Source organism: Sphingopyxis sp. 113P3, assembly GCF_001278035.1.
In the GTDB taxonomy this organism is placed as follows: Bacteria; Pseudomonadota; Alphaproteobacteria; order Sphingomonadales; family Sphingomonadaceae; genus Sphingopyxis.
Genome location: NZ_CP009452.1, coordinates 1,341,969 through 1,788,159 on the forward strand (window position 1 = coordinate 1,341,969; position 446,191 = coordinate 1,788,159).

424 protein-coding genes, 12 tRNA genes, 2 other RNA genes and 4 pseudogenes (2 of these 442 only partly in view) are annotated in these 446,191 nt (G+C 63.8%); 231 read left to right on the forward strand and 211 right to left on the reverse strand.

Translation table 11 applies throughout. The annotated features are described in order from the left end of the window. The 4 genes in view from LH20_RS06440 to LH20_RS06455 are tightly spaced (at most 36 nt apart) and all read left to right on the forward strand, a layout consistent with a single transcriptional unit that may run on beyond the window. Positions 1 to 115: the end of a TolC family protein gene (locus tag LH20_RS06440; RefSeq protein ID WP_053553501.1), read on the forward strand. 1,265 nt of this gene lie to the left of the window's left edge; the window shows 115 of its 1,380 coding nt (coding positions 1,266-1,380); the start codon falls outside the window, past its left edge; it ends in the stop codon at positions 113 to 115. Positions 116 to 151: 36 nt separating this feature from the next. Further along, positions 152 to 2,290 carry an ABC transporter transmembrane domain-containing protein gene (locus tag LH20_RS06445; protein WP_235527140.1) on the forward strand — a complete coding sequence of 713 codons (2,139 nt, stop codon included), beginning with the start codon at positions 152 to 154 and terminating at the stop codon, positions 2,288 to 2,290. After that, a complete protein-coding gene (locus LH20_RS06450) occupies positions 2,287 to 3,369 on the forward strand; it encodes a cell wall hydrolase (protein ID WP_053553503.1) in 1,083 nt (360 codons plus the stop codon). Before LH20_RS06445 ends, LH20_RS06450 begins: the two co-directional genes overlap by 4 nt. Beyond that, the gene (locus LH20_RS06455) at positions 3,366 to 4,631 is read left to right on the forward strand and encodes an HlyD family type I secretion periplasmic adaptor subunit (protein WP_053553504.1); all 1,266 of its coding nucleotides are present in this window, start codon (positions 3,366 to 3,368) and stop codon (positions 4,629 to 4,631) included. Before LH20_RS06450 ends, LH20_RS06455 begins: the two co-directional genes overlap by 4 nt. Here the strand turns inward: LH20_RS06455 and LH20_RS06460 are convergent. Further along, positions 4,628 to 5,545: a transglutaminase-like cysteine peptidase gene (locus LH20_RS06460; protein WP_053553505.1), complete on the reverse strand. Its 918-nt coding sequence runs from the start codon at positions 5,543 to 5,545 to the stop codon at positions 4,628 to 4,630. The two genes, LH20_RS06455 and LH20_RS06460, sit on opposite strands and share 4 nt — an antisense overlap. A gap of 147 nt (positions 5,546 to 5,692) precedes the next feature. After that, positions 5,693 to 6,424 (reverse strand): M23 family metallopeptidase, encoded by a 732-nt coding sequence (locus LH20_RS06465; RefSeq protein WP_053553506.1) that lies wholly within the window; start codon positions 6,422 to 6,424, stop codon positions 5,693 to 5,695. A gap of 584 nt (positions 6,425 to 7,008) precedes the next feature. On the opposite strand from LH20_RS06465, the gene LH20_RS06470 reads away from it, so the two are divergent. Next, on the forward strand, positions 7,009 to 7,560 hold the full coding sequence (locus LH20_RS06470; protein WP_158501112.1) for a helix-turn-helix domain-containing protein: 552 nt from the start codon (positions 7,009 to 7,011) through the stop codon (positions 7,558 to 7,560). Between the two features lie 150 nt (positions 7,561 to 7,710). Continuing rightward, on the forward strand, positions 7,711 to 9,738 hold the full coding sequence (locus LH20_RS06475) for a transglycosylase domain-containing protein (protein WP_053553508.1): 2,028 nt from the start codon (positions 7,711 to 7,713) through the stop codon (positions 9,736 to 9,738). A gap of 9 nt (positions 9,739 to 9,747) precedes the next feature. On the opposite strand, the gene LH20_RS06480 is transcribed toward LH20_RS06475, so the two are convergent. The 4 genes from LH20_RS06480 to LH20_RS06495 form a co-directional block, all read right to left on the reverse strand. Further along, positions 9,748 to 11,343, reverse strand: coding sequence for an acyl-CoA dehydrogenase family protein (locus tag LH20_RS06480; RefSeq protein ID WP_053553509.1), 1,596 nt, complete (start codon positions 11,341 to 11,343; stop codon positions 9,748 to 9,750). An 82-nt stretch (positions 11,344 to 11,425) separates the two neighbouring features. After that, on the reverse strand, positions 11,426 to 12,640 hold the full coding sequence (locus LH20_RS06485) for an acetyl-CoA C-acetyltransferase (RefSeq protein WP_053553510.1): 1,215 nt from the start codon (positions 12,638 to 12,640) through the stop codon (positions 11,426 to 11,428). 4 nt (positions 12,641 to 12,644) lie between these two features. Then, positions 12,645 to 13,853 (reverse strand): CoA transferase, encoded by a 1,209-nt coding sequence (locus tag LH20_RS06490; RefSeq protein WP_053553511.1) that lies wholly within the window; start codon positions 13,851 to 13,853, stop codon positions 12,645 to 12,647. Then, positions 13,853 to 15,022: an acyl-CoA dehydrogenase family protein gene (locus tag LH20_RS06495; RefSeq protein WP_053553512.1), complete on the reverse strand. Its 1,170-nt coding sequence runs from the start codon at positions 15,020 to 15,022 to the stop codon at positions 13,853 to 13,855. The genes LH20_RS06490 and LH20_RS06495 overlap by 1 nt, the downstream gene beginning before the upstream one ends. Before the next feature lie 114 nt (positions 15,023 to 15,136). On the opposite strand from LH20_RS06495, the gene LH20_RS06500 reads away from it, so the two are divergent. The 3 genes from LH20_RS06500 to sciP all read left to right on the forward strand — a co-directional run bounded on the left by LH20_RS06500 (position 15,137) and on the right by sciP (position 17,611). After that, positions 15,137 to 15,877 carry a helix-turn-helix domain-containing protein gene (locus LH20_RS06500; RefSeq protein WP_053553513.1) on the forward strand — a complete coding sequence of 247 codons (741 nt, stop codon included), beginning with the start codon at positions 15,137 to 15,139 and terminating at the stop codon, positions 15,875 to 15,877. Positions 15,878 to 15,955: 78 nt separating this feature from the next. After that, the gene (locus tag LH20_RS06505) at positions 15,956 to 17,179 is read left to right on the forward strand and encodes an NAD(P)/FAD-dependent oxidoreductase (protein WP_053553514.1); all 1,224 of its coding nucleotides are present in this window, start codon (positions 15,956 to 15,958) and stop codon (positions 17,177 to 17,179) included. A gap of 144 nt (positions 17,180 to 17,323) precedes the next feature. After that, positions 17,324 to 17,611: a CtrA inhibitor SciP gene (gene sciP / locus LH20_RS06510; RefSeq protein WP_053553515.1), complete on the forward strand. Its 288-nt coding sequence runs from the start codon at positions 17,324 to 17,326 to the stop codon at positions 17,609 to 17,611. A 14-nt stretch (positions 17,612 to 17,625) separates the two neighbouring features. Here sciP and LH20_RS06515 read toward each other — a convergent pair whose 3' ends face one another. The 10 genes from LH20_RS06515 to tnpA form a co-directional block, all read right to left on the reverse strand. Beyond that, positions 17,626 to 19,377 carry a sensor domain-containing diguanylate cyclase gene (locus LH20_RS06515; RefSeq protein ID WP_235527142.1) on the reverse strand — a complete coding sequence of 584 codons (1,752 nt, stop codon included), beginning with the start codon at positions 19,375 to 19,377 and terminating at the stop codon, positions 17,626 to 17,628. 449 nt (positions 19,378 to 19,826) lie between these two features. After that, complete coding sequence (locus LH20_RS06520; RefSeq protein ID WP_053553517.1) at positions 19,827 to 22,007, reverse strand: TonB-dependent receptor; 2,181 nt, start codon at positions 22,005 to 22,007, stop codon at positions 19,827 to 19,829. 14 nt (positions 22,008 to 22,021) lie between these two features. Continuing rightward, positions 22,022 to 22,756: an aspartate/glutamate racemase family protein gene (locus LH20_RS06525; RefSeq protein WP_053553518.1), complete on the reverse strand. Its 735-nt coding sequence runs from the start codon at positions 22,754 to 22,756 to the stop codon at positions 22,022 to 22,024. Further along, positions 22,756 to 23,859: a DUF917 domain-containing protein gene (locus tag LH20_RS06530; protein ID WP_053556134.1), complete on the reverse strand. Its 1,104-nt coding sequence runs from the start codon at positions 23,857 to 23,859 to the stop codon at positions 22,756 to 22,758. Before LH20_RS06530 ends, LH20_RS06525 begins: the two co-directional genes overlap by 1 nt. Before the next feature lie 5 nt (positions 23,860 to 23,864). Further along, the gene (locus tag LH20_RS06535) at positions 23,865 to 25,418 is read right to left on the reverse strand and encodes a hydantoinase/oxoprolinase N-terminal domain-containing protein (protein ID WP_053553519.1); all 1,554 of its coding nucleotides are present in this window, start codon (positions 25,416 to 25,418) and stop codon (positions 23,865 to 23,867) included. Positions 25,419 to 25,539: 121 nt separating this feature from the next. Further along, positions 25,540 to 28,026, reverse strand: a complete 2,487-nt coding sequence (locus LH20_RS06540; protein ID WP_235527143.1) for a LuxR C-terminal-related transcriptional regulator — start codon at positions 28,024 to 28,026, stop codon at positions 25,540 to 25,542. 390 nt (positions 28,027 to 28,416) lie between these two features. Next, on the reverse strand, positions 28,417 to 28,710 hold the full coding sequence (locus LH20_RS06545) for a hypothetical protein (RefSeq protein WP_053553521.1): 294 nt from the start codon (positions 28,708 to 28,710) through the stop codon (positions 28,417 to 28,419). Continuing rightward, a complete protein-coding gene (gene tnpC, locus LH20_RS06550) occupies positions 28,710 to 30,338 on the reverse strand; it encodes an IS66 family transposase (protein ID WP_053553522.1) in 1,629 nt (542 codons plus the stop codon). The genes LH20_RS06545 and tnpC overlap by 1 nt, the downstream gene beginning before the upstream one ends. 63 nt (positions 30,339 to 30,401) lie before the next feature. Then, positions 30,402 to 30,749 carry an IS66 family insertion sequence element accessory protein TnpB gene (gene tnpB / locus LH20_RS06555; RefSeq protein WP_053553103.1) on the reverse strand — a complete coding sequence of 116 codons (348 nt, stop codon included), beginning with the start codon at positions 30,747 to 30,749 and terminating at the stop codon, positions 30,402 to 30,404. Next, entirely contained in the window at positions 30,746 to 31,162 is a 417-nt protein-coding gene (gene tnpA, locus LH20_RS06560) for an IS66-like element accessory protein TnpA (RefSeq protein ID WP_053553102.1), read from the reverse strand. Before tnpA ends, tnpB begins: the two co-directional genes overlap by 4 nt. A 173-nt stretch (positions 31,163 to 31,335) precedes the next feature. Here tnpA and LH20_RS06565 point away from each other — a divergent pair, with 173 nt between their 5' ends. Then, positions 31,336 to 31,833 (forward strand): transposase, encoded by a 498-nt coding sequence (locus tag LH20_RS06565; protein WP_053553523.1) that lies wholly within the window; start codon positions 31,336 to 31,338, stop codon positions 31,831 to 31,833. 152 nt (positions 31,834 to 31,985) lie between these two features. Here the strand turns inward: LH20_RS06565 and LH20_RS06570 are convergent, their stop codons facing one another. From LH20_RS06570 to LH20_RS06600, 7 genes are all read right to left on the reverse strand, one after another. Beyond that, on the reverse strand, positions 31,986 to 32,861 hold the full coding sequence (locus tag LH20_RS06570) for a DUF2971 domain-containing protein (RefSeq protein ID WP_053553524.1): 876 nt from the start codon (positions 32,859 to 32,861) through the stop codon (positions 31,986 to 31,988). 40 nt (positions 32,862 to 32,901) lie between these two features. Then, the gene (locus LH20_RS06575) at positions 32,902 to 33,180 is read right to left on the reverse strand and encodes a hypothetical protein (RefSeq protein ID WP_053553525.1); all 279 of its coding nucleotides are present in this window, start codon (positions 33,178 to 33,180) and stop codon (positions 32,902 to 32,904) included. Between the two features lie 25 nt (positions 33,181 to 33,205). Then, on the reverse strand, positions 33,206 to 33,916 hold the full coding sequence (locus LH20_RS06580; protein ID WP_053553526.1) for a hypothetical protein: 711 nt from the start codon (positions 33,914 to 33,916) through the stop codon (positions 33,206 to 33,208). Beyond that, a complete protein-coding gene (locus LH20_RS06585; RefSeq protein ID WP_053553527.1) occupies positions 33,913 to 34,677 on the reverse strand; it encodes a hypothetical protein in 765 nt (254 codons plus the stop codon). Before LH20_RS06585 ends, LH20_RS06580 begins: the two co-directional genes overlap by 4 nt. Further along, positions 34,661 to 36,442, reverse strand: coding sequence for a hypothetical protein (locus tag LH20_RS06590; RefSeq protein ID WP_053553528.1), 1,782 nt, complete (start codon positions 36,440 to 36,442; stop codon positions 34,661 to 34,663). The genes LH20_RS06585 and LH20_RS06590 overlap by 17 nt, the downstream gene beginning before the upstream one ends. A 111-nt stretch (positions 36,443 to 36,553) precedes the next feature. Continuing rightward, positions 36,554 to 36,775 carry a hypothetical protein gene (locus LH20_RS06595; RefSeq protein ID WP_053553529.1) on the reverse strand — a complete coding sequence of 74 codons (222 nt, stop codon included), beginning with the start codon at positions 36,773 to 36,775 and terminating at the stop codon, positions 36,554 to 36,556. Between the two features lie 123 nt (positions 36,776 to 36,898). After that, positions 36,899 to 38,416, reverse strand: coding sequence for a DNA cytosine methyltransferase (locus tag LH20_RS06600; RefSeq protein WP_053553530.1), 1,518 nt, complete (start codon positions 38,414 to 38,416; stop codon positions 36,899 to 36,901). A 108-nt stretch (positions 38,417 to 38,524) separates the two neighbouring features. Between LH20_RS06600 and LH20_RS06605 the strand changes: the two genes are divergently transcribed. Together LH20_RS06605 and LH20_RS06610 are read left to right on the forward strand one after the other, a co-directional pair. Then, positions 38,525 to 38,956, forward strand: coding sequence for a very short patch repair endonuclease (locus tag LH20_RS06605; protein WP_235527194.1), 432 nt, complete (start codon positions 38,525 to 38,527; stop codon positions 38,954 to 38,956). A 683-nt stretch (positions 38,957 to 39,639) separates the two neighbouring features. Then, positions 39,640 to 40,890, forward strand: a complete 1,251-nt coding sequence (locus LH20_RS06610; RefSeq protein ID WP_053553532.1) for a tyrosine-type recombinase/integrase — start codon at positions 39,640 to 39,642, stop codon at positions 40,888 to 40,890. Between the two features lie 1,023 nt (positions 40,891 to 41,913). Here the strand turns inward: LH20_RS06610 and LH20_RS22840 are convergent. Beyond that, positions 41,914 to 42,683 (reverse strand): IS5 family transposase gene (locus tag LH20_RS22840; RefSeq protein ID WP_144423492.1). Its coding sequence is split into 2 segments (ribosomal slippage): positions 41,914 to 42,368 and positions 42,368 to 42,683, totalling 771 coding nucleotides; the frame shifts between segments, so codons are not numbered across the junction. 52 nt (positions 42,684 to 42,735) lie between these two features. Continuing rightward, positions 42,736 to 42,861, reverse strand: a complete 126-nt coding sequence (locus LH20_RS24175) for a hypothetical protein (RefSeq protein WP_268796099.1) — start codon at positions 42,859 to 42,861, stop codon at positions 42,736 to 42,738. 193 nt (positions 42,862 to 43,054) lie between these two features. Here LH20_RS24175 and LH20_RS06625 point away from each other — a divergent pair, with 193 nt between their 5' ends. From LH20_RS06625 to LH20_RS06635, 3 genes are all read left to right on the forward strand, one after another. Then, positions 43,055 to 43,735: a hypothetical protein gene (locus LH20_RS06625; protein WP_053553533.1), complete on the forward strand. Its 681-nt coding sequence runs from the start codon at positions 43,055 to 43,057 to the stop codon at positions 43,733 to 43,735. Positions 43,736 to 43,774: 39 nt separating this feature from the next. Continuing rightward, positions 43,775 to 43,990 carry a helix-turn-helix domain-containing protein gene (locus LH20_RS06630; protein ID WP_200905441.1) on the forward strand — a complete coding sequence of 72 codons (216 nt, stop codon included), beginning with the start codon at positions 43,775 to 43,777 and terminating at the stop codon, positions 43,988 to 43,990. 85 nt (positions 43,991 to 44,075) lie between these two features. Further along, positions 44,076 to 45,281, forward strand: coding sequence for an ISL3 family transposase (locus LH20_RS06635; RefSeq protein ID WP_083455333.1), 1,206 nt, complete (start codon positions 44,076 to 44,078; stop codon positions 45,279 to 45,281). A gap of 60 nt (positions 45,282 to 45,341) precedes the next feature. Here LH20_RS06635 and LH20_RS06640 read toward each other — a convergent pair. Further along, positions 45,342 to 45,432: transfer RNA gene (locus LH20_RS06640), tRNA-Ser, on the reverse strand. Between the two features lie 77 nt (positions 45,433 to 45,509). Here LH20_RS06640 and LH20_RS06645 point away from each other — a divergent pair. Both LH20_RS06645 and LH20_RS06650 read left to right on the forward strand, forming a co-directional pair. After that, on the forward strand, positions 45,510 to 46,568 hold the full coding sequence (locus LH20_RS06645) for a peptidylprolyl isomerase (protein WP_053553535.1): 1,059 nt from the start codon (positions 45,510 to 45,512) through the stop codon (positions 46,566 to 46,568). A 3-nt stretch (positions 46,569 to 46,571) separates the two neighbouring features. Further along, complete coding sequence (locus LH20_RS06650) at positions 46,572 to 46,886, forward strand: DUF1905 domain-containing protein (protein ID WP_053553536.1); 315 nt, start codon at positions 46,572 to 46,574, stop codon at positions 46,884 to 46,886. Here LH20_RS06650 and LH20_RS24180 read toward each other — a convergent pair. Beyond that, positions 46,876 to 47,004 (reverse strand): hypothetical protein, encoded by a 129-nt coding sequence (locus LH20_RS24180; RefSeq protein ID WP_268796100.1) that lies wholly within the window; start codon positions 47,002 to 47,004, stop codon positions 46,876 to 46,878. The two genes, LH20_RS06650 and LH20_RS24180, sit on opposite strands and share 11 nt — an antisense overlap. Positions 47,005 to 47,121: 117 nt before the next feature. On the opposite strand from LH20_RS24180, the gene LH20_RS06655 reads away from it, so the two are divergent. From LH20_RS06655 to LH20_RS23270, 3 genes are all read left to right on the forward strand, one after another. Then, positions 47,122 to 47,196: transfer RNA gene (locus LH20_RS06655), tRNA-Thr, on the forward strand. Positions 47,197 to 47,610: 414 nt separating this feature from the next. Continuing rightward, positions 47,611 to 48,453 (forward strand): hypothetical protein, encoded by an 843-nt coding sequence (locus tag LH20_RS06660; RefSeq protein WP_053553537.1) that lies wholly within the window; start codon positions 47,611 to 47,613, stop codon positions 48,451 to 48,453. 153 nt (positions 48,454 to 48,606) lie between these two features. Beyond that, on the forward strand, positions 48,607 to 49,026 hold the full coding sequence (locus LH20_RS23270) for a hypothetical protein (RefSeq protein WP_144423541.1): 420 nt from the start codon (positions 48,607 to 48,609) through the stop codon (positions 49,024 to 49,026). Positions 49,027 to 49,028: 2 nt separating this feature from the next. Here the strand turns inward: LH20_RS23270 and LH20_RS06670 are convergent, their stop codons facing one another. After that, entirely contained in the window at positions 49,029 to 49,907 is an 879-nt protein-coding gene (locus LH20_RS06670; protein WP_053553539.1) for a LysR substrate-binding domain-containing protein, read from the reverse strand. Positions 49,908 to 50,074: 167 nt separating this feature from the next. Between LH20_RS06670 and LH20_RS06675 the strand changes: the two genes are divergently transcribed. Further along, positions 50,075 to 52,399, forward strand: a complete 2,325-nt coding sequence (locus LH20_RS06675; protein ID WP_053553540.1) for a CDC48 family AAA ATPase — start codon at positions 50,075 to 50,077, stop codon at positions 52,397 to 52,399. On the opposite strand, the gene LH20_RS06680 is transcribed toward LH20_RS06675, so the two are convergent. Then, positions 52,396 to 53,700 (reverse strand): MFS transporter, encoded by a 1,305-nt coding sequence (locus LH20_RS06680; protein ID WP_053553541.1) that lies wholly within the window; start codon positions 53,698 to 53,700, stop codon positions 52,396 to 52,398. The genes LH20_RS06675 and LH20_RS06680 overlap by 4 nt on opposite strands. A gap of 140 nt (positions 53,701 to 53,840) precedes the next feature. Here LH20_RS06680 and LH20_RS06685 point away from each other — a divergent pair, with 140 nt between their 5' ends. Then, positions 53,841 to 54,479, forward strand: coding sequence for a class I SAM-dependent methyltransferase (locus LH20_RS06685; RefSeq protein ID WP_144423542.1), 639 nt, complete (start codon positions 53,841 to 53,843; stop codon positions 54,477 to 54,479). Between the two features lie 7 nt (positions 54,480 to 54,486). Here the strand turns inward: LH20_RS06685 and LH20_RS06690 are convergent, their stop codons facing one another. Beyond that, a complete protein-coding gene (locus LH20_RS06690) occupies positions 54,487 to 55,680 on the reverse strand; it encodes a phospholipase D-like domain-containing protein (protein ID WP_053556137.1) in 1,194 nt (397 codons plus the stop codon). Between the two features lie 136 nt (positions 55,681 to 55,816). On the opposite strand from LH20_RS06690, the gene rpoZ reads away from it, so the two are divergent. Then, a complete protein-coding gene (gene rpoZ, locus LH20_RS06695; protein ID WP_053553542.1) occupies positions 55,817 to 56,161 on the forward strand; it encodes a DNA-directed RNA polymerase subunit omega in 345 nt (114 codons plus the stop codon). Between the two features lie 61 nt (positions 56,162 to 56,222). Here rpoZ and LH20_RS06700 read toward each other — a convergent pair whose 3' ends face one another. Together LH20_RS06700 and LH20_RS06705 are read right to left on the reverse strand one after the other, a co-directional pair. Beyond that, positions 56,223 to 56,846 (reverse strand): glutathione S-transferase family protein, encoded by a 624-nt coding sequence (locus LH20_RS06700; protein WP_053553543.1) that lies wholly within the window; start codon positions 56,844 to 56,846, stop codon positions 56,223 to 56,225. After that, positions 56,843 to 57,775 carry a DMT family transporter gene (locus LH20_RS06705; RefSeq protein WP_053556138.1) on the reverse strand — a complete coding sequence of 311 codons (933 nt, stop codon included), beginning with the start codon at positions 57,773 to 57,775 and terminating at the stop codon, positions 56,843 to 56,845. Before LH20_RS06705 ends, LH20_RS06700 begins: the two co-directional genes overlap by 4 nt. A gap of 130 nt (positions 57,776 to 57,905) precedes the next feature. On the opposite strand from LH20_RS06705, the gene LH20_RS06710 reads away from it, so the two are divergent. The 3 genes from LH20_RS06710 (at position 57,906) to LH20_RS06725 (ending at position 59,503) form a co-directional block, all read left to right on the forward strand. Beyond that, a tRNA-Trp gene (locus LH20_RS06710) sits at positions 57,906 to 57,981 on the forward strand. A 289-nt stretch (positions 57,982 to 58,270) separates the two neighbouring features. After that, the gene (locus tag LH20_RS06715) at positions 58,271 to 58,573 is read left to right on the forward strand and encodes a FitA-like ribbon-helix-helix domain-containing protein (protein ID WP_200905442.1); all 303 of its coding nucleotides are present in this window, start codon (positions 58,271 to 58,273) and stop codon (positions 58,571 to 58,573) included. Between the two features lie 555 nt (positions 58,574 to 59,128). Then, positions 59,129 to 59,503, forward strand: coding sequence for a glycine zipper 2TM domain-containing protein (locus tag LH20_RS06725; protein ID WP_053553546.1), 375 nt, complete (start codon positions 59,129 to 59,131; stop codon positions 59,501 to 59,503). A 27-nt stretch (positions 59,504 to 59,530) separates the two neighbouring features. On the opposite strand, the gene LH20_RS06730 is transcribed toward LH20_RS06725, so the two are convergent. Continuing rightward, positions 59,531 to 60,769 (reverse strand): MFS transporter, encoded by a 1,239-nt coding sequence (locus tag LH20_RS06730; protein WP_144423543.1) that lies wholly within the window; start codon positions 60,767 to 60,769, stop codon positions 59,531 to 59,533. A gap of 58 nt (positions 60,770 to 60,827) precedes the next feature. Next, complete coding sequence (locus LH20_RS06735; RefSeq protein ID WP_053553548.1) at positions 60,828 to 61,424, reverse strand: TetR/AcrR family transcriptional regulator; 597 nt, start codon at positions 61,422 to 61,424, stop codon at positions 60,828 to 60,830. A 147-nt stretch (positions 61,425 to 61,571) separates the two neighbouring features. Between LH20_RS06735 and LH20_RS06740 the strand changes: the two genes are divergently transcribed. The 3 genes from LH20_RS06740 to LH20_RS06750 are packed head-to-tail and all read left to right on the forward strand — an operon-like array spanning position 61,572 to position 67,374. Continuing rightward, positions 61,572 to 62,759 (forward strand): efflux RND transporter periplasmic adaptor subunit, encoded by a 1,188-nt coding sequence (locus LH20_RS06740; protein ID WP_053553549.1) that lies wholly within the window; start codon positions 61,572 to 61,574, stop codon positions 62,757 to 62,759. Further along, positions 62,756 to 65,956 (forward strand): efflux RND transporter permease subunit, encoded by a 3,201-nt coding sequence (locus LH20_RS06745; RefSeq protein ID WP_053553550.1) that lies wholly within the window; start codon positions 62,756 to 62,758, stop codon positions 65,954 to 65,956. The genes LH20_RS06740 and LH20_RS06745 overlap by 4 nt, the downstream gene beginning before the upstream one ends. Beyond that, entirely contained in the window at positions 65,956 to 67,374 is a 1,419-nt protein-coding gene (locus tag LH20_RS06750) for an efflux transporter outer membrane subunit (protein ID WP_053553551.1), read from the forward strand. The genes LH20_RS06745 and LH20_RS06750 overlap by 1 nt, the downstream gene beginning before the upstream one ends. 70 nt (positions 67,375 to 67,444) lie before the next feature. On the opposite strand, the gene LH20_RS06755 is transcribed toward LH20_RS06750, so the two are convergent. After that, a complete protein-coding gene (locus LH20_RS06755; protein WP_083455334.1) occupies positions 67,445 to 68,557 on the reverse strand; it encodes a GGDEF domain-containing protein in 1,113 nt (370 codons plus the stop codon). Between the two features lie 152 nt (positions 68,558 to 68,709). Here LH20_RS06755 and LH20_RS06760 point away from each other — a divergent pair, with 152 nt between their 5' ends. Next, positions 68,710 to 70,014, forward strand: coding sequence for an IS701 family transposase (locus LH20_RS06760; protein WP_053552719.1), 1,305 nt, complete (start codon positions 68,710 to 68,712; stop codon positions 70,012 to 70,014). Between the two features lie 42 nt (positions 70,015 to 70,056). Here the strand turns inward: LH20_RS06760 and LH20_RS22845 are convergent. The 3 genes from LH20_RS22845 to bglX form a co-directional block, all read right to left on the reverse strand. Further along, positions 70,057 to 70,826 (reverse strand): IS5 family transposase gene (locus tag LH20_RS22845; protein ID WP_144423544.1). Its coding sequence is split into 2 segments (ribosomal slippage): positions 70,057 to 70,511 and positions 70,511 to 70,826, totalling 771 coding nucleotides; the frame shifts between segments, so codons are not numbered across the junction. 72 nt (positions 70,827 to 70,898) lie between these two features. After that, the gene (locus tag LH20_RS06775) at positions 70,899 to 72,473 is read right to left on the reverse strand and encodes a sulfatase family protein (RefSeq protein ID WP_053553554.1); all 1,575 of its coding nucleotides are present in this window, start codon (positions 72,471 to 72,473) and stop codon (positions 70,899 to 70,901) included. Positions 72,474 to 72,483: 10 nt separating this feature from the next. Next, positions 72,484 to 74,802, reverse strand: a complete 2,319-nt coding sequence (gene bglX, locus LH20_RS06780) for a beta-glucosidase BglX (protein WP_053553555.1) — start codon at positions 74,800 to 74,802, stop codon at positions 72,484 to 72,486. Positions 74,803 to 75,041: 239 nt separating this feature from the next. Between bglX and LH20_RS06785 the strand changes: the two genes are divergently transcribed. Both LH20_RS06785 and LH20_RS06790 read left to right on the forward strand, forming a co-directional pair. Next, a complete protein-coding gene (locus LH20_RS06785; RefSeq protein ID WP_053553556.1) occupies positions 75,042 to 78,083 on the forward strand; it encodes a TonB-dependent receptor in 3,042 nt (1,013 codons plus the stop codon). A gap of 72 nt (positions 78,084 to 78,155) precedes the next feature. Beyond that, the gene (locus LH20_RS06790; protein ID WP_053553557.1) at positions 78,156 to 79,670 is read left to right on the forward strand and encodes a glucoamylase family protein; all 1,515 of its coding nucleotides are present in this window, start codon (positions 78,156 to 78,158) and stop codon (positions 79,668 to 79,670) included. 3 nt (positions 79,671 to 79,673) lie between these two features. Here LH20_RS06790 and LH20_RS06795 read toward each other — a convergent pair whose 3' ends face one another. Genes LH20_RS06795 through LH20_RS06830 form a run of 8 tightly spaced genes read right to left on the reverse strand, consistent with a single transcriptional unit; the run spans position 79,674 to position 87,884 of the window. Continuing rightward, positions 79,674 to 80,540, reverse strand: a complete 867-nt coding sequence (locus LH20_RS06795) for an endonuclease/exonuclease/phosphatase family protein (protein ID WP_053553558.1) — start codon at positions 80,538 to 80,540, stop codon at positions 79,674 to 79,676. Continuing rightward, positions 80,537 to 81,883 carry a GH1 family beta-glucosidase gene (locus LH20_RS06800; RefSeq protein ID WP_053553559.1) on the reverse strand — a complete coding sequence of 449 codons (1,347 nt, stop codon included), beginning with the start codon at positions 81,881 to 81,883 and terminating at the stop codon, positions 80,537 to 80,539. The genes LH20_RS06795 and LH20_RS06800 overlap by 4 nt, the downstream gene beginning before the upstream one ends. Further along, positions 81,880 to 82,746, reverse strand: coding sequence for an alpha/beta hydrolase-fold protein (locus tag LH20_RS06805; RefSeq protein ID WP_200905443.1), 867 nt, complete (start codon positions 82,744 to 82,746; stop codon positions 81,880 to 81,882). Before LH20_RS06805 ends, LH20_RS06800 begins: the two co-directional genes overlap by 4 nt. A gap of 20 nt (positions 82,747 to 82,766) precedes the next feature. Continuing rightward, positions 82,767 to 83,582 carry a carbohydrate ABC transporter permease gene (locus LH20_RS06810; protein ID WP_053553560.1) on the reverse strand — a complete coding sequence of 272 codons (816 nt, stop codon included), beginning with the start codon at positions 83,580 to 83,582 and terminating at the stop codon, positions 82,767 to 82,769. Further along, positions 83,579 to 84,475, reverse strand: coding sequence for a carbohydrate ABC transporter permease (locus LH20_RS06815; protein ID WP_053553561.1), 897 nt, complete (start codon positions 84,473 to 84,475; stop codon positions 83,579 to 83,581). Before LH20_RS06815 ends, LH20_RS06810 begins: the two co-directional genes overlap by 4 nt. Then, positions 84,472 to 85,740 (reverse strand): extracellular solute-binding protein, encoded by a 1,269-nt coding sequence (locus LH20_RS06820; RefSeq protein ID WP_053553562.1) that lies wholly within the window; start codon positions 85,738 to 85,740, stop codon positions 84,472 to 84,474. Before LH20_RS06820 ends, LH20_RS06815 begins: the two co-directional genes overlap by 4 nt. A 22-nt stretch (positions 85,741 to 85,762) precedes the next feature. After that, the gene (locus LH20_RS06825; protein WP_053556141.1) at positions 85,763 to 86,785 is read right to left on the reverse strand and encodes a LacI family DNA-binding transcriptional regulator; all 1,023 of its coding nucleotides are present in this window, start codon (positions 86,783 to 86,785) and stop codon (positions 85,763 to 85,765) included. 13 nt (positions 86,786 to 86,798) lie between these two features. After that, positions 86,799 to 87,884 carry an ABC transporter ATP-binding protein gene (locus LH20_RS06830; RefSeq protein WP_053553563.1) on the reverse strand — a complete coding sequence of 362 codons (1,086 nt, stop codon included), beginning with the start codon at positions 87,882 to 87,884 and terminating at the stop codon, positions 86,799 to 86,801. A 327-nt stretch (positions 87,885 to 88,211) separates the two neighbouring features. On the opposite strand from LH20_RS06830, the gene guaB reads away from it, so the two are divergent. The 3 genes from guaB to LH20_RS06845 are packed head-to-tail and all read left to right on the forward strand — an operon-like array spanning position 88,212 to position 91,444. Continuing rightward, positions 88,212 to 89,669: an IMP dehydrogenase gene (gene guaB / locus LH20_RS06835; protein ID WP_053553564.1), complete on the forward strand. Its 1,458-nt coding sequence runs from the start codon at positions 88,212 to 88,214 to the stop codon at positions 89,667 to 89,669. A 27-nt stretch (positions 89,670 to 89,696) separates the two neighbouring features. After that, entirely contained in the window at positions 89,697 to 90,887 is a 1,191-nt protein-coding gene (locus tag LH20_RS06840; protein WP_053553565.1) for an RsmB/NOP family class I SAM-dependent RNA methyltransferase, read from the forward strand. Between the two features lie 32 nt (positions 90,888 to 90,919). Beyond that, positions 90,920 to 91,444, forward strand: coding sequence for a tetratricopeptide repeat protein (locus LH20_RS06845; protein ID WP_053556142.1), 525 nt, complete (start codon positions 90,920 to 90,922; stop codon positions 91,442 to 91,444). A 39-nt stretch (positions 91,445 to 91,483) separates the two neighbouring features. Here LH20_RS06845 and mtgA read toward each other — a convergent pair whose 3' ends face one another. The 6 genes and pseudogenes from mtgA to LH20_RS06870 form a co-directional block, all read right to left on the reverse strand. Continuing rightward, the gene (gene mtgA / locus LH20_RS06850) at positions 91,484 to 92,194 is read right to left on the reverse strand and encodes a monofunctional biosynthetic peptidoglycan transglycosylase (protein WP_053553566.1); all 711 of its coding nucleotides are present in this window, start codon (positions 92,192 to 92,194) and stop codon (positions 91,484 to 91,486) included. 22 nt (positions 92,195 to 92,216) lie between these two features. Next, the gene (locus LH20_RS06855) at positions 92,217 to 93,131 is read right to left on the reverse strand and encodes a hypothetical protein (protein ID WP_053553567.1); all 915 of its coding nucleotides are present in this window, start codon (positions 93,129 to 93,131) and stop codon (positions 92,217 to 92,219) included. Positions 93,132 to 93,226: 95 nt separating this feature from the next. Next, positions 93,227 to 93,379, reverse strand: a pseudogene (locus LH20_RS24395) (RNA polymerase factor sigma-32); the annotation flags it as partial. Positions 93,380 to 93,466: 87 nt separating this feature from the next. Continuing rightward, positions 93,467 to 94,576 carry a M23 family metallopeptidase gene (locus LH20_RS24245; protein WP_053553568.1) on the reverse strand — a complete coding sequence of 370 codons (1,110 nt, stop codon included), beginning with the start codon at positions 94,574 to 94,576 and terminating at the stop codon, positions 93,467 to 93,469. A gap of 43 nt (positions 94,577 to 94,619) precedes the next feature. Then, a complete protein-coding gene (gene rpoH / locus LH20_RS06865) occupies positions 94,620 to 95,522 on the reverse strand; it encodes an RNA polymerase sigma factor RpoH (protein ID WP_053553569.1) in 903 nt (300 codons plus the stop codon). Between the two features lie 77 nt (positions 95,523 to 95,599). Further along, complete coding sequence (locus tag LH20_RS06870; RefSeq protein ID WP_053553570.1) at positions 95,600 to 96,556, reverse strand: RluA family pseudouridine synthase; 957 nt, start codon at positions 96,554 to 96,556, stop codon at positions 95,600 to 95,602. Positions 96,557 to 96,751: 195 nt separating this feature from the next. Here LH20_RS06870 and LH20_RS06875 point away from each other — a divergent pair, with 195 nt between their 5' ends. From LH20_RS06875 to LH20_RS23730, 9 genes are all read left to right on the forward strand, one after another. Next, the gene (locus tag LH20_RS06875; RefSeq protein ID WP_144423545.1) at positions 96,752 to 97,462 is read left to right on the forward strand and encodes a histidine phosphotransferase family protein; all 711 of its coding nucleotides are present in this window, start codon (positions 96,752 to 96,754) and stop codon (positions 97,460 to 97,462) included. Next, the gene (locus tag LH20_RS06880; RefSeq protein WP_053553571.1) at positions 97,447 to 99,831 is read left to right on the forward strand and encodes a chemotaxis protein CheA; all 2,385 of its coding nucleotides are present in this window, start codon (positions 97,447 to 97,449) and stop codon (positions 99,829 to 99,831) included. Before LH20_RS06875 ends, LH20_RS06880 begins: the two co-directional genes overlap by 16 nt. Next, entirely contained in the window at positions 99,828 to 100,265 is a 438-nt protein-coding gene (locus LH20_RS06885; protein ID WP_053553572.1) for a chemotaxis protein CheW, read from the forward strand. The genes LH20_RS06880 and LH20_RS06885 overlap by 4 nt, the downstream gene beginning before the upstream one ends. Positions 100,266 to 100,341: 76 nt before the next feature. Beyond that, on the forward strand, positions 100,342 to 100,716 hold the full coding sequence (locus LH20_RS06890) for a response regulator (protein WP_053553573.1): 375 nt from the start codon (positions 100,342 to 100,344) through the stop codon (positions 100,714 to 100,716). Positions 100,717 to 100,724: 8 nt separating this feature from the next. Beyond that, positions 100,725 to 101,837, forward strand: a complete 1,113-nt coding sequence (gene cheB, locus LH20_RS06895; protein ID WP_053553574.1) for a chemotaxis-specific protein-glutamate methyltransferase CheB — start codon at positions 100,725 to 100,727, stop codon at positions 101,835 to 101,837. After that, positions 101,834 to 102,685 (forward strand): CheR family methyltransferase, encoded by an 852-nt coding sequence (locus LH20_RS06900; RefSeq protein WP_053553575.1) that lies wholly within the window; start codon positions 101,834 to 101,836, stop codon positions 102,683 to 102,685. The genes cheB and LH20_RS06900 overlap by 4 nt, the downstream gene beginning before the upstream one ends. Before the next feature lie 76 nt (positions 102,686 to 102,761). Next, positions 102,762 to 103,451, forward strand: a complete 690-nt coding sequence (locus LH20_RS06905; RefSeq protein ID WP_053556143.1) for an N-acetylmuramoyl-L-alanine amidase — start codon at positions 102,762 to 102,764, stop codon at positions 103,449 to 103,451. A 50-nt stretch (positions 103,452 to 103,501) separates the two neighbouring features. After that, positions 103,502 to 103,896, forward strand: an RNA gene (gene rnpB / locus LH20_RS21435) — RNase P RNA component class A. Positions 103,897 to 103,968: 72 nt separating this feature from the next. Further along, a complete protein-coding gene (locus LH20_RS23730; protein WP_200905445.1) occupies positions 103,969 to 104,124 on the forward strand; it encodes a hypothetical protein in 156 nt (51 codons plus the stop codon). Positions 104,125 to 104,134: 10 nt separating this feature from the next. Here LH20_RS23730 and LH20_RS06910 read toward each other — a convergent pair whose 3' ends face one another. From LH20_RS06910 to LH20_RS06920, 3 genes are all read right to left on the reverse strand, one after another. Continuing rightward, positions 104,135 to 104,782: a hypothetical protein gene (locus LH20_RS06910; protein WP_053553576.1), complete on the reverse strand. Its 648-nt coding sequence runs from the start codon at positions 104,780 to 104,782 to the stop codon at positions 104,135 to 104,137. Positions 104,783 to 104,864: 82 nt separating this feature from the next. Beyond that, a complete protein-coding gene (gene greB / locus LH20_RS06915; protein ID WP_053553577.1) occupies positions 104,865 to 105,347 on the reverse strand; it encodes a transcription elongation factor GreB in 483 nt (160 codons plus the stop codon). 6 nt (positions 105,348 to 105,353) lie between these two features. Continuing rightward, complete coding sequence (locus tag LH20_RS06920) at positions 105,354 to 107,378, reverse strand: transglycosylase SLT domain-containing protein (RefSeq protein ID WP_235527144.1); 2,025 nt, start codon at positions 107,376 to 107,378, stop codon at positions 105,354 to 105,356. Between the two features lie 110 nt (positions 107,379 to 107,488). Between LH20_RS06920 and dapA the strand changes: the two genes are divergently transcribed. The 11 genes from dapA to alaS all read left to right on the forward strand — a co-directional run bounded on the left by dapA (position 107,489) and on the right by alaS (position 120,804). After that, on the forward strand, positions 107,489 to 108,364 hold the full coding sequence (dapA, locus tag LH20_RS06925; protein WP_053553578.1) for a 4-hydroxy-tetrahydrodipicolinate synthase: 876 nt from the start codon (positions 107,489 to 107,491) through the stop codon (positions 108,362 to 108,364). An 8-nt stretch (positions 108,365 to 108,372) separates the two neighbouring features. Continuing rightward, entirely contained in the window at positions 108,373 to 108,858 is a 486-nt protein-coding gene (gene smpB / locus LH20_RS06930; protein WP_053553579.1) for an SsrA-binding protein SmpB, read from the forward strand. Next, positions 108,855 to 109,484 carry a DUF2062 domain-containing protein gene (locus LH20_RS06935; protein ID WP_083455335.1) on the forward strand — a complete coding sequence of 210 codons (630 nt, stop codon included), beginning with the start codon at positions 108,855 to 108,857 and terminating at the stop codon, positions 109,482 to 109,484. Before smpB ends, LH20_RS06935 begins: the two co-directional genes overlap by 4 nt. 96 nt (positions 109,485 to 109,580) lie before the next feature. After that, positions 109,581 to 111,644, forward strand: a complete 2,064-nt coding sequence (locus LH20_RS06940; RefSeq protein ID WP_053553580.1) for a M13 family metallopeptidase — start codon at positions 109,581 to 109,583, stop codon at positions 111,642 to 111,644. 102 nt (positions 111,645 to 111,746) lie between these two features. After that, entirely contained in the window at positions 111,747 to 114,113 is a 2,367-nt protein-coding gene (locus LH20_RS06945; RefSeq protein ID WP_053556146.1) for a hybrid sensor histidine kinase/response regulator, read from the forward strand. Beyond that, the gene (locus LH20_RS06950; RefSeq protein ID WP_053553581.1) at positions 114,103 to 114,456 is read left to right on the forward strand and encodes a response regulator; all 354 of its coding nucleotides are present in this window, start codon (positions 114,103 to 114,105) and stop codon (positions 114,454 to 114,456) included. The genes LH20_RS06945 and LH20_RS06950 overlap by 11 nt, the downstream gene beginning before the upstream one ends. A gap of 105 nt (positions 114,457 to 114,561) precedes the next feature. Continuing rightward, the gene (gene recA / locus LH20_RS06955) at positions 114,562 to 115,638 is read left to right on the forward strand and encodes a recombinase RecA (RefSeq protein WP_053553582.1); all 1,077 of its coding nucleotides are present in this window, start codon (positions 114,562 to 114,564) and stop codon (positions 115,636 to 115,638) included. 427 nt (positions 115,639 to 116,065) lie between these two features. Continuing rightward, positions 116,066 to 116,692 (forward strand): glutathione S-transferase family protein, encoded by a 627-nt coding sequence (locus LH20_RS06960; protein ID WP_053553583.1) that lies wholly within the window; start codon positions 116,066 to 116,068, stop codon positions 116,690 to 116,692. Beyond that, positions 116,682 to 117,281, forward strand: a complete 600-nt coding sequence (locus tag LH20_RS06965) for a hypothetical protein (RefSeq protein WP_053553584.1) — start codon at positions 116,682 to 116,684, stop codon at positions 117,279 to 117,281. Before LH20_RS06960 ends, LH20_RS06965 begins: the two co-directional genes overlap by 11 nt. Positions 117,282 to 117,365: 84 nt before the next feature. Next, a complete protein-coding gene (locus LH20_RS06970) occupies positions 117,366 to 118,103 on the forward strand; it encodes a hypothetical protein (protein ID WP_053553585.1) in 738 nt (245 codons plus the stop codon). Positions 118,104 to 118,155: 52 nt separating this feature from the next. After that, positions 118,156 to 120,804, forward strand: coding sequence for an alanine--tRNA ligase (gene alaS / locus LH20_RS06975; protein ID WP_053553586.1), 2,649 nt, complete (start codon positions 118,156 to 118,158; stop codon positions 120,802 to 120,804). Positions 120,805 to 120,921: 117 nt separating this feature from the next. On the opposite strand, the gene bla is transcribed toward alaS, so the two are convergent. After that, positions 120,922 to 121,872: a class A beta-lactamase gene (gene bla / locus LH20_RS06980; protein ID WP_053553587.1), complete on the reverse strand. Its 951-nt coding sequence runs from the start codon at positions 121,870 to 121,872 to the stop codon at positions 120,922 to 120,924. Between the two features lie 110 nt (positions 121,873 to 121,982). On the opposite strand from bla, the gene LH20_RS06985 reads away from it, so the two are divergent. Beyond that, positions 121,983 to 122,846, forward strand: a complete 864-nt coding sequence (locus LH20_RS06985; protein ID WP_053553588.1) for a LysR family transcriptional regulator — start codon at positions 121,983 to 121,985, stop codon at positions 122,844 to 122,846. Between the two features lie 63 nt (positions 122,847 to 122,909). On the opposite strand, the gene LH20_RS06990 is transcribed toward LH20_RS06985, so the two are convergent. Then, positions 122,910 to 123,323: a holin family protein gene (locus LH20_RS06990; RefSeq protein ID WP_053553589.1), complete on the reverse strand. Its 414-nt coding sequence runs from the start codon at positions 123,321 to 123,323 to the stop codon at positions 122,910 to 122,912. Positions 123,324 to 123,376: 53 nt separating this feature from the next. Further along, positions 123,377 to 123,907: a glycoside hydrolase family 108 protein gene (locus tag LH20_RS06995; RefSeq protein WP_235527196.1), complete on the reverse strand. Its 531-nt coding sequence runs from the start codon at positions 123,905 to 123,907 to the stop codon at positions 123,377 to 123,379. Positions 123,908 to 124,017: 110 nt separating this feature from the next. Between LH20_RS06995 and LH20_RS07000 the strand changes: the two genes are divergently transcribed. Continuing rightward, positions 124,018 to 124,995, forward strand: a complete 978-nt coding sequence (locus tag LH20_RS07000) for an NADPH:quinone oxidoreductase family protein (protein WP_053553590.1) — start codon at positions 124,018 to 124,020, stop codon at positions 124,993 to 124,995. 138 nt (positions 124,996 to 125,133) lie between these two features. Then, the gene (locus LH20_RS07005; protein WP_053553591.1) at positions 125,134 to 126,573 is read left to right on the forward strand and encodes a sugar MFS transporter; all 1,440 of its coding nucleotides are present in this window, start codon (positions 125,134 to 125,136) and stop codon (positions 126,571 to 126,573) included. On the opposite strand, the gene ybaK is transcribed toward LH20_RS07005, so the two are convergent. Next, positions 126,570 to 127,043 carry a Cys-tRNA(Pro) deacylase gene (gene ybaK / locus LH20_RS07010; RefSeq protein WP_053553592.1) on the reverse strand — a complete coding sequence of 158 codons (474 nt, stop codon included), beginning with the start codon at positions 127,041 to 127,043 and terminating at the stop codon, positions 126,570 to 126,572. The genes LH20_RS07005 and ybaK overlap by 4 nt on opposite strands. Positions 127,044 to 127,087: 44 nt before the next feature. Then, positions 127,088 to 127,164 (reverse strand) — tRNA-Pro (locus LH20_RS07015). Positions 127,165 to 127,444: 280 nt separating this feature from the next. Here LH20_RS07015 and yajC point away from each other — a divergent pair. Genes yajC through secF form a run of 3 tightly spaced genes read left to right on the forward strand, consistent with a single transcriptional unit; the run spans position 127,445 to position 130,429 of the window. Further along, positions 127,445 to 127,774: a preprotein translocase subunit YajC gene (gene yajC / locus LH20_RS07020; protein ID WP_053553593.1), complete on the forward strand. Its 330-nt coding sequence runs from the start codon at positions 127,445 to 127,447 to the stop codon at positions 127,772 to 127,774. A gap of 51 nt (positions 127,775 to 127,825) precedes the next feature. Continuing rightward, on the forward strand, positions 127,826 to 129,439 hold the full coding sequence (secD, locus tag LH20_RS07025; protein WP_053553594.1) for a protein translocase subunit SecD: 1,614 nt from the start codon (positions 127,826 to 127,828) through the stop codon (positions 129,437 to 129,439). Between the two features lie 15 nt (positions 129,440 to 129,454). Then, positions 129,455 to 130,429 carry a protein translocase subunit SecF gene (gene secF / locus LH20_RS07030; protein WP_053553595.1) on the forward strand — a complete coding sequence of 325 codons (975 nt, stop codon included), beginning with the start codon at positions 129,455 to 129,457 and terminating at the stop codon, positions 130,427 to 130,429. On the opposite strand, the gene LH20_RS07035 is transcribed toward secF, so the two are convergent. Continuing rightward, a complete protein-coding gene (locus LH20_RS07035) occupies positions 130,426 to 131,604 on the reverse strand; it encodes a glycosyltransferase (protein ID WP_053553596.1) in 1,179 nt (392 codons plus the stop codon). The genes secF and LH20_RS07035 overlap by 4 nt on opposite strands. A 106-nt stretch (positions 131,605 to 131,710) precedes the next feature. After that, positions 131,711 to 132,271, reverse strand: a complete 561-nt coding sequence (locus LH20_RS07040; RefSeq protein ID WP_053553597.1) for a helix-turn-helix domain-containing protein — start codon at positions 132,269 to 132,271, stop codon at positions 131,711 to 131,713. 261 nt (positions 132,272 to 132,532) lie between these two features. Between LH20_RS07040 and LH20_RS07045 the strand changes: the two genes are divergently transcribed. Together LH20_RS07045 and leuC are read left to right on the forward strand one after the other, a co-directional pair. Beyond that, complete coding sequence (locus tag LH20_RS07045) at positions 132,533 to 133,891, forward strand: OprO/OprP family phosphate-selective porin (RefSeq protein ID WP_053553598.1); 1,359 nt, start codon at positions 132,533 to 132,535, stop codon at positions 133,889 to 133,891. 180 nt (positions 133,892 to 134,071) lie between these two features. Beyond that, positions 134,072 to 135,484, forward strand: coding sequence for a 3-isopropylmalate dehydratase large subunit (gene leuC, locus LH20_RS07050; protein ID WP_053556148.1), 1,413 nt, complete (start codon positions 134,072 to 134,074; stop codon positions 135,482 to 135,484). A 46-nt stretch (positions 135,485 to 135,530) separates the two neighbouring features. Here leuC and leuD read toward each other — a convergent pair whose 3' ends face one another. Further along, the gene (gene leuD / locus LH20_RS07055) at positions 135,531 to 136,115 is read right to left on the reverse strand and encodes a 3-isopropylmalate dehydratase small subunit (protein WP_053553599.1); all 585 of its coding nucleotides are present in this window, start codon (positions 136,113 to 136,115) and stop codon (positions 135,531 to 135,533) included. A 183-nt stretch (positions 136,116 to 136,298) separates the two neighbouring features. Here leuD and LH20_RS07060 point away from each other — a divergent pair, with 183 nt between their 5' ends. Both LH20_RS07060 and LH20_RS07065 read left to right on the forward strand, forming a co-directional pair. Beyond that, on the forward strand, positions 136,299 to 136,805 hold the full coding sequence (locus tag LH20_RS07060) for a MarR family winged helix-turn-helix transcriptional regulator (protein ID WP_053556149.1): 507 nt from the start codon (positions 136,299 to 136,301) through the stop codon (positions 136,803 to 136,805). Positions 136,806 to 136,876: 71 nt separating this feature from the next. Beyond that, complete coding sequence (locus tag LH20_RS07065) at positions 136,877 to 137,452, forward strand: NADPH-dependent FMN reductase (protein WP_053553600.1); 576 nt, start codon at positions 136,877 to 136,879, stop codon at positions 137,450 to 137,452. Here LH20_RS07065 and LH20_RS07070 read toward each other — a convergent pair. Further along, positions 137,449 to 137,904, reverse strand: a complete 456-nt coding sequence (locus LH20_RS07070; protein ID WP_053553601.1) for a MarR family winged helix-turn-helix transcriptional regulator — start codon at positions 137,902 to 137,904, stop codon at positions 137,449 to 137,451. The two genes, LH20_RS07065 and LH20_RS07070, sit on opposite strands and share 4 nt — an antisense overlap. Before the next feature lie 147 nt (positions 137,905 to 138,051). On the opposite strand from LH20_RS07070, the gene LH20_RS07075 reads away from it, so the two are divergent. The 6 genes from LH20_RS07075 to LH20_RS07100 are packed head-to-tail and all read left to right on the forward strand — an operon-like array spanning position 138,052 to position 144,730. Beyond that, positions 138,052 to 139,686 (forward strand): long-chain-fatty-acid--CoA ligase, encoded by a 1,635-nt coding sequence (locus LH20_RS07075; protein ID WP_053553602.1) that lies wholly within the window; start codon positions 138,052 to 138,054, stop codon positions 139,684 to 139,686. A 30-nt stretch (positions 139,687 to 139,716) separates the two neighbouring features. Continuing rightward, positions 139,717 to 140,847 (forward strand): alpha/beta hydrolase, encoded by a 1,131-nt coding sequence (locus LH20_RS07080; protein ID WP_053556150.1) that lies wholly within the window; start codon positions 139,717 to 139,719, stop codon positions 140,845 to 140,847. Between the two features lies 1 nt (position 140,848). After that, entirely contained in the window at positions 140,849 to 141,826 is a 978-nt protein-coding gene (locus LH20_RS07085) for a phosphotransferase family protein (protein ID WP_235527145.1), read from the forward strand. Continuing rightward, complete coding sequence (gene eno / locus LH20_RS07090) at positions 141,823 to 143,121, forward strand: phosphopyruvate hydratase (protein WP_053553604.1); 1,299 nt, start codon at positions 141,823 to 141,825, stop codon at positions 143,119 to 143,121. The genes LH20_RS07085 and eno (LH20_RS07090) overlap by 4 nt, the downstream gene beginning before the upstream one ends. After that, the gene (locus tag LH20_RS07095; protein ID WP_053553605.1) at positions 143,118 to 144,038 is read left to right on the forward strand and encodes an NAD(P)-dependent oxidoreductase; all 921 of its coding nucleotides are present in this window, start codon (positions 143,118 to 143,120) and stop codon (positions 144,036 to 144,038) included. The genes eno (LH20_RS07090) and LH20_RS07095 overlap by 4 nt, the downstream gene beginning before the upstream one ends. Then, positions 144,038 to 144,730, forward strand: a complete 693-nt coding sequence (locus LH20_RS07100; RefSeq protein WP_158501114.1) for an alpha/beta fold hydrolase — start codon at positions 144,038 to 144,040, stop codon at positions 144,728 to 144,730. The genes LH20_RS07095 and LH20_RS07100 overlap by 1 nt, the downstream gene beginning before the upstream one ends. 34 nt (positions 144,731 to 144,764) lie before the next feature. Here LH20_RS07100 and LH20_RS07105 read toward each other — a convergent pair whose 3' ends face one another. Next, positions 144,765 to 145,532 carry an SDR family NAD(P)-dependent oxidoreductase gene (locus tag LH20_RS07105; protein ID WP_053553607.1) on the reverse strand — a complete coding sequence of 256 codons (768 nt, stop codon included), beginning with the start codon at positions 145,530 to 145,532 and terminating at the stop codon, positions 144,765 to 144,767. Positions 145,533 to 145,639: 107 nt separating this feature from the next. On the opposite strand from LH20_RS07105, the gene LH20_RS07110 reads away from it, so the two are divergent. From LH20_RS07110 to LH20_RS07140, 7 genes are read left to right on the forward strand one after another with little or no spacing between them, the layout of a single operon-like run. Further along, positions 145,640 to 146,935 (forward strand): spinster family MFS transporter, encoded by a 1,296-nt coding sequence (locus LH20_RS07110; RefSeq protein WP_053553608.1) that lies wholly within the window; start codon positions 145,640 to 145,642, stop codon positions 146,933 to 146,935. Further along, positions 146,932 to 147,819, forward strand: coding sequence for an SDR family NAD(P)-dependent oxidoreductase (locus LH20_RS07115; RefSeq protein ID WP_053553609.1), 888 nt, complete (start codon positions 146,932 to 146,934; stop codon positions 147,817 to 147,819). Before LH20_RS07110 ends, LH20_RS07115 begins: the two co-directional genes overlap by 4 nt. 12 nt (positions 147,820 to 147,831) lie before the next feature. After that, entirely contained in the window at positions 147,832 to 148,227 is a 396-nt protein-coding gene (locus LH20_RS07120) for a nuclear transport factor 2 family protein (protein WP_053553610.1), read from the forward strand. A gap of 10 nt (positions 148,228 to 148,237) precedes the next feature. Continuing rightward, positions 148,238 to 148,885, forward strand: a complete 648-nt coding sequence (locus LH20_RS07125) for a carboxymuconolactone decarboxylase family protein (protein WP_053553611.1) — start codon at positions 148,238 to 148,240, stop codon at positions 148,883 to 148,885. Further along, complete coding sequence (locus LH20_RS07130) at positions 148,882 to 149,796, forward strand: SMP-30/gluconolactonase/LRE family protein (RefSeq protein ID WP_053553612.1); 915 nt, start codon at positions 148,882 to 148,884, stop codon at positions 149,794 to 149,796. The genes LH20_RS07125 and LH20_RS07130 overlap by 4 nt, the downstream gene beginning before the upstream one ends. Before the next feature lie 60 nt (positions 149,797 to 149,856). Then, positions 149,857 to 150,474: a glutathione S-transferase family protein gene (locus tag LH20_RS07135; RefSeq protein ID WP_053553613.1), complete on the forward strand. Its 618-nt coding sequence runs from the start codon at positions 149,857 to 149,859 to the stop codon at positions 150,472 to 150,474. Positions 150,475 to 150,491: 17 nt separating this feature from the next. Beyond that, on the forward strand, positions 150,492 to 151,085 hold the full coding sequence (locus tag LH20_RS07140; RefSeq protein WP_235527146.1) for a VOC family protein: 594 nt from the start codon (positions 150,492 to 150,494) through the stop codon (positions 151,083 to 151,085). Between the two features lie 204 nt (positions 151,086 to 151,289). On the opposite strand, the gene LH20_RS07145 is transcribed toward LH20_RS07140, so the two are convergent. Further along, positions 151,290 to 152,855, reverse strand: coding sequence for a long-chain-fatty-acid--CoA ligase (locus tag LH20_RS07145; protein ID WP_053553615.1), 1,566 nt, complete (start codon positions 152,853 to 152,855; stop codon positions 151,290 to 151,292). Positions 152,856 to 152,940: 85 nt separating this feature from the next. Between LH20_RS07145 and LH20_RS07150 the strand changes: the two genes are divergently transcribed. Further along, positions 152,941 to 153,993, forward strand: a complete 1,053-nt coding sequence (locus tag LH20_RS07150) for a cobalamin-independent methionine synthase II family protein (protein ID WP_053553616.1) — start codon at positions 152,941 to 152,943, stop codon at positions 153,991 to 153,993. A gap of 56 nt (positions 153,994 to 154,049) precedes the next feature. On the opposite strand, the gene LH20_RS07155 is transcribed toward LH20_RS07150, so the two are convergent. Genes LH20_RS07155 through LH20_RS07165 form a run of 3 tightly spaced genes read right to left on the reverse strand, consistent with a single transcriptional unit; the run spans position 154,050 to position 157,482 of the window. Then, positions 154,050 to 154,760: a glutathione S-transferase N-terminal domain-containing protein gene (locus tag LH20_RS07155; protein WP_053553617.1), complete on the reverse strand. Its 711-nt coding sequence runs from the start codon at positions 154,758 to 154,760 to the stop codon at positions 154,050 to 154,052. Then, on the reverse strand, positions 154,757 to 155,254 hold the full coding sequence (locus tag LH20_RS07160) for a nuclear transport factor 2 family protein (protein ID WP_053553618.1): 498 nt from the start codon (positions 155,252 to 155,254) through the stop codon (positions 154,757 to 154,759). Before LH20_RS07160 ends, LH20_RS07155 begins: the two co-directional genes overlap by 4 nt. Continuing rightward, complete coding sequence (locus LH20_RS07165) at positions 155,254 to 157,482, reverse strand: TonB-dependent receptor (RefSeq protein ID WP_053553619.1); 2,229 nt, start codon at positions 157,480 to 157,482, stop codon at positions 155,254 to 155,256. The genes LH20_RS07160 and LH20_RS07165 overlap by 1 nt, the downstream gene beginning before the upstream one ends. A gap of 128 nt (positions 157,483 to 157,610) precedes the next feature. Here LH20_RS07165 and LH20_RS07170 point away from each other — a divergent pair, with 128 nt between their 5' ends. Together LH20_RS07170 and LH20_RS07175 are read left to right on the forward strand one after the other, a co-directional pair. Next, entirely contained in the window at positions 157,611 to 158,114 is a 504-nt protein-coding gene (locus LH20_RS07170; protein ID WP_053553620.1) for a DUF3237 domain-containing protein, read from the forward strand. Further along, positions 158,114 to 158,839: a glutathione binding-like protein gene (locus LH20_RS07175; protein ID WP_053553621.1), complete on the forward strand. Its 726-nt coding sequence runs from the start codon at positions 158,114 to 158,116 to the stop codon at positions 158,837 to 158,839. The genes LH20_RS07170 and LH20_RS07175 overlap by 1 nt, the downstream gene beginning before the upstream one ends. Positions 158,840 to 158,867: 28 nt before the next feature. Here LH20_RS07175 and LH20_RS07180 read toward each other — a convergent pair whose 3' ends face one another. Beyond that, positions 158,868 to 159,572 carry a glutathione S-transferase family protein gene (locus LH20_RS07180; protein ID WP_053553622.1) on the reverse strand — a complete coding sequence of 235 codons (705 nt, stop codon included), beginning with the start codon at positions 159,570 to 159,572 and terminating at the stop codon, positions 158,868 to 158,870. A gap of 4 nt (positions 159,573 to 159,576) precedes the next feature. Further along, complete coding sequence (locus LH20_RS07185) at positions 159,577 to 160,734, reverse strand: CaiB/BaiF CoA transferase family protein (protein ID WP_053553623.1); 1,158 nt, start codon at positions 160,732 to 160,734, stop codon at positions 159,577 to 159,579. Between the two features lie 140 nt (positions 160,735 to 160,874). Between LH20_RS07185 and LH20_RS07190 the strand changes: the two genes are divergently transcribed. Then, a complete protein-coding gene (locus tag LH20_RS07190; RefSeq protein WP_053553624.1) occupies positions 160,875 to 161,780 on the forward strand; it encodes a hydroxymethylglutaryl-CoA lyase in 906 nt (301 codons plus the stop codon). A gap of 36 nt (positions 161,781 to 161,816) precedes the next feature. Here the strand turns inward: LH20_RS07190 and LH20_RS07195 are convergent, their stop codons facing one another. Beyond that, positions 161,817 to 162,872: a Glu/Leu/Phe/Val dehydrogenase family protein gene (locus LH20_RS07195; protein WP_053556151.1), complete on the reverse strand. Its 1,056-nt coding sequence runs from the start codon at positions 162,870 to 162,872 to the stop codon at positions 161,817 to 161,819. A 127-nt stretch (positions 162,873 to 162,999) separates the two neighbouring features. Between LH20_RS07195 and LH20_RS07200 the strand changes: the two genes are divergently transcribed. From LH20_RS07200 to LH20_RS07210, 3 genes are all read left to right on the forward strand, one after another. Next, positions 163,000 to 163,464 carry an Lrp/AsnC family transcriptional regulator gene (locus LH20_RS07200; protein WP_053553625.1) on the forward strand — a complete coding sequence of 155 codons (465 nt, stop codon included), beginning with the start codon at positions 163,000 to 163,002 and terminating at the stop codon, positions 163,462 to 163,464. 63 nt (positions 163,465 to 163,527) lie between these two features. After that, entirely contained in the window at positions 163,528 to 164,115 is a 588-nt protein-coding gene (locus LH20_RS24185) for a TetR/AcrR family transcriptional regulator (protein WP_200905446.1), read from the forward strand. A 10-nt stretch (positions 164,116 to 164,125) separates the two neighbouring features. Further along, complete coding sequence (locus tag LH20_RS07210; RefSeq protein WP_053553627.1) at positions 164,126 to 164,713, forward strand: uracil-DNA glycosylase family protein; 588 nt, start codon at positions 164,126 to 164,128, stop codon at positions 164,711 to 164,713. 3 nt (positions 164,714 to 164,716) lie between these two features. Here LH20_RS07210 and LH20_RS07215 read toward each other — a convergent pair whose 3' ends face one another. From LH20_RS07215 to LH20_RS07230, 4 genes are all read right to left on the reverse strand, one after another. Next, the gene (locus tag LH20_RS07215) at positions 164,717 to 165,337 is read right to left on the reverse strand and encodes a glutathione S-transferase family protein (protein ID WP_053553628.1); all 621 of its coding nucleotides are present in this window, start codon (positions 165,335 to 165,337) and stop codon (positions 164,717 to 164,719) included. Continuing rightward, positions 165,334 to 165,798, reverse strand: coding sequence for a hypothetical protein (locus LH20_RS07220; protein ID WP_053553629.1), 465 nt, complete (start codon positions 165,796 to 165,798; stop codon positions 165,334 to 165,336). Before LH20_RS07220 ends, LH20_RS07215 begins: the two co-directional genes overlap by 4 nt. 14 nt (positions 165,799 to 165,812) lie before the next feature. Beyond that, entirely contained in the window at positions 165,813 to 166,583 is a 771-nt protein-coding gene (locus tag LH20_RS07225; protein ID WP_158501115.1) for an NIPSNAP family protein, read from the reverse strand. A 202-nt stretch (positions 166,584 to 166,785) separates the two neighbouring features. Next, a complete protein-coding gene (locus tag LH20_RS07230) occupies positions 166,786 to 168,114 on the reverse strand; it encodes an MFS transporter (protein ID WP_053553631.1) in 1,329 nt (442 codons plus the stop codon). 163 nt (positions 168,115 to 168,277) lie between these two features. Between LH20_RS07230 and cyoA the strand changes: the two genes are divergently transcribed. From cyoA to LH20_RS07265, 7 genes are read left to right on the forward strand one after another with little or no spacing between them, the layout of a single operon-like run. Beyond that, positions 168,278 to 169,453, forward strand: a complete 1,176-nt coding sequence (gene cyoA / locus LH20_RS07235; RefSeq protein WP_053553632.1) for a ubiquinol oxidase subunit II — start codon at positions 168,278 to 168,280, stop codon at positions 169,451 to 169,453. Positions 169,454 to 169,470: 17 nt separating this feature from the next. Beyond that, entirely contained in the window at positions 169,471 to 171,480 is a 2,010-nt protein-coding gene (gene cyoB, locus LH20_RS07240; protein WP_053556152.1) for a cytochrome o ubiquinol oxidase subunit I, read from the forward strand. Between the two features lies 1 nt (position 171,481). Continuing rightward, positions 171,482 to 172,111 (forward strand): cytochrome o ubiquinol oxidase subunit III, encoded by a 630-nt coding sequence (gene cyoC, locus LH20_RS07245; RefSeq protein ID WP_053553633.1) that lies wholly within the window; start codon positions 171,482 to 171,484, stop codon positions 172,109 to 172,111. Next, positions 172,108 to 172,485, forward strand: a complete 378-nt coding sequence (cyoD, locus tag LH20_RS07250) for a cytochrome o ubiquinol oxidase subunit IV (protein WP_053553634.1) — start codon at positions 172,108 to 172,110, stop codon at positions 172,483 to 172,485. Before cyoC ends, cyoD begins: the two co-directional genes overlap by 4 nt. Before the next feature lie 14 nt (positions 172,486 to 172,499). Then, a complete protein-coding gene (locus tag LH20_RS07255) occupies positions 172,500 to 173,195 on the forward strand; it encodes an SURF1 family protein (RefSeq protein WP_053556153.1) in 696 nt (231 codons plus the stop codon). Then, complete coding sequence (locus LH20_RS07260) at positions 173,195 to 174,499, forward strand: ATP-binding protein (RefSeq protein ID WP_053553635.1); 1,305 nt, start codon at positions 173,195 to 173,197, stop codon at positions 174,497 to 174,499. Before LH20_RS07255 ends, LH20_RS07260 begins: the two co-directional genes overlap by 1 nt. Beyond that, positions 174,496 to 175,029 carry a response regulator transcription factor gene (locus LH20_RS07265; protein WP_053553636.1) on the forward strand — a complete coding sequence of 178 codons (534 nt, stop codon included), beginning with the start codon at positions 174,496 to 174,498 and terminating at the stop codon, positions 175,027 to 175,029. The genes LH20_RS07260 and LH20_RS07265 overlap by 4 nt, the downstream gene beginning before the upstream one ends. A gap of 4 nt (positions 175,030 to 175,033) precedes the next feature. Here the strand turns inward: LH20_RS07265 and putA are convergent, their stop codons facing one another. Continuing rightward, positions 175,034 to 178,633 carry a trifunctional transcriptional regulator/proline dehydrogenase/L-glutamate gamma-semialdehyde dehydrogenase gene (gene putA / locus LH20_RS07270; RefSeq protein ID WP_053553637.1) on the reverse strand — a complete coding sequence of 1,200 codons (3,600 nt, stop codon included), beginning with the start codon at positions 178,631 to 178,633 and terminating at the stop codon, positions 175,034 to 175,036. A 104-nt stretch (positions 178,634 to 178,737) separates the two neighbouring features. Here putA and LH20_RS07275 point away from each other — a divergent pair, with 104 nt between their 5' ends. Next, complete coding sequence (locus LH20_RS07275; protein ID WP_053556154.1) at positions 178,738 to 179,202, forward strand: Lrp/AsnC family transcriptional regulator; 465 nt, start codon at positions 178,738 to 178,740, stop codon at positions 179,200 to 179,202. Between the two features lie 3 nt (positions 179,203 to 179,205). Here the strand turns inward: LH20_RS07275 and LH20_RS07280 are convergent, their stop codons facing one another. Next, positions 179,206 to 180,666 carry a helicase HerA domain-containing protein gene (locus LH20_RS07280; protein ID WP_053553638.1) on the reverse strand — a complete coding sequence of 487 codons (1,461 nt, stop codon included), beginning with the start codon at positions 180,664 to 180,666 and terminating at the stop codon, positions 179,206 to 179,208. Positions 180,667 to 180,759: 93 nt separating this feature from the next. Here LH20_RS07280 and LH20_RS07285 point away from each other — a divergent pair, with 93 nt between their 5' ends. Next, the gene (locus tag LH20_RS07285; RefSeq protein WP_053553639.1) at positions 180,760 to 181,020 is read left to right on the forward strand and encodes a hypothetical protein; all 261 of its coding nucleotides are present in this window, start codon (positions 180,760 to 180,762) and stop codon (positions 181,018 to 181,020) included. Here the strand turns inward: LH20_RS07285 and cobA (LH20_RS07290) are convergent. The 8 genes from cobA (LH20_RS07290) to LH20_RS07325 all read right to left on the reverse strand — a co-directional run bounded on the left by cobA (LH20_RS07290) (position 180,986) and on the right by LH20_RS07325 (position 191,695). Beyond that, the gene (gene cobA, locus LH20_RS07290; protein WP_053553640.1) at positions 180,986 to 181,810 is read right to left on the reverse strand and encodes a uroporphyrinogen-III C-methyltransferase; all 825 of its coding nucleotides are present in this window, start codon (positions 181,808 to 181,810) and stop codon (positions 180,986 to 180,988) included. The genes LH20_RS07285 and cobA (LH20_RS07290) overlap by 35 nt on opposite strands. After that, the gene (locus tag LH20_RS07295; RefSeq protein WP_053553641.1) at positions 181,800 to 184,397 is read right to left on the reverse strand and encodes a nitrate reductase; all 2,598 of its coding nucleotides are present in this window, start codon (positions 184,395 to 184,397) and stop codon (positions 181,800 to 181,802) included. Before LH20_RS07295 ends, cobA (LH20_RS07290) begins: the two co-directional genes overlap by 11 nt. Next, on the reverse strand, positions 184,397 to 184,738 hold the full coding sequence (gene nirD / locus LH20_RS07300; protein ID WP_053553642.1) for a nitrite reductase small subunit NirD: 342 nt from the start codon (positions 184,736 to 184,738) through the stop codon (positions 184,397 to 184,399). The genes LH20_RS07295 and nirD overlap by 1 nt, the downstream gene beginning before the upstream one ends. Continuing rightward, positions 184,735 to 187,227 (reverse strand): nitrite reductase large subunit NirB, encoded by a 2,493-nt coding sequence (gene nirB / locus LH20_RS07305; RefSeq protein ID WP_053553643.1) that lies wholly within the window; start codon positions 187,225 to 187,227, stop codon positions 184,735 to 184,737. The genes nirD and nirB overlap by 4 nt, the downstream gene beginning before the upstream one ends. Continuing rightward, positions 187,227 to 188,390 carry an alginate export family protein gene (locus LH20_RS07310; protein WP_235527147.1) on the reverse strand — a complete coding sequence of 388 codons (1,164 nt, stop codon included), beginning with the start codon at positions 188,388 to 188,390 and terminating at the stop codon, positions 187,227 to 187,229. The genes nirB and LH20_RS07310 overlap by 1 nt, the downstream gene beginning before the upstream one ends. A 34-nt stretch (positions 188,391 to 188,424) precedes the next feature. Further along, the gene (locus tag LH20_RS07315; RefSeq protein WP_053553645.1) at positions 188,425 to 189,636 is read right to left on the reverse strand and encodes a nitrate/nitrite transporter; all 1,212 of its coding nucleotides are present in this window, start codon (positions 189,634 to 189,636) and stop codon (positions 188,425 to 188,427) included. A gap of 269 nt (positions 189,637 to 189,905) precedes the next feature. After that, positions 189,906 to 191,117, reverse strand: coding sequence for an ABC transporter substrate-binding protein (locus tag LH20_RS07320; protein WP_053553646.1), 1,212 nt, complete (start codon positions 191,115 to 191,117; stop codon positions 189,906 to 189,908). Continuing rightward, on the reverse strand, positions 191,114 to 191,695 hold the full coding sequence (locus LH20_RS07325) for an ANTAR domain-containing response regulator (RefSeq protein WP_053553647.1): 582 nt from the start codon (positions 191,693 to 191,695) through the stop codon (positions 191,114 to 191,116). Before LH20_RS07325 ends, LH20_RS07320 begins: the two co-directional genes overlap by 4 nt. 234 nt (positions 191,696 to 191,929) lie before the next feature. Here LH20_RS07325 and fdhD point away from each other — a divergent pair, with 234 nt between their 5' ends. Beyond that, the gene (gene fdhD, locus LH20_RS07330) at positions 191,930 to 192,673 is read left to right on the forward strand and encodes a formate dehydrogenase accessory sulfurtransferase FdhD (RefSeq protein WP_083455570.1); all 744 of its coding nucleotides are present in this window, start codon (positions 191,930 to 191,932) and stop codon (positions 192,671 to 192,673) included. Between the two features lie 13 nt (positions 192,674 to 192,686). On the opposite strand, the gene LH20_RS07335 is transcribed toward fdhD, so the two are convergent. From LH20_RS07335 to rpiB, 6 genes are all read right to left on the reverse strand, one after another. Continuing rightward, the gene (locus LH20_RS07335; protein WP_053553648.1) at positions 192,687 to 194,957 is read right to left on the reverse strand and encodes an FdhF/YdeP family oxidoreductase; all 2,271 of its coding nucleotides are present in this window, start codon (positions 194,955 to 194,957) and stop codon (positions 192,687 to 192,689) included. An 87-nt stretch (positions 194,958 to 195,044) separates the two neighbouring features. Beyond that, positions 195,045 to 195,788, reverse strand: coding sequence for an RNA methyltransferase (locus LH20_RS07340; protein WP_053553649.1), 744 nt, complete (start codon positions 195,786 to 195,788; stop codon positions 195,045 to 195,047). Next, positions 195,785 to 196,255: a transcriptional regulator NrdR gene (gene nrdR, locus LH20_RS07345; protein WP_053553650.1), complete on the reverse strand. Its 471-nt coding sequence runs from the start codon at positions 196,253 to 196,255 to the stop codon at positions 195,785 to 195,787. Before nrdR ends, LH20_RS07340 begins: the two co-directional genes overlap by 4 nt. Positions 196,256 to 196,258: 3 nt before the next feature. Further along, positions 196,259 to 196,477 (reverse strand): hypothetical protein, encoded by a 219-nt coding sequence (locus tag LH20_RS07350; protein ID WP_053553651.1) that lies wholly within the window; start codon positions 196,475 to 196,477, stop codon positions 196,259 to 196,261. Between the two features lie 4 nt (positions 196,478 to 196,481). Further along, positions 196,482 to 197,789, reverse strand: a complete 1,308-nt coding sequence (gene glyA, locus LH20_RS07355) for a serine hydroxymethyltransferase (protein WP_053553652.1) — start codon at positions 197,787 to 197,789, stop codon at positions 196,482 to 196,484. Continuing rightward, positions 197,786 to 198,238 carry a ribose 5-phosphate isomerase B gene (rpiB, locus tag LH20_RS07360; RefSeq protein WP_053553653.1) on the reverse strand — a complete coding sequence of 151 codons (453 nt, stop codon included), beginning with the start codon at positions 198,236 to 198,238 and terminating at the stop codon, positions 197,786 to 197,788. The genes glyA and rpiB overlap by 4 nt, the downstream gene beginning before the upstream one ends. Before the next feature lie 110 nt (positions 198,239 to 198,348). On the opposite strand from rpiB, the gene LH20_RS23735 reads away from it, so the two are divergent. Then, complete coding sequence (locus LH20_RS23735; RefSeq protein ID WP_200905447.1) at positions 198,349 to 198,513, forward strand: hypothetical protein; 165 nt, start codon at positions 198,349 to 198,351, stop codon at positions 198,511 to 198,513. Between the two features lie 39 nt (positions 198,514 to 198,552). Here the strand turns inward: LH20_RS23735 and LH20_RS07365 are convergent, their stop codons facing one another. Continuing rightward, positions 198,553 to 199,209, reverse strand: coding sequence for an alpha/beta hydrolase (locus tag LH20_RS07365; RefSeq protein WP_053553654.1), 657 nt, complete (start codon positions 199,207 to 199,209; stop codon positions 198,553 to 198,555). Positions 199,210 to 199,457: 248 nt separating this feature from the next. Between LH20_RS07365 and LH20_RS07370 the strand changes: the two genes are divergently transcribed. The 11 genes from LH20_RS07370 to LH20_RS07415 all read left to right on the forward strand — a co-directional run bounded on the left by LH20_RS07370 (position 199,458) and on the right by LH20_RS07415 (position 209,219). Then, positions 199,458 to 200,543, forward strand: coding sequence for a cysteine desulfurase family protein (locus LH20_RS07370; protein ID WP_053553655.1), 1,086 nt, complete (start codon positions 199,458 to 199,460; stop codon positions 200,541 to 200,543). Beyond that, a complete protein-coding gene (locus LH20_RS07375; protein WP_053553656.1) occupies positions 200,543 to 200,878 on the forward strand; it encodes a 2Fe-2S iron-sulfur cluster-binding protein in 336 nt (111 codons plus the stop codon). Before LH20_RS07370 ends, LH20_RS07375 begins: the two co-directional genes overlap by 1 nt. Before the next feature lie 326 nt (positions 200,879 to 201,204). Then, positions 201,205 to 201,302: signal recognition particle sRNA small type (gene ffs / locus LH20_RS22850), an RNA gene on the forward strand. A gap of 43 nt (positions 201,303 to 201,345) precedes the next feature. Continuing rightward, positions 201,346 to 203,052: a DNA polymerase III subunit gamma/tau gene (locus LH20_RS07380; RefSeq protein WP_083455341.1), complete on the forward strand. Its 1,707-nt coding sequence runs from the start codon at positions 201,346 to 201,348 to the stop codon at positions 203,050 to 203,052. Next, positions 203,049 to 203,384 carry a YbaB/EbfC family nucleoid-associated protein gene (locus LH20_RS07385; RefSeq protein WP_053553657.1) on the forward strand — a complete coding sequence of 112 codons (336 nt, stop codon included), beginning with the start codon at positions 203,049 to 203,051 and terminating at the stop codon, positions 203,382 to 203,384. The genes LH20_RS07380 and LH20_RS07385 overlap by 4 nt, the downstream gene beginning before the upstream one ends. A 174-nt stretch (positions 203,385 to 203,558) precedes the next feature. Beyond that, positions 203,559 to 205,955 (forward strand): endopeptidase La, encoded by a 2,397-nt coding sequence (gene lon / locus LH20_RS07390; protein ID WP_053553658.1) that lies wholly within the window; start codon positions 203,559 to 203,561, stop codon positions 205,953 to 205,955. A gap of 170 nt (positions 205,956 to 206,125) precedes the next feature. After that, entirely contained in the window at positions 206,126 to 206,398 is a 273-nt protein-coding gene (locus tag LH20_RS07395; RefSeq protein WP_053553659.1) for an HU family DNA-binding protein, read from the forward strand. A 160-nt stretch (positions 206,399 to 206,558) separates the two neighbouring features. Further along, positions 206,559 to 206,633 (forward strand) — tRNA-Val (locus tag LH20_RS07400). 74 nt (positions 206,634 to 206,707) lie between these two features. Next, the gene (locus tag LH20_RS07405) at positions 206,708 to 207,022 is read left to right on the forward strand and encodes a hypothetical protein (protein ID WP_053553660.1); all 315 of its coding nucleotides are present in this window, start codon (positions 206,708 to 206,710) and stop codon (positions 207,020 to 207,022) included. A gap of 110 nt (positions 207,023 to 207,132) precedes the next feature. Then, positions 207,133 to 207,798, forward strand: a complete 666-nt coding sequence (locus tag LH20_RS07410; RefSeq protein ID WP_053553661.1) for a response regulator transcription factor — start codon at positions 207,133 to 207,135, stop codon at positions 207,796 to 207,798. 116 nt (positions 207,799 to 207,914) lie between these two features. Continuing rightward, positions 207,915 to 209,219, forward strand: coding sequence for a sensor histidine kinase (locus LH20_RS07415; protein ID WP_053556157.1), 1,305 nt, complete (start codon positions 207,915 to 207,917; stop codon positions 209,217 to 209,219). 91 nt (positions 209,220 to 209,310) lie between these two features. Here LH20_RS07415 and LH20_RS07420 read toward each other — a convergent pair whose 3' ends face one another. Beyond that, entirely contained in the window at positions 209,311 to 210,144 is an 834-nt protein-coding gene (locus LH20_RS07420) for a hypothetical protein (protein WP_200905448.1), read from the reverse strand. Between the two features lie 312 nt (positions 210,145 to 210,456). On the opposite strand from LH20_RS07420, the gene LH20_RS07425 reads away from it, so the two are divergent. The 5 genes from LH20_RS07425 to LH20_RS07440 all read left to right on the forward strand — a co-directional run bounded on the left by LH20_RS07425 (position 210,457) and on the right by LH20_RS07440 (position 221,918). After that, entirely contained in the window at positions 210,457 to 211,482 is a 1,026-nt protein-coding gene (locus LH20_RS07425) for an integrase core domain-containing protein (protein ID WP_053553662.1), read from the forward strand. Positions 211,483 to 211,703: 221 nt separating this feature from the next. Then, on the forward strand, positions 211,704 to 215,882 hold the full coding sequence (rpoB, locus tag LH20_RS07430; RefSeq protein WP_053553663.1) for a DNA-directed RNA polymerase subunit beta: 4,179 nt from the start codon (positions 211,704 to 211,706) through the stop codon (positions 215,880 to 215,882). 54 nt (positions 215,883 to 215,936) lie between these two features. Continuing rightward, positions 215,937 to 220,220, forward strand: coding sequence for a DNA-directed RNA polymerase subunit beta' (gene rpoC / locus LH20_RS07435; protein WP_053553664.1), 4,284 nt, complete (start codon positions 215,937 to 215,939; stop codon positions 220,218 to 220,220). 66 nt (positions 220,221 to 220,286) lie between these two features. After that, positions 220,287 to 220,568, forward strand: a complete 282-nt coding sequence (locus LH20_RS23480) for a hypothetical protein (RefSeq protein ID WP_158501117.1) — start codon at positions 220,287 to 220,289, stop codon at positions 220,566 to 220,568. 105 nt (positions 220,569 to 220,673) lie between these two features. Then, the gene (locus LH20_RS07440) at positions 220,674 to 221,918 is read left to right on the forward strand and encodes a hypothetical protein (RefSeq protein ID WP_235527148.1); all 1,245 of its coding nucleotides are present in this window, start codon (positions 220,674 to 220,676) and stop codon (positions 221,916 to 221,918) included. Between the two features lie 208 nt (positions 221,919 to 222,126). Here LH20_RS07440 and LH20_RS07445 read toward each other — a convergent pair whose 3' ends face one another. After that, positions 222,127 to 222,816, reverse strand: coding sequence for a glutathione S-transferase N-terminal domain-containing protein (locus LH20_RS07445; protein WP_053553665.1), 690 nt, complete (start codon positions 222,814 to 222,816; stop codon positions 222,127 to 222,129). Continuing rightward, on the reverse strand, positions 222,813 to 223,100 hold the full coding sequence (locus LH20_RS07450) for a chorismate mutase (protein WP_053553666.1): 288 nt from the start codon (positions 223,098 to 223,100) through the stop codon (positions 222,813 to 222,815). Before LH20_RS07450 ends, LH20_RS07445 begins: the two co-directional genes overlap by 4 nt. Positions 223,101 to 223,209: 109 nt before the next feature. Between LH20_RS07450 and LH20_RS07455 the strand changes: the two genes are divergently transcribed. From LH20_RS07455 to LH20_RS07465, 3 genes are all read left to right on the forward strand, one after another. Further along, positions 223,210 to 224,223 (forward strand): polyprenyl synthetase family protein, encoded by a 1,014-nt coding sequence (locus tag LH20_RS07455; RefSeq protein ID WP_053553667.1) that lies wholly within the window; start codon positions 223,210 to 223,212, stop codon positions 224,221 to 224,223. A 7-nt stretch (positions 224,224 to 224,230) separates the two neighbouring features. Then, positions 224,231 to 226,705, forward strand: coding sequence for an ATP-dependent helicase HrpB (gene hrpB / locus LH20_RS07460; protein ID WP_053553668.1), 2,475 nt, complete (start codon positions 224,231 to 224,233; stop codon positions 226,703 to 226,705). 65 nt (positions 226,706 to 226,770) lie between these two features. Then, positions 226,771 to 227,049, forward strand: coding sequence for an ETC complex I subunit (locus tag LH20_RS07465; RefSeq protein WP_053553669.1), 279 nt, complete (start codon positions 226,771 to 226,773; stop codon positions 227,047 to 227,049). Positions 227,050 to 227,053: 4 nt separating this feature from the next. Here LH20_RS07465 and LH20_RS07470 read toward each other — a convergent pair whose 3' ends face one another. The 5 genes from LH20_RS07470 to LH20_RS07490 form a co-directional block, all read right to left on the reverse strand. Continuing rightward, positions 227,054 to 227,272: a DUF4170 domain-containing protein gene (locus LH20_RS07470; RefSeq protein ID WP_053553670.1), complete on the reverse strand. Its 219-nt coding sequence runs from the start codon at positions 227,270 to 227,272 to the stop codon at positions 227,054 to 227,056. Between the two features lie 76 nt (positions 227,273 to 227,348). Next, the gene (locus LH20_RS07475) at positions 227,349 to 227,705 is read right to left on the reverse strand and encodes a hypothetical protein (protein WP_053553671.1); all 357 of its coding nucleotides are present in this window, start codon (positions 227,703 to 227,705) and stop codon (positions 227,349 to 227,351) included. Further along, positions 227,689 to 228,084, reverse strand: coding sequence for a hypothetical protein (locus LH20_RS07480; RefSeq protein WP_053553672.1), 396 nt, complete (start codon positions 228,082 to 228,084; stop codon positions 227,689 to 227,691). Before LH20_RS07480 ends, LH20_RS07475 begins: the two co-directional genes overlap by 17 nt. Continuing rightward, entirely contained in the window at positions 228,084 to 228,530 is a 447-nt protein-coding gene (locus LH20_RS07485; RefSeq protein WP_053553673.1) for a phage holin family protein, read from the reverse strand. The genes LH20_RS07480 and LH20_RS07485 overlap by 1 nt, the downstream gene beginning before the upstream one ends. A gap of 4 nt (positions 228,531 to 228,534) precedes the next feature. After that, entirely contained in the window at positions 228,535 to 229,083 is a 549-nt protein-coding gene (locus LH20_RS07490; RefSeq protein ID WP_053556159.1) for a hypothetical protein, read from the reverse strand. Between the two features lie 206 nt (positions 229,084 to 229,289). Between LH20_RS07490 and eno (LH20_RS07495) the strand changes: the two genes are divergently transcribed. The 8 genes from eno (LH20_RS07495) to LH20_RS07530 all read left to right on the forward strand — a co-directional run bounded on the left by eno (LH20_RS07495) (position 229,290) and on the right by LH20_RS07530 (position 236,434). Further along, positions 229,290 to 230,564: a phosphopyruvate hydratase gene (gene eno, locus LH20_RS07495; protein ID WP_053553674.1), complete on the forward strand. Its 1,275-nt coding sequence runs from the start codon at positions 229,290 to 229,292 to the stop codon at positions 230,562 to 230,564. Between the two features lie 82 nt (positions 230,565 to 230,646). After that, positions 230,647 to 231,372, forward strand: a complete 726-nt coding sequence (locus LH20_RS07500; protein WP_053553675.1) for a hypothetical protein — start codon at positions 230,647 to 230,649, stop codon at positions 231,370 to 231,372. 52 nt (positions 231,373 to 231,424) lie between these two features. Next, complete coding sequence (locus LH20_RS07505; protein ID WP_053553676.1) at positions 231,425 to 231,751, forward strand: FtsB family cell division protein; 327 nt, start codon at positions 231,425 to 231,427, stop codon at positions 231,749 to 231,751. Positions 231,752 to 232,076: 325 nt separating this feature from the next. Then, on the forward strand, positions 232,077 to 233,147 hold the full coding sequence (pdhA, locus tag LH20_RS07510) for a pyruvate dehydrogenase (acetyl-transferring) E1 component subunit alpha (RefSeq protein WP_053553677.1): 1,071 nt from the start codon (positions 232,077 to 232,079) through the stop codon (positions 233,145 to 233,147). A 1-nt stretch (position 233,148) separates the two neighbouring features. Then, positions 233,149 to 234,531, forward strand: a complete 1,383-nt coding sequence (locus LH20_RS07515; protein ID WP_053553678.1) for a pyruvate dehydrogenase complex E1 component subunit beta — start codon at positions 233,149 to 233,151, stop codon at positions 234,529 to 234,531. A 118-nt stretch (positions 234,532 to 234,649) separates the two neighbouring features. Continuing rightward, positions 234,650 to 235,291, forward strand: coding sequence for a hypothetical protein (locus tag LH20_RS07520; protein WP_053553679.1), 642 nt, complete (start codon positions 234,650 to 234,652; stop codon positions 235,289 to 235,291). A gap of 82 nt (positions 235,292 to 235,373) precedes the next feature. Continuing rightward, on the forward strand, positions 235,374 to 236,087 hold the full coding sequence (gene cysE / locus LH20_RS07525; protein ID WP_053553680.1) for a serine O-acetyltransferase: 714 nt from the start codon (positions 235,374 to 235,376) through the stop codon (positions 236,085 to 236,087). Continuing rightward, positions 236,087 to 236,434: a DUF2794 domain-containing protein gene (locus LH20_RS07530; RefSeq protein ID WP_053553681.1), complete on the forward strand. Its 348-nt coding sequence runs from the start codon at positions 236,087 to 236,089 to the stop codon at positions 236,432 to 236,434. Before cysE ends, LH20_RS07530 begins: the two co-directional genes overlap by 1 nt. On the opposite strand, the gene LH20_RS07535 is transcribed toward LH20_RS07530, so the two are convergent. The 3 genes from LH20_RS07535 to LH20_RS07545 all read right to left on the reverse strand — a co-directional run bounded on the left by LH20_RS07535 (position 236,412) and on the right by LH20_RS07545 (position 240,477). Beyond that, a complete protein-coding gene (locus LH20_RS07535) occupies positions 236,412 to 237,476 on the reverse strand; it encodes a hypothetical protein (RefSeq protein ID WP_053553682.1) in 1,065 nt (354 codons plus the stop codon). The two genes, LH20_RS07530 and LH20_RS07535, sit on opposite strands and share 23 nt — an antisense overlap. Positions 237,477 to 237,670: 194 nt before the next feature. Next, positions 237,671 to 238,573, reverse strand: a complete 903-nt coding sequence (locus LH20_RS07540; RefSeq protein WP_053553683.1) for an SDR family oxidoreductase — start codon at positions 238,571 to 238,573, stop codon at positions 237,671 to 237,673. Between the two features lie 125 nt (positions 238,574 to 238,698). After that, a complete protein-coding gene (locus LH20_RS07545) occupies positions 238,699 to 240,477 on the reverse strand; it encodes an ABC-F family ATP-binding cassette domain-containing protein (protein ID WP_053556160.1) in 1,779 nt (592 codons plus the stop codon). A gap of 133 nt (positions 240,478 to 240,610) precedes the next feature. Here LH20_RS07545 and LH20_RS07550 point away from each other — a divergent pair, with 133 nt between their 5' ends. Next, on the forward strand, positions 240,611 to 241,354 hold the full coding sequence (locus LH20_RS07550; protein WP_053553684.1) for an SIMPL domain-containing protein: 744 nt from the start codon (positions 240,611 to 240,613) through the stop codon (positions 241,352 to 241,354). A 58-nt stretch (positions 241,355 to 241,412) separates the two neighbouring features. On the opposite strand, the gene LH20_RS07555 is transcribed toward LH20_RS07550, so the two are convergent. Then, a complete protein-coding gene (locus LH20_RS07555; RefSeq protein WP_235527149.1) occupies positions 241,413 to 242,072 on the reverse strand; it encodes a prolyl hydroxylase family protein in 660 nt (219 codons plus the stop codon). A gap of 128 nt (positions 242,073 to 242,200) precedes the next feature. On the opposite strand from LH20_RS07555, the gene LH20_RS07560 reads away from it, so the two are divergent. From LH20_RS07560 to LH20_RS07570, 3 genes are all read left to right on the forward strand, one after another. Then, positions 242,201 to 242,277: transfer RNA gene (locus tag LH20_RS07560), tRNA-His, on the forward strand. A gap of 98 nt (positions 242,278 to 242,375) precedes the next feature. Then, entirely contained in the window at positions 242,376 to 243,425 is a 1,050-nt protein-coding gene (locus LH20_RS07565; protein ID WP_053553686.1) for a Glu/Leu/Phe/Val family dehydrogenase, read from the forward strand. 129 nt (positions 243,426 to 243,554) lie between these two features. Then, a complete protein-coding gene (locus tag LH20_RS07570) occupies positions 243,555 to 243,908 on the forward strand; it encodes a YbaN family protein (RefSeq protein WP_053553687.1) in 354 nt (117 codons plus the stop codon). Between the two features lie 34 nt (positions 243,909 to 243,942). On the opposite strand, the gene LH20_RS07575 is transcribed toward LH20_RS07570, so the two are convergent. Beyond that, positions 243,943 to 246,498 carry a TonB-dependent receptor plug domain-containing protein gene (locus tag LH20_RS07575; RefSeq protein ID WP_053553688.1) on the reverse strand — a complete coding sequence of 852 codons (2,556 nt, stop codon included), beginning with the start codon at positions 246,496 to 246,498 and terminating at the stop codon, positions 243,943 to 243,945. 315 nt (positions 246,499 to 246,813) lie between these two features. On the opposite strand from LH20_RS07575, the gene ccmC reads away from it, so the two are divergent. From ccmC to LH20_RS07610, 8 genes are read left to right on the forward strand one after another with little or no spacing between them, the layout of a single operon-like run. Then, positions 246,814 to 247,545 (forward strand): heme ABC transporter permease CcmC, encoded by a 732-nt coding sequence (gene ccmC / locus LH20_RS07580; protein WP_053553689.1) that lies wholly within the window; start codon positions 246,814 to 246,816, stop codon positions 247,543 to 247,545. A gap of 4 nt (positions 247,546 to 247,549) precedes the next feature. Further along, entirely contained in the window at positions 247,550 to 247,708 is a 159-nt protein-coding gene (locus LH20_RS23280; protein WP_144423547.1) for a heme exporter protein CcmD, read from the forward strand. Beyond that, positions 247,705 to 248,142 carry a cytochrome c maturation protein CcmE gene (gene ccmE, locus LH20_RS07585; RefSeq protein ID WP_053553690.1) on the forward strand — a complete coding sequence of 146 codons (438 nt, stop codon included), beginning with the start codon at positions 247,705 to 247,707 and terminating at the stop codon, positions 248,140 to 248,142. The genes LH20_RS23280 and ccmE overlap by 4 nt, the downstream gene beginning before the upstream one ends. Before the next feature lie 34 nt (positions 248,143 to 248,176). Beyond that, entirely contained in the window at positions 248,177 to 250,147 is a 1,971-nt protein-coding gene (locus LH20_RS07590) for a heme lyase CcmF/NrfE family subunit (protein ID WP_053553691.1), read from the forward strand. Next, positions 250,144 to 250,674 (forward strand): DsbE family thiol:disulfide interchange protein, encoded by a 531-nt coding sequence (locus LH20_RS07595; RefSeq protein WP_053553692.1) that lies wholly within the window; start codon positions 250,144 to 250,146, stop codon positions 250,672 to 250,674. The genes LH20_RS07590 and LH20_RS07595 overlap by 4 nt, the downstream gene beginning before the upstream one ends. After that, positions 250,671 to 251,096, forward strand: a complete 426-nt coding sequence (locus LH20_RS07600) for a cytochrome c-type biogenesis protein (protein WP_053553693.1) — start codon at positions 250,671 to 250,673, stop codon at positions 251,094 to 251,096. The genes LH20_RS07595 and LH20_RS07600 overlap by 4 nt, the downstream gene beginning before the upstream one ends. Further along, the gene (locus LH20_RS07605; RefSeq protein WP_053553694.1) at positions 251,093 to 251,743 is read left to right on the forward strand and encodes a tetratricopeptide repeat protein; all 651 of its coding nucleotides are present in this window, start codon (positions 251,093 to 251,095) and stop codon (positions 251,741 to 251,743) included. Before LH20_RS07600 ends, LH20_RS07605 begins: the two co-directional genes overlap by 4 nt. A gap of 45 nt (positions 251,744 to 251,788) precedes the next feature. Beyond that, a complete protein-coding gene (locus LH20_RS07610) occupies positions 251,789 to 253,747 on the forward strand; it encodes a potassium transporter Kup (protein ID WP_053553695.1) in 1,959 nt (652 codons plus the stop codon). A 15-nt stretch (positions 253,748 to 253,762) separates the two neighbouring features. On the opposite strand, the gene LH20_RS07615 is transcribed toward LH20_RS07610, so the two are convergent. The 3 genes from LH20_RS07615 to LH20_RS07625 all read right to left on the reverse strand — a co-directional run bounded on the left by LH20_RS07615 (position 253,763) and on the right by LH20_RS07625 (position 256,829). Next, the gene (locus LH20_RS07615) at positions 253,763 to 254,734 is read right to left on the reverse strand and encodes an NAD(P)H-dependent flavin oxidoreductase (protein ID WP_053553696.1); all 972 of its coding nucleotides are present in this window, start codon (positions 254,732 to 254,734) and stop codon (positions 253,763 to 253,765) included. Positions 254,735 to 254,812: 78 nt separating this feature from the next. Continuing rightward, entirely contained in the window at positions 254,813 to 255,232 is a 420-nt protein-coding gene (locus LH20_RS07620) for a VOC family protein (protein ID WP_053553697.1), read from the reverse strand. 16 nt (positions 255,233 to 255,248) lie between these two features. Further along, the gene (locus LH20_RS07625) at positions 255,249 to 256,829 is read right to left on the reverse strand and encodes a bifunctional GNAT family N-acetyltransferase/carbon-nitrogen hydrolase family protein (RefSeq protein WP_053556161.1); all 1,581 of its coding nucleotides are present in this window, start codon (positions 256,827 to 256,829) and stop codon (positions 255,249 to 255,251) included. 156 nt (positions 256,830 to 256,985) lie between these two features. On the opposite strand from LH20_RS07625, the pseudogene LH20_RS07630 reads away from it, so the two are divergent. The 3 genes and pseudogenes from LH20_RS07630 to LH20_RS07640 all read left to right on the forward strand — a co-directional run. After that, positions 256,986 to 257,345: pseudogene (locus LH20_RS07630) on the forward strand (YciI family protein); the annotation flags it as partial. A 111-nt stretch (positions 257,346 to 257,456) separates the two neighbouring features. After that, the gene (locus LH20_RS07635; RefSeq protein ID WP_053553699.1) at positions 257,457 to 258,728 is read left to right on the forward strand and encodes an RNA polymerase sigma factor; all 1,272 of its coding nucleotides are present in this window, start codon (positions 257,457 to 257,459) and stop codon (positions 258,726 to 258,728) included. A 102-nt stretch (positions 258,729 to 258,830) separates the two neighbouring features. After that, the gene (locus LH20_RS07640; protein ID WP_053553700.1) at positions 258,831 to 259,376 is read left to right on the forward strand and encodes a hypothetical protein; all 546 of its coding nucleotides are present in this window, start codon (positions 258,831 to 258,833) and stop codon (positions 259,374 to 259,376) included. A gap of 19 nt (positions 259,377 to 259,395) precedes the next feature. Here the strand turns inward: LH20_RS07640 and LH20_RS07645 are convergent, their stop codons facing one another. The 16 genes from LH20_RS07645 to miaA form a co-directional block, all read right to left on the reverse strand. Further along, positions 259,396 to 259,926 carry a GNAT family N-acetyltransferase gene (locus tag LH20_RS07645; protein ID WP_053553701.1) on the reverse strand — a complete coding sequence of 177 codons (531 nt, stop codon included), beginning with the start codon at positions 259,924 to 259,926 and terminating at the stop codon, positions 259,396 to 259,398. Between the two features lie 42 nt (positions 259,927 to 259,968). Beyond that, entirely contained in the window at positions 259,969 to 260,163 is a 195-nt protein-coding gene (locus tag LH20_RS07650) for a hypothetical protein (RefSeq protein WP_053553702.1), read from the reverse strand. Positions 260,164 to 260,191: 28 nt separating this feature from the next. Further along, a complete protein-coding gene (locus LH20_RS23485) occupies positions 260,192 to 260,335 on the reverse strand; it encodes a hypothetical protein (RefSeq protein WP_158501118.1) in 144 nt (47 codons plus the stop codon). Positions 260,336 to 260,378: 43 nt separating this feature from the next. Then, positions 260,379 to 260,633, reverse strand: coding sequence for a translation initiation factor IF-1 (gene infA, locus LH20_RS07655; RefSeq protein ID WP_053553703.1), 255 nt, complete (start codon positions 260,631 to 260,633; stop codon positions 260,379 to 260,381). A 3-nt stretch (positions 260,634 to 260,636) separates the two neighbouring features. Beyond that, on the reverse strand, positions 260,637 to 260,843 hold the full coding sequence (locus LH20_RS07660) for a cold-shock protein (RefSeq protein WP_053553704.1): 207 nt from the start codon (positions 260,841 to 260,843) through the stop codon (positions 260,637 to 260,639). Between the two features lie 169 nt (positions 260,844 to 261,012). After that, on the reverse strand, positions 261,013 to 262,038 hold the full coding sequence (locus tag LH20_RS07665; protein ID WP_053553662.1) for an integrase core domain-containing protein: 1,026 nt from the start codon (positions 262,036 to 262,038) through the stop codon (positions 261,013 to 261,015). A 324-nt stretch (positions 262,039 to 262,362) separates the two neighbouring features. Beyond that, entirely contained in the window at positions 262,363 to 264,027 is a 1,665-nt protein-coding gene (gene leuA, locus LH20_RS07670) for a 2-isopropylmalate synthase (protein ID WP_053553705.1), read from the reverse strand. Positions 264,028 to 264,289: 262 nt separating this feature from the next. Next, entirely contained in the window at positions 264,290 to 264,931 is a 642-nt protein-coding gene (locus tag LH20_RS07675; protein WP_053553706.1) for a YceI family protein, read from the reverse strand. A 59-nt stretch (positions 264,932 to 264,990) separates the two neighbouring features. Beyond that, positions 264,991 to 265,428 carry a hypothetical protein gene (locus LH20_RS07680; RefSeq protein ID WP_235527150.1) on the reverse strand — a complete coding sequence of 146 codons (438 nt, stop codon included), beginning with the start codon at positions 265,426 to 265,428 and terminating at the stop codon, positions 264,991 to 264,993. A 78-nt stretch (positions 265,429 to 265,506) separates the two neighbouring features. After that, positions 265,507 to 266,763, reverse strand: a complete 1,257-nt coding sequence (locus LH20_RS07685) for an adenosylmethionine--8-amino-7-oxononanoate transaminase (RefSeq protein ID WP_053553707.1) — start codon at positions 266,761 to 266,763, stop codon at positions 265,507 to 265,509. A gap of 49 nt (positions 266,764 to 266,812) precedes the next feature. Then, entirely contained in the window at positions 266,813 to 267,424 is a 612-nt protein-coding gene (bioD, locus tag LH20_RS07690) for a dethiobiotin synthase (RefSeq protein WP_053553708.1), read from the reverse strand. Beyond that, positions 267,421 to 268,563, reverse strand: a complete 1,143-nt coding sequence (locus tag LH20_RS07695; protein ID WP_200905449.1) for an 8-amino-7-oxononanoate synthase — start codon at positions 268,561 to 268,563, stop codon at positions 267,421 to 267,423. Before LH20_RS07695 ends, bioD begins: the two co-directional genes overlap by 4 nt. A 187-nt stretch (positions 268,564 to 268,750) precedes the next feature. Further along, the gene (gene ilvC, locus LH20_RS07700; RefSeq protein WP_053553710.1) at positions 268,751 to 269,770 is read right to left on the reverse strand and encodes a ketol-acid reductoisomerase; all 1,020 of its coding nucleotides are present in this window, start codon (positions 269,768 to 269,770) and stop codon (positions 268,751 to 268,753) included. 95 nt (positions 269,771 to 269,865) lie between these two features. Next, positions 269,866 to 270,381, reverse strand: coding sequence for an acetolactate synthase small subunit (gene ilvN, locus LH20_RS07705; protein ID WP_053553711.1), 516 nt, complete (start codon positions 270,379 to 270,381; stop codon positions 269,866 to 269,868). Positions 270,382 to 270,386: 5 nt separating this feature from the next. Continuing rightward, the gene (gene ilvB, locus LH20_RS07710) at positions 270,387 to 272,141 is read right to left on the reverse strand and encodes a biosynthetic-type acetolactate synthase large subunit (RefSeq protein WP_053553712.1); all 1,755 of its coding nucleotides are present in this window, start codon (positions 272,139 to 272,141) and stop codon (positions 270,387 to 270,389) included. A gap of 86 nt (positions 272,142 to 272,227) precedes the next feature. Next, positions 272,228 to 273,187 carry a tRNA (adenosine(37)-N6)-dimethylallyltransferase MiaA gene (gene miaA, locus LH20_RS07715; protein ID WP_053553713.1) on the reverse strand — a complete coding sequence of 320 codons (960 nt, stop codon included), beginning with the start codon at positions 273,185 to 273,187 and terminating at the stop codon, positions 272,228 to 272,230. Between miaA and serB the strand changes: the two genes are divergently transcribed. After that, a complete protein-coding gene (gene serB, locus LH20_RS07720) occupies positions 273,186 to 274,070 on the forward strand; it encodes a phosphoserine phosphatase SerB (RefSeq protein WP_053553714.1) in 885 nt (294 codons plus the stop codon). The genes miaA and serB overlap by 2 nt on opposite strands. Before the next feature lie 21 nt (positions 274,071 to 274,091). On the opposite strand, the gene LH20_RS07725 is transcribed toward serB, so the two are convergent. Then, positions 274,092 to 275,351 carry an SPOR domain-containing protein gene (locus tag LH20_RS07725; protein ID WP_083455571.1) on the reverse strand — a complete coding sequence of 420 codons (1,260 nt, stop codon included), beginning with the start codon at positions 275,349 to 275,351 and terminating at the stop codon, positions 274,092 to 274,094. Positions 275,352 to 275,609: 258 nt separating this feature from the next. Here LH20_RS07725 and LH20_RS07730 point away from each other — a divergent pair, with 258 nt between their 5' ends. From LH20_RS07730 to LH20_RS07740, 3 genes are read left to right on the forward strand one after another with little or no spacing between them, the layout of a single operon-like run. Further along, positions 275,610 to 276,332, forward strand: coding sequence for a ParA family protein (locus LH20_RS07730; protein ID WP_053553716.1), 723 nt, complete (start codon positions 275,610 to 275,612; stop codon positions 276,330 to 276,332). A gap of 12 nt (positions 276,333 to 276,344) precedes the next feature. After that, positions 276,345 to 276,986: a hypothetical protein gene (locus LH20_RS07735; protein WP_053553717.1), complete on the forward strand. Its 642-nt coding sequence runs from the start codon at positions 276,345 to 276,347 to the stop codon at positions 276,984 to 276,986. Between the two features lie 25 nt (positions 276,987 to 277,011). Further along, a complete protein-coding gene (locus LH20_RS07740; protein ID WP_053553718.1) occupies positions 277,012 to 278,388 on the forward strand; it encodes an SPOR domain-containing protein in 1,377 nt (458 codons plus the stop codon). A 58-nt stretch (positions 278,389 to 278,446) separates the two neighbouring features. On the opposite strand, the gene LH20_RS07745 is transcribed toward LH20_RS07740, so the two are convergent. From LH20_RS07745 to LH20_RS07765, 5 genes are all read right to left on the reverse strand, one after another. Further along, positions 278,447 to 279,670 (reverse strand): dihydroorotase, encoded by a 1,224-nt coding sequence (locus LH20_RS07745; RefSeq protein ID WP_053553719.1) that lies wholly within the window; start codon positions 279,668 to 279,670, stop codon positions 278,447 to 278,449. Continuing rightward, positions 279,661 to 280,656 (reverse strand): aspartate carbamoyltransferase catalytic subunit, encoded by a 996-nt coding sequence (locus LH20_RS07750; RefSeq protein WP_053553720.1) that lies wholly within the window; start codon positions 280,654 to 280,656, stop codon positions 279,661 to 279,663. The genes LH20_RS07745 and LH20_RS07750 overlap by 10 nt, the downstream gene beginning before the upstream one ends. Before the next feature lie 13 nt (positions 280,657 to 280,669). Then, positions 280,670 to 280,987 (reverse strand): DUF1294 domain-containing protein, encoded by a 318-nt coding sequence (locus LH20_RS07755; RefSeq protein ID WP_053553721.1) that lies wholly within the window; start codon positions 280,985 to 280,987, stop codon positions 280,670 to 280,672. 63 nt (positions 280,988 to 281,050) lie between these two features. Continuing rightward, on the reverse strand, positions 281,051 to 281,509 hold the full coding sequence (gene ruvX, locus LH20_RS07760) for a Holliday junction resolvase RuvX (protein ID WP_053553722.1): 459 nt from the start codon (positions 281,507 to 281,509) through the stop codon (positions 281,051 to 281,053). Between the two features lie 112 nt (positions 281,510 to 281,621). After that, positions 281,622 to 282,929 (reverse strand): DUF3089 domain-containing protein, encoded by a 1,308-nt coding sequence (locus tag LH20_RS07765; RefSeq protein WP_053553723.1) that lies wholly within the window; start codon positions 282,927 to 282,929, stop codon positions 281,622 to 281,624. Between the two features lie 78 nt (positions 282,930 to 283,007). Between LH20_RS07765 and LH20_RS07770 the strand changes: the two genes are divergently transcribed. From LH20_RS07770 to gatB, 4 genes are all read left to right on the forward strand, one after another. Continuing rightward, the gene (locus tag LH20_RS07770) at positions 283,008 to 284,783 is read left to right on the forward strand and encodes a DUF4153 domain-containing protein (protein ID WP_235527151.1); all 1,776 of its coding nucleotides are present in this window, start codon (positions 283,008 to 283,010) and stop codon (positions 284,781 to 284,783) included. Between the two features lie 78 nt (positions 284,784 to 284,861). Beyond that, positions 284,862 to 285,164: an Asp-tRNA(Asn)/Glu-tRNA(Gln) amidotransferase subunit GatC gene (gatC, locus tag LH20_RS07775; RefSeq protein ID WP_053553725.1), complete on the forward strand. Its 303-nt coding sequence runs from the start codon at positions 284,862 to 284,864 to the stop codon at positions 285,162 to 285,164. After that, the gene (gatA, locus tag LH20_RS07780) at positions 285,164 to 286,645 is read left to right on the forward strand and encodes an Asp-tRNA(Asn)/Glu-tRNA(Gln) amidotransferase subunit GatA (protein WP_053553726.1); all 1,482 of its coding nucleotides are present in this window, start codon (positions 285,164 to 285,166) and stop codon (positions 286,643 to 286,645) included. The genes gatC and gatA overlap by 1 nt, the downstream gene beginning before the upstream one ends. 99 nt (positions 286,646 to 286,744) lie before the next feature. Further along, the gene (gene gatB, locus LH20_RS07785) at positions 286,745 to 288,211 is read left to right on the forward strand and encodes an Asp-tRNA(Asn)/Glu-tRNA(Gln) amidotransferase subunit GatB (RefSeq protein ID WP_053553727.1); all 1,467 of its coding nucleotides are present in this window, start codon (positions 286,745 to 286,747) and stop codon (positions 288,209 to 288,211) included. Between the two features lie 187 nt (positions 288,212 to 288,398). On the opposite strand, the gene LH20_RS07790 is transcribed toward gatB, so the two are convergent. Next, positions 288,399 to 288,596, reverse strand: coding sequence for a hypothetical protein (locus tag LH20_RS07790; RefSeq protein ID WP_053553728.1), 198 nt, complete (start codon positions 288,594 to 288,596; stop codon positions 288,399 to 288,401). Positions 288,597 to 288,765: 169 nt separating this feature from the next. Here LH20_RS07790 and LH20_RS07795 point away from each other — a divergent pair. Then, positions 288,766 to 288,850 (forward strand) — tRNA-Leu (locus LH20_RS07795). Positions 288,851 to 288,910: 60 nt separating this feature from the next. Then, positions 288,911 to 290,485, forward strand: coding sequence for a trigger factor (gene tig, locus LH20_RS07800; protein ID WP_053556163.1), 1,575 nt, complete (start codon positions 288,911 to 288,913; stop codon positions 290,483 to 290,485). A gap of 130 nt (positions 290,486 to 290,615) precedes the next feature. Here the strand turns inward: tig and LH20_RS07805 are convergent, their stop codons facing one another. Genes LH20_RS07805 through LH20_RS07815 form a run of 3 tightly spaced genes read right to left on the reverse strand, consistent with a single transcriptional unit; the run spans position 290,616 to position 292,254 of the window. After that, positions 290,616 to 291,203, reverse strand: a complete 588-nt coding sequence (locus tag LH20_RS07805; RefSeq protein WP_053553729.1) for a GNAT family N-acetyltransferase — start codon at positions 291,201 to 291,203, stop codon at positions 290,616 to 290,618. Continuing rightward, a complete protein-coding gene (locus LH20_RS07810; protein WP_053553730.1) occupies positions 291,200 to 291,601 on the reverse strand; it encodes a ketosteroid isomerase-related protein in 402 nt (133 codons plus the stop codon). The genes LH20_RS07805 and LH20_RS07810 overlap by 4 nt, the downstream gene beginning before the upstream one ends. Positions 291,602 to 291,636: 35 nt before the next feature. Beyond that, positions 291,637 to 292,254 (reverse strand): DNA-3-methyladenine glycosylase family protein, encoded by a 618-nt coding sequence (locus tag LH20_RS07815; RefSeq protein ID WP_053553731.1) that lies wholly within the window; start codon positions 292,252 to 292,254, stop codon positions 291,637 to 291,639. 102 nt (positions 292,255 to 292,356) lie between these two features. On the opposite strand from LH20_RS07815, the gene LH20_RS07820 reads away from it, so the two are divergent. Then, the gene (locus LH20_RS07820; protein ID WP_053556164.1) at positions 292,357 to 292,674 is read left to right on the forward strand and encodes a 2Fe-2S iron-sulfur cluster-binding protein; all 318 of its coding nucleotides are present in this window, start codon (positions 292,357 to 292,359) and stop codon (positions 292,672 to 292,674) included. An 81-nt stretch (positions 292,675 to 292,755) separates the two neighbouring features. Here the strand turns inward: LH20_RS07820 and rlmB are convergent, their stop codons facing one another. After that, complete coding sequence (gene rlmB / locus LH20_RS07825; RefSeq protein ID WP_053556165.1) at positions 292,756 to 293,523, reverse strand: 23S rRNA (guanosine(2251)-2'-O)-methyltransferase RlmB; 768 nt, start codon at positions 293,521 to 293,523, stop codon at positions 292,756 to 292,758. A gap of 79 nt (positions 293,524 to 293,602) precedes the next feature. Between rlmB and LH20_RS07830 the strand changes: the two genes are divergently transcribed. Then, positions 293,603 to 293,688, forward strand: a tRNA-Tyr gene (locus LH20_RS07830). Positions 293,689 to 293,787: 99 nt separating this feature from the next. Here the strand turns inward: LH20_RS07830 and LH20_RS07835 are convergent. After that, positions 293,788 to 294,993: an ISL3 family transposase gene (locus LH20_RS07835; RefSeq protein ID WP_083455344.1), complete on the reverse strand. Its 1,206-nt coding sequence runs from the start codon at positions 294,991 to 294,993 to the stop codon at positions 293,788 to 293,790. A gap of 236 nt (positions 294,994 to 295,229) precedes the next feature. Here LH20_RS07835 and LH20_RS07840 point away from each other — a divergent pair, with 236 nt between their 5' ends. Continuing rightward, positions 295,230 to 295,937: a tyrosine-type recombinase/integrase gene (locus LH20_RS07840; protein WP_053553732.1), complete on the forward strand. Its 708-nt coding sequence runs from the start codon at positions 295,230 to 295,232 to the stop codon at positions 295,935 to 295,937. Here LH20_RS07840 and LH20_RS07845 read toward each other — a convergent pair. The 3 genes and pseudogenes from LH20_RS07845 to LH20_RS07855 all read right to left on the reverse strand — a co-directional run. Next, positions 295,919 to 296,839 (reverse strand): annotated as a pseudogene (locus LH20_RS07845) (NAD(P)/FAD-dependent oxidoreductase); the annotation flags it as partial. The gene LH20_RS07840 and the pseudogene LH20_RS07845 overlap by 19 nt on opposite strands. Before the next feature lie 44 nt (positions 296,840 to 296,883). Next, positions 296,884 to 297,930: an aldo/keto reductase gene (locus LH20_RS07850; RefSeq protein WP_053553733.1), complete on the reverse strand. Its 1,047-nt coding sequence runs from the start codon at positions 297,928 to 297,930 to the stop codon at positions 296,884 to 296,886. Next, positions 297,930 to 298,637 (reverse strand): ester cyclase, encoded by a 708-nt coding sequence (locus tag LH20_RS07855; protein ID WP_053553734.1) that lies wholly within the window; start codon positions 298,635 to 298,637, stop codon positions 297,930 to 297,932. Before LH20_RS07855 ends, LH20_RS07850 begins: the two co-directional genes overlap by 1 nt. 258 nt (positions 298,638 to 298,895) lie before the next feature. Here LH20_RS07855 and LH20_RS07860 point away from each other — a divergent pair, with 258 nt between their 5' ends. Next, complete coding sequence (locus LH20_RS07860; RefSeq protein WP_053553735.1) at positions 298,896 to 300,146, forward strand: cytochrome P450; 1,251 nt, start codon at positions 298,896 to 298,898, stop codon at positions 300,144 to 300,146. A gap of 39 nt (positions 300,147 to 300,185) precedes the next feature. Further along, positions 300,186 to 301,376, forward strand: coding sequence for an alpha-hydroxy acid oxidase (locus LH20_RS07865; RefSeq protein ID WP_053553736.1), 1,191 nt, complete (start codon positions 300,186 to 300,188; stop codon positions 301,374 to 301,376). Positions 301,377 to 301,399: 23 nt separating this feature from the next. On the opposite strand, the gene LH20_RS07870 is transcribed toward LH20_RS07865, so the two are convergent. Next, positions 301,400 to 302,446 (reverse strand): AraC family transcriptional regulator, encoded by a 1,047-nt coding sequence (locus LH20_RS07870; RefSeq protein WP_053553737.1) that lies wholly within the window; start codon positions 302,444 to 302,446, stop codon positions 301,400 to 301,402. Positions 302,447 to 302,672: 226 nt separating this feature from the next. Between LH20_RS07870 and LH20_RS07875 the strand changes: the two genes are divergently transcribed. The 11 genes from LH20_RS07875 to LH20_RS07925 all read left to right on the forward strand — a co-directional run bounded on the left by LH20_RS07875 (position 302,673) and on the right by LH20_RS07925 (position 315,940). Then, positions 302,673 to 304,952 carry a TonB-dependent receptor gene (locus tag LH20_RS07875; RefSeq protein WP_053553738.1) on the forward strand — a complete coding sequence of 760 codons (2,280 nt, stop codon included), beginning with the start codon at positions 302,673 to 302,675 and terminating at the stop codon, positions 304,950 to 304,952. 113 nt (positions 304,953 to 305,065) lie between these two features. After that, positions 305,066 to 305,482, forward strand: a complete 417-nt coding sequence (locus LH20_RS07880) for an ester cyclase (protein WP_053553739.1) — start codon at positions 305,066 to 305,068, stop codon at positions 305,480 to 305,482. Positions 305,483 to 305,490: 8 nt separating this feature from the next. Continuing rightward, positions 305,491 to 305,802, forward strand: a complete 312-nt coding sequence (locus tag LH20_RS07885) for a Rieske (2Fe-2S) protein (RefSeq protein WP_053553740.1) — start codon at positions 305,491 to 305,493, stop codon at positions 305,800 to 305,802. A gap of 2 nt (positions 305,803 to 305,804) precedes the next feature. After that, positions 305,805 to 307,208 carry an FAD-binding oxidoreductase gene (locus LH20_RS07890; RefSeq protein WP_053553741.1) on the forward strand — a complete coding sequence of 468 codons (1,404 nt, stop codon included), beginning with the start codon at positions 305,805 to 305,807 and terminating at the stop codon, positions 307,206 to 307,208. Then, positions 307,205 to 307,906: a glutathione S-transferase family protein gene (locus LH20_RS07895; RefSeq protein WP_053553742.1), complete on the forward strand. Its 702-nt coding sequence runs from the start codon at positions 307,205 to 307,207 to the stop codon at positions 307,904 to 307,906. The genes LH20_RS07890 and LH20_RS07895 overlap by 4 nt, the downstream gene beginning before the upstream one ends. Beyond that, positions 307,899 to 311,393, forward strand: coding sequence for an indolepyruvate ferredoxin oxidoreductase family protein (locus LH20_RS07900; protein WP_053553743.1), 3,495 nt, complete (start codon positions 307,899 to 307,901; stop codon positions 311,391 to 311,393). Before LH20_RS07895 ends, LH20_RS07900 begins: the two co-directional genes overlap by 8 nt. A 16-nt stretch (positions 311,394 to 311,409) precedes the next feature. Next, positions 311,410 to 312,825 carry an aldehyde dehydrogenase family protein gene (locus LH20_RS07905; RefSeq protein WP_037553494.1) on the forward strand — a complete coding sequence of 472 codons (1,416 nt, stop codon included), beginning with the start codon at positions 311,410 to 311,412 and terminating at the stop codon, positions 312,823 to 312,825. Further along, a complete protein-coding gene (locus LH20_RS07910) occupies positions 312,822 to 313,598 on the forward strand; it encodes an SDR family oxidoreductase (protein WP_053553744.1) in 777 nt (258 codons plus the stop codon). Before LH20_RS07905 ends, LH20_RS07910 begins: the two co-directional genes overlap by 4 nt. After that, positions 313,586 to 314,317 (forward strand): EthD domain-containing protein, encoded by a 732-nt coding sequence (locus LH20_RS07915; protein WP_053553745.1) that lies wholly within the window; start codon positions 313,586 to 313,588, stop codon positions 314,315 to 314,317. The genes LH20_RS07910 and LH20_RS07915 overlap by 13 nt, the downstream gene beginning before the upstream one ends. Continuing rightward, on the forward strand, positions 314,314 to 315,555 hold the full coding sequence (locus LH20_RS07920) for an MFS transporter (protein WP_037553497.1): 1,242 nt from the start codon (positions 314,314 to 314,316) through the stop codon (positions 315,553 to 315,555). The genes LH20_RS07915 and LH20_RS07920 overlap by 4 nt, the downstream gene beginning before the upstream one ends. Positions 315,556 to 315,610: 55 nt before the next feature. Continuing rightward, positions 315,611 to 315,940: a DMT family transporter gene (locus LH20_RS07925; RefSeq protein WP_037553557.1), complete on the forward strand. Its 330-nt coding sequence runs from the start codon at positions 315,611 to 315,613 to the stop codon at positions 315,938 to 315,940. A 10-nt stretch (positions 315,941 to 315,950) separates the two neighbouring features. Here the strand turns inward: LH20_RS07925 and LH20_RS07930 are convergent, their stop codons facing one another. From LH20_RS07930 to LH20_RS07950, 5 genes and pseudogenes are all read right to left on the reverse strand, one after another. Then, positions 315,951 to 316,913, reverse strand: a complete 963-nt coding sequence (locus tag LH20_RS07930; RefSeq protein WP_158501119.1) for an NAD(P)-dependent oxidoreductase — start codon at positions 316,911 to 316,913, stop codon at positions 315,951 to 315,953. Positions 316,914 to 317,540: 627 nt separating this feature from the next. Further along, positions 317,541 to 318,281 carry an IS21-like element helper ATPase IstB gene (gene istB / locus LH20_RS07935; RefSeq protein ID WP_053552564.1) on the reverse strand — a complete coding sequence of 247 codons (741 nt, stop codon included), beginning with the start codon at positions 318,279 to 318,281 and terminating at the stop codon, positions 317,541 to 317,543. 10 nt (positions 318,282 to 318,291) lie between these two features. Next, positions 318,292 to 319,815, reverse strand: coding sequence for an IS21 family transposase (istA, locus tag LH20_RS07940; RefSeq protein WP_083455346.1), 1,524 nt, complete (start codon positions 319,813 to 319,815; stop codon positions 318,292 to 318,294). Between the two features lie 381 nt (positions 319,816 to 320,196). Then, positions 320,197 to 320,457, reverse strand: a pseudogene (locus LH20_RS07945) (transposase); the annotation flags it as partial. 64 nt (positions 320,458 to 320,521) lie between these two features. Beyond that, positions 320,522 to 321,891, reverse strand: a protein-coding gene (locus tag LH20_RS07950; RefSeq protein ID WP_144423548.1) for an IS3 family transposase whose coding sequence is annotated in 2 segments (ribosomal slippage) — positions 320,522 to 321,541 and positions 321,544 to 321,891 — 1,368 coding nt in all. Because the reading frame shifts where the segments join, the coding sequence is not laid out codon by codon here. Between the two features lie 331 nt (positions 321,892 to 322,222). Here LH20_RS07950 and LH20_RS07965 point away from each other — a divergent pair. Both LH20_RS07965 and LH20_RS07970 read left to right on the forward strand, forming a co-directional pair. Then, on the forward strand, positions 322,223 to 322,879 hold the full coding sequence (locus tag LH20_RS07965; protein ID WP_053553749.1) for a DUF6766 family protein: 657 nt from the start codon (positions 322,223 to 322,225) through the stop codon (positions 322,877 to 322,879). After that, positions 322,876 to 323,826: a cation diffusion facilitator family transporter gene (locus tag LH20_RS07970; RefSeq protein WP_053553750.1), complete on the forward strand. Its 951-nt coding sequence runs from the start codon at positions 322,876 to 322,878 to the stop codon at positions 323,824 to 323,826. The genes LH20_RS07965 and LH20_RS07970 overlap by 4 nt, the downstream gene beginning before the upstream one ends. On the opposite strand, the gene LH20_RS07975 is transcribed toward LH20_RS07970, so the two are convergent. From LH20_RS07975 to LH20_RS07985, 3 genes are read right to left on the reverse strand one after another with little or no spacing between them, the layout of a single operon-like run. Then, positions 323,823 to 324,620 carry an FkbM family methyltransferase gene (locus tag LH20_RS07975; RefSeq protein WP_053553751.1) on the reverse strand — a complete coding sequence of 266 codons (798 nt, stop codon included), beginning with the start codon at positions 324,618 to 324,620 and terminating at the stop codon, positions 323,823 to 323,825. The two genes, LH20_RS07970 and LH20_RS07975, sit on opposite strands and share 4 nt — an antisense overlap. Beyond that, on the reverse strand, positions 324,617 to 325,771 hold the full coding sequence (locus LH20_RS07980; protein ID WP_053553752.1) for a hypothetical protein: 1,155 nt from the start codon (positions 325,769 to 325,771) through the stop codon (positions 324,617 to 324,619). Before LH20_RS07980 ends, LH20_RS07975 begins: the two co-directional genes overlap by 4 nt. Positions 325,772 to 325,776: 5 nt before the next feature. After that, on the reverse strand, positions 325,777 to 326,508 hold the full coding sequence (locus LH20_RS07985) for an HAD family hydrolase (RefSeq protein WP_053556167.1): 732 nt from the start codon (positions 326,506 to 326,508) through the stop codon (positions 325,777 to 325,779). A gap of 126 nt (positions 326,509 to 326,634) precedes the next feature. Here LH20_RS07985 and LH20_RS07990 point away from each other — a divergent pair, with 126 nt between their 5' ends. Both LH20_RS07990 and LH20_RS07995 read left to right on the forward strand, forming a co-directional pair. Then, positions 326,635 to 327,312, forward strand: a complete 678-nt coding sequence (locus tag LH20_RS07990; protein ID WP_053553753.1) for a response regulator transcription factor — start codon at positions 326,635 to 326,637, stop codon at positions 327,310 to 327,312. Continuing rightward, positions 327,309 to 328,679 carry a sensor histidine kinase gene (locus LH20_RS07995; RefSeq protein WP_053553754.1) on the forward strand — a complete coding sequence of 457 codons (1,371 nt, stop codon included), beginning with the start codon at positions 327,309 to 327,311 and terminating at the stop codon, positions 328,677 to 328,679. The genes LH20_RS07990 and LH20_RS07995 overlap by 4 nt, the downstream gene beginning before the upstream one ends. A 75-nt stretch (positions 328,680 to 328,754) precedes the next feature. Here LH20_RS07995 and LH20_RS08000 read toward each other — a convergent pair whose 3' ends face one another. The 3 genes from LH20_RS08000 to LH20_RS08010 all read right to left on the reverse strand — a co-directional run bounded on the left by LH20_RS08000 (position 328,755) and on the right by LH20_RS08010 (position 330,826). Next, positions 328,755 to 329,177, reverse strand: coding sequence for a DUF4112 domain-containing protein (locus LH20_RS08000; RefSeq protein ID WP_053553755.1), 423 nt, complete (start codon positions 329,175 to 329,177; stop codon positions 328,755 to 328,757). Positions 329,178 to 329,219: 42 nt separating this feature from the next. Beyond that, positions 329,220 to 330,710 (reverse strand): ABC transporter substrate-binding protein, encoded by a 1,491-nt coding sequence (locus LH20_RS08005; protein WP_053553756.1) that lies wholly within the window; start codon positions 330,708 to 330,710, stop codon positions 329,220 to 329,222. A 29-nt stretch (positions 330,711 to 330,739) separates the two neighbouring features. Further along, positions 330,740 to 330,826, reverse strand: a tRNA-Leu gene (locus tag LH20_RS08010). Between the two features lie 91 nt (positions 330,827 to 330,917). Here LH20_RS08010 and LH20_RS08015 point away from each other — a divergent pair. Both LH20_RS08015 and LH20_RS08020 read left to right on the forward strand, forming a co-directional pair. Continuing rightward, positions 330,918 to 331,859: an ABC transporter ATP-binding protein gene (locus tag LH20_RS08015; protein ID WP_053553757.1), complete on the forward strand. Its 942-nt coding sequence runs from the start codon at positions 330,918 to 330,920 to the stop codon at positions 331,857 to 331,859. Continuing rightward, the gene (locus LH20_RS08020) at positions 331,856 to 332,623 is read left to right on the forward strand and encodes an ABC transporter permease (protein ID WP_053553758.1); all 768 of its coding nucleotides are present in this window, start codon (positions 331,856 to 331,858) and stop codon (positions 332,621 to 332,623) included. The genes LH20_RS08015 and LH20_RS08020 overlap by 4 nt, the downstream gene beginning before the upstream one ends. Before the next feature lie 114 nt (positions 332,624 to 332,737). On the opposite strand, the gene LH20_RS08025 is transcribed toward LH20_RS08020, so the two are convergent. From LH20_RS08025 to LH20_RS08035, 3 genes are all read right to left on the reverse strand, one after another. Further along, entirely contained in the window at positions 332,738 to 333,016 is a 279-nt protein-coding gene (locus LH20_RS08025) for an integration host factor subunit beta (protein WP_053553759.1), read from the reverse strand. A gap of 199 nt (positions 333,017 to 333,215) precedes the next feature. Then, entirely contained in the window at positions 333,216 to 334,925 is a 1,710-nt protein-coding gene (gene rpsA / locus LH20_RS08030) for a 30S ribosomal protein S1 (protein ID WP_053553760.1), read from the reverse strand. A gap of 285 nt (positions 334,926 to 335,210) precedes the next feature. Then, positions 335,211 to 336,338 carry an ISAs1 family transposase gene (locus tag LH20_RS08035; protein WP_053553761.1) on the reverse strand — a complete coding sequence of 376 codons (1,128 nt, stop codon included), beginning with the start codon at positions 336,336 to 336,338 and terminating at the stop codon, positions 335,211 to 335,213. Positions 336,339 to 336,483: 145 nt separating this feature from the next. On the opposite strand from LH20_RS08035, the gene LH20_RS08040 reads away from it, so the two are divergent. After that, positions 336,484 to 337,770, forward strand: a complete 1,287-nt coding sequence (locus LH20_RS08040; RefSeq protein WP_053553762.1) for an adenylate/guanylate cyclase domain-containing protein — start codon at positions 336,484 to 336,486, stop codon at positions 337,768 to 337,770. Here the strand turns inward: LH20_RS08040 and LH20_RS08045 are convergent. Then, complete coding sequence (locus LH20_RS08045) at positions 337,754 to 338,383, reverse strand: (d)CMP kinase (protein WP_053553763.1); 630 nt, start codon at positions 338,381 to 338,383, stop codon at positions 337,754 to 337,756. The genes LH20_RS08040 and LH20_RS08045 overlap by 17 nt on opposite strands. After that, the gene (gene aroA / locus LH20_RS08050; protein ID WP_053553764.1) at positions 338,380 to 339,708 is read right to left on the reverse strand and encodes a 3-phosphoshikimate 1-carboxyvinyltransferase; all 1,329 of its coding nucleotides are present in this window, start codon (positions 339,706 to 339,708) and stop codon (positions 338,380 to 338,382) included. Before aroA ends, LH20_RS08045 begins: the two co-directional genes overlap by 4 nt. A gap of 125 nt (positions 339,709 to 339,833) precedes the next feature. Between aroA and LH20_RS08055 the strand changes: the two genes are divergently transcribed. The 5 genes from LH20_RS08055 to LH20_RS08075 all read left to right on the forward strand — a co-directional run bounded on the left by LH20_RS08055 (position 339,834) and on the right by LH20_RS08075 (position 343,116). Next, positions 339,834 to 340,157 (forward strand): TIGR02300 family protein, encoded by a 324-nt coding sequence (locus LH20_RS08055; protein WP_053553765.1) that lies wholly within the window; start codon positions 339,834 to 339,836, stop codon positions 340,155 to 340,157. 121 nt (positions 340,158 to 340,278) lie between these two features. Further along, a tRNA-Ala gene (locus tag LH20_RS08060) sits at positions 340,279 to 340,354 on the forward strand. 161 nt (positions 340,355 to 340,515) lie between these two features. Further along, on the forward strand, positions 340,516 to 341,049 hold the full coding sequence (locus tag LH20_RS08065; RefSeq protein ID WP_083455349.1) for an SDR family NAD(P)-dependent oxidoreductase: 534 nt from the start codon (positions 340,516 to 340,518) through the stop codon (positions 341,047 to 341,049). Beyond that, complete coding sequence (locus LH20_RS08070; protein WP_053553766.1) at positions 341,046 to 342,716, forward strand: nuclear transport factor 2 family protein; 1,671 nt, start codon at positions 341,046 to 341,048, stop codon at positions 342,714 to 342,716. The genes LH20_RS08065 and LH20_RS08070 overlap by 4 nt, the downstream gene beginning before the upstream one ends. A gap of 163 nt (positions 342,717 to 342,879) precedes the next feature. After that, complete coding sequence (locus LH20_RS08075; protein WP_053553767.1) at positions 342,880 to 343,116, forward strand: hypothetical protein; 237 nt, start codon at positions 342,880 to 342,882, stop codon at positions 343,114 to 343,116. Between the two features lie 42 nt (positions 343,117 to 343,158). On the opposite strand, the gene LH20_RS08080 is transcribed toward LH20_RS08075, so the two are convergent. After that, positions 343,159 to 343,605: an RrF2 family transcriptional regulator gene (locus LH20_RS08080; RefSeq protein ID WP_053553768.1), complete on the reverse strand. Its 447-nt coding sequence runs from the start codon at positions 343,603 to 343,605 to the stop codon at positions 343,159 to 343,161. Positions 343,606 to 343,737: 132 nt separating this feature from the next. Between LH20_RS08080 and LH20_RS08085 the strand changes: the two genes are divergently transcribed. The 3 genes from LH20_RS08085 to LH20_RS08095 all read left to right on the forward strand — a co-directional run bounded on the left by LH20_RS08085 (position 343,738) and on the right by LH20_RS08095 (position 345,684). Continuing rightward, on the forward strand, positions 343,738 to 344,301 hold the full coding sequence (locus LH20_RS08085) for a hypothetical protein (RefSeq protein WP_053553769.1): 564 nt from the start codon (positions 343,738 to 343,740) through the stop codon (positions 344,299 to 344,301). Next, the gene (locus LH20_RS08090) at positions 344,298 to 345,011 is read left to right on the forward strand and encodes a hypothetical protein (RefSeq protein ID WP_053553770.1); all 714 of its coding nucleotides are present in this window, start codon (positions 344,298 to 344,300) and stop codon (positions 345,009 to 345,011) included. The genes LH20_RS08085 and LH20_RS08090 overlap by 4 nt, the downstream gene beginning before the upstream one ends. 70 nt (positions 345,012 to 345,081) lie before the next feature. After that, the gene (locus LH20_RS08095) at positions 345,082 to 345,684 is read left to right on the forward strand and encodes an HD domain-containing protein (RefSeq protein WP_053553771.1); all 603 of its coding nucleotides are present in this window, start codon (positions 345,082 to 345,084) and stop codon (positions 345,682 to 345,684) included. Between the two features lie 102 nt (positions 345,685 to 345,786). Here LH20_RS08095 and LH20_RS08100 read toward each other — a convergent pair whose 3' ends face one another. Together LH20_RS08100 and LH20_RS08105 are read right to left on the reverse strand one after the other, a co-directional pair. Then, a complete protein-coding gene (locus LH20_RS08100; RefSeq protein WP_053553772.1) occupies positions 345,787 to 346,590 on the reverse strand; it encodes an enoyl-CoA hydratase-related protein in 804 nt (267 codons plus the stop codon). Positions 346,591 to 346,799: 209 nt separating this feature from the next. Next, positions 346,800 to 347,441, reverse strand: a complete 642-nt coding sequence (locus tag LH20_RS08105) for a hypothetical protein (protein ID WP_053553773.1) — start codon at positions 347,439 to 347,441, stop codon at positions 346,800 to 346,802. Positions 347,442 to 347,518: 77 nt separating this feature from the next. On the opposite strand from LH20_RS08105, the gene LH20_RS08110 reads away from it, so the two are divergent. Continuing rightward, positions 347,519 to 349,111 (forward strand): peptide chain release factor 3, encoded by a 1,593-nt coding sequence (locus LH20_RS08110; protein WP_053553774.1) that lies wholly within the window; start codon positions 347,519 to 347,521, stop codon positions 349,109 to 349,111. 31 nt (positions 349,112 to 349,142) lie between these two features. Here the strand turns inward: LH20_RS08110 and dinB are convergent, their stop codons facing one another. Next, the gene (dinB, locus tag LH20_RS08115) at positions 349,143 to 350,264 is read right to left on the reverse strand and encodes a DNA polymerase IV (RefSeq protein WP_053553775.1); all 1,122 of its coding nucleotides are present in this window, start codon (positions 350,262 to 350,264) and stop codon (positions 349,143 to 349,145) included. Between the two features lie 99 nt (positions 350,265 to 350,363). Between dinB and LH20_RS08120 the strand changes: the two genes are divergently transcribed. Further along, positions 350,364 to 350,437 (forward strand) — tRNA-Gly (locus tag LH20_RS08120). Between the two features lie 28 nt (positions 350,438 to 350,465). Further along, on the forward strand, positions 350,466 to 350,597 hold the full coding sequence (locus LH20_RS24190; protein ID WP_268796103.1) for a hypothetical protein: 132 nt from the start codon (positions 350,466 to 350,468) through the stop codon (positions 350,595 to 350,597). A 7-nt stretch (positions 350,598 to 350,604) separates the two neighbouring features. Here the strand turns inward: LH20_RS24190 and LH20_RS08125 are convergent, their stop codons facing one another. Further along, complete coding sequence (locus tag LH20_RS08125; protein WP_083455278.1) at positions 350,605 to 351,810, reverse strand: ISL3 family transposase; 1,206 nt, start codon at positions 351,808 to 351,810, stop codon at positions 350,605 to 350,607. Positions 351,811 to 351,824: 14 nt separating this feature from the next. Beyond that, complete coding sequence (locus LH20_RS08130) at positions 351,825 to 352,739, reverse strand: transposase (RefSeq protein WP_083455351.1); 915 nt, start codon at positions 352,737 to 352,739, stop codon at positions 351,825 to 351,827. 263 nt (positions 352,740 to 353,002) lie between these two features. Between LH20_RS08130 and LH20_RS08135 the strand changes: the two genes are divergently transcribed. Both LH20_RS08135 and LH20_RS24400 read left to right on the forward strand, forming a co-directional pair. After that, entirely contained in the window at positions 353,003 to 353,554 is a 552-nt protein-coding gene (locus tag LH20_RS08135; RefSeq protein WP_053553776.1) for a CinA family protein, read from the forward strand. A 3-nt stretch (positions 353,555 to 353,557) separates the two neighbouring features. Beyond that, positions 353,558 to 353,731 carry a DUF3175 domain-containing protein gene (locus LH20_RS24400; protein WP_083455352.1) on the forward strand — a complete coding sequence of 58 codons (174 nt, stop codon included), beginning with the start codon at positions 353,558 to 353,560 and terminating at the stop codon, positions 353,729 to 353,731. A gap of 29 nt (positions 353,732 to 353,760) precedes the next feature. Here the strand turns inward: LH20_RS24400 and LH20_RS08140 are convergent, their stop codons facing one another. Next, positions 353,761 to 354,291 carry a hemerythrin domain-containing protein gene (locus LH20_RS08140; RefSeq protein ID WP_235527152.1) on the reverse strand — a complete coding sequence of 177 codons (531 nt, stop codon included), beginning with the start codon at positions 354,289 to 354,291 and terminating at the stop codon, positions 353,761 to 353,763. 182 nt (positions 354,292 to 354,473) lie between these two features. Between LH20_RS08140 and LH20_RS08145 the strand changes: the two genes are divergently transcribed. Together LH20_RS08145 and LH20_RS08150 are read left to right on the forward strand one after the other, a co-directional pair. After that, positions 354,474 to 356,801 (forward strand): glycosyltransferase family 4 protein, encoded by a 2,328-nt coding sequence (locus tag LH20_RS08145; protein ID WP_083455353.1) that lies wholly within the window; start codon positions 354,474 to 354,476, stop codon positions 356,799 to 356,801. Further along, on the forward strand, positions 356,782 to 358,089 hold the full coding sequence (locus LH20_RS08150) for a glycoside hydrolase family 130 protein (protein ID WP_053553777.1): 1,308 nt from the start codon (positions 356,782 to 356,784) through the stop codon (positions 358,087 to 358,089). The genes LH20_RS08145 and LH20_RS08150 overlap by 20 nt, the downstream gene beginning before the upstream one ends. 4 nt (positions 358,090 to 358,093) lie before the next feature. Here the strand turns inward: LH20_RS08150 and LH20_RS08155 are convergent, their stop codons facing one another. Next, positions 358,094 to 358,873 carry a Crp/Fnr family transcriptional regulator gene (locus tag LH20_RS08155; RefSeq protein WP_053553778.1) on the reverse strand — a complete coding sequence of 260 codons (780 nt, stop codon included), beginning with the start codon at positions 358,871 to 358,873 and terminating at the stop codon, positions 358,094 to 358,096. 113 nt (positions 358,874 to 358,986) lie between these two features. Here LH20_RS08155 and LH20_RS23290 point away from each other — a divergent pair, with 113 nt between their 5' ends. Continuing rightward, positions 358,987 to 359,352 carry a hypothetical protein gene (locus tag LH20_RS23290; protein ID WP_144423549.1) on the forward strand — a complete coding sequence of 122 codons (366 nt, stop codon included), beginning with the start codon at positions 358,987 to 358,989 and terminating at the stop codon, positions 359,350 to 359,352. 62 nt (positions 359,353 to 359,414) lie between these two features. On the opposite strand, the gene LH20_RS08165 is transcribed toward LH20_RS23290, so the two are convergent. After that, on the reverse strand, positions 359,415 to 360,173 hold the full coding sequence (locus LH20_RS08165; RefSeq protein WP_053553780.1) for an SDR family oxidoreductase: 759 nt from the start codon (positions 360,171 to 360,173) through the stop codon (positions 359,415 to 359,417). Positions 360,174 to 360,461: 288 nt separating this feature from the next. Here LH20_RS08165 and LH20_RS08170 point away from each other — a divergent pair, with 288 nt between their 5' ends. Then, positions 360,462 to 361,049, forward strand: a complete 588-nt coding sequence (locus LH20_RS08170; protein WP_053553781.1) for a DUF4142 domain-containing protein — start codon at positions 360,462 to 360,464, stop codon at positions 361,047 to 361,049. Positions 361,050 to 361,222: 173 nt separating this feature from the next. Then, positions 361,223 to 362,035, forward strand: a complete 813-nt coding sequence (locus tag LH20_RS08175) for a Crp/Fnr family transcriptional regulator (RefSeq protein WP_053553782.1) — start codon at positions 361,223 to 361,225, stop codon at positions 362,033 to 362,035. A 57-nt stretch (positions 362,036 to 362,092) separates the two neighbouring features. Here LH20_RS08175 and LH20_RS08180 read toward each other — a convergent pair whose 3' ends face one another. After that, positions 362,093 to 362,602, reverse strand: coding sequence for an Lrp/AsnC family transcriptional regulator (locus LH20_RS08180; protein WP_235527153.1), 510 nt, complete (start codon positions 362,600 to 362,602; stop codon positions 362,093 to 362,095). A gap of 161 nt (positions 362,603 to 362,763) precedes the next feature. Between LH20_RS08180 and phhA the strand changes: the two genes are divergently transcribed. The 10 genes from phhA (at position 362,764) to LH20_RS08230 (ending at position 372,448) form a co-directional block, all read left to right on the forward strand. Further along, positions 362,764 to 363,651: a phenylalanine 4-monooxygenase gene (gene phhA / locus LH20_RS08185; RefSeq protein WP_053553783.1), complete on the forward strand. Its 888-nt coding sequence runs from the start codon at positions 362,764 to 362,766 to the stop codon at positions 363,649 to 363,651. Next, on the forward strand, positions 363,648 to 364,553 hold the full coding sequence (locus tag LH20_RS08190) for a tryptophan 2,3-dioxygenase (protein ID WP_053553784.1): 906 nt from the start codon (positions 363,648 to 363,650) through the stop codon (positions 364,551 to 364,553). Before phhA ends, LH20_RS08190 begins: the two co-directional genes overlap by 4 nt. After that, entirely contained in the window at positions 364,550 to 365,179 is a 630-nt protein-coding gene (kynB, locus tag LH20_RS08195) for an arylformamidase (protein WP_053553785.1), read from the forward strand. Before LH20_RS08190 ends, kynB begins: the two co-directional genes overlap by 4 nt. Beyond that, positions 365,176 to 366,414, forward strand: a complete 1,239-nt coding sequence (kynU, locus tag LH20_RS08200) for a kynureninase (RefSeq protein WP_053553786.1) — start codon at positions 365,176 to 365,178, stop codon at positions 366,412 to 366,414. Before kynB ends, kynU begins: the two co-directional genes overlap by 4 nt. Beyond that, the gene (locus LH20_RS08205; protein ID WP_053553787.1) at positions 366,411 to 367,427 is read left to right on the forward strand and encodes a carbon-nitrogen hydrolase family protein; all 1,017 of its coding nucleotides are present in this window, start codon (positions 366,411 to 366,413) and stop codon (positions 367,425 to 367,427) included. The genes kynU and LH20_RS08205 overlap by 4 nt, the downstream gene beginning before the upstream one ends. Beyond that, positions 367,424 to 368,560, forward strand: a complete 1,137-nt coding sequence (locus LH20_RS08210) for a cupin domain-containing protein (RefSeq protein WP_053553788.1) — start codon at positions 367,424 to 367,426, stop codon at positions 368,558 to 368,560. The genes LH20_RS08205 and LH20_RS08210 overlap by 4 nt, the downstream gene beginning before the upstream one ends. Then, positions 368,548 to 369,456: a fumarylacetoacetate hydrolase family protein gene (locus LH20_RS08215; protein ID WP_053553789.1), complete on the forward strand. Its 909-nt coding sequence runs from the start codon at positions 368,548 to 368,550 to the stop codon at positions 369,454 to 369,456. Before LH20_RS08210 ends, LH20_RS08215 begins: the two co-directional genes overlap by 13 nt. Before the next feature lie 174 nt (positions 369,457 to 369,630). Then, positions 369,631 to 370,242, forward strand: coding sequence for an EF-hand domain-containing protein (locus LH20_RS08220; RefSeq protein ID WP_053556170.1), 612 nt, complete (start codon positions 369,631 to 369,633; stop codon positions 370,240 to 370,242). 137 nt (positions 370,243 to 370,379) lie between these two features. Next, the gene (locus tag LH20_RS08225; protein WP_053556171.1) at positions 370,380 to 371,114 is read left to right on the forward strand and encodes a response regulator; all 735 of its coding nucleotides are present in this window, start codon (positions 370,380 to 370,382) and stop codon (positions 371,112 to 371,114) included. Next, a complete protein-coding gene (locus tag LH20_RS08230) occupies positions 371,111 to 372,448 on the forward strand; it encodes an ATP-binding protein (protein ID WP_053553790.1) in 1,338 nt (445 codons plus the stop codon). Before LH20_RS08225 ends, LH20_RS08230 begins: the two co-directional genes overlap by 4 nt. Positions 372,449 to 372,482: 34 nt before the next feature. On the opposite strand, the gene LH20_RS08235 is transcribed toward LH20_RS08230, so the two are convergent. The 7 genes from LH20_RS08235 to LH20_RS08265 form a co-directional block, all read right to left on the reverse strand. Next, complete coding sequence (locus LH20_RS08235; protein WP_053553791.1) at positions 372,483 to 373,289, reverse strand: acyl-CoA thioesterase; 807 nt, start codon at positions 373,287 to 373,289, stop codon at positions 372,483 to 372,485. Between the two features lie 122 nt (positions 373,290 to 373,411). Then, positions 373,412 to 374,584: a saccharopine dehydrogenase family protein gene (locus LH20_RS08240; RefSeq protein ID WP_053553792.1), complete on the reverse strand. Its 1,173-nt coding sequence runs from the start codon at positions 374,582 to 374,584 to the stop codon at positions 373,412 to 373,414. Positions 374,585 to 374,655: 71 nt separating this feature from the next. Next, on the reverse strand, positions 374,656 to 375,171 hold the full coding sequence (locus LH20_RS08245) for a DoxX family protein (protein ID WP_053553793.1): 516 nt from the start codon (positions 375,169 to 375,171) through the stop codon (positions 374,656 to 374,658). A 116-nt stretch (positions 375,172 to 375,287) separates the two neighbouring features. Further along, positions 375,288 to 375,842 carry a dCTP deaminase gene (dcd, locus tag LH20_RS08250; RefSeq protein WP_053553794.1) on the reverse strand — a complete coding sequence of 185 codons (555 nt, stop codon included), beginning with the start codon at positions 375,840 to 375,842 and terminating at the stop codon, positions 375,288 to 375,290. Between the two features lie 38 nt (positions 375,843 to 375,880). Beyond that, on the reverse strand, positions 375,881 to 376,339 hold the full coding sequence (locus LH20_RS08255) for a cytidine deaminase (protein ID WP_053553795.1): 459 nt from the start codon (positions 376,337 to 376,339) through the stop codon (positions 375,881 to 375,883). Beyond that, the gene (locus tag LH20_RS08260; RefSeq protein ID WP_235527154.1) at positions 376,332 to 377,048 is read right to left on the reverse strand and encodes a glycoside hydrolase family 25 protein; all 717 of its coding nucleotides are present in this window, start codon (positions 377,046 to 377,048) and stop codon (positions 376,332 to 376,334) included. Before LH20_RS08260 ends, LH20_RS08255 begins: the two co-directional genes overlap by 8 nt. A 51-nt stretch (positions 377,049 to 377,099) precedes the next feature. Next, a complete protein-coding gene (locus LH20_RS08265; RefSeq protein ID WP_053553797.1) occupies positions 377,100 to 377,597 on the reverse strand; it encodes a UPF0262 family protein in 498 nt (165 codons plus the stop codon). A gap of 127 nt (positions 377,598 to 377,724) precedes the next feature. Here LH20_RS08265 and LH20_RS08270 point away from each other — a divergent pair, with 127 nt between their 5' ends. Further along, positions 377,725 to 379,236, forward strand: coding sequence for a replicative DNA helicase (locus tag LH20_RS08270; RefSeq protein ID WP_053553798.1), 1,512 nt, complete (start codon positions 377,725 to 377,727; stop codon positions 379,234 to 379,236). A gap of 42 nt (positions 379,237 to 379,278) precedes the next feature. Here LH20_RS08270 and LH20_RS08275 read toward each other — a convergent pair whose 3' ends face one another. The 6 genes from LH20_RS08275 to astD form a co-directional block, all read right to left on the reverse strand. Then, positions 379,279 to 380,157 (reverse strand): phosphoadenylyl-sulfate reductase, encoded by an 879-nt coding sequence (locus tag LH20_RS08275; protein WP_083455355.1) that lies wholly within the window; start codon positions 380,155 to 380,157, stop codon positions 379,279 to 379,281. Then, positions 380,150 to 380,575 (reverse strand): DUF934 domain-containing protein, encoded by a 426-nt coding sequence (locus LH20_RS08280; RefSeq protein ID WP_053553799.1) that lies wholly within the window; start codon positions 380,573 to 380,575, stop codon positions 380,150 to 380,152. The genes LH20_RS08275 and LH20_RS08280 overlap by 8 nt, the downstream gene beginning before the upstream one ends. Continuing rightward, the gene (locus LH20_RS08285; RefSeq protein ID WP_053553800.1) at positions 380,568 to 382,202 is read right to left on the reverse strand and encodes a nitrite/sulfite reductase; all 1,635 of its coding nucleotides are present in this window, start codon (positions 382,200 to 382,202) and stop codon (positions 380,568 to 380,570) included. The genes LH20_RS08280 and LH20_RS08285 overlap by 8 nt, the downstream gene beginning before the upstream one ends. A 1-nt stretch (position 382,203) precedes the next feature. Next, complete coding sequence (locus tag LH20_RS08290; RefSeq protein ID WP_053553801.1) at positions 382,204 to 382,500, reverse strand: DUF2849 domain-containing protein; 297 nt, start codon at positions 382,498 to 382,500, stop codon at positions 382,204 to 382,206. Continuing rightward, positions 382,488 to 383,285, reverse strand: a complete 798-nt coding sequence (cobA, locus tag LH20_RS08295) for a uroporphyrinogen-III C-methyltransferase (RefSeq protein ID WP_053553802.1) — start codon at positions 383,283 to 383,285, stop codon at positions 382,488 to 382,490. The genes LH20_RS08290 and cobA (LH20_RS08295) overlap by 13 nt, the downstream gene beginning before the upstream one ends. A 164-nt stretch (positions 383,286 to 383,449) precedes the next feature. Further along, positions 383,450 to 384,901, reverse strand: coding sequence for a succinylglutamate-semialdehyde dehydrogenase (gene astD, locus LH20_RS08300; RefSeq protein WP_053553803.1), 1,452 nt, complete (start codon positions 384,899 to 384,901; stop codon positions 383,450 to 383,452). Positions 384,902 to 385,084: 183 nt separating this feature from the next. Here astD and LH20_RS08305 point away from each other — a divergent pair, with 183 nt between their 5' ends. From LH20_RS08305 to LH20_RS08315, 3 genes are all read left to right on the forward strand, one after another. Beyond that, on the forward strand, positions 385,085 to 385,930 hold the full coding sequence (locus tag LH20_RS08305) for an alpha/beta fold hydrolase (RefSeq protein ID WP_053556173.1): 846 nt from the start codon (positions 385,085 to 385,087) through the stop codon (positions 385,928 to 385,930). Continuing rightward, the gene (locus LH20_RS08310) at positions 385,927 to 387,087 is read left to right on the forward strand and encodes a glycosyltransferase family 4 protein (RefSeq protein WP_053553804.1); all 1,161 of its coding nucleotides are present in this window, start codon (positions 385,927 to 385,929) and stop codon (positions 387,085 to 387,087) included. Before LH20_RS08305 ends, LH20_RS08310 begins: the two co-directional genes overlap by 4 nt. 83 nt (positions 387,088 to 387,170) lie before the next feature. Then, on the forward strand, positions 387,171 to 388,574 hold the full coding sequence (locus LH20_RS08315; RefSeq protein WP_053553805.1) for an NAD(P)H-dependent flavin oxidoreductase: 1,404 nt from the start codon (positions 387,171 to 387,173) through the stop codon (positions 388,572 to 388,574). Positions 388,575 to 388,614: 40 nt separating this feature from the next. On the opposite strand, the gene LH20_RS08320 is transcribed toward LH20_RS08315, so the two are convergent. After that, complete coding sequence (locus tag LH20_RS08320; protein ID WP_053556174.1) at positions 388,615 to 389,613, reverse strand: 2-hydroxyacid dehydrogenase; 999 nt, start codon at positions 389,611 to 389,613, stop codon at positions 388,615 to 388,617. A gap of 126 nt (positions 389,614 to 389,739) precedes the next feature. Here LH20_RS08320 and LH20_RS08325 point away from each other — a divergent pair, with 126 nt between their 5' ends. After that, positions 389,740 to 390,201, forward strand: a complete 462-nt coding sequence (locus LH20_RS08325) for an SH3 domain-containing protein (protein ID WP_053553806.1) — start codon at positions 389,740 to 389,742, stop codon at positions 390,199 to 390,201. Positions 390,202 to 390,268: 67 nt separating this feature from the next. Here LH20_RS08325 and LH20_RS08330 read toward each other — a convergent pair whose 3' ends face one another. The 3 genes from LH20_RS08330 to LH20_RS08340 all read right to left on the reverse strand — a co-directional run bounded on the left by LH20_RS08330 (position 390,269) and on the right by LH20_RS08340 (position 392,896). Further along, positions 390,269 to 390,736: an RcnB family protein gene (locus LH20_RS08330; protein ID WP_083455356.1), complete on the reverse strand. Its 468-nt coding sequence runs from the start codon at positions 390,734 to 390,736 to the stop codon at positions 390,269 to 390,271. Between the two features lie 163 nt (positions 390,737 to 390,899). Beyond that, entirely contained in the window at positions 390,900 to 391,712 is an 813-nt protein-coding gene (locus LH20_RS08335) for a hypothetical protein (RefSeq protein ID WP_053553807.1), read from the reverse strand. After that, positions 391,709 to 392,896: a thiolase family protein gene (locus tag LH20_RS08340; protein ID WP_053553808.1), complete on the reverse strand. Its 1,188-nt coding sequence runs from the start codon at positions 392,894 to 392,896 to the stop codon at positions 391,709 to 391,711. Before LH20_RS08340 ends, LH20_RS08335 begins: the two co-directional genes overlap by 4 nt. A 327-nt stretch (positions 392,897 to 393,223) precedes the next feature. Between LH20_RS08340 and LH20_RS08345 the strand changes: the two genes are divergently transcribed. The 3 genes from LH20_RS08345 (at position 393,224) to LH20_RS08355 (ending at position 395,689) form a co-directional block, all read left to right on the forward strand. After that, positions 393,224 to 393,862, forward strand: a complete 639-nt coding sequence (locus tag LH20_RS08345) for a peroxiredoxin (RefSeq protein ID WP_053553809.1) — start codon at positions 393,224 to 393,226, stop codon at positions 393,860 to 393,862. A 253-nt stretch (positions 393,863 to 394,115) separates the two neighbouring features. Then, positions 394,116 to 395,558 carry a coniferyl aldehyde dehydrogenase gene (locus LH20_RS08350; RefSeq protein WP_053553810.1) on the forward strand — a complete coding sequence of 481 codons (1,443 nt, stop codon included), beginning with the start codon at positions 394,116 to 394,118 and terminating at the stop codon, positions 395,556 to 395,558. Positions 395,559 to 395,604: 46 nt separating this feature from the next. Continuing rightward, positions 395,605 to 395,689: transfer RNA gene (locus LH20_RS08355), tRNA-Leu, on the forward strand. Between the two features lie 27 nt (positions 395,690 to 395,716). Here LH20_RS08355 and LH20_RS08360 read toward each other — a convergent pair. The 5 genes from LH20_RS08360 to LH20_RS08380 form a co-directional block, all read right to left on the reverse strand. Further along, entirely contained in the window at positions 395,717 to 396,055 is a 339-nt protein-coding gene (locus tag LH20_RS08360) for a hypothetical protein (RefSeq protein WP_053553811.1), read from the reverse strand. 99 nt (positions 396,056 to 396,154) lie between these two features. Further along, positions 396,155 to 396,820 carry an FABP family protein gene (locus LH20_RS08365; RefSeq protein WP_053553812.1) on the reverse strand — a complete coding sequence of 222 codons (666 nt, stop codon included), beginning with the start codon at positions 396,818 to 396,820 and terminating at the stop codon, positions 396,155 to 396,157. Between the two features lie 17 nt (positions 396,821 to 396,837). Then, positions 396,838 to 397,689 (reverse strand): N-carbamoylputrescine amidase, encoded by an 852-nt coding sequence (gene aguB, locus LH20_RS08370; protein WP_053553813.1) that lies wholly within the window; start codon positions 397,687 to 397,689, stop codon positions 396,838 to 396,840. 7 nt (positions 397,690 to 397,696) lie between these two features. Continuing rightward, entirely contained in the window at positions 397,697 to 398,680 is a 984-nt protein-coding gene (locus tag LH20_RS08375) for an agmatine deiminase family protein (RefSeq protein ID WP_053553814.1), read from the reverse strand. A gap of 121 nt (positions 398,681 to 398,801) precedes the next feature. Further along, complete coding sequence (locus LH20_RS08380; protein WP_053553815.1) at positions 398,802 to 400,493, reverse strand: M28 family metallopeptidase; 1,692 nt, start codon at positions 400,491 to 400,493, stop codon at positions 398,802 to 398,804. 211 nt (positions 400,494 to 400,704) lie between these two features. Here LH20_RS08380 and LH20_RS08385 point away from each other — a divergent pair, with 211 nt between their 5' ends. Then, positions 400,705 to 402,681: an alpha/beta hydrolase family protein gene (locus tag LH20_RS08385; protein ID WP_053553816.1), complete on the forward strand. Its 1,977-nt coding sequence runs from the start codon at positions 400,705 to 400,707 to the stop codon at positions 402,679 to 402,681. Between the two features lie 78 nt (positions 402,682 to 402,759). On the opposite strand, the gene rpsD is transcribed toward LH20_RS08385, so the two are convergent. Next, positions 402,760 to 403,371 carry a 30S ribosomal protein S4 gene (gene rpsD / locus LH20_RS08390; protein WP_053553817.1) on the reverse strand — a complete coding sequence of 204 codons (612 nt, stop codon included), beginning with the start codon at positions 403,369 to 403,371 and terminating at the stop codon, positions 402,760 to 402,762. A gap of 203 nt (positions 403,372 to 403,574) precedes the next feature. On the opposite strand from rpsD, the gene LH20_RS08395 reads away from it, so the two are divergent. Beyond that, positions 403,575 to 403,883, forward strand: a complete 309-nt coding sequence (locus LH20_RS08395) for a chorismate mutase (RefSeq protein ID WP_053553818.1) — start codon at positions 403,575 to 403,577, stop codon at positions 403,881 to 403,883. Positions 403,884 to 403,957: 74 nt separating this feature from the next. Here LH20_RS08395 and LH20_RS08400 read toward each other — a convergent pair whose 3' ends face one another. From LH20_RS08400 to LH20_RS08415, 5 genes are all read right to left on the reverse strand, one after another. Next, positions 403,958 to 405,208, reverse strand: a complete 1,251-nt coding sequence (locus LH20_RS08400; protein ID WP_053553819.1) for an acetyl-CoA C-acetyltransferase — start codon at positions 405,206 to 405,208, stop codon at positions 403,958 to 403,960. 60 nt (positions 405,209 to 405,268) lie between these two features. Then, positions 405,269 to 406,474, reverse strand: coding sequence for an acyl-CoA dehydrogenase family protein (locus LH20_RS08405; RefSeq protein ID WP_053553820.1), 1,206 nt, complete (start codon positions 406,472 to 406,474; stop codon positions 405,269 to 405,271). Further along, entirely contained in the window at positions 406,471 to 406,887 is a 417-nt protein-coding gene (locus tag LH20_RS23955) for an acyl-CoA dehydrogenase family protein (RefSeq protein WP_235527155.1), read from the reverse strand. Before LH20_RS23955 ends, LH20_RS08405 begins: the two co-directional genes overlap by 4 nt. Before the next feature lie 3 nt (positions 406,888 to 406,890). Then, positions 406,891 to 407,565 carry an acyl-CoA dehydrogenase family protein gene (locus LH20_RS23960; RefSeq protein WP_235527156.1) on the reverse strand — a complete coding sequence of 225 codons (675 nt, stop codon included), beginning with the start codon at positions 407,563 to 407,565 and terminating at the stop codon, positions 406,891 to 406,893. An 85-nt stretch (positions 407,566 to 407,650) separates the two neighbouring features. Further along, positions 407,651 to 408,451: an enoyl-CoA hydratase/isomerase family protein gene (locus LH20_RS08415; protein ID WP_053553821.1), complete on the reverse strand. Its 801-nt coding sequence runs from the start codon at positions 408,449 to 408,451 to the stop codon at positions 407,651 to 407,653. 91 nt (positions 408,452 to 408,542) lie between these two features. On the opposite strand from LH20_RS08415, the gene LH20_RS08420 reads away from it, so the two are divergent. Further along, a complete protein-coding gene (locus tag LH20_RS08420; RefSeq protein ID WP_053553822.1) occupies positions 408,543 to 409,634 on the forward strand; it encodes an acyl-CoA dehydrogenase family protein in 1,092 nt (363 codons plus the stop codon). A 1-nt stretch (position 409,635) separates the two neighbouring features. Then, the gene (locus LH20_RS08425) at positions 409,636 to 410,859 is read left to right on the forward strand and encodes an acyl-CoA dehydrogenase family protein (protein ID WP_053553823.1); all 1,224 of its coding nucleotides are present in this window, start codon (positions 409,636 to 409,638) and stop codon (positions 410,857 to 410,859) included. Between the two features lie 112 nt (positions 410,860 to 410,971). Here LH20_RS08425 and LH20_RS08430 read toward each other — a convergent pair whose 3' ends face one another. Beyond that, the gene (locus tag LH20_RS08430) at positions 410,972 to 412,462 is read right to left on the reverse strand and encodes a class I adenylate-forming enzyme family protein (protein WP_053553824.1); all 1,491 of its coding nucleotides are present in this window, start codon (positions 412,460 to 412,462) and stop codon (positions 410,972 to 410,974) included. A 76-nt stretch (positions 412,463 to 412,538) separates the two neighbouring features. Here LH20_RS08430 and LH20_RS08435 point away from each other — a divergent pair, with 76 nt between their 5' ends. Genes LH20_RS08435 through LH20_RS08445 form a run of 3 tightly spaced genes read left to right on the forward strand, consistent with a single transcriptional unit; the run spans position 412,539 to position 415,467 of the window. After that, positions 412,539 to 413,825 carry an FAS1-like dehydratase domain-containing protein gene (locus LH20_RS08435; RefSeq protein ID WP_053553825.1) on the forward strand — a complete coding sequence of 429 codons (1,287 nt, stop codon included), beginning with the start codon at positions 412,539 to 412,541 and terminating at the stop codon, positions 413,823 to 413,825. Positions 413,826 to 413,882: 57 nt separating this feature from the next. Further along, positions 413,883 to 414,677, forward strand: a complete 795-nt coding sequence (locus tag LH20_RS08440; RefSeq protein WP_053553826.1) for an enoyl-CoA hydratase-related protein — start codon at positions 413,883 to 413,885, stop codon at positions 414,675 to 414,677. Continuing rightward, positions 414,670 to 415,467: an enoyl-CoA hydratase/isomerase family protein gene (locus LH20_RS08445; RefSeq protein WP_053553827.1), complete on the forward strand. Its 798-nt coding sequence runs from the start codon at positions 414,670 to 414,672 to the stop codon at positions 415,465 to 415,467. The genes LH20_RS08440 and LH20_RS08445 overlap by 8 nt, the downstream gene beginning before the upstream one ends. A gap of 1 nt (position 415,468) precedes the next feature. Here the strand turns inward: LH20_RS08445 and LH20_RS08450 are convergent, their stop codons facing one another. Next, positions 415,469 to 416,257 carry a thioesterase family protein gene (locus LH20_RS08450; RefSeq protein ID WP_053553828.1) on the reverse strand — a complete coding sequence of 263 codons (789 nt, stop codon included), beginning with the start codon at positions 416,255 to 416,257 and terminating at the stop codon, positions 415,469 to 415,471. A gap of 85 nt (positions 416,258 to 416,342) precedes the next feature. Here LH20_RS08450 and LH20_RS22865 point away from each other — a divergent pair. After that, a protein-coding gene (locus tag LH20_RS22865) for an IS5 family transposase (protein ID WP_144423492.1) occupies positions 416,343 to 417,112 on the forward strand; the annotation gives its coding sequence in 2 pieces (ribosomal slippage) (positions 416,343 to 416,658 and positions 416,658 to 417,112; 771 coding nt in all). Positions 417,113 to 417,154: 42 nt separating this feature from the next. Here LH20_RS22865 and LH20_RS08465 read toward each other — a convergent pair. Both LH20_RS08465 and LH20_RS22870 read right to left on the reverse strand, forming a co-directional pair. Further along, entirely contained in the window at positions 417,155 to 418,459 is a 1,305-nt protein-coding gene (locus tag LH20_RS08465) for an IS701 family transposase (protein WP_053552719.1), read from the reverse strand. 87 nt (positions 418,460 to 418,546) lie between these two features. Next, a protein-coding gene (locus LH20_RS22870; RefSeq protein ID WP_144423492.1) for an IS5 family transposase occupies positions 418,547 to 419,316 on the reverse strand; the annotation gives its coding sequence in 2 pieces (ribosomal slippage) (positions 418,547 to 419,001 and positions 419,001 to 419,316; 771 coding nt in all). A gap of 259 nt (positions 419,317 to 419,575) precedes the next feature. Here LH20_RS22870 and LH20_RS08480 point away from each other — a divergent pair. Beyond that, the gene (locus tag LH20_RS08480) at positions 419,576 to 421,684 is read left to right on the forward strand and encodes a sodium-translocating pyrophosphatase (RefSeq protein ID WP_053553829.1); all 2,109 of its coding nucleotides are present in this window, start codon (positions 419,576 to 419,578) and stop codon (positions 421,682 to 421,684) included. A gap of 111 nt (positions 421,685 to 421,795) precedes the next feature. On the opposite strand, the gene LH20_RS08485 is transcribed toward LH20_RS08480, so the two are convergent. Next, the gene (locus LH20_RS08485; RefSeq protein ID WP_053553830.1) at positions 421,796 to 422,614 is read right to left on the reverse strand and encodes an SDR family NAD(P)-dependent oxidoreductase; all 819 of its coding nucleotides are present in this window, start codon (positions 422,612 to 422,614) and stop codon (positions 421,796 to 421,798) included. A gap of 313 nt (positions 422,615 to 422,927) precedes the next feature. Between LH20_RS08485 and LH20_RS08490 the strand changes: the two genes are divergently transcribed. Continuing rightward, the gene (locus tag LH20_RS08490; RefSeq protein WP_053553831.1) at positions 422,928 to 423,455 is read left to right on the forward strand and encodes a CarD family transcriptional regulator; all 528 of its coding nucleotides are present in this window, start codon (positions 422,928 to 422,930) and stop codon (positions 423,453 to 423,455) included. A 297-nt stretch (positions 423,456 to 423,752) separates the two neighbouring features. Here LH20_RS08490 and LH20_RS08495 read toward each other — a convergent pair whose 3' ends face one another. Then, positions 423,753 to 423,932 (reverse strand): hypothetical protein, encoded by a 180-nt coding sequence (locus LH20_RS08495; RefSeq protein ID WP_053553832.1) that lies wholly within the window; start codon positions 423,930 to 423,932, stop codon positions 423,753 to 423,755. A 177-nt stretch (positions 423,933 to 424,109) separates the two neighbouring features. Here LH20_RS08495 and LH20_RS08500 point away from each other — a divergent pair, with 177 nt between their 5' ends. Then, the gene (locus LH20_RS08500) at positions 424,110 to 424,487 is read left to right on the forward strand and encodes a helix-turn-helix domain-containing protein (RefSeq protein WP_053553833.1); all 378 of its coding nucleotides are present in this window, start codon (positions 424,110 to 424,112) and stop codon (positions 424,485 to 424,487) included. After that, positions 424,487 to 425,719 (forward strand): type II toxin-antitoxin system HipA family toxin, encoded by a 1,233-nt coding sequence (locus LH20_RS08505; protein WP_053553834.1) that lies wholly within the window; start codon positions 424,487 to 424,489, stop codon positions 425,717 to 425,719. Before LH20_RS08500 ends, LH20_RS08505 begins: the two co-directional genes overlap by 1 nt. A 219-nt stretch (positions 425,720 to 425,938) precedes the next feature. Here the strand turns inward: LH20_RS08505 and truA are convergent, their stop codons facing one another. Continuing rightward, the gene (truA, locus tag LH20_RS08510; RefSeq protein ID WP_053553835.1) at positions 425,939 to 426,679 is read right to left on the reverse strand and encodes a tRNA pseudouridine(38-40) synthase TruA; all 741 of its coding nucleotides are present in this window, start codon (positions 426,677 to 426,679) and stop codon (positions 425,939 to 425,941) included. Beyond that, on the reverse strand, positions 426,676 to 427,596 hold the full coding sequence (gene fmt / locus LH20_RS08515) for a methionyl-tRNA formyltransferase (protein WP_053553836.1): 921 nt from the start codon (positions 427,594 to 427,596) through the stop codon (positions 426,676 to 426,678). Before fmt ends, truA begins: the two co-directional genes overlap by 4 nt. Before the next feature lie 35 nt (positions 427,597 to 427,631). On the opposite strand from fmt, the gene recR reads away from it, so the two are divergent. Together recR and def are read left to right on the forward strand one after the other, a co-directional pair. Further along, entirely contained in the window at positions 427,632 to 428,228 is a 597-nt protein-coding gene (recR, locus tag LH20_RS08520) for a recombination mediator RecR (RefSeq protein ID WP_053553837.1), read from the forward strand. 178 nt (positions 428,229 to 428,406) lie between these two features. Then, complete coding sequence (gene def / locus LH20_RS08525) at positions 428,407 to 428,940, forward strand: peptide deformylase (RefSeq protein WP_053553838.1); 534 nt, start codon at positions 428,407 to 428,409, stop codon at positions 428,938 to 428,940. A gap of 86 nt (positions 428,941 to 429,026) precedes the next feature. On the opposite strand, the gene grpE is transcribed toward def, so the two are convergent. From grpE to LH20_RS08550, 5 genes are all read right to left on the reverse strand, one after another. Further along, a complete protein-coding gene (grpE, locus tag LH20_RS08530) occupies positions 429,027 to 429,599 on the reverse strand; it encodes a nucleotide exchange factor GrpE (RefSeq protein ID WP_053553839.1) in 573 nt (190 codons plus the stop codon). A 4-nt stretch (positions 429,600 to 429,603) separates the two neighbouring features. Further along, complete coding sequence (gene hrcA / locus LH20_RS08535; RefSeq protein WP_053556176.1) at positions 429,604 to 430,647, reverse strand: heat-inducible transcriptional repressor HrcA; 1,044 nt, start codon at positions 430,645 to 430,647, stop codon at positions 429,604 to 429,606. Positions 430,648 to 430,709: 62 nt separating this feature from the next. Continuing rightward, on the reverse strand, positions 430,710 to 431,960 hold the full coding sequence (locus LH20_RS08540; RefSeq protein WP_053553840.1) for an N-succinylarginine dihydrolase: 1,251 nt from the start codon (positions 431,958 to 431,960) through the stop codon (positions 430,710 to 430,712). Next, positions 431,961 to 432,962, reverse strand: a complete 1,002-nt coding sequence (locus LH20_RS08545) for an arginine N-succinyltransferase (RefSeq protein WP_053553841.1) — start codon at positions 432,960 to 432,962, stop codon at positions 431,961 to 431,963. It lies immediately after the preceding gene. Then, the gene (locus tag LH20_RS08550) at positions 432,959 to 434,167 is read right to left on the reverse strand and encodes a hydrolase (RefSeq protein WP_053553842.1); all 1,209 of its coding nucleotides are present in this window, start codon (positions 434,165 to 434,167) and stop codon (positions 432,959 to 432,961) included. The genes LH20_RS08545 and LH20_RS08550 overlap by 4 nt, the downstream gene beginning before the upstream one ends. Positions 434,168 to 434,299: 132 nt before the next feature. On the opposite strand from LH20_RS08550, the gene LH20_RS08555 reads away from it, so the two are divergent. Then, positions 434,300 to 434,947, forward strand: coding sequence for a cation transporter (locus LH20_RS08555; RefSeq protein ID WP_053556177.1), 648 nt, complete (start codon positions 434,300 to 434,302; stop codon positions 434,945 to 434,947). A 10-nt stretch (positions 434,948 to 434,957) separates the two neighbouring features. Here the strand turns inward: LH20_RS08555 and LH20_RS08560 are convergent, their stop codons facing one another. Then, positions 434,958 to 435,371 carry a MarR family winged helix-turn-helix transcriptional regulator gene (locus LH20_RS08560; protein WP_053553843.1) on the reverse strand — a complete coding sequence of 138 codons (414 nt, stop codon included), beginning with the start codon at positions 435,369 to 435,371 and terminating at the stop codon, positions 434,958 to 434,960. 137 nt (positions 435,372 to 435,508) lie between these two features. Between LH20_RS08560 and LH20_RS08565 the strand changes: the two genes are divergently transcribed. From LH20_RS08565 to LH20_RS08580, 4 genes are all read left to right on the forward strand, one after another. Beyond that, positions 435,509 to 437,218, forward strand: coding sequence for a chloride channel protein (locus tag LH20_RS08565; RefSeq protein ID WP_083455573.1), 1,710 nt, complete (start codon positions 435,509 to 435,511; stop codon positions 437,216 to 437,218). 227 nt (positions 437,219 to 437,445) lie between these two features. Next, the gene (locus LH20_RS08570; protein ID WP_053553844.1) at positions 437,446 to 438,657 is read left to right on the forward strand and encodes a GGDEF domain-containing protein; all 1,212 of its coding nucleotides are present in this window, start codon (positions 437,446 to 437,448) and stop codon (positions 438,655 to 438,657) included. Between the two features lie 105 nt (positions 438,658 to 438,762). Then, complete coding sequence (locus LH20_RS08575) at positions 438,763 to 440,856, forward strand: malate synthase G (protein ID WP_053553845.1); 2,094 nt, start codon at positions 438,763 to 438,765, stop codon at positions 440,854 to 440,856. A gap of 157 nt (positions 440,857 to 441,013) precedes the next feature. Beyond that, on the forward strand, positions 441,014 to 441,334 hold the full coding sequence (locus tag LH20_RS08580; protein WP_053553846.1) for a DMT family transporter: 321 nt from the start codon (positions 441,014 to 441,016) through the stop codon (positions 441,332 to 441,334). Between the two features lie 20 nt (positions 441,335 to 441,354). On the opposite strand, the gene LH20_RS08585 is transcribed toward LH20_RS08580, so the two are convergent. After that, positions 441,355 to 441,975 carry a PilZ domain-containing protein gene (locus LH20_RS08585; RefSeq protein ID WP_053553847.1) on the reverse strand — a complete coding sequence of 207 codons (621 nt, stop codon included), beginning with the start codon at positions 441,973 to 441,975 and terminating at the stop codon, positions 441,355 to 441,357. Between the two features lie 509 nt (positions 441,976 to 442,484). On the opposite strand from LH20_RS08585, the gene secE reads away from it, so the two are divergent. From secE to rplA, 5 genes are all read left to right on the forward strand, one after another. Beyond that, on the forward strand, positions 442,485 to 442,682 hold the full coding sequence (gene secE, locus LH20_RS08590; RefSeq protein ID WP_053553848.1) for a preprotein translocase subunit SecE: 198 nt from the start codon (positions 442,485 to 442,487) through the stop codon (positions 442,680 to 442,682). A 28-nt stretch (positions 442,683 to 442,710) separates the two neighbouring features. Next, positions 442,711 to 443,247 (forward strand): transcription termination/antitermination protein NusG, encoded by a 537-nt coding sequence (gene nusG / locus LH20_RS08595; RefSeq protein ID WP_011541737.1) that lies wholly within the window; start codon positions 442,711 to 442,713, stop codon positions 443,245 to 443,247. A gap of 89 nt (positions 443,248 to 443,336) precedes the next feature. Beyond that, the gene (locus LH20_RS08600) at positions 443,337 to 444,260 is read left to right on the forward strand and encodes an acyl-CoA thioesterase (protein WP_235527157.1); all 924 of its coding nucleotides are present in this window, start codon (positions 443,337 to 443,339) and stop codon (positions 444,258 to 444,260) included. A 166-nt stretch (positions 444,261 to 444,426) separates the two neighbouring features. Continuing rightward, a complete protein-coding gene (gene rplK, locus LH20_RS08605) occupies positions 444,427 to 444,858 on the forward strand; it encodes a 50S ribosomal protein L11 (RefSeq protein ID WP_053553850.1) in 432 nt (143 codons plus the stop codon). 4 nt (positions 444,859 to 444,862) lie between these two features. Next, positions 444,863 to 445,558, forward strand: a complete 696-nt coding sequence (rplA, locus tag LH20_RS08610) for a 50S ribosomal protein L1 (RefSeq protein ID WP_053553851.1) — start codon at positions 444,863 to 444,865, stop codon at positions 445,556 to 445,558. Between the two features lie 119 nt (positions 445,559 to 445,677). Here the strand turns inward: rplA and LH20_RS08615 are convergent, their stop codons facing one another. After that, on the reverse strand, positions 445,678 to 446,191 hold the 3' portion of the coding sequence (locus LH20_RS08615; protein WP_053553852.1) for a heme exporter protein CcmB. 134 nt of this gene lie beyond the right edge of the window; 514 of the gene's 648 nt are visible here — the last part of the coding sequence; its start codon lies off the right edge, out of view — the gene reads right to left on this strand; it ends in the stop codon at positions 445,678 to 445,680.

The following is a 446,191-nucleotide window of genomic DNA, read 5'->3' on the forward strand; positions in this document are numbered from 1 at the left end:
CTTCCTTGATGCGCTCAACGTTGCGCCGGGTACCGGGGCAGGGGAGACGGAGCGGGAGCAGTTCCAATATGGGCCGCCTGTCCCTGCCGAACTGCAGCGGCGCGTCTATCCATAAGGTGGTGATCGCTCCGGCGAATTAAGGCAAATTTCTGTGTCCAAAATCGAGGAATCAATCGAAGGGCGTCTGATCGATTCCCTCGTCGAATGTGTTGCGGAACTTTCGCGGCACTTCGCCGGGGGCCAGTCGCTCGCCGGACTCGACCAGTTGCCGCGTGACAGTCGGGGACTGCTCCCCGCCCACCAGGCAGGCGCCGCGCTTGATATCGCGGGCCTAAACTATGAACCGCGCCGGCCAAGGAAACTCCCGCGCGGGGCGGTGCATTATCCCGCGCTCGCCCAGATGGCGTCGGGCGAGTTTGTGATTCTTCTCGAAATTCGCGAGAGCGACCTGCTCGTCTGGCGGGCGGAGCGCGGGCGCGAAGAGTGGGAGCCTTTTGCCGAGGTTGCCAAGACATTTGGCGGCATGTTCCTGTCGGTCTACGGCGATCCCGACAAGATGCGCGAGGCAGAAGCCCCCTGGCATGCAAAGGGGCGCGGCCACTGGTTCTGGAGCGAGCTGCGCAAGGAACGCAGCGCCCTCTCGCCCGTCCTCCTCGCATCGCTTCTGATCAACATCCTTGCGATCGCGATGCCGCTGTTCACGATGAACGTCTACGACCGCGTCATCCCCAATCGCGCAGGTTCGACCCTCTGGGTGCTCGCCATCGGCGTGATCATTGCCTTCGCGCTCGAATTTGCGCTTCGCAGAGCGCGCACGGCGGTCATCGACGATGTGTCGCGCGACCTCGATATCCGGCTTTCGCAAAAGATATTCGGGCGGCTGCTTGCAACGCCGCTCGAGGAACGCCGGGGCCATACAGGCGCGCTCGCCGCGCGGGTGTCGGAATATGCGATTGTCCGCGAATTCTATGCGGCAACGACCGTGGTCCTGATCATGGATCTTGCCTTCCTCGCGGTCTTCGTTGCCGTGATGGCCATTCTCGCAGGCTGGCTCGCGCTCGTGCCGCTGGCAATCATTGCGGCGATGATCGGGGCCGGGATCGTGCTCCAGCGCAGGGTGGTGACCGCCGCGCGCGATGCGCAGGCCGATGCCGGGCTGCAGCAGACACTCCTCGTCGAAGCGCTCGCAGGAGCCGAGACGCTGAAGAGCATGGCCAGCGAGGGCGGCATGCTCGGCCGCTGGCACCGCCTTGCTGAAATCGGGAGCCACTCGCAGCAGAAATTGCGCGACATTTCCTCGCTTGCCATCGGGCTCGCGCAGGTATTCCAGCAGGTCTCGACCATCGCCTTGATCATCGGCGGCTATTATCTCTTTGCCGCGGGCGAAATCACGATGGGCGCGATCATTGCCATCGTCATGCTGTCATCGCGTTCGCTCGCCCCCGCCGCGCAATTTGCCTTCCTGCTGACCCGCGGCAGGCAGGCGCAGGAGACGTTGGAGAGCATCGAGCGCCTCTTTGAAGGCGGCGACGAACGCAAGCAGGGCAGCAGCCTCGTTCTGACCGAAATCAAGGCGCCCGCGATAAAGCTCGAGAATGTGAGCTTCCGCTATCCCGGAAGCGAGAGTTCGGCTCTCGCGGGCATCGACGTTCAGTTCGAACCTGGCGAACGGGTGGCGATCGTGGGCCGTGTCGCGTCCGGAAAGAGCAGCCTCGGGCGCGTCATCTGCGGCCTTTATGCGCCCACCGAGGGCGCCGTGATGATTGGCGGGATCGACAGCCGGCAATATCGTCCGCAAGTCGTGCGCGAGGCGCTTCGCTTCGTCGGACAGGATGCCGCCCTGTTCACCGGGAGCGTGAAGGAGAATCTGTCGCTCGGGCGGCCTGTTGCCGACGAACGACTGGTCGAGGCGATGAGAGCGACGGGAGCCGACCTCTTCCTCTCGCGCGATGCTGGCGGGTTTGACCGGGCGGTCGGAGAAGGCGGCCGCGGCCTCTCGGGAGGACAAAGGGCGTTTCTTGCCCTCACGCGCGCGCTCGTGACGCCAAGCGAACTCCTGTTTCTCGACGAGCCGACGGGCGCGATGGACAGCCAGACGGAAAAGCAGTTCGTCGAGCGCCTCGCCGATGCGCTGACCCCGCGCCAGACTCTCATCGTTGCAACCCACAGGCCCGCGCTCTTTTCGCTCTGCCAGCGCTTGATCGTGCTCGACAGGGGGCGGGTCGTTGCAGACGGACCGATTGCAGAGGTCATTGCGGCCGCGGGCGCTGCAGAAAGCATTACGCCATGACTTACGCGAGTTCACTTCCCGGGCCGGCCAAGAGGCCGCTCGCCGTGACCGCCAGCGGATCGCGCTGGCTCTTGATCGCCTTTCTTGCGCTGCTGCTTGCCGGGGCGGCGGCAGGGTGGCTGCAATTTTCTCCGCCTGCCGATGACCCGGTCGAGACGCCAGTCCCTGAAACGCTCCGCCTCCAGATCCCGACCATGTCGACGGGCGAGCATCAGAATCTGGTCGTCTCCGGCGAAACGGCGCAGGCGCGCAATGCCGCAATTCCCGCGACGAACGAGGCGCTCGTCGCCCTCGCCGGGTTCAAGGATATTCCCGCAGGCTCAGCGCAGCACGCAACCGCGCTCAAATGCCTGACCCAGGCAATCTATTACGAGGCCGCCAATGAGCCCGAACTCGGCAAGCGTGCGGTGGCACAGGTCGTGCTCAACCGTCTTCGGCATCCCGCCTATCCAAACTCGGTGTGCGGCGTCGTGTATGAAGGCGCCAGCGCCCCGGTTTGCCAGTTCAGCTTCACCTGCGACGGGGCGCTGCTGCGCACGCCGATGGCGCGGCAATGGCGCGAATCCGAACGCGTCGCAAGGGAAGCTCTGGCCGGCGCGTCCGTGCCCGAGGTGGGGTCCGCGACCCATTATCACGCCGATTATGTCCTGCCGCGCTGGGCCTTTACGCTCGGCAAGATCGAGAAGATCGGAACGCATATATTCTATCGCTTTCCAGGGCGCGCAGGGAGCGCTGCAGCGTTCAGCAACCGCTGGAACGGGAGCGAGCGGATCCCCGCCCTCGATTTTGAAAGATTGCGGCAGGCGATGCTCGGCGAAATGGAAGGCGCTGCCTCTAATCAAGCCTATGTTCCTGGATTGACCGTGGTTCCCGACGTCAAGGATCGCCATGCGGCCACCGATGTCGGGGGACGGCTCGATACGACGACGAGCTGGCGTCTCACGCTTCCCGATCCCGTTCAATTGAGCAGCAGCTATCGTACGGCGGTGTCGGTTCAGGCAAGCCCCGCTGCGGAGACGGCGATTGCCGCAGCCGAGGACGAAACAAGCGGTCCGGCGGCCCGGGAGCATAAGCCGTGACCTGGATCGAGCGGTTCAAAAGCTGGGATTCGAGCCGGCGCCTCATCGCCGTTGCTGCTGCCGGCATGGCCCTTTTCGTTATATGGGCGGCCCTGGCGCCGGTTGACGAAGTGACGCGCGGCACCGGGCGCGTCATTCCCTCGAGCAAGGCGCAGCTGGTTCAGTCCGCAGAACCCGCCACGATTGCAGAAATACTCGTCCGCGGCGGGCAGTCGGTGAAGCGCGGGCAATTGCTTGTCCGGCTCGATGATGCCCAATCTTCCTCCGCCCTTGGGCAATTGCAGACCGAAAATGAGCGCCTCGCGGTGCGGGCGCAGCGGCTTGCCCAGGAGGCCCGCGGCGGCGCGCTCGGGTGCGAAGAGGGGTCGCTTTGCGCCGAAGAGCGAAGCCTCCAGCAAGCGCGCGTAGCCACCGCAAGAGCGCGGGAAGGGGCCCTGGGGGCAGCGGTTGAACAGCGGCGCCGCGAGCTCCAGGAGGCGCAGGCAACCGCCACCGCGCTCGAAGACAGCGTGAGGCTCGCGCGCGAGCAGGTGCGGATGCTCGAACCGCTCGCCAAGCAGAATATCGTTCCGCAGACCGATCTCCTGGCGGCGCAGCGCGAACTCGTCGATGTCCAGGGGCGGCTCGCCGCCGCGCGCCAGTCGGTCGGCCGCGCCTCGGCGGCCATCACCCAGGCGCAGCAGGATCTGAGCTCGGCAAGGTCGGAGTTTCGCCAGCAGGCGCTGAGCGAACGCAGCGAAGTCACGACGCGCATGGCGGTGAATGAAGAGACGATCCGCGGCGCACAGGCACGCCAGAAACGCAATGAACTGCGCGCGCCCGCCGATGGCGTGGTCAACAATGTACAGGTGACGACCGTCGGCGGCTTCGTGAATGCCGGCGAGACGATCATGCAGGTCATCCCGATCGGCGACAAGCTCCTCGTGGAAGCGCGGATCGCGCCGAGCGACATCGCCTTCATCAAGGTCGGTGACCGCGCCAACGTCAAGGTGACGGCGTATGACTTTTCGATTTTCGGCGGATTAAGCGGCACGGTGCAGCAAGTGTCGGCCGACAGCATCTTCGATGAAGTTGAACGCCAGACCTATTATACGGTACTGATCGAAACCGACCGATCCTACATCATGCGCTCCGGCAAGCGCCTCCCGATCGTCCCGGGCATGATCTGCGACGTCGAGATATTGACCGGTCGCAAGAGCATATTGAGCTATCTTCTGAAGCCCGTATCCAAGGCGTTCAACGAGGCGCTCACCGAACGCTAGCGCGAGGCGATCTGGTAGCCGTGCAGCCAGGCCTTGTTCTGGCCAAAGCTGATGATCGCGCGGTAGTCGTGGCTCGAAGACGCATCGAGGATCGCGTCGGTCGCATTGTCGAGCATGAGATAGCGTCCCCCGTCGCGCACGATGAGGACGGCATGGTCGGCATTGCGGACAAGATCGCGCGCGATGGTAAGGACCATATCCTCGCGAGCGACGCCCATTGCGGCCAGCAATTGCATCTTGGTGAGCGCGATATCTTCGCAGTCGCCGCGCCCGAGAGCGAGCGTTTTTCGCGCGCCGGCCCAATAGTCGGCCTGGCCGAAAAGGTCGCGATCATCGGTGAAGGCAATCTTGCGGTTAACCCAGGCATTGACGACGCCCAGCGTTTCCTGGCGACTGCCGGACGTCTTTTGCTCAAGGGCGCGAACATAGTTTGCGGGCACGCGCTCGTTGCGAACGCGCTTCCAGGCGGCGTCAAACGAGGTGCGCCCGAGGGCGAGGCGCTTGCTCGCGAGAAAATCCTGGGGTGAATAGGAAGGCTGCGGGCGCGCCGCGGCGCGCACCGCGCTCGCCGAAGTCATGCTGCAGCCTGACCCGAGGCGGCCGCCGCCAGCGGCGGGTTCCAGCGGCTTAAGCTCGGCGGGGTGGGCGGCTGGAGGCATCGCTGCTGCCGGTGCGGGCGCGCTTGGGGCCGCTTGCACTGCGCGGATGCGATCGAGCGCACTGGGCTGCCCGCCCAACAGGGCGACGCTTTTGCTCGCAGGCAAAGCGGGAAGGATCGGCTGCGCCGCTGCGATGGCAACGCCGTACGGGCGATCATTGCAGAGCTTTGTGTGGGACATGGCGATCGCGGCGACTGCCGGCGCCAGGGCGCCTTGCGCGGCCGCGCCTTGCGGGGCAAGCAAGGCCGCTGCCAAGGCTCCTGCCGCAAGCGCAGGACGGGGCCGAAGTCGAAGGGCGATCCACCGTTTCATGCTCCCCTGGATAAGGGCGAGCTATCAAGGCTTCGTCGCGAGATGTAGTTAATCGGCCTTTAAGCAAATCAGGCCTTGAAAATGCGCCGATCAGCGGCCGAGCGGGTTCGTGGCCCTCCCGCCGACCCGGACTTCATAGTGAACATGAGGGCCCGTCGATCGCCCGGTTGAGCCGACGAGCCCGATGATATCCCCCTGGTTGACCGTCTTTCCGGCTTCGACATTGATCGCGGACATATGCGCGTAGCGCGTCTCGACACCGTTTCCGTGATCGAGCGTAACCATATAGCCATAATTGCCAGCCCAGCCGGCACTTGTCACCGACCCCGCCTGCGTCGCCCTGATCGGCGAGCCCGCGGGCGCGGCGAGATCGACGCCCGAATGGAACCGGGTCGCTCCATGCATGGGATCACCGCGCCAGCCAAAGGAACTGGTGAGGCGCCCGCCCGCCGGGAGCAGCGACGGTATGGGACCGCCCGGCACCGCGCTGCGCGGCGGGCTCGACGAGAAGGAGACGACCAGGCCGGTGTCGGCGACATTCGAGCGAACGGCAAAGCGCGGTGCGCCGGCCGCCACCCCCTGGGGCCCGATCGTGATCACCGCCCGCGCCGGGGCGGCCTCCCCACCGGCGTCAGCCTGCCTGTTTGCAAGGGCAGTGGGGCTGCTCGTGACAGCATTGCTCTGGATGAGGCTTGCGCCTCCGCTGGCCGAGACTCCGCCAGAGGGATGCGCGAGGGAGGGGCCGGACTCTTCGGCAGCCGACGGGGCGGCCGCAATGGCCGCCGCGAACGCCAGCATCGATTTTGCCGTGAAAGCCTTCATCGCCCCCCACCCCATTTGGTCGGGGAGTATAACCTCCAAAGCGTGGTATGGCACGGAAAAAGTAACCCATATGCAATCCTTTTGCGCGCGCGCAGATCCGCCGCGCCCATCGCCGCCACGCCGCCGCCAGCGTGCCGGACGGGGCCGCACACCTCGTTGCTTGTCTGCGGCGGATCCGGATTGACGGGCGCCCGGTCAAGCGCCCGATCGCGGATTCCATTCGCGGGGGAGGGGGCTTCGTCTCCACAGGCCGCGCCGCTTGCCGCGCGGATTATAACTTTCTCTTACATTTCGTTAACCATGACAAGGGGGCGGTAACTTGAGAAATATATCCTAATATCAATACTTTGGTCAGGTTACTGGATGCGATCCAACTTTGTGTTGATTTGTCCCGGGTTGCACAATAGGTTTCATTAAGGGTTGCATCGCAAGGCGGTGGCCGAGCTCCTCATGCATGGGGGGTGGCACGTGCGACCCGCTCAGTCGAAAGTGCGGGGAGGTGGCCGGTGGGCGCTTTGCCATTTATCGAAATCACGCCGGCCCGGGACGCCGGAGGGCATGATCGCTGCATTTATTTGCGCGGTGTGAACGGTTCGAGGGCCGGCACGGAACTTCTCTCCGATCACATCTGGGGACTTTATTTCGGTGTCCCCAGGAATCATGGGCTGCGAGTCGGCGACCAGTTGCAAATGGACCTTGATCCCGTTGGTCCTATCGATGCCGAGGTGATCTCGGTCGCGCCCGATATGGTGGGGTGCCGCTTTTCCGATCCGGTCAAGCCTTCGGACCTCTTTCCTGAGGAAGCGCCTCCCGCGGCAGCCAAAGCCGATGTGGCGGCGGAAGATCTCGGCACGCGCCTTACGCAATACCGCCGCGCGAAAGGGATGACCCTTGCGCAGCTTGCTGAGCGCCTCGGCGTCAGCGTCCCGGCGATCTGCGCGTGGGAAAAGAACAAGTCCCGGCCAAAATACAAGCGGCTCGAAATGGTGGCCGCGGCTCTTGGCGTGAGCGTATCGGATCTCCTCGGCCTCTCCGAGCAGATGTCACTGCCCGATCTCATCCTCAATTCGCGGCATCAGATCGCGAGCGCCGCCGGCGTTTCGCCCGACAAGATCGATATCTCCATCCGCCTGTGAGCCTCGTCCCGAAAGCGCCGGTCATGCCGTAGAGGAACGAGCGCGCGCCGAAAGCCAGATGAAGGCGCCGCCGGTCATTCCCCTCGGCGAGGCAGGGGGCTTGCCGGCGTGATTGCTTATGCTGTGTTGCAAGTGTAATACGGCAGCGATATGAAGCTCTTTCACCGTTCCGGCGATCCGCCCCTGCCGCTGGATCTCACCGCTGCGCCCCCAGGCGAGGCGCTGGAAAGCACGCCCGAGGCGCGCCGGCGCCCCCGATGGCTTCACTGGACGGTGCGCGGCCTCACCGCTTTTGTGTTCCTCTTCATCCTCCTTGTCGGCTGGCTTGCACTCACGGCGCCTCTTTCCAAATCGCTCGAGCCGATCGCACCGCCCGAGATAACCCTGCTCGCCTCCGATGGCACGCCGATCGCGCGAATGGGGGCGATCGTCGAGGCGCCCGTCAGGGTGCGCGAATTGCCCGAACATGTGACGGGCGCCTTTCTCGCGATCGAGGATCGGCGCTTCTACACGCATTGGGGGATCGACCCCCGCAGCATCGTGCGCGCAGCGTGGAGCAACTTGACGACCGGGCGCACGCAAGGCGGCAGCACGATCACCCAGCAGCTCGCCAAATTCACCTTCCTCTCGCCAAAGCAGACCCTCGGGCGCAAGGCACGCGAGGCGCTCATTGCCTTCTGGCTCGAGGCCTGGCTTACCAAGGACGAGATTCTCGAGCGCTATCTCTCGAACGCCTATTTCGGCGACAACTGCTATGGCCTGCGCGCCGCGTCGCTCCACTATTTCCACCGCCAGCCCGAGAAGCTGACTCCGGCCCAGGCCGCGATGCTCGCAGGCCTCGTGAAAGCGCCCTCCAGGCTCGCTCCGACGCGCAATTTCAGCCTTGCTGAGGAGCGAATGCGCCTCGTCCTCACCGCCATGGCCGAGGAAGGCTATCTCGGCGAACGCGAGGCGAAGCGCCTTCGCGCCCCGAGCGTCGATGTGAGGACGCGCAATGACCTGCCGACGGGGACCTATTTTGCCGATTGGGCGCTCCCCGAGGCGCGCAAGCTCAGCGATGTCGGCTATTCGCGCCGGACGATCCGGACGACGCTCGACGCGCGGCTCCAGGCGGCGGCGCGCCGCGCGGTGAGCCGGGCACCGCTTGGGAGTGCGCAGGTCGCACTCGTCGCGATGCGCCCCAATGGCGAGGTGGTCGCGATGGTGGGCGGGCGCAACTATGCCGCATCGCCTTTCAACCGCGTCACGCAGGCCCGGCGGCAGCCGGGGTCAACCTTCAAGCTCTTCGTCTATCTTGCGGCATTACGCGACGGGTGGCGGCCCGACGACGAAATCGAAAACGGACCGATCGAGACGGGATCCTACCGGACCAAGAACGCCGGCGGCGCCTATTCGGAGACGATCACGCTCGAGCGCGCCTTTGCCACGTCGAGCAATGTCGCCGCAGTGCGATTGTTCCAGAAGGTCGGGAGCGAGAAGGTGATCAAGGTGGCGCGAAGTCTTGGCGTAACCGCACCGCTTCCCGAAGGCGACCCGAGCCTCGCGCTCGGCACGTCGAGCATGACCTTGCTGGAGCTCACCGCGGCCTATGCCGCGGTGGCCGCCAAGAGCTACCCCGTGGTCCCGCGCGCCTTCAAGGCAGAGGAGCGGGGCTGGTTTTCCCACCTGCTTTTCGGGCCCAGCCGCTTCGGCTCGCGCGAACACAAGGATATGGAGCAGCTCCTCAGGGCCGCGATCAACCAGGGGACGGGGCGCGCTGCGATGCTCGCTGTTCCCAATTTCGGGAAGACCGGGACGACGCAGGACAATCGCGACGCGCTGTTTGTTGGCTACGCAAACGGCCTCGTTGTCGGCGTTTGGATCGGCAATGATGACAATTCACCGCTGGCTGGCGTCTCGGGCGGCGGCGTTCCTGCACGCATCTGGCGGGATTTCATGGTGAATGCGAAGGGCGAGCGGGCCAAGCCCCGACCCCTGCAAAATCCCCGCGGGCCAGTCGAGCCGCAGGACCTGCCTGAAATTCCCGACATTCCCGCGCTTCCCATCGGCGAGAAGACGAGCGTCGGCGTCGAGGGCGGCGATGCGGTGATTTCAACCGAGATCGGCGGCAGCCGCATCGATCTTCGCCTGCCCGTCGGGGGAGATCGCCCGGCAGACGAGGCGCCGCCGCCGCGCTGATCCTCGCGGTCAGTTCCGCCCGCTCATCAGCCCGCGCGCGATCACCTGCGCCTGAATCTCCGCAGCGCCCTCGAAGATATTGAGGATGCGTGCGTCGCACAGGATGCGGCTGATCTCATATTCGAGCGCATAGCCATTGCCGCCGTGGATCTGGAGCGCGGCGTCGGCATTTGACCAGGCTGCGCGCGCGCCCAGCAGCTTTGCCATGCCCGCCTCGATGTCGCAGCGCTTGCCCGAATCCTTCGCGCGCGCGGCGGCGTAGCTGAGCTCGCGTGCCATGACGAAATCGACGAGACTCATCGCGATCTTGTCCGAAACGCGCGGGAAATGGATGATCGCCTGGCCGAACTGCTTGCGGGTCTTCGCATAGTCGAGCCCGAGTTCGAGCGCGCGGCGCGCCACACCGACAGCGCGCGCCGCGGTCTGGATGCGCGCGCCTTCGAAGGTGCGCATCAGCTGCTTGAAGCCTTGCCCTTCCTCGCCGCCGAGGAGCGCGTCGGCGGGGGCGCTCATCCCGTCGAATTGCAGCGCATATTCGCGCATGCCGCGATAGCCGAGGACCTCGATCTCGCTGCCCGTCATGCCGGGGGTTGGGAAGGGCTCGTCCTCGCTCCCGCGGGGCTTGGGTACAAGCAGCATCGAAAGCCCTGCATAGCCCTTCACATCGCTCCGCGTGCGGGCGAGGAGGGTCATGAGGTCCGAGCGCGCAGCATGGGTGATCCAGTTCTTCGCCCCGTCAATGACCCAGCGGCCGTCTTCGAGCCGCGCGCGCGTCTGGAGCGAACCCAGATCCGAGCCGGTGTCGGGCTCGGTGAAGACCGCGGTGGGCAATATCTCGCCGCTTGCGATTTTCGGGAGCCATTCGGCCTTCTGGGCCTCGGTGCCCCCGTGGACGATGAGTTCGCCCGCGATTTCGGAGCGCGTGCCGAGCGAGCCGGTCCCGATCCAGCCGCGCGACAATTCTTCGGTGACGATGCACATGACGAGCTTGCCAAGGCCGAGCCCGCCATATTCCTCGGGAATGCAGACCCCGAATGTGCCAAGTTCCGCCATCGCCTCGACGGTCGCATCGGGAATGAGCGCGTTTCGAAGGTGCCAGCCATGCGCGTTCGGGATGATCGCGGCATCGGTAAAGCGGCGATACTGGTCGCGGATCGCATCGAGATCGGCATCATGCAGCGTCTCGCTTGGCCAGTGGCCCTCGGCGAGCGCGACTGCAACCTCGGCGCGAAGCGCGACGTGGTCCGCTTCGAGAAGGGGCGCGCACGCGTCTGCGAGCGCGCGCGCCGCGTTCCCGAGACCAAGGTCGGCGGGGCGGAAAATCTCATTCTGTCCCATCGGCAGGCCGCCGGTGAGCTGGCCGAGGCTTTCGGCGAATGCGAGCGCTGCGATCCTGGCGTCGAGCGGGTTCGCGCCTCCTCCCTTCTCGAGCCACGCAAGCGTTGCTTCGAGCGCCGCGACACTTGTTGCGACCCAGGCGAAACCATGTGCGGCGCGCTGTTCGGCGTCGATCGGACGCGCCGCGAGCCGCTGCGCGAGCGCAGCCTCGGCGGCCGCTTGAAAGGACCGCGCAGCGGTGAGCGCATTAGCGAGATCCCATTGCATTCTTGAGCTGGTCCTTCTCCGCCAAAAGCCAAGGGGCGGCTCCCGATGCCGGCCTCCAATCGTGTCTGAGCGCAGCTTCCTCTTACACCGCCCGCTCGAAAATCGCGGCAATGCCCTGGCCGCCGCCGATGCACATGGTTTCGAGGCCGAAGCGGCCGTCCCGGCGTACAAGTTCGCGCGTCAGATTGGCGAGGATACGCCCGCCGGTAGCGCCAATCGGGTGGCCAAGCGAAATGCCCGAGCCGTTGACGTTGAGAATGTCGTGGCGGCTGTCATTTTCCGACCAGCCCCAGCCCTTGAGCACGGCAAGAACCTGCGGGGCAAAGGCCTCGTTGAGTTCGACAAGGTCGATATCGTCCCAGCCAAGGCCGCTGCGCGCGAACAATCGCTCGACCGCAGGGACCGGGCCGATGCCCATCCGGCTCGGATCGCAGCCGGCTGCGGCCGAGCTGTGGTACCAGGCAATCGGCTCGAGTCCGAGCTCGTCGAGCTTGTCCTCGGCGACGACAAGGCAGGCCGCCGCGGCATCATTCTGCTGGCTTGCGTTGCCAGCGGTGACGACGCCGCCCTCGAGCGCCTTGAGCTTGCCCAGCGTCTCCATCGAGGCGTCGGCGCGGTAACCCTCGTCATGCGCGAAAACAATCGGGTCGCCCTTCTTTTGCGGCACCGTCACGGGCACCAGCTCATCGTCGAAGAGCCCGTTCGCCCATGCGGCCGCGGCGCGCTGGTGGCTGCGAACCGCGTAGGCGTCGCACGCCTCGCGGCTGATGTCATAGTCCTTCGCGAGATTCTCGGCCGTCTCGATCATTCCGGTGATGACGCCGAAGCGTTCCACCGGCTGCGACATCACCCGCCCGCGCGTCAGCCGGTCGTGGAGCGTGAGATTGCCCGCGCGCACACCCTTGCGGATGCTGGTCGTGTAATGTTCGACATTCGACATCGATTCCACGCCGCCTGCGACGACAATATCGGACATGCCCGTTTGAACCATCATCGCGGCGTTGACGATCGCCTGGAGGCCCGAACCGCAGCGGCGGTCGAGCTGGTAGCCAGGGACCTCGAGCGGCAGGCCCGCCGCGAGCCACGACCAGTGTCCGATGCAGGGGGCCTCGCCATTGCCATAACCTTGCGAGAAGACGACGTCATCGACGCGCGCGGGATCGATCTTCGTGCGCTCGACGAGCGCCTTCAGGATCCCTGCGCCAAGCTCGCCGGCGGTAAGCGAGGAAAGCGATCCGCCGAATTTGCCGACGGCAGTACGGATCGGGGCAACGATGGCGGCGCGGCGAAGGGTCATGAGGTCAGTCTCCGGTAGGGGCGACGCCGACAATGCCGGCGTCGACGAGGCGGGCAATCTCGCCCGAGGAAAGCGAAAGGCGCGAGGCGAGGATTTCCTCGCTGTGCTGGCCGTTCAATGGCGCAGGCTGCGGGGCCAGGCGCTCAGCGTCTGGCAAGGTCGCAAAGGCCCCGGCGGCAGGATAGGCAAAGCCGCTCGGGTTTTCGGCGCGTCCGAATATCGGATTATCGGCCACAAGCACCGGATCGTTCACCGCGTCGAGCATGGTGCGATAGGGCGAGTGGACGATGCCCCCTGCATCGAAGGCCGCGACAAGCTCGGCATGGTCGCGCTCGGCGATCGCCTTTTCAAACAAGGGATAGAGCGCATCGCGGTGAATGAAACGCAGGCCGTCGTCCTTGGCGAAGGAGACGCCGCGCTCGCTCTCGAGGGCTGCGATGGCCTCGCCAAGGCCGAGCGCAGCAACCAGATTGGCCCATTGACGCGGCGTGACGACGACGATCATGGTCCGCTGCCCGTCACGCGTCACAAAGTCGCGGCCGAAGAGGCCATAGACGGCGTTGCCGAGGCGGGGGCGGTTCTCGCCCGAATAGAGAACTTCGGCAATCCCGCCGAGATTGGCAACGGTCCCGATCGCGACGTCGGAGAGGGGGACGCGGACCTCGCCGCCTTCGCCGCTGACGCTGCGCCGCTGGATCGCTGCCAGAAGCGCGAAGGCAGCGTATGCGCCGGTAAGAAGATCCCATGCCGGGAGGACATGATTGACAGGCTCGGGGCCGGCGCCGGTGAGCATGGGGTAACCCACCATATTGTTGACCGTATAATCGAGCGCGGGCGATCCGTCCGCCCAGCCCATCACGCGCACGGTAATAAGGTCGCCGCGCCCCGCCGCCAGCGTTTCGTGCGAGAGGAATCCGCCGACGGGGAAATTGGTGATGAACTGACCCGTCGCCCGAACGAGCTCTTGGAGCAGCTCGCGCCCCTCGGGCCGGCCAAGGTCAAGCGCGAGCGATTTCTTGGCGCGATTGAGATTTTCCCAATAAAGCGAGGCGTTTTCCGTCGTCACCGGCCAGCGCCTGTAATCGGGGCCGCCTCCTATCTGGTCGACGCGGATGACCTCGGCGCCAAACTGCGCGCAGTAAAGGCCGGCTGTGGGCGAGGCGACGAAGGAGGACGCCTCGATTACCGACAGGCCGGACAGCAGATCGTACATCAGTTCGCCGCCGCAAACTCGCGCAGCATATGCTTTGCAATCTGGAGCTGGAGGATCTGCGTCGTGCCTTCGTAAATGCGGTAGATTCGCGCATCGCGGAAGAAGCGTTCCGCGTCATATTCGGCAAGATAGCCGGCACCGCCATAAACCTGGACGCAGGCATCGACGACGCGGCCGCACATCTCGCTTGCGAACACCTTGAACGCTGCGGCTTTCCGCAGGACATTCTCGCCCGCATCGGCGCGGCGGGTCACATCCTCCATCATGCATTCGGCCGCATAGATGTCGATCTCGCTTTGCGCGAGCATCTGCTGGATGAGCTGGAAGTTCGCGATGGGCTCGCCGAACGCCTTGCGCTCGGTTGCATAGCGGATCGCGCTGTCGAGCGCCCGGCGGGCATAAGCGGTCGCCGCCGCGCCCACCGACATGCGCCCATTGTCGAGGCTCATCATCGCATAGGCGAACCCCTTGCCGAGTTCGCCGCCAAGCAGCGCCTCGCCGCCGACGCGGACATCCTCGAGGATCACGTCGGCAATGTGGCTCCCCGACTGGCCCATCTTCTTGTCCGACTTGCCGACGCTCACGCCCGGCACGTCAAAGGGCACGATGAAAGCGGAGACATGCGCGTTCTTGGGCAGATTCTCCTTGCTCGTGCGGGCCATGATCAGGCCGACCTTCGCAAAAGGCGCGTTGGTGATGTAGCGCTTCGTGCCGCTTAGCACCCAGCCGTTGTCGGTCTGGACCGCGCTCGTCTGCAGTCCTGCCGAGTCCGATCCCGAGCCGGGTTCGGTCAGTCCGAAACAGGCGATTTCTCCCGATGCAATGCGCGGCAGCCATTCAGCCTTCTGCGCCTCGGTTCCGCCATTCTTGAGCGCCGAGGTAAACATGCCGATATTGATCGAGATGATCGAGCGGAAGGCCGGCATCGCGTAGGAAAGCGTGTGGATGGTGCGGATATATTGGCTGACATTCATGCCCGCCCCGCCATATTCTTCGGGGATGGTGAGACCGAAGAGGCCCATGTCGCGCATTTCGGAGAGGATGTCGGAAGGAATCTCGTCGGTCTCGACGATCGCCTTTTCCGCCGGGAGGAGCCGCTCGCGCACATAACGCGAAAGCTGCTCGAGGAACTGGTCGAAAACCTCCTGGTCCATCCCGGGGTTTTGCATCGTAACGATCCCTTCTAGCGCCGTGCGATTCGATGCTTCGAGCGCTAACCCTTCGCTCGTGGATTTTCAATATTGAGAATTGATTTTCACAAATATGAAAACTAGATCGTGGCCATGACCGGTCCGGTTCGCTCCGTTTCGCAGGCCTTCGCCATTCTTCGGCTGCTTGCCGATACCAGCCCCCTGTCGCTCTCCGACATCGGCCGGGTTCTTGAGCTCAGCCCCTCAAGCTGCCTCAATCTGTTGAAGACGCTCGCCGCCGAGGGTGCGGTCGAACGCGATGCGCGCAGCAAGCAATATCGGCTCGCGCTTGCCTGGGCGGGGTCTGAGGTTCTGCGCGACGGGACGGCGCTGCGGCTGGCCGAGCGCGCGCAGCCCATGATGACGCGCTTTGCGCAGGCAACCGACGCGGCGGTCGGGCTCTGGAAAATTGTCTCGCGCGACCGCATGCAGCTTGCCGCGCACGCCGAAAGCGAAGCGGGGATGCGCCTGAGGCTCGCCGATGCGCAGCGCCAGCCGCTCGGCGGCGGCGCCGCGGGCCGGGCTATCGCTGCGGCACAGGGCGTGGACGAGGCCGAACTTGCACGCCGCTATGCCCCCGTGCGCTGGCAAGCAGAGCTGCCCTTCGAAACCTACGCCGCGCAGGTACGCGAGGCGGCACGCAAAGGCTTCGCCGTCGACCGCGATTACGCACACCGCGGCGTCTGTACCGTTGCGGTCGGTCTCGTCAGCATTGCGCCGGGCTTTTGCCTCTCGGCGTCGATCGTCGCAGGATCGCGGGGCGAGGCCGAGGTTGAAGCTCTCGGCCTCAAGCTGATTGCGCTGCGCGATGACCTGAACCTCGGGGCGCAATAGCCAATGCTTCTTGTTTCGCGGTCCCTGTCATGTCATGGACGCGCGCGATTAGCGGGGAAACCGTAGCGAGAGGAAGCGATGCAGTTCGACGTGGTGATTGTTGGCGGGGGGCACGGCGGGGCGCAGGTAGCCGTGATGCTTCGGACGCAGAAGTTTGAAGGCAGCATTGCGATCATCGGTGACGAAGCCGAGCTTCCCTACGAGCGCCCACCGCTTTCGAAGGAATATTTCGCGGGCGAGAAGGAATTCGAGCGCATCCAGCTCCGCCCCGCCAAATATTGGGACGAGCGCGAGGTAAGAATGCTGCTCGGCAAGCGCGTCGCCAGCGTCGATCCTGCCGCGCACACGGTCACGACGGACAGCGGCGAGACGATCGGTTACGGCAAGCTTGTCTGGGCGACCGGGGGAAGGCCGCGGATGCTGCCGATCCCCGGGGGCGATCTTCCCGGCGTGCAGGGCGTGCGTACCCGCGCCGACGCCGATGCGATGAAAACGGCGTCCGAGACCGCAAGGCAGATCGTCGTGATCGGCGGCGGCTATATCGGGCTCGAGGCGGCGGCGGTGCTCACCAAGGCGAGCAAGAAGGTTGTCCTCCTCGAGGCGCTCGACCGGGTGCTCGCGCGCGTTGCGGGCGAGGATCTCTCGCGCTTCTATGAAAAGGAGCACCGCGCGCACGGCGTCGACCTTCGCCTCGGGGTCTCGGTCGCCGCGATCGAGGGCGACAGCCATGTGACGGGCGTGCGCCTCGCCGACGGCGAGGTCATCGCGGCCGACCTCGTCATCGTCGGCATCGGGATCGTGCCGGCGGTCGAGCCGCTCATCGCGGCGGGCGCCGAGGGCGGCAATGGCGTTCGCGTCGATAGCCATTGCAAGACGAGCCTTCCCGATATCTATGCGATCGGCGACTGCGCGGCGCATGAGAATGCTTTTGCCGAGGGCGCCTGCATCCGCCTTGAATCGGTTCAGAACGCCAATGACCAGGCCAATGTCGTCGCAAAGGGCATCGTCGGCGACGAGGCGCCCTACAATGCGATCCCCTGGTTCTGGTCGAACCAGTATGACCTGAAGCTCCAGACGGCAGGCCTTTCGACGGGGCACGACCAGGCGGTCCTCAGGGGTGACCCGGCGGCGCGCAGCTTTTCGATTGTCTATCTCAAGGCAGGCAAGGTCATCGCGATCGACTGCGTCAATGCGACGAAGGACTATGTGCAGGGCCGCATGATCGTCACCGCAGGCCTTCGCGCAACCCCTGAGCAGCTCGCCGATGCCGGGACACCTCTTAAGGATTTGCTCAGCAACTAGGCCGATTGCGGGTTCTACCGTGCGCATGGTGCGGCAAGCTGATCCCACTTTCTAACCCTTTCTTTACGGCGATCCGATAAACCTCTCTCGCGGGGAAAGAGGGGGGCACACCGCGGCCATGGGCCGCAACGTCGGAGTGCCACTGTGCTTGAAAATCAGAAGATACGCCCGGTATCGGTGATTGGGCCGATGGGCGATAAGCTGACGCTGAAGGATCTGCCGAAGCGCGATACGCGGCGCTGGGTGAGCCGCCGCAAGGCCGAGGTCGTCGCCGCGGTCGAGGGCGGGCTGATCACGGTAGACGAAGCGTGCGAGCGTTATAATCTGAGCCTTGAAGAATTCGCCTCGTGGCAACGCGCCTATGACCGCCTCGGTGTTCCGGCGCTGCGCGCGACGCGCGTTCAATTCTATCGCGACCGGTTCGGTATCTGAACTGAGGGGGCTGCTCAGCGCAGCGCGGCCTCGCGGTTCGCACTATCGGCCGATGGGACGTCGGCTCCGGCAAGGCGCTGCAGCGATACCTGGTTACGCCCCGCGTGCTTGGCCTCGTAAAGCGCATCGTCGGCAATTTTGTAGAGCCGCTGAAAATCGCACGCCGGGCGCACCTCGGCGACCCCGATGCTCGCCGTGACCGCGCGATCGCCGATTGTCTCGCTATGATCGCAGGCCGCAATCTCGCGGCGGATGCTTTCGGCGAAGCGATCAAGAACGATGCCGTCCATGCCGATCGTCAGCAGTCCGAACTCTTCACCGCCAAGGCGCGCGACCGTGCAGATCGGGCCTTCCCACCGCGCGATGCGGCGCGCGATCCGGCACAAGACAGCGTCGCCGGCGTGGTGGCCATACACATCGTTGATCGACTTGAACCGGTCGATGTCGACGAGCAGCAACGCCGCTGGAAGATCATCCTCGCGTGCCCGCTTGAGCAGGGGGCTCACGCTTTCGATGAAGCCGCGGCGGTTGGGAAGCCCGGTCAGCGGATCGCGCCTCGCGAGCTCGCGCGCCTGCGCCTCGGCGAGCCGCGCACGATCCCGCTCGATGCGTAGCTTTGAAAGACGGCGGGTCGCTGCCGCGGAAAGCCAGAGCGCCTGCCAGGTCGCAGCGATCAGAATGAGAAGTTTCGAGCCGCCGCCCCAGAGGCCGTCTTCGACATCGACGAGGTTGATGAAGGCGAGCACGGCCATCGGCAGGCCCCAGGCCGCGGCAAAGTCGCGAGCCTCGCCTGAGCCGCGCCGCCAGGCAGCCACGAGGCAGATCGTCACGGCGGCAAGGTCGGCGAGGATGACCAGACCCAGGAGATCCGCCCAGCGGCCGATATCGCCGCTGCGCATCATGGCGAGCGGAATGCCGGCAAGTCCGACGCCGAGACCAAGGGCAAGCGTGACGTGCCGCCATCTTTTGGGAACGCCGCTTCGGTCGAGCGCAGTCACCGCGCTGGCGGTGGCAAGTGCAATGGCAAGACAGGAAAGGAAGGTGCAAATCTGCGCCGAAAGCGTGCCCGCCATGAAGGGCAGAAAGGCGAGATGGATTTGCGACCACAAGGTGCCCCAGAGGAGCATCGTCCCCGCCCACGCCGCTTGCCAGGCGAGATACTGGCGGCGGACTGCGACCGCCAGCGAAAGGCTGTAGATGCCGCTCACGAGAAGGAGGGTAAGCGCGGCGCCAACCGCCGCTGCCATGCCGGCCGCCTGCATGCTGCTTTCGCCCGCCGGCAAGAGATGCGCGCGGATGAGTTGATGGCTGGCGAGGCGGTCGAAGCGCATCGTCACCGATGTGAGCGGCGCGGAGCGTTCCGGGGGCTCGAACAGGATCTGCCCGCCCGCTCGCCAGTGCATGCCATAATCGCCCTGACGGACCTGCTGCCAGCGAACGGCGCCGTCTGCATAGGCAAAGGCGACCGCGAGCCTGTCGAAGCGCGAATGATGCACCATGAGGGCTGCTCTGCCGCGCGGGGCGGGGAGGGTGTTCATATCGGCGTGCAGCCAAAGGCTGGCCTGCTGATATCGTTCGGGCGACCCAGTGCAGGAGAAGCGAAGTTCGGGAAGCTTCGTATCGCTTAAGTCGAGCCCGCTCACCGCGTGGCACACCGCCTCGTTAAGGCGAAGCGCGGTCGCTTCCGCCGGTGCCGTTCCGACGACTGGCGCGACGACTCCCAGCGCAAGCAGCAGCCGTACGCAAAGGCGAATCAGGAGGCGCATCATGGACGTCATCGCGAAAAATTATGGCGCCTATGTCTTTGGGAATGCTTACCGGGCAAGCGAGTAATACTATCTCGATTTTGGGCGCCTTTGCCGAGCGAGGCCATGTCCTGCCACGGCATTTTCCAGCCCGGCGCGCAGCGCGGTCCCGTTGAGATGGGTCCGCGCGCGGGCGCCGGGATGGCATTGTCTGCGATCGTCCCGAGCGTATGGGCGCCGCGGGGTCGCTGCCTTTGCCGCCACCCGCCGCGACCAAGCATGCGGACGGGCGGACTTTTCGCCGGCCGCCATTTCGAGCGAAAATGCGCTGGATGATTTGCAACGCCCGAAGCGGATCGCGCCCGCCCGGTGACGTTGCTCGCCCTGCGCTTCCTCGTGCTGACCGCTGCGTCCGGGCGAGCTTGCGGGCGCCCGCCGGGATGAGTTCCGGTGGGCGCCTCGCCGATCGATTAATATCGGTAGGAGATATTGACGCCGACGGTACGCGGGTGTCCATACTGGCGGGTCCAGCCGACGCTCGTGTTCAAGGCCTGGGTGCGATAGAGCCGATCGAAGATATTCTTGCACCATAGCGACACTCGCCAGTGGTCATTCACCGATACGCCGACTTCGGCGTTGCCGACGAAATAGCCCCCCTCGACCGCCTCCAGTGGGCTGCGAACGATGTCGAAGCGGACCCGGCTTTGATATTTGCCGGACAATATGATGTCCGCATCGACCCGGTCCGAAACGGCCCATTCATATTTTGCCAGGCCGTTGAGGGTCAGTCGCGGTGAATTGGGGAGCACGCTGCCCTTCGCCACGCCAGCCACCACCGATTTGGTTACTTCCGTATCGATGAAACCGACGCCGGCACGGATATCGAGCCCGTCTGCCGGGCGCCACCAGGCGTCGGCTTCTGCACCCTTGACGCGCGCGTCGCCGACATTGGCGATGCCGAACAAGACTCCGATCGGAGAATCGAAGAGCGGGCCATAGATTTGCGCGTCGCGATATTCATAGTCGAACACGGCCGCGTTCACCTGGAGATTGGGTGCCACGCGTGTCTTGATCCCCACTTCATAGGCGGTCAGCTTTTCGTCACCGAAGGGTTGCAGAACGCTGGGATCAAAGGTCAACTGCCCCTGGAACCCGCCCGATTTGAAGCCCCTGCTGACGCTGGCATATATCAGGGTGCGCTCCCCGGCCTTGTAGTTCAGGCCGATTTTGCCGGAGACGTTGGAGGTCGAATATTTGTTGGCAACGGGCGCGAACAGGTCGTTGCAACTACCTGCCGCGCAAAGGAAAGTGGTGGCCTGGTCAAAGGTCTTGCGCTCTTCGGTATAACGCAGGCCGCCGACCAACGTCAGCCTTGGTGCGAGCGTCCATTCAGCGTGCGCGAAAACCGCGTAAGCGTCGGTGCGTTGGCGATAATTGTTTCCGATGGTGTCAAGTCCGGCCAAGCCAAGGAGCGGGAGCAGATCGAGCGCATAAAATTCATCATGCGCCCGCACCTTGTCCCGCGAATAAAAGGCCCCGCCGATCAGCGTGAGGTCGTCGGCGTCATAAGCCAGCCTTATCTCCTGCGAATATTGGTCGATCCGGTTGGCGTAGGTGCCATCGAGGAAAACCAGCGACGTTCCGTCAGTGTCTTCGGCGTGCAGACGGGTGAAATGTTCATAGGCGCTGATCGAGGTGAGCGACAACCGCGGGGCCAGCGTCCAGTTGACCGTCAATGAGGCCCCCGTCGATTCCAGCTCCATTCGGGGATCGGTGCCGGCCCCCGCCACGCGGGGCTGGCCGGCATAGGCATCCTCTTCAGTGGTCAGCACATTATCCGCCTTGTACAAGGCGGTGTCAGACCGATCATAGCCCTTGTGGAGATTGAGGAGCATGGTGATCGCGTCACTCGGCTCCCACTGCAATTGCAGGCGGCCGTTGGTGCGATCGATCCTCCCGATCCGGTTTCCAGTAACATAATTGGTCTGCGGTCCGGACCCCTGCTGGACGGTCTGGAGCGCGAACCGCGCGTTCAGGGTCGGAGTGAGCGCGCCTCCGACCGCGCCGTCGAGGTGCCAGCTTTCGTAGCTGCCGAACCCGCCTTCCAGTCGGACATCGGTGGCCGATGACGGCTTGCGGCTGATGATATTGACTGCGCCGGCGGTCGTGTTGCGACCATATAGATCGCCCTGCGGTCCCTTCAAAATCTCGATGCGATCGACGTCGTAGAGCCCGAACGTCAGCATCGCGGGGGAGACGAGATAGACATTGTCGACATAGATGCCGGCCGCCGGATTATTGTTCACGGCATAGTCGTTGAGGCCGATGCCGCGAATGCTGACATTGGTGATGCTGTTGGCCATGACGTTCTTGATTTGCACATTCGGCGTCACGGCAGCGAGATCAACGATCGATTGGGTTCCGGCAGCTTCAAGATCGTCACCGCTCAGCACGCTGATCGTGACGCCGACATCATCAGCGCGCTGTTCGCGGCGTTGGGCGGTGACGACGATGTCGCCGAGAGCAGTGTCCGGCGCCTTCGCTTCCGGCGCCTCTGGTCCGGCCTGCTGCGCGGAAGCCGCGGTGGCGGCGAGCGAACTGGTGATTGCCAACGCGAGCCACCCGGCTCCGCGAAAATGATCCCTCAACATGAACTGTCTCCCCCCTAGAAGTCGATATTTGGATAGCCTTTGAGTGTCTTGGGCTGCGGCTTGGCATAAGTCCGCTTGCTGTGCCGCAAGCCGGCTCGAACGATCGCCTGCGCTGTGCAGACCGTTGCCGGGATCGGATCGACGACCGGCAGGTCGTGTCCCCTTGCCGTGAGCGCGGAACCGATGGCCTCGGCGCAGCCCAGGAATCCCGTGCAACCCAGCACGATGGCATGAGCGCCGTCGCTTTCGACCGCGGCCAGCGACGCCCGGGCCAGTTCCTCGGTCAACCGCGCCGGGTCCGATTCCAGCTCGAGCACCGGAATATCGATAACCCGGACCGACGCGAGCTTGCCGGCCATGCCGTAAAGCGTCGCGAGGTTTTCGATCATCGGCACCACCGAATCGAGGACGGTGACAATGCTGAAGCGATGGCCCAGCATGGCCGCGAGGTGCATGGCGGTTTCCGAAGGACCAAGGACCGGGATCGACACGACTTCGCGCACGGCCTTGAGCCCGGGGTCACCCATGCAATCGATGATGACGGCGTCGGCGCCCGACCGCTCCGCGGCGATCGCTTCGGCGACGATCCCTGGCACCGCCATCGCCTCGTCGAATTCGCACTCGATCGAAGCCGGACCCGCCGAGATCAGGGACTGGGTGATGGAAAGGCCGTTTCCGTTCAGATCGGCAACGTCGTCGAGCGTGCGAATTCCTTCGGTGACGATCGGCGTGACGAGATGGATACGCATCAGATCATGTCCTTGCTAAGGCTGGCGATGGGGCGATAGGATTCGGTGAGACCGAAACAGGCCGGCCCAACCACCTCGAGCGCACGCGGCGTAGTGAGGAGCGGCGGCGCGCTGCAGCCGACGACCGCAACGCGCTGCCCATAGGCGAGCCGTTCGGTGGGAATGGCATGGGCCGTTTCGGCATCGACGATCGTCACCAGGTCCGGCACGATGCAGCGTAACCGGCCATCGACCGTGACAATCAGATTTTCGTTCTGGAACTTCAGCTCCGCTTGTTCCGCGCCGGTCATGGCCGAAACCGTGCAACTTCCGAAAACCCAACCCTTGGAGGTATCGCGTTCAAGCGCGGTAATCTTCCCTCGAAAGATCACCTCGGCATCCTTGTAATAGTCATGGCTGCGCAGGGCCGCGACCAGACGATCGATCGGCGAGCGAGCATCGTCGCTGCGCGAGACCGCCTCGCCGATCCCGATCGCACCCGACAGCGTCTTGGGAATGGCAGCGCGGCGCGCCTCCGCCCCGGTCATCGGATAGCAGGACATGCAGACGCTGGCGCCCATCGCGGCCGCAACCGGACGGGCCAGTTCCTCCGCCTTCAGGCCCGTCGTCGTCTGATAGAGGACGCTGTTGCCATGTTCGTCGGCGACCGTCAGCGGCGCGCAGGCGACACCCTCGATATTGAAACTCGTCATCTGCAAGGCCGGGAAAGCCCGCCCCATGCCGTCGCCGTCGACGATGGGCAGCCCGCGCATCGCGGCATAGGCCACCGGCATCATCGAATTGCACCCGCCGATTTCCGCCGAAATGATCGCGGTCGCCTGGCGACCAAGAAATCGTTCGAGCGTTTCAACGGCGCGATGCTGATCCTCGATCGAAAAGAGCTTCTCGATCATCACCGTCGGCGCGCCCATGGCAGCGGCGATGAAGACATTGGCGTCGTCGGACAGTTCATCGAGGGATATCACCCGAACCGGGCCGAATTTGGCGATCGCCTCGCGGCAAAGCAGCGAACCGAGATAAGGGTCGCCGCCGCCGCCGGTACCGAGGAACGAAGAGCCGATGGCGAGATGTTCGATATTCTCGAGCGTGATTTCGGTCGCCATCATCGTCACTCCGCCAAAGCCAGGTCACCGATGGCGCGGCAGACAATGCGCGTCGCTCCTCCGGGTAGATATTGCAGGGGAACCGCCTCGACATTGACGATTCTGATACTGTCGGGCGCGGCACCGGCGCTGATCGCCTGTGCGCGGGCCTGCGCCTCTGCATCGGCAATCGCGGCGGAGCGCGCCTCGCCGTCGGGGATGTTATAAATCCGGTCGACTTCGCCGCTGACCTGGCCAATGGCGGCACCGATGGCGTTGGCAACCCCCGCATGATCGGGTCGCAGCATTTCGGACACGCCGCGGGGCGTATCGGATACGAGGACGGCGCCGCCGCCGACCAGGATCATCGGAATGTCCCGCGGCGAGGTTTTCATGCGGTCGATGGCGTCGTCGACCAGCGCGGCGATCGCGCGCGCTGCCCCGGCGACTACATCTTCCGGCATGCCCGTCACGAGCGCGGGATCGCCGAATGCGGCCTGTCCTCGGGCGACTGCGATGTCACTGGCCGTCAGCGTGCCCCCGCCAAAGATCAAACCTTCGCTGTGCAGACGAAAGCCGACCGAATCGGGGCCTACCGAAACGCCCTGCGCGCCCGAGCGGACACGGCTGCCGCCACCTAGGCCGATCGACAGGATATCGGGCATTCGGAAATTGGTTCGGACCCCGCCCACATCGACGTGAACGGTCGACTGCCGCGGAAAGCCATCGATCAGAACGCCTAGATCGGAAGTGGTGCCCCCGATGTCGACCACGATGGCCTCACTTGCGCCCGTCAGCCACGCGGCGCCGCGAAGGCTGTTGGTGGGACCGGCTGCAAAGGTCAGCACCGGGTAACGCTGCATATGGGGGGCGCTCATCAGCGTGCCGTCATTCTGGCTGACGTAGAAGGGCGCCGAAATGCCGAGATCCTGCAACGCGCGTTCAAAGGCTGTCGTGATCGTCAACGCCAGCGGCCGCAGACTGGCATTCATGATCGCAGCATTCTCGCGCTCAAGCAATCCAACGCGCCCCAGTTCCGAGGAGAGTGAAACCTCGATTTCGGGCGCGTGCTGGGAAACCAGCGCTGCGATGCGCTCCTCATGAGCGGGATTGAGCTGGCTGAAGATGCACGAAACCGCGATTTGCCTGATACCTGCGGCACGGGCTTCGCCGATGGCATCGACAATCGCCGCTTCGTCCAATGGAGAAATCTCTCTGCCGTCGAACTCATAACCGCCGGCCACCATTTTCGAGCCGCCGCAAAGCATCGGTTTCAGATCGTCGGGCCACGAACTGAACGGCGGTATCCCGCGCCCGGCAGGGAAGCCCGCGCGAATGGCGAAGACGGGGACAAGCTCGCGGCGCTGGATGAAGGCGTTGGTAAAATGGGTGGTGCCGATCATCACTGCATCGATCGCGTCCGGTCCGACGCCGCAGGTATCGATCAAGGCGCCAATGGCGTCGGAAATGCCCGAGCTGACATCGGCGCGGGTCGGCCGCTTTACGGCGCCCAGAACGGTCTTCCCTGCCAGCAGCACGGCATCCGTATTTGTCCCGCCGACATCCACACCTATGCGCATCCACACCCTCCGCTCGATTTCGGCAAAAGCTTTCCGCGCGGAGAATGAATGGCTCAAGAGCGTCGTTGAGTAGGTTTTATATCCTACCTAGTAGTCGCAGCGAACGAGGATCTGGGTGAACCTACCGAAATGTGGAGGTATCGGCGTCCAGGTCGAGCTTCCGTGCGGCGGCGACGGCCGACGCGCGATCATGAACGCCCATCTTCTTGAAGATATTCTTGAGGTGAAAGCGCACGCCATGTTCCGACAAGCCGAGCTGGCGGGCCAGTTGCTTGTCCGACCCGCCGGCCTCCAATGTTCGCAAAACCTCAATTTCGCGCCGGGACAGCTTTCCGCTGGCGATGCTGTCTCGTTCTTGCAGGCGATTGACCAACCTGGCGACAAAGCCTCGCTCAGCCTCGCTCAGGGTATCATCGTCTATCAAGGCGCGGATCATCGGCGCGAACCTGCGGCCCGCGATCTCTCTAAAAATCTGTCGCATGCCGCTCGCGGTGCCGATGACGACAGCAGCGCGCAGCGCGGTATTGGCGCGGCTGGTTTCGCCCTCCGCACTGGCTAAGGCAAACATAACGAGAAGATAGCGGAGCCGGGAGCGTTGCAATCCCCGAGCCTCGGCCTCCGATATCGCTTCATCGAGCAAGGCCCAGGCTTCGGCGATGTTCTGATCGAAATAGCAGGCATAGGCGCGCGCAATCGTGAAGACTTCAAGCTCCTGCCAGCTCGCCGTCGCCCCGGCCCGGGGAATGGTCCAATGGGCGGGCGTCGCCACGTCGGCTCCATGCAGCCGGGCCTCACCAGCAGCGCACAGTCCCAGCGCGACGATCAGATCGCCGACGCGGGGCAAGCCCTGCGCCCGCAATTTGCGCGCCTCGTCCTCTACCGCCACGATTGCAGGCCCGATGCCGTGGTCGGCGATATTGACGCGGATCATCACTTCATAGGCTGCAAAATATATGTCGAACCAGGCTTCAGCCTCGGGCATGCGGTTCGCCGATTTGCGTAACGAGTTGCGGGCGCTCGACAGTTGCCCCGATTCGAATTCGATCGACGCATTCAGTGCCGCGATCACCGTTTCGACGCCGACATCATGCGCGAACTCCTGCTGCCACCGTCGCCGCGCATCGGTCACGCAGGTCCTCGCCTGCTTCAACCTTCCCTGGGCGAGGTTAATCGACGCTTCGTGCATCTGCAGAAACATCAGATTGTAACGCGACCCCGCCTTTTCGGCGTGCGCGCGCGCGTCGATCAAATTGGCTATCGCCGTGTCGAACCGCGCGCGCTGACAGTTCAATATGGCCGAAAGCGTCGCAAGGAAGGTGCGCATCGCCGCATCGTCGGCCTGTTCGCCGATAATCCGCTTCAAAAGCTCGAGGTCACCCGTCCGTTCCAGCGAACAGCCATAGACCAGCAAGGTCACGCGCACGAGTTCGACGTCGACACTCAAGGGATGCGTGGCGCCCATATCCCGAGCCAGCGTTTCGAATAGGTCTTGGGCAACATGGATGCGGCCGGATTTCAGATGAACGATGCACTCGATCATCTTCAGTACCGCCGACTCCGCGATGTCGTCGGCGCTCGAATTGTCGAGCAGGCACTTCAGAACCGAAAAGCCGTGGACAATCCATATCCGCAGCGCGCCGTGCTCGCGGGCATAAGTGCGGATACGAGCGGAATCGCCCGCCATTCTGGCCAGAACGGCCGCCTCGCCGAGCCGCCCCTTCGCAGAACAGCGGTCCGCCATGACAACCAGACCATCGGCCCGGCTGCGGCCATCGGACACTGCCACCGCATCGCGTAGCCAGATTCGCATTGCCCGCTGCAATTGGAATTGCCCGCCGTGCCGATCGACGAGGCCCCTCAATCGGAAAGCGATCTCCGCGATGATCTGGCCGTCGCTCCGCTGGCCGGCAATGCCCGAGAGGATGTCGGTATCGACCGTTTCGAGCATGCTCGCATGGACGAGAGCCGTCAGCTCCTCGGGAGCGAGCAGCGGCAAAATGTCTTGGGCTATAAAATCACCGAGGCGGCTTTCCCTCACAATATCCAGGTCGCTGAGCCCTTCGCAATGGCCCCTTGTCGACGCCGACCATGCGCACAGCAAATCCAGCGCGATCGGCCAGTTCCCGGCGAGGTCACGGATGCGGCCGCGGCTTTTTGCCGGGATCATCGCCTGCGTGACTTCGGCAATTTCCTGCGGTCGCAGGCGCAAGGCGTTGGCGTCGAGAACGTCGATGGCTTGCCGCGCGTCCATTCGCGACAGCGGAAAATCACCGACCTGGCTCATCGAGACGATCACCCTTTGGCCGGAGTTGGAGGAACTTGTCCGTTCGAGCGCCAGGCCGAGCCATCGACCATCGGCAGCGTCGACATCGTCGATCACGATAACCTGCCTCGCGTCGGTCAATACCGCATCTGCGGCGGCCCGCGGGTTGGCTTCATGTTCCAACAGGCCGAATAGTCTGATGGGATACCCGCTGTTGGCTGCGATTTTCTGTGCGGCGGCCTGCGCCAGCCGCGACTTGTGAAATCCAGGTGGTGCGAAAAGCACGACGGTGCCTCGCCCGGCCACAATCCGATCAACCAGCCGGTCGTGATTTCCCTCCGCCATTCGAACCCCGATCATCACCAGTTCGATTATGTCGATTGAACTGCTACTACCAAGTAGGACGATGGGGCAAGCGGATGCCCAACAATCAGTCAGGGCAGTGAGCGGACTAAGCGACTCTACCGGTCGCGTATCGATCGAGCATGGCGTTTTGACCGCGTCCGGCAGCGGTGCTTTGCTGCGCGAGGCTCCCTGATCGGCCCACTTCCTCGAGCCGCTTCTGGGCTCGCCGCATCCCTGCGGCGCTTCCCCGGCGGGCAGCTATGCTCTGGATCATACGCGCTTTGAGCGCCCCGAAGGCCGGCCTGTTACCGCGCGCAATTCAGGCTTCTAAAATGGATGGAATTGGGTGGAGATTTGATCGTCGATTGCAAGACCGTAACCGTCCGATAGCTACCGCGGCTGACGCTTGAGGCGTGCGGCGAGTTTGGGATCGACGACGACGTTATCGAGGAACTGGTGCCATGATTTGGTCGTGCGGCGTGCGTCGCGGATCATGTCGGCCAGTTCTTCGACACCATGATCGGTGAGCGCGGCGATCGCGTCGTCCGGGCCGGTGTAGACGCTGATGATGTTGCCGTAGCTCAGGTTGTCATCGTTCGAGACGATAGCTTCCAGCAGCTCTGCGTCTTCCTCGAGCATGGTGGCGACATAGTCGAGGGTGCGGACGTAGGTGATTGTGCCCATCAGGCGGCGATCGCCTGGCGAGTGACGAGCGGCGACCAGTTCCAGGGGAGAAGCTCGTCGATCCTGTTGATCTTGTGGTCGTGGATGCGATCGAGCAGATCGGTGATGTAGGCTTGGGAATCGAGGCCATTCATCTTGGCGCTTTCGATGAGTGTCATGGCGCGCGCCAGCGTCTCGGCGCCGGCCCCGGAGCCGGCGAAAAGCCAATTTTTCTTGCCCAGACAGATCGGCCTGACGGCGCGTTCGGCGGCATTGTTGTCGATGGCGACGCGGCCATCGTCGAGAAAAAGGCTGAACGCGTGCCAGCGGGCGAGAGCATAGCGAAAGGCCTTGGCCAGATCCCCCTTGGCGGGAATCCGGGTGAGCTGCGTCTGGGCCCAGGCATGTAAAGCCTCGAGCCTGGGCTTGCTCAGCTCCTGTCGCACGGCACGCCGAACATCGGCGGGCTTGCCCGCGATGTCGCGCTCAACGTCGTAGAGCTGTCCGATCCGCTCGAGCGCTTCGTGAGCGATCGGAGATTTTTGTGACTTCCAGATGTCGTGGAAATCCCGTCGCCAATGGGCAAAGCAGGCGGCCTCGCGAAAGCGGGGCTCTCCATCCGTGCCGAGTTCGTAAAGCTTCGAATAGCCCTTGTAGGCGTCAGCCTGGAGAATGCCGCGCGCATGGCGAAGATGGTTCTGGACATGCTCGGCTTTCCAGTTGGGGGCATAGCGATAGACGACCCCGGGCGGCGCGGTGCCCGCCCAGGGGCGCTGATCCCTCACATATGCCCACATCCGGCCTTGCATCACCCCTTTGCCGATGCCCTTGGCGCGGCGTTCCGGCGCCAGTACGCGGATCGGTGTGTCGTCGGCGTGCAGAATGTCGCTGCCAAGGACCGTGGCCTCGATCGCGTCAATCACGGGCTGCAAGACCCGCATCGATCGGCCGCACCAGTCGGCAAGTGTGCTGCGCGGGATATCGGCGCCCATACGGTTGAGGATCTCGTTTTGCCGGTATAGCGGCAAATGATCGTCGAACTTGGAGACGAGCACGTAGGCAAGCAGACTTGCCCCGGCGATGCTGCCGGGGATCGGCCGGCTCGGGGCCGGTGCCTGAACCATCTTCTCACAGCAGCGGCAGGACTTCTTCGGGCGGGCGACCTCGATGACCTTGAGCTTTGCCGTGATCATCTCGAGGATCTCGCTCACGTCCTCGCCGACCAGGCGCAGCTCACCGCCGCAATCGGGGCAGGTGTTGCCGAAATCAAGCTCGCGGCGCTCGCGCGGCGTGTCTGCCGAGACGCGGGGTCGCCGCGATGGGCGCGGCGTGGGGTCCGTGTCGGAGGGAGCGGTCGCGAGATCAGGGTCGGGATCGTCCTGATCGCTTGCTACGGGGGCCTGCTGTGCGACGGAGACGAGCACGTCTTCGAGCGCGAGCTCAAGTTGTGCGATCTCGCGCTCGATCTTCTCGGAGGACTTGCCGAAGGCTTGCTTCTTCAGCCTGGCGATCTGCAAGCGGAGGGCCTGGACGACCAGGTCATGGGCGCGCAGCGTGGTCGTCAGCTTCGCGTTCTCGGCCTGCAACGCAGCGATCATCGCCTTGAGGAGGGCGGGATCTTCGGGAAGATCGGGGGCCGCGTTCAGCATGGCCTTTGCTACGGAGAAATGGCCTGAAAGTCCAGAAAAACCGCCACTTTCCAAAAAGAAAAGTCACCCTGCGCGTGCTGGCGGCGCGCCCCAGTCGGGGCGCCTCCAATCGATCCCTTCCCACAGCATCGCGAGCTGGGCCGAGGTCAGCCGGGCCGTTCCGTCGGCTGCCGACGGCCAGGGAAAACGGCCGCGCTCGAGAATCTTGTAATAAAGGCAAAACCCCTGGCCGTCCCAGTAAAGCAGCTTCAGCCTGTCGCCGCGCCGGCCCCGAAAGGCGAATACGGCACCGCTCGCGGCTTGCTGGCGCAGCACCGTCTGGGCCAGCAGGGCGAGGCCCGAAATCCCTTTGCGCATATCAGTGACGCCGCAGGCGAGGTACACCCTCACACCAGTTCCTGGCCCGATCATGCAGCTTCCACCGATCGGATGAGCCGGATCAGGACCGTGCTCTCAATGCCACTGTCGAAACGAAGACACCGCCCCTGTGTCAGCCCCAGCTCGACAATCGAGGGCGACGCCGCCGAGGCTTCGCGTGCGGGCGGAGAGGCGGGCCCCGCGTTCAGCATCGGCGCATCGATGTCGACCTGCAAGAATGCGCTTCCAACCGGCGCCGGTAGCCGCCCGCTCTTCCTGAACTGATGGCGCCAGGTATAAATCTGGCTCCGCGACACATCGTAGCGCCGGGCAACGCGCGCGAGCGTCTCGCCGCGCGCCTCCACCGCCGCCAGAATCTCCAGCTTCTCCGCTTCACTCCATCGCCGCCGCCGTTCCCGGCCCAGAATCTCCACCGTCCGTCCCTCGCTCTCGAACAGGACGTCCATAACGACGTCCTTATGGACGTCACTTACCCACTCACATCAATCCTCGGCAGGCGGCCTCATTCGGTCGGTTACCCTGGGAACGCGCACAGCGCCACCCCGCGAACGCCTTCGAAACCTATCTCCGCTCGCGCTGGGACGAGGGTTGTCGCAATGCCACCCAGCTTTATCGCGAGGTGTGCGGCCTCGGCTACCGTGGCGAAGCGCGCAGCTTCCGTCGCTGGATCAAGACCCGCCTGCGCGACGGCCTGTCGCCGCCTGCCGCGCAATCTATTCCGCGCCCACGCTGGAAACCGCCATCCTCGCGCCAGGCGGTCAGGCTCCTCACCACCTCCAGCGAGAAACTCTGCCAAGGCGATGCGCGGTTCGTCGATGCCGTCCGCGCCGCCTCGCCCATCATCGCGGAAGCGGCCGACCTGGCGCGGAGGTTCCACGATATGCTGGTCGGACGTGAAGCCACCGAGCTCGACACATGGCTCGCCCAGGCACTTGGCAGCGCTATCGCCTCATTCGCTCGCGGCCTCCGGCGCGACATTGATGCGGTGCGCGCTGCATTGACCTCGCCCTGGAGCACCGGACCGGTAGAAGGCAAGATCAACAAGCTCAAGCTCATCAAGCGATCCATGTATGGTCGGGCCGGCCTCGACCTGCTCCGGGCCCGAATCATCGCATGACCCCTGCACCGAAATTGCGGGAGATCCCACTTCCGGGGAAATATTAGTCGGCGTTGACAGATGCCAACAATGACCGCGATTGAGGGGTGCAACTCACTGCGCAGCAAGGTCGATTCCGGCGATATCCACGAGATGGGGACTGCGTCACCGACTCAGCTGATCTCAAGACCGTAGCTGGTCGGCAACCGCCTCGCTTCTCGTACCGGCACGCCGTGGAACCTGTCGGCGATCAATGTGGTGAGTTCATTTCTGAAGGCCTTGTCCATCTTCTCGCCGATTATGATCTGCTTTACCGATTCAATCGGATAAGTTCGACTGACCGGCTGTTTTCCCCCTTCCTGGGCACGAATCAGGAGTCTGATCTCTCGCTCATAAGCCCATTCTGCAGGTTTCGCCGCGAATGCCCGGCGCCATATCGACTTCATGAATGCGAGCGCTTCATCCGCACACCGCCGGAAGTCTTCCAATTGGCATGGCCATGCTTCCTTCTTGTCAAAATACTTCATTTCCGTCTTTGTTTCGTCGATCGCCATCAGGTGATAGTCATACTGATCTTCGGCGACGACATAGACAAAACTATCCACGAGCGGAGGTTTATCAAGATATTCGACATCGGTAAGGTAATCCTTGGGATCGTCCCCGAGGATCAAATTTTCATCAAAGGCAATGCAGAAACCGCGCATGCCATCGGCATAATGAGACCACATGAGAAGATTGTCCGGTGCCGCGCTGAAACATGCGATCCGGGTGTGGTCGAAAAGCAATTTGAAGTCAGGCTGCGCCTCGTCGAGTGACTCGAAATATTCCTGCCAATCGTCCGGAGGATCAAGGACATCTGCGTCCACAAACCCCCAAGTAGCGCATGCGGCCTTGAATCGATCCACTTCGTTCAAGGTCGGGATCCCTTGCAGTAAGCAGGACCAGAATTCGAATGGGTCGTTGAAATCCTCGAAATGGCGACAAAACAGAACGTCGTTCTGGAGGTTCTCCAGACTGTAATGGTTCGGGGGAAAATATTTGTAGATCATGCCACGGTGATCGAGAATGTCGGAGCCAACCCGCCGAGCATCACTGCTGATTGTTACCTGGACCATCACCGGCCTTGTTGTCGCGGATACGCCAGCATTTCGTCTCCGCGTTCTGTTCGACCACCCCTTCAGCTTCCATCAATGCAAGAACGGTCCGGGAAATATGGCCTTCGTGGCCGACGTGCCCTGAATATATGCCGAGCGATCTGCCGATCTGGGCGTTTTTCAAACCAGATGCCGGCGCTTCGTTCAGCAGCAGGTAGATCGCCTCCCGCAGCTTCGCCATCGCATCCTGCGCCAGTACGTAAGGATATGCCATTTTTCTGCGTTCGCCTTTCGGGTGCCTATTGTGCCTTGGGTTTGAAGCGATCGAATTCCCTGGGAAGCAGGTTCACAATGTGCGCTGCATCCAGATCGAAAAGATTCCAGGTGACATCCAGCTGCTGTCGCACCTTGGCCAGCCGTCGAGGCGTACCGGCTGTTTTGCCGCCCGCTCCTCGCTTCAGCCCGTTCTTGCCATCATCGAAATAGAGCTGACGGGCCGCTCTCTGGAATTCCATGCTGAACATGTCCTGCTGACTTGTCAGCTGCTCGCGTATTTCAGGCAGAACCGAGGGGTGGGCACACAGCAGGTGATCAGCGGCATCGCCGAGGCTTCCCAACAGGACCACCGGCATCCGGACCAGATGGCGCTGAGCCTTCTGCCAGTCTCCAGGGCTACTCGGATACCAGCGATGGATTTCCTTCGGCTTCCTGTCGCCCTCAGAATTTTTCGGGAACACAACGTCACGCAGTATGAATGTCAGCCATGCCCAGATGCCGGCCCTGGGCAGTACATGCGTCCACTCGGAACCCAGTGACTGAAGCACGCGAGCAGCCAACTCTTTCGAAGTCGCGGCAGGGGCATCGCTGATCGATTTTGTACCCGAGACGGGCAGTGCAAATTGCGGATCAACAGGATTGATGGCGCTCTCCGGCAGTTCTCCCTCAAAGATACGCTTGAAGGCGCTCAGCCCCGTCGGCGTGAATTCGTAGACGGCCGGATATTCTGTCATTCGGCATCTCCCCCCTGAGTTGCCTGAAGCAGCTGGTCTGCCAGGTTGTGACGAGAGCAGAACGAATCCAGAAGGCGTTCGATGTAGTTCTGCCTCTCGTTCTTCTCTTCGGGATCGGTCGGCGGATTGTCGCCGGGCATGATGGAATCGGCCCATCTCAGCCAGTCTTCGACCCACGGCAGATCTTCGGAATGTTCTCCCCGCAGGATCTCGTCAAAGACCTGCTTCACGACGCTGGGAAGTACTGCGCCGACAAAAACGGGATTGCTGCGGGCCCACATCGCGGCATTTGCTATACGCTTGTCCACCTTGACCAGGGGATAGTCTGATTCCCTGATCTCGAGCTTCCATGACTGGGGAGCCGTATCATCCGCGAGGAACAGCAGGATGCCTTTGCTGCTTTCTTGGTCCTTGTGGTCGTTCTTCTTCAAGGTCCAGCTGTCAGTGCTGGCGAGGAGCAGTCCCATGGCCTTCGTGCCCGGATCAGCGATTCGGAGCTGACAACTCGGCGCAACAAAGCCCTGAGACCGCAACTCCCGGCTGCTGCTCATCTTGCCAATCGTGCCGAGATCAACAATTTCGACCCGCTTGTTCTCGACGAGGCGCAAGGAAACCCGCGCATTTTGTGGAAATTGCTTGAATGCGTCGGGACTAACTAACGTCATGGTCACCAGCGGCTTGCCGCCGAGCTCGGTCAGCGAGACTCTCACCACCGATTTGCTGAGCTGGCGTCTCCCGGTGAGCCTAATCCGTCGGCGCATTGCTCTCGGTCCTTATGCGAATGTCGAGTTCACGGCGAGTGTCGAAGCCTTTGACTTCGACCATGCTGCCGGACACCCAGTCCTGAATTCGCAGACGATTGTCCGTGAAACTGGGCGTGCAGTTTTCCGAAAGGATTTCCAGATCTTCGAACCGGAAATCATACTCGCTCCATGGTGGCTTGCCTGACCCATCCGCATAGGCAACCGTGACATCCGCCAAGGCCGGAAACTTTGTGTAGTTGTCATTGGAATTGAGGCGAAAGCCATCTTCAAGTGTGTCTACCGTTACCGCACTTGCATTGGCCGGCGGCGGGTCGAAAGCAGTGGGAGGATCCGGGTTCGGATCCTTCTCGCTGGGCTTCGGCATTTTCTTCTTCGGACTGGACGGGTCCGGCACGGAAAAATAACCATCCCACACTGAAGCGTCCGGTTCTGCACTTAATTCGGTCAAGAACTCGCGAAGGTCGTCCGGAAGCGATTTTACCAGCCGCTTCACGTTTATTCCGTCAAAGCCGGCGTCGGCGAGCTTCGTTCGAACTTCCTTGGATTCAAGAAGGTCGAGATGCGCCTTGCCTTCACAGAAGTTGAGATATTGAGCCAACGGCTCCTGATCGATCAGCATGACAAGATCAATGTCGGCGGGCCGCCGGCTGCGAACATCCGGCAGACTCATCCCTTCCCGGAAGAGACGATCCAACGGCATCTTGCCATAGGGTGTCGGTGCAGCAACAATCGTCAAGCCAACTTCCGTGGTCTGGCCAGATTTGGTCATCGGGAAAGTCAGCCTAAAGACGATCGTCTCGCCGTCGGCGAGCTTCAATCGGTAGCGTTCTGCATCGGGCTGGTCCCGGTAATCGGACAGTTTTGCCTTGGCGTCCGGCAACTGGATGGCCGACTTTGAACCGGCAAGACCAGCCTCGATCATTGCCAGATAGCGGCTGGTCCCGCCCTTGATCGGCTTCGACTTGATGTGTTGCGACACACAGGGCGCAACCTTTTTGATTGAATCCTTGTCGAGGCGATCCACACCCACCTCGACGACCAAGGTACCGTTGAGAATTGCCGGAGCGAAATGATCTATCGCAGCGGCAAGAATGCCGTCCTCATCCAGTTCGGCGTGAGGGAACGGGATGACGAGGGAAAGCCCTGTCAGATTGGCATCCTGAGGGTAAGGCGAGAGACGGAATGCATCGACGAGCGATGCGTGGAAATTCGCTCCATCGTGCAGCCTGTAAATCGAGTTTTCTTCGCTTTCAGCAAGATATGCGTGGGTGGATTTGAATTCCGATCCATATTGATCGGCCTTAAGTACGGACATGCCACATGCGGCGAGGGCCATGTCGTCGAAGCGCCGGGTCAGCCCAATGACGGTGTGCATCTGTGAGGCGATCAGAAAGGTCACCCGGCCGATACCCCTGCCTCCCCGTCCAGTGCCGGTCTTGTTCGATAGACCGAAGTTGAGCCAGTACCCCCAGAAATCGCCCTTTCGATCCTTCAGATCGCCAAGCAAACCCTTGGTGTTCGAATCTTCGACCGCGATCCACGTGATCCGTTCACTGGCCCAGCCTGCTGGCACAGGCAGGTTGGCCCGTTGACGGTGTTCCATTGCCTGCCTGAGGAAGGCCCCGCGTTTTCCAAGGCGATCTTCATGGAAGGAGAAGCGGATGACGACCGGCTTTGTCATGTCCAGCCGGGCGTCAAGACTGTTCTGTATAGCCTCTCGGACGAATGTTTCCGAATAGGGATAGTCGACGCGGTCGAACATCTCGCTGTCGAGCCCTTGATTTATGGGCGTGCCTCCGACCGAAGGCCATATCCAGGACCAGCCACTCATGCTTGAACCCCCCACGCTCAGATATGAAGATGCCGCTCACGCCTAAAGCCGGAACTCACCGCCACTTCCATCGCTCTCCTTCGAAAAGCGCGCCTTGGCGCCTTCAAGCCCCTTCTGCAGGGCACCGAAGATCTTCCGGATATCAGCTTCGCTGAATTCATAGGCGGACCTGTTCGACAGGTTGCCGATCAGCTGAATGTCTTTCAGCGCCTTGTTGACCCTTGCCTCCGCAAGTTCCACGAACTTCTGACGCTTGTCGCGCATGACATCCCCACATTCACAAATATGCGTGGAATGTGTCACGAAAGGCGCTTCGCGTCAATATTCGGATTACATTTTAAAAATATTGTAAGAATGTGCAGACGGTACCGATCGAGGTGGTCGCGCCTACGCAAGCAAGTTTCTGATAATGTTCGCAATCTTACGAGCAAGGAGTGGTGGAACAGCGTTTCCGACTTGGACAAACTGCTGGGTCCGGTTTCCCTCGAAAAAGTAGTTATCGGGAAACGTCTGCAAACGTGCCGCCTCCCTGACGGTCAGACTGCGACACTGAGTCGGGTCGGGGTGAATGAAGTAGTTCCCATCCTTGGATATGTGGCTGGTGATGGTGCTGGAGGGCGCGTTCCAGCGCTGCACCCGGAAGCGATCCGAGAACTTGCCGGAGTCCCAATTGCCATGTGCAGGAGCCAGTCGAGCGGGGTATTCATCCGCCTTGGGCGAACGTTGAAAGTGATCGGCAAACACCGCGGCAAAGGCATATCGCGCGAGGTCGCTTTCCATGTGCCCACGGGTCTCGTGATTGGGGAGTTCTCGCAGGTCCGGATCGCTCAGCCAGACCCCGAGCCGGTTGTCCGGTACCGAAGTCGTCTGCCTGCTGCACCGCGGCGGAAGCTCCTCGATTTCTTGGAGATCGCGCGCGTGACCGGCCAAGGTGTCGGCAACGCGGTCCAGGCAAGTGTCCTCATTGCGGCAGGCAGAGGCGGCCGCTCGATAGGCCGCGATGACGGCCTTGCGCCAACTTTCCGGGTTGTCTTCCGTGCGGCTGAGGCCACTGCGGAGCTTCGGCATGCCCGATAGAACCGACGAAACGGTCGCCTGAGTGGCTACGGGTTCCAGCGTATGTCCGGAGAGCCTCCCGCTGTCGTCACTCGATATTTGGTCGGAGCGAATGCCCAGAAGAATCACGCGGTGGCGGCTCTGGGGTATGCCATAGTCTTCGCAGCGAATGATATGACCGCCGTGGCGCCCCTTGCCACCTGCAACCAGAGGGATGAGCGTATAGCTGTCGGGATAGCCGCCTGCTGAACACAGGTCGGACAATACCAGATCGAATATGCCTTTGCCTTCGACCTTGGAAGACAGCATCCCCTTGACATTCTCCATCACGAAGGCGACCGGCCTCAGCTTCCCGATGATCCGGATATATTCACGATAGAGGAAGTGGCGATGGTCCTCGGCGGGGTCGTATCCCTTGATGCCGCGATTACGGGCGCGACCGACAAGCGAATAGGCCTGACAGGGCGGCCCCCCGATCAGGATTGCGTCGTTTCCAGCCGTTTCGCGAATTTCGTCAAGCACGGGATCCAGTGCGGCTGTCGCCGCTTCCGTGCCCAGTTCCAGCATCATGGTTTCTCGAACCGCTGCGGCCCATTCGGCTGGATGTCGCGCGATTAGGTCGTCTTTCGAAATCCGGCCAGCAATATAGTCATAATAGGTCTGCGGGATTTTGTTGAACTGCCGAACAAAACTGCGGAGGCGCAATGTAGCGAATGCAGAGACCTCTTTTTCGACAGAAAGCACAATGTCAAAAATTCGGTGCCCCGTTTCATCTCGCAGCGAAGAAAAGCCCTCCGCCAGACCTCCCGGCCCCGCAAACAGGTCAACAGTCTTGAAACTTCTAGTCATTCGCCCGACAATTCCTTTCATGGTTCAACCACATACCAGGACCGGCGGAACTAGCCAGGGGAATTCGTGATGTCAGACATTGTCGACCAGGCGACGCGGTCCAGAATGATGGCGAGGATCCGAGGGCGAGACACGAAGCCCGAACTCGCGATGCGAAAGGCGCTGCATGCAAGAGGCCTGAGATACCGGCTCCACTACAAGGGATTGCCGGGCAGGCCCGATCTGGTTTTTCCGAAATTTCAGGCAGTCGTATTCGTCCATGGATGTTTCTGGCATCGCCACGAAGGCTGCCGCTTCACAACCACGCCCGCCACTCGGCCGGAATTCTGGGCGCAGAAATTCGAACAGAATGTACTCAGGGACCATCGGGCGATCGCAAATCTCGAACAGTCCGGATGGCGAACCGCGATCGTGTGGGAGTGCGCTATCAAGGAATATGGCGGCGAACAGATCAGTGACAGGATCAGCCAATGGTTGGCCGAGGACCACGGGTCATTGGTTGTTCCTGACTCACACCCCGAGCCAAAGGCGCGGCCATAGACGGAAAAATTCGAACACTTTCGGAGCAATCGAACAAGCGGACGCTGCTTCGCTTCGAATGACGACCGTTATCGTCGTTAATTCGGCCGTTTACGGTAAGGAGCCAGTCAATCGAATGCGACCGTAAGTCCAAATAGCGCGGATAATCAGCATGAATGGCGGCTAGACCATTTTCGAAGTGACCCAGTCCCATTCGATCCCGATCGGCTGGGACCAACAGCGGCAAAAGCTCGGCTTTTTGCCCCACCGCTAATTACCGCATTCGTGGTGCGTTCCCGCTCTCCCGGCACCTCCAATACCGCACCACGCAATGGCGCCGCTGAGAAAAGGCGCCAAAAATCGTGGAAAGCGCTTTGTATCCCCGGTTCCCTCTATGACGAGAGTGACCCGAAAATTTGGCATTCCCGGGCAGAAGCGCCGGATTATCACGCAATTTCAATGAGTTAAATGTAGATGGCGGAGCGGGAGTCCGCCTAACTACCTGCCGAATGCGTCCAGATTCATCCTCATAAACTACATAAAACCTACGCTTTTCGGTCAATGTAGCACACCGACCGTCCGCATGTGTTCCGTTGCGTTCCCATAAAACCGCGCTATTATCGGGGAACGGTTATGGGAACGGCCGCTATTTCCGCCAATGTGGCAGGGCGCTGGCAGGTTCGATTCCCTCACAGGGAGCCGAAATGCCAAGGAAGCTGCACAACGCGCTAACCCCTCTTGCGGTGAAGAATGCCAAGCCGGGACGCCATGCCGATGGTGGCGGGCTTCATTTGCTGGTGAAGCCGACCGGCGCGCGCTCATGGGTCTATCGCTTCATGCTCAATGGCAAGACGCGGGACGTTGGATTAGGCGCGGCTGGGCAAGGCGGCATGTCACTTGCCGATGCGCGCGACGAAGCGGCGGCGCTGCGTCTCAAGGTCAAGGCGGGCATTGATCCGCTGGAGGAACGGGACAGGGAAGCCGCTCAGGCGCTTGCGGCGGCTCAGGCTGCAAAGGTGGCCGGAACCACGTTCAAGGACGTGGCAACCGCCTATATCGCCGCGAATGAGGAAAGCTGGCGCAACCCCAAGCATCGCCAGCAATGGCGCAATACGCTCGACACCTATGTCTATCCGGTGATCGGGGATTTGCCGGTTGCCGAGATTGAAACCGCGCATGTGCTCAAGATCATCGAACCGATCTGGCGCACCAAAGCTGAGACGGCGGCGCGGATTCGCGGGCGGATTGAAACCGTGCTCGATAGCGCAAAGGCACGCGGTTATCGGCATGGCGAGAACCCGGCGCGCTGGCGCGGCCACCTTGCGCAAATTCTGCCCGCTCGCACCCGGCTATCGCGCGGCCATCATAAGGCCATTGCCTATGAGCAAATCCCGGCATTCGTCCGCGCGCTGCACAAGCGGGAGGCCGTGGCGGCGCTGGCGCTGGAATTTACGATCCTCACCGCTGCCCGCTCTGGCGAAGTGATCGGCGCGACTTGGGCAGAGGTTGATTTGCAAAAGGCCATCTGGACGATCCCAGCCGACCGCATGAAGGCCGCGAAAGAGCATCGCGTGCCTCTTTCCCCGCGCGCTGTTTCCATCCTCGAAAGCCTCCAGCCGCTTGGCAGCGAATATCTGTTCCCCGGTGCAAAGGGCGGCAAGCTTTCCGGCATGGCAATGGGAATGCTCATGCGCCGCATGAAGGTTGACGCGACCGTGCACGGCTTCCGTTCGGGCTTCCGCGATTGGGCAGCCGAATGCACCGGCTATGCCCATGAGGTTGCCGAAATGGCGCTGGCCCACACCATCGAGAACAAGGTTGAGCGGGCCTATCGGCGCGGCGATCTGTTCGAAAAGCGGCGGCGCCTCATGGACGATTGGGCCACATATTGCGCCACGATCCCGGCGGCTGGTGCCAACGTGACGCCCATTCGCAAGGCTGAGGGCTTAGCGTAAGCCATGGGAATTAGATGTTGGGTAAATCGAAAACCACGTCGCGGCCAAACGCAACTCCGCAAGCCTCGCAAGCAGCTTTCACTATTCGATGCTTTTCCCGATTCGCGATATTCGTGCCGACAAACCAGCCAGGAATTAACTCGACAACTGTGTGAGTTAAGTCAGGACGATCCGGATAGACCTCTGCGGGTGAACGGGCGATATGGTTTCGCGTTCTGCCTTTGGCTGCCGTGGCGATTTGCTCCGTTCGGTCTGGAAACGCCCTCACTAACCGCCTCAGTAATTCGAGGAACATCGCCGTTGCGTCGCGGCCTGTTACTGCCTCGCCGCGAAAGGACCCGGAGAGCTTTCGGGACGCCTCACCCCTAGGTCGCGGCGGTTCCCGAGGCGGCTGTGGAAGCGTGGATGTAGCTGGTTGCTGTAATGGAGGCTTCGCAGAGAGAGATTGCCTTTCGGGTGGCGCGCTGGCCGTTGCCTGCCTTTGCAATATGAAATTCTCGGCGGCCTCTAGGGGTGGCCGAATGCCGCAGAGAGCCTCAGTTCTTTCGACAAGCAACTCGATAAGCAGCGGGTCCGGTTCAGTCACAATCTCCGACCATGCGCGCGCCAACGTGTCAGACGCCATGCGCTCATTCGCCCGGCTGGCGTAGTCCTGTTGCGCATCGGATTGGGCCGCGCCACTGCGCTGACGCTCATACGAAAGATAACGTGAGAAGATGCGCTCGCATTCGCCTGGGGACCGTTCCAACAAGTCCAGCTTGTAGAGTCGCCGATCTTCATAGCTTCCTTGCGCCGATGGAAGATAAAAACTCCAAGTCCGTCCATCAGTGAGGACCGCGAATGGCACTCCTTCATGGAAGGCATATTCAAATAGCTGCCGGTCGGCGGCCTCGACTTTCCCAATAGCTTTGGCCTCAATGAAAACACTCGGACGGGCAGGATAGGCGCACAGTGCATAATCAACGCGCCGCCCTTGCGAACTAAACTCTGGCAAGACCGTAAGAGGATCGGTCGTGTCCCAACCTAGGCCGTGGACTCATAAGCGTTGATCCAGAGGCGTGCTGAGAAGAGCTTGATGGCGGCGAGGAAGTTGTCGGCTCGCTTGTCGTATCGGGTGGCCAAGCCTCTGGCGTGTTTGAGTTTTCCGAAGAAGCGTTCGATCAGGTTGCGATATCGGTAGAGGAAGGTGCTGAACACAAAGCCCTGCCTGCGATTGCGCTTGGCGGGAATGTTGGCGAAGCCGCCTTGTGCTGTGATCCGCGCGCGGATGGCGTCGCTGTCATAGGCCTTGTCGGCGAGGAAGGTGCTGCCTTCCGGCACGGCGCCGAGCAGCGGATCAGCTTGTTTGCAATCGCTCGCCTGTCCTTCGGACAAGTGCAGCTGGATCGGCAGGCCTCGTCCATCAACCAGTGCGTGGATCTTGGTCGTCAAACCGCCGCGGGAACGTCCCATGCAGCGATTTGGGTCCCCCTTTTTAAGGTCGCACCGTGCTGGTGGACCCGGATGGAGGAACTGTCGATCATCACCAACTCGCCGTCGAAGGCATGGGAAACTGCCGTCAGCAGCCGATCCCACACACCGGCTTTGCGCCAGCGCACGAAGCGATTGTAGCAGGTGGTGTGTGGACCATAGCGTTCCGGAATATCCGCCCAGGGGCTGCCTGTGCGGAACCGCCACAATATCCCGTTGATCACCCGGCGATCATCCACACGTGGCACGCCCCGCGGCTTGTTCGGAAGCAGCGGCTCGATCACAGACCATTCGAAATCTGTCAGCTCAAAACGGCGACGCATCTCCAAGACTCCTTTCCCGAGCCTTGAATCAATCACTGCCGCCTCGCGCAACTCAGTTTATGAGTTTACCGCCTAGTCTTGCAAGAACCGGTTCGATGATCCCGATGCGGATAGCCGCTTCATTGATGTAGGAGCCACTTTCGAGCCGACTGGCAATCTTTTGAAGAAGGTCAATCATTCCTCGCCCCCAAAACCATAAAGGACGGTAGGGGTTTAGGTCAGACTAGGCAACGGGCTGTATAGGACGCATCCGGGTCAGGTTGAATATTCTTGTTTCGTTCTTATCCTCGCTCGGGGATAGGCCGGCCAGCCGACAAGCGCGCATCCCACGCGCTTCCCCGCCTCGATTTGGGAGCCGCTAGGGAGGCGGAATGAATAAGGTAACGAGCGAAGGATGGCCGGAGCCGACCGAATGGGCGAAACGTCTCCATGATCGGCTGGAACAGCTTGGAGCCGACTACATGGCAACGCCATGGGCTGTTGCCGACGATCCCGACGAATTTAGCGGCTTGAACTTCAAACAGGCACGGGCTGCCGAGATCGTTCTAGCGGTAGCAAAGTCGCTAGACGAACTGCCGCTATTCAAAAAATCGAAGGGCAGAGCGGCATTGCACGATGTGGCAGGGGCATTGCGCGATGTTGTCATGGGCGGAACGCCTCGACTGTTTACGCCTGTTCGGCCCGGAACGCGCGGCGGCGACGGCATCGACCGAAATTATCTCAAGGTCTTTGTCGTTTGGGCTGTCCGCTTCATGGTTGAAGCCCATGGCTGGACTGAGGCGAAGGCGCGCAAACTGGTCACTGAAAAGTTTGCCGAGGCGGGCGCGACCGGGAGGAAGGGCAATCGACTTAGCCAGTCAACGGTGCAGGACTGGTGCGAGAAGGCTAATCCCCTGTCGTCAAACCGGGAAGATGCTCGCATACATCGGGAAGTGGAGCGGCACATGGAAGAATTGAGGGCTGATCCGCAATGGCCCGGCAATCTTGATGATTCGATTGCTTGGATCGAGCGGATGGCGTCCGATCCGTTGCTTGCATCGAAATACGGTTAACCCCCATTTTACCGGGCATTAGTCCGCGCATTTTCGGCCTTGTTCAACCGCGAACGAGGTCTTTCAATGCAAACCGAAAAGCACGATCCCCCGAAAATCGCCTATTCCATCAAGGAAGCCTGCAAGGCGTCCAGCTTGGGGCGCACCACCATTTATTCGCACATTGCGGCGGGGCGCTTGCTCGCACGTCGCATCGGCGGGCGCACCGTCATTCCGGCAGAAAGCCTGCAAGGGCTTATCGCGGGGGAGGCATGAGCCATGCCCCAGAAAAGCGGGCTCTTCCTCGTGAACGGGGGATGAGGGAAATTGGGTTAGACTTGTCATAGGAAGGACAAGTCTGATGAAGAAGAAGGCTGATCAGGGAATCGACGGCATATTAGGGCTGTCGGATGTTGAGATTGTCCGTGTCGAGCGGCGACGCGACATTCGTGTGTGGGCGCGGCCAACGAAGCGGCCTGTTTGCCTTTATTGCGGCCACGGGGGGCTGCGGATCAAGGCGACTTATGAGCGCGAGCTCAAGCACACGCGTCAAGGCAACCAGATCCTGATCGTGCACCTTGCGGTGCCCAAATATCATTGTGCCGGTTGCGGCCGCTATTTCCGTCATCGCTTTTCGGGCATCCGTCCGCGCTATCGCGCGACGGAGACGTACCGTCTTGAGGTCTTCGACGGTCACCACGGAGGCATCAGCCAAAGCCAGTTGACGAGCACCCATGCGATCGGCAGTGCAACCATCGAGCGCTGGTATCATCATTTCATCGAACAGCGCGTCTCGGAGCTGTCCGGTCGGCCCTGCCCGCAGGTCCTGGGGATCGACGAGCATTTTTTCTCGCGCAAGAGAGGCTATGCGACGACATTTGTCGATCTGAAGAATCACAAGGTCCACGATGTCGTCCCGGGACGCTCGGAAGACAGTTTACGAAGCTATTTGCGAAGGTTGCCAGGGCGCGACAAGGTCAAGGTCATCGTGATGGACCTGTCGGAAACCTATCGCGCAATCGCCCGCAAATATTTTCCGAACGCGAAGATCGTCGCCGATCGCTTCCATGTCATTCGGCTGCTCAACCAGCATTTCCTCGAAGGATGGAAGCGCTTCGATCCCGAGGGCCGAAAGAATCGCGGGCTGCTCAGTTTGATGCGGCGCCATCGATGGAAGCTAAGCGAAGAACAGCGCAAAAGGCTGGCCGTCTACCTGAAAGCCAATCCGGTGCTCGAAGCCCTCTACACTGCCAAGCAGGACATGGCCCTCCTGCTGACGCAAAAATCCCTCAATGCCAAAAAGGCCAGCCAGCTTATCCCCGACCTGCTCAGGCTGATCGATCAGTTCGCCGCCAGCCCCCTCAAGTCCCTCGCCGATACCCTGACCAGCTGGCTCGAGCCCGTCGCCCGCATGTGGCGCTTTTCCAGGAACAATGGAATCACCGAGGGCTTTCACACAAAGATGGAGATGATCTCGCGCCGCGCGTTCGGCTTCCGCAACTTTCACAACTACCGCTTGCGCGTGCTCGCTCTTTGCGGTTGGAATGGCGTCATCAATCGGGTCTGATCCACCCTCATCCCCCGTTCACGGGGAAGAGCCAAAAATATCAATTAAATCAATAGCCGGTGGCGGAGCGGGAGGGATTCGAACCCTCGATACGGTTTTGCCGTATACTCACTTTCCAGGCGAGCGCCTTCGACCACTCGGCCACCGCTCCGCATGCACTGGATGAAGGCGGGCCCTAGTCGGTTGCTAGGGCTTTCGCAAGCCGATTGGGCATGGCAGACAGAGCCGATGAAACAATTGCTCGCTGCCGCCGCCACAGCCTTCGCCCTTTATTCTGCTGCACACGCGCAGGTCGCCAGACCTCCGCTCTCGCCGGGGCAGATCGTCGATGCGGCCAAGGCTGAGGAATGGACCGCGATCGCAGCTTCCGACCTGCTGGTCATGGACCTTGCGAGAGATGCGGCGGGCAGCGTACGGCGCGTCGTCATCCAGCTGATGCCGGCGCCGTTCAGCCAGGGCTGGATCGGCAATATCCGAAAGCTCGCCGCCGCGCGTTGGTGGGACGGAACCAGCGTCTACCGGGTCCAGGACAATTATGTGGCCCAATGGGGCGATGCCGATGGCGACGAGCCGGCGAAAGCCAAGCCGCTGCCGGAAGGGCTGGCGGCGGTGCCGGAGAGCGAATATGCGACCACGGCCGAGTTGATTGCCGAGGCCGTATCGACCGATGGTTCCGCCGATATAATCGCAATGGAAGCCGAGCTTGCAGGCGAGCGGGACCGGTTGGGAGAGATTGCGATTGGGGCGACGCGCACAACAGTCGCGCCGCAGGGCTGGCATGAGCGCGACCCCTACGCACCGTGGGTCGAGATCCACGAGGGATGGCCGCTTGCCGGGGGACCAGAAGATGAGGCTGGCTCGCCCATGTGGCCCGTCCACTGCTATGCAATGGTTGGAGTGGCGCGCGATATGTCGCCCAACACGGGGAGCGGCGCCGAGCTCTACGCCGTCATCGGCCATGCCCCGCGGCACCTTGACCGGAACATCGCGCTCGTGGGCCGCGTGATCAGTGGGATCGAGCATCTGTCAAGCTTGCCGCGCGGGTCCGGGCCGCTCGGGGTCTACAATGACCCCGCGCAGCGGGTCCGGATCATCTCGGTCCGCCTCGCAAGCGATCTGGCAGAGGCCGATCGGCCGCATTTCGAATATCTTTCGAGCGAGAGCGAGAGTTTTGCCCGCTATGCAGCGGCGCGTGCCGATCGGCGTGACCCCTTTTTCATAAGTCCCGCGGGCGGGGTGGATATCTGCAATCTTCCGGTGCCGATCCGGCCCGTGGCGGCGAAATAGGTCTTGGAAGGTATCACAGTCACGGTTCCGCTTTGGCGCTGGCAGCCGGCAACTGCGCCGGGCGCATGGTATTTCGTCGCTATCGAGGGTGACGCGGCCGACAGGGTGCGCCTCGCGGCCATATCGGGGCAATGGCTCGACGGACTGCGCGGGTTCGGTTCGGCCCGCGTCGAAGCGCGGATCGGTGACAGCAGCTGGACAACCTCGGTTTTTCCGCATCGCGAAAGCGGCGGCTGGCTCCTGCCGGTCAAGGCCGCGATCCGCAAGGCCGAAGGGTTGGGCGAAGGCGACGCAGTGACGGTGACCGTCAGTCTTTAGTCTCGTCCATGGCCTTCTCTTCGCGGGCGCGCGCCTTGCGTTTCCTGAGGTTGGCGCGCAGTGCCTCGGCGAGGCGTCGCTCGCGTTCGAGGTCGGCGGGAGAAGGCGGCTTGCTCATTGCCCGCGCCATGCCTGTGAAATCGCGACCTCGTCAAGTCTCGCACCTTGACAGCGGCGGGGCGCCCCGCCATAGGCCGCGCCTGCCCGGCGGCGATGCGTCGCAAGGGCCCCGGCTGCTGCTGTAGCTCAGTGGTAGAGCGCACCCTTGGTAAGGGTGAGGTCGAGAGTTCAATCCTCTCCAGCAGCACCATTATTTCATTAAATTGTTATAGTTGGATATCCTCTCGGGGGCTCCAAGACTGCTGGTTGCTCCCGAGACATTTTCGGCGAAAGCGAAAGAGATTGTCGCTACCGGGCGCCCGTGTCCCCTTCGCTCGGGTCGTGCTGGGCGCGGGCGCACCGAGAAGGGGCAGCGGCGGGAGACAAATTGTCACGGCCGTGCCGATGGGGATCGGGGCATCGAAAAGCCGGATAACCGCTGCGGAAGCTCTTCTGGCCCAGATCATTGCTCCCCGCCTCATTGGCAGCGCCGGCGGAGAGCTTGAGGACGGCGATCTCGGCCGGGCCTTCGGCTCAGACCATGTCGAAGCTCACTTTCTTCGATCTTGCCTCCCGGTGGTCTCCAGTCCAAGTGGCTCGAAATGTGAGTTGTGGGGGCGAGTGAGTGGGATTTCAGCCTTTCGGATACCGATTTGAAATAAAGTCGAACCTGCCCCCGAAGGCGGCCAAGGCGGCCATCCGGTCGAAGAAAGCCGGGATCTTTGACCCCAAGGATGGCGCACGCGGCTGGATCGCAGGGCCGTTCATATGCCTTTGGTTCAGCGCCTTCGACCGTTACGGCCCCATGTTGTTCGGACTTATCTCGGCCGACAGCTTTGGCACGCGGGTACATGGCAGAGCAGGTTCAGACCTTAACGGCGTTTTGATGTTCACGCTCATCACGGCTGGGGTCGTGGTCATGATGATAACCGATGGCGCGATATCAGCCACTCAGCCGTTGGCCTTTGTTTTGGTGTTCCTCATCGGCGCGCCATTGATTTATTGGTTCGCCCACAAGGACCGGAAGGACGCTGATCCCCTCGTCCACTTCCTGCGCAAGGCACTCGCCCAACCGGATGCCCGTTCCAGATCGACAGCGGCTACCAGAAAGCTTCGCAAAGGTCTGCGCCTGGTGTTGAACGGCGACTACCTTGAGGGACCGGTGACAGACGAGGGCACAGAAGCCGCGCTCATGCGCGTGGGCAACCGCGGCTTCCTGATTATCGAGTCGGCTCCTCAAAACTACCTGCAGACCGCTTTACACGATGGAGGATACGTCCTGGAGGTCCGCAAAGGCGGCCCCAGCCAGCATTACAAAGCAGAAAGATATGGCAGGGCGGCAGGCAGTGCGGCGCTTGCGGACGATGCCTTCACCTTCGAGGAAATATGCGAGACGATGTCCGCATATATCGCTGGCGCTGATATGCCCCGCTTCGTGAAATGGAGGCCCCTCGAGACACAGGCCTAGCCGTACCCCGCAGAAATGCTTGTGTCTCAGGGGCGCCCTCGTACCCGTCGGTCGGTTATCCATGGTAAGTGCGAGGCCGAGGGCCGGAATATCTCCAGCACAGCATTTTTTTTGCGTTTAGCGATCTTCCATTCGAGGGCGTCCGTCCCCGCCATGCAATCGCTGCGCCGCGGCAAGCGTGCGCAATACCTCGGACCGCATGTCGAGTTCGCGACGTTCAGAATCGGAAAGCCCGTCGGCGCCATAGCGATCGGCGAGCCTTTCGATCATGGCGGCATCGCGTCGCAGCGCACGCGCTTCTCGCTTCGTGAGTTCGCCCCGCGCGCGGCCCGCCTTGATGCGGTGGCGCGCTTCGCCAATCTCGTGATCGATTGGGGGGAGGGTGGGCAGTGTCCCCTGGTCGGTAATGCCCGGCATCGGCTGAGGAAGAGGACCGGGCCCCGCGACAAACTGTGCCGCCGCCGCCGCCGGCAAAGCCAGAAAAAGGGCAGAAACAAGGATCAGGCGCATCAGGTGCCTCCGCAGCCGACAGGTCGAAAGAATGCTTCACCTTGCGGGCTGAACGCGCCGTGAACCTATATTTTCGCGCCGAGTAGCCAGTCATGGAAGAGCTTGACGGCCGGCTGGCGTAGCGCGCGGGGGCGGCAGACGAACCAGTAGCTGTAGGGACTGTCGACATCGAAATCGAAGAGCCGGGTGAGGCGGGGATCCTGCGCATAGTCGAAATGATGGCCGTGCATGAAGGCAACGCCTATCCCTTGCGCTGCAGCTTCGAGCATCAGCGGTCCCGAATCGAAGAAATCGATCCCGGCAGGTTCGAGATAGGGCATGCCGATCGCCTGCTTCCATTCGGCGAATGTCTCCGGCATTTCGCGGTGGAGAAGGATAGTGAGCCGCTGGAGCTGCTCCGGCACCGTGATCGCCCGCTCGCCGTCGGTAAGGGACCGCGCCGCGATCGGGAAAATCTTGTCCTGGTCGAGCCGCGCTGCATAGAGCGCGGGATCGATCGCGCGCGCGAGCGCGATTGCGGCATCGAGACCCTCGCCGAGCCGAGATTCGCCGTGCGAGAGCGTGTCGATGTCGATATGGAGTTCAGGATATTTCTGGCGCAGTTCGGGCAGGCGAGGGAAAAGCCGCTGCTGCGCGAAAAGCGGCAAAACATTGAGGTGGAGGCGCAGCGAGGCGTCGGGGCTGCCAACGCGCGCGATGACGCCGCGCAGATCATCGAGGATCGGCGCCAATTGCCCCTGCAGCGTGCGGCCCGCCTCGGTGAGCCGCAGACCCTGGTGATGGCGGTCGAAAAGCGGGCGCCCGACCGCATGTTCGAGCGTCTGAATCCGGCGCGAGAGGGCGGGCATCGAAAGACCGAGCTGGCTCGCGGCCGCCTTCACCGTGCCATGACGGGCGACCTCCAGAAAGGCTTCCATGCTGCTCAAGGGGGGAAGGCGTGCCATCATGTCTCTCGCGGGGGGTGATGGCATGAGAGCAGCGCGCGCGCCAGAGGCATTTGGTGCAGTGCGGTATAAAAGCCTTGGAGAGGCCCATCGTGCAGCCGGGGGCTCGAAATAAGGGAACGCCTATCCTATCTTCGGCATTCTGACTATTTTGCGGGAGACACATCTTGGCCGACGCACCGGTTAAAGAAAAGCAAGTCAAGCTCCAGGTGGCAAACGCCCGCGCCGAAGAAAGCGGGGGCGGCATCGCGCGCATCCCGCGCGCGGCGATGGCCGAGCTCGGGGTGACCGAGGGCGATGTGATCCAACTCAGCGGGAAGCGGGTGACGGCATCGCGGGTCATGGCGCCTTATCCGGAAGATGAGGGGCTCGAGGTCGTCCGCCTCGATGGCCTCCAGCGCGCGAATGCGGGCGCGGGCGCGGGTGACATGGTGATCCTGAGCCGCGCCGAGACGCGCCCTGCAACCCGCGTGGTGTTCGCGCCCGCCCAGGAGAACCTGCGCCTTCAGGGCTCGGCGATCGCGCTCAAGCGCAGCTTTTTCGGCCGACCGCTCGTCGCGGGCGATACGGTCGCGACCGCGGGTCAGCAGCGGGTGTCGGCGGGCGATATGCCCCCGCAGCTTCGCCAGATGCTGAACGCACCCGCCTATGCGCTCGCCGAAGTTCGCCTCAGCGTGGTGTCGGCAAGCCCCAAGGGCGTCGTTTACATCGACGAGAATACCGAGGTTGAACTGCTTCCCGAATATCAGGAGCCGCAGGATACCCGCCGCACCGATGTCACTTATGACGATCTCGGCGGGCTCGGCGAGACGATCGACCAGCTTCGCGAGATGGTCGAATTGCCGCTGCGCTATCCTGAACTCTTCCGCCGCCTCGGCGTCGATCCGCCGCGCGGGGTGCTGCTGCACGGACCGCCGGGCACGGGCAAGACCCGCCTAGCGCGCGCGGTTGCGAACGAGAGCGAGGCGCAGTTCTTCCTGATCAACGGGCCCGAGATCATGGGGTCGGCTTACGGTGAGTCCGAAAAGCGCCTGCGCGACGTGTTCGAGCAGGCTGCAAAGGCGGCGCCGTCGATCCTTTTTATCGACGAGATCGATTCGATCGCGCCGAAACGCGGGCAGGTGCAGGGCGAGGCTGAAAAGCGGCTTGTCGCGCAGCTCCTGACCTTGATGGACGGGCTTGAGCCGCGGACCAATCTTGTCGTCATCGCGGCCACCAACCGCCCCGATGCCATCGACGAGGCTTTGCGCCGCCCGGGCCGTTTTGACCGCGAAATCGTGATCGGCGTGCCCGACGAGAGCGGTCGCCGCGAGATCCTCGGAATTCACACTCGCGGCATGCCGCTCGCCGAGGATGTCGACCTTGCCGAGCTCTCGCGCACGACGTTCGGCTTTGTCGGCGCCGACATGGCCGCGCTCACCCGCGAGGCCGCGATCGAGGCGGTGCGGCGGATCATGCCCAGGCTCAACCTTTCGGAGGGGACCATTCCGCCCGAGGTGCTCGACGAGCTTCGGGTCACGCGCGAGGATTTCAACAATGCACTGAAACGCGTGCAGCCCTCCGCAATGCGCGAGGTAATGGTGCAGGCACCCAAGACGCGGTGGAGCGACATTGGCGGCCTTGACGCTGCACGCGACAAGATGATCGAGGGCATCGAGCTGCCTTTGAAGCATCCCGATGCCTTCCGCCGGCTCGGGATCCGTCCCGCCAAGGGCTTTCTCCTCTATGGTCCCCCCGGCACAGGCAAGACGCTGCTCGCGAAAGCGGCGGCGCGCGAGTCCGATGCCAATTTCATTGCGATCAAGTCGTCGGATCTTCTCTCCAAATGGTATGGCGAAAGCGAGCAGCAGATCGCCCGGCTTTTCGCGCGCGCACGCGCCGTTGCGCCGACAATCATCTTCATCGACGAACTCGATAGCCTGGTGCCCGCGCGCGGCAGCGGCACCGCGGGCGAACCGCAGGTCACCGAGCGCGTCGTCAACACGATCCTTGCCGAGATGGACGGGATCGAGGAGATGCAGTCGGTTGTCGTGATCGGCGCGACCAACCGGCCGAACCTCATCGACCCGGCGCTGCTTCGCCCAGGGCGACTCGACGAGCTCATCTATGTGACCGTCCCCGATGCCGGAGGGCGCAGGCGCATCCTTGAAATCCACACGATCAAGATGCCGCTGGCGAGCGATGTCGATCTGGACGCGCTCGCCGCGCGCACCGAGCGCTTTACAGGCGCGGATCTTGAAGATCTCGTTCGCCGGGCGGGTCTTGCAGCGCTCAAACGCTCGATGACGAGCGAGAGCGTGACGATGGAGGATTTCGAGACCGCGCTCAAGGATACGCGCGCCTCGGTGACCGAGGCGATGGAGCGCGACTATGAAAAGATCCAGGGCGAGATCAAGCAGCAGGCGATGAGCGTGAACCCGATCGGCTTTTTCGCGCCGGGTATGCTGAAGCCCGTGCGCGAGCAAAAGCACGCCGACGAGGCGCGCGACTAGGTGGAAAGGGGCGGGTTTTGCCGGAGCGCGGACCAGCCCCACACCACCAGCCAGGCGCAGAACCCGGCCATCACGCCGTAAGCGACCATCGCGTGCCAGTTGTAGAGAAGGACGCCGATCGCGGGCGAGACGATATAGGCCGATCCGTTGATCGAAGCTGTCATGCCCGCGACCGCGCCCTGATGGCGTCCGGTGACGGCGAGCGAGGCGCCCGCGGTAAACCCGGGGCGGAAGAGGCCAAAGCCGAGCGATGCGGCGGCAAAGCCGATGACGATCGCATGGAGGTCCTGGGCAAGGCCGGTCATCACGGTGCCCGCCGCGCCGAGCGCTGCGCCCACGAGAACCGTCCAGCGCGGCGTCATCTTGAGGAGGGGTATGAGACCCCACTGCGCGAGCAGCGTCGCAAAGGCGCCCGCCATGAGCACGATCCCGGTGATCGCGGCCGCCTCGTCGGGATTGGTCCTGAGGTTGAGGCGGTCGAGAATGAGAAAGCCGATGACGCCGAGCATCATCGCCTGCGACTGGCCGCCCAAGAGCCCGGCGAGCATCCAGGGGCGCACCCGGCGGTCGCTCCATTGGAGCGATGGCCGCAGCGCGTCGCCGGATTCCTCCTCATCTTCGTCGCGCCGCGCGTCAGTCGCGAGCCCCGAGGCAGGATAGGGCGCGATCGACCCGCGCGCTGCGAAGCGCGGCATGTCGTTGGGGAGGCGCCAGCGCAGCGTGATGAGGACGACAAGACCGATCAGCGCGAAGACGAGAAGCGGGCCTGAGAGCCCGACGATGGGCAGGATGAAGAAGGGCGCGATCGCGGGGCCGATCACTGTTCCGAGTCCGAAGGAAGACGAGACAAGCGACAAGGCCTGCGTCCGCTCCTCAGGATCGGTCCGCGCGGCGACATAGGCCTGGACGGCGGGCGGGGAGGCGGATCCGAACCCGCCATAAAGGCTGCGGAAGAGCGCGAAGATGATGAAGGTTGCCCCGCTTGCGATCAGGCCCGAAAGGCCTGCCCACAGCGTCAGACCGCACAGCGCCATCGACGAGATGAAACCGAGCATTCCGAGCGCCATCAGCGCCTTTCGCCCGCGCTTGTCCGACTGGCGCGCCCAATGCGGGGCGGTGAGGACCCAGAGCAGCGCCGACCAGCTGAAGGCGAGGCTGACCCAGACGTCGGGAATGTGAAGCTTGGCGCCGATCGCGGGGAGGATCGACTGCATCGCGGTGTTGCCCGCGGCCGCAACGAGCATGATCGCAAAGAGGACGGCCATCCGGTCATTGGGGATCGAACGCGATATTGCCGTCATGCCGTCCCTTCCGCTTACCGCAAGTCCGCCTCTCCCTACACGCGATGCCCTCGCTGTCCAACGCTCAGCCCATATCTTTCCTTGCGCTGTCTCGTCGTTTTTGCCACCGACAGGAAAACCGAAGCAACGCGAAAGCCACCATGACCCATCCGCGGGCGCATGCCCAAGAATCGAAGATCGCGCTCCCCCGCCGGGTGCGCGAGCGGCTCAAACGCTTTTTCGGACCGTGGGGCATGTTCATCCGCGGGTTCATCAAGCATCCGGTCATGGTGGGTTCGATTGTTCCCTCCTCGCCGACCTTGATCCGGCACATGCTGCGCCCGGTCGACTGGAAGAACACCAAGCTCTTCGTGGAATATGGTCCGGGCGTCGGTACCTTCTGCCGGCCCGTTCTTGAACGCATGGCGGGCGATGCGACGCTGATCGCGATCGACACCAATGAGGATTTCATCGACTATCTGCGCAAGGATATCCGCGACAGCCGCTTCATCGCTGTCCACGGGTCCGCCGCTGACGTCGAGGAGATCATCGCAGCCCACGGGTTTCAGGAGGCCGATTATGTCCTCTCGGGGCTTCCTTTTTCGACGCTTCCCGCCGGCGTCGGCCCCGCAATCGCCGCGGCAACGCACCGCGTTCTGCGCCCGGGCGGCGCCTTCCTCGTCTATCAGTTCCGCGCGCGTGCGCGCGAATTTCTTGCGGTGCATTTCGAGCGCATCGACAATGCGTTCGAATGGGTGAACGTCCCGCCCTGCTTCCTCTTCTGGGCCTGGAAGGACTGAAGGGACCTCAAACCGATTCAAGATCGGGCTCGGCAAGCCCGAAATTCAAACGGCGCGACACCGTATAGTCGGCGAGGCATACGACGAACCAGGCGAGCGTCCAGCGCAGCCGTTTCGGCCAGCTCGCTCGCGCCTTGTGCGATTGACGGGTGATCACTTCGCAATCCGGCTCGAGGGCGGCGATGAAATCCCGCATGGTAGCCGCAAACTCGGCGTCGTCGATGCGCAGCATGATCTCGACATTGACGAAGAGGCTTCGCGCGTCGAAATTCGCCGACCCGATATAGGTGACATTGTCGATCACGATCAGCTTCATGTGAAGCTTGCACGGCCTATATTCCCAGATCTCGGCGCGCTTGCGAAGCAGATAGCCGTAGAGGAGCCGCGATGCCCCGACGGTCGCGGCATTGTCCGACCGGCCCGCCATGATGAGGCGGGCGCGGCCCTGGCGCGCGACGCGGCCCAATCGCCGGAGCATTCCCTGGCCTGGCGAGAAATAGGCCATCGCCATATCAAGCCGCTGCGCCCGGTCGAGATCCTGCCGCACGGCGCGTGCCCAGGGCGAAAGGCGCTCGGTGGGCCCGCCCACGAGCCATTCGACAGGGCCGCCTTTCACCGGCCATTCGCGGATGATCCGGCGCAGCATCAAGAGCTTGCCATCGTTCGCGGCCGTATAGGCATGGATCGCCTCGAACCATGCGGCGGCCTTTGCGAGCGAGGGACCCTCGACAAGAAGGCCAAGGTCGAACCAGCAATCGCGCCCCGGCGGACTGAGATAATGCTCGGCGATGTTGAAGCCCCCGGTGACCGCAATCTGCCCGTCGAAGAGGAGGAGCTTTTGATGATTGCGAATGAGGTAGCTCGAGCGCCAGCGGCGCGAAAAGAAGGTCACCGAGCCGCCCTCGGCGCGCAGCGGCGCGAAGAGGCTGTCGGGCGTATCGGACGAGCCGAAGCGGTCGATGACCGCGCGCACCCTAACGCCGCGTCGCGCGGCAGCAACGAGCCTTGCGACGATGTCGCGTCCGATCGGATCGTCGTCGAAAATATACATGATGATGTCGATGCTGAGCACCGCGCCGTCGATCAGCGCGCACAGCTTCTCGAGCCGGTCGGAGCCGTCGAAGAGTAGCTCGAGCCGATGCCCCGCCACATTGGCCGTCAGTCTTTGGGGCGGCGGTGCAGAAGCGGTAGCCTCGGTCATGTCCTGCACATAGGCCGCGCGCTGGCACGCGGGCAAGCGAGCCGTTCGATTGACATTTGCGGGGGCTGCTGCTAGCGCGCAGCGCTTGCCGCCAGACCCCCCGGGGTGCTGGCCTCTCCTCGATCAAGGAATTACCATGGCCCGCGTTACCGTCGAAGATTGCGTCGACAAAGTGCCCAACCGTTTCGATCTGGTCTTGCTCTCGGCGCACCGAGCCCGCGAGATTTCGGGGGGCTCGGAGCTGACCGTCGATCGCGACCGCGACAAGAACCCCGTCGTTGCGCTGCGCGAGATCGCCGAGCAGACCGTGCGCCCCAAGGAGCTTCAGGAATCGCTCGTCGGCACGCTGCAGAAGGTTGTCATCGATGACGACGACACGCCCGATGAAATCAGCTCGATCAGCCGCTCGGCCGAAGCGCTGCGCCTCACCGCGGCCGCTCCGCCGCGCAGCCCTGCCGGCGGCGGCGCCGACTTCGAATAAGGTTTTCGCAAGAAGACGAGACTGAGGAGCCGCGGGAAACCGCGGCTCCTTGTTTTTCAGCCTAACTCGCCTGCTGCCTCGTGCGCGCCCGCGCGAAGCCGTCCCGGGCCATACAGCGCGCCAGCCACGCTTGCGATGCTTCGCCGAGCAGGTCGCCCGCATCGAGGGTGGTGGCCAGAAACGCAGCATAGCCGACCGTGATATCGGCGATGGTGAAGCGATCGGCCGTGAGCCACTCGCGCCCGTCGGATAGCGCCGACTCGATACTCTTGGCGCGGCCGCCGAAGAAAGCCTTGTAATCCTCGGCCGCTTGCGCGAGCCGCCGCGCCTCGGGCTCGACGCGCGTGTAGCGGATCACGATCGCAAGCGGGAAGGTCAGGGTCGCATCGCTGCGATGCAGCCAGTTGCGGTACGCCCAGTAATCGGCCTCGTCGCGGCGCACCTCAAGCGGCGTTCCTTCCGCGATTCGCTCGCAGATCGCGGCCGATTCGGTCATGAGCCGCCCCTCCTCGACCCAGCCCGGCACCGTCATCAGCGGGTTCACCGGGCGATAGTCGGGGGCAAAGGCGCGCGGCGGGAAGGGGAGAAGGCGAAGATCGATCTCCAACCCCGCCTCTTCCGCGGCCCAAAGGCAGCGCAGCGACCGCGCGTCGGGACAATGATAGAGGATCGGTTTCGGTTTCATGCCGCAATATCCTTCTGCCGCTCGATATGGAGCCGGTGCTCGCGCCAGGCAATGAAGAGACCGCTGAGGACGATCAAGGGCGCGCCGACCCAGGTCGTGTCGGCCGGGAGGGTGCCGAAGAAGTACCAGCCGAAGGCTATGGCCCAGAGCAGGCTCGAATAGTCCATCGGCGTTACCACTGCGACCGGGGCGAGCCGCAGCGCGCCCGTCAGCGACATCTGCACCACCGCGCCGAAAAGGCCGAGACCGACGAGGATGGCCCATTCGGACGCGCTGTGGGACGTCATCACGAAGGGCAGCGCGAGGGTGAGGGGAATGAGCGAAATCAGGCTGAACCAGAAGACGATCGACATCGGGCTTTCGGTGCGGCTGAGATCGCGGACCTGGATGGTGATGAGCGCGGTCATGATGGCGCCCCCAAGCGCGATGAGCGTTCCAAGGCCATGATCGCCGCTGAACCCGCTCGCGACGACCGTCGTGGGGTTGAGGACGACGAGGACGCCGAGGAAGCCGATGATGACGGCGCTCCAGCGCTGCCAGCCGGTCGGTTCGCCCAGGAACAGCGCGGCGAAGATCACCGCGAAGATGGGGACCGAGAGATTGATCGTCGTCGCCTCTGCCATCGGCAGGTAGATCATGCCGCCGAAATTGAGCGCCATGCCCGTCAGCCCCATGATGGCGCGGCGTGCATGCGTGCCGGGGCGGCGGGTATGAAAATTGGAAAGCCCCCCGTGCCGCATCGCCCAGATGATGAGCAGCGGAAGCACCACAACCTGCCTCCAGAAGAGGCTCTCGGCGACGTGAACGCCCGCTTCGGCCGCCATCTTCACCAGCACGAACATGGCAGACAGGCTCGCCATCGCGAGCAGGCGAAGCGCAATACCGCCCAGATAATGTTGCGGGACCTCGGGATGCGGGGCGGCTTTCATGTGCCGCAAGCGCATATCAATCTCGAAATGCTTTGCAAGCTATGTATCTCGCCCGGCCGCGCTTTGCGAAACAGTTATGCAATCCCCTTGCGCATCCGCCCCCGATGCGGCTAAGGGCGGCGTCCGGCCTAGGGGTATAGCTCAGCTGGTAGAGCATCGGTCTCCAAAACCGAGGGTCGCGGGTTCGAATCCTGCTGCCCCTGCCAGGCCGGGGTGGTCCAGCCCGGACACATAGGTCGTCTAATTGCGGACACTTTTCGCGGTCTCTTTTTCCAGCTTCGAAGCCTGGGTTCCGCCTTGCCGGTTGCAGGGTCGTCTTCGCGCCGACATGAGTCGCCGAATGATGGAGCTTCGCGGGGTGAGCCTTCCAATGCTACAGGCCCACTCCGTTGAGCGCGTTTGCATACTCTCGAAGCCCTTTAGGCGCAGAAGGTTCTGATCTGGAACCCGCCGATCTGACGCCGAACAGGACCCCGCCTCCGGGCGGAGTCCGTTTTGCAATCATTGATTAGTCTGCAATCAATGTCTGATGTCGGTGCAGGAGAATTGATCATGGGCACCATGACGATACGAAACATCGACGAAAGCCTTAGGCGCCGCCTGCGCACGCAAGCGGCCGCGCACGGCCGATCCATGGAAGAGGAAGCCCGCGATATCCTCCCTTCCGCGCTCTCGACCGAAGAGCTGCAGGCCGACAATCTCGCCGATGCCATCCTCCGCCGCTTTCAACCCATGGGTGGTGTGGAGATCGACCTCGCGCCCCGCGAGGCCATGCGCTCTGCGGTCGACTTTTCGTGATCATTCTCGATCCGAATGTCCTCTCGGAAGCGCCGCCATTGCGGCGCCGCGCGCCCATCCAATCTTTAAGCCGTGTTTAGCGGGGCTGGTCCAGGCGCTGATGCGTGCGGATATAAAGAGGTCCGAGTGACCATGATCGCCACAAACCGTCGCGCTCGCTGCTACGAAGCTGCGAGCGGCGCCATTTGATCACCAGACCCAATTGCGATTTGTCCCCCCGGCGGAACCGAAAAACAATGTAAATCCCGCCCCGTTCGAATGCTACGCGCATGATCGCCCCTGCTTGCGCCCCATGGTTTCTCGTTGCCGGGATCGGTTGCATTTTTCCAGCAAAATCGTTGCCAGATAAGAATATTTGCCATTGCCAAATATACTGGCGGCGGGCGTCGCGTGCAGGCAAGTCGGCATGGCGGGCGGGGAATATGGGCGCCTTTCAGCATTCTAAAGCGCACCTGTTCGTCGCGGGAACCGAACGCTCCAACGATGCATTCATGGTCGGGTCAGGGGATTTGGCCTTTGCTCATGGCCGCTCGCTACTAACAGGAGAAGGGACCCATGAAAAAATTCCTTGCCGCTCTCTTGTTCGCGGGGATCGCGCTTCCCGCTCCGGCCGCTTACGCCGATCCGCCCCCTTGGGCGCCGGCTCATGGCAAACGCGCCAAGGACCGCGCTCTCTACGACCGCTACGGCCGCTACTATGAACCGCGCCGGCTGTCCTATAACGATCGAATCTGGCGCGGCCGCGACGGCCGCTATCACTGCCGCCGCGATAATGGCACGACGGGGCTGATCATCGGAGCGGCCGTCGGCGCGCTCGTGGGCCGCGAACTCGACGGCGGCCGCGATCGTACGGTCGGCACGATCATTGGCGCGGCGGGCGGGGGCCTCCTCGGCCGAGCGATCGATCGCGGTGAGCTCAAATGCCGCTAGGCGGCGGGTGCGGCTCTTCTCTTTCGCTCAGGGCAGCACGCGCCCTTCGTCGCGCCGCGGCATTGGCGCGGCAAAGCGCAGCGCAGTAGAGGAGAGGATCAGCCAGCCGGCCGCCGCCGCGAGCGCTGCGGGCAGGCTCGACAAATCGGCAACCACGCCGAACAGCCAGGCGCCAAGGGCCATCCCGCCAAAGGTCACGGCCTGATAAATCGAAAGGCAGCGGCCGAGAATCGCCTCGGGCGAGCGCAGCTGCATTGCGACATTGAGCGTCGTCATCGTTGCGACCCAGCACATGCCCGCAATGAACGCCGCGGCAAGCACCGGCGTCATGGTGCTTGATAGCCCGAGCGCGAATGTGGCCATAGCGAACAGGAGCGCAGCGCCGCCGACCAGGGTCTCGCTGCCCCAGCGATGGCGCGCCTTGCCGACCCAGAGCGCGGCCACGATCGAGCCCGCACCAAATCCCGTGAGACACAGACCATAGACAAGTTCGTCGCCCGCGAGCTGATCGCGAACGACCGACGGCAGCAGCGCCTGGAAGCCTGCCGCGCCGAGCCCGAAGGCAAAGCCGCGCACGAGCACCCGGCGCACCGGGTCGGACTGCGCGCAGAAGCGAAGCCCGGTGGCGATCGCAGAGAGCATCGGAGAGCGCTTGGGGGGCGTGATCTCGGGGTGCCAGCGCAAGAGAACGATGATCAGCGCGACATAGCTCAGCGCATTCAGCCCGAAGCCGATGGCAGGACCCGTCAGCGATATGAGCAGCCCGCCAAGCGCCGGCCCGACGCTGCGGGCAAGGTTGAAGGCGATGGTATTGAGCGCGATGGCCTGCGGCAGATGCTCGTGCCCCACCTGCAGGCGCACCGAGGCCTGCCACGCGGGCGCGTTGAGCGCCGTGCCGCAGCCGACGGCAAGCGTGAAACAGAGGAGCAGTATCGGATTGATCACACCGATCCAGGTCGCAAGCGCGAGCAGCGCGGAGACGATCAGCATCCCGCTTTGCGCTGCGAGCATCACCCGGCGGCGGTCGAAATTGTCCGCGATGGCGCCTGCGAAGATGCCAAGCAGCATGATCGGGATCGTCGCGCTCGCCTGCACCAGGGCGATATAAAGGTGCGAAGGCGTCAGCTCCGTCATCAACCAGGCGGCCCCCACCGCCTGGATCGTCGACCCCATGTTCGACGCAAGGTTCGCGATCCAGATCGCGCGAAATGCGGGAAAGCGGAAAGGGGCGAGGGCAGAAGGAGCGGAAGGCTTGTCGATACTCACTGAATTGCGACTAGACGCGCTGCCGCGCTCCGGCAAGCCTGCGGTTTCGCAGTCAAGATCAGCAGGTCAGCGCGGCCTCGAACAGGCAGCGGAAGCGATATTCGCACTCCGCGCGCTGGTGCGACGACCCATCGAGCGCGTCGATTTTCATGATGGTTCGCAGCACGCCGATCCCCATGAGGACTGCGAGCAGCATGTTGGCGCGCAGCTCGGCATGCTCATCACCCAGGATCTCGGCGAGGGGACCAAGAATGTCCTGATGGACAAGGTCGCGAATGATCTCGCCCGCCTTGGGCGAGGACGCCGAGCGGAGCATGACGATGAACATCTCCATGCGGTACTGGCGGTCCTCGTCGGCGTCCTCGACGACAAGCTGCGCGAGATAGGCTGGGACTTCGGCAGCAGTCAGCGGCTGACGAAACAGCCCTTCTTCCTTGCCGTGAAGCAGGACGTCGCGAAACAGTCCTTCCTTGCCGCCGAAATAGCGGCTGATCAGCGCGACATCGACGCCGGCATCGCCGGCGATATCGCGCAGGCCGACGCTGGCATAGCTTTCGCGCAGGAAGCGGTCGCGCGCCGCGGACAAAATGGCCGCGCGGGTTGCAATCGCATCGCGTTTCTTGATCCCCTGAGGGACGGTCGTGGTCCTCGACATAAGGCTTCTACTATCTAAGCTGAGAATTAAATCAACACCTGTTGACTTGATGGAAATCGCAAATTAGGGCACTCCTCCGGCATCGCGCTGCGCCTCCCCCTCCCTGCCGCGCGATGCCGAACCGCCCTGACAGAAAAGAAAAATGCTATGCTCAAGCGCACTCTCCTGGCGCCACTGATCCTTTTTTCGGTGCTTGTTTCCGCCTGTTCAGGCGGGGACACGTCGCAGGGCGGTCCCCCCGCGCTGCCCGTTACCGCTGCCAATCCGCTCGTGAAGGAGGTAACCGAATGGGATGATTATGTCGGCCGCTTCGAGGCGATCCAGAGCGTGGAGGTGCGTCCGCGCGCCTCGGGCTATCTGACACGATCGCATTTTTCGGACGGACAATATGTGCGGGCAGGTCAGCTGCTGTTCACGATCGATGCGCGTCCGGCGCAGGCTGCACTCGATCAGGCGCGCGCGCAGCTCGCGCGCGCGCAGGCAACGCTTGCCAATGCGCGCACCGAGCTTGCGCGCTCCGAAACGCTCGCGGCGTCACAGGCGGCGAGCCGCGAAGAGGTCGAGCAGCGCCGCGCTGCGGTGCGTACGGGCGAGGCCGATGTGGCAGCAAGCCGCGCCGCGATCCGCGCCGCCGAGCTCAATGTCGGTTTCACGCGCGTGACCGCGCCCATCTCGGGCCGTGTATCGCAGCGGCTCGTCGATCCCGGCAATGCCGTCACAGCCGATCAGACGGTTCTGACGACCATCGTATCGACCAATCCCTTGCACTTCAGCTTCCAGGGGTCCGAGGCGAGCCTGCTCGCCTATGAGCGGCAGGGCGACACGCTCGAAGGCTCGCCGGTGCGCATTCGCCTGCAGGGCGAGGAGGCGTATAGCCGCACGGGCAAGATCGATTTCGTCGACAATGCGCTGAGCACCGGTTCGGGCACGATCACCGTGCGCGCGCTTGTCCCCAATCCCGACGGCAAGCTGCGCCCGGGGCTTTTCGGGCAGCTTCAGCTTGCCGCCTCGGCGCCGCGCGCGGCGATCCTCGTTCCCGACACCGCGATCGTCACCGACGCTGCACGCCGCGTCGTCTATGTTATCGGTCCCAAGGATGTCGTGCAGGCACGCCCGGTCACGCTCGGACCCGTCATCGATGGCCTGCGCGTCGTGCGCACCGGTCTCACCGCGAAGGACCGCGTCATTGTGAACGGCATCCAGCGCGCGATGCCGGGCAAGCCCGCCAAGGTAGAGGCGGGCCGCATCCTCCCGGATGGTAAGGTGGTCACGAGCAAGGCCGCGCCGCCAGCGGGTACATCCAAGGCAGCGCCCGCGAAGGACGCGGCCAAGTGAAGTTCAGCCGCTTCTTTGTCGACCGTCCGATCTTCGCGGCGGTCATTGCGATCTTCATCACGCTGATCGGGGCTTTCTCGTACCCGCAGCTTCCGCTCGCGCAATATCCCGAGATCGCCCCGCCGACGATCGGCATCACCGCCGCTTATCCGGGCGCATCGCCCGACACGATCGCCGAGACGGTCGCATCGACGCTCGAGCAGGAGATCAACGGCGTCGAGAACATGCTCTACATCCAGTCGTCATCGACGCAGGGTGCAGCTCAGATCACCGTGACCTTCGAGCCGGGCACCGATCTCGATGCCGCGCAGGTTCTGGTTCAGAACCGCGTCGCGCTTGCCGAACCGCGGCTTCCCGAGCAGGTGCGCCAGATCGGCGTCCAGGTGAACAAGCAGGAAACCGGCTTCCTGATGATCGTCGCGCTGACGTCGACCGACCCCGCGATCGATACCGATTATGTCGGTAATTTCGCGAACTCGACATTGCGCGACCGATTGCTTCGCCTCGAAGGCGTTGGCGGCGTGCAGATATTCGGCGGCGGCTATTATTCGATGCGCGTGTGGATCGACCCCGACAAGGCCGCCGCGCGCAACTTGACCGCAACCGAGATTGTCGCCGCGCTCCAGAGCCAGAATGTTCAGGTTGCCGGCGGGTCGGTTGGCGCGCCGCCCTATGGAAAGGGCAATCCGGCGTTCGAATTGCCGGTCGAGGTGCCCGGCCGCCTCGTGACGCCCGAACAATTTGCGAATGTCGTTATCAAGACCGACACGCAAAACGGGGCGATCACGCGGTTGAAGGATGTGGCCCGCGTTGAGCTTGGGAGCCAGGATTATGGCGTGCGCGGCGTGTTCAACGGGCAGGAGGGGGTCGGCATGGCCGTCATCCAGCAGCCCGGTGCCAACGCGCTCGATGCCGCGAATCTCGTCTTGCAAGAGGTCGAGGCTGCCTCGAAGGATTTTCCGCCGGGCCTTGAATATCAAATCCCCTTCAACCCGACCGAATATGTCCAGGCGTCGGTAAGTGCGGTTCAGGAAACGTTGGTCGAGGCGCTTGTCCTCGTCGTCCTCGTCGTGCTCGTCTTCCTCCAGACCTGGCGCGCCGCGATCATCCCGATCGTCGCGATCCCGGTCGCGCTCGTCGGCACCTTCGCGGTGCAGCTCGCACTCGGCTTTTCGATCAATTCCCTCTCGCTCTTCGCGCTCGTCCTTGCGGTCGGGATCGTTGTCGACGACGCGATCGTCGTCGTCGAGGCCGTCGAAAAGCATGTGCGCGCGGGTCTCAGTCCGCGCGAGGCGGCGCACCGGACGATGGACGAGGTATCGGGCGCCCTCATTGCCATCGGCCTCGTGCTCGTCGCGGTGTTCGTACCGACCGCGTTCGTGCCGGGCATTCCGGGTATCTTCTACCAGCAGTTCGCGGTCACGATTGCCGCCGCGACGGTATTTTCGCTGCTTACCTCGCTCACCCTGTCGCCCGCGATGGCGGCGCTGCTCTTGAAGCCGCACGAGGAGGGGCGCGAGGAAGAGCCTGCAAATCCGGTTCTCCGCGTCGCACGCCGCGCGGCCGACAAGTTCAACCATGCCTTTGATACGCTTTCCGAACGCTATGGTCAGACGACGGCAAATCTGGTGCGCAAAGCCGGGCTCATGCTCGCCATCTATGCGGTGCTGCTCGCGCTCACCGGGTGGCGTCTGACCGCAACCCCGACGGGCTTCATTCCCGATCAGGACCAGGGCGTGCTGATCGGCGTCGTCCAGCTGCCGCCCGGTGCATCGCTCGACCGCACGAGCGAGGTTCTCGCGCGCGCACAGCAGACCGTCCTGGGTCTCAATGGGGTCGACGGCATCGCGACCTTTGCAGGGCTCGACGGCTCGAGCTTCTCGATGGCCTCGAACGCCGGCACGATGTTCATCCGCCTCAAGGACTGGGAGGAGCGCGGCAAGCAGCTGAGCGCCGCTGCGCTGTCCGGCCAGCTGTCGGGCGCGCTCGCGGGCGCACTCCCCGAGGCCAATGCCTTCGTCATCGCACCGCCCGCGGTGCAAGGGCTGGGCAACGGCAACGGCTTCACCATGATGATCCAGGCGACCGGCGGCGGGAGCTATCGCGAGCTTGAGCAGGCGACCGGCGCGATGATGGGCGCCGCATCGCAAAATGACCAGGTGCAGCAGGTCTTCTCGCTGTTCAACACCGGAAGCCCGCGCATCTTTGCCGACGTCGACCGCGACAAGGCGCAGATCCTTGGGGTTGATCCAAGCCAGGTCTACGCGGCGCTCGGCACCTATCTTGCCTCGACCTATGTTAACGACTTCAACTTTCTCGGCCGTACCTTCCGCGTGACAGCGCAGGCGGAGCCGACCTCGCGCGCGCGGATCGAGGATGTGGGACGGCTTCAGGTCCGGTCCACCTCGGGCGAGATGGTGCCCTTGTCGTCGGTCGCAACCTTCCGCGACGACAGCGGGCCGACGCGCGTGGTGCGCTATAATCTTTTCCCCGCGGTCGAGCTCCAGGGGCAGGCGGCGCCCGGCGTCTCCTCGGGGGCGGCGCTGGGCGTGATGGAAGATATTGCCGCGAACACGCTCCCTGCCGGGTTCGCCTATGAGTGGACAGGGCTTGCCTATCAGGAGAAGGCGGCGGGAAGCAGCGCGGTGCTGATCTTCCTCCTCGCGGTGGTCTTCGTCTTTCTCGTGCTGGCAGCGCAATATGAATCGCTGCCGCTGCCGCTCGCGGTGATCCTCATTGTGCCGATGTGCATCCTCGCGGCGATGATCGGGGTCAATCTGCGCGGGATGGACAATAATATCCTGACCCAGGTCGGTCTCGTTGTCCTCATCGCGCTGGCGGCGAAGAATGCGATCCTCATCGTCGAATTCGCCAAGCAGGGCGAGGAAGAGGAGGGGATGAGCAAAATGGAGGCCGCGGTCCATGCCGCGCGCTCGCGTCTGCGCCCGATCCTGATGACCAGCTTCGCCTTCATCTTCGGGGTGATCCCGCTCGCGATCGCGACCGGGCCGGGACAGGAGATGCGCCAGGCGCTCGGCACCGCGGTTACCTTCGGGATGCTCGGGGTGACCTTCTTCGGACTGATCTTCACTCCGGTCTTCTATGTCGTTTGCCGCGAGATCGGCGAGCGGACGAAGGCGTGGGTAAAGCGCCGGAGCCACAAAGCAGGCGGCGACAAGCCGCTGGAGGCTCAGTGATGATGCGTTCCTTCCTTCTTGCCGCCACCGCCGCGCTCGCGCTGTCGGGCTGCACCGCCGGACCTGCCTATGTTTCCCCGGTGCCCGCTGCACCCTCGCAATCGCCTTTTGTCGAGGGCGAAAAATCGCCCGTCTTCACTGGCGATCAGCCGCCGGGCGAATGGTGGAGCCTGTTTCGCGACCCGGCGCTCGACGCGCTCGTCCAACAGGCGCTCGCAGCGAACACGGACTTGCGCGTCGCCGCCGCCAACCTGGCGCAGGCGCGCGCGGTGCTAAAGGAAGCGAAGGCCGGTCGCCTGCCGACGACGAGCGTCAGCGCGAGCGGCGCCTACGCGCGTCAGGGTGGAAGCACGACCGGGATCGGGCCGGTCGAAGGCGAAACCTATGATGTGGGGCTCGATGTCGGCTATCAGGTCGACCTCTTCGGCCGCGTCGAAAGCGCAATCCGCGCAAGCCGCGCTGACGCGGAAGTCGTGCAGGCAGCCTTCGATTTGACGCGCATCACCGTCGCCGCCGAAACCACGCGCGCATACGCCGACGTCTGCGCGTTCAACCGCCAGCTCGCAGTAGCCAGGGACACGCTGCGCATACAGGAGCAGACCTTCGATCTGACGCGCCGCCTCTTCGAGGGTGGGCGCGCGACCCGGCTCGAGACCGGACAGGCGGGGGCGCTGCTTGAGCAGACGCGCGCGACGCTGCCGACGCTCGAGGCGCAGCGCTCGGCAGCGCTCTACCGGCTCGCGGTGCTGACGGGGAGACCGCCGGCCGAAGCGCCCAAGACCGTGCTGCAATGCCAGGCACCGCCCGCGCTCGACCGGCCGATACCCGTCGGCGACGGCGCCTCGCTGCTCGCGCGGCGTCCCGACATCCGCCGCGCGGAGCGGGAACTCGCGGCCGCAGCAGCGCGGGTCAATGTCGCGACCGCGGATCTTTACCCGAGCATCAGTCTTGGAGGTTCGATCGGCTCAACCGCAGCGTCGATTTCCGGGCTCGGCTCCTCTGACGGCTTTCGCTTCTCGCTCGGTCCGCTCATATCGTGGAATTTTCCGAATATGGTCGCCGCGCGCGCGCGCCTCAAACAGGCCGAAGCCGGCGCCGATGCGGCGCTCGCGACCTTCGACGGGACCTGGCTCTCCGCCCTGCAGGAAACCGAAAGCGCGCTTGCAGCCTATGCGGGCGAACTCGATCGGCTTTCGGCGCTTCGCCGTGCGTCCGAGGAAGCTGGCGAGGCCGCGCGGATCGCGCGGCTGCGCTATCAGGCGGGGCGCGAGAATTTCCAGGTCGTGCTCGACGCTGAGCGTTCGCTGGCGCAGATCCAGGCGACAATTGCCCAGTCCGAGCAGCAACGCTCGACCTATCTTGTGGCCCTGTTCCTTGCGCTCGGCGGCGGGTGGCAAGAGGCGGCAACCGGCGCTTGATCCAAGCAGGGGTGGAGCATCCCCCCATAGCTCCACCCCCGGCCTCGCTGCGCTGCGCGAGGCTACCTCGTCACGCGATCTCGACGCGATTTCGGCCCGCTTCCTTGGCGCGATAGAGCGCATCGTCGGCCGCCTTCAGCGCCGCGCGCGGGTCGGGGTATCCGAACACATCCGCGACGCCGCCCGAGAAGGTGACAACGCCGAAAGGCGTGTCGGTCTTGCGGTTGACGAGGCGGCGATCAGCGAGCCGTTCGCGCGCGCCGTCGAGACGCGCGGCCGCCTCGGCAGGGGGCAGGCCGCGGAACAGCATGACGAATTCCTCGCCGCCATGCCGTGCGACGTGACAATTGTCGTCCGAGATCTGCGCGAGCGTGTCGGCAATGACCTTGAGCACCCGGTCGCCCGCTTCATGGCCGTGCGCGTCGTTGATCGCCTTGAAATTGTCGATGTCGCAAAAGGCGACGCTCAGCGCCACGGGGGTCTCGCGCGCTTCGCTATAATGGCGTTCGAGCAGCGCCTCGAAAGCGCGGCGGTTGGGAAGGCCCGTGAGATAGTCGACTTCGGCGTCGCGCTGCGCGCGAGCGAGGCTGCGGCGCAGCGATTTTGCCTCGTCCTCGCTGCGGCGCATTTCGTCCTCAGCCTTGCGCGTGCGTTCGAGCATGGCTTTGGCAAGGTCGGCAAGGCTCGACACGATCTTGCCGGTCTTTTGCAGCCGCTCGAGGTCGGTGAGATGCTCTTCAAGCTCGCTGCCATAGTCGCGCGTCATCTGATGCGCGGCCCTCGACCGCGTCTGGAACGCGTCGAGATTGGTTTCGAGCCGTGCCATCAGCCGGTCAAGATCCGCGCGGGTCTCGTGCTGCGTTTCTTCGCTGGTGACCTCGTTGATCCACTGCTGAGTCACGCCTTCGCGCGATTGGCTGCGCCTTGCAATCTGGCGCGCAAGCTGCGGATTGCGCCCCGAAAAGGCGCTATGGGCAATGAGCAGATTGGCGGGCGAGACCTCAAGGTCATGCTCGATCAGGAAGCCTCCTATGGCCGCGACGAGGGCGCGGCGCGCCTGCAGCACTCCATCAGGGTCAGGTGCATCGCTCGATGCGGGCGCGTCGCTTCGGGGACGGCGCAGCCCTAGCCAGCCGAGGAGCCGCCCGACCGGCTCCTGCGATATCGTGCTTCCAGTGGTCATGCGACGATTAACGGGCGCATGCCAGCCACTTTAAGCGCGCCTGGGCCTTAGGGCGCAGACCCTAGCACTACTTTGGCAGAAATGTGATTTTTGGGATTCCCAAAAGGAGATTTCCCTGATTCATGGGGAGCCAGCTTTTATGGAGGCTGGCGATGTCAGAGGATTGGCGCAATGATCTTGAGGTTTGGCTGACGCCATTTTTGTCGGCGTTGCGGCACAAGGCGCGGAAGCGTGTGTGCCCGGCCTATATCGCGGGATTGATCGGCCCCGGTGACCGCAAGAGCGTGCAGCCGATGGCGGCTCGTGATGGTGAGTTTGGCTACGACCAACTGCATCATTTCGTCGCGGACGGGGTGTGGGATAGTGCGCCGCTCGAGGCTGTTCTTCTGAAGGAAGCCGATCGTCTGGTTGGAGACGAAGCGGGATATCTGGTCATTGACGATACTGCCTTGCCGAAGAAGGGCCGTCATTCGGTCGGCGTGGCTGCGCAATACGCCTCCTCCCTTGGCAAGACCTCGAACTGCCAATCCCTCGTTTCGGTGACGCTAGCGTCCGGGGAGGTTCCGGTGATGGTGGGCCTGCGGCTCTTTTTGCCTGAAAGCTGGACGGACGACGCCCCCCGCATGGAGCGCGCCCGTGTCCCCCAGGAGCGACAAGTCGCTCGCACAAAGCCGGAGATCGCTATCGAGGAGATCGATCGGGTCATTGCCTCGGGCACTCGGTTCGGCTGCGTTCTAGCCGACGCCGGCTACGGGGCGAGCGGCCCCTTCCGCCAGGCTCTGAGCGAGCGTGGTTTGCGGTGGGCGGTGGGCATGTCACGGCGTCAGAATGTCTATCCGGCAGACACCGGGCTGATCTTTCCCGAGGCAGCAACAGGCAGGCGCCGCAAATATCACGTCCCCGACCGCACCGCCGTTTCTGCCGAAAAGATGCTGGGAGAAGAAAAATGGAAGAAAATCAGCTGGCGACGCGGGACCAAAGGCAAGCTGACCTGTAAATTTGCGGCATGCCGCGTCCGGGTGGCCGATGGCCACAGGCACCGCATGAGTGACGGGCGGGTCCAGGCCATGCCCAGCGAGGAGGAAGTCTGGCTGGTGGGGGAACGGCGCGAAAGCGGAGAGCAAAAATACTATCTCTCGAACTTGCCAGCCGACACGCCGATCAAGGCGCTCGCCGGTGCCATCAAGGCGCGGTGGATCTGCGAGCAGGCGCATCAGCAGCTGAAGGAGGAACTCGGTCTCGACCACTTTGAGGGCCGATCATGGACCGGACTACACCGACACGCGCTGATGACGATGATCGCCTATGCCTTTCTTCAGTCCCGCCGTCTAAGCGCAGCGGGGCGGAAAAAAAAGAAACTCGGGACCGCCGCCGCAACCGACCATGCCTGCCGTCAGGCAGGCGATAATCAACCTCTTCGCAAGACCGCCACCGACGATCTGCCCTCACTGCAATAAACTGGTTACAGCGACCGATCCGAATAATCTGCCAAAGTAGTGCTAGGCCGTAGACTCATAAGCGTTGATCCAGAGGCGTGCTGAGAAGAGCTTGATGGCAGCGAGGAAGTTGTCGGCACGCTTGTCGTATCGTGTGGCCAAGCCTCTGGCGTGTTTGAGTTTTCCGAAGAAGCGTTCGATCAGGTTGCGATAGCGGTAGAGGAATGGGCTGAAGGCGAAGCCCTGTCTGCGGTTTCGCTTGGCGGGGATGTTGGCGAAGCCTCCTTGTGCCGTGATTTGCGCGCGAATGGCGTCGCTGTCATAGGCCTTGTCGGCGAGGAAGGTGCTGCCTTCCGGCACGGCGCCGAGCAGCGGATCGGCCTCTCTGCAATCGCTCGCCTGCCCTTCGGACAAGTGCAGCTGGATCGGCAGACCCCGTCCATCGACCAGAGCGTGGATCTTGCTCGTCAAGCCGCCGCGGGAACGTCCCATGCAGCGATTTGGGTCCCCCTTTTTAGGGTCGCACCATGCTGATGGACCCGGATGGAGGAACTGTCGATCATCACCAGTTCGCCGTCGAAAGCCTGCGAGACCGCCGCCAAAAGCCGATCCCACACACCCGCTTTGCGCCAGCGGACGAAGCGGTTGTAGCAGGTGGTGTGCGGACCATAGCGCTCGGGAATGTCAGCCCAGGGGCTGCCGGTGCGAAACCGCCACAATATCCCGTTGATCACCCGGCGATCATCCACCCGCGGTACGCCGCGTGGCTTGTTGGGAAGCAGCGGCTCGATCACCGACCACTCGAAATCGGTCAGCTCAAAACGACGACGCATCTGCAAGGCTCCTTTCCCGAGCCTTGAATCAATCAACCTCGCTTTACGCAACACCGTTTATGAGTTTACCGCCTAGTTCAAGGGCGCGTCCACGGCAGGTCCATCCTTGTCGCCATATTGGCGGCGCAGCGCAGCAAGTTCTTTCTTCATCATCGCGATCCGGCGCTGCATCGCAGGGTCATCGATGCGATTTTGCACCTCGTGCGGATCGCTTCCAAGGTCGTAAAATTCCCAGGCGTTGATATCTTCGCTGTAGAAACGGACGAGCTTGTAGCGATCGCTGCGCATTCCATAGTGCGCGCGGACCGAATGGAAGCCGGGGTATTCATAATAATGGTAATAGACGGACGTGCGCCAGTCCGCGGGCGTCTTCCCTTCAAATAGCGGCAGGAGCGAGCGGCCCTGGACCGTGTCCGGCGGAGTAACGCCCGCGAGCGCCAGGAAGGTCGGCGCATAGTCGATATTCTGAATAGGAGCCGAGACCCGGATCCCGGCGCGAATGTGGCCGGGATACTGGACGAGGAAAGGCGTGCGCAGCGATTCCTCATAGATGAAGCGCTTGTCGAACCAGCCGTGCTCGCCGAGATAGAAGCCCTGGTCGGAGGTGTAGACGACGAGCGTATTTTTCGAAAGCCCGCTCGTCTCGAGATAATCGAGCACGCGCCCGACGCCTTCGTCCACCGCGGCAACAGTTGCGAGATACTGCTGCATGTAGCGCTGATATTTCCATAGCGCGAGGTCGCGGCCGGTGAGCTTGGCGGCATTCATCCGGTCGTTATCGGCTTGCATCGCTGCGTCCCACTGCGCCTGCTGATCGTGCGTCATGCGGTCGAAAGACCCCGGCCAGCGATTATAGCGAAGCCGCGCGGAGCCTTTCGCGATCGTCATCTTGAGGTCATGCCCCTCGTACATGTCGCGGTAGATGTTCATTTCCTGCGCCGCTGCCGCGCGCCGCCCGGCATAATCGTCGAAAAAGCTGTCGGGCACCGGAAAGGTCACACCCTGATATTTGGTCAGATGGCGCAGCGCCGGCATGAAATTGCGGTGGGCCGCCTTGTGGTGGATGAGGATCGCAAAGGGCTTGGACTTGTCGCGGCCATTCTTCAGCCAGTCGAGACTGTAATCGGTGATGAGGTCGGTGGCATAGCCCTCGACGATGCTGCGCCCCCTGGGCGTGATGATGTCGGGATTATAATATTCGCCCTGGTCGTCGAGCACCTTCCAGTCATCAAAGCCGATGCCGGCGGGCGAGGCATTGATGTGCCATTTGCCGAACATCGCGGTCGCATAGCCCGCCTGCGACAGCGCGCGGGGCCATACCCACACCCGATTATCGAAGCTCGTTCCATTTTGCGTGAAGCCGTGCGCATTGCTCTGCCGCCCGGTCAGCAGCGTCGCGCGGCTCGGTCCGCAAAGTGAATTGCCAACGAAGCTGTTGGTGAAGATCGCACCATTTTTGGCGATCCGGTCGATGTTGGGGGTCGGCGCGAGCTTCGAGACAGCCGATCCATAGGCCGAGATCGCCTGATAGGCGTGATCATCGGACATGATGTAGACGATATTGGGGCGCGGGTCAGGCTTCGCCTGCGCGGCGCCTGTGAAGACCAGGGAAAGGGCAAGGGCAGCAATCGGGAGGGGACGGCGCATCGCGTCTTTCCTATTCGGTGAGCGTGAAGTCGGCCTTTGAACCTTCGGCCGATGAAGTCCCGATCCACAAGGAGAAGTCTCCGGGCTCGGCGCCCCAGCTCAGGTCGGCGCGCGTGAAGGCGAGGTCGGCGTCAGTGAGGGTGAAACGGACCGTCTTGCTTTCGCCCTTCTTGAGGGGGATCTTGCGGAAACCCTTGAGCTCCTTCACCGGCCGCGTCACCGACCCGACGTGATCGCGCACGTAGAGCTGAACCACCTCCTCGCCATCGCGCGCGCCGCTGTTGGTCACGGTGACGCTCGCGGTCAGCGGTTCGCCGGGCCGGATGCTCGTCTTGCTGAGCGTCACCGGTGAATAGGTAAAGCGGGTGTAGCTCAGCCCATAACCAAAGGGATAAAGCGGCGTGTTCGGCGTATTGAGGTAGCGCGACACATATTTGGGATCGGGCTTGGCGGGGTCGATTGGGCGCCCCGTATTCTTCATGTCGTAAAAGAGCGGAACCTGACCGACGTTCCGCGGGAAGGTCGCGGGCAATTTTCCCGACGGATTATAGTCGCCGTAAAGGACATCGGCGATCGCGTGACCGCCCATTGTGCCGGGATACCAGGCCTCGAGAATCGCATCGACGTTGGACGCGGCCCATTCAATGCTGTTGGGGCGCCCGCTCATCAGCACGAGGATGATCGGTTTGCCGGTCTTCTTGAGCTCTGCAAGGAGCGCCTGCTGGTTTCCTGGAAGGTCAAGCGAAGTGCGGCTCGCCGCCTCGCCGGTCATGTCCCAGCGCTCGCCCATCGCAGCGATGATGATGTCCGATCTGTTCGCCGCCGCGATCGCTTCGGCAAAGCCGTCGGTCTTTCCTTCATCCTCGAACGCGTAGCTTGCCCCCTTTGCGTAGATGATGCTTTGACCTTTGGGCGCGCGCGCGCGCATCCCCTCAAGCAGCGTGACGGGCCGCGTCTCGCGGTCGCCTGCGGCCGACCAGCTGCCGATCATGTCGACCTTGCTGTCGGCAAGCGGGCCGATCACCGCGATCGATTTCATCGAGGCGGCGAGGGGAAGTGCGTCGTTCGCGTTCTTGAGCAGCACCATCGATCTGCGCGCGACATCGCGCGCCGCCTCCAGAAAATCGGGGCGATAGACGGCCGCCTTCTCGCGCGCTTCGTCCGAATAGCGATAGGGGTCCTCGAACAGGCCGAGGCGGTACTTCATTTCGAGGATGGCCTTCACCGCAGCATCGACGCGGGCGAGCTCGACCTTGCCCTGTGCCACCGAGGTCGCGAGATGTTCCATGAACACCGCCCCCTGCAAGTCCATGTCGACCCCGGCGTTGATCGCTTGCTCGCCTGCCTGCTGAAGATTTTCCGAATAGCCGTGGGCGACCATCTCGTTGATCGACGTGTAATCGGTTACCACGAAGCCCTTGAACCCCCATTTGCCGCGCAGCACGTCGCTCAGCAGATAGCGATTGCCCGAGGCCGGGATGCCGTCGACTTCGTTGAATGACGTCATGAAGGTCGCGGCGCCTGCGTCGGCGGCGGCCTTGAAGGGCGGCAGATAGACGTCGCGCAGCGTACGCTCGGAGATATCGACAGTGCCATAATCGCGTCCCGCCTGCGCCGCACCATAGGCCGCAAAATGCTTCGCGGTGGCGAGCACCGTGTCGACAGCCTTGAGATCATTGCCCTGGAAGCCCCGCACCCGCGCCTCGGCGATACGGCTGCCAAGATAGACATCCTCGCCCGCACCTTCCGAGATCCGCCCCCAGCGCGGATCGCGCGCGATGTCCACCATCGGGGCGAAGGTCCAGTGAATGCCTTCAGCGGAGGCTTCGGTCGCAGAAATACGCGCTGATTTTTCAATGGCTTCAAGATCCCAACTTGCTGCCTCGCCGAGCGAGATGGGAAAGATGGTGCGGTGGCCGTGGATCACGTCATAGCCAAAGAGCAGGGGAATCTTGAGGCGCGTTTCTTCAACCGCGATGCGTTGCAGATCGCGCGTATATTTGGCGGTGAAGGCGTTGAAGATCGATCCGATGCGGCCCTTGCGGATATCCTCCTGATAGCCCTGGCGCATGGTGGGGCCCGTTGAATCCCAGTCGCTGGTCAGGAGCGACAATTGGCCAATCTTCTCCTCCAGCGTCATTTTGGCGACGAGCTCATCGACGAACTTGTCCATCGCGGGATCGGGTTTCATCCACGCAGCCGAGTCGATCCTGGCATCGACGCTTGTGGCCTCGGCCTGCCTGCCGAGCAGCGGCGCACTCGTCAGCGATCCCGCGAGCATGAGCGTCGCAAGCGTCAGGTGCGTGAGGTTGCGCGGCTTCGGCGACATGATTCGTCCTTCCCCAAAATAGTGCGATTTCAACAAGGATCTCGGCTGAAACCGGATTTTCCGGGCGGCCTATGAAGCCGCCCCTGCGCATCGCATCCCCCCTATACAGTGATCGTGAAACCGGTTACAAACTAAAAAACAAGACACGGGATCCCCCGCGATTCGCCGCCGCGCCCTGCCAAGAGGGGCGGACAAGAGAAGCGAAGGCGGGGGCTGGGCCATGAAAAAGGGAGGATGCTGTGAGGTCTCAGCGCAAGAAAGAGTTCCTTAAACCCCACTCGCGTGCCCGGACGCTTGCGGCCGCCCTCGCTTGGAGCAGCGCGGTCGGCGCGCTCGCTGTCGGTGTCGCAGCGCCCGCGCATGCGCAGGTGTCGAACGCATCGCTGCGCGGCACCGTGAGAGCCGAGGGCGGCGTATCGCAGGTCACCGCGATCAATGTGAACACCGGCTTTCGGCGCACCGTGACGGTTGCAGCGAACGGAAGCTATAATTTTGCCTCGCTACCGACCGGGACCTACCGGCTCGAGCTCACGACGCCGAACGGGGTTCGCAGCACCGACGAGTTTACGCTCAACGTCGCGCAGAACGCTGTCCTCGACTTCGATTTTTCCGAACCCGACATCGCGAGCGAAGGCGGCGATGCCATCATCGTGACCGGCTCGCGTCTGCGCACGATGGAGGGCGGCGAGGTCGGCCTCAATATCACCCAGCGTCAGATCGAGACGCTCCCGCAGAACAACCGCAACTTCCTCGCCTTCGCCGACCTTGCGCCGGGGGTGCAGTTCGTCACGGGCGGCAACGGGAATTCGCGCTTGCAGGGCGGCGCACAGGACAGCCGGACCGTCAATATCTTCATCGATGGGATCGGGCAGAAGGATTATGTCCTCAAGAACGGCATCACCGGCCAGGATTCGACGCAGGGCAACCCGTTTCCTCAGCTCGCCATCGGCGAGTACCGTGTCATCTCCTCGAACTACAAGGCCGAGTTCGACCAGGTGAGCTCGGTAGCAATTACCGCCGTGACGCGGTCGGGTACCAATGAATTCCACGGCGAGGCGTTCATCGACTATACCGACCAGAGCATGCGCGCTGCGACGCCGCTTGAAAAATTCGGGAGCAATCCGGGCAAGGTCAAGACGAAGGATTTTCAGTTCGGCGGTGCGCTCGGCGGTCCCATCATCAAGGACATGATGCATTTCTTCGTGACCTACGAAGGCAAGCGGCAGGAAATTCCCCGCGAGATCACGCCAGGGCTCAGCCTGCCGATCTCCTTCTTCCCATCGGAATATCAGGGGAATTTCGGTGCGACCAACTCGACCTTCAACGAGGATCTCTTCTTCGGAAAGATCGACTTCTCGCCGAGCAGCAGCGATCTGTTCGAGGTTTCGGGCAAGTATCGCAAGGAAAGCGGTGAGTTCCTGAGCAACGGGATCAACGCGCGCAGCACGATCAGTTCCCAGAATGTCAAGGAACTGCGGTTTACCGGGCGATGGGAACATACCGCCGACAACTGGATCAATGATTTCAAAGTCACCTATGAAGACGTCAAATGGGCGCCGACCCCGGTCGAGTTCAGCGACGGGACTCTCTTTGCCTATGCCGGGCCCTCGCCCGACAACCCGCAGCCCGGCGTGATCGTTCGCGGCGACCTTCTGCGAATTGGCGGCGGCGCCAACTATCAGGACAAGGGGCAGAAAGGCTGGGGCGTCCAGAACGACTTCACCTATACCGGGCTTGAGGGTCACACCATCAAGGCGGGAATCAAGAGCAAGTGGGTCGAGCTCAATTCGTTGCAGCTCAACAATTTCAACCCCGTCTACACCTATAATGTCGCTTTCAATCCGAACGGCGGAAGCTTCAACGACACCATTCCTTATCGGCTCCAGTTCGGCGCCGCGACGGGCAATGGCGAACCGATCGTCCAGTCGAAGAACTGGCAATTCGGCATCTACCTGCAGGACGACTGGGAAGTCACCGACCGGTTGACCCTGAACCTCGGCGTTCGCTGGGATTATGAGCGCACGCCGGCCTTCCTCAATTTCGTCCACCCCGATGATGCCGTGAACGCCGTATCTCCGGCGAATTACCCCAATCTCATCAACGCCGATTACGACATCAACGACTATATTTCGACCGGGCGCGAGCGAAAGGCCTTCAAGGGCGCATGGCAGCCGCGGATCGGCTTTAGCTACGAACTCGACGAGGACGCGCGCTTCGTGCTCTTCGGCGGTTACGGCCGCTCCTACGATCGCAATCAGTTCGATTTCCTGCAGCAGGAAATCAGCGTCGGGTCGTTCACGACGCGCACGTTCAACTTCATCACAGGCGACCCCAACAACAGCTGTGATCCGGGGCCGACGTGCGTTGCATGGGATCCGGTCTACCTCACCCCCGAAGGCCGCGCGCAGCTTCTCGCTCAGGCCGGAGCGGGCGGCGGGCGCGAATTGCGCTTCATCGATAACAAGCTCAAGGTCCCCTATTCGGACCAGTTCAGCCTCGGCGTGCGCGGGCGGCTGGCGCCGCTGTTCGAGGTCGAGGTCGGATACAGCCATATCGAGAGCAAGAACGGCTTCGCCTATCTGCTTGGAAACCGCCGGCCCGATGGGAGCTTTTTCCCGCCGGCACCGGCTGCGCCCGATTCCCCCTTCGGTTTTGCTCCGCCGGGATTCGGTTCGATCATCATTGGCACCAACGGCCTCGAAACGAGCGCGGATTCAGGCTATCTCAAGCTCAACAAAAATTATTCGCCCGCCTCGCCGTGGAGCCTGGGCGTCACCTACACCTATACCGAGGCCGAGGAAAATCGGCAGTTCGGGGAGGTGTTCAGTCTCGATTTCCCGTCGCTCGAAGACTATCCCGTCGTCCGCTCCAGCGGGGTGCGCAAGCACCGTATCGTGGCCTCGGGGTCGGTCGACCTTCCGATCGGGGTGACATTGTCGGGCAAGTTCCAGATGATGTCGCCGCCCTATTTGAAGGCCTTCGTCAACACCGGCGGGGCCAATCCGTCGCGCGACGTGATTTCGAACCAGGCCGACAGCAATGGCGATCGCTGGGGTTTCCGCCAGATGGATATCGCGGTCACAAAATATATTCCCTTCAAGTTCCTGAGTGACGAGGCACGGCTGCGGCTGCGCGTCGACATCATCAACCTGTTCAACGACCGTAACTATGTCGATTACAACAATAACCCGGCGTCGCCCGAGTATCTGAGCATTTCGGGCATCGGGATCGGCGGCAATCCGCCCCGCACGGTAAAGGTCTCGGCCGGTTTTCAGTTCTAACCGGTCAGAACAGCGGGCGTCCGGTCACACCCCTCCCGTGACCGGGCGCCCCATCGTAATTTGGAGTAGAGAATGTCCATTCGGCTCGGGTCGCTCGCCTTGCCCCTTGCGGCACTTGTCGCCGCCTGCTCGCCGCTCGGCGATCCACCGGCCCCGTCTGCACCGATAACATCCTCCGAGACCCTTGCTCCGCTCAGCGAGGCGCAATTTGCCGAGGATCTGACTGAGCGTACCTTCCGCTATTTCTGGGACACGACCGATCGCAAGCGATGCCTTGCGCCCGATCGCTGGCCGAGCAATCCTTTCTCGTCGATTGCGGCAACGGGCTTTGCGCTCACCGCCTTCGGGATCGGCGCCGAGCGCGGCTATGTCTCGCGCGGTGAGGCTGCGGCGCGTGCGCGCGAATGCCTCAGCTTCTACTGGAGCGCGCCGCAGGGCCCCGAGGCTCGCGGGACCGCCGGCTACAAGGGCTTTTTCTATCATTTCCTGAACAATGCGGACGGAACCCGCCGCGGCAACACCGAGCTGTCGACCGTCGACACGTCGCTCCTGCTGGGGGGCGTGCTTTTCGCCCAGAGCTATTTCGATCGCGACACGCCGGTCGAGGCCGAGATCCGTGACCTCGCCGAGAAAATCTATCGCCGCGTAGACTGGACCTTTGTCCAGCGCGAGAACAGCCGCATCCCGTCGGCGAACGGGGGAGGACCCAAGGCGATCGCGATGGGCTGGTATCCCGAGCGCGGCGAGGACGGTGATTTCGGGACGCACGACTGGGTTGGCTATAATGAGGGTATGCTCGTTTACATTCTCGCCCTTGGCTCGCCGACCTACCCGGTGGGCAAGGAGGCCTGGGACGAGGGGTGGGCTACAAATCTCGAAAAGGACTGGGGCCGCTTCTACGGCTATGAGCATCTTCAGTTCGAACCGCTCTTTGGACATCAGTATAGCCACGTCTGGGTCGACTTTCGCGGGATCCAGGACAGCTTCATGCGCAGCAAGCATCTCGATTATTTCGAGAACAGCCGCCGCGCGACGCTCGCTCAGCGGGCCTATGGGGCCGACAATCCCAACAAATGGATCGGCTATGGCCAGGATATCTGGGGTTGGACCGCGTCCGATGGCCCCGGCTATTCGAAGGACAAATATAGCGTGAACGGCGTGCCGCGCAGCTTCAACGGCTACATGGCGCGCGGCGTGAGCAGCGTCCGCATCGTCGATGATGGCACCCTCGTTCCGACCGCCGCCGGCGGCTCGGTGGCCTTTGCACCCGAGATCGCCATTCCGGCGCTCATGGCGATGCGCGAGACCTATGGCGCGCGGCTTTATACGCGCTACGGCTTCAAGGATGCCTTCAATCCAAGCTTCACCTTTGCCGACGCGTCCTCGCGCTCCGGCGAGGTCGACCCGCAGCACGGCTGGATTGCGAACGACTATCTCGGCATCGACCAGGGACCGATCCTTGCGATGATGGAGAATTATCGCAGCGGGCTCGTGTGGAAGGTCATGCGCAAGAACCCCCACATCGCCCGCGGGCTCCGGCGCATCGGCTTTACCGGCGGCTGGCTTGAAGACCCAACTGGCGAATAGCGATCAGCAGCCGATGCAAAGGTCCGCGATCACCGGATAATGGTCGGAGGGCAGCTTGCCGCCCGTCTGCTGCGTCAGCGTCGCATGACGCAGCACCGCGACCCCGTCGCTGACGAAGATATGATCGATCGGGCTTGGCTCGACCTGTTCGATATTGAAGGCGGTGTACGTGCCTTGGGGACCGAAGTGCGGGGTGCGGCTGATATCCTGCGTGTCATAAAGCGCGATCAGGCCGGGCGTATCGGCCAGGATCGCCTGATAGGGCGGGGTGCCGATCGGCACATTGAAGTCCCCCGTCAGCACGACCGCATCGCCCGGCGCGCGGTGCTCCCCGATCCAGCGGCGGATGAGCTTTGCGCTTTCAAGGCGCGCAACCTCGCCGACATGATCAAAATGGGTGTTCACCATGAGCATTGTTCGGCGCGCGCTTTTGTCCCTGAGCCGCGCCCAGGTCGCGACGCGCGGATAAGCGGCGTCCCATCCCTTGCCGGGCCTGTCGGGGGTCGGCGACAGCCAGAAAGTTCCCGAGGCGAGAAGATCGAAGCGGTCGGTGCGATATCCGAGCATCGAATATTCGCCCGCCTGCTTGCCGTCGTCGCGCGCGACCCCGACGAATTGATAGGCAGGAAGGTCAGCCTCGATCTGATCTTTCTGATGCTGGAGCACTTCCTGCATGCCGACCAGGTCCGGGGCATGATAGGCAATGAGGCTCGTCAGAGCCTTTCGCCGATGCGGCCATGCATTGTCGCCGTCAGAGGCAAGGTCGAGACGGATATTATAGGTCATCGCGCTGAAGCGGCTCGCTTTCTCCTTCGCCGCCGCGGGGAAGGCGAGCAGCACCGCGCACAGAATGACGAGCCAGCGGGTCATGCCAGATTCCTTGCGTTGCTGCGGATGATTTCGCTGTAGAAACGCGCACTGCGCTTGGGGGTTCGCACCTGCGTTTCATAATCGACATGGACGATGCCGAAACGCTTGGAGAAACCGAGCGACCATTCGAGGTTGTCGAACAGCGACCAGACCATATAGCCGCGTACATCGACGCCCTGCCGGATCGCGTCACCGATCGCGGCGATGTGGGTGCGCAGATAATCGCAGCGCAGCGGGTCGTCGATGCCGTCCGGCCCGGCTTGCGGGGGATCGTAGAAGGCGGCGCCATTCTCGGTGATGTAGACGGGGATGTTGCCGAAAGTGTCGCGGAACCAGATGAGCATGTCGGTAAGGGCGGGAGGATAGACTTCCCAGTCGGTGGTCGTGTGGGTCGCTTTCTGGCGGACCGGGGAGGCGCGAAGCGGCCACTGCGCCGCGTCGGCCTCGACGACATTGCGCGTGTAATAATTTATGCCGATGAAATCCAGGGGCTGGCAGATGTCGTCAAGATCAGCGTCCGGCCACTCGGGCCAGGCTTCGCCGAAAATGTCTGCCAGTTCGGCGGGGTAGCGTCCGAGCAGCGCAGGCTCGAGATACTGGCGGTTCATATAGGCGTGGGCGCGGGCAGTCGCGGCGATATCTTCGGGGCTGTCACTTGCCGGATATTTGGGCTCGATGTTGACGACGAGGCCGATGTCGTGGGCGCCCTCGGACCGGTAGGCGCACACCGCGGCACCGTGCGCCCGCATCAGATTGTGGCTTGCAATCGGCGCCTCGAACAGATTGCGGTGCCCAGGGGCGAGCGCGCCGTGGAGATAGCCGCCGTCGGTGATCACCCAGGGCTCGTTGAGCGTCACCCATTTCTTCACCCGCCCGTCGAGACGGCGATATACGACCGAGGCATATTCGGCGAACCAGTCGGCGCTGTCGCGATTGAGCCAGCCGCCCCGGTTGTCGAGCGCGGCGGGGAGGTCCCAATGGTGGAGGGTGAGGAGCGGCTCGATATCGTTTTTCAGAAGCGCGTCGACCAGCCGCTCGTAAAAGCCGAGCCCCGCCTCGTTGACGCGGCCCGTGCCTTCAGGGAGAACGCGGCCCCAGTTGACGCTGAAGCGATAGGCCTTGAGCCCCAGCTCCTTCATCAGCGCAACGTCGCTCTCCATGCGGTTATAATGGTCGCAGGCGATGTCGCCCGTATCGCCCTTTGAGGCCATCAATCGCGGATCATGACTGAAGCGCTGCCAGATGCTCGCGCCCGCGCCATCGGCAAGCGGCGAACCCTCGATCTGATAGGCAGCGGTCGCCGCGCCCCACAGGAAGTCGTCGGGGAAGCTCGACCGGGTCATTTCCTGTCCTTGCCTCTTGATTTTCCGGCCGCCTCGGGCGGGGTGGGGAGGCGGTGCGAGAGCAGCCAGAGGTAGAGCGCGGGATCGTCATAGGCAGGGTCCCAGCTGTTGTGGCCGAGGTCAGGATAGATGGTGAGGCGCGAGAGCTTGCCGCCACAGGCGCGGATCGCCCGCGCCATGGCAAAGCTGCCTTCGGGCACCACGACATCGTCGCGGTCGCCGTGAAACGCCCAGATCGGTGTGTCCTTGAGGGCGCAGGCGGTGGCAGGATCGCCCCGCCCCGCGACGGGGGCCACCGCGGCGAAACGGTGCGGCTCGGCCGCCGCCCAGCGCCAGCTTGCATGGCCGCCGCGACTGAGGCCCGTAAGATAGACGCGCGCCGGGTCGATGCGCAGGGTCTTCGTCACATGATCGACCAGCCGGTCGAGCCTCGCGACGTCCCAGTCCTGGTCGCGGCCAAGAAGCGGCGAAACGGTGACGAAGGGGAAATCAGGCGTCCGCTCGGCGATCTTCGGCGGGCCGTGCACCTTCACCTTTTCAAGATCCTCGCCCCGCTCGCCCGATCCGTGAAGAAAGATGAGGAGCGGCCAGCGCGCACCAGGATCGGCGCTGTACCCGCGGGGGAGAAAGAGCTGATAGGGATAATTGCCCGCCTCGATTGCAGGCTGCGGGCTTTGTCCATCGGCGGCTTGCGCCAGGGCTGGCGCGGCAAATCCCAGGGCGATGGCACCGAGGATGACAAGAATTTTCTCCAGACCCCGGCGCCCCAAACATGTCGGGTGCGGGACCGTGTCTTGCAGCAGGGCGAGCGACATGCGGTGGGCCCATGAGCTCGGTGCGGGACGCGTCTTGACGGGTTTCAATGATCGGCTCCTTGTTTCTGTCATCCCTTCACGCTCCCGGCGAGCAGGCCGGCGAGGTAGAAGCGCTGCAGCGAGAGGAAAAGGATGAGGACGGGCAGGGTAGTGACGACGGCGCCTGCCATCATCAGCTCATTATCCTGCACATGCTGGCGGCTCATCGCCGCGAGCGCGACGGGAAGCGTGTAAAGATGCTGGTCGGCCAGAATGATCAGCGGCCACATGAAATCATTCCAGCTCGACAGGAAAACGAACAAGGCGAGCGTGACGATGACCGGGGACAGGATCGGGAGGACGATACGGCGCAGGATCTGACCCTCGCCCGCACCGTCGATGCGCGCTGCCTCAAGCATCTCGTCGGGAATGGAGAGGCAATATTGGCGGACAAGAAAGATGCCGAAGATGCCCGCGAGCCATGGCACCAGCGCGCCGGCATAGCTGTTGACGAGCCCCATCGCCTTGAGTTCGAGAAAGAGGGGCAGCATCCCGATCTGCCCCGGCACGACAAGCGCGGCGACAAGCAGGCGAAAAATCGCGTCGCGTCCGCGAAAGCGCAGCTTGGCAAAAGCATAGCCGGCAGGAACGGTGAAGATGAGCGCGAGGAGAGTGGCGAGCGCCGAGACGAGGAGACTGTTGGCGAGAAAGCGCCCGATACCGAAGCTGGTGAACAACAAGCGATAATTGTCGAGCCCGGGATTTGCGGGGAGAAGCGGGGGCGGAAAGGCCGATGCCTCGCCCGGCGCCATGAAGCTGACCGAGAGCATCCAGAAGAGCGGCGCCGCGGTGACGAAGGCGACGAGCGCCGCGAGCAGGGTGATGGTCGCCCGGCGCAGCCTCATAGCGCGCCTCCGCGCTTTGCGACGCCAAGCTGCACCAGCGTAACTGCAAGGATGCAGAGGAAAAGAAGGAAGGCGACCGCGGCCCCCGACCCGAGGTTCCACCATTTGAACCCTTCCTCATACATGAAATAGAGGATGGTGACGGTCGAGCCGGCGGGGCCGCCCTGTGTCATCACATAGGGTTCGGCAAATAGCTGGAACATCGCCGCGACGGTGAGCAGAGAGACGAGCAGCAAGGTGGGTGCGATCGCGGGCAGGGTGACGTGGCGCAGGCGCGTACAGCGGCCTGCGCCATCGATCCTCGCCGCCTCGTCGAGTTCGCTTGGCACCGTCTGAAGCGCGGCGAGAAAGATGATCATGTTATAGCCAAAGGTCTTCCAGCCGACGAACAGCAGGATCGCAGGGAGCGAGGCGGTCGGGCTGCCGAGCCAATCGATTGGCGCGATATCGATGCGCGAGAGAAGATAGTTGACGAGCCCGTAGCGGGTGTGGAGCAGATAGCGCCACACAACCGACGTCGCGACGAGCGTCGTGACATAGGGGGCAAAGAGCGCAACGCGCCACAGGGGCCGCCAGCTGAGCCAGCGCGAATTGACCAGCATCGCCGCGAAGAGCGAGAGCAGGACCACGAACGGCGTGCCGATGACGACGAACAGCAGGCTGTTCGTCATCGCCTTCCAGAACAGCGGGTTATCGAGGAGCCGCTGATAATTCTGCAGCCCGACAAAGCGCAGATTGCCAATGTCGGCGAGCGCATAAATGTCAAAGTCGGTAAAGCTCAAGACCAGCGAGGCGGCCGCGGGCAGGAGGAAGAAAAGGAGGATCGCCGCGAGCGCGGGGCCCGTCATCAGCCAGCCTGCACGGGCTTCCTCCACGCGCCGCCATGCCGTCATAGCGCGCCCCCCTTTTCGAGCATCCAGCGGCGCTTCTCGAGCAATCGATCAGCGCGCCGGTCCATCTCGCGCGCGGCCTCGTCGACGCCATGGTCCCCGCGGACCATGCGTTCGGCGACGAGTTGCATCTCGGTGACGACGCGCTCCCATTCGGGAACCTTGGGCAAGGCGCTCGCACGGTCGAGCTGGGCTGCAAAGGGCGCGACGAGCCGATCGGCCGCAAGGCCGGCCTCTGCCCACACCGACCGGCGCGCGGGAAGGTCGCCGGTGAGCGCGTTGAAACGAAGCTGCGCACCGGGCGTCAAGAGACGGGCCACCAGATCCCAGGCGGCCGGGTGGTCCTGATGATCGGCAAAGACGACGAGGCTCGACCCTCCGGGGGCCGCCGATCCGACGCCCGCCGGGCCCGGGTTGGGCGCAGTGCCCCATTTCTCCTGCATCGCGGGACCCAGCCGCGTTTTCAGATCGCCTATCGTCCAGGGCCCTGAAAGAAAAAGGCTGAAATAGCCTCGCGCGAACTCGTTCCAGATGTTCGAGATTTGCGCCGAGGAGACAAGTGGCGCGAGCCCCTCGTCGAAGAGCGACTTGTAGAAGGCAAGCGCGGCCTTGAACTCGGGATCCGAAAAGGCGCCCCTCCCGCCGTGATCACGAAGGAGCCGCGCCCCCGCCGACAGGGCAAAGGTCGTCAATGGCTCATATTCGTTGAGCGGAAGCAGCGCGGCATAATCGGCGCCGCGCGCGGCCGCCTTCACCTTGTGCAGCGCGCGCTTCCACTCGGACCAGTTGCCGGGCGGAGCCGCATAGCCGGCGCGTGCAAAGAGGTCGCGGCGGTAATATTGGAGGCGGGTGTCGACATACCAGGGAATGCCCCAGACATGCCCCGCGATGCGGTTCGTCTCGACCACCGCTGCAAATTGGTCACCGAGCAGGCCGTAGGCCGCTTTTGGCACCGGCGCGATCGCGCCGATCGCGGCCATCTCGGCGATCCAGCTGTTGCCGACCTGCCCAAGGGCGGGCAGCGAGCCGCCGGCAAAGCCGGTGAGAAGCTTCTCGTGCGCGGCGGTCCAGGGCAGGGGCTGGACAGTAATGCGCGGCGCTCCTGCGGGGCGGCGCATGTCCTTCAGCAATTCAGGCAGACTTGCCGCTTCATTGCCCATCGCCCAGACGGTGAGCCCGGCGTCGCTGCGTGGGGCGCACGCGCCGAGCGCGGGGGAGAGGGGCAGCGCTGCGAGCGCGCCCGTCAACTGGCGCCGCGTCAGCTCCATTGGGATCGCTGCGCCGCGGGGTTCATGGGCCGACCCCAGCAGCTTCAGTTACCCTTGGGATTGTCGTTCCGCGCGCGATCAGGGTGGGGGTGAGAATGGTTGCGCTTGCAGCGCCGAGCGTTTCGCCGCGCAGCAGCCGCAGGAGCTTCATCATCGCGGTCGAGCCGAGCCGGTCGATCTTGACCTGCATCGTCGAGAGGTCCGGGGTGACATGGCGTGCGAGCGGGATGTCGTCGAAGCCCGCGACCATGAGATCGCGCGGTACCAAAAGGCCGGCCTCGGCGAGTCCCATGATGCACCCGACCGCCATCAGGTCGTTCGCGGCGAATACGGCCTCGACGGGAAGCTGGCCCTCGACGATCAGCCTCGCCGCCTGCGCGCCGGCTTCCTCCGAAAAGTCGCCGGGCAGAATGGCCGGACTCCGCTGCCCCGCAATCCGGGCCATGGCGTCGACAAAGCCGCGCTGACGGTCGCGTGCATCCCGGTTGTGCTTCGGCCCCGCGATATGGACGATATGGCGCGCGCCGCTGGCCAGAAGTGCCTCCGTCATTGTCCAGGCGCCGCGGTAGTTATCGACCGCCACATAGGGAAGGTCGAGCGCCGCTGCATCATAGTTGAGAAGCACCGTGGGCAGCGCGGGGTCGAGATTTTCGGCGAGCGTTTCGGGCTTGAGTTCGGGGGGCATGACAAGCAGCCCGTCGACGCGTCCGCGCATCGACGCGACCGCGGTGGCGGTCTCGTGCGCGCTGCCGTGCATGTTGCCAAGCAGCAGGTGCATTCCCGCCTCGTGCGCGACGAGGTCGATGCCGCGAATGATCTCCGAGAAGAACTCCCCGAAGAGGTCGGGGAGAATGACCCCGACGGTGTCGGTCTTGCGGCGGGTCAGGCTGCGGGCACCGCTGTGCGGCACGAAATTGAGCTTCTTGACCGCCGCCATCACGGCGGCGCGCGTCGGCGCGGTGACGTTGCCGAGCCCGTTGATTGCGCGCGACGCCGTCGCGACCGATACGCCCGCCTCTCGGGCGACGTCTCTTAGCGTTGCCATCGGCACCTCCCCCTCATTGCGCGGCCCCCCTTGCCAGCGCGCGGCCGCCCGCATCGAACAGATGCAGCCGGTCGGCGGGCAGCGCGAGCGACACGGTGTCGCCCTCGCGCAGCTCCCCATCGTCGCGGCGCTGCCACGCGATCGCCTCGCTGCCGTCGCCGCCCGCGAGATGCACCGTCGCAAGTCCCCCGAGCCGCTCGATGAAACGGATAGCGAAGGGAAAGCCGCCTGGCGCCTCGGCGATGGCAATATCCTCGGGACGGATGCCGATAGAGAGCGGCATGCCGGGCTCGAGCGCCTCGGCGAGCGGGGGCAGGGCGATCGCCTGCCCGTCCGCGAGCATGGCCTCGCCATTTGCGGTTGCGCGCGCGGGGAGGATGTTCATGCGCGGCGTGCCGATAAACTGCGCGACGAAGAGCGTCGCCGGCCGCTCGTAGAGATCACGCGGGGCGCCGATCTGCTCAACCTCTCCGCCGCGCAGGACGATGATGCGGTCGGCGAGCGTCATTGCCTCGACCTGGTCATGGGTGACGTATAGCGTCGTCGTCCCGAGCCTCTGGTGCAGGCGCGCGAATTCGTAGCGCATCCGGACGCGAAGATCCGCGTCGAGGTTGGAGAGCGGCTCGTCGAAGAGAAATATCTGTGGCTGGCGAACGATCGCGCGGCCGATCGCGACGCGCTGACGCTCCCCGCCCGACAAGGCGGCAGGTTTGCGCGCGAGCAGGCTTTCGATGTTGAGGATCTCGGCGGCGCGGTGCACCGCCTCGGCAATCTCGGCTTTGGCGGTCCGGGCGATGCGGAGACCAAAGGCCATATTTTCAAAGACCGTGAGGTGGGGATAGAGCGCGTAGGACTGGAACACCATCGCGATGCCCCGTTCCGACGGTTTGCGGCTCGTGACATCTTGCGCGCCGATGAGGATGCGGCCCTCATCCAGCGTCTCGAGGCCCGCGATGGCACGCAGCAAGGTTGACTTGCCGCAGCCCGAGGGACCCACGATCACTGCGAACTCGCCTTCGGCGACGTCGATCGATACGCCTTTTAAGACTTCGGTATTGCCAAAGCTCTTGCGCGCGCGCTCGATCGACAGGCCGGCCATGGCTTTAGCGCCCGCGGGTCATGGCTGCAGCGGCAGGGGAAGGCGCGGTGTGACCGCCATCAGCTGGCTCGTTCGCTCCATCCTGCTGTCCTCCTCCCGCTCCCATGCTATAAAGCGCTGGTCTAACGGGCGCACCCGGGCAATGCAACCGGTTACATTGGCGCCTTCCCGGGCTTTGAGGCGCCGCCAGCGCCTGCTTCCAAATATTCGTCCATCGCCTACTGGCGCGTTCGCCCTCGACTGGTTACATGGGCCGCCACCGAACGAATCGCGCGCGCCGCTACCGTGATGCGGGGCAGGCGCCGCCCGCACCAGAAAGTGGCACCCATGGAAATCATCACCGGTCTGACCTTCGACGACGTGTTGCTGGTCCCCGGTCCGTCCGATATTCTGCCGTCCGACGCCAATCTGTCGACCCGGATCACCGGAGACATCCGGCTCAACATCCCCATTCTCTCCTCGGCGATGGACACGGTGACCGAGGCCGACATGGCGATCTTGATGGCGCAGATCGGGGGGCTCGGCGTGCTCCACCGCAACCTTACGATCGAGGAGCAGGCAGCGGCAGTGCGCCAGGTCAAGCGCTTCGAAAGCGGGATGATCGTGAACCCCATCACCATCGCCCCCGACGCGCCGCTCTCCGACGCGACCGCGCTCATGGCGCAGCACAATATCTCGGGAATTCCGGTGGTCGAGACGGGCGGGAAGCTCGTCGGCATCCTCACGCACCGCGATGTACGCTTCGCGGAAAATCCGAAGCAGCCGGTGCGCGAACTCATGACGTCCGATAATCTTGCGACCGTGCGTCCCGGCGTCGACCAGGACGAGGCGCGCAAGCTGCTCCACCAGCGGCGCATCGAGAAATTGCTCGTTGTCGACGACGCCTATCGCTGCATCGGTCTCATTACCGTCAAGGACATGGAAAAGGCGGTCAATTTCCCCGATGCCACCAAGGACGAGAGCGGCCGCCTCAGGGCTGCCGCGGCGACGAGCACCGGCGACAGCGGTGTCGAGCGCGCCGAGGCCCTTCTCGACGCCGAATGCGACCTCATCGTCGTCGATACAGCGCACGGTCACAGCAAGATGGTCGGCGCGACGGTCGAGCGGATCAAGAAGCTTTCAAGCCGGGTGCAGGTGCTCGCGGGCAATGTCGCGACCGGTGATGCAACCAAGGCGCTGATCGACGCGGGCGCCGACGGGGTCAAGGTCGGCATCGGCCCAGGCTCGATCTGCACCACCCGCGTTGTCGCGGGTGTCGGCGTGCCGCAGCTTACCGCGATTCTCGACAGCGTCGAGGCAGCCTCGAAGCAGAATATCCCGGTGGTTGCCGACGGCGGGCTGCGAACCTCGGGTGACCTTGCGAAGGCGCTCGCCGCGGGCGCCTCGTGCGTGATGGTGGGCTCGCTGCTCGCGGGCACGAGCGAAGCGCCGGGGGAGACTTTCCTCTATCAGGGTCGCACATATAAGAGCTATCGCGGTATGGGCAGCGTCGGCGCGATGGCGCGCGGTTCGGCCGACCGCTATTTCCAGCAGGACATCAAGGACCAGATGAAGCTCGTCCCCGAAGGGATCGAGGGGCAGGTCCCCTTCAAGGGGCCCGCAAAGGACGTCATCCACCAGCTCGTCGGCGGCGTGAAGGCGGCGATGGGCTATACCGGGAGCCGTACGCTTCAGGATTTTCGTGAGCGCGCAAAGTTCGTGCGCATCACCAACGCGGGGCTGCGCGAGAGCCATGTCCACGACGTCGCGATCACGCGCGAGGCGCCGAACTATCCGGTGGGGTAGCGGGCACTTGCACCGGAAGCACGTCCGATGACCCCCGCGGCGCGCGTCCAGGCGGCGATCGAGATTCTCGATGCCATTGCGGTCGCGGCCCGCGAGGGCGGCGCTCCTGCCGACGCGCTCCTTGCCGAGGCGATGCGGCAGCGCCGCTACGCGGGATCGAAAGACCGCCGCGCGATCCGCGGCCATGTCTATGATGCGATCCGTGCGGTGCGTGTCGCTCCGCCCTCGGGGCGAGCGGCGATGGTGGCGCTCGCCGACATCCGGCCCGATCTTGCCGCGCTCTTCGATGGTTCGCCCTATGGTCCGGCCCCGATAACGTCCGGCGAGCCACGTGCCGAAACGGGTCTTGTGGCGCCGGCGCTCGCCGAACTTTTCGATCCGCTCATAGGCGGCGAGGAAGGCGATGCGATGCTCACCCGCGCGCCGCTCGACCTGCGCGCAAACCGGATCAGGGCGAAGCGCGAGGATCTCGCCATCCTCTTTCCCGAGGGTGCGCCCATCGCATACGCACCCGACGGCTGGCGGCTGCCACCCGAAACCGCCGCGGCGCAGCACCCGGCGCACGCCGAAGGGCGGTTCGAGGTGCAGGATGCGGCGAGCCAATATGCATCGGCCGCGCTCGATGCCGCCTCCGGCATGGCGATCGTCGATCTTTGTGCGGGCGGCGGCGGAAAGACGCTCGCCATCGCCTCGGCGACGGATAATGGCGCCGACATTCTCGCCTGCGACACCAACCGCGCGCGGCTCCAGCAGCTACCGCCGCGGGCCGAGCGCGCGGGCGCGACCCGCATTGCGACGCGGCTGCTCGATCCTGGAAAGGAAAGGGCGATGCTTGCCGACTGGCAGGGAAGAGCCGACCGCGTCTTTGTCGACGCTCCCTGCTCGGGCAGCGGCACCTGGCGGCGCAGCCCCGAGCTGCGCTGGCGGCTGACGCCATCGCGTCTCGAGCGGCATCTTGCCGATCAGGCGAAGCTCATCGAGATTGGAGCCGGGCTGGTGGCGCCGGGCGGAAAACTTCTTTATGCCGTCTGCTCGATCATCGCACGCGAGGGGCGGGCACAGATGGATGATTTTCTGAACCGGCATCCGGGCTGGAGGGCCGATGCCGAGCCGCTTCCGGCCGGCGTCGGACGGCGTGCCGGCGCGGGTTTCCTTCTGACGCCGGGGCATGACGGATGCGATGGCTTTTTTCTCGCACGACTGACGGCGCCATGTTAGGCTCTCTCGACATGACGAAATGGGAGAATGCGATGCGTGTCAGTTTGCTGGCTCTCGGTGCCGGTCTTGTTCTCGCCAGTCTGCCTGCCGCCTCCGACGCGCAGCGCGCCGACAACGACATTCTTCCGCGTTCGATCGCGCTTCAAAAGCAGGGCGAGGAAGCCCAGAGCATGGGCGACCTGAACGGCGCGATCGATTATTATGAATCAGCCCTCGCCGCCGATCCGCGCAATCGCTCGGCGATCATCGCGCTCGCGCAGGTTGCGCGGGCGCAGGGATTGCCGGGCAAGGCGATTGGCCTCTATCGCGAGGCACTCCTCCTCGAACCCAATGATGTCACAGCGCTCGCGGGGCAGGGAGAAGCGCTTGCCGAAAAGGGTGCTATCGAGCTCGCTCGGGAGAAGCTGGCGGCGGCGCAGCGCGTCTGTTCCGACAAATGTCCGCAGGTCGCCGCGCTCGAGAAGGCGATTGCCGCCAGCGCATCGAAGCGCGTTGTTGCGGCCGAGGCGATTGCGCCCAAGCCGGTGGTAACGACGGTCACGCGCGAACAGAATTGATAGCGGCAGCGCTCCGGCCGTCGACGTCCGCGGGGCAGCTCAATCGTAAACGCACCGGTCGAGGCCGTCACGGCGAACGACGCCGATCCGAGCGCGGATCGTGTTTCCATAGCGGCGGGTGAAGCCCGAAGGACTGACAGCCTCCCGCTTCTTGGGCAGCGGTAGGATCGCCGCGATGCGCGCAGCCTCCGCCGGGGAAAGTTTTGCCGCGCCGTGCCGGAAATAGCGCTGCGCGCCCGCTTCGACGCCATAGGTGCCAATTCCGGTCTCGGCGACGTTGAGATAGACCTCCATGATCCGCCGCTTTCCCCAGATTTTTTCAATGAGGAAGGTGAACCAGATTTCGGGGACCTTGCGGACATAGCGCGTCCAGCCGCTGCCCTGCCAAAGGAAGACATTCTTCGCCGTCTGCTGGCTGATCGTCGATCCGCCGCGCAGCCTCTTGCCCTTGGCGTTGCGTTCGATTGCCTGCTCGATCGCCTCCCGGTCGAACCCGTCGTGGCTGCAGAATTTGCCGTCCTCGGCCGCGATCACTGCGCGCACCATATTGCGATCGATATGCGAAAGGCCCGTCCAGTCCTTGGTGATGCCATTGCGGTCGGCGAGCATGGTGAAGGTCACCGGCGGCGGTACAACGACATAGATGAGGACCCAGATCACCGAAATCGCGATGAACCAGAGCAGCCATTTGACGGGCCTGAGATACCAAGGCAGCTTCCGGCGTGATCGGGAAGAGGATTTCGGTGGCAAGTGTCGGTCCGGACGGCTGTTATCAGAAGAGCGGCATCTCTACCTTTACCGTCTCGCCGCTGTCCAGCCGCGCCGTGCCGGTTATCTGCATGTCCTTGGCGGGGGGCAGTTCGACGAACATCAGCTTGCGGCCTTCCGGCACATTGTCGATGTAAAGCTGCATTGTGATGCCGCGGCGCGATACGGTCCCATCCGACCCGAAACCGTCGCCGAGAAGGTAAAGCGCGCCGCTATCGACGTCGACGCGCGACACCTTGAACGAAAAAGACAGCAGGCGGCGCGAAAGAATGTCGGACGCATCGCGCTCCGAGGGCACCAGCGTCAGATGGTCGCCCCGGCGTTCAGCGAGGCGCATCAGTATGGCTCCCTGCTGCAGGGCGCCGTTGCCAGATTGCAGCATTGCTTCGAGCATTCCGCGTCGCAGCGCCCTGTCCTGGACGGCGTCGTAAAGCTCACGCGCGCTCGCAAGGCGCTCATTGTCCCCGCCGCTCCCGATTGCGTTCTGGAACTGGAGGAGCATCCGCTGATTTTCGGGCAGGGGAAGTATCCTCGTCTGGATCGACGCCGCGATGGGGAGGAATGTGGCCGTGATCCCGCGGTCCTCCACTTGCTCCTTTTCAGGCGACAGATACTGAAGCGCGAGGATCGCGGTCATGATTGATGCAAAAATGCCCGAATGAAACATGGCTCGCCGCGCAAAACGGATCCGGCGCAGCAGAAAGCAGATGGCGAGCGCGGCAATCCCGGCGATGGCAAGCCACAAGGAATATTTGCCGATGGGGGTCGCCATATCCCCTGCAAGCCCGAGGATAAGCGAAAAGCCGGACCATGCCGCGAGCTTGTCGCCGCGGGCGGTCTTATCGATCGCAGGTGGCTTCGTGCTGTCGCTCGATACGTCGCCAACCGCTTGCGCGGCCGCATTTTCATTCGTGGCCATGACGATTCCCCCCAACTTCAAGCCCCACCGACGACAAGGCTAAAGAATTGCGACCCGCTGTCGATTCAGCGGTCGCTGGAGGGTCGCGCAAGAGCTCAGGCCCCGACCAGCCGCGGTTCGCTCGCGAGCTTGAGCATCGCCTTCTGCAGCTTCTCGAACGCGTGCACTTCGATCTGGCGGGCGGGTTTGCGGCTGACGTCACAGACGTGGCTCAAATCCTCGAGCCTCTTTGTAACGTCGGTGTGGCGGCCTCAGGTCAGGAGGTGGCGGCAGACTTTGGCCGCCGGGTTCATCGCCGGGTTTCCAGCGCGGCCCGGGGCCGGGGGACAAACGGATCATTCGGGGAAGCGGACGACGCTGTTCGCGGGCGGAAACATCGGGCCCGGCGCAGCGGCTGGCAGCGGCTGCCACGCGGTCCCGAGGTTTTCGATTGAGGAATAGTCACCGATCCGCGTCGCGCCCTCAATCAGAAATGGGAGGCCCTCAGCTGCCAGCGGCGAAGGCGCCGAGGCGACATGAAAGTGAAGGTGGGGTGCGGTGCCCTGACCGGTGAGGCCGAGGAGGGCAATCACCTGCCCGCGTTTCACCCGGTCGCCGGGCTTCACACGCAGGCCGGGCTGCAGATGCTCGTAAAAGGCGTAGCGGCCGTCGCCAAGGTCGAGCGCGATGTAGTTTCCAGCCGCATCGCCGATCGCAACTTTGGGCAGATCGGCGCGCCATCGCGGCTCGGTGACATCGTCGCGTGTCGCGGCGACCACCGCATCGGCAACCGCGAGCACCTCGGCGCCATAGCTCAGCGAATCGGCCAGCGCCCTGCCGTCCGAGCGGTCGAGCTGGCCCTTCGCGTCGACCATCATCCAGTCGATGGCGAAACGGCCGGGGATCGTCGCGCGTCCCGCGACGGCATAGGGAACTCGGCGATGGCCACGTTCAAGCTCGGGCGCGTAGACCGCGACCCACGGTCCTCCGCGCAAGGGCGGGCCGAGAACGGGAAGCGGGCGTGGGTCGATCGTCACGGTGCCGGCCTCGATGACGCGGCGCCCATTGTCCTCGCGGACGGCAAGACTATGGGCAATCCTGGCGGGACGAAATCCGTCCCTCAGCGCGATGTCGAGATAGGCAATCGCCCGCGCGCCCGGCGCGATCGTCGCTCCGTCTCCCGATGGGACATGCCCTAGAGCCGCCTCGAGCGCGGCGCCCGAAAGGACAAGGAGTTCCGCGCCGCTCGCAGCGTCGCGCACCACGATATGGTCGAGGGTAAGCGGGACGGCCGCGAAATTGGTCAGGTGCATCTCGTAGACGAGATGGAGCTCGTCCCCGATGCGAACCGGCGCTGGGGAAAGCCGGATGTCGGCGTCGAATGCCTGTATATCCGCCGATCGCGATGCGAGGGGCGGGGCGGAAACGGGAGCCGCCAGCGCCGCCAGAAGGGGAAGGAGCCACATGGCACCACCTTATGGCAAAGCGCGCCGGCGGCAAATCCTCGCGTCAGGCCCCGACCAGCCGCCGTTCGCCGGCGAGCTTGAGCATGGCCTTCTGCAGCTTCTCGAACGCGCGCACTTCGATCTGGCGGACGCGCTCGCGGCTGACGTCATAGACCTGGCTCAAATCCTCGAGCGTCTTCGGATCGTCGGTGAGGCGGCGTTCGGTGAGGATGTGGCGCTCGCGCTCGTTGAGCGTCTCGAGCGCCTCGGTAAGAAGCTCGTGGCGCACGTCGCGCTCTTCGGCCTCCGCGACGCGCTCGTCCTGGAGCGGTCCTTCGTCGCCGAGCAAATCCTGCCACTGGCTGTCGCCATCCTCGCCCATCGGCACGTTGAGCGACGTGTCGCCGCCCATCGCCATGCGGCGGTTCATGCTGATCACCTCGTCCTCGGTGACGCCGAGGTCCTTCGCGATCTTCGCGACATTTTCGGGCGACAGATCGCCATCCTCGAAGGCCTCGAGATTGTTCTTCATCCGGCGAAGGTTGAAGAACAGCTTCTTCTGCGCAGCGGTGGTGCCCATTTTGACAAGGCTCCACGAGCGCAGGATGAATTCCTGTATCGAGGCGCGGATCCACCACATCGCATAGGTGGCGAGGCGGAAGCCGCGTTCGGGGTCGAACTTCTTCACGCCCTGCATCAGCCCGATATTGCCCTCGCTGATCAATTCGCTGACCGGCAGGCCGTAGCCGCGATAGCCCATTGCGATCTTCGCAACGAGCCGCAGGTGCGAGGTCACGAGCTGCGCTGCAGCTTCATTGTCCCCATGCTCCTGAAAGCGTTTCGCGAGCATATATTCCTGCTCGGGGGTCAAGAGGGGAAATTTGCGAATTTCGGCCAGGTAGCGGTTCAGGCTCGCCTCACCGCCGAGTGCGGGCACTACTGCCGGAACATTGCTCTTGTTAGCCATAGCGTCTTCCCTAAATTTCAGAAGGAGAGTGATGCCGCGGTTCTTTCCTGCGGTCGAGATAGATTTTTATTCGAAACTTAAACGCGCAGTTCATCGATCAGTTCCCGCATATCCTGAGGGAGTTCGCTGTCGAGCGCGATCTTGTTACCAGTTACCGGATGAATAAAACCCAAATGGGCCGCGTGCAATGCCTGGCGCATGAAACCCCGTGCCTTGAGCACGTCGGACAGCGGCTTGCGCGATCGCCCATAGACCGGATCGCCGACGAGCGGATGGCCGATATGCGCCATGTGGACGCGCACCTGGTGTGTTCGCCCGGTCTCGAGCCGGCATTCGATAAGCGTTGCCCCGGTGAGCACCTCGATCGTGCGGTAATGAGTGATCGCATGCTTGCCGCGTCCTTCCGGCACCACCGCCATTTTCTTGCGGTTGGTCGCCGATCGGCCGAGCGCTGCGTCGACCGTACCATTGGCCGGCATCGGCCGCCCGGTTGCAAGCGCGAGATAGCGGCGCTCGATGCTGTGCGCGGCGAACTGCCTCGCCAGCCCTTCATGCGCCTTGTCGTGTTTCGCAGCGACGATCAATCCGCTCGTATCCTTGTCGATCCGGTGCACGATCCCCGGCCGGGCGACGCCGCCAATCCCTGAAAGCTGCCCCGCGCAATGGTGGAGCAGCGCGTTGACCAGCGTGCCGTCGGCGTTGCCCGCAGCCGGGTGCACGACCATCCCTGCCGGCTTGTCGATGACGAGGAGATGTTCGTCTTCATAGGCGATGATCAAGCCAAGGTCCTGCGCGACATTGTGCGCAGGCGCCGGAGCGGGAAGGCGGAGCGTGAGCGTTGCGGGCGCTGCAGCCTTTGCCGCCGGGTCCCAGAGCACCGCGCCGCTCGCATCGGCGACCCGGCCACCCCTGATCAGCGATTTCAGCCGTTCGCGCGAGAGGTTCGGAACCGCCTCGGCGAGCGCCCGGTCGAGCCGCAGCCCGGCGGCGCTGTCACCCAGCGCTACGGTCAAGATATCCTCGTCCCCCTGCATTGAGAGGGATGTGGGTGCGGGCTGCCGGATTTCAAGAATCGGCGGTGCGCTGATCTCTTCGTCTCGGGCGCCCGGTGACGGTCCTTGCTCGATGCAAACCGATGCGGGGGTTCGCCCTTGCTCTCGTGCCCGCGCTTGCCCTAGGGACCGGCAGGCCGGAAAAATCCGGATCTGCGCTGGGGAGCCATTTCATCCATGACCGACGATCGCGTCGATTTCGCGTCCATGCTGGCCTCGCGGCTTTGCCATGACCTGCTGAGCCCGGTGGGGGCCTTCGCCAACGGGCTCGAACTGCTCGCCGACGAAAAGGACCCCGACATGCGCGCGCGCTGCTTCGAGCTTCTCGAACAGAGCGCGCGGACATCGGCGGCCAAGCTGAAATTCTTCCGACTTGCCTTCGGTTCGGCAGGCGGTTTTGGCGAGGCGGTGCCGCCCGCTGAAGCGAGGTCGGCGATCGAGGGGATCATGGCCGATCGGCCGATCACCCTCAATTGGATGATCAGCGACGAGCCGCTGCCCAAGCCTGCGGTCAAGATCATCCTCAACCTCGCGTTGATTCTCGTCGACGCGCTGGTGCGCGGCGGCCGGCTCGACATAGGCTGCGAGAAGCAGGCAGACGGCATCGAGATCGCACTCCATGCCGAGGCCGAACGCATCCTCGTCGACAAGGATGTCGAGCGCATCCTCGCGGAAGGCGAGAGCGCCGGCGCGATGACCTCGCGCACGGCGCCTGCGGTGCTGGTGCAGGCCGTCGCGGCGCAGAATGGCGGCACGGTTATGCTCGCGCGCGAGACGCCGACATCGCTCCTTGTCGGCGCCGTACTGCGCGGACGCGGGTTAACCATTGTTCGGCATGGTCGCGCCTCGATTTTGGGCGCACCGGAACCGCAATGGACGATCTGCTGAACGACTTTCTGGCTGAAACCGCCGAAATTCTCGCCGAGGCGGGCGGTGCGCTCGTTGCGTGGGAGGCCGATCCCGGAGACCGTGAGCGGCTCGATGCCATTTTTCGCCTCGTCCACACGATCAAGGGCAGCTCGGGATTCCTGTCGTTGCCGCGCGTCACTGCGCTTGCGCATGCGGCCGAGGACGCGCTCGATCAGGTGCGGCGCGGCAATCGGCCTGCTGACGCGGCGCTCGTCACCGGGGTTCTCGGGGTCATCGATCGCCTGACCCAATTGTGCGGCGCGCTTGGCACCGGCGACGGCGAACCCGCGGGCGATGACGGCGAAGTGATCGAGGCGCTCGCGTTTGCCGCCGATGAGACTGCATCGCCCGAACCGGTCGAAATCCAGCTGCGCCGCGAAGACGATCTGGCTGCCGAACTGCAGGCGTGGCGCTCGATCAGAGTTCCGCTGCCGCTGCTCGACAGCGTGATGACAGGGGTCACCGACATCGTGCTCGCGCGCAATGAATTTGCCCGCATGCTGCGTGAATCGGGGGCTGACCCCCGCCTGATCGCCTCGTTCGACCGCCTCTCCGATTCGATCGCCGGGATGCGCCAGTCAGTCAGCCAGATGCGCATGCAACGGATCGACAAATTGTTCGCGCCGCTCCCGCGCATCGTCCGCGATCTCGCGCAGGAGCTCGGGAAAAAGGTGAAGTTCGTCGCAAGCGGCGGCGAGGTCGAGCTCGACCGCGAGATGATGGAGAATATCCGCGATCCGCTGATTCACATCGTCCGCAACGCGGTCGATCACGGCATCGAACCGCTCGACCAGCGCGTCGCGGCCGGGAAGGGCGTGATCGCAACGCTTTCGGTCTCCGCGCGTCAGTCGGGCAACCAGATCGAGATCGAGGTGCGCGACGATGGGCGCGGCCTCTCGCCCGATGCGCTTGTCGCCAAGGCCATCGCGGCGCGAATTGTCACCGCCACCGAGGCCCGTGCGCTCAGCGTGAAGGACAAGCTCGAACTGATCTTCCGCCCAGGCTTTTCGACCGCGGCCAAGATAACCTCGATCTCGGGGCGCGGCGTCGGCATGGACATCGTCAAGGCGAACCTCGAGAAAATCGGCGGGGTCGTCGAGCTGCGCAACGACGAAGGGCGCGGGCTCGCGATCGTCCTGCGGGTCCCGATGACGCTTACCATCATCTCGGGGCTGATGGTGCGCGCAGCAGGTCAATATTTCGCCATTCCGCGAGGCGCTGTCCGCGAAATCCTGCTCGAAAGCAGCGACAGCGCGCGCATCGATCGCGTCGGCGGGGGCGAACTCGCGACGGTACGCGGCGAGCAATTCCCGCTGCTGAGGCTCGAAGAGATATTGGGTCTCAAGCCAGGGGCGGACGAAGATGCCGAGGATCGCGCGATCGTGATCGTGCGGCCGGGACAGGGACAAAGCTATGCATTGAGCGTCGCGGCGATCCACGATCATGAGGAACTTGTGATCAAGCCCGCCGCGCCGCTGATCATGGCGACCGGGCTTTATGCGGGCACGACCTTGCCCGACAATGGCCGGCCAGTCCTGCTGCTCGACGTGCAAGGACTGCTCGCGGCTGCGGGGATCGACGCTTCCGAGGCCGGGCGCAGCCATGACGAAGCGGAGGAAGTGGAGGCCGAAGCGGTCGCGGCGCGCAAGGCTGCGCAGCTTCTTCTGTTCCGCGACACGGGGGGGCGCGTCCGCGGCGTTCGCCTCTCGGTCATCGAGCGCGTCGAGGAGGTTCCCGCGCTGGCGCTCTTTGAAAGCGCAGGAACGGTGCACGCGCAGATCGGCGACGAGATCTTCCCCGTTCATGCCGGGCGGCTCCCCGAAGGCGCCGGTATGCTGAAGCTGCTTCGTCTTCACGATGGGCAGCGGGTGCTCTGTTATCCGATCGAGGCCGTGATCGACATTGTGCGGCTTCCCGATATCGTCCAGCCCGCGGCGGTCCCGGGGCTGATCGCGGGCGTCACCCTCGTCGGGGGCGAACCGGTTGAACTCCTCGATCCCTTCTGGCTGATGGAGCAATATGCGCTCGGCGAGGCCGCCGCGGGCCCGAGCCAGCCGCTGTGCCAGCTAGCCGGCGATGCGGACGGCTGGGGTGAAAATTTCCTGGCGCCGATCCTGCGCGGCGCGGGCTACCGGGTCGCCTCGGCGGACGATGCCCTCGCTGGGGGAGCGCCTGACGTGCTCTTGTCGCTTTCGGACGAGGAGGGTCCAGTCGCCGACGGTGTGCCGGTGATCCGCCTGCGGGCAGCGGTTGCGGCCGCCGGGCCCGACGATGAATCGGTTTATCGTTACGATCGTCAGGCGCTTCTTGAAGCGCTGCGCGTCCGGATCGGGGGAGGCCGTTCATGATGGAAAAACTCTATCTCATCGCGCGAATCGCGGACACCCGTGTCGCGCTGCGCAGCCGCGCGATCCATTCGGTGGTGACGGTCGGAACCCCGGTTGAAGTGCCCGCGGCCCCGCCGCATGTCGCGGGGCTCTTTGCCCTGCGCAGCCGCGTTTTCACATTGATCGACCCGCATGTCGTTGTCGGGCTTGCACCGGTGACGGCGGTCGAGGGGCAGCGGGTGATCGTCGTCGATGTCGCCGACCATGGCTATGCACTGCTCGCCGACGCGATCGAGGATGTCTGCTTCATCGATGCGCCCGAGACGCGCGTCACGGGAAAGCTGCTTCCCGGCTGGGCGCGCGTGGCCGATGCGATGATCGAACATGAGGGCGCGTCGCTGCTCGTTGTCGATCCCGCCCATTTCGTCACGCTGCCCGTTGCGAGCGCGGCATGACATTCTTTTTATTAACGGGCTGGACACCCCTTCGCGTTAGCAAGGTGCGCTACCCCGGGGGCGGAGGAATATGAGAATGTCGAAATCCTGTCTGGTCGTCGATGACAGCAAAGTGATTCGCAAGGTCGCGCGTCATATCCTTGAAAGCATGGCGTTCGCCGTCGAGGAGGCGGCCGACGGGCAGGAGGCGCTGACTTTCTGCCGTGCGAACCGTCCCGATGTGATCCTGCTCGACTGGAACATGCCGGTGATGAGCGGGATGGAATTTCTGGGGGCGTTCAACGATCTCGATTTCGGGCATGACGAGCGGCCGCGCGTCGTTTTCTGCACGACCGAGAATAGCATCGATCATATTCGCGCGGCGATCGAGGCCGGCGCGGACGAATATGTGATGAAGCCGTTCGATCGCGAGACGCTCGAAGGAAAATTGCAGCTGGTCGGCGTCGCCTGAGGACCAAAGTGAGCCAGCCACAGCTCGACCTTTCCAGCCGCGAGGCGGCACCCTTGCCCTCGGCGCGCACCGTGCGTGTGATGCTCGTCGATGACAGCCTGGTCGTGCGCAGCATTCTGGAACGGATCGTCGATCAGCGGCCGCAGCTCAAGATTTGCGCCTCGGTTGCATCGGCGCAGGACGCCCTTGCCTATCTTGCGAGGGAACCCGTCGATGTTATCGTGCTCGACGTCGAAATGCCGGGGATGAACGGCCTTGACGCGCTGCCGCACCTCCTTGAGCGCGCGCAGGGCGCGCGGATTCTCATTCTGTCCTCCAATTGCGACGAGGGGGGCCCCGCCGCGATCGACGCACTCGCGCTCGGCGCGAGCGACACGCTCGCCAAACCGGGGCGAGGGAGCTTTTCAGGTCGCTTTGCCGACGTGCTGACCGAGCGGATCGTCACGCTCGGGCAGCAGCCTCCCGCAGGGCCCGTCATCCCGCGGCCGCAGCAAATGCCGGCGCCGCCGGTGCCTGTGATGGCGCTCGACACCGATCAGCCGCTTGAATGCATCGCCGTCGCCGCCTCGACCGGGGGGATTCCGGCCTTTGCAAATTTCATCGCGCACCTTGATCGCCGCATCACGGCGCCAATCCTTCTGACCCAGCATCTGCCCGATGCTTTCATGGAATTTTACGCGCGCCAGATCGCGACGATGACCCAGCGCCGGGTGCGCGTCGCGGCAGCGGGCATGATTGTCGAGCGCGGGCATGTCTATCTCGCTCCGGGCAACGCGCATCTTGTCGTGGTCGCGAACGGCCGCCGCCGCGAAATCGCGCTCGATCGTCACCCGAGCGAAAATGGGTGCTGCCCCTCGGCCGATCCGATGTTCGCCTCGGTCGCCGAGGTATACGGGAAGCGCGGCGTTGGCATCGTCCTGAGCGGCATGGGACGCGACGGCGCGAATGGCGCCGCACGGCTCAAGGCTGCAGGCGGAACAATCTTCGCGCAGGCGCCCGAAAGCTGCGTGATCTGGGGTATGCCAGGCGCGGTGAGCAAGACGGGAATCGCTGCAGCTACGCTCAACCCCGATGCGATCGCGCTGATGCTTGGCAGTTTCCTTCCAGGACACAAGCCATGATGGGGAGCGCGAGCGAGTCGGCCTACCGCGTGCTGATGGGCGTTCTTGAATCGCGCACCGGGCAAACCTTGTCACCAAACCGGATCTGGCGGATCGAAATGTCATTGAAGCCGGTGATGCAGCGTCACGGGATCGCCGACCTTGATGCGCTCGTCGCCGCGCTCGTCACCTCGACAAGCCGTCACCTGCTCGACGACACGGTCGATGCAATGCTCAATAACGAGACATTTTTCTATCGCGAACATAGCGTGTTCGACGATATTGCTACCAAGGCGCTCGAACATGTTCGCGAGGTCAATTCGCTGACGCGCCGGCTTACCATCTGGCATTGCGGGGTCTCGACGGGACAGGAAGCCTATTCGATGGCGATGCTGCTCGCGGAGCAGGCCGAGCGCTGGGCGGGGTGGCAGATCCAGATCGTCGGGACCGATGTCAGCTACCATGCGATTTCGCGCGCGCGCGTCGGGATCTATTCCCAGTTCGAAATCCAGCGTGGCCTTCCCGTGCAGCGCATGGTGCGCTGGTTCGATCAGACCGAGGCGGGTTGGCTCGCAAAGGCGGATCTTCGGCGCCGCATTGATTTTTCCGTGCAGAACATGCTCGTCGACCGGCCGCCGCTCGCGCATCATGCCGATCTGATTTTCTGCCGCAACCTGCTCCTTTATTTTGCAGCGCCCATGCGTCTCAAGGCCTTTGCCCGGCTGCGCGCGGTCGCGGCGCCGCAGAGCTTCCTCGTCCTGGGAGCGGGGGAAACGGTTCTGGGACAAACCGACCAGTTTGTCGCCAGTCCGCGCCTGCGCGGCCTTTACGAGCCCGCCGACCAGCAGGTGCGCCGCGTCGCCGCCTGACGAAGCGCGAACCTTGCAATTTGACCCCCACTGGCGCAAGCGGCAACAGGGTGGCAGCAAGCGGGCAGCGATGGGCATGAACGATTTTATCGAACGCTGGTCTCCGAATTTCGACGAGCGCTCGCTGCCAATCTCGATGATCGTCCTTCATTATACCGGCATGAAAACCGGAGCCGAAGCCATTGATCGGCTTGCTGATCCTCAATCGAAGGTGTCGGCGCATTATGTCGTCAGCGAGGACGGGCAGATCACGCTCATGGTCCCCGAGGCAAAGCGCGCGTGGCACGCTGGCAGGTCGCACTGGCGCGGGATCAGCGACGTGAACTCGGCAAGTATCGGCATCGAGATCGTCAATCCGGGCCACGAATGGGGCTATGTGCCCTTTCCTGAAGAGCAGGTCGCCTCGGTCGTCCGGCTGGTCCATCTGATCAAGGATCGCCATGCGATTACTCGCGGCAATGTCGTGGGGCACTCGGACATCGCCCCGGCGCGCAAACAGGATCCGGGCGAGCTTTTTCCCTGGGAGGAGCTTGCCCGGCGCCGGCTGGCGCTCCCGCGTCCGACCAAGAAGCTCACCGATCCCTTGTGGACCGACGCCGGCTTTCTCCTCGCGCTCGAGCGCTTCGGCTATGACGTGACCGACGGTTTTGCCGCGACAGTTGCCTTCCAGCGGCGCTTCCGTCCCGAACTGATCGACGGGACGATCGACGGCGAATGCCGCGCGATTTTGCTCGCTCTCCTGCTTCCCCAGCCCGAAGGGGATTGAGGGTCAGCACACCCTCGCAAATTTTCGCGCTCATGCTATATTGCCCTGCGCCAGAGGGTCGGGCGATCGCCGCTTCGCGCAAGCGAGGGGGAGGAAAGTCCGGGCTCCACGGAAACCACGGTGCCGGATAACGTCCGGCGGACCCGCCTTCGGGCGGGTTCAGGGAAAGTGCCACAGAGAAGAGACCGCCCAAGGCTTCGGCCCGGCGAAAGGTGAAAGGGTGCGGTAAGAGCGCACCGCGCGGACGGTAACGGACGCGGCACGGCAAACCCCACCGGGAGCAAGGTCGAATAGGGATGGCAAGGGGTTTAGTCCCAGGGCTGGTTCCGGCCCCGCCGTCCGGGTTGACTGCTTGAGCGTTCGGGTAACCGTTCGCCTAGAGGAATGATCGCCCATCCCCTCAAGAAGGGGTGGACAGAACCCGGCTTACAGACCCTCTGGCGCATCTCTCCCCGCCGCTGCAGGCGGAACCGCTTGGCGACGCGGCGCGTTTCGATTGCAAGAAAGGGAGACAAATATGCGAGTCGTCGAAGACCATGTCGAAGTCACCGACGAAGAGGCCTCGAGCGGGGTCAAAGGCCACAATGTCCGCTATGTCCTTGCGATATCGCTGACGGCGGTGGTGATCGTGCTTTCGGCGATCTGGATCATTCCCGCTTTGCTGCGGACATGATCTGCTGACATTAGCCGGTTGACGGTACCATCGCTGCGAGCTCGGATTCAGCGTCGGGCGTCGATTCCATGTCGACGACGGCGATCGGCCGCCGTACGCGTTTGGTCCCGGCTTCCCGATAGGCCGTTTCATCGCCGCTTCGCGTGAGCTCCAGCCTCGCGGTGACTAGGTCGCCGGTGAGTAGGTTCCAGCTCATTTTCGCGCCGTCATGCGCGAACGTGCGGCTGTAAAGCCGCGCATCGAGGCCAATCAGGCGCATCCGCGTCGCAGCAGCGTCGCCGCGAAAGCGATATGTGGCGGCGAGCGCCGTCGTTCCGCCGGTGAGGTCCCTTATCACGAGCACGTCCTTGCTCACCGAGAGATCGGCCGGACCAAGGCGTTCGGATGGCAAGGCAAAGCTCCCCGCGGGAACATGATGCAGGTCCGCCCCTTTGCGAAGCGCGAAGTGGACGTGGACGGTGCGGCCATCGGGACCCGCCGCAATCCAGGCGGTATCGATCTCGCCATCACCGTTGAAATCCCCATTTATCCGCGCCTCAACCTCTTCGCCCACTTTCAGTTTCGCGGCAATCTCGGCATCGCTGGAGCGCGAGGCGGATCCCGCCGCTGCGCTGCACACCAGCATGGCGGCGGCCGGAAAAGCCAGCAGAAAACGCATTGTCCCCCTCCCTCGCGGCCCATGGCAAGCGTCCTTCTTATAGCGCCGCATCGCCCCCGGCTGTGACGATGATCACAGGAGGTCAGGGATAGGCGATCGAGAGGATTTCCCATTCCTTGGGACCGGCGGGCAATTGGACGGTACGCAGCTCGCCCACCGCTGCGCCGCGCAGGGCGCGCGCAAGGGGGCTGTTCCAGCCGATCCGGCCGGCCCCCGCGTCGGCCTCGTCATCGCCGACCAGCGTCACGGTCCTCCGCATGTCGTCTTCGTCGGCCAGTTCAACGCGTGCGCCGAACCAGATGCGGCTCCTGTCAGGCTGCGCTGCCGGGTCGACGACCCGCGCCGCTTTCATTCGCCGCGCAAGGAAGGCGAGCCGCCGGTCGATCTCGCGCAAGCGCTTGCGCCCATAGATATAATCGCCGTTTTCGCTGCGATCGCCGTTGCCCGCCGCCCAGCTGATGACTTCGACCAGCTTCGGGCGTTCCTCGCCGAGCAGCGCATCATATTCGGCGCGCAGCGCGGCATATCCCGCAGGCGAGATGATATTTGTCCTTTCCCCCGCCACCAACGCTTAGCCCGGCGTCGACTTGCCAAGGTAGAAGCTGAGCGGTGCTTTGGGCTGCGTGCCGCCGCCCTCGCGCAGCGTGTCATAGACCACGGCATTTTCAAGCACGCGCTGCACATAGTTGCGCGTCTCGAAAATCGGGATCGCCTCGATCCAGTCGACGATGCTGATCGCGCCGCTGCGCGGATCGCCGTTGGCGCGCAGCCATTTGTTCACATTGCCCGGCCCCGCATTATAGGCCGCGACGGCGAGCGGATAGCTGCCGCCGAAATAGCGGAGCATCTGCTGGAAGTAGGTCGAGCCCAGGGTCATGTTGTAATTGGTGTCGGTGGTCAGCGACCCCGCGTCATAGCTAAGGCCGAGCTTGCCCGCCACTTCGCGCGCCGTGCCGGGCATCAGCTGCATCATGCCGCGCGCACCGGCATGACTGATCGCTGCCCGATCGAACTGGCTTTCCTGCCGGGTGATCGCATGGATGAACGTCCAGTTGCTTTCGTGCCCTGCGGGAACCCGTACGGTCGGAAAGCCCGAAACCTCGACCGCGTCGAGGCTGTTCGCCTGCGCGCTGCGGCCGATCATCACGCCAAGGTCGGGCCGCCCGATCTGCGACGCGAGCTGGCCTGCGAGGACATGATCGGCCGGCGAGGTCGCTTTTTGCGCAAGGGCGCGAAGGAAGAGCGACTGTTCGCGCCAGGCTCCGATCTCGCCGAGCGCGCGGGCTGCGCGAACAAGGCGGTCATCCTCGAACGCGGCCTTTTCGGCCGGCGAGACCTGGATGCTCGGAGTGGGCGCCGGACGCGGCTGCGGGCGGCCGAGGCGTTCGAGCGCGAGCTGGCCATAAAATTGATCATAATGCTGCGCCGCGTCTGCAAAATAGGCATTGGCGGTCTCGGTGTCGCCTGCCGCAAGCGCTGCGCGCCCGGCCCAGTAATAGCCCTTCGTGCGCGTCTGCGCGGAACGGGCCGCATCGCCATAGGCGCGGTAGAGGCGCACCGCCTCGGCGGGGCGATTGAGATGCTTGAATGCGAGCTCGCCTGCAAGCCAGGCGAGCGACGTGTAGTCGTCGCGCACGCCGAGCGGCTGTTCGCGGATCACCGCGCCCGCGGGCAGAGCGTCGTCGATCTGCTTCGCGATGCGGTAGGCGGTCGCCTTGTCGCCCCCCGCGCTCGCGAGGCGAGCATTGGTCAGCAAGGTCTCCAGCCATTCTTCCGCGTCGAGCGGTGCGCTCGCAAGCGCGCGCGGACCGGCCAGAAGAGCCCGCGCTTCCCCGTCGCGGCCCGAGCGGCGAAGCCATGTGGCCTTGGCGGTGATATAGCCGGGGTCGGTGCGAAGGATCGACGGGTTCGCCGCCTCGACCGCCGAGGCCTGCAACGCCGCGTCGACCGCGCCGCTGCGCATTGCGAGGCGCGCGGAATAGACCGCCCGCCTGTTCGGCGAGGTATAGGCAAGCTGGCGCGCTGCAGCGCCGGTGTCGTTCGACCAGAGCAATCGCTCCATCCGTGCGTCATGATCGGCTGTCGTCAGCGCGCCCGGGAAAAAGGTCAGCACGCGGTTGACCTCGTCCTGTGTGAGCGAGCCGCCACTCCAGGCGCGGCGTACGGCAGCATTGGCCTCCTCGCGGCGCCCCGAAGCGTTGAGCGCGAGCGCCATGCGCAGCTCCCCGCTCGGCGTCTTGGGCGGAAAGGCCTGGAAATAGGCAAGGGTTCGCGCCGGGTCGAAGCTGTCGATCGCGATCGCCTTTTCGGCGCGTACGCGCATCTTGTCAGCGTCGGGCCAGCCGCGGTTCGCCATCAGGAAGCGCGACAACCGGTCAAAGGAGGCATTGCTGTCCTGGGTCAGGCGGCGCCATTCGAGCACCGCATCGCCGACCGAATTGGTGGTGGTTGGCGGGCTCGCAGACACCGACGCGAGCCCCATCTGCGCGCGATACCAGTTCATCTGCTCCGGCGTCAGTTCGCCTGCGCAGGCGACACCGGGGATGAAGAGGGCGGCCGTGATGGCGAGGCGGGAAATCGAGGACAGATAGGACATGCCCGGCATGATAGTGGCAAACTCCTTGCAGCGCGCTGAATAGGCGTTCATTAGGCGGCGCGCCGATCGTTTTGTAACGGGTGCGGCCTGATTTTGTAAAGGAGCGGTGCATGTTTTCGGGGTCGATTCCCGCCTTGGTAACGCCATTTCGAGATGGGGCGTTCGATGCGCCTGCGTTCAAACGGCTGATCGACTGGCAGATCGATGCGGGAACGAGCGCACTGGTGCCTTGCGGCACGACGGGCGAGAGCCCGACACTGGGCTTTGACGAGCATTACCGGGTGATCGATTGCTGCATCGAAGCGGCGGCGGGGCGCGTCCCGGTGATCGCCGGCTGCGGATCGAACGATACCGCGACCGCGATCCGCCACATGCGCCACGCACAGGCCGCGGGCGCCGACGCGGCGCTCGTCGTTGCGCCTTATTACAACCGGCCGACGCAGGAGGGGCTTCTCGCGCATTTCAAGGCGCTCGCCGAAGCAACTGACCTTCCGATCGTGGTCTATAATGTTCCCGGGCGCACGGTGACCGACATCAGCGCCGAGACGATGTGCACGCTTAGCGAGATCCCCAACATCGTCGCAGTCAAGGATGCGAGCGGCGAGCTTGCCCGCGTGACCATCCACCGCGCCAAGGCAAGAGAGGGGTTCTGCCAGCTCAGCGGCAACGACGATCTCTGGCTGCCGCACGCGGTGATGGGCGGGGCCGGCTGCATCTCGGTCACCGCCAATGTCGCGCCGCGGCTCTGCGCCGACTTCGCCGCAGCGTGCGGCGCGGGCGACTGGGCGCGCGCGCTGACACTCCACGACAGGCTGTTTACGCTGCACAAGGCGATGTTCTCCGACGCCTCGCCGGCGCCCGTCAAATATGCGCTGTCGCGCGTGCACGATTGGTTCGATCCTGAAGTGCGCCTCCCCATCATCCCCGCGTCACCCGCCGCGCGCGCCGAGGTCGACGCCGCGCTCGCAGCGGCCGGAGTTCTCTAGGTTTTCCGATGGCCCGTCCGCAGTCCGCCGCCGAATTCGACAAGAAGAAGGTCGTTGCCGAGAACCGGCGCGCGCGCTTCGACTATTCCATCGAGCAGGTGTTCGAGGCGGGAATCGCGCTGCAAGGCACCGAGGTCAAGTCGCTGCGCTTTGGTGAGGGTACGATCGCGGAAAGCTATGCCGAGGTGACGGGCGGGGAGGTGTGGCTGATCAACGCCAACATTCCCGAGTTCAGCCACGGCAACCGCTTCAACCATGAGCCGCGGCGGCCGCGCAAGCTTCTTCTCAACGGGCGGGAGATCAACAAGCTGCATGCAGGCGTGATGCGGCAGGGCATGACGCTCGTGCCCTTGTCGGTCTATTTCAACAGTCGCGGCCGCGCCAAGGTCGAACTCGCGCTCGCCAAGGGCAAGAAGGCGCACGACAAGCGCGAATCGATCAAGGAACGCGACTGGAAGCGCGACAAGCAAAGATTGATGAAGGAGCGCGGATGAGCGGCAACGCACCTCGCGACCCCAAGGTCCGCGACAAGGCGGCGGTGATGAACTGGATCCGCCGCAATTCTCCGACGCGCGAGGAATTGCTGGCGAGCCGCTTCGTGAGGCCGTTCGCGCATCGCGTGGCGCACAGCCATTTGTGGCGGTTCACGCGCACGTCGGTGCCGCGCGGAACCGCACTCGGCCTTTTTGTAGGCATCTTTTTTCTGATCCCCGGCGTGCAGATATTGGGCGTCGCGCTGCTCGCCTTGCCCTTTCGAGCCAATATCCCGATCGGCGCTGCGATGACCTTCTTGTCGAACCCGGTGACGACACCGTTCATCATCGCCGCATCGGTGTGGCTTGGCGATCGCATGTTCGGGCTCCACGCCAATGTCGCGACCTTCTCGGTTATGATCGAGGAGGGGGCGACGGCTGCGCAATGGCTGCGCTGGCTCTTGTCGGACGCCGCGCCCGCGCTGATAGCAGGCCTCTTCGTGATTTCGGCCGTGTCGGCCGCTGTCGGCTACGTGCTCGCGACGCTGATCTGGGACAATTGGATCCGGCTTCGCTGGCGGCGCAAGCTGGCGCTGGCACGCGACAAACGACTTGAGGCGTCGACGAGCGACACGCGGGCCGGTTGAACCGCCCCTCGGCCGGGCTATAGCTATCGCATCATCAGCCCGCACCGCGCGTCCGCGCGGTGCGATCCTGCTTAGTTAATGAAACTGGGGAAAATCATGACTCGTCCGCAATTTTCTTCGCGCTTGCTCGCGACGGCGGCGCTCGGCGCCCTTTTCCTGGGTGCGCCGGCGGCGCTGCTCGCGGCCAAGGAAAAAACTACCAGCGCCGAGGCCAAAGCGTCCGCCAGGCCCGAAATCGGCACCTACGGCTTTGACGCCTCGGGCATGGACACGACGGTTCTGCCGGGCGACGATTTTTATGCCTATGCCAACGGCACCTGGGCCAAGAACACCGCAATTCCCGCCGACAAGTCGAATTACGGCATGTTCACTGCGCTTGCCGATCTCTCGCAAAAGCGTACGCAGGACATCCTCGAGGCGGCAAAGAGCAATCCGGACAGCATGATCGGACGTGCCTACGCCTCCTATCTGGACGCCGCGACAGTCGAGGCGAAGGGGCTTGCGCCGATCGAACCGTGGCTTGCCAAGGTGCGCAGCGTCGACAAGGCAGGGCTCGCAAAGCTGCTCGCCGAGGCTGATCGCAATGGCGTCCAGCACTTTTTCGGCGGCTATGTCGGCCAGGACGACAAGAATCCCGACGTCTATATCTATTCGCTCTATCAGGGCGGTATCGGCATGCCCGACCGCGATTTTTATCTCAAGGATGGCGAGCGCAACACCAAGCTGCAGGCCGCCTATCTTCAGCATCTGCAGAATGTTCTGACACTGGCGGGCGAGGCGAATGCCGCCGCACGCGCGCAGGCGATCTACGACTTCGAAAAGCAGATCGCCGCTGTCCACTGGGACAAGAATGACAGCAGCGATGCGGTCAAAATCTACAACAAGATGACGATCGCCGAACTCGCCAAGGCCGCCCCCGGCTTCGACTGGGCGACCTTCATTCGCGGCGTAGGGGTCGAAGAGGATTCGCTCCTCATCGCGCAGCCGAGCGCGTTCACGGGCGAGGCGAAGCTGATTGCCGATGCGCCGATCGACGTCATCCGCGACCTGCTGCTTGTCCGCAGCCTCGACAGCTTCTCGGATGTACTGCCCGACGCCGTCGCGAAGGAGGCCTTCGCTTTTTACGGTACCGCGCTCTCGGGCACGCCCGAAATGCAGGAGCGCTGGAAGCGCGCGGTCGATTTCACGACGAACAATATGGGCGAGGCGGTCGGACAGGATTATGTCGCGAAATACTTCACGCCCGAAACCAAGGCCGAAATGGACAAGCTGGTCAAGAATGTCATCGCAGCGCTCGGCGACCGCATTGACAATCTGACCTGGATGCAGCCCCAAACCAAGGTCCGCGCCCGCGCGAAGCTTGCGAATTTCACCACCAAGATCGGCTATCCTGACAAGTGGAAGGACTATAGCAAGCTGGAGATCCGGGCCGACGACCTGTTCGGCAATGCGCTGCGAGCAAACCAGTTCGCGCACGATGACAATATCAGCCGTCTCGGCGGCCCGATCCGACGCTGGGAATGGGCGATGACCCCGATGACGGTCAATGCCTATGCCAATTTCAGCATGAACGAGATCGTTTTCCCGGCCGCGATCCTGCAGCCGCCCTTCTTTGATCCTCATGCCGATCCGGCGATCAATTACGGCGGCATCGGCGCGGTAATCGGCCACGAGATCAGCCACCATTTTGACGATCAGGGCGCGAAATATGACGAGACCGGCAAGCTCGCCGACTGGTGGACGCCGGAGGACGTCGCAGCCTTCGAGGCCGCCGGCAAGGCGTTGGTCGCGCAATATGACGCCTATGAGGTTCTGCCTGGCGAGCATCTCGACGGCACCTTCACCCTGGGCGAAAATATTGGCGATCTTGCGGGACTTACGATTGCCTATGATGCCTACAAGAAATCGCTTGGCGGCAAGGAAGCGCCGGTGATCGACGGGATGACCGGTGACCAGCGCTTCTTCCTTGGATGGGCGCAGGTATGGCGGCGCAATTATCGCGAACAGAATCTGTCGCAGCGCATCACCACCGATCCGCATTCGCCTTCGATCCAGCGGACTTGGGTCTCGCGCAACCTTGATCCCTGGTATAAGGCCTATGGCGTCAAGGAGGGCCAGAAGCTTTATCTGGCGCCCGAGGATCGTGTCCGCATCTGGTAATGCGCCAATAGGGGAAGCCAAGAATTGACCGCGAAGAGCCTGCCTTCCGCTGATGCCGATATCGGCAGGGGGGCGGCTCTCGCCGCGGCATCGCCTCGGCGCTTGTCGCGCACCGACGCAGGGTTGCTCGCCGGCCTTGCGCTATTGTCGGTCGCGCTTCTCTTCTGGGCAACGCGCGATACGGTGCTCGCGGCGGGGTTCGTCGCAGGGATCGCTCTTGCGGGTGGCGGCATGATCCTCGCGCGCCGGCTTTTCCCGGCGGCCGCAGCGGGCGAGGCGCCGCCTCCTGACTGGACGATGCTGCGCCAGGCGGTCGCGCACGACGATGTCGCGATTGCCGTGACCGATCGCGCGGGCCGGATGGTCTGCGCCAACGACCTGTTCGCCACCTGGATGGGTGGCTTTGTCACTCCGCCAGGGCTGCCGCTTGAAGGCCGCGGCGCGGACCTGCTCAAAAATGCAGGGCGCGCGGCCTGGCGCGACGGCGAGGGCCGCGCCGACGAGATTGCCGTTGGCGGGTTGCAGCTGCGCGCGCAGGTCACGCGGACCGGCCAGGCCGAAGATTACCTGGTCTGGCGCTTTTCGGCGCACGAGCGGCTCGACCTCGCGTCGGAAATTGCCCGCCATCTCGACGGTCCGGCAGGACGCACGCTCGGCCAGGCGGGCGTGATGGCGGCGCTCGTGAGCGCCGAGGGGCGGCTGCGCGCGGCAAACGAGGCCTTCTTGCTTCGCGCTCTCGGCGAGGTCGACCGTGCACATTATGCTGGACGCGACGCTGCGGCGATGCTGCGTCTGGACGACGCCGGCGCGCTCTATTTTGCCCGCGAGGGCGACCGTCCGACGCCGGTGCGGATGATCCAGATTCCGCTGGCGTCCGCCGAGGCGGGCGGGCCAATGCTGCTCGCGCTTATCGACGAAGAGATCGGTCCCGCCGACCGCGGCACCGCGCAGACCTACGTCGAGACGCTGCTGTCGCTGCTGCCCTTCGGGCTCGCCATGGTCGATCGCGACGGGCGCTTCTTGTACATGAATCGCGCCTTTGTCCGCGCCGCGGGGATCGGCGATGGCAGGATGCCCCGCTATCCCGGCGATCTGGTGGTAGCAGAAGACAAGGGGCCGCTTGCCGACATGATCCGCCGGCACAGCAGCGGGCAGCAGGTCGGCGGCGACCTGTCGATCCGGCTTGCAGGACAGGGCGATGAGCCTGTGTCGATGCGCGTGGTCGGAGTGCGCGGGCTGGGCGAGGCGGCGGTAATGCTGAGCCTGAAGGACTCAAGCGAGGAATCACGCCTCAAACGCCAGGTCGCGCAGCAGTCCAAGATGCAGGCGGTGGGTCAACTCGCAGGCGGCGTCGCGCACGACTTCAACAATATCCTTACTGCCGTCCTTGGTGCCTGCGATCTGATGCTGATGCGGCACACGCCCGGCGACAGCGACTATGACGATATCCAGCAGATCCGCAGCAACGCAAACCGCGCGGCGAGCCTCACTCGGCAATTGCTTGCCTTCTCGCGCCAGCAGACGCTTCGCCCCCAGATCTTGCAGCTTCCCGATGTCATCTCGGAAGTCTCGCACCTGCTCAAACGGCTGATCGGCGAGACGGTGCAGCTGTCGGTTCATCACGGCCGCGGCCTCGGCGCGGTGCGTGCCGATCCTGGCCAGCTTGAGCAGGTGATCATCAACCTCGCGGTCAATGCGCGCGACGCCATGCCTGGCGGCGGCACGCTGACGATCGAGACCTATCCGGTTGCCGCAGCAGAGGTCCGGCAAATGGGCAGCGAGATCATGCCGCCCGCCGACTACAGTGCGCTGAAGGTCAGCGATACCGGCACCGGCATTCCGGCCGATGTGCTGCCCAAGATCTTCGAGCCCTTTTTCACCACCAAGGATGTGGGGAAGGGCACAGGCCTTGGACTTTCCACTGTCTACGGCATCATCAAGCAATCGGCGGGCTTCATCTTTGCCGACAGCAAGCCGGGGCAGGGGACGAGCTTCACCATCTATCTTCCCGTGCATCAAAGCGAAAGCGGCGCTGCCGCCCCGGTGACGCCGGCGGTCAAGCCGCGCAAGAGCCAATGGGGCACCGGGACCATCCTGCTTGTCGAAGACGAGGACATGGTGCGCGCGGTCGCGGAACGCGCGCTGGCCCGCGCGGGTTATACCGTCGTCACCGCGGCGCAGGGCGAAGAGGGACTGGAAAGATTTGCAGCGATGGACAGGATCGACCTCGTGATCAGCGATGTGGTGATGCCGGTAATGGACGGCCCCGCGATGGTGCGCACGATGCGCGCAAAGCGGCCCGATCTTCCGGTACTCTTCATGTCGGGCTATGCCGAGGAACAGCTGCGCCAGTCGATCGATATCGACCGCGTGAATTTCCTGCCCAAGCCCTTCTCGGTCGCTCAGCTTGCCGAGGCGACCTCGGCCGCGCTGGACGAGGCCGCGCACCGGGCATCGCATGACGGATAACCGCCTCATTCTGCTGGTCGAGGATGACGTGCTGATCGGCATGATGCTGGTCGACATGTTCGAGGCGCTCGGCTTTCCCGAGCCGGCGCAGGCAGCCGCGGTCCCGGACGCGCTCGACCTTATCGAGACGCGGCCGGTTGCAGCGGCACTCATCGACATCAACCTGGGCGAGACCAAGGGTTGGCCTGTCGCGGACGCCCTTGCTGAACGCGGCATTCCCTTTGCCTTCACCTCGGGCGGCGGCGATATCATTCCGCCCGCGCATGCACACCGCAAGCTCGTCTCAAAGCCGTTTCGACTCAGCGAGATCGAGGCGGTGCTGAACGATTTTTTTGAGGAATAGACTGCTCCTTGCATGTTCCCGTCTTGTTCTTTGAGAACAAATGACGTACATGGGTCAGGCGTTGCGATGCTACTGCCTTCGCTTTAGAGCAGGAAAGGTGCGGTTATGGCCGGACAATTGTCACTCGTCGAATCGGGGAAATCAGTGAACGGAACGGATAGGCAGAAGGCGCTCGACGCCGCATTGGCGCAGATCGACCGCGCTTTCGGCAAAGGCTCGGTGATGAAGCTGGGCTCAAAGGAGGCGATGCAGGTCGAGGCGATCTCCACCGGATCGCTCGGGCTCGACATCGCGCTGGGGGTCGGCGGCTTGCCGCGCGGCCGGGTCATCGAAATTTACGGTCCCGAAAGCTCGGGCAAGACCACGCTGGCGCTGCACTGCATCGCTGAAGCCCAGAAGACGGGCGGCACCGCGGCCTTTGTCGATGCCGAACATGCGCTCGACCCCGTCTATGCGAAGAAGCTGGGCGTCGACATCGATGAACTGATCGTCTCGCAGCCCGACACCGGCGAGCAGGCGCTCGAGATCGTCGACACGCTCGTGCGCTCGAACGCGATCGACGTGCTCGTCGTCGACTCGGTCGCCGCGCTGGTGCCGCGCGCCGAGATCGAGGGCGAGATGGGCGACAGCCATGTCGGGCTGCAGGCGCGTCTCATGTCGCAGAGTCTGCGCAAGCTCACCGGTTCGATCAGCCGCTCGCGCTGCATGGTGATTTTCATCAACCAGCTGCGCATGAAGATCGGGGTGATGTATGGCAATCCCGAGACGACGACGGGCGGCAATGCGCTCAAATTCTATGCCTCGGTTCGCCTCGACATTCGCCGTACCGGCCAGATCAAGGACCGCGACGAGATCGTCGGCAACACGACGCGCGTGAAGGTGGTCAAGAACAAGGTCGCGCCGCCGTTCAAGCAGGTCGAATTCGATATCATGTACGGGCAGGGCATTTCGAAGATCGGCGAGATCCTCGACCTCGGCGTCAAGGCCGGGCTGGTCGAGAAATCGGGCGCCTGGTTCAGCTATGATTCGATCCGGATCGGGCAGGGCCGGGAAAATGCGAAGAATTTCCTCACCGAGAATCCCGAACTGATGGAGCGGCTCGAAACCGCAATCCGCGGCCGTACCGATGCGGTGGCCGAGGAAATGATGGCGGGGCCCGACGACGAGGGCGACGATATCTAAGGGCATCGGGGTCGCGCGGCGACCCTGATGCCTTGCCATCCGGCCGGTCGCGCCCCTCTTTGACCGGCCGGCCGACGGCGGCGGGCCATTTCCCTTGAACCTGCCTCCCCCTCTCGCAGGTCGGCCCGCCCGCCGTTGATCGCTCCAACATCGCTATGTTAACGGCTATGACATCGGTGCGCAGCATGCGCGTTGCCGGCATCGGCCGATCAGCGCTCATTTTGTGATCTTCCAATAGTCCGCGTACCTGACTGGATCCGGACGCGATGCGCTTTTCTCGCCTGCAAAGCCGATGACAAAAGGGCGCGGGCACACCGCTGACGGCGCATGCCGAAAAAAAGCTTGGCTCTCCCTTCCACGAATTATCTTCCCTTTCCTGCGGGGGCACTCCAATCTTGGCCAACCTGGCGGCTGGAAGGAAAGCGCGATGAGCCTGATCGTTCACCATCTCAACAACAGTCGGTCGCAACGCATCTTGTGGCTCCTCGAGGAAATCGGCGCGCCTTATGAGATACGCTTCTACGACCGCGATCCTGAAACCAATCTCGCGCCGGCAGAGCTGCTCGCCGTGCATCCGCTTGGCAAGTCACCGGTGATCGAGGACGACGGGCGGGTGATCATCGAATCGGGGGCGATTGTCGAATATCTTTGCGGGCGCCACGGGGGCGGCGCGCTGGTCCCCGAGCGCGGCACCGAAGACCATGTTCGTCACCTTGAATGGATGCATTTTGCCGAAGGATCGGCGATGACGCCGATCCTCCTGCGCGTCTACACAGCGCGGCTCGGCGCAGCCGCAGCGCCGCTCGAGGCCAGGATCACACAGCAGCTCGAATCGCATTTCGAATATATGGAAAGCCGGCTCGGCCCGAGCGGCCATTTCCTCGGCGACGCGCTGTCGGCAGCGGACATCATGCTGAGCTTTCCCGCCGAGATCGCGGTCATGCAGGGGCTCGCGCCGCGCTATCCGAAGCTCGCCGGGTTCGTGAACATGTGTCACGACCGCCCCGCCTGGCGGCGCGCGCGCGACAAGGGCGGGGCCTACTATGGCTACTGAGCCGCGGCTTTTCGTTCGCAGGCTCGCGATCGCGGCGGGTCTGCTCGCCCTTGCGGGGTCCGCGCTTGCCGCGCCGCCGGTGGTCGGACCCGAGGTCGAGCGCGAGGTCGTCGCACCAAAAGGCGCAACCTTCCAGCCTTCCGGCACGGACGAGGAGGGCGCAATCGATCGGTTCGCCGCCTATGTGTTGGCGCTTGCGGGCCGCGATTATGACGCGGCCTACGCCATGCTGCGGCTGTCGCTGCAGGCCGCGAGCCCCAGGCTGGAATGGGAGATGAACCTGCGCAAGCGCGGCGCGCTTTGGGCAGACGGGACGCTTCGCTTCGTCCGGCTTAGCTGGTATCTCGACCCCCCGGGCGAGCCGCGCGGCATCTATGCCGCGTTCGATTTCCGCGGCGACCGCGCCGACGGGACGATGGATTGCGGCTATGTCGTTGTACACCGCGCCGAGCCCGCCGCGCCCTTTACCGTCGTGCGCACCGACGTCTCGGAGATACCACCCGACATGATCGAGGACGGCGTGCCCAAGGCGGACATTCTTCGCCAATTGCCCTGCTATCTGGGCAAGGGGATCGCGACGGCCTTTTAGAAGCGCTGCGATAAATCCTGCTTGCGCGGCGCGGTTGACCTTTGCACTATCGCGGCGAAGCGCGGGCCTGTCATCCGGGGGATTATGGGACTTGTCGCATTGGCATTGCTGTTCGCAGCGGCGGGCGAGCCCGGCATCGCGATCAAGGCCGTGCCGGAGCAGGGCTATACGGCCGAAATCGGCACTTTCGATTCCGCGAGCATCGGCGGCGTGATGGAGCGGATCAAGGACGTCGCGGCCGAGCGCTGCGGGGCGCAGGGGGTCCGCTTCGGGCGCCATCAATTCGACACCCGGGTCGACACCGCTCGCAACGTGATTCTGATCGAGAATCTGAAGCAGAATTTCATCTGCTTCGACCGCTCGACTGATCCCTACAAGCCGGTAGCTGCTGACTGGAAAGCGAGCGACGAGGATACCGCGGGCGCGCGTGCATTTGTCACGCGCTTTCTCGATCTGCTTGAGCGGGGAGATGCGGCGGGCATCGCGATGATGGACCCGCTTGTCGAGCTGACGCAGGCGGACTGGGACGGTCTGCGCAGGGCCGCCATGCAGCATCGCACAGGGAGCGGGGGAGCGCTGAGCCCGCAATTCAGGCTGTGGGTGAACAATCCGCCGGAAACGGCCTATCCGGGAGCTTATGCCTATTTCTCGGTGATCGATGATCATCCGGGTATCGAGGGAACCTGCGGGGGCATTTTGGTGCACCGCGTGCGCGCCAACGAATATCGGATCTCGCAATATGACGTCCAATTTATCTCGAGCGCGCTTGTCGAGCAGCAAGGACTGACGGCGGACGAGCTTGATGGCCTTTGCCAGCGATGAGGGGCTGCGCGTTGTGCTTGAGAAACCCGCCGTCCCGCACTAGATCGCGCGCATGACATCGACCAACGACATTCGCCGCTCTTTCCTCGACTATTTCGGGGGGGCGGGCCATCATATCGAGCCGTCGGCACCGCTGGTGCCGCACAATGATCCGACGTTGATGTTCGTCAACGCGGGCATGGTGCCGTTCAAGAATGTCTTCACGGGACTTGAGAAGCGGCCCTACAGCACCGCGACCTCATCGCAGAAATGCGTGCGCGCGGGGGGAAAGCACAATGATCTCGACAATGTGGGATTTACTGCGCGGCATCACACCTTCTTCGAGATGCTGGGGAATTTCTCCTTCGGCGACTATTTCAAGGAACAGGCGATCCATCATGCCTGGACGCTGATCACCAAGACGTGGGGCCTGCCCGCGGAAAAGCTGACGGCGACCGTCTATCACACCGATGACGAGGCGTTCGACCTCTGGCGCAAGATTTCGGGACTGCCTGAAAGCCGGATCATCCGAATCCCGACAAGCGATAATTTCTGGTCGATGGGCGACACCGGCCCGTGCGGGCCGTGCAGCGAGATTTTCTACGATCATGGCGACCATATCTGGGGCGGTCCGCCGGGATCGCCCGAAGAAGATGGTGACCGCTTCGTCGAGATCTGGAACCTCGTGTTCATGCAATATGAGCAGCTGCCCGGGGGCGAGCGCGTCGATCTCCCGCGGCCGAGCATCGACACGGGCATGGGGCTCGAACGGATCGCCGCGGTGCTCCAGGGCGTCCACGACAATTATGACACCGATACATTCAAGGCGCTGATCGCGGCCTCGGTCGAGCTGACCGGCGTCGCCGCCGATGAGGCGCACAAGGCGAGCCACCGTGTCATCGCCGACCATTTGCGGGCGTCGAGTTTCCTCGTCGCCGACGGCGTTCTGCCCTCGAACGAGGGGCGCGGCTATGTTCTGCGCCGGATCATGCGCCGTGCGATGCGCCACGCACACCTTCTCGGCGCCAAGGACCCGCTGATGTACCGGCTCTTGCCCGCGCTGACCGCCGAGATGGGCGCCGCCTATCCCGAGCTGATCCGCGCGCAGCCGCTGATCGCCGAGACGCTCGAGCGCGAGGAAACCAAGTTCCGCCAGACGCTCGACAAGGGGCTGCGCCTGCTTGACGAAGCAACGGTGGGGATGGGCGAGGGCGCGACGCTCCCGGGCGATGTCGCCTTCAAGCTCTATGACACCTACGGCTTTCCCTATGATCTTACCGAGGACGCGCTGCGCACGCAGGGGATTGCAGTCGATCGGGAAGGCTTCGACGCGGCAATGGCGCAGCAGAAGGCCGCGGCACGCGCAGCATGGAAGGGTAGTGGCGAAAAGGCATCGGACGAAATCTGGTTCGATCTTGCCGAAGCGAATGGCAGCACTGAGTTCACGGGCTACGCCGCAACCGCAGGCGAGGGCACGGTGATCGCACTCGTCAAGGACGGCAAGCCCGTCGAGGCAGCGGTGGCGGGCGATGAGGTCGTCGTGCTCACCAACCAGACGCCCTTTTACGGCGAAAGCGGCGGCCAGATGGGCGATGCGGGGACGATCGCGACGCTCGAGGGTGCAAGGGCCCTTGTCCGCGACACCGGCAAGCCGCTCGGCCGCCTGCACACGCACCAGGCGAAGCTTGAGGCAGGGACGCTGAAGGTCGGCGATACGGTCCAGCTCACCGTCGATGCCGAGCGGCGCGATCGCATTCGCGCCAACCATAGCGCGACGCACCTGCTGCACGCAGCGCTCCGCAACCGCCTCGGTGGACATGTGACGCAGAAGGGCAGCCTGGTAGCGGAGGATCGCTTCCGCTTCGACTTTTCGCATCCCAAGGCGCTGAGTGCCGAAGAGATCGCGCAGATCGAGGCCGACGTGAACGCGCAGATCCGCGCCAATGAACCGGTGACGACGCGGCTCATGACACCCGACGATGCGATCGCGGCGGGCGCGATGGCGCTCTTCGGCGAAAAATATGGCGACGAAGTGCGCGTGCTGAGCATGGGCAAGGCCGATGACAAAAGCTATTCGGTCGAGCTGTGCGGCGGCACCCATGTTCGCGCCCTCGGTGATATCGCGCTGTTCAAGATCGTCAGCGAATCCGCGGTCTCTTCGGGGGTGCGGCGTATTGAGGCGCTGACCGGCGAAGCCGCGCGCACGTGGCTTACCAGCCGCGACGAGGCGCTGAAGGCGGCCGCGGCCGCGCTCAAGACCTCGCCCGACGATGTGCCAGCGCGGGTGACGGCGCTTGCCGAACAACTCAAGAAGGCCGAGCGTGAACTCGCCGAGGCGAAGAAGGCGCTCGCGATGGGCGGCGGCGCCGGCACCGCGGGCGGCCCGGCGGTCGAAAGGGTGGGCGACACTGCCTTTCTCGCGCAGGTCGTCGACGGGCTCGATCCCAAGGAGCTGCGCGGCACGGTTGACGGGCTGAAGAAGCAGGTCGGAAGCGGCGTAGCGATGCTCGTGGCGGTAAACGATGGGCGTGCGTCGGTCGCGGTCGGGGTGACCGACGATGCGACCGGAAGCCACAATGCCGTTGAGCTCGTGCGCGCTGCGGTGGCGGCGCTCGGCGGGCAGGGCGGCGGCGGAAGGCCTGACATGGCGCAGGGCGGCGGTCCCGATGGCAGCGCGGCCGATGCTGCGGTGGCGGCGGTGAAGGCAGCGCTTGCGGCCTGACCCTCGCCCGGCGTGCCCCGTGCCGAACTGCCGGGGCATCCGTTCTGGCGGGCGTGAAATGTGCCGGATTGCCAAGCGCCTCACAGGCCCCGCAGTCCCTTGGCTGCGGACGAGCGCCTACGCGCCGCTGGCCCATTCGGCCGCGAGCTTCCCGACAGCGGCGAGAACAGCTTCGTCCTCGCCCCGCACCGCCTCGATCGCCACCGGGCCCTCATAATAGGCCGCGATGAGGAGGGGTGCGCCTCTCGGCGGGTAGGCGATGGCGATGTCATTATATTTGTTCATCATGCCCGGCGCCATTGCGGTGCCGGTCTTGTGGGCCAGCACCCAGGACGCGGGGAGGCCGGCGCGTAGCCGCCTGGGGCCGGTTGTTGTCGCCGCCCCCCAGTCGATCAGCCGCTTGCGCGAGGCATCGCTGAGGGCATCGCCAAGAAGCAAGGTGCGCAGCAGCGCGGCCATCGCCGCGGGGGTTGTGGTGTCGCGCACCTCGCCCTCGCCGACACGGTTGAGCATCGGCTCGCGGCGATCGAGGCGTGTTACCGCATCGCCCCAGGCGCGAAATTGACGCGTCACCCCCTCGGGTCCGCCGACGAGGGGCAGCAGCAAATTGGCGGCAGCATTGTCGCTGACGGTGATCGCCGCCTCGAGGAGTTCGGCAACGCTCATGCTGCCCCTGGCGAGATTTTCGCGGGTTCGGGGCGAGTTGGAGAGAAGGTCTGATTTGTCGAAGCGAATGCGTTGGTCGAGCGACAGTCCTCCCGCATCGACGGCGTCAAGGACCACGGCTGCAAGCGGCCATTTGACGGTCGAGCAAAGCGCGAAGCGCTCGTCAGAGCGGTGCCCCGCCGACCGCCCGTTCGCTGAATCGAGAAAAAGGACGCCGAGCCGTCCCCCCGCCTCCCGTTCGAGCGCTGCGAGCCGCCCCGCAATCGGATCCGGCGTCGCTTCCGGCTTTGCGGGGGCTTCGCTCGTCTGCGGCGTGCAGCCTGCAAGCATGGTCCAGCCCGCAAGGCCCGCAGCAGGGGCGAGCGACAGCAGACGGCGGCGTGACAGCAAGGCGATCGTCATATCGAGATTCCTCATGATCGGGGGTGGGGGCGGAAATATTTGACAGCTTCTGCCTTGCGTCCAAGCGACGATAGGTCAGAAGGGACATTAGATTTTCTAAGGCAGACGGCATGGCGATTACCGAGATTTCGCTCAACCTGCTCCGCGCGTTCGATGCGGCGTCGCGTCAGGGAAGCTTTACCGAGGCGGCGAAGGAATTGTTCGTCACCCAGGCGGCGGTGAGCCATCAGATAAAGGCGCTCGAAGCCTGGCTGGGCAAGAGCCTCTTCCATCGCACATCGCGCGGGCTGCTGCTGACCGACGAGGGGCAATGGCTCGCACCCATCGTCGCTGATGCGCTGGCGCGGATCGAGGAGGGGGTCGACCTTGTGCGCGGCGGCGGGCCGCGGGAGGTGCTGACCGTCGGGGTCGTCGGCACCTTTGCAGCGGGTCATCTGGTCCGCCGCCTTCCCGATTTCCGCCGCCGCTTTCCCCATATCGAGCTGCGCCTGCTCACCAACAACAACAAGCCCGATCCCTCGACCGACAGTCTCGACCTCTCGATTCGCTTCGGCGACGGTGCCTGGCGCAGCGTCGAGGCGGTGCGCGTGATGGACGCGCCAATGACACCGCTCTGCATCCCGGCGATTGCGGACACGCTTCACCAGCCTTGCGATCTTGCTCGCTGGCCACTGCTGCGCTCCTACCGCGCGCAGGACTGGCCGGCGTGGTTTGCTGCCGCGGGGGCAGCTGCGGTCGCTGCGCGCGGGCCCCAGTTCGATACGTCGATCATCATGATCCAGGCGGCGCTTCTGGGCGAGGGCGTTGCGCTCGCACCTGCCACGATGTTCGAGACTGAGCTCGCCGACGGGCGGCTGGTCCAACCTTTCGCATGCGAGGTCGACGTCGGGGCCTATTGGTTGACGCGCCCGCTGGCGCGCCCCGAGCGCTCTGCCGAGCGGACGTTTGCCGAGTGGCTGATAGCGGGCGCTTGAGGGGTTCCGCGAAATCGCCTGCGCCGCGCTTCCAGTGCGGCCGCGCCTCGCCTCAACAGGCACTCAAGCTTCGAGCCCCTTCGCCTTTCCCCACGCACGCGCCGCGGTGTAGCCGAGATAGCCTGTGCCGAAGAGCGCGTAGAGCGGTTCGGGAAGGCCGGCGAGATAGGTGTTCAATCCTTCGGCGATGACCCTGGCCGTGCCAGGGCTGACCGCGGTGATCAGCCCCATCGGGATGGCCCAGAGCAGGAGGATATACATGACGTAAAGGAAGCTCGGCCGCGCACGGCTTGTCCAGGGATCGGCGCTGCTGGCCTCGAGACGGAGCGCGGACATGCGCGTGCGGATCGCTTCCATTTCGAGGCTGCCCTCCAAATTCAGAAGCTCAAGCTTGGCGCGCTCGCGCGCCTCGGGGTCGGGGATGATCCTGTCGATAATCCTGGCGAGGGGGCCGATCAGGCCTTCGATGTTGCTCATAGCGATGTCCTTGCTCTTGAAAAAATAGTCCTCGGGCCGGGCTCAATGCGCCGTCAGCCACTCGCGAGCCGCCTCGCGAGCCACCCGTAGAGAAAGGCCTCCTGGCTCGGGCGGCGCTCGGCGAGCGCGATGTAGCGTTCGCCTTTCAGGGCCTCGATCGCGCGTAGCAGCACAATCTCGCCCGCGGAGCCGCGTCTCCCCAACAAGCCGTCGAGTGCGAAGAGGCTGCGCGGTCCGATCATGCGGTCGACTGCGATATCGGGATAATCGCGTGCGCCGCGATTGAGCGCATTGAGCGAGCGCTGGAGGAAGCCTGCGGCAACCGAGGCGCCCATGTGAACGGCGATATCGAAGAGCTCGGCCGCGACCATGGGCGCGCGCAGCGCGACCCGGTCGAGGCCGGGGGCTTGCCAATAGACGTTGCGATAGATGGTCGCTGCGGTCTCGCGCGCCAGGTCTCGCATCTCTCCTGCATAGCCCTCCGCCCGGGCGACGGCCTCGGTGATGCCCCAGCAGGTTGCCCCGCCGCGGTCGGCGGGGTGGTTTACATATCGTCCTTCGCGGTCGATGAGAGCGTCGATCATCGCATCGACGTCGACGCGAGGTGGTTTGAAACGGGACACGGAGTCGCTCCTTTGGTTCGCTGTGTTCATATAAAGAACCATATTGGTACAATGTAGGAAAGGGGTTTTTGATGCGGGCATTGGAGGTGCGCGAATTGGCGCCCGATCATCGCGGCTGCCGGCTTGTCGAACGCCCAGCGCCCGAGCCCGGACCTGGCGAGGTGCGCGTGCGGGTTCGCGCAGCGGCGGTCAATTTTCCCGATCTGTTGATGACGCGAGGAGCCTATCAGCTCAAACCCGAGCTGCCGTTCGTGCCGGGACTCGAATTTGCCGGCGAGGTCGATGCGCTCGGCGCAGATGTTCAAGGCTGGGCGAGGGGCGATGCGGTGGTCGGCGCAAATCGGCTGGGCGCGATGGCTGAATATTGCATCGTTCCCGCAAGCGCGCTCCGCCCCAAGCCAGCAGCGCTCAGTATGGAAGACGCAGCGGCCTATGGCGTGGCCTATCTTACGGCTTATGTCGCGCTCGTGCGCTGCGGGCGCGTCGCGGCGGGCGACTGGGTGCTCGTGCACGGCGCTGCGGGCGGCGTCGGGCTGGCGGCAGTCGATCTGGCGAAGGTGCTCGGCGCGCGCGTGATCGCGGCCGCGAGCACTCCCTCGAAGCGCGAGGCGATTGCCGATCTCTATACGCCCGACGCCGTGATCGCGGCCGAGCCGGGCTTTCGCGGGTCGGTAAAGGCGATCACGGGCGGGAAGGGGGCCGACCTCATCTTCGACCCGGTGGGCGGGGACGTCTTCGACGAATCGACGCGTTGCATCGCCTTTGACGGGCGGCTGCTTGTCGTCGGCTTCGCCTCGGGCCGGATCCCGGAGATTTCGGTGAACATGCCGCTGATCAAAGGCTTTTCGGTCGTCGGCGTACGCGCGGGTGAATATGGGCGCCGCTTTCCCGAGCGCGGGGGCGAGAATCTGGCGGCGATCGACACGCTCGCCGCCGAAGGACGCATCCGCCCGCATGTTCATGCCGTTCTCGACCTTGCTGACTGGCGAGACGCCTTTGCGATGATCGAGCGGCGCGAGGTGGTGGGGAAACTGATTCTGCGGCCATAGTCCCGGCGCGCCTGCACCGGCCCTCCTGCATAGCTATGCGCAAAATTTTGCGGATAGTCAGCGGCGTAAGGCACGGCTAGTCTTTCGCGCCATAAGGAGCGCAGACGCGCCCGCCGCGATACTTCCCGGGAGACGATCATGGCCCTAGCGCCCGATACCGCCAGCAGCACCGACCCGCGCCCCGGCTCGGACAGCAGCGCCCATGTCGACGCACCCGAGCTGCGCCTCTTCGTGATGGGCCTTTTCTTCATCTTCGGCGGCATCACGTCGCTCAACGACGTGATCATCCCGAAGCTCAAGGAATTGTTCACACTCAACTATACGCAGGCAATGCTCGTGCAGTTCTGCTTCTTCACCGCCTATCTGGTGATCGGCATCCCAGGGGCAAAGCTCGTCAAGAAGATCGGCTATATGCGCGGCGCTGTCGCGGGCCTTCTCACAATGCTCGTCGGCTGCCTGCTCTTCATCCCAGCATCGCAAAACGCGATTTACGAACTCTTCCTGCTCGCCCTGTTCGTGCTGGCGAGCGGAGTCGTGATCGTGCAGGTTGTCTCCAACCCGCTGATTTCGCTTCTCGGCAAGCCCGAAACCGCGCACAGCCGCCTCACTTTTGCGCAGGCCTTCAATTCGCTCGGGACGACGCTGTTTCCGCTGGTGGGAGCGGGGCTCATCCTTGGCAGCATCGTCAACCTCAAAGCCGAAGATCTTTCGGGCCCCGCGCTCGCCGCCTATCGCACCGCCGAGAGCCAGGCGATCGTCAACGGTTATCTCGGCATTGCCGTTGCGCTCGCGATCGTCGCCGCCGCGGTGTGGATGTTCCGCAACCGGCTGCCGCACGATGCCGAGAGCATGTCGGGCGGCGAGCTTGTCCGCCTGCCGCGCTATCTTGCTGGCCTTGCGCTGATAGTCGGCGGCGCGCTTGCCGCGACCAGCATCAACTCGGTCATCGGCTTGCTGCTTATCCTGCTCGCGCCGGTCGTATGGCTGTACGGCAATGATCTCCTCAAGCGCCGCCGCTTCGGCTTCGGCGCGCTGTGCATCTTCCTCTATGTCGGCGCCGAAGTCGCGATCGGGTCGCTGATCATCAATTATCTGGCCGAGGACCGCGTGCTCGGCCAGCCCGAAGCGGTCATCGGCTGGATGGTGTTCTTCTATTGGGGCGGCGCCATGCTCGGCCGTTTCGCCGGCTCTCTCCTGATGTATCTTGGTATCAGTCCCGGCAAGCTCCTCGCCTTCAACGCGGTAGGCGCGATCCTTCTCATCCTGATTTCGGCGAACAGCAGCGGGGAGCTCGCGGCCTATTCGCTGCTCGCGATCGGTCTGATGAACTCGATCATGTTCCCGACGATCTTCAGCCTTGCGAGCGAGAGACTTGGAAATCGCGCCGCGGACGGGTCGGGGATCATCAATGTGGCAATATTTGGCGGCGCGGTCGTGCCTGTGGCGACCGGCGCGCTTGCCGACGCCGCAGGCGGCAATCTCGCGCTCGCCTTGACGCTGCCAGCGCTCTGCTACGCGGTCATCGCGGCCTACGGCATCTATGCACGGAGACCCGCGGTCGATGCACCCGCCGCCTAGGCGGCGATTGGCGCGATCACGGCCCTGAGCAACCCTGCCGCATCGCCTGGGGCAAGCCGCAGCTGCAGCCCGCGCTGCCCGCCATTGATATAGACGTGCGCGAGCGCGAGCGCGGCCTCGTCGATGACGGCAGGCACCTGGCGCATCTGTCCAAAGGGGCTGACGCCGCCCACCTTGTAGCCCGAGACGCGCTCGGCTTCCGCGACCGGCATCATCGCGGCCGACTTGCCGCCGAGCGCCGCGGCAAGCTTTTTCATCGATACCTCGCGGTCGGATGCAAGAATCGCGCAGGCGGGTTTTCCGTCCACGCGCAGCATCAGTGTTTTCAGGACGCGCTCGGGCGCCTCGCCCAGAGCCTCGGCCGCCTGCAGGCCGACGCGCTCTGCCGCGGGATCATAATCATAGCTGTGGATGGTAAAGGCGATTCCCGCCTGTTCGAGCGCCCTTGTCGCCCGCGTGGCCCGCGACATGCGCCGTCTCCCAATTGAATGGCAATGGAGAAAGCGGAAGAAATTGGTCGGGACGAGAGGATTCGAACCTCCGACCCCCACACCCCCAGTGTGATGCGCTACCAGGCTGCGCTACGTCCCGACCGGCCCTATTGGGCAGGCGAGGCCCCTAGCGCGGCTGGGCGGGGGATGCAAGGCTCTGTTGCGCGAAGCGTGCATGGTGGAGGCGGCGGCGAAGGAGAAGGTTCGGGGACGCCTTGACCTGAGGGGCCGGGACCCCATTTTCGCGAAGCCTGTCGGGGGGAGGCCATGCAGCCATTGGTTGCGCCGTGCTTTCCTGCATGATAGGCGCCGCGCCATATTTTCTGCGCGCCCTTTCCTAGCTGGAATGGCCCGCGCTTCCAACGGAAAGTCTTTCATTCATGTCGACGAACTTGCTTCTGACCCAGGCGGCCGGATCGGGGGGCGGGGCGGCCGGTTTCATCATGCTGGTCCCCTATCTGCTGATCTTCGTTGTTTTCTGGTTCTTCCTCATCCGCCCGCAGCAGGTGCGCATGAAGGAGCATCGCGCCAAGGTTGCGGCGGTGAAACCGCGCGATCAGGTGGTCACGGGCGGCGGAATTGTCGGCAAGGTTACGCGCGTCGACGATGATTTTGTCGATGTAGAGATCGCGCAAGGCGTGAAGATCAAGGTCGTGAAGTCAACGCTTTCGGACGTTCTTCAGCCCGGCGCCAAGCCCGCCAACGATTGACGCGGCGCGGCCCCGTCCTGGGGCCCGCCCTCTTCGAACCGGAACCACCCTATGCTCGATTTTCCTCGCTGGAAGACCATCGGCATCAGCCTCATCCTCTTGGCTGGCATCCTCTTTTCCATTCCGAGCTTCCTGCCCGAGAAGGCGTTCAACAGCCTGCCGGGCTTTGCGCAGACGAAGGTCAATCTCGGGCTCGACCTTGCGGGCGGCAGCCACCTGCTTCTCGAGGCGGATCTTGCCGACCTTCAAAAAACGCAGCTTGCCAACATGGAAAAGACCGTGCGTACCGCCATGCGCGGCGAGCATGGCGCTGATGACGATATCGCGATCGGCGAACTGCGCCGCTCCGGCAACCAGATCAGCTTTCTCGTTCGCGACCAGGCGCAGATCGACGAGGCGCGCGAGCGATTGTTTCGCGAAACGCAAGGGGCCGGGCTGACGGGCCAGCGCGACTGGAACATCAACATCGTCGACGTGACGCGGATCGTGCTCACCCCCACCCGGGCGGGGCAAGCGCAGGCTGTCAGCCGTGCGATGGACACGGCGCGCGACATCATCGACCGCCGCGTCAATGCGCTCGGCACGCGCGAGCCGACGATCATTCGCGAAGGCGACGACCGCATCGTCGTCCAGGTTCCGGGGCTTCAGGACCCGCAGGCGCTCAAGGATCTGATCGGCAAGACCGCGCGGCTTGAATTCCGCATGGTCGACGCCAACGCCGACCCCGCTGAAGCGGCCGCGGGGCGCGTGCCGGTGGGAAGCGAGATCGTCCCCTATGCCGAAGGCGAAGGGACCGGCGCAGCCTTCGAGGTGCTGAGCCGGCAGGTGATGATCAGCGGCGAACAGCTGATCGATGCCCGGCAAAGCTACGATCCGCAGTCCAATCTTCCGGTCGTAACGATCCGGTTCGATTCGGGCGGGTCGAGCACCTTTGCCCGCGTGACGCAGCAGAATGTCGGCAAGCGCTTCGCGATGGTCCTTGACGGCAAGGTGTTGTCGGCTCCCTCGATCAACGAACCGATTCTGGGCGGCAGCGCACAGATTTCGGGCAATTTCACGGTCGCGAGCGCCAACGCGCTCGCCATTTCGCTCAGATCGGGCGCGCTGCCGGTGAAGATGGAAGTGGTCGAAGAGCGCACGGTCAGCCCCGAGCTCGGCGCCGATTCGATCGAAAAGGGCATCATCGCGGGCATCATCGCGACCGTCGCGGTGCTGACGATGATGATCCTGGTCTACGGCCGCTTCGGGGTTTATGCGAACATCGCGCTCGTCTTTAACATCTTCCTGATCATTGCGATCATGGGGGCATTCAATGCGACGCTGACGCTCCCCGGTATCGCTGGCTTCGTGCTGACGATTGGTGCGGCGGTCGACGCCAACGTGCTGATCAACGAACGCATCCGCGAGGAGCTCAAACGCGGGCGACGTCCGTTTCAGGCTGTCGAACTCGGCTATTCGGAAGCGAGCCGCGCGATTTTCGACGCCAACGTCACCAACGTCATCGCAGCGGCGCTGATGTTCTGGTTCGGCTCGGGTCCGATCAAGGGCTTCGCCGTGGTGCTGACCATCGGCATCATCACCAGCGTTTTCACCGCGGTTACCGTCACGCGCATGTTCGCAGCCCACTGGCTGCGTTCCCGGCGCCCCGCGGCGATCACGCTTTAAGGAAGGGAGCGAAGGATGCGCTTGCTCAAACTCGTCCCCGACGACACGAATATCGATTTTCTGAGGTGGCGGAGGGTCGCCTCGGCCGCGAGCTTCCTGCTCGTTGTCATCTCGATCGCGCTGGTCGCGGTGCGCGGACTGAACTTCGGTATCGATTTTGTCGGCGGCCAATCGGTCCGCGTCGAATTTCCCGCCGAAATGCCGCCGATGGAAGACATTCGCGAAGCGGTCAGCAAGGTCGGTCTCGGCGAGGCGACGATCCAGCAGTTCGGCTCCGAAAAGGCGGTGTCGATCCGCACCCTGCTTCCTGAAGGCGAGAATGTCACCGCCGACAGCGCGGGCCAGCAGTTGGTCGCGGGCATCCAGAAGGCCTTCCCGACCGCAAGAACCGGCGCGGTCGAGACCGTGTCGGGTAAGGTGTCGGGTGAGCTGCTGCGCACCGGTGCGCTGAGCCTCGGGCTCGCGATGCTGGCCATCTCGATCTACATCTGGGTTCGCTTCGAATGGCAGTTCGGTGTCGGCGCGATGGGGCGCCTGTTCCACGAGGTCGCGCTGACCTTCGGCTTTTTTGCCGTGACGCAGATCCAGTTCGACCTCAACAGCGTTGCGGCGCTGCTGACGATCGTCGGCTATTCGCTGAACGACACGATCGTGGTCTATGACCGGGTGCGCGAGAATCTGAAGAAATATCGCAAGATGGAGATCGTGCCCCTGCTCAACCTCAGCATCAACGAGACGCTCGCGCGCACCGTGATGACGAGCGTTTCGATGCTGCTCGCGCTCGGGGTCCTCGTGATCTTCGGTCCTGACGTGATTTTCGGCTTTTCGGCCGCGATGCTCCTTGGCGTATTCGTTGGCACCTATTCGTCGATCCTGATGTCGACGCCGGTCCTTGTCTGGCTGAAGGTCGGTCCGCACAGCTTCGTCCCGCGCACCGCCGAGGGCGGCGCAGAGCGCGTGACGCGCTCGGATGACGGCGCGGTGGTCTAGGCGCCCGTTCGACCGGCGCAGCGGCGCAGATGCTCGGCCAGTTCGCGCCCGTTTCGTTCCCAGTTGAAGCGCCCGGCAAGGGTTGCGGCAACTGCGGAGGGCAGCGGCGGGTCGGCGAGGATCGCCGCGACCGCGTCGGCAATCGCGGTGGGGGTGCGCTCGACGATGCGGCCGGCCTTGGGCGAGGTCACAAGCTCGGCGGCCCCGCCCGCTTCGCTGATCACGATCGGCGTCCCGCAAGCAAGCGCCTCGACCCAGGCGTTGGCAAGGCCTTCGCTCGCTGAGGGCATGACCACGGCGTCGGCCGCGCGATAGAGCTGGGGCAGATCGGCTTGGGCGACGGGACCCATCAGATGCACGCGGTCTGCAACGCCCAGCCGCCGCGCGAGTGCGCGGTAGCGGCCTTCCTCCTCACCCGACCCGGCGAGCCAGTAATGAACGCCCGGCAACTCTGCGAGCGCCTCGATGACCAGTGCCTGGCCCTTGCGCGGAATAAGCGCGCCGACGGTTGCGATTGCCGGAGCCTCGCCCATGCCGAGCGCGGCACGCGCCGCGGCGCGATCGCCTGGCGAAAAGACCGACGTATCGACACCTGTATAGTGGAGCGCGACCTTGGCAGGGTCGATGCCGATCGCCTGCATGTCGCGCCGCATCGCATCCGAAACGGCGAGAAGTCCTGCGGCGCGCCCGGCTGCGGCAAGGAGCTGCGGCCGGCTCGCCCGGTCATGGCCGAAATGGCTGATGTCGGCGCCGCGCGCCTTGATCGAAAAGGGCAGGCCAAGCGCCGCCGCGACGCGCATGGCGGCGGGGCCGTCGGGGTAGAAGAATTGCGCATCGACGACATCGAACGTCTGACCGCGCACTGCCGCGAGCACTGCACGCGCGATCCGCGCCGGGTTGAGACGCACGCCGTAGCGCGGGATCAGCGCGAAGCGTGGGCGATGGACGGTAAGGCCTCCCCATTCCTCCTTGAGCGGAAGCGTGCGCAGCGCCCGGTAACGGCGGTGCAACGAGGCAGGGAAGGGCGGCAGTCCGACCGGCGCGGCAATGGTGAGCTCGGCGCCCGACTGGGCGGCAAGCGCGCGAAGGCTCTTTTCGACGAACAATCCGAAATTGGGGCGCGCCGCGTCGGGAAAGAGCGTCGCGATCGAGAGAATGCGAAGTGGGGCCGTCATTCCCAATCCCTTTTCCAGCCGTATCGGGTCTCTCGAAGCACTGCTTTTCCTTCTCGGCGCGATAAAGGGGCGGCCCTCTGGCAGGCGCAGGGCGGCCGAAAGTCAATCAGAGGTTACGTATGAGCCGCACCGCCACCGCTGCCCAGGGGGGGCTTCTGACCACCTGCTGCCGCTGACCGGTTCCAGGGGGAAGCAGGTGGAGCTTTTCGCCATCGACGTTGAGCAGCCGTGCGAAAACGTAGCGGCCAGCGGGACGGGGAACCAGAAGGTCGCGATTGAGAGCGGTCGACCAGTCGCCGTCGATACGGCGGCACCAGATTTCATCGCCCGCGCGATAGTCGCCGACCGATGAGGTAACGCGCAGTGCGATCATATCCTCGGTCGGACGCGCGGTGAGCGCCTGTTCGGGGCGCGCCGGGGCGTGTGCGCCGTCGGCGCCGAGCAAGGCCGTGATGCTGAGCTGGGTATCCTGCGGGAGTTGGACTAGCTCGGCCGTGTCGACGGAGAGCGCTTTCGCGATGCGGTTCATCCAGTCAAGCGACAAGGTCCGGGTGCCCGTTTCGAGGCGACCGATCGTCTGGGCCGTGGTTGGCGGGTCGCAGCGAAGCGCCACTTCCTCCAGCGTGAGCCCCTTGGCCCGGCGCACCGCGCGAATACTGTTGATCATCGCACTTCTTTCATAACCAATATGGTTCTTTGTGTCCTACATTATGATCCAATGTCAAGCCTCGGCCATCGAGAGGAGTCGCATGATGGCTCGCTGGCGTCCGGGTCGTATCATTCAGGCGTCTTGATCCGCGCCGGCGCGCGGGCACCGACGAAATCGCGCAAAGAGATGGATGTCACGGAAATGTCACCCAATTGACGTGCATCTGTCACCAATCGGACATAACAGCCGGCGGCGACCTTTCGCTATGGAGCAAAACGCATGCGCAAACGCCTGACCGCCACCCTGCTTGCGACAACGATGTTTGCCATGCCCGCCGCGGCGCGCGCGCAGGCGATGAACGCCGAGGAGGCGGCCGCGCTACGCGGCGAGCTTGCATCGCTGCGCGCCAAGGTCGACGCGCTGGAGGCCCGGCTTGGCTCCGCGCCCTTGGTGCCGGCGCCCGCGCCTGCGTCGTCGTCCGATCCCGCACCGCAGGAGGCGGGAAAGCCTGGCGCCTCGATTGCGTGGAAAGGGGCCCCCCAGATCAAGACCGCTGACGGGTGGAGCTTCAAGCCGCGCGGACGGATGCAGCTTGACGCAGCGAACATCGACGCACCGGACGGGACCGGAATCAGGGGCGGACTCGCGACCGAGTTTCGCCGCGTCTATCTTGGCGTCGACGGCGAGATCCCAGGCGGCTTTTCCTACCGCGTCGAAGCGGATTTTGCGAACGAGGAGGTCGAGCTCACCGACGTCTATTTCACCTACGGCACAGGGGCGCTGTCGGTAACGGTCGGGCAGATCAAACCCTTCTGGTCGCTCGACGAGATGACGAGCGATTTGTTCACCAGTGCGATGGAACGCGCGGCCTTTACGCAGGCCTTCGGCTTTGGACGGCGGGTTGGCCTGTCGGCGCAATACAAGGGGGATGCGCTGTTGCTCGAGGGCGGGGTGTTCGGGGCGAACGCGCGCGAACTCTTCGACGACGATAACCGCAGCGTCAGCGTCGATGCGCGCGCGGTGTGGATGCCGAAGGCGAAAAATGTCCAGTGGCACATCGGCGCATCGTTCCACTTGCGCGACCTCGGTGATCCAGCGGCAACGCTGCGCTACCGCGCGCGGCCCTTTGCTCATTCCACCGATGTGCGCCTCGTGGATACCGGGGCTCTCGATGCGAAGGGCGAGCGGGGCATGGGCTTGGAGGCCGCGGTGATTGCAGGGCCGTTCCATGCTGCGGGCGAGGCCTATTGGCAGACCGTGCGCCGGCGCGCGGGCGCCAATCCGACATGGTTCGGCGGCTATGCCGAGGTCGGCATGGTGCTGACCCCAGGCGACCGGCGCGGGTACAAGGAAGGCGCTTTTGACCGGCTCAAGCCGTCACGGCCGATCACAAAAGGCGGTATCGGCGCGATCGAGATGAACGCTAGATACGATCATCTCGATCTCAATGACCAGGATGTGGTGGGCGGCCGTCAGCAGACGGCGCTGCTCTCGCTCGTCTGGGCGCCCATCGACTTTGTCCGCCTGACTGCCAATTATGGCAAGCTGTGGATCAGCGATAGTCCTGTCGCGGCGGTGACGGGCGAGCGGGATTATTCGGCGGACACCTTCGGGCTGCGGACGCAGATCGATTTTTGACGCGCGTTCCTGGGGCATCGAAACTTCGTGACATTTTCGCGCAGCCCGCCGCGGCGACGATCGACACGGCTTGCATCGCGCCATCCTCTCTGCATATAATTAGAATACTAAGTAATTAGGCAGAGGGTGATTCGAGGTCATGCCGGGGCAAGGGAAACGTCCGCGATGGCGGCAACCGCGATGACGCGCGGGCGCACACTTTACGACAAGATCTGGGATGCACATGCCGTCGCCGAGGACGATGGCGAGACGCTGCTCTACATCGACCTTCATTTGCTCCACGAAGTCACCTCGCCGCAGGCCTTTGCCGCGCTCGCCGCCGCGGGGCGGCAGGTGCGCCAACCGCAGCGGGCGCTCGCGCTTTCGGACCATAATGTCCCCACCGAGGGGCAAGCTGCAGGTCCTGCGGGCGTTGCCGACGACGAGGCGCGCGCGCAGCTCGAGGCGCTTTCAGCCAACGCGGACCATTTCGGAATCGAGCGCTTCGCCATGGGGGACCCGCGCGGCGGCATTGTCCATGTCGTGGGCCCCGAGCAGGGGCGCTCGCAGCCCGGCATGACGATCGTGTGCGGCGACAGCCACACCTCGACCCACGGCGCCTTCGGCGCGCTCGCTTTCGGAATCGGCACAAGCGAGGTCGAGCATGTGCTCGCGACCCAGACGATCCGCCAGCGGCGCTCGCGCAACATGCGGATCACCGTGAGCGGCGCGCTTGCGCCGCATGTCTTCGCCAAGGATCTTGCCCTCCACATCCTGGGTCTCATCGGCGTCGATGGCGCGGGCGGGCATGTCATCGAATATGCGGGGACGGCGATCGGCGCGCTGTCGATGGAAGCGCGGATGACGCTGTGCAATCTCAGCATAGAAATGGGAGCACGCGCGGGGCTTGTTGCTCCCGACGAGACGACCTTTGCCTATCTGAAGGGGCGCCCCGCAGCGCCCCGAGGGGCGGCCTGGGATGCAGCACTCGCGCGCTGGAGGGCCCTGTCGAGCGACAGGGACGCCTGCTTCGAGCGCGAAGTGCAGATCGATGCCGCAGGCGTGCGGCCGATGGTGAGCTGGGGCACCAATCCCTCGCAGGTGGTGCCGGTTGGCGGCCTGGTTCCCGACCCTTCGGCGATGGCCAATGCCGAGCGTCGCGCCGCCGCCGAGCGCGCGCTTGCCTATATGGATCTTGCGCCGGGAACGCCGATCGCAAACATCCGGATCGACCGCGTGTTCATCGGTAGCTGCACCAACAGCCGCATCGAGGATTTGCGTGTCGCGGCAGACATTGTTCGCGGCCGCCGCGTCGCGCCGCATGTCCGCGCGATGGTCGTTCCGGGGTCGGGGCTGGTAAAGCGGCAGGCGGAAGACGAGGGGATCGCCGACATATTGCAAGCCGCAGGCTTTGACTGGCGGGAGCCCGGCTGCTCGCTCTGCGTCGGGATGAACCCTGACCGTCTGAACCCCGGTGAGCGCTGCGCTGCGACCTCGAACCGTAATTTTGAAAACCGGCAGGGCCGCGGCGGACGCACCCATCTCATGAGCCCTGCGCTTGCCGCGGCGAGTGCGATCGCGGGGTCGATCGTCTCGCCCGAAGATCTGGGTTAGCGGCCGCCTCCTTCCTTCCTGGGGAGGGGGCTGGGCGCGAACGCCGCTAGGGCGCGCTCTCGTAGCGCGCGATGGCATCGACGTGGCGCAACGTCCGGTCGATATCGTCCAGCCCCTCGAGCAGTACGCGGCGATCGCCCGGATCGACCGTGAACCCGATCGTCTCGCCCGACGCGAGCGTGATCGTCTGCGCCTCAAGATCGACCTCGATCGGCGCATATTGGGAACGGGTGATCGCGCGGCGCAGCCGCTCGCACACGGTGTCGGCAAGGCGGATCAGCAGCAAGCCATTCTTGCGGGCGTTGCTGGCAAAGATATCGCCAAAGCTCGGTGCGATCACACAGCGGATCCCGAAGTCGGCAAGCGCCCAGGCTGCATGTTCGCGCGACGAGCCGCAGGCGAAATTGCGGTCGGCAACGAGGATGCCCGCGTTGCGGCACGAGGGGTGATTGAGAATGAAATCTGCGCGCTCCGAGCCATCGGCCGAATAGCGCAATTCCTGGAAGAGATGCCTGCCGAGGCCATCCCGGGTGAGGGACTTCATGAAGCGCGCGGGAATGATCATGTCGGTGTCGACATTGGCGAGCGGAAAGGGGGCAGCCACCGCTCTTAGCCGCACAAATTTTTCCAAGGCTTGCTCCTATCGCTTAGTATTCTAAGTATATCGGCAATTCAGGCTTTGTCCAATGGTATCGCGGGCTTGTCGCACCGTTTTGGCGACGAAGCGCCTTGTCGCGCGACCCTTCGGCCTCTAAGGTTCATGCCGAGGCGGGCCACGTACCCGCTAGCAAAAATGGCCGAAGGGGAATGGAAATTGGCCAAGAAAGCCCAAAGCTATCGGCACCCCGCCGAATTTTACACCAACCCGGAAAACAGTATCGGCTATCTGGCGCGAGTGGTGTTCCGCTCCTTCTCGCGGCTTCTTGAACGCCGCACGCTTGCTTATGACGTATCGGCGGGTCAGTGGCGCTTCCTGCGCCAGCTGTGGCGCGAGGATGGCATCACCCAGCGCGAGCTCAGCGAGCGGGTCGGAATGCGCGAACCCACCACGGTCGTTGCGCTGAAGGGCCTTGAGAAGGCAGGCTTCATCACGCGAAGGAAGACCGAGGACGATCGGCGCAAGACCTTCATTTTTCTGACCCCGCACGCAAAGAAGCTCGAGCTCACTCTTGCACCCATGAACGCCGAGATTCATGAGATTGCAACGCGCGGGATGACCGACGAAGAGGTCGAAACGCTGCAGTCGTTGATGCGCCGCGTGATCGAAAATCTGGCCGATGAAACGCAAAAATTGGCCGTGCTTTCGGATGTGAAGGCCTGAGCATCGCGAGGAGTTGCGTTCCCGACCCCGAATAAGTTAGTATTCTAACGAATATGGGGTCAGGAGGAACAATGACAAAGATTGCGGTAATCGTCGGCAGCACGCGCGAGGGGTCGTATAATCAGGCGCTGGCGAGGCTCGCGGCCGCGCGGCTCGAGGCACATGGTGCAAGGGTGACGGCGCTCGATCTCGCGGCGCTCGACCTGCCCATATATTCGGAGGCGCTCGAGAAAGAAGCGTTTCCGCCAGGCGCGCTCGCGCTCAAGCAGCATCTCCTCGAGCAGGACGGGGTGCTGTTCGTCTCGCCCGAATATAATGGATCCGTGCCCGCGCTGCTCAAGAACGCCATCGACTGGGCGTCGCGCCCGACAGGCGATGAGAGTCTGGTCGCGTTGACCGCCTTTCGCGGTAAGGCGGCTGCGATCATGTCGGCCTCGGTCAGCCCTTTTGGCGGCCTGCGCGGGCTCGCGCATCTCAGACAGATCCTGAACACGATCCAGATGGTCGTGATCCCCGAGCAGGTGCTGGTTCCGCTCGCCCATACAGGCTTTGACGACGAGGGCGAGCTCAAGGAGCCGCTTCCCGCTTCGCTGGTCGACATGACCGCTGCCCGGCTGGTCAGGGTCGCGGCCGCCCTCGCGGCCTAGCTGCCGGGTGAAGGGGCGGCAGGCTTTCGCTCGATATTGTCGCCCCAGTCCGCCTCGAGGGCGGCCATCAACGCATCGAAGCGGTCCTGCCCGAGCCGTGCAGCAATTTGCGCTGACAGCGCGTCCATCGAACGCTGCGCGTCCTCGCGCATCCGGGCGCCAAGGTCGGTCAGCGATACGATCATGTTGCGCCGATCGCTGGGATCGACGTCGAGCCTGACGATGCCGAGCTTGACCATCTGGTTGATCGTGCTGTGGATTGCCTGCCGCGAAACGCCCAGGTTGCGTGCGATGTCGGACGGGCGCACGATGCCGCTGACGATGTTCGTCATCACCATCGACTGCGGCCGGTTTACATCGGGCCAGCCGTGGTCATGGAGCCGCGCCTGCAGTCCCTCGTCGAGCCAGCAGAAGCGTTGGAAGAGGGCGATGATTAGCTGATTGGTGCGCATGAAAAGCCGCGATAATCTCCATTTGCCGGCGAAGCGCCAACGGCGCCACGCTAGAAGAAGGCCCGCCGCGAGGCAAGCGGAGCGGCATTGCAATGACAAAATGCTTAGTATACTATCTATTGGTGCGACAGGGGAAAGAGGAGCCGCATGGACGGATTGATGCAGAATGTGCCGCTGACGGTCGACCGGATCCTCGACCATGCGGCCGGCTGGCACGGCGCGCGCGAGATCGTGTCGCGCGACGCTGAGGGGCTTGTGACCCGCTCGACCTATGCCGCCATCCGCGCCGATGCGAAGCGCGTGTCGAACGCGCTCGCCGCCGAGGGTATAAAGATCGGCGACCGGGTGGCAACGATGGGATGGAACGGTGCGCGGCACCTGGCGGCCTGGTATGGCGCGGCGGGGATGGGCGCGGTGCTCCATACGCTGAACCCGCGGCTATTCCTGGAGCAGATCGCCTATATCGCAAACCACGCTGGCGACCGGCTGCTGCTTGCCGATCCCGTCACTGCGGAGCTCGTCGAGCAATTGCTGCCGCAAGTCCCCTCGATCGAGAAGGTGATCTTTTTTTGCGATCGCGCATCGCTCCCCCGGACGCGCTTTCCCGCCATTGCCTTTGACGATTGGATCGCGGGGCTGCCGGCCGAATATGCCTGGGGCGGTTTCGACGAAAATGCCGCTTGCGGCCTCTGCTATACCAGCGGCACGACGGGCAATCCAAAGGGCGTTCTCTATTCGCACCGCTCGAACTATATCCATGCCTTGATGACGTTGCAGCGCGACGCACTTGCGCTCTCGGCCCGCGATACCGTGCTGCTTGTCGTGCCCATGTATCATGCCAACGCCTGGGGCGTGGTCTATTCAGCCCCGGCGGTCGGCGCGAAGCTCGTGCTCCCGGGGCAGCGGATGGACGGCGAATCCATCTATGACCTCATCGAAAAGGAAGGGGTGACCTATTCGGCTGCGGTGCCGACCGTCTGGCAGATGCTGCTCCAGTATATGCAGGAAAATGGCAAGCGCTTCACGACCCTTGAACGTGTCACGATCGGTGGGTCGGCATGTCCTGAATCGATCATTCGAACGTTCCGCGACGATTATGGCGTCGATGTCATCCAGGGGTGGGGCATGACCGAAACCTCGCCGCTCGGCACGGTCTCGGTCCCCAATGCGTCGGTCGCGGCGAAATCCGAACCCGAGCAGATGGCGTACAAGCTGAAGCAGGGCCGCCTCCTCTGCGGCCTCGAAATGAAACTCGTTGACGATGCGGGCAATCGTCTGCCGCACGACGGCAAGACCCCTGGACGGCTGATGGTCAAGGGACCGACGATCGCACGCGCCTATTTTGGCGGCGAGGGCGGGGATGTGCTCGATGCCGAGGGCTTCTTCGACACCGGCGACGTGAGCACGATTGACGCTGAAGGCTATATGCAGATCACGGACCGCGCGAAGGATGTCGTCAAATCGGGCGGCGAGTGGATCAGCTCGATCGAAATCGAGAATATCGCGATGGGCCATCCCGCGGTTGCCAATGCCGCCGTCGTGGGCGTCGCTCATCCGAAGTGGGACGAGCGTCCGATCCTTCTTTGCGAACTGAAACCCGGGGCGGCGGCAACGGCCGACGATCTCAAGGCCTTTCTCGACGGCAAGATCGCGCGCTGGTGGATGCCCGACGACGTGCTTTTCGTCGAGAGTATTCCGCTTGGCCCCACCGGCAAGATCGACAAGAAAGCGATCCGCGCAGGGCTCGAAGGCTATGAGCTTCCGTTTGACGCGGCCCGCTGAAATTCAAGCAGACAATCAGGAGTGACAATGATGGTGGACCCCAATGGGATCGAGGGACTGGACGCGCAATTTATCGGCCGCGTGTCGCCGACCGCGCCCCGCATCCAGGCGGGCGGGCATCCCTGCCAGGGAATTTACTGGACCGAGACTGGCAAGCGCCCGAAGGTCGCGATCATCGCCACCCATTATAATGTCGATTTTTCCGAACATTACATCGCTCCCTATTTCGCACGCCAGGGCTTTGGTTTCCTCGGCTGGAACACGCGCTACCGCGGATTTGAGGACCAGTTTCTCCTCGAGCATGCGATCCTCGACATTGGGGTGGGCATGAAATGGCTGAAGGAGGAGGCAGGCGTCGAACAGATCGTCATCCTCGGCAATTCGGGTGGCGGCTCGCTGATGGGCGCCTACCAGGCCGAGGCGATTGCGCCGACCCTGACCGATCGCTTGCCCGCTGTGGGACAGGATGCGCTGGCCGAGCTCATCAAGGGCGATCTGTACATAAGTTTCAATGCGCATCAGGGGCGTCCCGAAGTTCTCACCGACTGGATGGACGCCTCGGTGATCGACGAAAATGATCCGGTCGCGACCGACCCGCAGCTCGACCCCTTCAACCCCGACAATGGTCCGCCCTACTCGGCCGAGTTCATTGCGAAATATCGCGCCGCGCAGCGTGCCCGCAACCAGCGGATCACCGACTGGGCGAAGGCCGAGCTCAAGCGGCTGAATGACGCCGGGATTCCCGATCGCATCTTCCCGATGTTCCGCTGCTGGGGCGACATCCGCTGCGTAGATCCCGCCATCGACCCATCGGACCGCAAGCCCAACTGGTGCTATCGCGGGGACCCCGCAGTTGCGAACCGCACGCCGAGCATCGGCCGCTCAAACACGATCAAGACATGGCTCAACATGTGGAGTCTCGAAACATCGCCCTGCCAGGGCCAGCCGCACCTTGCAAAGCACGACACACCTGCGCTCGTGGTCCAGGGAACCGCCGATACCGGCGTTTTCCCCAGCGACGCGCGCAAGATCTTCGACTTCCTGGGCACGAGCGACAAGCAGCTGGAATTGATCCCCGGCGCCCATTATTTCGAGGATTCGATCGAAGAACGCCAGAATGCAGCCGATCTCGTCGGCGCTTGGATCCGGCAGAAGCTCTGACGTGACGACGAGCGCCGACATCGCCGAGCAATTGCGCGCCGCAGGGCTCGCGGACGAGGGTGACATCGTCCTCGCGCCGCTGACCGGCGGCGTCTCGTGCGATGTCTGGAGGGTCGACACGCCCTCGGGCCCGATCGTCGTGAAACGCCCGCTTGCACAGCTTCGCGTCGCTGCCGAATGGCACGCACCCGTCGAGCGCGGGACGAGCGAAGTTCGCTGGCTCAGGCGCGCCCGCAAGGTCAACCCCGCGATCGCGCCCGAGGTGCTTGCTGAACTGCCCGGGCACGCCTTTGCCATGCGCTACCTTCCCGGCTGTCCGGTGTGGAAGGACGAATTGATGGCGGGGCGGATCGACCGCGACTTTGCGGCGCAGGTCGGTGAGGGCATCGCTGCGGTTCACGCCGCAACGGCGGCGAGCGCGTGCGACCGCGCCGCCTTTCCCAACGACGAGATGTTCGCTGCCCTGCGCATCGATCCCTTCCTGCTCCATGTCGCCAAGCAGGATGAAGAACTTTCGCCTGCGCTCGGCGCGCTCGCCGACGATCTTGCCTCGCGCAAGATTGCGCTCGTCCACGGCGACGTCAGCCCCAAGAATATCCTCGTGAGCGCCAAGGGCCCCGTGTTCCTCGACGCTGAATGCGCGGTCTATGGGGATCCGGCCTTCGACCTTGCCTTCTGCACGGCGCATTTGCTCCTGAAAGCGGTCTGGGCGGACGATGCGCGGCTCAACGAGGCGGCGGCGGCCCTCGTTGCAGCCTATCGCGCCCGGATCGACTGGGAAGATGCCGGGGATCTGCTGCTCCGGACGGGCAAGCTCACCGCGGCCCTCCTTTTGGCCCGGGTCGAGGGCAAATCGCCCGCACCCTATCTCACCGACCCTGAACACAGGCGCATCGTGCGCGACCAGGCGCGCGCCCTGGTCCTCGCACCCGAAGCCGTCGATGCGCTTGTCTCTCAATGGAAAAGGACCTTTGCATGACCTCGCGTATCGCCTCCGTCACCGGCCGCCAGCTTTGGGATTCGCGCGGCCGGCCCACCGTCGAGGCCGAGGTGCTCCTTCAGTCGGGCGCCGTGGGCCGCGCTATTGCGCCCGCGGGCGCCTCGCGCGGTGCGCACGAGGCGATCGATCTTCGCGATGGCGGCACGGCCTTTGGCGGCTTTGGCGTCAACCGCGCGGTTGCCGGCATCGGATCGGAGATCGCGCATGCCCTTGCCGGCATGGACGCGGACGACCAGGCCGCGATCGATGCCACTTTATGCGCGCTCGACAATACGACGAACAAGGCGCGGCTCGGCGCCAATGCCATCGTCGCGGTCTCGATGGCCGTGCTCCATGCCGCCGCCGCCCATGCGCGCGAACCGCTGTGGCGCTATCTTGCAAAGGGCAGGAAAGTGCGCATCCCGCTGCCCGAGATCCAGATTTTCGGGGGCGGCGCGCACGCTGGGCGCCGCACCGACGTTCAGGATTTCATGGTCATGTGCCCAAAAGCCGGAAGCTTCCGCCGCGCACTCGAGATCACCGGCGACGTCTATCGCGCGGCCGGGCGTCTGATGGAAACAAAGGGGCCGCTTTCGGGCGTCGCCGATGAGGGGGGCTGGTGGCCCAATTTCGCCTCGAATGAGGATGCGCTCGACACGTTGACAAAAGCGATCGAGGCGAGCGGGCACCGCCCGGGCGAGGAGGTGTTCATCTCGCTCGACATCGCAGCGAACGAGCTTGGCGATGCGGGCGGATATGAACTCGCGCTCGATGAGGGACGCCTCTCGGGCGAGGCGATGGCCGCGCGGATTGTCGAATGGGCGCAGCGCTATCCGATCCTGTCGATCGAAGACCCCGCAGGCCAGGACGACTGGACGACGATGGCCGCCGTCACTGCCGAGATCGGCGATCGGGTCCAGATCATCGGCGATGATGTGCTCGTCACCAATGCATCTCGCGTCGAACGCGCGGCCGAGGCCGGGGTGTGCAACGCGGCGCTGATCAAGGTCAATCAGGTGGGGACCGTAACCGAAGCCAAGGTGGCGCTCGATGCCGCGGCCGCGCGCGGTTGGGGCACGATCGTCTCGGCGCGCTCGGGCGAAAGCGAGGATGTCACCATAGCGCATCTCGCAACCGGCTGGGATGCCGGACAGTTGAAGGTCGGCAGCTTCACCCGCTCCGAGCGCATGGCGAAGTGGAACGAGGTGCTGCGCATCGAGGAGGCGATGGGCCCCGAAGCCGAATTTGCCGGCTTCTCGGCCTTCGCAGGGGCTATCGGCCGGGTGGTCGCATGATCGTTCTGCACGCCCGTCCAAGCCCGGGCTTTCGCGAGGCGGTGGATGCGATTTTCGGGGCTGGGGTCGTCGTCCATGTCGACGAGGCGGCGCCGCTCGACGCGGTGGCCCCCGACATTCGTGCGCTGCTTCACGTCCTCACCCCCGTGACGCCCGAATTCATCGCCTCGGCGCCGAAGTTGAAGCTGATCCAGAAGCTTGGCGTCGGCGTCAACACGATCGCGCTCGATGCTGCGCGCGAACACGGAGTCGCGGTTTGCAACATGCCTGGCACGAACAGCCAGGCGGTCGCCGAGATGGCGCTCTCGCTGATGATGGCCGTCTTGCGCCGAACATGCTTCTTTGACGCGCGAACGCGGGCGGGCGAAGGGTGGAGCGCTGACCCTTCCGAACTTGATCAGGTCGGTGAGATCGGCGGGCGCACTGTCGGGCTCGTCGGCTTTGGCCATTCGGCGCAACTCTTGGCACCGGCGCTAACGGCGCTGGGGGCAAAGATCGTCTATACGGCGCGCTCCCCGCGCGACGTCGCTTATGAATTTTGGCCGCTCGACCGGCTGCTTGGCGAGAGCGATATCGTATCGCTGCACATCCCCCTCACTGACGAGACGCGCAGCAGCATTGACCCCTTCGCGATGAAAAGGGGCGCGGTGCTCGTCAATACGGCGCGCGGCGAACTTGTCGATGAAGCAAAACTCGTCGAGGCGCTGTCTTCGGGTCACTTGCGCGGCGCCGGGCTCGATGTGTTTGCCGAGGAGCCCCTGCCGCGCTGCAACCCGCTCTTCGGCCTCGCCAACGCAGTGCTCGCCCCGCATATTGCCTGGCTCACTCCCGAAACGCTCGCGCGCAGCCTGCGGGTTGCGCACGAAAATTGCCGCCGCCTCGCCGCGGGCGATCCACTTCTCCATCAGGTGGTATGATGTCGCTTCCCATTGTTCTCATGACCGGCCAGCTTCTGACCGATGCCGTGTGGCAGCCCCTCACCGATGCCTGGCAGGGCCGCGAGGTGATTATCGCCGATAATCAGAGCGACGACAGCATTGCAGGATTTGCGCAGCGGCTGCTCGGCAATGCGCCGGAAAAATTTATTCTCATCGCGCACGCGATGGGCGGCTTTGTCGCCTTTGAAGTGATGCGCCGCGCGCCCGAACGCGTCGCAAAGCTCGCGCTCATCTCGACGCTCGCCTCGGCAGATGGCCCGGCGCAGACCGCAAGGCGTCAGGGCTATATCGACCTTGTCGAACGCGGCGCTTTTGCGCAGGTTGTCGAGGAACGCATCCCGATCCTGTTTCCCGAAGAGAAGCGCGAGGACGAGCGGCTGCTCGGAATCGCGCGGCAAATGGCGGCCGATACGGGCGCCGAGACCTTCCTTGCCCAGCAGCGCGCCATCATGGGGCGGATCGACAGCCGCCCGCGCCTCGGCGAGATCAAGGTGCCGACCCTGCTCATCTGGGGCGAGAAGGACGGCATCACGAGCCGTGCGCACCATGAGGAGGTCAGGGATGCCATCGCCGGGGCGCGGCTCGAGGTTGTGCCCGGGGCGGGGCACCTGCCGACGATCGAGGCGCCCGAGATCGTGGAGCCGCTGCTGAAAGCCTTCATCGATCGATAGACAAGGCCGCCCAGCCGGGGAAAGGCAAGGGGGGCTAGAGGGTGTCCGCATGCCCCCATTGATAGTCGATTTTCCCGTTGAGCCGCCGCACCGCGACCCAGTCGCCTCCTGCAAGGCTGTCGTCCTCGATCAACGCGATCACGCCCTCGGCAATGTCTTGAGGCGCGCAGGCTTCATTGCTCGCGAGCACGGCCTTCATCCACTCCGACTTGCCCCCTGCGCCGGTGGTATCAAGGATCGGCGTGGCGACGAGCCCCGGCAGCATGCCCGCCACGCGGACACCGCATTCCTCCTTCAAGGGCGCGCAGCAGCGCGTGAACATCATCACCGCCGCCTTGGTGGTCGCGTACAGCGTGTCATGAAAGCCCGTGCCGAGCGCGACGGTCGAGACGGTGTTGACGATAACGCCGCCGCCGCGCCTTCGCATCGCCTGCACCGCGACCTGTGTCGCGGCAATCAAGGCCGTCAGATTGACATCGATGATCGAGCGGATGCGCGCTGCGTCGACGTCCGGGAATTGCGGAAGGCCCGAGACGACGCCGGCGTTGTTGTGCAATATGTCGACCTCGCCGTGCGCGGCGAACCAGGCTTCGGTCGCACGAATGTCGGCGAGGTCGAGCACGTTGACGGTGGCGCGAGAACCCGCTGCCTCGACCAGCCGCGCGGTATCAGCGAGCGCGGATTCCTTGATGTCGACGAGCGCAATCTCGATCGCGCCCCGCGCTGCCAGCATGACCGCGGTTGCGCGCCCGATGCCGCTCGCCGCGCCCGTCACGATCGCCTTCTTGCCTGCGATTTCCATGGGCTTCCTCTCTCTGGTTCGTCGATTGACCGTAAAGCACATTGACAGATAAACTTAAATACCTAAGCATTTTTGGCGAAGCAGAATCGCAAAAAATGGGGAGAAACATGACGCAGGCTGGGCTGGTCGAAGCAGGCACCGTGCCATCGGGCGGCTCGCTCGCGGTGCGGCGCAATCTCGCGCTTGCGATGCTGTTCCTCGTGGGCACGATCAATTTCGTCGATCGTCAGCTGCTTTCGGTGCTTGTCGAGCCGATCCGGAGCGAAATGCAGTTCAGCGATACCCAGTTCGGGCTGCTTACCGGGCTGGCCTTCGCGCTCTTCTACGCCGCGATGGGGGTGCCGGTCGCGATGATCGCCGACCGCTGGAACCGGGTAAAGCTGATCGGTATGGCATGCGTCGTCTGGAGTGGTTTCACTGCGGCGTGCGGCATGGTGTCGAACTTCTGGCAACTGGCCCTGATGCGCTTCGGTGTCGGCGCGGGTGAGGCCGGGGGAACCGCACCGTCGCTATCGGTGATCGCCGACCTCTACCCCCCGGCGCAGCGCCCGCTTGCGATCGGTCTCTTCACGCTCAATGGCCCCTTTGGCGTATTCGTCGGTGCTGCCTTTGGTGCCTGGGCGGCCGCCAATATCGGCTGGCGCGGTGCTTTCATGGTTATCGGCGGGGTCGGGATCGTCGTCGCGCCCCTCCTGATATGGCTGGTGCGCGAACCCGCCCGCGGCGCGATGGACGCCCAGAAGACCGCCGATGAAGCGCTTCCATTCGCGCAGAGCCTCGCGATGTTCTGGCGCCGCGCGTCGCTGCGCATGGTCCTGATCGGCAGCGGGCTTGCCGCCTTTGTAAGCTATGGCATGCTGAACTGGATCCCCGCTTTCCTGATGCGCACGCAGGGCATGCCGCTCGAGGCGATGGCGACCTGGTTCGCCCCTGCCGCGGGGATCACCTTTGGGGTCGGTATTCTGGGGGGCGGCTGGCTCGTCAGCCACGCCGCGAAGCGATCGCCGCGCGCCTATGGCGCGATCCCGGCGCTCGCCACCGCGGTGCTGATCCCGACCTTTGCCGCCGCGCTTCTTGTCGAAAGCTGGCAGATATCGCTGGCGCTGATGCTTGTTCCGATGGCGGCGTGCACAGCCTATGTCGCTCCCGCGCTCGCCCTCGTCCAGAACCTGACGCCGCCGCGCAGCCGCGCGACCGCCGCTGCTGTGCTGATGTTGATGTTCAACATCGTCGGCCTTGGCCTTGGTCCGCTTTTCATCGGCGTCGTCAGCGACGCGCTCAAGCCCGCCCATGGCGATGAAAGCCTCCGTTGGGCGCTGATGACGATTGTCCCTTTCGCGCTCGCAGCGGGCCTCGCGCAATTCGCGATGACCCGCCATCTCGACAGGGATTTCGCCGAATGACCAGGGTGAGCGGAAAGACCGCATTCATCACCGGCGGCGCGAGCGGGATTGGCCTTGCCACTGCACGCGTGCTGGGCGAGAGGGGGGCGCGCGTCATTCTGGCCGACATCGACGGCGCCGGCGCGCGAAGAGCGGCACAGAGTCTTCGCGCCGAAGGGCGCGACGCGCTCGGCCTCGAGCTTGATGTAACCGACGAGGCAAGCTGGGCGAAGGCGGGCGATGCAGCGCGCGATTTCGGGGCGGTGCGAATCCTGTTCAGCAATGCCGGGGTCGGCGGCGGATCGGGACCTTTTGAGCGTTATGACACCGAGGTGTGGCGCTGGAACTACGCGGTGAACGCGCACGCGCATCTTTATGCCTGCCGTACCTTCCTCGGCGAGATGAAGGCGAGCGGCGAGCCCGGCCATCTGGTCATTACCTCGTCGATGGTCGCGATCGTGCCGCCTCCGATCTCGGTTGCATATATCAGCTCCAAATATGCAGCGCTGGGCATTGCAATGGCGCTTCGCAACGAACTGGCCGAAACCTCGGTCGATATTTCGGTGCTGATGCCGGGAATGTCCGCGACGCGGATCGTCGAGACGACGCGCGATCTTCGGCCAGCCCCTCAGGAGGTCGGTACGGCCGCGGCGACCAGCCAGGCGATGCAGGGCGTTCTTGCGGGCGGCATGTCGCCGGACCGGATCGCAGAGCGCGTCGTCGATGCGATCGAGAAGGGCGAATACTGGATTTTCACCCATCCCGAATGGAAGGCGATGGCCGAACTGGTGACGCAGGATATGCTCGCTGCCTTCGGCCCCTCGGCCGACCCGGGGTACGAGGGTGACGATATCGATGGACTGATCCGGGCCAATGGCGGCCGAATGTTCGGCGCAAAATCTTAAGAGGAGAGGATCATGGCGGAACTCGACGATATCCAGACTATGGCGAAGCGCTTCTTCGATGCGATCGAGGCAGGCGATATCGAAACGATGCGCAACAGCTTCACCCCCGATGCCGAAATCTGGCACAACACCGATGAGAAGATTGTCACCCCCGCGCAGACCGCCGAGACGCTGACCGGCATGGTCGCGCGGATCAAGGACCGTGAATATGCCGAAAGGCGGCTCACCGTCTTTCCCGGCGGCTTCGTTCAGCAGCACGTCCTCAAAGGGCGGCGCATTCATGACGATGGCGAGGTGCGCCTCCCCTGCGCAATCGTGTGCAAGGTCGTAAATGGCAAGATCACCCGTCTCGACGAATATTTCGATTCAGCGCACGTCGCCGAGTTCCGCAAATTTGCAAACGCCTGAGGAGATTTCGATGCCCGTACTTCGCCAAGTCCCCCGCTCGGAGGTCACTGACGAAACCGTTCTTGCCTACTACAATCGCCTTTTCGGCGATCGCGATCCCGTGGCGGAGCCCGGCACCGCGACGGGCACGCCCGGCGACTGGTGGACCGTCTTTGCGCTTTCGCCCGATATTTTCGAGCATGCCGTCAAGGGCTTTGCCGTCTATCGCAACCCCGCGCGCACGATCGACCCCGTGCTTCGCGAGCTCGGCCAGACGCGCGCTGGATGGGTGAAAGGCAGCCAGTTCGTCTTTTCGCAGCATTGCAAATCGCTCCGCGGTCTCGGCGTCAGCGAGGAAAAGATCGCGGCCATTGCCTACTGGACGGTCGCAGACTGCTATAATGAACAAGAGCGCGCGGTCCTAGCCTATGCCGACTGTTTGAGCCAGGCTGGCGGGCGCGTTCCGCTCGAAGTGTTCGACAAGCTCAAGACCTTCTGGAATGACGAGCAAATCTTCGAATTTACCTACATTACCTGCCTTTACGACATGCATGCGGTGATCACCCGGGCGCTGCGCATGGAATATGACGCGCGCGAGGATCCGATCGTGGAGATCGCAGCGCCCGAGGGCTTCAGTGCCGCTGACTTCCTCAGCGCACCGCGGTCGCAATCCGAATGAGCGGCTTTGGCGAGCCCGAGGTTGTTGCGAGCGGCCTTCGCTTTCCCGAAGGCCCCGTGCCGATGGCTGACGGATCCGTTCTGCTCGTCGAGATCGCGCGCGGCACGCTGACCCGCGTGGCGGCTGATGGCAGCCTCACGGTTGTCGCCGATCTCGGCGGCGGACCGAACGGGCTCGCTCTCGGCCCCGACGGGGCTGCCTATGTTTGCAACAATGGCGGGTTCCAATGGGTCGAGGCCGGGCCGCTGCTGTTCCCGGGCCATGCGGCGCATGACGCAGCGTGCGGCTCGATCCAGCGGGTCGATCTCGTGACCGGGGCCGTCACGACCCTCTATGATCATTTCGAGGGCGAGGCGCTCAAGGGGCCGAACGATATCGTCTTCGATGGCGAAGGCGGCTTCTGGTTCACCGATCACGGGCAGGTCCGCGCGCGCGGCCGCGATCATGGCGCGATCTATTATGCCCGGGCTGATGGCTCGCATATCAGCCGACAGCGCGCCGAGGTGATGGGTCCAAATGGGATCGGCCTCTCGCCCGACGGGCGGACGCTCTATGTCAGCGAGACGATGACAGCGCGGGTGTGGGCGATGGACGTCGTCGCGCCCGGCGAACTCGCGCCGCCGGGCGCCTGGTCGCCCGGCCGCTATGTCGGCACGCCGCCCGCTTTCCGTTTGCTCGACAGTCTCGCGGTCGAGGAGAGCGGCCGGATTTGCGTCGGCACGATGGTCGAAGGCGGGATCACCATTTTCGATCCCGAAGGGGGCGCGTCCGATTTTCTGCCGCTTCCGGACATCGGGATCACGAACATCGCCTTCGGCGGTGCCGATCGCCGCGACGCTTATATCACCGCCTCGACGACGGGCACGCTCTATCGTGTGCGTTGGCCCCGGCCGGGACTGGCATTGCGATAACCGTCAATTTAATTGACAGTTATCGCTCAAACTGATAAGACATGAATGGAGAGGACGGCCATGAGATTTTTTACCAGTGTTGGCCCTAACCCCCGCGTCGTGGCGATTTTCATGGCGGAGAAGGGGATCAGCCTCCCCGAGGTCGTGGTGGATCTGCGGGGCGGCGAAAATCGGCGCGCACCCTATAATGTCGAGGTCAATCCGGCCGGGCAGACTCCCGCGCTGGAGCTCGACGATGGCTCCATCCTTACCGAGATCACGGCGATCTGCGAATATCTGGAAGAGCGCTTCCCCGATCCTGTACTTATCGGATCAACCCCGGAGGAGCGTGCCGCGACGCGGATGTGGACGCGCCGCGTCGACCTCAAGATCTGTGAGCCGCTCACCAATGGCTTCCGCTTTTCCGAAGGGCTGCCGCTCTTCGAAGGGCGGATGCGCTGCCTTCCGGAGGCCGCGGCAGGGCTGAAGGCCGTCGCGCAGGACGGGCTCAAATGGCTCGATCCGCTGATCGCTGGGCGCGAATTCATCGCAGGTGACCGGGTGAGTCTCGCGGACATCCTGCTTTTCGCCTTTCTCGACTTCGGGGCGGGCGTGGGGCAGCCGATCGACCCGGCCAACGGCAATGTTATTCGCTGGTTCGAGGCCATGAAGGCCCGCCCCAGCGTCAATCCCAGCTAAGATCAAGGAGATGGATGATGGCACAGACGAACACCGAATTTGAATTTTGCGGCGTCAACCATTTGGCGCTCGTTTGCAAGGACATGGCGAGGACGGTCGAATTTTATCGCGACATCCTCGGGATGCCGCTGACCAAGACGATCGACCTGCCCGGCGGTCGCGGCCAGCATTTCTTCTTCGACATCGGCAACGGCGATTCGCTGGCCTTCTTCTGGTTCCCCGACGCGCCCGAGGCGGCGCCGGGCGTGTCGGCACCTGCCGCGCTGCCCACGCAGGGCAGCTTTGTGTCGGCGCACGGTTCGATGAACCATATCGCGATCAACGTCCGGGCCGAGAAGTTCGATGAATATTATCAGCGACTGATCGAGAAGGGTGTCGAAGTGACCCCGATCCTCAACCACGACAATTCGCCGACCCAATCGTCGGCTGAGATGCATGACGGTGTTTTCGTGCGCTCGGTCTATTTCTTCGACCCCGACGGCGTGTGCCTCGAATTCGCTGCGTGGACCAAGGTGCTCGACGAAAGCGACGTCGCGCACGACCCCGTACGCGCCGACGGCACCAAGGCCGAAGGAATGATCACGGGCCGCACGCCGGTTCCCGCGGAATAGTTTTCCACTGAGAAGACGCCTCGGCCCGGCGCTTTGCGCCGGGCCTTTTTTGCGCCGTTCCGTCGCTTTCGCGGCCCTTTGCCGGACGGAGCGCGGGAGCGGGCGGCATCCTTGCCTTTCGTCGCTGGGCGATGGCCCGGCGAAGGGCGCCTTGATGCTCCAAGCGGACTATCTCCTGAGAGCTTGCGCCTCCGCGCGGCGCGTCTACCCGACGGCGCGATCGCGCCCTTCCCAATAGGGAGCGCGCAGCTCCCGGCGCAGTACCTTGCCTGAAGGATTGCGCGGCAGAGCATCAAGGAAGTCGACGCTCTTGGGTGCCTTGTAGGCCGCGATCCTCTCACGCGCCCAGGCGATCACTGCGCCGGGGTCGGGCTCGGCGCCGTTAACCGGGACAATGAGCGCCTTTACCGCTTCGCCCCATTTGTCGTCCGGGACGCCGATCACCGCGACGTCGGCGACGCCCGGACAGCCCATGATCGCGCTTTCGACTTCGGCCGGATAGACATTCTCGCCGCCCGACACGATCATGTCCTTGATCCGGTCGTGGACGAAATAGAAACCATCGGCATCGCGATATCCAACGTCGCCCGTGTGCAGCCATCCATCGATCACCGTCTCGCGGGTCGCCTCGGGCCGGTTCCAATATTCCTTCATGACGATGTCGCCCCGGATGGCGATTTCCCCGATCTCGTCATCGCCGAGCGGGCGGCCCTCGCCATCAAGGATCGCCATCTCGGTCTGCGGCCAGGGCTTGCCGCACGAGGTCAGCTTGCCCGGCAGATCATGCGCGGTGGGCGACAGATAGGAGCCGCCGCCTGCGCTTTCGGTCATGCCATAAAATTGTACGAAGTCGCAGCTGAAGGTCGCCCGTGCGCGGCGGAGCACATCCTCCGCAATGGGAGAAGCGCCATAGGCGATCGAGCGGAGGTGCGAATAATCGCCATCGGCTGCTTCGGGCTGCTGCAGCATCATCTGGATCATCGCGGGCGCGAGAAAAGCATGCGCCACCCGTTCCTCGGTGAGCATCCGGATGGCGTCGGGCGCGGCGAAGTCCTTGACCAGAACCAGCCGTCCTCCCTGCGCGAGGCCGGAGAAGCTCACGTTGGTTCCCGCGACGTGGAACAGCGGCATGACGATCATCACCGTGTCGTCCTCGTCGTAGGCGAAGCCGTCGACTTCACTCGCCATCTCGAGGAAACGCCGGTAATTCCTGTTGGCGAGCACGACCCCCTTCGGCCGTCCGGTCGTCCCGCTGGTGTAGAGCTGGAGCACATCGTCGGCGAGCTGCGGCTCGTCGGCGGGTGGCTGCGCGGGCGCATCGCCCAGCCAGGCGTCGAGGCTCTCGAAGGCCGGGTGCGCCCCGTAAAGGGCTATGAGGCGTGGCGGGCTATCAAGCTGCGCAATCGCGGCGAGTGCGGTCTCGAAAAAATCCTCCCCAACGAACAACAGCTTCGGCGCTGCATCGCCCAGGATGAAGGCGATCTCGCCCGCTGCAAGCCTGCAGTTGATTGGCGCAAGGCAGGCGCGCGACCGCGCGGTTCCGAAGAAGAGAGGATACCAGGCGTCGTGGTTCTTCGAGAGAACCGACACGCGGTCGCCTGGAACAATCGTCGACGCGATCAGCGCGTTGGCGACGCGGTTCGACTTCGCGTCGAGTTCGGCGAAGCTTGTTTCGCGCGTCCCGAATTTGACCGCGACCGCGTCGCCGCGCTTTTGGGCTTGCGCTGCGGGGATGTCGGCCAGCGTCCTGATGGCATCCAGATCGATCATCGAGTTCTCCCACCGTCTGTTTCGCTTGAATTAGATAGAATACTAAGTAAAACCTGACCAGCCCGAAAATTCGAGAGGATCAGCCGTGTTCGACCACCCTATCTTGCCCACGACGATCGTGGGAAGCTATCCCCAACCTGACTGGCTGATCGACCGGGAAAGGCTGAAGGCGAGCCTTCCCCCGCGTGTGCGCGCCGAGACGCTCTGGCGCATAGCCGAGCCATGGCTCGCCGACGCGCAGGAGGCTGCGACGCTGATGGCGATCCGCGACCAGGAAGAGATTGGCATCGACATAGTCGGTGACGGCGAGATGCGGCGCGAAAGCTACTCGAACCGGCTCGCAACGGCCCTTTCCGGGATCGATCCCGACAAGCACGGCACGGCAATCGACCGGACGGGCAATGCCAATCCCGTTCCGCTCGTCTCGGGCCCGATCCGCCGCGTCGCGCCCATTGAAGCGCAGGACGCGGCCTTCCTCCGTCGTCATTCGGCCAAGCCCGTCAAGCTCACGCTTCCCGGCCCCTTCACGATGACGCAGCAGGCCGAAAACGGCTATTATCCGGACGCTCGCGCCCTCGCGATGGATTATGCAGAGGCGGTCAACGCCGAGATTCGCGACCTATTTGCCGCAGGGGTCGACGTCGTCCAGCTCGATGAGCCCTATCTGCAGGCCCGCGCCGACGCTGCCGGTGCCTATGCGATCGAGGCAATCAACCGCGCACTCGACGGTGTCGAGGGAACGACAGCGCTCCACATCTGCTTTGGTTACGCGATGGTCCATCACGGCGCAGGCGCGACAGGGCCAAAGCCCAAGGCCTATGATTTTCTCGCCGAGCTCGAGGCCTCGGCAATCGACGTCATCTCGATCGAGGCGGCCCAGCCCGGGCTCGATCCCGCGATCCTTGCCGAACTGCCGACGAAGACGATCATGTACGGCGTGCTGGATTTGTCGGTTCCCGACGTCGAGACGCCCGAAGTGGTCGCGGGCCGCATCCGCGAGGCGCTGCGATATGTCGATGCCGAGCGCCTGTGGATCGCGCCCGATTGCGGGATGAAATATCACAGCCGCGAGCATTCGCAGGCCAAGCTGAGGGCGATGGTCGAGGGCGCGGCGCTGGTGCGGGCGGAGCTGAGCTGAACGGAGGGCAGGGGGCCTTCCCCCTTGCCCCGCGAGGGCGCTGATATCCCGCCGGCTTAACGCGTTGGCGCCTCAAGCATGTTCTTGCCGAACAGGTTCGACCATTGCTCCTCGGTGAGGACCGGACGCGCGCTTGAGAGGTTGGCCGCATTCTTGACGTCGGTGCCCGCGATCACCGCGGGCCGCTCCGCTATGCGTGCGAACCAGTCGGCGACAGCAGGATAGTCCTCGAGCGCAAGCCCGATGGCTCGCGTCGCGCGCGCCCACGGCCAGCACGCGATGTCGGCAACCGAATATTCCTCGGCGAGATACTCGGCCTCACGCAGCCGTCCGTCGAGGACGTGAAGCAGGCGTACCGTCTCATTGCGATAGCGTTCGACAGGATAGGTCTGTCCTTCGGGCGCATAGCGAATGAAATGGTGCGCCTGACCCTGCATCGGGCCGAAGCTTGCCATCTGCCACATCAGCCATTGCTGCGCCTGGCTGCGCCGGCGCGGATCCCTTGGAAGCAGCTGCCCGCTCTTTTCGGCAAGATAAAGGAGGATCGCGCCGCTTTCGAACACGGGAAGCGGCGCGTCGCCGCCGATCGGTTCGTGATCGACGATCGCGGGCAACCGCCCGTTCGGATTGATACGGCGATATTCAGGCGTCAGATGATCGCCCGCCAGCATGTCCATCTTGAGGAGCCGGTGCGCAAGTCCGGTCTCTTCGAGCATGATCGAGACCTTGTGCCCGTTGGGGGTAGGGGTGAAATAGACGTCGATCATGAGGCGCTTCTCTCGGCGAAAATGGCCCGCGCGGCGGCGAAGGCCGCATCGAATGCGTCCTTTCCTGCAGGATAGCCGGCCACGCTGAGGGTGACGCCGGCGATTTTCCAGCCCTGCTCGCGCACAAGGCGGTGTGTGTATCGGCCGATGATGTCGCCCATGAGCTCCCCGCTGCGGGTCGTGACGAAATGCGCCGCATCGACGATGCTGGTGACGAGCGCTGCGTCGCCGTCGATGACGGCGAGCATGTTGTGGAGCCTGTGCGCGGTCGCATCGAAACCCTCAAGCGCCCGGCAGCGGTTTGTCCATTCGTCGGCGGTCACCGTCGCGACGAGCGAGCCGATCGCGCCATAGTCGATCGCGATCGTGTCGGTGAAAAGAGCGCGCAATCCCGCCCAGTCGCGCGCGTCGAGCGCGCCCGCGTAAGCGGTCACGGCCGCGACCGCCGCTTCCCTGTCGAGGAGAGCGTCGATCGCGGCCGATCCCTCAGGCATCAGAATTTGAACCCGGCCTCGACCGAAATATTGCGGCTGGGTTCCACATATTGGATCGCGCGCGACACAGCGGTGATCGGCGCGGGCAGGCGGAAGACGCTGCCGGTGGTGAGCTTGTTGGTGAGGTTCTTGCCCACCACCGCCAAATGCCAGCCGGCATTCCGGTCCGCCAGCTGGACGCGCAGATCGAGCTTCACATAGCCCTTCTGAACGCCGTAGATCGGGCTCTGGTCGTCGGAGTCGAAATATTTCGAACGGCCCGCCGCGACCCCGGTAATGTCGAGCTTGAGGTCGCTCGGCAGGTCAAACCCTGCGTGTGCAGTCACGCTGCCGGTCCATTTCGACGTGTAGGCCGGGCTGTAGCCAGCGAGGTTGTTGGTCGTCGGCGTGCAGGTGAGCGGCTGCGAGGCGAGGCAGGCCGCGCCCGGATAATCGTCGTATTTGATGTCCTGGTACGCGCCCGACGCGACTATGTCGAAATTGGGGAAGGGGAAGATGCTGAGCGATCCCTCGATACCCTTCGACGTCGCACTGGCCGCGTTCCCGGTGAGGTAGCTCGACGATTCGGGCTGATAGACCGAGACCTGCAGATCCTTGAACTCGGTGTGATAGGCCGAAACGTTCGCCACGATCGCACCGCCCGCGAGCGTCGACTTGATGCCGGCCTCATAGTTGGTCGAGCGTTCAGGCTCGAACGAGAAGGTCGCGTCGGTCGTACCGAGCGTGTTGGAGACGAAGCCGCCCGACTTGGAGCCGCGGCCATAGGTTGCATAGACCATGACGCGCGGCGCAACGTCATATTGCAGCGTGATCGAGGGATCGACATTGCCTTCGCTGAGCGAACCCTTGGCGCTCGAGATCGGGCGAAGAGCGAAAGGACCATAGATGAGGCGCGCCGCGAAGTCGGCGTCCTTCTTCGTATGGCTGTAGCGCAGGCTGCCGATCACGCGGAATGCGTCGCTGACGTTGAGCGTGCCCTGGCCAAAGACCGACCAGCTTTCAGCCTTCTGGTTGAAGCGGCTGTCGATGCGGCCGAAATAGGGACTTCCGAACAGATCGAGGATGTTGAAGCCCTGGAGCTGGTCGAGCCGGTAGGTCGAACGGTCATAATAGGCGCCGGCGATGAACTCGAAGGTGCGCCCTGTCGGCGAGAGGATGCGCAGTTCCTGCGAGAACTGGTCGAAGCGTTCGGGGAAGCTGTTGTAGACCGAATTGTTGGTGGCCGCGCCGCCACCGCCCGGAATCATCTGGTCGAAGCCGTTGACGATGTCGGCGTTGAACCAGGAATAGCCGGTGACCGAGGTCAGCGTATAGTCGCCGAGCGCGATGTTGCCGGTGCCCGAGAGCATGACCGATTCAGTCTTGGTGCCTTCATCGCCAAGCGCTGAGCGTTCCAGATACCGCGTTGTGCGCGGAGTCTGCGGGCCGGTGAGCGAACTGGCAACGGTGATGCCGCCGATGACGTCGCGGTTCGCATATTCTGCCTTCACCGTATAGTCGAAGTCGCTCGAGGGTTCCCACTTCAGCGTCAGGCGAGCGAGCTGCTGGCGCACTTCGGGGTCATCATGATTGGTCGCAAGATTGCGGATGTAGCCGTCCTGGTTGACGATCTTGTAGGCAAGGCGCGCGCTCAGCGTGTCGCTGATCGGGCCCGAGATATAGCCCGAGACGTCGAACCCCTCATGGTCGAAGTTATAAAGCGCGGTGAACGCGCCTTCCGGCGTACTCGTCGGACCGGCCGAGACGACGCTGACCGCGCCTGCCGCGGTATTCTTGCCGAACAATGCGCCCTGCGGGCCGCGCAGCACCTCGACGCGCGCAAGGTCGAAGAATGGGGCCTGCGCCTGGCGCGAGCGACCCGCGTAAACACCGTCAACATAGAGCGATACCGACTGGTCGAACGCGAAGTTGGCCGGCGGTGAGCCAAAGCCCCGGATATAGATGACGTCATTGCCTGCGGTCGACTGGACGAAGACGTTCGGCGTGTAGTTCATGACCGCCTTGATGTCGTTCGAGTTGAACTCGGCAAGCTTCTGGCCGCTGACCACTTCCATCGAGATGGGAACGTCCTGCAGGCTCTGTTCGCGCTTTTGCGCGGTCACGATGATTTCGTTGCTGCTCCCCGCGCTCTCGCCTTCGTCGGCAGCCTGCGCATACGCCGGCGTGGCACAGGCCGTCATCGCAGCGATTGCCGCGCCCGACAGCAGGAGATGATTCAGACCCTTCATTAGACCCTCCCATAAAGATCCCGGTGACGGTGGCGGTGAAAGCCGGTGATCCATCCGTCAATCTGGTTGACCCTTAGTATACTAATGGTTTTATACTTGTCCATAGTTTTGGAGAAGAAGGATTGAGCATGACCGAGCAAAATTCGCCCCCCGCTCCCCCAGGGCTCGAAAGCCGCCATCTGTGCACCGTCGAGTTCGATGTAGGTGGCGGGCTCATTGCGATCGGGGCGTCGCCTTTCGGTGAGCAGCGCGTGGGCTATCTCACGGGCGGGCGCGTCCTTGGACCGCGCATTCGGGGGGAGGTTCTGCCGGGCGGCGGCAACTGGCCGCGCTCGGGGCGAATCGGCGACGCATCGGTCGGCACCTTCGATGCCCGCGCGGTGTGGAAAACCGAGGAGGAAGATCTCATCTATCTCACCTATACGGGGCGCAGCCTGATTCCTGACGATGTTCGTGCGCTATTCGCAGACCCCGCGAGGCCGCCGGTTGACCCCTCGCGCTACTATCTTCGCGTTGCGGCGGTCTTTGAAACCGCAAGCGAGCGATATCGCTGGCTCAACGGGACGCTCGCGGTCGGGGTGGGTGAGGTCACCGACTTTGGCGTCCGACATGTCTTTTACGAGATCGGCTGATGATTGACCTTCACTATTCCGCGACGCCCAACGGGCAGAAGATCGCGATCATGCTGGAAGAGATTGGCGAGCCCTACCGCGTGATTCCCTATGACATTTTCGAGGGCGACCAGCTCAGCGCCGAATTCGGACGCATCAATCCGAACCACAAGCTGCCCGCGATCGTTGACCATGCACCGGCCGAGGGCGACGAGGCGATCACCGTGTTCGAGTCGGGTGCGATCCTCCAGTATCTGGGTGAAAAGGCCGGGCGCTTCCTGCCTCGGTCGGGTACAGAGCGCGCGGCGACGCTTTCGTGGTTGACCTGGCAGGTCGCGGGGCTCGGCCCGATGGGCGGCCAGGCGAGCCATTTCCTTCGCTATGCGCCTCAAGGCCAGGATTATGCGATCGAGCGCTATACCAGGGAAGTGAACCGCCTCCTCACCGTGCTCGAGCGGCGGCTCGAAAAGGCCCCTTATGTTGCCGGCACGGAATACACGATCGCCGACATGGCGATCTGGCCGGGCCGCGCTTCGGCCTTTGTGATGGGAATGGGGCTCGATGACTGGCCAGCCATGCACGACTGGTTCGAGCGTATCCGCCGGCGGCCTGCGGTCGAGCGCGCGATGAGCAGGGACGATCTGAAGGCACCGGCGAAATATGTCGGGCGGCATCAGACGCTGAACGAGCGCGAATGGTCAAACATGTTCGGTGACGCGAACCATGCCGCAGTGAAGGGAGATTGAGGAACAGGGCACTCGCCAGAGCGGCCGGCTAGCGCTTCACATGCTGCCGGTCGCCCCAGAGGATCGCCCGGTGCTCGTCGGTAAAGCCGGTGAGCCCGCCCTCGATCGTTTCCGCGCGTGCGACGCCGACCTTCATTCCCTGCGTAACCGCGGGCCGCTCGAGCATCGCTGCGCCCCAGCGATCGACATTGGGGAAGCGGCCCGCCTTTTCGATGAATTGGCGGCGCAGAAAGGGGAGGGTTGCCATGTCGGCGATCGAATAGTCCTCGCCAGCGAGCCACTCAGCCTCGCCGAGCCTCTTGTCGAGGACCATCATCAGCCGGTCGACCTCGCGCGAATAGCGCTCGATCGCATAGTCGTGCCGGTCCTTGGCATAATGGGCAAAATGCGCTTCCTGACCGAACATCGGGCCGATACCCGAGACCTGGAACATGAGCCACTGCCAGCAGACCGCGCGCTTCACCGGGTCGGCGGGGAGGAAGCGCCCGGTCTTTTCAGCAAGATAAAGGAGGATCGCGCCCGTTTCCCAGAGCACGAAGCCCGGGCCGTCGGGACCCTCGTCGTCGATGATCACCGGCGTCTTGTTGTTGGGGTTGAGCGCGAGGAATTCGGGGGTCAGCTGGTCGCCTGCCAATATATCCACCGGCTCAAGGCGCCACTCAAGCTCCATTTCGAGCAGCGCGATCGCGATCTTGCGCGCATTGGGTGTCGGGCCGCCGAAAAGGGTGATCATGGCCCTAAACCTCGCGGCCGAGCCAGCGCTTCAGTACCTCGGCGCTATCCTGCCCAACACGGAGCGGAGCGGGGCGGCGGATACTGCCGGGCGTACCGGAAAGTTTGGGGAAAATGCCTTGCATCCGGATCTCTCCGAGTTCCTCGTCGGGAACGGTGACGAGCGCCTCGCGCGCCTCGAAATGCGGGTCGGCGAGCATGTCCTCCGCGTCATAGATGCGGCCCGCCGGAACGCCCGCCTCGACCATCTTGGCCTCAAGCTCGTCGATGGTCATCGTTTGGGTCCATTCAGCGATCAGCGCGTCAAGTTCCTCCTGGCGCGCACCACGCGCGCGGTGCGTTGCAAAGCGCTCGTCGCTCGCAAGCTCGGGGCGCCCCATCGCGGCGGCGAGACGCGCGAACACGCCATCCTGGTTGGCGCCGATCAGATATTCGCCGTCGCGACACGGATAGACATTCGAGGGCGCGATCCCGGGGAGAGTCGACCCTGTGCGCCGCCGCTTTGTCCCACTCGCCGAATAGTCGGCGATGGTCGATTCCATGATCTGCAGCACCGCTTCATAAAGCGCGGAGTCGACGATCTGACCCTCGCCCGTCTTGCTGCGATGATGGAGCGCGGCAAGTGCGCCCATGCAGCCATAGGTCGCCGCGAGCGTATCGCCGATCGACACGCCCATGCGAGCGGGCGGCAGGTCGGGGTAGCCGACGATGCCGCGCCAGCCGCCCATGGCCTCACCGATGCCGCCAAAGCCGGCGCGCGGCGAATAGGGGCCGGTCTGGCCGTAGCCCGACACGCGTACGACGATCAGCCCGGGGTTGGTCTTGCGCAGCTCGGCCGGGTCGAGGTTCCATTTTTCGAGTGTTCCGGGGCGGAAATTCTCGATGAGGATATCGGCCTTTGCTATGAGGTCGCGCGCAAGCTGCTGGCCGTCCTCGGATCGCAGATCGACCGCGACCGAATATTTGTTGCGGGCAATGACGCGCCACCAGCTCGGCTTGTCGCCTTGGCCCCAGTGGCGCATCTGGTCGCCGGTTCCAGGCTGTTCGAGCTTGACGATTTCGGCGCCCATGTCCCCGAGCAGCTGCCCGCAGAAGGGGCCGGCGATGAGCTGGCCCATCTCGACTACCCGGATACCGTCCAGCGCTCCCTTATATGTCGTCATTGCGTTCCTTTCGGTGCCCGAAGCGGCATAAGAAGCCCCGCAGCGGCGATGGCATCAACTCTTATGGCCAAGGTATACTTAGAATGCTATGTAATTTTCAACCTGCAATTTGAGTCGGACAGGAACGGAAAAAGGCGGACATGACGGAAAATCGGGTGGTGGAAATGGTCGAAGTTGGCCCGCGCGACGGGTTGCAGAACGAATCGACGCTCGTGTCGACCGCCGACAAGGCGGCGCTTGTCCGCCGCGCGATTGACTATGGCGCACGCCGCATCGAGGTGACGAGCTTCGTCAATCCCAGGAAGGTGCCCCAGCTTGCCGATGCTGACGATCTTGCAGCTCTGCTGCCCGACCGGGCCGATGTCACCTATATCGGCCTCGTGCTCAACCGGCGCGGCGCCGAGCGCGCAATCGCAACTGGCCGGATCGATGAGCTGGGCGCGGTCTGTGTGACAAGCGACAGTTTCGGCATCCGCAATCAAGGCCAATCATCCGACGAATCATTGGCGGCGGCGATCGAGATTGTCGGCCTCGCAAAGGCAGCGGGGCGGGGCGGGCAGATTACCATCGCCACCGCCTTCGGTTGCCCTTTCGAAGGCGAGGTCGCACTCGCCCGCGTTCTCGAGATGGCAAAGCGCGCCGCGGATGCAGCGCCGCGCGAGGTCGCCCTTGCAGATACGATCGGCGTCGGAGTGCCGGCCCAGGTCGCCGAGATGGTGGGCCGCGTCGCCGAGGCCATTGCCCCGCTGCCGGTGCGCGTCCACTTTCACAATACGCGCGGCACCGGCCTTGCGAATGTCTGGGCGGCGGTGGGCGAAGGGGCGTCGACCGTCGACGCCGCGCTCGGAGGACTTGGCGGCTGTCCCTTCGCGCCGGGCGCCGCAGGCAATGTCGCGACGGAAGATGTCGCCTATATGCTCGAACGCAGCGGCCTCGCGACCGGTCTTGCCCTGCCTGCAGCGGTCGACGCCGCCCACTGGCTGACGGGCGTCATGGATCGCGCGCTACCCGCCATGGTGAGCCGGGCGCCCGCTTTTCCAGGCTGAATTCTCGCGCCCTATCGCGCTACTGCGGCACACCCTTCAGGCTGCAGCAGCGTGCTGCGCGCCCGCGATCACAGCCTCGGCCATCTCGTCCGCGACGGCGGCCGGCGAACGCTTCTCCTCCCTCGCCCGATGCAAAATCTGGGTCACGCGCGGCGCGATTCCGGCGATTCGGGCGGCGACGCTCGCTTCGTCTTCGCCGAGATATTCGGCCGACACATTGATGATGCCGCCCGCGTTGACGACATAATCGGGGGCGTAGGTGATCCCGCGGCGAAGCAGCAGCGCTGCGACCTCGGGCGTCGCAAGCTGATTGTTTGCGGCGCCGCAGACAAGGCGCGCCTTCATCGACCGGACCGTATCGGGATCAAGCGCGCCGCCAAGCGCGCAGGGCGCGAAGATGTCGGCGTCGACGCAGGCAATTTCGTCGACGGCGACGATGCGCGCATCATGAACATGGGCCAGCCGGTCGCGGCGCGCCGGGTTCGGGTCGGCGATCACCAGCTTGGCGCCCGCCGCGGCAAGGCGGCCGCAGAGTTGGGCGCCGACGTTACCCGTTCCCTGGACCGCGACAGTCAGGCCGTCGAGATCGCTATCGAGCGCGAAGCGCGCCGCCGCTTTCATCGATTCAAATACGCCCAGCGCGGTCCATGGCGAGGGATCGCCACCCGCCTGGCCGTCCTTGGCATCAAGGCCCGCGACGTGACGCGAGACGCGTGCAACCTCCTGCATATCCTTAACGCTAGTGCCGACATCCTCGGCGGTGACGTAGAGGCCGCCGAGCTTTTCGACCGCCTCACCGAACGCGCGGAACAGCGCGGCCCGGTCGAAATCACCTTCGGGCCGGCGCAGCACCGCCTTGGCGCCCCCAAAGGGGAGGCCTGCAAGTGCATTCTTGTAGCTCATGCCCTCGGCCAGTCGCAGCGCATCGGCAAGCGCGGCGTCCATGTCGGCGTAGCTCCACAGGCGGCAGCCGCCCGCACCCGGACCGAGCGCGGTGGAGTGAATGGCGATGATTCCATCGAGCCCGCTTGCGGCATCGAAGAGCCGCACACATTCAACGGGCGGTGTCAGGCGGGCAGGGCGGGAAACCATCGTCATTGCTCCTTTTGATCGGGACTCGATCATCGCACCGCGGACGGGGATAATCTTTCGCGCATTGGCACGGATTTCCATTCATTTGGGGTTATTATTACCCTTGTTTTCATGTTATTCGGATAGAATGACCCAACTTGACCCGTTCGAGAAAAAGATCCTCCGCGAATTGCAGCGCGATGCGAATCAGACGACGGCCGAGATCGCCGAGCGGGTCGGGCTCTCTTCCTCGCCCTGCTGGCGGCGCATCGATCGGCTGGAGCGCGAGGGCTTTATCCGCAAGCGCGTCGCGGTGGTCGACCGGCGCAAGGTCGGTCTCAATGCGCATGTTTTTGCGCAGGTGAAGCTCAACGCGCACGGCCGCGCCAATCTCGACGAATTCAGCGAGGCGATCCGCGCCTTTCCCGAAGTGCTCGATGCCTATGTCCTCATGGGATCGATGGATTTCATGCTGCGCGTCGTCGCAAAGGACATCGATGCCTATGAGCGCTTCTTCTTCGACCAGCTGAGCAAGCTGCCGGGGGTCCAGGAAATCAACTCGACCGTTGCTCTTTCGGAAATCAAGTCGACTACCGAATTGCCGATCGGCTGATCTGTTCGCCCGGCCGAAAATCGCCTAGTGTCGGATGCAATGGAACGAAAAAGACGCGGCAGGTTGAGAACCAATGACCCGGAGGGAACGCGAGCGCGTATCCTCGATGCTGCCGCCGATCTGTTCCAGGCGCGCGGCTACCATGACACGTCGGTGCAGGACGTAAAGCGCGTTGCCGGGGTGTCGAGCGGAGCCTTCCATCACCATTTCGAGTCGAAAAAGGCGCTTGGCCTTGCGGTGGTCAAGGACCGCGTCTCCGATGCGCTGCGTGAGGCGTGGCTCGAGCCGCTGCTGGCGGCGCCGACGGTCGCGCAGGGGGTGGCGGAGGCGATCGGCGCGACGAGCGGCGATTTGCGCGCCCAGGGATTTGTGCGGGGCTGCCCGGTAAACAATCTGGCGGTCGAGCTTGCGTTTTCGGATTCGGATTTCCGCGAGGCTCTGCAAGCCATCTTTGCGGATTGGCAGCGGACGATCGCCGAGCGTCTGGCGGCAGAGCCTGAACCGCCGGCCTTTGCGGGGGTCAGCGCGCACGACCTCGCAGGCTTCATCGTTGCGGCCTATTCGGGAGCGATGACGATGTCGAAGGCAGAGCAGTCGCCCGAACGGCTCGACGCAACGGTGGCGATCCTGATGCGACTGCTGAAGGCTTAGGTCGAGCGCGATGGCCGACGTTCTTGCGCAGATTCTCGGCGATATACGCGCGTGCCAGCGCTGCGCCGCGGAGCTTCCCCATGGTCCGCGCCCGGTCGTGCAGGCGGGTTCGGCGGCGCGTCTTTGCATCGTCGGGCAAGCGCCGGGGCGCAAGGTGCACGAAACGGGCATCCCCTGGGACGACCCGTCGGGCCAGCGTCTGCGCAACTGGCTGGGCCTTGCCCCCGCTGCCTTCTATGATCCAGCCCGCGTCGCAATCATTCCGATGGGGTTCTGCTACCCGGGCAAGGCCGGTTCGGGCGACAATCCGCCGCGGCCCGAATGCGCGCCGCTGTGGCACCGCAGGCTCACGAAGCTTCTGCCCGGCATCGGTCTGACGGTGCTGGTCGGCCACTATGCACAGGCCTGGTATCTCGGCCGCCGCCGCAAGGCGACACTCGCCAGGACCGTGGAAGCGTGGCGCGATTATCTCCCTTCGGGCTTTCTTCCTCTGCCGCACCCTTCGCCGCGCAATCAGCCATGGCTGGCAAAAAATCCGTGGTTCGAGGCTGATCTCGTTCCTCATGTTCAGGCAGCAGTCCGCTCGCTCGGCGTCTAGGCGTCAACCCGCGCTCTTCCCCATGACCACCTGGGGCGCGCGCCAGCCGGGCAGTCCCTCGATGCGCGCAAGCCAGGCGCTTATTGCACGATAGCGGCCGAGTTCGAGGTCGGGCAGGTCGCGGTAAAGAAGATAGGCGCTGCACGCGATATCGGCGGCGGTGACCGCCTCGCCGAGCAAAAAGGGGGAGGCCGAGACCGCCGCGTCAAGCGTCGCAAGATCGGTGCGCATCCGCTCTTGAAGCCATTCCATCACCGGCTCCCGGGGTGTTTCGCCGAACAATGTGTGGAAGCGGTAGTTGGGAAGCGAGAATCCGATACGGTTGGCCTCCCAGAACAGCCAACTGGTGATGCCCTCTGGATCAGCTGCCCAGCCTAGTGCGTGGTGGGTGCGGCAGAGATGAAGGAGAATCGCGTTCGATTGGACGATGGGAACGCCGCCCGCAACGAGCACGGGAACCTCGCCGAAGCGGCTATATTGCTGCCATTCGGGATCGCGCGCCTCGCGCGGTAGCGCGATATCGACCGGGCGATACGCATGCTCCAATCCGAGCATGAGCAGCGCCAGCCGCGCCTTGTAGGAATGGCCCGAATGGAGGTTTCCAAACAAGGTGTAGGCGGTCATGCGCGGGCGAAGTCCATGACCCAGTTGGTTTCCCAGCTGGTACCGCCGTCAGCCGAGAAGGCCTGCTCCCAGCGCGCCGAATTCGCGCAGATCCGCGACCAGATGAAGCGCATGACGATCGGCTGCCCCTCCAATTCGTCCACGCCGAAGAACGTGCCGATCCCCTTTTCAAAGCGGCCCTCGAGCGGGGCTGCGAGACCCGGGAAGCGCTGATCCATCCACCAGATCGTCCAGAGACCGGTCGCTGGATCCGCGCGGCGCACGGTCGCGGCGGCATAGGCGCCGCCCGGGTCGTCGAGCCAATGATCGTCGACATTGCCGGCGCCGCCGAGCACTTCCCAGCCGCGGCAGGTGCCGCCGAATTCATACCAGCGCCTGCATCCGGCAAGCCGCCGGACGAGCTTGCGGTGCCGCACCTGCCATTCGCCGGTCTGGAAGGCGAAATCATGCCGCCCCTTCATCCTGCCCCCTTCCGTCAGCGCAGCGCCGAGCGCGGTGTGGGATCGAGCCTGAGAATTTGCGGCATACGCTCCTCGGCATCGTGCAGCGGGGCTGCAATCGTCTTTCGCCATCGCGGCGACTGCCGGGCGGAGGTGAGCGCGGCTTCAATGGCGGCATGGCTGTCGCCACGCACGAACCAGACGAGCAGCTTTTGCTCGCTGCGGATCGGCAGGCGAGGAAAATTATTGGGCTCGGCGACCGGGACATAGGCGCCAACCACATCAACGCCCGCCGCCGCCAATGCGGGTTTCATCTGGTCGGCGAAGAAGGCCGCGAACCCCTTGTCGGGCGTCTTCCAGAGATATTCGATGACCGCCCACACCGCGCCGCCCGGCGGTTTTTCCGTATCGCGCGGCGCCGCAGGCGCGAACGCGAGGGTGGGTGCCGCGGGACGCAGGAACAGGACATTATCGGAGTCGACGAGCATTGCGTTCGCGGTCTCTCGGTAGGCCTGCCAGACCGGGCCGAAGTAAAAGGCGTTCAGCCCCGCCTCGCGCGTCTTCATGTCGGCAAAGGCGCGAATCCAGGCGAAGCGATCGGAATCCGCGTGGTCGCGAAACTGCCCGACAAGACGCATGCCGAGCGCTTCCTGACTATCGATGAACTTGTCCTCGAAGAGGGTCACAAAGGCGTCGCTGCGTCCTTGGGCCAGCTTGTACTGCCGCAGCTCGATGATGCCGGCACTGCCGTCATTTGCCGTCGCAGGCGCCGCGTTCGTCGCCATGAGCGCTGCGATCATTGTCATACTCAGTGGGAATTTGATCATAAGCAGACCCTCCAATGCCAATACAGACGGGTCGACCCGTTTTGTCAAGATGCGGGTGAGGATCGCGTGCGGGACGGAAGCGGGGCCAAGGGGAAGGGAAGGTTCAAGGGAGGGGTGCGGGCGCGCGCATCCTCATGGCAGCGCTTCGCACCGCGGCAGGCCCAGTCCGACGGGGGCGGGCTCAGTCGATCGTGCGGGCAAGCTCGCGGTTGAGCCACAGCGCGACGAGCGTGCCGATCGCGCCCGAAAGAAGATAGGCGCCCGCGGCGAGCAGGCCGAAGGCGCTTGAGAGCCACAGCGCCACCATCGGCGCGAAGCCGGCGCCAAATAGCCAGGCAAGATCGGAGGTAAAGGCCGACCCCGTGTAACGGTGCCGCGGATGGAAGCTCGACGACAGCGCGCCCGACGATTGTCCGAAGGCGAGGCCGAGAATGATGAAGCCGAGGATCATGAACGCCGCCTCGCCGGTCTCGCCCGCGCCGAGAAGCTGGGGAGCAAAGCCGCTGAAGGCCGCGATCGCAGCGGCGGTTGCGCCGAGCAGGGTACGCCGGCCAATGCGATCGGCGATCATCCCTGAGGCAATGATGGCGAAAATCCCGAAAACCGCCGCGATCGCCTCGATCATCAGGAAGCGCACTGGAGTTTCCTCGGTGAAGAGGAAGACCCATGAGAGCGGGAAGACGGTGACCATGTGAAAGAGCGCGAAGCTCGCGAGCGGCGCGAAGGCGCCCGCCACGATCACTTTCCACTCGGACCGCACCGTTTCGAAAAGCGGGGCGGGCTCAAGATCCCGGTTCGCAAAGCCCCGCTCATATTCGGGGGTCACGACGATCCTAAGCCGCGCAAACAGCGCAACGACGTTGATCGCAAAGGCGACGAAAAAGGGGTAGCGCCAGCCCCAGTCGAGGAAATCCTGCGCTGGGAGCGCTGCGATCAGGAACATGAAAAGAAGGCTCGCGACGATGAGACCAAGCGGAGCGCCAAGCTGCGGGATCATTGCATACCAGCCGCGCTTGCCCTCAGGAGCGTTGATGGCGAGCAGCGAGGCAAGCCCGTCCCACGACCCGCCAAGCGCAACGCCCTGGCCCATGCGGAACAGGGCGAGAAGGAGCGCCGAGCCGAGGCCGATCGTCGCATACCCCGGCAAAAAGGCGATCGCTGCGGTCGAGCCTCCGAGCAGGAAGAGCGCGACGGTCAACTTGGCGCCGCGGCCATAAATGCGGTCGATCGCGGTAAAGATGACCGTTCCGACCGGCCGCGCCGCGAAGGCGAGGGCGAAGATGGCGAACGACCAGAGTGTTCCGTCAAGCGGATCAAGGTGGGGAAAAACCAGCTTGGGGAACACCAGCACCGACGCGATGGCATAGACGAAAAAATCGAAGAATTCCGACGTCCGGCCGATGATGACGCCGATGGCAATTTCCGCCGGCGCAAGGACGTGACCATCGTCGTGCAGCGCGCGCGCGTCGCGTTCGGCCTGTGTCGTATTGGGCGCGGTATCGACAGACATTGATCTTCGGGTCCTGCTGCTGGCACCCTAGCATATGGGCGCGCGAGTCGGAAACAGGGGCACGGCCCCTCGATGGAATGCCCCCTGCGCCAATGCGCCCCGCGCGGGGATTGGACAAAATGTCCTATGTGCACTCAGGCAAGCGAGGGCTAGGCGCGCGGTTATGCCCCAGAAATTGTCCCGTTCGATCGCCCGCTTTCGGCCGCTCGCGCTGCTCGGCCTGCTGCCGCTGCTTGCCGGATGCAAGCTGGTCGTGCTCGATCCTGCGGGCGATGTGGCGCGCCAGCAGGGCAATCTGATCCTGATTTCGACCGGGTTGATGCTGTTGATCATCGTGCCGGTGATGATCCTGACGGTCGTATTCGCGTGGCGTTACCGCGCTGCGAACAAGGCGGCGACCTACAAGCCCGACTGGGATCATTCGACCCAACTTGAACTGGTGATCTGGGCAGCGCCGCTTCTTATCATCATCTGCCTCGGAGCGCTCACTTGGGTCGCCACGCATCTGCTCGACCCTTATCGACCGCTCGCGCGCACCGCGCCCGGGCAGACCGTGAGCGCGGCGGTTGAGCCGGTCGAAGTGCAGGTCGTCGCCCTCGACTGGAAGTGGCTGTTCATCTACCCAGAGCAGGGGATTGCGAGCGTCAACGAACTGGCGCTTCCCGCCCATCGCCCGGTGCGGTTTCGCATCTCCTCATCTTCGGTGATGAACAGCTTCTACATCCCGGCGCTTGCGGGACAGATCTATGCGATGCCGGGGATGGAGACCAAGCTTCACGGCGTTTTCAACAAGACGGGGCAATTTTCCGGATTCTCGGCCAATTATTCAGGCGCCGGATTTTCGGACATGCGCTTTGCGGTGAAGAGCCTTGCCGATACCGATTTTTCAGCCTGGGTCGCGGCAACAAAGGCGGGCGGCGGGACGCTCGACCGGACCGCCTATCTCAGGCTTGAAAAGCCGAGCGAGAAAGTCCCTGCGCAGCGCTTCGCCGCCGTCGAGCCCCAGCTTTTTGACGCGATCGTCAACATGTGCGTCGAACCGGGCAAGATGTGCATGCACGATATGATGTCGATCGACGCCGCGGGCGGGGCGGGCGTGCCAGGGATCGGCAATGTCCGCAGCCTCACCTACGACAAATTCGCCGCGCGCGGGACCGAAGGCGGCTATTGGGGTCGCCGCTACGTGGGAGCGCTATGCAGCGCGCCGCCGATCGCGAGCGTCGGTCGGCCCGGTGCAACCCCTGTCGATCAGGCCCCGCTCACGGGCGCGGGTCTGTCGCGCCCCGCCCCAACTATCGCTGCTCTTGGCGCACGGCCCGCGCCGTCGCCACAATCCTGATCGCGACGAGAGACATGATGACGCCCCATTCCGCTCCGGAAACAAGCCCCCTGCTTGGCAAGCTGTCGCTCGGCGCCCTGCCACTGCACGAACCGATCCTCGTCGTCACCTTCATCATTGTCGCGATCGGCGGGCTCGCGCTCGTCGGTGCGATCACCAAGTATCGCCTCTGGGGCTATTTGTGGAAAGAATGGTTCACCACTGTCGACCACAAGCGCATCGGGATCATGTACATGATCCTCGGACTCATCATGTTCCTGCGCGGCTTTTCGGACGCGATCATGATGCGGCTCCAGCAGGCGATGGCCTTCGGGGGATCCGAAGGCTATCTGCCCGCGCACCATTACGACCAGGTGTTCACCGCGCACGGCGTGATCATGATCTTCTTCGTCGCGATGCCGTTCATCACCGGGCTGATGAATTACATTGTCCCGCTCCAGATCGGCGCGCGCGACGTCAGCTTTCCCTTCCTCAACAATTTCAGCTTCTGGATGACCGCGGCAGGCGCCGTGCTCTGCATGATTTCGCTGTTCGTCGGCGAATTTGCCCAAACCGGCTGGCTCGCCTATCCGCCGCTGTCCGGCATTGCGTACAGTCCCAACGTTGGCGTCGACTACTATATATGGTCGCTGCAGATCGCGGGCGTTGGCACGACCTTGTCCGGCATCAACCTGATCGTGACCATACTCAAGCTTCGCGCACCGGGCATGCGGCTGATGAAGATGCCCGTCTTCACCTGGACGAGCCTGTGTGCCAACATTCTGATCGTCGCGACCTTCCCTGTTCTCACGGCAACGCTCGCTTTGCTGACGCTCGATCGCTATGCCGGGACAAACTTCTTCACCAATGACTTCGGCGGTTCGCCGATGATGTATGTGAACCTCATCTGGATCTGGGGTCACCCTGAAGTCTACATCCTCATTCTGCCGCTGTTCGGCGTCTTCTCCGAAGTGACCTCGACCTTTTCGGGCAAACGGCTCTTCGGCTACACGTCGATGGTTTATGCGACGGTCTGCATCACGATCCTGAGCTATATCGTGTGGCTGCACCATTTCTTCACCATGGGCTCGGGTGCCAGCGTCAACAGCTTTTTCGGGATCACGACGATGGTGATCTCCATTCCGACGGGCGCAAAGCTCTTCAACTGGCTGTTTACCATGTACCGCGGCCGCATTCGCTTCGAGCTGCCGATGATGTGGACGGTCGCCTTCATGCTGACCTTCGTTGTCGGCGGTATGACAGGGGTGCTGCTTGCCGTGCCCCCCGCCGACTTCGTGCTCCACAATTCGCTCTTTCTCGTCGCGCATTTCCACAATGTCATCATCGGCGGCGTCCTGTTCGGCCTCTTTGCCGCGATCAACTACTGGTGGCCCAAGGCGTTCGGCTTCAGGCTCGACATCTTCTGGGGCAAGATCAGCTTCTGGTGCTGGGTGGTAGGCTTCTGGCTTGCCTTCATGCCGCTCTATATCCTTGGCCTGATGGGGGTTACCCGCCGGATGCGCGTGTTCGACGACCCGAGCCTGCAGATCTGGTTCCTCGTGGCCGGCGTCGGCGCGGCGGTGATCGCGGTTGGCATTGCAGCGATGCTGATCCAGTTTGCCGTCAGCATTTGGCGCCGCGACCAGCTTCGCGACGAAACAGGCGACCCATGGGATGGCCGGACGCTCGAGTGGGCGACAAGTTCCCCGCCTCCCGACTACAACTTCGCCTTCACGCCAGTGATCCACGATCTCGACGCCTGGCATGACATGAAGCGCCGTGGGCACGAGAGGCCCGTTAGAGGTTTCCGCGATATCCATATGCCGAGCAACACCGGAGCGGGCATCATCCTCGCCGGGATCAGTCTGGTGATGGGATTCGCGCTCGTCTGGCACATCTGGTGGCTCGTGGGGACGAGCTTCGCCGGGCTGGTTGGCGCTGCGATCATCCACACCTTCAACTACAAGCGCGATTTCGACATACCGGCGGCAACGGTCGCGGCGGTCGAGGAGGCGCGCACCCGCCAGCTCGCGGCGGCCGGACCGTGACATGAATACCAAGACCCTCGCCGCCGCGGACGAAGAGCTGCGCTTCTACGACCTTGACGAGCATGCCCATCCCGAGGGGCACAGCACGATGCTGGGCTTCTGGATCTATCTGATGAGCGACTGCCTCATCTTTGCGATCCTCTTCGCATGCTATGCGGTGCTGGGCGGCAATTATGCCGCGGGGCCCGCGCCAAAGGACCTGTTCGATCTGCCGCTGGTCGCGCTCAACACCGCGATGCTGCTCTTCTCGTCGATCACCTACGGCTTTGCGGTGCTTCAGATGCAGCAAGGCAAGGTACACGGGACGCAGGCCTGGCTCGCGGTGACCGCGCTCTTTGGCGCGGCCTTCCTCGCGATCGAGTTCTACGAGTTCCAGCACCTCATTCACATCGGCGCCACGCCGCAGCGCAGCGCGTTCCTGTCGGCCTTCTTCACGCTGGTCGGGACGCACGGGCTCCACGTCACTTTCGGCATCGTGTGGCTGCTGACGCTGATGGTCCAGCTTGGCAGGCACGGACTCATCGCCGCCAACAAGCGGCGCGTCATGTGTCTTTCGATGTTCTGGCACTTTCTCGACGTCGTGTGGATCGGCGTCTTCACGATCGTCTATCTGATGGGAATGCTGCAATGAACCTTGAACCCAGCCACGGCGATGCAGCCCATCCCCGCGAGATCGAGATGCCGCACGCCTCGATGCGCGACTATCTGATCGGCTTTGCGCTGTCGGTCCTCTTGACGGCCATTCCCTTCTGGCTGGTCATGACGATGCCGCTCTCGCCGGGTACGACGGCTGCGATCATCATGGCATTTGCCGTGGTGCAGATCGTGGTCCACATGATCTTCTTCCTGCACATGACGCCAAGAGCAGAAGGCGGCTGGTCGCTGACCTCGCTGGTCTTCACGATCATCGTGCTTGGCATCGCGCTCGCGGGATCGCTCTGGGTCATGCACCACCTCAACACCAACATGATGCCGATGCCGCATGACATGAATCAGCTGCCGTGAAACGCCGGCTGCTGATGGCGCTGACGCTGCTTCTTGCGGCGGGCTTCATCGCGCTCGGTATCTGGCAGGTCGAGCGGCGCGCGTGGAAGCACGAGCTGATTGCCGCAGTCGACGCCCGCATTCAGCGCGCACCGGTGGCAGCGCCGGGACCCGCCGAATGGCCGCGTCTTTCCGCCGACCGCGACGCTTACCGCCGCATCGTCGCAACGGGTCGCTTTCGCCATGACCGCGAAACGCTGGTACAGGCGGTCACCGAGCGCGGCGCGGGCTATTGGCTGCTCACCCCGCTCGAGACGCCGGACTTTACCCTCATTGTCAATCGCGGCTTCGTGCCGAGGGGCAGGCGCGATGCATCCGCGCGCGCTGCGGGCAATCCGGCGGGAAGCGTGACCGTGACGGGTCTTCTGCGCATGAGCGAGCCCGGCGGCGCCTTTCTGCGCGCCAATGATGCGGCCGCGGATCGGTGGTATTCGCGCGACGTTGCCGGAATCGCCAAGGCACGCGGGCTGGGCCGCGTGGCGCCCTATTTCCTCGACGCCGACGCGGCGCCCAATGCGGGAGGCTACCCAGTAGGCGGGCTCACCGTGGTGCGCTTCCGCGACCCGCACCTCGTCTACGCGCTGACCTGGTTCGCGCTCGCCGGGATCAGCCTCTTTTTTTCCTGGTTGTTGTGGCGTCCGGTACGGCTTCGGTCCAATAGGGACCTGTGATGGCCGACACTTCGCTGACGACCGCGCTGCCGGAAGCCGACGCCGGCCGGCGCAACATGACGTTGCTGATCCAGCTGCGCTGGCTCGCGGTGGGAGGGCAGCTCGCGACGATCGGCGTCGTGATCGGGTGGATGGGCATCACCCTGCCGCTCGCCCCGCTCTTGGCAGCCGTGGCGGCGCTGATCATCGTCAATCTCGCCAGCCTGGCATTGCTCGGCCGTGGCCGCGCGGTGACCAATATCGAGCTGACCGCGGCATTGCTCGTCGACGTTGCCGTCCTCGCCTGGCAGCTTCATCATAGCGGCGGTCTTTCCAACCCGTTCGCGTCGCTCTTCCTCCTCCAGGTCGTTATCGGCGCAATCCTGCTCTCGCCGCGTTCGTCATGGACGATCGTTGCAGCGACGCTCGCGGCGCTTGCGGCCCTCAGTATCGATCCCACGCCGCTGCTCCTCCCTGCACGCTATGCGGCAGACCCGCTCGGCCTTTATCTGCAAGGCAGCCTCGTCTGCTTCGTGCTGATCGCTGTGCTCCTCGTCGCCTTCGTCACCCGGATCAGCCGCAACCTGCGCGATCGCGATGCGGCGCTCGCTGCGGCGCGGCAGCGCGCCGCGGAAGAGGATCATATCGTGCGCATGGGCCTGCTCGCCTCCGGCGCGGCCCATGAGCTTGGGACACCGCTCTCAACCTTGTCGGTACTGATCGGCGACTGGCGGCGCGCGCCGAAACTCGCGACCGACGAGGAGCTGCAAGAGGATCTCGCCGAGATGGACGCGGCGGTACAGCGCTGCAAGACGATCGTCAGCGGCATCCTGATGTCGGCGGGCGAGGCTCGCGGGGTTGCGCCGCGGCTCACCACGATGCGTGCCTTCCTCACGGACATCGTCGAGGATTCGCGCGCCGGACGGCTGCCCGGAACGGTGGAATTCAACGACCTGTTCGGCGCAGACGTCGCGATCGTCTCCGACCCCGCGTTGCGACAGGTCATTGGCAATGTGCTCGACAATGCGGCCGAGGTCTCCCCCGACTGGATCGGCGTCACCGCCTCGCGCGACGGCGATATGGCCGTGATCGAAATCGCCGACCGCGGACCTGGCTTCAGCGAGGAAATGCTGGAACATTTCGGCCAGCCTTATCGTTCGACAAAGGGGCGGCCGGGCGGCGGGCTTGGATTGTTCCTGCTCGTCAATGTTCTGCGCAAGCTGGGCGGAGGCGCGAGTGTTGCCAACCGTGACGAAGGAGGCGCCCGGGTACGCATCCTGCTGCCGATCTCGGCGATCGCCCGGCCAGAAGGAGAGGCGTCATGACGGACCAGCGGCGCTTGCTGATTGTCGAAGATGACGAGGCCTTCGCGCGGACGCTCAAACGTTCGTTCGAGCGCCGGGGCTATGAGGTTCGCACTGCAGCGAACCCTGACGCAATGAAGGCGGTGCTGGCGGGTTATCAGCCGGGCTATGCCGTGGTCGACTTGAAGCTCGGCGGTGCGTCGGGTCTCGCTTGCGTTCAAGCCTTGCGCGCTTCGGATGCCGCGATGCGCATCGTCGTCCTGACGGGATTTGCGAGCATCGCAACCGCCGTCGAGGCCATCAAGCTTGGTGCGTCCTATTATCTCGCCAAGCCTTCGAATACCGACGATATCGAGGCGGCGTTCGAACGGGCCGAGGGCAATGTTGACGCCCCGCTCGGCGCACGGCCTTCGTCGATCAAGACTGTCGAGTGGGAACATATCCACCAGACGCTCGTCGAAACGGGGTTCAACATATCGGAAACGGCGAGGCGGCTCGGCATGCATCGCCGCACCCTTGCACGCAAGCTCGAGAAACGGCAGCTTCGCTAGCGGCTCAACCGATCATCATCAGGCTGGCGTTGCCGCCGGCAGCGGTCGTGTTGATCGAGGTAGAGACCTCCTCGAGCAGCCAGTCGGGATGATAGGCAAGACCCGGTCCTTCGTTGGCGGCGTGGAGCGAAACGATGGGGCCGGGAAGGGCAGCGAGCGCTGCTGCCGCCGCGGCGATGTGCGCCGCGTCGCCCTCGACCAGTGCGGCGCCGAATGGTCCCTCGCCGCCTGGTGAAAAAACAGCAGCGACACGCGGAGGAAGGCCGGCGGGCAAGTCCATGCCCTCTACGATGCCATGATTGCCCGTCGCGAGCACCGCCGCCATCTGTTCGAAGAGGCCGGTGCGCGTGACCGGGCGCATGAGGATGCGGCCGCGCGGGTGGAGTGCATAAATATTGCGTTCGCCGACCGGTCCGGGCAGCAGCAGTTCTGCGCCGAGCGCCGAGGCGCTCTCGTAGCGCCTGGCGACCGCCGCGGACTCGGCTTCGCCCTGCGCGCTCAGCCAATCGGCGAATTCGCCGAGCGGTGTGCCAAGATGTCCTGCGCGCGCTGCGAACACAGGCGGTACGCTCACGAGGCGGCCGAGATAGAACGGGCCGCCCGCCTTGGGTCCGGTGCCCGAGAGACCGCAGCCACCGAATGGCTGGGTGCCGACGATGGCGCCGATGGTGTTCCGGTTGACGTAGCAATTACCGGCCCTCACCCGCGAGAGCACGTCGGCGATCGTCTTGTCGAGCCGTGTGTGGAGGCCGAATGTCAATCCATATCCCGTCGCATTGATGGCGTCGATCACCGCGGCCAGCCGTTCGCGGCGATAGCGCAGGACGTGGAGAACGGGGCCGAAAACCTCTCGTTTGAGATCGGCTATCGACCCGATTTCGATGATCGTGGGCGGCACGAAGGTGCCGTGCGCAGCTTCGGCGGGGAGGGGCAATTGCTCGATCCGGTGGCCGAGGGAGCGCATCGCATCGATATGCGCTTCGATGTTCGCCTTCGCTTCGGCGGTGATGACGGGGCCGATGTCGACCGCGAGCCGATCGGGGCGGCCGAGCGCGAGCTCGGCGAGAGCGCCCTTCAGCATCGCGAGGGTGCGCTCGGCGACATCCTCCTGCAGGCAAAGGACGCGAAGCGCCGAGCAACGCTGCCCGGCGCTATCGAAGGCGGAGGCGATCACGTCGCCAACGACCTGCTCGGCGAGCGCCGAGCTGTCGACGATCATTGCATTCTGCCCGCCCGTCTCGGCAATCAAGGGGATAGGCTTGCCCTCGGGCGACAGGCGCTTTGCCAATTCCGCCTGGATCAGCCGCGCGACCTCGGTCGAACCGGTGAACATCACGCCTGCCGTCTGCGGCGCGGCGACCAGCGCTGCACCGATTGCGCCGTCGCCGGGAACCAGTTGCAGCGCGTCGGCTGGCACTCCCGCTTCGTGGAGAAGACGTACAGCCTCGGCGGCGATAAGCGGTGTTTCTTCTGCCGGCTTGGCAAGCACCGGGTTGCCCGCGACCAACGCCGCACAGACCTGGCCAGTGAAGATGGCGAGCGGGAAGTTCCATGGACTGATGCAGGTGATCGGCCCGAGCGGCGCTTGGCCGGGTCCGAAAGTCGCACGCGCCTGGGCGGCATAATAGCGCAGAAAATCGATCGCCTCGCGCACTTCCGAGATCGCATTGGGCAGCGACTTGCCTGCCTCGCGCACGATCAGTCCCAAAAGGATGGGCATGCGCGCCTGCATCGCATCGGCCGCGCGCTCGAGCATGGCGGCGCGCTCGGAAACAGGGACATTGCCCCAATGAGCCGCCGCCGCGCGCGCGGCGGCCGCCCGCGCGGCGGCGCTCGAGACTTCGACAACGGTCCCGACGCGGTCGCGGTGGTCGGCGGGATTGAGCACGGCACGCCCCGTGCCTTCGCCGCCTGCGGGCGCCGCGCGCCATTCGATTGCGGTACTTTCCGCAAGTGCTTGCGTGAGCTCGGCGAGCCGATGCTCGTTGCTAAGATCGATCCCGGCCGAATTGCAGCGGTCGGGGTAGAGGTCTGCGGGGTGCGCGATCTGGTCGTGCGGCGCACCGGGGCAGGGCATTGCACCAGCAACGATGGCCGGGTCGGCGATGAGATCGTCGACGGGCACCGCCGGATCGGCAATGCGGTTGACGAACGATGAGTTGGCGCCGTTCTCGAGCAAACGGCGCACGAGATAGGCGAGCAGCGTCTCGTGAGTCCCAACGGGCGCATAGATACGGCAGGGCCGGTCGAGTTTCTTTGGCCCGACGACCTGCTCGTAAAGCGGTTCGCCCATGCCGTGAAGGCACTGAAACTCATATTGACCGATCGCGAAATCATCGCCGGCGAGGCGGTAAATGGTGGCGAGCGTCTGGGCATTATGCGTCGCGAACTGCGGGAAGACGGCGTCGGTCGCACCGAGCAGCTTTCTTGCGCAGGCAATATAGGCGACGTCGGTGTGAACCTTGCGCGTGTAAACCGGGAAGCCTTCGAGGCCATCGACTTGCGCGCGCTTGATCTCGGCGTCCCAGTAGGCGCCCTTGACGAGCCGCACCATGATCCGGCGCCCTGCCCGGCGAGCAAGATCAACAATCCAGTCGATCACGAAGGGACAGCGCTTGCCATAAGCCTGGACGACGAAGCCAAGACCGTCCCAGCCTGAAAGATCGGGGTCGAGCGCAAGGCTTTCGAGAAGATCGAGCGAGAGCTCGAGCCGGTCGGCCTCTTCGGCGTCGATGTTGAAGCCGATGTCAAAGCGCTTCGCCTGAAGGGCGAGGGCCTTCACCCGCGGCAGAAGTTCGCCCGTGACGCGGTCCGCCTGAGCGCGCGAATAGCGCGGATGGAGCGCCGACAGCTTGATCGAGATGCCGGGGCCAGCATAGATGCCGCGTCCCGCCGACGCCTTCCCGATCGCGCCGATGGCGCGCTGATAATCGTCATAATAGCGGTTTGCATCGGCCATCGTCGTCGCGGCCTCGCCCAGCATGTCATAGCTGTAGGCAAATCCCTTGGCTTCCATGGCGCGCGCGCGCTTCAGGGCCTCGGCGATGGTTTCGCCGGTGACAAACTGTTCGCCCATCAACCGCATGGCAAGGTCGACGCCGCGGCGGATCACGGGTTCGCCGGCGCGGGCGACAAGCCGCGCGAGCGCAGCGCCGAGACCGCGGTCGTCGACGCTGCCGACGAGCCTGCCCGTCACAACGAGGCCCCAGGTTGCGGCGTTGACGAACAGCGAGCGGCCATCACCAAGATGCGAGCTCCAGTCGCCATCGGCAATCTTGTCGCGGATCAGCGCATCACGCGTTGCATCGTCGGGGATGCGCAGCAGCGCTTCGGCGAGGCACATCAGGGCGACGCCTTCCTCGCTCGATAGCGAATATTCCTGCACCAGCGCCTCGACCCCGCTCCCCTTTCGGTTGGTGCGAAGCGGCGTGACGAGCCGGCGCGCGGTTTCGCGGATGTCGGCGCGGAGCGGTTCGGGGAGCGTTGCGGCCTCGAGCAGCGGCGCAAGCGCGTCGGCCTCATCCCGGCGATAGGCTGCCGTGATCGCATCGCGCAGCGGCGTCGCGGGGCGGATCGGGGGTGCGAAGTCGGCAAAGATCGGCATGGAGTGATTTTACTATGATTGCGAGCGCCGCAATGCCTTTTGATGTGGCATATGGAAGTCAGATTCGCTTATATTCTGGACTCTACTGGTCAAAAGGACGGATTATGGCCGAAAAGGCAGGAGAATTGGATGAGTTCGATCGCAAAATGCTGGCAATTCTGCGCGATGAGGGGCGGATCACGGTCACCGATCTCGCCGAACGGGTGGGATTATCGAAAACGCCGTGCCAGGTCCGGCTTCGGCGGTTGATCGCAAGCGGCGTGATCCGGGGCTTCCGGGCGGCCATTGATCCGGTGAAGATCGGCATGGATCATGTTGCCTTCGCCGAGGTCAAGCTCAGCGACACGCGCGAGGCGGCGCTCAAGGAATTCAACGCAGCTGTGCGCCGCATTCCCGAGGTCGAGGAGTGCCACATGATCGCGAGCAGCTTTGACTATCTGCTGAAGGTGCGCACGGCCAATATCAACCGCTACCGGGTCGTGCTCGGCGAACGCATATCGAGCCTGCCGTACGTCGCGAGCACCTCTACCTTCGTTGCGATGGAGACGGTGAAGGACAGCTGGAGCTGAGCCTTATTCGGCCTCGGTGCTGAGCCCGAGCTCGGGGATGCCAATCGAGCGGCGGCCGCCAAAGTCGGAGCGGACCACGACGGCACCCTGCCGCTCCATATATTCGACCAGTCGGCGGACCCGGCCGGGTGAGCGAGTGCCATAGGCGCGGCCGAGCGCGTCGTCGTCGGGGCAGGGGAGCCCCTCGGCTGCGGCGCGTGCAATCAGTACGAAGGGGGCAAGCATGTCGTCTGGAAGCCGGGCAGCTGCGCCCAATATTTCCTGCCAGCGGGGCTCGGCAGGGTCGAAGATGCCGCCCTTGGCGAGCGCGAAGCGGCGGCGGAAGGCCGCGAGGTCGAGCGGCACGCGCGCGAGCCGTTGCATCCGGCAGCGCACCGAGAAATCCTGATAGAGAAAGCTCTCGGGATGAAAAGCGCAATCAGGGTCGGCGAGCATTTCGCGCAGGGCCGCCGCGACAGCGTCCTCGACATCGGCGGCGTCCACCTCGGGGGCTTCGGGGGCGGGCGTCGCAGCGCGGACGGGTCTGTCGTCGCCCTCGCTGATCCGGCGGAGGAGTTCGCCGGCGGCTACGGGGGGAGGCGCCGGAGGAGGCGATGGGGGCGGGGCGGTTTCCATCGCGGCAAACAGCATCGAGCGCATGTCGTTGGGTTCCGCCTCGGGAAGCGGCAAAAGTCCGTGCGTTCCGCCGCGCGAATGCGTTTGCGTTGTGCCGATGCGTACCGACACGGGACGACGCGAGATGGCAGGACCGAGGCCGAGGAAGCTGCCGCGTTCAAGGTCGCGGATCTGCTCCGCCTGCCGCCGCTCCATGCCGAGCAGATCGGCGGCGCGCGCCATGTCGATGTCGAGAAAGGTACGGCCCATCAGGAAATTGCTCGCCTCGGCCGCGACATTCTTGGCAAGCTTGGCAAGGCGCTGGGTTGCGATGGCACCGGCGAGGCCGCGCTTGCGCCCACGGCACATCAGGTTGGTCATCGCGGCGAGGCTCGCGCGCCTTACCGCGTCGGATACATCGCCCGAGGCGCTCGGCGCGAACATCTGGGCTTCGTCGACCACGACCAGCGCGGGGAACCAGTGCTCGCGCGGTGCGTCGAACAGCGCGTTCAAGAAAGCCGCAGCGCAGCTCATCTGCGCCTCTATGTCGAGCGCGTCGAGACTGAGAATGATCGAGGCACGATGCTCGCGAATGCGCGCACCCATTGTCGCGATCTCGCGCTCGTTATAATCGCCCGCGTTGATCACGACGTGATTGTAAGCATCTGAAAGCGTGACGAAATCGCCTTCGGGATCGATTACGACCTGCTGGACAAGCCCTGCGCTTTCCTCGAGCAGCCGTCGTAGCAGGTGCGACTTGCCCGACCCCGAATTGCCCTGGACAAGCAGACGGGTTGCAAGCAGTTCCTGCACATTGACGTGCACCGGCCGTCCGGCGCCATCGGTTCCGATTTCGATGCTGCTGTTCACGCCGCCGCCCTACCGACGCGCCCGCGCCTTGACAACCGGAGGGTGGCAGCCTTCGGTCCGGATCACCCCGGACTGGCAAGGAAGACGAAGGCGATGGATTTTGACGACCAGCTCAGGCGCTATTTTGGGACGGCGGATCTCGCCGCTATCCATCCGGAAGCCCTCGCTGCAGGGACCGAGCGAATGCGTGTCGATCTCGGACTGGAGACAAATAGCGGCCGCCGCTTTGCGCTCTGGTCGCTGCTCTACATGCTCGGCGCCGCGCCGGATCTCGACATCGCGTTCAAGGAGGCGAGTGAACGCGATGCGGCGCGCGACTTCATGGACATGATCGACCGGAGCGGGGAGGGGTAGAAGCTTCGCGCGCAGGACCGGGCGCGGCGGCGGCGCAGGCCCTGCTGGCTTGCCTGGCGCCGCGCACCGCTTCACCGACCAGGATCAACGTGGGGGCGCCGGGGGCAAGCGAACGGACGGCAAGACCAAGGAGGTCGAGCCGGGTCACGACCTGCTGTTCGTCGGCGCGGCTGACGTTGCATGCGGCGATCACGGGCGTTGAGCCAGGCAAGCCTGCTGCAATAAGCTGCCGGGTGATTTCGGGCGCGGCGTCGCGTCCCATGTAGAAAGCGAGCGTCGAGCTGTCGGCTGCGAGCGCATTCCAATCTGGGCCCAGTGCCGCGCCGTGGCGGCTGTGCGCGGTGACAAAGCGCACGCCAGGCGCAACGCCGCGCAGCGACAGCGATACCCCCGCCGACGCGGCGGCGGCACTCGCAGCGGTGACGCCAGGACAAATACGGACATTGTGCCCCGCTGCGCTGAGTGCGCCGATCTCTTCGGCCGAGCGTCCGAAGAGCGACGGATCGCCGCCTTTCAGTCGCACAACGCGCCGTCCCGCGCCTGCGGCCGCAACGAGCAACGCGTCGATCGTCTGCTGGTCCTTCGAGTGGCGCCCTGATCTCTTGCCGACGCTCACCCGCTCGGCTTGCGGCGGGATCAAGGCAAGCACTTCGGGGCTGACGAGCGCGTCGTAGAAGACGATGTCGGCCGCAGCGATCAGCCGGACCGCCTTCATCGTCAGCAGTTCAGGGTCGCCGGGGCCCGCCCCGACGAGCCACACCATCCCGGGGGCGAAATCATCATGCGGCATGGCTCTTCTCCTCGGCAATGATGCGCGCGAGCGCGGGGCGGCACGAACCGCAATTGGTGCCGGCGCGCAGTGCGGTCCCGATCGCGGCGACGTCGGTGAGGCCTTGATCGCGGATCGCGGCGACGATTGTCGTCATCCCGACATCGAAGCAGACGCAGACGAGCGGACCCCGGTCGGCTTGCGCACCCGGCGCGCGTCCGGCGAGCAGCGTGGGCGCGACCGCGGGAGCGGCAAGCTGCGCGATCAGCCAGTCGCGTGGCGGGAGTTCGCCGCTTCGCGTCACGAACAAGGCGCCGGCAAGGCGCCCGTTCGCGACGATCGCGATGCGCCGCGTCCCGCGCGCAGGGTCCTGCGCCTCGATCCGTTCGCCGCGCGGTAGAAGTGCCTCGATACGCTGGAGATCCTCGTCGCCTGCGAGCTCCCAGAGGACCCCTGCGGGAACCGCTACGCGGGTCGCCCAGAGACACGCCGGTCGATCAGCGAGCTCCTCGGCAAGGAGCAGAAAGCCGCGCCATAGCGGCGTGACGGGAGCGATGGACGCAGGCGTGCGCTTGAATCCCGGTTGGCCCGAGACAGGATCGACGAGCGGGCGGGGCAGCAGCCCGGTTCTTCCGCCGCTCGCAGTGCGATCGGTCCAGTGGATCGGCACGAACATCTCGCCCATGCGCTGGCCTTCGGAATAGGCGACGCGGTAGACGCTTTCCCCCTGCGGGGTGTCGACCCTCGCCAGCCCCCCGTTGCTGAGCCCGAGCCGAGCGCCATCGCATGGGTGCACCTCGACCAGTGGCTCTTCGCGATGTCGCGCCAATTTGGGGGCGAGCCCCGTGCGCGTCATGCTGTGCCATTGGTCGCGGTAACGCCCCGTATTGAGCGTGAGCGGCCATTTGACGAGGGGATCCGGAAGCGGCTTCTGCGTGACCCAAATCAGTCGTGCGCGGCCGTCCTCGGTCGAAAAACGCCCGTCTGCATAGGGGCGGTCGCCGCCCCAGCGAAAAGGAAGCATCGCGTCATAGGCGGCGTTTCCGCCCTGCGCGGCACCGGGCAGCGCAAAGCGGCGCGCGCCTTCATTCTCGTAGGTTGAAAGGCGGCAATGCTCGCGCCAGATGTCGGCAGGCCGGTCATAGGCGAAAGCGGTTTTCCAACCCATGCGGCGCGCGACTTCCTTGACGATCCACCAGTCGGGCCGTGCCTCGCCGGGGAGAGGAAAGAGCGCGCGCTGACGGCTGATCGTGCGGTCCGAATTGGTGACGGTTCCGTCCTTCTCACCCCACGCAGCAGCCGGAAGGCGCACGTGTGCAAAGGCGGTGGTGTCCGTCTTCTCGATCACATCGCTGACCACGACGAAGGGGCAGGCTTCGAGCGCTTCGCGCACGCGGTTGGCATCGGGCATCGAGACGGCGGGGTTGGTCGCCATGACCCAGAGCGCCTTGATCCGGCCTTCGCCAACCGCGCGGAACATGTCGACGGCCTTAAGGCCGGGCTTTTCGGCCATGGTCGGCGCCGCCCAGAAGCGCTGGACGCTGGCGCGGCTCTCTGCTGTGAAATCCCGGTGCGCAGCGAGTGTCGAGGCGAGCCCTCCGACCTCGCGACCGCCCATCGCGTTGGGCTGGCCGGTGATCGAGAAGGGGGCGGCACCCGGTTTGCCGATCCGGCCTGTCGCGAGGTGGAGGTTGGTGATCGCATTGACCTGGTCGGTTCCCGCGGTCGATTGGTTGATCCCCTGGCTGAAAAGCGTGACGGTGCGCGGCGTCGCGGCGAAGAGCTCATAGAAATGCCTGAGATCCGCGGCGGCGACGTCGCAGATGCGCGCTGCCGACCACAGGTCATTTCCCTCTCCAAGCCGATCCCAAAACTCCTCCGGTACCGCAACATGCGCGCCGAGATAGGCCTCGTCGACGATGCCCGTCTCGCGGCAATATTGGAGAAGTCCGTTCATCAAGGCGACGTCGCTGCCGGGCCGGATCGCGAGGTGGAGGTCGGCTTCTTCGGCGGTTTCGGTGCGGCGCGGGTCGATCACGACAAGCTTCGCGCCCGCCTCGCAGCGCGCACGGATGCGCTGGTAGACGATCGGGTGACACCAGGCGGTGTTCGATCCCACCAGAATGAACAGGTCGGCCGCGTCGAGATCGTCGTAGGTCGCCGGGACGACATCCTCCCCGAAGGCGCGCATGTGACCCGCGACCGCGCTCGACATGCACAGGCGCGAGTTGGTGTCGATGTTTGCGCTGCCGATGAAGCCCTTCATCAGCTTGTTCGCGACATAATAATCCTCGGTCAGAAGCTGACCCGAGACGTAGAAAGCAACGCTGCCCGGCCCGTGGCGGGCAATGGTTTCCTTGAAACGTCTGGCAACAAGATCGAGCGCCTTGTCCCAGCTCGCACGGCGACCTGCGATCGTCGGATAAAGGAGGCGGCCTTCAAGCCCGACCGTCTCCCCCAGATGCGTGCCCTTCGAGCAGAGGCGACCGCGGTTCGCAGGATGGTCGGGGTCACCGACGATCTCGACGCTGCGCGCGCCCGTCACCCTCGCACGGATGCCGCAGCCGACACCGCAATAGGCGCAGGTGGTGCGGATCGCCTCTGCCATCAAGCAGCCGCCATCAGCGTGCTCGCGCGGCAAAGGAGGACGCGGCCGCCATCGATCTTGACGGGCACGGTCGGTGTGCACCCCCTGTCGTCGCCCAGCGCCTCGCCCGTCGCGAGGCTGATCCGCCAGTTGTGGAGCGGACAGGCGACCGCCCCCCCGTGTACGATGCCCTGGCTGAGGCGCCCGTGCTTGTGCGGGCAGCGGTCGCGAAGCGCGAATATCTTGCCCTCCGCCGTGCGGAAAAGCGCGATATCATCGCCGCCTTCGACCTGTACGGTGCGGCTGCCGCGCACGGGGATCTGGTCTACCCAGCCGATATCGAGCCATTCTGCGGTGCTCATGCCAACTCCTCCTGCGGTGTGAAGCGCGCCATTGGCGCATGATGTTCGGCCTCGGCGCCCTCAGCACGCTGCGCCCAGGGGTCTCCCTGCGAGAAGCTCTGCGAGACGAGGAAGCGGGCGCGCAGCGCTTCACGGCCAGCGTCGTCTTCGACGATGCGCGCCTTGACATAATCGAGACCCACACGTTCGATCCACGGCGCGGTGCGCTCAAGATAGCGGGCTTCCTCGCGGTAGAGCTGGATGAAGGCGGCGCAATAATCCATCGCTTCCTGTTCACTCGCAACCTTGCACAGCAGGTCGGTCGCGCGGACATGGATGCCGCCGTTTCCGCCGACATGGAGCTCGTAGCCGCTGTCGACGCAGACAATTCCAAAATCCTTGATCGTCGCCTCGGCGCAGTTGCGCGGACAGCCCGAGACCGCGATCTTGAACTTGTGCGGCATCCAGCTGCCCCAGCTCATCCGCTCGATCTTGACGCCGAGCCCCGTGGAATCCTGCGTTCCAAAGCGGCACCATTCGGATCCCACGCAGGTCTTAACCGTCCGCAGCGCCTTGCCATAGGCGTGACCTGAGACCATTCCGGCAGCATTGAGATCCGCCCAGACCGCCGGCAGATCCTCTTTCTTGATCCCGAATATGTCGAGCCGCTGGCCGCCGGTCACCTTGACCATCGGGGCATTGAATTTCTCGACCACGTCTGCGATCGCGCGCAGCTCGGCGGGGCTCGTGATCCCGCCCCACATGCGCGGGACGACCGAGTAGGTGCCGTCCTTCTGGATATTGGCATGGAGCCGTTCGTTGACGAAGCGGCTCTGCTGGTCGTCCTGATATTCGCCAGGGAGCGCGCAAAGCAGATAGTAATTGAGTGCAGGGCGGCAGGAGGAGCAGCCGTCGGGCGTCGCCCAGTGCAACTTCTGCATGACCTCGGGGATCGAGCGCATGCCTTGCGCGATGATCTCGCGGCGGACATCGTCGTGGCCGAAGCTTGTGCATTTGCACAAAGTCTTCGGTCCCGATCGCACCTCATCGCCCAAGGTCAAGGCGAGCAGAGTTTCGACAAGACCGGTGCATGACCCGCAGCTTGCCGATGCCTTGCAACTGCTCCGCACCGCGTCGAGGCTGTGTGCTCCCTTGGCAATGGACGAGACTACCTGCCCCTTTGTCACGCCGTTGCAGCCGCAGATTTCCGCGTCATCGGAAAGCGCTGCAACGGCGGCCTTAGGGTCCGCCCGCCCACCTCCGGAGGCGAAGGCCTGGCCGAAGATCAATATGTCGCGAAGCGCCGAGACATCTTCCTGGGTCTTGAGAAGATCGAAATACCAGTTCCCGTCGGCGGTGTCTCCGTAGAGAACGGCGCCCACGACGCGATCGTCCCGAAGCACCACGCGCTTGTAGACCCCGCGGCTGGCATCGCGCAGGACGATGTCCTCGCACTCGTCGCCGCCTGAGAAATCGCCCGCCGAGAAGACGTCGATCCCCGAGACTTTCAGCTTGGTCGACGTCACCGAGCCGCGATAGCCCGTGGGCTTGTCGACCAGGCCATCGGCAAGGCTCCGGCACATGTCCCAGAGCGGCGCAACGAGGCCGTAGACCTGTCCGTCATGTTCAACGCATTCGCCCACCGCCAGAACCGCCGGATCGCTGGTCACCATATGGTCGTCGACCTGAATGCCGCGCCCCACGGCAAGGCCCGCGTCACGGGCGAGCTGGGTCGAAGGGCGGATGCCGACTGCCATCACGACGAGATCGGCCGGGATAAGCGTTCCGTCCTTGAGCTTCACGCCTTCGACCTTCATCTCCCCGACGATCTCGGCGGTGTCGGCGCCGGTCAGTATCGTCTGGCCGCGCGCCTCCAGCGCCTGCTTGAGGAGCCACCCTGCCGCCTCGTCGAGCTGCCGCTCCATCAGCGTCGGCATCAGGTGAAGGACGGTGACCTTCATGCCCCGCAAGGAAAGCCCGTGCGCCGCTTCAAGTCCAAGCAGCCCGCCCCCGATGACCACCGCCGCGCCGCCGCCCTTCTTCTTGCCGGCGTCGGCGGCTGCAAGCATTGCGTTGACATCGTCCATGTCGCGGAAGGCGATGACGCCGGGAAGATCCTTGCCTGGCACCGGAATGATGAAGGGGTCAGAGCCGGTCGCGATCAGCAGCCGGTCGTACCGCTCGACCAGCCCGCTGCGCGTCGTCACCGTCCTTGCCGCGCGGTCAATCGCGACCACCGGATCGCCTGCAACCAGCGCGATTGCGTTCGACGCATACCAGTCGGCGTCGTTGATGATGATATCGCCGAACTCCTTCTCCCCAGCGAGGACCGGGGAGAGCATGATACGGTTGTAATTGACCCGCGGCTCGGCGCCGAAAATCGTGATACGAAAGCGGGAAGGGTCGCGGGCGAGCAGCTCCTCGACCGCACGGCATCCCGCCATGCCGTTGCCGATCACCACAAGATGCTCGCGCGTGTCGCTCTCCGCCGTAATTGGGCGATGTTCCATCAGATTATCCAGTCCAGTTGGAGCCAAAATTTGTTCGTATCGGCGGCAAAGCCGTCGGCGCGGTAGCGGGCGAAGCGAAGAGACGCGGTGGATCTGCCGAGCGTCGCGCCCGCGAGCAGGTCTATCTCCTCGCCATAGGAACGGCTCGCCCGATCGCTGCGATAGTCGTGATAAACCGCCTGGAGCGTGACGGCCTTGAGCGGGCCGATCGCTTTCCAGCTCCAGCCCGCACTCGCGTAGAGGTCGCGCACGCCATCGGGCGGCGTGACCAGGAATTTGTCCGCCCACCCCTGGAATTTGAACCCGGTTGCAAGCGGGGTCTGGAAACTGGTGAGCGGGGCCCCGTCGCTCGCGCCCATCACTTCATATCCGGCGCCAACCCGCGGGCCGCCGAGATCGACCCCGACGTCGACCAGATAATAATCGGCCGCGTATCGATTGGGATTTCGGTGCCAGTCCGACTGGCGCGCATAGGAAAATTGATAGGCGATTTTTGCCGCGCCGAGCTTTTGCCTTCCCTCGAGCCGCGCGCCATAGCTCTGGCTCGATAGTTGGAAATCCTGCACCGCGGGCTCGTCCTGATCCACAAGATTGGCGAAAGCGGTGAGCTTTCCGAGCGGTGTCGCGACGCCAAGCGTGCCAAACAGATTGTCGCCCGACACCGCCTGCGGCCGCGCACCAGTGCCGTCGATGCCCCAGATCGTGCGGACGCTCCACGCATAGGCGATGTGTGCCGTTACACCTTGCGCAGGTGCGATTTCGGCGCGCACTGCGTCGAAGCTCTGGCTGTTTTGGCGAAAGCTGACCGAACCGACGAAACGCTCATCATCGAAGGCCAGCCGCTGGCGTCCGGCCGTGATCACGACGCCGGGCGCAGCATAGCGAAGCTGCGCGCGGCTAAGGGCGATGTTTTCGGGGTCTGCAATCAGCGGGGTTGCGGGCGACCCCCCAAGGCCGCTGAAATAATCATCGATGATCGCGAGATTGCCCTGGCCCTCGATCAGGGCCGACCAGCGATCGGCTTTCGCCGCGACCCCGGCCCGGACGCGCAGCGTCAGCGCGTCGGCTCCCGCGAAACCCTGCTGATCGACGCTTTCATAGCGCAAACGGGCCTCGCCGAGCGGGGAAAGCACGATGTCCTGTGCGCAGAGCGTGGTCGGCATCAGCGCGGGAAGAAGAAAGAAGGCGCGCACCATGTCAGATCCGCACGCCCTCGGGTGCACTCCAGGTGGTCCGCCACTGCTTCTTGACGAACATCAGCGCGGCGAGGGCGGCCACAGCGAGCCCGGCAAAGATATAAAATCCAGGGGCAAAGCTGCCTGTCCACTGTTTGGCGAAACCGAGAGAGGAGGCGAGGTAGAAGCCGCCGACGCCTCCTGCCATACCGACAAGCCCGGTCATCACGCCGATTTCATCGGAAAAGCGCTGGGGAACCAGCTGGAAGACCGATCCGTTGCCGGTGCCAAGCGCGAGCATCGCAATAACGAACAGAGCGAGCGCGGCGGGCAGGCTTGCAGCCTGGGGCACGCCTGCGAGCGCGAGCGCCGCTACCACATAGACAATCATGAGCGCACGCACGCCGCCGATCCGGTCGGCCAACGCGCCGCCCAATGGCCGTACGAGCGACCCTGCAAAGACGCAGCCCGCGGTGCAATAGCCCGCAATCACAGGAGTGAGGTGAAACTGGTCGGTAAAATAGATGGTCAAGGAGGCGGCGAGCCCGACGAAACCCCCGAACGTTACCGAATAAAAGGCCATCAGCCACCAGGCGTCGGCGGACTTGAGCGGCTCGAAATAATCGATCAGCTTCTTGGGCGCGGGGCTATGGGGGGCGTCCTTCGCCATGAAGAGATAGGCGACGAAAACGACCGTGAGCGGGATGCAGGCAAGGCCGAGAACGGCATTCCATCCGAACAGCTTTGCAAGACCGGGTGCAAAAAGAGCAGCGAGCACCGTCCCTGAGTTGCCCATGCCGGCAAGCCCCATCGCCTTGCCCTGGTGTTCGGGTGGGTACCAGCGGCTTGCCAGCGGCAGCGCGATCGCAAAGCTCGCCCCCGCAAAGCCGAGGACAACGCCGAGCGCGAGCGTTCCTGCAAAGCTCGATACTCCCATCATCCACGCGGTCAGGAGCCCGGCGATGACGATCGCCTGGCTGATCGCGCCCGAGAGCTTGGGGCCGATGCGATCGACGAGCAGGCCATTGCTGACGCGCAAAATCGCACCCGCGAGCGTCGGGACGGCGACCATCAATCCCTTTTGGGCTGGCGTGAGCCCCAGATCCTCGGAGATTGCAGGCGCGAGCGGCCCGAGGATGACCCACACCATGAAGGCGAGGTCGAAATAGAGAAAGGCTGCGACCAATGTCGGCCAATGTCCGCTCGACCAGAAGCTTGATTGTTCCTTCGTCATCGTCCGTCCCCTTTTGCGACGGGCAATAAAAAAGCCGCCAGGACGGCGGCCACATGCGGCGCATCCTGACGGCTTCATTGCCTCTTGGAGTGCGGGAAAAAGGCTCCCCGCCTGCCGCGCGGGCCAGCCCCCTCGTTGGAGCGGCGCCGCTGTGATCTCGGCCCGGCAGCCTTGCCGGGTGACGTCAAATTGCCTGATTCGTCTCGTGTGCGCAAGCGGTTATTTTGCAGTGCAACATTTTCGCCATACGCGGTCTTGGAAGACTTCCCTCACGGAAGGCTTGCAAGATATCCTGCAATATCCTCCGGGTCGAAGGCGCGGCGATCGAAGAAGCGATCGGCGCCGAGGAGCAGGCGGCCTTGCGTCGAGCCGGCGCCGATCGGGGCATCGAGACCGCCTTCGAGCTTCGAACTGGCTCCCGGCAGGGGCGCGCCTGAACCCGCGAGCGCTGCCCGGTAGATGTCGGGACGAAAAACCTCTGCCGCGGTCGCCGCGTCGGCAGGCGAGAAGCCGATTTTGTCCCAGCGCACCATTTGCGAATAGAGCCACGCCGCCTGGCTGCGCCAGGGAAAATTGGCAGCCTCGCGATATTGGAACATGAAATCGGGGTACGCGACCGGCGCGCCGCCGGGAACGACGCGGATACGGTCGGTGATGGCCCGTTCGATCGCGTCCTGCGGGGCGTCGAGATAGGCGGGGCGCGCGAGGATGGCGGCGCTCTCGGCGGCGCTCGCAGGCTCCACGAAATGCGCGGCCGCCGCATGGAGCGCGCGCAGCAACGCCTCGACCGCATCGCGGCGCGCTTCGATGACATCGCTGCGAACGGCGAGCACTTTTTCGACCCCGCGGCGCCAGATCTGCGCGGTCGCGAGCGCGATATGCCCGACGCCGCGATCAACCGCGATGGCGTTCCACGGCTCCCCGACGCAGATGCCGTCGACCTCGCCGGCAGCCAGCGCATCGGCGGCAAAGGGGGGACTGGTCACCGTGATTTCGACGTCGCTGTCGGGCTGGATGCCGACCCCGGCAAGCCAGTAGCGAAGCATATAATTATGGCTGGAATAACGATGGACGACACCAAAACGCAAAGGGCGGCCCGCCGCCTTGCGTGCCGCTGCCGCCTCGCGCAGCGCCGCGCCGAGCGCTGCGGGATCGCCCAGACCATCGCCGAGCCCCACCTCGGCAGCAAGCGCGGTCGAGAAGGTCACGGCATTGCCGTTCAGTCCAAGTACGAAGGGGACCGCAAGCGGCACCGCGGGCCGGTCGCGACCGAGCGCGGTCGCGATCGCCAGCGGAGCGATCAGGTGCGCAGCGTCAGTGTGCCCGTAGAGCAATCGGTCGCGCACCGTCGCCCAGGTCATGTCACGAATGAATTCAATTTCGACGCCTTCGCGCGCGGCAAAGCCCAGTTCATGCGCGAGAATCGGCAGCGCGGCGTCGACCAGCGGCAAAAAGCCGATGCGAAAGCGTTCGGCGCTCACTCCATATCTCCCAAAAGCGCGTCGCTCGTCACGATCGCCTCGGCGATTTCGGCGATCCGGCGGTTGGTTCGCATCGCCTGTCCGCGCAGCAGTGCATAGGCGGCAGGTTCGTCGATTCCCCGCCGTTTCATCAAGATCGCCTTGGCCCGGTCGATGGTCCCGCGTTCGGCGAGGGCATTTTTCGCTTCGTCGAGCTCCCGCTGGAGCCGTGAAAAGGCCTGGAAGCGCCGCACCGCGAGATCGACCACCGGTTTGATCCGCTGTTTCGAGAGCCCATCGACGACATAGGCCGAGACGCCCGCGTCGATCGCGGCGCCCGTCGCTTCGGCATCGCTCTGGTCGACAAACATTGCGATCGGGCGCGCGAGCGCGCGCGACATGGCGAAGAAATCCTCGAGCAGGTCTCGGCTCGGGTTTTCCAGGTTGATCAGGACCACTTCGGGGCGCGCGGCCTCGACCTGCGCGACGATCGGCCCCTTGGGGTCGATGAGAATGAGATCATCGAGGCCCGCCTCGCGCAGACCGTCCGAAATGATCGCAGCGCGCGTTGTGCTGGTGTCGATGATCGCGATCCGCATGTCCCGCGCCATACGTTGCGCCGGCTGGCTTCGCCAGTCCCTTGAAGTGGAACCCAAAGAAGGGGCGATTTGCGGTCGATCTTGGGATAGACCAGTCCCCGCGGGCGATCGGTCCGCGCTTGATGCGAGGTGCAGGTGGAAGAGGGCAAGCCCCGAACGTCTGAGCGCGACTCGATTGCGCTGCCCGTGCAGCGCGTCGGCCTCGGTGAACCCGGTGACGCGGCGCTTACCCGGATGGTGCCGATCGAGGCGCCGGTGTCGATCGAGGTTTCGGGGATCGGATATGCCGTCATGATGGCGACTCCGACCGACCTTGAGGATTTTGGGCTCGGCTTTGCCATGAGCGAGGGGCTCGTCGATGGCCCCGATCAGGTGCGCGGCATCGACGTGCACGCCATCGATGGCGGCTGGGCGCTGCGCATCTGGCTGCCGCCCGAGCGCAGCGCGCGAGCGCTCGAACGGGCACGAAAGCGCGTGAGCGAGAGCAGCTGCGGCCTGTGCGGCATGGAGAATATCGAGGAGGTGCTGCGCCCTCTTCCCCAGGTCACGGGGCAAATCGCGGTCGGTCGCGAGGCGCTCGCCGCGGCACTGGCAGCGCTTGGCGAGCATCAGCCGCTCGCGCGCGAGACGGGGGCGGTGCACGCGGCCGCCTTCTGCTCGCCCGCCGGCGAGATTCGGATCGCGCGCGAGGACGTCGGGCGGCACAACGCGCTCGACAAGCTGATCGGGGCGCTCGCCCGCGCGGCTGTCGACCCCGCGAGCGGCTTTATCCTGCTCTCCGCGCGCTGCAGCTATGAACTTGTCGAAAAGACGGTCCTCGCCGGCTGCCCGATGCTTGTCACCATCTCGGCGCCCACGAGTCTCGCGGCCGAGCGTGCGGCTGCTGCCGGGCTGACGCTGGTGACGCTCGCCCGGCCTGATTCCGCCCTGTTGGTGAGCGGGACGCTCGCCGCAGACCAATGCGCAGGGTCTCGCTGATATCGGGGCTGTGCTAGGTCGCAGCGATGACCCGGACCGGGATCGACTTGGCGGCCGGCGTGCCGCTCACCGGGTCGCAGTGATCGAGCGGGAGGAGCGGATTGAGTTCAGGATAATAGCCCGCAACCGCGCCGCGCGACATCGGATAGTCGATGATCGTCAACCCCTCGACCCGCCGAACGATCGCATCGTCGCTGATTGTCTCGAGCGTAACGCGCGCGCCCGCTTCAAGCCCGCGCGCTTCGCGATCGGCGGCATTCATGAATAGGATCATCCGGTCGCCCTTCACGCCCCGGTAGCGGTCATTGTAGCTGTAGATGGTGGTGTTGAACTGATCGTGCGAGCGGACCGTTGCCAGCCGCAACATCGCCGGGTCGGCAACCTTGGCGTCGACCTCCAAACCCGGCAGGACCAGGAAATTCGCCTTTCCATTGGGGGTCGCCCACACCCGGCGTCGCGGCGGGATATCGAGGTGGAAGCCACGCGGCGCCTCAATCCGCTGCCTAAAGCCCTCGTAGATCGCCGGATAGACCTCCGCGATCTTGTCGCGAATACGGCCGTAATCGTCGATGAAGCCCCGCCAGTCGACCTTGCTTGCAGGCAGCGTTGCCATCGCCATCCGGCAGACGATTTCGACCTCGGGGAGGAGATGCACGCTCGCGGGTTCGAGCACACCGCGCGACGCGGTGATATTCGACATCGAATCCTCAATTGTCACAAACTGCTCACCCGCCGCGGTTTCGATGCGTTCGGACCGTGCGATAACGGGAAGAATCAGCGCCTCCCTGCCGTGGACGAGATGGCCGCGGTTGAGCTTGGTCGCGATGCCCACGGTCAGGTCGAGCTTGCGCATCGCCTCATAGGCGCGCTCGGTATCGGGCACTGCACGGACGAAATTGCCGCCGAGCCCGATAAAGACCCTGGCGGTTCCCGCGAGCATCGCCTCGACCGACTCGATCGTATGGTGGCCATGTGTACGTGGCGGCTCGAAGCCGAAGACCTCGCGCACTCGGTCGAGATAGGCCGCGCTCGGTTTCTCGTCGATGCCGACCGTGCGATCGCCCTGGACGTTAGAGTGTCCTCTGATCGGGGAGATGCCGGCACCAGGGCGCCCGAAATTGCCCTTGAGCAGGAGGATATTTGCAACCTGCTGCACCAGCCGCGATCCAAGTTGATGCTGGGTCAGCCCCATTCCGTAACAGATGATAGTCGCGCCCGAGCGTATGTAGATTTCGGCGCAGCGGCGGATCTGCTCTTCAGAAACCCCTGACACAGCGACAATATCGGCCCACTCCTGCGCCTCGATATCCTGCTTCAGCTCCGCCAGGCCTTCGGTGTGATCGCGCAGGAAATCATGGTCGAATACGGTCTCGCCCGCCGCCTCGCGCTCGAACATGACCTTCATCATGCCCTTGAGGAGCGCGAGGTCGCCGCCGATGCGGACGTGAACGAACTCGCTGGCAATCTTCGTCGACCCGAAGGTCGCCATTTGCACTGCGTCCTGCGGTTCGGTGAAGCGGATCAGCGCCCGTTCGGGCATCGGGTTTACCGCGACGATGGGAACGCCGCGCTTGCGCGCCTCGACAAGCAGGCTCATCATCCGGGGCGCGTTGGTGCCGGGGTTCTGCCCCATGACGAAGATCGCCTCGGCGTGTTCGAAATCCTCGAGTATCACCGTGCCCTTGCCGACGCCGATCGCGGGCGGCAGCCCCCGGCTTGTCGGTTCGTGACACATGTTCGAGCAATCGGGGAAATTGTTGGTGCCATATTCCCGCACGAAGATTGAATAAAGGAAGGCTGCCTCGTTCGGCGTGCGGCCCGAGGTGTAGAATTCGGCCTGGTTCGGGTCTGAGAGCCCTCGCAGATGGCGGCCGATCGTCGCGAAGGCTTCATCCCAGCTCACCGGCACATAATGGTCGGTCGTGGCGTCGTAGCGCATCGGTTCGGTCAGGCGGCCCTGCATTTCGAGCCAATAATCGGACCGAGCCATCAGCTCGCTGACTGTGTGCTGTGCGAAGAAATCGCGCGTCACGCGAAACTTCGTCGCCTCGTGCGCGAGCGCCTTGGCGCCATTTTCGCAGAATTCGAGCTTTTTGGTGCAATCGGCGTCGGGGAAGGCGCAGCTTGGACATTTGAAGCCGCCCGGCTGATTCATCGCCATGAGCGCGCGCGAGCCTTTGGTGACCACGCTCTGTTCGAGGAGCACCTTCGCGGTTGCAGCGGCGGCACCCCAGCCGCCCGCGGGCCTCGTGTAGCTTCGGTATTTCAGCTTGCCGTCGGCCATTGTCCGCGCTCCTTTCGAGGCCGTCTCGCGCGGTCTCTGCCGCTGCGTCTATCGCCAATGAGGGAGGCGCTCAAGCGATCGCGCGGCCTAGTCCTTCTGAGGCGTCCGCGGCGAACTGCGCGCGTGGCCGAGCGCGGTGATGATCCCGTGCATCATCCGGATGTCATTATGCGACCAGCCCGTCTTGGTGAGCGTCGTACGCAGCGTGCGCAGCGTCGCAGTCGTCCGCTCAGGCGGGAAGAAATAGCCAGCGGCGTCGAGGTCGCGGACGAGATGGTCGATGAGATCCTCAAGCTCGCCGTGCGGGGCCGGGGGATCGAGCGGCACCTCGGGCGGGCTCGCGAGGGCCTCGCCTTTCGACCATTCATAAGCGAGCAGAATGACCGCCTGCGCGAGATTGAGCGAACCAAATTCCGGATTGATCGGCACGGTGACGATTTCGTGCGCGAGCGCGACGTCGTCGCTTTCCAGGCCCGACCGTTCCGGTCCGAAAACAAAGGCCGACCGGCTGGCGCGTGCATGAACCTGCCGCGCTGCAGCCTCAGGGGTCAGAACCGGCTTGGTGACGCCGCGCTTGCGCACCGTGGTCGCATAGATGTGGCCGCAATCGGCGACCGCCTCGGCGAGGCTTTCGAACAGCTGGGCGTCGGCGAGGACGCGGTCGGCTCCCGAGGCGGCCGGGCCCGCGTCGGGATTGGGCCATCCATCGCGCGGCGCGACGAGTCGCAATTCGGTCAGCCCGAAATTGAGCATCGCGCGCGCCGCCTTGCCGATATTTTCACCGAGCTGCGGGCGGACGAGGACGATAACCGGGGTAGGAGCCTTGCTCACGAGCCGTTCTTGTGCGCCGCTTCGTTGATCGTCGCGGCGAACTCTTCAAAATCCTTGGCCTCGGTGAAGTCGCGGTAGACGCTGGCGAAGCGGATATAGGCGACGTTGTCGAAGCCTTTGAGCGCCTCCATCACCATCGCGCCGATCTGCGCCGCCTGCACCTCATTCTCGCCCGAGGTTTCGAGCTGGCGCTGAATGCCCGAGACGAGCCGTTCGATACGTGCCCCATCGATCGGCCGCTTGCGGCATGCGATCTGGACGCTGCGCATCAGCTTTTCGCGGTCGAAGGGTTCGCGCGTGCCCCCAGCCTTGAGGACCGCAACTTCTCGCAGCTGAATACGCTCGAAAGTCGTGAAGCGCGCGCCGCAATCCTCGCATTGGCGGCGGCGGCGGATCGCGGCGCCGTCCTCGGTCGGACGGCTGTCCTTCACCTGACTGTCTTCATGGCCGCAATAGGGACAGCGCATCGGTTAGCGCTTCACCCTGCCAAGGAGGGTGATGGCGGCCCCGGCGAATAGCCCGACGGGCCAGCTGACCGCCGGGAGCAAGCCGCCGGCGATTGCCCCGATGACCGCGCCGGCGAGCACGGGGCGCGTCGAGGGATGGTCGGCTCCCTGCTTGCCCATTGCTTTCACCTCTGCGAGCGTGCGCTCGACGAGCGTGGGTTCCTCGGGATGCTGCCGCGCCACCGGTTCAGTCCTGATAGATGGGGAAGCGCTCGCAGAGCGCGCGAACGCGTCCCCTGACATTGGCCTCGACATCGGCGTCGCCATGCTCGCCCTTGTCGCGCAATGCTTCGAGCACGTCGGCGACCATGTCGCCGATTTCCTCAAACTCCGCAATGCCGAAACCGCGCGTCGTACCGGCAGGCGAGCCGACGCGAATGCCGCTGGTCTTGATCGGTGGCAACGGGTCGAAAGGAATGCCGTTCTTGTTGCAGGTGATCGCGCTGCGCTCGAGCGCCTCATCGGCGTCGCGGCCCGTGACGCCAAGCGGGCGCAGATCGATGAGCGCGAGGTGGGTGTCGGTTCCGCCGGCGACGAGATCGGCGCCGCGTGCCTTCAGCCGGTTCGCAAGCGCCTGTGCATTGGCGATCGTCGCCTTTGCATAGCTCTTGAACTCAGGGCGCAGCGCTTCGCCGAACGCCACCGCCTTTGCCGCGATGACGTGCATCAGAGGACCGCCCTGGAGACCCGGGAAAACCGCCGAGTTGATGCGCTTGGCGATCGCCTCGTCGTTGGTCAGGATCATGCCGCCGCGCGGACCGCGGAGGGTCTTGTGGGTGGTCGTGGTGACGACATGAGCATGCTGCATCGGCGAGGGGTGCGCGCCGCCCGCAACGAGCCCTGCGAAATGCGCCATGTCGACCATCAAAAGCGCGCCGACATCGTCGGCAATGGCGCGGAAGCGCGCGAAGTCGAGCGTCCTGGGATAGGCCGAACCGCCCGCGATGATGAGGGCAGGGCGATGCTCCTTCGCGAGCCGCTCCACCTGCTCGAAATCGACGAGATGATCATCAGCCCGCACGCCATATTGGACTGCGTTGAACCATTTGCCCGACATGGCGGGCGCCGCGCCGTGGGTCAGGTGTCCGCCGGCATCGAGGCTCATCCCGAGGATCGTCGCGCCGGGCTTCGTCAGCGCGAGCAGCACGGCGCCATTTGCCTGCGCGCCCGAGTGCGGCTGGACGTTCGCGAAGTTGCAGTCGAACAGCTGCTTGGCGCGGTCGATCGCCAGCGTCTCGACTTCGTCCGAAGGCGCGCAGCCCTGGTAGTAACGACGGCCCGGATAGCCCTCGGCATATTTGTTGGTGAACACCGACCCCTGCGCCTCGAGTACCGCCTTTGAGACGATGTTCTCGCTCGCGATGAGCTCGATCTGAAATTGTTCGCGGTCGAGCTCATGCTTCATCGCTGCGGCGATGGCGGGGTCAACGCTAGCGACGCCATCGGTGAAATAGCCGGCCGATTTGATGGGCTTGTCGAGCGTTTCGGTGGTCATCGGCTGTTCTCCAGGACGGGCGGGTGGGAAAGTTTGTCGACGCGGCGCGTATGGCGGTCGCCCGCGAATTCGGTCGTGAGGAAAGTGGTGATGCACGCCTTCGCCATATCGATGCCGGTCAGCCGCGCGCCGAGCGCGACGACATTCGCATCATTATGCTCGCGCGCGAGCTTGGCCGACAGCGGCTCGGACACCAGGGCGCATCGACATGTCGGATTACGGTTGACCGAGATCGAGATGCCGATCCCCGAGCCGCACAGTGCAATGCCGCGTTCGGCGCTCCCGTTCGCGATCGCGTCGGCGAGACGGTAGCCATAGTCGGGGTAGTCGACGCTCTCAGGGCCGTTGGTCCCGAGATCGGCGACCTCGTGCCCCTCACCGCGCAGCCAATCGGCGAGCAGCCCCTTGAGCTCATAAGCGGCATGGTCGGAAGCAATGGCTATGCGCATGGCGCGTTTCCTGCAGCGAAAGGGAATCGATGAGCGCGCTTTAGTGGAAGGATGAAAGATTGGCCATAAGCCAGGTGGCAAATTTCTGACGCGGCAGCTAAGGCGGCGCCATGTCCGATACCGTCATGTCCTTGCTGATGCTCACCGGGGTCGTCCTGACCGGCGGGGCAGCCTATGTCTTTCGGATGGGCGACAAGCGCCGCGCGCTGCTCATGTTCGTCGCAGCGCTCGTGATGTTCGCCAATGTCGCCATCTGGCTGGTGCCGACGCACTAGGGGCTGCCCGCCCCCTTTGCAAGGGGGGCGAACTTGGCCTCAGCGGATCGGCGAGTCAGGTGCGAGCCGCATATCCAGATAGTTATCGAGCGACTTCATCAGCTGTTCAAGTTCGTGCTCGAAGAAATGATTGGCACGCGGGATCTCATCATGGTGGATGGTGATGCCCTTTTGCGTGCGGAGCTTGTCGACCAGCTTCTGCACCGCGGCGGGGGGCACGATCTCGTCTGCGCCGCCTGCAACAATGATGCCCGACGAGGGACAGGGCGCGAGGAAGCTGAAGTCGTACATGTTCGCTGGCGGTGCGACCGACAGAAAACCTCGAATCTCCGGACGGCGCATCAAGAGCTGCATGCCGATCCATGCGCCGAAGCTGAAGCCCGCGACCCAGGTCGTCTGCGCCTCGGGGTGGATCGACTGCACCCAGTCGAGCGCCGACGCGGCGTCGCTGAGTTCGCCGATTCCGTTATCAAAGGTGCCCTGGCTACGCCCGACACCGCGAAAATTGAAACGCAGCACCGCAAATCCGCGCGCCACGAAGCTCTTGTACATCGCCTGCGTAATGCGGTCGTTCATCGTGCCGCCGCCCTGCGGGTGCGGGTGCAGGATCAGCGCGACCGGTGCGCGCGGGCGCGGCGGGGGAGAAAATCGGCCTTCGATGCGGCCTTCGGGACCGGGAAAAATGACGTCGGGCATGGGCGCACCTTCTAAGTTTCTTGGGGCTTGCCAAAGACCCGGGTGACGGGTTGGCGGAGCGGGAGCGGCGCCTATATAGAAAAAGGGTGGCAAGTTGCAACTTTTGCGAATCGCTCGCAATAAGCGGTTATTTTTTGCGTCCCCGCCGCGCCCGACCGTATCCCTGCCGCCCGCTTGTCACCGCCGCTCGGGCGCGGATGACATGCGTCACTCGACATGGACCCGAATAGGGGGCAGAGGCTCGCACGATGATCTACCTAGACTATCAGGCCACCACGCCGCTTGCGCCCGAAGCGCGCGAGGCGATGCTGCGCTGGTTGGGAAACGAAGGGGACAGCTTCGCGAACCCCTCGAGCACGCACAAGGCGGGGCGCGCCGCCGCAGCGGCGGTCGAGGTTGCCCGCGATCAGGTTGCGGCGCTGCTGCCGGCAGGGGGACGCGTTTTCTTTACCTCGGGCGCGACCGAGGCTCTCAACTGGGCGCTGTTTCGCGGCGCGGAAGCGAAGCCGGGCGGGGTTGCAGGGCTCAGTATCGAACATGCCGCCTCGCTCCAATGTCTCGAGCGGCTCGATGCCGCAATCCTGCCCGTGGACGGTGAGGGCATCGCATTGCCACCCGACGAGAGCTTGATCCCCGAAAACGGCATCGTCGCGGTCATGCTGGTCAACAACGAGGTCGGTACGGTGCAGCCGGTGGCCGATTTCGCCGCCGCGGCGCATGCGAAGAACAGCCTGCTGCTTTGCGACGCGGTGCAGGGCTACGGCCGCATCGCGATCCCCGATGCGGCTGACCTTATCGCGCTGTCCGCGCACAAGATCCACGGACCCAAGGGCATTGGCGCGCTTTGGGTCCGCGACGGCGTTGATCTTGAACCCTTGATGTTCGGCGGCGCGCAGGAGCTGGGAATGCGCTCGGGCACGGTCTCACCGGCGCTGTGTGCAGGCTTTGGGGCTGCGGCGGCGCTGGCGGCCGAGCGGTTCGATGCCGATGCGGAGCATGCCGAGCGGCTGTGGTCGCTTGCCATGGACATGCTGCCCGAGTGGACAATCAACGGCGCGGCGAACTCGCGCTATCACGGCAATCTCAACGTGCGGCGCGAAGGCGTAAATGGTCTGCGCCTGATGTCCGACGCACGCGATATAGCCTTTTCGCTTGGCAGCGCCTGTGGCAGCGGGTCGGGCAAGGTCAGCCATGTACTGCGCGCGATGGGCGTGAGCGAAGCCGACGCGCGCGCCTCGATTCGGCTCGGCTGGGGACGCTATACGAGCGAGGACGAGCTTCGCGGCGGGCTCGACGCGATCAAGGCGGCTGCGCGGCTGCAGGGGGTCAATTGATGCGGGTCACTTTCATCCACGCCGATGGCAAGCGGCGAACCGAGGCCGAAGCGGCCCCCGGCGACATTTTGCTCGACGTGGCGCAGGCGCATATGATGCCGCTTGAAGGAACATGCGAGGGGCAGATGGCCTGCTCGACCTGCCACGTCATCGTGGCGAAGGAAGATTTCGGGCGCCTGCCGCCCGCAAGCGAGGAAGAAGAGGATATGCTCGACCTCGCGGCAGGGGTGCGGCGCACCAGCCGCCTATCGTGCCAGATCGTTCTGACCGAGGACCTCGACGGGCTGACGGTGCACATCCCGGCCGAAAGCCGCAATATGCAGGGGCCGCGCTGACATGATGAGGTCGCGCGCGCCGGCTGGAAGCAATTGCGCTGCCTTATCGGAGGCCGGCAAAGGTCAACCTTGCCATTCGCGCACCTCGTAAATGGATGACCGGGATGATTGTCACACGGCCCGAGACGCGGAAGCGTGTTGCCTGACAGAAGGGTTGGTGTGCCTCCTCTTGGCGCTCCTTTGCAGGATCAAACCCGCTCGGGAGCGGCGCGGCAAGGCCTTTGAACTGTGCGGGCGCGCCCCGCCGATCCAGCCGGCTCTCGGCACGCTGGCGCGAGCGGCGAGCGTGCCAGCTTGCAATTCCTGCCTGGCCTCGCCATATGCGCCGCGGGAGTCGGGCGGACGCAGTCTTCGCCAACCCGGTCAGGTCCGGAAGGAAGCAGCCGCAACGAATTCGCTGCGGGTCGTTCCGGCTCCCACCCATTTCCCCCTTCGACAAGATGGCGCGCCGCCCCTAAGACGGGGCCATGGACGATTCCGCCGACGACGACACGCCGATGCTGGGCATGGACCTGCCGGAGACGCCTGCGCCCGCGGCGTCGAGCGGCCCCTACCGGGTCCTCGCCCGCAAATATCGCCCGCAGACCTTCGCCGAGTTGATCGGACAGGAAGCGATGGTGAAGACGCTGGGCAATGCGATCGCGCGCGACCGGCTGGCTCATGCCTTCTTGATGACCGGGGTGCGCGGAGTCGGCAAGACCTCGACCGCGCGGCTCATCGCCAAGGCATTGAACTGCATTGGTCCCGACGGTCAGGGCGGGCCGACAATCGACCCTTGCGGGGTATGCGAGCCGTGCCGTGCGATCACCGAGGGGCGCCATATAGACGTGATCGAGATGGACGCCGCGTCCAACACGGGCGTCGATGATGTGCGCGAGATCATCGAGGCTGTGCGCTATGCCGCCGTCTCGGCGCGCTACAAGATCTACATCATCGACGAAGTGCATATGTTGTCGCGTAACGCCTTCAATGCGCTTTTGAAAACGCTCGAAGAGCCGCCGCCGCACGTCAAGTTCCTCTTCGCGACGACCGAGGTCAACAAAGTGCCCGTGACGGTGCTTTCGCGGTGCCAGCGCTTCGATCTTCGCCGCATCACTCCCGACATGCTTTTTGCGCATTTCAGCACAATCCTGCAAAAGGAAGGCGTCGAGGCCGAGGCCCCCGCAATCTGGCTTATCGCGAGCGCCGCCGAGGGATCGGTGCGCGATGGTCTTTCAATTCTCGACCAGGCTATCGCCCATGCCGACCTCGATGGCGGCGGCACGATCACCGCCGATCAGGTGCGTGCGATGCTCGGTCTGTCCGATCGCTCGTCGATCGCCCAGTTGATGGCGGCGATATTGGAAGGCGAAGCCGGCGGGGCGATCGACCTCGCGCGCGCTCAATATGCCTTGGGGATCGAGCCTGTCGCGATGGTGCGCGGCCTGATGGACCTTGTCCACGCGATCACGCTCGCCAAAGTCTCACGCCACAACGATCCCGCGCTCGCTGCCGCGGACCGCGAGCGGATCGGGGATTGGGCAGAAAAGCTCGGCTTTGCGCCGCTCAACCGGCTTTGGCAGCTCCTGCTCAAGGGGCATGAGGAGGTGCTGCGCGCCAACAATCCGCTCGAGCATCTCGAAATGCTGCTGCTGCGCGTGATCTATGCCGCGTCGATGCCGGATCCGGGCGAACTTGCAAAGCTGCTCGAATCGGGCGGTCTCTCGGCACTGGCCCAAACGACGCCCGCGCCGCCGGCGGGACAGGAGCGGGCAGAAGCACCTGCCGCCGCCGAGGCGCCGCATGCCGAGGCGCCTCCCTCCGCATTGACGATAGCGCAAATTCATCAGCTTCTGGAAAGCAAGGGAAATCATCGTCTTGCGGGGCTTGTCTATGACCATCTCAAGTTGATCGAACTCGAGCCTGGCCGGCTGATTTTCGCGCCCGCGCCAGCGCTCGGCGAGGCCTTTGCCCGCGATCTTGGCGACGCCCTGTTTGCGGCGACAGGAACGCGCTGGCAGGTGGGCCCGGGCGAAGGCGCGGCACGGCCGAGTCTCGGAGATGTCGAGCAGGCGAAGATCGCGGATAATGAAGCGCGCATCCGCGAACTGCCCGTGGTGAAGGCCGCCCTGGCGGCTTTTCCCGACGCAAGGCTTGAACCGCCCGAAGACAATCGCCATAGGTCGAGCCCATGAAGTCGATCGAAGAAATGATGAAGGCGGCGCAGGAAGCCGCCGCTACGGTGCAGGCGCAGATGCAGGAGGCGCAGGCGAAGCTCGATAGCGTCGAAGTCGAAGGCGTCTCGGGCGGGGGTCTTGTACGGATCCTCGCGAGCGCCAAAGGCCGCATCAAGTCGATCCGTATCGACGATAGCCTGATGGTCCCTTCCGAAAAGCAGATGCTGGAGGACCTGCTCGCCGCTGCGTTCAATGACGCGCGCGAAAAGGCCGACCAGGCAAGCAACGAGGAAATGGGCAAGATGACCAGTGGCTTGCCGCTCCCGCCCGGGTTCAAGCTGCCGTTCTGAAGTCGTGAGCGTTGGTAGCGCCAATCCGACCGGCAGGCTGGCTGCTCGGGCGAGGGGTGAGCGAACCCCTGTTCAGCCTGGCGTCATTGAACCTGAAGCAAGTTACGCCATATTAGGGCGGATAATCTTACAAACGGACGGCATGCCGGTTCGCGCCGCCGCCCAGGAGCCACAATGACGCAATCTTTCCCCCTGTTGCCACTGCGTGACATCGTCGTTTTTCCGCACATGATCGTGCCGCTGTTCGTGGGCCGCGACCGCTCGGTCGCAGCGCTCGAAGTGGCGATGGAAGCCGACAAGGAAATCTTCCTCGTTGCTCAGCTTGATCCCGGCGAAGACGACCCGCAGCGCGACGATTTGTACGACGTCGGGGTGATCGCGACCGTCCTGCAGCTCTTGAAGCTGCCCGACGGCACTGTGCGCGTGCTTGTCGAAGGCAAGGAGCGCGCGAAACTCGCCTCGCTTTCTGCCGAAGACAAAGCGGTAATGGCGCACGTGACGCCGATTGCCGACACCCCCGACGACAGCGTCGACACCGCCGCCCTGATGCGTTCGGTCGTCGAGCAGTTCGAAAATTATGCCAAGCTCAACAAGAAGATGCCCGCCGAAACCGCGGTGCAGCTTTCGCAGATTGACGATGCTTCCCGTCTTGCGGACTCGGTCGCGGGCAACCTCAACATCAAGGTCGCCGACAAGCAGGCACTGCTCGTTGAAGATGCGCCCGCCAAGCGGCTTGAGATGGTCTTCGCTTTCATGGAGGGCGAGCTTGGCGTTCTGCAAGTCGAGAAGAAGATTCGCGGCCGCGTGAAGCGGCAGATGGAGAAGAGCCAGCGCGAATATTATCTGAACGAGCAGCTGAAGGCGATCCAGCGCGAGCTTGGAAACGACAATGGCGACGGCGGGGATGATCTTGCCGAGCTGCAGGCGAAGATCGACAAGCTCAAATTGTCGAAGGAAGCGCGCGCCAAGGCCGAAACCGAGCTCAAGAAACTGCGCTCGATGGCGCCGATGTCCGCCGAGGCGACCGTCGTGCGCAACTATCTCGACACGCTCCTCGGGCTTCCCTGGGGCAAGAAGTCCAAGCTCAAGAAGGACATCGCGACCGCACAGGCGGTTCTCGACGACGACCATTATGCGCTCGAGAAGGTCAAGGACCGGATTGTCGAATATCTCGCGGTTCAGGCGCGTACCAACAAGCTGAAGGGGCCGATCCTCTGCCTCGTCGGCCCGCCGGGCGTCGGCAAGACTTCGCTTGGCCGTTCGATCGCGAAAGCGACGGGCCGCGAGTTCGTGCGCCAGTCGCTTGGAGGCGTGCGCGACGAGGCCGAGATCCGCGGGCACCGCCGCACCTATATCGGCTCCTTGCCGGGCAAGATCGTGACCAACCTCAAAAAGGCCGGCACGATGAACCCGCTGTTCCTGCTCGACGAGATCGACAAGCTTGGCCAGGATTTCCGCGGCGACCCCGCCTCGGCGCTGCTCGAAGTGCTCGATCCGGAGCAGAATGCGAAGTTCCAGGACCATTATCTCGAGATTGACGTCGACCTTTCCGACGTGATGTTCGTGACGACGGCCAACTCGCTCAACCTGCCGCAGCCCTTGCTCGACCGCATGGAGATCATCCGCCTTGAAGGCTATACCGAGGATGAAAAGGTCGAGATTGCAAAGCGCCACCTGATCGCAAAGCAGATCGAGGCGCACGGGCTGAAGCCGGGCGAGTTCGAGCTCACCGAAGAGGGGCTGCGCGATCTCATACGCTATTATACCCGCGAGGCGGGCGTGCGGACGCTCGAGCGCGAGATTGCGCGCCTTGCGCGCAAGGCGCTGCGCAAGATTCTCGAAGGCAAGGCGCAGAGCGTGACGATAACGCCCGAGAATCTTTCCGAATTCTCGGGCGTGCGCAAGTTCCGCCACGGCGTCGGGGACCGTGAGGATCAGGTCGGTGCGGTCACCGGGCTTGCCTGGACTGAAGTCGGCGGCGAGCTCCTGACGATCGAGGCGGTCACCGCCGCCGGCAAGGGCCAGGTACGCACGACCGGGAAGCTTGGCGAGGTCATGACCGAATCGGTGCAGGCGGCGCTCTCCTTCGTGAAGGCGCGCGCCCCGGCTTACGGCATCAAGCCGAGCCTTTTTGCGCGCAAGGATATCCACATCCACCTGCCCGAAGGCGCGGTTCCCAAGGACGGTCCCTCGGCCGGGGTCGGCATGGTGACGGCCATGGTTTCGACGCTGACCGGTATCGCCGTGCGCAAGGATGTGGCGATGACGGGCGAAGTCACGCTGCGCGGACGCGTGCTCGCGATCGGCGGCCTCAAGGAGAAGCTGCTGGCGGCGCTTCGCGGCGGGATCACAACGGTCCTCATTCCCGAGGAAAATGAAAAGGATCTGGTCGAGATCCCGGCGAATATCACGAGCCAGCTCAAGATCATCCCGGTGTCCCACGTCGACCAGGTGCTTGCCGAGGCGCTGGTATCACCAGTGGAACCCATCGAGTGGACGGAAGCCGACGAGCTGGCGGCATCTCCGCCGCACGGTTCGGGGGCCGACCCCGAAACGGCGATTCGACACTGACCGGGACGGCCCGGCGATCGCTGCCGGGCCGTCTTTTCACCGCAAAAACGTCATTTTATGACGTTTCCCGCCATTTTTTGCTTTGACAAGCCGGGGTCAAACAGCGTTAGTGGCGCGCCATGGCCCGGCCATGAATCACTTATCCAACCACACACAGGGGTTCCTTAGGCATGAACAAACAAGACCTGATCGCCACCGTCGCTGACTCGAGCGGCCTCACCAAGGGTGACGCGAGCAAGGCGGTTGAAGCCGTTTTCGACGCGGTCACTGCGACCCTGAAGAAGGGCGGCGAAGTCCGTCTGGTCGGTTTCGGGACGTTCTCGGTCAGCAAGCGCAAGGCGTCGACCGGCCGCAACCCGCGCACCGGCGAAACGATGACCATCGCGGCGTCGAACCAGCCGAAGTTCAAGGCCGGCAAGGCTCTCAAGGACGCCTGCAACTAAGTTGCCGGTGCCTTCTGGCGAATGACATTCGGGCCGCGGCGTCAAGCCGCGGCCCGACTTGCATCCGATTGAGGCTAGCATGCAAATCGCCGTTGCAATCATCGCCGCAACGGTTATGGACGTCCCGCTTTCGGATGTCCGCCTTGATCGGAGCCGGGACGGGCGCGTAGCTCAGTGGTAGAGCACACCCTTCACACGGGTGGGGTCGCAAGTTCAATCCTTGCCGCGCCCACCATGATCCCGAAGGCCGTACGGCCGCCGAACGGATCATTCATCGCCTATTCAATGCGCTTGCCTTAGGACGGGGCCATGATCCGCGCTTTGACCATCCCGCTTGCGTTCGCGCTGCTCCTCGCCACCGGGGCGCCTGCCGCTGCGCGCGGCGATCGTGACCGCGATCAGGCGCATCTGCGCGAGGCGGCAGCGCAAGGGCAGGTCATCCCGCTTGGACGGCTGATCGCCGAAGTCCGCTCGCGCCCGCCCTACAATGACATGACCTATCTGGGCGGACCGCAGTTTGACGCGCGGCGCATGATCTATGCGCTGAAATTCATGGACGGTAGTCAGGTGGTCGTTGTCTATGTCGATGCGCGCACCGGCCGGATCGTGGGGCGGAAGCCCTGACGATCCGTTGCCCACGAATCGCGCAACGACATTTTGCGATGATCGTTCCGACTTGATAGAGACGAACAGACGGACCGGCGCGTCGCCGGCCGCGGTTGAAAGGCGCCTGAATGCGGATTTTGATTGTCGAGGACGAGCCCACGCTGGGGCCGCAGCTCAAGGCCACGCTCGAAGGCAACGGCTATGCGGTCGATCTCGCTACCGATGGCGAGGACGGCCATTTCCTGGGATCGACCGAGGACTATGACGCGGCGATTCTCGACCTTGGTCTGCCCGAGATCGACGGGCTGACCGTGCTCGACCGCTGGCGCAAGGAAAAGCGCAATTTCCCCGTGCTGGTCCTGACCGCACGCGACAGCTGGTCGGACAAGGTGGCGGGGCTTGACGCGGGCGCCGACGATTATCTCGCCAAACCGTTTCAGACCGAAGAACTCATTGCTCGGCTGCGTGCGCTCATCCGCCGTGCCTCGGGGAATGCGTCGAGCGAACTGACCGCCGGCAAGGTGCGCCTCGACACGCGCTCGGGCCGCGTCACGCTCGACGGACAGCCGGTCAAACTCACCGCGCAGGAATATAAGCTCCTCTCCTATCTCCTGCATCACAAGGGCAAGGTGGTGTCGCGTACCGAGCTGATCGAGCATATTTATGATCAGGATTTCGATCGCGATTCGAACACGATCGAAGTGTTCGTGACCCGCATCCGCAAGAAGCTGGGCGCGGACATCATCACGACAATTCGCGGTCTCGGCTACCAGCTCGACGACCCGCAGAACTGACGCGGCGCGCGCGCATGGCCGAAGCCCGCGTCGCCCCGGTGGTCGAGACGGACCCGGATGCGGCGGGTAAACCGCAGGCGCTGAGGAGCCGGATCACCGGCTCGCTCGCGCGCCGGATGATTGCGATCGCGGCGCTCTGGATCTCGGTGCTTCTTCTCGGCGGCGGCTTTGCCCTCGACCGGGTGCTCACCGGGGCGATCACCCGCAATTTTGATTCGGGGCTCGAATATGTCCTGATTGCGATGATACGTTCGTCGGAAATCGGTCCCGACGGAGAGGTTCGCCTGATCCAGCCGCTCGGCGACCAGCGCTTTCTTGAACCCTATAGCGGCCTTTACTGGCAAATCAGTGGTGGAGGGCAGGAGCCCTACCCCTCGCGCTCGCTGTGGGAGCGCCGGCTCGCGACATCCGACGCGCACGACGACCAAGAGCTTCACACCTATGACAGCCATCAATTTCCCGGCGAGGAATTGCGCGTGCTCGAGCGCGACGTCGTGCTTCCGGGCAGCAAGACCAGGTGGCGGTTTCAGATTGCGCAGTCGCGCGAGACACTGGACCTCCAGATCCGCGCCGTGCGCGCAACGCTCATCCCGAGCCTGGGGCTGCTCGGACTGGGATTGATCGCGCTTGCAGCGCTCCAGACTTTTTACGGTCTCTGGCCGCTACGCCACATCCGGCGTGCGATTGCCGCGATGCGGGGCGGAGAGAACCGCCGCGTGATCGCGCCGCTGCCGCTTGAGGTGCAGCCGATGGTCGAGGAGCTCAATGCGCTGCTTGCGCACAATGAGAAGCAGGCGGAGGAAGCGCGGCTTCACGCGGGCAACCTCGCGCACGCGCTGAAGACGCCGCTCACCGTGCTCGTCAACAGCGCAACGAGCTCGGACAGCGAACTGGCCGAGACGGTCCGCCGGGAAGCGGCCACGATGCAGCGCCAGGTTGAGCATCACCTTGCGCGCGCCCGCGCGGTCGGGCGCCGCGGCGCTGCGCAGGCGCGGGCTAATGTATGGGAAAGCGTCGAGGGCGTGTCGCGTGCGGTCGGAGCGCTTTACCCCGAGGTGCGGCTCGACGCTGCAGGCGACAAGAGGCTGGTCGCAAGGGTCGAGCGGCAGGATCTCGACGAACTCGTTGGCAATCTTCTCGAAAACGCCGCCAAATATGGGGGCGGCAGCATCTTCGTGACGATCCAGCGCGAAGACGGCATGGCCGAAATACTCGTTGAGGACGACGGCCCTGGCATCTCTCCCGTCGATCGGGTGCGCATCTTCGATCGCGGAGTGCGGCTCGATACGGGCAAGCCAGGCACCGGCCTCGGTCTTGCGATCGTCCGCGACGTCGCCGAAATTTACGGTGGCAGCATCGGACTGGAGGAAAGCGAGGACCTCGGCGGACTGCTGGTGCGCCTGCGGCTTCCAGCGGGATAGGGAGGCGGCGGCTTCGCGCTTTCGCTGCGACTGGCATGAAAAAGGGCGCGACGCATTTGCCTCGCGCCCCTTTTGTCAAAGCCCAATGAGCTTAATTGGCCTGACGGCTTTCTGGCTCACCTTCCTCGGCCGGAGCCGCATCGGCGGTTTGCGGAGCTTCAGCGCCCGTCACCTGGGCAACGGCGGCTGCGAACTGTTCGGCGGTGTAGGCAGCGCTAAGGCCGCTGGGCCCCATGTTGAAGGCGCTCCTGGGCAGCGCGACGTCACCGCTCTCCGTCGTGACGACAACATTCTGGGCATCGAACGACTTCACCGTGCCGAGCACTGCCGTACCTTCAAGGCCGCGCACCTCGGCGCCAGGCGTGAGCGCGGCGGCGACCGCGGCGTCGTCCGCCGCTGAAGCCTGGCTCGCCTGCTGCATCGCGGCGGCAAACTGTTCGGCAGTGAAACTGCTCTGCAGTCCGCTCTGGCCGACGAAGAAGGCACTCTTGGGCACTTTGACGTCCCCTGACGGGGTCGTCACCACGACGCCCGATGCGTCGGCAAGCTTGACCGTGCCCAAAACGGCTGATCCGTTAGCGCTGCGCACTTCGGCACCGGGCTTGAGTGCGGCTTCGAGCGCCTGCGCGTTCGCGGCCGCTGCCTGGTCGATCGCAGCGCTGAGCTGCGCGACGGTAATGGTGATCGCCGGGCCCTTCTCACCCTTGGCAAACGCGTTCTTGGGGAGGGTCACCGGCTTCTCGTTCAGCGTCACGACGACATTGTCGCCCGCATCGCTCGCGATCGGACCGATGGCTGCGCCTTCGCTATCATATACGATGGTACCGGGGGTAAGATCAGGTCCGCTCGCGGCCGCCGCAGGCGCGTCCTGCGCCATGGCCGGCGCACCGGCGGCAAGCGCGGTACTGAGGAAAAGGGTCGTCACTAAAGCGATCTTTCGCATCGCGTTGTCTCTCCTTGAGAATTTGATGTTGGAGTCAGGGTCTCAACGCATGGGAGCAGCCGATGACCACGCAATTGCTGCCGAACCGTGTCCTGAGCGGGACGAGTCGTTCCAAATTGGCGCAAATCCTGCTTCCTTGCCTGCGCAAGCGGAAGGGTGGACGCGTGCTTCCTTCCCGCCGCGATGCCACTCCTCGCGTGACCGGGTCCAGACACATTTGAGACGCGAGGCTTGAGAAAGACTCGGGGGTCTTCGAAGCTGAGGTTGCAACACACCAGCTGAAGGAGACCCCCGATGCAAGTATTTCACCTGCCAGGCCGCGTTAGCAGAACCGCCCAGTTGATGTCTCGCCTGATCGGCGCGAAAGCCCCCGATAGCGAAGCGGCGATCAGGCGAGACATTGTTCATCGCTGGCGGCAGGCCATCCGCGAAGGGCTCTGCGCCGCTGCCGCGGCGAGGGCCGTGGGTGTCCCGCGCGCAACCCTCTACCGCTGGGAGAAGCGGCCGGAGCCGCTGAGCCGAAGGCCACTGCGGGTGCGCCAGCCGCGCTGGTCGCCAGCACTCGCCGAAGCGGTCGAGGAACTGCGGCTCGACAACCCCATGTGGGGCAAGCGCAAGATCGCCGTGCTGCTCGCCCGCGAAGGCTTCATGACCTCCGTCTCGACGGTCGGGCGCATCCTTCGAAGACTCGTCGCCAGAGGAGCAGTCGTCCCCGTGCCCCTGCTGCGCAGAAAACCCGGAGGACGCCGCTTCCGCTACAACAACAAGGAACGACACGCCCGTCGCCTGCCCAAAGGCCTCAGGCCATCGCTCCCAGGCCAGCTGGTCCAGATCGACACGCTCTTCATCAACATCCGACCCGGCAAGGCGATCAAGCACTTCACAGCCTATGATCCCGTCGCAAAGTGGACCCTCGGCAAGGTCGCCGCCAGCGCCACCGCCACCAATGCCACCGCCCTCCTCGACAAGCTCATAGCCGAAGCACCCTTCCCGATCACCGGTATCCAGGTCGACGGCGGCTCCGAGTTCAGGGCTGAGTTCGAGACCGCCTGCCAAATCCGCGGCCTCCCGCTCTTCGTCCTCCCTCCCAAAAGCCCCCAACTCAACGGCGCCGTCGAACGAAACCAGGGATGCTGGCGATACGAGTTCTACGAATCCTACGACCTGCCCCATCGCATCGACCAACTACAGCCATTCGTCGATGCCTTCGCACACCGCTTCAACCACGTCAGGCCACACGAGGCTCTCGACATGAAAACCCCCGCCGAGTACCTCCAGTCCATCAGCTGCGGAAATCTCCAGCAGTCTCATATGTACTGAACCCGGACATCGCGTTGACAGCGCTGCCCCCCAACCCTATATGGCGATCACACCCTTCCGTCCGGGACGGGCCCGATCTTGCGCAGCGGGTTCCACGAATAGGGCGTCGGGGATTTCGAGATGCGTTGAGAAGCTGCGGTAAGCCGGCAACGGTTGGTCGCGGCCTTTTTGCGTCTCTATGGCGCTCGCGATTTGATTTTTTTGAGGCGAGACAATCACATATGGCGACCAAGGCGACATCGGTGGGCACGGCCCTCGAAGCAACCGCTAGCAAGCGTATCCGCAAGCTGTTTGGCAATATCCACGAAGCGGTGGAAATGCCCAACCTCATCGAGGTGCAGCGCGAATCCTATGAGCAGTTCCTGCGCTCCGACCCCTCGGTCGGCTACGTGTCGGGTCTCGAGAAGACGCTCCGCAGCGTATTCCCGATCCGTGACTTCGCCGGCACCGCCGAGCTCGACTTCGTCCACTATGAACTCGAAGACCCGAAATATGACGTCGAGGAGTGCCGCCAGCGCGGTATCACCTATGCGGCGCCGATGAAGGTGACGCTGCGCCTGATCGTCTTTGAAGTCGACAGCGAAACCGACACCCGCTCGGTGCTCGATATCAAGGAGCAGGACGTCTACATGGGCGACATGCCGCTCATGACCGAGAACGGCACCTTCTTCGTCAACGGAACCGAGCGCGTTATCGTGTCGCAGATGCACCGTTCGCCGGGTGTGCTCTTCGACCATGACCGCGGCAAGACCCACTCTTCGGGCAAGTTCCTGTTCGCCGCGCGCGTCATCCCTTATCGCGGTTCGTGGCTCGACTTCGAATTCGACGCCAAGGACATCGTCAATGTCCGCATCGACCGCAAGCGCAAGCTGCCGGTTACGAGCCTCCTCTATGCGCTCGGCATGTCGGGCGAGGAAATCCTCAATCACTTCTACGACCGCCTCGTCTTCGAGCGCGCCGAGAATGGCTGGAAGGTTCCCTTCGTCGTCGAAAACTGGCGTGGCTCGAAGCCCGCATTCGACGTGGTCGATGCCAAGACCGGCGAAGTCGTCTTCGCGGCAGGGCACAAGATCAGTCCGCGCCTTGCCAACAAGGCCGCGAAGGACGGGCTCGACACGCTCCTCATCCCGACCGAGGAAATCTTCGGCCGCTATTCGGCCTATGACCTCATCAACGAAGCAACCGGCGAGATCTACATCGAGGCGGGCGACGAGGTGACCGCCGAAAATCTCGAGAAGCTCGACGCTGCGGGCATCGACAAGCTCGTGCTGCTCGACATCGACCACAACAACACCGGTCCCTGGATCCGCAACACGCTGAAGGCCGACAAGGCCGAGGACCGCGATCAGGCGCTGAGCGATATCTATCGCGTGATGCGCCCCGGCGAGCCGCCGACGCGCGAAACCGCCGAAGCGCTGTTCGCGGGTCTCTTCTTCGATCCCGAGCGTTACGACCTTTCAGCCGTTGGCCGCGTCAAGCTCAACATGCGCCTTGGTCTCGATGCCGAGGACACGGTCACCACGCTTCGCGCCGAGGATATCCTCGCCGTGGTCAAGGAGCTGGTGAACCTCAAGGACGGCAAGGGCGAGATCGACGACATCGACAATCTCGGCAACCGCCGCGTTCGTTCGGTCGGCGAGCTGCTTGAAAACCAGTATCGCGTCGGCCTGCTGCGCATGGAGCGCGCGGTGAAGGAGCGCATGAGCTCGGTCGACGTGTCGACCGTCATGCCGAACGACCTCATCAACGCCAAGCCTGCGGTTGCCGCGGTGCGCGAGTTCTTCGGTTCGTCGCAGCTCTCGCAGTTCATGGACCAGACGAATCCGCTCTCGGAAGTCACCCACAAGCGCCGCGTCTCGGCGCTCGGGCCGGGCGGTCTGACCCGCGAGCGCGCTGGCTTCGAAGTCCGCGACGTTCACCCGACGCACTATGGCCGTATCTGTCCGATCGAGACGCCGGAAGGCCCGAACATCGGTCTGATCAACAGCCTTGCCACCTTCGCGCGCGTCAACAAATATGGCTTCATCGAAACGCCGTACCGCAAGGTCATTGACGGCAAGGTGACCAACGAGGTTGTCTATCTGTCGGCGATGGAGGAGCAGAAGCACACCGTCGCGCAGGCGAACGCCGACCTCAACCCGGACGGCAGCTTCATCGACGAGCTGATCTCGGCGCGTGAAGCCGGCGAGTTCCTGATGGCGCCGCGCGACCAGATCACGTTGATGGACGTGTCGCCAAAGCAGCTTGTTTCGGTTGCGGCCTCGCTGATCCCGTTCCTCGAGAACGACGACGCCAACCGCGCGCTCATGGGATCGAACATGCAGCGTCAGGCAGTCCCGCTGCTTCGCGCCGAGGCTCCGGTCGTCGGTACGGGCATGGAAGGCACCGTCGCGCGCGATTCGGGCGCGGCGATCGCGGCGCGCCGCGGCGGCGTGATCGACCAGGTCGACGCGACCCGTATCGTGATCCGCGCCACCGACATGGTCGAGCCGGGCAGGTCGGGCGTCGACATCTATCGCCTGCAGAAGTTCCAGCGCTCGAACCAGAACACCTGTATCAACCAGCGTCCGCTGGTAAAGGTGGGCGACATCGTGCGCGCCGGCGACATCATCGCCGACGGCCCGTCGACCGAGCTTGGCGAACTGGCGCTCGGCAAGAATGTGCTCGTCGCGTTCATGCCGTGGAACGGTTACAACTATGAGGACTCGATCCTCATCTCCGAGCGTATCGTGAAGGATGACGTCTTCACCTCGATCCACATCGAGGAATTCGAGGTCACCGCGCGCGACACGCGCCTTGGTCCTGAGGACATCACCCGCGACATTCCGAACGTCGGCGAGGAGGCGCTGCGCAACCTCGACGAGGCGGGCATCGTCTATATCGGCGCCGAAGTCGGTCCCGGCGACATTCTCGCCGGCAAGATCACCCCCAAGGGTGAATCGCCGATGACGCCCGAAGAAAAGCTGCTCCGCGCGATCTTCGGTGAAAAGGCAAGCGATGTGCGCGACACCTCGCTCCGCCTGCCCCCGGGCGTCTCGGGCACCGTCGTCGAGGTTCGCGTCTTCAACCGTCACGGTATCGACAAGGACGAGCGCGCCATCGCGATCGAACGCGAAGAGATCGAGCGTCTGAAGCAGGACGCCGACGACGAGCGCGCGATCCTCAACCGCGCGACCTTCTCGAGCCTCAAGGACCTTCTGATCGGTCAGACGACCAGCGCGGTCCCGAAGGGTCTGAAGAAGGGCGACGTGGTCACCGAGGAGATGCTGACGGGTCTCGACCGCGCCGACTGGTGGAAGCTCGCCGTTGTCGACGACAAGGCGCAGACCGCGCTCGAGGCGATCAAGGCGCAGTACGACGACGCGATCAAGCGGATCAACGCGAAGTATGAAGACCGCGTCGAGAAGCTGCAGCGGGGCGACGAGCTCGCGCCGGGCGTGCTCAAGATGGTCAAGGTCTTCGTCGCGGTGAAGCGCAAGCTGCAGCCGGGCGACAAGATGGCCGGCCGTCACGGCAACAAGGGCGTCATCAGCCGCATCCTGCCGAACGAGGACATGCCGTTCCTCGAAGACGGGACGCCGGTCGACATCGTGCTCAATCCGCTGGGTGTGCCCTCGCGCATGAACGTCGGGCAGATCCTCGAGACCCACCTTGGCTGGGCCTCGCGCGGACTTGGACGGCAGGTCACGCAGGCGCTGGAGGATTGGCGCGATGCCAACCCCGACGCGACCGGCGGCCAGATGCCCGAAGCTGTGCGCGAGACGCTCGAACGCGTCTATGGCTCGGAATATGTGGATGACATCCGCTCGCGGGATGCGGACAACATCGTCGAGCTGGCGTCGAACCTGAAGGTCGGCGTGCCCTTCGCGACGCCGGTGTTCGACGGCGCCAAGGAAGCCGATGTGTCGAACATGCTGACGCTGGCGGGTCTCGACTCCTCGGGCCAGTCGGACCTTTATGACGGGCGCACCGGCGACAAGTTCGACCGCAAGGTGACCGTGGGCTACATCTACATGCTGAAGCTCCACCACCTTGTTGACGACAAGATTCACGCGCGCTCGATCGGGCCGTACAGCCTCGTCACCCAGCAGCCGCTGGGCGGTAAGGCGCAGTTCGGTGGCCAGCGCTTCGGGGAAATGGAGGTCTGGGCGCTCCAGGCCTATGGCGCGGCCTATACGCTGCAGGAAATGCTGACGGTGAAGTCCGACGACGTGATCGGCCGCACCAAGGTCTACGAAGCCATCGTCAAGGGCGATGACACGTTCGAGGCCGGCATTCCCGAAAGTTTCAACGTGCTCGTCAAGGAAATGCGCTCGCTGGGGCTCAACGTCGAGCTTTCGTCCTATTCGGACGAAGATCCTGACGAAGGTCCTGAAGCCCTTCCCGAAGCCGCCGAATAAGATTTTTCCTCACCCCTCTCGCCTCTGCGCGGGAGGGGAAGATGGAGCAGATATATGAACCAGCTTACCAACTTCATGAACCCGGTCGCGAAGCCCGAAACCTTCGACATGATCAAGATCGGCATCGCGAGCCCCGAGCGTATCCGCTCCTGGTCGTTCGGCGAGATCAAGAAGCCCGAGACGATCAACTACCGCACGTTCAAGCCCGAGCGTGACGGCCTCTTCTGCGCGCGCATCTTTGGCCCGATCAAGGATTATGAGTGCCTGTGCGGCAAGTATAAGCGCATGAAATACAAGGGCATCGTCTGCGAGAAGTGCGGTGTCGAAGTCACGGTGACCAAGGTTCGCCGCGAGCGCATGGGTCATATCGAGCTCGCTGCGCCGGTTGCGCACATCTGGTTCTTGAAGTCGCTGCCCTCGCGTATCGGCCTGCTGCTCGACATGCAGCTCAAGCAGCTCGAGCGCGTCCTCTATTTCGAGGCCTATATCGTTCTTGAGCCTGGCCTGACCCCGCTCGAGAAGTTCCAGCTCCTGACCGAAGATGAACTGCTCGATGCGCAGGACGAATATGGCGAAGATGCCTTCTCGGCCGGTATCGGCGCCGAGGCGATCCGCGTGCTTCTCGAGAATCTCGATCTCGAACAGGAACGCGTCGACCTCATGGAAGAGCTCGCCACGACCAAGTCGGAGCTCAAGCCCAAGAAGATCATCAAGCGCCTGAAGGTTGTCGAGAGCTTCATCGAATCGGGCAATCGCCCCGAGTGGATGATCCTCGAAGTCGTGCCGGTGATTCCGCCTGAGCTGCGCCCGCTGGTGCCGCTTGATGGCGGCCGCTTCGCGACGTCCGACCTCAACGACCTCTATCGCCGCGTCATCAACCGGAACAATCGCTTGAAGCGGCTAATGGAACTGCGCGCGCCGGACATCATCGTCCGCAACGAGAAGCGCATGCTGCAGGAAGCGGTCGATGCGCTGTTCGACAATGGCCGCCGCGGCCGCACCATCACGGGCGCCAACAAGCGTCCGCTGAAGAGCCTCTCGGACATGCTGAAGGGCAAGCAGGGTCGCTTCCGTCAGAACCTGCTCGGCAAGCGCGTCGACTATTCGGGCCGGTCGGTGATCGTGACCGGTCCCGAACTCAAGCTGCACCAGTGCGGCCTGCCCAAGAAAATGGCGCTCGAACTGTTCAAGCCGTTCATCTACGCGCGCCTTGACGCCAAGGGTCTCTCGATGACCCTCAAGCAGGCGAAAAAGTGGGTCGAAAAGGAACGCAAGGAAGTCTGGGATATCCTCGACGAAGTGATCCGCGAGCACCCGGTCCTCTTGAACCGCGCCCCGACGCTCCACCGCCTCGGCATCCAGGCGTTCGAGCCGGTGCTGATCGAGGGTAAGGCGATCCAGCTTCACCCGCTGGTCTGCGCCGCGTTCAACGCTGACTTCGACGGCGACCAGATGGCGGTCCACGTGCCGCTGAGCCTCGAGGCCCAGCTTGAAGCCCGCGTGCTGATGATGTCGACCAACAACATCCTCAGCCCCGCGAACGGAAAGCCGATCATCGTGCCCTCGCAGGACATGGTGCTCGGTCTTTACTATCTCTCGCTCGAGCGCGAAGGCGAGCCGGGCGAGGGGATGCTGCTTGCCGACATGGCCGAGGTGCACCAGGCGCTCTACACGGGGGCGGTTACGCTGCACTCGAAGATCATCAGCCGCGTCCCGCAGACCGACGAGGATGGCAATGAGTATCTGAAGCGGTTCGAGACCACTCCGGGCCGCATGCTGATCGGTGAATGCCTGCCGAAGTCGCACACCGTACCCTTCGACGTCGTCAACCGCCTTCTCACCAAGAAGGAAATCGGCGACGTGATCGACCAGGTCTATCGTCACACCGGCCAGAAAGAGACCGTTCTGTTTGCCGACGCCATCATGGCGCTGGGCTTCCGCCACGCGTTCAAGGCGGGCATCTCCTTCGGCAAGGATGACATGATCATCCCGGCGTCGAAGGAAAAGCTGGTCGACGAAACCCGCGCGCTCGTGAAGGACTTCGAGCAGCAGTATCAGGATGGTCTGATCACGCAGCAGGAAAAGTACAACAAGGCGATCGACGCCTGGTCGCAGTGCGGCGACAAGGTCGCGAATGCGATGATGGAGGAAATCCGCGCGACGCCGAAGCTCGACGACGGCCGTCTCGCCCCGATCAACTCCATCTACATGATGGCGCACTCGGGTGCGCGTGGTTCGCAGGCCCAGATGAAGCAGCTTGCCGGCATGCGCGGCCTGATGGCCAAGCCGTCGGGCGAAATCATCGAGACGCCGATCATCTCGAACTTCAAGGAGGGCCTGACCGTTCTTGAGTATTTCAACTCGACCCACGGTGCGCGCAAGGGTCTGGCTGACACGGCGCTCAAGACGGCGAACTCGGGTTATCTTACCCGCCGTCTCGTGGACGTGTCGCAGGACTGTGTCGTGATCGAGGATGACTGCGGCACCGAACGCGGCATGGAAATGCGCGCGATCGTTCAGGGCGGTTCGACGATCGCCTCGCTCGGCGAGCGTATCCTCGGCCGCACCACGCTCGAGGACGTCGCCGACAAGGATGGCAATGTCATCGCTCCGGTGGGCACACTGCTCGACGAAGCGATGGTCGCGAAGATCGAGGAAGCCGAAGTTCAGGCCGTCAAGATCCGCAGCCCGCTCGTCTGCGAAGCGACGATGGGGGTCTGCGCCAAATGCTACGGCCGCGACCTTGCACGCGGCACGCCGGTGAACATCGGCGAGGCCGTGGGCGTCATCGCCGCCCAGTCGATCGGTGAGCCCGGCACGCAGCTGACGATGCGGACCTTCCACATCGGCGGCGCGGCGCAGGTCAACGAGCAGTCGAACCTCGAGGCCATCTCGGACGGCACGATCGAATATCGCGACATGGCGACGATTGTCGACCAGCGCGGTCGCCGCTTGGCGCTGTCGCGTTCGGGCGAAATCGCGGTCATCGACAGCGAGGGCCGCGAGCGTGCGACCCACAAGCTGCCCTATGGTGCGCAGATCATGCACAAGGACGGCGAAAAGGTGAAGAAGGGCGACCGGATCGCCGAATGGGATCCGTTCACCATGCCGCTGATCACGGAAAAGAACGGTGTCGTGAAGTATCAGGACCTGATCGATTCCAAGACGCTGATCGAACAGGTCGACGAAGCGACCGGCATCGCGCAGCGCGTCGTGATCGAATATCGTGCGGCTGGCCGCGGCAAGAAGGAAGACCTTCAGCCGCGCCTGACCCTGCTCGACGACGCCTCGGGCGAGGCTGCGCGCTATCTGCTCGCGGTCGGCACGATGCTGTCGGTCGAAGACGGCCAGGAAGTGAAGGCCGGCGACGTTCTTGCCCGTGTCACCCGCGAGGCATCGAAGACGCGCGACATCACCGGCGGTCTGCCGCGTGTGGCCGAGCTCTTTGAAGCGCGCATTCCGAAGGACAACAGCGTCATCGCGAAGATCAGCGGCCGCATTGAATTCGTCAAGGATTACAAGGCGAAGCGCAAGATAGCGATCGTGCCTGAGGAAGGTGATCCGATCGAGTATCTGATTCCCAAGTCAAAGGTCCTGGAAGTGCAGGAAGGCGACTATGTGAAGCGCGGCGACGCGCTGATCTCTGGCTCGCCGAACCCGCACGACATTCTCGATGTCATGGGCGTCGAGGCGCTCGCTGAATATCTCGTCGCGGAAATCCAGGAAGTCTATCGACTCCAGGGCGTGAAGATCAATGACAAGCACATCGAGGTGATCGTTCGCCAGATGCTGCAGAAGGTCGAGATCACCGACGGCGGCGACACCACGCTGCTGCCGGGCGAACAGCTCGATTATCTGGAGATGATGGAGTATAACGCGAAGCTGCCGAAGAATGCCAAGCCCGCCGAAGGGCGCCCGGTTCTCCTCGGCATCACCAAGGCGAGCCTGCAGACGCGCAGCTTCGTCTCGGCCGCGTCCTTCCAGGAAACGACACGCGTCCTCACCGAAGCGTCGGTGCAGGGCAAGGTCGACTCGCTGATGGGCCTCAAGGAAAATGTCATCGTCGGCCGTCTCATCCCGGCGGGCACCGGCGCTGCCATGAACCGCGTCCGCGTCACCGCCTCGTCGAAGGATGCCGCGCTTCGCGCCGCCATGCGCGCCGCGAACCAGGAGCATCTGATCGCGCCGCAGACCGCGGCCGAGGAGCATGAGGCTGAACTCCAGCAGGGACCTGAAGCTGCGATGGGCGACGACCCGCTCGGCGCGGTGCAGGGCGAGGACTTTACGACCGACGACGTGATGGTCGAAGAGCGCCCGGAGGGTGAGAGCGAGGAATAAGCGTCTCGCATCCACGCTCGCGTAAGAAACAAGCCCCGCCGGTCCCTGACCTGGCGGGGCTTTTTCATGTCTGAAATTGGTCTGGCTGCATCCCCGGCATTCACGCATATCGATTTTCAGGGAAATCTGGTCGTCTTCACCGGGCGGCGGGCACCCGGTTTTTCGCCCCCGTTCGCAGAGCTGGAAACCAGCAAGATGGCCATTGCCCCCCGGCGCGCACGTGGGATCGGCTTGCCGGACTTGAAACCCAGGATCGCGAGGGGCGGGCCAAATATTTTCCCGGCAAGTGAGGCCAATATTTGGTGCGACTTGATGTTTACTGCTGCGTCTGGTTGTATGTCCTGGTAACGACATGGAGGGGCATGGACGGTGATCGCCAAAATACTTCGAGACGCCAGACCTGGTCTTGGACGCACGATACCGGGGGTCGCCCTCCTGGGGCTTGTTGGTGCCATGTCCACCTCGGCATGGGCCGTTCCGCTGACCAGCTTCAAGGACCAGGGCGTCGACCATCTCTTCGGCAGCTACGCCCCGCGCGGGGACTGCGCGAAGCAGCCCAGTGTTACCATCGACGAAAAGGGCATGACATTCCGCGCCATCGGGCAGGAGCGAAGGCCGCCTCGCGTCGATTATGCGGTGAGCTTCTGGGGACAGCATTATGAGGGCATCATGGCGGTCTTCTACCCATTTCCGCTGAGCGACAGCGACTTGGGGCGCGTCCTGATGTATGTGAACGACGACGAGCGGCGCGGCGTCATCCGCTTCGAGGCTGACCTGCCGCGCGGGAAGGCGGCAGAGCCCTTCCACGCCGCCTTTACCAATGGCGGTCTCTTCACCCTCTGCGAGGGCAGCGCCCCTGCCAAGGCTTCCCTGCCGGCGCAACCGGCTTCCGCGGCCTCGGTGCAGGGCGTAGCAGCGGAGTGGACCAATCTTGCTGGCCTCGTCGGAAAATTTCCCGGAAGCTACGCCGCGGACAATATCGATATCTTCGATCGGGGAGCGATTGCTGCGGCACTGAAAGCGCTGATGGGTCCCAAGATGCCGATCCTCCAAGCCAATCTTTCGGTCGCGGCGCCGCTCGGGCGCGCCGGCAATATCTATTATCTGACCGGCAATGCCCAGCACCAGGGCGGGGTGGAGCAGGCCTATGTGCTTGTCGATCCCTCCCGCCGGGCGGTCGAAGTGGGACTTTGGGAAAGGGGTAAACTGACGGTCTATTCGCCTGGCAGGGCAGGACGGCTGCCTCTCCCGCCTGCGGTCAGGACCTTGCTCGACAATAGTCCGCCGGAAACCGCCGTACCCTTGCCTGGCACACCGTGGGAAGTGGTGCCGGTCGCGGGACGCGCGCCGCTCGCCTATGTGAGCGCTGCCGCCTCGCCGACGATCGAATCGCTCGGGCTTTATTGCGAGGGCGGGAAGCCGTTCATGGCCTTGCTGCTCAACAAGCCGCTTTCCGGAAGCGCAATGACCTTGTCGTGGAATTTTTCGGGCAGGCTCGTCCATGTTCCGGTACGGCGAGCCAATTCTGAGGGCCGGCAATGGATCGGCGGCATCACGGGGTCGCAGCTCATCCCGCTGCTCATGCAGCAGCGCGGGACAGTGATGCTGCGTATCGACGGACGGCACGAAGGCGAAGCTTCGCTCGCCGGCGCGCCTGCCGTGCTGCGCAGCAGCCTGCGTGGATGCGCTGCACTCTGAGCGGACGCGCTTCTCTTCCCCTGATCCATGACATCGGCGCTTGCTCCGCGAAGACGAAGGCGAGGGGAATAATCGCCCCTTGCAGATGGCGTGATGAGAGGAGCCCCGGCGGAGCGCTCCGGCGGGGCTTCGTTGGATCTGGCGGCAGCTTCGCAGGCCAGAGACCCTGAACGGGCCGCGCCCCGTGCCGGCGGAGGCTGGTCGTGCCTTAAGCCGCAGTCACTTCGAGGCCGCGCTGTACAGCTGGCCGCGCCAGGCCCGCGCCGAGCCACCGCTGGACGTGAACGAAACGGTCGAACCCGACAATGTCGCCCGCTTCATAAAAGCCGATCAGATTGCGCACCCAGCCGAGCAGCGAGATGTCGGCAATGCTGTAATCATCGCCCATAACCCAGGAGCGCTCAGCGAGCCGCGCGTCGAGGACCCCGAGCAGGCGCGCGGATTCGGCCGCGTAGCGGTCACGCGGGCGCTTGTCTTCATAATCCTTGCCGGCAAATTTGTGGAAAAAGCCAAGCTGCCCGAACATCGGTCCGACGCCGCCCATCTGCCACATCAGCCACTGGATCGTTTCGTAACGCGCGTTCGGATCGGAGGCGAGGAACTGCCCTGTCTTGTCGGCAAGATAAATAAGGATCGCGCCCGATTCGAACAGCGCCAGCGGTGTGCCGTTCGGCCCGGTGGGGTCGTAGATCGCGGGAATCTTGCCATTGGGATTGAGCGCGAGGAAAGCGGGATCGTGGCTTTCGTTTGCCATGATATCGATCCGGTGCGGCTCGTAGGCAATGCCCGTTTCCTCGAGCATGATGCCGACCTTCACCCCGTTGGGGGTTGGCGCCGAGAAGAGCTGGAGGCGATCGGGATGCTGCGCTGGCCAGCGCTCGAATATGGGATGCGTCATGCCTCTTTCTCCCGCTTCGCTTTTTCGTGATGGCGGATCACCTCATCGATGATGAAGCGCAGGAATTTCTCGCTGAATTCGGGGTCAAGATCCGCATCGCGCGCGAGCCGGCGCAGGCGTTCGATCTGCCGCGCCTCGCGGTCGGGGTCGGCGGGGGGAAGGTCCATCGTCGCCTTGAGCTCGCCAACCGCCTTCGTCACCTTGAAGCGTTCGGCGAGCATATAGACGAGCGCGGCATCGATATTGTCGATACTCTGGCGAAAACGGCTCAACTGGTCGTCCATCGGGCGGGCGGCTCCTCTCGTTCGCGGCACGCTTGGCACTGCAACGGGGGCGCTGGCAAGCCGAAAGTCGTTGCAAATTGCCCCCCGCGCGGCCAAGGGAGCGCTCGCCATGACTGCGGAAATCCATCAGCTCCACGGGGATCGCCCGCCCTCGCTCGACCCGATGATGGCGCTCGTCGCCGCCGACATGAATGAGGTGAACGCGGTCATTCTCGACCGCATGCAGTCGGAAGTCCCGCTGATCCCCGAGCTCGCTGGGCATCTTATCGCCGGCGGCGGGAAGCGGATGCGCCCCATGCTGACGCTCGCCTGCGGGCAATTGCTCGACTATCCGGGACACCGGCACTGCAAGCTCGCCGCCGCGGTCGAATTCATCCACACCGCGACCCTGCTCCACGACGATGTCGTCGACAAGTCGGACCTGCGCCGGGGGCGGCAGACCGCAAACATGATCTGGGGTAACAGCGCCTCGGTTCTCGTCGGCGACTTCCTCTTCAGCCGCGCTTTTGAGGTGATGGTCGAAGACGGATCGCTGAAGGTGCTCAAGATACTCTCGCGTGCGTCGGCGGTGATTGCCGAGGGCGAGGTCAACCAGCTCTCCGCGCAGCGCCGGATCGAGACGAGCGAAGATCAGTATCTTGCGATCATCAACGCCAAGACCGCCGAGCTCTTCGCCGCGGCGTGCAAGATTGCCGCAGTGGTCGCCGAGCGCGACGAGGCGACCGAGGCTTCGCTCGACGCCTATGGCCGCAACCTCGGCATCGCCTTCCAGCTCGTCGACGATGCGATCGACTATGTGTCCGACGCCGAAACGATGGGGAAGGGCGTCGGCGATGACTTTCGCGACGGGAAGGTGACGCTGCCCGTCATCCTTGCCTATGCCCGGGGGAGCGCGGAGGAACGCGAATTCTGGAAGCAGGCAATCATCGGCCATCGCGCCTCTGACGCTGACCTTCTGGAGGCGAAGGCGCTGCTCCTGAAGCATGATGCCATCGCGGACACCCTCGCGCGGGCGCGTCACTATGGCCAGCGCGCGGTCGACGCGATCGGCGGCTTCCGCGCGAGCCAGGCGAAGGCGGCGTTGACCGAAGCTGTCGCCTTCGCGGTCGCCCGCGCCTATTGAGGAAGCGATGGCCGCCGCGCGCCAGCCGCTTCCTATCGACGCCGTCCTGCCCGATATCCTCGCGGCGTTGACGCTCAAGCCCAGTCTCGTCGTCGTTGCGCCCCCGGGGGCGGGCAAGACCACGCGCATTGCCCCGGCGCTCCTCGACCAGCCATGGTGCAACGGCGCGGTGTGGCTCCTCTCGCCCCGGCGTCTTGCGGCTCGCGCCGCGGCCGAACGCATCGCGGAGGAAAGGGGCGAGCCCGTGGGGGGGCTCATTGGCTATGCGACGCGGCTCGATAGCAGGCAGTCGGGTGCAACGCGCCTTCTCGTCATGACGCCTGGGCTCTTCCGCACCCGCATTCTGGCGGACCCTGAGCTTGCCGGGGTGAGCGCAGTGCTGTTCGACGAGGTGCACGAGCGTAGCCTCGATGGAGATTTTGCGCTGGCGCTCGCCATCGACGCCCAGCAGGGCTTGCGTGATGATCTTCGCCTCGTTGCCATGTCGGCAACGCTCGATGGCGCCCGCTTTGGCGCGCTTCTCGGTGATGCGCCTCTCGTCAAGAGCGAGGGCCAGAGCTGGCCGCTCGGCCTTCGGCACCTCGGCCGCCGTGCCGAGGACCGGCTCGAGGCGAGCGTCCTCGCAGCCGTCCGCCAGGCGCTCGCCGACGAAGCCGAGGGCGACATACTCGCTTTCCTGCCCGGCGCTGCCGATATCGAGCGCACGGCGGCGGCGGTCGACGAAGCGCGCCTCCCCCTTGTCGTCCACCGACTCCACGGACAGATCGATCCCGCGCTGCAGCGCAAGGCGCTCGTCCGCGACCCTGATGGCCAGCGCAAGCTGATCCTCGCGACGAGCATCGCCGAGACCAGCCTCACCATCGACGGGGTACGGATCGTCATCGACGCCGGCCTCTCACGCCGTCCCCGCTTTGACAAGGCGGCGGGGATTGCGCGGCTCGTTACCGAGCGGGCGAGCCAGGCTTCGGCCACGCAGCGGGCGGGCCGCGCGGCGCGGCAGGGGCCGGGGGTCGCTTACCGCTTGTGGGAAGCCCCGGCGACCGCGGGCATGCCGCCCTTCGACCCGCCCGAGATCCATGAGAATGACCTGATGCCGCTCGTCCTCGACTGCGCGAGCTGGGGGATTGTTGATCCCCGCCAGCTCGGATGGCTGGACCCGCCGTCGCCTGCCGCCATCACCGAGGCGAAGGCGCGGCTGATCGCAATCGGCGCGCTCGGCGAGGATGGCCGGATCACCGCCCACGGCAAGACGCTCGCCGCAGTGCCGCTACCCGTGCCGCTCGCGCACATGCTGCTCGACGCCGCCGCGGCAGGGGAGGCCGAGCTTGCGGCCCGGCTCTGCGTGCTGCTCACCGAGCCGGGTCTGGGCGGGCGCGCGGTTGATGTCGAGGCGCGCCTGCAGCGCTGGCGCGGTGCGAAGGGTGAGCGCAGCGAGGGCGCGGGGCGGCTCGCACGGCGGCTCGCGGCCCTTGCTGGACGGCTCGCGGCGAGGAGGGATCAGCAGCCCTCACGTTCGATTGGCGGCTGGATCGCGACCGCCTGGCCTGACCGGGTTGCGCGCGCGCGTTCAGGACAAAGGGGCGAATATCTGAGCGTTGGCGGGCGCGCCTATCGGCTCGACCCCGCCGAACCGCTCGCGAACAGCGAATGGCTCGCTATCGCTGACGCGCAGGGGCATGCAGCAGGGGTGCGCATTCTCGCAGCGGCGCCGATCGACGCCAGTGAGATCGAGGCGCTGTTCGCTGACCGAATCGTCGCCCACGCGGCGAGCCGCTACGACGCAGCAAGCGACCGCGTCGACCATCGCCGCGAACGGCGGCTCGGTGCGATCACCCTTGCAAGCGGCAAGGCGGGGCCCAGCGAAGGGGCGGAAGATGATGTGGCGGTGCGCCTCGCGGCCGTACGCGACAAGGGACTGGGAGTGATCGGCTGGGGGCGGGCGTCGCAGGCGCTTCGCCAGCGTGCATCGTTTGCGGGGCTCGACATCCTCTCCTCAGTTGCGCTTGCCGACAGCCTCGACCTCTGGCTCGCCCCGCTCCTCGCTGAAAGCCGAGGACTGCGCGACATTCCCGATCGCAGGCTGGTCGACGCGCTGATGGGCCTCCTCGACTGGCCGGCACGCCAATTGCTCGAAAAGCGCGCGCCCGCCGAATATATGACGCCAGCGGGGAGCCGTCACCCGATCGATTATGGCGCCGAGGGCGGGCCGACGGTGAGCGTGCGGGTGCAGGAATTGTTCGGGCTCGCGCGGCATCCGAGCGTCGGCGAGCCGCCGGTGCCGCTCATCCTCGCGCTAACCTCGCCAGCCCACCGCCCGATCCAGACCACGCGCGATATTGAGGGTTTCTGGGGCGGAAGCTGGCACGATGTGGCGCGTGAGATGCGCGGTCGTTATCCGAAACATAGCTGGCCCGATGACCCGGCGCGCGCGCGGCCAACCCTGCTCACCAAGGCCGCGCAGGCACGGCGTGATGCGCAATAGCCTCTTTCCGCGCCGGATTGGAACGGCTAAGGCGGCGGCATCGAAAGCACTTACGAGGACGAGCGATGAAAGCGCGGATTTTCCAGAAACCCAAGAATGCGATGCAGTCGGGCCGCGCCGGAACGCAGCGCTGGATTCTGGAATTCGCACCCGCCGAACCGCGCAAGGCTGACCCGCTGATGGGCTGGGCAGGCAGCGGCGACACGCGCCGGCAGATCCGCCTCGGTTTTGCGACCCGCGAGGCGGCGCTCGCCTATGCCGAGCGCAACGGGATTGAAGCCGAAGTCGTGCCGACCCCGACCCGAACCCTCAAGATCCAGGCTTACGCCGACAATTTCCGCTAAGCGTTCAGACGTCGGCGTCGGGTTGCAAGAGCTTGTGGAGATGCACGACGACATATTTCATTTCCGCGTCGTCCACGGTGCGCTGCGCGGCAGCGCGCCAGGCCTTTTCGGCTGACTTGTAATCGGGAAACAACCCGACGACGTCGAGCGCGGTGAGGTCGACGAAATCGAGGCCTTGCGGATCGCTGACGCGTCCGCCGAAAACGAGGTGCAATTTGCTCATGATGCTGTCCTTGGCGCAGTGCGCGGGGGAGGAATGGGGCGCCCCCTAACAGCGCTGCGCCCTTGCGGCAAGCAGATCAATCGTCCTTGCTGTTTGACTTGGGCAATAGCGAGCCGAGCAAGGCGCCGACCGCGGCGGCCCCGGCGACGAGTGCGATCGGCTGCTTTTCGGCAACATCCTTGAGCCTGCTGCTTGCACGCTTCGCCTGTGCCTTCCCCCTTTCATAGGCCTGGCCGGCCGCTTCGCGGGCAGCGTCGGCCTGCTCGCGGCCCTTTGCGGCAAGCTCGCCCGTCGCCTCGCGGGCGCGGTCATAGCCGTCCTGCAACCGTGCGCGCGCCGCCTCGGCGGCTGCCTTCGCGCTGTCAGCGGTCTTCTCCGCGAACTCGCTTGCTTTTGCGCGCGTGTCGCGAGCGGTTTCACTGAGGGGCTTCATCATCTTCCTCCACGAGGCTTTCGGCTTCATCGGCCGCTTGGTTTTCTGAGGGCGAGGGCTGCAAATGGGCGAACGCCCCCTCGGCGAGGTCGCGCACCTTCCGGCCGAGGCGCGGAACATGCTCCTTGAGCGGCTCACGAAACAGCCAGGCGATCCCGGCCATCGCGGCGAGGGCGATCGGCAGACGATTTTCGCGGAACTGCTCGCGCACCATATGCGCTGCATCGTCGACCTTCTCACCGACACGATATTTCCCGCGGTCGAGAAGCGATCCGGGCTTCAGGGCGTCGCCGGCAACTTGCAGCTTACGCCGCAGTTCGGCGCGCTGGATCATCGAGCGGCGTGCGGCGTTGATGAGACGAGCGCGCGAGGGCCGCATCATTCCTCTCCCCGTGCAAGCAGATCATCGCGAAACGCCGCCTTGACGTCGTCGAAGCGAGTTCGCGCGCGCCAAGCCGCAAGGCCCGCGACAAGCAGCAGCAGCGCCACCACGATGAGCGTCGCGAGAAGCGGGCCGACATTCTGCGCCAGAACCAGGATGGCACCAAATGCGAGCGCCAGCATCGCAACCAGCAGCGCGCAGAGCGCGATGAAACCCCACGCCGACGACCAGACCGTCCCGTGATAGGCGAGCGCGCCGCGCGCCTTGAAGAGCGCGACTTCCGCTTCTGCTGCCGCGCGCAGATCATCGACCACATCGCCGACGATCTTGTCGAGCGGCACCGGCGGCGGTGTCACGGGACGCCCGTCGGGTGCATAGCCGTGGCTCACACCATCGAAGCCGCGCTCGGACGGCGGCGGGGTGTCGGGTGCTGGGGACGACAAGGGATCAGCCGTTGTTCGATCCGCCCTTCAGCATGCGGGCGAGCACGAATCCGAGCACTGCCGCGGCCCCAACGGCGACCGCCGGGCTTTTCTTGACAAAGTCACGCGTGGACGCGGCGAGTTCGTCGAGATCCTTCTGGTCGAGCGTAGAGGCAAGACCTGCCACGGTCGAGGCAGCCGAACGGGCATAATCGCCATATTGCTTGCCGAACTTGCTGTCGACAGTGCCAGCGCTGTCCTCGAGCATCTTGGCAAGGCTGCCAACGGCCTCGGCGGCCTTGTCCTTGCCCCGGCTCGCAGCATCGCGCGCTTTTGCCGAAGCCTGGCCCGCCAGCGTCGATGCTTCGCCTTTCAAAGAGGCGGCCTTCTTCGACGCTTCGGATTTGATCGTTTCGCGCGTCGCGGCGAGCTGGTCGCGGATCGGGCGCTCTTTTGCAGTCTTGACGGTAGCGGGCTTGACGGCGGGAGCCGCCTTGGTCGCGCCCGCCTTCGCAGGCGCCTTGGGACGGGGTGCAGCGGCTTTCTTCGTGGCGGGAGTTGCGGCCTTTGCCATCATCATGTCCTCTTCTCGTTCCGGGCGTCACGCCTGCCGGTCGTGCGCATCCCTTTTTGGTCCTGTTCGAATATATAGCAAGGCGCGTCCAATGGTTCCATAGCACCGCAAAATTCCTATGCGTCTTGCGCTCTCATGCAGCCACCGATAACAGGCACGCGCCCATTCACCCGGCCCGTTCGCGGCCCCCAGCAGGACCTTTTTTCATGACCGCCATCATCGACATTCACGGCCGCGAAATCCTCGACAGCCGCGGCAATCCCACTGTCGAAGTCGATGTGCTTCTCGAGGACGGCAGCTTCGGTCGCGCAGCGGTTCCCTCGGGCGCTTCGACCGGCGCGCATGAGGCGGTCGAGCTGCGCGATGGCGACAAGGCGCGCTATCTCGGCAAGGGGGTGACCAAAGCGGTCGATGCCGTGAACACCGAAATCGCCGATGCGCTGATCGGCCTCGATGCCGAGGACCAGCGCGAGATCGATACGGCGATGATCGACCTCGACGGCACGCCGAACAAGGGCCGTCTTGGCGCCAACGCCATCCTCGGCGTGAGCCTTGCCGCCGCAAAGGCCGCGGCCGACGCGCGCGGGCTACCGCTCTATCGCTATGTCGGGGGCGTCTCGGCGCGCACGCTTCCCGTGCCGATGATGAACATCATCAACGGCGGCGAACATGCCGACAATCCGATCGACGTTCAGGAATTCATGATCATGCCGGTCGGCGCCGGCAGCATCGCCGAAGCGGTGCGGTGGGGAAGCGAGATATTTCACACGCTCAAGAAGGGCCTGTCGGCAAAGGGGCTCGCGACCGCAGTCGGCGACGAAGGCGGTTTTGCGCCGAACCTCGCCTCGACCCGCGACGCCCTCGACTTCATTGCCGCATCGATCGATCAGGCGGGGTTCAAGCTCGGCAGCGATGTGGTCCTGGCCCTCGACTGCGCCGCGACCGAATTCTTCCGTGACGGCAAATATGAGATCAGCGGGGAAAAGCTTTCGCTGTCCCCTGAGCAAATGGCCGAATATCTCGCCGCGCTCGTCAAGGACTATCCGATCAAGTCGATCGAGGACGGGATGAGCGAGGATGATTTTGCGGGCTGGAAGGCGTTGACGGACCTCATAGGCGACAAGTGCCAGCTCGTCGGCGATGATCTTTTCGTCACCAACCCGGCGCGGCTCGAGGAAGGCATCAAGACCGGCCTTGCCAACTCGCTGCTCGTCAAGGTCAACCAGATCGGGACGTTGAGCGAAACCCTTGATGCCGTCGATATGGCCCACCGCGCGCGTTACACGGCAGTGATGTCGCACCGTTCGGGCGAAACCGAGGATTCCACGATCGCCGACCTCGCGGTGGCGACCAACTGCGGCCAGATCAAGACCGGCAGCCTCGCGCGTTCCGACCGGCTCGCGAAATACAACCAGCTGATCCGGATCGAGGAAGAGCTGGGCGACATGGCGCGCTATCCGGGTCTGGCGATTTTCGGTTGATCGCCGAGCCTTTGCGCGGGGGTTGCCAGCGCCCCCGCATTCGCTAGGACTGAGCCCTCGCATAGCGAACGGGGGGTTTCCGATGAAGGAGCGGGTACCTGCGGCCGCGCGGTCGCGGCTGTTCCTGGGCCTCGCCTGGGTCGGGGCAGCGGCAGCGTTGGTGGGCTTTGCCAAGACCTTCATTCACCCGCTGCTCACCGGCACCTTTCGCGGGCATCCAGCCATATATGGGCACGCTGCACTGCTCTTTGGCTGGGTCGCCTTCTTTCTGGTCCAGACGTTGCTGGTTAATCGCGGCAAGCTGGTCTGGCACCGGCGGTTGGGCGGGATCGGGGCGGCGCTTGGCATAGGGGCCGTGGTGTCGACGATTGCCGTCGCGACGCTCGCGGCTCGCCGAACGGCAGCAGCGGGCGATCTTGACGGCGCGCAAGGCGAATTGCTCGTCGTGCAGCTGGAGATGAGTGCATTTGCAACCCTCGTCGCGGCGGCGATCCATTTTCGCCGGCGCCCTGACATTCACAAGCGGCTCATGCTGCTTGCGTTCATCGGTTCGCTCGGCCCCGCCTGGTTTCGCTTCCGTCACTATTTCCCGGAGGTCGGCAACCCGCTTTTCCTCTATTCGGTCCTGCTCGCCGACTCCCTGATCCTCATCGCGATGCTCGCCGACCTGCTGCGATACGGGCGCCCGCATCGCGTCTATGTGCAGGCCGGCGGTGCGATGGTGGCATTGCACCTTGTGGAGGTCTTCGCCTTCGCTTCGTCGCCCTTTCGGGCCGTAGCCGCGACGATTGCAGGTCCGATGCTCTGAATCTGGCCGCATCCCGCTTGACGCCGCGAATCAACTCTGATTCAAGGCGCTGATGACGCAGCGCCACAAATTCCGCAAATCGGTAGATCGGGCCATTGGTCCGACGATCGCGGTGATCGCGGTGGCGGCGATGATCGGCTATATCATCTTCGGCCCAACCGGTCTTTACGCCTGGGGCGACTATAGTCAGTCGGTCGAGAAAAAGCGCGTGGTGCTGAGCGAACTGACGAAGAAGCAGAACGAGCTTCAGAACCGCGTCAACCTGCTCGACCGACGGCGGGTCGATCCCGATCTCGCCGACGAATATGTGCGAGAAAAGCTTGGCGTGATGCACCCCGACGAGATCGCAATCCCGATGGACGGGGCCAAGAGGCCCTGAAGGCACGCCGCTCCCCGTAGCGCGGGGTTTCCTTTTCAACGCGGGTGAATTCGAACCCGCAGACGGGCCCCGCGTTACCACGCTCCTCATAGCGCCTCGCCGCGACCGGATCGCGGCGGCCCCCCGTGTCGGTCGGGGGTGCGGCTGCGATTGCACGAAATGCAATCGTGCGGAGGGAACAAATGGCCCGATTGCAGCGCTTTGGATTGCAGAAATTGCATACGTAGAGCGCCCGCCTCTCGCCGTCCCGGCGAAAGTTGCCAAACAGGGCAGGGCGCCCCTATAGGGGGCCTTGCCGTAACGGCTAAACGCAAAGGAAATCGCCTTGGCCAAAGCACCCGCGCGCAATGCCACCGCGCCAAAAAAATCCGCCTCCACGCCCGCTCCCACGCCGAACCGCGAGAAGCCCCGCGACCCTGCGCCCTATGAGGCGACGCCTGAGGAACTCGAAAAATTCTATCGCGAGATGCTGCTGATCCGCCGCTTTGAGGAGAAGGCCGGTCAGCTTTATGGTCTCGGCCTGATCGGCGGCTTCTGTCATCTTTATATTGGCCAGGAAGCCGTTGCAGTGGGCCTGCAGTCGGCGCTCGACGGCGACAAGGACAGCGTGATCACCGGCTACCGCGATCACGGCCATATGCTCGCCTATGGCATCGACCCCAAGGTCATCATGGCCGAGCTCACCGGACGCCAGGCCGGCATTTCGAAGGGCAAGGGCGGCTCGATGCACATGTTCAGCGTCGAGCATAAATTCTATGGCGGGCATGGCATTGTCGGCGCGCAGGTGTCGCTCGGCACGGGCCTTGCCTTTGCCCACAAATATCGCGGGGACGGCGGCGTCGCCATGGCCTATTTCGGCGACGGCGCGGCGAACCAGGGCCAGGTGTACGAGAGCTTCAACATGGCCGAGCTCTGGAAACTGCCGATCATTTTCGTGATCGAGAACAATCAATATGCGATGGGCACCTCGGTCAATCGCTCGTCGGCCGAAGACCAGCTCTATCGCCGCGGCGAGAGCTTCCGCATCCCCGGCATGCAGGTCGACGGCATGGACGTGCTCGCGGTGCGCGGCGCGGCGGAAGCCGCGCTCGAATGGGTGCGCGCGGGCAAGGGGCCGATCCTCCTCGAGCTCAAGACCTATCGCTATCGCGGCCACTCGATGTCCGACCCTGCCAAATATCGCAGCCGGGAGGAAGTTCAGGCGGTGCGCGACAAGAGTGACGCTATCGAGCATCTGAAAAAGCTGATGCAGGACGCTGGAATCAGCGAAGACAAATTCAAGGAGATCGACAAGGAGATCCGCCAGATCGTGAGCGACGCGGCCGACTTTGCCGAAAGTGCGCCTGAGCCCGACCTTTCCGAACTCTATACCGACGTGCTGGTGGAGCAATATTGAGATGGCGATCGAATTGAAGATGCCGGCGCTTTCGCCGACGATGGAAGAAGGCACGCTCGCCAAGTGGCTCGTCAAGGAAGGCGACACGGTAAAGTCAGGCGACATTCTCGCCGAGATCGAGACCGACAAGGCGACGATGGAATTCGAAGCCATTGACGAGGGGACAATCGCCTCGATCCTGGTTCCCGAGGGCACCGACAACGTCAAGGTCGGAACCGTGATCGCGACGATCGCGGGCGAGGGCGAGGATGCTGCAGCGCCTGCCGCAGCGCCGGCTCCCGCTCCGGCTGCAGACGCTGAGACGGCCGAGCCCGATCCGACGCCCGCACCTGTTCCTGTCGCCGAGAAGCCTGTGGCAAAGGAACGGGCGTCCGATCCAGACATTCCGCAAGGCACGGCCATGCAGCGGCTGACCGTGCGCGAAGCGCTGCGCGATGCCATGGCCGAGGAAATGCGCAAGGATGAGCGCATCTTCGTGATGGGCGAAGAAGTCGCCGAATATCAGGGTGCCTACAAGGTTACCCAAGGCCTGCTCGACGAGTTCGGCGACAAGCGGGTCGTCGACACGCCGATCACCGAATATGGCTTTGCCGGCCTCGGCACCGGTGCCGCGATGGGCGGTCTTCGGCCGATCATCGAGTTCATGACCTTCAACTTCGCGATGCAGGCGATCGATCACATCATCAACTCGGCGGCGAAGACCAACTATATGTCGGGCGGCCAGATGCGCTGTCCGATCGTGTTTCGCGGTCCCAATGGCGCTGCGAGCCGCGTCGCGGCGCAGCACAGTCAGAATTATGCGCCCTGGTATGCAAGCGTTCCGGGCCTCATCGTGATCTCGCCCTATGATGCGGCCGATGCAAAGGGGCTGCTGAAGGCCGCGATCCGCAGCGAAGATCCTGTCGTCTTCCTCGAGAACGAGCTTCTTTACGGCCGCAGTTTCGATGTCCCCGAGGTTGAGGATTTCGTGCTGCCGATCGGCAAGGCCCGAATTATGCGCGAAGGCAGCGACGTCACAATCGTCAGCTACTCGATCGGCGTCGGGCTCGCGCTCGAAGCCGCCGACGCATTGGCTGCCGAGGGGATCGAGGCCGAGGTCATCGACCTTCGGACCCTGCGTCCGCTCGACACCGAGACGGTTCTGGCGAGCCTCAAGAAGACGAACCGCCTCGTCATCGTCGAGGAAGGCTGGCCTGTCTGCTCGATCGCGAGCGAGCTCGCGATGGTCGCGATGGAGCAGGGTTTCGACGACCTCGATGCCCCGGTAACGCGCGTTTGCAACGAGGATGTGCCGCTGCCTTACGCTGCAAATCTTGAAAAGGCGGCGCTGGTCGACACCCCGCGTGTGATCGCGGCGGTGAAGGCCGTTTGCAACCGGGGCTGATTTTCAGCGCCGCACCCAAAGTCCGCTCGCACCGAGCTTGCCGACGGGAAAAAACTCTTTCGGCAAGCTTGGGGAGAGCTGTTCTTATTGCGTGCGTTCGGTTCTAACGCAGGGCGGCATGACAGCTGAAGCGGCACCCCTTCCGAGCCTCTATCCGGACCTTCGCGACCCGCGCGTGATGGTCGCGGCACCGCGCGCGCGGCGCGCGGCGCTCGCAGGGCTGTGGGCGCTCGCCGAGCGGCTGACCAGGCTGCTTCGGGATGCGCGCGAGCCGATGATCGGGCAGATCAAGCTTGCCTGGTGGCGTGACATGATGGCGCTGCTGGCCAGCGATCCCGCCGCGCTGCCAAAGGGCGAGCCGCTGCTCGCCGAGTTGCAGGCGAACTGGGCCGGAGAGGGCGGGCTCGCCGCGCTTGTCGATGCGGCGGAAGCGGCGCTCCTTGCCGATAGCGATCCGGCGCGCCGGGATGCCGCGCGAGCCTTTGGGGCGGTGCTGTTCAGCCTTTCTGGCGGCGCGGAGGCGGCGGGATGCCGATGGGGCCTCGTCTGGAGCGCCGCGCTCCAGGAGGAGGAAAGTGCGGCGCGGGACCTGCTTGCTGCTGCCCGCGCCGAGCCCGCCCAGCCGCGTGCGGCCTTTTCAGGAACGCGCGCCTTGCTGATGCTCGATCGCTGGGCAGGGGCGATCGCGGCGCGCGCAGGTGAGCGCCATTGGCGCCGCGAAGGATTGCTGCTGCTGCGCATAGGCCTCATGGGCCGCTGATCGAATAATATGCGCCAGGGGTGGAAATAGGGTACGCCAGCCTCTATCTTGCGGCAAACCACAGGGTCTCAGGGGACATTCTATGTTCAACGGGCTGGTCGCCTATCTCGATTCGATCAAGGCGCGCGACCCTGCGCCGCGGTCGCGCTGGGAAATCCTCCTCTACCCGGGGCTGCTCGCGGTCGGCATGCACCGCGTGGCGCACTGGCTGTTCGAGGCGGACCTGTTTTTTCTCGCGCGCTTCGTCAATCACCTTGCGCGCTGGCTCACCGGGATCGACATTCACCCGGGGGCGAAGATCGGCCGCCACCTCTTCATCGATCACGGTTTCGGCGTCGTCATCGGCGAAACCGCAGAGATCGGTGACAATGTCTCCATCTACCAGGACGTGACGCTGGGCGGCACAGACCCTGCCAATGGCATTGGGGGCAAGCGTCATCCGACGCTCGCCGACGACGTGATCGTAGGCTCTGGCGCGCAGATTCTGGGGCCGGTCACCGTCCACGCGCGCGCGCGCATCGGCGCCAATGCGGTGGTGACCAAAGACGTGCCCGAAGGCGCGGTGATGGTCGGCATTCCCGCGCGCTCCACGCTCGTTGACGCGGCTGAATATGCCCGCGAGTTCGTGCCCTATGGCACGCCGTGCAGCGAAACCTTCGACCCTGCGACGCAGAAGATCGAGATCCTTCAGTGCCAGCTTGAGCAATTGCAAAAGCAGCTCGCAGCGCTGATCGCCGAGCGCGATGCCGAGGGCAATGACACGTCGCGGCGCAAGGGGAGCCGGACGCGCGCCTGATGGGGACGGTGACACCTCTGCCGCCTTCACTCCGCGCGGCGCCGCTCCAGACGGGCTTCGACCGGCACGAGTTGACCCGTATCCTCGATCTTTACGGACGCATGGTCGCGGCCGGAAAGTGGCGCGACTACGCGATGGATTTTCAGCGCGATGTCGCGATCTTTTCCGCCTTTCGGCGGACCGCCGAGCGCCCCGAGTATCGCATCGAAAAGCGCCCCGCCTTGCGAAGCCGCCAGGGCATGTGGTCCCTGGTCTCCGAGGGCGGGGCGATCCTGAAGCGCGGGGACGAGCTATCGAATGTGCTCGCCCCCGTCGAACGCAAGCTTATGAAGCTGGTTGGGGGCTGACCGTCGCCGGCAGCTGGCTCGCAAGATTGGCGGGCAGCGTCCCGACCACCGCTGCACGCGCATTCTGCCAGAAAGCCGAAAGCAGCAGCAGCGCCGAGCCGATCACGAAGGCGGTCAGTGCAACGTTGAGTTCAACCGCGCCGAAGGTCTGGAAGAGCTGGGTCAGCGCGAAGAGCACATAGGCGAGCGCGGAGACGAGCAGCGCCCGTCGATCGATCGCGAGCGCGATCAGCCCGAACAGCACATAGATGGCCACGACCATCACCGCCGCGCCGCTCGAGATATTGTCGCCCTGCGTTACGCCGAGAAGGTGGAAGATCGGATGCGCAATCATCGGCGCCGCAAGAAGATGGAGCCAGAAGGCAACGTCGCTACGGCGTGTCTGGCGCGTCCGGTCGCTGCGATCCCACCACATTGCAAGCGCGAAAACGCCGAGCCCGGCGACGAGCACCAGTGTCATTACAAGCGTCTGCGAATGCTGCGGGACACCGGTGAGCGACAGTATCAGAGCAACCGCCGTCGCCGCGAGCGCCGCGGTTCCTGCCGCGACCGTGATCGGCACCATGAAGCGCCTCCAGTGCAGCCAGGTCGCGCCCGCTGTGACGAGCGCGATGCTGCCGGCAAGCAGCGCGCCGAGCGTCTCGCCCGGACTCCTGCCGAACAGGGCTTCGCCATGTGCAACGAGGAAGCCGACCATCGTCGCGGCGACGCCGCCGGCAAAGGCGAGCATCAGCACGATGCTCGGAAGCGCCATGCGACGCTTACGCGTGAAATACTCCGCAAGAAACCATGAAGACGCCGCAACAAATGCGCCCGCGAGGGCATTGTGGATCGATTCTCCGATCCACGCGACGGCGACGAGGAGGATCACCGCGGCGATGCTGACGAAGATGTCGTTGAATCCGGTGATGAGGCGAAAATGCTCCTCATCGGCACCGGGAGCGGCGCGAACCGACGCGACGTGCGACCGGAAAGCCGCGGCGGCCTCCGGCGTCAACACTTTTGCATCGACCGCAGCTTGCAGGTCGCTTTCACTGTACATCGGGGTCGTCCTTCTAGACCGATCCCCTTGCCCCGCGCAGTTTATGCCACAGCTGTATTGGTGATGCAATACGATAAGTCAGGCAGGCATGCGCCTGTTTCGGCGCCATCCGCGCCGATGATGACCGCAGCGCGGTAGGTCCCCCAGGCAGGAACGCCGACAGGGCGTTCCTGCCTGGCAGGGGGGTGTCAGCTTCAGCCAAGCGCCTGCAGCGCCTTCATCACGATCATCGACTGTTCGCTTCCCGATTGCGGGACGATTTCGCCGGTGCGGTCGGTGATCTTGTCCCACGCGGCAGCAATGCCTTCGGGGGTGCGCTCGTCCTCGGGGAGCGCGACGCCAGGCGTCGCGGTGACATAGGCGGCGTGATAGGCCCCCGCGCCCGCGCCGACGATCATGTTGGTGGGGGCGTCCTCGCTGACGAGGAAGAGCGCCGCGGGCACCACATTTTCCGGTGTGAACTTTTCGAACAGTTCGGGCGGGAAGATGTCCTCGGTCATGCGCGTTCCTGCAACCGGTGCGATGGTGTTGCAGCGGATATTATATTTTGCGCCTTCAAGGTGAAGCGTCTTGGTAAGCCCTGCGAGGCCGAGCTTTGCCGCTCCATAATTTGCCTGGCCAAAATTGCCGTAGAGCCCCGTCGACGAGGCGGTCATCAGGATGCGGCCATAGGCCTGTTCGCGCATCAGGTCCCAGCATGCCTTGGTGACGTTGGCGCTGCCGATGAGGTGGACCTTCACGACGAGGTCGAAATCCTCCATCGTCATCTTCGCGAAGCTCTTGTCGCGCAGGATCCCCGCATTGTTGACCAGAATGTGAACGCCGCCCCATTCTTCCTTCGCCTTTGCCACCATTTCGGCCATCTGCTCATATTCCGTCACGCTGCCGCCGTTCGACATGGCGGTGCCGCCCGCCGCGCGGATTTCCTCGACCACCTCGAGCGCTGCGTCCGAATGCCCCGTACCATCGCGTGCGCCGCCAAGATCGTTGACGACCACCTTCGCCCCGCGCCGCGCGAGTTCGAGCGCATATGCGCGGCCGAGCCCACCGCCGGCGCCGGTCACTATGGCCACGCGTCCGTCAAAATTGATCGTCATGATGAACTCCCAAAAGCCGGGGTCCCAGATGGGTTGCCCAAGAAAACCGGTCCGTCCCTTAATCGTTCGCAGCGCGCTGGCAAGGGCGAAAGGGCGGAAAAGAGCACGGCCTGAGGAAGCCAGGTTTAGCCCAATGCCTCCACCTCTTCGGCGAGCGCGAGCCAGCGGTCTTCGGCTGCAGCCTTTTCGCCGCGCAGCGCCTCCAGCTTCTCGGTCAGCGCCGTGAAGCGGGCGGGATCGCGGCTGAAGAGGCTGCCGTCGGAAAGCTCGGTCTCGATCCCCGTCATTTCCGCCTCGATCGCCTCGATCCGCGCGGGGAGAAGGTCGTAGTCACGCTGATCCTTGTAGCTCAGCTTCTTGCGCGCCTGAGGCGGGGAGGGCGGGGCCGGAGCGGCCTGCGCTTTCGCCTTGGCCGCGACGGGTTTCACCCGCTTTGCTTCCCAATCTGCATATCCGCCGGCGACGACATCGACCTTGCCCGAGCCGTCGAGACCCAAGGTCACCGTGACCGTTCGGTCGAGGAAGTCGCGGTCGTGACTGACCAGCAGCACCGTTCCGTCATAATCGGCGATGACCTCCTGCAAGAGGTCGAGCGTCTCAAGGTCAAGGTCGTTGGTCGGCTCATCGAGGACGAGAAGGTTCGATTCCCGGGCAAATTCGCGTGCGAGAAGAAGCCTCGAACGCTCGCCCCCCGACAATGCGCCAACGTTCGCATCGGCGATGGCGGGGTCGAAGAGAAAATCCTTCAGATATCCTTGGACATGCTTCTTGACCCCGCGGACCTCGACCCAGTCGCCCCCATCGGCAAGGATGTCCCGCACCTTCTTCTCCGGCGAGAGAAGACTTCGCTGCTGGTCGATGACGATGCCGTCGAGCGTCGGAGCGAGGGTGACGCTCCCTTCGTCCGGAGCGATTTCGCCGGTCAGCAGCTTCAGCAGGGTTGATTTGCCCGCACCGTTGGCACCGACGATACCGATCCGGTCGCCGCGCTGGATGCGAAAGGTAAAATCCTTGATGATCACCCGCTCGCCAAAGCATTTGGTGATGTGCTCGGCCACGATCACCGATTTCGACCGGACATCGTCGTTGGCCAGCCCGAGCTTCGCGACTCCGGGACCGCCAATCATCGCGGCGCGCGCGGCGCGCATCTCCATCAGTTTCTCGAGCCTGCCCTGATTGCGGCGGCGCCGCGCGGTCACGCCACGTTCGAGCCAGTGGGCCTCGAGTCGGAGCTTGGCATCAAGCTTTTCGGCGGCGCGGGCTTCCTCGGCAAAGACAGCCTCGGTCCATGCATCGAAGCCGCCGAAGCCGATCTCCTTTCGCCGGATGTTCCCGCGGTCGAGCCACAGGGTCTGGCGGGTCAGGCGGGTCAAGAAGGTGCGGTCGTGGCTGATGACGACGAAAGCGCCCGCAAAGCGCGACAGCCACCCTTCGAGCCAGTCGATCGCGGCGAGGTCGAGATGGTTCGTCGGTTCGTCGAGCAGCAATACGTCGGGATTTTGCGCGAGCGCGCGGGCGATCGCGGCGCGGCGGCGCTCCCCGCCCGAAGCGCTGGCGGCCTCGCGCGTCATGTCGATGCCGAGCTGGTCGGCGATCGCGGCAACCTCATGCTCGGCGGGGGCGAGCTCGCCGCCTGTCGCATAATCCATCAGCGTGACAAAGCCCGTGAAGTCGGGCTCCTGTTCAAGAAGAACCACATGCGTGCCCGGGACGATCGTGCGCTTGCCCTTGTCGGCGTCGATGTGGCCGGCGAGCAGCTTGAGCAAGGTCGTCTTGCCCGCACCATTGCGGCCGATCAGCGCAAGCCGGTCGCGCGCGCCGATGTAGATATCGAGGTCCTGGAACAGCCATCCGCTGCCCTGGACCAGGCCGAGGCCTTCATAAGAGAGAATGGGGGCTGCCATGATGAACGGCTCGCTACCGATGCGTTCAGCCTGATGCAAGCCGCCTCCGCGCAAGGGCGGAACGGGTCTGCTCCGTCAGCGTTACGGGGTGGAGACCAACAGGGACCGGACGTCCGGCGTACAGGAGATTGAAATGACGAAGTCCATGTTCACCGCTATGGCCGGCGGGCTCGCGCTATTGGCCGCCGCGCCCGCGCTTGCGCAGCCAGGAGGAACGACGGTGACGACAGCGACGCAGCAGGGCCCAATATTGAGCTTTACGGTCAGCGAGGAGGTCCGTGCCCGCCCCGACCAGGCGACCATCGGCGCCGGGGTCACAACGACTGCGCCGACCGCGGTGGCAGCGATGCAGGCCAACGCTGCGGCAATGGACAAGCTGATCGCGGCCGCCAAGGCAAAGGGCATCAAGGCCGAAAATATCCAGACGAGCGGCATCAACCTGTCGCCGCAATATGATTATAACAATCGCGGCGACGGCCAGCCGCCGCGCTTCCTTGGTTATCAGGTTTCGAACAGCGTTCGCGCAACCACGAACAGGATCGACGACATCGGACCGCTGCTTGACGCGCTGGTCGCAGCAGGCGGCACCAATGTCGATGGGCCCTGGTTCGCGATGAAGGACCCTGACGCGATGCTGGTCGGCGCGCGCGGGGCAGCGATCAAGGCTGCGGAGGCAAAGGCGCAGGATTATGCCAAGCTCACCGGCTTCAGCGGCGCCCAGCTTGTCTCGATCAGCGAAGGGAGTTTCGGCGGCCCGCAGCCCCCGATGCCGGTGGCGCGGCTTCAGGCCATGGAAGCTGCAAAATCGACTCCGGTCGAGCCGGGACAGGTCGGCAATACGCTGACGCTGAGTTTCCAGTACCGGTTGGTGCCGTAAGGGGATCGGGCCCCGGCGCAAGCCGGGCCCATGTGTGTGGAGCCCCGGCTCGCGCACATCAGTCCGAAAGTTCTTCTTCGGCCCAAGGCCAGGGGCGCTCGCGAAACCATTTCGTGATGATGTATTTGCGCCCCTTGCGCACCTTCATCCCATGGTGGAGCGTATCGGAGTTGGGCTCGCCGCCAGCGCCGATATTGTTCCAGGCGAGGAGCTTTCCCGTTTCAGGCCGGTGGATCTTGCCGGTCGCGAGGAACCGCGTCGCACCGCCGGCCGCGGGCTCATTGAGGTAAACCATCAGCGTCCAGCTGCGCTGGCCCGGGACGGTACAATAGGTCTCCCAATCCGCACCATGGGGGTCGAAGAAGTCTGTATGCGCCTTGAACTCCTGTCCGACATCATAGCGCTGTCCCTGGAGCGGCTCGCCAAACTCAAGCGGGATCCCGGTAAGCGCGTGCAGCTTTGCGTTGACGGAGCGAACGAGCGGATCGCGGTGATCAAGGTCGCAGGTTGTGCTTGTACGGAACGCTTCGTCGCCATTGGGATCGGCGATTGTCGACGGCCGCACGTCGCGGTCGATCCTCTCGACCAATGCCGCGCAGCTTGCCGGGTCGAGAAAGCCGGGCAGGATGAACTGTTCAAGCTTTTCCGTCGGCGCGCGCCGGATCCTTGGAACGCCAGCAAGCCGCGCGGCGGTCTGGTCGGCACACGACGTAGCCATGTCGACGGATCGGTTTTCGGCCATGATGCGCTTCTAGGCGTTGCCCTCGGTGCGAACAATGCTTGACGAAAAGGGGCGTGCCGCCTATCGCCCGCGCGCTGTCGGCGGCATGTCCGTCCGGCCTTGTGGCGATCGTAGCTCAGTTGGTTAGAGCACCGGTTTGTGGTACCGGGGGTCGTGGGTTCAAGTCCCATCGGTCGCCCCATTTTCCCACGTCATGCGCGATTCAACCTTTGGCGTGACTCTGCGCCGACGTTGCTTTATTACATCTTTGCGTAATTTTTTAACGTGAAGGGTCAAGCCATGTCCGCTGTCTGGGATTTCGCCGATTTCGACGATCACGAACATGTCCACATGTTCCGCGACCGGGCGAGCGGGCTCACGGCGGTGATCGCCGTGCATTCGACGCATCTGGGGCCCGGCGCCGGCGGGGTGCGCTACTGGCATTATCCGCAGCGGGCCGCAGCGATCACGGACGCCCTGCGGCTGTCGCGCGGGATGAGCTACAAAAATGCGATGGCGGGGCTGCCGATGGGCGGCGGCAAGGGCGTGATTCTCGCAGACGAAGGCGCAGCGAAGAGCCCCGAACTCCTCGCTGCCTTCGGGCGGGCGGTCGAATCGCTCGGCGGGGCTTATGTGACGGCCGAAGATGTCGGGATCACGGATGCTGACATGGTCGAAATTGCAAGACACACCAAACATGTCTCGGGACTACCCGTGGCGAGCGGCGAAGCGGGGGGCGACCCCGGACCATTGACTGCGTTTGGCGTCTATCTCGGGATCAAGGCGGCCATCCGCGAAGGCCTCGGGACCGACAGTGCGAAGGATGTGCGGATCGCCATCCAGGGCGTCGGCAGCGTCGGTGCGGGGGTCGCGCGGAGGCTTGCGGCGGAAGGCGCGCAGCTGACCCTGGCCGACGTCAACCTCACGCGGGCGAAGGCGCTGGCCGACGAACTCGGTGCCGAGCTCGCCGATTCGGCGGCGATCATGGAAATTGAGGCTGACGTGCTGAGCCCGAACGCCCTCGGTGCGATCCTGAACGAGAAAAGCATCGAACGGCTCAAGGTGTCGATCGTTGCGGGCGCTGCGAACAACCAGCTTGCGACGGCTGCTGACGGCCAGCGTATCCACGATCGCGGGATCGTCTATGCCCCTGATTATGTGATCAACGCCGGCGGCATCATCAACGTGGCACTGGAGTATCTGGGACAGGGGAGCCGCGAAGAGGTTGAAAGCCGGATCCGCCAGATACCCGGCCGCCTTGCCGAGATTTGGGCCGAGAGCAAGGCGAGCGGCACGCCGGCGGCCGTGGTGGCCGACCGCATGGCCCAGAAGCTGATCGGGCGAGGGTAGGGCGCCTCGACCGGCCGAAGCCGTGATCTGCGCAGGGGCCTCCTGCCACGGGCGGCGATGCTTCCTCCCGCCGGGCGGCTACAATTGGCGGCTGGCGTCCACTCTGATTTGCGCTAAGCCCATGGCCGCATGAAGCGGCACTTCTATCTCGTCAGCGGCTGGGCGTCGCTCGCACTGGGCGCGCTAGGCGCTTTCCTGCCGTTGCTGCCGACTGTGCCATTCGTGATCCTGGCCGCTTTCTGTTTCGCGCGCTCCTCGCCCCGGCTCGAGGCGTGGCTGGTGACGCATCCGCAGTTCGGACACCATATCCTTGCCTGGCGCGAGAAAGGTTCGATCAGCCGCAAGGGGAAGATCGCCGCGACGACGGCCTTCGCGATCAGCATCCTTCTCGCCGCAATTTTCTCGCCCTGGCCGTGGGTCATGCTACCGGTCATCGCCGCCGCGGTCACCGGAAGCTGGATATGGACGCGGCCGGAAGCATAGCTCCCGGCCGCATCGATACTATTATGGCGCCCCGTCAGAAATCGACGGACAAACGTCCGTAGACGAAGCGGCCGCTGAAGCCGAAGGGCGAGAAGGACGAATAGGGCAGGAAGGCATTGTTGAGCCCGTAGTCGAAGCCGCCCACGACCCCGTAGGGCAAACGGTCGGGATATTCGTCGAGCAGGTTGTTCGCGCCGACGGCGAGCTGGACCGCTTCGACAGGACGGAAGCGCGCTTCGAGATCGACGACCCATTTGGGCGACAGGGTAATGTCACCCGGTGCATCGCCCTTCGCAATGGCGATGTCACCGCTCGGCCCCGGGATGAACACCGAACCATAGCGGTTGCCCCGCAGGGTCAGGCCGGCGGGACCCGATTCCCAATCGAGCCCGATGTTGAGCTTGTTCGACGGTTGCCCCTCGGTGAGACGAAGGCTTTCGGGCCGCGCGAACAGGCGCGCAGCGGTAAAGCCGCTGAAGGTTCGCCGGTCGGTGATCTTCGTGTCGTTGAGGTTGTATCCCGCGGTCAGCGTCACCTTGCCGATCCCCATGTCGGGCAATCGGTAACTTGCAACCACGTCGAGCCCCTGGGTGCGCGTGTCGATCCCGTTGATGAAGAACCGCGCCGACGAGCCCGGGACCCCCGCATCTTCCAGTATCTGCTGGACGTCTGCGCCCTGCAGGTTTTCGGTGAGGGTGATGCGATCCTTGATCTTGATCCGGTAATAATCGACCGTGAGATTGAGCCCCGGGACCATGGTAAATACAAGGCCCCCGCCCAGATTCACCGACTTTTCGGGCTTGAGCGGCTGGGCGCCAAGCGCCACCGCGATCGGCGAGCCGACAGGAAAGGTGCCAACTTCCACGAGGCCAACGCCGGTCAGATTGACCGTCGAGGTGGTGGAGAAGAATTGCTGCGCCATGCCGGGAGCGCGAAATCCCGTCGATGCTGACCCGCGCAGCGCGAGCCCGTCGACGGGCTCGAAGCGCGCTGCGACCTTGCCGTTCACCGTGTCTCCGAAGTCGGAGAAATGCTCGTAGCGGCCCGCAACCTGAATATTGAACATGTCGCTGAGGTCCGCGTCGAGCTCGACATAGCCTGCAAAACTGTCGCGCGAGGCATCGACCTCGGAGCTCGGCAGGAAGCCCCCGAACACCTGCGATCCGACCCCGGCGCCGTTCGTGTAGAAATAAGGGCCAACAGCATAGCTTGCAGGCTCGCCTGCGACGATCTTGTAATTCTCGTTCCGCCATTCGCCGCCGAGCGCCAGCGAGGTATTGCCAAGCCCGATGTCGAGATCACGCTGGGCGTCGAAATTCACCGCGGTCTGGCCATAGCGCATGCCGCCCGCGTCGAACTTGCGGGGACTGTGGTCGCCACCGAGCGAGACGTTGACGCTGTTCTCCACGCCATAGTCGAGCCGGTTTGATCCATAGTTGATCGAAAGGTCGAGGTTCCAGCCGCCCGCTTCGCCTCGAATGCCGCCGGCGACCGCGATGTCATGGATGGTGCTCGTAATGAAGGGTAGATAGCCGTCCTCGTAGATCGGTGCACCGCCATTGTCCCAGTCGGCATTGCGGGCATCGAGAGCGCGGCGGAAGAAGCCCGCGGCATTCGCATCGCGCACACCATAGCTGCCGAAACTGTAGAGCTCCCACCCGCCGGCATCCATGCCGGCGTTGTAAAAGAAGTTCATATCTTTTGATTCGCCGTCACCAAAGCGATGCCAGAAGCGGTCGATCGTCGTCTCGCGCGGGTCGCCTGCCGCGGCATAGTTGCGGCGAAGATCGGCGCCGGAGCGATTGGTGGGCGAGCGGTCCTTATACTCGGCCGTGAAGTTCAGGTAACCATCGTCGCCGACCGGCAGGCCGATGTTGGTGGCCATCGTCAGCGTGCCCCCATCGCGCCGCGTGCGGTCGGAATCGGTGAGGGTGATGACCGGATTGTCGGAAGCGCCGGTGGTCGGCGCGACGCTCGCGACGTTTTTCACGTCCTCCATCGTCGTGATATATTTGCCGTAGGTGATCTGTGCCCGGCCGCCGACGCTCTTCTTGAGCTGGATATTGATGACCCCCGCGATCGCGTCGGACCCATATTGCGACGAGGCGCCGTCGCGCAGCACCTCGATCCGCTCGATCGCGATGGGCGGGATCGTGTTCATGTCGACACCCGACGAGCCCCGACCTACCGAGCCGTTCAGATTGAGAAGCGACGAGAGGTGGCGGCGCTTGCCGTTGACGAGAACGAGCACCTGGTCGGGCGCGAGGCCGCGCAGCGTCGCGGGACGCAGGGAATCGGTACCATCGGTGAGCGAAGGCTGCGGAAAGTTGAACGAGGGAACGAGCTGGTTGAGGAGCCGGTTGGTTTCGGTGGTGCCGCTATTGGCGAGCGAATCCGCCGAAATTACATCGATCGGCACGCTGCTGTCGGCAATCGTGCGGTCGGTACGGCGCGTGCCCGTCACGATGATCAGCGAGTCTGCATCTTCCTCGGATGCGCCAGCGTCCTGCGCGGCGGCGGGAGCCGCCCAGCAGGTGGTAGCCAGCGCCGTCGTAAGGGCGAGGAGGGTGAGGGGATGAGAAGTTCGCATGTGAAGCTCCCTGTTATTGCGCGAAATGCGGTGGACCAAAACTCCGCCCCCGCGCCTGCCATCGCCACCCTTTTTCGACGAGCGATGGGTCAATTATTATATTTTGCGGTTCACTGTGATAATTGAGCAACAGATCATGGGCCAATATTGGCATTACGTTACAGGTAATTGCGGTGTGCCTGCTATGGGCCCTTGTCGCGCTGCAGCTTTTAGGAAACGCTGCGCTGCAGCTGCTCTCGAGCATCGGAGAAGGACAATCTGTCCACGCCATAATGCTGGACCACCGGGACATCGTCGCTTAAGGCTTCGCGCGCGATGCACGCCTATGCGAACCCTGCCCGTTTCCTGGCCATTGCCCGCCCGCTGACCCCTTGGCTGCTTGGCCTGGGTATGGCGCTGCTGTTCGCTGGTGCGTGGGCCGGACTTGTCCTGGTCCCCGGCGATTACAAGCAGGGGGAAACGGCGCGCATTCTTTATGTCCATGTCCCTTCGGCCTGGCTCGGCATGGGCGGCTGGTCAGGGCTTGCGGTTGCGGGGCTTGTCCAGCTTGTCTGGCGCCACCCGCTCGCGGGGATTGCGGCGCGCGCGATTGCGGTGCCGGGGATGCTTTTCACCGCGCTATGTCTCGCCACGGGTTCGATCTGGGGCAAGCCGACCTGGGGCACCTGGTGGGAGTGGGACGGCCGGATGACCTCGATGCTCGTTCTCCTCTTCCTCTATGCCGGCTTCGTCGCGTTGACGATGGGCGATGAAGGCGGACGGCAGGGGGGGACTTTGCCGCGCGGCGCCGCGGTCTACGCGCTCGTCGGCGCGGTCAATATCCCGATCATTAATCGCAGTGTCGTGTGGTGGAACAGCCTGCACCAAGGGCCGAGCATCACGATGCGCGGATCCTCGATCGACGGCGCTCTCTTGTGGCCACTTGGCTTGACCTTGCTCGGCTTTTCGCTGTTGTTCGGCGCGATAGTCCTGATGCGCATGCGGCGGATCATTGCCGATAATCGCGTTACGGCGCGGCTGCGGCGGATGGCCGACGAGGAGGATTAGAGCGATGACGGGGGTGATCAGCGGGGGCGACCAATGGGCCTATGTCGCGGCCGCCTATGGGCTTGCCGCGCTGCTGACGGGCGCGGTGCTCTGGCATAGCTGGCGCGCAATGACCAAGGCCGAGAGACGAAGCGACGCGCTGCGAAAGGACCGTGGCAGATGAAGCCCAAGCACCAGCGGCTTGTCCTCGCGCTCCTTGCGCTCGCCGGCATCGCAGGTGCCGGAATTCTCGGCGCGAGCGCGCTGCGCGACGAGGCAGCCTATTTTCGTACTCCGACCGAGGTGAGGGCTGGAAAAGCCGAGACGGGTGAGGCGATGCGGCTCGGCGGCATGGTCGCAGCGGGGAGCATCGCGCGCCAGGCTGACGGGGTCACGATCCGCTTCGTTGCAACCGATGGCAAGGCGTCGGTTCCCGTAGAGTTCACGGGTATAGTCCCTGACCTGTTCGCCGAGAATTCGGGCATGGTCGCCGACGGTCGCATGCGCGCCGACGGTGTTTTCGTGGCCGACCGGATTCTCGCCAAGCATGACGAGCGCTACATGCCGCCGCAGATGGGCGAGATGCCGAAGAACATGAAGCGGGTGCCGGGGGAATGAGGCGCTCCTCCTTCCCATATTTGCGAGCCGAACGATGATCGCCGAACTTGGCCTTGCGCTCTTGTGGATGGCCGCAGCGCTTGCCTGCCTCTCGCTCGTCGCGGGGGCGCTGTTCCTGCGCGGCGGACCAAAGGATCTCGCATCGCTCGTGCGGCCCGCGAGCGTCGCGCAAGGCGCGCTGACGGCCGCGGCCTTTGGCCTGCTTATCGCCCTGTTCGTCCGCTCCGACATGTCGGTCGAGCTCGTCGCGCGCAACAGCCACAGCCTTAAACCCATGCTGTTCAAGGTCGCAGGCGCCTGGGGAAATCACGAAGGCTCGATGCTCCTGTGGCTGACGATCCTTGGCCTGTCGGGAGCCCTTGTTGCGCTGTTTGAAAGGCGGCTGCGCGAGGATACGCTCGTTGCAACCCTTGCAGCGCAGGCAGCGCTCAGCCTCGGCTTCTTTGCCTTCCTCCTTTTCTCCTCCAATCCCTTCAATCGCCTGCCGATTGCACCGCCCGACGGGCAGGGACTCAACCCCTTGCTTCAGGACCCGGGCCTCGCCTTCCATCCGCCGACGCTCTACGTCGGTTATGTCGGCCTGTCGGTCGCCTTCAGCTTCGCGGTGGGCGCAATGGTCACTCGCGAGATCGGACCCGCCTTCGCGCGCGCCATGCGGCCCTGGGTTCTTGGAAGCTGGATATTCCTGACGCTCGGTATCACGGCGGGCAGCTACTGGGCCTATTATGAGCTTGGCTGGGGCGGCTGGTGGTTCTGGGACCCGGTCGAGAATGTGTCGCTCGTGCCGTGGCTCGCGGGCGCGGCGCTCCTTCACTCGGTCGCTGTGACAGCAACGCGCAACGCGCTCCGGGCATGGACGGTGATGCTCGCGGTGATCGGCTTTTCGATGTCAATGGTGGGCACGTTCATCGTGCGTTCGGGGCTGTTGACCAGCGTGCACAGCTTCGCGGTCGATCCCGAGCGCGGCACCTTCCTGCTTGTCCTGATGGCAATTTATATCGGCGGGGCGCTCGCGCTTTTTGCGCTGCGCGCCGGGACCGTCGCGGAGGGCAAGAAATTCTCGCTGTTGAGCCGCGAAGGCTCGCTCGTGATCAACAATCTCTTGCTGACAACGATCCTCGCGCTCGTTCTTTTAGGAACGCTCTATCCGATCGTCGCTGAAGCGATGGGCGAGAAAATCTCTGTGGGCCCGCCCTATTACAACAAGGTTGCAGGTCCGCTCGCCCTCATCCTCTGCCTCGTCATGGTCGCAGGGCCGCTGCTCGCGTGGCGCCGCGACGATGGAAAACGCCTCTGGTCGCGCTTGCCGCTTGCGGTGCTGGCGGGCGCGTTGGTGCTCTTCGGCCTTGTCCTTTTCGGCGGGTCGGTGCGCGTCCTGCCGCTCCTGGGAATGACCGTGGCAGCGGTCGTCGCGGTGGCGAGCTTCGCGCCGCTTTGGGGTCGCAATCTCCGCCGGACGCCGCTCCCGACCTGGGGCATGGTGATCGCGCATTTCGGCGTCGCGGTTGCGCTCGCGGGAATGGCCGCGGAAAGCGCCTTCATCAAGGAGCGGCTCGTTGCGGCGGCGCCAGGCGAGACGGTCAAGGTCGGTGACTTTGCCGTGACCTTCGTGGGGGTTCGGCCGATTGCCGGCCCGAACTACACCGCGATCGAGGGGCGGCTTGTGGCGACCACGGGATCGGGCGCGAGCTTTACCTTGCGCCCCGAGGCCCGCACTTTTCCAGGCCTGATGGGCGCCCCGCCGACCGAAACCAACGAGGCGGCGCTGCTGACACGGCCCGGCGGACAGCTTTACGTCGTGCTCGGGCAGCCGGTAAGCTCGCCTGACGGCACCGCAGATCGCTACCAGCTCCGCCTGTGGTGGAAGCCGCTGGTGTGGTGGATATGGCTCGGCGGCGCGCTCATCGCGCTCGGCGCGGCGCTGTCGATGCTCGGCCGCGCCCAATTGCTCGCGATCTGGCGCACGCATAGGTCGAGGAAAGCACAGGAGCGCTTCGCGCCATGAGGAATCGCTGGATCCTGTTCGTGCCGCTCGCGATCATGGCGCTGTTGTTCGGCGCCTTTGTCTACCGGCTGGTGACCCCGGCTGAGACCCTCATACAGTCGCAGTGGATCAACAAGCCGATGCCGCTCTTCGACCTTCCCCCTGCGACTGCGGGTGTCGAGGGGCTCAAGAGCAGTCAGCTTGCCGACGGGCGGCCGCGGCTGGTCAATGTGTTCGCGAGCTGGTGCATTCCGTGCCGGGCGGAGGCGGCGCAGCTTGAAGCGCTCAAGCGGGCAGGGGTTCCCATCGACGGCATCGCGATCCGTGACCGACCCGAGGATGTCGCGGCCTTTCTCAATGAATTCGGAAATCCCTTCGACCGCATCGGGTCGGACCAGCAGAGCAGCGTCCAGATCGCCCTCGGATCGTCGGGAGTGCCAGAAACCTTCCTCATCGACGGGAAGGGCATTATTCGCGAGCAGATCCAGGGGGTCATTCTCGCTGACGACGTCCCGCGGATCATGGCAAAGCTGGAGGCGATGAAATGAAGGTGCGGCTCTTCATCGCGGCGATGATGACGCTGACCTCGCTTCCGCTCGGAGCGCAGGACCGCTTGCCGCCGGCGCCCTACGCCTACCAGCAGCTCAATGATCCCGCGAAGGAAGCCAAGGCGAAAGCGTTGATGGAAACGCTGCGCTGCCTCGTCTGCCAGGGACAGTCGATCGCCGATAGCGATGCGCCGCTTGCTGGCGACATGCGGCACGAAGTGCGCACGAAGATCGCCGCGGGCGAAAGCCCCGACGCGATCCGCAAATGGCTTGTCGCCCGCTATGGCAACTGGGTGAGCTACGATCCGCCCTTCGACGGGGCGACGGCGCTGCTCTGGCTCGGACCTCTCCTGTTTCTCGGGGTCGGCGGGTGGCTGGCCTTCGGACGCTTCCGCCGCGAGGGCGGGGAAGAAGAGCCATGATCTGGCTTTGGATCGCGCTTGCTGCGCTTCTCGCCGCTGGCGGCATGATGTGGCTCGGGCGTTTGCCGGCCGCGGCACGGCCGCTCGCCGGGGCCGCGCTGATGCTCGGCCTTGCAGGTTATGCGCTGCAGGGCAGCCCGGCGCTGCCCGGAAAGCCCGTGGCAAAGGTCGAGGAGCCCGATGGCTTTGGCGAGGCGATCGCCGACCGGCGGCAGGGGATGAGCGAGCGCTTCGGTCCGGCGGCGCAGTGGCTTGCGATGTCCGACGGCTTTGCGCGTACCGGCAAGACCGCGCTCGCGGCGCAGACTCTGGAAAAGGGTCTTGAGCGTTACCCGGACAATGTCGACCTCTGGGTAGGACTCGGAAACGCGCTTGTCGCGCACGGCGGCGGCGCGATCTCGCCCGCCGCGGCGCTCGCTTTCGATGAGGCGGCGAAACGCGAGCCTGGGCATCCGGCGCCGCCATTTTTTGCCGGGCTTGCGATGGCGCAAAGCGGTGACCTTAAGGGTGCAAACGCGGTATGGAGCGACCTGCTTGCCCGTAGTCCCGCCGAAGCGCCGTGGCGCGCCGACCTTGAAATGCGCCTCGCGCAGCTTCGCGAGGCGATGGGACCCGAGCTCCCGTCCGAGGCGCCGCGAGGCCCGTGATCCGCCCCTGTTCTATTTGCGCAGGCTCGTCTAAAGCGCGGCGCCATGACTGCTGAGTCGCAACAGGTGGCGGCAGGCGCGGACAGCGCCGCGGCCGCCGCCGACACGGGCCAGACGGGCCCTGCCCATCACGGCGATGGCAAGCTCAAGCTTGCGGTCGGCGCGATCGGCGTGGTGTTCGGCGATATCGGGACGAGCCCGCTCTACGCCTTTCGCGAAACCTTTGCCGGGCACCATTCGATCGATGCCGACCGGGTGCACATTTATGGGGTGCTCAGCCTCGTTTTCTGGTCGATGATGCTCGTCGTCACCTTCAAATATGTGCTGACGATCATGAAGGCGGACAATAAGGGCGAGGGCGGGAGCCTCGCTCTGCTCGCTCTCATTAGCCGGCAATCGGAAGGAAAGCGCTGGACCTGGCCCATCGTCCTGCTCGGGGTATTTGCAACCGCGCTCTTCTACGGCGACAGCATGATCACCCCGGCAATGTCGGTGCTGTCGGCAACCGAAGGACTGAATTACGTCAACAGCGGGTTCCAGCCCTATATCGTGCCGATCGCGCTGGCCATCCTGATCGGCATCTTTGCGATTCAATCGCACGGGACGGCCAAGGTGGGCGCTTTGTTCGGCCCGATCATGCTGTGCTACTTCTTGATGCTCGCGGTGCTCGGCCTCATTCATATCATCGAGCATCCCACGATCATCCTGGCCACGATCAACCCGGTCAACGCGCTGCGCTTCTTCTACCTCGACGGCTTTACGGCCTTCATTGCGCTCGGAGCCGTGGTGCTCGCGGTGACGGGGGCCGAGGCACTCTATACCGATATGGGGCATTTCGGGCGCGCGCCGATCGGACTGTCGTGGCTCTATTTCGTGCTGCCCGCGCTCATGTTCAACTACATGGGGCAGGGCGCGATGGTGCTTGAGGCCGACATGGGCGCTCGGCTCGGCATCATTCAGGATCCCTTTTTCCTGATGATGCCCGATAGCTGGCGGATTCCGGTCGTGCTGCTTGCAATGCTCGCGACGATCATCGCAAGCCAGGCAGTGATTTCGGGGGCCTTCTCGCTCACTCAGCAGGCGATCCAGTTGGGTTTCATGCCGCGGCTGCGCGTCGAGCATACGAGCGCGTCGGCGCAGGGCCAGGTCTACATCCCGCTCGTCAACTGGGGACTGATGGTGATGGTGATCCTGCTCGTCCTCTTCTTTGGATCATCGAGCAATCTTGCGGCCGCTTACGGCATCGCGGTGACCGGGGCGATGTTTATCGACACATGCCTGATGAGCGTGGTGCTCTTTGCCCTCTGGAAATGGCCGGCGTGGAAGGCGGTCCCGCTGCTCGCGCTCTTCTTCGTGGTCGATATCGCCTATTTTGGTGCGAACCTGATCAAGGTCCCCGACGGGGGCTGGGTGCCGCTTGCGATCGGCCTGACCATCTTCACCATGCTCACGACCTGGTCGCGCGGGCGCAAGCTGATGCAGCAGCAGATGGCCGCGGGTGCGATGCCGATCCCGGTCTTCGTCAAGTCGGCTGCGAACAGCGCGACACGTGTCCCCGGGACCGCGGTGTTCATGACATCGAGCGCGGACGGCGTGCCGCACGCGCTGCTTCATAATCTGAAGCACAACAAGGTACTGCACCAGCGCATCATCCTTTTGACGATCAAGATCGCGGACGTTCCCTTTGTGCGCGAAGCCGACCATTGCGCGCTCGATGACCTTGGACAGGGCTTTCACCGGCTGATCCTGAAATATGGCTTCATGCAGCCGGTCGACGTGCCCGCGGCGCTAAGCCGCGTCGGCGGATGTGGCGGTGCGTTCAAGATGCTCGAGACGAGCTTCTTTCTGTCGCGCCAGACCCTGATTGCGTCGAAATCCCCCGGAATGCCGATCTGGCGCGAAAAGCTGTTCGCGTGGATGCTGCGAAACTCGCAAAGCGCGATGGAATATTTCCGTCTGCCAACCAATCGAGTCGTCGAGCTGGGCAGCCAGGTCGCGATCTGAAGGCCTGACAGGCTCCTATCCGATATATTTGTTCTGAAGCTCGCGGTAGGCGTCGCGGTATTGCGCTGCGAGGTCGGCAATGAATTCGGCCGCGGGTCGGACTCCCGAGATCGAGCCGATTCCCTGGCCCGATCCCCAGATATCCTTCCACGCCTTGGCCTTGGTGTTGCCACCCGATCCGAAATTCATCGTCTTCAGATCGCCCTCGGGAAGATTGTCGGGGTCCATGCCGGCGGCAAGGATCGACTGGCGAAGATAGTTGCCGTGGACCCCGGTGAAGAGATTCGAATAGACGATGTCGCCCGCGCGCCCGGCGACAATACCCTCCTTATATCCCTCGTCGGCGTTGGCCTCCGCGGTCGCGATGAAAGCGCTGCCGATATAGGCGAGATCGGCGCCGCACGCCTGCGCCGCCAGGATCGAGCGGCCGTGCGCAATTGCGCCCGAGAGCGCCACGGGGCCGTCGAACCAGCTGCGAATTTCCTGCACCAGTGCAAAGGGCGACTGGGTGCCGGCGTGTCCGCCCGCGCCGGCGGCGACGGGGATCAGCCCATCGGCGCCCTTTTCGACCGCTTTGCGCGCAAAGCGGTCGTCTATGACGTCGTGGAGCGTGATGCCGCCCCAATTGTGCACGGCCTGGTTGAGTTCCTCGCGGGCACCAAGCGAGGTGATCGTGATCGGCACCTTCCATTTCTCGCAGGTTGCAATGTCGGCCTCGAGCCGGTCATTCGAACGGTGGACGATCTGGTTGACCGCGAAGGGCGCCGAGAGGCGGTCGGGATTGTCCCGGTCCCACGCGGCGAGTTCCTCGGTGATGCGGTGGAGCCATTCGTCGAGGAGCGATTGCGGGCGGGCATTGAGCGCGGGGAAGCTGCCGACGATGCCGGCCTTGCACTGGGCGATGACAAGGTCGGGCCCCGAGACAATGAAGAGCGGCGAGCCGATGACAGGAAGACGCAGGCGATCGAAGATCGGGGGAAGGGCCATGAATCACTCCGGTTGCAATTTTGGGATGACCTTAACGTAAACGGAAGGTGTGGCAAGAGGCGGGGATACGGGCGACGTTCAGGCGCCCGCCGGCCCCTTAAGTTCGATGATATTGCCTTCCGGATCGCGAATGTAGATCGATGGGCCTTCCCCCTCGGCGCCGTAACGCGGCCCCGCCTGCTCGACCGCGACGCCATGGTCCGCAAGATGCGCGCGGATCGCAGCTTCGTCGAAGCCCTCTACTGCGAGTGCAAAATGGTCGAGATTACGGCCCTCGGCCCCCGGCGCTTCCCCGCCCATTGCGCCGAGCTTGCCGGTCACGGTGACAAGGTCAATGAGGGCGCGCCCCGCGCGAAGTTGGTAGAGGCCGATCCCCGCCTGCTCGCGTTCCTCGATGCAGCCGAGGACGTCCTTGTAGAAGCGGCGCATTCGGTCGAGATCGACCACGCGAAGGACGATATGATCGAGCCCGCGCAGCGCGAAGGGCGGGTTCGTCATGGCAGGATCCAGCCTCTCACCTTGAGCCGATCCCCGGGGCGGCGGGGTCCTTCCAGTCGACGCGGTAGAGATCGAAGCGCCGATCGCGCAGATTTTGCACCGCGCCGCTCTGGCGGCTGGTGAGGAGATCAGCGAGGCTCAAGTCGGCAATCGCGATGGTCTCGGTGTTCGCCGCGGTGTCGGCGGCGACGCCATCACGTGCAAAGGCAAAATCCGAAGGAGTGAGAATCGCGCTTTCGGCATAGTGAATGTCCATATTCTCAACGTTCGGCAAATTGCCGACGACGCCCGAGGTAATGACATAGCATTGGTTCTCGACGGCGCGCGCGTGGCAGCAATAGCGCACTCGCAGATAGCCGCGGCGTTCGTCGGTACAGAAAGGCACGAACAGCATCATCGCGCCCTGGTTGACGAGGTGACGCGCAAGCTCGGGAAACTCGCTATCGTAGCATATCATCACGCCGATCGGCCCGCAGTCGGTGTTGATCGCATCCGCGCCGTAGCCGCCCTTGATGTTCCACCAGCGGCGCTCGGAGGGAGTCGGATGCAGCTTCTCCTGGCGGTGCACCGACCCGTCGCGCAGGAAGACATAGGCGATGTTGCGGATATCGCCGCCCTCAACGCGCGTCGGATGAGAGCCGCCAATGATGTTGATATTATAGCCGACCGCGAGCTTCTCCATGAAGGCCAGGTAGCGTTCGGTATAGTCGGCGATCTTCAGGATCGCCTTTTCGGGCGGGAGCTTGTTCTTGTCGATCGACAGCAGCTCGAGCGTGTAGAGCTCAGGAAAGACAACGAAATCGGCCGCATAATCGGCCGCAACGTCAACAAAATATTCAACCTGCTCCTCAAACTGTTCGATGCGGTCGATCCCGCGCATCTGGAACTGGACGGTCGCAACGCGCACCGATGCGGGGAGGCGGTCGGGCGCCGAACCGCGATGGCGCGCATTCGCCTTCTCGCGCGGCGGGGCGAGGGGGTTTTCCCAGACCATCAGCACGGCATGACCGCCGCTTTCACGGTCGCTCGGCAGATAGTCGTGAAGGATGCCCTTGACCTGATAGCCCTGATTGACCTGGAAATTGATCACCGGGTCGCGAAGCTGCTTGTCGAGGACCGCGGCGAGATAGGCTTCAGGTTCGGGAAATTGACGGCGGCGGCGTGCATAACCCGGCATGCGGCCACCAAAAGCGATGCCCTGAAGCTCGAGTGCCTGGCACAGTTCCTGCCTCTTGCGGTAGAAGCGCTGGCCGATACGAAGCCGTCGATATTCAGGATCGACGCATACCTCCATGCCATAGAGGATCTCGCCATCGGGATCGTGCGGGGTCGCAAAGCCGCCCCCGCTGATTGCGGTCCAGCGATGATCGGCGAGCGCCGCCTCCTCGGGCACGATCAGCGTCGCGCAGAAGCCGACAATTTGGCCTTCATATTCGGCGAGGAACTGGCCTTCGGGAAAATTGTTGATCTGGCCGCGGATCTGCGCCGCCGAATAGGCCTCTGCGCGGCCGTAGACCTTCGCCGACAGGCGCGCGATTGCGGCGGCATCGCGGGTTTCGGAGTTTCTGATGACGAGCTTTGGCCGGGTGGAGTCCATCCGCTTGATATAGGGCGCACAGCGGTGCTGTCCAATCAGCGTTCCCGCCAAATCGAGGGCGCGAAAAAAATGCTCGCTCGCCTGTCGATTTCGCGATCGCTCCTTCGTCGTCTAGAAAGGAGGCCCTGCCGGCCCCTGCGATCAAGGAGATGGCCGATGCGTGTGATGGTTTTTGTAAAGGCGACCGAGGACAGCGAACAGGGCATGACGCCTTCGCCCGAACTTGAGCAGATGTTTGTCGACATGGGCAAGTTCAACGAAGAGCTTGTGAACGCCGGGATCCTGGTCGCAGGCGACGGTCTCAAGCCCTCGTCCTTCGGCAAGCGCGTTGCGTTCGACGGGCCGAGCCGTGCCGTGATCGATGGCCCCTTTGCCGAGACGCGCGAACTCGTCGCGGGCTATTGGCTCTGGGAAGTCAAGGACATGGACGAAGCCGTCGAATGGGTGAAGCGCTGCCCCAATCCGATGCTCGGCCCGAGCGAAATCGAAATCCGCCCGCTTTATGAGATGGAGGATTTTGCCGATCTCATTCCGCCCGAAGCCGCTGCGATCCATGACGGGGTTGGCGAAAAGCTCGCGAAGCGCTGATGCCTTGTCCTGCCCGCCATGCGCCTCTAACGCAGGCGCATGGCGGCTGACCCTACCCACAGGGCGATCGAGGCGGTCTTCCGCATCGAGCGGGCACGGCTGATCGCTGGGCTCGCGCGAATGACGCGCGATGTCGGCCGCGCGGAGGAGCTGGCGCAGGAGGCTTTGCTCGCTGCTCTCACGGACTGGCCGAAATCGGGTGTTCCAGACCGGCCGGGCGCGTGGTTGATGGCGGCGGGCAAGCGTCGTGCGATCGACGGATTGCGCCGCGCGGCGATGCAGGAGCGCAAACACGCCGAGATTGCCCGCGAACGGGATGATGAGCGCTGCATGAGCATTGAGATGATCGAGGCGGGGATCGACGATGATCTGGGCGACGAGCTGCTCGGCCTGATTTTCGCCGCATGCCACCCGGTGATCACACCCGAGGCGCGCGCCGCGCTGACGCTGCGCCTCGTGGGCGGGCTGTCGGTCGAGGAGATCGCCCGCGCCTTTCTGTCGAACGAGGCGGCGATCGCGGCGCGGATTACCCGCGCCAAGAAAGCGATCGCCAAGGCAGGGGTGGCGTTCGAGGTCCCGCGTGGGCAGGCACTCGCACCGCGCCTCGCCTCGGTGCTCGAGGTGATCTACCTCATCTTCAACGAAGGCTATGCAGCGACGAGCGGGCCCGATCTAATGCGCCCGCCGCTCTGCGCCGAGGCACAGCGCCTCGGGCGTATTCTCGCAGGGTTGATGCCTGCCGAGCCCGAGGTGCTGGGGCTGCTCGCGCTCATGGAAATTCAGGCATCGCGTCTTCCTGCGCGCGTCGGACCGGGCGGCGCGCTGGTGCCACTGCCAAAGCAGGATCGCTCGCGCTGGGATCAACTCTTGATCCGGCGAGGGCTGACAGCGCTTGCCCGTGCCGAAGCTCTGGGAGGCGGCGATGGTCCCTATGCACTGCAGGCGGCGCTTGGTGCGTGCCACGCCCGCGCGCGGCGCGCCGAGGATACCGACTGGCGCCGCATCGCCGGGCTCTACGATCGGTTGCGAGCGGTAATGCCCTCACCGGTGGTCGAGCTCAACCGCGCAGTGGCGCACAGCATGGCGTTCGGCCCCGAGGCGGGGCTCGCGCTCGTCGATGCGATCGCCGATGAGGCGATGCTGCGCAGCTACGCCCCGCTTCCCGCAGCGCGCGGCGATTTCCTGCTCCGCGCCGGGCGAAATGCCGAGGCCAAGGCTGCGTTCGAGGCGGCCGCGGCGCTTGCAGGCAATGCGCGCGAGCGCGATTTCCTGCTCGCTCGCGCGGCGTCGTGCGTGGGGAACCGGGGCTGATCCCTTCGGTCCATCCTGTCCGCAACACAGCCCGTCCGTGAGGCCGTGGCGGGCGGGCGGCACGCGGTTCATCAGCGGCCGGGTTCCAATTGGAGTCGCCCCATGACCAGAGCCTTGGGCCTTGCCCTTTCCCTTAGCGCCGCGATTCTCGCTGCCAGTCCCGCGCAGGCCGTCCAAAAGAGCGGCGCGGTTGCGGCGACCGAGCTCACCCCCGGCACCAAGGTCTATGACGTGGACGGAAAGGAGGTTGGCACCGTCGCCAAGGTGTCGGGCGACAAGGTCGCGGTAGCCATCGAGGGAAATGGACTGGTCGTCCCGCGCGCCGCCTTCGTTCGGACCGACAAAGGGCCGGCGCTCAAAGCGACCAAAGCCAAGATCCTTGCGGTGCTCCATGAGGCCGAACGCGACGCTGCCGCAGTCGATGCGGCGCTCAAGGTCGGGGCCGAGGTCCGCAGCGCGGATGGCGCCGCGGTGCTCGGCAAGATCAAGGCGATCACGCCGCAGGGCGCAGTGATGACGACCGGCGAAGGCGATATCACGATGCCGCGCGCCGCCTTCTTTCTCGCAAAATCGGGGCTCGCGGTGAAGGTGACCGCGGCGCAGTTCGCCGAAGGGGTCAAGAAGGCGCGCCAGTCTTCGGGTGGCTGACCCGCCCCTTTCCTTGGGGTCAGCTGAGAGCCTTTCCCATGCGGATCAACGGCACGGCGACACCGTTCGCCTCCGCGGTGACATGCTCGATCGGCGTGTAGCCGCAGGCGCGGTAAAGGGGTTCGCCGGCAAGCGTGGCCATGAGTTCGGCGTGCGCGAAACCCGCAGCGAGCGCAGCCTCTTCGCAGAGCGCCATCACGCGCCGTCCCACCCCGCGGCGGACATGGTGAGGATGGGTGTACATGGCGCGGATACGCGCGGCATCCCTCGCCGGGTCGAGGAACGCAGGATTGCGCAGCCCGGTGCTGTGGTCACCGCCGTAGAGTGTCGTGCGGCGCGACCAGCCGCCGCATCCTGCGATTTCGCCCTCGCGCTCGACGATGAAATAGGTGCCGTCGTCGATCAGCTGGGTGTCGAGACCCATGATGGTATGGCTCGCGGCGATCTGGGCTTCGCTCAGATACCCTTTTTGGAGTTCGCCGATCGCGAGCGCCATTACGGCGCGAAGAGCGTCGAGATCGGCAGGAGCGGCGAGGCGATGCGTCAGCATGACGCTCCTCTATATCCCTTGGCCGGGGCCGCTGAAGAGCTCTTAGTTCTTCGCCGCCGCAATCAGCTGCTCTTTTTCCGCACGCAGCTTTTCGGCGTAGAGCAGCTTGTCGGCCATTCCTTGCCACGCCGCGGCGGCGCGCAGGTTGCGCTCGCGCACCTGGACGAGCGAAGAGGCCGCGGCCTCTTCGCTGCATTTTTCCGCCTGGGCGAGATAGAATTCAATGGTGGCCGACACGGGGACAGGCTCCTTTAGCTATGCAAGGTCAATCGACCATGTCGGCGATCAGGCGCCGAAGCTCGCGGCGCGACAAGGTGGGCGGGCGGCGGCGCAGGGTATCCGGCATCGCCTTTCCGGCCATCGGAAGTGCACGAAGAGCGGGGTAAATGGTGGTATTCTGAAATGTCATCATTTGTATCTTAATTTTACCAGTATTTTCAATTTATTGGGTGTCAGCGCCGCTGGCGCTGTCCGCTGACCGGCGCACTGCCGCGCTCGCGATAGACGAGGCGGCCCTTGCTAAGGTCATAGGGTGTCATCTCGACGCGAACCGCGTCGCCGACGACCGACCGGATGCGAAATCGTCGCATCCGGCCGGCGGTATAGGCGATGATGCGGTGACCATTTTCGAGCACGACGCCAAAACGGGCGTCGGGCAGAATTTCGTCGATCACACCATCGAAGGTGAGGGCTTCCTCTTTGGCCAATAATCAGGCCTGTTCGAGGTTGATCGCCGACACCTTGCCGTTGCGGCCAGTTTCGAGCTCGTAGGAGATGCGCTGATCCTTGTTCAGCCCTTGCATCCCTGCGGCCTGTACGGCGGTGATATGGACGAAGCTGTCGCCCGAGCCATCTTCATTTTCAATGAAGCCATAGCCCTTGTCGGTATTGAAGAATTTGACGGTGCCGATCGGCATGGGTGTTTCCTTTCACGAAACAAGATACCCGCCGGCAAAAGCACCGGCGGAGCTGGTAGCGTGAGAAGGCAAGAATCCACCCGAAAGGGGTATCAAATTTCCGTCGCAGGCGACGATAGCCTCCGCCATATGGAAGCTTTCGTGCGGAAAGTCAAGGAAGTGTCCGGGTTCAGTACATATGAGACTGCTGGAGATTTCCGCAGCTGATGGACTGGAGGTACTCGGCGGGGGTTTTCATGTCGAGAGCCTCGTGTGGCCTGACGTGGTTGAAGCGGTGTGCGAAGGCATCGACGAATGGCTGTAGTTGGTCGATGCGATGGGGCAGGTCGTAGGATTCGTAGAACTCGTATCGCCAGCATCCCTGGTTTCGTTCGACGGCGCCGTTGAGTTGGGGGCTTTTGGGAGGGAGGACGAAGAGCGGGAGGCCGCGGATTTGGCAGGCGGTCTCGAACTCAGCCCTGAACTCGGAGCCGCCGTCGACCTGGATACCGGTGATCGGGAAGGGTGCTTCGGCTATGAGCTTGTCGAGGAGGGCGGTGGCATTGGTGGCGGTGGCGCTGGCGGCGACCTTGCCGAGGGTCCACTTTGCGACGGGATCATAGGCTGTGAAGTGCTTGATCGCCTTGCCGGGTCGGATGTTGATGAAGAGCGTGTCGATCTGGACCAGCTGGCCTGGGAGCGATGGCCTGAGGCCTTTGGGCAGGCGACGGGCGTGTCGTTCCTTGTTGTTGTAGCGGAAGCGGCGTCCTCCGGGTTTTCTGCGCAGCAGGGGCACGGGGACGACTGCTCCTCTGGCGACGAGTCTTCGAAGGATGCGCCCGACCGTCGAGACGGAGGTCATGAAGCCTTCGCGGGCGAGCAGCACGGCGATCTTGCGCTTGCCCCACATGGGGTTGTCGAGCCGCAGTTCCTCGACCGCTTCGGCGAGTGCTGGCGACCAGCGCGGCTGGCGCACCCGCAGTGGCCTTCGGCTCAGCGGCTCCGGCCGCTTCTCCCAGCGGTAGAGGGTTGCGCGCGGGACACCCACGGCCCTCGCCGCGGCAGCGGCGCAGAGCCCTTCGCGGATGGCCTGCCGCCAGCGATGAACAATGTCTCGCCTGATCGCCGCTTCGCTATCGGGGGCTTTCGCGCCGATCAGGCGAGACATCAACTGGGCGGTTCTGCTAACGCGGCCTGGCAGGTGAAATACTTGCATCGGGGGTCTCCTTCAGCTGGTGTGTTGCAACCTCAGCTTCGAAGACCCCCGAGTCTTTCTCAAGCCTCGCGTCTCAAATGTGTCTGGACCCGGTCAGGAAGAAGGCCCTTATGAGCGAGGATGAGCCGGTTTTGGAGGTGTTCACCGCCGGGGCGGGGCGGGGGCTCTGCACCGCATCGCGCCGCTTCCGGAGGGAGAAATCGAGGCAGCAATCGCTTTCGGCGCCCCGCCTGGGCGCGCTCACCCCGTTCGCTGGAATATTGCGACGCCCGCGCGCGGCTGCGCCGCCACCTCCTGGAGGTGGCAGCGCAGTTGCAAAAGGGTCTATGCTCCGTTGGCGGCGCTCAGGATGGCGCGCACGCTGGCGGTCGCGACATCGGTATCGAGCCCGCAGCCAAAGAGGCTCTTTCCGTCGGCCGTGCGGCACTCGACATAGGCGGCTGCCTGCACGTTGCTGCCTTGGCCGATTGCGTGCTCGGAGTAATCGACGATGTCCATCACCGGGCCGCCCGACTCCGCGAGCGCGGCAACGACACTCGACATGAGGCCGTTACCGCGGCCGCTGACGCTGCGTTCGGTGCCGTCGATGGTAAGCTTGCCGGCGAAGATGCGGTCGGTGCCGCTATGCGTTTCGGCCCAGTCGACGAGCTGGAAACGTTTGCCTTCGCTCGCAAGATAGTGGCCCTCGAATGCGTGCCAGATATCTTCGGCGCCGAGTTCGCGGCTCGTCGCGTCGGCGACGGCCTGGACAACATGGCTGAAGCTCGCCTGCATACGCTTGGGCAGCTTCAGCCCCTTGTCCTGCTCGAGAACCCAGGCGACGCCGCCCTTGCCCGACTGGCTGTTGACGCGAATGACCGCTTCATAACTGCGCCCGAGGTCGGCGGGGTCGATCGGGAGATAGGGAACCTCCCACCGCTCGTCGTTCTGGCGTTCGCGCGCGGCAAAGCCCTTCTTGATGGCGTCCTGATGGCTGCCCGAAAATGCCGTGTAGACGAGCTCGCCTCCATAGGGGTGGCGGGGATGGACGGGCAGTTGATTGCAATATTCAACCGTCGCGATGACTTCGTCGATGTCGGAAAAGTCGAGCTCAGGGTCGACGCCCTGCGTGTACATGTTGAGCGCGATGGTCACGAGACAGGTATTGCCCGTGCGCTCGCCATTGCCGAACAGGCAGCCTTCGACGCGGTCGCCACCGGCAAGCAGGCCCAGCTCTGCCGCTGCAACGCCGGTGCCGCGGTCGTTGTGCGTGTGGAGCGATATGATCGCGCTCTCGCGGTTCGGTAGATTCTTGCAGAAATATTCGATCTGGTCGGCGTAGATGTTGGGGGTCGCCGCCTCGACTGTCGCTGGGAGGTTGAGAATGATCGGCTTCGCGGGCGTGGGCTGGAGAACATCCATCACCGCCGCGCAGCATTCGATGCTGAAATCGAGTTCGGCGGTGGAGAAGGTTTCGGGGCTATATTCGAACCGCCAGTCGGTACCGGGCAGACGCGCAGCATTGTCGCGCAGCTGTTTCGCGCCGTCGATCGCGATCTGCTTGATCTCGGGCATTTCCATGCCGAAAACGATGCGGCGCCACGCAGGGCTTACAGCGTTGTAGAGATGGACGATTGCGGTTTTCGCGCCTTCGAGACTGTCGAAGCTCGTGCGGATGAGGTCTGCACGGGCCTGCGTCAGCACCTGCGGCGTCACGTCGTCGGGGATACGGCCCGAGCGGACCAGATTCTGAATATAGTCAAAATCGGTGGCACCGGAGGCAGGAAAGCCGACCTCGATTTCCTTCAGCCCGCATTTCACGAGCAGGTCGAAGAAGCGCGTCTTCTTCTCGGCATCCATGGGGTCGATGAGCGCCTGGTTGCCATCGCGCAGGTCGGTCGAGAGCCAGATCGGCGCCTTGGTAATCGTGCGCGAGGGCCACTGGCGGTTCTCCAGCGGAACCTGCGGGAAGGGGCGGTATTTGGTCGATGGGTCGCGGAGCATGGTCATGAGTCGGTTGTCTTCTGCGTTTCGAGTGGGATGCGGTGTCGATCAGGCCCTTGGGCGTTCGGCCCGCCGCTAGTCGCGCAGGCCAGAGGTCACGCCCAAGGGCGTGTAAGTCGCAGAAGAAGAAGACCGCGCATTTGCATGGCCGTCCTAGTGATGCAAAATATCGCGATTGGCAAGGGGAAAGGTGGGAAAATTGCGCCGGCGCTTCAGAGCGCTCTGGATCTCCGCGTCGCAAAGATCCAGGGCCCGAATGGAACGGCGGTTATTTCTTCTCGAACGCAGCGGTGATCTCGAGTTTCACCTCATCGCCGACGAGCGGAACGCCAAAGCCGAGACCGAAATCGCTGCGCTTTATCACAGCGTCAGCTTCAAAACCGATCGTTTCGACATTGCCCATCGGCGAAGGACCCGCGCCGGTGAAGTCAACGTCGAGCGTCACGGGTTTCGTCACACCATTGAGGGTGAGATTGCCGGTGACCTTTGCCTCGTCGCCTTCCTCGTCAACCACCACCGAGGTCGAAACAAAACGCGCCGGTTGGGGGTTGGCGCCGAAGAAGTCTGGCTTTGCACCGCTCTCGGCCGGCGCGCGCAGGAGGTGATCCTTGAGTCCCGCACTCGCGACGGTGACACTGGCAATGGGGATGCTAATGTCGAGCTTCGCTTCGGCGGGGGCCTTGGGATCAATCGTCAGCGTGCCGGTCACATCGCCGAAGATGCCGAAATAATCATTGAAGCCCAGATGATTGACGCGCCAACCGACGAGCGTGTGATGCGGATCGGCCTGATAGGTTCCGCCGGTGACGCGCGCGGCGTCCTTCGCGCCGGGGGCAGTGGTGGGCATCTGTGCGAGCAGCGGGACGGCAAGCAGCAAGGGCAGAGCAAGAAGGGGGGCGGCAATACGCATGGCGAAAGGCTCCTCATTTTTTCAAGGGCGCAAAGGCTATGCGAAGGGGTGGCGGGACGTCAATCGTCCGCGGCGTCGGCGGCGCGCTTCCTTGCGCGGCGCTCGGCCTGCCATTCGCGCAGCGCCGCCGCCGAGCAGCCTGAAAAGCCGTAACTGCCAACGGGCGAGCAACTGTCAGGACGGGTCGCGCGCGCGATATTCTCATATCCCTCGACCGCCGAGGTCCAGCTGCCGCCGCCGACCGGCGCGTCATCCTTCAGTTCCTCGCGCAATTCCCTGGGCACGCGGTAGCGATCCGATTCGGGCCGCTGCGCGCAAACAACAATCTCGTCACCTTCGGCCTCGGGACAGGGTTCATCGCCATAGGTGTAGAGGATCGAGGTCTTCTGCGGCGGCTGTCCCGTTTGCGCGAGACTTTCATCTTCCTGGGCGAGCGCCGGCGACGCGAGCGCTGCGGCGGCGATGAACGAGAAGAGAAGATGGGCATGGGCCGTCAAGTCGCATTCCTTCGCACCCCCCGGGCGTCCGGTCTATGCGCCGCAGATGAACCTCAGCCGAACCGCGTCTGCCCGCCATCAGATTTCGAGCGATGCGGCAATCGCCGCCCAGATCTCTGCGAGATCGTCGGGCGTGATGCCATAAGGCGGCATCACGTAAATGGTGTTGCCGAGCGGACGGAGCAAGATCCCGCGGTCACGGTAGAACGCGATGAGGCGGGGAGCGAGGCTTGAGAGATAGCCCGCGTCCGTCCGGACGACGTCGAGGGCAGCGATGGTGCCGAGGCGGCGAGGGCATGCGACGCGCGGATCGTGCGCCAGCATCGAAAGATGCGCGCCTTGCGCCTGGGCGAGCGCGTCGATCCGCTCCGCAACCGGCTCGTCGCGCCATATCTCGAGATTGGCGTTGGCCGCCGCGCATGCGATCGGGTTCGCGGTGTAGCTTGATGAATGATAGAAGCTTCGCGCACGGTCAGTCGACTTGTGCGAAGCAAAGATCGGCTCGATGCACAAGGTCACCGCGAGCGGGATCGCGCCGCCCGTGAGCCCTTTCGAGAGACAGAGAATGTCCGGGATAACCCCCGCCTGCTCGCAGGCAAAGCGGGTGCCCGTGCGGCCCCAGCCCGTCATCACCTCGTCGGCGATGAAGAGCACGTCATGCGCTGCACATATGCTGCGCATTTCGGCGAGGACCCAGGCGGGATAGATCAGCATGCCGCCGGCGCCGAGGATCAAGGGCTCCACGATGAAGGCCGCGGGCTTTTGCGCGCAGGCAGCCTCGAGCGCATCGAGGGTCGCCTGCTCCATCCCCTCGCGCGGGAAGGGGATGGTGCCCACGTCGAAAAGCAGTGGCTCATAGGGCTTGTTGAACACCCCGCGCTCGCCGACCGACATCGCGCCGATCGTGTCGCCGTGGTAGCTGTGTTCGAGGACGAGAATGCGATGGCGCGGATCACCGCGGTTGGCGAAATGGCCGAGCGCCATCTTGAGTGCGACCTCGACACTGGTGGAGCCTGAGTCCGAAAAGAACACGCGGGTGAGCGGGCCGGGCGTGATGCGGATGAGCTCGGCGGCAAGCGTTTCGGCGGGTTCGTGCGTCCAGCCGGCGAAAATGAGTTGATCGAGCTTTTCGGTCTGGGCGCGGATTGCGGCCATGATGCGCGGATGCGCGTGACCATGCGTCGTGACCCACCAGGAAGATATTGCGTCGATCCAGCTGTTGCCGTGCGCATCGTAGAGACGCGCGCCTTGGGCGCGGGCGATCAGCGGGATCGGTTCGCCAAGGCCGTGCTGGGTAAAGGGATGCCAGACGGGGGAGGGGGGCGCATGGGTCATCCTTTGGCCCTACACCGGAGCGCCGCGAGCGCAAATGGTCCAAGGCCCGTCAGGGGTAATCCGCAAGGACAAAATGCTCGCGGAATGCGGCGTCCAGCGTCTCCCGCGTCAGGAGATCGAGCCGCGGGAGGCGTCCGAGGCGTTTGGCCCCCGAAAATGCGGCGATGACCGTTTCGCTGTCTTCATGAGGCTCGCCGATGAAGGCGACACCGTGGAGCGGGACACCGCGCGATTTCAGCGCCTCGATCGTGAGCAGGGAGTGATTGATCGTGCCGAGCGCAGTGCGCGCGCAGACAATGACCGGAATCTGCCAGCGCGCGAAAAGGTCGGCATAAAGGATATTGCGCGTCACCGGGACCAGTGCGCCCCCTGCGCCCTCCACCAGGAGGTCGCCTGCGGGCGGAGCGAGCCCCTCTGGGTCGATGGCAATGCCATCGCGCTCGGCCGCAAGGTGCGGCGAGGCAGGGGCGCGAAGGCGATAGGCTTCGGGATGCACGCGTACCCCCGCGAGGCGGGCGACCGTCTCGCTGTCGGTTTCCTCATCAAGTCCCGCCTGGATCGGCTTCCAGTAGGGCAGGCCGAGCGCGCCCGCGAGCGCCGCGCTGAATATGGTCTTGCCGATGCCGGTATCGGTACCGGTGACAAGGTAGCGGCGAGTCATGCCGCAGTCATCGCGGCCGCGAGCGCATCGACCATCGCGTCGATCTCGGGCTCGTCGACGTTGAGGGTGATCGCGATGCGAAGCCGTGCGGTGCCGTGGGGGACGGTGGGCGGGCGGATGCCGCGAACATCAAAGCCCGCGTCCTGAAGCGCGGCCGCGATCTGCATTGTGCGGCCATTGTCGCCGATGAGGATGGGAATGATCTGGCTGCCGCTCGCCGCGATGCCGAGCGGTGCAAGGCGCGTCTCGGCACGGCGGACGAGCGCATGGAGCCGTGCTGCGCGCTCGGGCTCGTTCGCGACGATCTCAAGTGCGTGGCGCACGAGCCACGCGACAAGCGGTGAGGGCGCGGTGGAGAAGATGAACGGGCGGCCGCGGTTGACTACAAAGTCGCGGACGATCGCGGGGCCGCAGAGCAGCGCCCCTTCGCACCCCAAAGCCTTTCCGCAGGTATGCAGAGTGATGATATTTTCACGGTCCGCGAGCTCGTGCGCGAGCCCCTGCCCGGCGGGGCCGTAAACGCCGGTGGCGTGCGCCTCGTCGATGACAAGGACCGCATCGTGGCGTTCGGCGACCGCGGCGAGGTCGCCGAGCGGTGCCCGGTCACCATCCATTGAATAGAGGCTTTCCACGGCGATCCAGGGTGTGCCGGTGCCACCCCCGCGGCGCCAGCGCCCAATGATGTCGTCGAAAGCCTGAGCATCATTGTGACGTGCGTCGACGCGCCCGGCGCGACCAAGTTTCATGCCATCGTGCGCGCTGGCGTGGATCAGTTCGTCGTGGACAACGAGGTCGCCGCGCTGGGGCAGTGTTGCAAAGAGCGCGGCATTTGCGGCAAAGCCGGTCGAGAAGAAGAGCGCGGCCTCGCTGCCATAATGGCGCGCGGCGTGGGCTTCGAGCGCCTCATGCTCTGCATGATTGCCGCGCAGGAGGCGGGAACCCCCGGAGCCTGCGGGAATGCCGCGCTCGAGGCCCGCGGCGATCGCTTCGCTCAAGGCGTAGGAGCCGGCAAGCGCAAGATAGTCGTTCGAAGCGAAATCGACGCCCTTGCGCGGGTTCAAGCTGCGGCGACGGTCTTCGGCCGCGAGCGCTGCCAGGTTCGCGCGGTGGGCGCGGAAGGGGAAGTTGCTGCTCGACACTCGCACGCTCCCTTGAAGAAAGCAGGCTCCACGAACTGTTCGGCCCGGGCTTGCCGAAGGCCGTTCAAGGAATGAACGGTGCCTCGGCAGGTCCGGCACGAACGGCAAAAAGGCTGGTTTGGCCGCTGAGCGTCAGAACGCAAATGCGCCCGATCCAACCCCTCCCCGGATAAGGGGACTTAAAGCGTCAGTTGACCGCCTTGTCCACCAGCTTGTTCTTCGCGATCCACGGCATCATCGCCCGCAGCTCAGCGCCCGTCTTTTCGATCGGGTGAGCAGCGGCTGCCTTTCGGCTCGCCTTGAGTTCGGGCTGGCCGGCCTGGTTGTCGAGGACGAAATCCTTGACGAAGCGGCCCGAGGTGATGTCCGCGAGAACGCGCTTCATCTCGGCTTTCGTTTCGTCGGTGATGATGCGCGGGCCGGTCTTGATGTCGCCATATTCGGCGGTGTTCGAGATCGAATATCGCATGTTTGCAATACCGCCTTCATAGAGAAGATCGACGATCAGCTTGGTTTCGTGGAGGCACTCGAAATAGGCCATCTCGGGCGCATAGCCCGCCTCGACCAGCGTCTCGAACCCTGCCTGGATGAGGTGCGTGATACCGCCGCACAGGACCGCCTGTTCGCCGAAAAGGTCGGTTTCGCACTCTTCCTTGAAGGTCGTCTCGATAATGCCGCTGCGCCCGCCGCCCACGGCAGATGCGTAGGAGAGGGCGATGGCCTTGGCATTTCCCGTCGTATCCTGATCCACCGCGATCAGGCAGGGGACGCCGCCGCCCTTTTGATATTCACTGCGCACTGTGTGGCCGGGGCCCTTGGGCGCGACCATGAAGACGTCGATGTCGGCGCGCGGTTCAATGAGGCCGAAGTGGACGTTGAGGCCGTGCGCGAAGGCGAGCGCGGCACCTGCCTTCATATTGTCCGCAAGGTCGTCGGCGTGGATCTTTGCCTGATGCTCGTCGGGAGCGGCGATCATGATGACGTCGGCCCAGGCAGCCGCTTCCTTGTTCGACATCACCTGGAAGCCCGCACCCTCGGCCTTCTTCGCGGTCGCCGAACCTGGACGGAGCGCGATCGCAACCTCCTTCACCCCGCTATCGCGAAGATTCTGGGCATGGGCGTGGCCCTGACTGCCGTAACCGAGGATGGCGACCTTCTTGCCCTTGATCAGATCCTGGTCGGCGTCGCGATCATAATAAACCTGCATCTCATTCTTCCCTATTGGCGTCGCCCCAAAGCCCGGGGCCGATAGCGTGGTTGAAATTGCGAGCGATCCCGGCCTCGCCGGGTTGTCGATAACGTCTAGAGCGCCTCCGCGCCGCGAGCGATTGCGACGACGCCGGTGCGTCCGACCTCGACCAGCCCGCATTCGCGCATCAGCGCAATGAAGCGGTCGACCTTTTCGCTGTTGCCCGTGATCTCGAAGATGAAGCTGTTGATCGTCGTGTCGACGACCTTCGCGCGGAACACGTCGGCAAGCCGCAGTGCCTCGATTCGCTTGTCGCCCGTGCCCGCGACCTTCACGAGCGCGATCTCGCGCTCGACATGCGCGCCCTGATCGGTGAGGTCGGTGACCTTGTGGACGGGGACAAGACGGTCGAGCTGCGCGATGATCTGGTCGATGATCGGCGGCGGGCCGGAGGTGACGATCGTAATGCGCGACAACGCATGGTCGGCGGTGATGTCCGCCACCGTCAGGCTTTCGATATTATAGCCGCGCGCCGTGAACAGGCCGGTGATCTTGGCGAGCACGCCCGCCTCGTTGTCGACGGTAACGGCGAGCACGTGGCGCTCGCCCGTTTCGGTTGTGATTTTCATATGGGTTACACCAGCGCCTTGGCTTCGTCGTCCATCGTGCCGGTCACATCGCTCGGCTGGAGGATCATGTCGGTGTGCGCTGCGCCCGACGGGATCATCGGGAAGCAGTTGGCGAGCTTGGCCACGCGGCAATCGACTATCACCGGACCCGGCGTGTCGAGCATGGTCTGTATTCCCTCTTCGAGCTCCCCGAGCGTGTCGATGCGCAGGCCCGTCCAGCCATAGGCCTCAGCGAGCTTCACGAAATCAGGCAGGCTGTCCGAATAGCTGTTCGAATAGCGGCTTTCATAGGTCAGCTCCTGCCACTGGCGGACCATTCCCATCCATTCATTGTTGAGGATGAAGATCTTGACTGGCAGGCGGTACTGGCTGACCGTTCCCATTTCCTGGATGTTCATCTGGAGCGAGGCTTCGCCCGCGATACAGATGACAAGGCGGTCAGGTTTGGCGATCTGCGCGCCTACCGCGGCGGGGAAGCCGTAGCCCATCGTGCCGAGCCCGCCGCTGGTCAGCCAGCGGTTGGGCGCCGAAAAGCCGAAATGCTGCGCCGCCCACATCTGGTGCTGGCCAACCTCGGTGGTGATGATGGGATCGCGCCCCCGCGTTGCCTCGAAGAGCGCTTTAACCGCGCGCTGCGGCATGATTTCGGCGGCCCCGTCCTTCTTTTCGGGGAAGTCCAGACAGCGCGTCGCACGCCAGCCGTCGATGCGGCGCCACCATTCGCCAAGATCGCGCGCCCTGTGCCCGCGCTCCTGCCATGCCGCAATCAGCGCGTCGAGCGCGCGCCCGGCATCGCTGAGCACGGCGACATCGACGGGGACGATCTTGTTGATCGAGCTGCGATCGATGTCGATGTGGATCTTCTTCGCATGCGGCGCAAAGGCGTCGAGGCGGCCCGTCACGCGGTCATCGAAGCGCGCTCCGACCGCAATGATGAGGTCGGCGCGGTTCATCGCCATATTCGATTCATAGGTTCCGTGCATGCCAAGCATGCCGAGCCACTTGGGATCGTCCGACGGGAAGGCGCCGAGACCCATCAGCGTCGAGGTTATCGGCGCGCCGGTCAGCCCGACGAGCTGGCGCAGCGCCGCACTCGCATCGGGGCCTGCGTTGATCACGCCGCCGCCGGTGTAGAAGATCGGTCGCTCGGCCGCCGCGATGAGCTCGATCGCGTCGGCAATAGCGGCCGCGTCGGGCTCGACCTGCGGGCGATAGCTTTGATGCTCGATGCGTGCCGGCACCGAATAGGTGCCGACTGCAACCTGCACATTCTTCGGAATGTCGATAACCACCGGCCCCGGGCGGCCGTGGGTAGCGATGTAAAAGGCCTCGTGCAGGATCGGACCCAGGCGGTCGGGGTCCATCACGAGATAATTATGCTTGGTACAGTGACGCGTGATGCCGACCGTGTCGCATTCCTGGAACGCGTCGGTGCCGATCAGAGTCGTCGGCACCTGGCCGGTGAGGACGATCATCGGAATGGAATCGAGCAGCGCATCGGTGATGCCGGTGACGGCATTGGTCGCGCCCGGTCCCGAGGTCACGAGCACGACGCCGGGCCTGCCCGTGGCGCGGGCGTAACCTTCGGCGGCATGGGTCGCCGCCTGCTCGTGGCGGACGAGGATATGCTTGATCCTGGGGTGATTGAAGAGCGCGTCGTAGATGGGAAGGACCGCGCCGCCCGGATAGCCGAACACTGTGTCGACCCCAAGGTCGACCAGCGCCTGAACCACCATGTCGGCACCGCTCATTTCCGTCACGATCTTGCTCCTTTCCTCATCATTCGCCCGCGCGCCAGGGATGCGCTTGTGCGCTGCAACAGTCGGCGGGCAATAGGTGCATGATTCTATCCTGTCAATAATCTATCACGTAATTTTATTGCAATTTCGATTATAGAATCGATCGATAATGATTCGTCATGGCGTGGCCAATCCTGGGGTGGTTGGTGGCGGAACCAGGTATATTGCCGCTTTGCATATTGGCGCGTTGCTGCCTGCGCGCGCTCCAGGGCCTCCTCGCGGGTGGCTTGGCCTTGCAGCCACTGTGCGACCTGCTGCACCCCGATTGCGCGCATGACGGGAAGTTCAGGGCCGAGTCCGCGCGCGATGAGCGCCGCGACTTCCTCGGCCGCACCGGCCTCGAACATTGCCTCGAGCCGAGCGTCGCAGCGCGCGCGCAGCCATTCGCGGGGCGGCAGGAGAACTAGCGGGAAGAGCGCGACCTCGGATGCGATCCCGCCCTCGCGCGCCTGCTGCCAGTGGGCCAGCGTGCGACCGGTGGCGCGAACCACCTCCAGCGCGCGCGAGACGCGCGCCGTATCGGCGGGGGGCAAGCGCTCGGCGGCCGAGGGGTCGAGACGGGCGAGCGCAGCGTGCGCCTCGGCGGGAGGCAGGGCGCGGACCTCGGCGCGGATGGCGGGGTCGATGTCGGGCACGGGAGCGATGCCGTAGAGGAGAGTGCGCAGATAAAGGCCGGTCCCCCCGACGAGAATCGGTACATCCTCGTCCTCCCATGCGCGGGCAAGCGCGCGGCGCGCGTCGGCGGCCCAGCGCGCCGCATTATAGGTATCGCAGCCGTCAACATGGCCGAACAGACGGTGGGGCACACCCGCCATCTCCGCCGGCGTGGGACGCGCCGAGAGAATCGCCAGATCGCGATAAACCTGGCTTGCGTCGGCATTCACCACTTGCGCGCGACCTACCGCCTGCGCCAAAGCGACAGCCAGCGCGCTCTTGCCGCTCGCGGTCGGCCCGGCGATAAGCGCGAGCGGGGGCTTGAGCCCTCTGGAGGTAGAAGGAGACACCATGTTCGTTGCGACGCTGATAGCAGCCGGAAAGCTGACGGGCGAGGTGGTGCGCGAGGCGATCGACCGCCTCGACGCAACGGGGCACGAAGTCGGGGCGCCGCACTGGCTCGACGAGGGCGATGCTGCCGATATCGTCTTTCACGGCAGCCTGGTGAGCGCGCGCAGCGAACTTGCAAAAATGGACCATGGTGCGCTCGACGTCGTGGTCCAGCCGCTCGGCGATCGCACCAAGAAGCTGCTGATCGCCGACATGGATTCAACGATGATCACCTGCGAGTGCATCGACGAACTCGCCGACTATGCCGGGATCAAGGCCGAGGTTGCGGCGATCACCGAGAAAGCGATGCGCGGCGAGGTCGACTTTCGCGGTGCCCTCGAGGAAAGGGTCGCGCTCCTCGGAGGGCTCGCCGAAGGCCTGCTCGCCGAATGTCGAATGGAGCGGGTGCGCCTGACCCGCGGTGCGCGCACACTCGTCCAGACGATGAAAGCCTATGGCGCGCATAGCGTGCTCGTCACCGGGGGCTTCACGGCCTTTGCAAACCCGGTTGGCGAGGCAATCGGCTTTGACCGGGTGGTCGCGAATCAGCTGCTGCTCGAAGGGGGCAAGCTCACCGGCAAGGTTGCTGAACCGATCGTCGACAAGGACGCAAAGCTTGAAACGCTGAAGAGTGAGGCGGCAAGGCACGCTCTGCCCCTCGCCGACACACTCGCGATCGGGGATGGTGCAAATGACATTCCGATGATCACCGCCGCAGGGCTTGGCATTGCCTATCATCCGCACCAGGCGGCCGCGGATGCAGCGGACGCGGTGATCCGGCACCATGATCTGACCGCACTGCTCTGGGCGCAGGGCTATTCGCGGCGCCAATGGGTGCTAGGTTAGGCCGGCAGGGCAGGCCCTTCCCTATTTATCGACTACCAGACACGCCTGACCATCCTTCCTCACCGTCGCGCAGAAGGCGTCGGCCTCGGCCTTGTCGGCAAAACCTCCCGCCTGAAGTCGGGTGAGCTTGCCGCTTTTGACCAGATAGGGCTGACGCGAGGCGAGGGCGGGATATGTCTTTTCAAGGCTCGCCCAGAGTTTGCGGGCATTGCTCTCGATGCCGAAAGCGCCGAGTTGCGCGCGCCACAGGCTGGTTGTCGCAGGGCGAGGCGCGGGCGCGGCAGCAGCGCCAGGTTTCGTCGCGGCCGGCGCGGGAACGTCTGTCATGGCGGCACCGGGTGCCGACGCCGGCGGCAGCGGATCGCCCTCGGGGGGCGGGGCATAGGTTGTACCCGGGGCCGACGGCGCGGCGGCTTTCACCGAGGCCGATACCGGCGGCGGGGCTTCCACCGCTGCAATGCTCACCGCGGTGTCGGCAGCGGCCGTCGCCTCCGCCGCAGCGGCAGCAGCCGCCTCGGCCGCGGGCGAGAGCACGGGTTTGAGCGCCGGTGCGGGCGCGGGCGCGGGCGCGGGCGCCGCGATCACGGGAGGGGGGGTGTAGCTGGTGCCAGGAACCGAGGCGGGCAGATTCGCGGTCTTGACCGGTGAGGGGGCCGGTTTGGGCGGCGGAGGTGCGGCGGCGTTCACCGCAGCGAGACGCGCGCGGGCTTCTGCCTTCTCCATCTCGGGCAGCATTGAAAGGCCCTTTTGCCGCTGCTCAAGCGGGATCAGGCGATCAAGTTGGGCAAGGCGCGCCGAGGCAATCTGGAGCCCCGCGTCGCTTGCGCGCTTGGTCAGCGCATAGGCGAGCGGCCAGTTTTCGGCCGCAAGGTCGCCGTTGAAATGCGCAGTGCCCAGAACATATTGTGCGCGCGGCTCGCCGCGTGCTGCCGACTGGGCGATAAAGGGCATGGCCTCCTCGCGGCGACCGGCGGTGAAGAGAACAAGCCCAAGATTGTCCTCGGCCTGTAGATGCCCCTGTTTTGCAGCGCGGCGATACCAGGCCTCGGCCTGATCCAGATCGGACGGAACACCGCGGCCGAGCTTGTAAGCCTGCCCAAGGTTGAACTGGGCATCGGGATCGCCGGCAACAGCGAGCGGGCGCCACTGGACGACGGCGCTCTGATAATCCCCCTTTTGCCAGGCCTCGACCCCATCCTTGACAGAGGCGGCAGCCGGCGCGCCGAGCGATGCGGCCAGGATCGGCAGCGCGAGCGAAGCGATGGTGCGAAATGAGCGCATCGAATTCTCCATGACCCCGCCGCCTGGAGGGGGCGAGCAGTTCCCGAGGGAAAGCCCCTAACCCCAAAATGGCTAACACGCCGTTAGCAAGAAACAGGGCGACCCCGCTCGTGACCCGATCTGGCACAACATCATCTCAAGCCTTTGGTTACCATAGCCCTCCATCGTCCGTTCACCCTCTTTTTATCATCGTTAACCCAATTTTAGCGCCCCGCATGTCATTCCTTCGCCCGATTTTGGACATTCAGGGGGACAGTCGTGCGCGTTTTGGCATTGGCTTCACAAAAGGGCGGGTCGGGGAAAACGACCTTGTCGGGGCACCTTGCGGTGCAGGCCCAGCTGGCGGGCGCCGGGCCCGTCGTTCTGATCGACATCGACCCGCAAGGCTCGCTCGCTGACTGGTGGAACGAGCGCGAAACCGACCTTCCGGCCTTTGCTCAGACCACCGTAGCGCGGCTCGCGTCTGACCTGGAAATCCTGCGCCAGCAGGGCTTCAAGCTCGCGGTCATCGACACGCCGCCCGCCATCACCATGGCGATTCAGAGCGTCATCAGTGTCGCCGAACTGATCGTCGTGCCGACGCGTCCTAGCCCGCACGACCTGCGCGCCGTGGGCGCCACGGTCGACCTTTGCGAGCGCGCGGGCAAGCCGCTGGTGTTCGTTGTCAACGCGGCGACCCCCAAGGCCAAGATCACGAGCGAGGCCGCGGTCGCGCTCTCGCAGCATGGAACCGTTGCCCCGGTGACGCTGCACCACCGTACCGATTATGCCGCGTCGATGATCGACGGCCGTACGGTGATGGAGGTCGATCCCAATGGCCGCTCGGCCGAAGAGATCCGTCAGCTTTGGACCTATATGAATGACCGGCTGGAGAAGAATTTCCGCCGCACCATTTTCGCATCGCCGCTCCCCACGCAGGGCAACTACGGCGCGGTTCGCCCGATGGGCGGGGGCTTCGGCCGCCGCATCGCTGGCCAGTAAGGGGAGGACATGATGGGCGAACCCAAACCTCTCGCATCGCTGAGTGCCGGTCTGCTTGCCCGCAAGGGCGGTGCGCGGCCGGCCATGCGCCGCCAGCCGCTCGGCAGCGGCCCGGGGCCGCTTGTCGGGGCCGGCTATGACGATCTTGGCTGGAATGACATGGGCTATGATGTCGATCCCGACCAGAGCGCTGAACCGGCCCATATGGTCGACCTGAAGCCGCTACTCACCGGATCGGTGCTCGCGCACAATGTCGAGGCCGAACAAGCCGTCGAAGAAAGCGCTGAGCCCGCAATCGCCCAAACGCCGCTTGCGGCCGAGCTCGGCGAGCCTTTCGCTCCCGAGGTGCCCGAGGTCGTGCGCCAACAGGAATCGCTGATTGACCGCGTCGCCGCTGTCGCGCGCAAGGTCGAGCAGCAGCCTTCGGCCAAGGCGAAAGCACCCCGCGCGCCGCGGGCCCGCGAAAAGGCTGCTTTCACGCTGCGCCTCGATGCCGAGCGTCACCTGCGCCTGCGTCTTGCGAGCGCCGTCACAAACCGCTCCGCGCAGGTCATCCTCACGGACTTGCTCGACCAGTATCTCTCGTCGCTGCCTGAAATCGACGCGATGGCGAGCCGCCTGCCAGCGGCGCGCCCTGCGCGCCGGACGGCCTAGCACCGGACAAAATGGGGGGACCTTCATGAACCGCAAAATGCTGATGAAAATCGCCGCGTCGGGCTTCGCCTTGGGAATTACGGCGACCGGATGCAGCGGTACAGGACCGCTCGCGGTTGCCTCGTCGAAGGTCGCCGACAAGGCCGATGCCGCCGCGAAGTCTGCTGACCGCGCGCGCGCCGCGCTCGAGAAGGGCAGGGCAGGAAAGGCCGTGAGCTTTGCAGAAGCGGCGGTCGCAGCAAGCCCACGCGATGCGGGATATCGCGCACTGCTCGGCCAGGCCTATCTCAGCGATGGGCGCTTTGCGTCGGCCGCAGCGGCGCTCGGCGAGGCCATGGAATTGGGCGCGCGCGACGCCAATACCGTGATCGCACTGACGCTCGCGCATATCGCCCGCGGCAACAACCCTGGTGCGTTGGCGCTGCTCAAGAACAATAGCGATGTCGTTCCCGCTTCCGATGCGGGCCTTGCGCTTGCGCTGGCGGGGGACAGCGAGTCGGCAATCTATGTGCTGACGGCCGCGGCTCGGGCGCCAGACGCCGGCGCGCGTACCCGCCAGAACCTTGCCCTCGCGCTTGCCCTCTCGGGTCGCTGGGCGCAGGCGCGCATCCTCGCCTCGCAGGACCTGTCGCCCGCCAAGATCGAAGGGCGAATGACGGAGTGGGCGAAACTCGCCGAAGCGCGTGACCAGGCGATCCGCGTCGCGAGCCTGATCGGCGCCAAGGCGAAGGCCGACGCCGGCATGCCCGTGCAGCTTGCGCTCGCCAATTTTGGAGACACGCAAATGGCGAAGGCTTCGGCAGATGCGTTGCTGCTCGCCAGCGCCGATCCCGCGCCGGTCGATAACTATGCACCGCCGCCGCCCGTGGCTATCGACGCGGGCGGTGCAGACGCACCGATCCGTACGGTCGAACTTCCGATGCCCGAGCGGGTGGCCGGCGTCGCCATGCCGGTCACAGAGCTTCCTTCGCCGAGCGCCGCAGCGCCGGTGATCACCGCCGATGCAGCGCCTTATCGCCACGCGCCGCGCGTGGCCGCGCCCTCCGCAGCCGACGAGGTCCCCGTCCGGCTGACGGCACAGGCGTTTGATGCCAAGAATCCATCGGGCTGGGCCGTCCAGCTTGGCGCCTATGACAGCCTGGGCATCGCCAAGGAAAAATGGGGGCTGCTCAAGACGCGCAACGGCCAGCTCGCGGCCTTCCCGGCGTCGAGCCATGCCGCGACGGTCAAGGGCCGCACCTATTATCGCCTCACCGTGAATGGCCTTAAGAGCCGCGCCGACGCGAGCAAGCTCTGCGGCGAGCTCAAGGCGCGCGGCCAGAGCTGCTTTATCCGTCGGATGGGCGGCGAGACGATCCAGTGGGCGGCGAAAGCGACCCCTGTTCGTATGGCATCGCGCTAGGCCTCACCTGACGGCGGGAACGCTCCCGCCTCGTCATGCCAAAATGCCTCGAGGGCGGTCAGCGGATGCGCTGGCCGCCCTTCCACATTGCCGTCGCGCGGCCCTGCACCGGCATGCCGTCGAACGGCGTGTTGCCTGCCCAGGCTGCCATTTTCTTCGCGTTGACCTGCCACGGGGTGTCGGGATCGACGAGGATGAGGTCGGCCTCCTTGCCGACCGCGAGCTGGCCCGCATCGACCCCAAGAAGGCAGGCCGGGGTAGCAGCTAGCAGCTCAAAGAGGCGACCGGGCGCGATATGCCCGTCGCGCACGAGGCCAAGTCCGAGCGCGAGCAATGTTTCAGCGCCCGCCATGCCGGGCTGGGCTTCGGCAAAGGGAAGGCGCTTGTCTTCGGGACCACGCGGGTCATGGCCCGAGGATAGAATGTCGATCGTCCCGTCTGCGATCGCGATGAGGCAGGCGCGGCGATCCTCCTCTGACCGGAGCGGGGGCGAAAGGCGCGCGAAGGTGCGAAAATCCCCGATCGCCGTATCCGAAAGCAAAAGATGCGCAGGCGTGATGCCGCAAAGAACCGGGAGTCCTTTCGCTTTTGCCGCGCGGATGAGGTCGAGCCCGCGCGCGGTTGTGACCTGGCGGAAATGAACGGGCGCGCCGGTTTCCTCGACGAGCGCGAGATCGCGCGCGATCGCCATCGCCTCGGCAATTGCGGGGGCAGAAGCAAGGCCAAGCCGCGTTGCCATCTCGCCGTCGGTCGCGACCGCGCCCGCCGTCAGCCCCTCGTCCTCGGCATGGATGATGGTCACAAGGCCCAGCGAGGCTGCGTAAGACAGCACGCGGCGCATCACGCCGCTGTCGGCTATGCGCGCACGCCCCGTGGCAATGGCGCGCGCGCCCGCCTCTTTCATCAGCCCGATCTCAGCGAGCTCCTTGCCCGCGAGCCCCTTCGTCGCGGCGGCGAGCGGATGCACCCAAAGGTCGGGCTTGCCGCCCTTTGCGGCGCGCTCGACGAGACCGGCCCCGTCGAGCGGGCCGCTGTCGGGCATCAGCGCAGCGCGTGTGATCCCGCCGAAATGAAAGGCTGGCTTGTCGGTTGCAAAGACGCCAAGGTCGATGATGCCGGGCGCGAGCCACTGCCCCCCCGCGTCGACTGTCTCGCTGCCGTCCGGAACGTCGGCAGGATCGAGCGCGGCGATGCGGCCGCCGATGACGAGCAGGCTTCCCGGGCGCGGCGCGCCGCCTTCCACGAGCAGCGCCCCGGTGATGTGGAGCGGCCTCAGTTCCATCCCGGCACTCCTCGCTTGCGGCGCGTCAGAATGTCGAGACACGCCATGCGCACCGCCACGCCCATCTCGACCTGCTCGGTGATCGCCGAGCGCGCGGGATCGTCAGCGATACTGCTGTCGATCTCCACTCCGCGGTTCATCGGGCCAGGGTGCATCACGATTGCATCGGGTTTCGCCCTTTCGAGCCTTTGGGGCGTCAGGCCGTAGAGCGCATGATATTCGCGCGCCGAGGGAAGATAGGCCCCGTCCATTCGCTCGTTCTGCAGGCGCAGCATCATCACGACATCGGCGCCTTTGAGCCCCTCATCCATGTCGGTGAAAGTCGCGACGTGCATCCGGTCCATCGCAGGGGGGATGAGGGTCGAGGGCGCGACGACGCGTACCTCGTTGCCAAGCAGGGTCAGGGCGAGGATGTTCGAGCGTGCGACGCGGCTGTGGAGAACGTCGCCGCAGATCGCGATCGTCAGTCCCTCGACCTTGCCCTTGCGGCGGCGAATGGTGAGCGCGTCAAGCAGCGCCTGCGTCGGATGCTCGTGGCGGCCATCGCCCGCATTGAGCACCGGACAGTCGACCTTGTCGGCGATCAGTTGCACCGCGCCCGAGGCCGAATGGCGAATGACGATCGCATCGGCGCGCATCGCGTTCAGCGTCATCGCGGTGTCGATCAATGTTTCGCCCTTCTTAACGCTCGATTGCGCGGCGTGCATGTTGACGACGTCGGCGCCGAGCCGCTTGCCCGCGATCTCGAACGAAAGAAGTGTGCGCGTCGAATTTTCGAAAAAGGCGTTGATGATCGTCAGCCCGGCGAGCGCGTCGTCATGCTTGGCAGCGCCCGAACGGTTGAGATCGACCCACTGTTCGGCAGCATCGAGAATGTAGGAAATTTCCCACGGGGTGAGCTGCGCGATGCCGGTCAGATGGCGATGGCGAAAGGCATCGCCGCCGGGCGGATAGTCGCTGGCGGGTCGGATGGTTGCGTTTGTCATTAAAGCCGAGCCTCTAGGCGTCGGCGGCAATTTTCGCAAGCGCCGAGACGATGAACGGCCCCGGCAGTCCGAGCGCCCAGGGAAGGAGCAGGATGATGTTGACCCCGAGCGAGATCAGCATGCAGTTCGCAAAGGGCTGCTTGCGCGTCTTGCGGCGCATCAGGCGCGCGGCGAGTATGGAGCCCAAGGCGCCGCCAAGAAAGGCCCAGAGGAGCAGGGTGGACTCGCGCGTCCGGCGCATGCCGGCCTTGGCATATGCCTTGTCGAGGACCATCAGGAGAAATGCGATCAGATTTGCCGCAGCGAGCCACATGAAAATATAATCGGTCATCAAAGAGTGACTTGGCGGAAATGTGTGAAGCGCAGCATCGAAAGTTGCTCCCCCCGATGGGGCTTAGCGCACCATCGCGTCGATCGCTCCTTGGAGAATGAACGCCGCTGCGGCGCTGTCGATACGCTCGGCGCGCTTTGCGCGGCTGACGTCGGCGGCGATCATCGCGCGCTCGACCGCGGCGGTCGACCAGCGCTCGTCCCAGAGCAGCACCGGCAGCGCGAGGGGAGCAAGGTTGCGCGCGAAGGCGCGCACCGACTGGGTGCGCGGACTGTCGCTGCCGTCCATGTTGAGCGGCAGCCCCACGACGAACCCGACAACCGATTGCGCCGCAACCAGCGCTTTCAGCGCATCGAGATCGGCTGCGAATTTCTTGCGGATGATCGTCTTGTCGGGCGTCGCAAAGCTCCACCCTGCATCGCAGAGCGCGGTCCCGATCGTCCTGGTGCCGACGTCGAGCCCAGCAAGGCGGCCGCCGCCCGGCAGCGCGCGGGCAAAATCGGAAGGGGCGGTCGTGATCATCCCTGCGCTCCTTAGCCTTGGGTGCCGAGCGAAGTCGAGACGGGCCCGCATGCTCAAGGCCCTAGTTTGCCGACACCTGCCCGGACCTGGCCCAACGCGCGCCCGGCCTGCGTTACGATCCGCCTTTTGCCCCTGGCGTGGCAACCGGCACGGCATCTTCTCCTGCGGGCTTCGCGAGAGGCGCCGCGGGTGGCGGGACGGGCGAGGGCTTGCCCTCGAAGCTCGCGAGCCGGCGCAGCACGTCGGCGCGGACGTTCGCCCAGAAGAGGGTGATGTCGAAGACGTGATAATTGTTGCCGGGAAGCACATAGCTTGGCGCATAGTCCTTCGCGATTTCGGCGTCGCCAATCATCAGGAAGCCGCGCGTGTCATCGCAGCGGGCGCCAATGACGCCGGGGACGAGCTGGCCCTTCTTGAACCCATCCTCGGGTTTCAGCGTGCCGATATTCGCCGCCGGGGCTGCTTCGGTATCGGGAATGCCAGTGATCGGGTTCGTGCACAGCATCCGCGTGTCGCGTCGCGGGCGGCCGTCATAGCCGATTGTGCCGTCATAGGCGTCGGTGACCATCGAAGTGTCGGCGGGTTCCGCGAAGGTCGCCCAGCCGAGAATGCAGTTCGCCTGTTCGGCCGTCTCGCAGGCGGGAAGGCCAAGCGCGGCGAGGTCTGTGTCGCGGCTGATCGGCCAACCGACAATATAGGCCGCGGCGACTCGCTTGGCGAGCGGGGTGCCCGCGATGCGGTTCTTGATCAGCGTTTCGATATGGAGCGCGCCCTGGCTGTGGCCCGCGAGGATGATCGGCCGGTTTTTGGGCTGCGCGGCAAGGAAGGCGTCGAAGGCCTGCTCGACGTCGCGATAGGCGGCATCAATCGCCTTGCCCGCCGTGACGCGGTCGGTCGCGAGAAATGCTCCGAGTGTCGCCTGGCGATAGCGCGGCGCCCACACTTCGCCGCCGTCGGCGAAGGCGCTCGCCATGCCGCGCATGAAAAGGTCGGCGCGGTAATTGGCATCGCGGTCGTCGAGCGGCGCGTTCCAGCTTGACTTGCTGTAGTAGCTCGTCGGGTGGACGAAGAAGACCGCAGCGCTGCCCTTTTGCGCCGCAGTCGCCGCTCCCGGCTCAGCGGCTCGGGCGGGCGGGATCAACTGATCGCGCGACTGTGCCTCGGCGCTATCGGGCGGCGGCGTTGCATCACCGGCGAGTTCCGGGCGCCAGGACGAGGGGTCGTTTTCAAGCCCGGGGCGCGCGAGCCACATCGCCGGGTCCTCATAGGCGTTGGGCGCAATCGCTGCCTGCGGTTCGAACTCGGTCGAGGGGACGAACGCGACGCGGCCGAACCACCCGGGGGCGAGCTGATAGGCGATGCCGACACCAAGGACGAGGAGAATGATCGCAGCGATGAGATAAAGAAATTTGCGGGCCAAGCGGGGCTCCATGGGAGAGAAGGTGCGCTCGCGCTATCTGGCTTGCGCATGCGCCCGAAACAAGCCCAGATGTGGGGGATGAACGAAGCCTCCGCAACCCCGCCCGCCCCCGAGTCGCCCCGGTCTGTCTCGGCTCGTCTCGACGATAACGACGCGCCTTGGCCGCTGCGGCCCTGGATCATGGCGGCGATCTGTGCGGTCGCAGGTCTGATTTTCCACCTGCTGATCGACCGGACTTACGATGCGCCGCGCGCGCCCGGGCGCGACGCGCTGGCGGCATTTGTCGCGATCGCGGCGGTGGTTTTCGTGCTCGGGGCCGAGCTTCGTCGCTGGCGCTGGGCCGCTCTGTTCGCGCTGGGGTGGGGCGGGATGATGGGTCTGATCACCTGGTATTCGGCCGGGTACAACCTCAACGGATCGCCGGTAGAATGGCCCTTCTGGTCCGGAATTCTGGCCGTTCTCGTCGCCACCCCGCTGTTCCAGACACAGCGCGACGTCGCGCCGGGCGCGCGCTTCTGGAGGCTTTGGCAATTGCCCTATGCGCGGATGCACAGCCATGCTTGGACCGACGCGGTGATCGGCGCGGCGAGCCTCGCCTTCGTCGGAGTCACCTTCCTGCTCGTTCTGCTGATCGGCGAGATGTTTCACTTGATCGGGATCGACCTCATCCGCGACCTCCTGCGCGGCGAATGGTTTGGCTGGATGCTTGCAGGGGCCGCCTTCGGCGGAGCTGTCGGGCTCCTGCGCGAACGCGACAAGCTGGTTTCGACGCTTCAGCGACTGGTGATGATCGTCCTCGCTGTGCTTGCGCCAGTGCTGGCCGCAGCGCTCATCCTGTTCCTTCTCTCACTTCTCGGTACGGGCCTCCAGAAATTGTGGGACGCGGGCTTCTCGACGGCGGGGCTGATGCTCGGCATCTCGGCCTTCGCAGTGCTTCTTGCCAACGCCGTCATAGGCAATGGCGACGAGGATCGATCGGGCAACCGGGTGCTGCATGGCGCAGCGGCAGTGCTCGCGGTGGCCGTATTGCCGCTCGCGATCATCGCCGCGATCTCGATGCAGGTTCGAATTGCGCAATATGGCTGGACGCCCGAGCGTATCTGGGGGGTGATCGCCGTCGGGATCGCGCTCGCCTATGGTATCGCGGGACTGGTCGCAATCGCGCGGGGGCGCCGGGATTTCGACGATGTGCTCCGGCCGTTGCAGCAGAAGCTCGCGATCGGGCTCATGCTGCTCGCGGTCGCGCTGGCGCTGCCGATCCTCGATTTCGGGGCGATTTCCACCCGGGACCAGCTTGCCCGGCTCGAAAGCGGGGCGGTAAAGGCCGAAGAGTTGGACTGGGCGGCGCTCGCCTTCGATTTCGGGCCGAGCGGGCGGCGTGCACTTCAGAAGTTGGCCGTCTCGCCGCAAGCCGAGCGAGCCAACCTTGCCAAATGGGCCTTGGCCGCAAAGAACCGCTGGGACCTCAGAGGCCCCGGCGAGGTTGACGCTGAGGATGCCGCCTTCGCAGTGCGGCCGATCGAAGAGCGGGTCCGGGTGCTTCCCGCGGGCGCCGTGCTTCCCCCTGAATTCTACACCGCGATTGGGAAGGAGAGCGCATGCCGGACCTCGGCTTGCGCCGTCTATGTTCTTGGCGAAAGCGGTGTCGTGCTGATCGCGCGCGGATCCGATCCTCGCTTCTTCGTCGCCGGCCCCAAGCCGGGTGAATGGAGGGAGACCTATGACATGACGCACGGTGCCGAGCAGCCTCAGAAGACCGACCCCGATCTCGAAACCGCAACAATCGAGCTTCGCCCTGTGGCCCGGCGGCAGCTCTTTGTCGACGGCAAGCCCGTCGGTGATCCCTTCGAGTGACGCGCTTTTCTGGTCCGACCTTGAAGCGTCGCAAGCGCAGTGCTAGCGGCGCAGCTTCTCCCGCAAAGGCAGGAATCAATGGCAATCGATCAGGATACGGTAAGGAAGATCGCGTCGCTGGCGCGCATCGCGATCAGCGATGCGGAAGCCGCCGCGATGGAAGGCGAACTCAGCGGCATCTTGGGCTGGGTCGAGCAACTCGGCGAGGTCGATGTAACGGGGGTCGAACCGATGACCGCGGTGATCCCGAACAAGCTCCGGCTGCGCGACGATGTCGTCGATGCAGACCCGCTGACCGGCGGCAACCGCCGCGATGATATACTCGCCAATGCGCCGGCGCCGCAGCACGGCTTCTTCGGCGTTCCCAAGGTAATCGAATAATGAGTGATCTTACGAACCTGACCGTCGCGCAGATCCGCGACGGACACCGCGCGGGCGAATTCAGCGCCGTCGAGGTCGCCGAGGCCTTCAACGCCAATGTCGCGGATGCGAAGGCCTTGAACGCCTTCATCGTCGAAACACCCGACCATGCGATCGCCGCGGCAAAAAAGGCCGACGCGGACCGCGCCGCGGGAACGCTGAAGCCGCTCTCGGGGGTGCCGATCGGAATGAAGGATCTGTTCGCGACGAATGGCGTCCAGACCACCGCGGCGAGCCACATGCTCGAGGGCTTCGTCCCGCGCTACGAGTCCACCGTGTCGCAGAAATTGTGGGATGCGGGCTGCGGTATGCTGGGCAAGCTCAACCTCGATCAGTTCGCGATGGGCTCGTCGAACGAGACGAGCTATTTCGGCAATGTCATCAGCCCGTGGCGGCGCAAGGACGGCGGTAACGCCGCGCTCGCCCCAGGGGGATCGTCGGGCGGCAGCTCGGCCGCGATCGCGGCGCGGCTCTGCCCCGCCGCCACCGGCACCGACACCGGCGGCTCGATCCGCCAGCCTGCGGCCTTCACCGGAATTTCGGGGATCAAGCCGACCTATGGCCGCTGCTCACGCTGGGGCATCGTGGCTTTTGCAAGCTCGCTCGACCAGGCAGGGCCGATGGCGCGCGATGTTCGAGACTGCGCCATCCTGCTCGAGAATATGGCGGGTTTCGACCCCAAGGACGCGACCAGCCTCGACCAGCCGGTGCCCAATTGGGAAGCAGCTTTGTCGAGTGATCTCAAGGGCAAGAAGGTCGGAATTCCGAAGGAATATCGCCTCGACGGCATCGATGCTGATATTGCCGCGATGTGGGACGCAGGGATTGCCATGCTGAAGGATGCGGGCGCCGAGGTTGTCGATATCAGCCTGCCGCATACCAAATATGCGCTCCCGGCCTATTATATCATCGCGCCGGCTGAAGCCTCGTCGAACCTCGCGCGCTATGACGGGGTGCGTTATGGCCTGCGCGAATTGCCGCAGGGCGCGGGCCTTCAGGACATGTATGCCGCGACGCGCGCCGAAGGCTTCGGGCCGGAGGTCAAGCGCCGTATCATGATCGGGACCTATGTGCTCTCGGCGGGCTTTTATGACGCCTATTATACGCAGGCACAGAAGGTGCGCACGCTGATCGCGCGCGATTTCGACAATGCGTTTGGAAGCTGCGACGTGATTCTTGCTCCCACCGCGCCGTCCGCGGCGTTCGGGCTGGGCGAGAAAACCGCCGATCCGTTATCGATGTACCTCAACGACGTGTTCGCCGTGCCGGCAAGCCTTGCGGGGCTGCCCGCGATGTCGGTTCCCGCAGCGCTCAATCGCGAAGGTTTGCCGCTTGGTCTGCAAATCATAGGCAAGGCGTTCGACGAGCAGGGCGTGCTCAACGCCGGCCTGGCGATCGAGGAGCGCGCGGGCTTCACGGCGCGGGCTGAGAAGTGGTGGTGATTTAGCGGCGTGCTCCCGCGAAAGCGGGCGCCCCGAGCGGCCGCGCGCCGCCCCGCACTGGGTCTCCCGCCTTTGCGGGGACACATGAAGGAACGAAAGATGTCTGAATACCGCATCAAGGGCGAAACCGGCGAGTGGGAGGTCGTGATTGGCCTCGAGGTCCATGCGCAGGTAACCTCCAACGCCAAGCTGTTCTCGGGCGCCGCGACAGCGTTCGGGGCGGAGCCGAACACGCAGGTGTCGCTCGTCGACGCCGCGATGCCGGGGATGCTGCCGGTGCCGAACCGCGAGTGCATCCGCCAGGCGGTGCGCACCGGGATGGCGATCGAAGCTGTGATCAACAAATGGTCGCGTTTCGACCGCAAGAATTATTTCTATGCCGATCTCCCGCAGGGCTATCAGATTTCACAGCTTTATCACCCGCTTGTTGGCGAGGGTTCGCTGACCATCGAGGCGGATGAGAAAGCGGGCATCCCGCAGGCAAAGCGGATCGGGATCGAGCGTATCCATGTCGAACAGGATGCTGGCAAGCTGATGCACGATCAGCACCCCTCGATGAGCTATGTTGACCTCAACCGCTCGGGCGTCGCGCTGATGGAGATTGTCTCGCGGCCCGACATGCGTTCGCCTGCAGAAGCGGGAGCTTATGTCCGCAAGCTGCGCTCGATCCTGCGCTATGTGGGTTCGTGCGACGGCAATATGGAAGAAGGCTCGATGCGCGCCGACGTCAATGTCAGCGTGCGGCGCCCGGGTGATGAATTCGGTACGCGCACCGAGACGAAGAATGTCAATTCGGTGCGCTTCGTGATGGCGGTGATCGAGAGCGAGGCGAAGCGGCAGATCGAACTCATCGAGAGTGGCGGCACGGTGGTGCAGGAAACCCGGCTTTACGACCCCGACCGCAACGAGACCCGGTCGATGCGCTCGAAGGAAGACGCGCATGATTACCGCTATTTCCCTGATCCCGACCTGTTGCCGCTCGAACTCGACGATGCCTTCCTCGAGGAATGCCGCGCGAGTCTGCCCGAACTGCCTGACGCAAAGCGCGCGCGCTACATAGCTGCCGGGATTTCGGCCTATAACGCCGATGTGCTGACGGCCGAGGTTGAGGCGGCGCGCTGGTTCGATGCGCTGCTCGAGGCAGGCGCGAAGCCGGTTGCGGCGGCGAACTGGGTGACGAGCGAATTGTTTGGCGCGTTGAATCGGCTCGGCACCGACATATCGAAATCCCCCGTGAGCCCGGCGCAGGCGGCCGAACTCCTCGGTCTCGTCGCCGACGGCACGATCTCGGGCACGATCGCCAAGCAGGTGTTCGAAAAGATGCTCGAGACGGGTGACGGCGCCGCGGATATCGTTGAGCGCGAAGGTCTCAAGCAGACGAGCGACACGGGCGCGATCGAGGCCGAAATCGCCAAAGTCCTCGCCGCCAATGCCGACAAGGTCGAACAATATAAGGCCGGTAAGGAAGCGCTATTCGGTTTCTTCGTCGGCCAGACGATGAAGGCGATGCAAGGCAAGGCAAACCCGCAGGTGGTAAATGAGCTGCTGAAGAAAGCGCTTGCGTGAGGGGTGGTCGAGACGAGGCAGGACCGGGGGGCGGAGTCCAGGGCCCGTGCATGGCGTAAATTAGGTCAACCTCGTCGGAAGGCACGTCTTTCGAGCGAAGCTTCGAACCGGCGGGCCTCCGGCTCGCCGCACGCTTCTTCCGACGGGTGCGGACTGATCTTGATCAACCTTGTTTCGGCGGGCGAATTCACACCTGCCCGGGCGGCACCTCGCTAGGGCCGCGGCCGGGAGCATCGAAATCGTCGCCTCCCGGATTGGCGGGGATCTCGGCAGGCTGGCCTGCGGGGTCTTCGAGGGGCGTCGGCTGCACCGGCCTTTCGGGCGGCGACTGAGGTTCGATTGTGTCGGGTTTGGGTTTGGGGAGCGGATCAGGCGTACTGGACATGGCAAATCTCCTTGCCTGATCAACGTACCGGCGCGATCGCCGTTCCGGCTTCCCCGAATATCGGGCGTTCGCCCTTGCCCTCGGCTCCCCGTCTGCTATAGCGCCGCCCGGCCCGCACGGGCGTGCGCGGCAGCGCATGGCTTCGTGCACCCGGCTGACAGCTTTTCACGCGGGCGTGGCGGAATTGGTAGACGCGCTGGTTTTAGGTACCAGTATCGCAAGATGTGGGGGTTCGAGTCCCTTCGCCCGCACCAGTTCCGCTGACGCAAGGCCGGGAAACATACGAGTTTTTGAGCAAGGACAAGATCAAGGCAATGAAGACCGTCGAAACGCTGAACGAAGGCCTGAAGCGCGAATATCGCCTGACCATCACCGCGAAGGATATCGATGCGCGCGTCGATGACGAAGTGAAGAGCATTGCCCCCACGGTGCGCATGCCCGGCTTCCGTCCCGGCAAGGTGCCGCCGAACCTCATCCGCAAGATGCATGGCGAAGCGCTGTCGGCCGACGCGCTCAACAAGGCGATCGATCAGGGCGTCCGCGACCTGATGGCGAACGAGAAGCTGCGCCCGGCCTTGCAGCCTGCGGTCAGCCTCGCCGATGGCTATGAGCGCGGCAAGGACGCCGAAATCACGGTTGCGCTCGAAGTGCTGCCCGAGATTGAAACGCCGTCGATTGACGGACTGAAGCTTGAGCGGCTCACCGTTCCCGCTGATGAAAAGGCGGTAATGGCGAAGATCGAGGAATTCGCGGCGCAGATGAAGCGCTTCGAAGATGCGCCGAAGACGAAGAAGGCCGCGAGCGGCGACCAGGTCATCATTGACTTCGCAGGCAGCGTCGACGGCGTCGCGTTCGATGGCGGTACCGGCGAGGACATGGCGGTCGAGATTGGTTCGGGTCAGCTTATTCCCGGTTTCGAGGATCAGCTCGTCGGCGCGAAGACCGGCGACGAGAAGACCGTCAAGGTCAGCTTCCCCGAGGATTATCCTGTCGACACGCTGAAGGGGAAGGCGGCCGAGTTCGCGGTTACCGTGAAACAGGTCAAGGTTCCCGCCGAGAGCAAGATCGACGACGAGTTTGCAAAGTCGCTCGGGCTTGAAAGCCTCGACAAGCTCAAGGAGCTGATGCAGGACCAGGTCGAACAGGAGCTCAACGGCCTGACCCGGACCTATATGAAGCGCAAGCTGCTCGATCAGCTCGCGGCGAACCACGACTTCGAGGTTCCCCCAACGATGGTCGAAGCCGAGTTCAACCAGATCTGGCAGCAGCTCGAGCATGAAGCGAGCCACGAGGAGGACCCCGAGGCGGCAAAGGCCGAGCTCGAAAAGGATCGCGACGAATATCGCGCGATTGCGGTCCGCCGCGTCCGTCTTGGTCTGCTTCTCTCGGAAATCGGTCAGGCGAACGGCGTGCAGGTTTCGAACCAGGAAATGCAGCGGCTGATCATGCAGGCGGCCCAGCAGTATCGCCCCGAGGATCGCCAGCGCTTCGTCGAATATGTCCAGCAGGACGCGCTCGCTGCCGCGCAGCTCCGCGCCCCGCTCTATGAAGACAAGGTCGTCGACTTCCTCTTCGAAAAGGCCGAGATCACCGACCGCGAAGTGACGCGCGAGGAGATTGAAGCAGCGATCGAGGCAGATGACGATCACGTGCACGGCCCGGGTTGCGGTCACGACCATGACCACGACCACAAGCCCGCGAAGAAGGCTGCTGCGAAGAAGCCGGCGGCCAAGAAGGAAGCGGTGAAGGAAGAGGTCAAGGCCGAGAAAGCCCCCGCCAAGAAGGCGCCGGCGAAAAAAGCCGCTGCGCCCAAGGTCGAGAAGGGGGCCGCGGACGAAAAGCCTGCCGCCAAGAAAGCGCCGGCGAAGAAGGCTGCAGCCAAGAAGTAAGCGCTGCGTGGGTGAAAGTTCGAACGGCCGGGTGGAGCGATTCACCCGGCCGTTTTCTTGGCCGGTCGGAGATGCCGCCAGGCCCGCGACAAGCCACTGATCGCTCGCCCGATCCCGGCAAGCCGCGGGCCTATAGGCTCCGCGTCCAATACTGCAGCTCGTGCGGCTCTTCCTCCAAGCCGCCCACCGTTTTCCATTCGAACCGGGCGGTCACACCATTGAGCGGTGCGTAGCCGCGTTTGCGCCAGAAACTGTCGAGCGGTCGGTAAGCAGCGGGGCGGGCAGGGTGATCTTGCGCGCGGATGACGCTGCAGAAGGCAGCGGTTGCGGCGCCGAGCGCGCGCGCCTGCGCCTCACGGTGGTCGAAAAAGGCGTGGCCGATCCCGCGTCCGCGACAGCTTTCGAGCAGCACCGATTCGCCGAAATAGAAGGTCCGATCTATGTCAAAGCCAGCCAACGCGAGCGGCTTTCGCCAGGCCGCGTCCTGGGCTGCGAGCGGCGCCGCGGTCGCGGCGCCGACGATTTCAGTTCCGTCGCGGGCAACAACCACGATGGCGCCTTCGGCCGCCGCAAAGGCCGAGAGATAATCGGCCTCATATTCCGCATCGCCGTCGTAGAGATAGGGAAAGTCGCGGAACACCGCGATGCGCAGCCTGGCGAGATCCGGGATAAATTCGGCTAACCGGGCGCCGGTGACCGGCAATACGGTGAGTGTCATGCCCCGACCTGCCGCAGCCAGTCCGCAAGATTGTAATAGGTGGTGATGCGTTCGATCAGCCCGGCATCATTGATTGCCAGGAAGGCTCCGGCGGGTAGGCGATAGGTCTGACCAGTCGCCTCGGGCAGGCCTTCGTCGGTCGCGAGATAGGTGCCGTTCACGACAAACTCTGCGGCGGCGCGGTTGCCCTCGGCAAGGATTACCATGTCGGTGAGCTCTTCGCGGTAGCAGCGCGTCATGTGCGCGTTGAATTCTGCGAACAGCGCCTTGCCGCGGCGCGGTGCGCCCTGGTTGACATCGTGGCGGAGATCATCTGCGACAAGTGCGAGCATCGCGTCCGTATCGCCCGCGTTGAAGGCGGTGTAATAGGCGGCGACGATCTCGCGGGTGGCGGTCATGCGAATCTCCCGAAAAGCTGTTCGCGGACCCCTTATCAGATCACAGCCATATTGTAGCAGTGCCAGCTGAAGATTGCCGCCGCGCCCCGGTGCGGCCGCCAGGGTTCAGCGAGCATGCGCACTGCCTTTTCTCTCGGACGCTCGCCGAGCTGCAATATGCGGCCCACCGCTTCCTGGACCGCAAGATCGCCCGCGGGCCAGATGTCGGGGCGTCCTTCGGCAAACAAAAGGTAGATTTCGGCCGACCAGCGCCCGATTCCCTTGACCTTGGTGAGGAGCGCAATCGCCTCCTCATCGTCAGCGGGGAGCGCGGCGAAATCGAGTTCCCCGTCAAGGATGAGCTGCGCGAGGCTCTTGGCATAGCTTTGCTTCTGCGCCGATAAGCCACAGGCACGCAGCGCATCGAACTCTGCCGCGGCCATGACCTCGGCCGGGCAGCCCGCGCCGAACGCCGCCTCGAGCTTGTTCCAGATCGAATTGGCGGCAGCCACGCTAACCTGCTGTCCAACGATCGTGCGAAGCAGGGTCGTATACCCCGGCTCGCGAATGCGCGGTTCAGGATAACCGGCATGGCCGAGCGCGCGCGCAAAATGCGGTTCGATCCTTGTCAGCGCGTCGATTCCGGCGTTCAGCTTATCCTGGGTCAATCCCATCCGATATTCCCTTTTTGTTCCTTCAGTCGCTCTTAGCAACGCTTGATTTGCCGTGCAACGCGGGACATAGCCCCATGCGAATCGAACGATATGGGGACGAGCATGGCCAAGCTGATTGTGGTGACGCGCGACGGGACCGAACATGAGATCGAAGGCGACGCCAGCCTGACCGTGATGGAAAATATCCGTGATGCGGGCTTTGACGAGCTGCTCGCGCTGTGCGGTGGTTGCTGTTCGTGCGCAACCTGCCACGTTCATGTCGAGGCCGGCAACAAGGACGCGCTGCCTGCGATGAGCGAGGATGAGAATGACCTGCTCGATTCGACCAGCGATCGCGATGAGAATTCGCGTCTGTCGTGCCAGATCCCGTTCAGTGACGCACTGGACGGCCTCAAGGTGCGGATCGCCGAGGAGGACTGACCTTCCCCTTCATCCCGGCGAAAAGCAGGTTTTCCAGCCTCGCAAAGAATAATTCGCTCCCAGCATTTGCTGGGAGTATGCCTATGCTCCTGCGGTCGCCACCGCGTAGAGCGCGATTGCCGCAGCGTTCGAGATGTTGAGGCTTTCCATCCGCGGCGAGATCGGCAGCCGCGCGAGAACGTCACAATGTTCCATGACATTGTGGCGCATCCCGTCGCCTTCCGAACCAAGAACGAGCGCGACCTTGCTGCCGTCGAGGGTCTCGCCGAGCGTGGTCTCGGTGTTGCCGGTAAGCCCGATACGCCAATATTGCGCCTCGGCGATTTCCTCGAGCGCACGCGAGAGGTTGACGACCCGCACCCACGGCACGGTTTCAAGCGCGCCTGACGCTGCGCGCGCAATGACGCCGCTTTCAGGCGGGCTATGCCTGTCCTGCGTGACGATCGCGGCCGCGTCGAACGCCGCGGCCGATCGTAGCACCGCGCCGATATTATGCGGGTCGGTGACTTGATCGAGAACGACGATTGGGCGCCGGCTTCCAGCGTCGCTTTCCTCCTGCAATATGTCGCCAAGATAGGGGCTGTCGAGCGGGTCGACTTCGACGACCAGGCCTTGGTGCGGGGCATCGCGTGCAACAAGCCGTGCAAGGTCCGTGACGTCGGCATAGCTGACGGGGAGCGCAGAGGGCAGGTCGAGCTGACCGATTGCCTCGCGCGTACCCCAGATGCGCTTGACGCGCCGTTCAGGATTGCCGAGTGCGGCGAGGACGGCGTGGCGGCCCCAGAAACGGATGCCTTGGCCCTTGGGTGATGGGCCGCCGGGACGGCGGTGGCGGGAAAATTGTCTCATATGGCGCGCCTTTCCCATGACTGCCATTGACAGGCAAGCGCCGTTTCGCCATTGGACCGCTTCCCCGCAGGGGCCCCATGGACAGGTGGCCGAGTGGTTAAAGGCAGCAGACTGTAAATCTGCCCGGGTTTCCGTACGCTGGTTCGAATCCAGCCCTGTCCACCATCCTCCCGTGGTCCGTACCGGACACATCGGTTACAGTTTATTCCGGAGACATAGGTAACAGTTTTGGGCTCTTCCCCGTGAACGGGGGATGAGGGTGGATCAGACCCGATTGATGACGCCATTCCAACCGCAAAGAGCGAGCACGCGCAAGCGGTAGTTGTGAAAGTTGCGGAAGCCGAACGCGCGGCGCGAGATCATCTCCATCTTTGTGTGAAAGCCCTCGGTGATTCCATTGTTCCTGGAAAAGCGCCACATGCGGGCGACGGGCTCGAGCCAGCTGGTCAGGGTATCGGCGAGGGACTTGAGGGGGCTGGCGGCGAACTGATCGATCAGCCTGAGCAGGTCGGGGATAAGCTGGCTGGCCTTTTTGGCATTGAGGGATTTTTGCGTCAGCAGGAGGGCCATGTCCTGCTTGGCAGTGTAGAGGGCTTCGAGCACCGGATTGGCTTTCAGGTAGACGGCCAGCCTTTTGCGCTGTTCTTCGCTTAGCTTCCATCGATGGCGCCGCATCGAACTGAGCAGCCCGCGATTCTTTCGGCCCTCGGGATCGAAGCGCTTCCATCCTTCGAGGAAATGCTGGTTGAGCAGCCGAATGACATGGAAGCGATCGGCGACGATCTTCGCGTTCGGAAAATATTTGCGGGCGATTGCGCGATAGGTTTCCGACAGGTCCATCACGATGACCTTGACCTTGTCGCGCCCTGGCAACCTTCGCAAATAGCTTCGTAAACTGTCTTCCGAGCGTCCCGGGACGACATCGTGGACCTTGTGATTCTTCAGATCGACAAATGTCGTCGCATAGCCTCTCTTGCGCGAGAAAAAATGCTCGTCGATCCCCAGGACCTGCGGGCAGGGCCGACCGGACAGCTCCGAGACGCGCTGTTCGATGAAATGATGATACCAGCGCTCGATGGTTGCACTGCCGATCGCATGGGTGCTCGTCAACTGGCTTTGGCTGATGCCTCCGTGGTGACCGTCGAAGACCTCAAGACGGTACGTCTCCGTCGCGCGATAGCGCGGACGGATGCCCGAAAAGCGATGACGGAAATAGCGGCCGCAACCGGCACAATGATATTTGGGCACCGCAAGGTGCACGATCAGGATCTGGTTGCCTTGACGCGTGTGCTTGAGATCGCGCTCATAAGTCGCCTTGATCCGCAGCCCCCCGTGGCCGCAATAAAGGCAAACAGGCCGCTTCGTTGGCCGCGCCCACACACGAATGTCGCGTCGCCGCTCGACACGGACAATCTCAACATCCGACAGCCCTAATATGCCGTCGATTCCCTGATCAGCCTTCTTCTTCATCAGACTTGTCCTTCCTATGACAAGTCTAACCCAATTTCCCTCATCCCCCGTTCACGAGGAAGAGCCAAAACCTCTAGAGGCCGTAGAAAACCTAGGGTATTATCCCTGGTCGGTCCTCTGCATCTCACGCCGTATCACTGCAGCGCAGAGAAAAGTGGGGGGAGATGTGGGGGTAGATTTTACCCCCCTTCAGAATCGGCCCTCCAAGTGTGGGGGCAGAAATTGGGGTTAACGCTATGAAAAAGCTTACAGCTTTGGCAATAAAGGCCGCGTGGGCGAATCCCGGGACCTATCAGGATGGGGATGGACTATTTCTGAAGGTGGACAAACGCGGCGGCGCTTCCTGGCTTCTGCGTCTTCAACATGACGGCAAGCGCCGGGATATTGGGTTGGGCAGCGCCAAATTGCTCCTGCTCGTGGAGGCACGGCAAAAAGCCAGCGAGCTGCACAAGGCGATCAAGATCGACCGTCGCGATATTCTGGTCGAAAGGAAGAATGAAGCTGCCGCCAAGGTGACGTTCCGCGAGGCAGCGCACCAATATCATAAGGAAAATGCGGCAGGCTGGAAGAGCGCCATCGATGCACGGCAGTGGCTCGCCAGTCTCGAAAGTCACGCCTTTGCGAAATTGGGCAATGTTCCGACCGGGGGAATCTCTGCGGCGGATATCATCGATGTATTGTTGCCGATCTGGCAGGAGATCCCGGCGACGGCACGTCAGGTGCGCAACCGAATTTGCGTCGTCCTGGATTATGCTCACGCGAAGGGCTGGCGCTCCAGCGAGGCTCCGTCGGGCAATGGCAGCCTGAAGGCGGGGAGGGGACTGCCCCGGCAGGTAAAGTCACGGGAAACTCGCAAGGCGATGCCTTACATCGCGCTCCCGACTTTCATCGCGACTTTGCGTCGAAAGCCGGCCTTCGAGCGGTTGGCGCTCGAATTGCTCTGATCATTCGCATTCTGTACCGATTCCAGCCGGATCACCGCGCCCTCGGCAAAGTCGTTCACATGCGCCGCGCAATCGCCGATCGCATAGATGTCGGGCAGGCTCGCCTTGCAGAAGCGGTCAACTAGGACGCCGTTGCCGCCCTCGGCGCCCGCTGCGATGAGCGGCTCGACCGCCGGGACGCTGCCGATGCCGACGATGACAGGGTCGGCGGGGATCACCTCGCCGCCCGCCAGCCGTACGCCCGTGACGCGCGTGTCGCCCTCGATCGCCTCGACGCAAACGCCAAGCCTGAGGTCGACACCATGATCGCGATGTTCCTGCTCATAAAAACGCGACAACTCGACGCCTGCAACGCGCGCCAGCACGCGGTCGAGCGCCTCGAGCAGCACAACCTTCTTGCCCGCCTTGGTCAGTGCCGCCGCGGCCTCAAGCCCGACATAGCCGCCGCCGATGACGACGATCTGGCTTGCGGTTTCCGACGCCGCCTTCATCGCATCGGCATCAGCTTTCGTCCGCACGCCTTGCACCCCGGGGAGGTCGCCGCCCGCGATCGGCAGCATCCGCGGGCTCCCGCCCGTCGCCCAGACCAGCTTGCCATAGCCGATTGTCTCGCCGGCGTCGGTCGTGACGCTGTGCGCGGCGGAATCGCCCCACACGACGCGCTTGCCCAGCAGCATCGTCACCGCGCGTTCGTCCCAATATTTGGCGGGCCGCAGCTGGATGCGTTCGAATTCCTTCTCGCCCGCGAAATATTCCTTCGACAAAGGCGGGCGTTCATGGGGCAGTTCGGGTTCGTCCCCGATGATTGCGATGCTGCCCTCGAACTTCTGCGTACGCAACATCACCGCAACCTGCGCCCCGCCATGTCCGCCGCCGACAATCACCACGTCGCTCTGGTTCATTTACTCGCCCAGATTTAAACGCATTGCCGGATATGCGACGCAGGTCAGCGGCGACCGGGAAAACGAGGGATGTCGATCTGGTCGAACATACCTCCATAGCCGAGCGCCATCGGCATATCCCACTCGAGCATACTATAGGGGTGTCCGGCGTCGAAGGCGCTCGCGGCGTCCAGTTCCGCCAGCACATCCTGATCCAGCACGAGGTCGATCGCCCGAAGATTGTCGGTGAGCTGGTCGGGGCGCGTTGCCCCGACGATGGGGATGACGCCGCGCGACATGATCCATGCAAGCGCAACTTGACCGGACGTCGCGCCCAAGCGATCTGCGACGGCGTCGAGTGCTTCGGCAATCTTGCGGTTTCGCTCGTCGAGTGGTTGAAGCTGCATACTGTCCATGCGGTTGTTGCCGCCGGACTCCGCCGAACGTGTATATTTTCCGGTCAGGATGCCACCCGCGAGCGGCGACCAAGCGGTCACGCCGATGTCATGAGCCGCTGCGAGCGGCAGATGCTCACGCTCGATCGAACGCTGGACGAGGCTGTATTCCAGCTGCATGGCGGCTATCGGAACCAGCCCGCGCAGATCGTGAAAGGCCTGTGCCCGCGAGACTACCCACGCCGGGACGTCGGAAAGCCCGACGTGGAGGATCTTCCCCGCGCTGACTGCATCGTCGAGCGCTCTGTGCACCTCTTCAACCGGTGTGGTGAAATCCCACCAGTGAACGAAATAAAGGTCGATATAATCGACGCCGAGCCGCTTGAGGCTGGCATCGAGCGACCGCGTCAGGCTTTTGCGATGCATACCGGCGGCATTGGGATCGCCCGTACCCGGTACTGCGTTGGCATATTTGGATGCGACGACGTAGCGATCGCGGTCGGCCTTGATCAACCGGCCTACGATCCCTTCGCTCTCGCCGCCCGTGTACATGTTGGCGGTGTCGATGAAGTTACCGCCTGCTTCGGTAAAAGCGTCGAATACTGGCCGGCATTCTTCTTCGGGCCGCGACCATTCGACCGCGGTCCCAAATGTCATGGTACCGAGCGCGATCTGCGATACGCGCAGGCCGCTTTTACCAAGCAGGCGGTATCGCATCAGACGGGCTCGCCGAGGCCGGGGTTGTCCCGCCAAGCTTCGTCGGGGAACGGAATGACGCCGAGTTGCATCGCGAACTCCCGGAAATTCCAATGCGTGCGGCAGCGGACGATCTTGCCGTCGCGGTAAAATTGCGTGGTGGTGCCGCGCGTGTAGGTCGTCTTGCCCGCGGCTGGGATGCCAAAGAAATCCTCGTTATGCGTGGCTTTCCAGATCCACTGCATATAGCCCCACTCGTCATATTCAAAGTCGGCGCCAAGGAAGATATTGTCGGAGTAGCGACGATAGACGTCCTCGGGGAAATCGCCAGGCGTCGGGCCCGTCCGCGTCTGGGCGTGCTGACGAGGACAGCGACCGCCGTCATAGCTCAGTACCTCGAATTTGTGGACGCCGAACGGCGAATCGGGCCCCGAATTGTTGAACACAACGAACGCCTTGTAGAGGTCCTCCTTCGTCGTGATCGTTTGCATGAACTCAATGTCTTCCCAAACGAAATCGTCGGCGTAATAGCCAAGAACTTCCTCGGCCCCCTTGTCGAAGAATGCCGTCACCCAGTCTTGCGCGCTGTTGAAATCCTTTGGCCGCGAGTTGTGCGAGGGCGTTTCGGTGCCCGTCGACATCGACGGCGCGCGCAGGCCGCGCAGCACGCGCTGCTGGCCAGGCGTCAGATGGTCTTCGGTGACATGGGCGGCATACAGAAAATGCATGTCTCTATCCTCTCTTCAATGCACGACTATGGCGGGTTCTTCCCGTACTTCGTTTCCGCAAACTATCTCTCTTCATGGCCTTTGCCACGGCAGAAGGGGTCACGGCGAGGCCGAACGTGCCAGCGCCTTCAAATCTTTGGCACCATCTGCTTTTTCGTGGCACGGCTGGCCCTTCGGGGCGGCAAAGGCTGGCCATAGTCTTTCATTCAACCAGATAGGGATGGCGCGAATGCACCATACCGACATGCGGAGAGAAAAATGAGCGAAGTCCTTCTCGACCCCAGCGCGGCCACCGATACCGCAGAGCGCGTCTATGATCCGCTCGACCCGGTCGTAAAACACGAACCCTATCCCTATTATGCGAAGCTGCGTCGCGACGACCCGGTGCCGTGGCTGCCGTCGCTCCAGGCGTACGGCGTCGCTCGCTACGACGACGTCGATACGTTGCTGAAGAACGGCAAGCTTTACAGCAGTTCGATGTTCTGGCCGGCGTTGCTTGGCGAGTTCGATCCGGTTCCGGAAGTGCCGCCGATGATCTCGATGGACCCACCGGGGCACGTCCAGCTGCGTAAGCTAGCGAACAAGGCCTTTGTACCTTCGAAGATCAAGGTCCTAGTCGACCGAACCTACGAAGTCGCGAACGAGCTGATCGATGGCATCATTGCGAAGCATGGTGTCGAAGGCGAATTTGACTTCGCGACCGATTTCTGCGCGCTTTATCCCGTGACGGTGATCGCTCAGGTTCTGGGTGTCCCGACAGCGCGTCGTGCCGAGTTTAAGATCTGGGTCGACAATATTCTCGCGGCCGCAAACCGCGCTGCCTATGGGCCGGAACGGCTTGCCGAGATCCAGGATAGCTCGGACAAGGTTCGTGCATTCTTCGAAGAGCTTTATGACGAGCGTGCGGCCAATCCACAGGATGACCTCATCTCGCAGTTCATCGTCGCCGAGATCGACGGCCAGAGAATGTCGCGGATCGAAGTGATTCAGATGTCGATCCTCCTCCTGATCGGTGGCGTCGAAACGACGACCAACCTGCTGGGCACGACACTCATCGAACTGAAGCGGCACCCCGAAGTGTACACCCGGGTTCGCGCCAATCCTGAGCTCATTCCGGCGCTGATTGAGGAAGTGCTGCGGTACAATCCACCGGTTCAGATCATTTTCCGACACACGATGGAGGACACCGAACTAGGCGGTGTGAAGATCCCCAAGGGATCGACCGTAATGCCGCTACTCGCATCGGCCAATCGCGACGAGACCAAATTCTCGAACCCCGAGGTGTTCGACATCGATCGGAAGATCACCGTTCCTCTCATGTCGTTCGGACAGGGGCCGCACTTCTGCCTCGGCAACTATCTGTCACGAATGGAGGCGCGCTCCGCGCTGGAGACGGTTTTCCAGCGCCTCGAGCTGTTGGAGCCGGTGTCCGACGAGGTCGAATGGCTCGACTCATACTTCGCGCGTGGTCCCCACCATCTGAAGGTTCGCTTTCGCGCTCGCGGCTGAATCGCAGACGCGCTGACTCGAACGGGGGAGTAGCCGATTATGCCCAGGCTGACGCAGTGCTATGGCACTGCCGATTATGAGGTCGCGGCCCGGCGGCGGCTTCCGCGTCCGCTTTTCGATTATATCTGCGGGGCTGCAGATGATGAAAAGACGGCCGCGGCGAATGTCGAATCCTTCGATCGATATGATCTGGTTCCGCGGTACTTGGCAGATGTGACGAAGGTCAGTGCCGCGACCCGCGTGCTGGGCTGCGATCTCGCCTGGCCGCTGATCCTTGCGCCGACCGGCATGAGCCGCATGTTCCATCCCGATGGCGAACTGGGCGTAGCGCAGGCCGCGGCCGATGCAGGCTGCGGCTATGCGCTCTCGACTATGGCTACCACCTCGATCGAGGACATCGGCGCCGCCACGACCGGCCCCAAAATCTATCAGCTCTATCTTCTCGCCGACGACGCGCTGAATTTTGCGAGCATCGACCGGTGCAAGGCTGCGGGCTTCGACGCACTGTGCATCACCGTCGACACGATCGTGGCGGGAAATCGGGAAAGGGACCTCCGTTCTGGGCTGACCGTTCCACCGCGGCTCTCCCCGTCGTCACTGGCAGCGTTTGTGAAGCATCCGGGCTGGTGCCTCGGTTATTTGGGCGGTGGCAAATTCTCTTTGCCGAACGTGACTGCGGGGGGGGAGGGCGATCTTTCGACGTTGGCGTCCTTCTTCGCATCGAAAATGGAACCCCATATCAGCTGGGAGCGGATTGAAAAAATTGCGGCCTATTGGGATGGCCCCTTCGCGATCAAGGGGCTTCAGTCTTCGGCGGACGCTTGTCGTGCCGCCGATTCCGGCGCGACTGCGGTCATCATTTCCAACCATGGTGGGCGCCAGCTCGACGGAGGGGCAGCGACGATCGATCTGATCGCTGACATCGTCGATGCAGTCGGCGACCGGGTTGAGGTCATCCTCGACGGTGGCATTCGCCGGGGCAGCCATATTCTGAAGGCTATCGCCATGGGCGCGCGCGCCTGTATGACCGGGCGGCCTTATCTTTACGCGCTGTCGGCGTTCGGAGCCGAGGGTGTCCAGCGTTGGCTCGGCACGATGCAACAGGAAACTGTGCGCACCATGGCCCTGCTGGGGTGTCGGTCACTTCCGGATATCGGTCGCGATCATGTACGGCTGGCGAGTGCAGCGCCTGCCTTTCTGAGCGGCGACGCGGAACGGCGCGCCGACTGACTCGAAGTGTCGGTGGACGCAGGTTAGATATCGAGCGTGCGGGCGACCTCCACCACTTCGTCCGCTTTCATTTGGGCGATGACACTGGGGCGGCGGCCCGTCCAGCGCTTGAATGCACGGGAAAAAGTGCCTTCGTCGGAAAAACCCAGCATATATGCGATGTCCCGAATGACCAGATCGCTGCGTTGCAGATATTGAAACGCCAATTGAAGCCGCACTCGATCAAGTACGTCCGAGAAGGTCGTTCCTTCATCTTTGAGGCGGCGCAGCAGCGTGCGTTCGGTCATGTGCAGGCTTTTGGCGATGTCGCTTTTTCGCACCATTCCGTCCTGCATCCGGGAAAGAAGGGCGTCGCGCACCCGGACGGCAAAGCGCCCGGCCATTCTGGTCTCGAGATAACGGTTCGCCACGCCATCGAGCAGGGCGGCCAGCTCCTCGTCGGCAACCAGGATCGGACGATCGAGGTCGGCGCGTGCGAAAACAATGGAATCCTCGGGTTGGCTGTAATGCACCGGACAGCCAAAGAAATGCTCCAGACCAGCGCTCTGTCGTGGCTTCGGGTGCGCGAGGCTCACCGAGATCGGGGTTATTTCGGTACCTGCAATCCAACGAAGATATGCCAACACTGAAGCGAGCACAGTTTCGACTGTTTGATAAATGGGAGGCTCGCCGCCGGTGTCAAAAACAATGGCGAGGATGACCTTCTCGCCCGACTCGGTGAGCGTTGCGGTCGCCGAATCGGAAATAAGGCGACAGTAAAAGGCAAAGCGGTTGAGCGCGCGCGACAGCGTGGCCGAACAACTCATGGCATAGCCCACCACATGGAAGGTCGAGGGACGTACTTCCGCCGCGACCCGGAGAGCGAAGTCGGAATCGCTCAGCGCCACCGCCTCGCGCCACAGCTTGCTGATCTGTTCCTGCGAGTAGCGACCGTAGCCGCCCTCCAGCCGCGATGGATCCATGCCGATATCGCTCAGCACCTTGTCGGGGTCGATTCCGCTCGCGCGCATCGCCCTGACAATGGCCAGAACCCAGCCGGTCAGCCCCGACTTTGAAACTGCTTCTGTCACGCGACCCTCGCAATATTCTTCTCGCGCCAGGCGTTTAGGGCATTCGGCCGCCTAAGTCACGTTGAGGCCCCGCGCTCGCCTTTATGCCGAACGTGTCGCTTTGTCCCGAACGGCCTTTCCTTGGCACGACGCGCTCTGTCGTTTTTGGCTGCGATCTTCGATGTACCCTCCGACGAAGGTGGAGCGGACCCGCACGGCCGCTATTGCCAAGAATGGGAGAGAATTGATGCGCTACAAGGGCTTTCTATTTCGCGCGTCGGCGGCGTGGGTCGTCGGCATGTCGCTCACGGTTGTGCCGGCAGCGGCTCAGACCGAATCTGGCGCGGTCACCGAAGACAGCGGCCCGGCGGACATCGTCGTGACAGCCACCAAGCGTAACGAAAATCTCAGTCAGGTTCCTATCGCGATTTCGGTCACGACCGATGCGGACATCGCAGCAAAGGGTATCGTCCGTCCGCAGGATTATCTGGTCTCGACGCCGAACGTGACATTCATCGACGAGGCCACTGGCGACAGCTTCACCAATATCCGCGGCCAGACGTCGGTTCGTAACTCCGACCCGAATGTCGCCGTCGTGATCGATGGTGTTCAGTTGTCGAGCCTCAAGCAGTTCAACCAGGATCTGTTCAACATCCAGCAAATCGAAGTGCTGAAGGGTCCGCAAAGCGCAATTTACGGCCGCAATGCGGCGGCAGGTGCCATCGTTGTCACGACGAAAAAGCCGCGCGACGAACTCGGCGGCTCATTTCTTGCCGGCTATGGCAGCTGGAATACGGCACGCGCCCAAGCTGAAGTCAGCGGACCACTCACCGATACGCTCGGCTTTGGTCTCGCGGCGTCGTTCCGCGACACGGACGGTCCGTTCACCAATATCACCACCGGTGAAAAGCCGTACAGGCTCCGTACGGTGCTGGGGCAGGGGCGTCTTTATTGGGAGCCGGCTGACGGTTTGACTGTCGACTTCAAGGTGAGCGGGCATGACACCAAGGGTGGCTCGACCGCGCTTCAGTCGCAGTTCGTTGGGCTGCCGATCGGCGGCATTCCGGTGAACGAGCTCGACGCCGATCGGACCGATCTTCCCTTCGTGACCAACGTCCAGGGGCAGCTCGACGAATGGCTCGTCGCGGGATCGCTAAAGGTGGATTACGACATGGGCTGGGCAACGCTCACCTCGGTGACCGCGGTTGACAAGCTCTACCAGTTCTTCGGTGGAGACTCTCCGCCCTACCTTGCGGATTCTGGTGCCCCGGGGTCGACTGTCCAGGGCTATAAATATCGCGACCGCAATTTCTCGCAGGAGCTTCGCCTGACCTCCGACAGTGCGCAGCGGCTGCGTTGGCAGGTTGGTCTCTATTATCTGAACTTCAAGCGGGGTCAGATCAGCGAACTCAACCAGGATCTCGTCGGCATCGTTCCGGTATCCGACGGCATCGATCTTCCTGGCGATCCCGTCATCGGCGCAACCGTCAGCTATGCGCGGCAGGCCTACAAGACCGAAAGTTTTGCACCCTTCGCGAGCATCCAGTTCGACGTGACCGATCAGCTTCACCTGAATTTGGCGGGCCGTTACGACATCGAGAAGCGCAGCGTGGTCGAACTCGCACCCGACGCGATCAACCCGGTCACCGGTGCCAATTATAACCTTTGTATCCAGGCGCGCGGTGCGGGCACCACGCTCGCCGACTGCAAGGCCTCAGAGACCTTCAAGGAGTTCGAGCCCAAGGCGAGCATCTCCTACGATCTCGGCCGTACCGGTAGCATTTACGCGAGCTACGGCAAGGGCTTCAAGAGCGGCGGTTTCAACCCGCTGGGCAGCCGCGCAGCACTGCTTGCGGTAGCGCCTCCGGGATCGCAGGTGTTCGTGCAGGATCAGTTCGCAGCTGAAAAGTCGACCTCGTGGGAAGTCGGTACAAAGCTGCGCCTGTTCGACCGGTCGCTGAGCCTCAACCTCGCGGCCTTCACCACGGACGTGTCGGGCGCTCAGCAGTTTGAATTCTTCCCGACCGCAGGGCTTCAGACGACGACGTCGATCGACAAGGTTCGCTTGCGCGGCTTCGAGGTCGACTTCAACTGGCGCATCCCCGGTGGGCCGCAGATTTTCGGTGCCTATGGCTACACCGACGGCAAGGTGCGCGCATTCGCCGCTAACCCGGCCTTTGTCGGAAATCGTGCGCCCAACGCCGCGAAATATAACCTGAATGCCGGCATTACGCATGACTTTGAGCTCGGTGACGACCTGCTGCTGACGCCGCGCGTCGAATATACGCGGATCGGCTCGATCTGGTGGGATGCCAACAACACGCCGGGATCGCGGCGCAGCCCCGTCAACCTCGTCGATGCGCGCCTGACGCTGGCCAAGGAAGATCGTTGGAGCCTGTCCTTCTTCGGGAAGAACATCTTCAATGAAAAATACAATCGATCGGTTCTACCGCTGCTGGGCGTGTTCCAGCTGACGTCGCGTGCGGAAACCCGTCACCTCGGTGTTGAAGGGCGGTTCAACTTCTAACCTCTCCCCTTGCCGTCCCCGGCATTTTTGGCGGGGACGGTAATTTTTGGTTAGGTGCGACGATGCGGTGACATCGACGTTCCGCATGCTGAATTGAGCCACGGAGATACGTAATGAACAAGCAATGGGCGCAATATTGGATCGGGCTTTTTGCCAACGGGACAGACGAGTTGATGACGCTCTATGCGCCCGAGTTCGAATTTGAGGACGTGAATTTCGACTTGCGGATCAATAATGACCTTCCGGCGCTGCGGTCGTTCTTTGAGGGCTTTATTATCGAGGACCCGTCGCAGAGTTATAACAAGTTCGATGTATTCGACTATGTCGGTGACAACCGTCTCGGCTCCTTCCAGTGGACCTGGGAGACCAAGCATGCCGGCGATTTCCTGGGTGTCGATGCGAAAGGCAAGGTCACCAAAACCCGCGGCGTCACCGTCATGGGGTGGGACGAAGACGGCAAAATCATTCTGGAGCGCAGCATCTGGGACGCGATCCCTGTTCTGCAGCAGCTTGGCGCCATCCCCGGATAATCGCAGCCATGACCGACAAGAAAGAATATCGCATCGGATCGCTGGCCGCCGTCGAGGCGGGGGAAGCAATCTTGGTCGAGGCAGGCGGACAGGATGTTGCCCTGTTCATGTGTCGGGGCAAGGTAGTTGCCACCAACGGCCAGTGCCCGCACGCCGAGGGGCCTCTTCACGAAGGAGAGGTCGATGGAGCAATTTTGACCTGCCCGTGGCACGGTTGGACCTTCGATCTGGAAACCGGCGAATGCCAGGAAGATGATTCCATCATCCTCGAGCGCTATCCTGTCCGCATCGACGGCGACGATGTGTTCGTGAGCCTGTGACAATGCAGCACGCCCTCCCTGCCGTGCCGGCTGCTCTCATCGAACAGTTGCGTGCCGTCGTCGGCGAGACGGGCGTGCTGACTGGCGAAGAGGTCGCAGCCCGCTATCCGGGCTATTTCATGGACCGGATAGCCGCCGACGCGATTGTGCGCCCACGCACGACCGAAGAGGTCTCCGCCGTGCTGCAGCTTTGCAATGCCGCTGGACAACCCGTGGTCGTGCAAGGCGGTATGTCGGGCTGGGTGCGCGCGACTCAGACAAAGGCCGGTGAAATCGCCTTGTCGCTAGAGCGCATGGCCGACATCGAGGAAATCGATACAGTCAACCGCACCGCAACGGTGCAAGCGGGTGTCATTCTCGACACGCTGGAAACCGCGCTTGCTGAGCATGGCCTGACATTTCCTCTCGATCTGGGTGGGCGGGGATCGTGCCAGCTAGGCGGCAATGCGTCGACCAACGCCGGAGGTATGCGGGTCATTCGCTATGGTATGATGCGCGAACAGGTGCTGGGGATCGAGACAGTGTTGGCGGATGGCCGCGTCATCTCATCGCTGAACCAGATGATTAAGAACAACGCCGGCTATGATCTGAAGCAGCTATTCATCGGTTCGGAAGGCACGCTAGGCGTTATCACCCGGCTGGTCCTGCGTCTTCGCGAACGTCCGACCAGCTCCAATACGGCGATCGTCTGCGCATCGGACTTCAGCCAGATAGTCGACCTGTTGCGGTTCGTCGATCAGGGGCTCGGCGGACTTCTCAGTGCGTTCGAGTTGATCGACAATAATTTCTACAACGTGAACACAGGCGCGGGAAAGCATGCAGGTCCGCTTGCTTCCGATAAGCCATATTATGCAATCATCGAAATGCTGGGTTCGCAGCAGGACCGCGACAGCGAACTTTTCGAAACCGTGCTCGGCGAAGCGGGAGAGCGGGGCTACTTTGACGATGCCGTGCTCGCTCGCTCAGAGACGCAGCGCGAGCAGATATGGAACATTCGCGAGGACCTGGAGCATGTCGTCCGCGAATTCCAGCCCTTCTATGCCTTCGATGTATCGCTGCCGGTGGGCAGGATGCAGGACTATATTGCGGCGGTGACCGAAAAGCTGAAGGGGCGATGGCCCGACAGCAAAATCGCTTTCCTTGGCCATATGGGTGACGGCAATTTGCATATCGCGATAGGCGCAGGCGGGGAAGACGACCGGCACGGCGTCGAAGCGTGCGTCTATGAGCCGCTGCGACCCATTGGCGGATCAATCTCTGCCGAGCATGGAATCGGGCTGGAGAAGAAGCCATGGCTCGACGTGTCGCGCTCGGCGGATGAGCGCAAGCTGATGAAGGATATCAAGCAGCTTCTTGATCCTGGCAATATCCTCAACCCCGGCAAAATCCTGGACCTGCATCCGTGACCGTGCTTCGCCTGCTTGGTTATCCCGTGAGCAATTACGTCAACATCGTTCGTGCTGCGTTGATTGAGAAGGGATTGGAGCACGAATTCATCGTTACGCGTTCGTCGCAGGAACCAGCGTTCCTGCAATTAAGCCCGCTCGGCAAGATCCCGGTCCTGGAGACGAGCGAAGGGACTTTGACTGAAACTGTCGCCATTCTCGACTATCTCGATGATGCCTTCCCTGACGTTCCGCTGCGGCCCGAAACGCCCTTCGCACGGGCACGGGCGCGCCAGATCATCAATATCGTCCAGGTCTATGTCGAAGCTCAAGTGCGGCAGCTGTTTCCCGGCGTGTTCATGGGCGGCGAAAACCTGGCGACGACCGAGGTGGCGGTCCGTTCGATGCTCGACCGCGCGACAACGGCACTGGCGCGGCTGCTCGAACCCGGACCATTTCTGTTCGGTGACCGGCCGATGCAGGCGGATCTGTTCACTTTCTACAATATGGACATCGCCGATCGCGTCACCCGGTTCACCTACGCCCGATCGATCGTCGAGGAGATCGGGGGACTGGAGCAATGGTGCGCCGCCATGCGGGCGCGCCCAAGTACCAGAACTGTAACGGCCGAATTCGAAACCAGTTTCGAAGCCTATCTCGCCGCCCATTGCGCCACTTATCGGCCGGACGAATACAAAAGGTCTCTATCCCATGCGTGACGTCAAGCTGACCGACAAATACACGATCGATGAAGGCACCGTTCTGATGACCGGTACGCAGGCGTTGGTGCGCTTGCCGATGCTGCAAAAGGAACGCGACACGCGGGCCGGGCTCGACACGGGCGGGTTTATCTCGGGGTACCGCGGCTCGCCGCTCGGAAGCTATGATCAGGAATTGTGGCGCGCCAAGTCGCTGCTCGAGACTATGGACATCATGTTCCAGCCTGGCGTGAACGAGGATCTGGCCGCGACAGCAGTGTGGGGAACCCAGATGCTGGCCGGTATTCCCAATCCCACGAAGGATGGGGTTTTTGCCATTTGGTACGGAAAGGGACCAGGCGTCGATCGGTCGGGCGATCCGTTCAAACATGGCAATATGGCGGGTTCGCACCCCAATGGTGGTGTGTTGATCGTCGCTGGCGACGATCATTCGGGTAAGTCATCGACCGTCGCGCATCAGAGCGAAGTGGCGCTGATGCACGCTGGCATGCCGATCCTCGCGCCGTCCAATGTGCAGGACGTGCTGGAATTTGGCCTGCTGGGCTGGGCGATGTCCCGCTACACCGGGCTCTATACTGGCTTCAAAATGTGTAACGAGGTGCTGGAGCAGACGATGACCGTCGAGCTTCCGCGTCTCGACAACGAACCGGTGCTGCCCGATCGCGGGACCGCACCCTTCAATGGGTTCCACAATTTCCCGACGCATCTCGACCGCGTTCAGTCGGAGATCGTGGCGAAGCGATATCGTTGGCCGCTGGTCGAAAAGTTCGTCCGCGCGAACGGTATCGATCGGCTGTTGATCGACACCGGCATGCGCAAGCTCGGCATCGTCGCGTCGGGCAAGGCGGTCCAGGATGCGCGTCAGGCACTGAAACTGCTCGGCCTCGACGATCAGGCTGCGGCCGCCTTCGGCATTTCGCTCTATCAACTTGGCTGCGTATACCCGGTCGAACGCGAGGGACTGGCGGAGTTCGCTGCGGATCAGTCCGAATTGCTGTTCATCGAAGAAAAGGACGGGCTGACCGAGGCGCAGGCAAAGGCGATCCTCTATGGCCGCCCTGGCGTTCCGACGATCGTCGGCAAGACCGACGAAACCGGCGCGTTCATGATCCCCAGCGACGAGCAGCTCGATCCGCTCCAACTTGCCCTGGTGATTGCAGAGCGGCTGCGCCGGCTCGGCATGGAGAACCAGGCCATCGCTGATCGCGTCGTCGCGCTGCGCAGCGCGATGACAAAGGTTGCGAGCCAGAAGGCGGGAGATGCGGTGCGCGCGCCCTATTTCTGTTCGGGTTGCCCGCACAACACCGGCACCCGTTTTCCTGAGGGAAGTCTCGCCGCGGGCGGCATTGGTTGCCATGCCATGGCGATGTATTCGGGCCCCGAAATGCTGCCCAACACCCACATGGGGGGGGAGGGCGCGCACTGGTATAGCCTCGCCCATTTCACCGAGACGCCGCATATCTTCCAGAATATCGGCGACGGCACCTATTATCATTCCGGGCTGCTGGCGATCCGCGGAGCGGTCGCGGCCAAGGTCAACATCACTTACAAGATCCTGTTCAACGATGCGGTGGCGATGACGGGCGGACAGCCTGTCGATGGGCCGCTGACGCCGGGCGACATCACGCGCCAGGTGCTGGCAGAGGGCGTTGCGCGCTGCATCGTCGTCACCGACCGGCCCGAGCTATATGACGCAAATAGTAGGCTCGGCGCGGGCGTCACCGTCCATCACCGCGACGAACTCGACGCATTGCAGCGCGAACTTCGCGAAGTTAAGGGCGTCACAGTCATCGTCTATGAACAGACATGTGCAGCGGAGAAGCGGCGCCGCCGCAAGCGTGGCAAATTCCCCGATCCGGCGAAGCGCATGTTCATCAATAGCGCGGTCTGTGAAGGCTGCGGCGACTGCTCGGTCCAGTCGAACTGCGTCAGCGTCTGGCCCAAGGAAACCGAATTGGGCCGCAAGCGGCAGATCGACCAGTCGAACTGCAACAAGGATTACAGCTGCGTCAAAGGCTTCTGTCCCAGCTTCATCACCGTACTGGATGCCGAACCGCGCAAAGCGAAAGCCTCGGCGCTGGCGGGTGAGGTGCAAACCGACCTTCCTGAACCGGCACTCGCGGCGATGACGGATGGTGCATTCAACATCATGATATCCGGGATCGGCGGCACCGGGGTCGTTACCGTTGGTGCGCTTCTCGGCATGGCCGCGCACCTTGAAGGTCGCGCCTGTTCGGTCTTCGACATGACCGGGCTGAGCCAGAAGAATGGCGCAGTCTACAGCCATGTCCGCATTGCGGCCGCTGCCGACGATCTCGCGGCGCAAAAGCTCGGGACCGGCGAAGCCGATCTTGCGCTAGCTTTCGATGCGGTGGCGGCCTTGTCGAAAGAGCCCGTCGTCACCCTCTCTGCCGAACGCACGACGACCGTCGTCAATGCCCGGATCACGCCGACCCCAGCATTTCAGCGTAACCCCGATCTCGTCCTCGACCAGAGCCTGATTGTCGGCCGTTTGCAGAAGCTGTCATCGACGTTGCATGGCGTCGATGCGACCGGGCTGGGGCTGGCGTTGTTCGGCGACACGATAGCCGCCAATCTGTTCATGCTCGGCTATGCATCGCAGCTTGGCCTGCTGCCCGTCTCGCCCGCCGCAATCGCGCGCGCGGTCGAAATCAACGGCGTCGGGGTACCCTTCAATCTATCGGCATTCGCATTGGGCCGCCTGCTTGTCGTCGATCCGGACAAGGTGAATGCGGCCGCCGCGGCGACCAAGACGACGCCCGAGTTCAAGCCGCTAACCGATTTGGCGGATATCGTCGCACACCGGACCGCGTTGCTGACGGCCTATCAGGACGCCGCTTACGCTGCACGCTATCGGGCGCTCGTCGATGTGGTCGCCGCCGCCGAGGAGCGCGTTTTGCCGGGCAGCACCACGCTCGCCGTCATGGTCGCGCGCAACTTCGCCAAGCTCATGGCCTATAAGGATGAATATGAGGTGGCGCGTCTTCATTCCGACCCGGAATTCCAGCGCGAGCTCGCTGCGACATTCGAGGACGGGGCCAAGCTGCGCTATAACCTCGCGCCGCCGCTCTTCTCGAAACGCGACCCCGAGACTGGCCATTTGCTCAAGCGTGAATTCGGTCCTTGGGTCGGCAAGCTGTTTCCGCTACTCGCCAAGGGCAAACGGCTGCGCGGGACGAAGTTCGATCCATTCGGCCACACCGCCGAACGCAAGATGGAACGCGCACTGATCGATGAATATGAGGCGCGTCTGCGCGACATGGCGTCGGCTCTGACCGCCGCAAACCACAAATTCGCAGTCGAGGCGGCAAGTCTACCGGGCCAGATCCGTGGTTATGGCCATGTGAAGGAGGCATCGGTCGAACGCGTGCGGGCGCTGGAGGCGAGCGTTCTCGAACGTTTCCACAATGCCGGCAACACGACGGCGACGAACGCTGATGACAAGCGGGTCGCGTTGACGGCCTGATATTGAGGAGATTGAAATGGCTCGGATGCTGATTGGTGGAGAGCTTGTCGAAGGGCGCCGGACGATCGACGTGTTCGATCCCTGCACGGGCACTGCCTTCACCCAGGTCCCGGACGCGGACGCGGACGATGTCGCACGTGCCGTTGCGGCAGCGAAGGCGGCTTTCCTGGCATGGCGCGACCTGTCCGCCGCGTCCCGCGGGGACATTCTGCGCGCGATGGCGGCAAAGATTACCGAGAATGCTGACGAGCTGTGCTCATTGCTGATCCGCGAAACCGGTCGTCCGATGGCGCTCGCGCAGTTCGAAATCCTGCATCTCGCGACCGGCTATCTCAACTATTATGCCGGACTGGAGGTCCAGCCCGAACTGATCGTCGAGGATGAGACGCGGCGCGTTGAACTGCATCGCAAGCCGTTGGGCGTTGTCGGTGCCATCGTCCCTTGGAACGCACCGGTTTTCATCGCGTGCAATAAGATTGCGCCTGCGCTGGCCGCCGGCAACACGATCGTCGTAAAGACCGCGCCGACCACGCCCTTGACGACTCTCCGCCTTGGCGAACTCTGGGCAGAGGTCGTCCCGGCCGGGGTGGTCAACATCCTGTCGGGTGGCAATGAGGCGGGCGCGGCGATCGTCGCGCATGATGATGTGGCGAAGATCACCTTCACCGGATCGACCGAGACCGGCCGCAAGATCATGGCGGCGTCGGCGCCGACGCTGAAGCGCGTGACGCTCGAACTGGGGGGCAATGACGCGGCCATCGTGCTGCCCGATGCTGATGTCGCTTCCATCGCGCCGGCGATCTTTGCCTTTGCCTTCTTCAACTCCGGGCAGGTGTGCGCCGTCATCAAGCGACTCTACGTCCACGACAGCCTGTACGACGCCATGTGCGACGCGATCGCGGCTCTCGCCAAGGGAGCGACGGTTGCACCGGGGAGCGACGCCGCGGCCGAGTTTGGTCCGGTGCAGAACAAGGCGCAGTATGAGAAGGTTCTTCACTATCTCGAACAGGCTCGCGCAGCGGGTCGGATCGTCGCGGGCGGCGAGGCCGCGAACGGCGCTGGCTATTTTGTGCCGCTGACCGTCGTGCGCGACGTCACCGACGGGACGGCGATTGTCGACGAGGAACCCTTCGGCCCGATCCTGCCGATCATCCGCTACAGCGACGTCGACGACGTCGTAGCGCGTGCGAACGCATCACCCTTTGCGCTTGGCGGCTCGGTTTGGGGCAGCGACATCGCGGCGGCGACGCAGGTCGCCTCGCGGCTTGAAAGCGGAAGCGTCTGGGTGAACCAGCATTGCGCGCTCGATCCGCAAATTCCTTTCCCGGCGAACAAGCAGTCGGGCTTTGGCGTCGAGGGCGGGGTGGAAGGGCTTTACCCCTATCTTGCGCTCCAGACGATCAATGTAGCCAAGCCGGCGACCGCGGCATGACGAGCCTCTTCGATCTCGCGGGCAAGACGGCTGTCGTTACCGGCGGCGCCAAGGGCGTCGGCGCGATGATCAGCCGGTCGCTGGTCGCTGCGGGCGCGCGCGTGCTCATCATCGCCCGACCAAGTGCCGAAAACCGCGCCTTTGCCGAGGCGCTAAACGGTGAGGGGAGGTGCCAGCTGCTCGAGCACGATCTCGCGACCAGCGAAGGCGTGGCAGCAGCGGTGGCGGCCGTAGGCGGCGCGGCGTCCGAGGTCGATATCCTCGTCAACAATGCCGGCACCTTTACGGCGGCGGCCATCGACGAGATCACGCCTGAGCAATGGGACCGAGAACTGGCCGTCAATCTGCGGACGCCCTTCTTTCTCGTCCAGGGCCTTCTTCCGAAGCTGATGGCGGCTGCGCGCGAGGATGATCCGGCGCGCGTGATCAATATCGGATCGATCGCGGCGCTTTGGGCGAAGAGCAGCAGTGCCTATGCCTACAGCGCCGCGAAAGGTGGACTTCACCAGCTTACTCGAGCGCTGGCATCGGACCTGACCCGCAAGGGCATCAACGTAAATGCAATCGCACCGGGCTTCTTCCCGAGCGACATGACTGACGGATTCTTTACCGCCGTGCCGGGACTTAAGGAGCAGATGATCGAGGGAATCCCGGCAGGGCGCCTCGGACGCGAGGCCGATATAGGAGGAACGGTGGTGTATCTTGCGTCGGGCGCTGGATCCTATGTCTCAGGCGCGATAATCCCTGTCGAGGGAGCCCTATGGTCGGCATAAGCACCGTCGCGCTGATCGAGCGGCGCGTCGATATCAGCCGCTCGCTCTTCACACGCTACTGGCGCGATGTGCATGGGGTCATGGCGGCACGAATTCCCGGGTTTGCCAGCTATACGCAATATCATGTGACCCCGATCGATGCTTCCGCCGAACCGTTCGAAGGCATCGCGATCGTAACCTATCGGACGGAGGATGACCGGGCCGGTCTCATCCATAGCGAGGTAACCCAGCACATCCATCTCGACGAGCAGAATGTATTTCGCCGCGCGCTTCTCTATAATCTGGAGGAGGGGGCATCGCGACATTTATGCGGCAGCGCAGAGGCCGAAGGGCAGGTGATGTTTGTCGTGGTCGAGGCTGGCCATGACAGCGATGCCGCGCTCGCGGCGCTGAACGACACGGCTATCTACCTCGCGGCTTATGATCTTAGGGGGGGCGATCCATCGCGGTGGAATCTAACCGATGCAGGGGAACGCATCTTCATTGCGCTACTGCACGGTATTTGGCCCGACCGCGACAGCGCGATTGCGGCCTCCCGATCGTGCGATGGGGTCGCCTATCTGCTCGATGAGCGACATGTGATGGTCAAGGACGGCAGGGCGACACCCGTCGGCCTGCGCGGGCTCGATGCCGTGAAGACGATCGAGGAGGCTGGGGCTGATAACCAGCTTACCGATGCAGTGGTGCGGGCTGTGTACGGAACATCGGCAGCGCCATGACCCTGCCGGGCGAATTCGGCGGGAAGAGCTTCCTGCTCGCCAGCGCGGCGCTCGGTCTGTCGACCGGCATGACAGCGACGCTGTTCTACAGTCTGGGTAGCTTCATTCCCTCTCTCGAAGCAGAGTTCGGCTGGAGCCGTGGCGATATCTCGCTCGCGGTCGCGTTGATGACGCTGGCCGTATTCCTATCGGGGTGGGCTGCCGGGCGTCTGTGCGACCGGTACGGCGCCGCCAATGTCGGGGCGGCGAGCCTGGTCGCCTATGCGCTCGGGGTCATCCTTCTCGTCACCACAGCGCGGAGCATCGAACTCTTCTGGGCATTTTACGCTGCCATCGCGCTCCTAGGCGTAGGATCGACGCCGATTGTCCTTGTTCGGCCGATTGCGGCAGTGTTCGAGAGGCAACGGGGACTGGCGCTGGGGATCGCGCTGACCGGCGCGGGGCTGGCCGGCTTTTGGGTTCCACAGCTCGTCGCGGCAGTCATCGAGGTTGCCGGCTGGCGGGCTGCCTATCTCGCGCTGGCCGCGATCGCTATCGCTGCCGCGCCCATTGTCTGGTTCGGATTCCGGAGCGTGCCGCAGGGCAGGAGGGCCGGCCCGTCCGAGGCCGCGGTCAGCGGCATGACGGCTGCAGAAGCGCGGCGGACCGGCCGCTTCTGGCTGCTCACGGTGATTTCCTTTGCGATGGCGGCCGGCCTTGGCGGGGTGGTCGTTCATCTCGTGCCGCTGTTTCAAGATCTTGGCGCAGATCCGCTCTCCGCGGCGCGTACCGCGTCTCTCGTCGGACTGTCCAGCGTCGTCGGGCGGCTCGGGATCGGCCTGCTGCTTGACCGCTTCCCTGCCGCCATCGTCTCGCTGGCAATTCTGGCTCTTGCTGCCTTCGGTATCACGCTCCTGCTTCTCGATGGACTCGTGATGGGGACGCTCGCGGCCATTCTGCTCGGCATGGCGGCGGGCGCCGAAATCGATCTCCTCGCATATCTAACCGCGCTTCATTTTGGGCAGCGCCAATATGGCGCGATCTACGGCTGGCAATATAGCGTCTTTGCGCTCGGCTATGGGCTCAGTCCATTTGCGCTCGGCAAGATGCGCGACGCGGCCGGCGACTATGATGCCGCGCTCACGGTTAGCGCGCTACTTGTCGGGATTGCCGCGCTGCTCATGCTGGGCTTGCGACAACAGCGACCGTTCGAAGACGATTGTCTCGGGCCTATGCCCGTGCCATCACCCCCGGCATGACGCTGAAAAAAATCGACCAGCTGGGCGTTGGTAAGAGCGCGCTGTGGTGACCGCGATAGGCGGTTCGGGCTGGTTGGCACTTGCGATATTGTGCGAGGTTCTCGCGACGTCGTTCCTCAAGAAGGCTGACGGATTCACGCGTCCGCTACCGTCGGCGGTCGTCATCCTGGGTTATGTCCTCGCCTTCTATTGCCTCTCGATGGCGCTGCGCAGTATTCCGGTCGGCGTCGCCTATGCCATATGGTGCGGCGCCGGCATCGTTCTGGTGACGGCTATCGCCTGGATCGTCTACGGGCAGAAGCTCGATGCTTGGGCGCTGACGGCTATCGGGCTTATCCTCGTCGGCACGCTGATGCTCAATATGCGGGCGTCGGCGGGCGGCTGACCCCCGCCCCTCATCTCCCTGGCACGAGGGCTGTTGGCATGGGTGTGCCTGCGATCGCCGCCTGAATATTGGCAACCGCCATCGCGAATAGCGCGCCGAGGTTCTCCTGTGTGTGCGATATCTCGTGATTGGTCAGAATTGCGCCGGGAAGATCGCGGAGGGGGCTTGCGGCGGGCAAGGGCTCGGTGACGAAAACGTCCAGAGCGATCGGTCCGAGATGAGCGACCACCTCGGGGTCGGCCAGAGCCGTTTCATCGACGATCGCGCCGCGGGAAAGATTGATGAGAATCGCGCCCGGTTTCATCGCCAGCAATCTTGAGCGTGACAGAAGATTGTCGGTGTCCGGCGTCAGCGGCAGCAGCGGCAGGACAACATCGCTTTCGGCGAGCAGCGTGTCGAGATCGCACTGTTCGAAGGCCGAAGAAGGGGCAACCTTCGAGCGATTGTTGAGCAAGATGCGGGTGTTCCAGCCGCTCAGCCGTTCGATCAAGGCTCTGGCGATATTGCCATGGCCGATGATCCCGACGGTTTTGCCCTTCAGCATGCGTGCGCGCGGTGGCCCGGTTCGGGTTTCGCCGCGGCGCAGCCGCTCTTCGGCATCGCGAACCGCGTAAAGCGACGTCAACATGAAGAGCATGGCTGCTTCAGCGACGGACTCGAAATTCTCGGCGACGCGACCATTGGCGAAGGCGATCCCGCGATGATGCGCCGCGTCGACGTCGATGCCTTCATAGCCGAGCGACGGCGTGATAATTGCCCTGAGTCCGGGCGCTGCATCCATTTCGGCTCCGCCACAGGGAACCCCGAACGAAACGAGGATTTGCGTTTCGCTCCAGCCTGGCGCCTCGGCCGGCGTGTCCAGCCCGATCTGCAGGTCGACATGAATTTTGTCTGATTTTATCGTGGAAACAAGCTTCTCGAGAAACGCCCGTCCGTTGGGCGCGCCCGCAACGAGTAACTTCGTGGTATTCATCGACATCTCGTTCGCTAGCAGGTTCAAACCGACTTGCATCAGGGCGACGCCTATGCCGATTGGCAAGGGGAGAGAGCGATTATGGCACGTTGGGACATGGTCTGGCTCGCATGGAAGTTCGACGGGTCCTGAAATCGCCCTCAGAAATCAATCTTCGGCTACTGGGTCTGCTCGCTGCGGGATCGTGTGCGGTTCTGGTCTCCCTTATCTTCCTTCACCGTAGTTCCCCGCCGCCAAGCGCACGGAGTGAATTCCGCCGGAGAGTGCCTTGCTAGAACTCCGGGAGATGGCGTCGCTGCTCGGCCGGTCGACGAAGCATGCGGAAAGCATCAATGAACGCCGGACAGTGCGGCCCACCTGACGAGCGAACGAGGTTCCGGGTCTATCTCTTTGTCGGGAGTGGGGCGGTTCGGGTCCGTAAGCTTGTCATTGATCGACTCGGACGAGACGCATCTTTGAAAGCCCCCGAATACCGCTTAGATGGATGTCGAATAGGGCTTTTTGAATGCGGATTCCGACGATCGCGCGCATGTATTCCGATCTGATGCCGCGCAGCGTTCCGATTTGATCGCGCGCAGTTGGAGCACCTGATCGTCGGGTAAAGATGTCATGTTGCTAGTGGCCGGGTCAAGCTGCTGCGACGGCGAGTTGCCTGCGCATGGATTCTCCGGTGAGTTCGAGGCGGTGAGCGTTGTGAACGAGGCGGTCCAGGATGGCGTCGGCGTAGGTTGGATCGCCGATCAGGTCGAACCAGCTGGCCACCGGGAGCTGACTGGTCACGAGCGTTGACCGGCGGCCGTATCGGTCTTCGAGGATCTCGAGCAGATGGTGGCGGGCATTGCCGTCGAGCGGTTGCAGGCCCCAGTCGTCGAGGATGAGCAGGTCGACGCGGGCGAGGCTCTTCATGCGGCTGGCGATCCGGCCATCGCCTTTGGCGAGCGACAGGTCGTCGATCAGGCGGGGCAGCCGGGTGTAGAGCACGGAGCGATTGTCGCGGCACGCCTTGTGGCCCATGGCGCAGGCGAGCCAGCTTTTGCCGACGCCTGCAGGCCCGATGATGGCGCAGTTCTCGTGGGCGGTGATCCAGTCGCCCCTGAGCAGCCTCTCGAACAGCCGGCGATCGAGCCCGCGCTGCGCACGGTAATCGACGTCTTCGGGAACAGCATGATGGCGCAGCTTCGCGTGGCGCAGGCGAAGGGCGAGACGCCGATCGTTGCGGTATGTTGCTTCATGATCGAGTAGCAGCCCGAGCCATTCGGCATGGCTGAGGCTCGTCGCATCGCCATTATGTTCGAGCTCGCAAAACGCGTGCGCCATGCCGGAAAGGCCGAGTTGGTTCAGCTGATCAAGTGTCGGATGTTTGAGCATTGTCGTCCTCTCAGTGGTAATAGCCAGAGCCCCGGATGTTGGTGTGCAGGATCGGCGCGCGCTCCGGGGACTGGCGCACGGGAACCTGGTCGAGCCCCTTTTCGAGGATCGATTTGACCGAAGGATAATTGCGCGCCTGGATCTCCAGCGCGCGCAGCGCGGCCGCCTCGAGGCGCTCAGGCCCGAAGCGCCGGGCAAGGCCAATACTCCCGACGCACGAGCGATAGCCCTGCTCGGGGTGCGGGCGATCCTCGATGATTTTCTCGATCAGAAGCGACAGCATCGGCCCGATCCGCGCCGCCTCCTCGCGGATTTTCGCCGGCGTCAACTCGCCGTATCGCCGGTGGCTCGAGGGCATGTGGTCGGCAACCGTCGTATGCCGCCCGTTGCCCGAAGCGCGCATATGGACGGCGATGCGCTCGCCACCGAGGAAGATCTCGACCGTGCGCGCGGTGACGCGGACGTCGACCTCGCGCCGCGCGAAGCGATACGGCACCGAGTAATGATGGCGCTCGATGGCAATGTGATAATCGAGCCCGACCCGGCAGCGCTTCCATTGCGCACAGACCCATGGCTCGGCCGGGAGCGGCTTCAGGTTCGGCGCATCGATTTCCTCGAACAGCTCCCGGCGTGTCTTGCCGAACTGGCGCAGTACCCGCTTGTCGTTGAGCTCAGCCAGGCATTCGGCGATCGCCGCATTCACCTCGGCCAGACTGTAGAAAATCCGGTTGCGCAGCCGGCCCAGAAGCCAGCGTTCGACGATCCTGACGCAGGCCTCCACTTTCGCCTTATCCCGCGGTTTTCTCGGCCGCGCCGGGAGCACCGCCGTGCCGTAATGGCGTGCCATATCGGTATAGCCACGGTTGACCATCGGATCGAAGTGACAGGCCTTGATCACCGCGACTTTCGCATTGTCGGGGACCAGCAGTTGCGGCACGCCGCCGAAGAAAGCGAAGGCGGCATTGTGCGCCTCGATCCAGTCGGCAAACTGCTCGCTCCATGAGGCGCAGGCAAAGGACAGGCTCGAACCGCCGAGCACCGCGACGAACAAATGGGCCGCACGCTCCTCGCCGGTTCGGCGGTTCACCACCACCAGCACCTTGTCTCCTGCATAATCGACGAACATCTTTTCGCCGCCCGCATGGGCTTGCCGCATCACAAGCGGCAACCGGCCCTCCCAGCGCCGGAACAGATCGCACCACCGGCTGTACCGGTAACCGTCCGGGTTCGCCGCGATATACTCCTCCCACAGAATCTGCAGCGTCACGTGCTTGCGCTTCAGCTCGCGCGCCACCACAGACCAGTCCGGCTCCGGCTGCTTGCGCCGACCAGGCTTCACACCGCAGACGCCATAGAGCCGCGCCTCAAGATCCGCGTCGGTCATCGCTTCCGGAACCGGCCATGCCAGCCCCGAGCGCGCGAACCGCTTCAACGTATCGCGAACCGTCGTCGGACTAACCCCGACCCGCTCACTGACTACCCGCGTCGACAGCCCTGCCAGGCTCAGACGCAAAATCTCGCGCACATGGCGCATCGCAATCCTCCTCGTCGGCATCCATTCCTCCAGTCGCTAAACAACCGGAAAAATGGTCCTACGATCAGGATTCTCCATCTCGAAAACTGCGCGCGATCACATCGGAACGCTGCGCGGATAATTCTCGGAACGCCGCGCGCCATCATCTCGGAACGCTGCGCGCGATCACATCGGAATCCGCACTTTTTGAATATCGAACGACAGTTATGGCTGCAAAAATGTGGGGAAAAATGTGGGGGAAAGGCACTCTCGACCGAGAATTAAATATATAAAAATCAATAGTTAATCGATCAGTTCGAATCAAGCCCTGCCACCACCCTCCAATCCGAGGGCATCCGCTGAAATCCCGGCTCTTCCCCGTGAACGGGGGATGAGGGTGGATCAGACCCGATTGATGACGCCATTCCAACCGCAAAGAGCGAGCACGCGCAAGCGGTAGTTGTGAAAGTTGCGGAAGCCGAACGCGCGGCGCGAGATCATCTCCATCTTTGTGTGAAAGCCCTCGGTGATTCCATTGTTCCTGGAAAAGCGCCACATGCGGGCGACGGGCTCGAGCCAGCTGGTCAGGGTATCGGCGAGGGACTTGAGGGGGCTGGCGGCGAACTGATCGATCAGCCTGAGCAGGTCGGGGATGTTCGTCGTCAGAACATTCGGCACAACTCGCGGCGTAGATTAGCGGAGTGCGGGCCTCGTCTGGGGGTTGATGTTAGGCGGCGAGCTTGCGGTGCTGCAAGCGCCGATATTCGATGGTCTGTCGCTTGATCCTTTCTCGTCGTTCGATGATGGCCGGGGCCCTGCCGAAGTAGGCGTCGGCGGGCGTCACGTTATTTAGGCTCTCGTGATAGCGCTGGTGATTGTAATGTTCGACGAAGGCCTCGATCTGGGCTTCGAGGTCGCCGGGCAGGAAGTAGTTCTCCAGCAGGATGCGGTTTTTCAGGGTCTGGTGCCAGCGCTCGATCTTGCCCTGGGTTTGCGGGTGCATGGGAGCGCCGCGGACATGGCTCATTTTGTTGGCCTCGATATATTCGGCCAGTTCGCCGGCGATGTAGCTGGGGCCGTTATCGCTGAGCAGCCGGGGCTTGTGCAGCACCGTGGCGCTGTCACAGCCGGAAGCCGCCAAGGCGAGGTCCAGCGTTTCGGTTACATCCTCGGCACGCATGTTGGTGCACAACTTCCAGGCAATGATATAGCGCGAGAAGTCGTCGAGCACGGTCGAGAGGTACATCCAGCCCCACCCGATGATCTTGAAGTAGGTGAAGTCGGTCTGCCACATCTCGTTCGGGCGGGTAGTCTTGGTGTGGAACTGATCGGCGGCCTTTATCACGACATAGGCCGGACTGGTGATCAGATCGTGCGCCTTGAGCAGGCGGTAAACCGTGGATTCCGATACGAAGTAGCGCTTCTCGTCGGTGAAGCGCACCGCCAGTTCGCGGGGGCTGAGATTGGTCGCGTCGGCTTCCAGCGCCATTTCGATGATCTGGTTCTGGATGTCGTCACCGATGCGGTTCCACACGCGGCTCGGCGCCGATGGCCGATCCTGTAACGCTTCCGGCCCGGCCCCAAGATAACGGTCATACCAACGGTAGAACGTCCGGCGGGCGATGCCGAGCTTGTCCAGCGTGCGTTTGGCGGGCAGGTGCGACTGCTCGACGATCCGGATGATCTCGAGCTTTTCGGATGCGGGATACCTCATTCGTCGTCGCCCCCATCCGCGATCATGCTTTTTTTCAGCAGACGGTTTTCGAGTGTCAGGTCGGCCACGCATTCCTTCAGGGCACGCGCTTCGCGGCGCAGATCCTGCACCTCGCCGGTGGTCGCGGCACGGGCAGTGTCGCCCGCCAGGCGGCGCTTGCCCGCTTCCATGAACTCCTTCGACCAGGTGTAGTACAGGCTTTGCGCGATGCCTTCCTTGCGGCACAGCTCGGCAATGCTGTCCTCGCCGCGAAGGCCTTCAAGCACGATGCGGATCTTGTCCTCGGCAGAGAAGTGCCGCCGGGTCTGCCGCCGGATATCCTTCACCACCTGCTCCGCAGGGGCCTTCGACGGCGATTTTGAATAGGAGGATTTGGGCTTCATCTTCGTTCCTTCGTCACTACGACGAAGCCCAAATCCTCCTTAAATCACAACCTCAAATCTGTGCCATTGGTGCTGACGGCGGACAGAACGGATCGCGCGGGCGCTCGCGGGCCACGCGCTCAGCCGGAATGCTGAAGGCGATCTCGCGTCCGCGGGTCCGAGCGTCGATGCGCTGTGGCCCGAATATAGCGACGCCGCGCTTGCCGTGCTCAAGACGCTGCGCGAACCGAGCGGGCGGATGCTGGCGGTCGGGGATGCCGAGGTCTGGGACCGCATGATCCACGCGGCAATCGAGGATGAAACCATCTCCGAAGCCTGAAGGAGCGTTCGCATGCGCCTGATTCGCGACAATAGCCTGACGATCGTCTTGATGCTGCTGTTCGCGGGCAGCATCACCGGTCAGTGGATATCGGGTTGGCATGTCGCGACGCAAGACGCCATCCGCCATGGGCAGGCGGCGCTTACGCTTGCCGCCTACACCACCAGCCCTGCCTTTCTTTCCAGCGTATTCGAGAATTGGGAGAGCGAGTTTCTCCAAATGGCGGCCTATGTCGTCCTCACCGCGATCCTCATCCAGCGCGGCTCATCGGAATCGAAGGATCCTGACGCGCCGCCGCGCGATCGCGATCTCGCCTCGCAGGGGCATGAACCCGGCGCGCCTCGCGTCCTTCGCGCGGGGCGCCTTGCGCGCGCGCTCTACGCGCGCTCGCTCGGTATCGTCCTTGCGATGCTCTTCCTGGTGTCTTTCGTACTGCATTGGACACAGAGCGCGCAGGCAGCCGCCGAGGAGGCCATCGAGCATGGCGAGGCGGCCCCGAGCGTGATTGCCTATCTCGCGAGCCCGCAGCTCTGGTTTGAATCCTTCCAGAATTGGCAGAGCGAATTTCTGTCGACGGCTGTGCTCGTCGTCCTTTCGATTTTCCTCCGCCAGCGCGAGTCGCCCGAATCCAAGCCGGTCGCGGCGCCCCATGCCCAGACCGGCGAATGACGCGGTTGATACCGCACATCAAGGCGAACATCGTCCTTTATGGCGCGCTGTTTGCGAACCTTGGCATTGCCGCCGCAAAGTTCGTCGCAGCGGCGATCAGCGGATCCTCCTCGATGATCTCCGAAGGGGTGCACTCGCTCGTCGATAGCGGCAACCAGATCCTGCTTCTCTATGGGCAGGGCAAGGCGGCGCAGCCTCCCGATGCAAGTCACCCCTTCGGTTACGGCCGCGAGCTTTATTTCTGGGCGTTCGTCGTCGCGATCCTGATCTTCGCGATCGGTGCGGGTGTTTCGCTCTACGAGGGATGGACCCACATTGCGCACCCCGAGCCGCTGCGTGATCCGGTGATCAACTATATCGTTCTCGGCATTGCCTTCCTCCTTGAAGGCACGTCGTGGACGATCGCGGTGCGCGCATTCAGCGCGGCGCGGGGCGGCGCAGGCTGGTGGCAGGCGGTGCGGCGTTCAAAGGACCCCGCGGGCTTCATCGTCCTGTTCGAGGACAGCGCTGCGCTCGCCGGACTGCTTGTTGCCGCGATCGGCGTCTATCTCAGCCACGCGACGGGGGATGCGCGGATCGACGGAGCGGCGTCGATCATCATTGGCATCATTCTCGCCGTGGTCGCAGCACTGCTCGCGCGCGAGGCCAAGGGGCTCCTGATCGGCGAAAGCGCCGACCCCGAGCTGATCGCGACCATAAGGACGATTGTCGGGCGCTGTCCGGGCATCGTTACCGTCAATCACGTGCGCACTGTCCACAGCGCACCCGAGGCGATCTTCGTCGCGATCAGTGCTGATTTCGATGACGCGATCAGCATGGGAGCGGGCGAAACGCTGATCGAGGACATAGAAACCCAGCTGCGCGAGGCGGTGCCGCAGATCAGTTCGGTCTATGTCCGCCCCGAAAAGGCGGCCGATGCGGCGATCCAGCCGGGCTGGAGCTATTAGCGTCGCGCCAGCACATCATAGTGCCGGCCGAAACCGAAGCGATCGAAGCGAGCAAAGCCTGCGGCGCGAAGACGCGCCTCGATAGCCGCAGCGTCGGTCCAGCGCGTATCGACCTCGTAAAAGATTGCCGCCATACGGTTGCGGTGCCGCGAAGCTGCGAGCGCTTCAACGACAGTCTCTTCGTGGCCCTCGACGTCGATCTTGAAGATCAGCGGCTCGTCACCCTCGAGGAGAGTATCGACCCCGGTAATGCCGAGAATGCGGATTTCCTCGCCGGCGGCGGGGACAGACGAGGCATCGCGCAGGCTTGCGGTTCCGCTGTGCCTGCTGTCGGTCGCGATCAAGGCCATGCCCGAGTGGAGCGAGACCGCGGCGTGGACGGGCCTGATCCGCCCGGTAAACCCGTTGAGCGCGATATTTTCGGTAAGGAGGGCGTAAGTTGCTGCGACGGGTTCAAAGGCGATTGCGGCGGCGCAGGCGGGGTTTCGTGCTGCAAGAAGGCTGTAAAGCCCCTGATTGGCGCCGATATCGACAAAGACAAAGCGCCCGCTCTGCGCTGCGAGAAAATCCGAAAGATCGCGGCCATAGGTCGCGGCCTGGCAGTATTGAAACGTACGGTCACCCCAATTCGCCCGCATCTTCACGCCGTAGCGTGACGTGACCACGCCCGCGCTGCGCGCGCGGGGAAAGACTGCGCGCACGCGCACCCACGCCTTGTGCAGCGTCTTGCGCACGCCATAGTCAAAAAAGGCGGCAAGCGGCGATGGTTGCTCAAGCGTCGGGACCATGATCATGCGCGCGCGATGAAGGAAAGGATCGCCTCGGCGGCACGCTCCGAGGACGGACGCTCGGCAAGGTCAAAACTGTAGCGGAACATCTGCTCCTGCCTCTCGCGCATTGCGGGCGTCAATCGCGGAACGTCGGCGAGCGCGGCCTCCAGCTCGTCGATCGTCGCGGCGACCGTTCCGGCCCGCCAGTGCGCAAAGTCGGGGTCGCCCCGCCAATGCAGACGGCGCGGGTTGAGGAAGAAACAGGGGCGCGGTCGCCGGATGAACTCGTAGACCTGGCTGCTTGCGTCGCCGAGATAGATGTCGGCAGCATCGGTATAGGTCATATCGAGACACGCAGCGCTACCCGTGTCGATCAGTATATGATCATGCTCATAATGGTCGGGACGCGGGCCGTAATTCCAGCCCAGCGCAAAAGGAGAAAGCGACGCCGTCACGCGCTTTTTGAACAGCATGACATGCGGTGCGAAGATGAGATTATAGCGGCTTTGCGCAGCGAACCAGTCGAGGACCTGTGGTCCCATCGCATACCAGGATGAAAGGGCGGGCGAGGGATGCGGGTTGTAAAGGACCGTCGGCCGGTCCTTGGGAAAGAGCCGCGGGCCACCGGTGCGCGGGGGCAGATCGAATTTGGGATAGCCTACGATCGCGTGGCCATCCTCCTTGAGCAGTTCCGCCTGCGCCAGCCGATCGCGGATTTTCTCGCCTGACAGAAGAACAAGATCGAACTGTCCGCTCGCCTTGTCGAAGCCGATCGCCCGGTCGCCGGCGCCGTGGCGCGTGTGAACGAGCTTGAGCGATTTCAGCCCGAAAACTGTTTTCAGGAGCAGCGAGGTCTTCTCGGGGACCACCAGCGCGTCGAGCGCACGGAAGCGGTCGAGATTTCGGTGGAGGGTCGATATGATATCGGCGGGGACAGCGCGGCCCGTTGCCCGGTGTGCTGCGCGCGCGAGCGCAGAAGGGGGACGGAGGCGGACGATTTCGGGAATGGGACCGCCGCTCACAGCGGCGAGGCGGCGCACCTCACCCTCACAGCCTTGGGATACGAATATGCTGACGCGCGCGTTGCTGCCGCGGCGGAGGATCGCGAGCGCGACGGGGAGGGCGTGCGCGACCTGATGTCCGCCGCTGTGATTGAAGAGAAAGCCGATGTGCATGGCTGTCAACGCGACGCAGCGCGCCAATCGAGGATCGGCCAATGCCGTTCGGCCGCGACCGCGCGAAGTGCGCGCGACGGGTTCACCGCGATCGGCTCATCGGCGAACTCGAAGAACGGAAGGTCTGAGATATGGTCTGAGAAGAAACGGATATGTGCGGTTTCCCGGGCGATACCCGAATGGCTGAGAAAGGTCTCGATGCGTCCCTTCTTGTCCGAGCCGTAACAGTTCGCGCCCTCTATGGCGGGGGTCAGGCAGCCGCCCCGCCAGGTCGAAGCGGTGGCGATCACGTCGGCAACGCCGAGACGGCGAGCGAGGGCTGCGGTGTAAAGATCCGGCGCGGCGCTGGCGATGACGACGCGGCGCCCTGCTGCGCGTTCGCGCTCGATCCGCTCGATGCCCTCGCGATAGAGACCGCGAGCGATCAGGTGGCGCGCAAAGCGGTCGGCAAGCCGAGCCGCGTCACGCTGGGGCAATGCACCGCCGAGTGCGACCCAATGCATTGTCTGCTTCATCGTCCGGCGGGGAACAAGCTTGAGCGCATAGAGAAGCGCGACGGGTAACAAGAGCGGTACAAGAAGAAGACGCCACGGCGCGCGGTGGCGCGCCGCGAAGAGCAGGAACCGGCTATAGGTTGGCAGGACAGTAAGCGTGCGATCGAGGTCGAAGACCGATAGGGCGGTGAGACGTGGGACGGGCCCGGCGGCGCCCTCGACCTTTCGCTGCGGCTGTGCCATTGCATCCTCCTTCGGGGCCTCGATCATGGCAGCGCGAGATGACGCGGCGATGACGCCTTCATTTGTTTTTCGTCATCATCGCCGAATGGATGGCCGCGGGCCTGATCTGCAGTTATCGAGGGGGGCATGCACATCCTGGTGATCGAGGACGATGCGCGCGTCGCGGAGCATATCGGCAAGGGGCTGAAGTCGGCCGGGCACCTTGTCGATGTCGAGAGCGACGGACGTGCAGGACTGCTTCGTGCCGCAGCCGAGACCTATGATCTCATCGTGGTCGACCGGATGCTCCCCAACGTCGACGGGCTGACGATAGTCCAGACGATCCGCGCGACGGGCGATACGACGCCCGTGCTGTTCCTCAGCGCCCTCGCCGAAGTCGACGAGCGCGTCGCGGGGCTTCGTGCGGGCGGCGACGATTATCTCACCAAGCCCTTCGCCATGTCCGAGCTCCTCGCGCGCATCGACGTCCTCAATCGCCGCGGACCCGCGATCGTCGCCGAGACGAAGCTCAGTGTCGGCGACCTTGAAGTCGACCTGTTGGGGCAGGCGGTGCGGCGCGGCGGCCGGCCCATTGACCTTACTGCGCGCGAATTTCGCATCCTTGCCTATCTTGCGCGCAACGAAGGGCGCGTGGTGACGCGCTCGATGCTCCTCGAGCATGTGTGGGACTATCATTTCGACCCCCAGACCAACATCATCGACCAGCATGTCAGCCGTCTGCGGCAGAAGGTCGATCGCGGCTTCGACACCCCGCTCATTCATACAGTGCGCGGCACCGGTTATGTGATGCGGGCGGACGGATGAGGTCGCGCGGACGGGGGCGGCTGTGGCGCAGCCTGACGCTTCGGCTTGGCGTCATCTATGTGGCGCTGTTCCTGACGTCGACCGCGCTGATGTTCGGTGCCGCATACTGGATGGCCGTATATCGGCCGTTGCAGAACGAAGCACAGGCCGTGCGCCGCGAAATGGGGGATCTGGCCGCCATCGACCGGGCAGGCGGTCGCGACGCGCTGATCCGCGCGCTCATAACCCGCGAGGCGAGCGGGGCAAAAAAGCCCTTTCATGCGCTGATCGCGCCTGATGGCAAACCTGTTCTCGCCAATCTGCCGAGTTGGCCCGACGAGGCTCTTGACGGCTGGACGCTTCTTGAAGCCGATATTTATCGGGGTGGCCAGGAACATGATTATGAAGCGCTGGTCGTCGAAAACCGGCTCGACGATGGGGCGCGGCTTATCGTCGGCCGTGACGTCGAGAGCATCGATGACCGCGACGAACTCTTTACCATCGGGTCGGCGTGGCTGATCCTCGTTGCAGCGTGCCTGGCAATCGGTGGCAGTGTCGCGATGAGCGCCGCGGTCGGTCAGCGGATCGATGCGGTGACGCGCACGGCGCGCCGGGTGATGGCGGGCAGCCTGACCGAGCGGATCCCGCTGCGCGGTACCGGCGACGACTTCGACGAGCTTGCTGCAACGCTCAACATGATGCTCGGCCGGATCGAGGAGTCGGTCGAGTCGGTCCGGCGCGTGTCCGACAATGTGGCCCACGAACTGCGCACACCGCTTGCGCGTCTGCACGCGGACCTTGACGAACTCAGCGCCGCGCGGACTGCGGCGGAGCGCGACCGCCTGACGGAACAGGCGCTCGCGGAGGCGGAACGGCTGCAGTCGATCTTCGACGCGCTGCTGCGCATTGCACGGATCGAAAGCGGCCGGCATCTCGCCGGGATGAAACCGGTCGACATGACGCTGCTTCTCGCCGACGCGATCGAGTTCCACATGCCCGAGGCCGAGGCGCGGGGCCAGCGCGTCGAGAGCGATGTTACGGCAGGTCTTGTGATTGAGGGGGACCCAAACCTGATATTTCAGGCTGTCTCGAACCTTCTCGACAATGCGATCAAATATGGCGGCGAGGGCGGCCTCATCCGCGTCGCGGCGCACCGGGAGGGGGAGGAGGTTTCGATCTCCATTGCCGATCGCGGGCCGGGGATCGCGCCCGAATATCGCGAGCGCGTGCTAGAACGTTTCTTTCGTGTGCCGGCAACCGCGGCGACGCCGGGCACTGGTCTTGGTCTTGCGCTCGTCAACGCCATTGTCGGGCTCCACAACGGGCAGATGGAGATCGGCGATGCGGCGCCCGGGGCTTTGGTGACACTGCGCTTTGGAGCCGCCTGATCCGGCGCGCGCCGAAGATATTGTTCGCGCCTCGAGCTCCGGCCCACATCGGCCGGGCGGGGAGAAGGGCCGGGACTACTGGTCGATAACCATCGTGCCGGGGTGATGCTTGTCGAGGTGACGCTTTATGATCTTCAAATTCCGGCTGTTCGACCGGAAGACCAAGTCGAAGGCATCGCCCACGAGCGGTATGGCGCCGAGCGCCGTATCGACGCCAAGGTTTCCCACCATGCGCCAGATCTTCCACCTGGGCATGCCAAGATTGCGCGCTTCCCAGATCAGATAGGCGCCCATCAGCGCGGTGATCACGTCGCCGACAACGGGTACAAGCCCGACTATCGCGTCCAGCCCGACCGGCCGGTTGATGCCTGGAATCGTGAAACTGCGTTCGAGCAGGAATTCGAGCGTTTCGACCCGCTTGCGCAGCGCTGCGGGGTCACGTTTGTCCTGGATCAGCGCTTCGAAGATCGCATCGGTGTCGGGAGTGGAGGGGGCCATGGGCGTTCTTTTTGCAGACGCGCACAAATGCGTGCGCGAGGCTTAGTTGGGAGCGGCGATCAAGTGATTCAATGGGTGACGGGCGCGGCCGTTCGCGCGCAGTCCCGTAAGCCGCGGCGAGGCCACCGACCAGCGTAGGGGGGTCGCGAGAGGGATGAAGGGGGTATAGCGTGCCAGCACGGCCTCGGCCTCGCCGACCAGGCGCGCGCGCTCGGCAGGGTCGCTCGCCGCCACTGCCTCGTCGATCTTGCGCTGCGCTTCGGCGTTGCACAGCGTGTCTCTCCGGCACGACAAGCGGCGAAGACCCCAGACGGCATCGTCGTTCGGCATGACCATGTCGATGAGCTTGAGGTCGGCCTCGCGGTCCATGTCGACGCGCTGGCTCGGAATGCCAATGCGGGCGAAATCGGCTGCGACATAGGCATAAAGAATGCGCCCGCCGGGCGACTCGGGGATTGCGATCCGTAGCGGTTCAATCGGGCGGCCCGCGGCCTTCCACGCGTCGACCACGCGCTTGGCCTGCGCGAGGCGCGATGCATCATCATAATCGGCCCAGGCCGGAATGAGCGGCGCCGGGCCCCCGTCGCGGGAATAGAGCGCGGGGCGGATCGTCACTTGCGGCTGCCATTCGGCAAGCCCGAAGGCGTCTATGAGCCGGTCGCGCCGGATTGCGCGCGACAGCGCCTCGCGATTGGCGTCGGTGGCGAGAAAGCCCTCGGCGCGCACGAACAGGAGTCCGAAAAGGCCCGGAACGGGATCGACGACGAGGCGCGAACGCCCGATGTTCGAGGCGACGAAATAGGGTAGCGACGAAAAGCGGCCGCCGAGCACGCCATCGGCATAGCCGTTCTTGAAGCGCGCGAGCGCCCGCGGTGCGGTGACGCCCACGAGCTCGATCGAGGCGGCCGGGTCTGTCGCTGCGGCCTCCGCCTCTTCGGGATCCTCAGCAAGTGGGTCTGCAACTGGGGTGAGCAAGATCGCGCGGCCCTGCGTTTTCGGTCGCATAGGGCCCCAGCCCATGCCGCGATGAACGATCGCCATCGAGGGGAGGGCAAGCAGTTCGAGAATGTCAGGCTGGGGCACCGACAGGCGGATTTCGATCACGCTGTCGGTCATCGCCTTGATCGTCTCGATCTCGGGAAAGTCGTCGCGCAGAACATGCTTGCTGCGCGCTCCCAGATAGCCGCGCAGGATCGATGCGACATCCTCGGCAGTCACCTTGTCGCCGTTCGACCATTTTGCTTCGCGGATGCGGAAGATGTAGCTCAGTCCGTCAGCGGTGACCGTCCAGCGCTCGGCGAGGCCGACGTCGATCTGGCCTTCGCCGTCGTAGCTCACGAGCCCCTGCGATGTCGCCTCGAGGAGGGCTGCATTGGGGGGCGACAACTCGCCGTTCGCCGGCGTCGCGGCGGGGTTCAGGGGGCCGATTGCGGCGATGCGGACAGGCCCGCGCTCGCTGAAGAGGTCGCAGCTGCTGAGACTGAGGAGGATCAGCGCGGCCGCGATACGTCGCGCCCCTGTGCCGGCCTTCATTCGTCTACAACTCCTGCGCCCATCGCTGCTGGTGCGGACGGCGGGACTCGAACCCGCACACCCAAATGGATAGCAGATTTTAAGTCTGCTGCGTCTACCGGTTCCGCCACGTCCGCGCACCCTTGCCCGTCAAGCGGATGGGCGGGGGGAGGTCAAGCGCTGTTTGCGGGGTTTCGCATGCCATGGGGGTCGGGTAGAGCAGGGGCTATGCAAGCTGTACTCTCCATCTCCGGCCTCGGAAAAACCTACAAGAGCGGTCACAAGGCGCTGAGCGACGTCAATCTCGATATCGCAAAGGGTGAGATCTTCGCGCTCCTCGGACCCAACGGTGCGGGCAAGACAACGCTGATCAGCATCGTGTGCGGTATCGTCATGCCGAGCGAGGGGGTGGTGAAGGTTGCCGGGCACGACCATCTTCGCGACTATCGCGCCGCGCGCTCGTTGATCGGGCTGGTGCCGCAGGAGCTCCACACCGATGCCTTCGAGACCGTGCTCACGACGGTCAGCTTCTCGCGCGGTTTGTTTGGCAAGGCTCGCGACCCTGTTTTCATCGAGCGGCTGCTTCGCGACCTCTCGCTTTGGGACAAGCGCGACGCGAAGATCATGGAATTGTCGGGCGGGATGAAGCGCCGCGTGATGATCGCAAAAGCGCTTAGCCATGAGCCTGAAATCCTCTTCCTCGATGAACCGACCGCAGGGGTCGACGTCGAGCTGCGCCGCGATATGTGGACAATGGTACGCGGGCTTCGCGAGCGCGGCGTCACGATTATCCTGACGACCCATTATATCGAAGAAGCCGAGGAGATGGCCGACCGCGTCGGGGTGATCAGCAAAGGCAGGCTGATTCTGGTCGAGGAGAAGCAGGCGCTGATCAAGAAGCTGGGGCGCAAGACGCTGACCCTCAACCTCGCCGAACCACTGGCGGCCATTCCCGCAGAGCTTGGCGATTGGCGGCTCGAGCTTGCGGGTGAGGGGCACGAGCTCGTCTATGAATTCGACAGCCAGGCCGAGGCGACGGGGGTCCCGTCGCTCCTGCGCCGGATGAGCGATCTTGGTATCGGCTTTAAGGATCTCAACACGAAGCAGAGCTCGCTTGAAGATATTTTCGTCGGGCTGGTGCACGACAGCCAAGCGGAGCAGCCGGCATGATTTCGAATTATCGGGGAATCCGCGCCATCTATCAGTTCGAGATGGCGCGCTTTGGCCGCACTTTCTGGACCAGCCTGATCTTGCCGGTCATCACCACTGCTCTCTATTTCGTTGTCTTCGGCTCAGCGATCGGCAGCCGGATGAGCGAGGTAAGTACGGTTCCCTATGGCGCGTTCATCGTTCCGGGCCTGATGATGCTGACGATGTTCACCGAGAGCATCAACAACGCCTCCTTCGGCATTTACATGCCCAAATGGACGGGCACGATCTACGAGATGCTATCGGCGCCGATGTCACCGCTTGAACTGCTGATTGCCTATGTCGGCGCAGCCGCGAGCAAGTCGGTGATCATCGGCTCGATCATCTTTGCGACCGCGCATCTGTTCGTCGACGTGGAAGTCGCTCATCCCCTGTTGATGGCGGCGTTCATGATCCTGATGGCGGTGACCTTCTGCCTCTTCGGTTTCATCATCGGTATCTGGGCGCAGAGCTTCGAGCAGCTCCAGGTGATCCCGATGCTCGTCGTCTATCCGCTGACATTCCTCGGCGGCGCATTCTACTCGCTCGAAATGCTGCCGAAAGCGTGGCAGGCCGTCACGCTTTTCAATCCCGTCGTCTATCTGATCAGCGGGTTCCGCTGGACCTTCTTCGGACAGGGTGATGTCGCAATCGAGGTGAGCATGGGCGCGGTGGCGCTGTTCCTTGTCATTTGCCTCGGCGTGATCTTCTGGATGTTCCGAACCGGGTACCGGCTCAAGAATTGACAGAGGCGGGCGCAGCCCACCCGCCGGCATTCGGCGCAACACGACGCCGTCCCGCCCGAAGGCTGGAGGCCGCTTCTTCGCGGGGCACAAGGAAGGATGAGAAAAGCCGGCCGCTTAGTCGTTAAGCCGCTCGCGCATTTCCTTGCCGGGCTTGAAATAGGGCACATTCTTGGCCTTGACCGCGACGGGCGCGCCTGTGCGGGGATTGCGGCCAGTGCGCGAGTCGCGGCTTCGCGTTGAAAAAGCCCCGAAACCACGCAGTTCCACCCGGCCGCCGGCGGCCAGCTGGTCGACGATGGAATCAAAGAAAACATCGACAATCTTTTCCACCTCTTCGAGGCGCAAATCGCTGTTTTCGTTCGCGATCTTTTGAACCAGTTCAGACCGGATCATGTGCTTCCCCTACTATCACGCCTGTCCCGCCATGGCGGGGATGTCCGGTCGGTGCCGGTTCGGATGCGTGAGACCCCTCCCAACGCACGCAGAACCTACCATGAAACGGGGCGCGTTCAAAATATATCCGGCAAGGAAAAAGGCCCGCCGAGGGACACTCGACGGGCCTAGTCATTCGTTTGTCGAAAGGGGGGAAGGCTTAGCCCTTCTTGCCCGCCTTCAGCGCCTCGCCAAGGATGTCGCCGAGCGACGCACCCGAATCCGAGGAACCATATTGCGCAACGGCCTGCTTCTCTTCCGCGATCTGCATCGCCTTGACCGAGAAGTTCGGCTTTTTCGAACGATCGAAGCCAGCAACCATCGCGTCGAACTTCTGGCCGACCTGATAGCGATCGGGGCGCTGTTCGTCGCGGTCGCGGCCGAGGTCGGCGCGCTTGATGAAGCCAGTCGCGCCATCGTCGCCTGCCTGCACTTCGAGACCATTGTCACGGACTTCAAGGACCGTGACGGTGACGATGTCGTTCTTCTTCAGTGAGCCCGCTGCGGCACCGGCGCCGATCGCGGGAGCACCCTTCTCAAGCTGCTTGATGCCGAGGCTGATGCGTTCCTTCTCGACGTCGACGTCGAGCACGACAACCTGGACCTGCTCGCCCTTGCGGTGGAGGTGCAGCGCTTCTTCGCCCGAAATGCCCCAGGCGATGTCCGACATGTGGACCATGCCGTCGACGTCGCCGGGCAGACCGACGAACAGGCCGAACTCGGTCGCATTCTTGACTTCGCCCTCGACCACGCTGCCAACCGGGTGCGCTTCTGCAAAGGCGCCCCAGGGGTTCGACTGCGCCTGCTTGAGGCCAAGCGAAATACGGCGCTTCTCGCTGTCGACCTCGAGGACGATGACCTCGACTTCCTGGCTGGTCGAAACGATCTTGCCGGGATGAACGTTCTTCTTGACCCACGACATTTCGCTGACGTGGACGAGGCCCTCGATGCCGGGCTCGAGCTCGACGAACGCGCCGTAATCGGTGATGTTCGTGACCGTTCCCTTGAGTTTCGCGCCGACCGGATATTTGGCGGCAACGCCTTCCCAGGGATCGCTCTCGAGCTGCTTCATGCCGAGGCTGATGCGCTGCGTATCGCGATTGATGCGGATGATCTGGACGCGGACGGTGTCACCGATGTTGATGACTTCGCTCGGGTGGTTGACGCGCTTGTAGCTCATGTCGGTGACATGGAGCAGGCCATCGATGCCGCCGAGGTCGACGAACGCACCATAATCGGTGATGTTCTTGACCGCGCCTTCGATGATCTGGCCTTCTTCCAGGTTCTGGATCAGGCCCGAACGCTGTTCGGCGCGCGTTTCCTCAAGGATGGCGCGGCGCGACACGACGATGTTGCCGCGGCGACGATCCATCTTGAGGATCTGGAAGGGCTGCGGCAGGTCCATGAGCGGGCCGACGTCGCGCACCGGGCGGATATCGACCTGCGAACCTGGAAGGAACGCGACGGCGCCGCCGAGGTCGACGGTGAAGCCGCCTTTGACGCGGCCGAAGATAACGCCTTCGACACGGGCTTCCTTGTTGAATTCTTCTTCGAGGCGGTCCCAGGCGGCTTCGCGGCGGGCGCGATCGCGCGACAGCATGGTTTCGCCATTGGCGTTTTCGACGCGGTCGACATAGACTTCGACTTCGTCACCGATCTTGAGATCGGCCTTCTGGCCCGGCATGGCGAATTCGCGAAGCGGCACGCGGCCTTCGCTCTTCAGGCCAATGTCGATCACTGCCAGGTCGTTTTCGATGCCGGTCACGGTGCCTTTGACAACGCGGCCTTCAAAGCCGCCGTCGGCGCCGCCCAGCGATTCATCGAGCATCGCGGCAAAATCGTCGCGCGTCGGAAAAGCCGTAGAGGCCATATGGGTTCGTCCTTATTTCATTGTTCCGGCCAAGCGGTTGGTTCCGCTGGTCTTTTGGCCGATCCGTCCCGTCCGCCGGATGCAAGGCGGGACATCCGCGGGAACGGCGTCGCGGCGCGGCGCAGGCAAAGCAAAAAGGGCGCGACAGGTGCGTCCCGTCACGCCCGACGCTCGTTTTCGAGCGGCGGCCAAGCTGCGCCACAACCGACAAAATCGCCCGTTGGACGCGGCGCATATATGAGCGAACGGGCCGCGAAGCAAGGCGAAAGGGCGGGTAAACCAGGGCTATCGCATTTGACCGAGGATGGTTTTGGCGAAGGCGTTGGACCATCCGGAGCGTTTCCGTTTTCTCCTGATGGAGATATCGGGTCTGGCGGTTCGCAGGACATTGAGGGCGAGCTTGCGCAAGGTTGCGAGATTTTCGGGGGCATGGTCCTTTCGGCTGCGGGCGCGATCTTCATCGAATGTCATGTCGAGCACCCAGTGGAGACCATTTTCGATCGACCAGTGGGATCTGGCGGCGGCAAGATATTCTTCCGGGCTCAGCGTCCGGGATGAGAGATGATAATGGCGGGTCGTTGTGGTCTTTCCATTGCGGGTGACCGTGGCCTCGATCATGCCGAGACAGGCAAGAGCGGGCATGTCCACCGGTTCGGTGCAGGCGCGCTTGGGACCGTGCAGCCAGCCAAGGTCATGGCTGACAAAAGCCCGCCGCTCTTCGAGACGTCCATGATCGGCATCGCTTGTCTCAGTCGTGGCGAGACCGGCAAGGATATCCGGTGCAGCGAAGTAGCTGGCCACCGCCTCATGCAGGGCCGGTCTGTTCGCCTTGAGACGTAAGAGATAATCGCCGCCACGATCGAGGATCAGCTGCGCAGTCTCGGTCTGGCAGTGCAGGGCATCGGCGGTGACAAGCTGGCCTGTGAGGTTCAGGCATTCGAGGAGCGCTCTTGCGGCAAGGATTTCGCTGTCGCCTTCCCCCGGACGGAAGCTTTCCTGGCCGATGACGGTGCGTGTCGACGAGGCAAAGGCCGTCACCACCGCCAGCGGCGATCGGCCGGCTGCCGTGTCGAACGAGCGCCGCAGTGTCTTGCCGTCGATGGCGACAACACCGGCACCCGCTTCGCCAAGAGCGGTCAGAAACTGCTCGAAGCAGCGTGCAAAGGCTGCCGGATCCAGCAGCCGGAAAATCCGGGAGAAGGTGTCATGGCTGGGAACCCCATTCTCAAGGCGCAGAAACTCCCGGAACAGATCCTCGCGATCCACCGCGAAATCCGCAAAATCCGAACAACTCTCCGCCCCGCAAATCGACGCCGTCAGCGCCATCGTCAGCACTTCCAGCAGATCGTGACGGCGCGCGTTGCCCGTTCGCGGATCGCGAAGATCATCAAACGCCGCGGCAAACCAGGACATGGATATCCTCCTTACTATGAAGGACACCCAAAGAATCCATATCAACTCATCGCGCTACTATATTTTTCAAATGCGATTCCCCTGGCGGGTAAACGCCATCGTAAGACCTTTGGGGCGATAAATTCGTTTCATCGAGGGGGCTCTTATGCAAAGGAAATCAGGCGGCCGATTCGTCGATCGGGCGGTCGAGGCACGGTTTCAGATCGCCGCGCGCACGTTGCGGCTGCCCTTCGTGCGTATCTATGGCGTCCTCTTCATGCTCGTCGCGCTCGCCTACACGATCGCGAACCCGATGCTCCTCAATCCGCATGATACCGCGGCGCTGGCACTGCTCCTGGGCTGCACCCTGCTTCTTGCCGGAGCCTATGTCGGCTCGACCTTCTGGCCCTCCTATATCGAGCAGCCAGCCATCGATTTTGCGGCGCTCCTCGGGATCATGTTCCTTGTCGGACACATCAATCTCGTTCTCTTCGACGAGCTCATCGACATGCACGAGGACATGCATGCCGTTGGCGTCATCAACCGCCTTTCGGTGAGCGCCTTCGCGGCTGTTGCCCTTGCGGGTCGGCCGCGGCTCTTCCTCCTGTGGCTCGCGCTCGATTTCACGGTGTTCCTCGCCACGGTCCTGCCAGTGCAAAGCCATAGCGCCGGGCTGTGGTACGCGCTTCTCAGCTATGGAAGCGGCGCGATGATCATGATCGCGATCAACCTCGCGATTGACCGGTCGAGCCGGGGCGCCTTTGCGCTTTCCGAATCGCTGGAGGCCGAGCGCAGGAAGAATGAGGAGCTTGTCTACAATATGCTGCCGCCCGCAGCCGTCGACCGGATCCGCGACGGGCGAATGGTTGCCGATGCCTATGCCGAAGCGAGCGTGATCTTCATCGATATGGTGGGTTTCACCAGCCTCGCAAAGCGCGTCTCGCCCGGGCATCTCGTCGAGGTGCTCAACGCCTTCTTCAACCATGCCGATGCTTGCGCGGCCGAGCACGGGGTCGAAAAGGTCAAGACGATCGGTGACGCTTATCTCGCCATCGCAGGCGGCAATGTAACGAGCGGGAACAGCGCCGACGCCGCCATCGCCTTCGCGCGCGATGTGCTGGCGGGGGTTTGCGACCTCAAGAGGGTCGCCGGCACCGACGTGGGTCTGCGCGTTGGCATCCACAGCGGCCCGGTCGTCGGCGGAGTGATCGGGGCGACGCGCATGGCCTATGACTATTGGGGCGAGACCGTGAACATGGCAGCGCGGCTCGAAGGGACGGCGCCTGTCAATGGCATCGCGATCTCCGAAAGCACCTGGCTGCGCGCGCGGGATCGCGCCGACTTCGGCCCGCCGCAAACCGAGATGCTGAAAGGGGTGGGCGAAACCTGCGTCTATCACGCAAAGGCGGCGCCCGAGCGCGCTCGCCTGCCCGAGTTCAACTGGGTCGCCTGACCTTTTCGCTCACGAAAGCGATTGCCGCGGCGATCGCTTCGCCTACCCCCATGTTGCTGTTGTCGAGGAGCAAGGCATCCTCGGCGCGAAGGAGCGGCGCGTCGGCGCGGCCCGTATCGCGCGCGTCGCGTGCGTGGACGTCGGCGAGCACGGCCTCGTAACTGACCTCGACCCCGCGCCCCAGCATCTCGGCGTGGCGGCGGCGCGCGCGCTCTTCGGGCGTTGCCGTAACGAACAGCTTCGCGTCGGCCTGCGGCGCGATAACCGTGCCGATGTCACGTCCGTCGAGCACCGCGCCGCCCGCCTGGTTTGCAAAGTCGACCTGTCGCTGGAGGAGCGCACGCCGCACCTCGGGGTGTACTGACACGCGGCTGGCGAGGCTGCCGGTGCTCTCGTAACGCAGCGCGGGATCATCGAGCAGGCTGGCGGGAAAATCACAGGCCGCCAGCGCGTCGGCGGCATTGTCGGGGTCGCCATGGTTGAGCTGCGTCTGATAGCCGACTGCGCGGTAGAGGAGGCCAGTGTCAAGCACCGGCAGCCCGAAATGGGCCGCCAGCGCCCGTGCGATGGTGCCCTTGCCCGAAGCGGTGGGGCCGTCGACAGCGATGATCACGGCTGCAGTCCCTCGAGAAGCCCTTCGAAATTGGGAAAACTCGTCGCAACCGGTGCCATGTCGTCGATCTCGATCGGCGCCTTGCTGACGAGGCCTGCAACCGCGAAGCTCATGCAGATGCGGTGGTCGAGGTGACCTGCGATCACGGCGCCGCCGGGCAGGGGCTCGCCGCCGCTGCCGTCGATGACGAGGCCGTCCGCACTTTCCTCGACGCGGGCGCCTATCGCCTCGAGCCCCGCGGCCATGACCGCGAGCCGGTCGCTTTCCTTGACGCGCAGTTCGTCAAGGCCCGTCGTGACCGTGCGTCCTTGCGCGAGCGCGGCGGCAACGAAAAAGATCGGAAACTCATCGATCATGCTCGGTGCGGCCGCAGGGTCGACTTCGATCCCTTTGAGCGCGCTGTGGCGCACGCGGAGGTCCGCAACGGGCTCGCCCCCGACCTCGCGCCTGTCGAGCAGGGTGATGTCGCCTCCCATCTGCCGGAGAATCTCGACGAGCCCGGCGCGCGTCGGATTGAGGCCCACATTGAGGATCGTCACGTCCGATCCGGGCACGAGGAGGGCTGCGACGATGAAGAAGGCGGCCGACGAGGGGTCGCCGGGCACGACAATCGCCTGCGGCTTGAGCTCGGCCTCACCGCGGATGCGGATATGTCGCGCGCCGTCGGCGTCCGTCTCAACGTTGAGCTCGGCGCCAAAACCCTGGAGCATGCGCTCGCTATGATCACGCGTCGGGACCGGCTCGATGACCTCGGTGATACCGGGCGTATTGAGGGCGGCGAGCAGAACGGCGCTTTTCACCTGCGCCGATGCCATCGGCAGGCGATATTCAAGCGGGATGGCGGGCGCGAGACCGCGGACCATCAGCGGCAGGCGGCCTCCGGGCGAGGCGGTTATGTCGGCGCCCATTTGCGAAAGCGGCTCGATGACGCGTCCCATGGGGCGCCCCGAGAGACTCGCGTCACCCGTAAAGGTCACGGTGATCGGATGGCTCGCGACAAGGCCCATGAGGAGACGGGTCGAGGTGCCGCTGTTCCCCATGTCGAGCGCGCCCGCTGGCTGAAGCAGGCTGCCCACACCCACGCCGTCGATCTCCCAGTCGCCTTCGCCTGTCTGCTCGATCCGCGCCCCCATGGCGCGCATCGCAGCCGCTGTGGCAAGGACGTCATGACCTTCGAGCAGTCCGGTGACGCGGCTCGTTCCCACGGCGAGCGCCGACAACATCAAGGCGCGATGCGAGATGCTCTTGTCGCCGGGAATGGCTATGCGGCCGGTGAGCGGCGGGGACGCGCAAAAGCGGCGCGGGCTGGAGACGGGATCGGTCATTGCGCGGCGCTTTTGACAGCGGCCCGACAATCTGGCAAGGCGCACGCCGATTTGATGGATCGGCCACGACGTGGCGATTTTCTTCCAAAATTATCTGACTGTTTTCAGTTGTTTAAGAGGCTTGTATGATAAAAGCTGAATGGGGCACGAAACGCAGCTGCCCGAAATGCGCCACCCGATTCTATGATCTGACCAACGACGATCCCGTTACCTGCATCAATTGCGGCTACGCCTGGATCCCGGAATCGGTGCTCAAATCGAAGCAGCCGATGCCGTTCGAAGAGGCTGAGAAGCCCGGCAAGGTGAGCAAGGAAACCGAGTCTGACGACGATCTGGATCTGGACGTCGATGTCGACGAAGATAGCGATTCGCCCGATAACGACGTCGATCTTGGCGGCGACGACGATCTTGGCGTTGCGACCGGCGACGACGAGGACGACGAAAGCTGACCGAAAAGGCGGGGGGCCAAAAAAGCATCGCCTGATGCATTTGGCCCCTTGCATATAGGACGCGCGCTGGTAAAGGCGGCGTCCCGATCGCACGACCCAGAGCGATCCTGCAAAATGGCATGGGGCCTTAGCTCAGCTGGGAGAGCGCTACAATGGCATTGTAGAGGTCACCGGTTCGATCCCGGTAGGCTCCACCATTTTACGACTTTCCCATCACGTCGAAATGGCCTTCCGGGGGGAAGTCCATGAAGAGTGCGCCCCACGAGAAGCCGGAAAGCCGGCGGCTCCCATTTTTGCTGATGTTCGCCCTTGAATGAGCCAGATACTCTCCGCCTCAAAATGAACTGAGGAGGATGCGATGGATCTCGGGCTGGCCGGCAAGAAAGTGATCATGAACGGGGGCGCGCACGGATTGGGACTTGCCGCGCTCAAGATTTTCGCCGCCGAGGGTGCCGACGTCGCCTTCTTCTCGCGCGATGCGGAGAAAGTCGCGGCCGCCGTCGCGGCGATCGACGCGGCGGGGCCCGGCAAGGTGTTCGGTGAGCAGTTCGACATGACGGACAATCCCGACGGTTATCGCGCCTGGCTCGAAAAGGCGCGCGAGACGCTCGGAGGCTGCGATATATTCGTTCATACTGCGAGCTCGTCGGGGCAGGGCGCAACCGGAGACTGGCAGCGCGGGCTCGATATGGACATCATGGGCGCGGTGCACGGGGTCGAGACCCTGACCGAAGCGCTCGCTGCGTCGGGGTCGGGTTCGATCGTCTTCCTATCGTCAACAGCGGCGGTTATCTCGAGCGCTACCGCGCCGAGACGAAGGGGAAGCCTGTCGATCCGGCGCGATTTGTCGGCACGCCGAGCGGGCTGTCGCACCGCGACATCCACTCGGTGATCAACGACCGTTCGCTCGGCGAGCGCTTCTTTGAAATCCACAGCGACATGCTCGATCCCGAGAAGTCGGTCTACATCGACCCGTTTTTCGGCGACCTCCACGGCCAGCGCGCAATCCGCGCGTGGCTGGTTCCCATCATGGCGGGGCAGGGGAGCGAGGCGAGCTTTGATCCTGTCTTTCCTGCTGCCTTTCTCGAGGATGGCGAGGGCGGTACCTCGATCGATGAATGGATGCTCACGCAGCCCGTCAACGGCGAGTGGGTCAAGATCGTTCGCGGTGTCAGCGTACGCCGCTATCGCAACGGATGGGTGCGCGACGCGGTCGATTTCTTCGACACGACGCCGATCCGCATGGGCATGGCATTCCGTGAGAAGCAAGGGGACGCGCTCGTCCCCCTGCCGGACTGGCCGCGCGTTCCGACCAAACCCTGGGTGCGCAGCGATCCGCCGCCGGCGCTGTCACCGGCCGCCGAGGACTGGCGTCGGGGCCGCGCCGAACGCGGCGCGGGCACGCCCACCGGCCTTACGAACCGGGATCTTCACGTTCGCATCTTCGAGCGCCCGAATCCCACCGATTTCGACGGCGAGTTTAGCGCGCTGCTGCACCCGACGGCATCGGTCTATATCGATCCGATCTTTGGCGAGCTTCATGGCCAGAAGGCCATTGCAGACTGGCTCGCCGACGTCATGCCGAAGGCCGGGAACGTTGCCTTCGAGCTCACCGAGCAGCCGGTGTTCGACGGCGACATGTCGTATAGCGAGTGGCGCCAGGTGGCCATCCTGCCAAGCGGCGAGCGCGTCGTGATGACGCGCGGGTGCAGCATCCGCCGCTACAAGGACGGCTGGGTCATTTATGCCGCGGACTATTTCGACACCGCCCCGCTCATGGATCCCGAAATACAGGCCGCGAGCACGGCCGCGGGCGCGACGCTGACGATCGACGATGTGCGTCGCTACCGCCCCGACATCCCGGCCCCCGAAGCAGCCGACGGGGAGAATGTGGACATTTTGGGTCTTGCCTCGACGCTTCCGCGCCCCGCGGAAGTGCGCGGTAACGCGAGTGAGAAGAACAGCGGCGTTCGCGAGCGGTTGATCGACGTCGCGACCGCGGAGATCGAGCGAACCGGCAAGGCAACCATCAGCATCCGCGAGGTGTCGCGCCTCGCCGGCATTTCCCACAACGCCCCCTACTTCCACTTTGCGGACAAAAAGGCGCTGCTGATGGCGGTCGCGGCCCGGGGCTTTCGCAAATTGCAGGGGGAGATGGTTGCCGCCGCCGCGACGGCCCAGAGCGCAGCCGAACGCCACCGGCTGCTCGGCGTTGGCTATGTCCGCTTTGCAACTGCCAATCCCGGGCTGTTCAGGCTCATCGGAAATCGGGAGATCACCGGCGCCATACCGACCCGCGAGCTCAGCAATGCGCGGGTCGCGGCCGCCCAGCTTTTCGGATCGGCGGTCCTCGACCTGACCGCACGGCGGCAGGATGCGGCGGTCGACCCGAAGCTCGCCGCCATCGCTGGTTGGTCGATGATGCAGGGCCTCGCGACATTGTTGATCGAGGGGCAATTGACCCCCGGCCTGTTGGGCGCAGCCGACGAGGTGACCGCCGCCGAGAGGGTCGCGGGGCTGTTCACAGACCTCCTGGCCGGCGAAGCCCGGGACACGTAGCTTCATCCATCTGGCTCCGCTGCGAGGGGGCGCAGCGTCTTTGACCCTCGCTCTTCGCCACGTGCCGTGCTTATTTGCCGGTGAACCGAGGCGAGGGCCCGGACCTTGTCCGATGGCTGTTCGTTACATCGGCTGACGGAAGGACCAACAGACGGAGAAATATATGACCCTGTTCAAGAAAGCCGCGCTCGCGTTCGTCGCCACATCAATGGTGGCCGCGCCCGTCACCGCCTCCGCGGCTCAAGCCTATAGCGGCGTCTCCGCAGTTTCGGCGAGCAGCGGCCAGAGTGAGCTCGAAGGCAATTCGAGTTGGCTGATCGGCCTTCTCGGCCTTTTGGCCGGCATTACCGCAATCATCATCATCGCTGACGATGATGATGATGCGCCTGTCAGCCCCTGACCCCAGCTAGGGCCATCTTTGAGTGATTCAGGAGGCGCCGCGCTATTGCGCGGCGTCTTCCGTTTCGAACAATGGTTCCATTCGAATCGGATCCGCCAGCGTGATCCGGTCGAGGATCGCTGCCGTATCGTCACGCACCTTCAGCATCAGGCTGCGCATCCGGCATTCCTTTTCGGGCAGACAATTCTTGCAATGCTCATGCGCATTGCGGCTCGCGCACGGCACAAGCGCAAGCGATCCGCGCGTCAGCCGCACCAGGTCGCCATAGCTGATATCGATCGGGGGCAGCGCAAGCTGGTAGCCGCCGTCGCGGCCCCGCTGCGAGATCAAAAGTCCCTCGCGTGCCATTTCCGACAGGATCACGGTCAGGAACTTGGGGGGGATATTCTGGGCCTCCGCAATGTCGGCCAGTTGCACCTGACCCTTGCCCCAATGGTCGGCGAGGTGCTGGAAGGCGCGGATGGTGTAACGGGTCTTCTGCGAGAGCATGGCCGTTGTCTGAGCCAGTTTGGCGATAATTTCAACCGGCTGGCATGACAATCTTTGCGCCATTGATCGAAATCACAGCGGCGACTAGTTTCCGCGCTATAAGCGAGGCCTCAACAGGTCCAGGAGCGGCGCATGAGTCGATATCATTTCATTCCCGCCTGGGTGGCGATCGCAGCGCTGGCGGTCACACCTGCGCAGGCGCAATTTGGCGGCATTCTGCGCAAGGTTGCGACGCCAACGCCCAGTCCCGACAGCGGCGAGGACAATGGCGGCTGCCCCAAGGGCAAGAAGGGCAGCCGGGCCGGGCGGAATATCCTCGGCGGCGTCCTCAACGAAGCGATCGGGAGCGCGGCGAGCAAGGCCGGCGTCTACAGCTATGTTCCGATAGCCGAAGTCAGCGACACGCTCACCAACGCCATCGCCTGCAAGCTCGATCCCGCCGAGCAGGTCCAGGCGGCCAAGGCGACCGAAGAAGCGGTGCGCGGCGAGGAAGTCGGATCGACGGCTAGCTGGACGAGCGAAACGCGCGAGAATGTGAGCGGATCATCGACGATCATCGCGCGCAACGACGAGGCGGGCGGCCGCCAGTGCATCAACGTCACGGATTTCATCATCGTCGATGGCGAGGAAACGCGCGCAACCAAGCGCATGTGCCGCGAACCTGGCCAGCCGCGCTACACGCTGGCGCAGGCATGAAGCAGACAGCACGCATGGCATTGGGCCTGGCGGCGTTCGCGACGCTCGGCGCGACCCCGGGGAAGGATCCGGCCAATCCGACCTGTCCGCTGCATCCCAACTGGTCCACCAATCCGACGATGCTGCTCACCCCTGTTGAGCGCGGGGGCGTCAAGATCCTGCTCGCCGAAGGGCGCGTTGATCCTGGTTTGCCCGAGCGGCTGAAAGCCGCTCTCGCGGCCAACCCCGACGTGACCGAGATATGGCTGAGCTCCCCGGGCGGCGACGCCCGCGCGGGCAATGCAGCAGGCCGGGTCATCCGCTCGAACCTGGGTATCACGACCCGCATTCCATCAGGCTGGGCCTGTTTTAGCGCCTGCAATTTCGTCTTCATGGGCGGAATCCCGCGCTACGTTGATCCGGGCGGGTTGTTCATTGTCCATATGTTCACGCGCACCGGCGATCGCAGCACGATCGACATGAGTGTCGCAATGGGCACCGATGCAACCACCGAGCTCATCGGCGACGTTGAGCAGGATGCAGCGCTGCTCGCGAGCGAAGACAATGATTTCCTCATCAAGATGGGGGTATCGCGCAAGCTGCTGACCGATGTGATGTATCAGCAAAAGGCGGTAAAAGGCCGGGGTCCCGACCAGTCGACCCGGCGCTGCCTGACGCACGAAGAGGCATTGAAATACGGCGTCGACAGCAGCGACACGACCGGCGGCTGATGGCGCAGCGCAAGGTTGCAAAGTGCAACGCTTGGCGTAGACTGCCCGACCAGAATTGGGAGAGCCGCCAATGAACGACATGCCGCATCCGCGCGCGACCTTTCGCGCAATGACCGAGGGTACGCAGGAAGACTGGGACATCATCGCGGCCGAGCAGAAGGAATTTGCACCCCGAAACGGCGCGCGCATCCTCGAGCACCTGAAGCTACTTGCCGGCGACTACGGCGGCTTTCCCGTTGACCGGCTCACTCACTGCCTTCAAACCGCGACGCGCGCTCACCGCGACGGCCGCGACGAGGAATATGTCGTGATGGCGCTGCTACACGACATCGGCGATACGCTCGGCGCCTTCAATCACCCGGACATCGCCGCGGCGATCCTCAAGCCTTTCCTGTCGGAAGAGAACCACTGGATCGTCCAGCATCACGGCATCTTCCAGGGCCATTATTTCTTCCACTATATCGGCCTCGACCGCGACATGCGCGACCGGTTCCGCGACCATCCCTACGCGGCCGCCTGCGCCGAATTCTGCGAGAAATATGACCAGCCGGCCTTCGACCCCGATTATGACACGCTGCCGCTTGAATATTTCGAGCCGATGGTGATGCGCCTATGTTCCTATCCCAAGAACAGCATCTACAAGAAGGTGATGATCGCGGAAGCTGCCGAGTAGCGGGGCCGGACGAGATCTGGCCCCGCTAAAGCCGGCGTCGCCCGCACGCGGCCGACGCCGAATAGCGCCCGGAATTCGCGCCGGGGCCGGTTCGCTGAGCGCCTACTTCCCCTGGAAGGCGGTCTTGCGCTTCTCCTGGAAGGCAAGGATGCCTTCGGCTGCGTCGGCGCTGTTGCCCGCGACATATTGCCCCATCGCCTCGGCATCGAGGGTCGCGGCGTAGCTTTGCGAGAGGCCGTCGCGCAAAATGCGGCGCATCGTGCCAAGCGAAACGGTTGGCCCGTTCGCGAGGCGGGCCGCGAGCGCCTTCGCCTCGTCCAGCAATTCGGCGTCCTCGACGCATTTGTAGATGAGGCCCCATTCCGCCGCCTGCTCGGCGCCGATTTTCTCGCCGAGCATCATCATCTGCGTGGCGCGCGGCAGGCCGACGAGACGGGGCAGGAGCCACGACGAGCCTCCATCCGGGACGAGGCCGATATTGACGAAGGCCTGAAGAAAATAGGCGCTCTTGCCCGCGATCGTGAAATCGCCCGACAGGCCAAAGCTGCATCCGACGCCTGCGGCAGGACCATTGACCGCGACGACAACTGGAATGTCGAGATTCGAGAGGGCAAGGAGCATGGGGTTATAGTGATTGCGCAACGCCTTGCGGCTGTTGGCCCCGCCGCCGACGGCCGACGAGTTCCGGTCCCCTGCCAGATCCGCCCCCGAACAGAAACCGCGGCCTTCGCCCGTGATCAGGAGCGCGCGTGCGCCGAGTATCGGCAGATAATCTAGCGCGGCGCGAATATCGTCAGCCATCGCGGGCGGCATGGAGTTCAGACGCTCGGGACGGTTGAGCGTGATCATCGCGACATTGTCGGCGACTTCGAACTTGATCGTTTCAAAGCTGGGAACATCGGTCATGGGGAAGTATCCTCTCGCGGGTGCTTTACCTTTACGTTCACGTAAAGATGTGACGCATTTGCGAAGCGAGCGCAAGGGGGAAGGGCAGCTCCATCCCCCCGGATCGCTCGCGGCAAAGCGACTCTCCAGCCCGCGCATCTCAGTGAAATCCAGTTCAAAATACTCTGTCATGAGGAGAAAGGATTGCCGAGGCCGGGCCCGAGGGACTGCTACTCGAGCTCGCGCAGTGGCGCAAATCGCATGTCGCCCTCGGCGCGGTGCAGGATCACGCCGTCCTGGGTTTTTTCCACGCAGGCCCCGTTGAAATCCACGATACCCATGTCGTTGGGAATGATCGCGATGCGCAGGCGGCCACCGTCGCTTTCCGTGAGGTCGAACCGCCTCAGAGCAAGACCGTACATCGGCTCGCCTACCTCGACCCACCGGGGAATTCGCTTGTCCTCCTCGGGCATCGACCAGCCATAATATTGGGTATAGCCCTTGGCGGGGGCACCGCTGTCGAATCCGATGACGAAATCGATACCCGGCACGCCATCGTCATCGGGGCCCGTAACGAGCAAGGTCGGAACCTTGCCTTCCACCTCGATGAGCGGGCCTTTCTCGAACGCGGGAGGAACGGGTTTGGGTTCGGTGAACAGGCAGACCTGATCGCCTCTGGGTTCCCATCGCCCCTCGGCGCGTTCGTCGAGTGCTCCGACGGCAAGGCCATATTGAAAGCGGCCGTCCGCTCCAATGAGCAATCCGCCGGCGGCGTCCGGCCCTTCGGAAAGCCGGTACTCACCGATGAGCGGCGCTTCTTGTGCCGCGGCGGGCGCCGAGACGAGAAGAGAGGCAAGGAGGAGCGTTCGCATGGAGCCAGCATGCGCCCACCTGCAAGGGAGCGCCAGCCCCTTTCCACCTGCTGCCCCACCTGCTAGGCGCCCGCGCCATGTCCAAGCATCCCGACCGCCGAACCTTCGCCATCATCTCGCACCCTGACGCGGGCAAGACGACGCTCACCGAAAAGCTCCTCGTCGCGGGCGGCGCGATCCACATGGCGGGCGAGGTGAAAGCGCGCGGCGCGGCGCGGCGGGCTCGGTCGGACTGGATGAAGATCGAGCAGCAGCGCGGAATTTCGGTCACCTCGTCGGTGATGACCTTCGAGCATGAAGGCCTGGTCTTCAACCTGCTCGATACGCCGGGACACGAGGATTTCAGCGAGGATACCTACCGTACGCTGACCGCCGTCGACAGTGCGGTCATGGTCATCGACGCTGCGAAAGGCATCGAGCCTCAGACATTGAAACTGTTCGAGGTCTGCCGACTGCGCTCGGTCCCAATCATCACCTTCGTCAACAAGGTTGATCGCGAAGGACTGCCACCGTTCGAACTTCTCGACGAGGTTGCTGACCGCCTGGCGCTCGATGTTTGCCCCATGAACTGGCCCGCAGGCATGGGAGGTCAGTTCGAGGGTCTTTACGATCTTGTCGATCCCGCGATCATGAAGGCAGGCGGCGACGCCTCGCGCATGTATGAAGGCGAGCGGATCGGCGTCTCAGGGCTTGAAGACCCCGCGCTTGCGGCCAAGCTCAGCGCGGAGGCGCTTGCGCACCTTAAGGAAGAAACCGAACTCGCCTCGGCCTGTTATGCGCCATTCGATGTCGACGCCTACCGGAACGGCGACCTCACGCCGGTCTATTTCGGGTCGGCGCTCAAGGAATTTGGCGTCGTCGACCTTCTTACCGCGCTCGCGAAACATGCACCCGGGCCCCAGTCGCAGCCTGCAGAGCCCGCGCCTGTGCGTCCCGATGATGACACGGTCACCGGTTTCGTTTTCAAGGTGCAGGCGAACATGAACCCCGCGCACCGCGACCGCATTGCCTTCATGCGGCTGTGTTCGGGCAGGTTCGAGCGCGGAATGCGCCTCATGCAGGGGGGGACCGGCAAGGCGATAGCCATCAGCCGGCCGATGCTGTTCCTGGCCCAGGACCGCGAGATGGCTGAGGAAGCATTTCCCGGCGACATTATCGGCATTCCAAACCACGGCACGCTGCGCGTCGGGGACACGCTATCCGAGCGCACCGACATAACCATCACCGGCCTTCCCAATTTCGCCCCTGAGATCCTTCGCCGCGTCGCGCTGGTTGATCCGACCAAGACGAAGCAGCTTCGCAAAGCGCTGGACGACATGGCGGAGGAGGGGATCATCCAGGTCTTCTACCCCGAAATAGGGTCGAACATGATCGTCGGCGTCGTCGGCCAGCTGCAGCTCGACGTGCTGATCAGCCGTCTTGAGGCCGAATATAAGGTCGAAGCGCGGCTCGAGGCATCGCCTTGGGACACCGCACGCTGGATCGCGAGTGACGATCCGGTAGCGCTCAAGGCGTTCCAGGCCGATCACCGCGGCGCGAGCGCAGCCGATCGGGACGGCGCGCCCGTGTTCATGGCGAAGGATGCGTGGGAGGTCGGCTATGTCACCCAGCGACACCCCGCGATCCGCTTCACGGCGACCAAGGAGCGTCGGTTTTCCGCCGCGGGCTGAGTGTCACCCGGGTGCCTGCAGAGATGGCAAGCTAGATTAAGCTCAGCAGATCCGGGAGGCCTGCGGCCTCCTTCTCATCCTCTTCATCCTCAAATTTGCTCAGCGTCACCCCGAGCAGCCTGATGCCCTGTTCCGCTGGCAGGAGCGGGGCGAGAATCGTTTCGCCGACCGCAAGCAAGCTTGCGCCGTCACCGATCGGGTAGGGCACCGACTTTGCCCGTGTGATCGTCCGGAAGTCGGCGTAGCGAAGCTTGAGCGTCACCGTGCGGCCGCGTGCGTGCTTCCTGGCAGCGCGGTCCCACACTACGGTGCAGACGTGCGCAAGCGCCTCGCGGATCTCGGTTTCGCTCGCAAGATCGTTGAAGAAGGTTCGCTCGCCGCCCAGCGACTTCAACGGCCGGTTCGACCGTACCCGCCGATGGTCGATCCCGCGCGCGAGATTGTGGAGCCATTCAGCGCTATTCCCGAAATGCGCCGTGAGCCACGCCATGTCCTTTGCGGCAAGGTCGGCCCCCGAGAATATACCAAGCCCTTCCATCTTCGCCGCAGTTACGGGACCAATGCCGTGAAATCGCCGGATCGAGAGCGTCTGGACGAAGGCGGCGCCCTTGCCGGGCGGGATGACGGTGAGACCGTCGGGCTTTTTCTGATCGGACGCGAGCTTGGCGATGAACTTGTTGTAGGAAACGCCGGCCGATGCCGTGAGGCCGGTCTCTGCGCGAATGCGCCGACGGATCATCCGTGCCGTTGCCGTCGCGCTCCCGAGCCCCGCCTTGTCGCGGGTGACGTCGAGATAGGCCTCGTCGAGCGAAAGCGGTTCAACGTCGTCGGCGTAGTCACGAAAGATCGCGCGGATCTGGTGCGATATCTCGCGGTAGACCTCGAAGCGGGGCGGAACGAAGATCAGGTCGGGGCATTGGCGCCTTGCGGTCACGCTCGGCATTGCCGAGCGGACGCCGAACTTGCGCGCCTCATAAGACGCCGCCGCGACCACGCCGCGCCGTGAGGATCCCCCGACCGCGACAGGCTTGCCGCGCAGCGCCCTGTTATCGCGCTGCTCGACCGAGGCGTAGAATGCATCCATGTCGACATGGATGATCTTGCGGACCGGGAGGTCCGCCCCTTCATCGCCGCTGGCCTCGGTCTCGCTCACCAGCGCCGCCTATCATGTTGCCACGATGTTCTCAATCTTGTCGCAGTGTATACTTGACGCTCGCGCCGCAAACTGGCAATCGCCGCCAGCCTTGGAGATGCGGGTATAGCATAGTGGTAATGCTCTAGCCTTCCAAGCTAGCTAGGCGGGTTCGATTCCCGCTACCCGCTCCAGACCCGTACCCCGCGCAGATAGTCCCTCATGGTCGCCGCTGCCCTAAAGTCGCTCAAGCAGGCGCTCCACACTGCGATGACCGTCTCCGCGTTTCTTGCCAGCGATGTCGGCTTCGAGCGCATCACGTATCTTTGGCTCTTCCCCGTGAACGGGGGATGAGGGTGGATCAGACCCGATTGATGACGCCATTCCAACCGCAAAGAGCGAGCACGCGCAAGCGGTAGTTGTGAAAGTTGCGGAAGCCGAACGCGCGGCGCGAGATCATCTCCATCTTTGTGTGAAAGCCCTCGGTGATTCCATTGTTCCTGGAAAAGCGCCACATGCGGGCGACGGGCTCGAGCCAGCTGGTCAGGGTATCGGCGAGGGACTTGAGGGGGCTGGCGGCGAACTGATCGATCAGCCTGAGCAGGTCGGGGATAAGCTGGCTGGCCTTTTTGGCATTGAGGGATTTTTGCGTCAGCAGGAGGGCCATGTCCTGCTTGGCAGTGTAGAGGGCTTCGAGCACCGGATTGGCTTTCAGGTAGACGGCCAGCCTTTTGCGCTGTTCTTCGCTTAGCTTCCATCGATGGCGCCGCATCGAACTGAGCAGCCCGCGATTCTTTCGGCCCTCGGGATCGAAGCGCTTCCATCCTTCGAGGAAATGCTGGTTGAGCAGCCGAATGACATGGAAGCGATCGGCGACGATCTTCGCGTTCGGAAAATATTTGCGGGCGATTGCGCGATAGGTTTCCGACAGGTCCATCACGATGACCTTGACCTTGTCGCGCCCTGGCAACCTTCGCAAATAGCTTCGTAAACTGTCTTCCGAGCGTCCCGGGACGACATCGTGGACCTTGTGATTCTTCAGATCGACAAATGTCGTCGCATAGCCTCTCTTGCGCGAGAAAAAATGCTCGTCGATCCCCAGGACCTGCGGGCAGGGCCGACCGGACAGCTCCGAGACGCGCTGTTCGATGAAATGATGATACCAGCGCTCGATGGTTGCACTGCCGATCGCATGGGTGCTCGTCAACTGGCTTTGGCTGATGCCTCCGTGGTGACCGTCGAAGACCTCAAGACGGTACGTCTCCGTCGCGCGATAGCGCGGACGGATGCCCGAAAAGCGATGACGGAAATAGCGGCCGCAACCGGCACAATGATATTTGGGCACCGCAAGGTGCACGATCAGGATCTGGTTGCCTTGACGCGTGTGCTTGAGCTCGCGCTCATAAGTCGCCTTGATCCGCAGCCCCCCGTGGCCGCAATAAAGGCAAACAGGCCGCTTCGTTGGCCGCGCCCACACACGAATGTCGCGTCGCCGCTCGACACGGACAATCTCAACATCCGACAGCCCTAATATGCCGTCGATTCCCTGATCAGCCTTCTTCTTCATCAGACTTGTCCTTCCTATGACAAGTCTAACCCAATTTCCCTCATCCCCCGTTCACGAGGAAGAGCCTTGGCTTTCAGGTAGACGGCCAGCCTTTTGCGCTGTTCTTCGCTTAGCTTCCATCGATGGCGCCGCATCAAACTGAGCAGCCCGCGATTCTTTCGGCCCTCGGGATCGAAGCGCTTCCATCCTTCGAGGAAATGCTGGTTGAGCAGCCGAATGACATGGAAGCGATCGGCGACGATCTTCGCGTTCGGAAAATATTTGCGGGCGATTGCGCGATAGGTTTCCGACAGGTCCATCACGATGACCTTGACCTTGTCGCGCCCTGGCAACCTTCGCAAATAGCTTCGTAAACTGTCTTCCGAGCGTCCCGGGACGACATCGTAGACCTTGTGATTCTTCAGATCGACAAATGTCGTCGCATAGCCTCTCTTGCGCGAGAAAAAATGCTCGTCGATCCCCAGGACCTGCGGGCAGGGCCGACCGGACAGCTCCGAGACGCGCTGTTCGATGAAATGATGATACCAGCGCTCGATGGTTGCACTGCCGATCGCATGGGTGCTCGTCAACTGGCTTTGGCTGATGCCTCCGTGGTGACCGTCGAAGACCTCAAGACGGTACGTCTCCGTCGCGCGATAGCGCGGACGGATGCCCGAAAAGCGATGACGGAAATAGCGGCCGCAACCGGCACAATGATATTTGGGCACCGCAAGGTGCACGATCAGGATCTGGTTGCCTTGACGCGTGTGCTTGAGCTCGCGCTCATAAGTCGCCTTGATCCGCAGCCCCCCGTGGCCGCAATAAAGGCAAACAGGCCGCTTCGTTGGCCGCGCCCACACACGAATGTCGCGTCGCCGCTCGACACGGACAATCTCAACATCCGACAGCCCTAATATGCCGTCGATTCCCTGATCAGCCTTCTTCTTCATCAGACTTGTCCTTCCTATGACAAGTCTAACCCAATTTCCCTCATCCCCCGTTCACGAGGAAGAGCCGAAGGTAGCAGGTTCCCCCATCAGCTGGGCGCTTTTCGAGGCGATGCGGGTGAATATGTGGTTCATGCTGTCCTCCATCGATTCGCCGGCGGGGCAGGAAACCCGGCAAACCTCCGATCCGCTAACGCTGATGCCGCAACTTCGCTCCCGCAAGGCGACCGATCGCAACCTTCGTCGCCGCGTTCCGTTTCGTCGCAATGAACCAAATCAGGCACGATGGCGAAGGGCAGGGCAGGGGCCCTGCCACACCCGCCGAAGATATTGATTCTCGCGCCGCCGAACTTGCGCGTCTTCTGGCGGAGGGCGAACTCTCCTTCGCGACTGCGGAGAGCTGCACGGGCGGCCAGCTCGCAGCCGTCCTCGCGGGCGACGCAGTGCTCGGTCCCCATCTTGAACGCGGGTTCGTCGTTTATTCCGCTGATGCCAAATGCGAATTGCTCGGCGTTGATCGTGATGATGTGGAGCGATGCGAGGCAGTCAACTCGGATGTTGCAGCGGCGATGGCGAAAGGGGCACTTGAGAATAGCCGTGCCGATGTCGCGGTTGCCATCACCGGCTTTTGCGGCCCGCGCCAAGACGACGAAGAGGTTGGGCTTGTCCATTTGGCCTGTGCGGATCGCGCAGGACGGCTCGCCCAGCGCGAATGTCATTTTGGAGAGCTCGGACGGCGGCGGGTGCTCGATAGTGCGGTCGCCGCGGCGCTAGCGATGATGATCGATGCGGCCAATGACACCGCGAGGAACCGATAGGGCGTGCTCAAAAGGAAGGAACCCGTACAAATCGCCCGTAGCTTTGGGTTAAGCGCAGGGACGGGCGCAAGGCGGGGGCTCCAGGCGGCAATGCAGATGCCGAACTTTGCCATATGCCGCGCCGGGCACGCTCTTGCCGCGGACGATGAACGGCTCGAGCGTGCGAAGGGCGAATGATCCTTGAAAGCGAACGGAAGCTGATATCGCTACATCGTCACGGTTTGGGCCGGGGGCAGTCCGCCCTCTTTGGCCATCGCCATCAGCTCTTCCTTGCGCGCGAGGATCTGCTCGCCGAGCGCTTCCAGATCGGCGCCGGATGCGCGCGCCTGCTGGAACATGTTGTCGTGGCGCTTCTCCTCCTCGCGGACGTGGTGCGTGATCTCTTCCTTGAGGACGGTGACGCGCGCGTCGAAGAATTCATCATCCGGCGTACTGGCTTCGATCGCATTGATCAGAGTTTTCGCCCCGTCATGCTCGACAAAGGCCTCGTGGAAGAGATCGTCATCGATCTTGCCGCGCAGGGCAGGATAGAAAATATCTTCCTCGACTTGGGCATGAATCTTAAGTTCGGTGCAGATTTCACGGGCAAGGTTGGCCTTTCGGCTCGCGCTTGATGCGCTTTCGAAGTCTTCGCACAACCCCTCCACCTTGCGATGATCAGCGGCGAGGATGTGCGTGGCATCGGTATCGATCGTCGTCGGCATGAGATGGCGCTCCTTTTCGGATGAACGGTTCATCGACGCCGACCGGCGTCATACGGTTCCGTTACAGCTCTGCCGTCGCAGGGGATTTTTCGCTTTTCGCAACATGGGTTAGAAAAGGAGGGATTCGGGTGTTCGGCGGGCGGTCTCGGCGCAACTCCGGGACCTTCTGCCGCGTATTCGAAGGCTGAGTTGGTACTGGAACTGGAAGGCCCGTTATGAAGTATGACGTCGAAGACAGGTTTTTCCCGCACTATGCCGACGCAGAAGTCGGCCCAACGCTTTCTTCCTTGTCGTCCTCGCCCCCCGTCACGCGCCGGATTGCCCTTGTCGGTTGCTTCCGCCCCCGGCGCTGCGGAATTGCGACCTATACCGCTGACATCTTCGATCATCTGACGCGCGAGCATCCGGACATCGGGATCGATATCTATGCACTGCGCGCCAACCGGGCGGATCCGAGCGATGCCGATGTCACCTGCCTAATCGAGGCCGAGGATCCCGCCTCCTACCGCGCCGCGGCGAAGGCGATCAATCGAAGCGGCGTCGATGCCGTCTGGATTCAGCATGAGTTCGGGATATTCGGTGGACCAGCAGGCGCGATGCTCCTCGATCTTGTCGAGCGAATCGCCGCGCCGCTCATCGTCACCCTTCATACCGTGCTCGCCGCCCCGAGCGCCGAGCAGCGACGAATCATGGATGTGCTTATCGCGCGTGCCTCGCGCCTGATGGTGATGAGCGATTATGGACGCCAGGTCCTGATCGAGACTTATGGCGCGTCCCCGGACGCCGTCACGCTCATCGAACATGGGACCCCGGTCCGACCCTTTGCCGAGCGGTCACCGCTTCGTGCCGAGCTTGGCATCGGTGACCGGCCCATCCTCTCGACCTTCGGGTTGCTCGGGCCGGGGAAGGGGCTTGAAACTGCGATCCGCGCCTTGCCCGCGATTGTCGCACGTCATCCCGATATCTTGTATCGCATCGTCGGCGCGACCCACCCCAATCTGATCGCGGCTGAGGGCGAGGCGTACCGCGAAAGCCTTCAGGCGCTTGCCGAGGATCTGGGGGTTGGCGCCAATATCGGGTGGGACAATCGCTTTCTGGAGACCGAAGATCTTCTCGACCAGATCGAGCTATGCGACATCTATCTTGCCCCCTACCCCAATCTCGCTCAGGTGACCTCAGGCACGCTCTCCTATGCGGTGGCACTTGGCCGCGCCGTTATATCGACTCCCTTCGTTCACGCTCGCGAATTGCTCTCGAACGATGTGGGTCTCCTGGTGCCGCAAGGCGACAGCACGGCTATCGCCGATGCGGTTCTCGGGCTCCTTGAATCTGCCGACAAACGCCGCGCGATGCAACGCCGTGCCTATGAGCGCGGAAGACGCACCGCTTGGCCCCAGATCGTCGGCCAGTGCGCTGCGCTTCTTGACATGGCGATCACGGCGCCACCTCATATCTCCTCGACCCGGCGCACGGCCCCTTCGCTCTCCGGGGTTGCGGCCATGTGCGACGACGTCGGTATCCTGCAGCACGGGCGCGGTGTGGTGCCCGATCGAGACCACGGCTATTGCATTGACGACGTTGCCCGGGCGCTCATTCTCGTGAACAGTCTTGGCGGCCAGATCGCGCCTGAATGGGAAAGCCGGGCCGTACGCTTTGCCGCCTTCATCCAGCACGCATGGAACCCGGATGAGGGCGCTTTCAGAAATTTCATGTCCTATGATCGCCGCTGGCTCGAGGATCGCGGCTCCGACGACAGCAATGGACGCGCTATTTGGGCGCTCGGCCATTGTGCCGCGCACGCGCGTTCGAACGAGCTTGCTGGATGGGCGCGCGAGTGGTTCGACCGCTCGGCCCGCGCTGTCGCCGAGGTGCGCAGCCCGCGCACGGTTGCCTTCGCAATGCTCGGCGCGGCCGAAGTCCTTGGCCGTTTCCCGTCGGATGTGGCGGCAAGTGAAATATTGGGATGCGGCGCTGCATATCTTGAAAAGCTTCGCAGTCATGCCGCGCGAGACGACTGGGAATGGTTCGAGCCGACACTGGCCTATGACAATGCGCGCATGTGCGAGGCGCTGCTCCGCGCTGGTACCATTCTCAAGGTTGCTGCGTGGCAGGAGGCCGGCCTCGAAACGCTGGGCTGGCTGTGCGAGCAGCAGACGGCGTCTACGGGCTGCTTTCGCCCGGTGGGCTCGGAGGGCTTTGGCCGGTCCCACGACCTGCTGCCCTTTGATCAGCAACCGCTCGAGGCCTGGGCAACGATTGCTGCGTGCGGCGCTGCCTTTCTTGCAAGCCACGACGAGCGCTGGCGCCGCTATGCCGAGGCGGCGTGGTCCTGGTTTTTCGGAGCCAATGACCGCGGCGAAGCGCTGGCGAGCACGGAGACCGGTCGCTGTCATGACGGGTTGACGCCTCGGGGCATCAATCGGAATGTGGGCGCTGAATCCACACTGGCGTTTCACCTTGCCTACCAGGCGATGGACGCCCTAATCTGGTCGCGGGGGGCCAGGAAGGACGTCGAATTCGTTCATGCTGATTTGCAGACCTGATCATTCGCCGCTGCGCATTCTTCGGGAAAAGCTGAACGCGGACCCCGCGCGCGTCGTCTTGCGTCCGTTCCACCTCGCCTGGCAGGCGAGCGTGTCCGAGCCCTCGCGCGCGGCGCAACTCGTCGAGGACATATTGCAGCTTGACGATGATCAGGCGGAGGCCGAGCTCGACCTCGTCTGGAAGGATTTTTCAGAACGCCACTGGCAGATCGGCCGAATTTTTGACGAGCGCTTTGCCGAGATTGCCGAAGATGTGAATCTTGCTGAAGGATCGGTCTCGCCCATCAAGAAGCGGCTGATCGGCGCCTATTTCTGCCACGAATACAGCTATGCCGCCGCGGCGCTGATGAACCCGAGCGTGGTGCCGCACCCAGACCAGACCGGGCTCGACCCCGACCAGCAGCGCTTCGTGATGTCGTTACGCGCGGTTGGGGAAGGGCATATCAGTTCGGTTGCCTTTCGCGAGGGAATTATCGGGCCCGGGGGCGACTTTCGGCTTTGGCCGCAGTCGGGACCGGCCATGGCGGGCGTCGTCGACGACCGCCATCATATGGGGCCTGAGGGGGCGGTGACGGTGCATCGCCAGCCCGACAGCGCGATCTCGAACAGCGTGCTGTTTCCGGTGACCGAGGCGCAGCGCAACGGGCTCGAGGACCTGCGCCTCGTCCAGTTCACTCATGACGATGGCGGGTGCGAATATATCGGAACTTACACCGCCTATTCAGGGCGCGAGATTCGCTCAGAGATGCTGCGGACGAGCGATTTCACGCGCTTCTGCCTCGAACCGCTCACGGGACGTGCTGCCCGCAACAAGGGCATGGCGCTATTCCCCAGAAAGATCGGGGGCCGCTACCTGATGGTCGGGCGGCAAGACGGCAAGAATGTCACGCTGCTTGCGTCGGACACGCTGAACAGCTGGGACGACGAAGGCACGATGCTCCTGCGCCCCGCCTTTCCATGGGAATTCGTCCAGATGGGTAATTGCGGTAGCCCGATCGAATGCGACGAAGGCTGGATAATGCTTACGCACGGTGTCGGTGCGATGCGCAAATACAGCCTTGGTGCGGCGCTGCTTGACCGGGACGATCCGTCGAAGGTGATCGGGCGCACCGCCTGCCCGATTCTTTCTGCGGCCGAAAGCGACCGCGAGGGATATGTCCCCAATGTGGTCTATACCTGCGGGGCAATGCGCGTGGGCCGCGAGCTGTTCATTCCCTATGGCATTTCGGACAGTGCGATCGGGTTTGCGGTCACCGGGATCGACGATCTGCTGAGCCTGATGATCTGACGCGTCAGCCTGTCTGCTGACCGCGGTGGAGGTAAATGTCCGAATAGCTGGAGATGCCGCGCAGCACGTCGAGATCGCCGATGGCAAGCCGCCGGCCTTGACGCACGATGCCCCCTGCGCTCTCCAGCGACCTCAGCGTCCGATTGATGTGGACCGGCGTCAGGCCGAGAAGGTCGGCGAGCTGTTCCTGGGTGACCGGCACGTCGACCCGATCCGGTGGCTCCGCCATGGTGACGTGCAGGCGATAGACGAGTTCGCAAAGGAAGTGCGCGAGGCGGGACAGCGCGTTGCGCCGGCCGATGTTGAGAAGCCATTCGCGTCCGATCGACGCCTCGATCAATATGTCGACGAGGAGTGCGCGGGCGATGGTCGCTCGGGCCCTTACCAGTTCCTCAAGGGCCCTTATGGGCACGATGGCAAGGTCTGCGACGGTCAGCGTCTGAAGATTGTGGTCTGCAACCCGCAGAAACAGCGACTGCAGGTCGAGCGCATCACCGGGCATCTTGAGCGCCACGATCTGGCGTCCCCCATCGGCGGCGAACTTGTGCCGATAGGCAAAGCCTGAAAGGAGCAGTGGGCAGATATCGGCGTGCTCGCCTTCGCGAAGAATATAATCGCCCGCGTCGAGGCGTCGGGCAGTGTAGGGTAGCAGGCGCAGCGCCTGCTGATCGTCAGGCCCGAGTGCGCTGTGGCTCAGGAGCTTGCGGACGAATATGTCCAGCCCCCCGCTCGCGGATGGGGCGTTTGCAAGATCGGGTGTGAGCGCAAGCCTGTCTGGACGCACAGCAACTCCTTTCGCCCGGGGAACGCCGCCGCCCGCCTTTTCGTTGCACGCCGCCGTGCAACACGGCTCGGGCTCGCGCGTTGGACCGGCGAGGGGGCTCAAGGAGCAAACTGATGTCCGATACAGTTCCGCGCGGCCCATTGGGTGATGCCCGACCCGACACGCCGCATGCCGATACGCGCGGCGATGGTCCGCAGCCACCCGAGAAGGTCGAGGACCGTGAGAATGTCAGCACGGCCCGACCGGAAGACTATCCCAGGAAGGCGCGCGACGACGGTGATGTTACGGGCGCGGCCAATCGAGGCCGCCGGCGCAGCGAAGGGAGCGGGGAAGTTAGCGGAAGCGGCGCCGGCGCAGGAGGTGGCGGTAATCCTGAAGAGTTTGATTCCGACGCACAGGGGGGCGGGGGCGGAAAAAGCCTTCGTACCGATCATGGTCCGAAAGTCGGCGCAGATGCTCCTCAGGGGGGAAGCCGCTGACTGCCCCAGCCGGCTGAAAGGGAGGGCGGCGCGCTGGCAAGGTTACGGCCGCTCGAACCCGATCATGCTTCGCGCTCTCGCCGCGGTTCAACGCGCATCAGCGATACCGCCGTCCGGCGGGGCTGGCTCAGCATGTAATGAACCGCGACCGCGATATCTTCAGCGCGGAGCATCCGGTCTTCTCCTATGAGTTTCTTCTGCCTTCGCGGAGGATACTCCGGGTATTGAAAGTCGGCGCCGGTAAAGCCGGGCTCGATGAGGCCGACCTTGATATCCTGCTCGGCGAGTTCTTTCCGAAAAGCAGGAACGAAACCCTCTATTCCCGCTTTCGCGGCAACATAAAGAGAACTTCCAGGCGGCGTCGATACCGCGGACATCGAACCGATGAGGATGATGTCGCTGCCTGCGTGCATTCGGCGAGCAGCTTCCTGCGCGCAAATGAGATATGCGGTGAAATCGGTCGCGATCTGGTAGCGCGCCTCGCTTTCGCCTGCGTCGGCGAGTGCGTCGGCAGGGATCGCTGCATTGATGACGGCGATGTCGATCTCCTTCAGAAACCGCACCGCCGCCTCGAAGAACCGATCGACATCATCCGGGATCGAAAGATCGAGAGCGATACCACCTCCTTCGCCGACCTCGGCAATACGCTGCAGGGCGTCTTCAAGGTGCTCAGGGGTCCGGCCGCAGATGAAAACCTTGACGCCATAACTGGCGAGCAGCACCGCGATCGCCCGGCCGATACCGGTCGTGCCCCCAGTGACGATCGCCGATCGGCCCTTCAGATCCGGCAACAAGGTGTGAGCGTCATTTTCGTCGATCATAAGCGTCTCGCTGAAGCGTGTCGTTCAGTCCATCGACCCCCATCGAGGTCGCAGCGTTCCAAGACGTTCACGCTCAGGTCTGTCTTATTTTGGATTTCGCAACCTGGATCAATGCAACGCTCCTTTGCCCAGCTGGGCGAGAGCGGTCTCATGCGCCGCTTCCAGGCCGTTCAACAGGGGCGGCGCACGCTATAATTTGGATTAAGTTCCCCAAAACATAAATATTTTAGGCCCGGGAACTTCTCCATTCTCTTGGCGTCGGTGTCCTATCAAGCAAGGGAGACGAACATGATCCATCCGCGCATGGCAGGGCTGGCCGCCGTCATTCTCCTCGCCGGCTGCAACAGCCCCGATACCACAACCCCGACCGAAACCGCCGATGGGGCGGTTCCCGGCGAGGTCAGTCCACCGGTCACGACCGGCGCCGCGACCACCGACCCACAGGTCTTCGCCAACCGAATGGCCGCGAGCGACAAGTTCGAAATCGATTCCGCCAAGGTGGCGCAAGACAAGGCGAAGTCAAAGGAACTGCGCGATTTCGCTGCCAAGATGATATCGGATCACACCGCCTCGAGCGCAAAGCTGAAGACCGCTGCCACCGCCGAGGGATTGACGCTTGCGGTCAATCCGACGTCGCAGCAGGGAACCGATCTGGCGGCTCTTCGCGCGGCTGGCGACAATTTCGACAGCCTCTATCTTGAGCAGCAACTGAAAGCCCATGAGGCCGCATTGGCGGAGCTGCGTGGCTTTGGCCAGACCGGAACCCAGGGAGCACTTCGCGACTTTGCAACCTCGACCGCGCCCGTGGTCGACGGGCACCTCAAGATGCTTCGTGAGATAAAGCTCCCCGCAGACGGTTCGGCCCCGGCCCGCTGATACGGGCTTCGGTCGCAGGACTCTCGGCAAGGCTTTGGGGCCAGCGCTCGTTGTCCCCATCCCCCCGAGTGCGGGTCGGAATCGCGATGAGAGGAGTGGCCGCGATAACATGGGTCAAGGACTCGCGGAGCTTCAGGGTTCAATCTGATGGTCAGAAATAGGGTTCGCCTTGCATGCCATTTCGTGAAATTCTGAACAGGCTGATGACGCCCGGGGAGCGGGTGTTATGGGAGGCATGTCTTGCGCGAAACGCGCGCGATTATCGCAAAGGCGAAGATATGGTGCGCGAGGGTGAGCATCCGCGCGTGCTTCATGTCGTCCTGTCTGGCTGGGTACAGAAATACAAGGAGCTTCCCGATGGGCGCCGCCAGATTCTCGCCATCTACATGCCAGGGCAGCTTTGCGATCTGGATTTGTTTACGGTCGCGCGCTCCGACCATTCGCTCGCCGCGGTGCGCGCCGCGAGCGTGGCGGAAATTTCGCGTCCCGACGCCTGCGCCCTGCTGCGCCGCTGTCCGAATATCACACAGATATTCTGCTGGAGCGAACTTGTCGCGGCGGCTGTTCAGCGCGAATGGATGATAAGTCTCGGACAGCGAAACGCACTCGAGCGGGTCGCGCATCTGCTTTCCGAGATCTACGTGCGCCAGCGTGGAACGCCCGATCCCGATGATGGCGAGTGCGATTTCTTTCTCACCCAGTGGCAGATTGCCGAAGCAACCGGGCTGACCCAGGTGCATGTCAACCGGACCGTACAGGAGCTTCGGCGGCGATGCGGGGTTGAACTTGGTCAACTGCGCTTGCGCGTTCCTGATTTTGCGGGGCTCAGCACAATTGCCGCGTTCAATCCCAATTATCTTCACTTCGGCGAGGCCGGTGCCGGGGTTGACCGTGTCGCGCCGCTGTTCGATACCTCGGATTTGCCGGTGTTCGCAGGCTTTCCCGCCGACCGCGACAGCGCTGCCCCGCTTGGACTTTTGTCCTGATCGCCAACTTCTCCGTTTTCGCGGCGATAAAGCGAAGGCGCAAATGGCGCCGCGCCGCTAGCGCGTGAGCTGCGCGCTCGTCTGCGCCCATTCGGCAAGCGGACCTTGCCGTTTGATGGATTTGAGACACACGACCGACGCCAGCCGATGAACGCCCGGAAGTTTCGAAAGATCGTGCCGCAGCAGTTCATCAAGATGGTGCACGGATCGCGCATAAACCTTGAGCATATAGTCGCTGTCGCCCGCGGTGGTGTGGCACTCGACGACCGCAGGATGCGCAAGGACTGCGGCCTCGAATTCAAGATGCGCGTCGAGATTTATCCGCACCTCGACGAAGCTTTGGACTTCGAGCCCCAGCGCGAAAGGGTCGAGGGAAGCGGAGTAGCCATCAATAACCCCCAGCTTTTCAAGATTGCGAACCCGCGACCAGCAGGGGGATTTGGACAGGCCCACCCTTTCGCCAAGGTCGGCGAAGGACGCTCGCCCGTCTTCTTCGAGCGCGGCAATGATTTTCCAGTCGAGCCTGTCCATGTCGTTGCCACCAATCTGTTCCGCCGCGCCCGCCATCAAAGCCTTATTTCTCGTAGACTGCCGCATGTGCGAAGAACGATAGCCTCAATCTCGCACATTTTGAAGGACGATTCCCGGGTGGCGCGCATCAACGGGTCCTCAATTGCGGACAATGTTTTTCAACGCCTGCCTTATCGTTTGGCCGTTGGGAGATACAGGTGACGGCAAGGCACATCTATGACGCGCCGCCGGAAGGGGCGGCCGCCGACTGGACGATTGACCAGAAGTGGACGGCCTTCACGGCCAGGCAGCATGAAACGTGGCAGACCCTTTTTCATCAGCAAAGCGCCGCACTCGCGCGCTACGCCTGCCGTGATTTCCTGAAGGGCCTAGATCTGCTTGGGCAGATCTCGCGGGGGATACCCGATTTTGCTGACCTCAACCGCCGTCTTGGGTCCGCAACCGGATGGGAGGTCGTCGCGGTGCCCGGCTGGATTCCGAACCGGCCATTTTTCGAGCATCTTGCGAACCGGCGCTTTCCTGCCGCCAATTTCCTCAGGCCTCCCGAGCAGATCGGCTACAGCGAAGAGCCCGATATGTTCCACGACATATTCGGCCATGTCCCCATGCTCATCAATCCTGCGTTTTCGGAGTTTCTCGTCGCCTATGGAGAGGCGGGACTGCGCGCAGAAAGGCTGGGCGCTGCCGATTTCCTTGGGCGCCTCTGGCTTTACACGACCGAGTTCGGGTTGGTTGTCGAAGAGGGCGAGCTGCGCGCGTTCGGAGGCGGACTCTTGTCGAGCTATGCCGAGTGCCTGGCTGCCTTGACCTCGCCCGCGCCGCGCCGCGTCTGGCTCGATATCGAGCGCGTGATGCGGACCCAGTATCATTTCGACCGATTCCAGCACATCTATTTCGTGGTCGAAGGTTTCGATCACTTGCTCCGCGCAACCGAGGAAGCGGATTTTTCAAGTATTTACAGAAAAATATCTGGCGAACCTTCGCTTCAGCCGGAAGATGGCTTTCGCGGCGACCGGGTCTATGATGGGCCTCTCCAGCCGGCCCTGCCGGGACCGGCCTGCATGAAGCGGAAGGCGCGGCGATGATCAGGCGGACGAAGGACGGCCATACCGACATCTTCGAGACCGAGATCGAGGGCGAGACCATCCAGTGGGACAATGGCCTCACCTACGCGCGTCACATACAGACGGAGCAGCTTCTCTCGGCCCAGGTGCCCGTGTCGGACAAGCCTGATGAAATGCTCTTCATTATCATGCATCAGACGATGGAGCTGTGGATCAAGCTGGTGCTCCACGAGGTCCGGCTGGTCGCGGACGCGATCCGCGCCGACGAACTAGAGCGGGCAGGCAAGGGGCTCGACCGGATCGCAACGATCCAGCGTCACATGATCCACAGCTGGGAGGTGCTCGCGACGCTCACCCCGCATGACTTCCTTACCTTTCGCGGTTTCCTGCGCCGCGCCTCGGGGTTCCAGTCGCAGCAGTATCGGGAGCTCGAATATCGGCTTGGCAACAAACGCGGCGAGATGATGGTCGTGCACAAGGATGATGCGGCTGCGATGGAGCGGCTCCGCGCAGCCTTCGAAGCGCCCTCGCTTTATGACGAGCTTCTCAGGCTGCTCGCCCGGCGCGGGTTTGCCATTCCACCCGGCCATCTGGAGCGCGACTGGACGCAGCCTTATGAACCTTCGGAGGCGGTGGAGAAGGCGTGGCTCGCGATCTACGCCGACGTCGAGCGTTACTGGGACCTCTATACGCTCGCGGAGAAGATCACCGCGCTGGAATATTATTTCCAGGAATGGCGCTTCAAGCACATGAAGACCGTTGCGCGGGTCATCGGTCACAAACCCGGCACGGGTGGTTCGTCGGGAGTCAATTATCTCGTCAAGGCGCTCAGCCTCAGCTTCTTTCCCGAACTCTGGTCGATGCGCACCGAGATGGTCGCGCCGCGCGAAGGCGGAGACTATGCGGCGGAAGGTCCCGCATGAGCAGGTTGTGGGACATTTCGCAGCCGCTTCACCCGGACCTGCCCGTGTGGCCTGGCGAGCCGCCCGTTACGATCGAGCGCCATGCGGTGATCGGCGAGGGCTGTCCGGTCAATGTGGGCGCGATCTCGGCGCCGCTTCACGCTGGAACGCATGGCGATGCGCCGTTCCACTATGCCGATGACGGCGCGTCATCGGCCGAGTGTGACCTTGAGCCCTATATCGGTCCGTGCGTGCTGCTCGATGTGCGTCATGCGCAAGGCCGGGTCGAGGTCGGCGATATCGACTGGGACGCACTTCAAGGCGCAACCCGCGTCTTGCTTCGGACCTACGAGCATTTCCCCCATGAGGCCTGGGATAGCGATTTCACCGCCGTCGCCAGCGAGGTGATCACGCGGATGGGGGCATTGGGAGTGCGCCTGATTGGCACCGATGCCGCCTCGCTCGATCCTGAACAATCGAAGACGCTCGACGCGCATCACGCGGTCAAGGTTGCCGACATGCGCATATTGGAGGGGCTCGTTCTCGATGACGTGCCCCCCGGACGTTACGAGCTCATCGCGCTGCCGCTCCGCATCGTGGGCGCTGACGCGAGCCCGGTGCGTGCCGTTCTGAAAGAGGCTGCATGACGGATGCGCTTTTGACCGACGTGGCAAAGCTCGACGCCGCCGATCCGCTCGCGGGATTTCGGGACCGCTTTCTTCTGCGCGACGGGCTCATCTATCTCGACGGCAATTCGCTCGGCGCCCTGCCCCGGTCGACCGCGAGCCGGCTCGCCCGCGTCGTGGCGGAGGAATGGGGGGAGGGGCTGATCACGTCGTGGCTCGGCGCGGACTGGTCGAAGGCGCCGCAGCGGATCGGCGACAAGATCGCACGTCTGCTCGGGGCGGCGCCAGGCGAGATTATCGCCACCGACTCGACGTCGGTGAATATTTTCAAGGTGCTGACCGCAGCGCTGTCGCTGCGCCCAGGGCGCAGCAAGCTGCTTTCCGAGGCAGGCAACTTTCCCACCGACCTTTACATGATGCAAGGCGTCGAGAGCTTCTCTGGCGGGCGGGTGAGGGCAGTGGTGGCCGAGCCCGACGCCGTCGTCGAGACGCTCGATGAGGATGTTGCGGCGCTGCTCCTGACCCAGGTTCACTACAAGTCGGGACGCATCCGCGACATGGCAGACGTCACGCGTAAGGCCCACGATGCCGGCGCGCTCGTCATCTGGGACTTGAGCCACAGTGCCGGGGCGATTCCGGTCGACCTCAATGGCGCGCGCGCCGATTTCGCAATCGGCTGCGGCTATAAGTTTCTTAACGGCGGACCCGGGGCGCCCGCCTATCTGTTTGCCGCGGCGCGGCATCAGGCGGCGACACCCGTGCTTTCGGGCTGGTTCGGCCATGCACGGCCCTTCGCGTTCGAGGAGGTTTACGAGCCCGCGCCGGGCATCGAGCGATTTCTCTGCGGCACGCCGCCGGTGCTGGGGCTCGCCGCGCTGGAGGCGGGGGTCGAGCTGATGCTCGAGGCCGATATGGCTGAATTGCGCCGCAAGTCCCTGGCGCTCGCGGACCTGTTCATGGAGCGCATGGAACCGCTCTGCGCTCGCTACGGCTTTACGCTGGTGAGCGAGCGCGAACCGGCGCTGCGCGGCAGTCAGGTCGCCTATGCCCATCCCAAGGGCTACCAGATCGTCCAGGCGCTCAAGCAATGCGACGTCATTGCGGATTTTCGCGCGCCCGATGTGCTGCGCTTCGGGCTGACGCCGCTGTACCTGCGCTACCGCGACATCGTCGAGACGGTCGAACGGCTCGAAAAGGTCTGCGCGACCGAGGCGTGGGCCAGGGCCGAATATCAAGTGCGCGCGGCGGTGACATGAGCGAGCCCTCCACGCCTTTCCTGCCCACGTCGAGAGTAGCGGCGGTACAGGCGGCGCCGGTTTTCCTCGATCCGGCCGCGACAGTCGACAAGGCCTGCTCGCTGATCGCAGAGGCGGCGGGACGCGGCGCGAAGCTTGTTGCCTTTCCCGAGGTGTTCGTCGCGGCCTACCCCTATTGGAACTGGCTCATGACGCCGATCGAGGGAGCCGAATGGCACGAACGCCTCTACCATTCTGCAATCCTCGCGGAAGGGCCCGAGGTCGCGGCGCTCTGCGCGGCAGCGCGCGATCACGATTGCACGGTGGTCATCGGGGTGAATGAGCGCGATCCCTTCAGCATCGGCACCGTCTACAACACGAATCTCGTCATTGGCGCCGATGGCAGCCTTCTCGGGCGCCATCGCAAGCTCGTTCCCACCTGGGCCGAGAAACTGAGCTGGGCGGGCGGCGATGGCAGCTCGATCCGCGTCTACGATACGCCCGTCGGGCGCCTCGGGACGCTTGCCTGCGGCGAGAACACCAATACGCTCGCACGCTTCGCGCTGTTGTCCCAGGGCGAGCTCGTGCATGTCGCCAATTACATCGCGCTGCCTGTGGCACCTGCTTCCTATGATATGGCCGAGGCGATCCGCATTCGCGCGACCGCGCACAGTTTCGAGGGCAAGATCTTCACCATCGTCGCCTGTTCGGCGGTGAGCGAGGAAATCATCGCAGCGATGTCGGAGGGGCGAGCCGGCAACCGCGAACTGCTTTCGCGCCCGAACAGCGCCTTTTCGGGCATTATCGGCCCCAACGGCCATGTGATCGGCGAGGCACTGATCGATGATGAAGGCATCGTCTATGCCGACATCGACCTTGGCGAGTGCGTCCGGCCCAAGCTGATGCACGACATCATCGGCGGCTATAATCGCTTCGACATCTTCAACCTGACCGTCGACCGCACGCCCCGCGCGTCGGCATATTTTAACGATGAGATCCCATCTCCTGGTTCCGATGAGGAGACGCCGTCATGACAACCAAGGCGATCATCGATCCCCGTGATGATGTCCTCGGGCGATCGCGCGTCACCGATACCCCTGAGCTTGAGATATTCTATGGCGAGCTTGCGAAGCGAAATGCTGGCGCATTTTGGAAACGGGCCAATGCAATCGAGCCGTGGGAACCCGAGACGCGCTATCGCCCGACGCTGTGGCGCTACGCCGATAGGCGCGCAATGTGTCTGCGCGCGATCGAATTGGTAAAGGCCGAAGAAGCGGGCCGACGCGTCGTCACCCTCCTCAACGACAGCGATGCGGGGCGGGAGCATACGGCGGTGTGCGGCTGGCTGTTCAGCGGCATGCAGGCGATGCGACCGGGTGAGATTACCCCCGCGCACAAGCACACCGCCTCCGCGCACCGCTTCATCATGGAAGGGAAGGGCGCCTATACCGTCGTCGATGGCCACCCGATCACGCTTGGTGCCAATGATTATGTCTTGACCCCCAATGGCTGCTGGCACGATCATGGGGTCGATGCCGAAGGGGAGGTGTCGATCTGGCAGGACGGGCTCGACATTCCGCTGATGAACTGCCTCGAGACCAATTTCTATGCGGTTTATGATGCGCCCGTACAGGCCGCCACCTTTCCCGTGAACGACCTGCCGCAAAGCTATGGCGGCGCGGGGCTCCGGCCCGAAGGCATTGCGGCGTGGGACAAGCCCTATTCGCCGGTGATGGTCTATCGATGGGACGCCGTGCGCGACGCGCTGCGCAATCTTGCAGACGTTTCCGAAGGATCTCCCTTCGATGGCCATATGATGCGCTATGCAAACCCGTTGACTGGCGGCTGGGCCCTTCAGACAATGGGCGCTCATATGCAGAGGCTTCCAGGGGGTTTTTGCGGCAAGGCGCATCGTCATACAGGCAATGTCGTCTATAATGTTGCCGGCGGACACGGCTATTCGCTCATTGGCGGCCAGCGATTCGACTGGCAGAGGCACGATATCTTCTGCGTGCCAGCGTGGACGTGGCACGAGCATGTCAACCTCGACCCTGTCGACGAGGCATTCCTTTTCTCCTTCAACGACTTTCCCGTGATGGAGGCGCTTGGCGTCCGGATCGAGGAGGTTTTCGCGGATAATGACGGACATCAGATATGCGCTTTGTGACGTATCGCACACTCGAGACCGAACCGCGCCTCGGCCTTCTTCACGCCGGGCTGGTGATTGATGTCGAATATTTCGGCGCGGCGATCGGTCATGACCTCCCCTCGACGATGCTCGAGTTCATCGATCTGGGTCCGGTTGCCCTGCGCCTCCTCGAGGAGGCCTTGGCTAACGCCTCAAGCGGGGACCTCGTCGGCACCTCGCTTCCTGAAGGCAATGTCACGCTCCTCGCGCCGATCCCGCGACCGCGCAAGAACATCTTCGGCATCGGTCTCAATTACACCGAACATGTGGCTGAGGCGGCCCGCAGCCTCGACACGTCGAGCGAACTGCCGCAGCAACCGGTGATCTTCTCCAAGCCGCCCACCGCGGTCGCTGCGTGGAATGACCCGATCGGGCACAATGCCAGAGTGACAAGGCAGCTCGACTGGGAGACCGAGCTTGCCGTCGTCATCGGCCAGACGGCGCGCCGCGTCGCTGAGGCGCGCGCGCTCGATCACGTCTTTGGCTATACCGTCATCAACGATGTCTCGGCGCGCGATTGCCGCCGCGCCGGCCAGTGGATCGTGTCGAAGGGGCAGGACAGTTTTGCACCGATGGGACCCTGCATCGTCACCGCGGCCGAAATCGGCGATCCCCAGGATCTTACTATCAGGACACGCGTCAATGGCGTCGAAAAGCAGAACGGCAACACGCGCTTCATGCTCTTCAACGTCGCGCAACTGATAGCCGACATATCGAGCGTGATGACGCTTGAACCCGGTGACATCATCGCAACTGGCACTCCTGCCGGCGTCGGCGCCGGTCGCGACCCGCAGGAGTTTCTGTGGCCAGGCGACGTCGTCGAATGCGAGATCGAGAAAATCGGCACGTTGCGCAACCCGATCGTCGCTGTCTGAGCGCGCTCGCTTGCCCCCATATGAACGGGACGCGGCTTTTGCGACAATTTGCGACAATTTTTGCTCTCAGCGGCAAGAGGCTGGGACAAATGAGCCCTAGAAGCTCTTCATCGGGACCCCGGTTCTCCCCCTTCCCGCGAGGGTCCCCTGACAGGAGTTCGTGACGTGAAGAAGATGACGATTTTGACATTGGGTGCAGCGCTGATCGCCGTACCTGCGCTGGCCGCCCCGGGCGAGCGCGGCATGGGCGATGCCGACGGCAACGGCGTGCTGACCCGCGCCGAGGCGCAGACGGCTGCTGCGAACATGTTCGCCAAGCTGGACATCAACAAGGATGGCAAGCTTGACGCAGCCGACCGCGCAGCGCGCCAGGCCGCGATGCAGGCGAAGCGCTTCGCCGCGCTCGACGCCAATTCGGATGGCAGCATCAGCAAGGCCGAGTGGGACCAGCATAATTCAAACCGTGAGGCCAAGCGTGCCGAATGGAAGGAAAAGCGCAGCGCCAGGGCCGGTGAGGCCGGCGAAGGCAAGCATGCGATGCGCGGCCTGCGCGGCAAGCGGGGCGGGCATCACGGCATGCGAGGCCATCAGGGCATGATGATGAAGGCCGACACGAACGGCGATAAGGCGATCAGCCAGGCCGAGTTCGAGGCCGCTGCGCTCGCGCGCTTTGACCGGCTCGATACAAACAAGGACGGCCAGGTGACGGCCGAAGAGCGCCAGGCCCAGCGCGCGGCATGGAAGGCGAAACGGGGGCAGCGCGCCGCCGCCTCGGCCTCCGAATAATTTGGCAGGGTCCGGCGGTTAAGGGCAGGCTTTCCCCTCCTCCCTGGCATTGCCTTTGCTGCCGGTCCCTGCCAGCACGGTATCGCCCACCGGCCCCCGCGGTCGGTGGGCGAACCGGTATCCAAGGCAGGGTTATGATGACCGATAGCGACACGCCCCGCATCCTGTTGATCGACGATGAGCCGTCGATTCGTGAGCCGCTCGGCGAATATCTTGCAGCCCAGGGCTTCGCCGTCAGCGATGCGGCGAGTGCAGCGGAAGCCCGTTCGGTCCTGCGCGCCAAGAGCATCGACCTTGTCGTAAGTGACATCATGATGCCGGGCGAAGATGGCCTCTCGCTGACCCGGCATCTGCGCGAGACGAGCAGCATCCCCGTGATCCTGCTCACCGCGCGCGCCGAGGACACCGAGAGGATCATCGGGCTTGAAATCGGGGCCGATGATTATGTCGTCAAACCCTTCAACCCACGCGAACTGGTCGCGCGCATCCGGACGGTGCTGCGCCGCACGCAGCAGGGCGGCCGCGCCCTCGACCCGGGCGGGACGAGCTACGCCTTCGGGCCTTGGGTCCTGCGCGAAGTCGAGCGCGTGCTTGTGAATGAGGCGGGTGAGGAAGTTACGCTCTCTTCGGGCGAATATCATCTGCTCCACGCGCTGGTACGCCATCCGCGGCAGGTGATGAGTCGTGACCGCCTGCTCGACATGGTGCGAGGGCGAGAGGCCGATATTTTTGACCGCGCGATCGACAATCTTGTCAGCCGACTGCGCAAGAAGATCGAAGAAGACCCCGCGCGACCGCAGTTCGTGAAGACCGTGTGGGGCGGCGGCTACACGCTGGCGTGCGAGGTCAGGCGGCTGGGCCCAGTGTCATGAGGCTCCGCCTGTTGCCAAAGAGCCTGATCGGCCAGCTTGTCTTTGCCGTGGCGGTCACGCTGTTCGTCGCCCAGGCGATCAATTTTGCGCTCCTGGTCCGCGGGCAAAATCAGCAGCAGCTTGCACATGGCGGCGGCATGGCGGTGGCGCGGATCATTGACGCGGTCGAACGGGAGAGGCGCGGCGGGCGCGAGGCGCGAGGTGATGCGGGCGAGGGCCGCGAGCGCGTCCAGCGGCTTCGCATTTCGGGTGCGCCGCCAAGCGTACCGCCTCATGCCGTCCCGCGCCCCGATCTTGCCCGATATGTCGAAGGGTTGATGGCCGATGCCGAAGTCCAGGCGGATTCGGTGGAGGCGTGGGCCCTGCCACCGCGAAACCTTCGCCGGCGCGCCGATTTTCCGGGACAGACGGTCGTCGTGGTTGCGAAAGTGGGCGCGCAATTTTTTGCCGTTCGCAGCCGCATTCCGGCCGGGGGCAATCGCCTGCAGGGCTTCCTGCTGTGGCAGACGCTCTCGCTCTATCTCCTGCTTCTCATTCCAATTCTCGTGATTGCATGGCGCGCAGCGGCGCCGCTGCGTGACTTGACGCGCGCAGCGCGGGCCAACCCGGCGCAGCGCGATGCCGAGCCTCTCGCCGAGGCAGGGCCCTCAGACGTGCGTGAGCTGATCGGTGCCTTTAACGCCTATCGCGCGCGGATCGCGGCGATGCTCGCGGACAAGGACCGGATGCTCGGTGCGGTCGGGCACGATCTGCGCACGCCGCTTGCGAGCCTTCGCGTGCGCGTCGAGCAGGTCGACGATGCCTTGCTGCGAGACAAGATGATTGCCTCGATCGAGGAAATGACTGCGATGCTCGCCGACATTCTGGCGCTCGCGCGCTCGGGGGCGGGGACCGATGCCCGCGAACGCGTCGCGCTTGGGATGCTCGTTACCGACCTTGTCGCCGACTACCGCGAACAGGGGCGCGATGTCATCGTGGAAAGTACGGTCGATGCCGCCGTTACCGTCCGGCCCCTGTTGCTGCGCCGGGCGCTCCGCAATCTCGTCGACAATGCGCTCGCTTACGGCGTTCGCGCGCGCCTGTCGGTTGGCGCGGCCGAGGGGTGGGCGCGGGTTACCGTGTCGGACGATGGGCCTGGTCTCACCGACGAGCAGATCCGCACGCTCGTCGAGCCCTTCGCGCGCGGCGAGGAGTCGCGAAACCGGGCGACCGGCGGCGCGGGTCTCGGGCTCTCCATCGCGCGCGAGATCGCTGAAGGCGAGGGCGGGAGCTTGACGCTTGCCAACCGTGCGAGCGGCGGCCTCGATGCGGTGATCGCCTTGCCGAGCACGTAAGTTCAGTCCCTCTGCCTTGGAGGGCAGATGAACATCAGGCGTAAATCGCGATGGCCTGGCTTCCGCTGAGAACCGGCTCGCCCGCGCGGTTCCAAAGCATCATGTCCTGCACCGAGAGACCGGCGCGCGCGTAGGCGGTCTTGGCCGACAGGAGCCACCAGCCGCCTTCGGTGCGCGGAGCTGCGGTCAGCATGTTGACCGTCCAGTTCATCGAACTAATCGGGCCAAACTCGGTGAACAGCGCCATCGCGGCGGGAGGCAGCGCATCGCCCATTGCGAGCAGAGCGACCGCCGGGTGGCAGGCGGGCTCCTCGACAAAGCGAACCCAGGTGAGATATTCGCCCACGTCGCTCTTCCACGCGAAGCGCGGACCGGTGGTCGGGCGCATGTCGAAATGCCGGGTGAAGGCCGGCCGGACCTTGTGTTCAGGAACCGGCGCGAGCGTTTCCGGGTCCGGGGCCTCGGGCATTGTCAGCCGATTGTGGTCGAGGTGACTTGGCCGGTCGGGCGAGAAGGCGAAAACCGCGGCCGTGCCGAAGCCCGTGGCGCTCGTAACTGCCGCGTCAACGAACAGGCTCGATTTCGACTGGCGCAGTACGCGGGTCTCGATGGCGCAGTCGCCGCCCACCGGCCCGACGAAGCTGATCTGCGCATAGCGCAGCGGAGCCTCGCTTGGATGGAGCGCCATCGTGCCGGCGAGCGCGAGCGCTGAACTGATCCCGCCATAGGCCGTGCGGCCTTGCATCCAGCCTTCATCGATATGGGCTGTGGCGCGGCCGTCTGCGACCTTCAGGGTGGCAAGAAGCGTGTCGAGAGCAGAAAGGGAGAGAAGGTTGGTCATCCAATAGGTCTTCTTTGATGGTTATCCAGCGGGTGCAGGCGTGAAGCGGGAGGGGTACTTGCCTTGCGCGCCGGACGTGGCGACGCATGGGGCGAGCCTCAAACGAACGATCGAAAGGAGGGTCAATCCTCGATCAGGAACGTCAAACCCGCCTCGCGCGTCAGCCGCTCGATGAGCGCTTCGCCCAAAAGCGCGCCGGGGGTCCACACGCCGCCTTCGCCCTGGTTTTCGAGTAGCGCCATACCCGTTTCTGCGAGCATTTTTGACGTGGAGCCATAGCCCGGGTCGCGGTCGCCTTGAACGCTTGCCCGGATCTCGCGTCCGTCTGGATATTCGCCGATGAAGAGAATGTCGTAGAAGCCTTGTTCGCGCCGTTCCCGGCTCGGGCCCTCGCCAGGTTTCAGCTTTGCGTCGCCGAACGGGTTGGCTTTCGCCATCGCTTCGGCCATCGCCTTGCCGGCATCGCCGATCGTCGTCATCACCATTTCGTCATAGACGAGCTCCTTTCCCCACACGTGCCCGAGAAGGAAATTGGTCCGGTGAACATTCTTGGTGTTGATCGGCGCCATCACGAAGGGCGCCGTCCAGGTTCCCGCCGCGGGATCATATTCGGGGATGAGACCGGTGGGTTGATGCGGTCCCTCGAAGCCGGGTGTGAGGGCAAAGGATGATTGGAGAAGGAGCGCGAGCGAAGGCTTTTTCGCGACGGCCTTCAAGGTTTCGCTGAGACTTGCAATCGTACCGCCCGAGGCTCCGCCTTGCATCTTGCGCACCCGGCCCTTGACGCGCGGTGCGGGGATGCCGTGGCGCTTCATCGCCTCCACCTGCAGAAACAGCACACCAAGGTCGAACGGGATCGAATCGAACCCGCAGCTGAAGGTGATACGCGCGCCCGACTGCTGAGCGGCCGCCTGGTGCGTGTCGATCATCTCGCGCATCCACCCCGGTTCGCCGCACAGATCCGCGTAGGCGGTTCCCTGGCGAACGCAGGCGGCGACGAGCGCACTGCCGTATAGCTGATAGGGGCCGACGGTCGTCAGAATGACGCGTGAGCGCGCCGCCATCGCATCGAGGCTTTGAGGATCGCCCGCCTCGGCGATGACCAGCGGCGTGTCGGCGGGCGCACCGACCAGGTCGCGAACCTCGGCGAGCTTGTCGGCGCTGCGCCCTGCCATTGCCCATTTGGGTGCGTCTCCTCTCGCAGCGTAATGCTCAGCGAGATATTCCGCGACGAGGCGTCCGGTGAACCCCGTTGCGCCGTAGACGATGATGTCGAACTCGCGCGTGTCAGCCACGGGGAGCCTCCCTTTACGTAAACGTTAAGCGGAGGCTAGCGCAGGCCGGAGGGGATGCCAAGCGAGAAGCGTCAGCGGCGCCAGAAGGGACGCTTTTCGACGATGACGGCGGGTTCTCCGGCAACCTCGGCGCGGCCTTCCGCGCGCGCAGCGCGCAGTTCAGCTTCGCTGGCGCGGCGTTCTGCCTCATATCTTGCGTGCTCGTCGCGCCGGCGTTGGCGAAGCGCATCATAACTCCAGCGCGTTTGACCATAGCCGAACAGGCAAAGGAGACCGCCGGCAATCGCAAGATTCTTCATCGCGGCCATTGCCTGCACAGGATCGGTGAACTCGCGGTGGAAGAAGAGGATGGTGAGAAGAACGAAACCCGCGAGAAGGATCGACCAGAGCCGCGTCGCGACGCCGAAGATGAGGCACACGGCTGCGAGAAGCTCGAATAGACCCGTCGGCACGGCGAGGCCGCCGGGAAGCCCTGCAGCGGCGATCATGGCATTGGTATCCGAAACATGGATCAGCTTGTTGATCCCGGAGACGAGGAAAATGACGGCGATGAACAGGCGGCCGATGAAGACGGCGATCATGGACATGGGGCATCCTCCGCTTTGCGCGCCCCATCCGCTTGTGCGAAGGACGCTCGGGACGCCGGGAGGTTCCGACTGTTAACCGGGTGAGGAGATCAGATTTTGGCCGTCGGCGGACCCGCCTAAAGCTTTGGCAGGGTCACGCCCTTCTGCCCCATATATTTTCCTGCCCGATCGGCATAGCTCGTCTCGCATGGCTCATTGCCCTGGAGGAACAGAAACTGGCACGCGCCCTCATTTGCATAAATCTTGGCCGGAAGCGGCGTGGTGTTCGAAAATTCGAGCGTCACATGGCCTTCCCAGCCGGGCTCGAGCGGGGTCACGTTCACGATGATTCCGCAGCGCGCGTAAGTCGATTTGCCGAGGCAAATGACAAGAATGTCGCGGGGAATGCGGAAATACTCGACCGTGCGGGCGAGGGCAAAACTGTTTGGCGGGATGATGCACACGTCGGTTTCGCGGTCTACGAAACTGTTCGATGCAAAATCCTTGGGGTCGACGACGGCGCTGTCGACATTCGTGAAGATCTTGAATTCGGGCGCGACGCGCGCGTCATAGCCGTAGGAAGAGAGCCCGTAGCTGATGCAACCGTCGCGGCGCTGCGCCTCGACGAACGGCTCGATCATGCCCTGCGTCCGGGCGGCTTCGCGAATCCATTTGTCGGAAAGTATGGCCATGGTTTCTCTTGTCGGTACGGCGCGCGTTGCGCAAGCGGTCAGTCCGGAATGAGGCCGAGATCCTTGGGGCCGAACGCTGCGGGCAAGAGCTCGCTCAGTCTATAGCTCTTCACCGTGCGGCCATCGCCCGAGGCGCAGTGGACGGCTATGTCTCTTTTCGAGCGCTCCGCGGCTTCGTTCAATATCTGCCGGCACCGGCCGCAGGGGTGGACGGGGTCGCTGCCGCGCAGCGCATCTCCCTCGGCTCGTCCTCCGATAATCGCGACCGCGCTAAGCCGGTCGATCCAGCCCTCGTTGGCGATCTTGGCGATCGCGGCGGTCTCGGCGCACAGCGTCAGTCCATAGCTTGCATTTTCAACATTTGCGCCGGTGACGACATCGCCATTGTCGAGGAGCAGCGCGGCGCCCACCTGAAAGCCCGAATAGGGCGCGTAAGCGCGGGCTGCGGCGTCGCGTGCGGCAGCGATCAGAGCGTCGCGGTCTTCCTGGTCACTCATCACCCAATCCTTCGGGGCGGACGACGTTCCAGCCGACGGTACCACGGGCGCCCGACAACCGCACATAGTCATTGGCCTGCCACATCGCCCAGGGATGAGCGCCATAATCGGGGGGGAAGAAATTGCGGCGCAGCCAGGTGGTGCGCGCAATCCCACTCGTCACCTTGTAGTCGGCCTCAAGGGTCGGACCTGGTGCAATCAGGCTGCGCTTGCCCATATGAGCCTCGATCTGGGCAAGGAAGGTCGCAAGTTCGCTCAACAGCAGCGCGCGAGTGGGCCGGTCGGGGCACCGATTGTCATAGTCGAGCCACACGACCGCGGGCAGTGCATCGATCCTTCGCGGTACCTGACGGATAAAATTTGCTGCCTGGTCCGTCGCAAGCTTGCAAAGGTCGTAGCGATGGATGGGCCCTGTCCGCACTCCGGCTTCGCGCGCTGCTGCGATGTTGCGCGCATACATAGGGTCGACCCGGCGGTCGCCGTCGGTCGCAAAGATATAGGCAAAATCAGCGCCCGCGGCCTTGATCGACCCCCAGTGAACGTCGCAATTGCCCGCATCGATCGTCACCCCCTGGAGCGGATATCTCTCGCGCGGCGGGGTCCAGCGCGCCGCCCACCAGAGGGCGAGCCCGATCGCGAGGAGGCAAAGCGCAGCGAGCGCGAGCGCGCGGCGCAGCCAGTGCTGTATCGCTCCGCGCCAATCCCGCACAGGTTTGGCCGGCCCCTTGCGCCTCGTGAAAGTCGCCCCCATTGCCACCCGTCAACCCTTGATATGGAGGACGCAAATCAGCGTGAAGAGCCGTCTTGCGGTATCAAAATCGACCGCGATCTTTCCGTCGAGCCGGTCCATCAGCATTTCGGCCGCCTCATTGTGCAGCGCCCGCCGTGCCATGTCGACAGTCTCAATCTGCTGCGCGGTCGCCGTCTTGATGGCCTGATAATAGCTGTCGCAGATGGCGAAATAATCGCGGATCGGGCGGCGGAACCGTCCCAGCCCCAGGATAATCGCCTCGAGCGGAGATCCGTCTTCGCGGCTGATTTCGAAGATCAGCCGCCCTTCCTCGACCCGCAACCGCAGCCGGTAGGGCCCGGCATACCCGTCGGGATGGCCACGCTGAGGGACAAATTTATTATCCTCGATAAGGTCGAATATCGCGACCCGGCGCTCTTGTTCGACATCGGGGTTGCGCCAGACGATCGAACTCTCGTCGAGCTCGACCGAAATGATGCGCTGCTTCGAGGGGTCGAGATCGGTCATGCCGGTTGTGCTTCTACTTGGCGCGCGGCGAAGGGCAAGCGCGACTTATTCACAGCATTCCACAGATATGATAGAGCTGAGAATATCGCCGGTTGCGCTGCCGCGGCCAGCAAAGCATGAAGACCCTATGCCCGAGCTTGCCCTTATTCCCGCCCCGGCTTCGTCCGGGGACGACCGTCAATTGCCGCGCAATGTCGAGGCCGAGGCGGCTTTTCTGGGTGCGATTCTGATCGACAATCGAGTCGTCGAGGATCTGCCCGTCCAGCTTACTCCTGCGCATTTCTTCGAACCGCTCCATGGCCGCATCTTCGCCCAGGCGATGGCGCTGATCGAGCGCAACAGCATTGCCACGCCCGTTACGCTCAAACCCTTCTTCGAACATGACGAGGCGATGAAGGCGGTGGGCGGGGTCGGCTATCTCGCGCAGCTCACCGGGAGCGGGGCGGGGTTGATCGGGGCGCGCGACTTTGCACGGCAGATCTACGACCTTGCGCTGCTGCGCGAACTGGTCGATGTGGGCCGCACGCTGGTCGACAGCGCGCTCGACACCAGCGAAAGCGTCGATCCGCAGGCACAGATCGAGGAGGCCGAGACCGCGCTTTATCGCGTTGCCGGCGGCGAAGCCGAGATGGGTTCGGTGAAGAGCTTCAGCGCCGCGAGCCTCACCGCCCTCCAGGCGGCCGAACGCGCGCTCAACTCCGGCGGACATTTATCGGGCATCACCACCGGCATCAGCAGCATGAACGCCAAGATCGGCGGCATGCACAACAGTGACCTGATGATATTGGCCGGTCGTCCGGGCATGGGCAAAACGTCGCTGGCGACCAATATCGCCTATAACGCTGCCGAACGCTATCGCCGCGATGAAGAAGACGGCATCCCGCCCGAGAAGAATATGGGCGCCAAGGTCGCATTCTTCAGCCTCGAAATGTCAGCCGATCAGCTTGCGACGCGCGTGCTCGCCGAGCAGTCGGGCGTTTCGGGCGAGGCATTGCGAATGGGCAAGATCAGCAAGGATCAGTTCCAGCAGCTAAGCCGCGCAGCCCAGCAGCTTCAGACCCTGCCTTTGTACATCGACGACACACCCGGCTTGACGATCGCCGGATTGCGGACCCGTGCGCGCCGGCTTCAGCGCCGGCACGGCATCGGCTTCATCGTGGTCGACTATCTTCAGCTTCTCCAAGGGTCCTCGCGGAGCGGCGACAACCGCGTGCAGGAGATTTCAGAAATCTCACGCGGTCTCAAGACCTTGGCAAAAGAACTTAATGTGCCCGTGATGGCGCTCTCGCAGCTCAGCCGTCAGGTCGAGAGCCGCGAGGACAAGCGCCCGCAGCTCTCCGACCTTCGCGAGTCCGGCTCGATCGAGCAGGACGCCGACATGGTGCTCTTCGTGTTTCGCGAGGATTATTACGTGGCAGCGCGCGAACCCAAGCGTCCGGTGGAAGGCGACGACGTCAAGATTCACGCTGCGCACGAGGAATGGGCGGCCGAGATGGAGCGCGTGTTCGGGCTTGCCGAGGTTATCGTCGCCAAATCGCGGCACGGCTCGACTGGCAAAATTCGTCTGCACTTCGACGCGAAGACGACGAAATTCAGCGACTTGGCCGACGAAAGTCAGGCCTATGCAGACTATGAGTAAGAACGCCCCTACCAAGAGCGAGGGGGCGTTTGGCGTATCCCGCTAGAAGGCCGGATCGTTCGCGGGGTCGTCGGCGAGCGGGGTTACAGCCTCATGGATGCCGCATTCGGTCTTGTCCCAGCCGCGCCAGCGGCCCGCGCGCGGGTCCTCGCCGGGCTTGACTTTCGACGTGCACGGCGAGCAGCCAATAGAGGGATAGCCTTGCGCCTCGAGCGGATGACGCGGAAGGTTGTGTGCCTCGAAATAGGCATCGAGATCCTCGCGCGTCCAGTTCGCGAGCGGGTTGAATTTGAGCCGTCCACTGCTCCCGTCGAGCTCGAAGCGGGGCAGGCCCTGGCGGGTAGACGACTGAAATCCTTTGCGGCCGGTGATGGAGGCGTCGTAAGCTGTCAGCGCCTCTTCGAGCGGCTTGACCTTGCGTATGTCGCAGCAGCCGTCGGGGTCGTAGGACCAGCGCAGTTCGGTCGCGTCCTTCTTCGCGAGCTCTTCTGCATCGGGGGTCAGGTTGACGACGTTGAGACCGAGGCGCGCCGCCAGCTCATCGCGATAAGCGAGCGTTTCGGGGAAATGTTTGCCGGTGTCGAGAAACAAGACCGGGATATCGGGCGCGATCCGCGTGACCAGATGGAGCAGCACCGCGCTTTCGGCCCCAAAGCTCGAGACGATCGCTGTATCGCCGATCAGCCCCGCTCCAAGCACGCTTGCCACCGTTTCCGCTGCGTCCTGACCCCGGAAGAGATTGTTGAGGCGGATGACGTCGGCTTGGGTGAAGCGCGGCGCCACGTCTATCCGGTCGCGATGTCGTTTGTCCCCCTTGTCGCCGCGCGCAGCGGGCGCCGCCGAGGCATCTGCCGGTCGGGGGTGACCATGAGCAGCCTCGACTTCGCTCGATGCGAACGGAATTTTGGAGGTGTCAGCCATGCCGGAGCTTCCAGATCGGCACAGCGCCGTCGGCGGCGTGCTGATAGACGTGCGGATAACGGCTGAGCGCGGCGTCGACATCGGCGCGGTTCAGCCCCGCCTGCGGGGCAAAGCTGTCAAAACCGCAGCGGCGCATGAAGAAGACGAGGTCGACGAGCACGTCGCCCTCGGCACGGATTTCGCCCTCATAGCCCGCCTCGCGCAAAATGCGTGCCGAGGTAAAGCAGCGGCCATCGCGGAACCGCGGGATGCCGATCTCAACCAGTTTCACCCTCGAAAGATGGGGAATCAGGCGGCGCGGATCGTCGCCCGCCTCGATCCGCACCGCGCTTGCGCTATCCTGCTCGAGGAAAGCTTCGAGCGAGACCGCGGGTTCTTCGATCGGGTCGTCGTTTCGGAAACGCAGAGCCTCAGCCATAAATAGCCTCCTTGAAGGCGTCGAAGCCGACGCGACGATAGGTGTCGAGGAAACGTTCGCCCTCGGTGCGATGGCTGCGGTAGCATTCGATCGCGCGCTCGACCGCATCGACCACACCGTCCTCGTCGAAGCCGGGTCCGGTGATCTTGGCCTGCGTTGTATCCTCGGCGCCCGACCCGCCGAGCAGCAGCTGGTAATTCTCGGTGCCTTTGCGATCGACGCCGAGAATGCCGATGTGCCCCGCATGGTGGTGACCGCAGGCGTTGATGCAGCCCGAGATCTTGATCTTGAGCTCGCCGAGGTCACGCTGGCGGTCGAGGTCGGCGAACCGCTGCTGGATCTTCTGCGCGACCGGAATCGATCGTGCGTTGGCAAGGGTGCAATAATCGAGCCCGGGGCAGGCGATAACGTCGGTCACAAGGTCGAGGTTCGCGTCCGCGAGCCTTGCATCGCGCAGCGCTTCCCAAACCGCGTAAAGATCAACCTTGCGGACGTGCGGCAGGACAAGATTTTGCGCATGCGTCGCGCGGACATCGTCAAAACTGTACCGCTCGGCGAGGTCGGCGACGACCTCCATCTGTTCGGCGGTGATGTCGCCGCCGATGCCCCCGATCGGCTTCAGGCTGATATTCGCGATCGCATATCCCGGCGCCTTGTGCGCGATCACCTGCTGATCGACCCAGATCGCAAAATCGGGGTCGGCTCGGTCGATCTCATCAGCTAAGCCGGCTTCAAACGGCGGCGGCGCGAAATGGGCCGCGATCCGGTCATATTCGGCCTGCGGAAAGTCGGTGCCGAGGGTCAGGAAATGCTGGAACTCTTCCTCGACCTGGCGGCGGAACTCCTCCTCACCGAGATCATGGACAAGGATCTTCATCCGCTGCTTGTGGATATTGTCACGGCGCGCGTGATGGTTCCAGACGCGCAGGATCGCCTGGATATAGGAGAAAATCTGCGACGCGGGGCAGAAATCACGAATCTTGTAGGCGATGAAGGGCGTGCGCCCCATCCCGCCGCCTGCATAGACCTCAAAGCCCTCCTCGCCCTTGTCGTTGCGCACGATACGCAGCGCACAGTCGTGCCAGCGCAGCGCCGCACGGTCGGCGGGGGAGGAGATGACCGCGATCTTGAACTTGCGCGGCAGATAGCTGAATTCGGGGTGGAAGGTCGTTGCCTGCCGCAAGAGCTCTGCCCATGGGCGCGGGTCGCAAATCTCGTCGGCGGCAGCACCCGCATACTGGTCGGCCGAAATATTGCGGATGCTCTCGCCGCTGGTCTGGATCGCGTGCATCTCCACCGTCGCGAGCTCGGCAAGAATGTCGGGCGCCTCTTCAAGCTTGATCCAGTTGTACTGGAGGTTCTGGCGCGTCGTGAAATGACCATAACCGCGGTCATATTTGCGCGCGATTTCCGCAAGCTTGCGAAGTTGGCGCGAATTGAGCGTGCCGTAGGGAATGGCGACGCGCAGCATGTAGGCGTGAAGCTGCAGATAGAGACCATTTTTGAGCCGGAGCGGCTTGAACTGGTCGTCATTCATCTCGCCAGCGAGGCGGCGGCGGGTCTGGTCGCGAAACTCCTCAACGCGTGCGTCGACCATCGCCTGATCATATTGGTCATATTTGTACATGTCAGATCACCCAGTCGCCGGCCGCCGGATCGGCGGGTTTCAGTGTCAGGTCGGGGCGGACCGTTGGCCCAAGCGCGCGGATGCGGTCCTTGATATGGGAAGGACGCGGCCCGTCCGGCGTGTTCTCGGCGGTAATGATATAACCGCCGTTCACCCGGCGAGCACCGTCCTCGGCGGCGAGGATCGCCTCGCCCTGGTCGCCGACGTCGACGGCATCCTCGACATGGCGTGACCAGCCGCGGCCGGTCCACCAGATCACAGCGCCCGTTTTGAGGTCGTTACCCGTCAAAAGCTGCATGAAAAATCCCTCGTTGAAGTCGTGAAGCCCGCGGCGCCGAGGCAGTCGAGCGCATCGGCGCGCGCTGCGACCTTGCCCACGATGATGAGCGCAGGGCTCTTGACCGCTTCGCGTTCCACAAGGTCGCCAAGGTCGGTCAGCAGCGTGCGAAGCACGCGTGCCTCCGCCGTCGTGCCGCGCTCGATCACCGCAACCGGCAGTCCAGGCGAGACCCCGTCGGCGATCAGCTTGTCGGCGATCGCCGATGCCGTGGCGAGCCCCATGTAAATGACAAGCGTGCGGCCGTGCCCGGCGAGCCCTGACCAGTCCTGGTCCGTCAGATCCTTGCACTGCCCCGCAACGAAGCTCACGGCGCTCGCGTCGGCGCGGTGGGTGAGTGGGAGGCCCGCCTGGGCGGCGCATCCCGCCGCCGCGGTGATGCCAGGGACGACCTCGCAATCGATGCCCGCTTCGCGCGCCGCGTCAAGTTCCTCGCCCCCGCGCCCGAAAATGAAGGGGTCGCCGCCCTTCAGGCGAACCACCTGTTTGCCGGCGCGCGCCTCGCGTACGAGCAGATCGTTGATCTTGTCCTGCCGCATCGTGTGACGGCTGCGCTGTTTAGCGACGCTGATCCGTTCCACTTTCGGCGGGATCAAGGCGAGCACCTCATCGCTGACGAGGCCGTCATGAACGACCAGATCGGCGCTGCCGAGCAGCCGCGCGGCGCGCAGCGTCAACAGGTCGGGATCGCCGGGGCCGGCGCCGACGAGCCACAACTTGCCTGCATGAAGAGGAGTCTTTTCCATGCCGCGTAGATGAGCGGCGGGCGTCCAGATGGCAAAGCAGGCTTTTTTGATGCCGGTGAAGGTAAAATTGCGCCCACCATCGTCGGCAAAAGGCGACCCGCTGCCGGCTGCCGAAGAACGGGGGCGCGGCGCAGGCTATGGATCATGTCCGTGACGAAAGCGGGCTACAGAAAACCCTTGCGGATCAACGGGGGTTTGCCATCCTCCGTCTCGCGCAATCCCACCCCGATCGAGGCGCGAAGCGCGTCACTTTCGCTGCTCGCGACCGGGTAGGCGCAATAATCGGCGGCATAGAAGGCGCTGGGGCGATGATTGCCTGAGAGACCGACGCCACCGAAAGGCGCGGCGGAGGAGGCTCCGTTGGTCGGGCGGTTCCAATTGATGACGCCCGCACGCGCGTTCGCCCAGAATTGGTCGTAAAGCTGAGGTGTCCCGCCGATCAGCGCTGCGGAAAGCCCAAAGGCCGTGTTGTTGGCCTCGGCGATCGCGGCCTCGAAGCTCTCGACGCGGATGACTTGCAGCAACGGCCCGAACAGCTCGATATCGGGGCGCTCGGCCATGGCGGTGACGTCGATGATACCGGGCGTCAGAAAGGGGCGGCCTGCCTGAGGCCGCGTCATGTGCCGGATGACCTGGCCCCCGCTCGACATCAGAATGAGGAAGCTCTCTGTCAGGCCGTCCGCCGCCTCATTGTCGATCACCGGTCCCATATAAGGGGCGGGATCGGCGTGGGGATGATCGACGATCAACCGATTCGCGAGCGACTTCACTTCTTCGATTAGCCGGTCGGCCAGGGCGTCCTTGACGATCAGCCGGCGGGCATTGGTGCAGCGCTGTCCCGCGCTGAGAAAGGCCGACTGGGCCACGAGGATGGCGGCGGTGCGAAGATCGGCAGTGTCCCAGACCACGATGGGATTGTTGCCCCCCATCTCGAGCGCGAGCATCTTGCCCGGCGTTGCGGCGAACTGGCGGCTGAGGGCAAGCCCGGTGCGGGCCGAGCCGGTGAAGAGTAGCCCGTCGATGCCCTCGTGCGAGGCGAGCGCCTTTCCCGTCGCGGGACCGCCTAGCACGAGGCGCAGCACCTCTTTGGGGACGCCTGCGCTATGAAAGAGCTCCACCAGCTTCGCGCCGGTCGCCGGGGTCTTCTCGGACGGCTTGAAGAGAACCGAATTGCCTGCGAGCAGCGCAGGTACGATATGGCCGTTGGGCAGGTGTGCCGGGAAATTATAGGGGCCAAGCACGGCCAGCGCGCCGTGCGGTTTGTGGCGCACCGCATTGCGCAGACCCATCGCCCCCTCGATGCGGCGGTTGGGGGTGCGCTCGGCATAGGCCTTCACGGAAATATCGACCTTGTTAGCGACCGATTCAACCTCGGTGCGCGCTTCCCACAGCGGCTTGCCTGTTTCACGCGCGATGAGGTCGGCGAGCCTCTCGGACTCTGCTTTCACCCGGTCGGCAAAGCGACGGAGCGTTTCGGCGCGAAAAGTGACGGCCTGTGCTGCCCAGGCGGGCCACGCGCGCCGGGCGATCTCGACCTCGTCGTCGACGCGGCTCACGGGCCCGCGCCAGAGCTCTTCGCCGGTCGCGGGTTCGAAGGAAAGCAGGTCTTCGCTCATGGTCGCTCGCCTCTTATCGGTGAAAGCGGGTGGCGGCAACCGCGCCGGCAGCGACGCACGGCTTGCGCCCCGCCGCCGGGTTGGCGATAGACAGCGTCTGGAAACGTGCAAAAGAGGGGACGGGCCATTACGGTCAAGCAGGACATCCGGGCCGAGGGACGCGAGTGGACCGATCATTACTGGATGGCCGCCGATGGCGTTCGGCTGCACGCTCGCGTCTACGCCGGGCCGGGAGAGGCTGCGGCCGTGCCGCCCGTCATCTGCATGCCCGGGCTTGCCCGCAACGCCCGCGATTTCGAGGCGCTCGCTCCGCATGTCGCAAAGACGCGCAAAACCATCGTTGTCGAGTTCCGCGGCCGTGGCGAAAGCGCCTATGCCAAGGATCCGATGACTTATGTCCCGGCAAGCTATGTCGAGGACGTTACGCGGCTCCTGGATGACCTGCGGATTGGCCGGTTCGCTGCAATCGGCACGTCGCTCGGCGGGCTCGTGTCGATGCTGATGGCAGCGAGCATGCCGGGGCGTCTCGTCGGCGCGGTCCTCAATGACGTCGGCCCCGAGCTCGAAGCGAAAGGGCTCGAACGCATCCGGGACTATATCGGGGCCGGGGGTAGCCAGCCGACCTGGATCCATGCGGCGCGCGCTTTTGCCGAACTCAACGCCGCCGTCTATCCTCACTATGGCCTTCACGACTGGCTGCGCCTCACCAAACGCACCCACCGGCTCACGCCCGAAGGGCGCATCGTCACCGATTATGACAAGCAGATTGCAGCCCCGCTGCGTTTGCCCCCGCCCGAGCAGCCGGTCGACTTGTGGCCGGCTTACCGCGCGCTCGGCGACATTCCGGTGCTGATACTGCGCGGCGCGCTCTCGGACATTCTGGCGAAGCGGGCGGCCGACAAGATGGCCAGGACGTTGCCGCGTGCGCAGCTCGTCGAGGTGCCCGGGGTCGGGCATGCGCCGACGCTGGACGAACCCGCCGCCGTCGCCGCGATCGATACCTGGCTCGCTAACCTGCCTGCATCGTGACCCCTCGCGAGCATCCGGTCCGCATCCTGCACCTCCATTCGAGCTTCTCGCTCGGCGGCAAGGAAGCGCGCGCGGTCCGTCTGATGAACCTGATGGAGGATCGCGCGCAGCATGCGATCCTCTCGGCAATGCCCGACGCGCTCGGCGCGCGCGATGCGATCGCGCCCGGTATAAAGGTGGATTTTCCGCAGGACGCGCCGCCACTTTACGGTAAGCCGTCGCTCGCCCGCTATCGCGATCTGACCGCCTATATGCAGCGCTTCGACCTCGTCCTCAGTTATAATTGGGGCGCAATGGACGGAGTGATGGCGCACCGTGTCTTCGCGCCATTCAGGCCCTTGCCCCCGCTCATCCACCATGAGGACGGGTTCAACGAGGATGAAAGCGTGACGCGCAACTGGAAGCGCAATTTGTTTCGCCGCCTCGCGCTCCCCGCCGCCGAGTCGCTCGTCGTGCCCTCCGCGTTGCTCGAGAAGATCGCCGCCGCCGAATGGAACATGGGCCCGCGCACGCGACTGATCCGCAACGGCATCGAAGTTTCGGCCTATGCGAAGGGGCCTGACCTGCCGATACCGGGCCTTGAGCGCCGCGCGGGCGAGGTCGTGATCGGCACCGTCGCCGGCCTGCGCAAGGTCAAGGATTTGCCGCGGCTCGTTCGCGCGGTGGCAACGCTGCCGCCGCATGTCCGGCTGGTGATCGTCGGGGAGGGACCCGAGCGCGCGGCGATTGCCGCTGAAGCGATGGCCTGCGGCATGCAGGATCGGCTCGTCATGCCCGGCTTCATGTCCGAGCCAGCGCGGTGGATCGGCCATTTCGACCTGCTTGCCCTCTCGTCGCTGAGCGAACAGGCGCCGATTGCAGTGATCGAAGCCATGGCGGCGGGCCTTCCGGTGGTCAGCCCCGATGTCGGCGACGTCGCAGCGATGGTGGCGGAAGAAAACCGGCCGTTCATCCCGGGCGATGATGCGGCGTTTCGCGCCGCATTGCTGAGGCTGGCAGAAGATGGAGCGCTTCGCGCGGCCCTTGGCACGGCGAACCGGCGCGCGGCCGCGGAACGCTTCGACGAATCAATGATGGTCGATTCCTATGAAAAGCTCTATGCTCGCCCGCTCGAAGGCTATGGTCCATTCAGCGGACGCTGGATGGGGATCGATTGACAAAGGGGACCGTCTTCCGCTTACGGAAACGGCAGGGGGCTGGCGCGCGGGTGCGCAGCCGGCGGACAGAAAGAGGTTCTGAAGTGTTCAAAGGTTTGAAGCCCATCCTTTACGGCGGACGCGAAGTCTGGCCGCTGGTCGAGGGTGGCAAGGGTGTGTCGGCGACGAACCACAGGTCGAGCGGCGCTTGGGCCGCGGCAGGTGGCATCGGTACCGTGTCCGCGGTCAACGCCGACAGCTATGACGCCGAGGGCAAGATCATCCCGCAGATCTATCGCGCCCTGACGCGGCGCGATCGGCACGACGAACTCGTGAGCTATGCGATCGACGGCGCAGTCGAGCAGGTGAAGCGCGCCTATGACATTGCAAGCGGCAAAGGCGCCATCAACATCAACGTGCTTTGGGAAATGGGCGGCGCGCAGCGGGTGCTCGAAGGTGTGCTCGAAAAGACGAAGGGGCTCGTCACCGGCGTCACCTGCGGCGCGGGTATGCCGTATAAATTGAGCGAGATCGCAGCGCGGCACAATGTCCATTATCTGCCGATCATCTCGTCGGCGCGCGCCTTTCGCGCGCTTTGGAAGCGAGCCTATCACAAGGTCGCCGACCTGATGGCGGCGGTGGTCTACGAGGACCCCTGGCTCGCTGGCGGACATAATGGCCTCTCGAATGCTGAAGACCCGCTGGTTCCCGAGGATCCTTATCCGCGCGTCAAGGCGCTGCGCGACACGATGCGCGCCGAGGGGATTGCGGACGATGTGCCGATCGTGATGGCGGGAGGCGTCTGGTACTTGCGCGACTGGGAGCACTGGATCGACAATCCCGAGCTTGGCCAGATCGCCTTCCAATATGGAACGCGGCCGCTGCTGACCGAAGAAAGCCCGATCCCGCAGGCATGGAAAGATCGCCTCCGCACCCTCGACGAAGGCGACGTGCTGCTCCACCGTTTCTCGCCAACCGGTTTTTATTCCAGTGCGGTGCGCAATCCCTTCTTGCGCGATCTCGAGGCGCGCTCGGAACGCCAGATTCCCTATTCGAAGCAGGAGGCGGGCGACCATATCGTCCAGCTCGATGTCGGGGTGAAGGGCAAGAATTTCTGGGTCACGCCCCATGATCGCGCCCGGGCGCGGGACTGGGTGGCCGAGGGGTATAGCGAGGCTTTGAAGACCCCCGATAACACGGTGGTTTTCGTGACCGAGGATGACAAGGCGATGATCCGCAAGGATCAGGCCGACTGCATGGGCTGTCTGTCACACTGCGGCTTTTCGTCGTGGAAGGATCATGACGATTATTCGACCGGCTATCTCGCCGACCCCCGCAGCTTCTGCATCCAGAAGACCCTGCAGGACATCGCGCACGGCGGCGATACCGAACAGAATCTGATGTTCGCGGGCCACGCCGCGTTCAACTTCAAGACCGACCCCTTCTATTCGAACAACTTCACGCCCACGGTGAAGCAGCTGGTCGACCGCATCTTGACGGGGGATTGATATCGATACCTCGTCTCGGCGAAAGCCGGGACGACTGGTATCAAACCCACCCCTCGAGCACCTGGTCGGGCGGACGGTGGCCGTCACTCCAGGCGCGGATGTTGGCGATGACCTTCTCGCCCGAAGCCTCGCGGCCTTCGATGGTCGCCGAGGCAAGGTGGGGAAGGAGGACGGCATTGTCGAGCGCGAGCAGTTCGGGGTCAACCACCGGCTCCTGAGCATAGACATCGAGCCCCGCGCCGGCAATCCGGCGGCTCTTGAGCGCCGCGATCAGCGCTTTTTCGTCGACGATCTCGCCGCGCGCGGTGTTGATGAGATAGGCGGTCGGCTTCATCGCCGCAATGCGCGCGGCGTTCACCATCTCGTGCGTCTCGCTCGTGTGCGGACAGTGGATCGTCACCACGTCGCTGATGCGAAGCAGCGTGTCGATGCTCGCATGATAGCTCGCGCCCAGCTCCTGCTCGACTTCGGCGGGCAGGCGTTTGCGGTTGTGATAGTGGATCGACAGGCCAAAGGCGCGGGCGCGGCGTGCGACCGCGAGCCCGATGCGACCCATGCCGATGATGCCAAGCAATTTGCCTCCGACGCGGTGGCCAAGCATCGTGCTCGGCGCCCAGCCCTCCCACTTGCCCGAGCGCATCAGCTTTTCGCCTTCAGCGAGCCGGCGAGGGACGCTGAGGATCAGCGCCATCGTCATGTCGGCGGTGTCTTCGGTAAAGACGCCCGGCGTGTTGGACACCATTATGCCCTTCGCGCGCGCCGCGGCGAGGTCGATGTGATCGACCCCGGCACCGAAATTGGCGATCAGCCTCAGCCGCTCCCCGGCAGCCTCGAGAATTTCAGCGGTAATATTGTCGGTCACCGTCGGCACCAGGACGTCGCAGTCCGCCACCGCGGCTTTCAGCTCCTCGACCGAAAAAGCGCGGTCGTGCGCCGATAGCACGACCTCGAACAGCTCAGCCATGCGTGCCTCGACGTGCGGCATGAGCTGACGGGTGACGATGACGCGGGGGCGTTTGGGGCGAGGGGAATCGGGCATGGCCGCCGATAGAGCGCGGCCGCCGCCGGGGGTCAAGAGGCCGCGGCCGCGAAGGACTGTGGACGACGGGTCGTTTGCACGCTGCGGCCGGTTGATAATCAATGCTGTTTTTGACAAGGATCGTTCATGACCAGCCGAAGATTTGCCCTGATTTTGCTCAGTCTTGCCATCATCGGCCCCGCCGCCGCTCAGTCTTCCAGCCCCGAGCTGCCCTATTGGGCCTCGATCAGCGTCGACGAGGCGCGGATGCGAAAGGGGCCGTCACCCGACGTGCCTGTGATCTGGGAATATCGGCGCCGCGACCTCCCGGTGAAGGTGATTGCGCGGCATGAAAACTGGCGCAAGGTCGAGGATCCCGACGGCACCCAAGGCTGGATGGCTGCGCGCCTCTTGAGCCGCACCCGAACGGCGATCGTCACCGGCGGGGTGCGTCCGATGCGCCAGTCGCCCGATCCTGCAGCGGTGGTCTCCTATCGCGCCGAGGCCGGCGTGGTGGGGCGCATTACCGATTGCAAGAAGGGCTGGTGCCTGTTCGACGTCAAGGGCAAGCGCGGCTGGATCGAAACCGACCATATCTGGGGCGACTGATGCTCCTGCAGAAAGGTGCAGGAAAAGGGCCGGACGCGCCCGTCCGGCCCTCATGCTGTCTCCTCGCTCAGCGCCAGCGGAAGTGGTTATAATAGACTTTGATCACCTTGCCGCTGCGTACGTTGACCAGCAGCAGGTCGTTATAATGGCGGACATAAGCGAGATTTCGTCCCGCCTTCGGCAGGCCCCAGCGGCTGTCGTAGTTCAACCGGTAGACCGGCGCATAATAGGTGGGCCGCAGCGTCGATCCCACCCGGAACTGCTGATATTTGAAGGGTGCGCGCCAGCTCTGATAGCGATTATCGCGGCGCCAGTCGCGCAAATCCTCGCGATATTCCTTGCGCGCCTCGCGCAGGTCGCGCTGCTGCTTGCGCACGTCGCGGGCGTCGCCGCGGCGTATGGCCTGATGCACGTCGCGCTTCTGCTCGCGGATCTCCTGGCGGTCGCGGCGAAGTTCACCGGTCTGCGCCTGAGCCGCCGCGGGGACCGTCATCGCGACAATCAGGCCGGCGGTGAGAAATTTCATCTTCTTCATATTGCCATTCCTTTGCATCCGTCAGGGGGGAGGGGATCTGCCCGATGACTGGGAAAGGATTAGGCGACTCGATTTGAACGGCGTTGGAATGCCCCGTTTATTTTCTGGTCAGGAGTGTCGCAATGTGTCGCGACCTTGGTCGCAGGGGCAGTGGGCCGGCAGCCTATTTGACAAGGCGCATCCGCGCTTCTCCCCCGGAAACCTCTGCAGCCCATATCCGCTCGTTCATCGCGGTCACGACAAAGATCGGCCTGCGCGCTGCAAAGACCGAGAAGAAGTGGATTTCGGTGGGCGTCGGGTCGAGCAGATGCGATACAACGAGCGCCTCGGCTCGCTCATCGACGGGGAGCTCAAGGCATGCGTTGGTGAAGGCGCGCTCGGCAACCACCCTCCCATCCTTCACCTCTGCGCGATAATGGCCACCGAGCGGAATGCTGCCCGTCTGCGTTTGAGGGGTCAACAGATAGACAAGGTCGGCGCCGCCCGTTCCGGCATGCGGCAGGATGACGCGGTTGAAAGGCCGGGCGGCGCATTGCAACTTCCCGTTGGACGACACAGCATCCGACGCTGCGGCAAGCCGTGCCTCCTCGGCGGAAAGTTGATCATCGCCTTCCGCCCGCAGTTTGCCGTCCGCGACCTTCGTTCCGCCATTCCAGACCGCAGAAAAAACGGCGCGGTGAGGAGAGCCGGCGTCCCCCGAATAATAGGTCACCCGGTAGCTTTCACCCTCGGGCGTGACCACCCAGCCGCGGATCGTCTCCAATGTCGCCTCGGGCACCGCCGCCAGGAGCGCGTCGGTCGTGTGCCAGGCGGCCTGATCATATGTGTAGAGGCTTTGTGCGCGGTTGACCGCCGTCTGAACCGCTTCTGCGTCGTCGGCCGACATGGGCGGCGGCGAAGCCTTGTCGGGCTTCGCCTGCGCGGGCGTGGCGGCCGCTGCGGCGGCAGCGAGCGCAAGAGTGAGCCCGCGTATCAAACCAGCTCGACGGCGACCGCGGTCGCTTCGCCGCCACCGATGCACAGGCTCGCGATGCCCCGCGTCTTGCCGTGGCGTTGCAGCGCCGCGATCAGCGTCGTGATGATGCGGGTGCCGCTCGCCCCGATCGGATGGCCGAGCGCCGTCGCGCCCCCGTGCACATTGATCTTCTCGCGCGGGATGCCAAGATCGTGCATCGCAAACATTGCAACGCAGGCGAAAGCCTCGTTGATTTCGAACAGGTCAACATCACCGATCGTCCAGCCTGCCTTGGCCAGAACCTTGTTGATTGCGCCGATCGGGGCAATGGTGAAATCCTTGGGCTCCTGTGCATGCGCGGCATGCGCGACGAGCTTGGCCACCGGTCTTTTACCCTTCGCCTCGGCTACCGATTGCCGCGTCAGAACAACTGCGGCGGCACCGTCCGAAATCGAGCTGCTGGTTGCGGCGGTAATGGTGCCGTCCTTGGCAAAGGCCGGCTTCAGCGTCGGGATCTTGTCGGGCATCGCCTTGCCCGGCGCTTCATCGGTATCGACGACGACATCACCTTTGCGACCGGCGATGGTCACCGGCGCGATTTCGCTCGCAAAGGCGCCGTCGGCGATCGCTGCCTTGGCGCGGCCAAGCGACTCCAGCGTGTACTCATCCTGCGCCTCGCGGCTGAGCTGATAGGCGTCGGCTGTATCCTGCGCGAATGTGCCCATTGCGCGCCCCGCCTCATAGGCATCCTCGAGCCCGTCGAGGAACATATGGTCGTAGGCGGTGTCGTGCCCGATCCGCGCGCCCGAACGGTGCTTCTTGAGGATGTAGGGTGCGTTGGTCATCGATTCCATGCCGCCTGCAACGACGAGGTCGATGCTGCCCGCTGCAAGCGCCTCGGCGCCCATGATCACGGTTTGCATCCCCGAACCGCACACCTTGTTGACAGTGGTTGCCTGGACCGACTTGGGGAGGCCCGCCTTGATCGCAGCTTGCCGCGCGGGAGCTTGTCCGAGACCGGCGGGCAGGACACAGCCCATGTAGATGCGTTCGATGTCGTCGCCGTTGACACCCGCGCGCTCGACCGCCGCCTTGACCGCGGTGGCGCCCAGATCGGTCGCGCTCGCGTCCGACAATGCGCCCTGCATGCTTCCCATCGGGGTGCGGGCATAGGAGAGGAAAACGACGGGATCGGTGGCGGTCATGGATGAGACTCCGTAGGGGAAAGATGGTCTGCGGGTGGATTAGCCGAAATGCTGCACCTGCGAAAGAGGGGAGGGGCGAGCGGGCCGCCGCCCTCCTGCCTCGCAAATGCGACGTCGATCGAAGCTCGCGCTTTTCGGGCATGTTCGCGGCGGGCGAACCCTCAGGCGGGGTGACGAAGAATCGCGATTTGGGTGAGCTTTCAAGTTTTCCCTTAGGGGATGCGCCCTTTCTGCGAAGGCAACCCTTTCTGAAAGAGGCCAAAGGAACATTTGTTTGGTCCGACTCCGTTTGGGGGCACAGAATGCCCGCTATCAGGAGGTAGGAAAATGACCATTCAACTCGGACAGATCGCGCCCGATTTCGAGCAGGACAGCACCCAAGGACCCATTCGCTTCCACGAGTGGCTCGGTTCGTCATGGGGGTTGTTCTTCAGCCATCCCAAGGATTTTACGCCGGTATGCACGACCGAACTCGGCGAGGTCGCGCGGTTGCGGCCCGAATGGGACAAGCGGGGCGTGAAACCGATCGGTCTGTCGGTGGATCCCGTTCATTCGCACAAGAGCTGGGAAGAAGACATAGAAGACACCCAGGGACAAAAGCTCGACTTCCCCATGATCGCTGACGCGGACCAGAAGGTCGCAACGCTCTACGGCATGATCCATCCCGACTCCGATCCAACGGTGACCGTGCGCGCAGTCTATGTGATCGATCCCGACAAGAAGGTCCGGCTGACCCTCACCTATCCGCCGAGCACCGGCCGCAATTTCTCGGAAATCCTGCGCGCCATCGACAGCCTGCAGCTGACCGACGCGCAGTCGGTGGCAACGCCGGTGAACTGGGCGCCGGGCGAGGAGGTCATCGTCTCTCCAAAGCTTTCGGACGAGGAGGCGAAGCGGCGCTTCCCTCAAGGCTTCCGTACCCTCCGGCCCTATCTGCGTTACGTTGACCTTGAGACATCGCGCTGACAGCACCGCGCCCGGAACGGGAAGAAAGGCGCCGACGACATTTCGCCCCCGGGGCGTGCTTTGACGCTGGGGCGAACGCCTCGTCTCGCTCGATAGTTCGCCGCGGGTTTTCCTCGGGCGCGCAGGTTGCCGCAAGGGATGGATTCGCTGCGAGGCGAGTGACGGGTTTGACAAGTCGGGAAAACTGGTTGCACCCTGCAACTTGATCGTCGGCTTGATCCGGCGCGCGAATCGGCATGGGGGAGAGAGGGTTATGGCGTCGGTAATCGAGAGCGAAGCGCAGCGCATGGATCAGGTGCTTGCGGCGCAACGGACGAGCTTCACGGCGGCCATGCCCGAAAGCCTGGCCGTGCGGGCAGACCGCATCGACCGCGCGATCGCTCTGCTTATCGACCATGCAGATGAGTTTGCAAAAGCGGTGAGCGAGGATTTCGGACATCGCAGCCGCGAACAGACCCTGATGACCGACATCCTCCCCTCGGTCAGCGCCCTGAAGCACGCGAAGAAGCATATGTCGGGCTGGGCAAGGGGAGAGAAACGCAAGCCAACTTTCCCGCTCGGCCTGTTCGGGGCCAAGGCGGAGGTCGTATTTCAGCCCAAGGGCGTCGTCGGTGTGGTCTCGCCGTGGAACTTTCCGGTTGGCATGGTCTTCGTGCCGATGGCGGGCATCCTCGCCGCCGGAAACCGTGCGATGATCAAGCCGAGCGAATTCACCGAAAATGTCTCCACGTTGATGGCGCGCCTCGTTCCCGACTATTTCGACGAGACCGAGATGGCGGTCTTCACCGGCGGGGCCGATGTTGGCGTGGCATTCTCGCGCCTCGCGTTCGACCATCTGATCTTCACAGGAGCGACGAGCGTGGGCAAGCACATCATGCGCGCCGCGGCGGACAATCTGGTGCCGGTGACGCTCGAACTAGGTGGCAAGTCGCCGACGTTCATCGGACGCAGCGCCGACAAGATGCTTGCGGGTCAGCGCGTCGCGATGGGCAAGCTGATGAACGCCGGGCAGATCTGCCTCGCGCCCGACTATCTTCTTGTTGCAGAGGAACAGGAAGGCGACGTGATCGACGGGGTCACCAAGGGTGCGGCCGCGCTCTATCCGACGATGCTGGCCAATGACGATTACACCTCGGTCGTGAACGGCCGCAACTACGACCGGCTTCAGTCCTATCTGGCGGACGCGCGCGAGAAGGGTGCCGAGGTGATAGAGGTCAACCCTGCGAACGAGGATTTCGCGAGCGCCAACGGGCATAAGATGCCGCTGCACATCGTGCGCAATCCGACCGACGATATGAAGGTCATGCAGGAGGAGATATTCGGGCCCATTCTGCCGGTGAAGACCTACCGTTCGATCGACGATGCAATCGATTATGTGAACGCACACGACCGCCCCCTCGGTCTCTATTATTTCGGGCAGGACAAGAGCGAGGAGGAGCGGGTTCTGACGCGGACGATTTCGGGCGGGGTCACGGTCAACGATGTCGTGTTTCACAACGCCATGGACGATCTGCCTTTCGGCGGTATCGGGCCCTCGGGCATGGGCAATTATCATGGACTCGATGGCTTTCGCACCTTCAGTCACGCGCGCGCCGTCTATCGCCAACCAAAGCTCGACGTTGCTGGCCTCGCGGGGTTCAAGCCCCCCTATGGCAAAGCAACCGCGAAGACGTTGGCGCGACAGCTCAAGAAATAGCTTGGCAAGCGGCAGCGCTTCGCCTTAGGGGAGGCGCCGTCCACGGGCCCCTGTGGTGAAATTGGTAGACGCGCTCGACTCAAAATCGAGTTCCGCAAGGAGTGCTGGTTCGAGTCCGGCCAGGGGCACCACCACCAACGTCCGGCCAAAGCGCTCCTTCAGCCCTTGTCCTCAAGGTCCAGCGCTTCTTCCAGCGTGTCGATCGAGCCGACGGGATCGGCAGGTTCGCCGCAGTGCGGAAAGATCGCGTCAAGCCGGCGGCGCAGTGTTTCGTCGAAAAGCGTCTGGTTCGATCGGCGCGCCTGCGACAGCGTGAGTTCCATGCGGATCGCGTCCTTGATCCGCTCAAGCGCGGCCTTTTCGAGGATCCCGACCTTCAAGAGCTCCTCGCAAAGCTGGATCAGTCCCACCGTCGTGGCATGCGCCCGCAACCCAAGAAAATCGATCGTCCGATGCAATTCGCGCGCGCCTGCTGCACGCTGTTCGATGCTGCTCATCTCACTCTCCCTCACCACTCCTGCAAGAGCGCGCCAGCCTCTTTGCCGGTCTGCCGTCTTGCGGTTACTTAGCAGGTTAAGTGTATCGCAGGCGCGGTGTCAAACGCCTGATGTCGCTTTTGTCGCGGCGCGCGCGATCTTTGCCCAGGGATTAAGGTCAGGTTCGGCGATCTTCGTGAGCCGGTTGGTGTCGCGGTGGATAAAAGGCTCGCTCTGCCCTTTGATCACCAATGTGGTGTCGAGGACATAGCTCCAGTCGCCGTCGTCGTGGAAATCAACGCTGATCTGATATTTATCGGTCCGGAACGCGAGTTCGAGGAAAGTCGTTGAGCAGATTCCATATTCGCTGGTGCCGCGCTCGGCTGTTAGCACGAGGCGTCTCGCGTCGGGCTCGGCATGCCCCGCGGCTATCGCAATCTGGCCGCGCGGGATCGCGAGCGTCTGGAGGATCAGGCCGGTCGCAGGCTCGTAGAGCCAATATCCGACCTGGTCGTGAAAGCTGATGTCCTCCTCGGGGGTGTTGATATGGGCGTGATAGCGCAGCCCATAAAAGAGCTGCGGTCCGTTCGCCTGCGGGTCGATCGGCTGTAACTCGATCCGCTCATAATATTGGCGCGTTTCAGGGCCGTCGGCCTTTGGGTTGATGTCGACCCCGCGATGTCCTTCCCAGATGCCCGCAAGACGGCGTAGAGGCCCGAGCCGAGCCAAAGTGTCGGGATCGATATCATCGGGTTCAGTGAAAATATCGTCCGGAACCAGCATCATCCCCCCCGCTTTGAGTGTCAGATATCCTCGACCAGCCGGCCATAGAGTTGCGGCCGCCGGTCGCGAAAGAAACCCATGCCGGCGCGGTGCTTTGCGGTGCGATCAAGGTCGATCGTCTCCACCAACGCGCCCGTTTCCTCGCGCTCGAACGCCTGTGTCAGGTCGCCCCATTCGTTTGTAATGAAGCTATGGCCGTAGAAGTCGGCGTCGCCCTCGCGTCCGATGCGGTTGGCGGCGATGACGGGCATGCAGTTCGACACGGCATGTCCCTGCATCGCGCGGCGCCACATGCGACTGGTGTCAAGATCCGCGTCATAGGGTTCCGACCCGATCGCGGTCGGATAGAAAAGCAGTTCCGCGCCCATCAGCGCCATCGCGCGCGCCGTTTCGGGATACCATTGGTCCCAGCACACGCCGATTCCGATTCGCGTTCCAAAAACATCCCAGACCTTGAAACCCGTGTTGCCGGGACGAAAATAATATTTTTCCTCATATCCAGGCCCATCCGGGATATGGCTCTTGCGATACGTCCCGAGGATCGCGCCATCGGGCCCAATCATCGCCAGCGTGTTATAGTAATGCTGTCCATCTTTTTCGAAGAAGCTCGTGGGAATCGCGACGTTGAGCTTCGCGGCGAGCGTCTGCATCGCGATTACGCTCGGATGTTCCGCGGTCGGGCGCGCGCCCGCGAACAATTCTTCCTCCTCGACCTGGCAAAAATAGGGCCCTTCGAAGAGTTCAGGCGGCAAGATGATCTGTGCTCCCTGGGCCGCCGCTTCCTCGACAAGCGCCGAGACGGCATCGATGTTGGGCCCTACAGGGCCCGGCAGGGGAAGCTGCAATGCGGCGACGGTGATGCTGCGGGACATAGCAGCCCTATGCCGGAAGCTGCTGGCTCGAGCAATGGAAGCTCCCGCCGCCGATGAGGATTCCGCGCGCGTCGATGCCGACGGTGCGGCGCTCCGGAAAAAGCGCCGCAAGCGCGTCGACGGCCGCGGCATCGTTCGCCGAACCATAGGTCGGAACAACCACGACGCTGTTGCCGATATAGAAGTTCATGTAGCTTGCTGCTGCAATCTCACCCTCGATTTCGATGCGGCCGGGTGAGGGAAGGTCGACGATCTCGACACCTTCGAAAGCTTCAGCGCGCGTGCGGGCATCGGTGTAGATCGCAGCGTTGGGATCATTGCTGTCTGCCGGGGCGGGGATAGCAAGCCGGCCTTCACCCACGAAACGCGCCAGATTGTCCACATGGCCATCGGTGTGGTCACCCGTCAGACCTTTGCCGAGCCAGAGGATCCGCTCGATACCAAGCGATTGATGCAGCCGTACGGCGATATCCTCACGGGTCAGCGATGGGTTCCGGTTGGGGTGGAGGAGACACTCCTCGGTCGTCACGGCCAGCCCGGTGCCATCGACGTCGATGCCGCCGCCCTCGAGCACCCAGTCCTGCTCATCAACGGGCAGGCCGCTTTTCGCGCCAAGCTCCGCGCCGACCTCCAGATCGCCCGGCATGACGAATTTGTCGCCCCACCAGTTAAAGCGAAAATTGCGCGCTCGCCGCGTTGCCCCTGTGCCGGCGATGATCGGCCCCGTGTCACGTAGCCAGATATCACCCAGCGACTGAACGAGGATGAGGACGCCAGCTTCGACGAGTCGCGCCGCGATCTCCGCCTGCGCCGTGTCGTTGACGACGAGCCGCACCTCTTCGCCGCGCCCGCCATCATGTACGGCATTTGCGAAAGCCGCGACGTCGCGGCGCGCGGCGTCGATGTGACCGGCCCACTCCTCGGCGAGGTGCGGGAATCCGATCCACACCGCCTCGTGGGGCGCCCATTCGGCGGGCATTCTCAGACTCATGTGGTTCGGGTCCTCTTTCTCACTTCGTCATTGCCGGCGAAGCGAAGCAATCCAGAGCGGGTGATGCGCTCCGGATTGCCGCGTTGCTTCCCTTCTCGCAAGGACAAACGAGCAGGGGCTATTATTGCTTTCCCGCCGCGCGCGACTTGTCGCGGGCAGCGCGGAACTCATCACCCTCGAGCCAGTTCGGCCACGCGTCGGTCATCGCGAGCATCCGTCCTGCGGCATAATAGAGCTGAAGGTCAGCGAGCATGCCATCCCAGTTCGCAATTGCCTCATATTCATCGCCGGGTGCGTGATACCGGTGCTCCTCATAATCCTCCGAGGCCTTCTTGCCGGCTTCGGTGCCGCCATCGACCAGATCCTCACCGCTGCCAAAGTTGAACATCGGCACGCCGAGCTTTGCAAAGCTGAAATGGTCAGAGCGATAATAGAAGCCCTTCTCGGGGGTGGGTTCGTTGACCACCGTTCGCTTCGCGGTCGCCGCGATTTTTTCGAGATAAGCGTCGAGTTCGGACTTGCCCCGGCCCACGACCACGATGTCCTTTGCGGGGCCTGCGGGGCTCAGCGCGTCCATATTCACTCCGCCGACGGTCTGCGCGAGCGGGAAGACCGGATTCTCGGCATAATATTTCGAGCCGAGGAGGCCCGATTCCTCGGCGGTTACCGCGAGGAACACGACGCTCCGGTCGGGTGCGCCAGCCTTCTGGTAAGCCTCTGCCATCGTCACCAGTCCTGCAACCCCAGTCGCATTGTCAACCGCGCCATTGCAGATATCATCGCCATCGACGGGCGCACAGCGACCAAGATGATCCCAGTGCGCGGTGTAGAGAACATATTCGTCGGGTCGCTTCGTACCCGGCAGCACGCCGATGACGTTGCGCGACATTTTCTTCGCGATCTCGTTGTCGAAGCTTAGCGAGGCTTGGACCCCGGCAAGCGCCACCGCCTTGAAACCCTTTTTCTTCGCGGCTTCGCGCAGTGCGTCGAAATCCTGCCCGGCGCTTGCGAAAAGCTGTTTCGCCTTGTCGAGCTGGATCCAACCATTGGCGGCGGTCTGGTCCGCGCCGCCGTTCTTGCTGTCGGCGAGATATTGGGTGCCGGTCCAGCTCGATTCGACAACGTTCCAACCATAGGCGGCGGGTTCGGTATCGTGGACGATCAGCGCCGCCGCGGCGCCTTGCCGTGCCGCTTCTTCAAACTTGTAGGTCCACCGGCCGTAATAGGTCATGGCGCGGCCGTTGAACTCACCCTTTGCTTCTTTCGTCTGCCAGTCGGGATCGTTGATGAGGATGACGACCGTTTTTCCTTTCACGTCAACTCCGGCATAGTCGTTCCAGCCCTTCTCCGGCGCGTTGATGCCGTAGCCGACGAAAACGACGTCGCTGTCCCTGACCGAAATCTGCGCCTGAACGCGATAGCTGGCGGCGACGAAGTCGGCTCCATATTTGAGCGACATCGGCGTCTTGCCGCCAGCGAAGCTGAGTGGGCTGACATTTTTTGCGGTGATTTCAACAAGCGGCACGTCTTGAGTCCAGCTTCCGTTGTTGCCGGGCTTGAGTCCTGCTTCGGTGAATTTCCTGATCAGATAGGAAACCGTCTTTTCTTCACCAGCAGTTCCTGGCGCGCGCCCTTCGTAGCTGTCCTGCGAAAGCTCCTTCGTGACCTCCTGGAGCGTGGGAAGCGACAGCTCGGGAAGCTCGACGGGGGGGAGTACGCCAGCACCGCTGGCCGTCTTGTCGGTAGAGGCGTTGCACGCGGCAAGCGCCAATAGCGCAGCGGCCGCGAGCGGGGCGGGGGTGAAACGAAGCATCGATCGTCCTTGTCCGGTGGAATGTTGCGGGCGTTGTGCCAGCCCCGCCACCGGCAGGCAAGGGCGGTGCAGCGCCTCAGGATGGACGGGCTTTGCGGCTTGTCATGGAAGCACCGCCCTCTATGCTAGACCGCAGGGGCAATTGTTCGTTGAAAACATGGCCTTTGGTTCGCGCTCGCGCGAGGGATCGCACTTATCTTGGGGGTGGAGAATGAGGTTTTGGGGGGCGGCACTGATCGTGCCGGTACTAGTCGCGGCAGCTGGGACGGCCTACGCGCAAGACGATACGGCAGGAAAGTTCGGTGTGCGCGAAAGCGTCCGCCAGGTCAGTATTTCGCCCGATGGTGAGCGGCTGGCCGTGATCCAGCCGGCTAAGGGCGCCGGGTCGGTCGTTTCTGTCATCACGATCGCGACCGGGGAATCGCAGCCCGTGCTCACCGCAAAGGGCGGTAGCGAGCAGCTTGGCCGCTGCGACTGGGCGCTCCCGACACGGTTGGTGTGCAGCGTGCACGTCATCAACCGCAGCCCTACAGGGCTTGCAGGGTTCAGCCGGCTACTCGCGCTCGATGCCGATGGGCAGAATATGCAGATGCTAAGCGACAAGATGCGGGTTCGTGCGCAAGGTGCAAGCCAATTCGGCGGCAGTGTCATCGACTGGTCCGACGAGGATGGAAGCGGGCGAGTCCTGATGACCCGTTATCAGAGCGGTGAATATCAGACGGGCTCGCTGCTCGGCAGATCCGGCTCGGGTCTCGCTGTCGATGCCGTCGATACGGTGTCCTTGAAGCGCAAGACGGTTGAATCGCCCAAGGACGGCGTCGTGGACTATATTTCAGATGGGCAGGGTCACGTCCGGATGATGATCAGCCAGACAGAGACCGCCGATGGCTATACAGGTAGCACCTACAACATCTCTTACCGCAAGGCGGGCAGCCGCGACTGGCAGAGCTTCGGCACCTATGTCAGCGAAGCCGGGTTCGATACCGGCTTTTTTCCGGTCGCGATCGATCCCGCTCTCGACCTTGTCTACGGCTTCGACGCGTTGAATGGGCGCTCGGCGCTCTATTCGGTGTCGCTCGACGGAAAGATGACGAAGACACTCATCTATGCGAACGACCATGTCGACGTCGATGGCCTCGTCCAGATTGGCCGCAGCGGGCGCGTTGTGGGCGCCCAGTTCGTCACCGACAAGCGGCAAACGGTGTTTTTCGACCCGGCGCTGAAGTCGCTCGGCACCGCGCTTGCCAACGCGCTGCCGAACCATCCGCTCATCAGCTTCGTCGATTCGAGCGCCGACGAACAGAAGCTCGTGCTGTGGGTGGGCAGTGACGTCGATCCCGGGGGTTATTATCTCTTCGATAAAGCGACAAAACAGCTCGCCGAGATTCTGAAGCTGCGCCCCTATCTCGACCCGGCCAAGCTCGCGGAGGTGAAGCCAGTCCATTACAAGTCGCGCGATGACGTGGACATTCCCGCCTATCTGACGCTGCCTGCAGGCTCGGACGGCAAGGGGCTGCCGGCGATCGTCATGCCGCATGGCGGACCGGGCGCGCGGGACGAATGGGGCTTTGACTGGCTGTCTCAATATTTCGCGGCGCGCGGCTATGCGGTGCTGCAGCCCAATTTCAGAGGGTCCACCGGCTATGGCTCCGCGTGGTTCCAGAAGAACGGTTTTCAATCATGGCCCACCGCGATTGGTGATGTCGACGATGCAGGAAAATGGTTGGTGTCGAGCGGTATCGCGGCGCCGGACAAGCTCGGAATCGTGGGCTGGTCCTACGGGGGCTATGCCGCGCTTCAGTCAGGGGTTTACGAACCCGGCCTGTTCAAGGCCATCGTCGCGATTGCGCCCGTGACCGATCTTGAGCAGCTCCGCGAAGATTCGCGTTATTATACGAATTTCCGCCAGGTTGAGGCGTTTATCGGTCGCGGCGATCATGTGAAGTCGGGCTCGCCTGCGCAAAATGCCCAGAAGATTGCCGTCCCCGTGATGCTCTTTCACGGTGATTTTGACCAGAATGTCGACGTCGGACAGTCACGGCTTATGGCGAGCCGGCTGCGCAGTGCAGGAAAGACGGTCGAATACACCGAACTTCCGGGGCTCGACCATCAGCTTGCCGACAGCGAGGTACGTACCAACATGCTTCGCGATGCGGACAAGTTTCTGCGCGCAGCGATGGGGCAGTAGGAGGCCGATGAACAACAAAGAAAAGGGGGCGGACCGCTGCCGGTCCGCCCCCTTTTCTTTCGGGTCAAGAAAATCAGATCAGCGCGAATAGAATTCGACGACCAGATTGGGTTCCATCTTCACCGGATAGGGCACCTCGTCGAGGGTCGGTACGCGAATGAAGGTCGCCTTGGTCCCGTCGACTGCGACATATTCGGGCAGGTCGCGCTCGGGCAGGCTCTGCGCCTCGGCGACCAGCGCCATTTCCTGCGCCTTCTTGCCGAGGGTGATTTCATCGCCCGGCTTCACAAGGCGGCTCGCGATGTTGCACTTCACGCCGTTCACATAGACGTGGCCGTGGCTGACGAGCTGGCGAGCCGAGAAGATGGTCGGCGTGAACTTCGCGCGATAGACCACCGCGTCGAGCCGGCGTTCGAGCAGGCCGATGAGGTTCTGACCCGTATCGCCCTTCATGCGCGAAGCCTCGAAATAGTTCTTCTTGAACTGCTTTTCGGTGATGTCGCCGTAATAGCCCTTCAGCTTCTGCTTGGCGCGCAGCTGAATGCCGAAGTCCGACATCTTGCCCTTGCGGCGCTGGCCGTGCTGGCCCGGACCATATTCGCGGCGGTTGACCGGGCTTTTGGGGCGACCCCAGATGTTTTCGCCCATCCGGCGGTCGAGTTTGTACTTGGCGCTCTGGCGCTTCGACATGAGTCGTCTCCAATTTGCTATGTGCCGAAGGATTTCGGCCTGTTCCCGGGTCGCACCATAGAGCCTCAAGCCCTATGCGACCGCCGCTTCACCGGGGTGCGGGGTCCATTGCGAAGGCGCGCGGTTAGACGCAGGGAGCCGCAAAGTCAAGCGCTCTTGCCTTCGGCTCGACAGAAAGAAAAAAGCCGCTAAAGGCTGCCCCCATGACCTCCGCCAAACCCCCCGAACAATGCGAAACGATGCTTGAAGTCCGCGCGGGCGTCGATGCGACGGACCGCGAACTCGTCGCGCTCCTCGTTCGCCGGTTCGGCTATATGGACGCTGCGGCGCGTATCAAGGCCGATCGAGGCGCAGTGCGCGATGAAGCGCGCAAGGCCGAGGTGCTCAACAATGTCGCCCGCGCAGCGGAGGAGGCGGGCCTCGATGCGAAGCGTATCCGCGCCGTGTGGAACGAGCTGGTGGAACAATCGATCGCCCATGAACTCGAACGCTGGGACGAAGGGCACGCTTAAGTGGGCTTGAAGGGCAGGGAATGCGTTGGCAGGGCACCTGTCCCTGTTTCGCGCATCCCCCGCAACGGGCCTGTTCAGATTTTCTCGATGATGATTGCGGGGGCCATACCGCCCGCGGCACACATGGTGACCAGGCCGTAGCGGCCGCCCGAGCGTTCAAGCTCGTCGAGCGCGGTGCCGATGAGGATCGAGCCGGTGGCGCCGATCGGGTGTCCGAGCGCCATGGCGCCGCCGTTGATGTTCACCTTCTCGCGGTCGAGCTTGAGATCGCGGATGAACTTTTCGGCGACGACGGCGAAGGCCTCGTTGATTTCCCAGACGTCGATGTCGTCCGTCGTAAGGCCGGCCTTTTCGAGCACCTTCTTCGCTGCGGGAACGGGCGCGTTGAGCATGAGCGTCGGATCGTCGCCCATATTGGCATAAGCGACGATGCGCGCGCGCGGCTTGAGGCCATGCTTGTCGGCATAATCCCTGGAGGTGATGAGCACCGCCGCCGCGCCGTCCACTACGCCTGAGGAGTTGCCGGCGTGGTGGACACCTTCCCATTCAAGATTTGGGTACCGGCGCTGGATCTGCTTGGCGAAGGTCACGCCATTGCCAAGATCGAAGTCCTTGAGTGCGGCGAAACTCGGTTTCAGGGCAGCGAGGCCTTCGGCGGTGGTGTCGGGGCGCGGAAATTCCTCATGGTCGAGCGCGACGCTGCCGTCGGTGTTGTAAACGGGAACCACCGACTTGTCGAAGCGGCCTTCCTTGATCGCGCGGTCGGCGCGCTGCTGGCTGACGAGCGCGAGCGCGTCGAGCGCCTCGCGGCTAATGCCTTCCAGCGCTGCGATTGCGTCGCCGCACACGCCCTGGTGCGACTGCGGGTGCAGTTCGTCGAGCGCTGCGTTGCCCGAGCCCATGCCGAGCGGCTTGATGCCGGCGTTGGCTTCCTCAGCGCCGATCTGCGCGGTGTAGCTCATCATTTCGGTGCCGCCCGCGATGACGCAGTCTTCCATGCCGGACATCACCGATGCGGATGCGAAGTTCACGCTGCTGATGCCGCCGCCGCAGAAACGGTCGAGGGTCGTGCCGCTGGCCTTGATGTCATAGCCCGCCGACAGCGCAGCCATCCGGCCCAGGTCGCCGCCCTGCTTGCCCTTTTGCGTCGAGGTCGACCAGACGATGTCGTCGACGGTCGCGGTGTCGAGATTATTGCGGTCGCGGATCGCTTTGAGCACCGTCGCGGCGAGATGCTGCGGGTGGAGGTGCGAGAGCGCGCCCTTGCCAGGCTTGCCGATCCCGCGCGGGGTGCGGACGGCGTCGATGATATAGGCTTCGGACATATTCGGTTCCTTTTTCTTTGCGTTCGCCTGTCGCCCGGGGGACCTGCATCCTCCGTAGTGTCAGGCTGGAATTTGGTTGAAGGGGATGCCTTTGTCGGGTCGGTGATCTTGTGGGAGTCCGAGGATTTTTTCGGCGATGGTGTTGAGGAGAGTTTCGTCGGAGCCGCCTGCGATGCGTCCGGTTGGTGCGTTGATCCAGCTTGCGGCCCAGTCTTCCTTTTGGGAGGCGTGAGGGTTGAAGTGGAGGCCGTTGGTGCCTTGAAGGTCGATGGCGAGTTCGGAGAGTTTCTGGCGCGATCGCACGGCGACGAGTTTGTTGAGGGATCCTTCGGGGCCGGGTGTCATGCCGGCCTGCATCATGGCCATTGCGCGTGCGGTGATCGACTGGAGGGCGCTGCGCATGGCGTAGTTGCGTGCGATCTGCTGGCGGATGCGGCCGTCCTCGATTGCGGGTCTGCCGTTGAGGTCGGTGTTCTTGGCGAGGCTTGTGAAGAGATCGAGGTGGGGTCCAAAGCCTGCGCTGTCGGTTGCGACATAGCGTTCGATCATCAGCGTTGCGATTGCGACCGCGAAGCCGCCGCCGACGGGCGACATGCGCTGATCGTCGCTGATCTTCACATCGTCGAAGAAGACCTCGTTGACGTGGCTGTCGCCGCCCACGAGCTTGATCGGGCGGACGGTGACGCCGGGGGCCTTCATGTCGACCCAGAAGTAGGTGAGGCCCTTGTGCTTGGGCACATTGGGATCGGTGCGCACGACGATGACGCCATAGTCGCTGTACTGGGCCCAGCTCGTCCACAGCTTCTGGCCGTTGATCTTCCAGCCATTGCCGTCGGGCTCGGCGCGCGTGCGCAGCCCGGCAAGGTCGGAGCCCCCCGATGGCTCGGAGAAGAGCTGGCACCAGATCTCCTCGCCCTGGAGCGCCTTGAGCACGCGTTCCTTCACCCAGGCCTTGTCCTGGCCGAACTGCATGAGGACGGGGATCGGCATGCCGAGCGAGATGCCGAAATAGAAGCTTGGAAAGCCATGCTTCATCTCCTCGGTATCGAAGGTGACCTTCTCGAGATGGCCCAGGCCCTGGCCGCCGAACTCTCTTGGCCAGTTGATCCCGGCATAGCCTGCATCGAACTTGGCCTTCTGGTAGCGGCGGGCCAGCGCGAGGTCTTCGGCCTCGGTGAGGCCCTCGCGCGCGGCCTTGCCATAAAGGGGGACCATCGCTTCGAGCCAGGCGGCGGCCCTGGCGCGAAAGGCTTCGAGGTCGCTCATGCCGCTTCTCCCGTCAGGCGGTCGACGAGAACGTCTTCCCAGAAGAATAAAGGACCCTGCTCGATCGCAAGGCTGCGCGCGCGGCGGGTGTGGAGGTGGAGGCCAAGCTCCCACGTCACCCCGATGCCGCCGTGGATCTGCACGCAGTCGCGCGAGGCGGTGTCATAGGCCTCGGTCGCCGAGATGCGCGCCGCGGCCGCTGCGGTGATGAAATCATCCTTGCCCTCGCGCGAGGCGGCATGAATGCCGTTGGCGCGCGCAAGCTCGACGAGCGCGTAAAGCTCGGCGATGCGGTGCTTGATCGACTGGAAGGCGCCGATCGGCTGGCCGAACGCCTTGCGGGTCACCGCATAGTCGCGCGCAATCTCCATCAAGGCTTCGGCGCCGCCCGTCTGCTCGTGCGCGGTGATCACCGCCTAGAGCGCCAGAATGTGAAGCGCCGCCTCGCGCGCCGCCTCGCCAGCCAGAAGCAGCTCGGCACGCGTCCCGGCAAAGGCAAGATCGGCGTAAAGACGGCTGTTGTCAAAGCTCGCAATCGCGCTGCGCTCGGCCTCTGCGAGATCGGCAATCGCGAGCACCGGGCCCTCCGGCCCTTGCGCAAAGACCAGCGCAACCTCGGCGGCAAGACCGCCCGCAACCCCGCTCACCCGGCCCTCGAGCCGGCCCGCCGCCAGCGTCAGCGAAGGCGCCGCGGGAAGGGCGTTCGCCCCCTCGGCAAAAGCCACCGCACCGATCGTGTCGCCGCGCGCAAGACCCGGAAGCCACGCCGCCTTCTGATCGTCCGATCCGTAAAGCGCAATCGCCTTGGCAACCCCAAAGCTCGCGGTCAGAAAGGGCGCCCCGCTCAGCGTCCGCCCCGCCTGATGCGCAATCAGACCAAGCTCGACCAGACCCAGATCGAGCCCCCCATACGCCTCCGGAAGCGCCAGCGCCGTCCAGCCCTGCTCCTTCGCCGTCCTCCAGAAACCCTCATGATAACGCCCAACGCCCTCAAGCAAGGACAGCATATCCTCCTTGCTTAATCGCGCCTCCAAAACACGACGCGACTCCGTCGCTATCGCCTCCTGTCCCTCGTCGTACAATATCGACATGCGACTCCCGATTCCTCCGCCCTTATATTCGCTGTGACCATCCGACCGATCGTCGATGGGAGCGCCCCGTTCCTCGGCGCCGCCGCTAGCGGATAGTGAATTTCTTTGCCTTGTCGGCCATCAGCGCGGCCCGGTCGACCTGGGGCACCCCGACGGGATTTCCGATCTGGCAATATTTGAGTCCCTGCTGGAGGGCGACGCTCCGCGGCAAATCGAGCGATTCCCAGATAGCCTTTATCGACCCGGCTGTGGCAGCAGGCGGCTTGGCGGCGATCGTCTTTGCAAGCTCGTGCGCGCGGGGCCACAGCTCCTCAAGCGTGGTAATCTCGCTCACCAGTCCGATCCGCAGTGCCGTTCCTGCCCCGATGCGCTCGTCATTCCCAAGCAGAACCATGCGCAGCACGTCATGGAGCGGCATATGGTACGTCATGCCGATCGGTTCGAGCGCGCTCGTCATCCCGTATGTGACGTGCGGGTCGAAGAAGGTCGCATCTTCCGAGCAGATGATGATGTCGCTCTCGTTGAGCCAGTAAAAGGCGCCGCCGGCCGCCATGCCGTGCACTGCGGCGATCACCGGCTTCCAGCATTTCATTGATTTGGGCCCAAGATAATTGCCCGGATCCTCGCAATGCCAGATATTTGCGAGATCGACGACAGTGCCGCCTTCCTTCTGCGATTCCTTGACATCGACCCCGGTGCACCACGCTTTTCCGGGCGCCGCGCGCAGGACGCAGCAGTGGATATCGTCCTCGCGGGCGACCCACTTCCACAGATGCTCGAATTCGTCCATCATTCGCTTGGTGAAGCTGTTCATCGCTTCGGGCCGGTTGATCGTGATCGTCGCGATATGGTCAGCGACATCGACGAGGATAGTTTCATATTGCATGAGCAGCGCGTCCTCTTCCGGCGTTTGTCATGGTTGACCTAGTTATACAACTCGCTATGACACAGATGGCAACAACGGGGCAAGTCCTGCGATGAATTTCGACCTCAGCGATGAACAGAAAATGCTCGGTGAGCAAGCGCGAGCGCTGCTTGCCGATATGTCACCTTACGACCGGCTGCGCACGCTGATCGATTCGGATGCCGAATGGGACGAGCCTTTGTGGCGGGCACTTGCCGACATGGGCTTTCTTGGCGCCGCGATTCCCGAAGAACATGGCGGACTTGGGCTCGGATCCCTCGACCTTGGTGTCATCATGGAAGCCTTGGGAGCCGCCAATGCCGCCGTCCCCTTCATGAGCTCGATCGTGCTTGCAGCCGAAGCGATCCGGCTCGCGGGCAGCGAAGCGCAGAGGGCCGCGTGGCTGCCGCGGCTGGCAAGCGGCGAGGTGGTTGCGACCTTTGCTTACGCCGAAGGGCCGGGACCCGTGTTCGCGACCGGCGCGACGCTCAAAGCCGGCAGGCTTTCCGGGTGCAAGTCTCCCGTGGCCGATGCCGGCATCGCCGACCTTGCGGTGGTGCTGGTCGAAGGTGGGCATTTTGCCCTGGTGGAGTTGAATCAGCCCGCGGTGAAGCGGACGAGGCTCGACAGTTTCGACCAGCTCCGCCCGCACTACCGGATCGATTTCGAGGGTGCGGCGGCAGAGCCTATGCCCGGGATCTTCATGCTCGAACGCCTTGTCGACCAAGCCGCGGTGCAAGCAGCCTTTGAAGCAGTCGGCGCTGCCGATGCCTGTCTTCGCATGGCACGCGACTATGCGATGGATCGCCAGATATTCGGTCGCCCACTCGGGGGCTTTCAGGCTATCAAGCACAAGCTCGCCGATGTTGCGGTGGCGACCGAGCTTGCGCGCTCGAACGCCTATTATGGCGGATGGGCGGCGGAATCGTCGCCGGACGATCTGCCTGCCGCCGCCGCCGCCGCGCGCTTGTCGGGAATAAGATGCTTCGAGATGGCCGCACGCGAGAACCTGCAGGTACACGGCGGCATCGGATACACGTTCGAGGCGAACTGCCATTTCTATTACCGGCGCGAGCGCATGCTTGCGGTGCATCTTGGCAATCGGGCCTTTTGGGCGGACCGCTTGCTGAACGCGGAACCAGGCAGTCAAGTGAAGGCGGCTTAAGATGGATTTCAATGACAGCCCCGAAGAGGCCGCGTTCCGCGCAGAGGCGCGCAGCTGGCTCGCGGCCAACGCGCCCGCGCACGAACTACCGGTGGGCGTTGCCATACCCGACACCGAAGAGGCGGACCGCGGCCGCGCGTGGATGCGCGCACTCTACGCCGGGGGCTGGTCCGGGTTGACCTTTCCGAAGGCGCTTGGCGGACGGGGGCTGTCCGGGATCGAAGCGGTCATATTTGCCGAAGAAGAGGGCAAGTATCATTTGCCCAAGGGCCCCTTCGTCTCGATCGGGACCGGGATGGCGCTGCCGGTGATCGCGAAACATGGCACCGACGAGCAGAAGGCCCGTTTCATCGAGCCGACGCTGAAGGGGGATATCACCTGGTGCCAGCTTTTTTCCGAACCCGCCGCAGGCTCCGACCTTGCGGGCCTGCGAACCAAGGCGGTTCGCGCCGATGACGGCAGCGGCGACTGGATCGTCAACGGCCAGAAAGTCTGGTCGAGCTGGGCGCACTTGACCGACTGGGGAATATTGGTCGTGCGGACCGATCCCACCGTGCCGAAACACAAGGGGCTCACCTTCTTTGTCGTCGATATGAAGACGCCGGGGATCGAGACCCGGCCCATTCGCCAGATATCGGGGGCAAGCGAATTCAACGAGACCTTCCTGACCGATGTCCGCATTCCCGACGCCAACCGCCTGGGCGCCGAGGGTGAGGGGTGGGCGTGCTGCATGACCGTGTTGATGGGCGAGCGGCTCGGCTCGGGCGCGCATCGCAGCGGCGTTGAGCCCTTGCTCGGCTATGCGGCTGCAACCCCCGACGGGCGCGGCGGAACGATGCTCGACCATTCTGCGATCCGCCAGCAGCTTGCTGAGGCACTCGCGGAGGAGCAGGGCGAACGTTTTTTCCAGGCGCGACTGCGCACGATGGTGTCGAAGGGCGAAAATCCCGGCGCGCTCGCCGCAATGGTCAAGCTTGCCTATGCGTCGCGCTACCAGAGAACGAACGGGCTTGCGCTCGAGCTGCGCGGCCTTGCCGGCATCGCCGCCGAAGCCGACGACACGGCGACGGGCGACGTTCAGTATGACTATATCTATTCAACGGTGATGCGGATCGCGGGCGGCGCCGACGAGGTGCTGCGCAACCAGATTGCCGAACGCGTGCTGGGCATGCCGGGTGAAATGCGCATGGACAAGGATGTGCCCTTCGAGAAGCTCAAAGGGTGAATTAGTCCCGTCCCGAAGGGAGGGGAGCACTGGAGACCGCGCGCACCGGCGACCCCCGACGAGCCCAGGCGCCGGATTGTCTCGTGACATTGCCGGAACCGGACGGTCCCGATCAGGCTGCCCGGCGCCGCGCTTCTGCGGCCTTGGCCAAGGGTTCGGCGAGGTCTTTCTTCAGGATCTTGCCGTTCGGGTTGAGCGGCATTTCGTCGACCACGACCAGGGTACGCGGCACCTTGTTGTCAGCGAGATGCGCCTTGCAGAATTCGATGATCTCGTCCGGGCTCGTGGCCTCGGTACCGGGACGCAGCGTTACCGCGGCGGCGATATCTTCGCCCAGCACCTCATGCGGCACGCCAACGACGGCCGCCTGCTGGACCGAGGGATGAAGGTGGAGCACGGTCTCGATCTCGAGCGGCGTGATATTGTAGCCGCCGCGAATGATCAGTTCCTTCGAACGCCCCGCCATGATCAGGTCGCCGTCCTCGTCGACGTAGCCAAGGTCGCCGGTCTTGGTCCAGCCGCCCTTGAAGCTGATGGCGGTGGCTTCGGGGTCTTTCCAGTAGCGACGGGCATGCTTCTGCCAGCCGTAGATTTCGCCCACGACCCCCGGTTGGGTGATGACCTCGCCATTCTCGTCACGCAGCTGCATGTGCGCCGGCAGCTTGCCAACGCAGCCTGGCTTCATCACCTGTTCGCGGGTTCGCGTGCCGACGCCGACGCCGCCCTCGGACATCCCGTAACTATTCCGGATCCGAAGGTGCGGCCAAAGCTCCGCTGCGCGCTTCACCGAATCATGCGGGAGCGGAGCGGTGCCGGTCATCAGATATTTGACCCCCGCCATGTCATAGTTCGCGACCTCGGGATGATCGAGCACGAGGCGCAGCATCGACGGAACAAGATAGACAAGGTCAGGCTGCTTTTCCCTGGCGAGCTCGAGGAAACCCTTGGGGTCGAATTTGGGTTGGGTGATCGCCGTGGCGCCGCCGCGCGCGGGGAGCATCACGATCCCGATATTGCCACCCGAGCCGGTGAGGGGCAGCGCGTTGAGCGTCGAGCGCGACCGGTCCATATTATAACCTGTGACCCCGGTCATGAGATCGGGGTGCGAGACGACGACCCCCTTGATCTTGCCGGTCGTGCCCGAGGTGCCGAGGATCTCGGCGTCGGCCATCGGGTCGAGGCTTGCCTGATCGGGAAGCGCCGAGAGGTCGCGCGGCATGGCATCGACGTGCCAGCTTCCTGCGAGGTTCAGATCCTTCACCAGCTCGGGGGCATCGGTGAGGCAGAAACGCGGTTCGCACAGCGCCGCATAATCGGCAATTTCGCGGGGATTGAGACGCGTGTTCACCGGGCAGGCAATTCCGCCGGCGCGAAACACAGCAAAGACGGCAATTGCCATCTCGACGGCGCGCGCATTGCTGATCGGCAAAAAGACGCGGTCGCCGGGGACAAGGCCTGCGGCTGCAAGTCCGCCGCCCACCTCATCGGCTTCGCGGTCCCAATCGGCAAAGCTGATCTGCCGCCTCGTATCGTCATGTGCGATCTCATTGGCCTGATGCTGGGCGCGCACCTTCAATGCATCGCTGATGCGGCGTACTTCCATTGGCGACACTATCCCCTTGCTTCGATATGAAGCATGTATTACCTAGTTATATAACTCGTGACAAGGGAGATATGCGATGGGCGAGGCGAAAAGCGACATCAAGCAGAGCGAAGAGTGGCAAAAAGCCGTCGCCTACGAGATTACGGAGGAAGATATCGAGCGGCAGCGAAAGCTGTTGGGATTCGACCAGGCGGCCAAGACCCGCGAGTATATCACCACCGCGACAGAGGATAATATCCGGAACTTTGCTCACGGCATGGGCGACGACAAGCCGCTTTACACCGACCCTGCCTATGCGAAGAAAACCCGCTGGGGGAGTGTGATCGCACCCGGCATGATGGCGGGGATCATCAACAAGCCGATGCTGGGTGATCCTGTCCCTGACGAGATCAAGGCGCTGCGCAAGAGCCTGTTTCGCGGCATTCACGTCTTTGTCTCGGGTTCGCAATGGGATTTTTACCGGCCGATTTTCCCTGGAGACACCATCTACAGCTTCAATGGCGATGAGACCTGCGAGGTCAAACAATCCGAATTTGCAGGCAAGTCGGTCATCACCGTGCGCCGCGACGTCAAGATCAACCAGCGCGGCGAGGTGGTGGCGGTCTATCGCATCCTGCGCGTGCTAACCGAGCGCAAGACCGCGGCCAAGAAGGGCAAATATGCGGCGATTCAACCGGCGACCTACACCGATGAAGAAATGCAGGCGATCGAGGACATTTACGCCAAGGAACATGTCCAGGGCGCCGAAAAGCGTTGGTTCGAAGGCGTCGAGAAGGGGGATTCGCTGGGCCTCCAGGCAAAAGGCCCGCTCACCGTTACCGATGTCATTTGCTTCCATGCCGGCGGCTATGGTTTCGTTCCCTATGCGCCTACCGCGAACCGCCTCGCCCACAAGAATCGGCAGCGCATCCCTGCCTTTTATGTGAAGAACGAATATGGCGTTCCCGATGTCGCGCAGCGGCTCCATTGGGACCCGGTATGGGCACAGGCCATCGGCAATCCGATGGCCTATGATTATGGAGTGATGCGCGAGAACTATCTGTGGCAGTATCTGAGCGACTGGGCCGGTGACGATGCGATCATCACCCATGTCCACGACGAGATCCGCAAGTTCAACTACATGGGTGACGTTCAGCGGGTGACCGGGGAGGTGCTCGCGAAGCGCGAAGAAGGCGGGCAGAGTCTTGTCGATGTCGCGGTCAAGTTCACGAACCAGCGCGATGAGGAAACGGTGCGCGCGACGGCGACCATTGCTCTTCCGAGCAAGACCCGTCCGCTCCCGCTCTATCCCGCAGTGCCTGAGGAGCTTGCCGAAAAGGCCGTTGCAATGCTCGCCCGCCACCGCGAACTCGGCGGGGATTGACGCTGCAGATTGCCAGCTATTGCGTTAACGCCTTATGCGGCATGCGTGGGAGGCACCATGAGCGAAGTTCTGATCGACGATGATGCGGGGGTTCGCACCATCACCCTCAATCGGCCCGACCGGCTCAACGCCCTAACGGGATCGATCATGGCGCCGCTCGCCGACGCCTGCGCCGACGCGGCGCGAGACCCATCGGTTGGCTGCGTCATCGTGACGGGTGCAGGAAGAGGCTTTTGTTCCGGCGGAGACCTCAAGGCGGGCGGAGCCGACAAGGCCATCGTCCCTGCAAGTCCGGAGGCGGGAAGCCGTACCGAACAGGGATTTGCGCGACTTCGTGGTTTCATGGAAACCTCGCGCCTGCTCCACGAAATGCCCAAGCCCACCATTGCGATGGTGAACGGCCCCGTCGCGGGCGCGGGTATCGGTATTGCGGGGGCCTGCGACCTGCGTTTTGCAGGACGAAGCGCGACCTTCCTCACCGCGTTTGACCGGATCGGTGCCGGAGGCGACTTTGGTTCGACCTGGTTCTGGACGAAAATCCTCGGCACCGGCGCGGCGCGCGAGCTCTTCTTCCTCGGCGAGAAGTTGAGCGCCGAAGAGGCGTTCGCCAAGGGGATATATACGCGCCTGTTCGACGATGACTTGCTGCGCGAAGAGACGATGGAGGCGGCCCGACGTCTCGCAGATGGACCCCGCATGGGGTATCGCTACATGAAGCTCAACCTCAACAATGCCGAAGACTGGGCATTTGAAGCTGCGCTCGATGCCGAAGCGCTCAACATGGGCCTCGCGACGAGCGCGACCGCCATGATCTGGCGAGAAAAGAAGAAGCAAGAAGAGCAAGATGGGTGAATTTGCGCATGTCCGCATCGATCGTCACGACGACGGCGTTGCAGCGGTCGTCGTTGACCGCGCCGATATCGGCAACGCGTCATCGCCCGATATGCTGGGTGAAATACGCGACGCCTTTGCCGCGTTATCGACCGAGCGCGACGTCCGCGCGATTATCTTCGCGGCTGAAGGCAAGCATTTCTCGGTCGGCGCCGATTTCGCCTTTCTGAAAAAGCTGACCGCGATGGCGGCGAGCGAGATCAAGGATACGGTCTACGCCAATTTTCAGGGCGCTGCGCGGGCCATTTATCGGTGCCCGAAGCCCACGCTCGCGCTCGTTCAGGGGGCTGCGGTCACGGTGGGCTGCGAGTTGGCGCTCGCCTGCGACTTTCGCATCGCGGCCGACAATGCGATGTTTCAGGAAAGCTGGATCAAGCTTGGCATCATGCCGCCACTTGGCGGCACCTTCCTGCTGCCGCGCATCGTCGGGCTTGGCCGCGCGATGGAAATGTGTCTGCGCGCCAAGCAGGTATACGCCGAGGAGGCGCTCAGCATCGGCCTCGTGAGCGAAGTGGTTGCGAAGCAGGATCTGGCCGCCCGAGGCATGGAATTCGCCCGCGAGCTTTCGGCGTCGGCCCCGCTTGGCTATGCGACGGTCAAGCAATCGATCCAGCGCGCGCTCGAAAGCAGCATGGAAGCGGAGTGGCAGGCGAACCTGCCCAATCAGGCGCTGCTGCTCGGTAGCATGGATCATCGCGAGGGACTGGCGGCGGTGACCGAAAAGCGCACGCCGCTCTTCCGCGGCGAATAACTCAGCGGGGGCGGCTCGGCCCGACGAACACCGTTTGCGTGCCTTTCGCGTAGACCCCCTCGGCATCAGCAAACAGGCTTTGCGCCACCGCATGCCCATTTCCCGCGCCCTCGGTATGCGCATCGATCAGGAACCACTCGCCGCGCGGCATGCGGAAGAACTGAACCGAGATATCGAGATTGGCATAGCTCCACTGATGCGCATAGGTTGCGCTCCCCACCCCATTTCCAAAGTCGGCGAACAGGCAGGCCTTGACGAACGGCGAGGCGGGGATGCCGGCGACGACTTCACCATTCATGCTCAGCCACGTGACTCCGCGTCCCGGTTCGCGCACGCGGCCCATGATCGGGCGGGTCCGGATCGCGCCTGCCATGCTTGCGCCGACGAGGAAATTATCCTCCGCGACGTCCTCGGGCGCTGGATGCGGCTGCGGCGGAGCGAGTGCCGGGGTTTCGAGGTGGCGCGCGAGGAGGATATGTGCTTGCGCGACGAGACGTCCTCCTGCCAGCAATTCGACCCTGTGAAGCTGCGCTTGGCGCCCCTGCCGGACGGGGGTGACACTTGCCTTGAGCGGCTGCCGGGGGACGATGCCGAGGATGTCGATCGTCAGACGGCAAATCTCGAAAGCGGGATCAAGGACAGCGCTCTCGACCGCATGACCGATCAGGGCGGCGATCGGGCCGCCTGCAACAGCATCGGCGAACCAGGGGTTGCGGGCGAGACCCGAAGGAAGAAAGAGGTTCCCTTCGGTCGTGAAATAATGCGGTGCAGCGCCGGTATCCTTGATCATGTATCGCCTCTAGGCGGTAAACTCATAAACTGAGTTGCGCGAGGCGGCAGTGATTGATTCAAGGCTCGGGAAAGGAGTCTTGGAGATGCGTCGCCGTTTTGAGCTGACAGATTTCGAATGGTCTGTGATCGAGCCGCTGCTTCCGAACAAGCCGCGGGGCGTGCCACGTGTGGATGATCGCCGGGTGATCAACGGGATATTGTGGCGGTTCCGCACAGGCAGCCCCTGGGCGGATATTCCGGAACGCTATGGTCCACACACCACCTGCTACAATCGCTTCGTGCGCTGGCGCAAAGCCGGTGTGTGGGATCGGCTGCTGACGGCAGTTTCCCATGCCTTCGACGGCGAGTTGGTGATGATCGACAGTTCCTCCATCCGGGTCCACCAGCACGGTGCGACCTTAAAAAGGGGGACCCAAATCGCTGCATGGGACGTTCCCGCGGCGGTTTGACGACCAAGATCCACGCACTGGTTGATGGACGAGGCCTGCCGATCCAGCTGCACTTGTCCGAAGGACAGGCGAGCGATTGCAAACAAGCTGATCCGCTGCTCGGCGCCGTGCCGGAAGGCAGCACCTTCCTCGCCGACAAGGCCTATGACAGCGACGCCATCCGCGCGCGGATCACAGCACAAGGCGGCTTCGCCAACATTCCCGCCAAGCGCAATCGCAGGCAGGGCTTTGTGTTCAGCACCTTCCTCTACCGATATCGCAACCTGATCGAACGCTTCTTCGGAAAACTCAAACACGCCAGAGGCTTGGCCACCCGATACGACAAGCGAGCCGACAACTTCCTCGCCGCCATCAAGCTCTTCTCAGCACGCCTCTGGATCAACGCTTATGAGTCCACGGCCTAGCACTACTTTGGCAGATTATTCGGATCGGTCGCTGTAACCAGTTTATTGCAGTGAGGGCAGATCGTCGGTGGCGGTCTTGCGAAGAGGTTGATTATCGCCTGCCTGACGGCAGGCATGGTCGGTTGCGGCGGCGGTCCCGAGTTTCTTTTTTTTCCGCCCCGCTGCGCTTAGACGGCGGGACTGAAGAAAGGCATAGGCGATCATCGTCATCAGCGCGTGTCGGTGTAGTCCGGTCCATGATCGGCCCTCAAAGTGGTCGAGACCGAGTTCCTCCTTCAGCTGCTGATGCGCCTGCTCGCAGATCCACCGCGCCTTGATGGCACCGGCGAGCGCCTTGATCGGCGTGTCGGCTGGCAAGTTCGAGAGATAGTATTTTTGCTCTCCGCTTTCGCGCCGTTCCCCCACCAGCCAGACTTCCTCCTCGCTGGGCATGGCCTGGACCCGCCCGTCACTCATGCGGTGCCTGTGGCCATCGGCCACCCGGACGCGGCATGCCGCAAATTTACAGGTCAGCTTGCCTTTGGTCCCGCGTCGCCAGCTGATTTTCTTCCATTTTTCTTCTCCCAGCATCTTTTCGGCAGAAACGGCGGTGCGGTCGGGGACGTGATATTTGCGGCGCCTGCCTGTTGCTGCCTCGGGAAAGATCAGCCCGGTGTCTGCCGGATAGACATTCTGACGCCGTGACATGCCCACCGCCCACCGCAAACCACGCTCGCTCAGAGCCTGGCGGAAGGGGCCGCTCGCCCCGTAGCCGGCGTCGGCTAGAACGCAGCCGAACCGAGTGCCCGAGGCAATGACCCGATCGATCTCCTCGATAGCGATCTCCGGCTTTGTGCGAGCGACTTGTCGCTCCTGGGGGACACGGGCGCGCTCCATGCGGGGGGCGTCGTCCGTCCAGCTTTCAGGCAAAAAGAGCCGCAGGCCCACCATCACCGGAACCTCCCCGGACGCTAGCGTCACCGAAACGAGGGATTGGCAGTTCGAGGTCTTGCCAAGGGAGGAGGCGTATTGCGCAGCCACGCCGACCGAATGACGGCCCTTCTTCGGCAAGGCAGTATCGTCAATGACCAGATATCCCGCTTCGTCTCCAACCAGACGATCGGCTTCCTTCAGAAGAACAGCCTCGAGCGGCGCACTATCCCACACCCCGTCCGCGACGAAATGATGCAGTTGGTCGTAGCCAAACTCACCATCACGAGCCGCCATCGGCTGCACGCTCTTGCGGTCACCGGGGCCGATCAATCCCGCGATATAGGCCGGGCACACACGCTTCCGCGCCTTGTGCCGCAACGCCGACAAAAATGGCGTCAGCCAAACCTCAAGATCATTGCGCCAATCCTCTGACATCGCCAGCCTCCATAAAAGCTGGCTCCCCATGAATCAGGGAAATCTCCTTTTGGGAATCCCAAAAATCACATTTCTGCCAAAGTAGTGCTAGGCCGTGGACTCATAAGCGTTGATCCAGAGGCGTGCTGAGAAGAGCTTGATGGCGGCGAGGAAGTTGTCGGCTCGCTTGTCGTATCGGGTGGCCAAGCCTCTGGCGTGTTTGAGTTTTCCGAAGAAGCGTTCGATCAGGTTGCGATATCGGTAGAGGAAGGTGCTGAACACAAAGCCCTGCCTGCGATTGCGCTTGGCGGGAATGTTGGCGAAGCCGCCTTGTGCTGTGATCCGCGCGCGGATGGCGTCGCTGTCATAGGCCTTGTCGGCGAGGAAGGTGCTGCCTTCCGGCACGGCGCCGAGCAGCGGATCAGCTTGTTTGCAATCGCTCGCCTGTCCTTCGGACAAGTGCAGCTGGATCGGCAGGCCTCGTCCATCAACCAGTGCGTGGATCTTGGTCGTCAAACCGCCGCGGGAACGTCCCATGCAGCGATTTGGGTCCCCCTTTTTAAGGTCGCACCGTGCTGGTGGACCCGGATGGAGGAACTGTCGATCATCACCAACTCGCCGTCGAAGGCATGGGAAACTGCCGTCAGCAGCCGATCCCACACACCGGCTTTGCGCCAGCGCACGAAGCGATTGTAGCAGGTGGTGTGTGGACCATAGCGTTCCGGAATATCCGCCCAGGGGCTGCCTGTGCGGAACCGCCACAATATCCCGTTGATCACCCGGCGATCATCCACACGTGGCACGCCCCGCGGCTTGTTCGGAAGCAGCGGCTCGATCACAGACCATTCGAAATCTGTCAGCTCAAAACGGCGACGCATCTCCAAGACTCCTTTCCCGAGCCTTGAATCAATCACTGCCGCCTCGCGCAACTCAGTTTATGAGTTTACCGCCTAAAACCACCTTGGCCGGGACCCTTACTAATGCGGGCTTGTGCTCGGCATTCTTTCTTCCCATAACCCGGCCGTCAAAAATTTGGGGCGGTCGCATCAGGGGAGAGAGCGAGCCGGCAACAATAAGTCGGACGTTCGACTGCTATCTATGCGTTCGCCCTTCTCATTGGGGAAGGAACAGACACGCATGAATCCGGTTTTGATCGCGATAGCGTGCGGCCTTTTGGCTGTGCTCTATGGGTTCATTACCTCGCGGCAGGTGCTTGGCGCCTCGGCGGGGAATGAGAAGATGCAGCAAATCGCCGCGGCGATTCAGGAGGGCGCGCAGGCCTATCTGAAGCGCCAATATACCACCATCGCCATCGTGGGCGTCGTCGTCGCCGTCATCATCCTCGCGACGCTCGGCGGCGTCTCCGCGACGGGCTTTGTCATCGGTGCGATCCTCTCCGGCGTCGCCGGATTCATCGGCATGAACATCTCCGTGCGTTCGAACGTGCGCACCGCTGCAGCCGCGCAAAAGGGGCTGCAGTCGGGCCTGACGCTGGCCTTTCGCGCCGGCGCGATCACCGGCATGCTGGTCGCGGGGCTCGCTTTGCTTGCCATCTCGGTCTTCTACTGGTTTTTGACCACCCAGATGGGCAAGGGTGTCGGCGGCGAAGACCGCACCGTCGTCGACGGGCTCGTCGCGCTTGCTTTTGGCGCTTCGTTGATCTCGATCTTCGCGCGTCTTGGCGGCGGGATCTTCACCAAGGCCGCGGATGTCGGTGCCGACCTCGTCGGCAAGGTCGAGGCGGGCATTCCTGAGGATGATCCGCGCAATCCCGCGGTGATCGCCGACAATGTCGGTGACAATGTCGGCGACTGCGCGGGCATGGCGGCCGACCTTTTCGAAACCTATGTCGTCACCGTCGGCGCCACGATGGTTCTCACCGCGCTGCTGCTGAAGGGCGCCGGCGACCTTTTGGGTGGGCTGATGGCGCTGCCGCTCCTGATCGGCGGCGTCTGCATCGTCACCTCGATCATCGGTACTTATTTCGTGCGCCTCGGCAGCTCGAACAATGTCATGGGCGCGATGTACAAGGGCTTCCTGGTTTCGGCGGTCCTGTCGATCGCGGGGATCTGGTTCGCAACCAGCTACGCGCTTGGCAGCATGGAAGCCGTGATCCCGGGCACCGATTATACGGGCCGCTCGCTCTTCTATTGCTCGCTCCTCGGACTCGTCATCACCGGGCTGATCATCTGGATCACCGAATATTATACCGGCACGGGCTTCCGCCCGGTTCGCTCGATCGCCAAGGCGTCGGAAACGGGCCACGGCACCAATGTGATCCAGGGTCTTGCGATCAGCCTTGAAGCGACGGCGCTGCCGACGCTCGTCATCGTTGCGGGCATCATCATCGCCTATCAGCTCGCCGGGCTCATCGGCATCGCTTACGGCGCAACCGCAATGCTCGCGCTTGCCGGCATGGTTGTTGCGCTCGACGCTTATGGCCCGGTCACCGACAATGCGGGCGGCATCGCCGAAATGGCGGGGCTCGACGATTCGGTCCGCGAGAAAACCGACCTGCTCGACGCGGTCGGCAACACGACGAAGGCGGTCACCAAGGGTTATGCGATCGGCTCGGCGGGTCTTGCCGCGCTGGTGCTCTTTGCGGCCTATACGACCGACCTTCGGGAATTCTTCCCGAACCTGTCGGTCGATTTCAGCCTTGAAAATCCGTACGTCATCGTCGGCCTGCTGCTCGGCGCCTTGCTGCCCTATCTCTTCGGTGCGATGGGCATGACCGCGGTGGGCCGCGCGGCGGGCGACGTGGTGAAGGACGTGCGCGAGCAGTTCGCGAACGACCCTGGCATCATGGCGGGGACCTCCAAGCCCGACTATGCGCGCACGGTCGACCTCGTCACCAAGGCAGCGATCAAGGAGATGATCATCCCCTCGCTGCTGCCCGTGCTGGCCCCGATCGTCGTCTATTATGTGATCAGCTGGGTCGCGGGCGACCAGGCAGCGGGTTTTGCCGCGCTTGGTGCGCTGCTCCTCGGCGTGATCGTTGGCGGCCTCTTCGTTGCCATCTCGATGACCGCGGGCGGCGGTGCGTGGGATAATGCCAAGAAATATATCGAGGACGGCAACCACGGCGGGAAGGGCAGCGAAGCTCACAAGGCCGCGGTGACGGGCGATACCGTGGGCGATCCCTACAAGGACACTGCGGGACCGGCGGTGAACCCGATGATCAAGATCACCAACATCGTCGCGCTGCTCTTGCTCGCGGCGCTGGCGGGCCATGCGGCCGGCTGACGCTTGGCTTCAAGGTGAAGAAGAAGCCCCGCCGGAGCGATCCGGCGGGGCTTTTGCTGGGCTGGGGGCGAGGGACGAGGGAGCGGTCGCTCACATCCTCAAGGAAGTGCCTCAGGACGCCGCTCTCGCGCCCATCTGCTGCGCATAGCCTGCCTGCACCAACGCGTTCATCCGGTCGAACAGCGCATCGGGATCGCCACGGCGCAGTCCGGGAACCTCGGCCTCGGCGCCCTCGGCGACGACGATCTCGCGCTTGCCGGCCTCCACCGCTTCCAGAATCCGCTCTGCAGCGGTTTCGGGCGCCAGGCCATTGTCGATCGCCTTGTCGCTTGTGCCGCGAACGCTGCCGTCGGCGTTGAGCGCGTTGCGGCTGACGTTGGTTGCCACCGATCCCGGGGCGACGACGAGGACTTTGAGGCCGAGATGCTCGTTTTCGGCGCGCACCGCGTCATGATAGCCGATGAGCCCGTGCTTCGCCGCCGAATAGGCGCTGCGCAGCGGAACGCCGGCAATCCCTGCGACGCTCGATATGGCGACGATCTGCCCGCCGCCAGCCGCGAGCATGCGCGGCAGAAGCTGCTGCGTGAGCGCGATCGGCGCGAGAAGATCGACATCGATGATTTTCTGGTAGACCGCAAAATCGGTGTCGACCGCGAGGCTGCGCTGCGAGATGCCCGCGTTGTTGACGAGGCCGTCGATGCGGCCGCACCAGTTCCAGGCTTCCTCGACCATGCGGGGGAGGGCGGCATAGTCGGTGGCCTCGAAGGGAAGGATCATCGTACCGGGGCCGATGTCCTTCGCCGCTGCCTCGAGCGCTGCGACGTTGCGCCCCGAGAGGATCAGCTTTGCACCTCGCGCGGCGAGCCCGCGCGCGAGCGCCGCTCCGATCCCTGACGAGGCACCCGTTACCCACCAGACTTGATCCTTCATGACATCATCCCCATCTAATTTTCCGTAGCAAGGTGAAACGGACCGGAATCCTCGTCAAGCCGCTGATTCCGCGGATTTCCCCGCGGGGTGGCAATTTTGTTGCGACTCTGCTATAATAAATGTCAACGCGTCGAACTTTTCCCCCGCTTCGCCGTTCGCGGCGGGCATCGTCCGGCGTTCCGATGGAGCCATATCCCTTGCCACTTTAACGGGCTAGCGCCGACCCAGTTGCTCGATCCCCCTCTCATGCGAGGGCCGGATGCACCGGAGTTTTGACGCTCATCCCGCGGCAAGATCAATGAAAGGAACTTGCATGTCCGCAAATACCCTCCTCTTCGAAGTCGGGGACTATGTTGTTTATCCCAAGCATGGCGTGGGGCGCGTCATCGAACTGCAGAAGTCGGAGATCGCCGGCATGCAGCTTGAACTTTATGTCCTGCGCTTTGAGAAAGAAAAAATGACTCTGCGTGTCCCGACCAACAAGGCGGAAGGCGTGGGGATGCGCAAGCTGTCGTCGGACAAGACGCTGAAGGAAGCGCTGCAGGTGCTCACCACCAAACCGAAGGTGAAGCGCACCATGTGGTCGCGCCGCGCGCAGGAATATGAAGCGAAGATCAACTCGGGTGACCTTGTGTCGATTGCCGAGGTGACCCGCGACCTGTTCCGCGCCGACGACCAGCCCGAGCAGAGCTATTCGGAACGTCAGATCTTCGAAGCGGCATCGAGCCGCCTCGCGCGCGAACTCGCCGCGATGGAGGAAAGCGACGAAAAGACCGCGCAGGCGAAGATCCTCCAGATCCTCAACGAGCATGCGCCGCTTTATTACACCGAAAAAGCCTAAGCGCCTCGTAAGGCTATAAGAAAAGGGCGGTCCGAGAGGACCGCCCTTTTCCGTAGGTGGTTCCGCGCTCAGGCGCTCGTCCGGAAATCTGAGCGCTGCCCGGACGGCGTCCGACCACCATCTACTCGCGCCTCTCATTTGCTCGTCCTCGACTAAACTGAGCCCAGCAAATCTCGCGGCGCTTGCTGGCCGTCTTGTCGCGTGTCCGCCACGCCGCGCGCCGGGAGCTTGTCATGCATGCCGACCATGCCAAATTCCGTTTGGCTCTGTTCAAAAAGCCTGATGAGATGAGGCGGGCTAAATAAGACGATCAGCCACCTGCTGTTTCGTCGGTTCGGCAGCCACCGGTACGGCCGTGCGGGCAGTGTCGTTGTCCATCTCTCTGAGCATCGCGGTGATCACGCGAAAGATATTGGCCGGAATGCTGATAGCTTCCGCTGCACCCCCTTGCCCGCCCTGCGCCCGCACGAAGCTCACCGTCTGGTTTCACGAGCTGACTTGCAGCATTGCCGGCGACCTCGATTTCCTCGGTGCTTGGCTGATGCAGGTCCTCCAGGTTTACAGACAGTCCCGCCTCTGAGCCCTTGACAAATTATCTAACTAATCATATATGAAACATTAATTAGGATTACGTTTCAAATATGGTTTAAAGATATGAGTTCCCCGAAGTCTAAAGCTGCGCTCGAGAGACTTGGCCGCGACATTCGTGGTGCGCGCCTGAGGCGAAGGATTACGGTCGCGGATCTGGCGGTGCGCGCAGGGACGTCGCCGAGTTCTATCGCACGCCTCGAGAAGGGTGATGCCGGCGTGGCCGTCGGCACGCTTGCCGATATTCTCGTCGTTCTGGGCCTGGTGGAGCGGCTGGCTGATCTGATTGATATCCGTAAAGATGATCTGGGATTGGCATTGGCCGATGAACACTTGCCGCGTCGCGGCCGGTCCTTTGCGACCAAACTGCGGAGACAGAAGCTCACTGCGAAGTTCGGGCAGGGTGAGACGGATATCGTGGATCCGGACGGCGTGGCCTTCTGATGGCCGATTTTACTGCCCATGTGGTTCTGGGCGAAAGCCGGGCACCGGTCGGTCTGTTGCGTTTCACGCAGAACGGCCCGCGTCAGTACTCCACCTTCGCCTATGATCGAGCGTGGATCGAGAGCCCGCGTGCTTTTGCCGTTCAGCCGGATTTTCCTCTTGAGGGAGGACCGTTCCATACGTCTGGACAGCCCGGAAACATGCGTGATGCGCTCCCGGGTGCCATCGCTGATGCCGCTCCGGATACATGGGGTCGCAGACTTCTCGAGCGCGCATATGGAAGTGGTCTTTCCGAGTTCGAGTATCTGACGCTATCCGACGATAGTTGCCGGCAAGGTGCGCTGCGGTTTCTTGATAACGAGGGGCAGCTCATTCGGGGTGAGGCGGCAGACGCGCTGCCGCGTCTCGTCGACCTGAACGCGATCACAGCCCTCGCGCGCGCCTATGAGCAGGGCAAAGAGATTGCTGCTGAAGATCTGCAGTTTCTCGCCGGCGCAGGTGGATCTGGTGGCGCGCGTCCCAAAGCAAATGTGAAGGATGGGGACATACTTTGGCTGGCGAAATTCACGTCAGTTCATGATCAGCAACCGATTGAACGGGTCGAGGTAGCCACGCTTCGTCTGGCACAGGCCTGCGGGATCCGCACACCAGCCGCGCGGCTGGAACTTGCCGATACTCCCTTTCCTGTCGCGCTCATCCGGCGGTTCGATCGGCGCGGGGCCACTCGCATTCCGTATATCTCGGCCCGTACTGCCTTGGGCAAGACCGGGGCAGCGCTTGGATCTTACACTGAAATCGTCGATTTCATACGGACGTACTCCGACGACCCACGGGGAGAATTCCGGGAGCTCTTCCTTCGATTGGTCTTTACGATCCTTGTGTCGAACAAGGACGACCATCTGAAAAATCACGGCTTCATTTACGTGGGATCAGGTCGGTGGCGCTTATCCCCGATCTTCGATGTGAATCCAGCGCCAGACCGCAATCCGCATCTTGAAACGGCGATTATGGAGGGCGGCGCACATGACCGATCGATTCGGCTTGCCCTCGAAGCTTGCGATTTCTTCGAAATCACCGAGCAGGATGCGCGACGGATTATTCGCGAGGCAGCGAGCCGTGTTTCCCAAGGTTGGCGTGAAGCGTTGCGATCCACGGGCGTCTTGGGAAGTCAGGCGCGAGAGTATGAGGGGGCGTTCCTCAATGATCAGACAGAAATTGCGCTTTCTCTTTAGCTATCAAATATGATCATTAAACGCGTTAAAGTCTCCATATTCGACGAATAATTTAACGTATGGGTGCACGTCGATTGTGCCGACAATTGCTGGCCATCAGATTCCTTTTCGATGAACGCGCGGTAGGGCGGCAGATCTCACCATGCATATCGAACAAGTGCCGGCAATGTGGGGAGCAGGCGCGTGGGTTTCTGCGGGTCGGCCGCGCCGTCAATGGCGCTACGGATATCTCGCTTCAACGAAAAAGAGCCCGTCGGGCGGCGCATTCAGCCCGAGCGCGCCGCGGTCTGCGGCGTCGAGCGCCGCCTTGAGGTCGCGTGCCGCCCATTTTCCTTCGCCGACCATCACGAGGCAGCCGACCATCGAGCGCACCTGATGGTGAAGGAAGCTGCGTGCTGCGGTTTCGACGATGATCTCATCGCCGTGGCGGCTGACGCGGATCCGGTCGAGGGTCTTGACCGGGCTTGCCGCCTGACAGTGCACCGAGCGGAAGGTCGTGAAATCGTGCCGCCCGACGAGCAGCTGCGCAGCGCCGTGCATCGCGTCGGCATCGAGCGGCTTTGCAACCTGCCACGATAGCCCCTTGTCCCAGGTCAGCGGTGCCCGGCGGTTGACGATGCGATATTCATAGGAGCGTCCGATGCACGAAAAGCGCGCATGCCAGTCATCGGCCACTGTCTCGCATGCGAGCACCGCGACCGGGGCGGGGCGAAGCTGCGCATTCAAGGCCTCCATCAGCCGGAAGGGCGTGAGAGGCTTTTCGATATCGACATGCGCGCGCATCGCGATCGCGTGGACGCCGGCATCGGTGCGTCCTGCGCCATGCACGGCGGCTTCCTCGCCGGTGATCCGCGTCACCGCTTCCTCGATCGCCTGCTGTACGCTCGGCCCGTGCGACTGGCGCTGCCAGCCCATGAAAGGGCGGCCGTCGAATTCGATGGTGAGGGCGAAGCGGGTCAAGCGAGCCGTGTCCCTTTGGGGACCGCGCGCCCGCGAAGGAGTTCTGCTGCGTCCATCGCCGGTTTGCCAGCCCGCTGCACGCGCACCGCGCGGATCGCGCCAGGATTGCACGCGACCGTCAGCGCGTCGTCGAGGGTCACGCCCGGCGCCGCGCCGGCGACGGTCTCGGCCGGATGGACCACTTCGGCTGCGAGTAGCTTGTAGCGTTCACCCTCGAGTTCGAAAAACGCGCCAGGGACGGGGTTGAAAGCGCGGATCTGACGTTCGACCTGCACAGCGCTGGTCAGAAAATCGAGTCGCGCCTCGCTCTTGTCGATCTTCGCGGCATAGGTTGCCCCGTCACGGGGCTGCGCTTCGGGCGCGAAGGCGTGTAGGTCGCTCAGCACCTTCACCATCAGTTCGGCGCCCATCGCTGCCAGTTCGTCGGTGAGTTCGCCCGCGGTCTTGTGATCGACCGGCGTGCGCCCGATCAGCCGCATCGCGCCGGTGTCGAGGCCGGCGTCCATCTGCATGATCGTCACGCCCGTCTCGGCGTCCCCTGCGAGAATCGCGCGTTGCACCGGCGCCGCGCCGCGCCAGCGCGGGAGGATCGATCCATGAACGTTGAGGCACCCCGCGCGCGGCGCATCGAGGACCGCCTGCGGAAGAATGAGCCCATAGGCTGCGACCACCGCGACATCGAGATCGAGCGCGGCGAAGTCCGCCTGCTCCTCGGCGCTTTTCAAGCTCTTCGGGGTGCGCACCGAGAGACCATTGGCCTCGGCCCACTGGTGCACCGCGCTTTGCTGCAGCTTCTTGCCGCGCTGCGCCGGACGCGGCGGCTGCGTGTAGACGGCCGCAATCTCGTGCCCCGCCGCGTGGAGTGCAGCAAGCGTCGGCACCGCAAAGGGCGGCGTTCCCATGAAGGCGATGCGCATTGTCATTTCCAGCGCGCCGCTTAAGACCATCCGTCATGGCATCGCAAGAGATTGAAGCTCTCGTCCAGCAACTTGCCCGTCTTCCGGGCCTTGGCCCGCGCTCGGCGCGGCGCGCCGTGTTGCACCTGATGAAGAAGCGCGAAACCGCCTTCGCGCCGCTTCTCGCTGCTCTTGAGACTGTGTCGGAAAGGCTCGTTACCTGCGCGATATGCGGGAATGTCGACACGCAGGACCCGTGCGCAATCTGCGCTGATCCGCGCCGCGACCCGCGCAGTCTCTGCGTCGTTGAGGAGGTGTCGGACCTTTGGGCGCTCGACAAGTCGCGGCTCTTCCCCGGCAAATATCATGTGCTGGGGGGGCGGCTGTCGGCGCTCGAGGGCGTGCGGCCTCAGGATCTCAGCATCGACGCGCTCGTAAGCCGCGTCGCTGCGGGTGGCATCGACGAAGTGGTGCTCGCAATGAACGCGACGCTCGAGGGGCAGACGACCGCGCATTATCTCGCCGAGCGGCTCGAGAGCTATCCGGTTCGCCTGACCCAGCTCGCACATGGCCTCCCGGTCGGCGGCGAACTCGACTATCTCGACGAGGGAACGCTGGCGCAGGCGCTCAGGGCCAGGCGCCCGGTGGGCTAAATGCGGATCGCAAGGTACGCGTGCGTAATGTCTCGCGCGGGGCTTGATCGCGCAGGCAAATTTGCCTTTCCCCCCAAATCTGCCGGCACCGAGAGTGCGACAAAGGCGAGGAAAGCGCGCAAGTGAGCTCAAAAGAGGGCCCCTTGACCCCGCGCCCCTGCGATCATACCTGACCCTCATGGCCCTATTACCGATCATAGAGACCCCGGACCCCCGGCTGCGCGTCATCTCGAAGCCCGTGGAGACGTTTGACGCCGAGTTGAAGCAGCTCGTCGCCGACATGTTCGAGACGATGTACGATGCGCCCGGAATCGGGCTAGCCGCGATTCAGGTCGGGGTGGCAAAGCGCATCCTCGTGATCGACCTTCAGGAAACCGATCCGGAGGATGAAGAGGGCAAGCGCGTGATCCGCAATCCGCGCGTCTTCATCAATCCTGTCTTCTCCGATTTTTCAGAAGAGCATAGCGTCTATCAGGAAGGCTGTCTGTCGGTCCCCGAGCAATATGCCGAGGTAACGCGCCCTGCTGAAGTCACGGTCGACTGGCAGGACGCGGACGGCAATCATCACCGCGAACGCATGACCGGCCTCATGGCAACGTGCATCCAGCACGAACATGATCATCTGGAAGGCATTCTCTTCATCGATCATCTCTCGCGTCTGAAGCGCCAAATGGTGCTGAAGAAGCTCGCCAAAATGCGCAAGGCGGCCTGACCGGCGTTGTCGGCGAAGCCTCCGCTGCTCACCATCCCTGACAGAAGAATAGCCGCCCCAGCTTTCGCTGGGGCGACGCGTCGCGCTTAGTCCGCCTTCTTTGCGACGCCGACCATCGCGGGGCGCAGCAGGCGGTCCTTCATCATGTATCCCGCCTGCATCTCCTGCACGATCGTGCCGGGCTCCTTGTCGCTTGGAATCTCGAGCATCGCCTGATGCTGGTTTGGGTCGAGCGGCAGGCCGATCGCTGCAATGCGGGTAATTCCGTGGCGTTCGAAAACGCTCATCAGCTCGCGTTCGGTCGCTTCGAGACCTGCCACAAAGGGCTTGAACTTCTCGTCCTCGCGCTGCTCGTCCCCGATCGCGGAGAGCGCACGGCCGAGATTGTCCGCGACCGACAGGATGTCGCGCGCAAATTTGGTCGCGGCATAGGCATGCGCGTCGGCGATTTCCTTGTCCTTGCGCCGGGTCACATTCTGCGTCTCGGCGCGCGCATAGAGAAGTTCCTGCTGCAGCGATGCGATCTGTTCAGCAAGCTTTGCCGCCTCGTCCTGCGGCTCGGCTTCGCCCGCAGGGGCATCGGTCGCAGCGGCTTCGGCAGTTTCAGCGTCAAGGGGCGTTCCGTCTTCGACGGGCGTCTCGTTTTCGGTGTTTGTCATAAACCTATCGTATCAGTCTGGAGAGCGATTGTGCGGTGAAATCCACCATGGGTACGATGCGCGCGTAGTTCAAGCGCGTCGGGCCGATAACCCCGACGACGCCGACGACGCGCCCATCCGATCCGCGATAGGGCGCGGCGATAACCGACGAGCCCGAGAGCGAAAAGAGCTTATTCTCCGACCCGATGAAGATACGGGTCGCACTGCCATCGCGCGCGCTGTCGAGAAGCTGCGCAATGTCCTGCTTGGTCTCGAGCTCGTCGAGGAGTTGCCGTACCCGGTCGAGGTCGCCGACCGCATTTTCGTCGAGCAGGTTGGCCTGCCCGCGCACGATCAGCACCGGACGGTCGGCGCCGTCCGACGACCAGACCGCGAGCCCGCGCGACACGAGATCGGCGGCGGCGCGGTCGACCGCGATGCGCTCGGCCTCGATCTCGCGCCGCACGCACGCCTGCGCTTCGGCGAGTGTCATTCCCGAAAGCATCGCCGAGATATAATTGCCCGCCTCGACCAGCGCCGAGGGCTGAAGTCCGGCCGGGATGTCGATGACCCGGTTCTCGACCGTGCCGTCGCCCGCAACGAGGACGACAAGCGCCTGGTTCGCCGACATCGGCACGAAGGCGACCTGCTTCAGCACCCGCTCATGCTTGGGTACGAGGACGAGCCCGGCGCAGGCCGAGAGCCCGGAAAGTGCGGCGGTCGCCTGGGCGAGCGCGCTTTCGATCGGGCCGGCGTCGGCGAGACTCGCCTCGATCTGCGCCCGGTCCTCTGCGCTCGGTTCGGCGACCTGCATCATCCCGTCGACAAAGAGCCGCAGTCCCTGCTCGGTGGGGAGCCGTCCGGCGCTCGTGTGGGGGCTGGCGAGTAGGCCGAGTTCTTCGAGATCCTGCATCACATTGCGGATCGAGGCCGGCGAGAGATTGAGCGCTGCAAGCTTGGAGAGCGTGCGCGATCCGACCGGCTGTCCGGTCTCGAGATAGGCATCGACGACCAGCCGGAACACGTCGCGCGCGCGCGTGGTGAGTTCGGTGATGGGCGGCGTTGTCATGCTCACGATGTAGGCATGGCACGGGGCGGGGGCAAGCGCCCCCTTCTGCCTCAACGCCCGTGTCAGAGGAGAGCGGTAAGTTCGAGCGCCTCGAGAAGGGCAGCCCGCGCCTTGCGCACATCTGCAACAAGCGCGGCCGATGCGAGATCGCCCGGCGCAATCGCCTCGGGCCAATGGGTTGCAACCACGGCTGCGACCCGGTCGAGCTTCGCTTCATCGGCGAGAAAGCGCGGGTCGACGCTCGCGGGATCGGCCACGACGCGCAGCCTGAGGCAGGCAGGGCCGCCGCCGTTCGCCATCGACTGGCGGACGTCGACCGGGAAAAGCTGGCGGATCGGGCCGTTCCCAGCGACCATGGTCTCAAGCCAGCTCCATACCGCGGGCGTTTCCTTCGCCTCGGTCGGCAACACGAGGCCCATGCCCCCGCTTTCGGGGAGACTCACAAGCTGGGCGTTGAAGAGATAGGATTTGACCGCGTCTGCAAGGCTCACCGCGGCGGTCGGTACCTCGACAATTTCGACCTCGGGAAAGGCAGCCCGGATCTCGGCGTGCGCCGCTTCGCGGTCGTGAAACGCGCTCTGGTGGGTGAAGAGCACATGCTCGTTCGCTACCGCGACGACGTCGTTGTGAAAGGCCCCGCCCTGGATCGCAACGTCCGACTGGCGGAGGAACAGCGTGCGCGCAGGATCGAGGCGGTGGCGGCGCGCGATCGCTTTTGAGGCATCGAGATGCTGGCGTGCCGGGAAACGCCCGCCGCCGACGCCATAGACGAAAATCTCGAGCCCCGGCGCGCCGTGCCCCCTGCAAAGCCGCATGTGGTTTGCCGCACCCTCGTCGCCGAAGGGGGCAGGGATGGGACCGTGTACGGCAAAGGCGGGGTCGGCAAAGGCGATGCGGAGCTGGGCGAGCGTGCCTTGCCACTCGTGGCTACGGTGCGGCATGGTGACGAGATTGGCGACGGTGAGATGACATTTGCCGTCGCCGCTATCGGGCGCGGGCGAGACGGTCGCGGCATTGGCGGCCCACATCGAGGAGGCCGACCAGGCTTGCGCTCTGAGATGCGGTTCGGCGTCGTCGAGGCTCGTTTCGAGCGTCTTGAGCCAGGCGATGTCGGGGCGATCGAGCGGCACCAGAAAGGCCTGCGGCAACCCGAGCGCGAGATTGTGGCGCATTTTCTCGATGCCCTGCAGCGCCGCGGCGCGTGGCTGCGAGATGTCGCCGGCGTGGCTCGCCGACGCGATATTGCCGCGGCTGAGCCCTGCATAATTGTGCGTCGGGCCGATGATGCCATCGAAGTTGATTTCGGTGAGCATCTAGCGTCCGATCCAGCTGATCGCGTCGCCCGCGCCAACGCCGAGCAAACGGGCGCTGTCGGCATCGATCGTGCCATCGGCGCCGACCTTTCCGAAACAGCAGCGGAAGTCTGCGAGCCGCCCGGTCGCGATCAGAGCGTCCTCGCCCGCTTCGCCGATCCCCGTGACCTCGATATGTTTCGCATCGCGCACGCTCATTACCTGATCGGTGCGCGCGGTCATCGTGGGGCCGCCATCGAAGATGTCGACATAATTTTCAAAGGCGAATCCCTCATTCTCGAGCATCCGCATTGCAGCGCGCCCGCTCGGGTGGGGTACGCCGATGACCGCGCGCGCGCTTTCGGGGAGCATCGCGATATAGACGGGGTGCTTGGGCATGAGGTCGGCGATGAACTGGTTCCCGTGCACCGCGTTGAACTGGTCGGCCTCCTGAAAGCTCATCCCGAAGAACTTGCCCGCGACGCCGTCCCAGAAGGGCGATCCGCCGGCTTCGTCGATCACCCCGCGCAGCTCGGCAAGGATGCGGTCGCCAAAGCGCGCGCGGTGGCGGGCAATGAAGAGATAGCGCGAACGCGCGAGGAGCAGCCCGAGCCCGCCAGCGCGTGCCGCGGGGTGAAGGAAGAGCCCGCCGACCTCGCTTGAGCCGTTAAGGTCGTTGCTGAGCATCAGGATCTGCGCGTGAAAGGTGCGGCCGAGCTGCTCGCTATGCTTGCTGTCGGTGCCGATACGGTAGGAATAGAAGGGCCAGCGTTGGCCCACCTGCCCGAAAATCTGACAGGTGCCGCGCACGTCCCCCGTTACGCGGTCTTCAAGGACGAGCAGGTAAAGCTCGTCAGAGGGATATTCCCTGTCCGAGGCAAAGCTTGCCTCGGCGCGCTCGAGCTTGGCGCGAAGCGCCTTCTTGTCGGGAGGAAGGTTGGTGAAGCCTCCGCCTGTCAGCTTCGCCATCTCGTAGATGCTCTGCAAATCGCCCGGCCTGGCCGCCCGGATCACATGGTTCACACGGTCCCCCGTTCTGCTAGTCTCATCATGACGAGCGCCGACAGCTGTGCCCGCTCGGCGAGGCTGCCGGTGATCAGAAATTCATCCGCGCTGTGAATGGCGCCGCCGCGTGGACCCATTGTGTCGACGACCGGGATGCCGCAGGCCGCGATATTGTTGCCGTCGCACACGCCGCCGGTCGCTTTCCACGCGATGTCGATGCCGAGCGCCCCGCCGCATTCGCGAACGAGTTGAAAGAGTCGCGTCGCAGCGGGGTCGAGCGGCTTGGGCGGGCGGTTGAAGCCGCCGTAAAGATGGCAGTGAACGTCATGGTCGCGTTCGATGCCGGCAACATTGCTGCGCAGCGCGGCCTCGGCGGCGGCCATGGCTTCAGGGCTCTCAGGGCGAAGATTGACGCGCAGGATAGCCTGGTCGGGGACGACATTATTGGGGCCGCCCCCGTCGATCTTCGCCGGGTTGACCTTGAGCTTCGCAGATTTGAGCGCATCGAGGCGTAGCGCGAGGTCGGCAGCGGCGACGAGGGCATTGCGCCCCTCGTCAGGGTTGCGGCCCGCATGGGCGGAGCGGCCGTGGATGAGAATGCTGAAGTTTCCGCTGCCTGGCCGCGCCCCTGCAAGCGTGCCGTCGGGAAGCGCGGGTTCGAAGGTCAGCGCGGCGGTCTTGCCCGCGGCGAGCTCGGCGATGAGCGGAGCCGAGGCGTGGCTGCCCGTTTCTTCATCGCTGTTGATCATCACGTCATAGCCGACGCGGCCGCTGAGCGGAGAGGTCTCAAGCGCCGAAAGCGCCGCGAGGATGACCGCGATGCCGCCCTTCATGTCCGCGGTGCCCGGTCCGTTGAGAATCCCCTCTTCAAGCCAGCGGAGCGACTGGAAGGGATGGTCCGCGGCAAACACCGTGTCCATATGCCCGGTAAAAAGCAGCTGCACGGGAGCATCAGGGCGCACGCGCACGTGGAGATGCTCGCCCCGCTCGATCGCTTGCACCGTGCCTTTAGCGTCGACGCTTTCCACTGGCGCCGGCGGGACGAGCCGCACCTCGCCCGGGAGCGCGGCAAAGGCGTCAGCGAGGAGCCCCGCAACCGTCTTCAGCCCTGAAAGGTTGCCGGTGCCGCTGTTGACTGCTGCCCAGCGCTCGACCTGCGCCAGCATCGGCGCGTCGGCGGCGCGCTCCAGCGTCGCGGTCTCGGTGGCGGTGGGGCTGATCATCGCACGGCTATAGCGGGGCCCGCGATGCTTTTGCACCCCGTCTTGTCATTTTGTTGCGGGCGCCCCCATGCTTGACCCCGCGTCCGGGGCGCGGTTCACTCGATGGCCGAGCGGCGAGTCGAGGACGCGAACATGGCTGCTGGTTGCTGCGGATGCGAGACGAGCCCGCCCCCCGACGACAAGGCGTGGCGGCGGGTGTTGTGGATTGCGCTTGCGATCAACGCCGGCATGTTCGCGGTCGAGATCGTGGGCGGCGTCGCCGCAGCGTCGGCCGCGCTCCAGGCCGACGCGCTCGATTTCCTCGGCGACAGTGCCAATTATGCGATCAGTCTCGGCGTCGCGGGACTCGCGCTCAAGTGGCGCGCCCGGGCCGCCTGGTTCAAGGGCGCCTCGCTCCTCCTCCTCGGCTTCTGGGTGCTGGCAAGCACGGTGTGGATGGCGCTCGCGGGCTCGCTGCCGCACGCTGAGACCATGGGCGTGATTGGCCTCCTCGCACTTGCGGCGAATATCAGCTGCGCTCTCATGCTGTGGCGCCACCGCGAGGGCGACGCAAACCGCCGCTCGGTCTGGATCTGCTCGCGCAACGACGCGATCGGCAATATTGCCGTGGTGGCGGCGGCGCTCGGCGTGTTTGGTACCGGCTCCGGTTGGCCCGACCTGGTCGTCGCGGGCATCCTCGCAAGCCTCGGAATCAGCGGCGGGTGGCAGATCATCCGCCAGGCGCGCGGCGAACTCGCGAGCGTCGCCGCCGAGCAGCGCGCGGCGCGCGGCGCGGCCTGAAGCGCGCGTCTCAGCCGATATGGCGCAGCATGTCTTCGAGTGCCGGGCGAAGGCGGCGGATCTCCTCGCGGTGCACCGCCGAGAGGGATTGCAGCACCGCGTGCGCCTTTTGGGTGAGATAGAGGGTCGCGCGCCGGCGGTCGTCTGCCGCGACCTCGCGGCGGACGAGGCCCAGAAGCTCGAGCCGATCGATCAGGCCGCTTGCGCTGTGCGGTTTCAGCATCAGTCGCTGCGCGACGGTGCCGATCGTCGGCGCCTCGGGCGCCGCGCCGCGGATCGCGAGCAAGGCCTGATGCTGCTGCGGCGTCAGCCCCTTTTCAGCCGCTCGCGCTTCGCTGAAGGCGAGGAACTGGCGCAGCGCATGGCGAAAATCGGCGAGCGCGGCATAGTCCGCGTCGGTCAGGGAATCGTCGATTTTCGGCATCATCACTCTCGGAATTGAATTATGTCGCATTGCGATATATTGGCCCAGCGCCCCTTTTCACCCATGCCGGACAAGCCGTGTCATCGCAATCCACCGCCGCCGCCCCCAAACTCTCGGACCATAGCGCCGACAAGCGCATGCTGCTGCTCGCCGCGATGGCGATCGTCGTCGGCGCGGGCGGCGCTCTCGGTGCGTGGGTTCTGCTGAAGCTGATTGCGCTGGCGACCAACCTCTTCTGGTTCGCTCGCCTGTCGGCGGATCATGCAGCGATCACCGACGCGTCGGTCGGACTCTTCATAGTGGCGATCCCCGCTCTTGGCAGCCTGATCGTCGGGCTGATGGCGCGTTTCGGATCGGACAAGATCCGCGGCCACGGCATCCCCGAGGCGATCGAGGCCATCCTCTACGGGCAGAGCCGCCTTTCGCTCAAGGTTGCGATCCTGAAGCCGATTTCCTCGGCGATCTCGATCGGGAGCGGCGGGCCCTTCGGCGCCGAAGGGCCGATCATCATGACCGGCGGGGCGATCGGGTCGCTGTTCGCCCAATGCTTTCGCCTGAGTTCCGCCGAGCGCAAGACCCTCCTCGTTGCGGGCGCCGCCGCGGGAATGACGGCGATCTTCGGCACCCCGATCGCCGCGATCCTGCTCGCACTCGAAGTGCTCCTGTTCGAATGGAAACCGCGCAGCTTCGTTCCCGTCGTTGTCGCGGTGCTCGTCGCGGTCGCGTTCCGGCCCGCGCTCGTTGGCAGCGGACCGATGTTCCCGATGCGAGCCGATTTGCCTGCGATGGGGCCTGCGCTCGCGGCGGCGGGGCTGCTCGGCATTGCGGTCGGACTTCAGGCGACGCTGCTGTCGGCGCTCCTTTATCGCATCGAGGACCTGTTCCACCGGCTCCCCCTTCACTGGATGTGGTGGCCAGCGATCGGCGGTATCGTCGTCGGGCTGGGCGGTCTTGTTGATGCGCATGTGCTTGGCGCAGGCTATGGCAGTATTCAGGCTCTGCTCGACGGATCGCTGGGGCTGCGCGTCGTGCTCGCATTGCTGATCGTCAAAGGGGTCGTCTGGCTCGTCGCGCTGGGGTCGGGGACGTCGGGCGGCATATTGGCCCCGCTGCTCATCCTCGGCGGCGCGGCAGGAGCGCTCGCGGGCCACTTGTGGTTCGGCGGGCCGGGTTTATGGGCGCTTGCCGGCATGGCGGGAATCCTGAGCGGGGCGATGCGCGCGCCGCTCACCGGCGCGTTTTTTGCAGCCGAGGTGACGGGCCTGTTCGAGGCGCTGCCGCTGTCTGTTGCGAGCGCGGGCACCGCCTACGCCGTCAGCGTCCTCATCATGCGCCGGTCGATCCTCACCGAAAAGATCGCGCGGCGCGGCCGCCATATCCGCCAGGAATATGTCGTCGACCCGATGGACCTGATGCAAGCGCGCGACCTGATGACGAAAGACCCTGCGACGCTGCCGGGAACGCTGACCGCCGGCGCCGCGCTGCGCTTCTTTGCCGAAGAGGCCGATCATCGCAGCTATCCCGTCGTCGATGCCGCGGGGCGGCTGCTCGGCCTCGCCTCGCGCACCGACGCGCTCGGCTGGCGCGTCGCCGACATGCCCGCCGACCGGACGCTCGCCGACCTTGTCTCCGATGCGGCGCAGCCCGTCGCCTATGCCGAAACTCCGGTCGGACAGGTTGCTGACCTGATCGTCGAAACGGGGGTCGGGCGCATTCCGATCGTCGATCCCGTAACGCGCAAGGTCGTGGGCTTGTTGTCCCGCCATGATCTTTTGAAAGCACGCCACAGTCACCGCCAGATGGAGACATCGCGGGCACGCTTCGGGGAAGAAGGGGCGGGGGAATAGTTGGGCGTTGCGGGGGACGTACGGATGGGCTTGGCCTTGGGGCCGAAGGCGGATGGAGCCGATTTGCCAGAAAGAGTCCGAGCGGACACCCGGCGCAGATCAAGGGGATGCGACAAGGATGGGGGCGCTCCCCAGTGCTTGCTCGCCTGGAACCGATGCAGAGGATTGCCGATCCTTGAAAGATTCACAGCGCACGCCGCAGTAAAATTCGCTAAGCAGGGCGCAATATGACGGCGGCGTTCATTCTGGTTATCAACATGGTTATCGCGGGAATTTTCGCGATTGCCTTTGCCGTGGTCGCCGCGACGCAGCGGCGGGCGCGGGGGGCCGCATGGATTGCGTCGGGTTATGCGATGGGCATCCTCGACGTCGCTCTTGAATTTCTGCTCCCGCTCCAGTCGGACCCGACGCTGGTGGGCATCGGCATATTCCTGACCTATCTGCTCGCGCTGACGCTCTGCGTGATCGGGATCGCGCGCCACTATGGCGTGCCGCCGCCTTTCAGGACGCTCGCCGCGATCTGGCTGCTCACCCTGCTTGCGGTGCCTTTTCTCTTCACCATGCCGGGCCCGTCGATGCTGCGGCGTGTCCTTTATCAACTGCCCTATGTCGCGGCGCAATTGCTCGTCGGCGTCGTCGTGCTCCAGTCGCGCAGGCGGCAGGCGCTCGACCTGCTGCTGGTCGGGCTGACCGTGCTGTCGGCGCTTCTCTATGCGATCAAGCCCTTCATCGCTGCGACGATCGGTGCGGCAAACACGCCTCAATCCTACATGGCCTCGACCTATGCCGCGATTTCGCAGAGCATGGGCGCTGTGACGCTGGTGGCGCTCGCGCTCGTGCTACTGCTCGTGATGATGCGCGATGCAACTGCGGAGATGCTCGTGCGCTCCGAAACCGATTCGCTCTCAGGGCTGCTCAACCGGCGCGGCTTCGACCGGCATGCCGAGCGGCGCATCGCCCGCGCGCTGCGCACCGGCACGCCTGCGGTGATGATCGCCGCCGACCTCGACCATTTCAAGGCAATCAACGACAGCTTCGGCCATGCAGCGGGCGACGGCGTGATCGCGCATTTTGCCGATGTGCTGCGCGAGAGCGTGAGCGAGAGCGCGGTCGTGAGCCGGTTGGGGGGCGAGGAGTTCGCAGTCCTGATCACAGGCGCCGATCTTTCCGAGGGGCGCCGGCAGGCCGAGGCTGCGCGCACTGCCTTCAGCGCTGCCTCGCTCGCCGATCTCGGGATCGATGCCACCGTCTCGGCCTCCTTCGGCGTCGCGCAGGTCATGCCCGGCGACACGCTGTTTGATCTGTCGCGGCGCGCCGACACGGCGCTCTACCGGGCAAAGGCGGGCGGACGGAACCAGGTGTGCGTTGCGCTCCACGAGTTGCCGCCAACCCCGACGCCGCTCGGAGTCCGGACGGCATCGGGCCAGAGCCGTGCGTGAAACCCTCCGCGAGGCAGTTGCCATCTTGCGCTATTCGCGCCATAGGGCGCGGGCCCTTTCCTCCCCGGGTCCCACGCGCGCTCGCGCTGACCAAAGGGTGTTTGCATGACTGAATTTCTCGATCGTGGCGGTCTGTCGGTCGATTCGCGTCTCGTCTCCTTCATCGAGGAACGGGCGATCCCTCGAACCGGGGTCGATGCGGCCGCCTTCTGGTCGGATTTCGCAGGCCTTCTCGCCAACTTCGCGCCCGAGAATGCGACGCTGCTCGCAAAACGCGAGGATTTGCAGTCGAAGATCGATGCCTGGCACCAGGCGCGCGCCGGCCAGCCGCACGATAGCGCGGCTTATGAGGCCTTCCTGCGCGAGATCGGTTATCTGGTTCCCGAGCCCGCGCCCTTTGCGGTGGGCACGGCGAATGTCGACCCCGAGATCGCGGCAATGGCAGGCCCGCAGCTCGTCGTGCCTGCGCTTAACGCGCGCTTTGCCCTCAACGCCGCCAATGCGCGCTGGGGCAGTCTCTACGACGCCTTTTACGGTACCGACGCGCTCGATGCGCCCCCGGCGCGGCCCGGCGGCTATGACGCCGAGCGCGGCGCGGCGGTGATCGCGCGCGCCAAGGCGTTTCTCGACGAGGCGGTGCCGCTCGCGTCGGGGAGCTGGGCCAATTGGCAGGGCGGGGATCCGCAGCTCGCTGATCCCTCGCAGTGGGTGGGGAAGAAGCCCGGAGGCATTCTCCTGCGCCATAACGGCCTCCATATCGAATTGGTGATCGATCCGGACAGCGCGATCGGCAAGACGGACCCTGCGGGGATCGCCGACGTGCTCCTCGAGGCCGCGCTGACGACGATCATCGATCTGGAAGACAGTGTTGCCGCGGTCGACGGCGAGGACAAGGTGCTCGGCTATTCAAACTGGCTTGGGCTGATGCGCGGCGATCTCGTCGAGAGCTTCGAGAAGGGCGGCAAGACGGTGACGCGCGCGATGGCGGCGGACCGCGAATGGGCCTCGCCTTCGGGCGAGCCCTTCACGCTGCATGGGCGCAGCGTGATGTTCGTGCGCAATGTCGGCCACCTCATGACAACGCCAATGATCCGGCTGCCCGGTGGCGCGGAGGCGCCGGAGGGAATTTGCGACGCGGTCATCACCAGCCTGTGTGCGCTGCATGACCTCAAGGGCCTTGGCCAGCTCACGAACAGCCGCGCGGGAAGCATCTACATCGTCAAGCCCAAGCAGCATGGGCCCGAGGAATGCGGGTTCACCGACCGGCTCTTTGACGCGGTCGAGGATATGCTGGGCCTTGCGCGTCACACGATCAAGGTGGGCGTGATGGATGAGGAGCGGCGCACGAGCGCCAATCTTGCCGCGTGCATCGAAGCGGTGAAGGACCGGATCGTCTTCATCAATACAGGCTTTCTCGACCGCACCGGCGACGAGATCCATACCTCGATGCACGCCGGGCCCATGATCCCCAAGGGCGAGATGAAGGCATCGGACTGGATCGCCGCCTATGAGGATCGCAACGTGCGCATCGGGCTTGCCTGCGGGCTCAGCGGCAAGGCGCAGATCGGCAAGGGCATGTGGGCGATGCCCGACATGATGCGCGCGATGCTGGACGCGAAGATCGGCCATCCCAAATCGGGGGCGAACACCGCATGGGTGCCCTCGCCGACCGCCGCGACGCTGCACGCGCTCCACTATCACCAGGTCGACGTCTTTCAGCGCCAGAGGGAGATTGCCGGCGAGGCGGCGCCCGCGCTCGACCGCTTGCTCGCCATTCCCGTCGCAAATGGTCGCAACTGGAGCGAAGCGGAGGTGACCCGCGAGCTCGACAATAATTGCCAGGGCATATTGGGCTATGTCGTGCGCTGGATCGACCAGGGTGTCGGCTGCTCGAAAGTCCCCGACATCGATGACGTCGGTCTGATGGAGGACCGGGCAACGCTCCGTATCAGCTCGCAGGCGCTCGCCAACTGGCTGCTCCACGGCGTCTGTACCGAAGCGCAGGTCGATGCAGCGCTTGCGCGGATGGCAGCGAAGGTCGATGCGCAGAATGCGGGCGACCCCCTCTATGAAAAGCTCACCCCTGCCGGCATCGCCTGGCAGGCAGCGCGCGCGCTGATCTTCGAGGGCGCCGCGCAGCCTTCGGGCTATACCGAGCCCTTGCTCCACAAGTTCCGGCAGGCGAAGAAGACGGCCTGACGCGCGAGCCGCTTCGGCATTGCCGGTCGGCCGCGTCCGGGCTAGAGGCGTCGCCGCGGCCCTTGCTTGGGGCCGCGCCGGGGCCACGTCCCCGCCCGCCTGGCTTGCGGGTCTGAAGTCCGGGACGGCCCGGCGGCCCTGGAAGGAGGCTGCCCCCGTGGCGTGGATTTATCTCGTGATCGCCGGACTTCTCGAAATCGTCTGGGCCTTTGCCATGAAGCAGTCGGACGGCTTCACCCGGCTCGGCCCGTCGCTCGTCACGATTATCGCCATGCTCGCCAGCTTTGCTTTGCTGGCGCTATCGATGAAGACGCTTCCGCTCGGCACCGCCTATGCCGTGTGGACCGGCATCGGGGCGGTGGGAGCCTTTCTCGTCGGCATCTGGGTTCTCGGCGAGGGAGCGAGCGCGGGGCGCATCGCCGCCGCGCTGCTGATCCTCGCCGGGCTCGCGCTGATGAAGCTCTCGTCGCAGACCTGAACCGATCGCTTTATCCCAGGTCAGTCCTCGAAGCGCCGGATGCTCTCAAGGTCAGCCTGCTCGAGCGGGGCGGTCAGCCAGACGCCGGTTTGCCCCTTGCGCGACCAGCGCACGATACCGCGGCGGCGGATGCCGCCCTCGAGGATCAGCTCGAGCTTGGTTCCGACGGGAAGCTCGCCCTCGTGAGCGAGCCCCGCGCCCTGTTGCGAAAGGTTGACCACGTCGACCTCTCGGCTGCCCTCGTCGGTCACGATGGTGGCGTGGCTGCGCACGGCCAGTCGGGGCGCGCGATAGCTCGACGCCTTCTGCTCGGCGGCGAGCTGCTTGAGCAGTTCGGCGGCATTGATTGGCGTGTCGAACGCGACGCCGCAGCGCCCGCTTTCGGCCCAGACGACTTCACCTGTCAGGCGCGCGGTGTCTGAAAGGGCGATCTGGAGGCGCTCGCCGGGTGTGACCTCGACGCTCGCGGCGAGCATCATGCCATTGTCCGAAATATTGCGGACGCGCCAGAAGCCTGCGTCGCCCTCTCGCTCGACCGCCGCGATGCGATAGACGGTGCAGTGGCGGTTGCTGATCCGCCTGTCGCTGTCGGCGAGGTCCGACGTGAGTCCCGTAGGGTGGGGGGCCCGGGATACATTCATGCCATTCTCCGTATCAAAGACTGTGCGCCCAGACAGAGCCAGCGAATGTTATGGTTGGCTAACATGTGGCGCCGATTGCCCCTGATGTAAATTTCGAAAGCTTATCGCCGCAACATCCCTAATCTAATGTTAATCATCGGCCGCTCGCAGCAATAAAATTTATCAAGATTTTTCAGTTGGATGATGGACGGCGCTGCCGATTTGGTCGCGATCCTTTCGGCCTCTTGGCGCAAAGAGGGACAAGCCAGGATGCGAAAAGGGGAGGCGAGGGCGCCTGGCCTTCGCCGGACGACGTGAGAAAGCCGGCTGGGTGCGGCAATTGCTTGCCAAGGGCTGGGGGCCCGGCTAAAGGCCCCTTTCATTCGGACAGATGCGCCGTTTTTCCTTCCGCCTTTCGCCGGCATGCCCGGGGAGGGTGGGCGGACTATTGCCCGAAACGCGCTTGACGCGGACGGGGCGGCAACCCATCTGGCCGAAACCATTGGACAGGCAGGAACAGGACGATCGACATGGCGAGGCCGAAGATTGGCGAATTCGTCAACCAGGTGAAGACCGAAGCCACCAAGATCGTGTGGCCGACCGGCCGCCAGACGATGCAGACGACGATCATGGTGCTGATCATGACGACGTTGCTGTCGCTGTTCTTCCTGGGCGTCGACACGGTTTTCAACGCGATCGTCGGCTGGCTGACGTCGCTCGCGCGCTAAGCGCACTCACACAGGGATACGCAGACATATGGCGCGCTGGTACATCATTCACGCCTATTCGGGTTTCGAAAACAAGGTTCGCGATTCGGTTCTTGCCGAAGCGGAACGCATGGGGCTTACCGATTTCGTCGAAGCGGTCGAGGTGCCGGTCGAGACCGTCACCGAGGTCAAGCGCGGCAAGAAGGTGCAGGCCGAACGGAAATTCTTCCCCGGCTATGTTCTCGCCAAGCTCACGATGACCGACGATGTCTATCACCTCGTCAAGAACACGCCGAAGGTAACGGGCTTTCTGGGCTCGTCAGGCAAGCCCCAGGCGATCAGCGAGGCCGAGGCCGCCCGGATCCTCAACAGCAAGGAAGAGGCTGCAGCGCGTCCCAAGACCGAAATCCGGGTCGACTATGAGATCGGCGACCAGGTCAAGGTGCTCGAAGGTCCGTTCGCGAGCTTCAATGGCGTGGTCGAGGAACTCGACTTCGACAAGGCGCGGGTCAAGGTGTCGGTGTCGATCTTCGGCCGTGCGACGCCCGTCGAGCTCGATTTCGAGCAGGTCGAACGCATGAAGTAAGCCTCAGCCCGGCGAAAGCCGGGATGGCTGGCACAGGTGACGGTGAGCGATCCCGGCTTGCCCGGGGGTGACATACAAAGGGGCCACCCGTGACATCTCTCTCTCCCGCCGAGATTGAGGCTCGCATGGCGCGGGCACGTGCAATCAATGCCAAAGTGTCGGCCGAAGCCGTTGTTCAGGATGTTGCGCGGCTGTTCACGCTCGAACCGGTTCCGGGCGTCGAGGATGAGTTCGTCTTCCCCGCGCTTGCAACAACCGCGCGCGACCGCATCTTTGGCGGCCAGGTCATCGCTCAGGCGATGATTGCCGCCGCGCGCACCGTCGAGACGGACAAGGCGGTTCATTCGCTTCATGCCTATTTCCTGCGCGGAGGCGACGAAACCAAGCCGCTCCATTTTCGCGTCCACCGCGATTTCGATGGCCGAAGCTTCGCCAATCGCCGCGTCGTGGTGCGCCAGGACGGCAAGGTCATCTTCAACCTGACGGCCTCTTTTCAGCGGCCGACGCCGGGTCTTGCGCACCAGGTGCCGATGCCGGACCTCCTGCCGCCCGAGGCGTGCGTCGATTTTCTCGAGACGATCGCTGCTGATCCCAGCGTGTCGGAAGAGGCGTTCGATCATATGGCGCGCCGCCGCGCCTTCGAGCTTCGAAATCACCGTCCCGCCGGCGCGACGCAGCATTATCAATGGTTTCGGGTCGCCGCGCCCATCGGCGACGATCCGCTGATACACCGCGCGTTTCTCGCTTTCGCCTCGGACATGGGGCTTCTTTCGTCGGCAATGCTGCCGCATGGTCTCAATTGGTCGACGCCGGGTCTTTTTTCGACCAGCCTCGATCATGCGATGTGGTTCCATGACGATATTCGCGTCGACGAGTGGTTCGTCTATGTGATGGACAGCGACTGGTCGGGGGGAAGCCGCGGCCTCAATCGCGGCTCCATTTATCACCGCGACGGGACGCTCATCGCCTCGGCGGTGCAGGAGGGGTTGCTGCGGCTCGTGCCGCAGGACTGAAAACCCGCCAAATTGCTTGCTTTTGTACGGTCTTCCCGCTAGGGGCGCCGCTTCGCGTCGCAAAAGGTCGCGAGTCCGCGCGGGAGGAAGGGGTGATGCCCTTCTGTTTGACCGCTTATTTTGAGCCTCGGACCCGTCCGGGGCGATAGAAAGAAAGGAGGCCATCATGGCCAAGAAGATTAGCGGCTACATCAAGCTGCAGGTGCCTGCCGGCACTGCCAACCCCTCGCCGCCGCTCGGCCCGGCGCTGGGTCAGCGCGGCGTCAACATCATGGAATTCTGCAAGGCGTTCAACGCCGCGACCGACGGGCTTGACAAGGGCACGCCGACCCCCACCATCATCACCGTCTATGCCGACAAGAGCTTTTCCTTCGTCACCAAGACGCCCCCGGCGACCTATCTGATCAAGAAGGCCGCGAACCTGAAGTCGGGTTCGAAGGAGCCGGGCAAGATCAGCAGCGGCAAGATCTCGCGCTCGAAGCTCGCCGAGATCGCCGAGATCAAGATGAAGGATCTGAACGCCAACGACATCGAGCACGCGACGAAGATCATCGAAGGCAGCGCCCGCTCGATGGGCCTCGAAGTGACGGAGGGCTGAACCGATGGCAAAGCTGACCAAGAAGCAGAAGGCCCTCGAGGGCAAGGTTGACAGCCTCAAGCTGCACAGCGTTGATGAAGCGCTGAAGACCGTTCGCGAGCTGGCCTCGGCCAAGTTCGACGAGACGCTCGAAATCGCGATGAACCTGGGTGTCGATCCGCGTCACGCCGACCAGATGGTCCGCGGCGTCGTCACGCTGCCCGCCGGTACCGGCAAGGACGTCAAGGTCGCCGTGTTCGCACGCGGTGACAATGCCGAGAAGGCGCTGGCTGCCGGAGCCGACAAGGTCGGCGCTGAAGACCTGATGGAAGACATGCTCGCGGGCAACCTCGACTATGGCCGCGTCATCGCGACGCCGGACATGATGGGCATCGTCGGCCGCCTCGGCAAGACGCTCGGCCCCAAGGGGCTGATGCCGAACCCGAAGCTCGGCACCGTGACCCCGAATGTCGCCGAAGCCGTGAAGGCCGCCAAGGGCGGTCAGATCGAATTCCGCGTCGAAAAGGCGGGTATCATCCACGCTGGTCTCGGCAAGCTGTCGTTCGGCGAGGAAAAGCTGCGCCAGAACTTCGACGCCTTCGTCGATGCGATCGTCAAGGCGAAGCCGGCCGGCGCTAAGGGCAAATATGTCCGCAAGATCGCGCTGTCCTCGTCGATGGGCCCCGGCGTGAAGGTCGACACGGCTGAAATCGGCGCCTGATCGAAGCGCACAGGAATCAAGGGAAGGGCCGGGGGAAACTCCGGCCCTTTTCTCATTTGCCGCAGGGGGTCACCTGGTCAGGAGCGGTTTCGTCGGACGGGCCTCTATCTCGCCCAAGGTCATTCCCTTAGCCCCCTCAGCGCGGCGCCCGCGGCGAAGGGGCCGATCGCGGTGAGCAGCAGGCTTGAGGCTGCGAGCAGCTTCAGCGCCCCGCGCCCCGAGGGATCGAGCATTCCGGCGCCGAAGATCAGGAGCGGGACGGCGAGCGGGAGCACGAGAAGGCCCCCGATCGCGCTCCCACCCTTGAGGTTCGCGGTGAGCGCAGCGCTAAGTACGGCGAGCGCCGCGAGCGCGGGGATGGCCATGGTGAGCCCAGTCGCGAGCGCCGCGACGCGGGCGCCGTCCTGGGCGAGGAGCGCCGCGGCGGGAAGCAGCGCGGCAAGCAGCGGCAGGCCAAAGCCGATCGTGTGCGCCGCGATCTTCACCGCTGCGATCAGCTCGTCGGCAAAGCCGCGTACGGCGAGCTGGTCGAGAACCCCGGCGTCGCGATCGGGCCGCACAAGCCGGTCGATCGGCAGAAGCGCCGCAAGAAGCGCCGCAACCCAGACCATGCCGCCGCCGGTCTTCGCGAGC

What these genes read in the sequence shown, in the direction of transcription:
- LH20_RS06450 (WP_053553503.1), top strand. Translation starts at nt 2,287, where the DNA reads ATGACTTACGCGAGTTCACTTCCCGGGCCGGCCAAGAGGCCGCTCGCC.
- LH20_RS06465 (WP_053553506.1), bottom strand. Translation starts at nt 6,424, where the DNA reads ATGAAGGCTTTCACGGCAAAATCGATGCTGGCGTTCGCGGCGGCCATT.
- LH20_RS06475 (WP_053553508.1), top strand. Translation starts at nt 7,711, where the DNA reads ATGAAGCTCTTTCACCGTTCCGGCGATCCGCCCCTGCCGCTGGATCTC.
- LH20_RS06480 (WP_053553509.1), bottom strand. Translation starts at nt 11,343, where the DNA reads ATGCAATGGGATCTCGCTAATGCGCTCACCGCTGCGCGGTCCTTTCAA.
- LH20_RS06485 (WP_053553510.1), bottom strand. Translation starts at nt 12,640, where the DNA reads ATGACCCTTCGCCGCGCCGCCATCGTTGCCCCGATCCGTACTGCCGTC.
- LH20_RS06490 (WP_053553511.1), bottom strand. Translation starts at nt 13,853, where the DNA reads ATGTACGATCTGCTGTCCGGCCTGTCGGTAATCGAGGCGTCCTCCTTC.
- LH20_RS06495 (WP_053553512.1), bottom strand. Translation starts at nt 15,022, where the DNA reads ATGCAAAACCCCGGGATGGACCAGGAGGTTTTCGACCAGTTCCTCGAG.
- LH20_RS06500 (WP_053553513.1), top strand. Translation starts at nt 15,137, where the DNA reads ATGACCGGTCCGGTTCGCTCCGTTTCGCAGGCCTTCGCCATTCTTCGG.
- LH20_RS06505 (WP_053553514.1), top strand. Translation starts at nt 15,956, where the DNA reads ATGCAGTTCGACGTGGTGATTGTTGGCGGGGGGCACGGCGGGGCGCAG.
- LH20_RS06515 (WP_235527142.1), bottom strand. Translation starts at nt 19,377, where the DNA reads ATGCGCCTCCTGATTCGCCTTTGCGTACGGCTGCTGCTTGCGCTGGGA.
- LH20_RS06520 (WP_053553517.1), bottom strand. Translation starts at nt 22,007, where the DNA reads ATGTTGAGGGATCATTTTCGCGGAGCCGGGTGGCTCGCGTTGGCAATC.
- LH20_RS06525 (WP_053553518.1), bottom strand. Translation starts at nt 22,756, where the DNA reads ATGCGTATCCATCTCGTCACGCCGATCGTCACCGAAGGAATTCGCACG.
- LH20_RS06530 (WP_053556134.1), bottom strand. Translation starts at nt 23,859, where the DNA reads ATGGCGACCGAAATCACGCTCGAGAATATCGAACATCTCGCCATCGGC.
- LH20_RS06535 (WP_053553519.1), bottom strand. Translation starts at nt 25,418, where the DNA reads ATGCGCATAGGTGTGGATGTCGGCGGGACAAATACGGATGCCGTGCTG.
- LH20_RS06540 (WP_235527143.1), bottom strand. Translation starts at nt 28,026, where the DNA reads ATGGCGGAGGGAAATCACGACCGGCTGGTTGATCGGATTGTGGCCGGG.
- LH20_RS06545 (WP_053553521.1), bottom strand. Translation starts at nt 28,710, where the DNA reads ATGGGCACAATCACCTACGTCCGCACCCTCGACTATGTCGCCACCATG.
- tnpC (WP_053553522.1), bottom strand. Translation starts at nt 30,338, where the DNA reads ATGCTGAACGCGGCCCCCGATCTTCCCGAAGATCCCGCCCTCCTCAAG.
- tnpB (WP_053553103.1), bottom strand. Translation starts at nt 30,749, where the DNA reads ATGATCGGGCCAGGAACTGGTGTGAGGGTGTACCTCGCCTGCGGCGTC.
- tnpA (WP_053553102.1), bottom strand. Translation starts at nt 31,162, where the DNA reads ATGGACGTCCTGTTCGAGAGCGAGGGACGGACGGTGGAGATTCTGGGC.
- LH20_RS06570 (WP_053553524.1), bottom strand. Translation starts at nt 32,861, where the DNA reads ATGATCTACAAATATTTTCCCCCGAACCATTACAGTCTGGAGAACCTC.
- LH20_RS06575 (WP_053553525.1), bottom strand. Translation starts at nt 33,180, where the DNA reads ATGGCATATCCTTACGTACTGGCGCAGGATGCGATGGCGAAGCTGCGG.
- LH20_RS06580 (WP_053553526.1), bottom strand. Translation starts at nt 33,916, where the DNA reads ATGACAGAATATCCGGCCGTCTACGAATTCACGCCGACGGGGCTGAGC.
- LH20_RS06585 (WP_053553527.1), bottom strand. Translation starts at nt 34,677, where the DNA reads ATGCGCCGACGGATTAGGCTCACCGGGAGACGCCAGCTCAGCAAATCG.
- LH20_RS06590 (WP_053553528.1), bottom strand. Translation starts at nt 36,442, where the DNA reads ATGTTCGACCGCGTCGACTATCCCTATTCGGAAACATTCGTCCGAGAG.
- LH20_RS06595 (WP_053553529.1), bottom strand. Translation starts at nt 36,775, where the DNA reads ATGCGCGACAAGCGTCAGAAGTTCGTGGAACTTGCGGAGGCAAGGGTC.
- LH20_RS06600 (WP_053553530.1), bottom strand. Translation starts at nt 38,416, where the DNA reads ATGACTAGAAGTTTCAAGACTGTTGACCTGTTTGCGGGGCCGGGAGGT.
- LH20_RS06605 (WP_235527194.1), top strand. Translation starts at nt 38,525, where the DNA reads ATGGCGAGGATCCGAGGGCGAGACACGAAGCCCGAACTCGCGATGCGA.
- LH20_RS06610 (WP_053553532.1), top strand. Translation starts at nt 39,640, where the DNA reads ATGCCAAGGAAGCTGCACAACGCGCTAACCCCTCTTGCGGTGAAGAAT.
- LH20_RS24175 (WP_268796099.1), bottom strand. Translation starts at nt 42,861, where the DNA reads ATGATTGACCTTCTTCAAAAGATTGCCAGTCGGCTCGAAAGTGGCTCC.
- LH20_RS06625 (WP_053553533.1), top strand. Translation starts at nt 43,055, where the DNA reads ATGAATAAGGTAACGAGCGAAGGATGGCCGGAGCCGACCGAATGGGCG.
- LH20_RS06635 (WP_083455333.1), top strand. Translation starts at nt 44,076, where the DNA reads ATGAAGAAGAAGGCTGATCAGGGAATCGACGGCATATTAGGGCTGTCG.
- LH20_RS06645 (WP_053553535.1), top strand. Translation starts at nt 45,510, where the DNA reads ATGAAACAATTGCTCGCTGCCGCCGCCACAGCCTTCGCCCTTTATTCT.
- LH20_RS24180 (WP_268796100.1), bottom strand. Translation starts at nt 47,004, where the DNA reads ATGAGCAAGCCGCCTTCTCCCGCCGACCTCGAACGCGAGCGACGCCTC.
- LH20_RS23270 (WP_144423541.1), top strand. Translation starts at nt 48,607, where the DNA reads ATGCAATCGCTGCGCCGCGGCAAGCGTGCGCAATACCTCGGACCGCAT.
- LH20_RS06670 (WP_053553539.1), bottom strand. Translation starts at nt 49,907, where the DNA reads ATGGCACGCCTTCCCCCCTTGAGCAGCATGGAAGCCTTTCTGGAGGTC.
- LH20_RS06680 (WP_053553541.1), bottom strand. Translation starts at nt 53,700, where the DNA reads ATGACGGCAATATCGCGTTCGATCCCCAATGACCGGATGGCCGTCCTC.
- LH20_RS06685 (WP_144423542.1), top strand. Translation starts at nt 53,841, where the DNA reads ATGACCCATCCGCGGGCGCATGCCCAAGAATCGAAGATCGCGCTCCCC.
- LH20_RS06690 (WP_053556137.1), bottom strand. Translation starts at nt 55,680, where the DNA reads ATGACCGAGGCTACCGCTTCTGCACCGCCGCCCCAAAGACTGACGGCC.
- rpoZ (WP_053553542.1), top strand. Translation starts at nt 55,817, where the DNA reads ATGGCCCGCGTTACCGTCGAAGATTGCGTCGACAAAGTGCCCAACCGT.
- LH20_RS06700 (WP_053553543.1), bottom strand. Translation starts at nt 56,846, where the DNA reads ATGAAACCGAAACCGATCCTCTATCATTGTCCCGACGCGCGGTCGCTG.
- LH20_RS06705 (WP_053556138.1), bottom strand. Translation starts at nt 57,775, where the DNA reads ATGAAAGCCGCCCCGCATCCCGAGGTCCCGCAACATTATCTGGGCGGT.
- LH20_RS06725 (WP_053553546.1), top strand. Translation starts at nt 59,129, where the DNA reads ATGAAAAAATTCCTTGCCGCTCTCTTGTTCGCGGGGATCGCGCTTCCC.
- LH20_RS06735 (WP_053553548.1), bottom strand. Translation starts at nt 61,424, where the DNA reads ATGTCGAGGACCACGACCGTCCCTCAGGGGATCAAGAAACGCGATGCG.
- LH20_RS06740 (WP_053553549.1), top strand. Translation starts at nt 61,572, where the DNA reads ATGCTCAAGCGCACTCTCCTGGCGCCACTGATCCTTTTTTCGGTGCTT.
- LH20_RS06750 (WP_053553551.1), top strand. Translation starts at nt 65,956, where the DNA reads ATGATGCGTTCCTTCCTTCTTGCCGCCACCGCCGCGCTCGCGCTGTCG.
- LH20_RS06755 (WP_083455334.1), bottom strand. Translation starts at nt 68,557, where the DNA reads ATGACCACTGGAAGCACGATATCGCAGGAGCCGGTCGGGCGGCTCCTC.
- LH20_RS06760 (WP_053552719.1), top strand. Translation starts at nt 68,710, where the DNA reads ATGTCAGAGGATTGGCGCAATGATCTTGAGGTTTGGCTGACGCCATTT.
- LH20_RS06775 (WP_053553554.1), bottom strand. Translation starts at nt 72,473, where the DNA reads ATGCGCCGTCCCCTCCCGATTGCTGCCCTTGCCCTTTCCCTGGTCTTC.
- bglX (WP_053553555.1), bottom strand. Translation starts at nt 74,802, where the DNA reads ATGTCGCCGAAGCCGCGCAACCTCACGCACCTGACGCTTGCGACGCTC.
- LH20_RS06790 (WP_053553557.1), top strand. Translation starts at nt 78,156, where the DNA reads ATGTCCATTCGGCTCGGGTCGCTCGCCTTGCCCCTTGCGGCACTTGTC.
- LH20_RS06795 (WP_053553558.1), bottom strand. Translation starts at nt 80,540, where the DNA reads ATGACCCGCTGGCTCGTCATTCTGTGCGCGGTGCTGCTCGCCTTCCCC.
- LH20_RS06800 (WP_053553559.1), bottom strand. Translation starts at nt 81,883, where the DNA reads ATGACCCGGTCGAGCTTCCCCGACGACTTCCTGTGGGGCGCGGCGACC.
- LH20_RS06810 (WP_053553560.1), bottom strand. Translation starts at nt 83,582, where the DNA reads ATGAGGCTGCGCCGGGCGACCATCACCCTGCTCGCGGCGCTCGTCGCC.
- LH20_RS06815 (WP_053553561.1), bottom strand. Translation starts at nt 84,475, where the DNA reads ATGACGGCATGGCGGCGCGTGGAGGAAGCCCGTGCAGGCTGGCTGATG.
- LH20_RS06820 (WP_053553562.1), bottom strand. Translation starts at nt 85,740, where the DNA reads ATGGAGCTGACGCGGCGCCAGTTGACGGGCGCGCTCGCAGCGCTGCCC.
- LH20_RS06825 (WP_053556141.1), bottom strand. Translation starts at nt 86,785, where the DNA reads ATGGCAACGCTAAGAGACGTCGCCCGAGAGGCGGGCGTATCGGTCGCG.
- LH20_RS06830 (WP_053553563.1), bottom strand. Translation starts at nt 87,884, where the DNA reads ATGGCCGGCCTGTCGATCGAGCGCGCGCGCAAGAGCTTTGGCAATACC.
- guaB (WP_053553564.1), top strand. Translation starts at nt 88,212, where the DNA reads ATGGAAATCATCACCGGTCTGACCTTCGACGACGTGTTGCTGGTCCCC.
- LH20_RS06840 (WP_053553565.1), top strand. Translation starts at nt 89,697, where the DNA reads ATGACCCCCGCGGCGCGCGTCCAGGCGGCGATCGAGATTCTCGATGCC.
- LH20_RS06845 (WP_053556142.1), top strand. Translation starts at nt 90,920, where the DNA reads ATGCGTGTCAGTTTGCTGGCTCTCGGTGCCGGTCTTGTTCTCGCCAGT.
- LH20_RS06855 (WP_053553567.1), bottom strand. Translation starts at nt 93,131, where the DNA reads ATGGCCACGAATGAAAATGCGGCCGCGCAAGCGGTTGGCGACGTATCG.
- LH20_RS24245 (WP_053553568.1), bottom strand. Translation starts at nt 94,576, where the DNA reads ATGTGGCTCCTTCCCCTTCTGGCGGCGCTGGCGGCTCCCGTTTCCGCC.
- rpoH (WP_053553569.1), bottom strand. Translation starts at nt 95,522, where the DNA reads ATGGCTAACAAGAGCAATGTTCCGGCAGTAGTGCCCGCACTCGGCGGT.
- LH20_RS06870 (WP_053553570.1), bottom strand. Translation starts at nt 96,556, where the DNA reads ATGCAGGGGGACGAGGATATCTTGACCGTAGCGCTGGGTGACAGCGCC.
- LH20_RS06875 (WP_144423545.1), top strand. Translation starts at nt 96,752, where the DNA reads ATGACCGACGATCGCGTCGATTTCGCGTCCATGCTGGCCTCGCGGCTT.
- LH20_RS06880 (WP_053553571.1), top strand. Translation starts at nt 97,447, where the DNA reads ATGGACGATCTGCTGAACGACTTTCTGGCTGAAACCGCCGAAATTCTC.
- LH20_RS06885 (WP_053553572.1), top strand. Translation starts at nt 99,828, where the DNA reads ATGATGGAAAAACTCTATCTCATCGCGCGAATCGCGGACACCCGTGTC.
- LH20_RS06890 (WP_053553573.1), top strand. Translation starts at nt 100,342, where the DNA reads ATGTCGAAATCCTGTCTGGTCGTCGATGACAGCAAAGTGATTCGCAAG.
- LH20_RS06900 (WP_053553575.1), top strand. Translation starts at nt 101,834, where the DNA reads ATGATGGGGAGCGCGAGCGAGTCGGCCTACCGCGTGCTGATGGGCGTT.
- LH20_RS06905 (WP_053556143.1), top strand. Translation starts at nt 102,762, where the DNA reads ATGAACGATTTTATCGAACGCTGGTCTCCGAATTTCGACGAGCGCTCG.
- LH20_RS23730 (WP_200905445.1), top strand. Translation starts at nt 103,969, where the DNA reads ATGCGAGTCGTCGAAGACCATGTCGAAGTCACCGACGAAGAGGCCTCG.
- LH20_RS06910 (WP_053553576.1), bottom strand. Translation starts at nt 104,782, where the DNA reads ATGCGTTTTCTGCTGGCTTTTCCGGCCGCCGCCATGCTGGTGTGCAGC.
- LH20_RS06920 (WP_235527144.1), bottom strand. Translation starts at nt 107,378, where the DNA reads ATGTCCTATCTGTCCTCGATTTCCCGCCTCGCCATCACGGCCGCCCTC.
- dapA (WP_053553578.1), top strand. Translation starts at nt 107,489, where the DNA reads ATGTTTTCGGGGTCGATTCCCGCCTTGGTAACGCCATTTCGAGATGGG.
- smpB (WP_053553579.1), top strand. Translation starts at nt 108,373, where the DNA reads ATGGCCCGTCCGCAGTCCGCCGCCGAATTCGACAAGAAGAAGGTCGTT.
- LH20_RS06935 (WP_083455335.1), top strand. Translation starts at nt 108,855, where the DNA reads ATGAGCGGCAACGCACCTCGCGACCCCAAGGTCCGCGACAAGGCGGCG.
- LH20_RS06940 (WP_053553580.1), top strand. Translation starts at nt 109,581, where the DNA reads ATGACTCGTCCGCAATTTTCTTCGCGCTTGCTCGCGACGGCGGCGCTC.
- LH20_RS06950 (WP_053553581.1), top strand. Translation starts at nt 114,103, where the DNA reads ATGACGGATAACCGCCTCATTCTGCTGGTCGAGGATGACGTGCTGATC.
- recA (WP_053553582.1), top strand. Translation starts at nt 114,562, where the DNA reads ATGGCCGGACAATTGTCACTCGTCGAATCGGGGAAATCAGTGAACGGA.
- LH20_RS06960 (WP_053553583.1), top strand. Translation starts at nt 116,066, where the DNA reads ATGAGCCTGATCGTTCACCATCTCAACAACAGTCGGTCGCAACGCATC.
- LH20_RS06965 (WP_053553584.1), top strand. Translation starts at nt 116,682, where the DNA reads ATGGCTACTGAGCCGCGGCTTTTCGTTCGCAGGCTCGCGATCGCGGCG.
- LH20_RS06970 (WP_053553585.1), top strand. Translation starts at nt 117,366, where the DNA reads ATGGGACTTGTCGCATTGGCATTGCTGTTCGCAGCGGCGGGCGAGCCC.
- alaS (WP_053553586.1), top strand. Translation starts at nt 118,156, where the DNA reads ATGACATCGACCAACGACATTCGCCGCTCTTTCCTCGACTATTTCGGG.
- bla (WP_053553587.1), bottom strand. Translation starts at nt 121,872, where the DNA reads ATGACGATCGCCTTGCTGTCACGCCGCCGTCTGCTGTCGCTCGCCCCT.
- LH20_RS06985 (WP_053553588.1), top strand. Translation starts at nt 121,983, where the DNA reads ATGGCGATTACCGAGATTTCGCTCAACCTGCTCCGCGCGTTCGATGCG.
- LH20_RS06990 (WP_053553589.1), bottom strand. Translation starts at nt 123,323, where the DNA reads ATGAGCAACATCGAAGGCCTGATCGGCCCCCTCGCCAGGATTATCGAC.
- LH20_RS06995 (WP_235527196.1), bottom strand. Translation starts at nt 123,907, where the DNA reads ATGATCGACGCTCTCATCGACCGCGAAGGACGATATGTAAACCACCCC.
- LH20_RS07000 (WP_053553590.1), top strand. Translation starts at nt 124,018, where the DNA reads ATGCGGGCATTGGAGGTGCGCGAATTGGCGCCCGATCATCGCGGCTGC.
- LH20_RS07005 (WP_053553591.1), top strand. Translation starts at nt 125,134, where the DNA reads ATGGCCCTAGCGCCCGATACCGCCAGCAGCACCGACCCGCGCCCCGGC.
- ybaK (WP_053553592.1), bottom strand. Translation starts at nt 127,043, where the DNA reads ATGTCGCGGGCCACGCGGGCGACAAGGGCGCTCGAACAGGCGGGAATC.
- yajC (WP_053553593.1), top strand. Translation starts at nt 127,445, where the DNA reads ATGTCGACGAACTTGCTTCTGACCCAGGCGGCCGGATCGGGGGGCGGG.
- secD (WP_053553594.1), top strand. Translation starts at nt 127,826, where the DNA reads ATGCTCGATTTTCCTCGCTGGAAGACCATCGGCATCAGCCTCATCCTC.
- secF (WP_053553595.1), top strand. Translation starts at nt 129,455, where the DNA reads ATGCGCTTGCTCAAACTCGTCCCCGACGACACGAATATCGATTTTCTG.
- LH20_RS07035 (WP_053553596.1), bottom strand. Translation starts at nt 131,604, where the DNA reads ATGACGGCCCCACTTCGCATTCTCTCGATCGCGACGCTCTTTCCCGAC.
- LH20_RS07040 (WP_053553597.1), bottom strand. Translation starts at nt 132,271, where the DNA reads ATGATCAACAGTATTCGCGCGGTGCGCCGGGCCAAGGGGCTCACGCTG.
- LH20_RS07045 (WP_053553598.1), top strand. Translation starts at nt 132,533, where the DNA reads ATGCGCAAACGCCTGACCGCCACCCTGCTTGCGACAACGATGTTTGCC.
- leuC (WP_053556148.1), top strand. Translation starts at nt 134,072, where the DNA reads ATGACGCGCGGGCGCACACTTTACGACAAGATCTGGGATGCACATGCC.
- LH20_RS07065 (WP_053553600.1), top strand. Translation starts at nt 136,877, where the DNA reads ATGACAAAGATTGCGGTAATCGTCGGCAGCACGCGCGAGGGGTCGTAT.
- LH20_RS07070 (WP_053553601.1), bottom strand. Translation starts at nt 137,904, where the DNA reads ATGCGCACCAATCAGCTAATCATCGCCCTCTTCCAACGCTTCTGCTGG.
- LH20_RS07075 (WP_053553602.1), top strand. Translation starts at nt 138,052, where the DNA reads ATGGACGGATTGATGCAGAATGTGCCGCTGACGGTCGACCGGATCCTC.
- LH20_RS07080 (WP_053556150.1), top strand. Translation starts at nt 139,717, where the DNA reads ATGGTGGACCCCAATGGGATCGAGGGACTGGACGCGCAATTTATCGGC.
- eno (WP_053553604.1), top strand. Translation starts at nt 141,823, where the DNA reads ATGACCTCGCGTATCGCCTCCGTCACCGGCCGCCAGCTTTGGGATTCG.
- LH20_RS07095 (WP_053553605.1), top strand. Translation starts at nt 143,118, where the DNA reads ATGATCGTTCTGCACGCCCGTCCAAGCCCGGGCTTTCGCGAGGCGGTG.
- LH20_RS07100 (WP_158501114.1), top strand. Translation starts at nt 144,038, where the DNA reads ATGTCGCTTCCCATTGTTCTCATGACCGGCCAGCTTCTGACCGATGCC.
- LH20_RS07105 (WP_053553607.1), bottom strand. Translation starts at nt 145,532, where the DNA reads ATGGAAATCGCAGGCAAGAAGGCGATCGTGACGGGCGCGGCGAGCGGC.
- LH20_RS07110 (WP_053553608.1), top strand. Translation starts at nt 145,640, where the DNA reads ATGACGCAGGCTGGGCTGGTCGAAGCAGGCACCGTGCCATCGGGCGGC.
- LH20_RS07115 (WP_053553609.1), top strand. Translation starts at nt 146,932, where the DNA reads ATGACCAGGGTGAGCGGAAAGACCGCATTCATCACCGGCGGCGCGAGC.
- LH20_RS07120 (WP_053553610.1), top strand. Translation starts at nt 147,832, where the DNA reads ATGGCGGAACTCGACGATATCCAGACTATGGCGAAGCGCTTCTTCGAT.
- LH20_RS07125 (WP_053553611.1), top strand. Translation starts at nt 148,238, where the DNA reads ATGCCCGTACTTCGCCAAGTCCCCCGCTCGGAGGTCACTGACGAAACC.
- LH20_RS07130 (WP_053553612.1), top strand. Translation starts at nt 148,882, where the DNA reads ATGAGCGGCTTTGGCGAGCCCGAGGTTGTTGCGAGCGGCCTTCGCTTT.
- LH20_RS07135 (WP_053553613.1), top strand. Translation starts at nt 149,857, where the DNA reads ATGAGATTTTTTACCAGTGTTGGCCCTAACCCCCGCGTCGTGGCGATT.
- LH20_RS07140 (WP_235527146.1), top strand. Translation starts at nt 150,492, where the DNA reads ATGGCACAGACGAACACCGAATTTGAATTTTGCGGCGTCAACCATTTG.
- LH20_RS07145 (WP_053553615.1), bottom strand. Translation starts at nt 152,855, where the DNA reads ATGATCGATCTGGATGCCATCAGGACGCTGGCCGACATCCCCGCAGCG.
- LH20_RS07155 (WP_053553617.1), bottom strand. Translation starts at nt 154,760, where the DNA reads ATGATCGACGTCTATTTCACCCCTACCCCCAACGGGCACAAGGTCTCG.
- LH20_RS07160 (WP_053553618.1), bottom strand. Translation starts at nt 155,254, where the DNA reads ATGCCTGAGGGATCGGCCGCGATCGACGCTCTCCTCGACAGGGAAGCG.
- LH20_RS07165 (WP_053553619.1), bottom strand. Translation starts at nt 157,482, where the DNA reads ATGAAGGGTCTGAATCATCTCCTGCTGTCGGGCGCGGCAATCGCTGCG.
- LH20_RS07170 (WP_053553620.1), top strand. Translation starts at nt 157,611, where the DNA reads ATGACCGAGCAAAATTCGCCCCCCGCTCCCCCAGGGCTCGAAAGCCGC.
- LH20_RS07175 (WP_053553621.1), top strand. Translation starts at nt 158,114, where the DNA reads ATGATTGACCTTCACTATTCCGCGACGCCCAACGGGCAGAAGATCGCG.
- LH20_RS07180 (WP_053553622.1), bottom strand. Translation starts at nt 159,572, where the DNA reads ATGATCACCCTTTTCGGCGGCCCGACACCCAATGCGCGCAAGATCGCG.
- LH20_RS07185 (WP_053553623.1), bottom strand. Translation starts at nt 160,734, where the DNA reads ATGACGACATATAAGGGAGCGCTGGACGGTATCCGGGTAGTCGAGATG.
- LH20_RS07190 (WP_053553624.1), top strand. Translation starts at nt 160,875, where the DNA reads ATGACGGAAAATCGGGTGGTGGAAATGGTCGAAGTTGGCCCGCGCGAC.
- LH20_RS07195 (WP_053556151.1), bottom strand. Translation starts at nt 162,872, where the DNA reads ATGGTTTCCCGCCCTGCCCGCCTGACACCGCCCGTTGAATGTGTGCGG.
- LH20_RS07200 (WP_053553625.1), top strand. Translation starts at nt 163,000, where the DNA reads ATGACCCAACTTGACCCGTTCGAGAAAAAGATCCTCCGCGAATTGCAG.
- LH20_RS07210 (WP_053553627.1), top strand. Translation starts at nt 164,126, where the DNA reads ATGGCCGACGTTCTTGCGCAGATTCTCGGCGATATACGCGCGTGCCAG.
- LH20_RS07215 (WP_053553628.1), bottom strand. Translation starts at nt 165,337, where the DNA reads ATGACCGCCTACACCTTGTTTGGAAACCTCCATTCGGGCCATTCCTAC.
- LH20_RS07220 (WP_053553629.1), bottom strand. Translation starts at nt 165,798, where the DNA reads ATGAAGGGGCGGCATGATTTCGCCTTCCAGACCGGCGAATGGCAGGTG.
- LH20_RS07225 (WP_158501115.1), bottom strand. Translation starts at nt 166,583, where the DNA reads ATGACAATGATCGCAGCGCTCATGGCGACGAACGCGGCGCCTGCGACG.
- LH20_RS07230 (WP_053553631.1), bottom strand. Translation starts at nt 168,114, where the DNA reads ATGTCTGTCGATACCGCGCCCAATACGACACAGGCCGAACGCGACGCG.
- cyoA (WP_053553632.1), top strand. Translation starts at nt 168,278, where the DNA reads ATGCCCCAGAAATTGTCCCGTTCGATCGCCCGCTTTCGGCCGCTCGCG.
- cyoB (WP_053556152.1), top strand. Translation starts at nt 169,471, where the DNA reads ATGACGCCCCATTCCGCTCCGGAAACAAGCCCCCTGCTTGGCAAGCTG.
- cyoC (WP_053553633.1), top strand. Translation starts at nt 171,482, where the DNA reads ATGAATACCAAGACCCTCGCCGCCGCGGACGAAGAGCTGCGCTTCTAC.
- cyoD (WP_053553634.1), top strand. Translation starts at nt 172,108, where the DNA reads ATGAACCTTGAACCCAGCCACGGCGATGCAGCCCATCCCCGCGAGATC.
- LH20_RS07255 (WP_053556153.1), top strand. Translation starts at nt 172,500, where the DNA reads ATGGCGCTGACGCTGCTTCTTGCGGCGGGCTTCATCGCGCTCGGTATC.
- LH20_RS07260 (WP_053553635.1), top strand. Translation starts at nt 173,195, where the DNA reads ATGGCCGACACTTCGCTGACGACCGCGCTGCCGGAAGCCGACGCCGGC.
- LH20_RS07265 (WP_053553636.1), top strand. Translation starts at nt 174,496, where the DNA reads ATGACGGACCAGCGGCGCTTGCTGATTGTCGAAGATGACGAGGCCTTC.
- putA (WP_053553637.1), bottom strand. Translation starts at nt 178,633, where the DNA reads ATGCCGATCTTTGCCGACTTCGCACCCCCGATCCGCCCCGCGACGCCG.
- LH20_RS07275 (WP_053556154.1), top strand. Translation starts at nt 178,738, where the DNA reads ATGGCCGAAAAGGCAGGAGAATTGGATGAGTTCGATCGCAAAATGCTG.
- LH20_RS07285 (WP_053553639.1), top strand. Translation starts at nt 180,760, where the DNA reads ATGGATTTTGACGACCAGCTCAGGCGCTATTTTGGGACGGCGGATCTC.
- cobA (WP_053553640.1), bottom strand. Translation starts at nt 181,810, where the DNA reads ATGCCGCATGATGATTTCGCCCCCGGGATGGTGTGGCTCGTCGGGGCG.
- LH20_RS07295 (WP_053553641.1), bottom strand. Translation starts at nt 184,397, where the DNA reads ATGGCAGAGGCGATCCGCACCACCTGCGCCTATTGCGGTGTCGGCTGC.
- nirD (WP_053553642.1), bottom strand. Translation starts at nt 184,738, where the DNA reads ATGAGCACCGCAGAATGGCTCGATATCGGCTGGGTAGACCAGATCCCC.
- nirB (WP_053553643.1), bottom strand. Translation starts at nt 187,227, where the DNA reads ATGGAACATCGCCCAATTACGGCGGAGAGCGACACGCGCGAGCATCTT.
- LH20_RS07310 (WP_235527147.1), bottom strand. Translation starts at nt 188,390, where the DNA reads ATGCCGACCACGCTCTGCGCACAGGACATCGTGCTTTCCCCGCTCGGC.
- LH20_RS07315 (WP_053553645.1), bottom strand. Translation starts at nt 189,636, where the DNA reads ATGACGAAGGAACAATCAAGCTTCTGGTCGAGCGGACATTGGCCGACA.
- LH20_RS07325 (WP_053553647.1), bottom strand. Translation starts at nt 191,695, where the DNA reads ATGCGGATCGCGATCATCGACACCAGCACAACGCGCGCTGCGATCATT.
- fdhD (WP_083455570.1), top strand. Translation starts at nt 191,930, where the DNA reads ATGGTGCCGATCGAGGCGCCGGTGTCGATCGAGGTTTCGGGGATCGGA.
- LH20_RS07335 (WP_053553648.1), bottom strand. Translation starts at nt 194,957, where the DNA reads ATGGCCGACGGCAAGCTGAAATACCGAAGCTACACGAGGCCCGCGGGC.
- nrdR (WP_053553650.1), bottom strand. Translation starts at nt 196,255, where the DNA reads ATGCGCTGTCCCTATTGCGGCCATGAAGACAGTCAGGTGAAGGACAGC.
- glyA (WP_053553652.1), bottom strand. Translation starts at nt 197,789, where the DNA reads ATGACCACCGAAACGCTCGACAAGCCCATCAAATCGGCCGGCTATTTC.
- rpiB (WP_053553653.1), bottom strand. Translation starts at nt 198,238, where the DNA reads ATGCGCATAGCCATTGCTTCCGACCATGCCGCTTATGAGCTCAAGGGG.
- LH20_RS23735 (WP_200905447.1), top strand. Translation starts at nt 198,349, where the DNA reads ATGTCCGATACCGTCATGTCCTTGCTGATGCTCACCGGGGTCGTCCTG.
- LH20_RS07365 (WP_053553654.1), bottom strand. Translation starts at nt 199,209, where the DNA reads ATGCCCGACGTCATTTTTCCCGGTCCCGAAGGCCGCATCGAAGGCCGA.
- LH20_RS07370 (WP_053553655.1), top strand. Translation starts at nt 199,458, where the DNA reads ATGATCTACCTAGACTATCAGGCCACCACGCCGCTTGCGCCCGAAGCG.
- LH20_RS07375 (WP_053553656.1), top strand. Translation starts at nt 200,543, where the DNA reads ATGCGGGTCACTTTCATCCACGCCGATGGCAAGCGGCGAACCGAGGCC.
- LH20_RS07380 (WP_083455341.1), top strand. Translation starts at nt 201,346, where the DNA reads ATGGACGATTCCGCCGACGACGACACGCCGATGCTGGGCATGGACCTG.
- LH20_RS07385 (WP_053553657.1), top strand. Translation starts at nt 203,049, where the DNA reads ATGAAGTCGATCGAAGAAATGATGAAGGCGGCGCAGGAAGCCGCCGCT.
- lon (WP_053553658.1), top strand. Translation starts at nt 203,559, where the DNA reads ATGACGCAATCTTTCCCCCTGTTGCCACTGCGTGACATCGTCGTTTTT.
- LH20_RS07395 (WP_053553659.1), top strand. Translation starts at nt 206,126, where the DNA reads ATGAACAAACAAGACCTGATCGCCACCGTCGCTGACTCGAGCGGCCTC.
- LH20_RS07405 (WP_053553660.1), top strand. Translation starts at nt 206,708, where the DNA reads ATGATCCGCGCTTTGACCATCCCGCTTGCGTTCGCGCTGCTCCTCGCC.
- LH20_RS07410 (WP_053553661.1), top strand. Translation starts at nt 207,133, where the DNA reads ATGCGGATTTTGATTGTCGAGGACGAGCCCACGCTGGGGCCGCAGCTC.
- LH20_RS07415 (WP_053556157.1), top strand. Translation starts at nt 207,915, where the DNA reads ATGATTGCGATCGCGGCGCTCTGGATCTCGGTGCTTCTTCTCGGCGGC.
- LH20_RS07425 (WP_053553662.1), top strand. Translation starts at nt 210,457, where the DNA reads ATGCAAGTATTTCACCTGCCAGGCCGCGTTAGCAGAACCGCCCAGTTG.
- rpoB (WP_053553663.1), top strand. Translation starts at nt 211,704, where the DNA reads ATGGCGACCAAGGCGACATCGGTGGGCACGGCCCTCGAAGCAACCGCT.
- rpoC (WP_053553664.1), top strand. Translation starts at nt 215,937, where the DNA reads ATGAACCAGCTTACCAACTTCATGAACCCGGTCGCGAAGCCCGAAACC.
- LH20_RS23480 (WP_158501117.1), top strand. Translation starts at nt 220,287, where the DNA reads ATGTCTGAAATTGGTCTGGCTGCATCCCCGGCATTCACGCATATCGAT.
- LH20_RS07440 (WP_235527148.1), top strand. Translation starts at nt 220,674, where the DNA reads ATGTCCACCTCGGCATGGGCCGTTCCGCTGACCAGCTTCAAGGACCAG.
- LH20_RS07445 (WP_053553665.1), bottom strand. Translation starts at nt 222,816, where the DNA reads ATGACGCATCCCATATTCGAGCGCTGGCCAGCGCAGCATCCCGATCGC.
- LH20_RS07450 (WP_053553666.1), bottom strand. Translation starts at nt 223,100, where the DNA reads ATGGACGACCAGTTGAGCCGTTTTCGCCAGAGTATCGACAATATCGAT.
- LH20_RS07455 (WP_053553667.1), top strand. Translation starts at nt 223,210, where the DNA reads ATGACTGCGGAAATCCATCAGCTCCACGGGGATCGCCCGCCCTCGCTC.
- hrpB (WP_053553668.1), top strand. Translation starts at nt 224,231, where the DNA reads ATGGCCGCCGCGCGCCAGCCGCTTCCTATCGACGCCGTCCTGCCCGAT.
- LH20_RS07465 (WP_053553669.1), top strand. Translation starts at nt 226,771, where the DNA reads ATGAAAGCGCGGATTTTCCAGAAACCCAAGAATGCGATGCAGTCGGGC.
- LH20_RS07470 (WP_053553670.1), bottom strand. Translation starts at nt 227,272, where the DNA reads ATGAGCAAATTGCACCTCGTTTTCGGCGGACGCGTCAGCGATCCGCAA.
- LH20_RS07475 (WP_053553671.1), bottom strand. Translation starts at nt 227,705, where the DNA reads ATGAAGCCCCTCAGTGAAACCGCTCGCGACACGCGCGCAAAAGCAAGC.
- LH20_RS07480 (WP_053553672.1), bottom strand. Translation starts at nt 228,084, where the DNA reads ATGCGGCCCTCGCGCGCTCGTCTCATCAACGCCGCACGCCGCTCGATG.
- LH20_RS07490 (WP_053556159.1), bottom strand. Translation starts at nt 229,083, where the DNA reads ATGGCAAAGGCCGCAACTCCCGCCACGAAGAAAGCCGCTGCACCCCGT.
- eno (WP_053553674.1), top strand. Translation starts at nt 229,290, where the DNA reads ATGACCGCCATCATCGACATTCACGGCCGCGAAATCCTCGACAGCCGC.
- LH20_RS07500 (WP_053553675.1), top strand. Translation starts at nt 230,647, where the DNA reads ATGAAGGAGCGGGTACCTGCGGCCGCGCGGTCGCGGCTGTTCCTGGGC.
- LH20_RS07505 (WP_053553676.1), top strand. Translation starts at nt 231,425, where the DNA reads ATGACGCAGCGCCACAAATTCCGCAAATCGGTAGATCGGGCCATTGGT.
- LH20_RS07515 (WP_053553678.1), top strand. Translation starts at nt 233,149, where the DNA reads ATGGCGATCGAATTGAAGATGCCGGCGCTTTCGCCGACGATGGAAGAA.
- LH20_RS07520 (WP_053553679.1), top strand. Translation starts at nt 234,650, where the DNA reads ATGACAGCTGAAGCGGCACCCCTTCCGAGCCTCTATCCGGACCTTCGC.
- cysE (WP_053553680.1), top strand. Translation starts at nt 235,374, where the DNA reads ATGTTCAACGGGCTGGTCGCCTATCTCGATTCGATCAAGGCGCGCGAC.
- LH20_RS07530 (WP_053553681.1), top strand. Translation starts at nt 236,087, where the DNA reads ATGGGGACGGTGACACCTCTGCCGCCTTCACTCCGCGCGGCGCCGCTC.
- LH20_RS07535 (WP_053553682.1), bottom strand. Translation starts at nt 237,476, where the DNA reads ATGTACAGTGAAAGCGACCTGCAAGCTGCGGTCGATGCAAAAGTGTTG.
- LH20_RS07540 (WP_053553683.1), bottom strand. Translation starts at nt 238,573, where the DNA reads ATGACGATCAATTTTGACGGACGCGTGGCCATAGTGACCGGCGCCGGC.
- LH20_RS07545 (WP_053556160.1), bottom strand. Translation starts at nt 240,477, where the DNA reads ATGGCAGCCCCCATTCTCTCTTATGAAGGCCTCGGCCTGGTCCAGGGC.
- LH20_RS07550 (WP_053553684.1), top strand. Translation starts at nt 240,611, where the DNA reads ATGACGAAGTCCATGTTCACCGCTATGGCCGGCGGGCTCGCGCTATTG.
- LH20_RS07555 (WP_235527149.1), bottom strand. Translation starts at nt 242,072, where the DNA reads ATGGCTACGTCGTGTGCCGACCAGACCGCCGCGCGGCTTGCTGGCGTT.
- LH20_RS07565 (WP_053553686.1), top strand. Translation starts at nt 242,376, where the DNA reads ATGTCCGCTGTCTGGGATTTCGCCGATTTCGACGATCACGAACATGTC.
- LH20_RS07570 (WP_053553687.1), top strand. Translation starts at nt 243,555, where the DNA reads ATGAAGCGGCACTTCTATCTCGTCAGCGGCTGGGCGTCGCTCGCACTG.
- LH20_RS07575 (WP_053553688.1), bottom strand. Translation starts at nt 246,498, where the DNA reads ATGCGAACTTCTCATCCCCTCACCCTCCTCGCCCTTACGACGGCGCTG.
- ccmC (WP_053553689.1), top strand. Translation starts at nt 246,814, where the DNA reads ATGCACGCCTATGCGAACCCTGCCCGTTTCCTGGCCATTGCCCGCCCG.
- LH20_RS23280 (WP_144423547.1), top strand. Translation starts at nt 247,550, where the DNA reads ATGACGGGGGTGATCAGCGGGGGCGACCAATGGGCCTATGTCGCGGCC.
- ccmE (WP_053553690.1), top strand. Translation starts at nt 247,705, where the DNA reads ATGAAGCCCAAGCACCAGCGGCTTGTCCTCGCGCTCCTTGCGCTCGCC.
- LH20_RS07590 (WP_053553691.1), top strand. Translation starts at nt 248,177, where the DNA reads ATGATCGCCGAACTTGGCCTTGCGCTCTTGTGGATGGCCGCAGCGCTT.
- LH20_RS07595 (WP_053553692.1), top strand. Translation starts at nt 250,144, where the DNA reads ATGAGGAATCGCTGGATCCTGTTCGTGCCGCTCGCGATCATGGCGCTG.
- LH20_RS07600 (WP_053553693.1), top strand. Translation starts at nt 250,671, where the DNA reads ATGAAGGTGCGGCTCTTCATCGCGGCGATGATGACGCTGACCTCGCTT.
- LH20_RS07605 (WP_053553694.1), top strand. Translation starts at nt 251,093, where the DNA reads ATGATCTGGCTTTGGATCGCGCTTGCTGCGCTTCTCGCCGCTGGCGGC.
- LH20_RS07610 (WP_053553695.1), top strand. Translation starts at nt 251,789, where the DNA reads ATGACTGCTGAGTCGCAACAGGTGGCGGCAGGCGCGGACAGCGCCGCG.
- LH20_RS07615 (WP_053553696.1), bottom strand. Translation starts at nt 254,734, where the DNA reads ATGGCCCTTCCCCCGATCTTCGATCGCCTGCGTCTTCCTGTCATCGGC.
- LH20_RS07620 (WP_053553697.1), bottom strand. Translation starts at nt 255,232, where the DNA reads ATGACGAACCCGCCCTTCGCGCTGCGCGGGCTCGATCATATCGTCCTT.
- LH20_RS07625 (WP_053556161.1), bottom strand. Translation starts at nt 256,829, where the DNA reads ATGGACTCCACCCGGCCAAAGCTCGTCATCAGAAACTCCGAAACCCGC.
- LH20_RS07635 (WP_053553699.1), top strand. Translation starts at nt 257,457, where the DNA reads ATGGCGGCTGACCCTACCCACAGGGCGATCGAGGCGGTCTTCCGCATC.
- LH20_RS07640 (WP_053553700.1), top strand. Translation starts at nt 258,831, where the DNA reads ATGACCAGAGCCTTGGGCCTTGCCCTTTCCCTTAGCGCCGCGATTCTC.
- LH20_RS07645 (WP_053553701.1), bottom strand. Translation starts at nt 259,926, where the DNA reads ATGCTGACGCATCGCCTCGCCGCTCCTGCCGATCTCGACGCTCTTCGC.
- LH20_RS23485 (WP_158501118.1), bottom strand. Translation starts at nt 260,335, where the DNA reads ATGACATTTCAGAATACCACCATTTACCCCGCTCTTCGTGCACTTCCG.
- LH20_RS07660 (WP_053553704.1), bottom strand. Translation starts at nt 260,843, where the DNA reads ATGCCGATCGGCACCGTCAAATTCTTCAATACCGACAAGGGCTATGGC.
- LH20_RS07665 (WP_053553662.1), bottom strand. Translation starts at nt 262,038, where the DNA reads ATGCAAGTATTTCACCTGCCAGGCCGCGTTAGCAGAACCGCCCAGTTG.
- leuA (WP_053553705.1), bottom strand. Translation starts at nt 264,027, where the DNA reads ATGACCATGCTCCGCGACCCATCGACCAAATACCGCCCCTTCCCGCAG.
- LH20_RS07675 (WP_053553706.1), bottom strand. Translation starts at nt 264,931, where the DNA reads ATGCGTATTGCCGCCCCCCTTCTTGCTCTGCCCTTGCTGCTTGCCGTC.
- LH20_RS07685 (WP_053553707.1), bottom strand. Translation starts at nt 266,763, where the DNA reads ATGACCCATGCGCCCCCCTCCCCCGTCTGGCATCCCTTTACCCAGCAC.
- bioD (WP_053553708.1), bottom strand. Translation starts at nt 267,424, where the DNA reads ATGACTCGCCGCTACCTTGTCACCGGTACCGATACCGGCATCGGCAAG.
- ilvC (WP_053553710.1), bottom strand. Translation starts at nt 269,770, where the DNA reads ATGCAGGTTTATTATGATCGCGACGCCGACCAGGATCTGATCAAGGGC.
- ilvN (WP_053553711.1), bottom strand. Translation starts at nt 270,381, where the DNA reads ATGAAAATCACAACCGAAACGGGCGAGCGCCACGTGCTCGCCGTTACC.
- serB (WP_053553714.1), top strand. Translation starts at nt 273,186, where the DNA reads ATGTTCGTTGCGACGCTGATAGCAGCCGGAAAGCTGACGGGCGAGGTG.
- miaA (WP_053553713.1), bottom strand. Translation starts at nt 273,187, where the DNA reads ATGGTGTCTCCTTCTACCTCCAGAGGGCTCAAGCCCCCGCTCGCGCTT.
- LH20_RS07725 (WP_083455571.1), bottom strand. Translation starts at nt 275,351, where the DNA reads ATGCGCTCATTTCGCACCATCGCTTCGCTCGCGCTGCCGATCCTGGCC.
- LH20_RS07735 (WP_053553717.1), top strand. Translation starts at nt 276,345, where the DNA reads ATGGGCGAACCCAAACCTCTCGCATCGCTGAGTGCCGGTCTGCTTGCC.
- LH20_RS07740 (WP_053553718.1), top strand. Translation starts at nt 277,012, where the DNA reads ATGAACCGCAAAATGCTGATGAAAATCGCCGCGTCGGGCTTCGCCTTG.
- LH20_RS07745 (WP_053553719.1), bottom strand. Translation starts at nt 279,670, where the DNA reads ATGGAACTGAGGCCGCTCCACATCACCGGGGCGCTGCTCGTGGAAGGC.
- LH20_RS07750 (WP_053553720.1), bottom strand. Translation starts at nt 280,656, where the DNA reads ATGACAAACGCAACCATCCGACCCGCCAGCGACTATCCGCCCGGCGGC.
- LH20_RS07755 (WP_053553721.1), bottom strand. Translation starts at nt 280,987, where the DNA reads ATGACCGATTATATTTTCATGTGGCTCGCTGCGGCAAATCTGATCGCA.
- ruvX (WP_053553722.1), bottom strand. Translation starts at nt 281,509, where the DNA reads ATGATCACGACCGCCCCTTCCGATTTTGCCCGCGCGCTGCCGGGCGGC.
- LH20_RS07770 (WP_235527151.1), top strand. Translation starts at nt 283,008, where the DNA reads ATGAACGAAGCCTCCGCAACCCCGCCCGCCCCCGAGTCGCCCCGGTCT.
- gatC (WP_053553725.1), top strand. Translation starts at nt 284,862, where the DNA reads ATGGCAATCGATCAGGATACGGTAAGGAAGATCGCGTCGCTGGCGCGC.
- gatA (WP_053553726.1), top strand. Translation starts at nt 285,164, where the DNA reads ATGAGTGATCTTACGAACCTGACCGTCGCGCAGATCCGCGACGGACAC.
- gatB (WP_053553727.1), top strand. Translation starts at nt 286,745, where the DNA reads ATGTCTGAATACCGCATCAAGGGCGAAACCGGCGAGTGGGAGGTCGTG.
- LH20_RS07790 (WP_053553728.1), bottom strand. Translation starts at nt 288,596, where the DNA reads ATGTCCAGTACGCCTGATCCGCTCCCCAAACCCAAACCCGACACAATC.
- tig (WP_053556163.1), top strand. Translation starts at nt 288,911, where the DNA reads ATGAAGACCGTCGAAACGCTGAACGAAGGCCTGAAGCGCGAATATCGC.
- LH20_RS07805 (WP_053553729.1), bottom strand. Translation starts at nt 291,203, where the DNA reads ATGACACTCACCGTATTGCCGGTCACCGGCGCCCGGTTAGCCGAATTT.
- LH20_RS07810 (WP_053553730.1), bottom strand. Translation starts at nt 291,601, where the DNA reads ATGACCGCCACCCGCGAGATCGTCGCCGCCTATTACACCGCCTTCAAC.
- LH20_RS07815 (WP_053553731.1), bottom strand. Translation starts at nt 292,254, where the DNA reads ATGGGATTGACCCAGGATAAGCTGAACGCCGGAATCGACGCGCTGACA.
- LH20_RS07820 (WP_053556164.1), top strand. Translation starts at nt 292,357, where the DNA reads ATGGCCAAGCTGATTGTGGTGACGCGCGACGGGACCGAACATGAGATC.
- rlmB (WP_053556165.1), bottom strand. Translation starts at nt 293,523, where the DNA reads ATGAGACAATTTTCCCGCCACCGCCGTCCCGGCGGCCCATCACCCAAG.
- LH20_RS07835 (WP_083455344.1), bottom strand. Translation starts at nt 294,993, where the DNA reads ATGAAGAAGAAGGCTGATCAGGGAATCGACGGCATATTAGGGCTGTCG.
- LH20_RS07840 (WP_053553732.1), top strand. Translation starts at nt 295,230, where the DNA reads ATGAAAAAGCTTACAGCTTTGGCAATAAAGGCCGCGTGGGCGAATCCC.
- LH20_RS07850 (WP_053553733.1), bottom strand. Translation starts at nt 297,930, where the DNA reads ATGCGATACCGCCTGCTTGGTAAAAGCGGCCTGCGCGTATCGCAGATC.
- LH20_RS07855 (WP_053553734.1), bottom strand. Translation starts at nt 298,637, where the DNA reads ATGCATTTTCTGTATGCCGCCCATGTCACCGAAGACCATCTGACGCCT.
- LH20_RS07860 (WP_053553735.1), top strand. Translation starts at nt 298,896, where the DNA reads ATGAGCGAAGTCCTTCTCGACCCCAGCGCGGCCACCGATACCGCAGAG.
- LH20_RS07865 (WP_053553736.1), top strand. Translation starts at nt 300,186, where the DNA reads ATGCCCAGGCTGACGCAGTGCTATGGCACTGCCGATTATGAGGTCGCG.
- LH20_RS07875 (WP_053553738.1), top strand. Translation starts at nt 302,673, where the DNA reads ATGCGCTACAAGGGCTTTCTATTTCGCGCGTCGGCGGCGTGGGTCGTC.
- LH20_RS07880 (WP_053553739.1), top strand. Translation starts at nt 305,066, where the DNA reads ATGAACAAGCAATGGGCGCAATATTGGATCGGGCTTTTTGCCAACGGG.
- LH20_RS07885 (WP_053553740.1), top strand. Translation starts at nt 305,491, where the DNA reads ATGACCGACAAGAAAGAATATCGCATCGGATCGCTGGCCGCCGTCGAG.
- LH20_RS07890 (WP_053553741.1), top strand. Translation starts at nt 305,805, where the DNA reads ATGCAGCACGCCCTCCCTGCCGTGCCGGCTGCTCTCATCGAACAGTTG.
- LH20_RS07900 (WP_053553743.1), top strand. Translation starts at nt 307,899, where the DNA reads ATGCGTGACGTCAAGCTGACCGACAAATACACGATCGATGAAGGCACC.
- LH20_RS07905 (WP_037553494.1), top strand. Translation starts at nt 311,410, where the DNA reads ATGGCTCGGATGCTGATTGGTGGAGAGCTTGTCGAAGGGCGCCGGACG.
- LH20_RS07910 (WP_053553744.1), top strand. Translation starts at nt 312,822, where the DNA reads ATGACGAGCCTCTTCGATCTCGCGGGCAAGACGGCTGTCGTTACCGGC.
- LH20_RS07915 (WP_053553745.1), top strand. Translation starts at nt 313,586, where the DNA reads ATGGTCGGCATAAGCACCGTCGCGCTGATCGAGCGGCGCGTCGATATC.
- LH20_RS07920 (WP_037553497.1), top strand. Translation starts at nt 314,314, where the DNA reads ATGACCCTGCCGGGCGAATTCGGCGGGAAGAGCTTCCTGCTCGCCAGC.
- LH20_RS07930 (WP_158501119.1), bottom strand. Translation starts at nt 316,913, where the DNA reads ATGAATACCACGAAGTTACTCGTTGCGGGCGCGCCCAACGGACGGGCG.
- istB (WP_053552564.1), bottom strand. Translation starts at nt 318,281, where the DNA reads ATGCTCAAACATCCGACACTTGATCAGCTGAACCAACTCGGCCTTTCC.
- istA (WP_083455346.1), bottom strand. Translation starts at nt 319,815, where the DNA reads ATGCGCCATGTGCGCGAGATTTTGCGTCTGAGCCTGGCAGGGCTGTCG.
- LH20_RS07965 (WP_053553749.1), top strand. Translation starts at nt 322,223, where the DNA reads ATGCGCCTGATTCGCGACAATAGCCTGACGATCGTCTTGATGCTGCTG.
- LH20_RS07970 (WP_053553750.1), top strand. Translation starts at nt 322,876, where the DNA reads ATGACGCGGTTGATACCGCACATCAAGGCGAACATCGTCCTTTATGGC.
- LH20_RS07975 (WP_053553751.1), bottom strand. Translation starts at nt 324,620, where the DNA reads ATGATCATGGTCCCGACGCTTGAGCAACCATCGCCGCTTGCCGCCTTT.
- LH20_RS07980 (WP_053553752.1), bottom strand. Translation starts at nt 325,771, where the DNA reads ATGCACATCGGCTTTCTCTTCAATCACAGCGGCGGACATCAGGTCGCG.
- LH20_RS07985 (WP_053556167.1), bottom strand. Translation starts at nt 326,508, where the DNA reads ATGGCACAGCCGCAGCGAAAGGTCGAGGGCGCCGCCGGGCCCGTCCCA.
- LH20_RS07990 (WP_053553753.1), top strand. Translation starts at nt 326,635, where the DNA reads ATGCACATCCTGGTGATCGAGGACGATGCGCGCGTCGCGGAGCATATC.
- LH20_RS07995 (WP_053553754.1), top strand. Translation starts at nt 327,309, where the DNA reads ATGAGGTCGCGCGGACGGGGGCGGCTGTGGCGCAGCCTGACGCTTCGG.
- LH20_RS08000 (WP_053553755.1), bottom strand. Translation starts at nt 329,177, where the DNA reads ATGGCCCCCTCCACTCCCGACACCGATGCGATCTTCGAAGCGCTGATC.
- LH20_RS08005 (WP_053553756.1), bottom strand. Translation starts at nt 330,710, where the DNA reads ATGAAGGCCGGCACAGGGGCGCGACGTATCGCGGCCGCGCTGATCCTC.
- LH20_RS08015 (WP_053553757.1), top strand. Translation starts at nt 330,918, where the DNA reads ATGCAAGCTGTACTCTCCATCTCCGGCCTCGGAAAAACCTACAAGAGC.
- LH20_RS08020 (WP_053553758.1), top strand. Translation starts at nt 331,856, where the DNA reads ATGATTTCGAATTATCGGGGAATCCGCGCCATCTATCAGTTCGAGATG.
- LH20_RS08025 (WP_053553759.1), bottom strand. Translation starts at nt 333,016, where the DNA reads ATGATCCGGTCTGAACTGGTTCAAAAGATCGCGAACGAAAACAGCGAT.
- rpsA (WP_053553760.1), bottom strand. Translation starts at nt 334,925, where the DNA reads ATGGCCTCTACGGCTTTTCCGACGCGCGACGATTTTGCCGCGATGCTC.
- LH20_RS08035 (WP_053553761.1), bottom strand. Translation starts at nt 336,338, where the DNA reads ATGTCCTGGTTTGCCGCGGCGTTTGATGATCTTCGCGATCCGCGAACG.
- LH20_RS08040 (WP_053553762.1), top strand. Translation starts at nt 336,484, where the DNA reads ATGCAAAGGAAATCAGGCGGCCGATTCGTCGATCGGGCGGTCGAGGCA.
- aroA (WP_053553764.1), bottom strand. Translation starts at nt 339,708, where the DNA reads ATGACCGATCCCGTCTCCAGCCCGCGCCGCTTTTGCGCGTCCCCGCCG.
- LH20_RS08055 (WP_053553765.1), top strand. Translation starts at nt 339,834, where the DNA reads ATGATAAAAGCTGAATGGGGCACGAAACGCAGCTGCCCGAAATGCGCC.
- LH20_RS08065 (WP_083455349.1), top strand. Translation starts at nt 340,516, where the DNA reads ATGGATCTCGGGCTGGCCGGCAAGAAAGTGATCATGAACGGGGGCGCG.
- LH20_RS08075 (WP_053553767.1), top strand. Translation starts at nt 342,880, where the DNA reads ATGACCCTGTTCAAGAAAGCCGCGCTCGCGTTCGTCGCCACATCAATG.
- LH20_RS08080 (WP_053553768.1), bottom strand. Translation starts at nt 343,605, where the DNA reads ATGCTCTCGCAGAAGACCCGTTACACCATCCGCGCCTTCCAGCACCTC.
- LH20_RS08085 (WP_053553769.1), top strand. Translation starts at nt 343,738, where the DNA reads ATGAGTCGATATCATTTCATTCCCGCCTGGGTGGCGATCGCAGCGCTG.
- LH20_RS08090 (WP_053553770.1), top strand. Translation starts at nt 344,298, where the DNA reads ATGAAGCAGACAGCACGCATGGCATTGGGCCTGGCGGCGTTCGCGACG.
- LH20_RS08095 (WP_053553771.1), top strand. Translation starts at nt 345,082, where the DNA reads ATGAACGACATGCCGCATCCGCGCGCGACCTTTCGCGCAATGACCGAG.
- LH20_RS08100 (WP_053553772.1), bottom strand. Translation starts at nt 346,590, where the DNA reads ATGACCGATGTTCCCAGCTTTGAAACGATCAAGTTCGAAGTCGCCGAC.
- LH20_RS08105 (WP_053553773.1), bottom strand. Translation starts at nt 347,441, where the DNA reads ATGCGAACGCTCCTCCTTGCCTCTCTTCTCGTCTCGGCGCCCGCCGCG.
- LH20_RS08110 (WP_053553774.1), top strand. Translation starts at nt 347,519, where the DNA reads ATGTCCAAGCATCCCGACCGCCGAACCTTCGCCATCATCTCGCACCCT.
- LH20_RS24190 (WP_268796103.1), top strand. Translation starts at nt 350,466, where the DNA reads ATGGTCGCCGCTGCCCTAAAGTCGCTCAAGCAGGCGCTCCACACTGCG.
- LH20_RS08125 (WP_083455278.1), bottom strand. Translation starts at nt 351,810, where the DNA reads ATGAAGAAGAAGGCTGATCAGGGAATCGACGGCATATTAGGGCTGTCG.
- LH20_RS08130 (WP_083455351.1), bottom strand. Translation starts at nt 352,739, where the DNA reads ATGAAGAAGAAGGCTGATCAGGGAATCGACGGCATATTAGGGCTGTCG.
- LH20_RS08135 (WP_053553776.1), top strand. Translation starts at nt 353,003, where the DNA reads ATGAACCAAATCAGGCACGATGGCGAAGGGCAGGGCAGGGGCCCTGCC.
- LH20_RS08140 (WP_235527152.1), bottom strand. Translation starts at nt 354,291, where the DNA reads ATGAACCGTTCATCCGAAAAGGAGCGCCATCTCATGCCGACGACGATC.
- LH20_RS08145 (WP_083455353.1), top strand. Translation starts at nt 354,474, where the DNA reads ATGAAGTATGACGTCGAAGACAGGTTTTTCCCGCACTATGCCGACGCA.
- LH20_RS08150 (WP_053553777.1), top strand. Translation starts at nt 356,782, where the DNA reads ATGCTGATTTGCAGACCTGATCATTCGCCGCTGCGCATTCTTCGGGAA.
- LH20_RS23290 (WP_144423549.1), top strand. Translation starts at nt 358,987, where the DNA reads ATGTCCGATACAGTTCCGCGCGGCCCATTGGGTGATGCCCGACCCGAC.
- LH20_RS08165 (WP_053553780.1), bottom strand. Translation starts at nt 360,173, where the DNA reads ATGATCGACGAAAATGACGCTCACACCTTGTTGCCGGATCTGAAGGGC.
- LH20_RS08170 (WP_053553781.1), top strand. Translation starts at nt 360,462, where the DNA reads ATGATCCATCCGCGCATGGCAGGGCTGGCCGCCGTCATTCTCCTCGCC.
- LH20_RS08175 (WP_053553782.1), top strand. Translation starts at nt 361,223, where the DNA reads ATGCCATTTCGTGAAATTCTGAACAGGCTGATGACGCCCGGGGAGCGG.
- LH20_RS08180 (WP_235527153.1), bottom strand. Translation starts at nt 362,602, where the DNA reads ATGGCGGGCGCGGCGGAACAGATTGGTGGCAACGACATGGACAGGCTC.
- LH20_RS08190 (WP_053553784.1), top strand. Translation starts at nt 363,648, where the DNA reads ATGATCAGGCGGACGAAGGACGGCCATACCGACATCTTCGAGACCGAG.
- kynB (WP_053553785.1), top strand. Translation starts at nt 364,550, where the DNA reads ATGAGCAGGTTGTGGGACATTTCGCAGCCGCTTCACCCGGACCTGCCC.
- kynU (WP_053553786.1), top strand. Translation starts at nt 365,176, where the DNA reads ATGACGGATGCGCTTTTGACCGACGTGGCAAAGCTCGACGCCGCCGAT.
- LH20_RS08205 (WP_053553787.1), top strand. Translation starts at nt 366,411, where the DNA reads ATGAGCGAGCCCTCCACGCCTTTCCTGCCCACGTCGAGAGTAGCGGCG.
- LH20_RS08210 (WP_053553788.1), top strand. Translation starts at nt 367,424, where the DNA reads ATGACAACCAAGGCGATCATCGATCCCCGTGATGATGTCCTCGGGCGA.
- LH20_RS08215 (WP_053553789.1), top strand. Translation starts at nt 368,548, where the DNA reads ATGCGCTTTGTGACGTATCGCACACTCGAGACCGAACCGCGCCTCGGC.
- LH20_RS08220 (WP_053556170.1), top strand. Translation starts at nt 369,631, where the DNA reads ATGACGATTTTGACATTGGGTGCAGCGCTGATCGCCGTACCTGCGCTG.
- LH20_RS08225 (WP_053556171.1), top strand. Translation starts at nt 370,380, where the DNA reads ATGACCGATAGCGACACGCCCCGCATCCTGTTGATCGACGATGAGCCG.
- LH20_RS08230 (WP_053553790.1), top strand. Translation starts at nt 371,111, where the DNA reads ATGAGGCTCCGCCTGTTGCCAAAGAGCCTGATCGGCCAGCTTGTCTTT.
- LH20_RS08235 (WP_053553791.1), bottom strand. Translation starts at nt 373,289, where the DNA reads ATGACCAACCTTCTCTCCCTTTCTGCTCTCGACACGCTTCTTGCCACC.
- LH20_RS08245 (WP_053553793.1), bottom strand. Translation starts at nt 375,171, where the DNA reads ATGTCCATGATCGCCGTCTTCATCGGCCGCCTGTTCATCGCCGTCATT.
- dcd (WP_053553794.1), bottom strand. Translation starts at nt 375,842, where the DNA reads ATGGCCATACTTTCCGACAAATGGATTCGCGAAGCCGCCCGGACGCAG.
- LH20_RS08255 (WP_053553795.1), bottom strand. Translation starts at nt 376,339, where the DNA reads ATGAGTGACCAGGAAGACCGCGACGCTCTGATCGCTGCCGCACGCGAC.
- LH20_RS08265 (WP_053553797.1), bottom strand. Translation starts at nt 377,597, where the DNA reads ATGACCGATCTCGACCCCTCGAAGCAGCGCATCATTTCGGTCGAGCTC.
- LH20_RS08270 (WP_053553798.1), top strand. Translation starts at nt 377,725, where the DNA reads ATGCCCGAGCTTGCCCTTATTCCCGCCCCGGCTTCGTCCGGGGACGAC.
- LH20_RS08275 (WP_083455355.1), bottom strand. Translation starts at nt 380,157, where the DNA reads ATGGCTGACACCTCCAAAATTCCGTTCGCATCGAGCGAAGTCGAGGCT.
- LH20_RS08280 (WP_053553799.1), bottom strand. Translation starts at nt 380,575, where the DNA reads ATGGCTGAGGCTCTGCGTTTCCGAAACGACGACCCGATCGAAGAACCC.
- LH20_RS08285 (WP_053553800.1), bottom strand. Translation starts at nt 382,202, where the DNA reads ATGTACAAATATGACCAATATGATCAGGCGATGGTCGACGCACGCGTT.
- LH20_RS08290 (WP_053553801.1), bottom strand. Translation starts at nt 382,500, where the DNA reads ATGCAGCTTTTGACGGGTAACGACCTCAAAACGGGCGCTGTGATCTGG.
- cobA (WP_053553802.1), bottom strand. Translation starts at nt 383,285, where the DNA reads ATGGAAAAGACTCCTCTTCATGCAGGCAAGTTGTGGCTCGTCGGCGCC.
- astD (WP_053553803.1), bottom strand. Translation starts at nt 384,901, where the DNA reads ATGAGCGAAGACCTGCTTTCCTTCGAACCCGCGACCGGCGAAGAGCTC.
- LH20_RS08305 (WP_053556173.1), top strand. Translation starts at nt 385,085, where the DNA reads ATGGCCGCCGATGGCGTTCGGCTGCACGCTCGCGTCTACGCCGGGCCG.
- LH20_RS08320 (WP_053556174.1), bottom strand. Translation starts at nt 389,613, where the DNA reads ATGCCCGATTCCCCTCGCCCCAAACGCCCCCGCGTCATCGTCACCCGT.
- LH20_RS08325 (WP_053553806.1), top strand. Translation starts at nt 389,740, where the DNA reads ATGACCAGCCGAAGATTTGCCCTGATTTTGCTCAGTCTTGCCATCATC.
- LH20_RS08330 (WP_083455356.1), bottom strand. Translation starts at nt 390,736, where the DNA reads ATGAAGAAGATGAAATTTCTCACCGCCGGCCTGATTGTCGCGATGACG.
- LH20_RS08340 (WP_053553808.1), bottom strand. Translation starts at nt 392,896, where the DNA reads ATGACCGCCACCGATCCCGTCGTTTTCCTCTCCTATGCCCGCACCCCG.
- LH20_RS08345 (WP_053553809.1), top strand. Translation starts at nt 393,224, where the DNA reads ATGACCATTCAACTCGGACAGATCGCGCCCGATTTCGAGCAGGACAGC.
- LH20_RS08350 (WP_053553810.1), top strand. Translation starts at nt 394,116, where the DNA reads ATGGCGTCGGTAATCGAGAGCGAAGCGCAGCGCATGGATCAGGTGCTT.
- LH20_RS08360 (WP_053553811.1), bottom strand. Translation starts at nt 396,055, where the DNA reads ATGAGCAGCATCGAACAGCGTGCAGCAGGCGCGCGCGAATTGCATCGG.
- LH20_RS08365 (WP_053553812.1), bottom strand. Translation starts at nt 396,820, where the DNA reads ATGATGCTGGTTCCGGACGATATTTTCACTGAACCCGATGATATCGAT.
- aguB (WP_053553813.1), bottom strand. Translation starts at nt 397,689, where the DNA reads ATGTCCCGCAGCATCACCGTCGCCGCATTGCAGCTTCCCCTGCCGGGC.
- LH20_RS08375 (WP_053553814.1), bottom strand. Translation starts at nt 398,680, where the DNA reads ATGAGTCTGAGAATGCCCGCCGAATGGGCGCCCCACGAGGCGGTGTGG.
- LH20_RS08380 (WP_053553815.1), bottom strand. Translation starts at nt 400,493, where the DNA reads ATGCTTCGTTTCACCCCCGCCCCGCTCGCGGCCGCTGCGCTATTGGCG.
- LH20_RS08385 (WP_053553816.1), top strand. Translation starts at nt 400,705, where the DNA reads ATGAGGTTTTGGGGGGCGGCACTGATCGTGCCGGTACTAGTCGCGGCA.
- rpsD (WP_053553817.1), bottom strand. Translation starts at nt 403,371, where the DNA reads ATGTCGAAGCGCCAGAGCGCCAAGTACAAACTCGACCGCCGGATGGGC.
- LH20_RS08395 (WP_053553818.1), top strand. Translation starts at nt 403,575, where the DNA reads ATGACCTCCGCCAAACCCCCCGAACAATGCGAAACGATGCTTGAAGTC.
- LH20_RS08400 (WP_053553819.1), bottom strand. Translation starts at nt 405,208, where the DNA reads ATGTCCGAAGCCTATATCATCGACGCCGTCCGCACCCCGCGCGGGATC.
- LH20_RS08405 (WP_053553820.1), bottom strand. Translation starts at nt 406,474, where the DNA reads ATGAGCGACCTCGAAGCCTTTCGCGCCAGGGCCGCCGCCTGGCTCGAA.
- LH20_RS23960 (WP_235527156.1), bottom strand. Translation starts at nt 407,565, where the DNA reads ATGTCGATATTGTACGACGAGGGACAGGAGGCGATAGCGACGGAGTCG.
- LH20_RS08415 (WP_053553821.1), bottom strand. Translation starts at nt 408,451, where the DNA reads ATGCAATATGAAACTATCCTCGTCGATGTCGCTGACCATATCGCGACG.
- LH20_RS08420 (WP_053553822.1), top strand. Translation starts at nt 408,543, where the DNA reads ATGAATTTCGACCTCAGCGATGAACAGAAAATGCTCGGTGAGCAAGCG.
- LH20_RS08425 (WP_053553823.1), top strand. Translation starts at nt 409,636, where the DNA reads ATGGATTTCAATGACAGCCCCGAAGAGGCCGCGTTCCGCGCAGAGGCG.
- LH20_RS08430 (WP_053553824.1), bottom strand. Translation starts at nt 412,462, where the DNA reads ATGGAAGTACGCCGCATCAGCGATGCATTGAAGGTGCGCGCCCAGCAT.
- LH20_RS08435 (WP_053553825.1), top strand. Translation starts at nt 412,539, where the DNA reads ATGGGCGAGGCGAAAAGCGACATCAAGCAGAGCGAAGAGTGGCAAAAA.
- LH20_RS08440 (WP_053553826.1), top strand. Translation starts at nt 413,883, where the DNA reads ATGAGCGAAGTTCTGATCGACGATGATGCGGGGGTTCGCACCATCACC.
- LH20_RS08445 (WP_053553827.1), top strand. Translation starts at nt 414,670, where the DNA reads ATGGGTGAATTTGCGCATGTCCGCATCGATCGTCACGACGACGGCGTT.
- LH20_RS08450 (WP_053553828.1), bottom strand. Translation starts at nt 416,257, where the DNA reads ATGATCAAGGATACCGGCGCTGCACCGCATTATTTCACGACCGAAGGG.
- LH20_RS08465 (WP_053552719.1), bottom strand. Translation starts at nt 418,459, where the DNA reads ATGTCAGAGGATTGGCGCAATGATCTTGAGGTTTGGCTGACGCCATTT.
- LH20_RS08480 (WP_053553829.1), top strand. Translation starts at nt 419,576, where the DNA reads ATGAATCCGGTTTTGATCGCGATAGCGTGCGGCCTTTTGGCTGTGCTC.
- LH20_RS08485 (WP_053553830.1), bottom strand. Translation starts at nt 422,614, where the DNA reads ATGAAGGATCAAGTCTGGTGGGTAACGGGTGCCTCGTCAGGGATCGGA.
- LH20_RS08490 (WP_053553831.1), top strand. Translation starts at nt 422,928, where the DNA reads ATGTCCGCAAATACCCTCCTCTTCGAAGTCGGGGACTATGTTGTTTAT.
- LH20_RS08500 (WP_053553833.1), top strand. Translation starts at nt 424,110, where the DNA reads ATGAGTTCCCCGAAGTCTAAAGCTGCGCTCGAGAGACTTGGCCGCGAC.
- LH20_RS08505 (WP_053553834.1), top strand. Translation starts at nt 424,487, where the DNA reads ATGGCCGATTTTACTGCCCATGTGGTTCTGGGCGAAAGCCGGGCACCG.
- fmt (WP_053553836.1), bottom strand. Translation starts at nt 427,596, where the DNA reads ATGCGCATCGCCTTCATGGGAACGCCGCCCTTTGCGGTGCCGACGCTT.
- recR (WP_053553837.1), top strand. Translation starts at nt 427,632, where the DNA reads ATGGCATCGCAAGAGATTGAAGCTCTCGTCCAGCAACTTGCCCGTCTT.
- def (WP_053553838.1), top strand. Translation starts at nt 428,407, where the DNA reads ATGGCCCTATTACCGATCATAGAGACCCCGGACCCCCGGCTGCGCGTC.
- grpE (WP_053553839.1), bottom strand. Translation starts at nt 429,599, where the DNA reads ATGACAAACACCGAAAACGAGACGCCCGTCGAAGACGGAACGCCCCTT.
- hrcA (WP_053556176.1), bottom strand. Translation starts at nt 430,647, where the DNA reads ATGACAACGCCGCCCATCACCGAACTCACCACGCGCGCGCGCGACGTG.
- LH20_RS08540 (WP_053553840.1), bottom strand. Translation starts at nt 431,960, where the DNA reads ATGCTCACCGAAATCAACTTCGATGGCATCATCGGCCCGACGCACAAT.
- LH20_RS08550 (WP_053553842.1), bottom strand. Translation starts at nt 434,167, where the DNA reads ATGATCAGCCCCACCGCCACCGAGACCGCGACGCTGGAGCGCGCCGCC.
- LH20_RS08555 (WP_053556177.1), top strand. Translation starts at nt 434,300, where the DNA reads ATGGCTGCTGGTTGCTGCGGATGCGAGACGAGCCCGCCCCCCGACGAC.
- LH20_RS08560 (WP_053553843.1), bottom strand. Translation starts at nt 435,371, where the DNA reads ATGCCGAAAATCGACGATTCCCTGACCGACGCGGACTATGCCGCGCTC.
- LH20_RS08565 (WP_083455573.1), top strand. Translation starts at nt 435,509, where the DNA reads ATGCTGCTGCTCGCCGCGATGGCGATCGTCGTCGGCGCGGGCGGCGCT.
- LH20_RS08570 (WP_053553844.1), top strand. Translation starts at nt 437,446, where the DNA reads ATGACGGCGGCGTTCATTCTGGTTATCAACATGGTTATCGCGGGAATT.
- LH20_RS08575 (WP_053553845.1), top strand. Translation starts at nt 438,763, where the DNA reads ATGACTGAATTTCTCGATCGTGGCGGTCTGTCGGTCGATTCGCGTCTC.
- LH20_RS08585 (WP_053553847.1), bottom strand. Translation starts at nt 441,975, where the DNA reads ATGAATGTATCCCGGGCCCCCCACCCTACGGGACTCACGTCGGACCTC.
- secE (WP_053553848.1), top strand. Translation starts at nt 442,485, where the DNA reads ATGGCGAGGCCGAAGATTGGCGAATTCGTCAACCAGGTGAAGACCGAA.
- nusG (WP_011541737.1), top strand. Translation starts at nt 442,711, where the DNA reads ATGGCGCGCTGGTACATCATTCACGCCTATTCGGGTTTCGAAAACAAG.
- rplK (WP_053553850.1), top strand. Translation starts at nt 444,427, where the DNA reads ATGGCCAAGAAGATTAGCGGCTACATCAAGCTGCAGGTGCCTGCCGGC.
- rplA (WP_053553851.1), top strand. Translation starts at nt 444,863, where the DNA reads ATGGCAAAGCTGACCAAGAAGCAGAAGGCCCTCGAGGGCAAGGTTGAC.